418 protein-coding genes and 2 pseudogenes (2 of these 420 only partly in view) are annotated in these 458,399 nt (G+C 69.8%); 204 read left to right on the top strand and 216 right to left on the bottom strand.

The annotated features are described in order from the left end of the window. Both HPY32_RS28105 and HPY32_RS28100 read right to left on the bottom strand, forming a co-directional pair. A protein-coding gene (locus tag HPY32_RS28105; protein ID WP_067577270.1) for a UPF0182 family protein crosses the window boundary here: on the bottom strand, window positions 1–1,871 show its 5' portion. Its footprint begins 1,126 nt before the window's first position; the window shows 1,871 of its 2,997 coding nt (coding positions 1–1,871); it begins with the start codon at window positions 1,869–1,871; its stop codon lies beyond the left edge, outside the window. Between the two features lie 137 nt (window positions 1,872–2,008). Continuing rightward, window positions 2,009–3,199 (bottom strand): lipase family protein, encoded by a 1,191-nt coding sequence (locus HPY32_RS28100; RefSeq protein ID WP_082870455.1) that lies wholly within the window; start codon window positions 3,197–3,199, stop codon window positions 2,009–2,011. Between the two features lie 184 nt (window positions 3,200–3,383). Between HPY32_RS28100 and HPY32_RS28095 the strand changes: the two genes are divergently transcribed. Then, window positions 3,384–3,977, top strand: coding sequence for a PPA1309 family protein (locus HPY32_RS28095; RefSeq protein WP_067577266.1), 594 nt, complete (start codon window positions 3,384–3,386; stop codon window positions 3,975–3,977). On the opposite strand, the gene HPY32_RS28090 is transcribed toward HPY32_RS28095, so the two are convergent. Beyond that, entirely contained in the window at window positions 3,974–4,999 is a 1,026-nt protein-coding gene (locus tag HPY32_RS28090) for a YlbL family protein (RefSeq protein ID WP_197696311.1), read from the bottom strand. The genes HPY32_RS28095 and HPY32_RS28090 overlap by 4 nt on opposite strands. 49 nt (window positions 5,000–5,048) lie before the next feature. Here HPY32_RS28090 and HPY32_RS28085 point away from each other — a divergent pair, with 49 nt between their 5' ends. From HPY32_RS28085 to HPY32_RS28075, 3 genes are all read left to right on the top strand, one after another. After that, window positions 5,049–6,455, top strand: coding sequence for a zinc-dependent metalloprotease (locus HPY32_RS28085; RefSeq protein WP_067577264.1), 1,407 nt, complete (start codon window positions 5,049–5,051; stop codon window positions 6,453–6,455). Window positions 6,456–6,848: 393 nt separating this feature from the next. Next, the gene (locus HPY32_RS28080) at window positions 6,849–7,697 is read left to right on the top strand and encodes a hypothetical protein (RefSeq protein WP_067577262.1); all 849 of its coding nucleotides are present in this window, start codon (window positions 6,849–6,851) and stop codon (window positions 7,695–7,697) included. A 21-nt stretch (window positions 7,698–7,718) separates the two neighbouring features. Beyond that, entirely contained in the window at window positions 7,719–9,122 is a 1,404-nt protein-coding gene (locus HPY32_RS28075) for an ABC1 kinase family protein (RefSeq protein WP_171983079.1), read from the top strand. A 167-nt stretch (window positions 9,123–9,289) separates the two neighbouring features. Here the strand turns inward: HPY32_RS28075 and HPY32_RS28070 are convergent, their stop codons facing one another. After that, window positions 9,290–10,402, bottom strand: coding sequence for an aryl-sulfate sulfotransferase (locus HPY32_RS28070; protein WP_067577260.1), 1,113 nt, complete (start codon window positions 10,400–10,402; stop codon window positions 9,290–9,292). A gap of 140 nt (window positions 10,403–10,542) precedes the next feature. Here HPY32_RS28070 and HPY32_RS28065 point away from each other — a divergent pair, with 140 nt between their 5' ends. Further along, window positions 10,543–11,151 (top strand): helix-turn-helix domain-containing protein, encoded by a 609-nt coding sequence (locus tag HPY32_RS28065; RefSeq protein ID WP_197696310.1) that lies wholly within the window; start codon window positions 10,543–10,545, stop codon window positions 11,149–11,151. A 26-nt stretch (window positions 11,152–11,177) separates the two neighbouring features. Here the strand turns inward: HPY32_RS28065 and HPY32_RS28060 are convergent, their stop codons facing one another. The 6 genes from HPY32_RS28060 to HPY32_RS28035 form a co-directional block, all read right to left on the bottom strand. Further along, on the bottom strand, window positions 11,178–11,453 hold the full coding sequence (locus HPY32_RS28060) for a hypothetical protein (RefSeq protein ID WP_067577258.1): 276 nt from the start codon (window positions 11,451–11,453) through the stop codon (window positions 11,178–11,180). Further along, complete coding sequence (locus HPY32_RS28055) at window positions 11,450–11,734, bottom strand: WhiB family transcriptional regulator (RefSeq protein WP_067577256.1); 285 nt, start codon at window positions 11,732–11,734, stop codon at window positions 11,450–11,452. The genes HPY32_RS28060 and HPY32_RS28055 overlap by 4 nt, the downstream gene beginning before the upstream one ends. Before the next feature lie 164 nt (window positions 11,735–11,898). Then, window positions 11,899–12,225 (bottom strand): hypothetical protein, encoded by a 327-nt coding sequence (locus HPY32_RS28050; protein ID WP_156673772.1) that lies wholly within the window; start codon window positions 12,223–12,225, stop codon window positions 11,899–11,901. A 98-nt stretch (window positions 12,226–12,323) separates the two neighbouring features. After that, window positions 12,324–14,486, bottom strand: a complete 2,163-nt coding sequence (locus HPY32_RS28045; RefSeq protein ID WP_067584163.1) for an ATP-dependent DNA helicase UvrD2 — start codon at window positions 14,484–14,486, stop codon at window positions 12,324–12,326. A 36-nt stretch (window positions 14,487–14,522) separates the two neighbouring features. After that, window positions 14,523–14,990: a MarR family winged helix-turn-helix transcriptional regulator gene (locus tag HPY32_RS28040; RefSeq protein ID WP_231951265.1), complete on the bottom strand. Its 468-nt coding sequence runs from the start codon at window positions 14,988–14,990 to the stop codon at window positions 14,523–14,525. 19 nt (window positions 14,991–15,009) lie between these two features. Continuing rightward, window positions 15,010–15,432, bottom strand: a complete 423-nt coding sequence (locus HPY32_RS28035) for an SRPBCC family protein (RefSeq protein WP_067577251.1) — start codon at window positions 15,430–15,432, stop codon at window positions 15,010–15,012. A gap of 84 nt (window positions 15,433–15,516) precedes the next feature. Between HPY32_RS28035 and HPY32_RS28030 the strand changes: the two genes are divergently transcribed. Next, window positions 15,517–15,768, top strand: coding sequence for a mycoredoxin (locus tag HPY32_RS28030; protein ID WP_269456463.1), 252 nt, complete (start codon window positions 15,517–15,519; stop codon window positions 15,766–15,768). A 71-nt stretch (window positions 15,769–15,839) separates the two neighbouring features. Here the strand turns inward: HPY32_RS28030 and nudC are convergent, their stop codons facing one another. Next, window positions 15,840–16,754 carry an NAD(+) diphosphatase gene (gene nudC / locus HPY32_RS44900; protein ID WP_067577249.1) on the bottom strand — a complete coding sequence of 305 codons (915 nt, stop codon included), beginning with the start codon at window positions 16,752–16,754 and terminating at the stop codon, window positions 15,840–15,842. A 23-nt stretch (window positions 16,755–16,777) separates the two neighbouring features. After that, the gene (locus HPY32_RS44895; protein WP_067577247.1) at window positions 16,778–17,857 is read right to left on the bottom strand and encodes a potassium channel family protein; all 1,080 of its coding nucleotides are present in this window, start codon (window positions 17,855–17,857) and stop codon (window positions 16,778–16,780) included. 146 nt (window positions 17,858–18,003) lie between these two features. On the opposite strand from HPY32_RS44895, the gene HPY32_RS28015 reads away from it, so the two are divergent. Further along, window positions 18,004–18,393 carry a DoxX family protein gene (locus HPY32_RS28015; RefSeq protein WP_067577245.1) on the top strand — a complete coding sequence of 130 codons (390 nt, stop codon included), beginning with the start codon at window positions 18,004–18,006 and terminating at the stop codon, window positions 18,391–18,393. 566 nt (window positions 18,394–18,959) lie between these two features. Here the strand turns inward: HPY32_RS28015 and HPY32_RS28010 are convergent. Together HPY32_RS28010 and HPY32_RS28005 are read right to left on the bottom strand one after the other, a co-directional pair. Beyond that, complete coding sequence (locus tag HPY32_RS28010) at window positions 18,960–22,478, bottom strand: ATP-dependent helicase (RefSeq protein ID WP_067577243.1); 3,519 nt, start codon at window positions 22,476–22,478, stop codon at window positions 18,960–18,962. Between the two features lie 220 nt (window positions 22,479–22,698). Next, window positions 22,699–26,487: an ATP-dependent helicase gene (locus HPY32_RS28005; RefSeq protein WP_444939662.1), complete on the bottom strand. Its 3,789-nt coding sequence runs from the start codon at window positions 26,485–26,487 to the stop codon at window positions 22,699–22,701. A gap of 141 nt (window positions 26,488–26,628) precedes the next feature. Between HPY32_RS28005 and HPY32_RS28000 the strand changes: the two genes are divergently transcribed. The 4 genes from HPY32_RS28000 to HPY32_RS27985 are packed head-to-tail and all read left to right on the top strand — an operon-like array spanning window position 26,629 to window position 30,227. Then, window positions 26,629–27,390, top strand: coding sequence for an alpha/beta fold hydrolase (locus tag HPY32_RS28000; protein ID WP_067584154.1), 762 nt, complete (start codon window positions 26,629–26,631; stop codon window positions 27,388–27,390). After that, a complete protein-coding gene (locus HPY32_RS27995) occupies window positions 27,391–27,684 on the top strand; it encodes an MGMT family protein (RefSeq protein WP_067577241.1) in 294 nt (97 codons plus the stop codon). Window positions 27,685–27,707: 23 nt separating this feature from the next. After that, a complete protein-coding gene (locus HPY32_RS27990) occupies window positions 27,708–28,442 on the top strand; it encodes a VOC family protein (protein ID WP_171983078.1) in 735 nt (244 codons plus the stop codon). 48 nt (window positions 28,443–28,490) lie between these two features. Then, the gene (locus HPY32_RS27985; protein WP_082870452.1) at window positions 28,491–30,227 is read left to right on the top strand and encodes an NTP transferase domain-containing protein; all 1,737 of its coding nucleotides are present in this window, start codon (window positions 28,491–28,493) and stop codon (window positions 30,225–30,227) included. A gap of 18 nt (window positions 30,228–30,245) precedes the next feature. Here the strand turns inward: HPY32_RS27985 and HPY32_RS27980 are convergent, their stop codons facing one another. Next, window positions 30,246–30,680 (bottom strand): YdeI/OmpD-associated family protein, encoded by a 435-nt coding sequence (locus tag HPY32_RS27980; protein ID WP_067577235.1) that lies wholly within the window; start codon window positions 30,678–30,680, stop codon window positions 30,246–30,248. Window positions 30,681–30,685: 5 nt separating this feature from the next. Further along, window positions 30,686–31,114, bottom strand: a complete 429-nt coding sequence (locus HPY32_RS27975; protein ID WP_156673771.1) for a hypothetical protein — start codon at window positions 31,112–31,114, stop codon at window positions 30,686–30,688. 178 nt (window positions 31,115–31,292) lie between these two features. Here HPY32_RS27975 and HPY32_RS27970 point away from each other — a divergent pair, with 178 nt between their 5' ends. Beyond that, the gene (locus HPY32_RS27970; protein ID WP_171983077.1) at window positions 31,293–31,562 is read left to right on the top strand and encodes a hypothetical protein; all 270 of its coding nucleotides are present in this window, start codon (window positions 31,293–31,295) and stop codon (window positions 31,560–31,562) included. A gap of 115 nt (window positions 31,563–31,677) precedes the next feature. Here the strand turns inward: HPY32_RS27970 and casG are convergent, their stop codons facing one another. Further along, a complete protein-coding gene (gene casG, locus HPY32_RS27965) occupies window positions 31,678–33,366 on the bottom strand; it encodes a steroid-24-oyl-CoA synthetase (protein WP_067584147.1) in 1,689 nt (562 codons plus the stop codon). Window positions 33,367–33,512: 146 nt separating this feature from the next. On the opposite strand from casG, the gene HPY32_RS27960 reads away from it, so the two are divergent. After that, on the top strand, window positions 33,513–35,216 hold the full coding sequence (locus HPY32_RS27960) for a metallophosphoesterase (RefSeq protein ID WP_067577231.1): 1,704 nt from the start codon (window positions 33,513–33,515) through the stop codon (window positions 35,214–35,216). Window positions 35,217–35,222: 6 nt separating this feature from the next. On the opposite strand, the gene HPY32_RS27955 is transcribed toward HPY32_RS27960, so the two are convergent. The 3 genes from HPY32_RS27955 to HPY32_RS27945 are packed head-to-tail and all read right to left on the bottom strand — an operon-like array spanning window position 35,223 to window position 41,028. Continuing rightward, a complete protein-coding gene (locus HPY32_RS27955) occupies window positions 35,223–36,200 on the bottom strand; it encodes an alpha/beta hydrolase (RefSeq protein WP_067577229.1) in 978 nt (325 codons plus the stop codon). Between the two features lie 41 nt (window positions 36,201–36,241). After that, the gene (locus HPY32_RS27950; protein ID WP_231951264.1) at window positions 36,242–36,901 is read right to left on the bottom strand and encodes a DUF6875 domain-containing protein; all 660 of its coding nucleotides are present in this window, start codon (window positions 36,899–36,901) and stop codon (window positions 36,242–36,244) included. 50 nt (window positions 36,902–36,951) lie between these two features. Then, window positions 36,952–41,028 carry a non-ribosomal peptide synthetase gene (locus HPY32_RS27945; RefSeq protein WP_082870450.1) on the bottom strand — a complete coding sequence of 1,359 codons (4,077 nt, stop codon included), beginning with the start codon at window positions 41,026–41,028 and terminating at the stop codon, window positions 36,952–36,954. A gap of 186 nt (window positions 41,029–41,214) precedes the next feature. On the opposite strand from HPY32_RS27945, the gene HPY32_RS27940 reads away from it, so the two are divergent. Then, complete coding sequence (locus HPY32_RS27940; protein WP_231951263.1) at window positions 41,215–41,907, top strand: flavin reductase family protein; 693 nt, start codon at window positions 41,215–41,217, stop codon at window positions 41,905–41,907. 530 nt (window positions 41,908–42,437) lie between these two features. Here HPY32_RS27940 and HPY32_RS27935 read toward each other — a convergent pair. Continuing rightward, the gene (locus tag HPY32_RS27935) at window positions 42,438–43,295 is read right to left on the bottom strand and encodes a helix-turn-helix transcriptional regulator (RefSeq protein WP_067577223.1); all 858 of its coding nucleotides are present in this window, start codon (window positions 43,293–43,295) and stop codon (window positions 42,438–42,440) included. Window positions 43,296–43,415: 120 nt separating this feature from the next. Between HPY32_RS27935 and HPY32_RS27930 the strand changes: the two genes are divergently transcribed. Further along, window positions 43,416–44,480, top strand: a complete 1,065-nt coding sequence (locus HPY32_RS27930) for an aldo/keto reductase (protein WP_067577221.1) — start codon at window positions 43,416–43,418, stop codon at window positions 44,478–44,480. A gap of 72 nt (window positions 44,481–44,552) precedes the next feature. Next, the gene (locus HPY32_RS27925) at window positions 44,553–44,753 is read left to right on the top strand and encodes a hypothetical protein (RefSeq protein ID WP_067577219.1); all 201 of its coding nucleotides are present in this window, start codon (window positions 44,553–44,555) and stop codon (window positions 44,751–44,753) included. 34 nt (window positions 44,754–44,787) lie between these two features. On the opposite strand, the gene HPY32_RS27920 is transcribed toward HPY32_RS27925, so the two are convergent. The 6 genes from HPY32_RS27920 to HPY32_RS27895 all read right to left on the bottom strand — a co-directional run bounded on the left by HPY32_RS27920 (window position 44,788) and on the right by HPY32_RS27895 (window position 51,211). After that, window positions 44,788–44,955: a hypothetical protein gene (locus tag HPY32_RS27920; RefSeq protein ID WP_156673770.1), complete on the bottom strand. Its 168-nt coding sequence runs from the start codon at window positions 44,953–44,955 to the stop codon at window positions 44,788–44,790. A gap of 46 nt (window positions 44,956–45,001) precedes the next feature. Beyond that, window positions 45,002–45,712 (bottom strand): sirohydrochlorin chelatase, encoded by a 711-nt coding sequence (locus HPY32_RS27915; protein WP_067577217.1) that lies wholly within the window; start codon window positions 45,710–45,712, stop codon window positions 45,002–45,004. Further along, entirely contained in the window at window positions 45,709–46,929 is a 1,221-nt protein-coding gene (locus HPY32_RS27910) for a uroporphyrinogen-III synthase (protein WP_171983076.1), read from the bottom strand. The genes HPY32_RS27915 and HPY32_RS27910 overlap by 4 nt, the downstream gene beginning before the upstream one ends. Further along, window positions 46,926–47,321: a nitrite reductase small subunit NirD gene (gene nirD, locus HPY32_RS27905; protein ID WP_067577215.1), complete on the bottom strand. Its 396-nt coding sequence runs from the start codon at window positions 47,319–47,321 to the stop codon at window positions 46,926–46,928. Before nirD ends, HPY32_RS27910 begins: the two co-directional genes overlap by 4 nt. A gap of 66 nt (window positions 47,322–47,387) precedes the next feature. Then, entirely contained in the window at window positions 47,388–49,919 is a 2,532-nt protein-coding gene (gene nirB / locus HPY32_RS27900) for a nitrite reductase large subunit NirB (RefSeq protein ID WP_269456462.1), read from the bottom strand. Window positions 49,920–50,059: 140 nt separating this feature from the next. Continuing rightward, window positions 50,060–51,211, bottom strand: a complete 1,152-nt coding sequence (locus tag HPY32_RS27895; RefSeq protein WP_231951511.1) for a CynX/NimT family MFS transporter — start codon at window positions 51,209–51,211, stop codon at window positions 50,060–50,062. Window positions 51,212–51,365: 154 nt separating this feature from the next. Here HPY32_RS27895 and HPY32_RS27890 point away from each other — a divergent pair, with 154 nt between their 5' ends. Beyond that, window positions 51,366–52,034 carry a FadR/GntR family transcriptional regulator gene (locus HPY32_RS27890; protein ID WP_067584139.1) on the top strand — a complete coding sequence of 223 codons (669 nt, stop codon included), beginning with the start codon at window positions 51,366–51,368 and terminating at the stop codon, window positions 52,032–52,034. 161 nt (window positions 52,035–52,195) lie between these two features. Next, entirely contained in the window at window positions 52,196–53,671 is a 1,476-nt protein-coding gene (locus HPY32_RS27885; RefSeq protein WP_067577211.1) for an MFS transporter, read from the top strand. A 62-nt stretch (window positions 53,672–53,733) separates the two neighbouring features. On the opposite strand, the gene HPY32_RS27880 is transcribed toward HPY32_RS27885, so the two are convergent. The 3 genes from HPY32_RS27880 to HPY32_RS27870 form a co-directional block, all read right to left on the bottom strand. Continuing rightward, window positions 53,734–54,585, bottom strand: coding sequence for a TIGR02569 family protein (locus HPY32_RS27880; protein ID WP_067577209.1), 852 nt, complete (start codon window positions 54,583–54,585; stop codon window positions 53,734–53,736). Window positions 54,586–54,632: 47 nt separating this feature from the next. Then, entirely contained in the window at window positions 54,633–55,817 is a 1,185-nt protein-coding gene (moeZ, locus tag HPY32_RS27875; RefSeq protein WP_067577208.1) for an adenylyltransferase/sulfurtransferase MoeZ, read from the bottom strand. Window positions 55,818–55,941: 124 nt separating this feature from the next. Then, entirely contained in the window at window positions 55,942–57,051 is a 1,110-nt protein-coding gene (locus tag HPY32_RS27870; RefSeq protein ID WP_082870447.1) for a DUF3152 domain-containing protein, read from the bottom strand. 291 nt (window positions 57,052–57,342) lie between these two features. On the opposite strand from HPY32_RS27870, the gene fasR reads away from it, so the two are divergent. Beyond that, on the top strand, window positions 57,343–58,005 hold the full coding sequence (gene fasR / locus HPY32_RS27865; protein WP_067577205.1) for an HTH-type transcriptional activator FasR: 663 nt from the start codon (window positions 57,343–57,345) through the stop codon (window positions 58,003–58,005). 185 nt (window positions 58,006–58,190) lie between these two features. Here the strand turns inward: fasR and HPY32_RS27860 are convergent, their stop codons facing one another. From HPY32_RS27860 to HPY32_RS27850, 3 genes are all read right to left on the bottom strand, one after another. Beyond that, window positions 58,191–58,418 (bottom strand): DUF3107 domain-containing protein, encoded by a 228-nt coding sequence (locus tag HPY32_RS27860; protein ID WP_067577203.1) that lies wholly within the window; start codon window positions 58,416–58,418, stop codon window positions 58,191–58,193. Between the two features lie 96 nt (window positions 58,419–58,514). Beyond that, a complete protein-coding gene (locus HPY32_RS27855) occupies window positions 58,515–59,213 on the bottom strand; it encodes a ferritin-like fold-containing protein (protein WP_067577201.1) in 699 nt (232 codons plus the stop codon). Between the two features lie 41 nt (window positions 59,214–59,254). Next, entirely contained in the window at window positions 59,255–60,310 is a 1,056-nt protein-coding gene (locus tag HPY32_RS27850; RefSeq protein ID WP_067577199.1) for a polyhydroxyalkanoate synthase family protein, read from the bottom strand. Between the two features lie 517 nt (window positions 60,311–60,827). Between HPY32_RS27850 and HPY32_RS27845 the strand changes: the two genes are divergently transcribed. From HPY32_RS27845 to HPY32_RS27825, 5 genes are all read left to right on the top strand, one after another. Next, window positions 60,828–62,528 (top strand): DEAD/DEAH box helicase, encoded by a 1,701-nt coding sequence (locus tag HPY32_RS27845; protein ID WP_067577197.1) that lies wholly within the window; start codon window positions 60,828–60,830, stop codon window positions 62,526–62,528. Between the two features lie 212 nt (window positions 62,529–62,740). Beyond that, entirely contained in the window at window positions 62,741–63,022 is a 282-nt protein-coding gene (locus HPY32_RS27840; protein ID WP_067577195.1) for a hypothetical protein, read from the top strand. A 23-nt stretch (window positions 63,023–63,045) separates the two neighbouring features. Continuing rightward, complete coding sequence (locus tag HPY32_RS27835; protein ID WP_067577193.1) at window positions 63,046–64,263, top strand: Rv3212 family protein; 1,218 nt, start codon at window positions 63,046–63,048, stop codon at window positions 64,261–64,263. 33 nt (window positions 64,264–64,296) lie between these two features. Next, complete coding sequence (locus tag HPY32_RS27830; RefSeq protein ID WP_228786065.1) at window positions 64,297–64,911, top strand: acid phosphatase; 615 nt, start codon at window positions 64,297–64,299, stop codon at window positions 64,909–64,911. Next, complete coding sequence (locus tag HPY32_RS27825; protein WP_067577188.1) at window positions 64,908–65,384, top strand: GNAT family N-acetyltransferase; 477 nt, start codon at window positions 64,908–64,910, stop codon at window positions 65,382–65,384. The genes HPY32_RS27830 and HPY32_RS27825 overlap by 4 nt, the downstream gene beginning before the upstream one ends. Window positions 65,385–65,477: 93 nt before the next feature. Here HPY32_RS27825 and HPY32_RS27820 read toward each other — a convergent pair whose 3' ends face one another. After that, complete coding sequence (locus HPY32_RS27820) at window positions 65,478–65,897, bottom strand: hypothetical protein (protein WP_067584133.1); 420 nt, start codon at window positions 65,895–65,897, stop codon at window positions 65,478–65,480. Window positions 65,898–65,969: 72 nt separating this feature from the next. Between HPY32_RS27820 and HPY32_RS27815 the strand changes: the two genes are divergently transcribed. Next, complete coding sequence (locus tag HPY32_RS27815) at window positions 65,970–66,941, top strand: diacylglycerol/lipid kinase family protein (RefSeq protein WP_067577186.1); 972 nt, start codon at window positions 65,970–65,972, stop codon at window positions 66,939–66,941. 231 nt (window positions 66,942–67,172) lie between these two features. Next, the gene (locus HPY32_RS27810) at window positions 67,173–67,427 is read left to right on the top strand and encodes a WhiB family transcriptional regulator (protein ID WP_062507827.1); all 255 of its coding nucleotides are present in this window, start codon (window positions 67,173–67,175) and stop codon (window positions 67,425–67,427) included. A gap of 303 nt (window positions 67,428–67,730) precedes the next feature. On the opposite strand, the gene HPY32_RS27805 is transcribed toward HPY32_RS27810, so the two are convergent. Next, a complete protein-coding gene (locus HPY32_RS27805) occupies window positions 67,731–69,245 on the bottom strand; it encodes a sensor histidine kinase (RefSeq protein WP_067577184.1) in 1,515 nt (504 codons plus the stop codon). 68 nt (window positions 69,246–69,313) lie between these two features. Beyond that, window positions 69,314–69,529, bottom strand: a complete 216-nt coding sequence (locus HPY32_RS27800; RefSeq protein WP_067584130.1) for a biotin/lipoyl-binding carrier protein — start codon at window positions 69,527–69,529, stop codon at window positions 69,314–69,316. 92 nt (window positions 69,530–69,621) lie between these two features. Between HPY32_RS27800 and HPY32_RS46605 the strand changes: the two genes are divergently transcribed. Continuing rightward, a complete protein-coding gene (locus HPY32_RS46605; RefSeq protein WP_154787346.1) occupies window positions 69,622–69,696 on the top strand; it encodes a 50S ribosomal protein bL37 in 75 nt (24 codons plus the stop codon). Window positions 69,697–69,766: 70 nt separating this feature from the next. On the opposite strand, the gene rsrA is transcribed toward HPY32_RS46605, so the two are convergent. Then, complete coding sequence (rsrA, locus tag HPY32_RS27795; protein ID WP_067584124.1) at window positions 69,767–70,027, bottom strand: mycothiol system anti-sigma-R factor; 261 nt, start codon at window positions 70,025–70,027, stop codon at window positions 69,767–69,769. Between the two features lie 11 nt (window positions 70,028–70,038). Further along, on the bottom strand, window positions 70,039–70,653 hold the full coding sequence (locus HPY32_RS27790; RefSeq protein WP_373686693.1) for a sigma-70 family RNA polymerase sigma factor: 615 nt from the start codon (window positions 70,651–70,653) through the stop codon (window positions 70,039–70,041). A 380-nt stretch (window positions 70,654–71,033) separates the two neighbouring features. Here HPY32_RS27790 and ybaK point away from each other — a divergent pair, with 380 nt between their 5' ends. The 4 genes from ybaK to HPY32_RS27770 all read left to right on the top strand — a co-directional run bounded on the left by ybaK (window position 71,034) and on the right by HPY32_RS27770 (window position 74,350). Next, the gene (gene ybaK, locus HPY32_RS27785) at window positions 71,034–71,528 is read left to right on the top strand and encodes a Cys-tRNA(Pro) deacylase (protein ID WP_067577182.1); all 495 of its coding nucleotides are present in this window, start codon (window positions 71,034–71,036) and stop codon (window positions 71,526–71,528) included. 206 nt (window positions 71,529–71,734) lie between these two features. Further along, a complete protein-coding gene (locus HPY32_RS27780) occupies window positions 71,735–72,235 on the top strand; it encodes a MarR family winged helix-turn-helix transcriptional regulator (RefSeq protein WP_067577180.1) in 501 nt (166 codons plus the stop codon). Beyond that, window positions 72,232–73,944 (top strand): MDR family MFS transporter, encoded by a 1,713-nt coding sequence (locus HPY32_RS27775; protein ID WP_067577178.1) that lies wholly within the window; start codon window positions 72,232–72,234, stop codon window positions 73,942–73,944. Before HPY32_RS27780 ends, HPY32_RS27775 begins: the two co-directional genes overlap by 4 nt. 109 nt (window positions 73,945–74,053) lie before the next feature. Then, window positions 74,054–74,350 carry a hypothetical protein gene (locus HPY32_RS27770; RefSeq protein WP_067577176.1) on the top strand — a complete coding sequence of 99 codons (297 nt, stop codon included), beginning with the start codon at window positions 74,054–74,056 and terminating at the stop codon, window positions 74,348–74,350. A gap of 5 nt (window positions 74,351–74,355) precedes the next feature. Here HPY32_RS27770 and HPY32_RS27765 read toward each other — a convergent pair whose 3' ends face one another. Continuing rightward, window positions 74,356–75,138 (bottom strand): SOS response-associated peptidase, encoded by a 783-nt coding sequence (locus HPY32_RS27765; RefSeq protein WP_067584121.1) that lies wholly within the window; start codon window positions 75,136–75,138, stop codon window positions 74,356–74,358. 142 nt (window positions 75,139–75,280) lie between these two features. Between HPY32_RS27765 and HPY32_RS27760 the strand changes: the two genes are divergently transcribed. From HPY32_RS27760 to rsgA, 3 genes are all read left to right on the top strand, one after another. Further along, a complete protein-coding gene (locus HPY32_RS27760) occupies window positions 75,281–76,789 on the top strand; it encodes an aldehyde dehydrogenase family protein (RefSeq protein WP_067577174.1) in 1,509 nt (502 codons plus the stop codon). A 79-nt stretch (window positions 76,790–76,868) separates the two neighbouring features. After that, entirely contained in the window at window positions 76,869–78,161 is a 1,293-nt protein-coding gene (aroA, locus tag HPY32_RS27755; protein ID WP_082871026.1) for a 3-phosphoshikimate 1-carboxyvinyltransferase, read from the top strand. After that, window positions 78,113–79,159 (top strand): ribosome small subunit-dependent GTPase A, encoded by a 1,047-nt coding sequence (gene rsgA, locus HPY32_RS27750; protein WP_082870445.1) that lies wholly within the window; start codon window positions 78,113–78,115, stop codon window positions 79,157–79,159. The genes aroA and rsgA overlap by 49 nt, the downstream gene beginning before the upstream one ends. Before the next feature lie 3 nt (window positions 79,160–79,162). On the opposite strand, the gene HPY32_RS27745 is transcribed toward rsgA, so the two are convergent. Beyond that, window positions 79,163–80,323 carry an FAD-dependent oxidoreductase gene (locus HPY32_RS27745; RefSeq protein WP_067577171.1) on the bottom strand — a complete coding sequence of 387 codons (1,161 nt, stop codon included), beginning with the start codon at window positions 80,321–80,323 and terminating at the stop codon, window positions 79,163–79,165. Between the two features lie 238 nt (window positions 80,324–80,561). On the opposite strand from HPY32_RS27745, the gene HPY32_RS27740 reads away from it, so the two are divergent. From HPY32_RS27740 to HPY32_RS27715, 6 genes are all read left to right on the top strand, one after another. Continuing rightward, the gene (locus HPY32_RS27740) at window positions 80,562–81,893 is read left to right on the top strand and encodes an MFS transporter (RefSeq protein WP_067577169.1); all 1,332 of its coding nucleotides are present in this window, start codon (window positions 80,562–80,564) and stop codon (window positions 81,891–81,893) included. Window positions 81,894–81,962: 69 nt separating this feature from the next. Then, a complete protein-coding gene (locus HPY32_RS27735; RefSeq protein WP_067577167.1) occupies window positions 81,963–82,685 on the top strand; it encodes a GntR family transcriptional regulator in 723 nt (240 codons plus the stop codon). A 353-nt stretch (window positions 82,686–83,038) separates the two neighbouring features. Then, entirely contained in the window at window positions 83,039–83,581 is a 543-nt protein-coding gene (locus HPY32_RS27730; RefSeq protein ID WP_067577165.1) for a thiamine pyrophosphate-binding protein, read from the top strand. Between the two features lie 2 nt (window positions 83,582–83,583). Next, the gene (locus HPY32_RS27725) at window positions 83,584–84,180 is read left to right on the top strand and encodes a thiamine pyrophosphate-dependent enzyme (protein ID WP_067577163.1); all 597 of its coding nucleotides are present in this window, start codon (window positions 83,584–83,586) and stop codon (window positions 84,178–84,180) included. After that, on the top strand, window positions 84,177–85,547 hold the full coding sequence (locus HPY32_RS27720; protein WP_067577161.1) for an aldehyde dehydrogenase family protein: 1,371 nt from the start codon (window positions 84,177–84,179) through the stop codon (window positions 85,545–85,547). Before HPY32_RS27725 ends, HPY32_RS27720 begins: the two co-directional genes overlap by 4 nt. Next, window positions 85,544–86,680 (top strand): mandelate racemase/muconate lactonizing enzyme family protein, encoded by a 1,137-nt coding sequence (locus HPY32_RS27715; protein WP_067577159.1) that lies wholly within the window; start codon window positions 85,544–85,546, stop codon window positions 86,678–86,680. Before HPY32_RS27720 ends, HPY32_RS27715 begins: the two co-directional genes overlap by 4 nt. A gap of 6 nt (window positions 86,681–86,686) precedes the next feature. Here HPY32_RS27715 and HPY32_RS27710 read toward each other — a convergent pair whose 3' ends face one another. The 3 genes from HPY32_RS27710 to HPY32_RS45800 form a co-directional block, all read right to left on the bottom strand. Beyond that, window positions 86,687–87,433: a hypothetical protein gene (locus tag HPY32_RS27710; RefSeq protein ID WP_171982997.1), complete on the bottom strand. Its 747-nt coding sequence runs from the start codon at window positions 87,431–87,433 to the stop codon at window positions 86,687–86,689. Window positions 87,434–87,510: 77 nt separating this feature from the next. Then, window positions 87,511–90,360, bottom strand: coding sequence for a preprotein translocase subunit SecA (gene secA / locus HPY32_RS27705; protein ID WP_067577155.1), 2,850 nt, complete (start codon window positions 90,358–90,360; stop codon window positions 87,511–87,513). A gap of 126 nt (window positions 90,361–90,486) precedes the next feature. Further along, the gene (locus HPY32_RS45800; RefSeq protein WP_082870444.1) at window positions 90,487–91,020 is read right to left on the bottom strand and encodes an Rv3235 family protein; all 534 of its coding nucleotides are present in this window, start codon (window positions 91,018–91,020) and stop codon (window positions 90,487–90,489) included. 172 nt (window positions 91,021–91,192) lie between these two features. On the opposite strand from HPY32_RS45800, the gene HPY32_RS27695 reads away from it, so the two are divergent. The 6 genes from HPY32_RS27695 (at window position 91,193) to bluB (ending at window position 97,951) form a co-directional block, all read left to right on the top strand. Further along, the gene (locus HPY32_RS27695) at window positions 91,193–92,605 is read left to right on the top strand and encodes a WS/DGAT/MGAT family O-acyltransferase (protein WP_067577154.1); all 1,413 of its coding nucleotides are present in this window, start codon (window positions 91,193–91,195) and stop codon (window positions 92,603–92,605) included. Between the two features lie 37 nt (window positions 92,606–92,642). After that, window positions 92,643–93,176 (top strand): DUF6912 family protein, encoded by a 534-nt coding sequence (locus HPY32_RS27690; RefSeq protein WP_067577152.1) that lies wholly within the window; start codon window positions 92,643–92,645, stop codon window positions 93,174–93,176. A 96-nt stretch (window positions 93,177–93,272) separates the two neighbouring features. Further along, the gene (locus tag HPY32_RS27685) at window positions 93,273–94,421 is read left to right on the top strand and encodes a ferredoxin reductase (protein ID WP_067584109.1); all 1,149 of its coding nucleotides are present in this window, start codon (window positions 93,273–93,275) and stop codon (window positions 94,419–94,421) included. Between the two features lie 78 nt (window positions 94,422–94,499). Beyond that, entirely contained in the window at window positions 94,500–95,924 is a 1,425-nt protein-coding gene (locus HPY32_RS27680; RefSeq protein WP_067577150.1) for a fatty acid desaturase, read from the top strand. Between the two features lie 101 nt (window positions 95,925–96,025). Continuing rightward, window positions 96,026–97,279 (top strand): fatty acid desaturase family protein, encoded by a 1,254-nt coding sequence (locus HPY32_RS27675; RefSeq protein ID WP_067577148.1) that lies wholly within the window; start codon window positions 96,026–96,028, stop codon window positions 97,277–97,279. 30 nt (window positions 97,280–97,309) lie between these two features. Then, window positions 97,310–97,951 (top strand): 5,6-dimethylbenzimidazole synthase, encoded by a 642-nt coding sequence (gene bluB / locus HPY32_RS27670; RefSeq protein ID WP_067584106.1) that lies wholly within the window; start codon window positions 97,310–97,312, stop codon window positions 97,949–97,951. Window positions 97,952–98,068: 117 nt separating this feature from the next. Here bluB and HPY32_RS27665 read toward each other — a convergent pair whose 3' ends face one another. From HPY32_RS27665 to HPY32_RS27615, 11 genes are all read right to left on the bottom strand, one after another. Continuing rightward, a complete protein-coding gene (locus HPY32_RS27665; protein ID WP_067577146.1) occupies window positions 98,069–99,361 on the bottom strand; it encodes an acetyl-CoA C-acyltransferase in 1,293 nt (430 codons plus the stop codon). 171 nt (window positions 99,362–99,532) lie between these two features. Then, the gene (hpf, locus tag HPY32_RS27660; RefSeq protein ID WP_067577145.1) at window positions 99,533–100,219 is read right to left on the bottom strand and encodes a ribosome hibernation-promoting factor, HPF/YfiA family; all 687 of its coding nucleotides are present in this window, start codon (window positions 100,217–100,219) and stop codon (window positions 99,533–99,535) included. Between the two features lie 261 nt (window positions 100,220–100,480). Continuing rightward, on the bottom strand, window positions 100,481–101,119 hold the full coding sequence (locus HPY32_RS27655; protein WP_067577143.1) for a ComF family protein: 639 nt from the start codon (window positions 101,117–101,119) through the stop codon (window positions 100,481–100,483). A gap of 21 nt (window positions 101,120–101,140) precedes the next feature. Further along, the gene (gene lpqB / locus HPY32_RS27650; protein WP_067577141.1) at window positions 101,141–102,976 is read right to left on the bottom strand and encodes an MtrAB system accessory lipoprotein LpqB; all 1,836 of its coding nucleotides are present in this window, start codon (window positions 102,974–102,976) and stop codon (window positions 101,141–101,143) included. Further along, window positions 102,973–104,760 carry an MtrAB system histidine kinase MtrB gene (mtrB, locus tag HPY32_RS27645; protein WP_067584103.1) on the bottom strand — a complete coding sequence of 596 codons (1,788 nt, stop codon included), beginning with the start codon at window positions 104,758–104,760 and terminating at the stop codon, window positions 102,973–102,975. Before mtrB ends, lpqB begins: the two co-directional genes overlap by 4 nt. Before the next feature lie 41 nt (window positions 104,761–104,801). Continuing rightward, window positions 104,802–105,479 (bottom strand): MtrAB system response regulator MtrA, encoded by a 678-nt coding sequence (gene mtrA / locus HPY32_RS27640; RefSeq protein ID WP_062507888.1) that lies wholly within the window; start codon window positions 105,477–105,479, stop codon window positions 104,802–104,804. Between the two features lie 78 nt (window positions 105,480–105,557). Further along, window positions 105,558–106,205, bottom strand: a complete 648-nt coding sequence (locus HPY32_RS27635) for a dTMP kinase (RefSeq protein WP_067577139.1) — start codon at window positions 106,203–106,205, stop codon at window positions 105,558–105,560. A 315-nt stretch (window positions 106,206–106,520) separates the two neighbouring features. After that, a complete protein-coding gene (ahcY, locus tag HPY32_RS27630; protein ID WP_067584100.1) occupies window positions 106,521–107,996 on the bottom strand; it encodes an adenosylhomocysteinase in 1,476 nt (491 codons plus the stop codon). 166 nt (window positions 107,997–108,162) lie between these two features. After that, on the bottom strand, window positions 108,163–109,239 hold the full coding sequence (locus HPY32_RS27625; RefSeq protein WP_231951261.1) for an alkane 1-monooxygenase: 1,077 nt from the start codon (window positions 109,237–109,239) through the stop codon (window positions 108,163–108,165). A gap of 397 nt (window positions 109,240–109,636) precedes the next feature. Further along, window positions 109,637–110,329 carry a response regulator gene (locus tag HPY32_RS27620; RefSeq protein WP_067577134.1) on the bottom strand — a complete coding sequence of 231 codons (693 nt, stop codon included), beginning with the start codon at window positions 110,327–110,329 and terminating at the stop codon, window positions 109,637–109,639. Continuing rightward, on the bottom strand, window positions 110,326–111,867 hold the full coding sequence (locus HPY32_RS27615; protein ID WP_067577132.1) for a sensor histidine kinase: 1,542 nt from the start codon (window positions 111,865–111,867) through the stop codon (window positions 110,326–110,328). Before HPY32_RS27615 ends, HPY32_RS27620 begins: the two co-directional genes overlap by 4 nt. 142 nt (window positions 111,868–112,009) lie before the next feature. Here HPY32_RS27615 and HPY32_RS27610 point away from each other — a divergent pair, with 142 nt between their 5' ends. Beyond that, the gene (locus HPY32_RS27610) at window positions 112,010–113,332 is read left to right on the top strand and encodes a cation:dicarboxylate symporter family transporter (protein ID WP_067577130.1); all 1,323 of its coding nucleotides are present in this window, start codon (window positions 112,010–112,012) and stop codon (window positions 113,330–113,332) included. Window positions 113,333–113,335: 3 nt separating this feature from the next. Here the strand turns inward: HPY32_RS27610 and HPY32_RS27605 are convergent, their stop codons facing one another. Genes HPY32_RS27605 through cofD form a run of 3 tightly spaced genes read right to left on the bottom strand, consistent with a single transcriptional unit; the run spans window position 113,336 to window position 116,182 of the window. Continuing rightward, complete coding sequence (locus HPY32_RS27605; RefSeq protein ID WP_067577128.1) at window positions 113,336–113,857, bottom strand: NUDIX hydrolase; 522 nt, start codon at window positions 113,855–113,857, stop codon at window positions 113,336–113,338. A 28-nt stretch (window positions 113,858–113,885) separates the two neighbouring features. Beyond that, window positions 113,886–115,232 (bottom strand): coenzyme F420-0:L-glutamate ligase, encoded by a 1,347-nt coding sequence (locus HPY32_RS27600; RefSeq protein ID WP_067577126.1) that lies wholly within the window; start codon window positions 115,230–115,232, stop codon window positions 113,886–113,888. Further along, window positions 115,229–116,182 (bottom strand): 2-phospho-L-lactate transferase, encoded by a 954-nt coding sequence (gene cofD, locus HPY32_RS27595; protein WP_067584097.1) that lies wholly within the window; start codon window positions 116,180–116,182, stop codon window positions 115,229–115,231. The genes HPY32_RS27600 and cofD overlap by 4 nt, the downstream gene beginning before the upstream one ends. A 621-nt stretch (window positions 116,183–116,803) precedes the next feature. Between cofD and HPY32_RS27590 the strand changes: the two genes are divergently transcribed. Next, complete coding sequence (locus HPY32_RS27590) at window positions 116,804–117,037, top strand: WhiB family transcriptional regulator (RefSeq protein WP_040827503.1); 234 nt, start codon at window positions 116,804–116,806, stop codon at window positions 117,035–117,037. A gap of 55 nt (window positions 117,038–117,092) precedes the next feature. Here HPY32_RS27590 and HPY32_RS27585 read toward each other — a convergent pair whose 3' ends face one another. After that, window positions 117,093–117,569, bottom strand: a complete 477-nt coding sequence (locus tag HPY32_RS27585) for a metallopeptidase family protein (RefSeq protein ID WP_194251571.1) — start codon at window positions 117,567–117,569, stop codon at window positions 117,093–117,095. A gap of 172 nt (window positions 117,570–117,741) precedes the next feature. On the opposite strand from HPY32_RS27585, the gene HPY32_RS27580 reads away from it, so the two are divergent. From HPY32_RS27580 to HPY32_RS27560, 5 genes are all read left to right on the top strand, one after another. Continuing rightward, entirely contained in the window at window positions 117,742–118,122 is a 381-nt protein-coding gene (locus HPY32_RS27580; protein ID WP_067584091.1) for a DUF3499 domain-containing protein, read from the top strand. Between the two features lie 149 nt (window positions 118,123–118,271). Further along, on the top strand, window positions 118,272–119,648 hold the full coding sequence (locus tag HPY32_RS27575) for a phosphomannomutase/phosphoglucomutase (protein WP_067577122.1): 1,377 nt from the start codon (window positions 118,272–118,274) through the stop codon (window positions 119,646–119,648). A gap of 91 nt (window positions 119,649–119,739) precedes the next feature. Continuing rightward, the gene (locus HPY32_RS27570) at window positions 119,740–120,939 is read left to right on the top strand and encodes an amino acid adenylation domain-containing protein (protein ID WP_067577120.1); all 1,200 of its coding nucleotides are present in this window, start codon (window positions 119,740–119,742) and stop codon (window positions 120,937–120,939) included. After that, window positions 120,939–122,177, top strand: a complete 1,239-nt coding sequence (manA, locus tag HPY32_RS27565) for a mannose-6-phosphate isomerase, class I (RefSeq protein WP_067577118.1) — start codon at window positions 120,939–120,941, stop codon at window positions 122,175–122,177. Before HPY32_RS27570 ends, manA begins: the two co-directional genes overlap by 1 nt. A 48-nt stretch (window positions 122,178–122,225) precedes the next feature. Beyond that, the gene (locus HPY32_RS27560; protein WP_067577116.1) at window positions 122,226–123,146 is read left to right on the top strand and encodes a cation diffusion facilitator family transporter; all 921 of its coding nucleotides are present in this window, start codon (window positions 122,226–122,228) and stop codon (window positions 123,144–123,146) included. Here HPY32_RS27560 and HPY32_RS27555 read toward each other — a convergent pair. The 5 genes from HPY32_RS27555 to rfbD all read right to left on the bottom strand — a co-directional run bounded on the left by HPY32_RS27555 (window position 123,143) and on the right by rfbD (window position 128,196). Next, window positions 123,143–124,609: a phytoene desaturase family protein gene (locus HPY32_RS27555; protein WP_067577114.1), complete on the bottom strand. Its 1,467-nt coding sequence runs from the start codon at window positions 124,607–124,609 to the stop codon at window positions 123,143–123,145. The genes HPY32_RS27560 and HPY32_RS27555 overlap by 4 nt on opposite strands. Before the next feature lie 66 nt (window positions 124,610–124,675). After that, the gene (locus HPY32_RS27550) at window positions 124,676–125,248 is read right to left on the bottom strand and encodes a TetR/AcrR family transcriptional regulator (RefSeq protein WP_067577112.1); all 573 of its coding nucleotides are present in this window, start codon (window positions 125,246–125,248) and stop codon (window positions 124,676–124,678) included. Window positions 125,249–125,300: 52 nt separating this feature from the next. Beyond that, window positions 125,301–126,380, bottom strand: coding sequence for a mannose-1-phosphate guanylyltransferase (manB, locus tag HPY32_RS27545; RefSeq protein ID WP_067577110.1), 1,080 nt, complete (start codon window positions 126,378–126,380; stop codon window positions 125,301–125,303). A 27-nt stretch (window positions 126,381–126,407) separates the two neighbouring features. Further along, on the bottom strand, window positions 126,408–127,316 hold the full coding sequence (locus tag HPY32_RS27540; RefSeq protein ID WP_067577109.1) for a glycosyltransferase family 2 protein: 909 nt from the start codon (window positions 127,314–127,316) through the stop codon (window positions 126,408–126,410). A 10-nt stretch (window positions 127,317–127,326) separates the two neighbouring features. Next, window positions 127,327–128,196, bottom strand: a complete 870-nt coding sequence (gene rfbD / locus HPY32_RS27535; protein ID WP_231951260.1) for a dTDP-4-dehydrorhamnose reductase — start codon at window positions 128,194–128,196, stop codon at window positions 127,327–127,329. Window positions 128,197–128,408: 212 nt separating this feature from the next. Here rfbD and HPY32_RS27530 point away from each other — a divergent pair, with 212 nt between their 5' ends. The 3 genes from HPY32_RS27530 (at window position 128,409) to HPY32_RS27520 (ending at window position 132,000) form a co-directional block, all read left to right on the top strand. Continuing rightward, window positions 128,409–129,884 (top strand): LCP family protein, encoded by a 1,476-nt coding sequence (locus tag HPY32_RS27530; protein WP_082871025.1) that lies wholly within the window; start codon window positions 128,409–128,411, stop codon window positions 129,882–129,884. Further along, window positions 129,872–130,591 carry a TIGR03089 family protein gene (locus HPY32_RS27525; protein ID WP_067577105.1) on the top strand — a complete coding sequence of 240 codons (720 nt, stop codon included), beginning with the start codon at window positions 129,872–129,874 and terminating at the stop codon, window positions 130,589–130,591. The genes HPY32_RS27530 and HPY32_RS27525 overlap by 13 nt, the downstream gene beginning before the upstream one ends. A gap of 110 nt (window positions 130,592–130,701) precedes the next feature. Then, window positions 130,702–132,000, top strand: a complete 1,299-nt coding sequence (locus HPY32_RS27520; protein ID WP_067577103.1) for a cytochrome P450 — start codon at window positions 130,702–130,704, stop codon at window positions 131,998–132,000. 3 nt (window positions 132,001–132,003) lie between these two features. Here the strand turns inward: HPY32_RS27520 and HPY32_RS27515 are convergent, their stop codons facing one another. The 5 genes from HPY32_RS27515 to HPY32_RS27495 form a co-directional block, all read right to left on the bottom strand. After that, the gene (locus HPY32_RS27515; protein ID WP_082870440.1) at window positions 132,004–133,581 is read right to left on the bottom strand and encodes a carboxylesterase/lipase family protein; all 1,578 of its coding nucleotides are present in this window, start codon (window positions 133,579–133,581) and stop codon (window positions 132,004–132,006) included. A gap of 82 nt (window positions 133,582–133,663) precedes the next feature. After that, window positions 133,664–133,936 carry an Rdx family protein gene (locus tag HPY32_RS27510; RefSeq protein WP_067577101.1) on the bottom strand — a complete coding sequence of 91 codons (273 nt, stop codon included), beginning with the start codon at window positions 133,934–133,936 and terminating at the stop codon, window positions 133,664–133,666. A gap of 146 nt (window positions 133,937–134,082) precedes the next feature. Next, entirely contained in the window at window positions 134,083–134,487 is a 405-nt protein-coding gene (locus tag HPY32_RS27505) for a YchJ family protein (RefSeq protein ID WP_067577099.1), read from the bottom strand. 346 nt (window positions 134,488–134,833) lie between these two features. Continuing rightward, window positions 134,834–135,256 carry a hypothetical protein gene (locus HPY32_RS27500; protein WP_067577097.1) on the bottom strand — a complete coding sequence of 141 codons (423 nt, stop codon included), beginning with the start codon at window positions 135,254–135,256 and terminating at the stop codon, window positions 134,834–134,836. Beyond that, window positions 135,241–137,658, bottom strand: a complete 2,418-nt coding sequence (locus HPY32_RS27495; RefSeq protein WP_067577094.1) for an AAA family ATPase — start codon at window positions 137,656–137,658, stop codon at window positions 135,241–135,243. Before HPY32_RS27495 ends, HPY32_RS27500 begins: the two co-directional genes overlap by 16 nt. Window positions 137,659–138,600: 942 nt before the next feature. Between HPY32_RS27495 and HPY32_RS27490 the strand changes: the two genes are divergently transcribed. Genes HPY32_RS27490 through HPY32_RS27470 form a run of 4 tightly spaced genes read left to right on the top strand, consistent with a single transcriptional unit; the run spans window position 138,601 to window position 146,456 of the window. Next, window positions 138,601–141,507 (top strand): SWIM zinc finger family protein, encoded by a 2,907-nt coding sequence (locus HPY32_RS27490; RefSeq protein WP_231951259.1) that lies wholly within the window; start codon window positions 138,601–138,603, stop codon window positions 141,505–141,507. After that, entirely contained in the window at window positions 141,504–142,613 is a 1,110-nt protein-coding gene (locus HPY32_RS27485) for an ATP-binding protein (protein WP_067577090.1), read from the top strand. The genes HPY32_RS27490 and HPY32_RS27485 overlap by 4 nt, the downstream gene beginning before the upstream one ends. After that, complete coding sequence (locus HPY32_RS44885) at window positions 142,610–145,270, top strand: DUF5682 family protein (protein WP_253949872.1); 2,661 nt, start codon at window positions 142,610–142,612, stop codon at window positions 145,268–145,270. Before HPY32_RS27485 ends, HPY32_RS44885 begins: the two co-directional genes overlap by 4 nt. A gap of 34 nt (window positions 145,271–145,304) precedes the next feature. Next, complete coding sequence (locus HPY32_RS27470; RefSeq protein ID WP_067577086.1) at window positions 145,305–146,456, top strand: VWA domain-containing protein; 1,152 nt, start codon at window positions 145,305–145,307, stop codon at window positions 146,454–146,456. 69 nt (window positions 146,457–146,525) lie between these two features. On the opposite strand, the gene HPY32_RS27465 is transcribed toward HPY32_RS27470, so the two are convergent. From HPY32_RS27465 to HPY32_RS27440, 6 genes are all read right to left on the bottom strand, one after another. Continuing rightward, complete coding sequence (locus tag HPY32_RS27465; RefSeq protein ID WP_082870439.1) at window positions 146,526–147,110, bottom strand: RDD family protein; 585 nt, start codon at window positions 147,108–147,110, stop codon at window positions 146,526–146,528. Continuing rightward, complete coding sequence (locus HPY32_RS27460) at window positions 147,107–147,748, bottom strand: hypothetical protein (protein ID WP_156673765.1); 642 nt, start codon at window positions 147,746–147,748, stop codon at window positions 147,107–147,109. Before HPY32_RS27460 ends, HPY32_RS27465 begins: the two co-directional genes overlap by 4 nt. Further along, a complete protein-coding gene (locus tag HPY32_RS27455) occupies window positions 147,745–149,034 on the bottom strand; it encodes a hypothetical protein (protein WP_156673764.1) in 1,290 nt (429 codons plus the stop codon). Before HPY32_RS27455 ends, HPY32_RS27460 begins: the two co-directional genes overlap by 4 nt. Next, complete coding sequence (locus tag HPY32_RS27450) at window positions 149,031–149,345, bottom strand: hypothetical protein (protein WP_156673763.1); 315 nt, start codon at window positions 149,343–149,345, stop codon at window positions 149,031–149,033. Before HPY32_RS27450 ends, HPY32_RS27455 begins: the two co-directional genes overlap by 4 nt. 200 nt (window positions 149,346–149,545) lie before the next feature. Beyond that, window positions 149,546–152,095 carry an ABC transporter permease gene (locus HPY32_RS27445; RefSeq protein WP_067584079.1) on the bottom strand — a complete coding sequence of 850 codons (2,550 nt, stop codon included), beginning with the start codon at window positions 152,093–152,095 and terminating at the stop codon, window positions 149,546–149,548. Window positions 152,096–152,109: 14 nt separating this feature from the next. Beyond that, window positions 152,110–152,877 (bottom strand): ABC transporter ATP-binding protein, encoded by a 768-nt coding sequence (locus HPY32_RS27440; RefSeq protein ID WP_067577075.1) that lies wholly within the window; start codon window positions 152,875–152,877, stop codon window positions 152,110–152,112. An 86-nt stretch (window positions 152,878–152,963) separates the two neighbouring features. Here HPY32_RS27440 and HPY32_RS27435 point away from each other — a divergent pair, with 86 nt between their 5' ends. Next, a complete protein-coding gene (locus HPY32_RS27435; protein ID WP_067577073.1) occupies window positions 152,964–153,707 on the top strand; it encodes a phosphatase PAP2 family protein in 744 nt (247 codons plus the stop codon). Between the two features lie 49 nt (window positions 153,708–153,756). Here HPY32_RS27435 and HPY32_RS27430 read toward each other — a convergent pair whose 3' ends face one another. Next, window positions 153,757–154,137 carry a hypothetical protein gene (locus tag HPY32_RS27430; protein WP_067577071.1) on the bottom strand — a complete coding sequence of 127 codons (381 nt, stop codon included), beginning with the start codon at window positions 154,135–154,137 and terminating at the stop codon, window positions 153,757–153,759. Window positions 154,138–154,198: 61 nt separating this feature from the next. Continuing rightward, window positions 154,199–154,459: a hypothetical protein gene (locus HPY32_RS27425; protein WP_067577070.1), complete on the bottom strand. Its 261-nt coding sequence runs from the start codon at window positions 154,457–154,459 to the stop codon at window positions 154,199–154,201. Window positions 154,460–154,897: 438 nt separating this feature from the next. Here HPY32_RS27425 and HPY32_RS27420 point away from each other — a divergent pair, with 438 nt between their 5' ends. Beyond that, entirely contained in the window at window positions 154,898–156,058 is a 1,161-nt protein-coding gene (locus tag HPY32_RS27420) for a helix-turn-helix domain-containing protein (RefSeq protein ID WP_067577068.1), read from the top strand. 418 nt (window positions 156,059–156,476) lie between these two features. Here HPY32_RS27420 and HPY32_RS27415 read toward each other — a convergent pair whose 3' ends face one another. Further along, complete coding sequence (locus HPY32_RS27415) at window positions 156,477–157,724, bottom strand: serine/threonine-protein kinase (RefSeq protein WP_171983074.1); 1,248 nt, start codon at window positions 157,722–157,724, stop codon at window positions 156,477–156,479. 157 nt (window positions 157,725–157,881) lie between these two features. On the opposite strand from HPY32_RS27415, the gene HPY32_RS27410 reads away from it, so the two are divergent. The 4 genes from HPY32_RS27410 to HPY32_RS27395 all read left to right on the top strand — a co-directional run bounded on the left by HPY32_RS27410 (window position 157,882) and on the right by HPY32_RS27395 (window position 162,137). Further along, the gene (locus tag HPY32_RS27410; protein ID WP_067577064.1) at window positions 157,882–158,652 is read left to right on the top strand and encodes a deoxyribonuclease IV; all 771 of its coding nucleotides are present in this window, start codon (window positions 157,882–157,884) and stop codon (window positions 158,650–158,652) included. A gap of 185 nt (window positions 158,653–158,837) precedes the next feature. After that, the gene (locus HPY32_RS27405) at window positions 158,838–159,776 is read left to right on the top strand and encodes a TauD/TfdA dioxygenase family protein (RefSeq protein WP_067577062.1); all 939 of its coding nucleotides are present in this window, start codon (window positions 158,838–158,840) and stop codon (window positions 159,774–159,776) included. 229 nt (window positions 159,777–160,005) lie between these two features. Beyond that, window positions 160,006–161,217, top strand: coding sequence for a CaiB/BaiF CoA transferase family protein (locus HPY32_RS27400; RefSeq protein ID WP_067577061.1), 1,212 nt, complete (start codon window positions 160,006–160,008; stop codon window positions 161,215–161,217). Then, complete coding sequence (locus HPY32_RS27395; RefSeq protein ID WP_171983073.1) at window positions 161,217–162,137, top strand: hydroxymethylglutaryl-CoA lyase-like TIM-barrel protein; 921 nt, start codon at window positions 161,217–161,219, stop codon at window positions 162,135–162,137. The genes HPY32_RS27400 and HPY32_RS27395 overlap by 1 nt, the downstream gene beginning before the upstream one ends. Window positions 162,138–162,516: 379 nt before the next feature. Here HPY32_RS27395 and HPY32_RS27390 read toward each other — a convergent pair whose 3' ends face one another. Next, entirely contained in the window at window positions 162,517–162,963 is a 447-nt protein-coding gene (locus HPY32_RS27390) for a pyridoxamine 5'-phosphate oxidase family protein (RefSeq protein WP_067577059.1), read from the bottom strand. Between the two features lie 398 nt (window positions 162,964–163,361). Here HPY32_RS27390 and HPY32_RS27385 point away from each other — a divergent pair, with 398 nt between their 5' ends. Beyond that, on the top strand, window positions 163,362–164,015 hold the full coding sequence (locus HPY32_RS27385; protein ID WP_067577057.1) for a phosphoribosyltransferase family protein: 654 nt from the start codon (window positions 163,362–163,364) through the stop codon (window positions 164,013–164,015). A gap of 33 nt (window positions 164,016–164,048) precedes the next feature. Here HPY32_RS27385 and HPY32_RS27380 read toward each other — a convergent pair whose 3' ends face one another. Further along, window positions 164,049–164,774, bottom strand: coding sequence for a TetR/AcrR family transcriptional regulator (locus HPY32_RS27380; RefSeq protein ID WP_067577054.1), 726 nt, complete (start codon window positions 164,772–164,774; stop codon window positions 164,049–164,051). 45 nt (window positions 164,775–164,819) lie between these two features. On the opposite strand from HPY32_RS27380, the gene HPY32_RS27375 reads away from it, so the two are divergent. Next, the gene (locus tag HPY32_RS27375; RefSeq protein WP_231951258.1) at window positions 164,820–166,361 is read left to right on the top strand and encodes an FAD-dependent monooxygenase; all 1,542 of its coding nucleotides are present in this window, start codon (window positions 164,820–164,822) and stop codon (window positions 166,359–166,361) included. Between the two features lie 320 nt (window positions 166,362–166,681). Next, window positions 166,682–167,125 (top strand): nuclear transport factor 2 family protein, encoded by a 444-nt coding sequence (locus HPY32_RS27370; protein WP_067577052.1) that lies wholly within the window; start codon window positions 166,682–166,684, stop codon window positions 167,123–167,125. Between the two features lie 13 nt (window positions 167,126–167,138). Here HPY32_RS27370 and HPY32_RS27365 read toward each other — a convergent pair whose 3' ends face one another. Next, entirely contained in the window at window positions 167,139–168,005 is an 867-nt protein-coding gene (locus tag HPY32_RS27365) for a hypothetical protein (protein ID WP_067577050.1), read from the bottom strand. Between the two features lie 204 nt (window positions 168,006–168,209). Between HPY32_RS27365 and HPY32_RS27360 the strand changes: the two genes are divergently transcribed. Both HPY32_RS27360 and HPY32_RS27355 read left to right on the top strand, forming a co-directional pair. Then, entirely contained in the window at window positions 168,210–169,382 is a 1,173-nt protein-coding gene (locus tag HPY32_RS27360) for an acyl-CoA dehydrogenase family protein (protein ID WP_067577048.1), read from the top strand. Window positions 169,383–169,391: 9 nt separating this feature from the next. Continuing rightward, entirely contained in the window at window positions 169,392–170,525 is a 1,134-nt protein-coding gene (locus HPY32_RS27355) for an acyl-CoA dehydrogenase family protein (RefSeq protein ID WP_067577046.1), read from the top strand. Here the strand turns inward: HPY32_RS27355 and HPY32_RS27350 are convergent, their stop codons facing one another. Next, a complete protein-coding gene (locus HPY32_RS27350) occupies window positions 170,526–171,056 on the bottom strand; it encodes a hypothetical protein (protein ID WP_067577044.1) in 531 nt (176 codons plus the stop codon). Between the two features lie 279 nt (window positions 171,057–171,335). Here HPY32_RS27350 and HPY32_RS27345 point away from each other — a divergent pair, with 279 nt between their 5' ends. The 4 genes from HPY32_RS27345 to HPY32_RS27330 all read left to right on the top strand — a co-directional run bounded on the left by HPY32_RS27345 (window position 171,336) and on the right by HPY32_RS27330 (window position 173,849). Then, window positions 171,336–171,587, top strand: a complete 252-nt coding sequence (locus tag HPY32_RS27345) for a hypothetical protein (protein WP_067577042.1) — start codon at window positions 171,336–171,338, stop codon at window positions 171,585–171,587. 57 nt (window positions 171,588–171,644) lie between these two features. Then, window positions 171,645–172,472: a GNAT family N-acetyltransferase gene (locus HPY32_RS27340; RefSeq protein WP_067577040.1), complete on the top strand. Its 828-nt coding sequence runs from the start codon at window positions 171,645–171,647 to the stop codon at window positions 172,470–172,472. A gap of 13 nt (window positions 172,473–172,485) precedes the next feature. Continuing rightward, window positions 172,486–172,923 carry a protein-tyrosine phosphatase family protein gene (locus HPY32_RS27335; RefSeq protein ID WP_067577038.1) on the top strand — a complete coding sequence of 146 codons (438 nt, stop codon included), beginning with the start codon at window positions 172,486–172,488 and terminating at the stop codon, window positions 172,921–172,923. A 185-nt stretch (window positions 172,924–173,108) separates the two neighbouring features. Beyond that, on the top strand, window positions 173,109–173,849 hold the full coding sequence (locus HPY32_RS27330) for a class I SAM-dependent methyltransferase (RefSeq protein ID WP_197696308.1): 741 nt from the start codon (window positions 173,109–173,111) through the stop codon (window positions 173,847–173,849). A 5-nt stretch (window positions 173,850–173,854) separates the two neighbouring features. Here the strand turns inward: HPY32_RS27330 and HPY32_RS27325 are convergent, their stop codons facing one another. Further along, on the bottom strand, window positions 173,855–175,075 hold the full coding sequence (locus HPY32_RS27325) for an FAD-dependent oxidoreductase (protein ID WP_197696307.1): 1,221 nt from the start codon (window positions 175,073–175,075) through the stop codon (window positions 173,855–173,857). A gap of 175 nt (window positions 175,076–175,250) precedes the next feature. Beyond that, window positions 175,251–177,476 carry an RNA polymerase recycling motor ATPase HelR gene (gene helR / locus HPY32_RS27320; protein WP_171983072.1) on the bottom strand — a complete coding sequence of 742 codons (2,226 nt, stop codon included), beginning with the start codon at window positions 177,474–177,476 and terminating at the stop codon, window positions 175,251–175,253. 232 nt (window positions 177,477–177,708) lie between these two features. Between helR and HPY32_RS27315 the strand changes: the two genes are divergently transcribed. Together HPY32_RS27315 and HPY32_RS27310 are read left to right on the top strand one after the other, a co-directional pair. Then, window positions 177,709–178,392, top strand: a complete 684-nt coding sequence (locus tag HPY32_RS27315; protein WP_067584063.1) for a hypothetical protein — start codon at window positions 177,709–177,711, stop codon at window positions 178,390–178,392. 89 nt (window positions 178,393–178,481) lie between these two features. Beyond that, window positions 178,482–178,760, top strand: coding sequence for a hypothetical protein (locus HPY32_RS27310; protein ID WP_067577034.1), 279 nt, complete (start codon window positions 178,482–178,484; stop codon window positions 178,758–178,760). Here HPY32_RS27310 and HPY32_RS27305 read toward each other — a convergent pair. From HPY32_RS27305 to HPY32_RS27295, 3 genes are all read right to left on the bottom strand, one after another. After that, entirely contained in the window at window positions 178,757–179,272 is a 516-nt protein-coding gene (locus HPY32_RS27305) for an SMI1/KNR4 family protein (protein WP_067577032.1), read from the bottom strand. The genes HPY32_RS27310 and HPY32_RS27305 overlap by 4 nt on opposite strands. A gap of 106 nt (window positions 179,273–179,378) precedes the next feature. Continuing rightward, the gene (locus tag HPY32_RS27300) at window positions 179,379–180,344 is read right to left on the bottom strand and encodes an aldo/keto reductase (protein WP_197696428.1); all 966 of its coding nucleotides are present in this window, start codon (window positions 180,342–180,344) and stop codon (window positions 179,379–179,381) included. Between the two features lie 122 nt (window positions 180,345–180,466). Next, complete coding sequence (locus tag HPY32_RS27295; protein WP_067584060.1) at window positions 180,467–182,242, bottom strand: DEAD/DEAH box helicase; 1,776 nt, start codon at window positions 182,240–182,242, stop codon at window positions 180,467–180,469. 64 nt (window positions 182,243–182,306) lie between these two features. Here HPY32_RS27295 and HPY32_RS27290 point away from each other — a divergent pair, with 64 nt between their 5' ends. Next, window positions 182,307–183,365, top strand: coding sequence for a carbon-nitrogen hydrolase family protein (locus tag HPY32_RS27290; protein WP_309247550.1), 1,059 nt, complete (start codon window positions 182,307–182,309; stop codon window positions 183,363–183,365). Window positions 183,366–183,437: 72 nt separating this feature from the next. Further along, complete coding sequence (locus HPY32_RS27285; protein WP_067577028.1) at window positions 183,438–184,061, top strand: phosphoribosyltransferase; 624 nt, start codon at window positions 183,438–183,440, stop codon at window positions 184,059–184,061. Window positions 184,062–185,255: 1,194 nt separating this feature from the next. Here HPY32_RS27285 and HPY32_RS27280 read toward each other — a convergent pair. The 5 genes from HPY32_RS27280 to HPY32_RS27260 all read right to left on the bottom strand — a co-directional run bounded on the left by HPY32_RS27280 (window position 185,256) and on the right by HPY32_RS27260 (window position 189,368). After that, a complete protein-coding gene (locus HPY32_RS27280; RefSeq protein WP_067577026.1) occupies window positions 185,256–186,014 on the bottom strand; it encodes an ESX secretion-associated protein EspG in 759 nt (252 codons plus the stop codon). Window positions 186,015–186,035: 21 nt separating this feature from the next. Next, window positions 186,036–187,403: a WXG100 family type VII secretion target gene (locus HPY32_RS27275; protein ID WP_067577024.1), complete on the bottom strand. Its 1,368-nt coding sequence runs from the start codon at window positions 187,401–187,403 to the stop codon at window positions 186,036–186,038. Further along, complete coding sequence (locus HPY32_RS27270; RefSeq protein WP_067577022.1) at window positions 187,396–187,806, bottom strand: hypothetical protein; 411 nt, start codon at window positions 187,804–187,806, stop codon at window positions 187,396–187,398. Before HPY32_RS27270 ends, HPY32_RS27275 begins: the two co-directional genes overlap by 8 nt. After that, window positions 187,775–188,452 carry an alpha/beta hydrolase gene (locus HPY32_RS27265; protein WP_067577020.1) on the bottom strand — a complete coding sequence of 226 codons (678 nt, stop codon included), beginning with the start codon at window positions 188,450–188,452 and terminating at the stop codon, window positions 187,775–187,777. Before HPY32_RS27265 ends, HPY32_RS27270 begins: the two co-directional genes overlap by 32 nt. 85 nt (window positions 188,453–188,537) lie before the next feature. Further along, on the bottom strand, window positions 188,538–189,368 hold the full coding sequence (locus tag HPY32_RS27260; RefSeq protein WP_067577018.1) for a class I SAM-dependent methyltransferase: 831 nt from the start codon (window positions 189,366–189,368) through the stop codon (window positions 188,538–188,540). Between the two features lie 238 nt (window positions 189,369–189,606). Here HPY32_RS27260 and HPY32_RS27255 point away from each other — a divergent pair, with 238 nt between their 5' ends. Next, window positions 189,607–193,251 (top strand): bifunctional RecB family nuclease/DEAD/DEAH box helicase, encoded by a 3,645-nt coding sequence (locus HPY32_RS27255; protein ID WP_067577016.1) that lies wholly within the window; start codon window positions 189,607–189,609, stop codon window positions 193,249–193,251. A 216-nt stretch (window positions 193,252–193,467) separates the two neighbouring features. Here HPY32_RS27255 and HPY32_RS27250 read toward each other — a convergent pair whose 3' ends face one another. Beyond that, entirely contained in the window at window positions 193,468–194,637 is a 1,170-nt protein-coding gene (locus HPY32_RS27250; RefSeq protein ID WP_373686692.1) for an amino acid deaminase/aldolase, read from the bottom strand. Between the two features lie 48 nt (window positions 194,638–194,685). Then, complete coding sequence (locus HPY32_RS27245) at window positions 194,686–195,153, bottom strand: TetR family transcriptional regulator (protein ID WP_067577012.1); 468 nt, start codon at window positions 195,151–195,153, stop codon at window positions 194,686–194,688. A 439-nt stretch (window positions 195,154–195,592) separates the two neighbouring features. Here HPY32_RS27245 and HPY32_RS27240 point away from each other — a divergent pair, with 439 nt between their 5' ends. Beyond that, on the top strand, window positions 195,593–196,336 hold the full coding sequence (locus HPY32_RS27240) for a tyrosine-protein phosphatase (protein ID WP_067577010.1): 744 nt from the start codon (window positions 195,593–195,595) through the stop codon (window positions 196,334–196,336). A gap of 112 nt (window positions 196,337–196,448) precedes the next feature. On the opposite strand, the gene HPY32_RS27235 is transcribed toward HPY32_RS27240, so the two are convergent. Next, a complete protein-coding gene (locus HPY32_RS27235; protein WP_067577008.1) occupies window positions 196,449–197,675 on the bottom strand; it encodes a class I adenylate-forming enzyme family protein in 1,227 nt (408 codons plus the stop codon). A gap of 94 nt (window positions 197,676–197,769) precedes the next feature. Continuing rightward, window positions 197,770–198,564 carry an enoyl-CoA hydratase/isomerase family protein gene (locus HPY32_RS27230; RefSeq protein WP_067577006.1) on the bottom strand — a complete coding sequence of 265 codons (795 nt, stop codon included), beginning with the start codon at window positions 198,562–198,564 and terminating at the stop codon, window positions 197,770–197,772. Between the two features lie 52 nt (window positions 198,565–198,616). Here HPY32_RS27230 and HPY32_RS27225 point away from each other — a divergent pair, with 52 nt between their 5' ends. After that, window positions 198,617–199,642, top strand: a complete 1,026-nt coding sequence (locus HPY32_RS27225) for a glutathione S-transferase family protein (RefSeq protein ID WP_309247549.1) — start codon at window positions 198,617–198,619, stop codon at window positions 199,640–199,642. Window positions 199,643–200,336: 694 nt separating this feature from the next. Here HPY32_RS27225 and HPY32_RS27220 read toward each other — a convergent pair. Both HPY32_RS27220 and HPY32_RS27215 read right to left on the bottom strand, forming a co-directional pair. After that, on the bottom strand, window positions 200,337–200,765 hold the full coding sequence (locus HPY32_RS27220) for a VOC family protein (protein ID WP_067577004.1): 429 nt from the start codon (window positions 200,763–200,765) through the stop codon (window positions 200,337–200,339). Then, a complete protein-coding gene (locus HPY32_RS27215) occupies window positions 200,762–201,607 on the bottom strand; it encodes a helix-turn-helix domain-containing protein (protein ID WP_067577002.1) in 846 nt (281 codons plus the stop codon). Before HPY32_RS27215 ends, HPY32_RS27220 begins: the two co-directional genes overlap by 4 nt. Window positions 201,608–201,874: 267 nt before the next feature. On the opposite strand from HPY32_RS27215, the gene HPY32_RS27210 reads away from it, so the two are divergent. The 8 genes from HPY32_RS27210 to HPY32_RS27175 all read left to right on the top strand — a co-directional run bounded on the left by HPY32_RS27210 (window position 201,875) and on the right by HPY32_RS27175 (window position 215,397). After that, entirely contained in the window at window positions 201,875–202,705 is an 831-nt protein-coding gene (locus tag HPY32_RS27210) for a hypothetical protein (RefSeq protein WP_231951256.1), read from the top strand. After that, window positions 202,702–203,628 (top strand): ATP-binding cassette domain-containing protein, encoded by a 927-nt coding sequence (locus HPY32_RS27205; protein WP_067576998.1) that lies wholly within the window; start codon window positions 202,702–202,704, stop codon window positions 203,626–203,628. Before HPY32_RS27210 ends, HPY32_RS27205 begins: the two co-directional genes overlap by 4 nt. Next, window positions 203,625–204,410, top strand: coding sequence for an ABC transporter permease (locus HPY32_RS27200; protein WP_082870434.1), 786 nt, complete (start codon window positions 203,625–203,627; stop codon window positions 204,408–204,410). Before HPY32_RS27205 ends, HPY32_RS27200 begins: the two co-directional genes overlap by 4 nt. A gap of 224 nt (window positions 204,411–204,634) precedes the next feature. After that, window positions 204,635–205,294 carry an erythromycin esterase family protein gene (locus HPY32_RS27195; protein WP_082870433.1) on the top strand — a complete coding sequence of 220 codons (660 nt, stop codon included), beginning with the start codon at window positions 204,635–204,637 and terminating at the stop codon, window positions 205,292–205,294. 42 nt (window positions 205,295–205,336) lie between these two features. Then, a complete protein-coding gene (locus HPY32_RS27190; protein ID WP_067576994.1) occupies window positions 205,337–209,008 on the top strand; it encodes an ABC transporter ATP-binding protein in 3,672 nt (1,223 codons plus the stop codon). Window positions 209,009–209,204: 196 nt separating this feature from the next. Continuing rightward, window positions 209,205–213,017 (top strand): multifunctional oxoglutarate decarboxylase/oxoglutarate dehydrogenase thiamine pyrophosphate-binding subunit/dihydrolipoyllysine-residue succinyltransferase subunit, encoded by a 3,813-nt coding sequence (locus HPY32_RS27185; RefSeq protein ID WP_171983070.1) that lies wholly within the window; start codon window positions 209,205–209,207, stop codon window positions 213,015–213,017. A gap of 192 nt (window positions 213,018–213,209) precedes the next feature. After that, window positions 213,210–213,908, top strand: coding sequence for a PadR family transcriptional regulator (locus HPY32_RS27180; RefSeq protein WP_067576990.1), 699 nt, complete (start codon window positions 213,210–213,212; stop codon window positions 213,906–213,908). Between the two features lie 4 nt (window positions 213,909–213,912). Next, the gene (locus tag HPY32_RS27175; RefSeq protein WP_067576988.1) at window positions 213,913–215,397 is read left to right on the top strand and encodes a DHA2 family efflux MFS transporter permease subunit; all 1,485 of its coding nucleotides are present in this window, start codon (window positions 213,913–213,915) and stop codon (window positions 215,395–215,397) included. Window positions 215,398–215,710: 313 nt separating this feature from the next. Here HPY32_RS27175 and HPY32_RS27170 read toward each other — a convergent pair whose 3' ends face one another. Continuing rightward, a complete protein-coding gene (locus HPY32_RS27170; RefSeq protein ID WP_067576986.1) occupies window positions 215,711–217,255 on the bottom strand; it encodes a molybdopterin-dependent oxidoreductase in 1,545 nt (514 codons plus the stop codon). Between the two features lie 221 nt (window positions 217,256–217,476). Here HPY32_RS27170 and HPY32_RS27165 point away from each other — a divergent pair, with 221 nt between their 5' ends. Continuing rightward, window positions 217,477–218,640, top strand: a complete 1,164-nt coding sequence (locus HPY32_RS27165; RefSeq protein ID WP_231951254.1) for a S1C family serine protease — start codon at window positions 217,477–217,479, stop codon at window positions 218,638–218,640. On the opposite strand, the gene ptsP is transcribed toward HPY32_RS27165, so the two are convergent. The 3 genes from ptsP to dhaK all read right to left on the bottom strand — a co-directional run bounded on the left by ptsP (window position 218,637) and on the right by dhaK (window position 222,846). Beyond that, window positions 218,637–221,147, bottom strand: a complete 2,511-nt coding sequence (ptsP, locus tag HPY32_RS27160) for a phosphoenolpyruvate--protein phosphotransferase (RefSeq protein WP_067576984.1) — start codon at window positions 221,145–221,147, stop codon at window positions 218,637–218,639. The two genes, HPY32_RS27165 and ptsP, sit on opposite strands and share 4 nt — an antisense overlap. Window positions 221,148–221,231: 84 nt before the next feature. Beyond that, window positions 221,232–221,843, bottom strand: coding sequence for a dihydroxyacetone kinase subunit DhaL (dhaL, locus tag HPY32_RS27155; RefSeq protein ID WP_067576982.1), 612 nt, complete (start codon window positions 221,841–221,843; stop codon window positions 221,232–221,234). A 1-nt stretch (window position 221,844) separates the two neighbouring features. Beyond that, window positions 221,845–222,846: a dihydroxyacetone kinase subunit DhaK gene (dhaK, locus tag HPY32_RS27150; RefSeq protein WP_067576980.1), complete on the bottom strand. Its 1,002-nt coding sequence runs from the start codon at window positions 222,844–222,846 to the stop codon at window positions 221,845–221,847. Between the two features lie 149 nt (window positions 222,847–222,995). Between dhaK and HPY32_RS46260 the strand changes: the two genes are divergently transcribed. After that, window positions 222,996–223,937: an IclR family transcriptional regulator gene (locus HPY32_RS46260; RefSeq protein ID WP_309247548.1), complete on the top strand. Its 942-nt coding sequence runs from the start codon at window positions 222,996–222,998 to the stop codon at window positions 223,935–223,937. Between the two features lie 79 nt (window positions 223,938–224,016). Here HPY32_RS46260 and HPY32_RS27140 read toward each other — a convergent pair whose 3' ends face one another. The 4 genes from HPY32_RS27140 to HPY32_RS27125 form a co-directional block, all read right to left on the bottom strand. Continuing rightward, window positions 224,017–225,807, bottom strand: coding sequence for an AMP-dependent synthetase/ligase (locus HPY32_RS27140; protein ID WP_067576976.1), 1,791 nt, complete (start codon window positions 225,805–225,807; stop codon window positions 224,017–224,019). A gap of 120 nt (window positions 225,808–225,927) precedes the next feature. After that, complete coding sequence (locus HPY32_RS27135; protein WP_067576974.1) at window positions 225,928–226,842, bottom strand: alpha/beta hydrolase; 915 nt, start codon at window positions 226,840–226,842, stop codon at window positions 225,928–225,930. Between the two features lie 16 nt (window positions 226,843–226,858). Next, window positions 226,859–227,689: an SDR family NAD(P)-dependent oxidoreductase gene (locus tag HPY32_RS27130; protein ID WP_067576972.1), complete on the bottom strand. Its 831-nt coding sequence runs from the start codon at window positions 227,687–227,689 to the stop codon at window positions 226,859–226,861. Next, complete coding sequence (locus HPY32_RS27125; protein ID WP_067576971.1) at window positions 227,686–229,236, bottom strand: flavin-containing monooxygenase; 1,551 nt, start codon at window positions 229,234–229,236, stop codon at window positions 227,686–227,688. The genes HPY32_RS27130 and HPY32_RS27125 overlap by 4 nt, the downstream gene beginning before the upstream one ends. A gap of 69 nt (window positions 229,237–229,305) precedes the next feature. On the opposite strand from HPY32_RS27125, the gene HPY32_RS27120 reads away from it, so the two are divergent. Further along, window positions 229,306–229,956: a TetR/AcrR family transcriptional regulator gene (locus HPY32_RS27120; protein WP_067576969.1), complete on the top strand. Its 651-nt coding sequence runs from the start codon at window positions 229,306–229,308 to the stop codon at window positions 229,954–229,956. Here the strand turns inward: HPY32_RS27120 and HPY32_RS27115 are convergent. From HPY32_RS27115 to HPY32_RS27105, 3 genes are all read right to left on the bottom strand, one after another. After that, window positions 229,938–231,509 (bottom strand): MFS transporter, encoded by a 1,572-nt coding sequence (locus HPY32_RS27115; protein WP_067576967.1) that lies wholly within the window; start codon window positions 231,507–231,509, stop codon window positions 229,938–229,940. The genes HPY32_RS27120 and HPY32_RS27115 overlap by 19 nt on opposite strands. A gap of 7 nt (window positions 231,510–231,516) precedes the next feature. Then, on the bottom strand, window positions 231,517–232,002 hold the full coding sequence (locus HPY32_RS45785; RefSeq protein ID WP_067576965.1) for an MTB12 C-terminal domain-containing protein: 486 nt from the start codon (window positions 232,000–232,002) through the stop codon (window positions 231,517–231,519). A gap of 118 nt (window positions 232,003–232,120) precedes the next feature. Continuing rightward, window positions 232,121–233,116 (bottom strand): glycine betaine ABC transporter substrate-binding protein, encoded by a 996-nt coding sequence (locus tag HPY32_RS27105; RefSeq protein WP_067576963.1) that lies wholly within the window; start codon window positions 233,114–233,116, stop codon window positions 232,121–232,123. 244 nt (window positions 233,117–233,360) lie between these two features. On the opposite strand from HPY32_RS27105, the gene HPY32_RS27100 reads away from it, so the two are divergent. The 7 genes from HPY32_RS27100 (at window position 233,361) to HPY32_RS27070 (ending at window position 239,905) form a co-directional block, all read left to right on the top strand. Further along, window positions 233,361–234,257: an ABC transporter substrate-binding protein gene (locus HPY32_RS27100; protein ID WP_067584049.1), complete on the top strand. Its 897-nt coding sequence runs from the start codon at window positions 233,361–233,363 to the stop codon at window positions 234,255–234,257. 9 nt (window positions 234,258–234,266) lie between these two features. Continuing rightward, window positions 234,267–235,424 (top strand): ABC transporter ATP-binding protein, encoded by a 1,158-nt coding sequence (locus HPY32_RS27095; protein WP_067576961.1) that lies wholly within the window; start codon window positions 234,267–234,269, stop codon window positions 235,422–235,424. After that, entirely contained in the window at window positions 235,421–236,188 is a 768-nt protein-coding gene (locus HPY32_RS27090; RefSeq protein ID WP_067576959.1) for an ABC transporter permease, read from the top strand. The genes HPY32_RS27095 and HPY32_RS27090 overlap by 4 nt, the downstream gene beginning before the upstream one ends. Then, complete coding sequence (locus tag HPY32_RS27085; protein WP_067576957.1) at window positions 236,185–236,868, top strand: ABC transporter permease; 684 nt, start codon at window positions 236,185–236,187, stop codon at window positions 236,866–236,868. The genes HPY32_RS27090 and HPY32_RS27085 overlap by 4 nt, the downstream gene beginning before the upstream one ends. A 165-nt stretch (window positions 236,869–237,033) precedes the next feature. Then, window positions 237,034–238,008: an L-histidine N(alpha)-methyltransferase gene (egtD, locus tag HPY32_RS27080; protein ID WP_067576955.1), complete on the top strand. Its 975-nt coding sequence runs from the start codon at window positions 237,034–237,036 to the stop codon at window positions 238,006–238,008. Between the two features lie 29 nt (window positions 238,009–238,037). Further along, window positions 238,038–238,994, top strand: a complete 957-nt coding sequence (locus HPY32_RS27075; protein ID WP_067576953.1) for a phytanoyl-CoA dioxygenase family protein — start codon at window positions 238,038–238,040, stop codon at window positions 238,992–238,994. Then, window positions 238,991–239,905 carry a DMT family transporter gene (locus tag HPY32_RS27070; protein WP_082870428.1) on the top strand — a complete coding sequence of 305 codons (915 nt, stop codon included), beginning with the start codon at window positions 238,991–238,993 and terminating at the stop codon, window positions 239,903–239,905. Before HPY32_RS27075 ends, HPY32_RS27070 begins: the two co-directional genes overlap by 4 nt. Here the strand turns inward: HPY32_RS27070 and HPY32_RS27065 are convergent. After that, a complete protein-coding gene (locus tag HPY32_RS27065; RefSeq protein WP_082871019.1) occupies window positions 239,787–241,088 on the bottom strand; it encodes a cytochrome P450 family protein in 1,302 nt (433 codons plus the stop codon). The two genes, HPY32_RS27070 and HPY32_RS27065, sit on opposite strands and share 119 nt — an antisense overlap. A gap of 107 nt (window positions 241,089–241,195) precedes the next feature. On the opposite strand from HPY32_RS27065, the gene HPY32_RS46600 reads away from it, so the two are divergent. Both HPY32_RS46600 and HPY32_RS27060 read left to right on the top strand, forming a co-directional pair. Further along, window positions 241,196–241,330 (top strand): tryptorubin family RiPP precursor, encoded by a 135-nt coding sequence (locus HPY32_RS46600; RefSeq protein WP_216676378.1) that lies wholly within the window; start codon window positions 241,196–241,198, stop codon window positions 241,328–241,330. A gap of 86 nt (window positions 241,331–241,416) precedes the next feature. Then, window positions 241,417–242,475 carry a cytochrome P450 gene (locus HPY32_RS27060; protein ID WP_082870427.1) on the top strand — a complete coding sequence of 353 codons (1,059 nt, stop codon included), beginning with the start codon at window positions 241,417–241,419 and terminating at the stop codon, window positions 242,473–242,475. Here HPY32_RS27060 and HPY32_RS27055 read toward each other — a convergent pair. The 5 genes from HPY32_RS27055 to HPY32_RS27035 all read right to left on the bottom strand — a co-directional run bounded on the left by HPY32_RS27055 (window position 242,468) and on the right by HPY32_RS27035 (window position 247,306). Then, window positions 242,468–243,142: a response regulator transcription factor gene (locus tag HPY32_RS27055; protein ID WP_067576945.1), complete on the bottom strand. Its 675-nt coding sequence runs from the start codon at window positions 243,140–243,142 to the stop codon at window positions 242,468–242,470. The genes HPY32_RS27060 and HPY32_RS27055 overlap by 8 nt on opposite strands. After that, the gene (locus HPY32_RS27050; RefSeq protein WP_067576943.1) at window positions 243,094–244,233 is read right to left on the bottom strand and encodes a sensor histidine kinase; all 1,140 of its coding nucleotides are present in this window, start codon (window positions 244,231–244,233) and stop codon (window positions 243,094–243,096) included. The genes HPY32_RS27055 and HPY32_RS27050 overlap by 49 nt, the downstream gene beginning before the upstream one ends. 5 nt (window positions 244,234–244,238) lie before the next feature. Then, complete coding sequence (locus HPY32_RS27045) at window positions 244,239–244,730, bottom strand: hypothetical protein (protein ID WP_067576941.1); 492 nt, start codon at window positions 244,728–244,730, stop codon at window positions 244,239–244,241. 63 nt (window positions 244,731–244,793) lie between these two features. Then, window positions 244,794–245,987, bottom strand: coding sequence for a DUF1501 domain-containing protein (locus tag HPY32_RS27040; protein ID WP_067576939.1), 1,194 nt, complete (start codon window positions 245,985–245,987; stop codon window positions 244,794–244,796). Window positions 245,988–245,998: 11 nt separating this feature from the next. Next, window positions 245,999–247,306: a DUF1800 domain-containing protein gene (locus tag HPY32_RS27035; protein WP_067576937.1), complete on the bottom strand. Its 1,308-nt coding sequence runs from the start codon at window positions 247,304–247,306 to the stop codon at window positions 245,999–246,001. Between the two features lie 80 nt (window positions 247,307–247,386). Here HPY32_RS27035 and HPY32_RS27030 point away from each other — a divergent pair, with 80 nt between their 5' ends. From HPY32_RS27030 to HPY32_RS27020, 3 genes are all read left to right on the top strand, one after another. Beyond that, window positions 247,387–248,070 (top strand): response regulator transcription factor, encoded by a 684-nt coding sequence (locus HPY32_RS27030; protein WP_067576935.1) that lies wholly within the window; start codon window positions 247,387–247,389, stop codon window positions 248,068–248,070. Window positions 248,071–248,074: 4 nt separating this feature from the next. Further along, window positions 248,075–249,403, top strand: a complete 1,329-nt coding sequence (locus HPY32_RS27025) for a sensor histidine kinase (RefSeq protein ID WP_067576933.1) — start codon at window positions 248,075–248,077, stop codon at window positions 249,401–249,403. A gap of 97 nt (window positions 249,404–249,500) precedes the next feature. Further along, entirely contained in the window at window positions 249,501–249,827 is a 327-nt protein-coding gene (locus HPY32_RS27020; RefSeq protein ID WP_067576931.1) for a hemophore-related protein, read from the top strand. Here the strand turns inward: HPY32_RS27020 and HPY32_RS27015 are convergent. From HPY32_RS27015 to HPY32_RS26980, 8 genes are all read right to left on the bottom strand, one after another. After that, window positions 249,824–251,101 carry a glycoside hydrolase family 27 protein gene (locus HPY32_RS27015; protein ID WP_067576929.1) on the bottom strand — a complete coding sequence of 426 codons (1,278 nt, stop codon included), beginning with the start codon at window positions 251,099–251,101 and terminating at the stop codon, window positions 249,824–249,826. The two genes, HPY32_RS27020 and HPY32_RS27015, sit on opposite strands and share 4 nt — an antisense overlap. A 232-nt stretch (window positions 251,102–251,333) precedes the next feature. After that, entirely contained in the window at window positions 251,334–252,548 is a 1,215-nt protein-coding gene (locus HPY32_RS27010; RefSeq protein WP_373686674.1) for an NAD(P)-dependent malic enzyme, read from the bottom strand. A 481-nt stretch (window positions 252,549–253,029) separates the two neighbouring features. Then, entirely contained in the window at window positions 253,030–254,610 is a 1,581-nt protein-coding gene (locus HPY32_RS27005; protein ID WP_067576927.1) for an FAD-dependent oxidoreductase, read from the bottom strand. Between the two features lie 51 nt (window positions 254,611–254,661). Continuing rightward, window positions 254,662–254,943, bottom strand: a complete 282-nt coding sequence (locus HPY32_RS27000; protein WP_228787323.1) for a hypothetical protein — start codon at window positions 254,941–254,943, stop codon at window positions 254,662–254,664. Beyond that, entirely contained in the window at window positions 254,940–255,794 is an 855-nt protein-coding gene (locus HPY32_RS26995; RefSeq protein WP_067576923.1) for a PHP domain-containing protein, read from the bottom strand. The genes HPY32_RS27000 and HPY32_RS26995 overlap by 4 nt, the downstream gene beginning before the upstream one ends. Before the next feature lie 136 nt (window positions 255,795–255,930). After that, the gene (locus HPY32_RS26990; protein ID WP_067576921.1) at window positions 255,931–256,503 is read right to left on the bottom strand and encodes a suppressor of fused domain protein; all 573 of its coding nucleotides are present in this window, start codon (window positions 256,501–256,503) and stop codon (window positions 255,931–255,933) included. A gap of 4 nt (window positions 256,504–256,507) precedes the next feature. Beyond that, window positions 256,508–256,999: a YflT domain-containing protein gene (locus HPY32_RS26985; RefSeq protein ID WP_067584042.1), complete on the bottom strand. Its 492-nt coding sequence runs from the start codon at window positions 256,997–256,999 to the stop codon at window positions 256,508–256,510. Window positions 257,000–257,007: 8 nt separating this feature from the next. Next, window positions 257,008–257,976, bottom strand: coding sequence for an HpcH/HpaI aldolase/citrate lyase family protein (locus HPY32_RS26980; protein ID WP_067576919.1), 969 nt, complete (start codon window positions 257,974–257,976; stop codon window positions 257,008–257,010). 51 nt (window positions 257,977–258,027) lie between these two features. Between HPY32_RS26980 and HPY32_RS26975 the strand changes: the two genes are divergently transcribed. From HPY32_RS26975 to HPY32_RS26955, 5 genes are all read left to right on the top strand, one after another. Beyond that, window positions 258,028–259,356, top strand: a complete 1,329-nt coding sequence (locus tag HPY32_RS26975; RefSeq protein ID WP_067576917.1) for a magnesium transporter MgtE N-terminal domain-containing protein — start codon at window positions 258,028–258,030, stop codon at window positions 259,354–259,356. Further along, on the top strand, window positions 259,353–259,943 hold the full coding sequence (locus HPY32_RS26970; RefSeq protein WP_067576915.1) for a DUF1003 domain-containing protein: 591 nt from the start codon (window positions 259,353–259,355) through the stop codon (window positions 259,941–259,943). Before HPY32_RS26975 ends, HPY32_RS26970 begins: the two co-directional genes overlap by 4 nt. 109 nt (window positions 259,944–260,052) lie before the next feature. After that, complete coding sequence (locus HPY32_RS26965; protein ID WP_082870426.1) at window positions 260,053–261,621, top strand: lytic murein transglycosylase; 1,569 nt, start codon at window positions 260,053–260,055, stop codon at window positions 261,619–261,621. Between the two features lie 110 nt (window positions 261,622–261,731). Further along, window positions 261,732–262,580, top strand: coding sequence for a lytic transglycosylase domain-containing protein (locus HPY32_RS26960; protein WP_067576911.1), 849 nt, complete (start codon window positions 261,732–261,734; stop codon window positions 262,578–262,580). Window positions 262,581–262,610: 30 nt separating this feature from the next. Then, window positions 262,611–263,747: an Mrp/NBP35 family ATP-binding protein gene (locus tag HPY32_RS26955; RefSeq protein WP_067576909.1), complete on the top strand. Its 1,137-nt coding sequence runs from the start codon at window positions 262,611–262,613 to the stop codon at window positions 263,745–263,747. Between the two features lie 7 nt (window positions 263,748–263,754). Here HPY32_RS26955 and HPY32_RS26950 read toward each other — a convergent pair whose 3' ends face one another. Both HPY32_RS26950 and HPY32_RS26945 read right to left on the bottom strand, forming a co-directional pair. Further along, on the bottom strand, window positions 263,755–264,675 hold the full coding sequence (locus tag HPY32_RS26950) for a phosphotransferase (RefSeq protein WP_067584039.1): 921 nt from the start codon (window positions 264,673–264,675) through the stop codon (window positions 263,755–263,757). Window positions 264,676–264,680: 5 nt separating this feature from the next. Continuing rightward, window positions 264,681–265,985, bottom strand: a complete 1,305-nt coding sequence (locus tag HPY32_RS26945) for an NsdA family TPR-like regulatory protein (protein ID WP_156673759.1) — start codon at window positions 265,983–265,985, stop codon at window positions 264,681–264,683. A gap of 134 nt (window positions 265,986–266,119) precedes the next feature. Here HPY32_RS26945 and HPY32_RS26940 point away from each other — a divergent pair, with 134 nt between their 5' ends. The 5 genes and pseudogenes from HPY32_RS26940 to HPY32_RS26920 all read left to right on the top strand — a co-directional run bounded on the left by HPY32_RS26940 (window position 266,120) and on the right by HPY32_RS26920 (window position 268,705). Further along, window positions 266,120–266,308: a hypothetical protein gene (locus HPY32_RS26940; RefSeq protein WP_067576906.1), complete on the top strand. Its 189-nt coding sequence runs from the start codon at window positions 266,120–266,122 to the stop codon at window positions 266,306–266,308. Between the two features lie 42 nt (window positions 266,309–266,350). Then, a pseudogene (locus HPY32_RS26935) lies at window positions 266,351–266,677 on the top strand (DivIVA domain-containing protein); the annotation flags it as partial. Window positions 266,678–266,904: 227 nt separating this feature from the next. After that, on the top strand, window positions 266,905–267,483 hold the full coding sequence (locus HPY32_RS26930; protein WP_067576904.1) for a DNA-3-methyladenine glycosylase I: 579 nt from the start codon (window positions 266,905–266,907) through the stop codon (window positions 267,481–267,483). A 180-nt stretch (window positions 267,484–267,663) separates the two neighbouring features. Further along, window positions 267,664–267,831 carry a DUF3117 domain-containing protein gene (locus HPY32_RS26925; RefSeq protein ID WP_019929283.1) on the top strand — a complete coding sequence of 56 codons (168 nt, stop codon included), beginning with the start codon at window positions 267,664–267,666 and terminating at the stop codon, window positions 267,829–267,831. 22 nt (window positions 267,832–267,853) lie between these two features. Then, a complete protein-coding gene (locus tag HPY32_RS26920) occupies window positions 267,854–268,705 on the top strand; it encodes a putative RNA methyltransferase (protein WP_231951252.1) in 852 nt (283 codons plus the stop codon). A 10-nt stretch (window positions 268,706–268,715) separates the two neighbouring features. Here HPY32_RS26920 and glgA read toward each other — a convergent pair whose 3' ends face one another. Further along, window positions 268,716–269,885 (bottom strand): glycogen synthase, encoded by a 1,170-nt coding sequence (gene glgA, locus HPY32_RS26915; RefSeq protein WP_067584033.1) that lies wholly within the window; start codon window positions 269,883–269,885, stop codon window positions 268,716–268,718. Between the two features lie 126 nt (window positions 269,886–270,011). Here glgA and glgC point away from each other — a divergent pair, with 126 nt between their 5' ends. Next, entirely contained in the window at window positions 270,012–271,226 is a 1,215-nt protein-coding gene (glgC, locus tag HPY32_RS26910; RefSeq protein WP_067576900.1) for a glucose-1-phosphate adenylyltransferase, read from the top strand. 3 nt (window positions 271,227–271,229) lie between these two features. On the opposite strand, the gene HPY32_RS26905 is transcribed toward glgC, so the two are convergent. The 5 genes from HPY32_RS26905 to HPY32_RS26885 form a co-directional block, all read right to left on the bottom strand. After that, window positions 271,230–271,463: a hypothetical protein gene (locus HPY32_RS26905; RefSeq protein WP_067576898.1), complete on the bottom strand. Its 234-nt coding sequence runs from the start codon at window positions 271,461–271,463 to the stop codon at window positions 271,230–271,232. A 99-nt stretch (window positions 271,464–271,562) separates the two neighbouring features. After that, window positions 271,563–273,221, bottom strand: a complete 1,659-nt coding sequence (locus HPY32_RS26900; protein ID WP_156673758.1) for an ABC transporter permease — start codon at window positions 273,219–273,221, stop codon at window positions 271,563–271,565. Continuing rightward, on the bottom strand, window positions 273,218–274,153 hold the full coding sequence (locus HPY32_RS26895; protein WP_067576896.1) for an ABC transporter ATP-binding protein: 936 nt from the start codon (window positions 274,151–274,153) through the stop codon (window positions 273,218–273,220). The genes HPY32_RS26900 and HPY32_RS26895 overlap by 4 nt, the downstream gene beginning before the upstream one ends. Window positions 274,154–274,178: 25 nt before the next feature. After that, window positions 274,179–274,832, bottom strand: a complete 654-nt coding sequence (locus tag HPY32_RS26890) for a TetR/AcrR family transcriptional regulator (RefSeq protein WP_067576894.1) — start codon at window positions 274,830–274,832, stop codon at window positions 274,179–274,181. A 75-nt stretch (window positions 274,833–274,907) separates the two neighbouring features. Beyond that, window positions 274,908–275,507 carry an O-methyltransferase gene (locus tag HPY32_RS26885; RefSeq protein WP_373686691.1) on the bottom strand — a complete coding sequence of 200 codons (600 nt, stop codon included), beginning with the start codon at window positions 275,505–275,507 and terminating at the stop codon, window positions 274,908–274,910. A gap of 451 nt (window positions 275,508–275,958) precedes the next feature. Here HPY32_RS26885 and sigE point away from each other — a divergent pair, with 451 nt between their 5' ends. The 5 genes from sigE (at window position 275,959) to HPY32_RS26860 (ending at window position 280,098) form a co-directional block, all read left to right on the top strand. Then, window positions 275,959–276,588 carry an RNA polymerase sigma factor SigE gene (sigE, locus tag HPY32_RS46595; protein WP_156674267.1) on the top strand — a complete coding sequence of 210 codons (630 nt, stop codon included), beginning with the start codon at window positions 275,959–275,961 and terminating at the stop codon, window positions 276,586–276,588. A gap of 82 nt (window positions 276,589–276,670) precedes the next feature. Then, a complete protein-coding gene (locus HPY32_RS26875) occupies window positions 276,671–277,072 on the top strand; it encodes a zf-HC2 domain-containing protein (RefSeq protein WP_067584021.1) in 402 nt (133 codons plus the stop codon). 10 nt (window positions 277,073–277,082) lie between these two features. Continuing rightward, window positions 277,083–278,666, top strand: a complete 1,584-nt coding sequence (locus HPY32_RS26870; protein ID WP_082870424.1) for a S1C family serine protease — start codon at window positions 277,083–277,085, stop codon at window positions 278,664–278,666. 9 nt (window positions 278,667–278,675) lie between these two features. Then, window positions 278,676–279,107, top strand: coding sequence for a Sec-independent protein translocase protein TatB (tatB, locus tag HPY32_RS26865; RefSeq protein ID WP_067576892.1), 432 nt, complete (start codon window positions 278,676–278,678; stop codon window positions 279,105–279,107). A 154-nt stretch (window positions 279,108–279,261) separates the two neighbouring features. Continuing rightward, complete coding sequence (locus HPY32_RS26860) at window positions 279,262–280,098, top strand: hypothetical protein (RefSeq protein WP_067576890.1); 837 nt, start codon at window positions 279,262–279,264, stop codon at window positions 280,096–280,098. 28 nt (window positions 280,099–280,126) lie between these two features. On the opposite strand, the gene HPY32_RS26855 is transcribed toward HPY32_RS26860, so the two are convergent. The 6 genes from HPY32_RS26855 to dapE all read right to left on the bottom strand — a co-directional run bounded on the left by HPY32_RS26855 (window position 280,127) and on the right by dapE (window position 286,413). Next, window positions 280,127–281,182: a glucosyl-3-phosphoglycerate synthase gene (locus tag HPY32_RS26855; protein WP_082870423.1), complete on the bottom strand. Its 1,056-nt coding sequence runs from the start codon at window positions 281,180–281,182 to the stop codon at window positions 280,127–280,129. Continuing rightward, window positions 281,179–282,057 (bottom strand): dihydropteroate synthase, encoded by an 879-nt coding sequence (gene folP, locus HPY32_RS26850; RefSeq protein ID WP_067576888.1) that lies wholly within the window; start codon window positions 282,055–282,057, stop codon window positions 281,179–281,181. The genes HPY32_RS26855 and folP overlap by 4 nt, the downstream gene beginning before the upstream one ends. 59 nt (window positions 282,058–282,116) lie before the next feature. Then, on the bottom strand, window positions 282,117–283,826 hold the full coding sequence (locus HPY32_RS26845; RefSeq protein WP_082871016.1) for a long-chain-acyl-CoA synthetase: 1,710 nt from the start codon (window positions 283,824–283,826) through the stop codon (window positions 282,117–282,119). A gap of 77 nt (window positions 283,827–283,903) precedes the next feature. Beyond that, the gene (locus HPY32_RS26840; RefSeq protein ID WP_067576887.1) at window positions 283,904–284,461 is read right to left on the bottom strand and encodes an LOG family protein; all 558 of its coding nucleotides are present in this window, start codon (window positions 284,459–284,461) and stop codon (window positions 283,904–283,906) included. Then, the gene (locus HPY32_RS26835) at window positions 284,455–285,258 is read right to left on the bottom strand and encodes an LOG family protein (protein ID WP_067576884.1); all 804 of its coding nucleotides are present in this window, start codon (window positions 285,256–285,258) and stop codon (window positions 284,455–284,457) included. The genes HPY32_RS26840 and HPY32_RS26835 overlap by 7 nt, the downstream gene beginning before the upstream one ends. A 51-nt stretch (window positions 285,259–285,309) precedes the next feature. Next, complete coding sequence (gene dapE, locus HPY32_RS26830; RefSeq protein WP_067576882.1) at window positions 285,310–286,413, bottom strand: succinyl-diaminopimelate desuccinylase; 1,104 nt, start codon at window positions 286,411–286,413, stop codon at window positions 285,310–285,312. A gap of 113 nt (window positions 286,414–286,526) precedes the next feature. Here dapE and dapD point away from each other — a divergent pair, with 113 nt between their 5' ends. The 3 genes from dapD to HPY32_RS26815 all read left to right on the top strand — a co-directional run bounded on the left by dapD (window position 286,527) and on the right by HPY32_RS26815 (window position 290,194). After that, window positions 286,527–287,480 carry a 2,3,4,5-tetrahydropyridine-2,6-dicarboxylate N-succinyltransferase gene (gene dapD / locus HPY32_RS26825; RefSeq protein ID WP_067576880.1) on the top strand — a complete coding sequence of 318 codons (954 nt, stop codon included), beginning with the start codon at window positions 286,527–286,529 and terminating at the stop codon, window positions 287,478–287,480. 117 nt (window positions 287,481–287,597) lie between these two features. Then, on the top strand, window positions 287,598–289,232 hold the full coding sequence (gene pruA / locus HPY32_RS26820; RefSeq protein ID WP_171983069.1) for an L-glutamate gamma-semialdehyde dehydrogenase: 1,635 nt from the start codon (window positions 287,598–287,600) through the stop codon (window positions 289,230–289,232). Continuing rightward, window positions 289,232–290,194 (top strand): proline dehydrogenase family protein, encoded by a 963-nt coding sequence (locus HPY32_RS26815; protein WP_067576879.1) that lies wholly within the window; start codon window positions 289,232–289,234, stop codon window positions 290,192–290,194. Before pruA ends, HPY32_RS26815 begins: the two co-directional genes overlap by 1 nt. Here HPY32_RS26815 and HPY32_RS26810 read toward each other — a convergent pair. Then, window positions 290,191–291,057 carry an oxygenase MpaB family protein gene (locus HPY32_RS26810; RefSeq protein ID WP_067576877.1) on the bottom strand — a complete coding sequence of 289 codons (867 nt, stop codon included), beginning with the start codon at window positions 291,055–291,057 and terminating at the stop codon, window positions 290,191–290,193. The genes HPY32_RS26815 and HPY32_RS26810 overlap by 4 nt on opposite strands. Before the next feature lie 83 nt (window positions 291,058–291,140). Between HPY32_RS26810 and HPY32_RS26805 the strand changes: the two genes are divergently transcribed. Continuing rightward, window positions 291,141–291,854 (top strand): TetR/AcrR family transcriptional regulator, encoded by a 714-nt coding sequence (locus tag HPY32_RS26805; protein WP_309247546.1) that lies wholly within the window; start codon window positions 291,141–291,143, stop codon window positions 291,852–291,854. Window positions 291,855–291,857: 3 nt separating this feature from the next. Here HPY32_RS26805 and HPY32_RS26800 read toward each other — a convergent pair whose 3' ends face one another. Then, the gene (locus HPY32_RS26800) at window positions 291,858–292,715 is read right to left on the bottom strand and encodes an oxygenase MpaB family protein (protein ID WP_067576875.1); all 858 of its coding nucleotides are present in this window, start codon (window positions 292,713–292,715) and stop codon (window positions 291,858–291,860) included. A gap of 297 nt (window positions 292,716–293,012) precedes the next feature. Here HPY32_RS26800 and HPY32_RS26795 point away from each other — a divergent pair, with 297 nt between their 5' ends. The 4 genes from HPY32_RS26795 to HPY32_RS26780 all read left to right on the top strand — a co-directional run bounded on the left by HPY32_RS26795 (window position 293,013) and on the right by HPY32_RS26780 (window position 296,590). After that, a complete protein-coding gene (locus HPY32_RS26795) occupies window positions 293,013–294,443 on the top strand; it encodes an acyl-CoA synthetase (protein ID WP_231951250.1) in 1,431 nt (476 codons plus the stop codon). A 46-nt stretch (window positions 294,444–294,489) separates the two neighbouring features. After that, a complete protein-coding gene (locus HPY32_RS26790; RefSeq protein ID WP_067576871.1) occupies window positions 294,490–294,858 on the top strand; it encodes a PPOX class F420-dependent oxidoreductase in 369 nt (122 codons plus the stop codon). A 153-nt stretch (window positions 294,859–295,011) separates the two neighbouring features. Beyond that, the gene (locus HPY32_RS26785) at window positions 295,012–296,340 is read left to right on the top strand and encodes a S8 family serine peptidase (RefSeq protein WP_067576869.1); all 1,329 of its coding nucleotides are present in this window, start codon (window positions 295,012–295,014) and stop codon (window positions 296,338–296,340) included. A gap of 10 nt (window positions 296,341–296,350) precedes the next feature. After that, window positions 296,351–296,590: a hypothetical protein gene (locus HPY32_RS26780; RefSeq protein WP_067576867.1), complete on the top strand. Its 240-nt coding sequence runs from the start codon at window positions 296,351–296,353 to the stop codon at window positions 296,588–296,590. A gap of 33 nt (window positions 296,591–296,623) precedes the next feature. Here the strand turns inward: HPY32_RS26780 and dapC are convergent, their stop codons facing one another. The 3 genes from dapC to HPY32_RS26765 form a co-directional block, all read right to left on the bottom strand. Next, window positions 296,624–297,733: a succinyldiaminopimelate transaminase gene (gene dapC, locus HPY32_RS26775; RefSeq protein WP_082870421.1), complete on the bottom strand. Its 1,110-nt coding sequence runs from the start codon at window positions 297,731–297,733 to the stop codon at window positions 296,624–296,626. Window positions 297,734–297,738: 5 nt separating this feature from the next. Further along, window positions 297,739–298,062 (bottom strand): ferredoxin, encoded by a 324-nt coding sequence (gene fdxA, locus HPY32_RS26770; RefSeq protein WP_040827607.1) that lies wholly within the window; start codon window positions 298,060–298,062, stop codon window positions 297,739–297,741. Window positions 298,063–298,166: 104 nt separating this feature from the next. Continuing rightward, window positions 298,167–300,767: a bifunctional FO biosynthesis protein CofGH gene (locus tag HPY32_RS26765; protein ID WP_067576865.1), complete on the bottom strand. Its 2,601-nt coding sequence runs from the start codon at window positions 300,765–300,767 to the stop codon at window positions 298,167–298,169. A gap of 109 nt (window positions 300,768–300,876) precedes the next feature. Here HPY32_RS26765 and HPY32_RS26760 point away from each other — a divergent pair, with 109 nt between their 5' ends. The 4 genes from HPY32_RS26760 (at window position 300,877) to HPY32_RS26745 (ending at window position 306,954) form a co-directional block, all read left to right on the top strand. Continuing rightward, window positions 300,877–301,404, top strand: a complete 528-nt coding sequence (locus HPY32_RS26760; RefSeq protein WP_067576863.1) for a PH domain-containing protein — start codon at window positions 300,877–300,879, stop codon at window positions 301,402–301,404. Continuing rightward, window positions 301,401–303,023: a PH domain-containing protein gene (locus tag HPY32_RS26755; protein WP_253949870.1), complete on the top strand. Its 1,623-nt coding sequence runs from the start codon at window positions 301,401–301,403 to the stop codon at window positions 303,021–303,023. The genes HPY32_RS26760 and HPY32_RS26755 overlap by 4 nt, the downstream gene beginning before the upstream one ends. 70 nt (window positions 303,024–303,093) lie before the next feature. Next, window positions 303,094–304,920 (top strand): APC family permease, encoded by a 1,827-nt coding sequence (locus HPY32_RS26750; RefSeq protein ID WP_231951249.1) that lies wholly within the window; start codon window positions 303,094–303,096, stop codon window positions 304,918–304,920. A gap of 72 nt (window positions 304,921–304,992) precedes the next feature. Next, on the top strand, window positions 304,993–306,954 hold the full coding sequence (locus tag HPY32_RS26745; protein WP_067576857.1) for a GMC family oxidoreductase: 1,962 nt from the start codon (window positions 304,993–304,995) through the stop codon (window positions 306,952–306,954). Here HPY32_RS26745 and HPY32_RS26740 read toward each other — a convergent pair whose 3' ends face one another. The 7 genes from HPY32_RS26740 to typA form a co-directional block, all read right to left on the bottom strand. Next, window positions 306,955–307,347 (bottom strand): DUF742 domain-containing protein, encoded by a 393-nt coding sequence (locus HPY32_RS26740; RefSeq protein WP_067576855.1) that lies wholly within the window; start codon window positions 307,345–307,347, stop codon window positions 306,955–306,957. It abuts the gene before it with no gap. After that, a complete protein-coding gene (locus HPY32_RS26735; RefSeq protein ID WP_067576853.1) occupies window positions 307,325–309,757 on the bottom strand; it encodes a sensor histidine kinase in 2,433 nt (810 codons plus the stop codon). The genes HPY32_RS26740 and HPY32_RS26735 overlap by 23 nt, the downstream gene beginning before the upstream one ends. Before the next feature lie 264 nt (window positions 309,758–310,021). After that, a complete protein-coding gene (locus HPY32_RS26730) occupies window positions 310,022–310,438 on the bottom strand; it encodes a hypothetical protein (RefSeq protein ID WP_231951248.1) in 417 nt (138 codons plus the stop codon). Beyond that, complete coding sequence (locus HPY32_RS26725) at window positions 310,435–310,593, bottom strand: hypothetical protein (RefSeq protein WP_167489960.1); 159 nt, start codon at window positions 310,591–310,593, stop codon at window positions 310,435–310,437. The genes HPY32_RS26730 and HPY32_RS26725 overlap by 4 nt, the downstream gene beginning before the upstream one ends. A 71-nt stretch (window positions 310,594–310,664) precedes the next feature. Next, window positions 310,665–311,579 (bottom strand): N-acetyl-1-D-myo-inositol-2-amino-2-deoxy-alpha-D-glucopyranoside deacetylase, encoded by a 915-nt coding sequence (gene mshB / locus HPY32_RS26720; protein ID WP_067576851.1) that lies wholly within the window; start codon window positions 311,577–311,579, stop codon window positions 310,665–310,667. Between the two features lie 76 nt (window positions 311,580–311,655). Next, window positions 311,656–313,440: an ABC transporter family substrate-binding protein gene (locus HPY32_RS26715; protein WP_067584000.1), complete on the bottom strand. Its 1,785-nt coding sequence runs from the start codon at window positions 313,438–313,440 to the stop codon at window positions 311,656–311,658. 77 nt (window positions 313,441–313,517) lie between these two features. Beyond that, entirely contained in the window at window positions 313,518–315,419 is a 1,902-nt protein-coding gene (gene typA, locus HPY32_RS26710) for a translational GTPase TypA (RefSeq protein ID WP_067576849.1), read from the bottom strand. 164 nt (window positions 315,420–315,583) lie between these two features. Between typA and HPY32_RS26705 the strand changes: the two genes are divergently transcribed. Continuing rightward, complete coding sequence (locus tag HPY32_RS26705) at window positions 315,584–315,760, top strand: hypothetical protein (RefSeq protein ID WP_098697359.1); 177 nt, start codon at window positions 315,584–315,586, stop codon at window positions 315,758–315,760. 40 nt (window positions 315,761–315,800) lie between these two features. Continuing rightward, window positions 315,801–316,094, top strand: a complete 294-nt coding sequence (locus HPY32_RS26700) for a 4a-hydroxytetrahydrobiopterin dehydratase (protein ID WP_067576847.1) — start codon at window positions 315,801–315,803, stop codon at window positions 316,092–316,094. Here HPY32_RS26700 and HPY32_RS26695 read toward each other — a convergent pair. After that, window positions 316,036–317,298: a mannosyltransferase gene (locus tag HPY32_RS26695; protein ID WP_067576845.1), complete on the bottom strand. Its 1,263-nt coding sequence runs from the start codon at window positions 317,296–317,298 to the stop codon at window positions 316,036–316,038. The two genes, HPY32_RS26700 and HPY32_RS26695, sit on opposite strands and share 59 nt — an antisense overlap. A 285-nt stretch (window positions 317,299–317,583) precedes the next feature. Between HPY32_RS26695 and HPY32_RS26690 the strand changes: the two genes are divergently transcribed. Both HPY32_RS26690 and HPY32_RS26685 read left to right on the top strand, forming a co-directional pair. Then, window positions 317,584–318,417: an Rv1157c family protein gene (locus HPY32_RS26690; protein ID WP_067576843.1), complete on the top strand. Its 834-nt coding sequence runs from the start codon at window positions 317,584–317,586 to the stop codon at window positions 318,415–318,417. Between the two features lie 143 nt (window positions 318,418–318,560). Then, a complete protein-coding gene (locus HPY32_RS26685; protein ID WP_067576841.1) occupies window positions 318,561–318,878 on the top strand; it encodes a hypothetical protein in 318 nt (105 codons plus the stop codon). 1 nt (window position 318,879) lies between these two features. On the opposite strand, the gene HPY32_RS26680 is transcribed toward HPY32_RS26685, so the two are convergent. The 3 genes from HPY32_RS26680 to HPY32_RS26670 form a co-directional block, all read right to left on the bottom strand. Then, window positions 318,880–319,596 (bottom strand): DUF1906 domain-containing protein, encoded by a 717-nt coding sequence (locus tag HPY32_RS26680; RefSeq protein ID WP_067576839.1) that lies wholly within the window; start codon window positions 319,594–319,596, stop codon window positions 318,880–318,882. A 204-nt stretch (window positions 319,597–319,800) separates the two neighbouring features. Further along, window positions 319,801–320,991, bottom strand: a complete 1,191-nt coding sequence (locus tag HPY32_RS26675; protein WP_253949869.1) for a hypothetical protein — start codon at window positions 320,989–320,991, stop codon at window positions 319,801–319,803. Next, on the bottom strand, window positions 320,988–321,464 hold the full coding sequence (locus HPY32_RS26670) for a hypothetical protein (RefSeq protein ID WP_171983067.1): 477 nt from the start codon (window positions 321,462–321,464) through the stop codon (window positions 320,988–320,990). Before HPY32_RS26670 ends, HPY32_RS26675 begins: the two co-directional genes overlap by 4 nt. Before the next feature lie 523 nt (window positions 321,465–321,987). Between HPY32_RS26670 and HPY32_RS26665 the strand changes: the two genes are divergently transcribed. The 4 genes from HPY32_RS26665 to HPY32_RS26650 are packed head-to-tail and all read left to right on the top strand — an operon-like array spanning window position 321,988 to window position 325,580. Beyond that, entirely contained in the window at window positions 321,988–322,638 is a 651-nt protein-coding gene (locus HPY32_RS26665) for an ABC transporter permease (RefSeq protein ID WP_067583997.1), read from the top strand. Window positions 322,639–322,654: 16 nt separating this feature from the next. Next, on the top strand, window positions 322,655–323,851 hold the full coding sequence (locus HPY32_RS26660) for an ABC transporter ATP-binding protein (RefSeq protein WP_231951247.1): 1,197 nt from the start codon (window positions 322,655–322,657) through the stop codon (window positions 323,849–323,851). Then, window positions 323,848–324,606 (top strand): ABC transporter permease, encoded by a 759-nt coding sequence (locus HPY32_RS26655; protein ID WP_067576835.1) that lies wholly within the window; start codon window positions 323,848–323,850, stop codon window positions 324,604–324,606. The genes HPY32_RS26660 and HPY32_RS26655 overlap by 4 nt, the downstream gene beginning before the upstream one ends. Next, window positions 324,603–325,580, top strand: coding sequence for a glycine betaine ABC transporter substrate-binding protein (locus HPY32_RS26650; RefSeq protein ID WP_067576833.1), 978 nt, complete (start codon window positions 324,603–324,605; stop codon window positions 325,578–325,580). The genes HPY32_RS26655 and HPY32_RS26650 overlap by 4 nt, the downstream gene beginning before the upstream one ends. 10 nt (window positions 325,581–325,590) lie before the next feature. Here HPY32_RS26650 and HPY32_RS26645 read toward each other — a convergent pair whose 3' ends face one another. Beyond that, a complete protein-coding gene (locus HPY32_RS26645) occupies window positions 325,591–326,112 on the bottom strand; it encodes a hypothetical protein (RefSeq protein WP_067576832.1) in 522 nt (173 codons plus the stop codon). A gap of 150 nt (window positions 326,113–326,262) precedes the next feature. Between HPY32_RS26645 and HPY32_RS26640 the strand changes: the two genes are divergently transcribed. Then, entirely contained in the window at window positions 326,263–326,484 is a 222-nt protein-coding gene (locus tag HPY32_RS26640) for a hypothetical protein (RefSeq protein WP_067576831.1), read from the top strand. A 13-nt stretch (window positions 326,485–326,497) separates the two neighbouring features. On the opposite strand, the gene HPY32_RS26635 is transcribed toward HPY32_RS26640, so the two are convergent. Then, the gene (locus HPY32_RS26635) at window positions 326,498–327,163 is read right to left on the bottom strand and encodes a GNAT family N-acetyltransferase (protein ID WP_067576829.1); all 666 of its coding nucleotides are present in this window, start codon (window positions 327,161–327,163) and stop codon (window positions 326,498–326,500) included. Between the two features lie 310 nt (window positions 327,164–327,473). Next, window positions 327,474–328,340, bottom strand: coding sequence for an NmrA family NAD(P)-binding protein (locus HPY32_RS26630; RefSeq protein ID WP_067576827.1), 867 nt, complete (start codon window positions 328,338–328,340; stop codon window positions 327,474–327,476). 175 nt (window positions 328,341–328,515) lie between these two features. Between HPY32_RS26630 and HPY32_RS26625 the strand changes: the two genes are divergently transcribed. Further along, window positions 328,516–329,277: a respiratory nitrate reductase subunit gamma gene (locus HPY32_RS26625; protein ID WP_067576825.1), complete on the top strand. Its 762-nt coding sequence runs from the start codon at window positions 328,516–328,518 to the stop codon at window positions 329,275–329,277. On the opposite strand, the gene HPY32_RS26620 is transcribed toward HPY32_RS26625, so the two are convergent. After that, window positions 329,243–329,701 (bottom strand): hypothetical protein, encoded by a 459-nt coding sequence (locus tag HPY32_RS26620; protein ID WP_067576823.1) that lies wholly within the window; start codon window positions 329,699–329,701, stop codon window positions 329,243–329,245. The genes HPY32_RS26625 and HPY32_RS26620 overlap by 35 nt on opposite strands. Before the next feature lie 76 nt (window positions 329,702–329,777). Beyond that, window positions 329,778–330,245, bottom strand: coding sequence for a MarR family winged helix-turn-helix transcriptional regulator (locus HPY32_RS26615; protein WP_067576821.1), 468 nt, complete (start codon window positions 330,243–330,245; stop codon window positions 329,778–329,780). Between the two features lie 76 nt (window positions 330,246–330,321). On the opposite strand from HPY32_RS26615, the gene HPY32_RS26610 reads away from it, so the two are divergent. The 3 genes from HPY32_RS26610 to HPY32_RS26600 are packed head-to-tail and all read left to right on the top strand — an operon-like array spanning window position 330,322 to window position 334,026. Next, window positions 330,322–330,771 carry a MerR family transcriptional regulator gene (locus tag HPY32_RS26610; RefSeq protein ID WP_197696304.1) on the top strand — a complete coding sequence of 150 codons (450 nt, stop codon included), beginning with the start codon at window positions 330,322–330,324 and terminating at the stop codon, window positions 330,769–330,771. Window positions 330,772–330,800: 29 nt separating this feature from the next. After that, the gene (gene ychF / locus HPY32_RS26605; RefSeq protein WP_067576818.1) at window positions 330,801–331,880 is read left to right on the top strand and encodes a redox-regulated ATPase YchF; all 1,080 of its coding nucleotides are present in this window, start codon (window positions 330,801–330,803) and stop codon (window positions 331,878–331,880) included. Between the two features lie 31 nt (window positions 331,881–331,911). Continuing rightward, a complete protein-coding gene (locus HPY32_RS26600; RefSeq protein WP_067583991.1) occupies window positions 331,912–334,026 on the top strand; it encodes a S9 family peptidase in 2,115 nt (704 codons plus the stop codon). A 17-nt stretch (window positions 334,027–334,043) separates the two neighbouring features. Here the strand turns inward: HPY32_RS26600 and HPY32_RS26595 are convergent, their stop codons facing one another. Beyond that, on the bottom strand, window positions 334,044–334,685 hold the full coding sequence (locus HPY32_RS26595; RefSeq protein WP_067576816.1) for a TetR/AcrR family transcriptional regulator: 642 nt from the start codon (window positions 334,683–334,685) through the stop codon (window positions 334,044–334,046). Between the two features lie 107 nt (window positions 334,686–334,792). Here HPY32_RS26595 and HPY32_RS26590 point away from each other — a divergent pair, with 107 nt between their 5' ends. Next, window positions 334,793–335,848 carry a medium chain dehydrogenase/reductase family protein gene (locus HPY32_RS26590; RefSeq protein ID WP_067576814.1) on the top strand — a complete coding sequence of 352 codons (1,056 nt, stop codon included), beginning with the start codon at window positions 334,793–334,795 and terminating at the stop codon, window positions 335,846–335,848. A gap of 203 nt (window positions 335,849–336,051) precedes the next feature. Here the strand turns inward: HPY32_RS26590 and HPY32_RS44870 are convergent, their stop codons facing one another. Both HPY32_RS44870 and HPY32_RS26580 read right to left on the bottom strand, forming a co-directional pair. Then, complete coding sequence (locus HPY32_RS44870) at window positions 336,052–337,353, bottom strand: ATP-grasp domain-containing protein (RefSeq protein ID WP_067576812.1); 1,302 nt, start codon at window positions 337,351–337,353, stop codon at window positions 336,052–336,054. After that, on the bottom strand, window positions 337,350–338,159 hold the full coding sequence (locus HPY32_RS26580; protein WP_067576809.1) for a LysR family transcriptional regulator: 810 nt from the start codon (window positions 338,157–338,159) through the stop codon (window positions 337,350–337,352). The genes HPY32_RS44870 and HPY32_RS26580 overlap by 4 nt, the downstream gene beginning before the upstream one ends. A gap of 67 nt (window positions 338,160–338,226) precedes the next feature. Between HPY32_RS26580 and HPY32_RS26575 the strand changes: the two genes are divergently transcribed. Both HPY32_RS26575 and HPY32_RS26570 read left to right on the top strand, forming a co-directional pair. Then, complete coding sequence (locus HPY32_RS26575; RefSeq protein WP_067576807.1) at window positions 338,227–339,123, top strand: NAD(P)H-binding protein; 897 nt, start codon at window positions 338,227–338,229, stop codon at window positions 339,121–339,123. Further along, window positions 339,120–339,809 carry an SDR family oxidoreductase gene (locus tag HPY32_RS26570; protein ID WP_067576805.1) on the top strand — a complete coding sequence of 230 codons (690 nt, stop codon included), beginning with the start codon at window positions 339,120–339,122 and terminating at the stop codon, window positions 339,807–339,809. Before HPY32_RS26575 ends, HPY32_RS26570 begins: the two co-directional genes overlap by 4 nt. Before the next feature lie 276 nt (window positions 339,810–340,085). Here HPY32_RS26570 and HPY32_RS26565 read toward each other — a convergent pair whose 3' ends face one another. Together HPY32_RS26565 and HPY32_RS26560 are read right to left on the bottom strand one after the other, a co-directional pair. After that, window positions 340,086–340,745 (bottom strand): putative immunity protein, encoded by a 660-nt coding sequence (locus HPY32_RS26565; protein ID WP_309247545.1) that lies wholly within the window; start codon window positions 340,743–340,745, stop codon window positions 340,086–340,088. A 133-nt stretch (window positions 340,746–340,878) separates the two neighbouring features. Next, window positions 340,879–342,336, bottom strand: a complete 1,458-nt coding sequence (locus HPY32_RS26560) for a S53 family peptidase (protein ID WP_228787537.1) — start codon at window positions 342,334–342,336, stop codon at window positions 340,879–340,881. Window positions 342,337–343,127: 791 nt separating this feature from the next. Between HPY32_RS26560 and HPY32_RS26555 the strand changes: the two genes are divergently transcribed. Further along, a complete protein-coding gene (locus tag HPY32_RS26555; protein ID WP_067576801.1) occupies window positions 343,128–344,534 on the top strand; it encodes a tetratricopeptide repeat protein in 1,407 nt (468 codons plus the stop codon). Between the two features lie 7 nt (window positions 344,535–344,541). Here the strand turns inward: HPY32_RS26555 and HPY32_RS26550 are convergent, their stop codons facing one another. The 3 genes from HPY32_RS26550 to HPY32_RS26540 are packed head-to-tail and all read right to left on the bottom strand — an operon-like array spanning window position 344,542 to window position 347,602. Further along, window positions 344,542–345,390 carry a carbohydrate ABC transporter permease gene (locus HPY32_RS26550; RefSeq protein ID WP_373686670.1) on the bottom strand — a complete coding sequence of 283 codons (849 nt, stop codon included), beginning with the start codon at window positions 345,388–345,390 and terminating at the stop codon, window positions 344,542–344,544. Continuing rightward, window positions 345,387–346,307 (bottom strand): carbohydrate ABC transporter permease, encoded by a 921-nt coding sequence (locus tag HPY32_RS26545; protein WP_171983066.1) that lies wholly within the window; start codon window positions 346,305–346,307, stop codon window positions 345,387–345,389. Before HPY32_RS26545 ends, HPY32_RS26550 begins: the two co-directional genes overlap by 4 nt. Further along, window positions 346,304–347,602: an ABC transporter substrate-binding protein gene (locus HPY32_RS26540; RefSeq protein WP_067576794.1), complete on the bottom strand. Its 1,299-nt coding sequence runs from the start codon at window positions 347,600–347,602 to the stop codon at window positions 346,304–346,306. Before HPY32_RS26540 ends, HPY32_RS26545 begins: the two co-directional genes overlap by 4 nt. A 281-nt stretch (window positions 347,603–347,883) precedes the next feature. On the opposite strand from HPY32_RS26540, the gene HPY32_RS26535 reads away from it, so the two are divergent. The 4 genes from HPY32_RS26535 to HPY32_RS26520 all read left to right on the top strand — a co-directional run bounded on the left by HPY32_RS26535 (window position 347,884) and on the right by HPY32_RS26520 (window position 352,654). After that, entirely contained in the window at window positions 347,884–350,169 is a 2,286-nt protein-coding gene (locus HPY32_RS26535) for a carbon starvation CstA family protein (protein WP_067576792.1), read from the top strand. Continuing rightward, window positions 350,100–350,357 (top strand): YbdD/YjiX family protein, encoded by a 258-nt coding sequence (locus HPY32_RS44865; RefSeq protein WP_082870412.1) that lies wholly within the window; start codon window positions 350,100–350,102, stop codon window positions 350,355–350,357. Before HPY32_RS26535 ends, HPY32_RS44865 begins: the two co-directional genes overlap by 70 nt. A gap of 285 nt (window positions 350,358–350,642) precedes the next feature. After that, complete coding sequence (locus tag HPY32_RS26525; RefSeq protein WP_067576790.1) at window positions 350,643–352,145, top strand: AlkA N-terminal domain-containing protein; 1,503 nt, start codon at window positions 350,643–350,645, stop codon at window positions 352,143–352,145. Next, window positions 352,145–352,654 carry a methylated-DNA--[protein]-cysteine S-methyltransferase gene (locus HPY32_RS26520; RefSeq protein WP_067576788.1) on the top strand — a complete coding sequence of 170 codons (510 nt, stop codon included), beginning with the start codon at window positions 352,145–352,147 and terminating at the stop codon, window positions 352,652–352,654. Before HPY32_RS26525 ends, HPY32_RS26520 begins: the two co-directional genes overlap by 1 nt. Before the next feature lie 401 nt (window positions 352,655–353,055). On the opposite strand, the gene HPY32_RS26515 is transcribed toward HPY32_RS26520, so the two are convergent. Beyond that, window positions 353,056–356,397 carry an AAA family ATPase gene (locus HPY32_RS26515; protein ID WP_067576786.1) on the bottom strand — a complete coding sequence of 1,114 codons (3,342 nt, stop codon included), beginning with the start codon at window positions 356,395–356,397 and terminating at the stop codon, window positions 353,056–353,058. Continuing rightward, window positions 356,394–357,557, bottom strand: a complete 1,164-nt coding sequence (locus tag HPY32_RS26510; RefSeq protein WP_067576784.1) for an exonuclease SbcCD subunit D — start codon at window positions 357,555–357,557, stop codon at window positions 356,394–356,396. The genes HPY32_RS26515 and HPY32_RS26510 overlap by 4 nt, the downstream gene beginning before the upstream one ends. A gap of 361 nt (window positions 357,558–357,918) precedes the next feature. Here HPY32_RS26510 and HPY32_RS26505 point away from each other — a divergent pair, with 361 nt between their 5' ends. Together HPY32_RS26505 and HPY32_RS26500 are read left to right on the top strand one after the other, a co-directional pair. Next, window positions 357,919–359,055, top strand: a complete 1,137-nt coding sequence (locus HPY32_RS26505; RefSeq protein WP_067576782.1) for a DNA recombination protein RmuC — start codon at window positions 357,919–357,921, stop codon at window positions 359,053–359,055. A 58-nt stretch (window positions 359,056–359,113) separates the two neighbouring features. Further along, window positions 359,114–359,923 carry a DUF6542 domain-containing protein gene (locus tag HPY32_RS26500; protein WP_197696303.1) on the top strand — a complete coding sequence of 270 codons (810 nt, stop codon included), beginning with the start codon at window positions 359,114–359,116 and terminating at the stop codon, window positions 359,921–359,923. Between the two features lie 253 nt (window positions 359,924–360,176). Here HPY32_RS26500 and HPY32_RS26495 read toward each other — a convergent pair whose 3' ends face one another. After that, window positions 360,177–361,181 carry a 4-hydroxy-3-methylbut-2-enyl diphosphate reductase gene (locus tag HPY32_RS26495; RefSeq protein WP_067576777.1) on the bottom strand — a complete coding sequence of 335 codons (1,005 nt, stop codon included), beginning with the start codon at window positions 361,179–361,181 and terminating at the stop codon, window positions 360,177–360,179. Window positions 361,182–361,344: 163 nt separating this feature from the next. Between HPY32_RS26495 and HPY32_RS26490 the strand changes: the two genes are divergently transcribed. From HPY32_RS26490 to HPY32_RS26480, 3 genes are read left to right on the top strand one after another with little or no spacing between them, the layout of a single operon-like run. Further along, window positions 361,345–361,941 carry a lipid droplet-associated protein gene (locus HPY32_RS26490; protein ID WP_067576775.1) on the top strand — a complete coding sequence of 199 codons (597 nt, stop codon included), beginning with the start codon at window positions 361,345–361,347 and terminating at the stop codon, window positions 361,939–361,941. Then, window positions 361,938–363,206, top strand: coding sequence for an exodeoxyribonuclease VII large subunit (xseA, locus tag HPY32_RS26485; protein WP_067576774.1), 1,269 nt, complete (start codon window positions 361,938–361,940; stop codon window positions 363,204–363,206). The genes HPY32_RS26490 and xseA overlap by 4 nt, the downstream gene beginning before the upstream one ends. Continuing rightward, window positions 363,203–363,427 carry an exodeoxyribonuclease VII small subunit gene (locus tag HPY32_RS26480; protein WP_067576773.1) on the top strand — a complete coding sequence of 75 codons (225 nt, stop codon included), beginning with the start codon at window positions 363,203–363,205 and terminating at the stop codon, window positions 363,425–363,427. Before xseA ends, HPY32_RS26480 begins: the two co-directional genes overlap by 4 nt. A 46-nt stretch (window positions 363,428–363,473) precedes the next feature. Here HPY32_RS26480 and HPY32_RS26475 read toward each other — a convergent pair whose 3' ends face one another. Together HPY32_RS26475 and HPY32_RS26470 are read right to left on the bottom strand one after the other, a co-directional pair. Next, window positions 363,474–364,364 (bottom strand): phosphotransferase family protein, encoded by an 891-nt coding sequence (locus HPY32_RS26475; RefSeq protein ID WP_067576772.1) that lies wholly within the window; start codon window positions 364,362–364,364, stop codon window positions 363,474–363,476. Between the two features lie 27 nt (window positions 364,365–364,391). Continuing rightward, window positions 364,392–364,964, bottom strand: a complete 573-nt coding sequence (locus tag HPY32_RS26470; RefSeq protein WP_067576771.1) for a DUF4245 domain-containing protein — start codon at window positions 364,962–364,964, stop codon at window positions 364,392–364,394. Between the two features lie 119 nt (window positions 364,965–365,083). Between HPY32_RS26470 and glpX the strand changes: the two genes are divergently transcribed. Both glpX and HPY32_RS26460 read left to right on the top strand, forming a co-directional pair. Beyond that, window positions 365,084–366,127: a class II fructose-bisphosphatase gene (gene glpX / locus HPY32_RS26465; protein ID WP_067576770.1), complete on the top strand. Its 1,044-nt coding sequence runs from the start codon at window positions 365,084–365,086 to the stop codon at window positions 366,125–366,127. A 435-nt stretch (window positions 366,128–366,562) separates the two neighbouring features. Continuing rightward, on the top strand, window positions 366,563–367,966 hold the full coding sequence (locus HPY32_RS26460) for a class II fumarate hydratase (protein ID WP_067576769.1): 1,404 nt from the start codon (window positions 366,563–366,565) through the stop codon (window positions 367,964–367,966). Between the two features lie 241 nt (window positions 367,967–368,207). On the opposite strand, the gene HPY32_RS26455 is transcribed toward HPY32_RS26460, so the two are convergent. Next, window positions 368,208–369,428 carry an FAD-dependent monooxygenase gene (locus tag HPY32_RS26455; protein WP_067576768.1) on the bottom strand — a complete coding sequence of 407 codons (1,221 nt, stop codon included), beginning with the start codon at window positions 369,426–369,428 and terminating at the stop codon, window positions 368,208–368,210. Between the two features lie 100 nt (window positions 369,429–369,528). Between HPY32_RS26455 and HPY32_RS45780 the strand changes: the two genes are divergently transcribed. Beyond that, window positions 369,529–370,446, top strand: a complete 918-nt coding sequence (locus tag HPY32_RS45780) for a TetR/AcrR family transcriptional regulator (RefSeq protein WP_301546153.1) — start codon at window positions 369,529–369,531, stop codon at window positions 370,444–370,446. Between the two features lie 163 nt (window positions 370,447–370,609). Here the strand turns inward: HPY32_RS45780 and HPY32_RS26445 are convergent, their stop codons facing one another. The 4 genes from HPY32_RS26445 to HPY32_RS26430 all read right to left on the bottom strand — a co-directional run bounded on the left by HPY32_RS26445 (window position 370,610) and on the right by HPY32_RS26430 (window position 374,300). Beyond that, window positions 370,610–371,467 carry an acyl-ACP desaturase gene (locus HPY32_RS26445; protein WP_067576765.1) on the bottom strand — a complete coding sequence of 286 codons (858 nt, stop codon included), beginning with the start codon at window positions 371,465–371,467 and terminating at the stop codon, window positions 370,610–370,612. Window positions 371,468–371,575: 108 nt separating this feature from the next. After that, entirely contained in the window at window positions 371,576–372,121 is a 546-nt protein-coding gene (locus HPY32_RS26440; RefSeq protein ID WP_228806069.1) for an LGFP repeat-containing protein, read from the bottom strand. 134 nt (window positions 372,122–372,255) lie between these two features. Beyond that, window positions 372,256–373,650, bottom strand: coding sequence for an RNA 5'-3' helicase PhoH2 (gene phoH2 / locus HPY32_RS26435; RefSeq protein WP_082870409.1), 1,395 nt, complete (start codon window positions 373,648–373,650; stop codon window positions 372,256–372,258). A gap of 287 nt (window positions 373,651–373,937) precedes the next feature. Further along, a complete protein-coding gene (locus tag HPY32_RS26430) occupies window positions 373,938–374,300 on the bottom strand; it encodes a DUF488 domain-containing protein (RefSeq protein ID WP_309247544.1) in 363 nt (120 codons plus the stop codon). Between the two features lie 97 nt (window positions 374,301–374,397). Here HPY32_RS26430 and HPY32_RS26425 point away from each other — a divergent pair, with 97 nt between their 5' ends. Together HPY32_RS26425 and HPY32_RS26420 are read left to right on the top strand one after the other, a co-directional pair. Further along, window positions 374,398–374,670: a hypothetical protein gene (locus HPY32_RS26425; RefSeq protein WP_067576761.1), complete on the top strand. Its 273-nt coding sequence runs from the start codon at window positions 374,398–374,400 to the stop codon at window positions 374,668–374,670. 86 nt (window positions 374,671–374,756) lie between these two features. Further along, window positions 374,757–375,728 (top strand): LLM class F420-dependent oxidoreductase, encoded by a 972-nt coding sequence (locus HPY32_RS26420; protein ID WP_067576759.1) that lies wholly within the window; start codon window positions 374,757–374,759, stop codon window positions 375,726–375,728. A gap of 82 nt (window positions 375,729–375,810) precedes the next feature. Here HPY32_RS26420 and HPY32_RS26415 read toward each other — a convergent pair whose 3' ends face one another. The 3 genes from HPY32_RS26415 to HPY32_RS26405 are packed head-to-tail and all read right to left on the bottom strand — an operon-like array spanning window position 375,811 to window position 378,443. Next, window positions 375,811–376,002: a ferredoxin gene (locus HPY32_RS26415; RefSeq protein ID WP_067576757.1), complete on the bottom strand. Its 192-nt coding sequence runs from the start codon at window positions 376,000–376,002 to the stop codon at window positions 375,811–375,813. Between the two features lie 22 nt (window positions 376,003–376,024). Then, window positions 376,025–377,224: a cytochrome P450 gene (locus HPY32_RS26410; protein ID WP_067576755.1), complete on the bottom strand. Its 1,200-nt coding sequence runs from the start codon at window positions 377,222–377,224 to the stop codon at window positions 376,025–376,027. A gap of 19 nt (window positions 377,225–377,243) precedes the next feature. Next, window positions 377,244–378,443, bottom strand: a complete 1,200-nt coding sequence (locus HPY32_RS26405; protein ID WP_067576753.1) for a cytochrome P450 — start codon at window positions 378,441–378,443, stop codon at window positions 377,244–377,246. A 209-nt stretch (window positions 378,444–378,652) separates the two neighbouring features. Between HPY32_RS26405 and HPY32_RS26400 the strand changes: the two genes are divergently transcribed. Then, the gene (locus HPY32_RS26400) at window positions 378,653–379,366 is read left to right on the top strand and encodes a GbsR/MarR family transcriptional regulator (RefSeq protein ID WP_067576751.1); all 714 of its coding nucleotides are present in this window, start codon (window positions 378,653–378,655) and stop codon (window positions 379,364–379,366) included. A gap of 175 nt (window positions 379,367–379,541) precedes the next feature. On the opposite strand, the gene HPY32_RS26395 is transcribed toward HPY32_RS26400, so the two are convergent. After that, a complete protein-coding gene (locus tag HPY32_RS26395; RefSeq protein WP_067583983.1) occupies window positions 379,542–380,270 on the bottom strand; it encodes a DsbA family protein in 729 nt (242 codons plus the stop codon). Window positions 380,271–380,514: 244 nt separating this feature from the next. On the opposite strand from HPY32_RS26395, the gene HPY32_RS26390 reads away from it, so the two are divergent. From HPY32_RS26390 to HPY32_RS26370, 5 genes are all read left to right on the top strand, one after another. After that, a complete protein-coding gene (locus HPY32_RS26390; protein WP_216676374.1) occupies window positions 380,515–380,814 on the top strand; it encodes a hypothetical protein in 300 nt (99 codons plus the stop codon). A gap of 98 nt (window positions 380,815–380,912) precedes the next feature. Continuing rightward, complete coding sequence (locus HPY32_RS26385; protein ID WP_067576747.1) at window positions 380,913–385,427, top strand: hypothetical protein; 4,515 nt, start codon at window positions 380,913–380,915, stop codon at window positions 385,425–385,427. Window positions 385,428–385,458: 31 nt separating this feature from the next. Then, a complete protein-coding gene (locus HPY32_RS26380) occupies window positions 385,459–385,743 on the top strand; it encodes a hypothetical protein (RefSeq protein WP_067576745.1) in 285 nt (94 codons plus the stop codon). A 101-nt stretch (window positions 385,744–385,844) separates the two neighbouring features. After that, window positions 385,845–386,390, top strand: coding sequence for a hypothetical protein (locus HPY32_RS26375; protein WP_067576744.1), 546 nt, complete (start codon window positions 385,845–385,847; stop codon window positions 386,388–386,390). Continuing rightward, on the top strand, window positions 386,387–386,956 hold the full coding sequence (locus HPY32_RS26370) for a hypothetical protein (RefSeq protein WP_156673755.1): 570 nt from the start codon (window positions 386,387–386,389) through the stop codon (window positions 386,954–386,956). The genes HPY32_RS26375 and HPY32_RS26370 overlap by 4 nt, the downstream gene beginning before the upstream one ends. A 7-nt stretch (window positions 386,957–386,963) precedes the next feature. Here HPY32_RS26370 and HPY32_RS26365 read toward each other — a convergent pair whose 3' ends face one another. Then, window positions 386,964–387,449 (bottom strand): MarR family winged helix-turn-helix transcriptional regulator, encoded by a 486-nt coding sequence (locus HPY32_RS26365; RefSeq protein ID WP_171983065.1) that lies wholly within the window; start codon window positions 387,447–387,449, stop codon window positions 386,964–386,966. 125 nt (window positions 387,450–387,574) lie between these two features. On the opposite strand from HPY32_RS26365, the gene HPY32_RS26360 reads away from it, so the two are divergent. Beyond that, complete coding sequence (locus tag HPY32_RS26360; protein WP_082871010.1) at window positions 387,575–388,420, top strand: LLM class flavin-dependent oxidoreductase; 846 nt, start codon at window positions 387,575–387,577, stop codon at window positions 388,418–388,420. Between the two features lie 25 nt (window positions 388,421–388,445). Here the strand turns inward: HPY32_RS26360 and HPY32_RS26355 are convergent, their stop codons facing one another. Together HPY32_RS26355 and HPY32_RS26350 are read right to left on the bottom strand one after the other, a co-directional pair. Next, a complete protein-coding gene (locus HPY32_RS26355) occupies window positions 388,446–388,859 on the bottom strand; it encodes a Rid family hydrolase (RefSeq protein WP_067576738.1) in 414 nt (137 codons plus the stop codon). A gap of 39 nt (window positions 388,860–388,898) precedes the next feature. Then, window positions 388,899–389,573 carry an HD domain-containing protein gene (locus tag HPY32_RS26350; RefSeq protein WP_067576736.1) on the bottom strand — a complete coding sequence of 225 codons (675 nt, stop codon included), beginning with the start codon at window positions 389,571–389,573 and terminating at the stop codon, window positions 388,899–388,901. Window positions 389,574–389,645: 72 nt separating this feature from the next. On the opposite strand from HPY32_RS26350, the gene HPY32_RS26345 reads away from it, so the two are divergent. Then, a complete protein-coding gene (locus tag HPY32_RS26345) occupies window positions 389,646–390,644 on the top strand; it encodes a GlxA family transcriptional regulator (protein ID WP_082870404.1) in 999 nt (332 codons plus the stop codon). 74 nt (window positions 390,645–390,718) lie between these two features. Here the strand turns inward: HPY32_RS26345 and HPY32_RS26340 are convergent, their stop codons facing one another. Further along, window positions 390,719–390,922, bottom strand: a complete 204-nt coding sequence (locus tag HPY32_RS26340; protein WP_067576733.1) for a DUF397 domain-containing protein — start codon at window positions 390,920–390,922, stop codon at window positions 390,719–390,721. Continuing rightward, window positions 390,919–391,803 carry a helix-turn-helix domain-containing protein gene (locus HPY32_RS26335; protein ID WP_067576731.1) on the bottom strand — a complete coding sequence of 295 codons (885 nt, stop codon included), beginning with the start codon at window positions 391,801–391,803 and terminating at the stop codon, window positions 390,919–390,921. The genes HPY32_RS26340 and HPY32_RS26335 overlap by 4 nt, the downstream gene beginning before the upstream one ends. Before the next feature lie 286 nt (window positions 391,804–392,089). Between HPY32_RS26335 and HPY32_RS26330 the strand changes: the two genes are divergently transcribed. The 4 genes from HPY32_RS26330 to HPY32_RS26315 are packed head-to-tail and all read left to right on the top strand — an operon-like array spanning window position 392,090 to window position 395,693. Then, a complete protein-coding gene (locus HPY32_RS26330; RefSeq protein WP_067576729.1) occupies window positions 392,090–392,365 on the top strand; it encodes a helix-turn-helix domain-containing protein in 276 nt (91 codons plus the stop codon). A gap of 6 nt (window positions 392,366–392,371) precedes the next feature. Beyond that, window positions 392,372–392,617: a hypothetical protein gene (locus tag HPY32_RS26325; protein WP_067576727.1), complete on the top strand. Its 246-nt coding sequence runs from the start codon at window positions 392,372–392,374 to the stop codon at window positions 392,615–392,617. A gap of 23 nt (window positions 392,618–392,640) precedes the next feature. Further along, complete coding sequence (locus tag HPY32_RS26320) at window positions 392,641–393,651, top strand: methyltransferase (RefSeq protein ID WP_197696302.1); 1,011 nt, start codon at window positions 392,641–392,643, stop codon at window positions 393,649–393,651. Further along, a complete protein-coding gene (locus HPY32_RS26315) occupies window positions 393,648–395,693 on the top strand; it encodes a M3 family metallopeptidase (protein WP_067576725.1) in 2,046 nt (681 codons plus the stop codon). Before HPY32_RS26320 ends, HPY32_RS26315 begins: the two co-directional genes overlap by 4 nt. 10 nt (window positions 395,694–395,703) lie before the next feature. On the opposite strand, the gene HPY32_RS26310 is transcribed toward HPY32_RS26315, so the two are convergent. Further along, a complete protein-coding gene (locus tag HPY32_RS26310; RefSeq protein WP_067576723.1) occupies window positions 395,704–396,666 on the bottom strand; it encodes an amidohydrolase family protein in 963 nt (320 codons plus the stop codon). A gap of 142 nt (window positions 396,667–396,808) precedes the next feature. Between HPY32_RS26310 and HPY32_RS26305 the strand changes: the two genes are divergently transcribed. Beyond that, window positions 396,809–397,576, top strand: coding sequence for a class I SAM-dependent methyltransferase (locus HPY32_RS26305; RefSeq protein ID WP_197696301.1), 768 nt, complete (start codon window positions 396,809–396,811; stop codon window positions 397,574–397,576). Window positions 397,577–397,583: 7 nt separating this feature from the next. Here HPY32_RS26305 and HPY32_RS26300 read toward each other — a convergent pair whose 3' ends face one another. Further along, entirely contained in the window at window positions 397,584–398,810 is a 1,227-nt protein-coding gene (locus HPY32_RS26300; protein ID WP_067576719.1) for an FAD-dependent oxidoreductase, read from the bottom strand. Window positions 398,811–398,904: 94 nt separating this feature from the next. Between HPY32_RS26300 and HPY32_RS26295 the strand changes: the two genes are divergently transcribed. Continuing rightward, on the top strand, window positions 398,905–399,393 hold the full coding sequence (locus HPY32_RS26295; RefSeq protein ID WP_067576717.1) for a MarR family winged helix-turn-helix transcriptional regulator: 489 nt from the start codon (window positions 398,905–398,907) through the stop codon (window positions 399,391–399,393). A 27-nt stretch (window positions 399,394–399,420) separates the two neighbouring features. Here the strand turns inward: HPY32_RS26295 and bioB are convergent, their stop codons facing one another. The 3 genes from bioB to HPY32_RS26280 are packed head-to-tail and all read right to left on the bottom strand — an operon-like array spanning window position 399,421 to window position 401,870. Next, window positions 399,421–400,485, bottom strand: a complete 1,065-nt coding sequence (bioB, locus tag HPY32_RS26290; protein WP_067576715.1) for a biotin synthase BioB — start codon at window positions 400,483–400,485, stop codon at window positions 399,421–399,423. Window positions 400,486–400,535: 50 nt separating this feature from the next. Then, window positions 400,536–401,249 (bottom strand): SRPBCC family protein, encoded by a 714-nt coding sequence (locus HPY32_RS26285; protein WP_067576713.1) that lies wholly within the window; start codon window positions 401,247–401,249, stop codon window positions 400,536–400,538. Between the two features lie 3 nt (window positions 401,250–401,252). After that, window positions 401,253–401,870: an ArsR/SmtB family transcription factor gene (locus HPY32_RS26280; protein ID WP_171983064.1), complete on the bottom strand. Its 618-nt coding sequence runs from the start codon at window positions 401,868–401,870 to the stop codon at window positions 401,253–401,255. 104 nt (window positions 401,871–401,974) lie between these two features. Between HPY32_RS26280 and HPY32_RS26275 the strand changes: the two genes are divergently transcribed. Together HPY32_RS26275 and HPY32_RS26270 are read left to right on the top strand one after the other, a co-directional pair. Then, window positions 401,975–403,492, top strand: coding sequence for a MutS-related protein (locus tag HPY32_RS26275; protein ID WP_067576711.1), 1,518 nt, complete (start codon window positions 401,975–401,977; stop codon window positions 403,490–403,492). After that, window positions 403,483–404,952, top strand: coding sequence for a MutS-related protein (locus tag HPY32_RS26270; RefSeq protein WP_067576709.1), 1,470 nt, complete (start codon window positions 403,483–403,485; stop codon window positions 404,950–404,952). The genes HPY32_RS26275 and HPY32_RS26270 overlap by 10 nt, the downstream gene beginning before the upstream one ends. Before the next feature lie 293 nt (window positions 404,953–405,245). Here HPY32_RS26270 and HPY32_RS26265 read toward each other — a convergent pair whose 3' ends face one another. Continuing rightward, window positions 405,246–406,046, bottom strand: a complete 801-nt coding sequence (locus tag HPY32_RS26265; protein WP_156673753.1) for a dienelactone hydrolase family protein — start codon at window positions 406,044–406,046, stop codon at window positions 405,246–405,248. A gap of 166 nt (window positions 406,047–406,212) precedes the next feature. Here HPY32_RS26265 and HPY32_RS26260 point away from each other — a divergent pair, with 166 nt between their 5' ends. Next, on the top strand, window positions 406,213–406,446 hold the full coding sequence (locus HPY32_RS26260; RefSeq protein ID WP_231951504.1) for a DUF2087 domain-containing protein: 234 nt from the start codon (window positions 406,213–406,215) through the stop codon (window positions 406,444–406,446). Window positions 406,447–406,455: 9 nt separating this feature from the next. Here the strand turns inward: HPY32_RS26260 and HPY32_RS26255 are convergent, their stop codons facing one another. The 6 genes from HPY32_RS26255 to HPY32_RS26230 all read right to left on the bottom strand — a co-directional run bounded on the left by HPY32_RS26255 (window position 406,456) and on the right by HPY32_RS26230 (window position 413,203). Next, window positions 406,456–407,667, bottom strand: a complete 1,212-nt coding sequence (locus HPY32_RS26255; protein WP_253949867.1) for an AI-2E family transporter — start codon at window positions 407,665–407,667, stop codon at window positions 406,456–406,458. A 123-nt stretch (window positions 407,668–407,790) separates the two neighbouring features. Next, window positions 407,791–408,846 carry a methyltransferase domain-containing protein gene (locus tag HPY32_RS26250; RefSeq protein WP_067576703.1) on the bottom strand — a complete coding sequence of 352 codons (1,056 nt, stop codon included), beginning with the start codon at window positions 408,844–408,846 and terminating at the stop codon, window positions 407,791–407,793. Between the two features lie 129 nt (window positions 408,847–408,975). Continuing rightward, complete coding sequence (locus HPY32_RS26245) at window positions 408,976–410,049, bottom strand: acyl-CoA dehydrogenase family protein (protein ID WP_067576701.1); 1,074 nt, start codon at window positions 410,047–410,049, stop codon at window positions 408,976–408,978. A 2-nt stretch (window positions 410,050–410,051) separates the two neighbouring features. Further along, on the bottom strand, window positions 410,052–411,212 hold the full coding sequence (locus tag HPY32_RS26240) for an acyl-CoA dehydrogenase family protein (protein WP_067576699.1): 1,161 nt from the start codon (window positions 411,210–411,212) through the stop codon (window positions 410,052–410,054). Between the two features lie 16 nt (window positions 411,213–411,228). Further along, window positions 411,229–412,005 carry an enoyl-CoA hydratase/isomerase family protein gene (locus tag HPY32_RS26235; RefSeq protein WP_067576697.1) on the bottom strand — a complete coding sequence of 259 codons (777 nt, stop codon included), beginning with the start codon at window positions 412,003–412,005 and terminating at the stop codon, window positions 411,229–411,231. Between the two features lie 4 nt (window positions 412,006–412,009). Beyond that, entirely contained in the window at window positions 412,010–413,203 is a 1,194-nt protein-coding gene (locus HPY32_RS26230; RefSeq protein ID WP_067576695.1) for a CaiB/BaiF CoA transferase family protein, read from the bottom strand. A gap of 113 nt (window positions 413,204–413,316) precedes the next feature. Between HPY32_RS26230 and HPY32_RS26225 the strand changes: the two genes are divergently transcribed. The 3 genes from HPY32_RS26225 (at window position 413,317) to HPY32_RS26215 (ending at window position 415,645) form a co-directional block, all read left to right on the top strand. Next, window positions 413,317–414,237 (top strand): LysR family transcriptional regulator, encoded by a 921-nt coding sequence (locus HPY32_RS26225; RefSeq protein ID WP_067576693.1) that lies wholly within the window; start codon window positions 413,317–413,319, stop codon window positions 414,235–414,237. A gap of 76 nt (window positions 414,238–414,313) precedes the next feature. Continuing rightward, window positions 414,314–414,625: a glycine zipper domain-containing protein gene (locus tag HPY32_RS26220; RefSeq protein WP_156673752.1), complete on the top strand. Its 312-nt coding sequence runs from the start codon at window positions 414,314–414,316 to the stop codon at window positions 414,623–414,625. A gap of 258 nt (window positions 414,626–414,883) precedes the next feature. Further along, entirely contained in the window at window positions 414,884–415,645 is a 762-nt protein-coding gene (locus HPY32_RS26215) for a dienelactone hydrolase family protein (protein WP_067576690.1), read from the top strand. Here HPY32_RS26215 and HPY32_RS26210 read toward each other — a convergent pair. The 3 genes from HPY32_RS26210 to HPY32_RS26200 all read right to left on the bottom strand — a co-directional run bounded on the left by HPY32_RS26210 (window position 415,634) and on the right by HPY32_RS26200 (window position 419,476). Next, window positions 415,634–416,359, bottom strand: coding sequence for a MerR family transcriptional regulator (locus tag HPY32_RS26210; RefSeq protein ID WP_231951245.1), 726 nt, complete (start codon window positions 416,357–416,359; stop codon window positions 415,634–415,636). The two genes, HPY32_RS26215 and HPY32_RS26210, sit on opposite strands and share 12 nt — an antisense overlap. A gap of 217 nt (window positions 416,360–416,576) precedes the next feature. Then, window positions 416,577–417,872 (bottom strand): serine hydroxymethyltransferase, encoded by a 1,296-nt coding sequence (glyA, locus tag HPY32_RS26205; RefSeq protein ID WP_067576688.1) that lies wholly within the window; start codon window positions 417,870–417,872, stop codon window positions 416,577–416,579. Between the two features lie 404 nt (window positions 417,873–418,276). Beyond that, a complete protein-coding gene (locus tag HPY32_RS26200) occupies window positions 418,277–419,476 on the bottom strand; it encodes a DUF885 domain-containing protein (protein WP_067576686.1) in 1,200 nt (399 codons plus the stop codon). Window positions 419,477–419,680: 204 nt separating this feature from the next. Between HPY32_RS26200 and coaA the strand changes: the two genes are divergently transcribed. Next, window positions 419,681–420,613 (top strand): type I pantothenate kinase, encoded by a 933-nt coding sequence (gene coaA / locus HPY32_RS26195; protein WP_067576684.1) that lies wholly within the window; start codon window positions 419,681–419,683, stop codon window positions 420,611–420,613. A 5-nt stretch (window positions 420,614–420,618) separates the two neighbouring features. Here coaA and HPY32_RS26190 read toward each other — a convergent pair whose 3' ends face one another. Both HPY32_RS26190 and HPY32_RS26185 read right to left on the bottom strand, forming a co-directional pair. After that, complete coding sequence (locus HPY32_RS26190) at window positions 420,619–421,218, bottom strand: hypothetical protein (RefSeq protein ID WP_067576682.1); 600 nt, start codon at window positions 421,216–421,218, stop codon at window positions 420,619–420,621. A gap of 554 nt (window positions 421,219–421,772) precedes the next feature. After that, window positions 421,773–422,597 (bottom strand): isoprenyl transferase, encoded by an 825-nt coding sequence (locus HPY32_RS26185; RefSeq protein ID WP_171983063.1) that lies wholly within the window; start codon window positions 422,595–422,597, stop codon window positions 421,773–421,775. Window positions 422,598–422,975: 378 nt separating this feature from the next. On the opposite strand from HPY32_RS26185, the gene trhA reads away from it, so the two are divergent. The 3 genes from trhA to HPY32_RS26170 all read left to right on the top strand — a co-directional run bounded on the left by trhA (window position 422,976) and on the right by HPY32_RS26170 (window position 426,599). Further along, window positions 422,976–423,599 carry a PAQR family membrane homeostasis protein TrhA gene (gene trhA, locus HPY32_RS26180; RefSeq protein ID WP_171983170.1) on the top strand — a complete coding sequence of 208 codons (624 nt, stop codon included), beginning with the start codon at window positions 422,976–422,978 and terminating at the stop codon, window positions 423,597–423,599. Between the two features lie 56 nt (window positions 423,600–423,655). Then, window positions 423,656–425,266: an adenylate/guanylate cyclase domain-containing protein gene (locus HPY32_RS26175; RefSeq protein ID WP_067576678.1), complete on the top strand. Its 1,611-nt coding sequence runs from the start codon at window positions 423,656–423,658 to the stop codon at window positions 425,264–425,266. 133 nt (window positions 425,267–425,399) lie between these two features. Beyond that, on the top strand, window positions 425,400–426,599 hold the full coding sequence (locus HPY32_RS26170; RefSeq protein ID WP_067576677.1) for an alpha/beta fold hydrolase: 1,200 nt from the start codon (window positions 425,400–425,402) through the stop codon (window positions 426,597–426,599). A gap of 9 nt (window positions 426,600–426,608) precedes the next feature. On the opposite strand, the gene HPY32_RS26165 is transcribed toward HPY32_RS26170, so the two are convergent. Both HPY32_RS26165 and HPY32_RS26160 read right to left on the bottom strand, forming a co-directional pair. Then, window positions 426,609–427,205: an LGFP repeat-containing protein gene (locus tag HPY32_RS26165; RefSeq protein ID WP_231951244.1), complete on the bottom strand. Its 597-nt coding sequence runs from the start codon at window positions 427,203–427,205 to the stop codon at window positions 426,609–426,611. Between the two features lie 228 nt (window positions 427,206–427,433). Further along, window positions 427,434–429,513, bottom strand: a pseudogene (locus HPY32_RS26160) (thioredoxin domain-containing protein). Window positions 429,514–429,771: 258 nt separating this feature from the next. Here HPY32_RS26160 and HPY32_RS26155 point away from each other — a divergent pair. Together HPY32_RS26155 and HPY32_RS26150 are read left to right on the top strand one after the other, a co-directional pair. Further along, the gene (locus HPY32_RS26155) at window positions 429,772–430,077 is read left to right on the top strand and encodes a hypothetical protein (RefSeq protein ID WP_067576676.1); all 306 of its coding nucleotides are present in this window, start codon (window positions 429,772–429,774) and stop codon (window positions 430,075–430,077) included. Between the two features lie 631 nt (window positions 430,078–430,708). Next, window positions 430,709–430,873, top strand: a complete 165-nt coding sequence (locus tag HPY32_RS26150; RefSeq protein WP_156673751.1) for a hypothetical protein — start codon at window positions 430,709–430,711, stop codon at window positions 430,871–430,873. Window positions 430,874–430,906: 33 nt separating this feature from the next. Here HPY32_RS26150 and HPY32_RS26145 read toward each other — a convergent pair whose 3' ends face one another. The 3 genes from HPY32_RS26145 to mca all read right to left on the bottom strand — a co-directional run bounded on the left by HPY32_RS26145 (window position 430,907) and on the right by mca (window position 435,288). Then, the gene (locus tag HPY32_RS26145; RefSeq protein WP_156673750.1) at window positions 430,907–433,900 is read right to left on the bottom strand and encodes an AfsR/SARP family transcriptional regulator; all 2,994 of its coding nucleotides are present in this window, start codon (window positions 433,898–433,900) and stop codon (window positions 430,907–430,909) included. A gap of 198 nt (window positions 433,901–434,098) precedes the next feature. Then, window positions 434,099–434,392 (bottom strand): hypothetical protein, encoded by a 294-nt coding sequence (locus HPY32_RS26140; RefSeq protein WP_067576674.1) that lies wholly within the window; start codon window positions 434,390–434,392, stop codon window positions 434,099–434,101. Then, entirely contained in the window at window positions 434,389–435,288 is a 900-nt protein-coding gene (gene mca / locus HPY32_RS26135; RefSeq protein WP_231951243.1) for a mycothiol conjugate amidase Mca, read from the bottom strand. The genes HPY32_RS26140 and mca overlap by 4 nt, the downstream gene beginning before the upstream one ends. A 126-nt stretch (window positions 435,289–435,414) precedes the next feature. Here mca and HPY32_RS26130 point away from each other — a divergent pair, with 126 nt between their 5' ends. Together HPY32_RS26130 and greA are read left to right on the top strand one after the other, a co-directional pair. Continuing rightward, a complete protein-coding gene (locus HPY32_RS26130) occupies window positions 435,415–435,861 on the top strand; it encodes a DUF4307 domain-containing protein (RefSeq protein WP_067583963.1) in 447 nt (148 codons plus the stop codon). Between the two features lie 567 nt (window positions 435,862–436,428). Then, window positions 436,429–436,923, top strand: coding sequence for a transcription elongation factor GreA (greA, locus tag HPY32_RS26125; RefSeq protein ID WP_067576672.1), 495 nt, complete (start codon window positions 436,429–436,431; stop codon window positions 436,921–436,923). 70 nt (window positions 436,924–436,993) lie between these two features. Here greA and HPY32_RS26120 read toward each other — a convergent pair whose 3' ends face one another. Continuing rightward, complete coding sequence (locus HPY32_RS26120) at window positions 436,994–438,142, bottom strand: cystathionine gamma-synthase (RefSeq protein ID WP_067576671.1); 1,149 nt, start codon at window positions 438,140–438,142, stop codon at window positions 436,994–436,996. A gap of 104 nt (window positions 438,143–438,246) precedes the next feature. On the opposite strand from HPY32_RS26120, the gene HPY32_RS26115 reads away from it, so the two are divergent. Together HPY32_RS26115 and HPY32_RS26110 are read left to right on the top strand one after the other, a co-directional pair. After that, window positions 438,247–439,410, top strand: coding sequence for an acyl-CoA dehydrogenase family protein (locus tag HPY32_RS26115; RefSeq protein WP_067583959.1), 1,164 nt, complete (start codon window positions 438,247–438,249; stop codon window positions 439,408–439,410). Window positions 439,411–439,457: 47 nt separating this feature from the next. Beyond that, complete coding sequence (locus HPY32_RS26110; protein ID WP_067576670.1) at window positions 439,458–439,805, top strand: DUF6401 family natural product biosynthesis protein; 348 nt, start codon at window positions 439,458–439,460, stop codon at window positions 439,803–439,805. Window positions 439,806–439,844: 39 nt separating this feature from the next. On the opposite strand, the gene HPY32_RS26105 is transcribed toward HPY32_RS26110, so the two are convergent. The 4 genes from HPY32_RS26105 to HPY32_RS26090 all read right to left on the bottom strand — a co-directional run bounded on the left by HPY32_RS26105 (window position 439,845) and on the right by HPY32_RS26090 (window position 444,879). Next, window positions 439,845–440,738, bottom strand: coding sequence for a mechanosensitive ion channel family protein (locus HPY32_RS26105; protein ID WP_082870399.1), 894 nt, complete (start codon window positions 440,736–440,738; stop codon window positions 439,845–439,847). 140 nt (window positions 440,739–440,878) lie between these two features. Beyond that, window positions 440,879–441,481 carry a transglycosylase SLT domain-containing protein gene (locus HPY32_RS26100; protein WP_067576669.1) on the bottom strand — a complete coding sequence of 201 codons (603 nt, stop codon included), beginning with the start codon at window positions 441,479–441,481 and terminating at the stop codon, window positions 440,879–440,881. Window positions 441,482–442,028: 547 nt separating this feature from the next. Further along, window positions 442,029–443,243, bottom strand: a complete 1,215-nt coding sequence (locus HPY32_RS26095; RefSeq protein WP_067576668.1) for an AbrB family transcriptional regulator — start codon at window positions 443,241–443,243, stop codon at window positions 442,029–442,031. Window positions 443,244–443,481: 238 nt separating this feature from the next. Then, window positions 443,482–444,879: a cystathionine beta-synthase gene (locus tag HPY32_RS26090; RefSeq protein WP_067576667.1), complete on the bottom strand. Its 1,398-nt coding sequence runs from the start codon at window positions 444,877–444,879 to the stop codon at window positions 443,482–443,484. Between the two features lie 142 nt (window positions 444,880–445,021). On the opposite strand from HPY32_RS26090, the gene HPY32_RS26085 reads away from it, so the two are divergent. The 3 genes from HPY32_RS26085 to HPY32_RS26075 all read left to right on the top strand — a co-directional run bounded on the left by HPY32_RS26085 (window position 445,022) and on the right by HPY32_RS26075 (window position 447,746). Next, entirely contained in the window at window positions 445,022–445,513 is a 492-nt protein-coding gene (locus HPY32_RS26085; RefSeq protein ID WP_067576666.1) for a hypothetical protein, read from the top strand. 106 nt (window positions 445,514–445,619) lie between these two features. Further along, window positions 445,620–446,453: an SGNH/GDSL hydrolase family protein gene (locus HPY32_RS26080; protein ID WP_231951242.1), complete on the top strand. Its 834-nt coding sequence runs from the start codon at window positions 445,620–445,622 to the stop codon at window positions 446,451–446,453. 72 nt (window positions 446,454–446,525) lie between these two features. Continuing rightward, the gene (locus HPY32_RS26075; RefSeq protein ID WP_067576664.1) at window positions 446,526–447,746 is read left to right on the top strand and encodes an acetyl-CoA C-acetyltransferase; all 1,221 of its coding nucleotides are present in this window, start codon (window positions 446,526–446,528) and stop codon (window positions 447,744–447,746) included. On the opposite strand, the gene HPY32_RS26070 is transcribed toward HPY32_RS26075, so the two are convergent. The 3 genes from HPY32_RS26070 to HPY32_RS26060 all read right to left on the bottom strand — a co-directional run bounded on the left by HPY32_RS26070 (window position 447,743) and on the right by HPY32_RS26060 (window position 450,738). Next, complete coding sequence (locus tag HPY32_RS26070; protein ID WP_067576663.1) at window positions 447,743–448,519, bottom strand: alpha/beta fold hydrolase; 777 nt, start codon at window positions 448,517–448,519, stop codon at window positions 447,743–447,745. The genes HPY32_RS26075 and HPY32_RS26070 overlap by 4 nt on opposite strands. Before the next feature lie 78 nt (window positions 448,520–448,597). Further along, window positions 448,598–449,455, bottom strand: coding sequence for a Bax inhibitor-1/YccA family protein (locus HPY32_RS26065; protein ID WP_067576662.1), 858 nt, complete (start codon window positions 449,453–449,455; stop codon window positions 448,598–448,600). 131 nt (window positions 449,456–449,586) lie between these two features. After that, complete coding sequence (locus HPY32_RS26060; RefSeq protein ID WP_067576661.1) at window positions 449,587–450,738, bottom strand: class I SAM-dependent methyltransferase; 1,152 nt, start codon at window positions 450,736–450,738, stop codon at window positions 449,587–449,589. 72 nt (window positions 450,739–450,810) lie between these two features. Here HPY32_RS26060 and HPY32_RS26055 point away from each other — a divergent pair, with 72 nt between their 5' ends. The 3 genes from HPY32_RS26055 to HPY32_RS26045 all read left to right on the top strand — a co-directional run bounded on the left by HPY32_RS26055 (window position 450,811) and on the right by HPY32_RS26045 (window position 454,654). Then, a complete protein-coding gene (locus tag HPY32_RS26055; protein ID WP_067576660.1) occupies window positions 450,811–451,392 on the top strand; it encodes an AMIN-like domain-containing (lipo)protein in 582 nt (193 codons plus the stop codon). A gap of 13 nt (window positions 451,393–451,405) precedes the next feature. Beyond that, entirely contained in the window at window positions 451,406–453,700 is a 2,295-nt protein-coding gene (locus HPY32_RS26050; RefSeq protein ID WP_067576659.1) for a GH92 family glycosyl hydrolase, read from the top strand. A 138-nt stretch (window positions 453,701–453,838) separates the two neighbouring features. Then, window positions 453,839–454,654, top strand: coding sequence for a class I SAM-dependent methyltransferase (locus HPY32_RS26045; RefSeq protein WP_082870397.1), 816 nt, complete (start codon window positions 453,839–453,841; stop codon window positions 454,652–454,654). Between the two features lie 11 nt (window positions 454,655–454,665). Here HPY32_RS26045 and HPY32_RS45775 read toward each other — a convergent pair whose 3' ends face one another. Next, on the bottom strand, window positions 454,666–454,800 hold the full coding sequence (locus HPY32_RS45775; protein ID WP_267466773.1) for a hypothetical protein: 135 nt from the start codon (window positions 454,798–454,800) through the stop codon (window positions 454,666–454,668). A 132-nt stretch (window positions 454,801–454,932) separates the two neighbouring features. Between HPY32_RS45775 and HPY32_RS26040 the strand changes: the two genes are divergently transcribed. From HPY32_RS26040 to HPY32_RS26025, 4 genes are all read left to right on the top strand, one after another. Next, window positions 454,933–455,391, top strand: coding sequence for a DUF6640 family protein (locus HPY32_RS26040; protein WP_067576657.1), 459 nt, complete (start codon window positions 454,933–454,935; stop codon window positions 455,389–455,391). A gap of 35 nt (window positions 455,392–455,426) precedes the next feature. Continuing rightward, entirely contained in the window at window positions 455,427–456,008 is a 582-nt protein-coding gene (locus HPY32_RS26035; protein ID WP_067576655.1) for a TetR/AcrR family transcriptional regulator, read from the top strand. 144 nt (window positions 456,009–456,152) lie between these two features. Beyond that, on the top strand, window positions 456,153–456,446 hold the full coding sequence (locus HPY32_RS26030) for a hypothetical protein (RefSeq protein ID WP_067576654.1): 294 nt from the start codon (window positions 456,153–456,155) through the stop codon (window positions 456,444–456,446). A 12-nt stretch (window positions 456,447–456,458) separates the two neighbouring features. After that, on the top strand, window positions 456,459–457,817 hold the full coding sequence (locus tag HPY32_RS26025) for an ABC1 kinase family protein (RefSeq protein ID WP_067576652.1): 1,359 nt from the start codon (window positions 456,459–456,461) through the stop codon (window positions 457,815–457,817). Window positions 457,818–457,949: 132 nt separating this feature from the next. Here the strand turns inward: HPY32_RS26025 and HPY32_RS26020 are convergent, their stop codons facing one another. Then, window positions 457,950–458,399, bottom strand: partial view of an ABC-F family ATP-binding cassette domain-containing protein gene (locus HPY32_RS26020; protein ID WP_067576650.1) — the end only. It continues 1,257 nt past the right edge of the window; only the last 450 of its 1,707 coding nucleotides appear in the window; its start codon lies off the right edge, out of view; its stop codon occupies window positions 457,950–457,952.

The raw sequence follows: 458,399 nt of genomic DNA, 5'->3' as shown, positions 1-458,399 counted from the left end.
TTGTCCAGCGTGGTGTAGGCGTCCACGATCCACTGGATGCGGCCGTTGACCACCGCCGGGTAGACGTTGCCGTCGGCGGTCAGCCACGGCGCCACCTGCTGCACGCGGTCGCGCGGGTTGCGGTTGAAGATGATCTTCGAGTCGGACCCGATGGCGCCGGAGAACAGGATGTTGCGCTCGGCGTACTTGGCGGCGAAGGCGAGCCGGTTGAACCAGTTGCCGATCGGCACGCCGCCCTTGCCGGTGTAGGAGTACTGATCGGTGGGCGTGTCGTATTCGCGCGGCGGCTGCCCGTTGCCGCCGACGATGGCGTAGTCGGCATCGGACTTGGAGATCAGCTCGCCGAAATAGATGCGCGGCTGATCGACCTTGATCGCCTCCTTGTCCTTCGGCGTGAACAGGTCACTGACCGTGGACAGATCGCCGACATTGAACACCGGGTAGCCGTAACCGCCGCCGGTCGAGCTGTTGCCCGCCGCGGTCGCCGAGGCGGCCTGCTGGGTCTCCTTCGGCGGCGCGACGTTGACCCGGTTGGCGGGCGAGGCGACGAAACCGTTGCCGTGGGTGTAGACGGTGTGCTTGTTGATCCAGTTGGTCTGGTTGCTGGACAGGTACTGCGGCACCAGTTCCCGGGCCGCCACCACGTAGTCCTGCATCTCGCCGTTGATCGTGTAGCGGTCGATGTCCAGCGGGTCGGGGAAGCCGTAGAAGTTCTGCAGCTGCTGGCGCTGGGTGAAGGTCTGGGTCAGCAGGTTCGGGTCCAGCAGCCGGATGTTGCGGATGGTCTGCTGGTCGGCCGGGCTGGCGGACGGATCCTTGGTCTGCGTGCCCTTGTAGTCGATGTATTGAACGTCGTTGAGCCCGTAGGCTTTTCGCGTCGCATCGATATTGCGCTCGATGTAGGTGGCCTCCTTGGTGGCCGCGTTCGGGCGCACCTCGAACTGCTCCACGATCAGCGGCCACACCGCGCCCACCAGGATCGACGACAGCACCAGCAGCGCCGCCGCCATCGCCGGAACCCGCAGGTCCCGCAGCACGACTCCGGCGAAGAAGGCGACGGCGCAGATGATCGCGATCGACATCAGGATGAGCTTGGCGGGCAGCACCGCGTTGATATCGGTGTAGGAGCCGCCGGTGAAGGTGGGCTCCTCGCGGGTGCTCGACAGCAGCGAGTACCGGTCGAACCAGTACGCGATCGCCTTGAGCACCACGAACAGCCCCGCGATCACCGCGAGCTGGATGCGCGCCGGGCGGGTCAGCGTGCCCTCCCGCCCGGACAGCCGCAGGCCGCCGAAGACGTAGTGCGTCACCAGGTTCGCGAAGAACGCGATGACCACCGCGACGAACAGCCAGTTCAGCAGCATCTTGTAGAACGGCAGGTCGAAGGCGTAGAAGCCGACGTCCAGGCCGAACTGCGGATCCTTCTGATGGAAGGAGCCGCCGTGCAGGAACAGCTGCACGGTCACCCAGCTCGACTGCGCCACCAGCCCCGACAGCAGGCCGACCAGGATCGGGATGCCGAGGCCGAACAGCCGCAGCCGACCCATCACCGTGGTGCGGTAGCGCGCGATCGGGTCGTTGGGCCCGGAGACCGGCACGAACACCGGCCGGGCGCGGTAGGCCGCCAGCAGCGCCAGCCAGATCAGGAACCCGACCGCGACCGCCACCACCAGGAACAGCAGGATCCGGGTGAACAGCACCGTGGTGTACACACCGCGGAAGCCGACCTCGCCGAACCACAGCCAGTTGGTATAGGCGTCGGTCAGCCGCGGACCCACCAGCAGCAACGCCGCTATCACGAGGGCCGTCACCAGCAGCACTCGGCTGCGGCGGGACAGCGAAGGTAAGCCTGTCGGGGGGCGCATGCCCACGATGCCACTCTCCCAGTTCCGGCGGCGCCCGGCGCGACTTCGCGACCGGCGCACCGCAGTCCGATGTTGCGGGGTCCCTGCGGACCGTTCTCGCGCCTACTCTACGGAAAACGGAACCGAGCGGACCGGGCTCCCCGTCAGTCCATATGCCCGGCGAGCCACGCCAGCGCCGCCGAGGACCCCGCGTTCTGGGAGAGCACGTGTTCGGTGCCGGGATACTCGGCGTAGGTCACGTCCACGCCGCGGGCACGGTAATCCTCCACCAGCTCACGGGTTTTCGCGGCGGGCGCGATCTGGTCGTCGGCGCCGGAGAACAGATACAGCGGCGCGGCCGGGGTGCCGTACCGGCCCGCCCGCAGGGTCTCCAGCACGCGGGCCACCGCGGGCTCGCCGAGCGGCCAGCTGCCGCCGACCGTGTAGTCCTGCAGGTGCGTGAACGCGTAGGTGGGCACGATCTGGGTCTGGCACAGCCCGGACACCTGCTGCTCGACGCCCGGCTTGAAGTAGGCGGGAATGTTGAGCTCGGGGTAGGCGCGGGCGATGCCGAAGGCCGAGGAGATATCGATACCGGCGAACACCCCGCCGTTCATGAGCGCCGCGGAGGCGCCCATATCGGTGGGCAGGCCGCCCGCCGCCACGCCGCGGATATTCAGCTCCGGGGCGTATTTCGGCGCGAGTTCGGCGGCGAATTCGGTGCCGCGCGCACCGCCGGAATATCCGAAGAGCCCGACCGGGGTGCCGGTCCCGGACAATCCGGCCGGGGCGAAATTCTCGGCGGCGCGAATTCCGTCGAGTGTGTTGCGGCCCTCCACGTACCCGGCGGCGAACTGGTTGTGCGGGCCCAGGTAGTCCGGCACGACCACGGTGTAGCCGCGGTCGAGCAGGCTCGCCAGGTTGGGCATCTCGGCCAGCATGCCGGTCGAGGCGAGGTAGCCCAGGCCCGCGCGCAGCTGGTAGGACGGGTTGCAGCGGGAGTCGAGCGAGTCGATCCACGGCTGGAAGGCAACGAGTTTCGGCGTCGCGGTGGTCTGCGCGGGCCGCAGCACCAGGGCCGTGGTGGTCCACGGCGTGCCCTGGGTGTCCTGGCTGACGTACTTCAGCTGCCACGCGGTCAGCGGCCCGTGCGCGGGCACGCCGAACACCTCGACCGGACGGCTGTCGATCACATCTCCCATGCTCGCGCCGGTCAGCGAATTCGGCTGGGCGTAGAAGGGATCGGCCGCGGGCACCGGGGGTAATCCGAGATCGGCGGCGGCCACCGGGAGCCCGGCGAATGCCGCGGCTATTGCGGACACGGTGACGAGGGCGCGAAGAAGGCGTCGACTCATGGGAGGGCATCTTAAACGGGCCGATGTTTCGTCCGGAAACAACCCATCGGATATCGTCACGATCCCGAGGAATTGGTTGAAAAAGATATCTATTTCGGCGGAAATCCGGGGATTGCGCTCGGTGGCCGCTTCCCCGCCGGGGTCCGCGCCCGGCCGCCCGGGCCGCGCCCTAGACTCTGCCCGCGTGACTGTCGACAATCCGGCCTCCGCCCTCTACCGCTGCATTCGTGAGGTGGCGGAGTACGCCGACGCGGAGGGCTGGGATCGGCCGCCCCAGATGTTCGCGCTGGTGCCCACCGCGGATCTGGTCGCCGCCGAGCCCACCCTGGAGGATCAGCTCACCGACGGCGCGGAGCTGACTCCCATTGCGCAGGAACCGCTTCCGGAGGACGTGGGCGGCGACCCGATGGCGCTCGACGAGTTCCTGGGCACCACCAGCTGGCCGCCCGCGGTGCAGGGGTGCGTGCTGGTGCAGCAGATCGTGGTGCTGCCGCCGGATGCCGAGCAGACCCTCGACGACGCCATCGTCCCGCTGCTGGCCGACCCCGACGCCGCCGACCGCGCGGCCCGCGACGCCGCGGTCACCCATCCGGGCCGCCGCGACGCCCGCCTGTTCGCCGGGGCGCTGCGCGACGGCGTCTCGCTGTGCCTGCTGCAGCTGCGCCCCGGCGAGGACGACGATCCGTTCGGCGATATCGACCTGCGCACCGCCCCGAACCTGGCCCCGAATCTGGTGGAGGCCCTTCGGCATACGCTCGAGAACGAGCCGGAGGACTAGCCGCAGCTGGGCACGGTCTTGCCCGCGGTGAGGTCCTCGAGGGAGTGCACCGCGCTGGTGAGCGTGTCGACCTTCACCAGTTTCAGGCCCGCGGGCGTGCGCTGGCGGGCCTCCGAGCAGTTGTCGGCGGGGACCAGGAAGGTCTGCGCCCCGGCCTCGCGGGCGGCGATCATCTTGTACTGGATGCCGCCGATGGGCCCCACCTTGCCGTCGGGGTCGATGGTGCCGGTGCCCGCGACGAACTTGCCGTCGTTGAGCTTTCCGGTGCTGAGCTTGTCGACCAGGGCCAGACTGAACATGAGGCCGGCCGAGGGGCCGCCGATATCGGCCAGGTTGAAGGCCACCTTGATCGCCGAGCGCGGCTGCTCGTCGAGGCTCACCCCGAGGTAGCCCTTCGTCTTGTCCTGCGGCTGCGCGCCGACGGTGACGGTCACCGTCTGCTCGGCGTCGCCGCAGCGCACCACGATCGGCACGCCGGTCCCCGGCGCGGCGGCGCGCACGGCGTCCACGACGTCGGCGGCGATGCCGACCGGCCGCCCGGCCACGCTCAGCAGCTCGTCGCCGGTCTGCAGCACGCCCTTGGCCGGGCTGTTGTCGGTGACGGTCTGCACCTTCACCACCGTCGGATACTTCAGATAGTGCAGCGCGGCCAGTTCGGCATTGCTCTCGGAGTTCTTGAAGTCCTGCTGATTGGACTTGTCGACCTGCTCGCGCGGCACCCCCGGCGGATACACCTCCGAGCGCGGCCGGATGCCGTAGCGGCCGTCGGCCCACAGCCCGAACGCCTCGAAAATATTCAGCCCGTCGCGAACGGACACCGTCGTCATATTGAGGTTGCCGGAGGTCGGCTGAACCGGCGCGTTCTGCACATCGACGACCTGCTTGCCCTCGACCTCACCCAGCGTATTGAAGGTGGGACCGGGGCCTAAGGCGACGAACGGCACCGTGACCGCACTACCCGCGACACCTAGCACGAGGACGGGGACGAAGGCGGCCAGCAGGGTCAGGATCCGTCGGTTCACCCGGCCCACAGTAGCGGCTCGCCCAACACCACCCGCGTAATCTTGGGGCATGAGTGACGTGCCCTTCGGATTCTCCAACCGCGATGACGATCCCGACCGCAACAAGCGGGACGATCAGAGCGGGTCCGGCGCGAACAACCCCTTCGGCTTCGGCATGGGCGGTTCGGGCGCGGGCGGATTCGATCCGTCGGCGCTCGGGCAGATGCTGACCTCGCTGGGCGCGATGTTCTCCACCATGGGCCAGCCGGGCTCGCAGTCCGGACCGGTGAACTACGACATTGCCAAGCGGCTGGCCCGCCAGCAGCTCGGCTCCACCGTGGCGCCGGTGTCGTCCGGCTCGCAGCGGGCGGTCGCGGACGCCGCGCATCTGGCCGAGCTGTGGCTCGACGCCGCCACCACGCTGCCCGCGGGCGCCGCCAAGACCGTGGCGTGGACGCCCAACGACTGGATCGAGGAGACCCTGCAGACCTGGAAGCGCCTGTGCGATCCGGTGGCGCAACAGGTCTCGGGCATGTGGACGGCGACGCTGCCGGACGAGGCGAAGGAGTTCGCCGCCCCGATGATCGGCATGCTCGGGCAGATGGGCGGCCTGGCCTTCGGTTCGCAGCTGGGTCAGGCGCTGGGCCAGCTCGCCCAGGAGGTGCTGACCTCCACCGATATCGGCCTGCCGCTGGGGCCCGACGGCGTCGCGGCGCTGTTGCCCGCCGCGATCACCGAATTCAGCAAGGGGCTGGAGCGGCCGGAGAGCGAGATCCTGGTGTACCTGGCCGCCCGCGAGGCGGCGCATCAGCGGCTGTTCGCGCACGTGCCGTGGCTGCGGCAGCAGGTGTTGGGCGCGGTCGAGGACTACGCGCGCGGCATCCGCATGGACTTCTCGGCCATCGAGCAGGCCGCGCAGAACATCGACCCCATGTCGCTGACCGACCCGTCCAAGCTGGAGGAGCTGCTGTCGCAGGGCACCTTCGAGCCGCAGACCACGCCGGAGCAGAAGGCCGCGCTGGAGCGGCTGGAGACGCTGCTGGCCCTGATCGAGGGCTGGGTCGAGGTCGTGGTGACCGACGCGGTCGGCGACCGGCTGCCCGGTGCGGGCGCGCTGGCCGAGACGCTGCGCCGCCGCCGCGGCACCGGCGGTCCGGCCGAGCAGACCTTCGCCACCCTCGTCGGACTGGAGCTGCGTCCCCGCAAGCTGCGCGAGGCGGCCACCCTGTGGCGCCGCCTCACCACCGACGCCGGTATGCCGCAGCGCGACGCCGTCTGGGCGCACCCCGACCTGCTGCCCAGCTCCGAGGACCTGGACAATCCGGCCGGGTTCATCGACGGCGTAATCGGCGGCGGCACCGCCGTTTTCGACGACCCGATGGCCCAGCTCGCCGAGACCGAGGCCCGCGAACGCGAACAGCGCGGCGAGAAGCCCGAGGGCGACGCCGAGCCCGAATCCGGCGACGAACCGGCCTGACCGCCCATCCGAACCCCATCTCGGCACCGAATAGCGAATGGTCGGCGGGTTGGACCTCGAACACGTCCGCCGACCACGGGCCGCACGGCCCGGTGCGTTTCGGCCCCACCCAGGGGTTTGTGATCGCGAAACCCGGTGCCGCTGGGATACACCCTGCCCCACGGCCCCGGGTTTCTCGTTCTACCAACCCAGCACCGGCCTAGGCGCGCTGCCCGGCTCAGGAATTCCCCAATGCGCACCCCTTTCATCGACAGCGGCGGCGGATCGGCGGGACCGAGCGGGGCGTGGACACGCGGGCGTCCTGACGACGTGTCCTGTGGATGGGCGTGAATCCTGGGGATAACCGGGCCTTTTCGGGCGGGTGGGTGCGCGTGGTCTCGCAATACTGCTGGCATGACGACGAACTCCCGCCCGCGTGGGCCGATGTTGCATCCGCGAGTGACGGTGCTGCGGCGCCCGTCCGGAACGGTGCAGTTGGGATGGGATCCCGAGCACGCCGTCGTGGTGGACCCGCCCGGGCTCGGCGCCGAGGCGGTGCTCGCGTTCCTCCGGCTGCTGGACGGTCTGCACAGTCATCCGCAGATCGTGTGGACCGCAGGCCGATTCGGCATCGGGCCCACCGACGCGCTGCACCTGCTGTCCGAGTTCGACGCCGCCGGGCTGCTGCTGCGCCCCGGGCCGCGGGCCACCGCCGTGCACGGGGTGCACGTGCACGGCCGGGGCCCGCTGTCGGACGCGCTGGCCGCGGGCGTGCGCCGGCTGGGCCTGCGCCCGACCCGATCGCGCGACTATGAGGTCACCGCGCCGCCGCCGCGCTGGTCGGCGAACCTGGTGCTGCTCGCCGACGCACTGGTGCCCGAGCCGCGGCTGGTCAACGACCTTGTCCTGCAGCGCATCCCGCATCTGCAGGTGCGTATCCGCGACGGCCGCGGCGTGGTCGGGCCGCTGGTGCTGCCCGGCGGCACCAGCTGCCTGCGCTGCGCGGACCTGACCCGGCGCGATCTCGACGCCGACTGGCCGCATCTCGCGGCCCAGTTGCTGGGCCGGGTCGGGCACGCCTCCCCCGCCACCATCGCCGCCACCGCGGCCCTGGCGCTGCGCGATGTGGAGGCCATCCTCGCGGGCGTCGTCGAGCGGCCGCCCCGCACCCTCGACACCACCCTCGAGCTCGATCCGGACTCCCACCGCATCGACCGCAGGAGCTGGGCCGCGCACGCCGCCTGCGCCTGCCGGGCACTGTGATGGATACCACGTACCGCCGGGATGTGGCAGTTGTCCTATTACTCATGGCACACCGCGCGGTACGTCCGCCATGATGGGTACGTGTCTGAGATTGTGCGACGTGGCTCATCCCGTAACGCCAAGCTGGCCAAGATCCCGCTCGGGATCGCGGGCCGCGCGGCGGTGGGATTCGGACGCAAGCTCGCCGGGGGCGACCGGGGCGAGATCAACGCCGAGCTCAACCAGCGCGCGGCCGAGCAGCTGTTCGCGGTCCTCGGTGAACTCAAGGGCGGCGCAATGAAGTTCGGGCAGGCGCTGTCGGTGATGGAGGCCGCGGTGCCCGAGCAGTTCGGCGAGCACTACCGCGAGGCGCTGACCAAACTGCAGGCCGCCGCCCCGCCCATGCCCGCCGCCACCGTGCACCGCATGCTGGACCAGCAGCTGGGCACCGGCTGGCGCACCCGCTTCCGCGAGTTCGACGACACCCCGGCCGCGTCGGCCAGCATCGGCCAGGTGCACCGGGCGGTGTGGTCGGACGGCCGCGACGTCGCGGTGAAGGTGCAGTACCCGGGCGCCGACGAGGCGCTGCGCGCCGACCTCAAGACCCTGAACCGAATGGGCGGGGTCATCGCCACGCTGCTGCAGGCCAGCGACGTCAAGCCGATGCTGGCGGAGATCAGCGACCGCATGGAGGAGGAGCTCGACTACCGGATCGAGGCGGGCAATCAGCGCGCCTTCGCCAAGGGGTTCGACGGGCATCCGCGCTTCGTGGTCCCGCGGGTGGTAGCCAGCGCGCCCAAGGTGATCGTGACCGAGTGGCTGGACGCCACACCGGTGTCGGCGATCATCGCGCAGGGCATCGCCGATCCGGCGGGCACTCGCGAGCTGCGCAATCGGGTGGCCACGCAGATGGCGGAGTTCCATTTCGCCTCGCCCGCGACGGCGGGCCTGCTGCACGGCGATCCGCATCCCGGCAACTTCATGGTGCTGGGCGACGGACGGCTCGCGGTCATCGACTACGGCGCCTGCAAACCGCTGCCGCACGGATTCGACCCGATCCTCGGCCGCATGGTGGCGCTGGCGGTGGAGGACCGCTACGAGGAGCTCACCCGGCTGATGTACGACAACGGCTGGGTGCTGCCCGGCAAGACGGTCAGCCATCGCGAGATCGCCGATCTGCTGCGCCCGTTCTCCGATCCCATCCGCACCGAGACCTTCCACTTCAGCCGCCGGTGGATGCAGCGGGTGGCGGGCAAGGCCACCGACGTCACCAGCACCGAGATGAGAACCTCGTGGTCGCTACAGCTTCCGCCGGAGCACACCATGGTGTTCCGGGTGCTGATGGGCTCCATCGGCATCAGCGCGCAGCTGGAGGCCGAGGTGCCGTTCATGCGACTGATGCACGACTGGGTCCCCGGCTACGCCGAACACCGTACGGCCAGCTGAGTTTTCGGGTCGACGGCAGCAAACACACGGTCAACGCCGTCGGGGCCGCGGCGGGATCGGCCTCCGAGCCCGAACCGAGAGTCGGCGATCATCCCGATTCCGGGCCGCCGCGAGCGCCGCGATGGTGACCGCAGCGGTCACGTCGTCGACCGGTCCGGGCAGAGAATTCACGATCGGTGCGTCAACCACGGAATCTCCTCGGCCGCATAGCGATACGCGCGGAAGATCGCGTTCGAGCGGGCGGGGAAGACGGCGGCGGCGCCGGGGTCCGGGTAGGTGGTGAACGACGGCACCACGTACTCCCAGCAGATGCGGTGGTCGCGGGTGACCTCGAAGATGCGGCCGAAGGCGGCCTCGGTGACGAGGGTATTGCCGTTGGGCAGGCGCTGGGCGCCCCCCATGAACGGGGTGAAGAACGCCTCGCGCGGGGAGTCCTGGTAGACCCAGCCGAGTTCGCCGGTGGCGGCGTCGATTTCGACGACCCGGCTGTAGGTGACCGACTCACCGGTGCGGAAGGTGCCGTTGTCGAAGACCAGCAGCATGCCGTCGCCGACCGGGGTCACGTGATGCTGCTGCGCGACGGTCGAGCGGTCGGCCAGGGTGGTGTAGCGCCCGGTGCGCCGGTCGATCCGGATCACGGCGGACACGCTGCGCAGGCTCGCCACCACGGTGTGCTCGTCGAGCGGGTACACGCTGTTGATCAGCGGCCAGTGCTCGCGCCAATAGTGCGGCTGCAGGCCGAATTCGGCGGGTTCGAGATGCTCGAACGCCCGCCACTCCCACAGCGGTGTGCCGTCCGCGGCCACCTCGCGCACGACGTCCGCCCACACCACGCCGTCGGCCTCGGTACCCGCGACACCGCCCTCGATGCGCGCGGCGGCGGCGCCGGTGAGCGGTTCGACCGCGGTGTAGAGGATGCGGCCGTCGTCGTAGTGATGCGCGTCGTGGTGCTGGTAGTCGTCGCGGAACTCGGTGAGCGGCACGCCGTTCGGGTCGTAGCGGCCCATGGATCCGCCGCCGTACTTGCGCCACATGGCGAACGGCGGCTCGATCGCCAGGGTCGCGCCGTTGTAGGCGAGGACGCCGTCGGCCAGCAGCCGCGCGTGCCGCCCCGGCCGATACGGCAGCGTCCACCGATGCGCGAGCTCGCCCGCCGGATCCACCAGATCCACCACGCCGCGGCCCGCCAGCGGCGCGTACAGCGTGTACCCGGGCCAGGACAGGTCGGGATCGACCCCGATCAGGCCGACGCCTCGTCTCTTGATGGTGTTCTGCTCCACGCCGCCTCCCGAAAATCCAGTTTCACTGAATATTCAGTACGCTTCCGGGCGCGGGAAGTCTTCCGATCACACTGACCTAAAGGATGTGCTTCGGCGGTGTGGCATCGAGAATGAGGCGACATCGACGAGAGGCGGGGTGAGTGGAGGCGAACAGTGAGGTCCTCGATCGAGCGCGCCGGCAGAGCCTGGCCGATGTCGTGCACAACCGGCGGCTGGCCGCGAAGCTGACGCTGGCCCAGTTGGCGCGGCGGACGGCCCTGTCGCCGTCGTTCCTCAGCCAGCTGGAGAACGGCCGCACCAATACCAGCCTGCGCTCGCTGCAGCGCATCGCCGACGCCCTGGACACCACCGCGACCGAACTGCTCGCCGCGGCCGACCCGGCCCCCGCCGAGTCGGTGGTCCGCGCCGGAACGAATTCCGCGCTGGCCCAGGACGATCCGGGCGTCGACGGCTCGGTCCGGTCCCTGGTGCACGGCCGCCGCGACCTGCGTGCCCTGGAGTTCACCGGCGGCACCGACCGCGGCGACCGCGAATTCGCCCACGACAACGACGAATTGATCTACGTGGTGCGCGGCGCCATCACGGTCGTGGCCGACGGCACCGAAATCACCCTCGCCACGGGCGACGCCTACTACTGCACCGCCGGAATCCGCCACCGCTGGTGGGCCCACACGAACGACACCATGACATTGATCACCGCGGTCTCCGACGGCCTGACGGTTCGCCATCCACCCCACCGCCCCCGCTGAAGTCGCCCCGCCCCCAGAGTTCTTCGTCACACCGTCGTCCACGACGCTCGTCGCTTCACGCCCACGACTCCCGTGATTCCGGCGTGCTTTTGGCCGGAATCCACCTCGCGCACGGTGGATTCCGGCCAAAAGCGCGCCGGAATCGGGATGGCCGGAATACCCAACGAGCCCCGCACCTCGAAGTAAGGATGCGGGGCTCGTTGGCCTTCCAGGTCATAGCCGATGATCGACGGGTCGCGGTGGCATGTGCGCGGCCCTACGCCGGGATGGCGCAGGCTGCCGCCCTCGGGCCGGATGCTCATACCACGGCGACCTTGCGCGGGCGGCCACGCGGCCGCTTGCGGGCGATCACCACGCCCTGTTCGAAGATCTCTCCGCCCCAGACCCCCCAGGGCTCACCACGATCCAACGCGGCGGTCAGGCAGCCCTTGCGGATCGGGCAGGAGGCGCACAGCGCCTTCGCCTCTTCCAACTGCGCCGGGCTCTCGGCGAACCAGAGGTCGGGGTTACCGACCCGGCAGGGCAGGGTGAGCGTGACTCCCCGGGTGCGGGAAGTCGAGGCCACGGATGATCGGCATGTCACGCGAGTAGTGGTCGCGGTCGACACTGTTGCTCCTTCAGCTCGTGCAGCGGTCGTTTCGTTGTGTTCCGCGAAACCGGTGCCGGGTGGCCGAAGGGCCGGATAAAACTATGGCCACGGTGTCGCGGTTCGCGATCCGTGGCCAGTGGCTCGAGGGAAGTTGTTCCCTACCTGAGTCGGTGACGACTCCTGAACACGGTCGCTGGGTTGGCGTTGCGGAGGCGGGCTCCCGGCAGATACGCCGGCGTGCGGTCGGCGTGTGCCGCGTGGAAGATCGCTTCTGCGATAACGGCGTTGGTGAACGCCTGGCGCCAGTCCCACTGGGTTTTGTCCATCAGGACGGCATGCTTCGGCGCCTTGGCATCGATCCCGAACATGCGTACTGCGGACAGACCGGTCCCCTGCATAGCGGAGAGGACCCCCCGGGAGACGCACACGCTCGGAATCGCCGACGATGCAACGCCGGTCGATGCGATGTTCACGATTCCGTTCATGGCTGCCTCCCTCCTGAAACTAGATTTCTCACTGTGCGCGCCGGAATGACCTCCCGGTGCTGATCACACCCTAAGCGGCGGCCACACAACCGCACAACCTATTTTTCACCTGCAGTTTTATGGTCTTGCGCACCGAGGCGGGAGCGGACTATGGCTAGTACCTCGGCGCCGAACTGCCCGAGCTTCTTCGCCCCGATGCCGGGGATCGCGACCAGGCCCCGATTATCGGTGGGCAACTGTTCGGCGATCGCGGTGAGCGTGGTGTCGCTGAACACCACGAAATGCGGGACCGACAGCTCGTCGGCCTTGTGCCGCCGCCAGTCCTGCAGTGCCGCCAGCAGTTCGGTGTCCAGATCGGCCGGGCAGCGCGCGCAGCGACCCAGCATGGTGGACGTGGTGCCCAGCAGCGGCCGCCCGCAGACGCGGCAGCCGGGATGGTTGCGTTTGCGCCGGTCCGCGGTGGGCTTGGCGATGCGCGAGGCCGGGGAGTCCTCGGGGACCAGGCCGTTGAGGAAGCGGCTGCGCCGGCGCGTGCGCCGCGAGCCCTCGCCGCGCGACAGCGCCCAGGACAGCCGCAGATGTTCGCGGGCGCGGGTGACGCCGACGTAGAGCAGCCGCCGTTCCTCCTCGAGCGCGGCCTCGTCGGCGACGGCGCCGCCCTCGGCGAGGACGTGCGCGATCGGCAGCGTGCCGTCGGCGAGCCCGACCAGAAACACCGCGTCCCACTCCAGGCCCTTGGCGGCGTGCAGCGAGGCCAGCGTGACGCCCTGCACGGTCGGTGGGTGCCGGGCCTCGGCGCGGGCGGCGAGCTCGCGCAGCAGGCCGGGCAGGTCCAGGTCCGGGTCGTGGGTGGCGAGTTCCTCGGCGAGCTGGACCAGGGCGAGCAGCGCGGACCAGCGTTCGCGGGCCTGCGCGCCGCTGGGTTCGGTGGCGGTGAGGCCGAGCCGGGCCAGCACCGCGCGGACCAGTGTGACCAGTTCGGGGCCGCGGGCGTCCGGCAGGTCCTCGCGGGCGGCGGTCTGGCGTAGCGCGGTGACGGCCTGGCGGACCTCGGCCCGCTGGAAGAAGCCCTCCCCGCCGCGGACCTGATACGGGATACCGGCCTCGGTCAGCGCCTGCTCGTACGCCTCGGACTGGGCGTTGATGCGGTAGAGCACGGCGATCTCGGCGGCGGGGACGCCCTTACCGAGCAGGCGCGCAATGGCTTTCGCGACGGCCAGGGCCTCGGCGGGCTCGTCGTCGTATTCGGCGAACTCGGGTTCCGGGCCGTCGGCGCGCTGGCCGATGAGCTGCAGGCGGGTGCCCGCGATGCGGCCGCGCGCCGCGCCGATGACCCGATTGGCCAGCGACACCACCTGCGGCGTGGAGCGGTAGTCGCGTTCCAGCCGCACCACGGTGGCGTCGGGGAAGCGGCGGGAGAAGTCGAGCAGGTGGCTCGGGCTGGCGCCGGTGAAGGAGTAGATGGTCTGGTTGGCGTCGCCGACGACGGTCAGATCGTCGCGGTCGCCCAGCCAGGCGTCGAGCACGCGCTGCTGCAGGGGGGTGACGTCCTGATACTCGTCGACGACGAAGCAGCGGTAGCGGCCGCGGAACTCCTCGGCGACGGCCGGATAGTCCTCCAGGGCGGCCGCGGTGTGCAGCAGCAGGTCGTCGAAGTCGAGCAGCAGGCCCTCGGGGCTGGTCTTCAGGGCTTCGTACCCGGCGTAGACGTCCGCGACCTTGCGTGCGTCGAACGGGGTTTCGCGATGGCGACGGGCCACCGCCGCGACGTAGTCCTCGGGGGCGATGAGCGAGGCCTTGGCCCACTCGATCTCGCTCGCCAGGTCGCGCACGTTCTCCGTGGTGGAGGCCAGGCCCGAACGGTTGGCGGCCTGCGCGACGATCGGGAACTTGCTGTCGATCAGGCGCCACGGCACATCGCCGATGACCTGCGGCCAGAAGTAGCGCAGCTGGCGCAGCGCGGCCGCGTGGAAGGTGCGGGCCTGCACGGCATTCGCCTCGCCGCCCAGCCCGAGGGCGCGCAGGCGGTTGCGCAGCTCCCCCGCGGCGCGGGCGGTGAAGGTGACCGACAGCACCTGATCGGCGCGGACGTGACCGGCCGAGACCAGATACGCGATGCGATGGGTGATGGTGCGGGTCTTGCCGGTGCCGGCGCCGGCGAGCACGCACACCGGCCCGCGCGGCGCGCGCACGGCGGCGGCCTGCTCGGGATCGAGTCCGTCGAGCCGGAGACTGGTCGGGGCGGGCACGGGTTCCATCATGACAGTGCGGTCCGACACCTGCGGATCACCGCCGGGTCATCGATCGCGGAGATCGCGCAGGGCGCCGGTGAAGGCGCGGAGGCGGTCGCCGAGCGGTTCGAAGAATTCGCGGTCGCAGGTCTCGACCGCCACGATCGCCCGGTTGACCAGTGCCACACCGGCTTTCGTCGGTGCGAGGGACTTCGCGCGGCGGTCGTGCGGATGGTCGTGGCGTTCGACGAGGCCCTTGTGCTCCAGGGCGCGCAGCACCTGGGAGGTCATCATCGGGTCGGTGGCGGCGTGGGCGGCCAGGTCGCGCTGGGTGATCGGCTCGCCGCCGGGCTGGGCGAAGTAGGTCAGCGAGGCCAGCAGCACGAACTGGACGTGGGTGAGATCGAACGGTGCGAGCGCGGCACGCTGGGCGGCCTGCCAGCGGTTGGTCACCTGCCACAGCAGCAAGCCGGGACTCGCGTCGGCATCGCGGGCGAATGCACTGCGGAAACCTCCGGTCGGTTCCTCGATCACGGGCCGACCATAGCGGAGGTCACGCTCGCTGCCCTTCGGCGGCCACGACCAGTGCGTCGAGGTCGCGCTGCGCGGATTTCGCCAGGTCGCCGCCGAGCACCCGGGTCCAGAACCAGCCCAGCGGACCCTCGATCGAGATCTGCACCGAGACCTCGGTGCGGCCTTCGGACGACTCGACCTGATGCGCGAAGGCCAGCCGCGCGCCGAACAGCCGCGAGACGTCGACGAATTCGGTGTCGGTGAGTTTCGCCACCGTGAACGACACCTTCGGGCCGCCCTTCGGCTTCAGGGTGCCGGTGGCGCCGGGGCCGAACGGGCCGTCGAGCCGCACCCATTCGGTATCCGAATTCCACTCCGGCCAGGTCTGCATGTCGGCCCAGCGGGCGAAGAAGTCGGCGGGGGCGGCCGTGGAGGTGGCACGGGCGGAGGCGATCTGCGTCATGCGTTTAGTATGTGCGCATACTAAACGCCTCGCAAGCCCTCGAGCCCCGGGAACAGGGGTCACCGGTTCGCTGTTGTAGGGGCCGTGAGTGCTACCGACCTGATCATGTATTCCACGACCTGGTGCGGCTACTGCCGCCGCCTCAAGACGCAGTTGCAAGAGGCCGGGATCTCCTATACCGAGGTCGATATCGAAGAGGACCCCGCGGCAGCCGAATTCGTCGGCAGCGTCAACGGCGGCAACCACGTGGTGCCGACCGTGAAGTACGCCGACGGCTCCGTCGCCACCAATCCCTCACTGGCCCAGGTCAAGCAGGCCCTCAGCGCCATCGCCTGAGTCGGGCGAACGCCGAAACATCTCCCGGCGAAGGTCGCGACCTTCGCCGGGCATTGCTGTCGCCGGGTGGATCAGGGTGCGGGGACCCAGGATTCGATGATGGTGCGGGCGATGGAGATCGAGCCCGGGAGCATCAGGCGGGCGCCCTCGGAGCCTTGCGAACCCCAGGCGCCGCGGGTGAGGGCTTCGCGGACCTCGTCGCGGGTGAACCAGTGCGCCTCGGCGATCTCGCCGTCGGAGAAGATCAGCGGCTGCTCCGGGTCGGCCACGGCGGCGAAGCCGAGCATGAGCGAGCGCGGGAGCGGCCAGGGCTGGCTGCCGAGGTAGCCGATCTCGCGGACGTCGACGCCGACCTCCTCCTTGATCTCGCGCTCCACGCAGCGCTCCAGCGACTCCCCCGCCTCCACGAAACCGGCCAGCAGCGAGAACATGCCCTCGGGCCAGGTGTGCTGCCGGGCCAGCAGCACCCGGTCGGCCCCGTCGTGGACCAGGCAGATGACCGCGGGGTCGATGCGCGGGAACTCTTCGCGCCCATCCTCGGTGAATCGCGACCAACCGCCCTTGGCCGAGGTGGTGGGCGTGCCGTCGACGGCGCTGAAGCGGGCCTGGTCGTGCCAGTTCAGCAGGGCCATCGCGGCCGAGAACATCCCGAGGCCCAGATCGTCGAGCGGAACGCCCGCGGCGCCGATCATGCGCAGGTCCAGCAGGCGGCCCTCGATGTCGTTGTCCCGCACCGCCCACAGGTGCACGCCCGCGTCGACACCGAGGAACACCGCCTCGGGAGCCGGTTCGGCGGATAGATTCGTGGCCGGTTCCAGCAGCAGCGCGTCGTCGTCGAATCGGATCTGACCGCGTCGGTTCACCCGCAGCAGCCGGGCATTCGCCCAGCCCGCCTTCAGCGCCTGCTCGTCCGAACGGAGCTCCTCGGCGCGATCCAGCGCGGAACGCGACAGCAGCGGAACGTTTTTCAGCTGAAAACCCGACACACCACCGAGCGTATCGTCCGCTCTCACTTCTGCACGCGGCGGATGTACAGCAACTTGTCGTGTGCCTCCAGCGCGTCCACGGCGGGCTCGTCGACCCGGATCAGCGTGCCGCCGCGCACCACGCCCAGCACGATGTCGCGCAGATGCCGGGGCGAGCCGCCGACCTCGTCGGGGCCCACCTCGCGTTCGGCGATGGCGAATCCGGCCTCGGGGGTGAGCAGATCCTCGATCATGTCCACCACGCTCGGGGTCGTGGTGGCGATGCCGAGCAGCCTGCCCGCGGTCTCCGAGGACACCACCACCGAATCGGCGCCGGACTGGCGCAGCAGGTGGGTGTTCTCCGATTCCCGGATCGAGGCGATGATCTTGGCTTTCGCATTGAGCTCGCGCGCGGTCAGGGTGATCAGCACGGCGGTGTCGTCGCGATTGGCGGCGACCACGACCGCCGCCGCGTGCTGCGCCCCGGCCAGCCGCAGCACGTCTGACCGGGCCGCGGAGCCGTGCACGGTGACCAGGCCCGCGTTCGCGGCGGCCTCCAGCACGGCGTGGTCGGTGTCGACGACCACGATGTCCTGGGCGGGCACGCCGTCGCCGAGCATGGCGTCGATGGCGGTGCGCCCCTTCGTCCCGTACCCGACGACCACGGTGTGATTGCGCACCCTGTGCCTCCATCGCTGAATCTTGAACGCCTGCCGGGACCGTTCGGTCAGCACCTGCAGGGTGGTGCCGACCAGAACGATCAGGAAGAGGATCCGCAGCGGCGTGATGACGACGGTATTGATCAGCCGGGCCTGCGGGGTGAACGGGGTGATGTCGCCGTAACCGGTGGTCGACAGCGACACCGTCGAGTAATAGGCCGCGTCCAGCAGCGAGAGGTCGTCGCCCTGGGTGTCGTGGTAGCCGTCGCGGCCGAAGTATACCACCAGGGTGGCGGCGACCAGCAGGCCGACCGCGAACAGCACCCGGCGCGTGAGCGACACCCACGGGCTGATCTGGATCTCCGGGATGCGCAGGATCCCGACGAGACGGTAGTCGGGCCGATCGGTCAGTCGGGGCAGACCGAAGGAGGGGCGTTCACCGAACACCGGACCCACCGGCCCCATTCGTCCTCATCCGCGGCACAGGACGGCAGCGTACCGGCCGACGGGGCGGACGGGCGGCGCGGCGCGCGCGGGAGCTGCGGGTATGAGCAGCGCCACTGCGCCCGGCCCGCCTCGACGGACCGGCGCACGAATGAGATCGTTCACCCATGAGCACCGAGACGGCACCCTCGCACCGACGCGCCTACCTGCTGGCGGCCCTGCTGTTCGGCTCCGGCACGCTGCATTTCGCCGCGCCGAAGCCATTCGATTCGATCGTGCCGCGCGCCCTGCCCGGCCGGGCACGCACCTACACCCACCTGTCCGGGATCGCGGAACTCGGCATCGCCGCCGCCCTATCGATCCCCCGCACCCGCCGCCTCGGCGGCCTGCTCGCCGCCCTGCTGTTCATCGCCGTCTTCCCGGCCAATGTGCAGTTCACCGTCGACAGCCTGCGAAACCCGAAGGCGTCGAAGGCGATTCGAGTGATTTCCGTGCTGCGGCTGCCGCTACAGATTCCGCTGGTCACCGCGTCGCTCCGGGTTCGACGGGCGGGGTAGGTCCCGGCCAAAAGCATGCCGGGACCAGAGGGACGACGTGCCGGGACCAGAGGGGCGGCATGCCGGGAACAAAGGGCGCATGCCGAAACCGACAGGCGCATGCCGGAACTGGCGGGCGGCGCGCCGGAACTGACAGGCGCATGCCGGGACTGGCGGGCGCACGCCGGGACTGGCGGGCGCACGCCGGGACTCGCGGGCGCACGCCGGGACTCGCGGGCGCACGCCGGGACTCGCAGGCGCACGCCGGAACTCGCAGGCGCACGCCGGAACTGACGCGACATGCGAGGACCGGCACGGCACGCGAGGACCGACGCGACACGCGAGGACCGACGCGACACGCGAGGACCGACGCGACACGCGAGGACCGACGCGACACGCGAGGACCGACGCGACACGCGAGGACCGACGCGACACGCGAGGACCGACGCGACACGCGAGGACCGACGCGACACGCGAGGACCGACGCGACATGCGAGGACCGACGCGACATGCGAGGACCGACGCGACATGCGAGGACCGACGCGACATAGTGGATTCCGGCATGCTTTTGGCCGGAATCAGGTGAGTCAGTCGTCGGGCTGGGAGGTCCAGGGGTTGCCTGCGGTGCGGAGCAGGGTTTCCAGTTCCTCGAGGCCGGGGAGGGTTGGGGGGGAGATGGTGCGGCCGGTGCGGATGTAGTGGAAGGCGGCGGAGGTGCGGGCGAGCATGTCGGATTCGGGGGCGCCGGTGCGGGCGGACATGAGGCGGGCCCACGCCAGGCGGTAGACGGCCAGCTGCATGGCGACCGATTCCTCTTCCGCGCGAGTCGGTTCCGCGCCGGTCTTCCAGTCCAGCACCAGCCAGCGGCCGTCGGGTTCGGTGAACACCGCGTCCATGCGGCCCCGAATCAGGGTGCCCGCCAGGGAGGTTTCGAAGGCGACCTCGACCTCGACGGGATTGCGGTCGGCCCACGGCGAGGACAGGAACGCCTCCTGCATCCGGACCAGTTCGGCATCGTCGGCCCCGCTGTCGGCGGCGCCGGGCAGCTCGTCCAGATCCAGCAGGCGGGTCGCGCCGAACCAGCGCTGCACCCAGGCGTGGAAGGCGGTGCCCCGGCGCGCGAACGGACTCGGCGGATACGGCAGCGGACGGCGCAGCCGCGCGGCGAGTTTCGCCGGATCGGCGCGCAGCTCCACCAGCGCGGTGGCCGGAAGTTGTTCGGGCAGTTCGACTTCCCGGATGCCGTCGGTCGCGGCGAAGTGCTCGGCGAGCAGGGCGTCCACATCCTCGGCCCAACCCTCGGGATCGTCGTCCTCGGGCTCGGGAATGTCCTCTGGAGGGGAGTCCGGCTCGTCGACCTCGGATTCGCCGAACAAGGCGAGCTGCCCGGCGGGTTCGGCACCGTCCGGCTCGGGAGCGAATGTGGTTGCGCCGTCGGGGCTTTCGCGCAGGGCGTCGCGGACCAGCGCGGCGCCCTGCTGGACGGCGTCGCGGCGCTTGCCGAGCGGGTCGCGGGGCCATTCGGCGCTGGCGGGGTTGTCGGTGAAGGGGTTGACGTCGTCGGTGGACGGCGGATCGGCCCAGTCGTCGATGCGAATGGCGGTGGGGAGGGCCGAATCCGGATGTTCGGTGGCGTGCTTCAGGTCCAGCAGGAAATCGGAGGGGCCCTTCGGGGCGGCGCCGGTCTCGGCCCAGTGGTGGGCCGAAACGAACAGGGCGCGTTCGGTTCTGGTGAGCGCGACGTAGAACAGGCGGCGCTCCTCGTCCAGGCGGCGGCGGTTGAGGGCGTCCTTGTGCGCCTTGATCGCCTGCTCCAGGTCGGAGCGGTCGTAGAGGTCGGCCAGGTCCAGGACCGGGACGCCGTCGGGGGCGTCCTCGCGCTGCCGGTCGCCGCGCAGGGCGGTCGGCAGTTCGGCAAGGGCGCCGAGCCAGGTACCGGCGGCGGTGCCGGACGGGAACACCCCGCGCACCACGTGCGGAACCGCCACCACCTCCCATTCCAGGCCCTTGGCGGCATGCACGGTCAGCACCTGCACGCGGTCGCGGGCGACCTCGACCTCGCCCGGCTCCAAACCGTTCTCGACCTCCTCGGCCGCGGCAAGGAAGGCCAGCAGGCCGGGCAGCGAGGCGCGGTGATCGCTCGCGTACCCGGCGACCACCTCGGCGAAGGCGTCGAGATGTTCGCGGCCCGCGCCGCCCCCGGCCGACGCGCGCCGGGCCTGGGTCTCCACGCCGACGCCGATGGTCCGTTCCACGTCGGCGACCAGCTCTGGCAGCGACTGGCCCGCGCGCTCGCGCAGCGCCGACAGCTCACGGCTCAGGGTCACGATGCGCTGGTATCCGGCTGGCGAATACTGTTCGGCCGCACCGGGATCGGCGATGGCGTCCGCGAGCCCGGCGCGCTCGGCCGGTTCGGGCGCGACCGCCCGCAGCGCGGCCGCGAGACCCGCGGTGTCGGTAATGGCGGCGGACTCGTCGGGCGGCGGGGTGATGGACAGGTCCCGGGCCCGGCGCGCCAGCGCGGCGAGGTCGCTGATGCCGAGGCGCCAGCGCGCGCCGGTGAGGATCCGCATGGCCGCGCTCCCGGCCGCCGGGTCGGCGATCAGCCGCAGCGTGGCGACCACATCGGCCACCTCCGCCGTCGCCAGCAGCCCGCCCAGCCCGACGATCTCCACCGGTAATCCGCGCTCGCGCAACGCCTCCGCGAGCGGGGCCGCATCGGCATTGCGGCGCACCAGAACCGCCGAGGTGGGCGGTGGCGCACCCGCGTCGGCGTGCGCCTCCCATTCGGCGGCGATCCGCTCGGCCACCCATTCGCGTTCCGCGGCAACGGTTTCCAGCAGCGCCAGGGCCACCGTGCCCGCCGTGGCATCGGGGCGCGGGCGCAACGCGTCCACCGACACCCCACTCTCGGTGTGCCGCAAGGGTTCCGCCACCAGATTGGCCAGATCGAGTGCCTCCGGCGGATTGCGCCAGCTGGTCAGCAGCGGCAGGATCGGCGCGGGAACGCCTGGGGCACTGGGGAAGTCGGTGGCGAATCGGGGCAGGTTCGCGGCCGATGCGCCGCGCCAGCCGTAGATGGACTGCATCGGGTCACCGACCGCGGTGACCGCCAAGCGAGACCGGTCGGGGTCGGGCCAGCGACCGGAGTCCGGGTGCTGCTCTGCTGCTCCCGGCGGCGCGGTACCTCGGGCGCTGTCCAGGTCGCCGAAGAGGGCGGCCAGCAGGATGCGCTGGGCGTGGCCGGTGTCCTGGTATTCGTCGAGCAGGACCAGGCGGAAGCGGTCGCGTTCGGCGGCGCCGACCTCGGGGTGTTCGGCGGCGAGGCGGGCGGCCAGCGACATCTGGGCGCCGAAGTCGAGGGCGCCGCGGCGGCGCAGTTCCTCGGCCAGGCGCTGGACCAGCGGGAGCAGGGCCACCCGCTCGTGCTGCACGGCCAGCAGGCCGAGCAGTTCCCGGCTGGGGCCACCGCGCTGGCGGGGGCCCTTGGGCAGGGTGAGGATCAGCTTCTCCAGCTCGGTGTGCGCCTCGGCCAGTTGCTCGGGTTCCACCAGGTGTTCGGCGAGTTGGCCGGACAGGGCCAGCACCGCCTCGGTCACCGACACCGGTGTCCGGTCGGTATCCAGGTCGCCGTCCCACCCGGTGACCACCCGATGCGCGAGCTGCCACAGCTGGGTCTCGGTGAGCAGCGTCGCGTTCGGTTCCACCGGCAGCAACAGGCCGTGCTCGGACAGCAGCCGACCCGCGTACGAGTGATAGGTACTGATCTCCGGCTCGGCGGCGGTCAACCGCGCCCGCAACCGACCGCTCGGATCCAGCTCCCGCAGCAGTGCCGCCCCCGCCAGCCGCGCCAGCCGGGTCCGAATGCGGGTGGTCAACTGCTGCGCGGCTTTTCGAGTGAATGTCAGCCCCAGCACCGCATCGGGAGCAACCAGCCCATTGGCCACCATCCACACCACCCGAGCCGCCATCGTCTCGGTCTTCCCCGCCCCCGCCCCCGCCACGACCAACGTGGGCCCCGGCGGCGCGGCAATCACGGCAGCCTGCTCCTCCGTAGGCGGCGGCATCCCGAGCGCCTCGGCCAACTCCCCCGGCGAGATCCTCATGCCCCCACCTCGCTAACGCTCGGCGGGGGCATGAGGAACATGTCGACGCGATCTGCCGGGGAGACTATTTTGGCGCGGATGCTCGGCGGGGGCGCGAGGAGCCATGGGTATCCGGCGACTCGCTTGTTGTGGCCGGTCGTTTGTTCAAACGAACTGCGGCACAGGTGAGTTCGAGTGAGGGGTCGCCCGTCGGGGCGGGTGGCTTGTCCGTTGTTCCCGGTCATTCGTCGGTTACCTGGCGGCCGGTGTCTTGGACGGGGCAGCTGGTGGAGACCGGGCAGTGGCGGCAGCCGTCGTTGCGCATGGCCAGGTAGCTGGGGCCGCGGGTGGAGGTGGCGGCGGTGTGGATGGTGGTGCGCCATTCGGTGAGGGCTTCGGGGTCCAAAGGAGGTTGGAGGCGTTGGGTGGCTCCTTCGCGGGTGTTGGGTTTGGCCACGTAGATGAGGCGGGCGCCGCCGGGGGTGGCGGCTGGGGAGTCGTCGTCGAGGGCGCCCGCTGCGGCGGCGACCTGGTAGGTCGCCAGTTGGGCGTGGTCCTGGGCGGCCTGTTTGGAGATCGGGGTCTTGCCGGTCTTCACGTCGACGATCACGAAGCGGCCCAGGGCGTCTCGCTCGACCCGGTCGACCCGACCCCGGATGCGGACCGGGTATTCGTCGGGGTCGCGGGCGGGCAGGACGCAGTCGACGGGGACCTCCACGCCCATCTGGGTGAGCTCGTCGCGGGTGTTGCGCAGCCAGGCCAGGAAGGTGTCGAGCATGGATTCGGTGCGGCGCAGTTCCTGCCGCGAATGCCAGCTCTGCGGGCCGGTGTCGCCGGAGGCCGGATCGATCGCCTTCCACGCCCGCACCAGCGCCGCCTTCACCTGGGCCTCGGTCACCTGGCCCGCCAGCGCCTGCACCAGGGTGTGCACCAGATTGCCCTTCACCGCATGCGGGTTGTCGCCGTCGCTGCCGCCGTGGCGCTCCAGCGCCCAGCGCAGCGGGCAGGTCTTCAGCAGCTCCACCGTGGACGGGGACAGCGCGACCGGGCCCTCCTCGTCGCCCCACAGCGGCAGTTGCGAACTCGGCGCGGCGGTGCCGTACCAGTCGTCGGGATGCGCGCCGCGCACGCCCGCGCGGGCCAGCCGGGCCAGCTGCCGGGCCGCGCGCTCTCGGCGCACCGGGACGTCCTCGGGATCGCATGCGACACCGCGTAATTCGGCGATGAGCGCCTGCATGACCAGCGCCCGCCCCGGGTCGATCGGGGGTGGAATGCGGCCCGGCTCACCGGGTTCGGCCGTCGGGTCGAGTTCGGCGAGGAAGCGGGACGGCACCAGATCCCGGTCGCCGCTGACGGATTCGACGGCGGTCACCAGCAGGCTGCGCCGGGCACGGCTGCACGCGAGCAGCAGCAGGCGGCGTTCCTCGGCGAGGATGGGCGCGGCGCGGCTCACCTGTTCGCCCGGATCGGCCACGCCCGCCATGAGATCCACCAGATCCTCGACGCCCAGCAGGGTGCCGCGCGGGCGCAGATTCGGCCAGATCCCTTCCTGCACACCGGCGATGGCGACCACGTCCCACTCCCGGCCCGCCGCCGCGTGCGCGCTGACGATCGCCACGGCATCCCCGGAATCGGTGAGCGGGGCGGAATCCTGCGGAATCTCCTGCTGCTCCAGGTATTCCACGAAGCCCTCGACCGTGGCGCGCGGCAGCCGGTCGACGTAGGCCGCGGCCGCGTCGAACAGTCCCACCGCGGCATCGAGATCGCGGTCGGCCTGCATCCCGACCGCGCCGCCGCGCTCGGACTGCCCGACCCACCGCTTCTCCAGGCGCGACGCGGTCCACAGCGCCCACAGCACGTCCTCGAGCCCGGCCCCGCGCGTGCGCGCCCGCCGCGCCCGGCCGATCGCCTTCAGTACCCGCCGCAGCGGCGCGGCCTCCACCTCGGTGAGCCGATCCAGAATCGTGAAGTCCCCGACCCCGGCGATCAGATCCCGCAGCACCTCCGCCGATGAGCGGTCCAGATCGGCGAAACGCGCGGAATCGACCGTGTCGACGCCGAATTCGTCGTCGAGCGCGCTCGACCGCCGCGCCCGACGGTCCGCTGTTTCATCGTGCCGATCCGCGTCGGTCGGAGTATCCCCGCCGTCTCGCGGGTCGGTCTCGGCGGAGCCGCGGCCGCGTTCCAGCAGGGTGCGGCGGATGCCGCGGCGCAGGCGGCGCAGGCTGATCTGGTCCGCGCCGCCGAGCGGCCCGGAGAGCAGGTCCAGGGCGTCGTCGGCGGTGAAGGTGGTCGAGCCGATGATCTCCGCGCCGCCGCGCTCGCCGGACAGCAGGGCGCGCAGGGTCAGCAGCATCCAGGACGCGCCGCGGCGGCGGGCCAGCGGGACGTCCGGTTTCGGTTGCAGCACCGGGACTCCCGCGGCCAGCAGGGCGCGGCGCAGCGGCGCCAGCGACAGCGGAACCGAGCGCACGACGACCGCCATCCGCGACCACGGCACCCCGTCGGTGAGGTGGGCGCGGCGCAGCCGGTCGGCGATGAGGGCGGCCTCCTTGGCCGGGGTGGTCAGCACCCGGACCGCGAAATCCACACCCGCGCCGTCGTTTTCGTCCGGCGCACCGACCTGCGAGCGATGCGGGAAACTACCCGGCAGCCGGGCGGCGACCCGCGCCACGGCCTCGCGCACGGCGGGGGCGCAACGGTGGTTGTCGCGCAGGATGATTCGTCGTTCGTGCGGCGCGTCGGGGTCGGCGGCGAAGCGGGAGTCCGCGCCGCGGAAGGTGAATACCGCCTGATCCGGATCCCCCGCGATCACCACCGTCGCCGCGCCGCCGCCGATCGCCCGAATCAGTTGCGCCGCCAGCGGATCCAGGTGCTGGGCGTCGTCGACGAGCAGATAGCGGATGCGGTCGCGCTCGCCGTCCAGCAATCGCGGATCCAGCGCCAGCGCGTCCAGCGCCGCGCCCACCAGTTCCGCCGCGTCCAGGGCCGGGGCGCTCGCCTCCGGCGCCTCGACGCCGACCGACCAGCGCAGCAGCATCGCCTGCTCGTAGCGTTCGGCGAAGCGCCCCGCCGCCTCCCATTCCGGGCGGTCGTGCAGGCGGCCCAATTCCACCAGATCCTCGGGCCCCAGGCCGCGTTCGGTGGCGCGCAACATGAGGTCGCGCAATTGCTCGGCGAATCCGACCGTCCCCAGCCCCGGTTGCAGCCGCTGCGGCCACAATTCCTCGGCGCCGCGGGCGATATCCTCGACTTCGCCGCGCAGCATCTCGCGCAGCACCACGTCCTGCTCGGTGCCGGTCAACAGGCGCGGCGGCGGATTACCGTGCGCGGCGGCATGGGTGCGCAGCAGCGCGAAGGCGTAGGAGTGCACGGTGCGCACCAGCGGCTCCCGGGTGGCGCCGGGCACGCCGCCGATCGAAGCGGACAGCTGCCGGGTAACGGCACCACGCACCCGCAGCGCAGCCGCCTTCGAATGAGTGAGCACCAGCACCGATTCCGGATCGGCACCGGCAGCAATGCGATCGACGGCAACATCGATCAGCAGCGCGGTCTTACCCGTCCCGGGCCCACCCAGCACCTGCCAGGGCCGCCACCCCACCCTATTCCTGGCGTGCTTCCCCACCTTGTTCTCGGCATGCTCCCCCACCCTGCTCCCGGCGTGCTCCCCCACCTTGTTCCCGGCATGCTCCCCCACCCTGCTCCCGACGTGCTCCCCCACCTTGTTCCCGGCATGCTCCCCCACCCTGCTCCCGACGTGCTCCCCCACCTTGTTCCCGGCATGCTCCCCCACCCTGCTCCCGACGTGCTCCCCCACCTTGTTTCCGGCGTGCTCCCCCACCTCATTCCCGCCACGCTCCCCTACCTCATTCCCGGCATGCTCCCCCACCGTGTTCCCGGCATGCTTTTGGCCGGGAACGCCTTCGGCACCTCCGGCGAACAGCGTTCGGACGTCGGCGCCCCACTCCCGCGGGCGGGGGGCCGTCTCGCTGCGGCGCACGAGTCGCACCGCGCTATCCGATCGCATCACGGCGGCTATTTCAACAGACGGCCCCGACAGGAAATAATTTTCCGGTAGCAAACTGTGGCGGTCACACCGGCCGTATTCGTCCTGTGATAGGCATCCCATTTCGCATTGGCGGTGATCGGCGCTGCCCGGCACAATGATTCGGTGCGCGATCTCCACGTTCATCGCTTCGGCCCCGACAGCGGACCCCTGGTGCTGGCCCTGCACGGGCTGACCGGGCACGGTCGCCGCTGGGCGGCGCTGGCCACCGAGTACCTCCCCGATCTGCGTATCGTCGCGCCCGACCTCCCCGGGCACGGGCGATCGACGTCGCTGCCGCCGTGGACCTTCGAGACCGTCGTCGAGGATGTGGCGCCGCTGCTGGACGGCGAGCCCGCGGTGGTGGTCGGGCATTCGTTCGGCGGCGCCATCGGTATCCATCTCGCCCGTCGGTATCCGGAGCTCGTGCGCGCGCTGGTGCTGCTGGACCCGGCCATGGGCATGGACCCGGCGTTCATGCTGGAGATCGCCGAGAGCGTGATCGCCGAGCCGGACTACCCGGACGCGGCGGCGGCGCGCGCGGACAAGATCGGGTCCGGCTGGGCCGAGGTCGAACCCCGGCTGCTGGACGCCGAACTCGACGAGCACCTGACACCGACGCCGAACGGCCGGGTGGGGTGGCGGATGAGCACGCCCGCGATCGCGTCCTTCTGGAGCGAACTGTCCCGCGATGTCGTCGTCCCGCCCGCCGGGCTGCCGACCGTCCTGGTGCAGGCCATGAAGGCGGATATCGTGACGCCCGCGCTGCGAGCGGCACTCACCGAACGGCTCGGCCCCGCGCTGACCGTGCACGAATTCGACTGCGATCACATGGTGGCGCAGGCCCGCCCCGCCGAGACGGCCGCCGTCGTCCGGGCGGTGCTGTAGATGGCCACCACCGACGCCGAGGTCGAACGGGTCCGCGAACTGGTCGCCTCGATCCCACCCGGCCGGGTCTCCACCTACGGCGACATCGCCGCCGCCGCGGGCCTGTCCACCCCGCGCACGGTCGGCTGGATCATGCGCACCGACTCCGCGGACCTTCCCTGGCACCGCGTCCTGCGCGCGGACGGCACCCCCGCTCCGCATCTCCGCCACCGGCAGCTGCAACGCCTGGCCGAGGAGGGCTGCCCGGTGCTGGGTGACCGAGTGGACTTGGCGGCGGCACGCTTTCGGTTCTGAATATTCGGGGTTACGGTGGGCGGATGTCCACTCGGTTGGCGCGTGTGGTGTTCGAGGTGGAGCGGCCTGAGGTTGTAGGGCGGTTTTGGGCAGGGGTTTTGGGGTGGGTGGTGGCCGTCGAGGGGGCGGGGATGGTGGAGGTGGCGGGGGTCGATCCGGAGGGGGTGGAGGTGGGGTTGGCGTTCGTCGGGCGAGGGGTGCGGAAGAAGCGGGGGAAGAATCGGATTCATCTGGATGTGGGGAGTCGGTCGGCGGAACATCAACGGCGGCAGGTGGATCGGGCGCTGGCGTTGGGGGCGCGGCGGATCGACATCGGGCAGGGCGAGGTGCCGTGGGTGGTGCTGGCCGATCCGGAGGGCAACGAGTTCTGCGTGCTGGAGCCGCGGGAGCGGTATGTGGACACCGGTGCGGTGGCCGCGATCGTCGTCGACGCGCGCGATCCGGCGGGGCTGGCGCGGTTCTGGGTGACGGCCGCGGGCTGGCCGATCGTGCACGACGAGGATCGGCTCACCGGGATCCGGGCGGCGACCGGGCAGGGGCCGTGGCTGGAATTCCTGCACAGCACCGAGGAGCCACCCGATCGCGGCCGCCTGCACCTGGATCTGATCTCGTTCCCGGCCGACGACCCGGCCGAGGAGATCGCCCGCCTGTGCGCCGCGGGCGCGAAGACGCTGCCGCCCACCGATACCGCCGCCGGAACGGTGCTGGCCGATCCGGAGGCCCACCGGTTCCGACTGCTGCCTTCGAGGAGCGATTGAGCCGATCGCTACGATCGGCGCTATGTTCTCCCACCCGGGTGGCGGCTCGTGATCACCGTCGACGCGATCGTGCTCGCCGGGGGCCGGGCCACGCGAATGGGCGGGGTGGACAAACCCGGAATCGTGATCGGCGGGCAATCCATGCTGGATGCCGCGCTGTCGGCGGTGGCCTCGTGCACCCGCACGGTGGTGGTCGGCCCGCATCGGCCAGGCCTGGGCCCGCAGCTGCGGCAGGTGCAGGAGGTACCCGCCGGGTCGGGTCCGGTCGCCGCGATCGCGACCGGGCTGCGCGCGCTGGACGAATGCGATTTCCCCGCCGATCTGGTGGTGGTGCTGGCCGCCGATCTGCCGTTCCTGACCGTCGCCGCGGTCGACGAATTGATCGGGCACGCAACCGAATCCGGCGCCGACGCGGTCTTCGCCGCCGACGAGTCCGGACGGCCGCAGTATCTGGTCGGCGTGTGGCGGCGCACCGCGCTGCTGACCGGGCTGGAACGGCTGGACTCGCTGGTGAATCAGCCGATGAAGGCCCTGGTCCCGGTGGGCACGATGATGGTGCCGCTGCCCGGCGCCGCCGATTGCGACACCCCCGACGATGTGCGCCGCGCCCGCGCCAACTCCGCCCCGCTCGCCCTCGACGAGGCACGAAGCATGCTGCGCCGCAGCATATCCCGGCTTCCCGCCCGGCAGGTGACGCTGCGCTCGGCGCCCGGCGCGGCCCTGGCGGCGCCGCTGACCGCCGTCGAGGCGCTGCCGCGCTTCGACGTGTCGGCCATGGACGGTTACGCCGTCGCCGGTGACGGCCCCTGGCGGCTGCGCCACGACGTGGGTTTCGCGGGCGGTCGGCGACCGGTCGGACTGCTGGCCGGGGAGGCGGTCCGCATCGCCACCGGCGCGCACGTGCCGGAGGGCACCGGCGCGGTGGTGCGCGACGAGTTCGTCCGGGTCGATGCGGACGGGCTGCTGCATCGCCTGCCGGACAGCCCGATTCGCGACGACGTCCGCCGCCGGGGCGAGGACTGGCAGCCCGGCGACGTCATCGCCCCCGAGGGCACCCCGGTTTCCGCCGCCCTGCTGTCGGCGGCGACGGCCGCGGAGGTCGCCGCCGCCGCCGTGCGCGGGCCGGTGCGGGCGCGAATCGTGATGACCGGCGACGAGATTCGCAGCGAGGGCCCGCTGCACACCGGCCAGACCCGCGACTCCCTGGGCCCGGTCCTGCCGGATCTGCTGTCCCGGTTCGGGATTCATCCGCTGGACCGGGTGCACCTGCGCGACACCCCCAACGGGTTCGACGAAGTCCTCTCCGCCGCGGTCGATTGCGAGTTGCTGGTGATCGTCGGCGCGACCGGCGGCGGCGCGGCCGATCAGCTGCGCGATGCCCTGGACCGCACGAACGCCCGGATCCTGGTGCACCGCCTGCGATTACGGCCCGGGGGTTCCACCGTGGTCGCCGAAACCGGCGGCGGAACGGTCGTTCTGGGGCTGCCGGGCAATCCGTTCGCGGCGGTCGCGACGCTGCTGGCGCTGTCGCCCGCCATCGTGGACGGGCTGACCGGGCGTATCCCGGCGCGAAACACCGTGGGCCCGCTGCACAATGCGAGCGAAATATCCGGTCCCGTATCACGAATCGTCCCGGCCCGCGCGGTGGCCGAGGGCGGTTGGATCGGCGATCCGAATATTCGCACGGCCCATCTGGCGGGCCTGCTGCACCGCGACGGCCTGGTTGTGGTTCCGGCCGGTGCGACGGACGGGACGCGGGTCGAATTTCTGCCGCTGCCGGGGTGAGGCCGAGGCGGCTCGGTCCTAGCTCAATGCGTCGATCACGGCGGTGATCCGCCGCGTCCGTGTGTCCGGACGCTTGGCGCCGGTGACCGATCGGACGTATTCGCGGCGGCGGGAGTAGGACAGCGCGTCGAAGGCGGTGCGGAGTCCGGCGGCGGTGAGGGCCGCGGCCAGATCGTCGGGGACTTCGACTGTGCGCTCGGCGGTGTCGCGCTCGACGGTGACGACGACGGAATCACCGGCGCCCTTGCCGAGTTCGTCGCGGATGCTCTTCAGCATGCCCAGGCACGGGCCGTCGCCCATGGAGGTGATGGATCCGGTGTAGTCGAGGCCGTCGAAGGTGGCGCGCACCGGGATGCGGCCAGCGCCGCCGAGCGCGTCGATCACCTCGGCGGGGACGGGTACGTAGGCCCCGCCGCCGGGCGCGGAACGGATGGTCGCCTCGAATCGCGGCACGGGGCTCAGCCTAGCTGTAACGAGCGATGATGCTCGGCCTCCGGCACCCGCCGCATGTCGGTGCCCTTGTACAGCTGGGCCTCGACATCGGCGTCGCCCGGCCTGAACCGCCGCCAGCCACTCCCGCCGAACGGATTGGTGTAGATGGCATGTGGCTCGCCGTCGCACCACAGGTCGCCGGTCTCGATGTCGGCGCGCACGCCGCCCTGCACGACGGCCGAGACCACGCGGGCGGCGCGTTTGTCCGCGTCGGCCCACTGCGTCGGGCAGGAATAGGTCAGGGCCATGACGACGAAGCCGCCATCGATCTGGGCCCGATCGACCTGAACGCTCGGCGTGCCCGACGGCTCGGCCGCGGCCACGGCCTGTCCGAGCACGGCCGCCGTCAGCACGGCGACCCCGACAATCGCACCACTTGCCCTCGATAACCCCATCGATTCGCGATCCTTCAGCATCGGCCCCCGGAATATGTGGCGGCAGTCACAGTAGCGCGTGCTGCGAATGAATGCGCGACAAGGTGGTAGACGCTCGCTTATGCGGGCGAGCGTCACGACCATGGGAAGTCTGCGCGCCAGCCGGTGTACTCGACCCATGACACCGACGACCTGACCCGTGGGCGCGGATGATCCCGGCCAAAAGCACGCCGGGATCAAGACGGTCGGGCACGCCGGGATCAAGACGGTCGGGCACGCCGGGATCAAGACGGTCGGGCACGCCGGGATCAAGACGGTCGGGCACGCCGGGATCAAGACGGTCGGGCACGCCGGGATCAAGACGGTCGGGCACGCCGGGACCAGGACGGTTGGACACACCGGGACCAGGACGGTAGGACACGCCAGGACCAAGGCAGTTTCTCACGATCCCGGCGCGCCCCACTCATGATCCGAGCGCGCCTCCACCCATGATCCCGGCGCGCCGACTTCTCACGATCCGGCGCACCTCCACCCATGACCCCGGCGCGCCCACACCCATGATCCCGGCATGTTTTTGGCCGGGATCAAATCGTGAGGTCTCGGCGAAGTACCTTCCCGGTTGCGTTGCGGGGCAATGGTTCTGTGGTGATTCGCCAGCGGGCCGGGACCTTGAAATAGGCCAGGCGGGCGGCGACGAATGCCGTCAGGTCGGATTCGGTGAGGGCCGTCGGGTCGGCGGCGACCACGATGGCGGCGACCTGTTGGCCGAGGTCTTCGTGGGGGATGCCGAGGACGGCGGACTCCAGGACCTTCGGGTGTTCGTCGAGGACGTTCTCGATTTCGACGGGGTAGACGTTCTCCCCGCCCCGGAGGATCAGGTCGGTGCGGCGGCCGGACAGGCGCAGGCGGCCGTCCTCGAGGACGCCGAAATCGCCGGTGCGCAACCAGCGTTCGGCGTCGAAGGCCGCGGCGGTGGCGGCCTCGTCGTTCCAGTAGCCGAGCATCAGGTACGGCCCGCGCACCCAGACCTCGCCCTCCTCGCCCTCGGCGAGGACCGTGCCCTCGCCGTCGCGAATCTCGATCGCCACGCCGAAGATCGGCCGCCCCACCGTCTCCGGCTGCGCGACGAGCTCGGCGGGCGTGGCAATCGTTGCGGCCGTGCCGCATTCGGTGAGGCCGTAGCTGGTGACCACGGAACCCCGTGCGGCGGGCAGCCGTTCGCGCAACCGCCGCTGCAATACCGGCGAGGAGGGCGCGGTATTGAGCGACACCGCCGTCAGCGCGGACAGGTCGTAGCCCGACAGATCCCGCTCGAGCATTCGGCTGATCATGGTCGGGACCGCGCCCCAGTTGGTGACCCGCTCCCGTTCCACCAGGCGCAGCACCCGATCCACGTCGAACGCGCCCTGATGCATGACGACCGCGGCGCCGCTGCCCAGCCGCGGCACCACCAGATTGTGCAGGCTCGCGATGTGGAACAGCGGTGACGACAGCAGATACCGCTTCCGGTTCGGGACGGGCAGCACGAGCGGCGCGTCCGGGTCGGCCGCGCGGCGGGCGAGGTTCTCGGTGCTGGCCTCGCCGAAGCGATAGAAGTCGCTGACGGCGATCAGGCTGCGATGCGCGTGCACCACGCCCTTGGGCCGCCCGGTGGTGCCGCTGGTGTAGAGGATGACCGCCGGATCGTCCTCGTCCACGGGGACGGCGGCCGGAAGCTCCCCCGGGTGGTCGGCGATCAGCCCGGGCAGGTCGTCCGCCATGGTGAGCACCGGCACCTCGGTCCCGGTCTCGCGCCACGCCTCGGCCAGTACCGCCGCCCGCTTGGCATCGGCGATCACGACGGACGGCCGGGTGTGCTCGAGCCCGTAGGCGATCTCGCGGGCCGACCACCACCCGTTGTATCCGACCGCGATCGCGCCCAGGCACTGCGCCGCCCAGAACGTGACCACCCATTCGGGCGTGTTGGCGGCAAAGATCCCGACCCGGTCGCCCCTGCCGATCCCGTACCGCTGCGCCAGCGCCCGCGCGAGCGCCCCGACCTCCCGGGCGTGCCCGGCATAGGACAGGCGGCGCTCCGCGGTCACCAGGTAGTCGCGATCGCCCCAGGCCAGCGAGGAATCCAGCAGTTCGCGCAGGGAACGGAACCGGTGGCGCAGTACCGGCATCGAGACGCCGAGCACCGGCTCGACGGTCGTCTCGAACGGGCCGCCCGGCCCGGTCAGCTCCGCGGCGATCCGCGCGGCAAGCGCCTGCGCGTCAACGAGTTCCGGCATACATTCCATCCCGATCGGTCGCTCGTCCACGAATGGTACGCGACGATCGTTCCCGCCCTCCGGCACGCAAAGTTCACCAAGAATTTGCGGGTGCCGGGCCGATCCGAGTTGCCCCGCACCCCGGATTTGGACAAATATCCAACGACATGCCGTCGATTCGTCTGAACCCGCCCGGCGATGTCCCCGACACCGGGATTCCCGAACCGCTCGCCGCCGCCATGACCATGGCCGAACAGCACGAGTGGCACCGGGAGTACCTGCGCCGCCGCGCCGTGACGCGCCGCAACTTCCTGCGTGGTTCGGCGGCCGCCGCGGCGGTGGCGGCGGTCGGGACGTCTCCGTTCGCGGGCCGCGCCTACGCCGACGACGCCGGGCTGGCGGTGGCGGGACGGCACGTCGGATACGGCGCGGACGCGGCGGGTCAGCTTCGATTCGCCGCGCAGCTGTCCCGAAATCCCAATGGCACCAAGGTGTTCCTCGATCACGGCCCCACCCCCGCGCTGGGCGCGACGACCGAGGCGCAGGTGCGCAACCTGGTGACCCAGCTCCCCACCACCGACGGCGGCGTATTGGCGGCCGAGCAGTTCTATGTGCACGCGCCGGTGGACGGGCTGCCGGGCCGGATGCCGCACTTCTACCGGTGGCGCACCGCCGACGGCTTCACCGGTGAGATCGCCTCCGCCTGGACGGCCATGCCGACGGCGCGAGATGCCGTGCTGCCCTTCCGCTTCACGATGATGGGCGACCAGGGCACCGACGCCACCCCGACGCAACCCCCGGGCCTGGCGCCCGGCGACTACGACGACAGGTACTACAAGCCCGACAACGATCCGACCGCGCCGCACGCGGACAATGTGCTGCGCCAGATCGACGCCGCCCGACCGGATTTCCACATCCTCGCCGGTGACATCGCCTACGCCGACCCCGACGGCGCGGGCCGGACGCCGCGGTTCGCGCCCTCGGGGAGCAAGGCGCCCAAGGGTTTCGACAGGTTCAACCCGTATGTGTGGGACGCGTATCTGGGCGCGATCGAACGCAACGCCGCGAGCACGCCGTGGATGTTCGCCACCGGCAATCACGACATGGAGGCCGCCTACGACACCCACGGCTACGGCGGACACCTTGCGCGCCTGGACTTTCCGGGCAACGGCCCGGCGGGCTGCCCGTCGGCGTACTCGTTCGGCTACGGCAATGTGGCGGTGCTGTCGCTGGACGCCAATGACATCTCCTATGAGATCCGGGCCAATACCGGTTATTCCGGCGGCGCCCAGACCGGTTGGGTGGAGCGGACTCTCGCGGCCTATCGGGCGAATCCGGCCATCGACTTCATCGTCTGCTTCTTCCACCACTGCGCGTATTCGACCACCGATTCGCACGCCAGCGACGGCGGGGTGCGCGACGCCTGGTGCGCGCTGTTCGACCGCTACCGGGTGGATCTGGTGCTGCAGGGCCACAATCACGTGTTCGAGCGCACCGACCCGATCCGCGCCGGGCGGGCGACCAAGGTGGCGGGCGACAATTCCATCGTCTACCCCGACACCGACGGCACCGTCTACTACACGGTGGGCGGCGGCGGTCGGCCGCGCTACGGGTTCCAGCCCGGCTCGCCGGAGACCTATCGCGGCCACGAGGTCACCGACACCGATGTGCCCAACAGTTACGTATGGACCCCGGACGGGACCAAGAAGGCCGAGGACGCGCCCTGGTCGCGGGTGCGTTTCCGCAACTACTCCTTCATCCGGGTCGATGTGCGGCCGGGGTTCTTCGCCAGCGAGATGGATGTGGTCGCGGTCGACGAGTACGGCCGCGAATTCGACAAGGTCACCTATCGCCGCCAGGTGCGCGGCTGAGCCCGCTCACACCCCCAGCGCGGCGGCGAACACCGGCCACGAGTCGTGCACGTCGTCCTGCCAGTATGGCCAGGCGTGGGTGCCTGCCCGACTGACGGCCGTGGCCGGAATGCCCAGGGCGGCAAGACGATCCAGCAATTCCCTGGTGCACACCGCGACGATCGACTCCATGCTGCCGCCCACCGCCAGGCGGTCGGCGAGCTTCATCGGGTTGCCGCCGATGGAGGGATCGAACAGGGTGTCGTGGATGCCCGCGCCGCCGTTGCCGGACGAAACATATAGGGCCACACCGCGCAACCGGTCGGCATTGACCACCGGGTCGTGCGCGGGCCAGGCCGGATTGTCGGGGCCGCCCCACATATTGTCGGCATTGGCGCCGAAAAGCCCCAGCTGCGAATGGACGTAGGCGCGGGACGCGATATCGCTGGTGCGGGGGCAGCCGCTGTAGGAGCCGACGGCCTGGTACATGCCCGGCGCCTCGATGGCCAGGTCCAGCGCCGAGGTGGCCGACATCGACGTTCCCGCAACGGCATTGCGGCCGTTGGTCTGGAAGCGAGCCTGTAGCAGCGGCGGCAGCTCGTGCAGCAGGAAGGTGGACCACTTGTTGCGGCCCAGCACCGGATCGTCGGCCACCCAGTCGGTGTAGTAACTGGCGCGGCCGCCCATCGGCACCACCACATTCACCGGCTTGTCGGCGAAGAATCCGGCGACGTCGGTGCGGGCGGTCCAGGGGCCGCCGGTCTCGCCGCCGTCGACCGCGTTGAGCAGATACAGCGTGGGCGCGGGCCCGTCCGGATGCGAAACCCACACGGTGACAGGCTTGTTCATGGCCGCGGAGTAGACGGTCACGTTGTATTGGCGACCACCCAGCGACTGCACATCGAGAATGGCCGATCCGTCGCCGGGATCGGCGGCCGCCGCCGCGGGCATCGCGAAGGCGAATGCGGCGAACAGGACGGCCAGGCAGCGCAGCAGCCGGTGCATGAGGGGAGTATCCCACCATTGCGGCGCCGAGACCGGGGTTGTCATGTGGCGTGTTCCCCGGTGGAATGCGCTCGCAGCGCGGTGATCTCGCCGACCGCGGGACCGTCCATCCGCATCCGCTCGGCTATCGCCCAGCGCAGCCTGCTGGGGAGGGCCGGGGCGACCTGGGTGAAATAGGCGTAGAGCCAATCGGTCCGGGCGACCAGGAATGGGAAGTCGGTGCTCATCATCTTGCGCAGCACCAGCATCGGGACCGGCGCGTCCAGGGGGCGGAAGTCGCGGTTCCACAGGCCGGGGACCGGGCAGCCGGGGTAGAACTGGCCGATCATGAGGCCGTGGGTCACCGCCTCGGTCTTGCGGGACCGGTGCACGGTGTCGATCAGGTCGCAGCGGGTGAGGCCCGGGAACAGGGTCACCAGCGTCACGCTGCGCAATTCCGAGGGGTTTTCCGCGCGCAGATCGGCGTAGACGGCGAACGCGTCGTCCACGATGCGCTGCAGCGCCGGGATGGTCAGCTCGTCGCCGCCCGGCGCCAGCCCGGCCCAGAAGGTCCGGCGGACGATGCTGTGCCGCACGAACGGGCAGACCGGGCCGTCGCGGCCGAGATCGGGGTGCGGGGCCATCAGATGCTCGTCCACCCAGCGCGTCAGGCGATCGGCCGCGGGGTGCTCGCGCTCCCAGGCGCGCCGGTCGCGGTACACATCCGTCCACCGAACGCCGGTTCGCGCACCGGTTCTCGTCGCGGCCGGTGTCATCGCACCGCTTCCAGGTGCGCGGCCAGGACGGGACCGATGACGGCGACCACGTCGGAATTGGTGAGCTGGGCGTGGGTGGCGTCGACGGGGTGTTCGACCAGTTCCCCGGTGACGTAGGGCCGCCACAGGTCCGCGCCGAAGGACTCGGTCACCCCGCGGGTGGCGGAGAAGTACAGCAGGTCGCCGTCGAAGCGGCCGGGTCGGTAGCCGTGCGACAGGCGGACGCCGTCGGCGTAGCCGCGGTGCAGGCGGGTCAGCTGGTCGGCGGTCAGGCCGGTGCCGAACGATGCTCCGGCGGCGGCCAATTCGGCCGCGGCCTGCTCGGCGGTGAGGTCGGCGAGGGCGTCGGCGTCCTCGGGTTCGTCGCCGAGCAGGTGGGTGAGCAGGTCGCGCATGCGCGGGGTCGGGGGCGGCGGCATGTCCTCCGGGAACACCACGCTGTCCAGCATGGCCAACACCGCTACCGCACAGCCGCGTTCGCGCAACCGGACGGCGATGGCGTGCGCGATCTGCCCGCCCAGCGACCAGCCCAGCAGGTGGTAGGGGCCGTCCGGCTGCCGCCGAAGGATCTCCGCCACATAGCCTTCGGCGAGTTCGTCGATGGTGGCCCGGGGCCGCCCCGTCACGGCCTGCAGGCCCAGCACGGGCCGGTCGGTGATGTAGCGGGCCAGGCCGGAGTAGCACCAGGCCAGCGGGACCGCGGAATGCACACAGAACAGCGGTGGTTCGGCGCCGCCGCGGCGCAGCGTCAGCAGGACGCCGAGCGCGTCGTCGGCGCCGGTGCCGTCGTCGTGGGCAATGCGGTCGGCCAGTTCGCGCACGGTCGGCGCGGTGTAGAGCCAGCGCACGGTGACCGGGCGGCCGGTGGCGACGGCGAGATCGGCCGACAGCGGCACGCCCAGCAGGGAATTGCCGCCGAGCTCGAAGAAGTCGTCGTCCAGGCCGACCCGGGCGGCCCCGGTCGCGGCGGCGAACCGCTCGGCGATGGTGCGCTGCAACGCCGTTTCGGGGGCGCGATAGGGCCGCTCCGCGAAAGCCGGTGCGGGCAGCGCGGATCGATCGACCTTGCCGTGCGCGGTGACGGGCAACCGATCCAGCGCGATCAACTGCGCCGGTACCAGCGCGGCGGGCAAGGCATCCCGCAGCCGACGAACGAGATCGGCGGTGTCGAGCGGAGTGTCGTCCGCGGCCACCACATAGCCGATGAGACGGGGACCGGATGCCGGGTGATCCATGCCGACCACCGCCTGCGCGATCTCCGGCAGCGCGACCAGGGCCGCCTCCACCTCGGCGGGCTCCACCCGCCGCCCGCGCACACTCACCTGATCGTCCGCGCGGCCGAGAAACTCCAGCATGCCATCCACCTCGGCCCGCACCAGATCGCCGGTGCGATACAGCCGTTCGCCTATGACGTCCGACTTGCTCGTCACCCCGAAGGGGTTGGCCACGAAGCGTTCCGCGGTGGTGACGGGATGGCCGAGGTAGCCCACGGCCAAGGCGGGGCCGCCGATATAAAGCTCACCGCGGGCACCGGGCGGGACCAGGCGCAGGTGGGGGTCGAGAACCAGCGTGTAAATGCCGGGCAGGGCGCGGCCGATCGGGGCGAGGGCGCCCGGGGTCAGGGCTTCGGATTGGGTTGCCATGACGGTGGTTTCGGTGGGGCCGTAGCCGTTGAACAGGCGCAGCGCCGGGGCCCAGCGGCGGGCGAGGTCGGCCGGGCATGCCTCGCCGCCCACCACCGCCACCCGCAGGGCGGGCACGTCTTCGGGTGCGAGGGTGGCCAATACGGCCGGGGTGGTGAGGAAGTGGGTGATCTCGGCGTCGGTCAGCAGTCGTCGGAGCGCCGCGCCCGCGACCACGTCCGGGGGCGCGACCACCAGTCGGGCCCCGGCGGCGAAGGCGGCGAGCAGCTCCAGTAGATGGGCGTCGAAGGAGGAGGCGTGCGCGTGCAGAACGCGCGAATCACGGTCGACGGCATAGCGTTCGACAATGTGGTCGGTGAGCGGGCCGAGGCCGCGATGGGTGACGGCCACGCCCTTCGGGGTTCCGGTGGTGCCGGAGGTGTAGATCAGGTAGGCGGGGTGATCGGGGCGCAGGGTGCGGCGCCGGTCGTCGTCCCCGATCGGATCGCTCGGCCGTCGACGGACCCGCTCGGCCGTCGACGGGTCATCCAGCACCAGCCAGGCCACCTCGGCGGGCAGATCGGGGCGATGGGCCGCGATTGTCATGCCCAGTCGCGCACCGGAATCCGAGGCCAGCGCGGCCAGGCGGCGCGCCGGATCGGCCGGGTCGACCGGAACGAACGCGGCCCCGGCTTTCGCCACCGCCCACAGCGCCAGGACGGACTCGGCCGAGCGCGGGATGGCCAGGAGGACGAAAGTTCCCGGGCCTGCGCCTGATTCGATCAACTCGCGGGCCCAACGGGAGGAGTCTTCGTCGAGTTGGCGGTAGATCCAGGTGCGGTCGCCGTCCTGAAGGGCTATCGCCTCCGCCGACGGCCCGACACTGGTGATTCCGGCGTGCTTTTGGCCGGAATCCATCGGTGAGATTCCGGCCAAAAGCATGCCGGAATCATGAGGGGTTGGAGTGTTGGATTGACGAATCAGGCTGGCGCGCAATAAATCCGGTAGCAGCCGATCCGTGCGTACCGGCGCGACGGTCGGCACCACAATCGGCGGGTCCAGTTCCCGAACGACCTGCTCCGCATCGGCGGCGAGGAATCGCTCGAGGTAGTCCAGGAACCGCTCGTGATGCCAGGCCAGGGTCGCTTGCGAGTACAGCGCCGGATTGGCCTGCATATCAATGCTTATCGACCCCTCCTCCGCGCCCAGCTGGTAGCCGTTGAGCAGCAGGTCTTCGACGGGGCCGAGGGCCAGCAGCCGCACCTGCGCGGTCGACCGGCCCAGGCGCAGCGGCTCGATGAAGCCGAGGACGTTCACCACCGGCCCGAATCCGCCCCGCGCCACATGGCTTTCGCCCCGGTCGCGCTGCATATCCTCGTAGCGGTAGCGCTGGTGCCGCAGCGCCCCCACCACCCGCGCCCGGACCTGCTCGACCGCGGCCCGCACCGTGCCGCCCCGAATCCCGGTGGCTCGCAACGGAACCACGTTCGACAGCGACCCCGCCGAGCGTCGCAGCGCCGCGGACGGCCGGGCCGCCACCGGCAGCGTCAGCACCACCTCGTCGGACCCGGTCACGGCCGCCAGATAGCACGCGAAGGCGGCCACGGTCAATTCCGGAAACGTGGCTCCCGTCCGGCCGCGCGCCGCCGCGAACAGCCGGGCGGTGCGCGCCGACACGAATCCCTCCACCCGATGCGGCATCGCCGCCGGGGCGGCCCGCCGACCCGCGAACCCGTCGGTCTGCCCCACCTCGCGCAGCTGCTCGCGCCAATACTCCCGATCCGCCCGCATCCGCGTCGAATCCTGGTACGCGCGTTCGTCTTCCAGTAGTTCGGCAATCGACAGGGGTCGCGCCGACGATCGCACGCCCAGCCGGGAGACCATCGAACCGGCTCGAAAGCCGTTCCCGGCTCCGTCGGTTTCCGTTGCGGCGGTGGCCGATTCGAGATACAGCTCGGCCGTGCGCCGCAGTACCGAGGCCGCTCCCACTCCGTCGAGCACGATGTGGTGACTACGGAGGTAGAGCAGGTGATGTTCGGCAGCGACGCGGTACAGGGCGGCGGTGGTGAGGCGATCGGTCAGCAGGTCGAGCGGGGAACCGTGGTCGGCGGCCATGGCTTTCGAGGCCGTTCCCACCGGATCGGGCCGGTCGCGGAGGTCTTCGTAGCGCAGCGGTCCGAAGGCGTTGGGGTCCAGGAACTGCCGGGGGCGGCCGTCCACCAGGCGAAAGCGCACCCAGGGCGACTGCAGCTCGCGCGCCGCCCGCTCGGCACACGCCTCGAGCACGGGCACCTCGAGCGGCCCGAGCAGATCCAGGTACAACGCAACGGTATTGGGCACCTCGGGATACAGCTGCTGGGCCACCCACCACCGCACTTGCGCACCGGACAGCGGATGATCGACGGCATCCGCGCCCGTGTCCGGCACGGCACGGTCCTGCGCTCGCGTCACCGGGCCTCCTCATATCCCGAGAGCATCCACTGGAACCACTGCAAAGTATCCCAGCAAACCTACGGCATGAGGCACGGAAAGGCCGGTAACGCCGGGCATATGTCGAGGGTAAAGCCGTGCGCCGGGCGAGAATGCCCTGTCCGGATACCGCCAGCCCCGGCGGAGCGGACATTGCAGGCTTGGCCTGTGACTGCGACGACGATGACTCACACCGGAATCGAGCCCAATATCTTGTACTTCGGCACGCCGGTCGTGCTGATCTCCACGGTGAACGAGGACGGAAGCGCCAATCTGGCGCCGATGTCCTCCGCGTTCTGGCTGGGGTGGCGCGCCGTCCTCGGCATGGGGACGAAGTCGAAGACGGTGCAGAACCTGCTGCGGACCGGGGAATGCGTGTTGAACCTGCCCTCGGACGAGCTCGTCCCGGCCGTCGATCGGCTCGCCCTGACCACGGGGTCGAATCCGGTTTCCGCCCGCAAGGCCGAGCGCGGATACCGTTACGAGCCCGATAAATTCGGCACCGCGGGCCTGACACCCGTTGCGTCGGAAACGGTTTCGCCGCCGCGGGTCGCCGAGTGCCCGGTCACCATGGAGGCGGTGGTCAGCATCGTCCACCCGCTGGCCGCCGACGACCCACAGCAGACCGGCAACGTGTCCGTGATCGAGGCCCGCATCCAGCGGGTGCACGTGCACGACACCATCCGAATGGCCGGAACCACCGACCGCATCGACCCCGACGCCTGGCGCCCCCTCATCATGAGCTTCCAACAGTTCTACGCCCTAGGCCCCCGCGCCCACAGCTCCCGCCTGTCCACCATCTCCGAAACCTTCTACCGCTCCCCCGACCTCACCCGCGCCCGCCACACCCCAACCCGATAACCGAGCCAACAACCCACCGCCACCCAGCGCACCTCCAGCAATCACTACCTGGGCACGCGTCCGACATTCAATACCCGGCGCGCGTCCGACAATGATTGCCCCAGCGCACCTCCGTCAATCACTGCCCCGGCACGCGTCCGACATTCATTGCCTCAGCGCGCGTCTGACAATGATTGCCCCAGCACCCCCGCAATCATCGCCCAAACGCGCCCGACATTCACAGCCCCGGCGCGCGTCTGACAATGATTGCCCGGCGCGCGCCCAACAATCATTACCCAGCGCGTCCAACAATGATTGCCCCGGCGCCTCCGGCACTCATTGCCCCGGCGTCCCCGACACTCATTACCCGGCGTCCCCGACACTCATTGCCCCGGCGCTCCCGGCACCCATTGCCCCGGCACTCCCGGCACCCATTGCCCCGGCGCTCCCGACACTCATTGCCCCGGCGCTCCCGACACTCATTGCCCCGGCACTCCCGGCACTCATTGCCCCGGCGCTCCCGGCACTCATTGCCCCGGCGCTCCCGGCACTCATTGCCCCGGCGTGCTTTTGGCCGGGGCCGCCAGAACATCCAGTGCCGCTTGTGATTCTGCGTCGGCGGCGCGGTAGATGATCAAGCGGTGGTCCGGGTCCTGCAGGGGCATCAGGACCTCGAAGTTCACGGTTAGCAGGCCCGCCTCGGGGTGGCGCATGGATTTGCGGCCGCGGCCGTTGACCTTGACGTCGCGCTTGGCCCACAGGCGCGCGAATTCCTCGCTCTGCGAGGTGAATTGCTCGATGAGGTCGGCGAGGGCGTGGTCGTCGGGGTGGGCGGCCCAGGCGGCGCGCAGGTCGGCGATGCCCTCGCGGACGATGGTCTCGCGGTCGACGTAGAAATCCTCCGGCATGCCCGGGTACAGCAGGCACAGCCACATCGTGTTGCGCTGGGCGGGCGGCAGGGTGTCGAAGTCGACCAGCAGCCGCGCCATCTCCGGATTCCAGGCCAGGATGTCGTAGCGGTGGTTGACCAGCATCGCGGGCAGCGGGGACAGGTCGGCGACCAGCAGGCCCAGCGCCGGGGCCGCGGTGGTCGACGGCTTGCCGACGGTCGGCGGGCGCTGCTGGGCCAGGTCGAACAGGTACACGCGCTCGTCGGAGTCCAGGCGCAACGTGCGGGCCAGCGCCTCCAGCACCTCCGGCGAGGGCCGCAGGCCGCGGCCCTGCTCCAGCCGCACGATGTAGTCGGTGCTGACCCCGGCCAGCTCGGCGACCTCCTCGCGGCGCAGGCCCGGGGTCCGGCGGGCCTGCCTGCGCTCGGGCAGGCCGAAATCGCGCGGATCCAGTCGTTCCCGCCGGGCGCGCAGGAAAGCGGCCAATTCCTGTGTCGCGTCCACAGTGCCAGTTCTCACCCATCCGATGGTACGGCTGGGTGGGACCGGAATTCCTAGGCAATCCCTTCCCTTACCCCCTGTCCGTGATCGGCACAGACTGATTTTCGACCACGGATCCACCAAACGCAGGAGAATACGATGTCTCTCACTCTCGACACCTACCGGCTGCTGGGCCGCTCCGGTCTGCGGGTCTCCCCGCTGGCACTGGGCACGATGACCTTCGGGGCCGACTGGGGCTGGGGCGCCGACACCGACGACGCCCGCAAGCTGTTCGACGTGTATGTCGAGCGCGGCGGCAATTTCATCGATACCGCCAGCGTCTACACCAATGGCAGCTCCGAACGGCTGCTGGGCGAATTCACCCGGGACAATCGTGAAAGCCTGGTATTGGCAACCAAATACGCGATGCTGCGCCGTCCCGGCGACCCCAATGCGGGCGGCAACGGCCGCAAGAGCATGGTCACCTCGGTGGACAACAGCCTGCGGCAGCTGAACACCGACTACATCGACCTGCTGTACGTGCACGTCTGGGATTCCACGACCCCGGTCGAGGAGGTGCTGCGCGGCCTGGACGACCTGGTCCGCCGGGGCAAGGTGCTGTACGTGGCCATCTCGGACACCCCGGCGTGGCAGGTGTCGCGCATGCAGACCATTGCCGACCTGCGCGGCTGGTCGCCGCTGGTGGCACTGCAGGTCGAGTACAGCCTGATCGAGCGCACGGTGGAGCGGGATCTGATCCCGATGGCCCGGGAACTGGGCCTGGGCGTCATCCCGTGGTCGCCGCTGGCCAGCGGCGTGCTGACCGGTAAGTACAGCCGGGCCGACCTGGCCGAGGCGGCCGTCGGATCGCCCGAGGGCACCCGCAAGAACGTGGCCCTCGCTCAGGGCTCGCTCACCGAGCGGGGGCTGGCCATCGCGGACGTCGTGAAGCAGGTCGCCGCCGACCTCGGCCGGACCCCCTCGCAGGTCGCCCTCGCCTGGACGCTGCGCAACCCCGGTGTCACGGCCCCGATCATCGGCGCCCGCACCGTGGCCCAGCTGGAGGACAATCTCGGCGCCCTGGACGTCGAATTCGATGCCACCCACCTGGCCCGCCTCGACCAGGCCAGCGCCATCGAGCTCGGCTTCCCGCACGATATGCTCGCCCGCGACATGACCCGCTCGGTCATCAGCGGAGACCTGAAGCTGGAACCGCGCCGCTGATCCCGGCGGCAACGGAATTGGGGGCACGGACGGATTCCCGTCCGCGCCCCCGATCGTGCGAGGATCATCGACATGATTGCTCGGAAGTTCATCACCGGCGGATTCCTCTGTGCCGCTTCGATTCTCATTGCCGCCCCGGCCGCGCAGGCGGATACGGGCGACATCGCGACCGGCGCGATCGCGAGCGGCAGCTCGCAGGTCAACCTGGGCTGCATCCTGAGCTCGCTGTCGGGCAGCCGGACCGCCGACTGCTACCCGGTTCCGGTCGGCTGAATCGCCTACCGCACAACGAATCTCGCGAGACTGCTCACTCGTCGGAGTCGGGTGGCCGAGGGTGTGGATGCTCCGTCTCCGCGACGGAGTCCCCTCGGGGGATCACATCGATCTGCACCGATCCCATTCGCACCGAGCGCAGGACCAATACGCAGATGACCAGCCCGGCGAGAATCAGAACGAGCAGCGCGATCCCAGACACTCCGTGTCGAACCTCCTTGTTCCCGGTGTGTCTCCAGTCTAGCTCGTTACGCCGCCGCCTCCAGCGCGCCGACGGCCCGCCGGTACCGCTCGACCAGTAGCCGGACCACCAGGGGATGGGTGCCGAGCGGCCCGGTGACGCCGTCGGCGCCCGATTCGCGCAAACGCTCGTGAAACAGGCCGTGCGCCAGCAGATACGAGGCGACGAAGACCCGCGCCGCACCCGATTCCCGCAGCGCGGCAACCACTTCCGGAACCCGCGGTGACCCGGTCGCGATATAGGCGACCGGCGTCGCCCGGCCCACCTGCTCCCCCAGCATCCGCGCCGCACTCCGGACATCGTGGCGCGCACGGGCGTCGGACGACCCCGCCGCGGCGAACACCACCGCATCGCCCGGCTGCCAACCCTCCTCACACAATCGCATCCCCAGCACCCGCGCCAGCAGCGGATCCGGCCCCATCGCGGCCGTCACCGCCACCGCGGGATGTCCACTCTCGGCCACCTCCCGCGGCACGTCCTGATAGACGTGATAGCCCGACGCCAGGAATGCGGGGACGACTACGGCGGGGCGATCTCCCAAGTCGCGCAGCACTTCTGCGGGCGAGGGGCCCAATACGTCCACGAAGGCGGTGTGCACCGGTACGCCGGTTCCGGACGAAAGTTGCTGGGCGACAGCATTACTCAGCGTCTCGATCATCTGGACGCCGCGGGCGCTCCTGGTCCCGTGGGCTACCAGGACCAGGGCGGGCGGGTTCACCACACGCCCGCCATGGGGGCGGGGCGGGGCGGGCGGGTGGACTCCTCGGGGCCGATCGGCGGGCGGGGGTTGTTGTCGATGCATTCGGCGGGGTCCATGGCCAGGCGGTAGCCGCGTTTGACCACGGTTTGGATGACCTTCGGGGTGCCGAGGGCGGCGCGCAGGCGGGCGATGCCGGTTTCCACGGCGTGGGTGTCGTCGCCGCCACCGGGCAGCGCGGACAGCAGGGCCTCGCGGGAGACGACGCGGCCGGGCTGGCGGGCCAGGGCGCGCATCAGCGCCATGGGGGCGGGCGCCAGCTGGCAGACGCGGCCGTCGACCACCACGCAGGATCCGCGCACGCTCAGCATGTGCCCGGCGGCGTGAATCCGGTTGGCGCGCCGGGGAAGTTCCTCGGCGACGTGCCGGGCCAGGGCACCGAGCCGCGCCCGCGCGGGCATGGTGGTCGACACCCCGAGCTCCTCCAGCGGCGCGGCGGTGATGGGACCGACGCAGGCCGCCACCACCCGGGTGCGAAAGGCGTGCAGCACCCCCTCCAGCAGGCCGGTTTCCTTGGCGCGCATGAGCATCGACGCCACCGCGGGCGCGCTGGTGAAGGTCACGCAGTCCAGCGCGGAGGTGATGACGGCCTCGATCAGCCGATCCATCGGCGCCGAATCCTCCGGTGGCAGCCAGCGATACACCGGAACCGGCACGACATCGGCTCCGGCGCAGCGCAATACCTCGCAGAAGTCGGGGACCGGCTCCCACTCGGTGGTGGCGCCGTGCAGCTGCACCGCGATCCGCATGCCCTCCACGCCCTCGGCCAGCAGATGATCGAGCACCTCGGCCGAGGACTCCGAGGCGGGCGACCACTCCTCGCGCAGTTCGGCGGCGCGGATGGCGCCCTTGGCCTTCGGGCCGCGGGCCAGCAGCCGGGTCGAGTCCAGCGTCGCCCGCAGATCCTCGGCCAGGCCCCAGCCCTCCGCCGCCTCCATCCAGCCGCGGAAGCCGATGCCGGTGGTGGCGACGGTGACCCGCGGCGGGTCGGCGATCAATTCCCGGGTGACACGCGCCAATTCGGTGTCGTCGGCCAGCGGGATGATCCGAATGGCCGGGGCGGCAAGGATTGTCGCGCCGCGACGGCTCAGCAGAGTGGCCAGTTCGTCGGCGCGGCGGGCGGCGGTGATGCCGACCGTGAAGCCGTCCAGCACCCCGGCCGGCTCGGTCTCGGTCATGACCGGGCCGCGGCGGTGCGGATCGGCTCGTCGGACACCAGCACGATGCCCTCGACCACCCGCACCCCGTACACCGGCAGCCGCACCCCCGCGTCGTCGAAGCAGTGCCCGTCCAGCAGCGAGAAGGTCTGCTTCAGCAGCGGCGAGGCCACCGTGGGCACCCCGGCTCGATCGCCGACGATGCCGCGCGACATCACCGCCGCCAGCCCGAACGGGTCGATATTGCCGACGGCGTACAGCGTCCCGTCGGGCAGCAGGAACAGCGCGGCCTGGCGACCGCTGTCCAGCAGGACCGCCACGCCGCGGCCGGGAATCAGATAGTCCATCGGGCAGGCCGAGGTCCAGCCGGTGCTGCTGACCTGGGCAATGCCGGGTCGATCGATCACGGTCATCGGTCACTCTCCTCCGAACGCGCTTAGCTATTGGTACCGAGGTCCTGTTTCCACACGGTTACGCGCCTATTTCCCGGGCGTGGATGTGACGGGGATCTCGGGCATCCCCAGCAGCACCGGCACCTTGCGCTCCCCGCTGTCGTCGAAGGAGATGGTCGGGTCGGTCTGCTCGGGGGCGTTGACGAAGGAGACGAAGCGCGACAGCTTGGCAGGGTCGTCGAGCACCGCCGCCCACTCGTCCCGGTACCCGGCCACGTGCCGGGCCATCGCGGCCTCCAGTTCGGCGGCGATGCCGAGGCTGTCCTCGCACACCACCCGCCGCACGTACTCGATGCCGCCCTCGAGCGACTCCTGCCACGGCGCGGTGCGCTGCAACCGGTCCGCGGTGCGGATGTAGAACATCAGGTAGCGGTCGATGTAGCGGATCAGCGTCTCATCGTCGAGGTCACCGGCCAGCAGCACCGCGTGCTTGGGCGAGAGCCCGCCGTTGCCGCCCACGTAGAGGTTCCAACCCTGTTCGGTCGCAATGACTCCCACGTCCTTGCCGCGCGCCTCCGCGCATTCGCGGGCGCAGCCGGAGACGGCCAGCTTCAGCTTGTGCGGCGAGCGCAGCCCGCGGTACCGCTTCTCCAGCAGCACCGCCATGGCGACCGAATCCTGTTGCCCGTAGCGGCACCACGTGGATCCGACGCAGCTCTTCACCGTGCGCAGCGCCTTGCCGTAGGCGTGCCCGGACTCCATGCCGACGTCGACCAGCCGCTGCCAGATCCGCGGCAGCTGCTCCACCCGGGCGCCGAACAGGTCGATGCGCTGACCGCCGGTCACCTTCACATAGAGCCCGAAATCCTGTGCGATGCGGCCGATCTCGATGAGCTGCTCGGGCGTGACCTCGCCGCCGGGCATGCGCGGCACCACCGAGTAGGTGCCGTTCTTCTGCAGATTGGCCAGGAAGTGATCGTTGGTGTCCTGCAGCGCGGCCTGCTCGCCGTCGAGAATGTGGTCGCTCGAGGTCGAGGCCAGGATGGAGGCGACCGCGGGTTTGCAGATGTCGCAACCCATTCCGGTGCCGTGGCGGGCGATCAGCTCGGAGAACCGGCGGATGCCGGTGGACTGCACGATGTGGAACAGCTCCTGACGCGACTGCGGGAAGTGCTCGCACAGCGCCGTGGACAGCTCCACGCCCGACTGCTCGAGCAGCTTCTTGAGCATGGGAACGCAACCGCCGCAGGAGGTTCCGGCCGCGGTCGCGTTCTTGATGCCCGCGATGTCGCACGCGCCCGCCGCGATGGCCCCGCAGATCGCGCCCTTGGACACGTTGTTGCAGGAGCAGATCTGGGCCTCGTCGGGCAGCGCGTCGGCCCCGAGTTCCGCCCCGGCGGGGGAGATCAGCGCCGCCGGTTCGGCGGGCAGGGCGCTGCCGACCAGCGGCCGCAGCGCGGCGTACTGCGCGGCGTCGCCGACCAGGATGCCGCCCAGCAGGGTCTGGGCATCGTCGGAGACCACGAGCTTGGCGTAGGTGCCCTTGGCGGCGTCGTGCAGCACCACCGACAGCGCGCCCTCGGTGACGCCGTGCGCGTCGCCGAAGCTGGCGACGTCCACGCCCAGCAGCTTCAGCTTGGTCGACAGGTCCGCGCCCGGGAATTCGCCACTGCCGCCGAGCAATCGGTCCGCCACGATCTCGGCGGTGGTGTAGCCGGGCGCGACCAGTCCGTAGCAGGTGCCCTGCACCGCGGCCACCTCGCCGACGGCGTAGATGTCGGGATCGGAGGTTCGCAGGCCCAGGTCGGTGACCACGCCGCCGCGCGCGCCGATCTGGAGCCCGGCTTCCCGGGCGAGTTCGTCGCGCGGCCGGATACCGGCCGAGAACACCACCAGCGAGGCGTCGATCACCGAGTCGTCGGACAGCGAAACACGGAGGCCCGCACCGTTTTCCGCCGGTTCGACCGAGGAGGTGCCGACCCCGGTGTGCACGTGCAGGCCCAGCTCGGTGACCAGCTGCTCCAGGATGGCGCCGCCGCCCTCGTCCACCTGCACCGGCATCAGCCGCGGCGCGAACTCGACCACGTGCGGCGTCATGCCCATGAGCCGCAACGCGTTCGCCGCCTCCAGCCCGAGCAGGCCGCCGCCGACCACCACGCCGACCGCGCCGGGACCGGCCGCCGCGGCCGCGTCGCGGATGCCGTCGAGATCCTCGATGGTGCGGTACACGAAGCATTCCGGCCGATCGTGGCCGGGCACCGGCGGCACGAACGCGTACGAGCCGGTCGCGAGCACGACCGCGTCGTAGGCGATCACGGTGCCGTCGGAGGCGGTGACCTTGCGGGCCGCGCGGTCGAGGGCCTCGGCGCGCACGCCCAAGCGCAGCTGCACCAGGTCGTCGCCCGCGTACTCGTTGCCGGGCAGGGCGAGCGCCCGCGCGTCCCAGCTGCCCACATACGACGACAGCCCGACGCGGTCGTAGGCGGCCCGCGGCTCCTCGCCCAGCACGATCACCTGCCAGCGGCCGTCGGTGTCGCGCGCCCGCAGCGCCTCGACGAACCGATGACCGACCATGCCGTGGCCGATCACGACCACGGTCCTGCGCGCAGCGGCATTCACGCTGGAGCCTCCTGACTTTCCGGTTGGCCCCACGGTAGGAAACGGGTATTGCGGCGATGCTGCGCGACATCACCGCGGCGTCAACGGTTGCTCACGGGCCGGAACGAGGAGGCGTGAGCAACCTGCCGCGGCTGGCGGACTTACTTCCAGGTGTCCTCGAGCACCCGCGGCTTGCAGGCCTGCCAGGCGCCCACCAGCAGCACGACCACGGCGATGCCGAGCAGGGCGAAGGGGGAGCCCCAGCCGCCGTCGATGCTGTGCAGGACGCCGAACAGGAGGGGGCCGACGCAGGCGACGGTGTAGCCGAGGCCCTGGGTGAAGCCGGACAGGGCGGCCGAGCCGACCTGGGTGCGGGTGCGCAGGTTGATCAGGGTCAGCGCCATCGGGAAGGTGCTCGGGCCCAGGCCCAGCAGCAGCACCCACAGCCACGGCGCGGCCATCGGCGCGCTCAGCAGCCCGATGAACGCCGCGATATACGCGACGGCACAACCGATCACGATCGGGAACGGATTGCGCACCTTCGCCGTGATCGTCGGCGCGGTGAACGCGGCGGCCAGGCCGATGAACGAGAACACGCCGACCATGGTGCCGCCGAACGCCGCGCTGGCCCCGGCGTCGACGAAGATCTTGGGCAGCCAGGTGAACATGGCGTAGGTGATGAGCGAGGTCATGCCGAACATGCCCGCCATGCCCCAGGCCAGCGGGGAGCGCCACACCCTGCCGTCGGCCTCGTGCGGGTCCGCGGGCAGCGCGGTCTTGTCGGCCTCGTCGTGGCCGCGACGGTCGCGCAGCACGCCGATCCACGGCACCGCGGCCGCCAAGGGGAACAGCGCCCACAGCCCCAGCGAGATCCGCCAGCCGTGCGAATCGGCCACCGGCACCGCGATCAGCGCCGGGACCACCGTGCCGATCTGCACCATCGTGATGTACACCGAGCTCAGCACCGCCAGCCGGTCGGCGAAGTACCGCTTGACCAGCGGCGGGATCACCACATTGCCGATGCCCATGCCGGACAGCGCCAGCGCGGAGAACACCAGCAGCTCCCAGGTATCGGGCATGACGGCGCGCAATGCCTGCCCGGCACCGGCCATCAGCATCGCGATCAGCACGGTGCGCTCCAGGCCGAACCGGCCCACCAGGATCGGGGTCAGCACGCCCGCGAGCGCGAACATCGCGGTCGGGATCATGCCGAAGACGCCGACGATGGCGGTGGAATAGCCGACGTCGTGGCCGATCCGCTCGGCGAGCGGGGTGAACGCGGTCACCGCGAGCCGCAGCGTGAACGCCGACATGACGATCGCGGCGAGCACCAGCAGCCGCCCACCCAACAGGGCACGGCGGCGGTCGACACTACTGTTCGTCTGCTCAACGGTTACTGGCACCGCGAAATCATAGGATGATTGGATGATGGGAGGCAAGTCATGTGACGCGGGGTACTCTATGGGCGTGCAACCCGTCCGCCGCACCAGCCTCATCGCCCAGGTGACCGATCAGCTGCGTGCCGAAATCCGTTCCGGCCGTTGGGCCGTCGGCTCCCGAATCCCCACCGAACCGGAGCTGACCGAACTCACCGGCACCGGCCGCAACACCGTCCGCGAGGCGGTGCAGGCCCTCGTCCATGCCGGGATGCTGGAGCGCCGTCAGGGCTCGGGCACCTACGTGACCGCGATTTCGGACCTAGGCGGCACGCTGGCCAAGTATTTCGCCGACGCCCAGCAGCGCGACGTGCTGGAGCTGCGCCAGGCCCTCGACACCACCGCCGCGCGCCTGGCCGCCCAGCGGCGCGACGAGTCCGACATCGCCACCCTGCTGCGCCTGCTGGAGGAGCGCAGGCAGGCGTGGGACGAGGAGAACACCGCCCCCATCGACGCCGATGTGGAACTGCACCGGGCCATCGTCGTGGCCAGTCACAACGCCGTGTACCTGGAATTCTACGATTCCCTGCTGCCCGTGATCGAGCAGGGAATCCGCACCCACACAGCCAAATCCGGTGATTCCTTCCACGCCGAGCATGCCGAACTGGTGCACGCGATCATCGACGGCGACCCCGAGCGCGCGGCCCGCGCGGCCAAATGCTTTCTGAGTTCACTGATCGCGGAATACCCGGACTACTGACGGACCTCACCGCCCTGCCCTCTCCCGGGTGAGTGAGATTTGGTCGTCATGCCACGCGGGCGTAACGACCGATTCCTACGCTCCTACCGACCGCAGGGACGATGGGGATCGGTTGCTCGTCGTCTGCTCGGTCGGTCGTACCCAGCCTCGAGAGGACTTCGATGACCACCGATGCCGTGGCCGCCTCCGCGGACACCTTCAGCTATTCCCGGCGGGGACGTTGGCTCGACCGCTGGGAGCCGGACAACGAGACATTCTGGGAGAACGGCGGGCGGCAGACCGCGCGCAAGAACCTGGGCCTGTCCGTCTTCGCCGAGAATCTGGGCTTCAGCATCTGGGTGCTGTGGGCCAGCGTGGTCACCGCCATGGGCTCGGCGGGATTCGAATTCCTGGACGGGCTCGGCAAGGGAAATCCGGTGGCCGTGGGCAATTCGCTGCTGCTCACCTCCACCCCCACACTGGTCGGTGCGGCGCTGCGCATTCCGTACACCTTCGCCATTCCGAAATTCGGCGGCCGGGCCTTCACGGTGTTCAGCGCGGGCATGTTGCTGGTGCCGACGGTGGGCCTGGCGTATTTCGTGAACCGGCCCGGCACACCGTTCTGGGTTTTCCTGGTGCTGGCCGCGCTGGCGGGTGTCGGCGGCGGTAACTTCTCGTCCTCGATGGCCAATATCAACTTCTTCTTCCCCGAGGGGAAAAAGGGTGCGGCCCTGGGCATCAACGCCGCCGGCGGTAACCTCGGCGTCGCCCAGACCCAGCTGTTCGTGCCGCTGATCATCACCCTCGGCACGCACATCATGGCCAAGGACGCGGCCGGCTACCGATTCGGCATCACGCTCGCGGTGCTGATGTGGATTCCGTTCATCCTGGTCGCCATGGCCGCCGCGCTGCGCTATATGGACTCGATCACGGGCGCCAGGGCCGACGGCAGCTCCTACCGGCTGGCGCTGACCAACCGGCACACCTGGATCATGTCGGTGCTCTACGTCGGCACCTTCGGCTCGTTCATCGGGTTCTCCTTCGCCTTCCCGACGCTGATCAAATCGAACTTCCCGGACCTGGCGAAGATCGGCTGGATGAGCACCCTCGGCAATCTGGCCTTCCTGGGCGCGTTCGTGGGCTCGCTGAGCCGCCCGTTCGGCGGCTGGATCGCCGACCGGCTGTCCGGGGCGCGCATCACCGTCGGCGTCTTCGGCGGCATGGCGGTGGCGACGGCGTTGATCGTGGCGTCGCTGTCGGCGAAGAGCTTTCCGCTGTACCTGATTTCGTTCCTGCTGCTGTTCGTGCTGACCGGCATCGGCAACGGCTCGACCTACCGGATGATCCCCTCGATCTTCGGCGCGCAGGCGCGGCGGCGGGCCAGCGAGGCGGGCCGGGATCCGGAGGAGGCGGCGATGGCGGCCAAGCGCCAGGGCGGCGCGGCGATCGGTGTCGTCGGCGCGATCGGCGCGGCGGGCGGATGGGTGCTGCAGCAGGCGCTGCGCGAGTCCACACTGCACTTTCACGGCAGCATGGCCCCTGCCTTCTGGGCCTACGCGGCGGCATTCCTGGTGATGGGCGGGGTGACCTGGTGGTTCTACCTGCGGACATCGTTCGCGGTGGATCGGGTGCCTTCGTTGGCTTATGCGAATGTCTAGTTCCCGGCCAAAAGCACGCCGGGAACAAGAGATTGGGGCATGCCGGGAACTGGGATGACGGGCTAGAGGAGTAATCGGATCCGGTCGGCCGTGCGGGCCAGGCCGGGGAAGGCCTCCGGGGTGGATCGCGGGTGCAGGGCGTGCACCGCGAGGCGGAACATGACCGCCCGCACCAGCATCTGCGGCCACTCCGGCAGGTCCGACCAGCGCTCCAGTAAACCGTCGTCGGCGCCGCCCCACGCGAGCGCGTCGACGACGATCACCCCCGCCGCCCACGGTGCGGGCCGCCAGTACGGGGTGAGGTCGGTCAGGCCGGGCGTGTAGGCGCCGGAGAACAGCACCGTGCCGAACAGATCGCCGTGCACCAGCTGCGCCGGTGTCTGCACGGGTTTACGCAAAGTGGCCAGCTGCGTGAGCATTTCGAGGCTGCGCTGCCCGTCCGGCGACTCGACCGGGAGCATGCCGCCGATCTTCAGGCTGCGCAGCGGCACCGGCTCCCACGCGGCGCGATCGGCCGCGACGAACACGTCCACGTCCACCCACGGCGCGATGGGCTGCTGGGCCAGAAACCGCGGCCGCTCCAGCCGCGCGGTGGCCCGATGCAGCCGAATCGAGACCGAAACCACCTCGTCGTGCCGGGGTTCGGGGGTTCCCTCCACGAATGTGTCGGCGCGCCAACCGGATACGACGTAACGCCCGTCCGTGGCGCGCACCGGGCGGGCCAGCCGCAAACCGTCCACCTGTAGTGTCTCGCGCACCTTGGCCGACCAGGCGGCTCGCGCATGATCGGCGACCGGGCTGAGCACCACATCACCGCACCGCCAGCCGCCGTCCCAATCGCCCAGCGCGACCGGGGTCACTTCGCGAAGACCGAACGTGGCCCGCACGTGCTCCGGAGGTTCCACACTAGTCACGGCCGTACGGTACTCCGGGTGCCCTGCCCGCCCCCGACGCCGCGCCGTCAGTACACCGGCAGCGAGGGGTCGACCTGCTTGGCCCAGGCCAGAATTCCGCCCTGCAGGTGCGTGGCGTCGGAGAAACCGGCCCGCTTCAGCGCGGCCAGCGCCTCGGCCGAGCGCACACCGGACTTGCAGTGCAGCACGATCGGCCGGTTCTGCGGCAGCTCGGCCAGCGCCTCGCCGGACAGGATGCGGTCCTTGGGAATCAGCGTCGCGCCCTCGATGCGGACGATGTCCCACTCCACCGGCTCGCGCACGTCGATGATCGCGACATCCTTGCCCGCGTCGAGCATCTCCTTCAGCTCGCGCGCGGTGACGGTGGACCCGGCGGCCGCGGCCTGCCCCTCCTCCGACACCACGCCGCAGAACGCCTCGTAGTCGATGAGCTCGGTGATGGGCTGCCGCTCCGGGTCGCGGCGCAGCTTGATGGTGCGGTAGTTCATGTCCAGGGCGTCGTAGACCATGAGGCGGCCCAGCAGCGACTCGCCGATGCCGGTGATCAGCTTGATCGCCTCGGTGACCATGACCGACCCGATCGACGCGCACAGCACGCCCAGCACGCCGCCCTCGGCGCAGGAGGGCACCATGCCCGGCGGCGGCGCCTCCGGGTACAGGTCGCGGTAGTTGATGCCGCGGCCGTCGGGGGCGTCCTCCCAGAACACCGACACCTGGCCCTCGAACCGGTAGATCGAGCCCCAGACGTACGGTTTGCCCGCCAGCACGGCGGCGTCGTTGACCAGGTAGCGGGTGGCGAAGTTGTCGGTGCCGTCGACGATCAGGTCGTACTCGGCGAACAGCTCGACCGCGTTCTCCGGCTCCAGGCGAATCTTGTGCAGCCGCACCGTGATTCCGGAATTGATCTCGAGGATCGACTCGCGCGCGCTGTCGGCCTTGGACCGGCCGATATCGGATTCGCCGTGGATGATCTGCCGCTGCAGATTGGAGGCGTCCACCTCGTCGAACTCCACGATGCCCAGCGTGCCGACCCCGGCCGCGGCCAGGTACAGCAGCGCCGGCGAGCCCAGCCCGCCCGCGCCGATCACCAGCACCTTGGCGTTTTTCAGGCGTTTCTGCCCGTCCATCCCGAGATCCGGGATGATCAGGTGCCGACTGTAGCGGGCGACCTCATCCTTGGTCAGCTCCGCGGCCGGTTCTACCAGTGGCGGCAGGGACTTTGCTGATGACACGTCCTCGGACTCCTCGAATCGACTTCGCCATGACACGCCTCGCGGCAACGCTGACCGGTGCAACACGACGAATCGGATCGTTCTTCCCCGCCCATCCTGCCCCAGTGGTGACCGGCGCGGATTCTCACCTCCGGGGATAGGGCCACGGATTGAACCGGCACTTCTTGCCGTCCATCGGAACCACGCCGTGCGGGTCGAGGGCGGCGATCTCGTTGTTGCGGGTGCCGAAGGTCTGCTGCATCATCACCGGCGCCAGGCCGCCGTCGGTCTCGCACGGCTGGTGCTCGTGGTAGCCGATGGCGTGCCCGACCTCGTGATTGATCTGGTACTGCCGATACGAGCCGATATCGCCCTCGAAGGCCAGCGCCCCGCGCACCCAGCGCACCTCCGACAGCACCACCCGGCCGAGATCGGAGTTGTAGCAGGAGGAGTCGATCGGGATCTCGAAACCGCAGGCGCCCTTGGTGGTCTGGCGCGAGGTGAGCGAGACGCGGAAGTCCGGATCGCCGGAATCGACGCGGCGGAAACCGAATCGGGGATCGTGGGTCCAGCTCTTCGGATTCGCGAGCGTGGCCTCCACCATCTTCGCCACCGAATCGTCACCGCCGATTCCCGAGGTGTCGATGCCGTTCTCGATCTCGACGGTATAGGTGAACATGTGCGCCTGGGCCGCGCCCACGGGCGCGGCGGTACCGGGCACCACATGCCAAGTGCCCATGCCGGTTTCGGCGAACGGACCGCCCTCGGGCAGCGCCCCGGTGGGCAGGTCGCCCGCGAATTTGCCGTCTCCCTTGGGCGGCGCGCCGATGATGCCCGCCCGGTCCGTGCGCTGGCTCAGCCGTCCCAGTCCGGGCACGCCCGACCCGGTCGAATCGCCACCCCCCTTGACCGCGTCCACGGCGACCAGCACGGTGATCACGAACAGCACCGGCAGCGCGTAGGCCCGCCAGCCGTAGGCGTGTACGAAGCGGCTCAGCGCGTTCCGCTTGCGGGTGTCCCGGTCCGGACGCGTCCGCGCGTCCGAGGCGGTCGGATCCCAGCTCGCCCGCAGCGGCTGATGCGATGCCACGCCGTCCCACCGGGCATCCTCGTCGTACAGGCCGAGCGGGTCGTACACTTCCACCTGCTGTTTGCCCTTGCGTTTCGACCCGGGGGCATTCGCTCGCGACGCGCCGGCGCCCACGGGGCGGCGCGAATCGCGCCCGTCGGTGGGTCTGCCCCGTTGGTCGGTCACGTACCTCAGCGTCTCACAACCGGTCCGGTGGCACTCCCGGACCTATCCTGAGCCGTAGGGGTTGCGAGATTTCTCACGGCTGTGCGAGATTTCTCACGACCGCCGGTTACTGACAGATTGCCAACAAGATGGCGGGGCGGTCCGCGTGCCCCTCGGGCAAAGTGCGCACGGACGCGGTGCGCCTCGGGCATAGTGGTCCGAGCGTCTGCACGCCACACGCTGTGCGAGTATCGTTCGACAGATACCCGTGCACGTCCTTATTACCGCCGGGAATCGATTGGGAGAACCGAAATGACTGACCTCGTGGACCGGATGACGTCCAATCGACTGTCGCCCGAGGCCATGGCACCGAGCAAGCGCGGAACTCGCCTGCCCCGCGACGCCCGCCGCGCCCAACTGCTCGCGGCGGCCAGCGAGGTCTTCGTGCTGCGCGGCTACCACGCGGCCGGCATGGACGAGATCTCGCAGTGCGCAGGAGTGTCCAAACCAGTTCTGTACCAGCACTTCTCGAGCAAACTCGAGCTGTACCTCGCGGTGCTGCAGAACTACAGCGACGTGCTGGTCTCCAGCGTGCGCCAGGCCCTGCGCTCCACCACCGACAACCGCCAGCGCGTCCGCGCGGCCGTGCAGGCGTACTTCGACTTCGTCGATCACGAGACCCAGGGCTTCCGCCTGGTTTTCGAGTCCGACCTGACCAGCGAGCCGCAGGTGCAGCGCCGGGTCGAGCAGGCCACCGAGGCGTGCGTGGACGCGGTCTTCGACCTCGTCGCCCACGACTCCGGCCTCGATCCCTACCGCGCCCGCATCCTGGCCGTGGGCCTGGTCGGCGCCAGCCAGATCACCGCCCGCTACTGGCTGGAGGCCGACCGCCCGATTCCGAAGGAAGAGGCAGTCGACACCACGGTCCAGCTGTGCTGGGGCGGCCTGTCCCACGTGCCGGTCCGCCAAGGCTGACGACCCCGACTCATTTGCCCGGTGCGTAACCCTTTGAGTTACGCACCGGAACAACTGATTTCGAAAGAACACGGGTAACTCGCCGGGTACGCCCAGAACTCAGCCGGGCACCCCACGCAAGACCTGTGACCAACTCCCGTGTCACCCAACTGGTATGGCCAAAAAACGCGGAGAGGCGGACTAGCCTAGACGGCGGCGAAGCCGACGCGGCCGCTGGTCGAGGTGCCGATCTCCACGTAGGCGACCTTGGCGGCCTGGATCAGGTATTTGCGGCCCTTCTCGTCGGTCAGCGACACGACGCTGTCCTTGCCCTGCAGCGCGCCGGACACCGCCGCCTCGACCTCCTCGGGGGTCTGCGAGCTGGAGATCACCAGCTCGCGCGGGCTATCCGAAATACCGATCTTGACCTCCACGGCCAACCTCCTAGAGTCCTTATGCTGTCCTGCTCAGGCTAATGCAGGACCATCGCGCGCAACGACGCGGCGGCCTGCGCTGTCAGCGAACGTGTGCTACCCGAGACCCAGCACCCGCATGCGCTCGGTATGGCTGGCCTGCATGCGCTCGAACAGGGCAGCGATGCCGTTCAGATCGCCCGTCGCCGCCAGCACCAGCTCGGTGAGCTCGTCGCGCTGGGCCATGACGTACTGCGCCTGGGTGATGGCCTCGCCGAGCAGGCGGCGGCCCCACAGCGTGAGCCGGTCGCGCTCGGAACGACTCTCGGTGACCGCCCGGCGCACCTCCTCCACCACGAACTGCGAGTGACTGGTCTCGGCGAGCACATCGCGCACCACCGCGGCGACCTCGGGGGCCAGCGCATCCGACAGCACGGTGTAGAAGTCGGCGGCGATGCCGTCGCCGACGTAGAACTTCACCATCGACTCGAGCCAGGTCGAGGGGTCGGTGGAGTCGTGATAGGCGTCCAGGGCCCGCACGAACGGCGCCATCGCGTCGAAGACGTCGACGCCGCGCTGCCGCAGGGCCTGCTCGAGGGTGTGGAAATGGTTCATCTCCGCGGCGGCCATGGTCGCCACGGCCACCTTGCCGCGCAGCGACGGCGAGAGCTTGGCCTCCTCGGCCAGGCGGTAGAAGGCGGAGATCTCGCCGTAGGCGAGCACCGCGAACAGGTCGGTCACGCCGGGATGATCGGCGGGGATGCGGCCGTCGGAGGCGGGCGAAACACCCAGAGCGGCAGGCGGGTTTGCTCCCATGGTCCTTACCCTAGCCGGGGCGGCGGGCAACGGGTGTGCCGTCATCGCTGATCTCGCAGAAACTTCTCGAGGTAGGTCCACGTGGTGTCGCGGGCGGACGGCCCGGTCAGGATGCCCAGATGGCTGCCCGGCGCGGTCTCGTAGCGGATCTCGGGCGCGCCGGTCAGGGTGACCGTGCCGTGCCGCACCGCCGCGGCCGGGGTGATCACGTCGGTGGGCCCGCCCACCAGCAGCACCGGCACGGTGACATCGGCCAGCGCGATCTCGTGCTCCCCCAGCCGGACCACGCCCCTGCCGATGTCGTTGGCCAGCATGAACCGGCTCCACAGCTGGTTGTACAGCCGACCCGGATAGCCCGGCAGCTGGGCTTGGAACCGGTCGATGGTCTGCATCCGGCCCAGCGTCTCGGCGTCGGTGATATTGGTGGCGATGAACAGCGGCCGCCGCAGCTCGCGCTCCCAGGAGGTGACGCGGTAGCCGATCCGGGTCAGCGCGGCGGGCACGCCGCCGGCGGCGCGGACCAGCGTCGAGGTGCCCATGCCGCGGGTGAACCGGGCCAGCGCCCGCATCTGCGGCACGCCGATCATCCGGTCGTAGTCCAGCGGCGCGCCGACGGCGGTGATCGAGCGGATCGGCAGCGCGGCATCGGCGGCCGCGGTGAGCAGCGCCAGCACGCCGCCCAGCGACCAGCCGATCAGGTCGACCGGCGCCCCGTCGCGGTCGGCGGACGCCCGCCCGATCGCCGCGGGCAGGATGTCGTCTATCCAGTCCTCGAAGCCCATGCGCCGGTCCGCGAAACCGATCTCGCCGTAATCGATCAGGTACGGGTGGCGGCCGGTGTCGAGCAGGAACCGGGCCACGCTCTGATCGGGCCGCAGATCGAAGCAGCAGGCGGGCGCGGCCAGCGGCGGCACCAGCAGCACCGCGGCGTCGTCGACGGCGGGGGCGTCGGCCGGGCGGTCGTAGCGGCGCAGCAGGCGGTGCGGTTCGTCCCACAGCACCGTCGACGGGGTCGGTCGCGGTTCCTCGAGGCCGTCGCCGAGGGTCAGTGCCCAGGCGTTGCGGGCGGCGGTGGATACGGTGTCTGCCAGACTCACGGCACGAACCTATCCCGTGACACGCTGTCTCACACATGTGGTGTTGGCCACCGTCGCGCCGCCCGCCGGGCCGCCGAACGCCACGCCGGAAATTCCCCCCGCCCGATGAATTGTCCTGTGCCGCAGCGCACGCCGAGCGACCGCACCGCGAAACCACCGAAGCACGCTCGGACAATCCCGCGATAGCCCCCGGCATTTGCGGGTGGCGGAAATAGGGCGCAAGAGAGTATCCGGCTACAATCCCCGTGGGCAACGGAATTTCCGCAGGCGACTACTTCGGTCGCGGGAGGGCCGGGAAACCGTCGCTCACGGAAAATGTGCGCGCACCAGATCCGCACCCATTGCGTCGCGCCAGGTAGATGCCCGCCGGGTATCCCGCAGCGGCCGATCGGGAATCATCGCCGGATACGTGGCCGTCGCGGACCACCGGGTCCGCCCCACACCTCGTGCGTGCGAGATGCGATAACACGAGGAAGGCACGAACCTGAGCAAGATCACCGTAGAACAGGAACCCGGGTTGACAGACACCCTGGTGACCGCGGAACTCGACCCCACCCATACCGCACCGTCGTTCGCCGAATTGGGCGTCCGGGAAGAAGTCGTGCGGGCGCTCGGCGAGATCGGAATCGAGCGCACCTTCGCGATTCAGGAACTCACGCTGCCGCTGGCGTTGGCCGGCGAGGATCTCATCGGCCAGGCCCGCACGGGCATGGGCAAGACCTTCGGTTTCGGCGTTCCGCTGTTGCACCGGATCGCGTCGAGCGATTCGGGCACCACGCCGCTGGACGGCACCCCGCGGGCGCTGATCATCGTGCCCACCCGGGAGCTGTGCATCCAGGTCACCCAGGACCTGGAGAACGCGAGCAAGTATCTGACCAACCACCAGGGCCCGCTGCGGGTGACCTCCATCTACGGCGGCCGCCCCTACGAGGCGCAGATCGAGGCGCTGCGCGGCGGCGTCGACGTGGTCGTCGGCACGCCCGGCCGCCTGCTGGACCTGGCCGAGCAGCAGCATCTGGTGCTCGGCAAGGTCGCGGTGCTGGTGCTCGACGAGGCCGACGAAATGCTCGACCTGGGCTTCCTGCCCGATATCGAGCGGATTCTGACCATGGTTCCCGAACAGCGCCAGACCATGCTGTTCTCGGCGACCATGCCCGGCCCGATCATCACCCTGGCCCGCACCTTCCTGCACAAGCCCACCCACATCCGGGCCGAGGAGCCGCACGACTCCGCGGTGCACGACCGCACCGCGCAGTTCGTCTACCGCGCGCACGCGCTGGACAAGAGCGAGCTGGTCGCGCGCATTCTGCAGGCCGAGAGCCGCGGCGCCACCATGATCTTCACCCGCACCAAGCGCACCGCGCAGAAGGTGGCCGACGAGCTGGCCGAGCGCGGCTTCGCCGTCGGGGCCGTGCACGGCGACCTGGGTCAGATCGCGCGCGAGAAGGCGCTGGACAAGTTCCGCAAGGGCAAGATCGACGTGCTGGTCGCCACCGACGTCGCCGCGCGCGGCATCGATATCGACGACGTCACCCACGTCATCAACTACCAGTGCCCCGAGGACGAGAAGACCTACGTGCACCGCATCGGCCGCACCGGCCGCGCGGGCCGCACCGGTGTCGCGGTCACGCTGGTCGACTGGGACGAGCTGAACCGCTGGGCCGCCATCGATTCCGCGCTCGGCCTGGGCATCCCCGAGGCGGTGGAGACCTATTCGCGCTCCCCGCACCTGTTCACGGACCTGGGCATCCCGGAGAACGCCAACGGCATGCCGCGCCGCAAGCCGGTCCGGGACGAGGACGCCGTCGTGGTGGAGCGCGAGCCGCGCGCCCCGCGCACGCGCAAGCGCCGGCGCACCCGCGGCGGTAAGCCGGTGGACGGCGCCGAGGTCGAGACCACCGAAAACACCGACACCGCAACCGAAGTGACCGCAGCGGTCACGGATTCGGCCGCGGACGACCCGGCCGACACTGCCGACAAGCCCGCGCGCCGTCGCCGGCGGCGTCGGCGCGGCGGGGCCGAGGACGGCGCGGAAGCCGAAACCGGCGGTACCGCAGTCGAATCCGCCGAGCCCGCCGCCGCGCAGGAGACGAACGGCGAGGACACCGGCGAGCAGGCCGACAAGCCCGCGCGCCGTCGCCGTCGGCGGCGCAAGCCGTCCGGCGAGTCCGGCGCGGAGGCGATCACCGAGGCGCAGATCGCCGTCGCCACGGTGTAATTCACCACGGCAGAACACCTTTCGAGGCGGCCGTCACCATTGCGGTGACGGCCGCCTCGGCGTTTGCGTTATCGGCGAGTCGATTCGACGAACGGACCGGCCGGTTCACCTGCCCCGCGCGCCGCCTCGATTCATGGCGTGTCAAACCCGTTCCGCCCCTATCATTCTCGGGGAAGTACCGGGCAGATCCACCGATACCGAAAGAGCGCGCCATGATACTCGCGGCCATTCACGACACCGTCCTCGCGCAGCTCGGCAATCCCACCCCCGAGGCGCCGCCCGCGGCCGACAAGCTGATGAAGCTGGTGCGGTACTTCACCTGGTTCGTGCTCCTGGCGGGCGTCCTCGCCATCACCTATTCCGGCGGCCACTTCGCGTGGGAGAAGTGGACCGGCGGCGGCTCCCAGTCCCCGAAGATGGTGGCCGGGGCCATGATCGGCGGCATCGTCGCGACCAGCGCGGGAACCATCATGAACGCCGTCATCGGCACCTGAGGTCTCCTGCTAACCTCGGGGACGTGCTCGCACCCGAGCGGCGAACGCGCGCCGACATGTATGCCGCCGCCGCGATCGCCGTCGCGGTGGTGATCGCGGCGGTCGTCGTCTGGGCGAACAGCGATGCGCGCGCCACCGACTCCGTGCCCGCCGCGCATCCGGCCGCCCCCGTGGTCCCGGCCGACCATGTGCCGCAGGCCGTGCGCGAGCTGTGGAACGCCCCCGATTCCGCGGCCCGGCGGGCGCTGGTGTCGGGTTCGGTCGCGATCACCGGCGACGACGGCACGGTCACCGGCCGCGATCCGGCCACCGGCGCGCAGCTGTGGAAGTACCAGCGCGACATGCCGCTGTGCGGCGTGGAGGGCCAGTACGGCACCGTCGTGGCCACCTATCGGGATCAGCGCGGGTGCAGCCAGACCACGCAGCTGTCCGCCGACAGCGGGCTGCGCCGCACCGCACGCAGCAGCTATATGGACCGGCAGCTGAAACTGTCGGTCGACGGCACCTACTGGCTGGCCCAGGGTCCGGACCGGCTGGAGGTGTGGCGCTCGGACCTGGTGCGCACCCTCGAGTACGGCTACGTCGACGCCCCGGTGAATGTGCACACCCAGCCGCGGCACGGCTGCGCGCTGCTCTCGGCCGCCTCCAGCCCGACCCGGGTGGCGGTGCTGGAACGCTGCCCCGACTCCAACGCCGACCGGCTCAGCGTGCTGAACCCGGCCCCGAAGGACCCCACCATCCCCGAGGAGTACGGCTCGCACGTGCTCACCGACCCCGGCGCCGCGGTCGACGGCGCGCGCGTGATCGCGGTGTCGGAGAACAGGATCGCGCTCTACCTGCCCGGAACCGCCACCACCGCACCGGAGTTCGCGATCTACGACGCCTACGCGAACGCCGTCGGTTTCCACCGCCTCAACAACCCGCTCACCGGCGACACCACCGCCACCAAACTCGGCGCGGCGGTGCTGGTGTACAGCGGCAACAGCCTGATCGCGCTGAACGCCACCACCTTCGAGCCGATGTGGACCGCCGCCGACGCGATCGGCAGCCCCGCGATGATGGCCGGTCAGCTGCTCATGCCGGTGGCCGACGGCATCGCGGTGCTGGATCCGATCACCGGCGCGGAGCGGTCCCGAATCCCGGTGCAGCGCAGCGGCTATCACGGCGAGCAGATCTCGCTGGCGGTGAGCGGCTCGACCATTCTCGAGCAGCGCGGCGGCCGCCTCTACGGGCTGGGCTGAGACCGGCCGGTCCCATCGGGCATGATCGACTTCATGGGCGCATCCGAGACGGAATTCCGGCTGGTTCTCCTGCGGCACGGCGAGACGGCCTGGTCCGCGGCGCACAAGCACACCGGGCGCACCGATGTGCCGCTCACCCCGCTCGGCGAGCAGCAGGCGCGCGCGGCCCGATCGCTGCTGACCGATCTCGCGCTGCACGATCCGCTGGTGCTCACCAGCCCCAAGCGGCGGGCCGTGCACACGGCCGAGCTGGCCGGTCTGCCGGACGCCCGGCTCGACGATGATCTGGTCGAGTGGGACTACGGCGACTACGAGGGCCTGACCACCCCGCAGATCCAGGAAACCGCCCCGGGCTGGACCATTTTCACCGGCGACGTCCCCGGCGGCGAGTCCGCCGCGCAGGTGCGGGCCCGCGCCGATCGGGTGTTGGCCGCGGTCGAGCCGGAGCTGTCCCGCCGGGATGTGGTGCTGGTCGGGCACGGCCACTTCTCCCGGGCGCTGATCGCCCGCTGGGTGGAATTCGACGTCCGCGAGGGCCGCCGCTTCTTCATGTCCACCGCCGGGATCACCGTGCTGGGCCACGACCATCAGGCCCGCAGCATCCTGGCGCACAACCTCGTCCCCACCCTCCCAGGAGCCGCCCGATGATCCGCCGCGCCACCCCCGCCGACGTGCCCGCCCTGGTGAAGCTGGTGTACGACCTCGCCGAGTACGAGCGGTCGCGGCCCGAGTGCACCCTCACCGAGGAGCAGCTGCACGACGCACTGTTCGGCCCGTCGCCCGCCGTGTTCGCCCATGTGGCACAGCGGGATTCGGACGGTCCGGTGCTGGGTTGCGCGATCTGGTTCCTGAACTACTCGACGTGGACCGGCACGCACGGCATCTACCTGGAGGACCTGTACGTCCGGCCGGAGGCCCGCGGCCTGGGCCTGGGCAAGGAACTGCTGGCCGAGCTGGCCCGCGAGGCCGTCGCCCGCGGCTACAGCCGGGTGGCGTGGTCGGTGCTGGATTGGAACACGCCGACGATCGAGTTCTACAAGTCGCTCGGCGCCCAGCCCCATTCGGAATGGGTCGGCTACCGCCTGGCGGGCGAGGCCCTGACCCGCCTGGCCGCCTCCTGAGCGTCGGGCAGCGCGGGGCTAAACCCCGACATGGTCAATCGACCAAAACTGCCGCAGCGGGCATACCGGGCGGCTTTCCGGCCGCCCGCGGGCTCAGTCCTCCGACGTGCTGTCGTAGAGCTCGGCCATCCAGCGCGTCGACGGCGGGGAGAACAGCAGGCCGAGGGTCACCAGCGCACCCAGCCCGACCGGGACGGCGAGCTCGGGCCGGTGCGAGCTGAACATGTACCAGGCCACGGGCAGCAGCAGAATCTGCGCGATCACCACGATGGCGCGACCCCAGCGACGACCGAGCAGCAGCGCGACACCGGCGGCGAGCACGGCCCCGGCCAGGATCGCGAACCAGCCCGCGGTGCCGTAGGACTGGGCGCCCGTGCCCTGCACCACCAGCACGATCGCGATGATCACGCCGATCAGACCCTCCAGCGCCGCCAGCGCGCCCGCGCCGCGCACCGTCGCGGGCACCGCCCGCCGGTCCTGTCGGTTGTCCCCGTTCGCCGCGTTCTGCTTCACCACGCGCCCAGCCTAAGACCGGCCACCGCGCCTGCGAATCCCGCCCGGGCGCGCGCTCAGTAGGCTTCAGCCGTGCGGACGCTGCTGATCGTGAATCCCAATGCCACCTCCACCACACCGGCGACCCGCGACCTGCTGGCCCACGCCCTGGAGAGCCGCACCCAGCTGACCGTCGCGCACACCCAGCACCGCGGGCACGCGGCCGAACTCGCGCAGTGGGCGGCCACCCAGGAGATGGATCTCATCGTGGTGCACGGCGGCGACGGCACGGTCAACGAGACGATCAACGGCTTCCTGCCGCTGCCGCAGGTCGACGACGGGCAGGCGTGGCTGCCGCGGCTCGGCGTCATCCCGGGCGGTTCGGCGAACGTCTTCGCCCGGGCGCTGGGCATCCGGCCCGATCCGGTCGTGGCGACCAACCAGCTCATCGATCTGCTGTCGGAGCGGGCCAGCGGGGGCGACCGCCGGATCGGGCTGGGCATCGCCGACGATCGGTGGTTCACCTTCAGCGCGGGCGTCGGGCTGGACGCCGACGTGTGCGAGGCGATCGACAACAGCCGCGCGAACGGACACGCCGCCACCCCGGCCCGCTACGTACGCACCACCATCCGGCAGTTCTTCCGCGCCCGGCGCAAGCCGCCGTCGGTGACGCTGCGCATTCCCGATCACGAATCGGTCACGGAGGTGTACTACGCCTTCGTGACCAACACCGATCCGTGGACCTATCTCGACGGCACCCCCGTGCGCACCAATCCGGGGACCGCGTTCGAAACCGGTCTCGGCGTGTTTGCCATGCGAACCATGCGGGTACTGCCAACCCTGTGGGTCACTCGGCAGCTTCTGGCATCCGATGCAGATCCCAAGGCGCGCACATTGTTTCGCGTCGACGATGTGCCGTCGGTGCGGATCGAGGCATCCGAACCGATCGGCCTGCAAATAGACGGCGACTTCATCGGGCGGCGCAACGTGGTGGATTTCACCGCGGTGCCGCAGGTGCTCGGCGTCGTCGCACCACGGCCCGAATCACGCCGACACAACCGATGAAACATCTCTGTTGTGCTGCGAAAACCGGCAGGAGCGAGTACAAAGGACTCCGCAGGCCCCCGATGTAGGGGTCTTACAGCGTGAGCTTCCCCACGGTGCACCGGAAACCTATTGACATCTACGGTGTTCGTGAAAGCATTCACAAGCAACCGTGCGGAAACATTCGAGTCGCACAAGTGAACGGACCACAAACCCGAGGCGCCCTGCGGCGCCCAGCAAAGGAGCAGAGGAATGGACTGGCGCCACAAGGCCATCTGTCGTGACGAGGACCCCGAGCTGTTCTTCCCGGTAGGTAACAGCGGTCCGGCGCTCGCGCAGATTGCCGATGCCAAGCTGGTCTGCGCCCGCTGCCCCGTTACCGCCGAGTGCCTGTCCTGGGCCCTGAAGTCCGGGCAGGACGCCGGCGTTTGGGGTGGTATGAGCGAAGACGAGCGTCGGGCGCTGAAGCGTCGCAACGCCCGCACCCGCACCCGCAGCGTCGTCTGACGCCGCTCGCGTTACGAGCCACGCGAAAACGCACAGCCCGGCCCGTAACGCTTTTTTCGGCCCGGCACCCGTGGGTGCCGGGCTTCATTGTTTTCGGAGTGGGGCGAGATCCCTGTTGCACGGCCCTGGGGGCCGTGCAACAGGGAACAAGAGTTGCCCAACGCCCAATCGCAACGGGGGGAACAGAGGTGCGGCCCTTCGTCCGAGGGGGAACCGGAGGGTTTTCTTATGGTCCCGGCGTGCCGGTTCATATGGTCCCGGCGCGCCGGTTCATATGGTCCCGGCGTGCTTTTGGCCGGGACCTCACCGGGCCGATCGGCGCCCCAACGGAACTCGGAGTACCGCGTCGGTTCCGACATCGGCGCCGGGGTGCAAACCGATCGAACCGCCCAATTCCGCGGTGACCAGAGTGCGGACGATCTGTAAACCCAGCCGATCGGAACCTTCCAGGCTGAAACCATCCGGCAAACCTCGGCCGTCGTCGCTGATGATGACGTCCAGCCAGCGTGCCGAACGTTCGGAACGGATTGTCACCGTGCCGTTTTCGCCGGCGTCGAATGCGTGCTCGATGGCGTTCTGTACGAGTTCGGTCAGCACCATTACCAGCGGGGTCGCGCGCTCCGCGGAGAACACCCCGAGCGAACCCGCGCGACGCACCTTGATTCGCGCGGTATGCACGGTCGCGACATCGGCCATGATCGGCAGCAGCCGATCCACCACCTCGTCGAGATCGACCTCTTCGTCGACCGACATGGACAGCATTTCGTGCACCGACGCGATGGAGGTGACCCGGCGGACCGATTCGGTCAGCGCCAGCCGCGCCTCCTCGTTCTCGGTGCGGCGCGCCTGTAAGCGCAACAGCGCGGCAACGGTCTGCAGGTTGTTCTTGACCCGGTGGTGGATCTCGCGAATGGTGGCGTCCTTGGACAGCAGCGCGCGGTCGCGGCGCTTGACCTCGGTGACGTCGCGCACCAGCACCGCGGCGCCCGCGAGCTCGCCGTGCGGGCGCAGCACCAGCGTGCGCAGCAGCACCGTCGCGCCGCGCGCCTCCACCTCCATCCGGCGGCCCGACTTGCCCGCCAGCGCGGCCTGGATGTCGCTGACCACCTCCTGCGCGTCGAACGGGTCGGTGATCAGCGAGCGGGTGGTCTGGGCCAGGTCCTGACCGGCCAGATCGCTCTGCAGGCCCATGCGGTGATAGGCCGAGAGCGCGTTCGGGCTGGCGTATTCCACGATGCCCTCGGTGTCGATGCGGATGAAGCCGTCCCCGGCGCGCGGGCTGGAATGTGAACCCGTGCGGTCCTCGAGCGTCGGAAAGGTGCCGTCGGCGATCATCTGGCACAGATCGTCGGCGCAGGCCATGTAGGCGGTCTCGAGATTGCCGCGCATCTTCGATCGCTGCACGTCGGTGTCGCGGCCGAGCACCGCGATCACATGCTCGCCGACCCGCACCGGCACGGCCTCGCGAATGGCGTGCACGGGCGTGGGGTGATAGACGCCCGGCGATTCCACGTCGCTGTCGGCCCGGACGATCTCGCCGGTCAGCAGCGCCTCGAACACCTGCGGATGGTCTTCCTTGGAGGCGAGCGTGCCGACCAGATCCTCCGGATGCACGGTGGCGGCGGTCGTCGGCCGGGCCTGGGACACGCACACCACGTCGGCGCCCTCGGCCACCGGCCCCGCGCCCACCCACAGCTGCAGATCCGCGAACGACAGGTCCGACAGCAACTGCCAGTCCCCCACCACCCGCTGCAGATGATCCACGGCCGCGCCCGGCAGATCGGTGTGCTCGGCCAGCAGATCACTCAGTGTCGACATGTACACGCTCCTTCACCCGATGTGAACATCCTCCACTACGCATCGGGTGGGGCCTGTTCCGGCCGGAATCACGAAATGACGGCGATCAGGTCGCCCTTCTGGAGGACATCGCCGGGCTTGACATTGATCGAGGTCAGCGTGCCGTTCGATTCCGCCACCACCGGGATCTCCATCTTCATGGACTCCAGCAGGACGAGGGTGTCGCCCTCTCGGATCGCGGCGCCCTCCTGGGCCACGATCTGGAAGACGGTCGACACCATCTCCGCGAGCACTTCCTCTGCCATGGCACCCCTCTGGTCGGTTCCGGCCGTGTATCCGCTGACGGTCGAGCCAATCACACGTGAAACAATGACGCTCGATCAGAAGGAGGATACCCATGGGTAAGCGTGGTCGTAAGAAGCGTGGACGCAAGAAGAGTGCCGCCAACCACGGCAAGCGTCCCAACGCCTGACCGTTAGGTACCGCTGAAAAATGCGGAGCGGCATGCCATCTCGACGATGGCGTACCGCTCCGCATTTCGGTCAGGCTTCGCGCGTCGTCTCGGTGATGGTGATCGAGCGGCGCAGTTCCAGGGTGAGGCGCTCGCGCAGGGAGTCGGGGGCGCGGTCGCCGCCGCACTTGCGGCTGAGCAGGCGCTTGAGCTTCTCCTCCAGGCCGTATGCCTCGATGCACGGCGAGCAGTGATCCATGTGATGCCGTAGCCGCTCGCGCGTGGCGTCGTCGCATTCACCGTCGAGCATGAGCCAGACGTCGGCGAGCACCGCCGAGCAATCCAGTTCCATGTCGTCGCCGCTCACTGGCTAACCTCCTGACGCGCGCCGTTCCCGGCTCGGTTCCGGTCGAACCCCCGTTCGTGCGCTACATCGGCCAGCAGCCCCTTCAACTGCTTGCGGCCACGGTGCAGCCGGGACATGACCGTACCGATCGGAGTCCCCATGATCTCGGCAATCTCCTTGTAGGGGAACCCCTCCACGTCGGCGTAGTACACCGCCATGCGGAATTCCTCGGGGAGAGCCTGTAGAGCCGCCTTGATGTCGTCGTCCGGCAGCGCCTCGAGCGCCTCCATCTCGGCCGAGCGCAGACCGGTCGACGTGTGCTCGGCGGTGGACGCCAGCTGCCAGTCGGTGATCTCGTCGGTCGGATACTGCGCGGGCTGGCGCTGCTTCTTGCGGTAGGAGTTGATGTAGGTGTTGGTCAGGATCCGGTACAGCCAGGCACGCAGGTTGGTGCCCTCGCGGAAGGACCGGAAGCCCTGGTACGCCTTGGCGAAGGTCTCCTGCACCAGGTCTTCCGCGTCAGCCGGATTGCGCGTCATGCGCAGGGCCGCGCCGTAGAGCTGGTCCAGCAGCGGGAGCGCGTCGCGCTGGAAACGCTGCGCCAGCTCCGCGTCGGAGGCGCTGCTGCGCACGCCGCCGGAGTCCTCGTCGTCCGCGAACTCGTCGTCGATCGCCACGTCGTCGGGGTTGCCGACGGCCTCGTGCTCGGCGTCGCCCGCGGTGTCTCCGCGCAGGCGATCGGCCGCCAATTCATCGTCGCTCGTCACGCCCGTCCCTTCGATCGCCGTAGCTATCGAATCTACCGTGAGGGGCGGGTCGGCCGGGAATCGCACCGGGCGCTCGTCGATCAGAACCGTCACCGGCACTCTCCTTCGGTCTTGCGCGGAACGGGTGGGTTATCGCATGCAACATGCCGAATCGCCGCCGTGTTCCCACGCGTGCCCTGTGACGACCGGTAATCATCGCGAAAAGGACTGTCGGCCGGTCGGAACCAGGCCCTAGGGTGAGCCGCATGGCAGGCGCTTCGACCCCGGCGATCCGGACCCTGACCCAGGCCCGGGTCGAGCATCGCGTGCACTCCTACGCCCACGACCCGCGGGCCGACTCCTTCGGCGCGGAGGCGGTCGCGAAGCTGGCCGTCGATCTGGGCGTGGAGCCCGAGCAGATCTTCAAGACGCTGGTGATCGAGCTGTCGACGGGCGCGCTGGCGGTGGCGGTGCTCCCGGTGCCGCGCGCGCTGTCGCTGAAGGCCGCCGCGGCGGCGCTGGGCGCGTCCAAGGCGGCGATGGCCGACCGCGGCAAGGCCGAACGCACCACCGGCTATGTGCTGGGCGGCATTTCGCCGCTGGGGCAGAAGCGCGCGCTGCCGACGGTGGTGGACGCCTCGGCGCTGCGCTGGGACCGGATGCTGTGCAGCGGTGGGCGGCGCGGGCTGGAGATCGAGCTGGCGCCCGCCGATCTGGTCCGGCTCACCGGGGCCACGACCGCCGCGGTCGCCACCTCCTGAGCCGCTGACCTGCGGGAATCGGCTGGTAATGCAGAACACACTTGTTTTGGGGGCTTTGCGCCCACATACTTGCTGAGTACAACTAGTTGGTGTGCACAAACAAATGGATCCCCGCCAAAAGCACGCGGGGAACAAGGGTTGAAGAGCACGCGGGAAGAAGGTTCACGCGTGTGAAGAAATAGCTCATACAGGGAGGTAACGGCCCCATGGACGGCGACGCGGTGATCGATCTGATCGCCCAGCAGCTGATCCGCCTGGGCAGGATCCGGGAGCGGACCAATGCCCAGCTTGCGGCGGCCGCCAAGGGGGAGGTCGAGCTCGCGGCGTACGGGATCATCTTCCGGCTGCTCTGCGACGGCCCGATGCGATCGGGCGCGCTGGCCGAGGCGATGTTCTCCGACGCGTCCACGATCAGCCGGCAGGTGGCGAGCCTGGTCAAGAAGGGGCTCATCGAGCGGCAGGCCGATCCGGCGGACGGGCGGGCCAGCGTTCTGGTCGTCACCGACGCCGGGCGGGCGCAGGCCGCCGAGATCCGCCGCCGCCGCAACGAGACGCTCGACCGCGTCCTGGCCGGATGGGACCGGGACGAGCGGGCGCAGTTCGGCACGCTGCTGCGCCGTTTCGTCGACGACTACGAGACCGCGCGACCGGCCATCCTCACCCTGCATTCGAACGTGAAAGACTCTGCGACGGAGAAAGATTCGTGACAACGGCAACCACTACCGACAATAGATCGGAGGGCACCGGGTTCAGTCATCGGCAGATCCTGGTGATCATGAGCGGCCTGATCCTCGGCATGCTGCTCGCCGCCCTCGACCAGACCATCGTGTCCACCGCGATCCGCACCATCGCCGACGACCTGCACGGCTACTCGCTGCAGGCGTGGGTGACCACCGCATATCTGATCACCGCCACCCTGGCGACGCCGCTGTACGGCAAGTTGTCGGATATGTACGGGCGCAAGCCCTTCTACCTGGCCGCGATCTCGATCTTCGTGATCGGCTCGCTGGCCTGCTCGTTCGCCCAGTCGATGTACGAACTGGCCGCGTTCCGCGCGCTGCAGGGCCTGGGCGCCGGTGGCCTGATGTCGCTGGCGCTGACCATCATGGGCGATATCGTCAGCCCGCGCGAGCGCGCCCGCTACCAGGGCTACTTCCTCGCCGTGTTCGGCACCTCCAGCGTGATCGGCCCGGTGCTGGGCGGCCTGTTCGCCGGTCAGGCCAGCATTCTCGGTGTGTCCGGCTGGCGCTGGGTGTTCCTGGTGAACGTGCCGGTCGGCGTCGTGGCCCTGATCGTGGTGTCGCGGGTGCTGCGCCTGCCGAAGCGGCCGCACCCGGGCGTGCGCATCGACTGGTGGGGCGTGCTCATGCTGGCCGTCGGCATCGTGCCGCTGCTGGTCGTGGCCGAGCAGGGCCGCCAATGGGGTTGGGGCAGCACCAATTCGGTGATCTGCTACGTGATCGGGGTGCTCGGCGTGCTCGCGTTCATCGCGGTCGAGGCGAAGCTGGGTGATGTGGCGCTGATCCCGCTGCGGATGTTCAAGAACTCGACCTTCGCGCTCGGCGTGATCATCTCGTTCGTGGTCGGCGCGGCCATGTTCGGCGGCATCAGCCTGCTGCCGCAGTACCTGCAGGTGGTGCGGGGCTCCAGCCCGACCGTCGCCGGTCTGCAGATGCTGCCGATGGTGATGGGCATGATGACCGGTTCGATCATCGCGGGGCAGCTGATCTCGCGCACCGGCCGCTACCGGATCTTCCCGGTGATCGGTTCGGCGCTGCTGACGGCGGGACTGTTCCTGCTGCACTTCGTGAATGCCGACAGCCGCCTGTGGCTGGTGATGATCTTCATGGCGATCACCGGACTGGGCCTGGGCAATCTCATGCAGCCGCTGACGCTGGCGATCCAGAACGCGCTGCCGCCGAAGGATATGGGCGTGTCCACCGCGGCAGCGACCTTCTTCCGGCAGATCGGCGGCACGCTGGGTGTGGCGGTGTTCCTGTCCATCCTGTTCGCCCAGCTGACCCCGAACATCAGCGGCGAGATGCGCGCGGCCGCAACGCAGCCCGCGTATCAGCAGGCGGTCGTCGCGGGCGTGCACAGCGCCAACCCGGCCGACGCGGCGCTGTCGAAGGGCCTGGCCGCGCACGACATGTCGGCGGCGGGCAGCGTGATGAGCGACAGCTCGGTGATCCAGCACCTGAACCCGACGCTGGCGCGGCCGTTCAAGGTCGGCTTCGCCGAGTCGATGTCGACGGTGTTCCTGTCGGTGACCGGCCTCGCGGCCATCGCCCTGGTCCTGGTGCTGTTCTGGAAGGAGGTGCCGCTGCGCACCGCGGGCGGCATCCAGGCCAGCGGCGAGTCCCGGGCCGGGGAGCGGGAGACGGTGCGGGCGGGACACGCGCACTCACAGGCATAAATCGCATAAAACGCTCAAAACACACCGACGGGTATGCGTTACTGAACGCGCCGAACCTTCGACCCCGAGGATGTGATGCGAAATGTCTCAGCGACAACCTGTCCGCACCATGATCGTCGCCGTGTCGGGCGGTGTGCTTCTCGCGCTCGGATCCGGCGTGCCGGGCGCGGTCGCGGCGAATGCCGCGCCCGCGCAGCCGGTGACCGGCTCCGACTATCCGTTGGGCGGAAGCCCGCGGTTCCCGATGGGTAACGGCGCACAGGGCGAGCAGGGGCAGCGGAACAGGCAGGCCGAGAAGGCGGAACACCTGGGCGGCAGCGCGTTCGACCAGGCGATCGACTTCGGCGTCGGCCTGGTGAAGTGCGGGGCGAACATCGTCACCGATGCGGTCGACTGCCCTCTGTGAGCCGGTCAGAGCAGGCTGATCTGGCCCGCCTGCTCGGCGCTGCCCGCGTCGATATCGGCCAGTAGCTCGGGCCCGTTGTTGCGGACGCTGTTCACCAGCGCGGGCACCGGGCGCGCCACGATGCCGGAAACCGCTTCCGGCGCCGGGGTTTCCAGCAGCTCGAGCGGCGCCGGATGGTCCGGGTCCAGCCAGGCGGTCCAGTGTTCGCGCGGCATGGGCAGCGGCATGCGGTCGTGGATGCGGGTCAGGTCGCCGACCGCATCGGTGGTGAGGATGGTGCACGACAGCAGCGGATCCATATCGGGCCGGTCGCGGTCGCGCCAGACCGACCACAGGCCCGCCATGTACAGCCGGGAGCCGTCGGCACTGGACATGTAGAACGGCTGCTTGACCGCCTTGCCCTTGGCGGCCGGGTCGCCCTCGACCACCCACTCGTACCAGCCGTCCATCGGAACCAGGCAGCGGCGCTTCTTGACCGCGTCGCGGAAGGATGCCGTGGTGGCGGCCTTGTCGGCGCGGGCGTTGAACAGCGGCTTGCCCTTGACCGGGACGCCGGGCTCGGCGGCCTTGGTCCACACCGGGATCAGGCCCCAGCGCATGCGCCGGATGCGCAGCCGCGGATCGTCGTCCGGATGGTCGCGGTCGTGGCGCTCGACGACGGTCAGCACCCGGTTGGTGGGCGCGACGTTGTAGTTGGGACCGGCGGCGGAGTCGTCCGTCTCGTCGAGGGCGTCGAGGTCGGCCGCGAGGCGGCCCGGGTCGACGGTGGTCGCGTATCTCCCGCACATGGTGCCCATGCTGCCACCGGGCACCGACAGGGCCGTGGCCGAAACGTGGAGAACTTGGCCGAATTTCCAACTGACGGCGGCCGACTTCACATCTATGGTGTGAGAGCTTCGTGCCATAACTTTCTCACTAGGGGTCGCTGCGATGTCCACCACCGAGTCCACCGCCACCGCTCGAGAAACCACACTGACCTCGGTCGACCCGGCCACCGGCGCGGTCGTGGCCACGCATCCGATCGCCGACGAGGCCGCGGTGCGCGCGGCCGTCGCCCAGGCTCGTATCGCGGCCGCGACCTGGGGTGCGCTCGGCTACGCCGATCGCCGCCGCCATCTGCTGCGGTGGGGCAGCCGGCTGGTCGCCCGCGCCGACGAATTCTGCGAGCTCATCCACGCCGAGAACGGCAAGCCGCGCGACGACGCCTATCTCGAATTGACGCTGGCGCTCGAGCACATCCACTGGGCGGCGGTGAACGCGGAGAAGGTGCTGAAGCCGAAGAAGGTCTCCCCCGGCCTGCTGATGGCCAACTTCGCGGCCTACATCGAACAGCGACCGCTCGGCGTGATCGGCGTGATCGGGCCGTGGAACTACCCGGTCTACACGCCCAACGGTTCCATCGCCTACGCGCTGGCCGCCGGTAATGCGGTGGTGTTCAAGCCCAGCGAGTACTCCACCAGCATCGGCAACTACTTCGCCCGCGCGTTCGCGGAGGCCAATCCCGAACTGCCCGAGGGTGTTTTCGGCACGGTCAACGGTTACGGCGCGACCGGCGCGGCCCTGGTGCACGCGGGCGTGGACAAGATCGCGTTCACCGGCTCGACCGCGACCGGCAAGAAGATCATGGCCGCGGCCGCCGCGGACCTGACTCCGGTGCTGCTGGAATGCGGCGGTAAGGACGCGGTGATCGTGGCCGCCGACGCCGATATCGCCGCCGCCGCGGACGCGGTCGCGTTCGGCGCCACCATGAACGGTGGGCAGACCTGCGCGGGCGTGGAGCGGGTGTATGTCGACCGGTCCATTCGCGACGAGTTCATCGCCGAGGTGAAGCGGATCCTGTCCAGCGTGCGCCCCGGCTCCGACGCCAAGGCCGCCTACGGCCCGATGACCATGCCGAGCCAGATCGATGTCGTGCGCCGCCACATCGACAACGCGCTGAACAACGGCGGCACCGCGGTGCTGGGCGGGCCGGAATCGGTCAAGGCGCCCTACATCGAGCCGGTGGTGCTCCTCGACACCGACGAGAACTCCGAGGCCGTCCAGGAGGAGACCTTCGGCCCGACGGTCACCATCCGCACGGTGAGCGGCATCGACGAGGCGGTGGAGCTGGCCAACAACTCCCGCTACGCACTGGGTTCGACGGTGTTCTCGCGCAAGCAGGGCCTGGCCATCGCGCGCCGCCTGCGCGCCGGGCAGACCTCGGTCAACTCGGTGCTCGGCTTCGCCGCCATCTCGGCGCTGCCCTTCGGCGGCCTCGGCGACTCCGGCATCGGCCGCATCCACGGCGCCCCCGGGCTGCTGGAATTCACCTCGCCGCACTCGATCGCGGTGCAGCGCTTCGCGATCCCCGGCATGGCCCTGCTCAGCTACGCCCGGACCGAGCGCACCATGAACCTGCTCCGCAAGGTGGTCCCGCTGATCCACGGCCGCCACCGGTAGCCCACCCGAAACATGGCGGTCCGGTGAGAAGTTCGTGGGCTGGCGCATACGGGATCGTCCGATAGGCGAAGATGGGGTGGTGAGTTTCTGGCCCGCGCCCCATACCGACCACCCCGTGCATGCGACCGTGACCCTGCCCGGGTCGAAGTCGATCACCAACCGGGCACTGATCCTGGCCGCGCTGGCCGATCGGCCCTCCACCATCACCGGTGCGTTGCGCAGTCGCGATACCAATCTCATGATCTCGGCGCTGCGCGCGATGGGCACCGAAATCACCGGTGACGCCGACACTCTCGCCGTCACCCCGGCCGCCACGCTGCGCGGCGCCGAGGTGGACTGCGGGCTGGCCGGAACCGTCATGCGGTTCCTGCCGTCGGTCGCCGCGCTGGCCCGCGGCGACGTCGCCTTCTCCGGCGACGACCAGGCCCGGCTGCGCCCGCTGCACACCATCCTGGACGCGCTGCGCCGCCTCGGCGTCGACATCGACGGCGACGCGCTGCCGTTCGTGGTGCACGGCGCGGGCGCGCTGCGCGGCGGCGAGGTCACCATCGATGCGTCCGGTTCCTCGCAGTTCGTGTCCGGTCTGCTGCTGTCGGCGGCCCGGTTCGAGCGGGGCGTCACCGTGCGGCACGAGGGCGAGCCGCTGCCGTCCATGCCGCACATCGAGATGACCGTGCAGATGCTGCGCCAGGCCGACGTGCGGGTCGAGGCGCCGACCGATCCGCGCAAGGAGCAGGTGTGGACGGTCGCGCCCGGCACCGTGCACGCCGTGGACTGGGAGGTCGAGCCGGACCTGTCCAATGCCACACCGTTCCTGGCCGCGGCCGCGGTCACCGGCGGTGAGATGGTCATCCCGCACTGGCCGCAGCTGACCACCCAGCCCGGCGACGTGATCCGCGAGATCCTGGTGCGGATGGGCGCGGAGGTCCGCCGCTTCGACGGCAAACTGACGGTGCACGGGCCGGATCGGCTGGCGGGTATCGATATCGACCTGCACGACGTCGGCGAGCTCGCCCCGACCGTGGCGGCCCTGGCCGCGCTGGCCGATTCCCCGTCGCGGCTGCGTGGCATCGCGCACCTGCGCGGTCACGAGACCGACCGGTTGGCGGCGTTGTCCACCGAGATCAACCGGCTGGGCGGCAAGGTCACCGAGACCGAGGACGGCCTGGACATCGTGCCCGCCCCGCTGCACGGCGGCCCGTGGCATTCCTACGCCGACCACCGCATGGCCACCGCGGGCGCCATTCTCGGGCTGCGCGTCCCGGGCGTGCGGATCGAGGACATCGGCACCACCGCCAAGACGCTGCCCGACTTCGTCGCCCTGTGGGAGGCGATGCTGCACGACTCCGGCGCGGCAGGGGCGCCGCGCTGAGGCGGCGGGAGTACGACGAGTCCGATGTCCGGGTCCGTCCGGGCAGAGGCTCGCGGCCCCGCACCAAGACCCGCCCCGAACACCGGGACGCGGTGACCGCCATGGTCACCGCCGTCGACCGGGGGCGCTGGAGTTGCGTGCTCGACGGCGATCCGGATCGGCCGCTGGTCGCCATGCGCGCCCGCGAGCTGGGCCGCACCCCGATCGTGGTCGGCGATCAGGTGGACGTGGTGGGCGATCTGACCGGCAGGCCCGACACCCTGGCCCGCATCGTGCGGGTGGCCGATCGCCGAACCGTGTTGCGCCGCACGGCCGATGACACCGATCCGTTCGAGCGGGTGGTGGTCGCCAATGCCGAGCGGTTGTTCATCGTGGTGGCGCTGGCCGATCCGCCGCCGCGCACCGGATTCGTGGAGCGCGCCATGGTCGCCGCGTATGCCGGTGGGCTGCAACCGATTCTGTGCCTGACCAAACACGATCTGGCCGCCGAGTCCGATTTCGCCGCGGAATTCCGGGATCTGGATCTCACCATCGTCTATGGCGGCCGCGACGACACTCTGGAGCCGATCCGGGATCTGTTGCGGGACAAGCTGACCTGCCTGCTCGGCCACTCCGGGGTCGGCAAGTCGACGCTGGTGAACCGGCTGGTGCCGGATGCGGAGCGGGCCGTCGGCGAGGTCTCCGGCGTCGGCAAGGGGCGGCACACCTCGACCCAGTCGATGGCGCTGCCGCTGCCGGACGGCGGCTGGGTGATCGACACCCCCGGTATCCGCTCCTTCGGGCTCGCGCACATCACCCCGGACGATGTCATTCTCGCCTTCGCCGATCTGGCCGACGCCATCGAGGACTGCCCGCGCGGCTGCACCCACCTCGGCCCGCCCGCCGATCCGGAGTGCGCCCTGGATCTGTTGCCGGGCAAGGAGCGTCGCGTCGCCGCGATCCGCCACCTGCTCGTCGCGGTGAACTCCAACGATCCCTGGCTGCTCGGCCACGACTGAGGCTCAGTCGGCCCCGGCGTTCAGGGCCAGATCGTTCAGGCGGCGGCGCACCTCGTCGACGAGCATCGGCTCGTCGTTCGGGGCGGCGAGCATGCGTGCGCACTCCTGCGCCGCTGCGGTCGAGCGGGGCAGCATGGCGCGCTCGTAGGCGCGCACGGCCGCGTCGAGTTCGGTGTGCTCCGCGATCGCGCCCCCGAGTTCGGCCCCGTCGTACAGCGCGAGGTTGGCGCCGATTCCGAAGGGCGGCATGAGATGTGCGGCGTCGCCGAGCAGCGTGACGCCCGGAATGTGCTGCCAGGCATGGCCGACCGGCAGGGTGTACAGCGGCCGGTTCACGAAAGGCGCGTCGCCGCACCGGATCAGCGCGCGCAGGGTGTCGTGCCAGCCGTCGAGCCGGGCCAGCAGGTGGGTGCGGACGGCCTCGGTGTCGTCGAGGTCCACACCGGCCGCGACGTACCAGTCCGGTGCGTCCTCGAGCGTGACATAGATGTGCAGGCGGCCGCCGCTGTTGCGCTGCACGAAGATCTGCGTCCCCGCGCCCTCCGCGACCATCGTGCCGTGGCCGACGAAACGGGCGAGTTCGGGTTCGCGGCGGTCGGCGTCGTCGATCCGGGTCTCGATGTAGGTCGTGCCCAGGTAGGTGGGCATCGCGTCGGAGAGGGCGGGGCGGACGCGGGAGCGCGCGCCGTCCGCGCCGACGATCAGATCGGCGTCGATGCTGCCGCCGTCGGCGAAACGCAGGCGGGCCGTGCCGTCGGCGCGCGGCGCGACGGTCGCGGCGGCCCTGCCCCAGACCACGGTGTCCGCGGCCACGGAATCCAGGAGCAGCGTGCGGAGTTGGGCGCGGTCGATCTCCGGCGCGAAGCCCTCGCCCTCGGGGCACTGCTCGGACAGCACGGCCGCGGTGATCGGGTCGACCGCGACCATGCGCTCGTCCTCGGGGCGGGCCAGGGCGCGGAATCGGTCGTACAGCCCGCAGGCGCGCATGGCGGCCTGGCCGGTGTCGCCGTGCAGGTCGAGCGTGCCGCCCTGGCCGCGGGCGCGCGGCGAGGTCTCGCGTTCGTAGACGGTGGCTTCGATGCCGTGCAGCCGGAGGGCGCGGGCACAGGCCAGACCGCCCAGACCTGCGCCGACGATGGCGATGCGGGGGTGTGCGGAGTTCATGTCGATGTCCTCTCGAAAACCGGTGACACGGAGGGGGATTCAGGTGTCGAACATCAGGAAACCATAGTCGGTTAAAAACTTCAATCATTAAAATTTCTGATCCGATGAATCGGCTCCGAGCGGATTCGAATCCACCGAATGCCTTGTGGGCCCCATCACAGATAAGTAGCATGCCACTTATTCTTTAAAGCATGTCACCAAGAGCTGTGGCATGCCGTTAGTTCCGCGTGGAGGAAAGATGGACGGTGTAGTCCCCCGGTCCGACGATCGGCTGCGAGCGCGTGCGCTCCGCAAGATCACCCTGCGGGTGGTGCCGCTGCTGATGGTCGGCTACGTCGTCAGCTATGTGGACCGGATCAATGTCGGCTTCGCCAAGTTCGGGATGGACAAGACGTTCGGCCTGAGCGCCACCCAGTACGGGTTCGTCGCCGGAATCTTCTTCGTCGGCTACATTCTCGCCGAGGTGCCCAGCAATATCGTCATGTCCAGGGTGGGCGCGCGGCTGTGGCTGAGCCGAATCCTGGTGACCTGGGGGCTGATCGCCGCCGCGACGGCCTTCGCGCCGAACTTCGCGACGGTGTGCGCGCTGCGGTTTCTGCTCGGCGTCGCCGAGGCCGGATTCTTCCCGGGCATCATCGTGTACCTCACCCGCTGGTATCCGAATGCCGAACGCACGCGGGTGATTTCGACGGTGATGGTGGCGATTCCGGTGGCCAGCGTGATCGGCGGCCCGCTCAACGGCTGGATTCTGGACACCCTCGACGGCGCATGGGGGCTGTCGGGCTGGCGCTGGGTGTTCATCGTGGGCGGGGTTCCGGCGATCGTGCTCGGGGTGGCGTTCTTCCTCGCCCTGACCGAGACGCCCGCGCACGCGCGCTGGCTCACCGATTCCGAAAAGGCTTGGCTCACCGAGACATTGGCGGCCGAACACGCCGAACGCGCGGCCGCCGCACCCGCCGGGCACCTGGCCGCGCTGCGCAGCGGGAAGGTGATCGCGTTGTGTGCGGCCTATTTTCTGCTGCTGTGCGGGGCGTATCCGCTGACGTACTGGATGCCCTCGGTGATAGAGAAGGCCGGTCACGGGCTGAGCGGCATCCAGGTGGGCTGGCTGTCGGCGGTGCCGTTCCTGGCGGCCGCGATCTGCATGTACGGCACCGGGCGGCTGGTGCGCGACGAGCGCTCGGCGCGGCCGGTGCTGATCGCGCTCGCCGTCTCGGTGGCGGCGTTCGCGATCACTGCGGTCCGGCTCGACGCTCCGGCGGTGGCTTTCGTGACGATCACCGTGGCGACCATGGCGGCGCAGACCGCGAAGCCGCTGTTCTGGAGCGTGCCGACCGGGTATCTGGCCGGGGCGGGCGCGGCCAGCGGGATCGCGCTGATCAATTCGCTGGGCAATGCGGCCGGATTCGTCAGTCCCTATGCCTTCGGCTGGATTCAGGACGCCACCGGCGGCGATACCGGACCGGCGATGAGCGTGATGATCTTCGCCAATGTGGCGGCGTTCGGGGTGCTGGCCGTGCTGGCATCCGGCGTGGGGTGTGGGGCCACACCTGGTGAGCGACTACGCTGAACACTCGCCCGGGGCACCCGGCCGTGGGCGGGTCACCATTTGCTCGTCGGGTTTCCACGAAGAGGTCTCGTGTCGCAGGATGTGCCAGCAGACAGCAAGTCCGAGCAGATCGCCGAGGATATTCGCGACGCGATCCGGCAGGGACGGCTCGAGCGCGGCGTGCTGTACTCCTCGCGCGAGCTCGGCGAAATGTTCGGCGCCTCGCGGACTCCCGTGCGCGAGGCCCTGCTGAAGCTGGCCGATCTGGGCCTGGTGCGCATCGAACGCAATCGCGGCGCCCGGGTGGTCGGCCAGGACGGGCGCGGCATCGTGGACCTGTGCAGCCTGCGGGTGCTGCTGGAGCCGCCCGCCTGCCGCAGCGCCGCGGCGGTGATGACCAGCCGCGACGACGAGGCGATGCTGGCCGAGTACCGGATCATGGAGCGGCTCGCCGACGGCGGCCCGGAATACTTCGCCGCCGACGAGCGGCTGCACGAGCTCATCCTCGCCGCCAGCGGTAATCGCCGACTGGCCAAGTTCGTTCGCGAGCTGCGCCAGACGCTGACCCTCGACGGCCGCCACAGCGTCCCGCGCTACCAGCCGGTGGAAACCGCCCTGCGCGACCACCGCGACATCATCGACGCCCTGCGCAAACGCGACGGCCTCGCCGCCGAACGCGCCATGCGCCTGCACCTGGTCCGCTCCGGCGACCTCCTCGTCGCCCACAGCAGCGACAACGACCGCGGCCTGGTCGCCGAATGGCGGCGCTGGGTGTCGGTCTCGGTGCCCGAGGGCGAGCAGATCACTTACTGATCCCGGCCAAAAGCATGCCGGGATGACAGAAATCGGCATGCCGGGATGACGGAAATTGGCATGCCGGGATAAGAAGGCCCAACGCCCCTGGCCCCCTCTCAGTCACCCGCCCTCCCCCATGATCCCGGCTGCGCCCACAGTCGATCCCGGCATGCTTGCCCATAGTCGATCCCGGCACACTCGTTCACAGTCGATCCCGGCATGCTTGTTCATAGTCGATCCCGGCATGCTCGTTCACAGTCGATCCCGGCGTGCTTTTGGCCGGGATCTAGTTGCATGCCACTCATAATAACTAGTATGTTTCCAAGCATTGGTGAGCTGCCACCAGGTGGCTGATCCGGAAAGGACATGCTGTGGACCTCACTTCGTACGCATCGGCGGTGGCCCGGGGGATATGGGCGGCGCGGGTCGATCTGGTCGGGTATGTGCCCTCGGTCAGTGTCGCGCCGGTCATCTCCGCTCTGGTCGAGTCCAGTGGCGGGGCGGACGGGCGGTCGGAGACCGTGTTCGCGCTGTCGCGGGAGGAGGAGGCCGCGGGGGTGCTCGGGGCGTTGCCGCTGGCCGGGCGGTTCGGGGCGATCGTCATGCAGGACAACGGGTTCGGGAATGCGCTGACGGCGCTGACCACGTTCAACCTGGCCTACCACCTGCCGCTGCTGATCGTCGCGAACACCCGCGGCGGCCTCGGCGAGTACAACTCGATGATCCACACGTTCAGCCAGCACGTGCCGGGCCTGCTGTCGCGGCTCGGCCTGCCGGTCTTCGAGATCGACCGGCGCAGTGCGGCTTCGGACTGGGAGGCGGTGGTCACCGAGGCCGGTGCGCACGCGCGCATGACCTACCGGCCCGCGGTCGTGCTGGCGCACTTCTGGAATACCGACGGAAAGGCGGCCTGATCGTGCGGCGCATCGATGCCCTGCGGGTGCTCGCCGAACACACCGAGACGCTGCCGGTGGTGGTGACCTGCGCGGCCTCCAGCCGGGAACTCGCCGCCGTCGCCGACCGGCCCAACCACCTGTACCTGCTCGATTCCATGGGCCTGGCCGGTTCGGTCGGCACCGGGCTCGCGCTGGCCGTCGCGGATTCCGCGGTGCCGAAGGTGGTCACCGTCGAGGGCGACGGCTCGCTGCTGATGAACCCGAATGTCCTTCCCACGGCGGGCTTTCTGCGCCCGGACAAGCTGGTGCTGGTGCTGCTGGACAATGCCGTCTACGGGGCCACCGCCGACCTGCCGACCTACGCCGACCGCATCGACCTGGGGCGGCTGGCCGAGGCGGCGGGGTGGACGGTCCGCCGCGCCGCGAACGCGGACGACTTGCGCACCGGCCTGGCGGAGGTCCTGGCGCTGCCCGGGCCGACGCTGCTGCATGTGCGCCTGGCGGCGGGCAATGCGCCGAATGTGCCCAAGCTGCTGGCGGATCCGGTGGTGCTGGGGCGTCGCTTCCAGGACTGGCTGGCCGCCCGCATCGCCACCCCCGCGGAGGTGCGGCCGTGATCACCACCGTCGACCCGGCGAACGGAAAGCCGCTCGCCACTTACCCTTTCACCACCGAGGACGAACTGGCGGCACGGCTTCGAGACGCCGCCTCCACCTCGCGCGTGGATGACATCGACACGCGCGCAGCACAATTCCGCCAGCTCGCCGATCTGCTCCGCGCACAGCGGCAGGACCTGGCCGCGCTCGTCACCGCAGAGATGGGCAAACCGATCGGCCAGGCCCACGCGGAGATCGACAAGTGCGCCTTCGCCTGCGACCACTACGCCGATCGCCTGCCGGACCTGTTGACACCGCAGCGGGTCGACGTGGCGCCCGATACCGCCCTGGTCCGATTGCGCCCGCTGGGCGTGCTTCTCGCGATCATGCCGTGGAATTACCCGTTCTGGCAGGTGATCCGGTCGATGGTGCCCGCGATCGCGGTCGGGAACACGGTGCTGCTCAAGCACGCCGACACCGTCTCCGGCAGCGCGCGGGCGGTGCAGCGGCTGTTCGACGCCGCCTTCGGCCCCGGCACGCTGACCAGCGTGCTGCTGCCGCCGGATCGGATCGGGCCGCTCATCGACGATCCCGCCGTCGCCGGGGTCGCCTTCACCGGCAGCAACCGGGTGGGCGCGCTGGTGGCCGAGCGCGCCGGGCGGGCCGTCAAGAAGACGGTGCTCGAACTGGGCGGATCCGATCCGTTCGTGGTGCTGGCCGATGCCGACATCCCCGCGGCGGCCGCCGCGGCGGTGCGGTCGCGCTTCCTCAATACCGGGCAGAGCTGCATCGCGGCCAAGCGAATCATCGTGGAGCGCACCGTCTTCGACGATTTCGTGGACGCGATGACGGTCGAGCTCGACGGCCTGGTCTACGGCGAACCGGCCGAGCCCGGCACCGATATCGGCCCGATGGCCCGCATCGATCTGCGCGACGAGCTACGGCGGCAACTGGATCGGACGCTGGCCGACGGCGCGCGCCTGCTGTTCGGCGGGGCCGCCGACGAGCGGCCCGGGGCCTGGTTCCCGCCGACCCTGATCCGGGTACCCGACCCGAATTGTGTTGCGTTCCAAGAGGAGACGTTCGGGCCGCTGGGCGCGGTGCTGCCGGTGGACTCCGTGGACGCCGCCGTCGCGGCCGCGAACGCCTCCGTCTACGGCCTGAGCTGTTCGATCTGGGGCCGCGACCCGGAGCGGCTGGGATCTGTGGCCGACCGGGTCGCCGCCGGATCGGTCTTCGTCAACCGGATCTCCGAATCCGATCCCCGGCTGCCGGTCGGCGGGGTCAAGGCCAGCGGGCACGGCCGCGAACTCGGCGCCTACGGGGCCGTGGAGTTCGCCAATATCCAGGCGGTGCGCACCGCCGAAACCCCGAGGAGCACCCGATGACGATCGCCCGAATCGACACCCGCGTGGTGAGCGTTCCGGTGGCCAAGGCGACCCGAATGTCCAACCGCGACTTGAACTCCCGGCATTACCTGCTGGTCGAGATCACCGACGACACCGGCGTCACGGGCATCGGCTACACCTACGCCGGGACCGCGGGCGGCCCGCTCACCCGGCGCGCGGTCGACGATCTGCTCGCACCGGTGTACCTCGGCGGCGATCACGACGACGTGGTGGGACTGTGGGGGCGGGCCTATCAGGAGGCGCTGCTGGAGGGACGGCGCGGGACGGTGGTGCGCGCGCTGTCGGCGATCGATATCGCGCTGTGGGATCTGCGGGCCAAGCGCGCCGGGCTGCCGCTGGTGCGCCTGCTGGGCGGCGCGACGACCGAGCTGCCCGCCTACGCCTCCGGCGGCTACTACCGGCCCGACGAGGGCGAATGGACCGCCGCGGTGGTCCGGGAGATCGAATTCAATGCGTCCCAGGGGTTCACCGATCACAAGATCAAGGTGGGCGGCCTGTCCGTGGCCGAGGACGCCCGCCGGGTGGCCGCCGCGGTGCGGGCGGTCGGCGACACCGGACGGCTCGCGCTGGACGCCAACAATGCCTACCGCAGCGTGCGGGAGGCCCGCGAGGCGATCGAGACCTTCGAGCGCGCGGCCGGGGACACGCCCCTGTGGTGGTTCGAGGAACCGCTGTCCCCCGAGGCGATCTCGGGCCACGCCGAGCTGGCCCGGCGGATCCGCACCCCCGTCGCCACCGGCGAGATCCACCAGACCCGGTGGGAATTCCGGGAACTCATCGAATCCGGCGCGGCCGCGATCCTGCAGACCGACGCGGGCGTGTGCGGTGGCGTGACCGAATGGCTGCGCATCGCGCACACCGCCGATTCCTTCGGGCTGCAGATGGCGCCGCACTGGCATCACAACCTGCACGCGCACCTGTGCGGGGCGGTGTCGAACACGCTGGTGGTCGAGTATTTCGCGAGGGAGAAGGGCATCTACAACTTCGAGCAGCTGCTGACGCCGGAAACTCGGCTGTCCTATGGCGCCAATCGCGTCGCGATCGGGGACCGGCCGGGACTGGGTATCGAGCTCGACGCCGAGATGGTCACGAAATACGAACTGGGCGAATAGGTTTCGCTACTTCCGCAGGGTGGCCAGGGTGGCGGTCACCGACTGCCGCAGGGCGTCGGTGATCTCCTGCCGCGACACGGTGGATCCGGACAGCCCGAAGCCGTACCAGTCCTGGTACATGGTCATCCACCCCTCGCGCACATTGAGACTGACGTCGAAGTCGGAGCCCGAGGTGTACCGGATGTCGTAGTACGCCTCGTCGCCCAGGCCGCTCACCCGCTGCACCTGGGTGGGACCGGCGTCGGTGTCGTTCGAGGCGGCGGTGTCCGCGTCGGCCGCGAATTCCGGTGCCGGATCGGTCTTCTTGTGCAGCGTCACGCTGGTGTAAAGATTCGTATTGTCGTAGCGGTCGGTCGAGACCGCCGGTTTCAGCTTGCTGGAACAGCCCATCAGATCCCGCACGGGGTGCTGAGATCCGTGATGGGTGTCGTCGCTCGGCGAATGGGAGAAATGCACCGACGTGAACGGCGAAATATCCAGCGCCGAGCACAGATCGTCGATGTAGTGGTACCCGCGCAGATCCGGCGACGCCGCCCCGCTCCCACCGAAACCGCCCGTCGCCACCACCGCCGCACCCCACACCACCGACGCGACCACGACACCACCGAGCCCCCACAGCCAGCCCCGACCACCCCGCCGCCCGATCGCGGGCAGCGGCCCGTAACCCCCGACCCCCATCGGCGCCTGCCCGGAGAACTGCGGCGGCGGCTGCGCCCCGACCCCGTGCCCCCATGGGTCCCCCGGTTCACTCATATCGCGAACCTACCACCGGAGGACTCACCCGACAGGCCCGAATCGGCAGGACACCTAGTCGGTGCTTCCAGTCGAAACTACTTGTGCCGCTTGGACTTCGGGGCGCGGGACTGGCGGGATTCGGCGCGGGCGGCCTCGCGGCGCTCGCGGCGGGTGCGGCCGTCGTCGGTGCTGTGGCGGCCGCCGTACTCCTCGTCGTCGGAGTGGACGGCGCGGTGGCCGCCCTCGTCCGGGCCCGAGTAGCTCAGGCCGCGCGGGCCGGAGTTGTCGATGCCCTTGGCGCGCAGGGGCGCCGGGGCGGCCGCGCCGTTGGTCGGGAGTTCGTCGGTCGGCGGCCCGGAGGGGTCGGCCATGGCGCCGACCGGCGAGCGCAGGCCCGGATCGACCGCGACGCCCGGCGCGGGCGCCTGCTGCACCTCGACCTGCAGGTTGAACAGGAAGCCGACCGACTCCTCCTTCAGGCCCTCGAGCATGGCCGCGAACATGTCGAAACCCTCGCGCTGGTACTCCACCAGCGGATCGCGCTGCGCCATGGCGCGCAGGCCGATGCCCTCCTTGAGGTAGTCCATCTCGTAGAGGTGCTCGCGCCACTTGCGGTCCAGCACCGACAGCAGCACCTGGCGCTCCAGGTTGCGCATGCTGCCCGCGCCGGCCAGCTCGTCGATCTCCTTCTCGCGGCGCTCGTATGCCTGGTGGGCGTCGTCGAGCACGGCGTCGAGCAGCTCCTCGCGGCTCAGGTCGCCGATCTCGCCGGACTCGTTCTCGCCGGTCAGATCCTTGTAGTCGATGCCGACCGGGTACAGCGTCTTCAGCGCGGTCCAGAGCTTGTCCAGGTCCCAGTCCTCCACGTAGCCCTCGGCGGTGGCGCCGTTGACGTACGCGGTGACCACGGCGGTGATCATTTCCTGAACCTGGCCCTCCATGTCCTCGCCGGACAGGATGCGCTGGCGCTCCGCGTAGATGACGGTGCGCTGCTGGTTCATCACCTCGTCGTACTTCAGAACGTTCTTGCGGATTTCGAAGTTCTGCTGTTCGACCTGGGTCTGGGCGCTCTTGATGGCGCGCGAGACCATCTTGGCCTCGATCGGCACGTCGTCGGGCAGGTTGAGCCGGGTCATGATCGACTCCAGCGCGGCGCCGTTGAAGCGCCGCATCAGCTCGTCGCCCAGCGACAGGTAGAACCGCGACTCGCCCGGGTCGCCCTGGCGGCCGGAGCGACCGCGCAGCTGGTTGTCGATGCGCCGCGACTCGTGCCGCTCGGTGCCCAGCACATACAGGCCGCCCGCCTCGCGCACCTTGTCGGCGTCCTCGTCGACCTGCTGCTTGACCTGCTCGAGGGCGGGCAGCCAGTGCGCCTGGTACTCGTCCGGGGTCTCCACCGGGTCCAGGCCCTGACGGCGCAGCAGGATGTCGGCGATGATGTCGGGGTTGCCGCCGAGCACGATGTCGGTACCGCGACCGGCCATATTCGTCGCCACCGTGACCGCGCCCGGGCGGCCCGCCTCGGCGATGATCTCGGCTTCCTTCTCGTGGAACTTGGCATTGAGCACGTTGTGCGGAATGCCGCGCTTGGTGAGCAGCTTCGACAAATACTCCGAGCGCTCCACCGAGGTGGTGCCGATCAGCACCGGCTGGCCCTTCTCGTGGCGCTCGGTGATGTCGTCGGCGACCGCGGCGAACTTCGCCTCCTCGGTCTTGTAGATCAGATCGGACTGGTCGTCGCGGATCATCGGCTTGTTGGTCGGGATGGGCACCACGCCCAGGCCGTAGATCGAGTGCAGCTCGGCCGCCTCGGTCTCGGCGGTGCCGGTCATGCCGGACAGCTTGTCGTAGAGGCGGAAGTAGTTCTGCAGCGTGATGGTGGCCAGCGTCTGGTTCTCCGGCTGGATCTCCACGCCCTCCTTGGCCTCGATGGCCTGGTGCATGCCCTCGTTGTAGCGGCGGCCCACCAGGATTCGGCCGGTGAACTCGTCGACGATGATCACTTCGCCGTTGCGGACGATGTAGTCCTTGTCGCGGACGTAGAGTTCCTTGGCCTTGACGGCATTGTTCAGGTAGCTGACCAGCGGCGAATTCGCGGCCTCGTAGAGGTTGTCGATGCCCAGCTGATCCTCGACCAATTCGACACCGGCCTCGTGCACGCCGATGGTGCGCTTCTTGATGTCGACCTCGTAGTGCACGTCCTTCTTCAACAGCGGTGCGATGCGCGCGAATTCGGCGTACCACTTCGAGGAGGCGTCGGCCGGGCCCGAGATGATCAGCGGGGTGCGGGCCTCGTCGATGAGGATGGAGTCGACCTCGTCGACCACGGCGAAGTTGTGCCCGCGCTGGACCAGATCCTCCAGCGAGTGGGTCATGTTGTCGCGCAGGTAGTCGAAGCCGAACTCGTTGTTGGTGCCGTAGGTGATGTCGGCGCCGTAGGCGGTCCGGCGCTCGGCCGGGCTCATGCCGGACAGGATGACACCGACGTCCAGGCCGAGGAAGCGGTGCACGCGGCCCATCCACTCCGCGTCGCGCTTGGCCAGGTAGTCGTTGACGGTGACGACGTGCACGCCCTCGCCGGACAGGGCGTTGAGATAGGCGGGCAGCACACAGGTCAGGGTCTTGCCCTCACCGGTCTTCATCTCGGCGATATTGCCGATGTGCAGGGCCGCCCCACCCATGACCTGAACCTTGTAGTGCTTCTGGTTGAGCACCCGCCACGATGCCTCGCGGGCGGTGGCGAACGCCTCCAACAGCAGCTCGTCCAGGGACTCGCCGTCGGCGAAGCGCTCGCGGAACTCGACGGTCTTGGCCCGCAGTTCGGCGTCGGTGAGATCGGCGTACTCGTCTTCCAGGGCGAGGACCTCGTCGGCCAGGCGCGCGAGCCGCTTGACCACGCGGCCCTCACCAAAACGTAGCAACCTCGTCAGTGTCAGAGCAGGCACGGGTCTCGTCAGTCCTCTGGTCGATGTTGAAGGTCTTCACACCCCGGTGGGGTAGGTCCGGTGTGGGCGCGGCGCGCCGCAAGGTTCATGGTAATGCGGCCCCCATGGTAGGCGCCGGGCGCTTGCTCACCGCAGTCGCAGGGCCGCCAGCCGCCAGCCGCCGCGCCAGGCCACGATCCGGGCGGCCATCGCGAAATGCCGGTCGCCGCGATCGTAGCCGCCGCACACCTCGACCGCCGCCGAGGTCACGAAAGTCGCCCGGACCGAGACCAGTACCGCCGGGCCCAGGTGGCGGCCGCCGCCGGTGCGCAGCAGGGTCTCGACCGCGGCCACCACGGTAGGGGTCGCGAGCGGGCGCAACTGCGTCACCGGGCGGCGCCCGTCCAGCACCTCGAGCACCGCGCGCATCGACCGCTCGGCGAAACGCGTTGCCGCCGAAGCCGTTTCGTCCGGGGTGCCGGACGACGCGGAGCGCCCGTCGTGCGGTGACCGGCGGGCGGCGGCGTACTCTCGCACCGCCGCGCGCGGTGCGGTGCGGCGGCGGCAGGGCGGCGGCGGACCCGGTTCCGCCGGTGCACCGGCGGCCAGCGGCGGCTCGAAACCCGGTGCGCGCGACAGCGACCCACGGCGGTCGGCGCGATGTTCCCGTCGAGTCGGCACGGCACTCCCCCTTGACAATCGACTCCCCTCGGCACGAAGCGGCCCCAGCATCGCACGGAAGCCGCTGCGAGCGCGGAATTTCCATCGGTAGGGCGAAAAGCGCCACACCCCGACGCCGAATCGCGTGCCTGACGTGACAATGGAGCGGGTATCGGAAGGAGCACCGGGCAGCGTGATCACGAGACTGACGCCGCAGGACGCGTCGTTCCATCGGCTCGAGTCGAGCAGCAATCCGATGCACATCGGCTCCCTCGCGATCGTGCGCGGCACCTCGCCCGGGCAGCCGCCGCTGGACTACGACCGGCTGGTGGACCTGGTGTCGGGCCGCCTGCCGCTGGTGCCGCGGTATCGCCGCAAGGTGCGCGAGATCCCGTTCGCGCTGGGGCGTCCGGTATGGGTGGAGGACAACCGTTTCGACGTCGGCTATCACGTGCGCCGCTCGGCGCTGCCCACGCCCGGCACCGACGAGCAGCTGCACGACCTGGTGGCCCGGCTGGCCTCGCGCCCCCTCGACCACACCCGGCCGCTGTGGGAGATGTATCTGATCGAGGGCCTGTCGGAGAATCGCCTGGCGATCTTCACCAAGACGCACACCGCGCTGGTCGACGGCAGCACCGCGCTCGAGATCGGGCACGTGATCCTGGACGCCGGGCCGTGGCCGCGCGAGGTCGCCGACGACGCCTGGTCCGCCCGCCGCGAACCCGGCGAGATCGAGCTGCTGGCCATGGCGCTGTTCGAGCTGGCCGCCCAGCCCGGCGAGGCGCTCGAGGTGGTGCGGCACGCGAGCGCGAACGCCAACGCGCTCGTGTCGACCGCCGCCAAGGCGGTGGACCGGGTGGTGTCGATGGTGCGCACCGCCGCGCTCGGCACGCCCGACAGCCCGTTCAACACCCCGACCTCCCGCAATCGCCGATTCGACGTGGTGCGGACCGAACTGGAGGACTACCGCCGGATCCGGCGGCGGTTCGACTGCTCGATCAACGACGTGATCCTGGCCGTGGTGACCGGCGCGCTGCGCATCTTCCTGCAGTCGCGCGGCGAGGTGCTCACCGAGTCGGCGGTGCTGCGCGCGGTGGTGCCGATGTCGGTGTATGTCGAAGGGCCGCACGGGGATCGGCTGAAACCGGCCAGCGAGGTGTCCTCGTTCCTGGTCGATCTGCCGGTGGGCGAGCCGAATCCGGTGATGCGGCTGTCGCACATCGCGCACGCCACCGAGGCGCACGCCCGGCACCGCCGCGGCGTGCGCGCCCGCACCCTGGTGCACATGGCCGGGTTCGCCCCGGCGAGCCTGCATGCGATGAGCGTGCGGGCAGCGAGTACCTTCGCAGAGCACACGTTCAATCTGGTGATCACCAACGCGCCGGGTCCGCAGCAGCCGATGTACATCGGCGGCGCGCGGATGCTGGAGATGTATCCGGTGTCGCCACTGCTGCGCAACCAGGCCACGAGTATCGGAATCACGTCCTACGACGGACATGTGTTCTACGGTCTCAACGCCGATCGCGATGCGATGGCCGATATCGGTGTGCTGTCCGCGGCGGTGCGCGAATCCATGGAGGAGATGCTCGGTGCCTGCGTCGAGTGAGGGAAAGCTACGGGTCTACGTCCCGGCGACCATTCCGATGCTGCGGCAGCTGGTGGCCGACCGGGAGCTGCGCGCGATCAACGACACGGCGTTCGCGGTCACCCCCACGCTGCGGGAGGCGTATGCCTCCGGCGACGACGAGGAGCTGGCCGAGGTCGCGATGGGCGAGGCGGCCCGGTCGGCGCTGCGACTGCTCGCCGACGAGCGCGAGGCCGCCGCGCTCCGGTCCGAGGGCGACGACGCCGGGGACGCCGATGCCGCCCCCGGCGACGGGTATTCGAGCCCGGTGTACCGGCGCGCGGTGATCGCCGCCGACGTCACCGGCGCGAGCCTGCGCCCGGACCTCGACGACGCGGTGGTGCGCCTGTCGGCCCCGATCACCTACGACCAGATCGCCTCGGTGCACGTCGACCTCGCCGACGCCGAACCGCAGGTGGCCAAGGCCGTGGACGTCGTCGACGCCGCCGACCTGGGCGACCCCGACGCCGAATTCGTGCTGGGCGACGCCGAGGACCACCAGCTGGCCTGGTACGCCGCGCAGGAGCTGCCGTTCCTGCTCGATCTGCTGTGAGGTCCCGGCGGCGGACGCGCTAACCTACGATGCCGTAACCTTTTGTCGAAGGGTGCGTCGCCAGGCGCGTGAACAGAGGAAATGAGCGTCCGCAGAATGGTCCTGAAATCGGTACAAGGGTTCCGGGAATGGCTGGAGGCTCCGGTCGCCGAGGCCAAGGCGGCCGGCCGGACCCGGCTCGATGCGCTGCGCGGCGCCGCCGCCCGCATCACCACGCCGCTGCTGCCCGACGATTACCTGCACCTGGTCAATCCGCTGTGGTCGGCGCGCGAGCTGCGCGGGCGCATCGTGGATGTGCGCCCGGAGACGGCCGATTCGGTCACGCTGGTGATCAAGCCGGGCTGGGGCTTCGACTTCAAGTTCACCCCGGGCCAGTACATCGGCATCGGCGTGCTGGTCGGCGGGCGCTGGCACTGGCGCTCCTACTCGCTGACCTGTCCCCCCGACTGGACCGATCCGGACAACCGCGCCGAGCGGCTGATCTCCATCGCGGTCAAGGCGATGCCGGAGGGCTTCCTGTCCAGCCACCTGGTCAACGGCGTGCCCGAGGGCACCGTGGTGCGCCTGGCCGCGCCGCAGGGCGGTTTCGTGCTGCCCGAGCCCGCCCCGCCGAAGGTCCTGTTCCTCACCGCGGGCAGCGGGATCACGCCGGTGATGGCCATGCTGCGCACCATGGACCGCCGCGACGGCATCGCCGACGTGGTGCACATCCATTCCGCGCGCACCGCCGACGACGTGATGTTCGCCGCCGAGCTGGCCGACCTGCACGACCGGCATCCGAGCTTCGTCTCGCACCTGCATCTCACCGGCGAGCAGGGCAAGTTCGACCTGGCCACGCTGGACGGCCTCTACCCCGACTGGCGCGAGCGCCAGACCTGGGCGTGCGGTCCGTTGGCCATGCTCGACGACATCGAAAAGCATTGGGCGGCAGCGGATCTGTCCGACCGGCTGCACGTCGAGCGGTTCGAGGTGGAGCGCTCGGCGGCCGGGGAGGGCGGCACCGTGACCTTCGTCCGCACCGGACGCAGCGTCGCGGTGGACGGCGCCACCAGCCTGCTACAGGCCGGTGAGGGCGCGGGCGTGCAGATGCCGTTCGGCTGCCGGATGGGCATCTGCCAGACCTGTGTGGTCACCATCACCGACGGGCACGTGCGCGACCTGCGCAACGGGGTGGAACACCAGGCCGGGGAGAAGGTCCAGACCTGCATCTCCGCCGCCGCGGGCGACTGCTCGCTCGAGGTGTGAGCGCCTATTCATCGGGAGCGGATACCCTCGTCGGTATCCGGCTCGATCCGGTTCGTCGAAGCGAGGCAGTCATCCACCGTGGCCATCACTGACATCAAGGCGTTCGCGCATCTGACCGCGGCCGACATCGAAACCCTGGGACAGGAACTCGACGCGGTCCGCCGCGACGTGGAGCTCTCGCTCGGCGAACGCGACGCGAACTACATCCGGCGCACGATCCGCGCCCAGCGCACGCTGGAGGCCGTCGCGCGCGTGACGCTGGCGGCGAGCCGCAATCGCTGGGCCTGGTTGGCCGGCACCGGCATGCTCTCGGTCGCCAAGATCATCGAGAACATGGAGCTCGGGCACAACATCAGCCACGGGCAATGGGATTGGATGAACGATCCGGAGATCCACTCCTCCACCTGGGAGTGGGATATGACCGGAACGTCCGGCCAGTGGAAGCGCGCGCACAACTACTCCCACCACACCTACACCAACGTGCTGGGCAAGGACGAGGATCTGGGCTTCGGCATCCTGCGGATGACCCGCGACGAGCAGTGGCGGCCGATCCACCTGGTCCAGCCGCTCGCCAACCTCGTCCTCGCCGCGACCTTCGAGTGGGGCATCGCCCTGCACGACCTGTCGGCCGAGAAGGCGCAGCTCGACGTGCCACGCACCCAGGTGCTGTCCGAGCCCAACAAGAGCTTCTTCCGCAAGGCCGGTCGGCAGGTGGCCAAGGATTTCCTGATCTACCCGCTGCTCACCGGCCCGGCCTGGAAGCAGACGCTGAAGGCGAACGCCACGGCGAATCTGGTTCGCAACCTGTGGGCCTACGCGGTGATCTTCTGCGGCCATTTCCCGGACGGCGCCGAGAAATTCACCGAGGAGCAGTTCGCCACCGAGACGCGCGGCGAATGGTATCTGCGGCAGATGCTGGGCAGCGCCAATTTCCAGGCGGGCCCGGCGATGGCGTTCCTGAGCGGCAATCTCTGCTACCAGATCGAGCACCACCTGTTCCCGGACATTCCCAGCAACCGGTATCCGGAGATCGCGGTCAAGGTGCGGGAGCTGTGCGACAAGTACGACCTGCCCTACACCACCGGGTCGCTGGGCAAGCAGTACCTGCTGGCGTTCCGGACCATTCACAAGCTGGCGCTGCCGGACCGGTTCCTGCGCCGCACGGCCGACGACGCCCCGGAGACCTCCTCGGAGCGCAAGTTCAGCGGGCTCGTCCCGGCGCTGCCCGGCGCCGACGGCCGCCACCGCGGGCTGCGCTCGGCGCTGGCCGAGGCCAAGGTGGCGCTGCGCGAGAAGGCCCGCGCCGAACAGGAGGCGCTGCGCGAGGCCCGCGCGGCGCTGCGGGTGAAGGCCCAGGCCGAGCGGGAGGTGCTGCGCGAGGCGAGCGCGGCGCTGCAGGACAGGGCCCGCGAGGAGGGGCAGGTGCTGCGGCGGCGAGCATTGCGCGAGCGGGCGCTGTGGCGGGTGCGGCGGCGGCAGCGGTCGCGACGCCTCGGGGAGTAACGCAGCATAAACCGGTAACGATCACAATGCGGCGTACACCACATTTGTGAATCAATCCACAGGCAACCTACGGAGCCGTAACTTACGGTACTGTAACCGCCATGGCGATCTCGGATGTCAAGGAATACGCCCACCTCACCCCCGAAGATGTGGAAGCGATCGGCGCGGAGCTGGATGCGATCCGCCGCGAGATCGAGGAGTCCCGCGGGGAACGCGACGCGAAGTACATCCGCAACGTGATCCGGCTGCAGCGCGGCCTCGAGATCAGCGGCCGCGCGGTGCTGTTCGCCAGCTTCCTACCGCCGGCCTGGCTGGCCGGTGTGGCGCTGCTGTCCACGGCCAAGATCATCGAGAACATGGAGATCGGCCACAATGTCATGCACGGGCAGTGGGACTGGATGAACGATCCGGAGATCCACTCCTCGTCGTGGGAGTGGGACAACGTCGGCCCGTCCGAGCACTGGAAGATCACCCACAACTACCTGCACCACAAGTACACCAACGTGCTGGGCATGGACGACGACATCGGCTACGGCCTGCTGCGCGTCACCCGCGACCAGCGCTGGTCGCCGTTCTACCTGGGCCAGCCGGTGTACAACCTGCTGCTGCAGATGTTCTTCGAGTACGGTGTGGCCGTTCAGCATCTGGAGCTCGGCAAGCTCGCCAAGAAGAAGTGGGCCGCCGACAGCCCCGAGCGCAAGCAGTTCGAGCAGGACCGGCGCACGGTGCTGAAGAAGGTGGGCAAGCAGGTCGCCAAGGACTACGTGCTGTTCCCGCTGCTCACCGGGCCGTCGTTCCTGTCGACGCTGACGGCGAACCTGGCGGCCAACATCATTCGCAACGTGTGGACCAACGCGGTCATCTTCTGCGGCCACTTCCCCGACGGCGCCGAGAAGTTCACCCGCTTCGACGTCGACAACGAGACCCACAGCGAGTGGTACCTGCGGCAGATGCTGGGCAGCGCCAACATCTCCGGCGGCCCGCTCATGCACTTCATGACCGGCAACCTGTCGCACCAGATCGAGCACCACCTGTTCCCGGATCTGCCGAGCAACCGCCTGGCTCAGATCGCGGTCCGGGTACGGGAGATGTGCGACAAGTACGACCTGCCCTACACCACGGGCTCGCTGCCGGTGCAGTACGCCAAGTCCTGGCGCACCATCATCAAGCTGTCGCTGCCGAACAAGTACCTGCGCCGCACCACCGACGACGCCCCGGAGACCCGCTCCGAGCGCGTCTTCGGCGGCACCGGCACCGTCGACCCGAGCACCGGCCGCCGCCGCGGCCTGCGCACGGCCCTGAAACAGGGCCGCCGCCGCCTCGCCGCGCGCCGCGAGGCCCTCACCGTCGGCTGATCGGTGGCAACTGATTGACTGGGCCCCGTGGTGAGCGAGCCCAGTGTGTACGAGGTGATTCGGCGGCGGCGGGATGTGCGCGCGGAGTTCAGCGGGGAGATCGTCGAGGACGCGACGCTGTTGCGGATTCTCGATGCGGCGCATCGGGCGCCGAGCGTCGGTAACTCCCAGCCGTGGGATTTCGTGATCGTCCGCGATCCGGCGACGCTGGCGGCGTTCGCGGCGCACGTCGCCGACAAGCGCATCGAGTTCCACGACGCGCTGCCGCCGGAACGGGCCCGCACCTTCGAGCCGATCAAGATCGAGGGGATTACCGAGAGCGGCACCGGCATCGTGGTCACCCATGCCGACGAGCGCGGCGGGCCGCAGGTGCTGGGCCGCGCCACGGTCCCCGAAACCGGGCTCTACTCCACGATTCTCGCCATCCAGAACCTGTGGCTGGCCGCCACCGCCGAGGGCGTCGGCGTCGGCTGGGTGAGCTTCTACGACGAGCCCTTCCTCACCGATCTGCTGGAACTCCCGGCGGGCGTGCGCCCCGTCGCCTGGCTGTGCGTCGGCCCGGTCCACGAGCTCCAGGAGGTACCGGACCTGGAACGCTTCGGCTGGCGCAGCCGACGCCCCCTGGATGCCGCCATTCACTGGGAGCGCTATCGCTCCGCGCAGCCCTTCTGAAGCCCTTGATTCCGGCGTGCTTTTGGCCGGAATCCACCGAGAGGTCCCGGCCAAAAGCGCGCCGGGACCACGAAGCGCGCGGCACGCCGGGACCATGGAGTGAGCGCGGCAAGGCCCTCAGACCCGTTCCAGGACGGCGGAGGCGCCGATGCCGCCCGCGGCGCAGATGCCCAGGAGCGCCGTGCTTTTGCCGGTGAGGGCCAGTTCGTTGGCCATGGTGGTGACCATGCGGGCGCCGGTGGCGCCGAAGGGGTGGCCGAGGGAGACCGAGCCGCCGTGGACGTTGAGGATGGCGGGATCGATCTCGCCGACGGCGGTGTCGCGGTCCAGGCGGGTCCGGGCCCACTCGTCGCTGGCGAGGGCCGACAGCACCGATAGCGTCTGGGCGGCGAATGCCTCGTGAATATCCACGAAATCGACGTCGGCGAGCGACATTCCGGCCTTGGCGAGGGCGCGCGGCATGGAGATCGCCGGGCCGATCAGCACCTGATCGGTGGGATCGACGCTCACATAGCTCCAGGAGCGGACCGCGGCCAGCGGCTCGAGGCCCAGCGCGCGGGCCTTCTCCTCGCTCATCAGCAGCACCGCGGCGGCGCCGTCGGTGAGCGGGCTGGCATTACCGGCGGTGACCGTGCCGTTCTCGGCGAACACCGGCGGCAGCGCGGCCAGCTTCGCCACGCTGGTGTTCGCCCGCACCAGGCCGTCGCGGGTCACCGACTTCCCTTCCGGCGTCACGACTTCCAGCACCTCGCGGTCGAATCGGCCGGAGTCGATGGCCGCGGCGGCGCGGTGGTGCGAACGCGCGGCGAACTCGTCCTGGGCGGCGCGGGTGATGCCGTGGATACCGGCCATCTTCTCCGCGGACTCCCCCATCACCTCGCCGGTGGTGCGCTCGGCGATCTTGGGACGGCGCGGCAGGATATCGGTGAACGGCGCCAGCTGCGCGATGGCCGACAGATAGTCCTTCGGCTTCGGCTTGCCCAGCGCCAGCGGGGCGGCCGCGTGCACCACCTTCTGCGGCAGCTTGACCTCGGCATTGCTGGTCGAGTCGCTGCCACCGGCGATCATCACGTCGTATTCGCCGCGCTCGATGGCGGCCGCGGCGGAGGTCACCGCCTGCAGGCCCGAGGCACAGGCCCGGGTCACGGTGTAGCCCTCGCAGCCGGGGTCGAGCTTCAGGTCCAGCGCGATCTCGCGCGCGATATTGGGCGCGGCGCCGGGCAGGATCACCCCGCCCCACACGATGGCCTGCACCAGGTCTTTCGGCAGCCCGGTCCGCGCCAGCAGCCCGGCCGCCGCGGTACCGGCCAGGTCGATGGAGTCCATCCGGGTGTAATCGGTGAACGCCCGCACGAACGGCGTCCGCGCCCCGGCGACGATCACCGCACGGCGAACAGCGTTGGTGGCCATGGGATCTTCCTTTCGACGGAACCGCCTGGCACCAACTTACTGCAAGGTCAGAAAAAACGCGATACACCGTGTCACAGACAAATACGGAGGGCGCATCAGACGACCGGGGCTCACTGGGAAACCCCGGTCGAGAATGAGATCCCGGTCGAGCCGGGACGAGGAATTACCTACCTACGCTAGCCGGATCAGGCCGTAGTCGAAGGCATGACGACGATAGACGACCGACGGTCGGTCGGTCTCCTTGTCCTGGAAGAGAAAGAAGTCGTGGCCCACGAGCTCCATCTGGTAGAGGGCGTCGTCGACCGTCATGGGATTGGCCGGGTGCACCTTGGTGCGCACGATGTGCCCGGGGCCGCTGTAATCCGACGACTCCCAGTCCTGCGACCGGTGGTCGTGAGGTGCGTCGGAACCGTTCGGGTGCACCGCGAGCGAATCGTCGATGAGATCGGCCGTCGCCTCGGCCACGGAGACGGGGGTCTTCTCCCCGTAGTGGACGCGCCGACGGTCCTTGGTCCTGCGCAGGCGGCTCTCCAGTTTCTGCACGGCCAGTTCCAATGCGCCGTAGAAACTGTCGGCACACGCCTCGGCGCGCGCTACCGGGCCCTTGCCCCGGACGGTGATCTCCAGCCGCTGGCAACTCTTGCGCTGGCGACGATTGCGTTCGTGAAATAGTTCGACGTCGAACAGATAGATCGACGGATCGAAACGCTCCAGTCGGGAGAGCTTCTCCGCGACGTGAATCCGAAAATGATCGGGAACCTCGACATTGCGGCCTTTCACCACAACTTCCGCGCGAGGCGCCCGGGGCCGGTCCGCTGCAGGCTGCTCGGCCTGGTCGGAAGCGGCGGAAACCGCCACCGTGCCGTAACCCGCCGAGGGATCTGCTTCTTTCACTGAAGGTCGTGAAGTCGTCACGCGTACCTCCCGGATCTGGCCGCACAACCGATTCATGTGCGGCGGGAATCAAACGTGCCGAGCCGGGATCGATGCCTGAATACTCGGCACGAAGTCGTCCGAGGCGCCACCTCCAAACTCTGGGGTTCGGGTGTCAGATCGCTCTGTCAGCAACGCTATTACGGGATCGACGTGTCCGCCAGTGTTCACGCAAATTTCGCCGACTCAAGCGGCGCAAGTCACCATGACGGCACGGACGCTCATCCCGGCCGCGGCGAGCGCGCGAACCGACTCGTCCGCGGTGACGCCGGTGGTCAGGACATCATCGACCAGCACTATTTCGGCATCCGGATCCCGGGCCGCCGCCGGCAGCGAACCGGACGGTGGCCTGATTCGGCCACGCAGATTGTCCCGGCGTGCGGCGGCGTCCAATCCGACCGAATCGCGAACCCCGCGCCCGGCGGCCAAGAGCGTATGACTCTGGCAATCTTCCAGCCAACTCGCGGCGACCCGGGCCGCCCGGGCCACCGGATCGCCCCCGCGCCGCCGCGCGGCCGCCCGCCGGGTGGGCGCGGGCACCAGCAGCAGCGGCCGCCCGCGCGCCCGTAAGGTATCCAGGCCCCTGGCCAGCGCCATGCCGAGCGGTGCGAGCAGATCGCGACGGCCGTGCTCCTTGGCCGCCACCACCGCCCGCCGCGCCGGGCCCGCGTACCCGGACAGCGCCCAGCACGGCACCCCGGGGTCGACCCGCGGGCGCACCCGAAACGGCGGGCCCGCAACACTTTCCGCGCATGCGGCGCACCAGCTCGCCCCGGGCGCCCCGCAACCCCCGCACGCCTGCGGCAGGATCAGCTCCAGCAGCATGCGCTGAGTATGCGCCGCCGATCAGCCCGGTAACACCGGAACGGCGTTCGCGCCCAGGCCGTACACCTCGCGCCAGATCCGCTCGTTGTTCGGCTCGGCGGACTGCAGCTGCATCACCGCGCGCGCGTCCGCGACGAACAGGGTGTCGGGCGAGGCGCTCACGATCCGGACCGGCGCGGTGAGGTTCTGGCTGGTCATCAGGTCCACATGGGAACCGTCGATGGAGACCGTCTGCACGGGGTCCACATTGCCCTCCCGGGCGAAGATGATCCGATCGGCGCCGTACCAGTCCAGCGAGACCGCGGCCGTGCTGAGCGTGACCACGACCGGCAGCGGCGAGGCGAGCGCGTATTTTCCGTCCGGTTGCGGAACCACCACGGCGGCATAGATCTTGCCGCCCGCGATGAACGCGGCGCGCGCGCCCGTGCGGTCGATGCGCAGATCGGTGATCGGCAGCCGCGGCGTGGCATCGTTGGGGTCCGCGGGCGGCGCGAACAGGGCCGAGGTATCGACGTCCTGCACGGAGACGTTGCCGGTGTTGCGGTCGTGCCCGGCCCGGATCACCCGGTTGCCGTCCACGACGGTCCAGGCGGCGCTGCCGTCGGCGGTCCAGGACGGGCGGGTGAAGGTGTTGCCCTGCGCCACGGAGAAGACATTGCTGCCGTCGTAGCTGCCGATCACCAGCGTCTTGGACGGATCGCCGCCCTGCTGGCCGTTGTCGGCGACCGCGGCGACCAGCTGACCGTCCTGCGACAGCGCCACCCACTGCAGGTTGTGCGCGGAGCCGAAATAGCCCGGGGTGGGCTCGATATCGTTCTTGGTGGTGTCCACCTTCACCAGGCCGCCGTCGCGCACCGCGTGCAGGCCGATCCTGTTGTGCGCGTTGGCGGTCGGGCTCAGCGCGTTGACGTCGGCCGAGGACCAGCCGGTGCTGGTGAACCGCTCGTCGAGCGGTTTGCCGTCGGCCAGCAGCATGTACGGGCCCAGCACGTCCGCACCGGCCAGGGTGAGCACGACCTGCGCGGCCAGCAGCTCCTTGCCGTGCTGATCCAGGGTCGAGGCGCCCGCGAAGTCGATCTGCACCCCGCCCACTCCGACACCGATACCGCCGGTGTCGCCGTTCACCTTGGTGATTCCGCCGCGCAGGGTCACCGGGCCGGACAGCATATTGTGCACGGCCGGGACGAGCGCGGGCTGCGGTCCCTCCGACAGCATGCTCAGCAACCGTTGCGTGAGTTGGTCTTTGCGCTCGGAGATCCAGCGCAGGTCCGGAACCATGGTGGTACCGGCGGCATTCGGGAAATACAGCAGGTAGCGCCGGTAGGTCTTCTCGAAGGCGGTGTTGACCACGATCACGCCGGGCGGCGGATCGGCGATGCGCCACTCGCCGCCGACCCGGACCATCTCGACCCGGATCTCGAAGCTGGAGGCGGCCGGTCCGGCGCGATAGGAGCCGTCGGCCTCGAGCTCGCCGACCTTGTTGGCGCGGATCTTGTAGGTCGCGGTGTCCCCGGCCCGCGACTCGCGCAGCGTGTCCGGGCTTTCCACGATCGTCGTGCTGGCGGAGTCGTCCCAGGTGACCGCCGCGGTGGGCGAAAGGTACTGGCGCGCGGCCTGATGCCGATTGGTCGGATCGGCGGTGGCCTGGAGGAAGTCGCGGAGCAACAGGTCCGGCTCGCGACCCTGGATCGGTTGCGGCAGCGTGGTGGACGTCGGCTCGCGGTCGATGGTGCCCAGCGCCTGCGGGGCCGAGGAGTCCGGCAGATTGGCGCAGCCGCTGAGCAGGACGGCACCGACCACGGCCAGGCCGCCGAGGGTGCGCAGCCACCGTTGCTGCGATCCGCGCTGCAGTCTCATGGTTTCGCGTCTCCGGAATCGCTGAGTACGGAGTCGTCGGCCGGGCCGGCGCCGTTCCCGGCGTCGGACGGCGGTCGCGAGGATGAGGGTGAATTCTCGCCTGTGGCAGGCGGTTTCGGGGCGTCCGCGGCCCCGTCGGGGTCCGCCGACTCCGGCGATTCCGTGTCGCCGTCCGCGGTGTCCGCCGAATCGGACTGCGGCGCGGCCGATTCCACCGACTGGACCACGCGCCGCTTGGGCGGTTCCAGCGACAGCGGGCTCTGGCCCATCTTGCGGGCGCGGCTCAGCGGCAGGGTGAGGCGGAAGCTGGCGCCGACGCCGAGTTCGCCCCACGCCTCGAGCTTGCCCTCGTGCAGGTTGGCGTCCTCGACGCTGATCGACAGGCCCAGGCCGGTGCCGCCGGAGCGGCGCATGCGCGAGGGGTCCGAGCGCCAGAAGCGGTTGAACACCAGCTTCTCCTCGCCCGGCCGCAGGCCCACGCCCTGATCGCGCACCACGATCGCGACCGCGTTGGCGTCCGCGTCGCCGCGCATCCGGATCAGGACCGGCTTGCCCTCGCTGTGGTCGATGGCGTTGGCGAGCAGGTTGCGCAGCACGCGTTCCACCCGGCGCGGGTCCACCTCGGCCACCAGCGGTTCCTCGGGCAGGTCGACGACGAGTTCGACGCCGGACTCCTTGGCCAGGTGGCGGACCGTGGAGATGGCCGCCCGGGCGCACATGCGCACGTCCAGCGACTCCACCTGCAGCTCGGCCACGCCCGCGTCGTGGCGGCTGATCTCGAGCAGGTCGTTGAGCAGACCCTCGAAGCGGTCCAGCTCGGTGACCAGCAACTCCGCGCTGCGGGCCAGGGCCGGATCCAGCTCGTCGCTGGAGCCGTGAATGAGATCGGCGGCCATGCGCACGGTCGTCAGCGGGGTGCGCAGCTCGTGGCTGACGTCGGAGGTGAACCGGCGCTGCAGATTGCCGAACTCCTCGAGCTGGGTGATCTGCGTGGACAGGCTCTCGGCCATCTCATTGAACGACATGGCCAGCCTGGCCATGTCGTCCTCGCCGCGCACCAGCATGCGTTCCTTGAGGCGGCCGTCGGCGAAGCGGCTGGCGATGCGGGCGGCCGAGCGGATCGGCAGCACCACCTGCCTCGTGACCAGGGCCGCGATCGCGGCGAGCAGGACCAGCAGCACGATGCCGCCGATCATCATGGTGCCGCGCATCAGGCCCAGGCTGCGCTGCTCGTTGGTGAGCGGGAAGATCAGGTAGATCTCCAGGGTGGGCACCTCGGCGCTGGGACTGCCCACGATCAACACCCGGCCGCGGTAGCCCTCGGAGTCCGACACCGTGGCGAACTGCTGGCTGATCTGGTTCTGCTGCACGAACCGGCGCAGTTCGGCGGGCACCTCCTGAATCGGGCCCGCCGAGAGTTCCTGCTGGTTGTCGCCGACCATGGCCACCGCGGCCTCGTAACTGCCGGCGGCGCCGCCGGATTGCGAACTGCCGCCCGACGGCAGCGTCCGCAGCGCGTCCTGCAGGCGGAGCGCCTGGGTACTGGCGTCGTGTACTCCGCTGAGCTGATTCTCGAAGGTGCTGCGGGCGCGGTTCATCTCCTCCAGCGCCGCAGCGGTCTTGGCCTCCAGAAGACGGTCGGTGATCTGACCGGTGAGCACCAATCCGAGGATCGTGATCACGATCAGCGACAGGGTGAGCGTGGACACGACGACGCGCAGTTGGAGCGAACGCCGCCACACGTGGCCCAGCGATTCCCCGACGGACTTGAACCAGGCCACCATCGCCGCCAGCAGCCGCTCGGCGCGGCTTCTGGAGCGAGAGATCACGGCGGTCCGGCCTTGTAACCCACGCCGCGGACGGTCAGCACGATCTCAGGATTCTCCGGATCCTTCTCGACCTTGGCGCGCAGCCGCTGCACGTGCACATTGACCAGCCGGGTATCGGCCGCGTGCCGGTAACCCCACACCTGCTCGAGCAGTACCTCGCGGGTGAACACCTGACGCGGCTTGCGCGCCAGCGCCACCAGCAGGTCGAACTCCAACGGCGTCAGCGAGATCTGCTGACCGCCGCGGGTCACCTTGTGCGCGGGCACGTCGATGACGATGTCCGCGATGGACAGCAACTCGGCCGGCTCCTCCTCGGTGCGGCGCAGGCGGGCGCGCACCCGGGCGACGAGTTCCTTCGGCTTGAACGGCTTGACGATGTAATCGTCGGCGCCCGACTCCAGGCCCAGCACGACGTCGACCGTGTCGGTCTTCGCCGTCAGCATCACGATCGGCACGCCGGAGTCCGCGCGTAGCACCCGGCACACGTCGATGCCGTTCATGCCCGGCAGCATCAGATCCAGCAACACCAGATCCGGGCGCAACTCCCGCACAGCGGTGAGCGCCTGCGTGCCGTCGCCGACCACGTGGGGATCGAAACCCTCGCCGCGCAAGACGATCGTGAGCATCTCCGCGAGCGCCATATCGTCGTCGACGACCAGAATCTTCGGCTTCATAACTACTATGTTGTCATCTCTCCGGCTCGGAACGGGCAACCACGCCAACACTGGTACATTACCGACGCACATCCAACCCTATCGGGAAATCTTTTCCGCCAGGCGCGCGGTGAGTGTTGCCGGATCGTCATGCGGCGCATGGCTCCACCACGTCCCGTGCCAGTGTGTTTCGGCCAACTCACGATAGACCGCCGCGGTGCGTTGTTGCAGAGCGGTATCGCGCTCGTAGGCATCCAGCGCGCGAGCGGCGTCGAGTTCGCCGCGGCGACGGGCGCGTTGCGCCGCGAGTTCCGTTGGCACGTCCAGCAGTACGTGTACGTCGGGTACCGGTAATTCGAACCTGCCGAATTCCAATTCCGCCACCCACGAAGCAATTTCCCCGCTCGCGGACTGGTCGGTCCGCGCCGCGTTGTAGGCCACATTCGACGCGACATAGCGATCGAGCAGCACAATGTCGTTGTCCGCCAACAGCTTCGCCAACTCCCCGCGCGCATCGGCGCGATCCAGCGCGAACAGCAACGCCATCGCATTCACCGACCCCGCCAGATCCCCATGCTGCCCCCGCAACGCCTCCGCCGCCAGATCCGCATGCACCGACCGCCCATACCGCGGAAACGCCAGACTCCCCACCCGCACTCCCTGCCCCCGCAGCTCCCCACCGACGGCCTCGATCAACGTCCGCTTCCCGGCCCCATCCAGCCCCTCGATCGCCACCAACGCGCCCATGCGCAGAGAGTAACGCCTGCCGCCCCGAAGACCCCTGTCGCCCCGGCCCTGGGGGCCGGGGCGACAGGGAAGACTGCCCCGCCCTCCGGATGCGGTCGGCCCCAGACCTCGTTGCTCCGGCCCTAGGGGGCCGGAGCAACGAGGAATCCACAAGCCGCGCAACGAGAAGACGGCCAAGTCGACAAGAAGCACGGCCACACCTACAAGAAGCACGGCCGGGCCGACAAGAAGCACCGCCACACCTACAAGAAGCACGGCCGGGCCAATTCGATTTCCTTGATGCGCGGCCCCCTGGGGCCGCGCATCAAGGATCTCTCAGTACCGGTAGTGCTCAGGCTTGAACGGCCCCTCCACGTCCACGCCGATGTACTCGGCCTGGTCCTTGGTGAGCTTGGTCAGTGTTCCGCCGAGGGCCTGGACGTGGATTCGGGCCACCTTTTCGTCGAGGACCTTGGGGAGGCGGTAGACCTCGTTGTCGTATTCCTCGGGCTTGGTCCACAGTTCGATCTGGGCGATCACCTGGTTGGAGAAGCTGTTGGACATGACGAAGGAGGGATGGCCGGTGGCGTTGCCGAGGTTCAGCAGGCGGCCCTCGGACAGGACCAGGATGGACTTACCCGAGTCCTTGAAGGTCCACAGGTCGACCTGGGGCTTGATGGTCGTGCGGGTGGCGCCCGAGCGCTCCAGGCCGGCCATGTCGATCTCGTTGTCGAAGTGGCCGATGTTGCCCAGGATGGCCTGGTCCTTCATCGCCTTCATGTGGTCGAGCCGGATGATGTCCTTGTTGCCGGTCGCGGTCACCACGATGTCCGCGTCGCCGATGGCCTGCTCCACGGTGACCACGTCGAAGCCGTCCATCAGCGCCTGCAGGGCGTTGATCGGGTCCACCTCGGTGACCTGCACGCGGGCGCCCTGGCCGGCCAGCGACTCCGCGCAGCCCTTGCCCACGTCGCCGTAGCCGCAGATCAGCACCTTCTTGCCGCCGATCAGCACGTCGGTGCCGCGGTTGATGCCGTCGATCAGCGAGTGGCGGGTGCCGTACTTGTTGTCGAACTTGCTCTTGGTGACCGAGTCGTTCACGTTGATCGCCGGGAAGGCGAGCTCACCGGCCGCCGCGAACTGGTACAGGCGCAGCACGCCCGTGGTGGTCTCCTCGGTGACGCCCCGCACCGACTCCGCGATCCGGGTCCACGTGGTCTTGTCGGCCTCGAGGCTGCGCCGCAGCAGGTTCAGGAAGACCTTGTACTCGGCGGAGTGGTCCTCGTCCTCCGGCGGCACCAGGCCCGCCTTCTCGAACTGGGCGCCGCGCAGCACCAGCATGGTGGCGTCGCCGCCGTCGTCGAGGATCATGTTGGCCGGCTCGCCGGGCCAGCGCAGCATCTGCTCGGCGGCCCACCAGTACTCCTCGAGGGTCTCGCCCTTCCAGGCGAAGACCGACACGCCCTTGGGCTCGTCCACGGTGCCGTGCGGCCCGACGACGACCGCGGCGGCGGCGTGGTCCTGGGTGGAGAAGATGTTGCACGATGCCCAGCGGACCTGCGCGCCCAGCGACACCAGGGTCTCGATGAGCACCGCGGTCTGCACCGTCATGTGCAGGGAGCCCGAGATCCGGGCGCCCTTCAGCGGCTGTACCTCCGCGTATTCGCGGCGTAGCGCCATGAGGCCGGGCATCTCGTGCTCGGCAAGTCGAATCTCCTTGCGGCCGAACTCGGCCAGCGACAGGTCCGCCACCTTGTAATCGATACCGTTGCGGTGGTCGGCAGTCGTCTTGCTGCTCACTGCGGTCGTCATCAGCCTCTCCTGGTCGGCGTTACGCACAAGAGACTAATACGAGTCGTGCGTACACGGTACGCATAGTGCTGCATTTAATGCGCGCCGCAAACCGTCGTGGTTACGGACCAGCCCCTTGCATCCTCGAGGAACATCCTGCACTACGAGGGGCAGGAGTGCCCGACGGTCACGCGGTCGCGGCGCTACCGTAGGCCGCCAGGATGCGTTGCCGTTTGCGGGGAGCGATATTGGCGCGGGTGACATCGCCGCGGTAGTGCGCGAGCACGCGGCGGTCCATGACGGCCCGCCACACCGGCGGCACGATGGCGAACAGGATCATGGTGGCGTACCCCGCGGGGAGCTGCGGGGCCTCCTGCGAGCTGCGCAGCGTCTGGTACCGGCGTCCCGGATTGGCGTGGTGATCGCTGTGCCGCTGCAGATGGAACAGGAAGATGTTGGTCACCAGCCGGTCGCTGTTCCAGCTGTCGGCGGGCGAGCAGCGCGCCCACGATCCGTTGCGGCGCTTGCCCCGCAGCAGACCGTAGTGCTCGACGTAGTTGACCGTCTCCAGCAGTCCCGCGCCGATGACGGCCTGCAGCAGCAGATACGGCAGCATCGTCGGCCCGAACGCCACCAGCAGCGCCGCGTACAGCACCGCCGTCATCGCCCACGCCTGCAGGATGTTGTTGTGCACGGTCCACCAGCCCGAGTTCTTGCGCCGCAGGCGATCTCGCTCCAGGCGCAGCGCGGAGCGGAAGCCGCCGAACACGCTGCGGGGCAGGAACTCCCACAGCGACTCGCCGAGCCGGGCGCTCGCCGGATCCTCCGGCGTCGCCACCCGGGCGTGGTGGCCCTTGTTGTGTTCCACGTAGAAGTGCCCGTAACCCGATTGCGCCAGCGCGATTTTCGCCAGCCAGCGCTCCATGTGCTCGGCCCGGTGCCCCAGCTCGTGCGCGGCGTTGATGCCGATGCCGCTGACGAAACCCAGCGTGGCGGCCAGCCCCAGCTTGTCGACCGCGGTCAGCTCGTCGCCGGACCACATGTACGCCGCAATCCACAACCCCGCCAACTGGATCGGCAGGAACATGTAGGTGCACCACCGGTAGTAGCGGTCGCCGGAGAGCAGTTCGTAGTCCTCGTCGCGGGGATTGCTGCCGTCCTCGCCCACCACCCAGTCCAGCACCGGGATCACGATCAGCACGATGATGGGGCCGATCCACCAGAACACCGGGAATCCGGTGTGCAGCACCAGCTGCGAGGGCAATAGCGCACAACCCGGAGCTATCAACCCCAGCACCCACAGGTGCCGTTTCGGATCAGGCGAACCCGAGCGATTGCCGACCGTTTGCACGTTTGCCCCGCTAAAAAAATACCCTGGATCAATTGCCAGTAGATATGTACAGACTTTACGCGCGTTACAGTGGACCTACCCGCTCAAACGTGGCGACCGTTACATCCCTCTAGGTACACTTTTAAGCTCCTCCACATGTGACTGCCATCACCGCACACGCCAGGCAAACATCGGAGCCGTCCGCGGGCCCGCCGTGACGCCGCCCGCCGCACCGATCGCCGGACAGATGCTTACCCGTCCAGTTGCCGCCGAGCATCCCGATCGGGGTCCGGCGCAATTGTTATACAACACAGCACGTTACGGACACGAATCACCTGCGCCACACGTAGCGCACCTGCGGGCGGCCCGCGCGGCCGTAGTCGGTGCGCCGGTCCACCACCCCGTCCTCGGCCAGCCGCTCCAGATACCGCCACGCCGTCACCCGGGAAACTCCTACCGCCCGACCGGTTTCCGTGGCGGACAGCCCCGCCTCGGCCTCCCGTACCACCCGGGAGATCTCCTCGAGGGTCTGCGGGGCAATGCCTTTCGGCGTCGCCGCGGCGCGCCCGGGGTTACGCAGCGCGCCGAACGCCCGATCGATATCGAGCTGGGTCACGGCCGCCTCGCCCGACGGCAGCGCCGCCCGGAACTCCAGATACCGCTCCAGCCGATCGCGGAAGGCCGCGAAGGTGAACGGCTTCAACAGATACAGCGCCACCCCGTGCGCGACGGCGGCCCGCACCATCGCCAGCTCGCGCGCGGAGGTGATGGCGATGATGTCGGGCCGGGGGCGTGACCGCGCCAGCGCCGCGGTCACCTCCAGGCCGCTCATATCGGGCAGGCCCAGATCCAGCAGCACCAGATCGATCGGCGCGCCGGACTCCGCCGCCCGCGCCGCCGCGCGCAGCGCCTCGCGACCGGTGTGCGCGACCGCCGCCGGTTCGAACCCGGCCACCCGCGCCACATAGGACCGGTGTGCCCGCGCGATGCGTGGGTCGTCCTCCACGATCAGCACCCGGATCACCGCGGCCGCCCGCCGGGCACCGGAATCCGCACCACCACGGCCGATTCCGGCGTCCGCTCGGCGCGCAGGGTGCCGCCGTAACGGGCCACCAGCCGCCGCACCAGCGCCAGCCCGAGGCCGTGGTGGTCGGTCTTGGTCGAATAGCCGCGCTCCATGGCGCGGGCGAACGCCTCCGCCGACATCCCCGGCCCGCTGTCGGCGACCCGCAGGTACAGCTCCGAGTCATCGTGGCGCACCGTCACTTCCACCCAGGCGTCCGCGGTTCGCGCCACCGCGTCGAGGGCGTTGTCGACGAGATTGCCGACCAGCGTGATCATTTCGGGCGCGGTCAGCGGCGCGAGGGTGTCGACCTCGGCGTCGACGGTCAGCTCCACCCCGCGCTCCATGGCCTGGTCCACCTTGCCGAGCAGCAGCGCCGCCAGCGCGGGCTCCTGCACGGCGCCGGTGAGCCGGTCGATGAGCGACTGCGACAGCTGCAGTTCGGCGGTCGCGAATTCCACGGCGTCGGCGTAGTTTCCCAGCTCCACCATGGTGATCACGGTGTGCAGCCGGTTGGCGGCCTCGTGCGCCTGGGCGCGCAGCGAGTCGGCCAGGCCGCGCATCGAATCCAATTCGCCCATCATGTCCCGTAATTCGGTGTGATCGCGCACGGTGAGCACGGTCCCCAGCGGGCGGCCCGACCAGGTGACGACGTCCTGATTCACCACCAGCACCCGCTCGGTGGTCACGTGCATCTCGTCGCGGATCACCACCGGGTCGAGCGTGCGCAGCGAGACCGGCAGATCGGCGCGGCGCACCGGGCCGTCGGGCAGGCGCAGCAGGCGGCGGGCCTCGTCGTTGACCACGGCGGCCACCTCGGCGTCCCGGTCGAACACCACCAGGCCCTCGTGCACCGAGTGCAGCACCGCGTCGTGATGCTCGTAGAGGGCGCGCAGTTCGGCGGGGGCCAGGCCGTGGGTCTGCCGTAACAGCCTGCGCCGCAGCAGCATCGCGCCCAGCAGCGCCAGCAGCAGACCGGCCCCGGCCGCGCCGAGGATCACCGGCAGCTGCTCCAGCGCCTGATCGCCGACGACCGCGCGGGTGACACCGACCGACACCAGCGCCGCGACCCGGCCGTCCGCGCCGGACACCGGGGTGACCGCGCGAATGGAGGGGCCCAGGCTGCCGGTATAGGTCTCGGTGAACGTCTCGCCCGCCAGCGCGCGATCGATGGTGCCGCTGAACGGTTTTCCGATGCGACCGGGATCGGTGTGGGTGAAGCGGGTGCGGTCGGGCGCCATCACCACGACGAAGTCCACGCCGGTCCGCACGCGGATGCGCTCGGTCACCGGTTGCAGCAGCGCGGTCGGGTCGGGGGATCGCACGGCCGCCGCGGTCGAGGGCGCCTGCGCCAGCGCCACCGCCACTCCGACGACGCGCTGCCGGGCCGCGTCGTCCTCCTCGCGCCGCACCTCCCACACCACCAGCGCGGTGCCGATCGCGAGCACCGCCAGCAGCACCGCGCTCTGCACCACGAACACCTGGCCGGCCAGCGTCATGCCGCGCCGCCGTCCGAACCGCACGCATCCTCCCGGTGAACGAAATGTACGAAACAGTGACCGCGGTCACGGTAGCCGTCAGGATCGGTGACCGAGCGCGTGGCCCGGGTCACGCGAGCAGTACCGGAGGCACAGACACGCTATGAGCAACACACCGACGCGGCCGCATCGACGCGACCGTACCCACTGGCTCTATCTCGCCGTCATCGCGGCGGTGATCGCCGGCGTGCTCGTCGGCTGGCTGGCGCCCGGCGTCGGCAGGTCGGTGGCCGAGCTGGGCACGATATTCGTGAACCTGATCAAGATGATGATCTCGCCGGTCATCTTCTGCACGATCGTGCTCGGCATCGGCTCGGTGCGCGCGGCCTCGCGGGTGGGCAGGGTCGGCGGGCTGGCCATCGGCTACTTCCTGATCATGTCGACGGTGGCGCTGGGCATCGGCCTGGTGGTCGGCAATCTGCTGCACCCGGGCACCGGGCTCGACGTCGCCGGGCACGCCAAGGACGCGGCGATCTACGCCGAGCAGGCCGAGGGCGCGGGCGGGACCTGGAAGTTCCTGGAGAGCATCATCCCGACGTCGCTGCTGTCCTCGCTCACCACGGGCAGCGTGCTGCAGACGCTGTTCGTGGCGCTGCTGGTCGGCTTCGCGGTGCAGGCCATGGGCCGGACCGGTGAGCCGATCCTGCGCGGGGTGGAGCTGGTGCAGAAGCTGGTGTTCCGGATTCTGACGATGATCCTGTGGCTGGCGCCGATCGGCGCGTTCGGCGCGATGGCGAACGTGGTGGCCTCGACCGGGCTGCGCGCGGTGGGGCAGCTCGCGATGCTGATGGTCGGGTTCTATCTGACGTGCGTCGTGTTCGTGTTCGGCGTGCTGGGCACGCTGATGCGGGTCGCGGCCGGCGTGAGCATCTTCGGGTTGGTCCGGTATCTGGCGCGGGAGTATCTGCTGATCTTCTCGACCTCGTCGTCGGAGTCGGCGCTGCCGCGGCTGATCGCGAAGATGGAGCACCTCGGCGTCGAGCGGACCACGGTGGGAATCGTGGTGCCGACCGGATATTCGTTCAATCTGGACGGCACCGCGATCTATCTGACCATGGCCTCGCTGTTCGTCGCCGACGCGATGGGCAAGCCGATGTCGCTGGGCGAGCAGGTCGGCCTGCTGGTGTTCATGATCATCGCGTCCAAGGGCGCGGCCGGGGTGACCGGCGCGGGGCTGGCCACCCTGGCCGGTGGGCTGCAGAGCCACCGCCCCGACCTGCTCGGCGGCGTCGGCCTGATCGTCGGCATCGACCGGTTCATGTCCGAGGCCCGCGCGATCACCAACTTCTCCGGCAACGCCGTCGCCACCGTCGTGATCGGCACCTGGACCGAAACCATCGACCCGCTCCGCGTGCGAGCGGTTCTGTCCCGCGAAATCCCGTTCGACGAAACGACAATGGTCGACGACCATATGGTGTCGGCCTGATCGTCAGGCGTACAGGAGGACCTCCGCGTTGTCCGGGAGGGCGTCGACGGGCCACCAGCGCAGGTCGGTGGATTCGTCGCTGCGGACGGGGACGGCATTCTCCGGGGCCCGGACCTTGAACAGCAGGTCCAGGTGGCGGGTGGGGACGCCGAGCGAGCAGGTGATGCCGTGGGCCTGGACGCCGTAGAGGCCCGGCTCGATCGTCAGGTCGGGGATGCCGGACTCCTCGGTGGCCTCGCGGAGGGCGGCGTCGACCACCGTGTCGTCGAATTCCTCACAGTGGCCGCCCAATTGGATCCACAGGCCGACGCGGGGGTGCAGGGTCAGCAGCACCTCGCGCTCGTCGTGGGAGAACACCACCGCCGAGGCGGTGATGTGGCCGGGGGCGTGCTCGCGCAGGCAGCCGCGGGGGGCCGAATCCAGGAAGGCCAGCATGGTCTGGCGCAGCGATCGTTCGGGATGCGCTGCGGGCGACCAGTTCTCGAGCAGATCCCGAGCCGAGTCGTGCAGTGATTCCGCGCTCATCGTGTCCTTTACTTCCCCGTACCGGCCCTCACAGCTCCACCAGCGCGGCACCCGGGTCACGCGGGTCGCGCGGCGTGAGCTCCTCGGTCGGATAGCCTACGGCGATGGCGCCCAACGGTGTCCACTCCTTTTCCAGCCCCAGCACCTCGCGGGTGATCTCCGGCGCGAAGATGGTCGACCCGATCCAGCAGCTGCCGACGCCCCGGGTGGCCAGCGCGACCAGCAGCCCCTGCACGGCGGCGCCGACGGCCACGGTGAACATGGTCTGCTCGGCGGCGCGGCGGCGCTCGTCGGGATAGTCGTGCGCGCCGTCGGGCACGCAGAACGGAATGATCACCTCGGGGGCGTCGAACAGGATGCGGCCCCGGCCGATTCGGCGCTCCACCCGATCCGCGGGCAGCCCGTCGCCGCTCAGGTCGGCCCGCCACCGGTCGGCCATCGTGGTCAGCAGCCGCTCCCGCAGCGCCCGATCGCGCACCCACACCAGCCGCACCGGCCGGGTGTGATGCGGCGCGGGCGCGGTCAGCGCCTCCGACACCGCGGCCCGGATCAGCGCGGGATCGACCGGGGCGTCGGCGAATCGGCGCACCGAGCGCCGCATCAGCAGCGCCTGGCCGCGGCCGAGCTCGATCGCCTCGGCCGTGCCGAGCCAGAACAGGTCCTCCTCGCCGCTGCGCAGCAGATCCGCGGCGGTGGACCCGTCGTCGTGCGGACTCAGGCCGCGGACCACCGCGACGGGAACCCCACCCAGCTTGCCCTTCACCAGATCCGCGGCGGCGGCGAGTTCGTCGGCGACGGCCACCTGGGTGACGTGCAGTTCGTTGCCCTGCCCGTCGACCGCACCGGCGTAGTCGTGCAGCACCCGCAGCCCGGCCGAGCCGATCGCGGTGTCGGTCTGCCCGTTGCGCCAGGCGCGGCCCATGGTGTCGGTGATCACGACCGCGACGTCGACCCCGAGCCGCTCGGCGAGCCCGGCGCGCAACGCCTTCGCGCTGGCATCGGGCTCGGCGGGCAGCAGGACCAGTTCGCCCTGTTCGACATTGGAGCCGTCCACCCCGGAGGCGGCCTGCACGATGCCGATCCGGTTCTCGGTGATCAGGGTGCGGCCCTTCTGCGCCAGCACCCGCACCGCCTCGGACCGGACCAGTTCGCGGCGCAGCGTGTCGCGTTCCTCCGGATCGGTCGGCGCGGTCACGATGCGCCCCTCGGCCTTGGCGACGATCTTGCTGGTCACCACCAGCACGTCGCCGTCGGCGAGCCAAGGCGCCTGGGCCGCAATGTGTTCGGCGAGATCGTCGCCGGGCCGGAATTCCGGCAGCCCCGGCACCGGGATGATCCGCAGTTCGCCGCCGGGGGCATGATCGGTATTGCTCACGGCTTCACTCCCGCGAGATCCAGGGCCTCGCGCACCATGTCGGCGGTCGCGGCCGGGTCGGTCATCAGCAGCGGCACGCTGCGTACTTCCACGCCGGGCACGTCGGCGGTGTCGGTGCTGTGCACCAGCCAGCCGTCGAGAATGCCGGTGTCCGAGCGCGCGCCGAAGTGGCGGCCGACCGCCTCGGCCGAGGTCTGCACGCCGATCACCGACAGGCACTCGTCGGCCATGCCGCGCAACGGCTTTCCGTCGATCACCGGAGACAGGCCGATCACCTTTCCCTTCGAAGTCCGCAGTGCGCCACGGATTCCCGGTACCGCGAGGATCGCGCCGATGCTCACGACGGGGTTGGAGGGGGCCAGCAGCACCACGTCGGCGTTCTCTATGATTTCGGTCACACCGGGCGTCGGAGCGGCCTGTTCCGCCCCGATTGTGACGAATCCATGGGTCTCAACGTTCGCGCGATAGCGTACCCACCACTCCTGGAAATGAATCGCGCGTCGTTCGCCAGGGTTCTCCGGGTCAGAGATGACGACATGCGTTTCACATCTGTCGTCGGTTGCCGGGATCAGTTTCACGCCCGGCTGCCAACGGTTGCAGAGCGCTTCGGTGACCGCCGAGAGCGGGTAGCCGGCGCGCAACATTTCACTGCGAACCAGATGCGTGGCGATATCCCGATCGCCGAGTCCGAACCAATCCGGCTGGGCGTGGTATTTCGCCAGCTCCTCCTTGGCGTGCCAGGTTTCGTCGCGATGGCCCCAGCCGCGCTCGGGGTCGATGCCGCCGCCCAGGGTATACATGCAGGTGTCCAGGTCGGGACAGATGCGCAGGCCGTGCATCCAGACGTCGTCACCGACGTTCACGACGGCCGAAACCTCCGCCTCGGGCAGCAGTTCGCGGACCCCCAGTAGGAAGCGCGCGCCGCCGACTCCGCCGACCAACACGGCTATCCGGGGGCCGGTGCCGGTCGCGATGTCCGCTTGTTCTCCAGTCACATCCGCACAGCCTATGCGGTGACGCGAAGGTCATGTCGCGGGCTCTATTTGCTGTTCATTTGCTACCGGAGGGTTACCGAAACGCGCCGATGACGGCTGCGGATAGTAACGGAATTGTGTCGGCAGCTTGACCATCACCGCGTCCGGCGTGTCTAATCACAGGCATGTCATTCCAGGTCCGCGCGAGAGTGCAAGGCGCAGACCGGGTTTCGAACACGCGTTCGAGGGATGACCAGCTCGGGGATGTCCGCGGGACAACGTCGCGGTGTTGGGCCGTCGGTGGGCAGATCAGGTCCGACGGATAAATCATTCTGCGCTAACACACAGTGAGGAGGCGGAGCGATGGCCGAGGAGCTGGCCCCGTCGGGCATTCCGGGCGGTGTATCGCAAACCGATTCCACAGCAGGCGCAGCACCTGGCGTCTGCGCATACAGCCGGAACGATGAAGGAGAGGGGGGAAGTGCGGTGCCGACCACTGATACGGGGCCTGCGATACAGCAGGGAGGACAGTGGGCACGGACTCAGCGCAAGGCCGAACCGCCACGGCTGAGTCTCATCGTCACCGACTTCGACACCATGTTCGACACGATCGAGGAACAGTGGCAGGAACGGGCGCTGTGCGCCCAGACCGATCCGGAGGCGTTCTTCCCGGAGAAGGGCGGCTCCACCCGCGAGGCCAAGCGGATCTGCATGGGCTGCGAGGTCCGCGACGAGTGCCTGGAATACGCGCTCGCGCACGACGAACGCTTCGGCATCTGGGGCGGTCTGTCGGAGCGGGAGCGCCGCCGCCTGAAGCGGGGCATCGGCTAGCCGGGGCCGGGGGGATCTCCCCCTGGCTCCCTTGTCACGCCGGACCGCTTCGGGCTCAATCCTCTTCGGGATCGATGACGTCCGGATCGACACCCAGATAGGTGGCGATCTGCTGGACGAGCACCTCCCGGAGCAGGTCCACCAGGTCGTCCGGGTCGCTCGCGCGCAGCTCGAGCGGCTTACGGAACAGCACCACGCGGGCGCGTGTCGCCGCGCCGCGGGAATCCACCCCCGCCGGGATCAGCCGGGACAGCGGCACCGGCCCGTCCGCGACGACCTCCTCCGGCCAGGTCACCGAATCCGGGTGCAGCGGACGGATTTTCGGGACATCGTCGACCGCGATATCGAGCTTGGTGAGCCGATCGTGCCAGCGGCCGTCCAGCGGAGCGAACGCCTCCAGCACCATCCGGTCGAACTGCTGACCGCGGGTGCGCCAGGCGGGCACCGTCGGCGGCAGCATGGGTCCCCGGACCCCACGCCCACGCCGCAAAACCGAACGCGCTGTAGGCGAACGCTTCCGTGAACGGGTCATAACCAAACAGTAATCAGTCGCGGCGGACCCCGGAACTCGGCCACCCATCCGGCAGGGGACCTGTGACCATATCCCGCGTCTCGCGCCGATATGACGAAATCCCGGAGAGTCGGACGAGCGTGTCTGTCAGCGCCGGGCCGTGAGGGGGGTTACTCTCCAATGCGTGATTCCCATGCGTCGTTGCTGCCGTCCAGGCTGCAAGAACCCGGCCGTCGCGACGCTGACCTATGTGTACTCGGACTCGACCGCGGTCGTGGGCCCGCTGGCCACCGTCGCCGAACCGCACTCCTGGGACCTCTGCGAAACCCATGCGTCCCGGATCACCGCGCCCAAGGGCTGGGAGCTCGTCCGCCACGAGGGCGGCTTCTCCTCCAGCACCCCCGACGACGACGATCTGACCGCCCTCGCCGAGGCCGTCCGCGAGGCCGGAATGCGCCGCCGCACACCGGAACCCGAGCAGCGCCGCTACCCCGACCAGCCCCCCGCGCCGCCGCGCCCGAGCCGCACCGGCCGCCGCGGGCACCTGCGCGTACTCCCGGATCCCCCGAACTGAGAAGCGGCTGTCCCGCCTCTCCGCGTTTCCGGGCGTACTCGACAAGTTACCCATGTGCGCACGAAACCAGGCGTTGCGCTGGCATGTCTCGCCGACCGCCGACTGACCTGAGGCCCGGCGGCCCGGGCTTTCCTATTAGGGTGTTGCACATGACCCTCGCCCGCTCCGCCGAGTCCGTGAAAGCAGTTGTCAAGGCGTACGACGTGCGCGGAGTCGTCGGAGAGCAGATCGACGCGGATTTCGTTCGGGACGTGGGCGCTTCGTTCGCGCGGCTGATGCGCGGCGAGGGCGCGACCCGGGCCGTGATCGGGCACGACATGCGCGACTCCTCGCCCGGCCTGGCCGCCGCCTTCGCCGAGGGCGTGCTCGGGCAGGGGCTGGACGTGGTGCAGATCGGCCTGGCCTCCACCGACGAGCTCTACTTCGCCTCCGGGCGGCTCGGCTGCCCGGGCGCGATGTTCACCGCCAGCCACAACCCGGCCCGCTACAACGGCATCAAGCTGTGCCGGGCCAACGCGCTACCGGTCGGCCAGGACACCGGGCTGGCCACCATCACCCGCGAACTGATCGAGGGCGTCCCGGCGCACGACGGCGCGCGCGGCACCGCCACCGAGCAGAACCTGCTCGACGACTACGCCGAATTCCTGCGCGGGCTGGTCGATCTCGGCGCACTCCGCCCGCTGCGGGTCGCGGTGGACGCGGGCAACGGCATGGGCGGCTACACGGTGCCCGCCGTGCTCGGCGCGGTCCCGGCGCTGACCGTCGAACCGCTGTACTTCGAACTCGACGGCTCGTTCCCCCATCACGAGGCCAATCCGCTGGATCCGAAGAACCTGGTGGATCTGCAGGAGTTCGTCCGCCGCACCCGCGCCGACATCGGCCTGGCCTTCGACGGCGACGCCGACCGCTGCTTCGTGATCGACGAGCGGGGCGAGCCGGTGTCCCCCTCGACGATCACCGCCCTGGTGGCCGAGCGCGAGCTGGCCAAGGAGCCGGGCGCGACGGTCATCCACAACCTGATCACCTCGCGCGCGGTCCCGGAACTGGTCGCCGAGCTGGGCGGCACCCCGATCCGCACCCGGGTCGGCCACTCGTTCATCAAGCAGGAGATGGCGGCCACCGGGGCGATCTTCGGCGGCGAGCACTCCGCGCACTACTACTTCCGCGACTTCTGGGGCGCCGACTCCGGCATGCTCGCCGCCCTGCACGTGCTGGCCGCGCTCGGCGAGAAGGACCGGCCGATGTCGGAGCTCGCGTCCTCGTATGCAACATATGCCGCCTCCGGGGAGATCAATTCCACAGTGGCGGATGCGAAGGAGCGAACCATGGCGGTCGTCACGGCGTTCGAGGGACGGGCCACCTCGGTGGATCGGCTGGACGGGGTCACCGTGCAGCTGCCCGACGATGCCTGGTTCAATCTGCGTGCCTCCAATACCGAACCGCTGCTGCGCCTCAACGTCGAGGCCCGATCGCAGGAGGAAGTAGACACTCTCGTAACCGAGATCCTGAGCATCGTCCGCGACTGACTGGAATAGTGGAATCACAGACCGCGAATTCGCTCGCACGGACAGGTTCACCCGGCCTGGTGACCCGATTGAGGGGAGGTGGCAACGCCCGATGATCGCAGGGACACCGGTACTCGACCTCGATGACGTCGCCTCGCTGGAGGCCGCGGACTCCGGGGGCACATTACGATCGGCCGCGTCGGGCGGCGCCCAGGTGCGCGCCGTCGCGGCGGACGTCGCCGAGGACGCGCTCGCGCGCCTGCGGGATCTGCGGCCGCGCAGCCTGGTCATGGTCTCCGGTTCCGGGCGCGCCGCTCGCGCGGCCGCGCTGCTGGTGGCCGCCTTCGGCGAGCGTGCCGCGCTGCCGATCGTGCCCGTCACGTCCATCCCGCAGTGGGTGGGCCCGCTGGACGTGGTGCTGATCGCCGGCGACGACGCGGGCGACCCGCGACTGATCGGTTCGGTCGACCGCGCGCTGCGGCGCGGCGCCGAGGTGGTCATCGCCGCCCCCGACGAGGGCCCGCTGCGCGCGGCCGCCGCCGGACGGGCCGCGCTGTTACCGCCGCGGGTGCGGGTGCTCGACCACAATCGGCTGCTGCGCTTCCTGGCCGTCGGCATGGCCGTGCTGAAGACCGTCGACCCCACCCACATCGACCCGCTGGTTCCCGACCTGGACGTGCTGGCCGACGTGCTCGACTCCGAGGCGCTGCGCGACGGCCCGAACAACGAGGTCTTCCACAATCCGGCCAAGACGCTGGCCGCCCGCATGCGCGAGCGCCGCCTCCTGCTGTCCGGCGACTCCCCCGCCGCGACCCAGGTGGCCCGGCACGCCGCCGAGGTGCTGCTGCAGGCCACCGGCCGAATAGCGGCGTCGACCGGGCTGGCGGAGGCCGTGACCGCCAACAATCGGATGATCGAATCCGCGGGCGTGGCCGCGCCCGGCTTCGACCCGCTGTTCCACGACGAGCAGCTCGACGGCCCCGCCCCGGTCGATCGGGTGCGGGTGTTCGTGGTGAGCGCCGACGCCGACGAGATGGCCGCGCGCCGCCGCCTGGCCGTGTTCGGCGCGAACGCCGGGCTGGTGGACGCCGATCTGGTGAACGTCGACGCGGAGCTGATGAGCACCGAGGCCAGCGTGCCGCGCGCCACCGATCCCGAGCAGCCGGCCCCGGGCGCCCGCCGCGGCGGCGAGCTGGAACAGCTTGCGGTACTGATACTTCGGCTCGAGATGGCGGCGGCCTACTTACGTCTGCTCGGCTGCCGCCCGGCCGATGCCGACCGTCCCGCTCACTACGACGGGGGACACTTCTAGTGCACGAACTCGTTGGTGCGTTGCGTACCTATGCCTGGGGTTCGCGCACCGCGCTCGCTCAGCTGTGCGGCCGACCGGTTCCCTCCGCCCATCCGGAGGCCGAACTCTGGTTCGGCGCCCACCCCGCCGATCCGGCGCAGGTGAGCGTCGACGGGCGCGCCCGCTCGCTGCTGGAGCTGGTCTCCGCCGATCCGCGGCACGAATTGGGCTCGGTCGCTTCGGCATTCGACGACCGGCTGCCGTTCCTGCTGAAGATCCTGGCCGCCGAGGAGCCGCTGTCGCTGCAGGCGCACCCGAGCGCCGAGCAGGCCCGCGCGGGCTTCGAGCGGGAGAACCGCACCCGGGTGCCGCTGGATTCGCCGATGCGCAACTACCGCGACGACAGCCACAAGCCCGAGCTGGTGGTAGCGCTGGAGCGGTTCGAGGCGCTGGCCGGGTTCCGCGATCCGCGCCGCACCGTGGCGCTGTTCGACGCGCTGGCCGTGCCGGAGCTGGCGCAGTACGCGGAACTGCTTGCCGCCCAGCCGGATTCGGCGGGGTTACGGACGCTGTTCACCACCTGGATCACGCTGCCGCAGGCGGCGCTGGGCACGCTGCTGCCGAAGGTGCTCGACGGCTGCGTGCGCTACCTGTCCGACAAGCCCGCGGGCGATCGACCGGCCGCCGCCAAGGAGTTCGCGGCCGAGGCCCGCACCACGCTGGAGCTGGCCGAGGCGTATCCGGGCGATGCCGGGGTTTTGGCGGCGCTGCTGCTGAACCGGTTGACGCTGGAGCCCGGGCAGGGGTTGTTCCTGGCGGCCGGGAATCTGCACGCGTATCTGCGCGGCGTCGGGGTGGAGATCATGGCCAACTCCGACAATGTGCTGCGCGGCGGCCTCACGCCCAAGCACGTGGACGTGCCGGAGCTGCTGCGGGTGCTGGACTTCGAACCGCTCGAGGTGCCGATCGTGGCGGCGGAACCGGTGGGCGGCGGCATCTTCCGCTACCACACCCCCGCGCCGGAATTCGCGCTGCGCCGCATCGAATTGGCCGAGGGTGCGCCACCGACCGCCGTCGACCGCAGCGGCCCCGCGGTCCTGCTGTGCACGTCCGGCACCGTCCGACTGCTCCAGGGTTCCGACGAACTGAAGATCACGCCGGGAAAGGCCGCGTGGATCTCGGCCGCCGACACCGATATTCACGCCCAGGCGGTCGACGGCGCGGCGCAACTGTTCTGCGCGTGCGTGGGCAAGGATTGACCTTCCCTCCACTCGAGGGCCACACGAGGAAAGGACCGAGGCTGCACCATGTCTGCGGGCGGTGGTAGGAAGGCGATTCTGGCGGCGCTGAGCGCCAATCTGGGGATCGCGATCGCGAAGTTCGTCGGCGCGGCGATCACCGGGTCGGGGTCGATGCTGGCCGAGGCGGTGCACTCGGTGGCCGATACCGGCAATCAGGGCCTGCTGCTGCTCGGGCAGCATCGGGCCGCGCAGGAGGCCGACGAGAAGCACCCGTTCGGGTACGCGCGCAATCGGTACTTCTACTCGTTCGTGGTGGCGCTGGTGCTGTTCACCCTCGGCGCGATGTACGCGATCTGGGAAGGCGTGCACAAGATCCGGCATCCGGAGGAGCTGAGTTCCCCGGTGGTGGCGGTGGTCATCCTGGCCCTCGCGGCGGCGCTGGAGGGCTACAGCTTCACCACGGCCATGCGCGAATCCGCGCCGCTGCGGGGCGGGGCGGGCTGGTGGCGATTCATCCGCACCTCCCGCAATCCGGAGCTGCCGGTGGTGCTGCTCGAGGACACCGGCGCGCTGATCGGCCTGCTGATCGCGCTGGCCGCGGTCGTGCTGACCATGCTCACCGGCAACGCGATCTGGGACGGCATCGGTACCCTCGGCATCGGAATCCTGTTGGGCGCCATCGCCGTCGTGCTGATCGTGGAGATGAAGAGCCTGCTGATCGGCGAGGGCGCCACCCCCGAGGAGATCCGGGCCATTCGCGAGAACCTGGTCGACGGCGCCCGCATCGACCGCGTCATCCACCTCCGCACCGAATACCTCGGCCCGGAGGACCTGATGATCGCCGCCAAGGTAGCCATCGTTCCCGGCCTCGACATCGCCGCCATCGCCGAGGCCATCGACGCCGCCGAATCCCGGGTCCGCACCGCGGTCCCCACCGCCAAACTCATGTACATCGAACCGGACCTGTACCGCTCCCAACCGGCCTAGCGGATGGGCACGGATCGCAGGAGGTCCAGGGGGTGGGTGGGGATGCCGAAGTCGGTGCGGAGGGTGTGGTGGGCGGCGTGGAGGCCGGACATGCCGTGCACGCCGGGGCCCGGGGAAGTGGCGGAGGAGCAGAGGTAGACGCCGCGCAGCGGGGTGGCGTAGGGGTTCCAGCGGGGGGTGGGGCGGAAGACGGTCTGGCGCAGGGTCATTGCGCCCGCCGAGATGTCGCCGCCGACGTAGTTGGCGTTGTAGGCGGGCATGGCCGAGGCGGTGCGGACGTGCGTGGCGAGGATCAGATCGCGGAAACCCGGGGCGAACCGCTCGATCTGGGCGATGACGGCATCGCTGACGTCGCGGGTGGAACCGTGCGGGACATGGGCGTAGGTGTAGAGCGTGTGCCCGCCCTCGGGGGCGCGGGTGGAGTCCACGACGCCGGGCTGAATGGTCAGCACGTACGGCCGCTCGGCGAATCGCCCTGCGGCGACGGCCTTTTCGGCGGCCGCCGCCTCGGCCCGGGTGCCGACCAGATGCAGGGTGCCCGCGCGCTCACAGCCGCTCGCCTGCCACGGCACCGGTCCCGACAGCGCGAAATCCACCTTGCACGCGGCCCCGCCGTAGCGGTACCGGCCCAGCGAGCGGGCATAGCGGCGGGGCAGGCGGGCATCGGCCACCCGGAGCAGTTCGGCGGGGGCGGTATCGAACAGAACCGTTCGGGCGCCGCGGAATTCGTCCAGCGAGTCGACCCGGTGCCCGGTCACGATGCGGCCGCCGCGCGCCTCGACCTCGGCGGCCAGCGCGTCCACGATGGCCTGGCTGCCGCCGCGCGCCACCGGCCAGCCGCCGGCATGGGCGAGCGCGCCGAGCAGCATCGCCACCCCGGACGCCGAGAACGCGGGCGGCGCCACGATGGCGTGCGCGCTGACCCCGGTGAACAGGGCGGGGGCGAGCTCGTCGCGAAAGCGCAGATTCCACAGCGGCGACGCCTGTTCCAGCACCCGGCGGCCGAAGCGCACCGCGGTCAGCGGATCGCCGAGCGGCGGGTGCCGCATATCCGACATCGCCAGGTCGACCGCGGCCTCCCAGCGCCGGACGATCGGTCCGAACAGCCGCCGCCACGCCCCGCCGTCGCGACCGAGCCCGGCGGCGGTGCGCTCGAGGTCGCGCCACGCCAGCGCCGCCACTCCCCCGTCCAGCGGGTGCGCGTAGGAGACCTCCGGGACGAGCATCTCCACGCCGTGCGCCGCCAGATCGAAGGCGCGAAAAAAGGGTGACGCCAAGGCCATCGGATGCGCGCCGGCGCACACGTCGTGGTGGTATCCGGGCAGGGTGAGCTCCGCGGTCCGGCAGCCGCCCCCGACCGTGTCCGCCGCCTCGTGCACCTCGACCTCGAGCCCCGCCCGGGCCAGAATCACCGCCGCGGCAAGCCCGTTCGGGCCCGACCCCACCACCACCGCATCCGTCATGACCACCACTCTAGGCGCGCGAATCCGGCAGACCCGGCGGCGAGACCGACGCCACGGCAAGCATTCTCAGCCGCGGGTCCATTGCGCGACCAGAACGGCCAGCCGCTGCTCGCGAAAGTCGGGGCGCAGGCGGCCGTCGTGGTCGAGGGTGGCCAGGCCGTGCAGCGCGCCCCAGGCGACCTCGGTGAAGGTCTCCACATCGGCCTCGCCCGCGAACGGCGCGAACACCGCCACCAGCTCGGCGAACGCATCCCGCAACGCCTGCGGGGCATCGGCCCCGAACCGCAGATCGACCTTCTGCACGAACATCGCGTCGTAGAGCGCCGGGCTGCGACGAGCGAACTCGAGATACCCACCGGCCACCGCCGTCAGCGCCTCCGCAGGCCCGGCGGCCGCCTCCCGCAGCGCGCGAGACTCCGCCCCCATCTCGGCGAACCCCTGCTCGGCCACCGCGGCGACGATCGCATCCTTCCCGGCGAAGTGACTGTAAAGCACCGGCTGGCTGTATTCGATCGCCTCGGCCAGCCGCCGCACGGTCACCGCCTCCCACCCACTGCTCTCCGCAATCTCCCGGGCGGTCCGGACAATCAACTGATGGCGCTCGGCGCGCTGACGCTCACGTCGACTCTGTGCGGTCACCCCCGAAACCCTAGCAGCGCTAGGCCACCGAGAGATGCGGGGCGACCGTAACCTACACGTCCGTCGAGAATCTGATGCCGCCGTCCGGGAGGTCCACTCCCGGCCACACTCGGGCGCCGCGTAGTAGTTCGCAGCGGGCGCCGACGTTCGCGCCATCGCCGATGACGGCGTCGCGGACCAGGGCGCGGGGGCCGATGTGGGCGCCGAAGCCGATGATCGAGCGTTCGACCGTGGCGCCGGCGTCGACGCGGGCGCCGTCGAAGAGGACCGCGCCGTCGAGGCGGGCGCCCGCCCCGACCTCGGCGCCGCGGCCGACCACCGTGCCGCCGATCAGCAGGGCGCCCGGCGCAACCCCGGCTCCGGCGTGGACCAGCGATTCGCCGCGCTGGCCCGGCAGCGCGGGCGAGGGTGCGATGCCGCGCACCAGGTCCGCCGATCCGCGGACGAAGTCCTCGGGGGTGCCCATATCGCGCCAGTACGAGGTGTCGACATGGCCCTGGATGTGCGCGCCCTCGGCGAGCAGCGACGGGAACACCTCGCGCTCCACCGATACCGGGCGGCCGCTCGGGATCTTCTCGATGTACTCGCGCCGGAACACGTAGCACCCGGCGTTGATCTGATCGGTCGGCGGGTCCTGGGTCTTCTCCAAAAACGCTGTGACCCGGCCGTTCTCGTCGGTGGGCACGCAGCCGAACGCGCGCGGATCGCTCACCCGGACCAGGTGCAGGGTCACGTCGGCATTGGTGGCGGCGTGGGTGTCGAGCACCGCGCCCAGGTCGGTGCCGCCGAGCACGTCGCCGTTGAACACCAGCACGGTGTCGGCGCGCAGCCGGGGCAGCACGTTGCGGATGCCGCCGCCGGTGCCCAGCGGGTCGGTCTCGGTCACGTACTCGATGTCGAGGCCCAGCTCGGCGCCGTCGCCGAAGTGCTCCTCGAACACCTCGGCCCGGAACGAGGTGCCCAGCACCACGTGCGTGATGCCCGCGTCGGCGATGCGCGCGAGCAGGTGATGGAGAAACGGCAGACCCGCGACCGGCAGCATCGGCTTGGGCGCCGACAGGGTCAGCGGCCGTAGCCGTGTGCCCTGCCCACCCACCAGGATCACGGCATCCGTGGACGCGTTGTCGGCCATCACTCTCCCCTGTACGTCGTCGAGCTACTACAGCGCCGCGCGGTCGCGCTCACGCAGCGCAGATCGAACCGCAAGCCTGCAGCGGATGGCAAGTCCGGCGCGCAATGCCACCCGCAGCGGTGCCTGCCACCAGTGCGGATGCCGGTCGGCCTGAAAACGGTACGCGGACGCGTGATGGGCGGGCAGCATGGTCTCGGGGTGACGGCCCGCCGCATGGCCCTTGGCGTGCGTGACCTGCGCCGACGGCACAAATACATTGTGCCAGCCCGCCTTGCCCAGTCGGTCACCGAAGTCGACATCTTCCATATACATGAAGTAACGGGAGTCGAATCCGTCGATGGCGTCGAAGGCGGCGCGGCGCACCAGCAGGCAGGAGCCGGACAGCCAGCCGACGGTCCGCTCGGCGATCTCCGCGTTCTCCTGCCGGTACCGCGTGGTCCACGGGTTGGCGGGCCAGATCGTGCCGAGGATGGCGTGGCCCGCGCCGTCGAGCAGGCCCGGCACCCGGCGCGCGGACGGGTAGACGCTGCCGTCGGGCTCGTGGATGAGCGGGCCGAGCGCGCCCGCGCGCGGCCAGCGCCGGGCGGCGGCGAGCAGCTGATCGATCGAATCGGTGCCCCAGCGCACGTCAGGGTTGGCGATGACCACGAACTCGATCTCCGGATCGACCTCGGCGACCGCGCGATTGATCGCGCCGCCGTAGCCGATATTGCCGCCGGTCCGGAGCAGCCGGACATGCTCGTTGGATTCGGCCGCCAGCTCCGGCGTCCCGTCGGTCGACCCGTTGTCGGCCAGGATGACCTGCGGTTTCTCATCGGTGGCGGTGGCGAGCGTGCCGATGAAGTGTTCGAGGTGCTCGCCCGGTGAGTAGGTCACCGTGATGACGGCCAGCTGGGTCTTCGACTGGGTTGATTCGCCGGTATCCGAAGCGCTCACCCGGTGCAGCCTAGCGGTCGAGGCGGCGCAGCGCGTCGTCGAGTGCGGGGCGCCAATGCCGCAGCGGCGTCAGCCCCGCCGCCGCCCAGGCACGGCCGGACAGCACCGAATACGGCGGGCGCCGTGTGGGAGTCGGGTACTCGGCGCTCGTGCAGGGCCGCACCCGCGTCGGGTCCGCGCCCAGTCCCGCGAACACGGCGCGGGCGAATTCGAACCAGGTCGTCTGGCCGGAATTGCCCGCGTGCAGCACGGGTGGCACGGCGTCGGTCGCGACCACCCGCCCGGCCAGTTCCAGCAGCCCGGCGGCCAGGTCGTGGGCGTAGGTCGGCGAGCCGATCTGGTCGGCGACCACGGAGACGGTGTCGCGCTCGCGCTCCAGGCGGCGCATGGTGGCGACGAAATCGCGCTGGTCACCGGTGTAGAGCCAGCCGGTGCGCACGACGTGCGCCGCGGGCGAGCAGTGCAGCACCGCCCGCTCACCGGCCAGCTTCGAGCGCCCGTAGACCGTGGTGGGCTCGGCCGGGTCGTCGGGTTCGTACGGGCGGGTGCCCGCGCCGTCGAAGACGTAGTCGGTGGACAGGTGAATCAGGTTGGCGCCGACCGCATTACACGCCGCGGCCAGCCGGGCGGGGGCGGTCTCGTTGACGGCGAACGCCGCGGCCGCGTCGGTCTCGGCCGCGTCGACCGCGGTGTAGGCGCCGCAGTTGATCACCACATCGCCCGGCCGCAGCAGGGCGCGCACCGCATCCGCGTCGGTGATGTCCAGGTCTCGTCGGGTCAGCGCGAGCGCGTCGGGAGCGTGTGCGGACAGGGCGACACCGAGCTGCCCACCGGCCCCGGTGACGACCAGCCGCGGCGCGGGCACGGGTGCGGAATTCACACCGGCTAGTCTGGCACGCCGCGTCAGCAGCGGATGAGCCGTGCGCGCGGGCACGTTGGCTAGCCTCGTTGCGGAGGGTTCCGGACGACAATGGAGCCGACGGGCGGGGTGGGGATCTCCGGCACGAAAGGATTATGTAGTTGCCGCAGGGCAGGAAGGCATCGGCGCCGAGACGATCGCGCGGCACGAGCGCGCGGCCGCCGCACGCGGGCCTGCCCGGCCCGCGCCCCGCCTCCTGGTCGCGCCCCGTCCGCACCGATACCCGTCGCCCCGCCCGGGTGTTCGCCGCGCTGGCCGCGATCGTGGTGTTCGTCGCCACCGGATTCGGTTGGCACAGTGTGGATGCGGTGATCTCCGGCATCCAGCGCATCGGCAATCTCGGGCTGGGCGGCACCGACGACGGCGCCACCGACATCCTCATGGTCGGCGTCGACAGCCGCACCGACGCGCACGGCAATCCACTCACCGCCGACGAGCGCGCCATGCTGCACGCGGGCGACGAGGTCGGCACGAACACCGACACCATCGTGCTGATCCGGGTTCCCGACAACGGCCGGTCCGCCACCGCCATCTCCATCCCGCGCGACTCCTACGTCGACATTCCCGGCATCGGCATGGGCAAGATCAATTCGGCCTACGGCTCCACCAAGGAGCTGACCCGGCAGCGGCTGGTCGCGCAGGGCGTCTCCGCCGACGAGGCCGAGCGGCGGTCCACCCAGGCGGGGCGGCAGGCGCTGATCAAGACCGTGGGCGATCTGACCGGCATCACCGTCGACCACTACGCCGAGGTCGGGCTGCTCGGTTTCGTGCTGCTCACCGATGCCGTCGGCGGCGTGGACGTATGCCTGAACAATCCGGTGAACGAGCCGCTGTCGGGCGCGGACTTCCCCGCCGGACAGCAGCGCCTCGACGGCGCGCAGGCATTGAGTTTCGTGCGCCAGCGCCACCAGCTGCCGCGCGGCGACCTGGACCGGATCGTGCGCCAGCAGGTGTACATGGCGTCGCTGGTGCACCAGGCGCTGAGCGCGCGGACGCTGGCCAATCCCGCCAAGCTGAGCCAACTCTCGGACGCGGTCGGCCGCACCATCGTGCTCGACGACGGCTGGGACGTGGTGTCGTTCCTGCACGAGCTGCAGGACCTGTCCGGCGGTCAGGTGCGGTTCGAGACCATCCCGGTGAAGGACATCAACGGCACCACCGCCGACGGCGAGTCGGTCGTGCGGGTGGACCCGCAGGCGGTGAAATCCTATGTGGCCGCGATGGTCTCCGATCGGCCCGCCGATCCGAAGGCGGTGGATCCGGCGACGGTCACCGCCGACGTGTACAACGCCGGTGGCGTGGCCGGGCTGGCCGGACAGGTGGCACAGGCCCTGGCGGGCAAGGGTTTCCACACCGGCACGGTGGACAACTGGATCGGCGGCAGCGTGCAGAGCAGCCGGGTGCTGGCCGCCGACAGCTCCGATCCGAAGGCCAGGGCGGTGGCCGAGGCGCTGGGCGGGCTCCCGGTGCTCGCCGAGGACGGGCTGCCACCGGGGGCGGTGCGCGTGGTGCTGGCGGGTGACTACTCTGGTCCGGGCTCGGCGGCGGGGAGCCTGTTCGATCCCTCCGGGACCTCGTCCACGGCCACCCCGGTGCCGCCCGCACCCCCCATCGATGCCGGCCAGAACGGACCGAAATGCGTGAACTGAATACGACCGTCACCGAGGCGCTGCTCGACCCCCTGCTCACCCGCGACCCGGCGGGCCCGCGCATCACCTACTACGACGACGCCACCGGCGCCCGCATCGAGCTGTCCGCGCTCACCCTGGCCAACTGGGCGGCCAAGACCGCCAACCTGATTCGCGACGAATTCGGGCTGACGCCGGGCGCGCGGGTGGCGGTGCTGCTGCCCGCGCACTGGCAGACCGCGGCGGTCCTGCTGGGCTGCTGGTGGGCCGGGACCGAGGTGGTGCTGCGCGCCGACGACGACGCCGAGCTGGCGCTGGCCACGGCCGAGCGCATCGACGAGGTCGCCGAGGTCGCGGAGGTGGCGGCGCTGTCGCTGGACCCGCTCGGCATGCCGGTACCGGATCTGCCGGTCGGCATCACCGACTTCGCGACCGCGGTGCGCGCGCACGGCGATCGGTTCCTGCCCGGCGGCGCGGGCGCGGCCCTGGACGGGCTGGCAGTCGCCGACGTGCTGGGGCAGGCCCGCAAATCCGCCGCCCGCCAGGGCTTCTCGGAGTCGGACCGGGTGCTGTCGGAGGCGTCGTGGGACACCCCGGACGAGCTGATCGACGGCCTGGTCGCGGTCTACGCCGCGGGCGCCTCGCTGGTGCAGGTCGCCCATCCCGACCCCGCCGCCCGCGACCGCCGCATCGCCACCGAGCGCGTCACCATCACCCGCCGACCGTGATCTCGCCTGTCCTACCCCGGCAGGTCGCGCACGTCCGACCGTAGGACGTTCCCGACCGGAACGCGGGTCCGTACCGTGGAGACAGATCCGATCGACGATTGGGGGTGGCGATGAAGCCGCAGTACTGGTTCCACTGGCTGTCGGCGCAGGGCGTGCCGAGGCTGGCCATGAAAGCCTATGCCCGGCGCGGGGATCAGCTCGCCCGGCTGATGTGCTCCGAGGGCGGACTGCACGACCCGTATCCGCTGATCGAGGCGATCCGGGCGCGGGGCCGGATGGGGCGGTTCGCGTTCGCCTTCGCGACCGCCGACCACGATCTGGTCCGGACCATCCTGCGCGACAACCGATTGGGCGTGCGAGCCGTCGAGAGCATGCAGATCCCGCGGCCGCTGCTGCGGCTCACCGACGCGAATCTGCCGCCGAATCCGGTGGAACCGCCGTCCATGCTGGTGATCGATCCGCCCGAGCACACCCGCATGCGCAAGCCGGTAGCCTCGGCGTTCACCCCGCGCGCCATCGCGCGACTGCGCGAGCGCGTCGAATCGGTCACCGAGGAACTGCTGGACGCGCTGCCGTCCGGCGGATCGGCGGATCTGGTGTCCGACTTCGCCTCCCAGGTGCCCATCGCGATCATCTCCGAGATGCTGGGCTTCCCCGACAGCGCGCGGGATCGCTTCCTGGGCTGGGGCGACGCCATGACACCGCTGCTGGACATCGGCATCGACTGGCGGTCGTTCCGCCAGGCCGTCGAGTCCATGGTGGAGATGGACCACTACCTCGACGACCACATCGCCCGGCTGCGCCGCGAGCCCGGCGAGGACATCCTGTCCAGCCTGGTGACCGCGGGCGACCTCGACGACCGGGCGCTGAAGGCGTCGGCGAGCCTGCTGATGGGCGCCGGTTTCGAGACCACGGTGAATCTGATCGGCAACGGCGTGGTGCAACTGGTGAACCATCGCGACCAGTTGGAGCGGGTGCTGGCCGAGCCCGACCTGTGGCCGAACGTGGTCGAGGAGGTACTGCGCTACGACGCACCGGTGCAGACCACCGCGCGCGTCGCGGCGGAGGAGGTCGAGATCGACGGCAGGCGGCTGCGCCCGGGAGCCACGGTCGTGCTGTCGCTGGCCGGGGCCAACCGCGATCCCCGGGTGTTCGAGGATCCGGACCGCTTCGACGTCACCCGCCCGAATGCCAAGGAGCACCTGACCTTCTCCACCGGCATCCACGCCTGCCTGGGCGCCAGCCTGGCCCGGATGGAGGCCGCGTACGCGCTGCGGAAACTGTTCGAGCGCTTCCCGAATCTGCAACTGGCCGCGCCGCCGCGGCGCCGCCCGCTGTTCACCCTGCACGGCTACAGCAGCCTGCCTGTTCGGTTGGGCACCAGGGCCGAGCAGACGGCGGGCGTGTAATCCTCAGCTGAAGCCGACGACGCGGTCGCCCCAGGCGTGGTGCAGTTCGCGGTCCGGGTCGTCGACGATGTGGTCGGTCGCGTCGACGACCAGTGTGGTGCGGGTGGATTCGCGGTAGGGCGCCCAGTGTTTGGAGCCGTCCAGGGCCGCGGGCACGCCGTGCTCGGCGAAGGCCAGCCAGCGCCGCATCATCCGCCCCGACACCTCCATCGCCGCCTTGCGACCGCCCAGCCAGAACGTGGGGTCGTGGTCGAAGGAGCCGAAATTGCCGAAGACGTAGGGCAGTTCGGTGGCGTGCCCGGCGCCGACCCGGGCCGCCTTGAGCATCGGGGTGGCCTGGTCGAACCGGTACATCCAGGTGCGGGTGTGCCGGGAGTGCGCGTCGGCCACCCAGTGCGCGGGCATCCGGAACGCGGCGTCGGTGGACATGGCCAGCGCGCCGCGGGTCTTGTCCAGATCCGGGTAGGCGGAGGTGATCTCGGCGATCCGCTCGGCGGGCAGGTCCGGATGGTCGGCGGCGACGGCGTTGAGCATGGCGTTCACCGCGTCCGGGGTCACCGGCATGATCGGCGAGCGGAACACCCGGAACAGCGAGGCCTCGTCCTTGTTGGTGCCGATGATCAACGGCACCCGATGGGAGCGGCCCTGCTGGAAGCGGTCGGCCGGATAGGCGGGCAGCAGGTCGCCGTCCACGACCGGGGCGGCGGCCAGCCGGCCCGGCGACTGCAGCGGGACCTCGTCGAGCAGGATGCCCGCGGCGTCGACGATCCGCTCGATCGGGCACTCCAGCAGTTCGCTCGCGCGCTCGGCGGGCAGATCCATCAGCTCCAGGAACCGCCGCGCCACACCGGCCGCGCGGTCCTGCCCGAAAACCGTGGTGGCGGGCGGGCTCTGGGCGATGGCGCGGTGGAACAGCCCGGCCGCCCGGGGCGAGGTGAGCAGCGCGGTCACGCATCCGGCGCCGGAGGATTCGCCGAAGACGGTGACATTGCCGGGATCGCCGCCGAAGGCGGAGATATTGTCGCGCACCCACTCCAGGGCGGCGATCTGGTCGTGCAGGCCGAGATTGGGCACGAAGTCGTGGCCCAGCGAGGACAGGTCCAGAAAGCCCAGCGCGCCCAGCCGGTAGTTCACGCCGACGATCACGACACCGCCGGTCTCGGCGAGCTTGCGGCCGTCGTAGATGCCCTGGGCGGCGGTGCCGAGGCAGTACGCGCCGCCGTGCAGCCACACCATGACCGGGCGCGGTTCGCCGGAGGTGGCGGCGGTGGGCGCCCAGACGTTCACCCACAGGCAGTCCTCGCCCATCCGCAGGCCGGAGTCGATCGGGACCATGTTCCCCATGGTCTGCGGGGCGATCTCGCCGAACTCGGTGCAGTCGCGCACACCGTCCCACGGGGCGGGCGGCTGCGGCGGCCGGAACCGCCGGGGACCTGCCGGGGCGGCGGCGTAGGGGATGCTGCGCCACACGTTGATCGCTCCGTCGCGGAGTCCACGCACATCACCCGCGCTGGTCCGAACCACCGGATCGGGGCCGAGCATGTCCACGCTCGGGGCCGCCTCGAAGAATTGAGTGCTCATCTCGCACCTCCTCGTACTCCCTGTAACGAGAGTACGTCCGAGATCATGTCCGACGGCGCGAATAACTGGGCGACACCGCTGTTCAGCCGCGATCGGCGTGGCCGAGGTCGCGTTCGGGATCGATACGATCGCGGACCCGTTGCTTGAGCACCGTGATCTCGGGGAACCCGCCGTCGGACTTGCGTTCCCAGATCTGTTCGCCGTCGAGCGTGATGCGGAAGATCCCGCCCGAACCCGGAATCAGTGCGACCTCCGACAAATCGGTGGCGAAGGTGTTCAGCAATTCCTGGGCCATCCATGCCGCCCGGAGTAACCAGCGACATTGGGTGCAGTACTCGATCGCGACTCGTGGCATGTCCGCACACTACGGGGAGGGAGCGGAGCATGCGCTTTACAAACAGGTTGGCAAACCTTCCGTTACTTTCGAAATAAACTTCTTCAGGAAACGGTATGAGGCCATCTTCCCGGCTGCAACCATTGTGATCAGCGTCACCGCGGCGGTCAGGGCTCGATTTCGCCGTCCACGTAAAGCCACTCGCCGCCAACCCGAGCAAACTTGCTGCACTCGTGCAGTTGGCCGCGACGGCCGTCGTGACGGTAGTGGGCGCGGAACTCGACGGACCCGGTGTCGTCGAAGGGGCCGCCGCGCTCGGTGCGGACGATCTCGAGGAACAGCCAGCGCTGCCCGGGATCGAGGGCGAGCCGCCGCGGCCGGGTGCGGGGATGCCAGGACCGCAGCAGATAGTCGGTGTCGCCGAGGGCGAATGCGGTGTAGCGGGACCGCATCAGCGACTCCGCGGTCGGGGCCGGGCCGGTGCCGTTCAGGCGCGGGGCGCAGCAGCGGGCGAACTCCTCGCCGCTGCGGCACGGGCACGGATCGGTCTCGGCGGGATGGTCGCTGCGCATTCGGAGATTATCCGTGATGCCCGCTGCCGCCCGGGCGGGCCGCGACGGACCGCCCGGAGCGCTTCGGTCAGAACAGGCGCATGAGGGTGATGATGTTGAGCAGTGCCGAAGTGCCGTTGGCCACCAGGGCCGAACCGGTATTGAGCACGTTCAGCGTGTTCAGGAGATTGTCCATGGTGCAGCTCCTTCATCGGTGTGGGGGGACACGACGAGCGACGACCGCATACCGCCGCGCACCGCGCGGCACCCAGACCGTACCGAGCCCGCGACTCCGATAGCGGCGAATTTGCCTTCTCGATACCGTATTTCGATCGAAGCGGCCCGAAAAGCCGGACGATACCGTCGATTACGACCGTACGGTCCGTACCGTTCCGCTGCCGTCGGGGCCGGATTGCCCGATGTGTGCCAGCTCGTCGGCGAGCAGGGCGGTCTCGTCGTACCACCCGCGCAGCTCGATCACCGTGGGCGCCAGTTCGTAATCGTGATGGTGTCCGGCCCGCGACAGCGTCGCCCACAGCGCGGCGATGCGGGCGCCGACCGCCGGGCCCGCGTAGGCGTCCAGCGCCAGCAGCTGCGCCCGCATGCTGCACCGCGCCAGCGCGGGCGCCGCCCGCCACCACAGCTGGTCGATCGCCTGCTCCAGGGTGATGCGCAGAATCCACACCGTCGCGCGCGACCACAGCCCACCGGCGTCGCTGACGGTGCCGCGCAGCAGTTCGTCGGCCGCGGCCAGCCGCTCCGCGACGGTCGGCGTCACGGATTCAGCCACTTGACGAGCCTTCTTGTGCCGGAAATCAATTGGCTGCCGCTGCGGTCGATGCGGATGTGCGCGCCCGCGGCGGCATCGCGCAGCACCGCACGCGCCCACGGGGTGTCGCGGTCCAGCAGATCGTTGAGGTCGTCCACCCGGTCGGGGTCGCCGAGCACGGCCAGCGACACCTTCTCCCAGGTGGTGCGGGCGTTCTCGACGCGGCGCTGCACCTCGCGGTGGTCGACGCCCGCCTCCAGCAGGGAGCGCCGGGCGCGGGCCAGGGCGGCGGCCTCGATCGCCGAACGGCAGCAGGTGATCACGAGTTCGGCGGCGATCGCGCGGGGCAGCTGCCTGGTCCGCAGCAGCGCGTTGGCGTCGCTGAGGTAGCGGCGCACCGGATCCTCGGCGACGCGGACCTCGACCGTGGACCGCTCCCGCCGCTGCACGTCGAGCACGGTGGCGTCCAGGCGCAATCGGCGCACCGCCTCGGCCAAACGCTCGTCGTGGGTGAACACCACCACCTGCCGACCGCTGCGCGCCGCGGCGGCCAGCACCCGGGCCAGGCCGTCGACCTTCGCCGGATCCATCGCCTGCACCGGATCATCGATCACCACGAAGCCGAACGGGCTCTCGGGAATGGTGGCGCGCGGCAGGAACAGGGCCAGCCCGAGCGCGTGCAGTTCGCCCTGGCTCATCACGCCCAGGGCGGTGCCGCCGGTCTCGTCGACGGTGACGTCCAGCTGCACCTTGCGGGTGGCTCCGGCGTTGCCCTGCAGGCGAATCGCGCCCAGATCGACATTGCTCTGCTGGCGCAGCCCGCGCCAGATCCGGCGGGCGTGGTCGGCCAGCGGGACCATGCGCTGATCGCGCAGTCCGGCGGCGGCGGACTTGAGCCAGTCCTCGGCGCGGCGCACGGTGCGCAGTTCGGGCTCGGCGGCGGCGACGGCGGTGGCCTCCTGCAGCCAGGCGGCGATGCGCGGCACCAGCGGGGTCCACACCGCGTCGAGCCGGTCCAGTTCCTTGCGCGCGGCGCGGCGCAGCGTGTCCAGGCCGCGCGCGGCGTCGGCGTGCGCGACCCGCAGGCGCTCGGGCAGGTCGTCGCGATAGTCGGTCTCGGCCAGCGCGGCCCACGCCGACCAGGTGCGCAGCGCGGGGCCGGTATCGATGTTGGGGGCCTGCGGCGCGGGCGGATTCAGTTCCACCGGAACGGGTTTCACGAGGGCGAGGGCACCCTCCACCGCCTGCCGCAGCGCGATCCGGGCGGTGGTGAGGGCGGCGGCCCGGTCGGTGAGACGGGCGATCTCGGCGTCGGTGTCGCGCTGCCACGCCGGATCCAGGACGCCCTGCCCGCACACCGGGCAGGCGCACGCGCCGCCGACCGCGACGTGGGCGCGGGCGCGGCGCAGCAGGTCCAGCACCCGCAGTTCGGCCTCGGAGTCGCCGGTGGCGTGCGCGGCCAGGTCGGCGGCGCACCGTTCGACGCGCTCGGCGGCGGCCTCCACCTCGACGGGCTCGGGCAGGTCCAGGCGCAGGATCGCCTGCAGCGCGGCCGCTCCGGTGGGATCGTGCCGCGCCCCGGCGACCTCGCGGGCAATGGTCCGCAGGTCCGGTTCCGCGGTGCGCAGCAGCTGGGCGACCCGGACGGCGCGCTCGTCGGCCACAGTGGTCAGCGCGGCCAGCAGCGCCTGCCGCTCGTCGCGGGATTGCCGTGCGGCGCGCTCCAATTCGAGCCGGCGCATCCGGGTGCGCTCCTGCGCGGCGGTGAGGTCGTCGAGCCCGAGCAGCTGGTGCAGGGCGTCGAACAGGTCGGAGGGGCGGCCGTCGACGAGCGCGCCGAGTTCGCTGTAGGACAGGAAGGGCCGGTACAGTTCGAGCGAGCGAGCCCAGTCGCGGAAGCAGAAGTCGGTGGGCGGCTTGTCTTTTCGCCGCATCAGCCACGCACCGCCGGTCAGGTCGGCGTCGGCGGGCCATTCGCGCACGACGGTGAAGGTGGGGTCGGGACCGGCGGCGGCCAGGTCGACCTCGATGCGAGATTCGCTGCCCTCGTGCAGGTTTCGCCAGCCCTCGCGCCATACTCCGGAGCGCCCCTCCCAGCGCTGGTTCACTCCGGTGAGCGCCAGTTCGGCGGCCTCGGCGAAGCTGGATTTGCCGGAACCGTTGCGGCCCACCACGAGGGTGAGCCCCGGGCCGGGATTCAGCGTCAGCACCGCCTCCCGGCCGATGCCGCGGAACCCGCGAACCCGGATGGCGCGCAGGAAGATTCCGGTGTAGCCGGGGTCGGAGAAGGTGCCGTCCGGCCCGGCGCCGAGGGCCTCCAGCACCGCCCGCGCAACCTCGGGAGTAACCGACGGGTCGGAATCGAGACGACGCGAGACGAGCTCGGCCAGTCTCGGTGCGGGGTCCTCCGGCCCTTCCGGCAATGCGACTCCTCTGCGCTCGACTACGGTGCCGAACGCTACCGCATCGACCGCGAATGCGTGCCTGCCGCACAAGATCCGAACGAACCGGCCCGGCTGGGACGCATGGCCATCGACACGGTGTGATCCGCCCGATGCCCACCCCTCGGCCGTCCCGGCCGGGCAGTTCTACGGGTTTCACCCAAATCTCGGGTGGCTCGGATCAACCGAACAGGTCAGGATGCCAGAGTTCCTACCGCAAGACAAGGGTAGTTGCTAAGCGCAATCACATTCGGAGACATCAAGATTCACTCGCTACCCCCCAGCGACCCCAGCCGAAAGCCTGCCGGGACGACAGTGTGCCCCACCCGCCCCCACCCGGCATGCGATTCTCCGCCGCCCCAGCACACTCCCCCTCCCGGCGAGTACTTCTCGTTATCCCAGTGAGCATTTCCCGCTATCCCGCAGACACATTCGTTAACCAGCGGGCACTCCCCGCCATCACCGCTGAGCACTTCGCCACTCCCGCAGACACCTCGCGCCATCCCGACAGGCACCACTCGTCATCCCGACAGGCACCACTCGTCACCCCAACAGGCACCACTCGTCACCCCAACAGGCACCACTCGTCACCCCGGCGTGCACCTCCCGTAATCCCGGCGTGCACCTCTCGTCACCCCGGCGTGCACCTCTCGTCACCCCGGCGTGCACCTCTCGTCACCCCGGCGTGCACCTCTCGTCACCCCGGCGTGCACCTCCCGTGATCCCGGCGTGCTTTTGGCCGGGATCACGCAACCTATCCGCGACTCTCGGGTTCATCGGAACGGCGGGACGAGGTTCGGTCTCCGGCATTCAGGGCGAGAGAGCGGCGTACTGTCCGGACCGGTGGCGGCGACACGAGTGAGGGGAATTCTTGTCGGTGGGCTGGGGTAGAACTCCGGGCAGTCGAGTGAAGGGGGTTGGGTGGTGACAACGTCTCAGGCGGGGGTGGGTACTGCGGTGTGGACCGCGGAGCAGGTTGCGGCGCTGGCGCCGGATGCGGCCTCGTTGGCGGCGGCACGGAAGCTGCACGGGCGCTGGAGCGGCACCGGTCGGCATGCCGAGGCGCTGTGGGGGCTGTGCCGCGGCAGCGGGGCCAAGCCGTATCAGACCATCATCGATCTCGACGGCCCGGCGTACAAGTGCACGTGCCCGAGCCGGAAATTTCCCTGCAAGCACGCGCTGGCGCTGCTGCTGGCCTGGTCCGAGGGCATGGTCCCGGAGGCCGCCGGGCTCGCCGATTTCGCGGCCGACTGGATCGGCACGCGGCGGGCGCGGGCCGCGAAACCCGATCCGGCACCGCGCGGCGCCAAGGCCACCACCCGCGAGCAGCGGCACGGCCGGGTGAGCGCCGGGCTCGCCGATCTGGACGTGTGGCTGGGCGATCAGGTGCGCACCGGGCTGGCGCAGGCCGATCGGTCGTTCGCGGCATTCGAGGCCGTCGCCGCCCGCATGGTCGACGCGCAGGCCCCGGGCGTGGCGGCCGCGCTGCGGCAGCTGCCCCGCACGGTGGCGACCCGCGAGGACTGGCCCGCGCTGCTGCTGCGCGACTACGCCCGGCTGCATCTGCTCGCCGCGGCGCACCGCCGCCTCGACGAGCTCGAGCCCGCCCTGGCCGCCAGCGTGCGCACCCACATCGGCTATCCGACCGCGGCGGAGGCGGTGCGCGAGCAGCCCCCGGTCCGAGATCGCTGGATGGTTCTCGGCCATCGGATCACCGACGAGGAGCGGCTGTACACGCGCCGAGTCTGGTTGCGCGGCCGCGATTGCGGACGCTGGGCGGTGATCGTCGACCACTCCTTCGGCGCGCCGAGCTTTCCGGGCGACATGCCGGTACCGGGCGCAATGGTCGAGGCCGACCTGCACTTCTACCCGGGTGCCGCACCGCTGCGGGCACTGTGGGGAGCGCGATACGACGTCCCGACACCGTTCACGACCGTGCCGGTCTCCGCGGCATCGCCGACCGGTACCGATGCGACACATACCGATACCGGCGCACCGATCCCCGGCAGTATCGCGGCGGCGCTGACCGACCACGCCCGCGCCCTGGGGGCCGATCCCTGGCTGCGCGCCTGGCCGATGCTGCTCGCCGAGGTGGTGCCAGTCGTCGCCGAAGACCGCTGGTACGTGCGCGAACTCGACGGCACCGCACTCCCGCTGGTGCGGCTGGCGGACCCGCCCTGGCGGCTGTTCGGCCTGTCCGGCGGGCATCCGCTCACCGTCCTCGGCGAATGGACCGCGGACGGGCTGGTGCCGATCTCGGCCCTCACCGCCGGAAATATCACCCAGATAGTGTCCGAACCGGTCGGGGCCGCGACGACCGCGGCGACCACCGAACTCACCGCGGCGGCCCTGCTCGGCACCGCGCGCCGGGCCCCGAGCCCGGACCGGCTGCCCGGCCCGGTCGCCGCCGCGACCGCGCGGCTGACCGGCGACCCGGCCCTCGTCCTGCTCGAAACAGCCGCTCTGGCAGAGACTTTCGAGCGCGGCGGGCTGGCGACGACCGTCGCGCCGCCGGCGGCTCCGGCCGCCGACGACGACCGCCCGCCGCTGCCCGCGGCGGCGGCCACGCGGCTGGCCCGGCTACTGGAGCAGGGCTCGCCGTTCCTGCCCGAGTGGTTCGAGATCGCCGCGCCGCACGGCTATCGCGCCCCCGACGCGCTGTGCAGCCTGCTGCTGGAGCAGGCGAAAACCCGTGCGCCCCTGCGTGACTCGCTGCTAGACCTGGCCGGTACGCGCGGGCGCTGGCTGGCCGAGCACAATCCGCAGTGGCGAAACCTGCTGCGCGCCCGCCCCGACGATCCCGGCGTGTGGTCGCACGGCCGCCCCGCCGAGCGCCGCGACTGGCTGGCCGCGCTGCGCGAGCGCGACCCGCGCGCCGCCTACACCGCCCTGTCCGACGGCTGGCGCGCCGAATCCGGTTCCGCGCGTGCGGAATTGCTCTCCGTCCTCGCCGACGGCCTGTCCGGCGACGACGAGCCGCTGCTGGAGTCGGCCCTCGACGACGGCCGCGCCGATGTGCGCCGTACCGCGGCCGATCTGCTGGCGCGCCTGCCCGACTCGGCGTTCGCCGCGCGCATGCGGCAGCGCGCCGAACAGTGGCTGCTGCTGCGCGGCGACCGCCTCACGGCCGAGCTGCCACCGGCGCTGGGCGCCGCGGCCCGGCGCGACGGCGTCGGCGACCGGTTCCCCAGCACGGCCTACCACCGCGACGGCGCGCCCGATGTGGATGCCGAACGGTTGCGCCGCGTCGTCGCCGCCACCCCGCTGTCGTACTGGGAGACGCACTTCGCCACCGCCACCGGCACTTTCGGGGTGCGCATGGACGATTGGATGCTCGGCCCGGTGTTCACCGGCCTGGCCGAGGCCGCGCTCGCCCAGCGGGACGCCCGATGGGCGCAGGCGCTGTTCGAAATGCTCACCGCCACACCGACACTCGGTGCCGATGTGGACGTGCGCCGGGAGCTGTTCGCGCTGCTGCCGCTCGGCGAACGGGTGCGCTACCTGCGGTCGCTGGACAGCAGCTGGCTGGCCGAGGTCGAGCTGCTGCTGCCCGCCGTGCCGCGACCGTGGCCGGGACCGCTGGCCGAGCACCTGATCCGGCTGCTGCTCGACCGGGCCCGGCTGGCGGCGGCCCGCCCGGGCGCGCCCGGACTGTCGCCCGCCTCCTATCGCACCCTGTTCCGGACCGCGGCCGTGCACTTCCCGGTCTCGGCGGTCGCCGCGGTGTCCGTCGCCGCGCGCCGCTGCGGAGATGCGCACTGGGAGAACGCCTTCGACCAACTCGCCCACGATCTGACCCAACGCACCACGATGCTCGAGGAGCTGCAGTGACCACCACCGAGACCCCGCGCGGCGATCTGGATCTGCTGCGTCCGCACGCCGAACAAGCCTTCGCCGACGAGCTGCGCGCCCTCGCCGCGGCCGACGACCGCCCCCGCCCGCCGTCGTGGCGGCTGTCGCCGTGGGCGGTGGTCACCTATCTGCTCGGCGGCGCCCTCGCCGACGGCACCGTGATCAGCCCCAAGTACGTCGGGCCGCGCCGCCTGATGGAGGTCGCCGTCGCGACGCTGGCCACCGATCGCGCCCTGCTGCTGCTCGGCGTGCCCGGCACCGCGAAAACCTGGGTGTCGGAACATCTTTCGGCCGCCGTCTGCGGCTCCTCGACGCTGCTGGTGCAGGGCACCTCCGGCACCGCGGAGGAGGCGATCCGCTACGGCTGGAACTACGCGCGGCTGCTCGCCGAGGGCCCGAGCGAGGGCGCGCTGGTGCCCTCGCCGGTCATGACGGCCATGCGGCTGGGCTCGATCGCCCGGGTGGAGGAGCTCACCCGCATCCCGTCGGATGTGCAGGACGCGCTGATCACGGTGCTGTCGGAGAAGACGCTGCCGGTGCCCGAGCTCGGCACCGAGGTGCAGGCGGCCAAGGGCTTCAACGTCATCGCCACCGCCAACGACCGCGACCGCGGTGTCAACGAGCTGTCCTCGGCGCTGCGGCGGCGCTTCAATACCGTGGTGCTGCCGCTGCCCGCGAGCGAGGACGAGGAGGTCGCCATCGTCACCCGCCGCGTCGAACAGCTCGGCGCCGCACTGGAATTGCCCGCGGTGCCCGCGGCCGCCGAGGAGGTGCGCCGGGTGGTGCGGGTGTTCCGCGAGCTGCGCTCCGGCATCACCGCCGACGGCCGCACCAAGCTCAAGTCCCCGTCCGGCACGCTGTCCACGGCGGAGGCGATCTCGGTCATCACCAATGGCCTGGCGCTGTCGGCCCATTTCGGCGACGGCGTGCTGCGCGCCTCCGATGTGGCCGGCGCGGTGCTGGGCGCGGTGGTCAAGGACCCGGTCGCCGACGGCGTGGTGTGGACGGAGTACCTGGAGGCCGTGGTCCGCGGCCGCGACGACTGGTCCGATTTCTACCGGGCCTGCCGCGAGGTGCACGGATGAGCGCGCCCGCGGTCGCCGCGCCGGAGACTCGGGTGTTCGGCATTCGCCATCACGGCCCGGGGTCCGCGCGCTCGGTCCGGGCGGCGCTGGAGCGGTTCCGGCCGGATCACATCCTCATCGAGGGCCCGGCCGACGCCGATCCGCTGGTCGCGTATGTGGCCGCCGAGGGCATGACGCCGCCGGTCGCCCTGCTGGCCTACGTTCCCGATTCGCCTGCGCGCGCGGCCTTCTGGCCCTTCGCCGCGTTCTCCCCCGAATGGCAGACGCTGCACTATGCGGTGCAGAATTCCGTCCCGGTGAGCTTCTGCGACCTCCCCGCCACCCACGTCCTCGCCATGGACCACGAGCCCGGCGACCGCACCGACCCACTCGCCGCCCTCTCCGCGGCGGCCGGTTACGACGATCCGGAGCGATGGTGGGACGCGATCATCGAATCCGGCTCCGACGCAGACACTTTCGACGCCATCACCGAGGCGATGAGCGTTCTGCGCGAATCCGCGATCACCGCACCGAACCAGCCGCTCACCTCCCCCCGATCGTCCCCATCCAACCACGCAACCGAAGGTGCCCCTCGTCATTCCGGCGCCCATTTGGCCGGAACACACTCTGCCGCAGAAGATCCCGGCCAAAAGCACGCCGGGACCACGAGTGGGACTTCTGCCGGGACGACAAGCAGGACTCCCACCGGAACGACAAGCAGGACTCCCACCGGAACGACAAGCAGGACTCCCACCGGAACGACAAGCAGGACTCCCACCGGAACGACAAGCAGGACTCCCACCGGAACGACAAGCAGGACTCCCACCGGAACGACAAGCAGGACTCCCACCGGGATCACAAGCGGCATCTCCTCCGAGATGACAACTGAAACCTCCACCGGGATGACGAGCGGGACCTCCACCGGAATGACAAACGGGACTCCCGCCGATGTATCCGGCGCGGCCGTGGATGCGGTGCGCGATCCGGTCGATTCGCACACCCTGGTTCGCGAAGCCTATATGCGGCAGGCGATGCGGAAGGCGCTCAAGAATGGGGCGCGGCGGCTGGCCGTGGTGTGTGGCGCGTGGCACGCACCGGCGCTGGCGGGCAAGCTCGGGCCCGCGACGGCGGATGCTCGGCTGCTCAAGGGACTTCCGAAGGGGAAGGCGACGCTGACCTGGGTGCCGTGGACGCACTCCCGGCTGATCGGCGCATCCGGGTACGGGGCGGGAATTACCTCGCCGGGCTGGTACCACCACCTGTTCACCCAGACCGAGCAGCCGATCGCCCGGTGGCTCACCAAGGTGGCGGCGCCCCTGCGCACCCACGACCTGCCCGTGTCCAGCGCGCACATCATCGAATCCGTGCGCCTCGCCGAGACACTCGCCGCCATGCGCGGGCGGCCGCTGGCCGGGCTGTCGGAGGTCACCGACGCCACCCGCGCGGTGCTCTGCGAGGGCGACGAAACCATGCTGCGGCTGGTCGTCACCGAACTGGTGGTCGGCGAGGCCCTCGGGTCGGTGCCCGAGGACACCCCGACGGTCCCGCTCGACGCCGACCTGCGGGCGCAGGCGCGCACGCTGCGGCTCAAACAGCAGGCCCTGGCCCAGCAGCTGGATCTGGACCTGCGCAAGGAGCGCGAGCGGGCCCGTTCACATCTGCTGCACCGGTTGCGACTGCTCGGAATCGACTGGGGCACACCGACATCCAGCGAGGTGCGCAGCACCGGCACCTTCCGGGAGACGTGGACGCTGCGGTGGGAGCCCGAACTGTCGGTCGCCATCGTCGAGGCGTCGCGCTGGGGCACCACCATCCGCACCGCCGCCGAGGCGAAGATCCTCGATGCCGTCGCCGCGCCGCGGGCCACCGTCGGCGAGGTGAGCGCGGCGCTGGAATCGGCGCTGCTGGCGGATCTGGGCGGCGCGATCGACGGGCTGGTCGCGCGGCTGGAATCGGTGGCGGCCCTGGACCACGACGTCACCCACCTGCTCACCGCGCTGCCCGCCCTGATTCGCACGCTGCGTTACGGCGATGTGCGCGGCACCGACCTGACGGCGCTGGCCCACGTCGCCGACGGCCTGCTGGTGCGGATCTGCGCGGGCCTGCCGAGCGCGGTCACCGGCCTGGACGCCGACGCGGCCGCCGCGCTGCGCGCCCAGCTCGACGCCGCCCACCTGGCCATCGCCACCCGCGACGACGCCTGGGCGACCGGCGAATGGCTGACCGCGCTGCGCGCGCTGGCCGACCGCGCCGACGTACACGGCGCGCTGGTCGGGCGCGCGGTCCGATTGCTGTGCGACGCGGGCATTCTCGACGATCGCGCGGCCGCCCGGCGCCTCGCCGCGGCCCTGTCGGTCGGCCACACGCCCGCGGAGAAGGCGGCCTGGGTCGACGGTTTCCTCGGCGGCCGCGGCCTGCTGCTGGTGCACGACCGAGAGCTGCTGCGGCTGATCGACGACTGGCTGCGCGGCCTCGACGAGGATCAGTTCGTCGCCACCCTCCCCCTGCTCCGGCGCACCTTCGGCGCCTTCGAGGCGGGCGAACGCCAGGCCATCGCCCAGGCCCTGGGCGGCGGCGCACCCGCGCGCCGAGAAACGCCCGGCCGCACCGACTTCGATATCGAGCGCGGCACGCTCGCGCTGGCCGCGGTCACCGAGATCCTGGCGGTGGCGCGATGATCCGGCCCGAACCTTCCCGCATAGCGAGGCACGCATGAGCGAAAGACATTCCCGCCGTTGGCGTTTGGTTCTCGGCGCACCGGCCGAGGAGGGGCTGGGCGGGCTCGGGTCCGCCGAGGACATGGCGATGGACCGCGCGCTGTCGGCGCTGTACAACGCCGACGAGCAGTCGGCGGCGGAGAAGCGGTCGGCCGGGCTGGGCGGGTCCGCGCCGAAGGTGGCGCGCTGGCTGGGCGATATCCGCACCTATTTCCCGTCGACCGTGGTCGAGGTCATGCAGCGCGACGCGGTGGACCGGCTGAATCTCACCGAGCTGCTGCTGGAACCGGAGCTGCTCGAGGCCGTCGAACCGGATGTGCACCTGGTCGGCACGCTGCTGGGCCTGAATCGGGTCATGCCCGAAACCACCAGGGCCACGGCGCGAATGGTGGTGGAGAAGGTGGTCCGCGCGATCGAGCGGCGGATCGCCGCCCGCACCGTGGCCGCCGTCTCGGGCGCGCTCAACCGGGCGGCCCGCACGACCCGGCCGCGGCTGCGCGACATCGACTGGGACCGCACCATCCGCCGCAATCTCGCCCACTATCTGCCCGAGCATCGCACCGTCGTCCCGCAGCGGCTGGTCGGTTACGGCCGCAAGGCGCAGGCGGTGCGCCGGGACGTGGTGCTGGCCATCGATCAGTCCGGATCGATGGCGTCGAGCGTGGTGTACGCGGCGGTGTTCGGCGCGGTGCTGGCATCGATGCGCTCGCTGAAAACCTCGCTGGTGGTCTTCGATACGGCCGTCGTCGACCTCACCGACCGCCTGTCCGACCCGGTCGACGTCCTGTTCGGCACCCAACTCGGCGGCGGCACCGACATCAATCGAGCGATCGCCTACTGCCAGCAGCTGGTCACCCGCCCGACCGACACCCTGTTCGTCCTGATCTCCGACCTCTACGAGGGCGGCATCCGCGACGAAATGCTCCGCCGCATAGCCACAATGAAGGACTCCGGCATCCAGGTCCTGGTCCTGCTGGCCCTCTCCGACGACGGCGCCCCCGCCTACGACCACGACAACGCCACCGCCCTCAACACCCTCGGCATCCCCGCCTTCGCCTGCACCCCGGACGCCTTCCCCGACCTCCTCGCGGTCGCCCTGGACCGGGGGGACATCACAGCCTGGGCTAATGCCAACGCGGGCAGGTGAATTCGCGGCGGCACCGTGGGCCACGGACTCGTACTGGTACGCGGCGCTTTGGTGTCCTCGTCCGCGGCTTCAGGTACTGGCGGGGTGATCGGTTCCAATGTCCTTGCGGCGGACTGCCGGTAGTGCGAAGTCCAAGCCGCCTCCACCGTTACCGCCGCCGATATAGTTTCCGAAGATGCTGATGATAAGGACGAGCCAGAAGAACAAGCCGAGTAGCCAAACCTTCACCAGTCTGACGAAAGTGGGCCAGCCACCGTCCTCGGGACGAATGACGACAAGTCCGAACAGCAATTTCCCGACGGTCGCATGAAATAGGCTTTGCACGACGGTGCGGTTGACGAACGACAGTATCGGCCAGGAGAGGAGTGCCCACAATCGTGCCTGAGGCAGTTTTTCGGCCAGTGTCGGATCGTGTGCTAATACCACGAACACGGCGATCATCGGTCCGGCATGCAGCAGCCAGTCGACCGCGAAAGCCGAAGTCCATCGCAGCCGCCGCGGTGACGGGTATCTGGGGTCGGCTCCTTCGCCGTGTTCTGTCGGCTTCTTCGATGAAGCATCGTCGAGTCGACCGAAGGTTTCAATTCCCCGGATTTCCCGTGGTGGCGATGGCATCGAGTCGCGCCGATTTTTGCTGTGTCTACCGTCGTTCATAGCCCTCGCAACCCTCCGTAGGTTATCTGAGCTTGCAGATCTACCGAGCGAGCCATGTCGATGATCATGGGACGGAACTGCGGGCCGTGTGCAATGAATATCGTAGACAGTTCGATCGACACGACTGTCGAGCCGTCGCCGGAGGGCACGACAGCCTCCAATCGATATACTGGCGCGGTTGTACCATCGATCGGATTTCCGGGGAAATCTGGCACGGGCAAACTTCGGACCTGCTCGAAAAACATCATAGGCCGATTGTCGAGCTCAATCACCTGGAGGTCTCCCTGCTCGCGGGCCTCCATCTTCGCTTCGGCGAGATTCTTCACCACCAGTCGAGGGTTTTCCGTGTCGCCGCCGGTGTCATAGACGAGCACCGTGAGTACTGATGTCACAAGTGCGTCATCGAATGAGTGTCTGCCCAGACCGCAGTAACGGACGCCATCCCTGGTGAGCTCATCGAGAAATGCCCCCAACGCCGGAAGAATCTGACCGGCGGCCTGTGCAACATCGGAGGGGCCGACTTCCTCCAGGACTGCTGCGGCTACCGCGATGCTGCTGTCGATGCCGCTCAACGGTAGCGATATGTAGCCGACCGGAATATTAATTCTCAGTTCGACATTGTGGACAGTATCCGTCACGACGTCAGCCAATCTTTGATGTCATGGTAGCCAGCCATTGCGGCGCTCTTTCCCCTCCATGCCATCTCGATTGTATCGAGACGATTCATCAGAGCCATATCAGGCTTTGCGTGCGCACCGACACCGAGTACCGAGTCCGGGACGTCATATCTCGTCAATACCTTGTTGATCCCTTTCGTGGCAAGACCGGGCGAGTGGGCTGCATCGGATAATGCGTCGGTTAAAGTAGGCGCCACCTTTTCCGCCGCAGCGGCTTCCTCGGCCAGTTTCCCCATCGAGGCAACACCTTTGATCGCACTGTACCCTGGTGCGAGGCCGAGGCTGTCGGATCCGACCGTCATGAGCGATTTGAAGTCTTTTGTGTGGAAGTCGCCATGCAGGAAGTCGCCGTGACCGATCCCCTTCGCGAAGTCACCGATGTCATTGCGGACCTTCGGGTCGTTCAGGTCGAGTCCCACATTGCCAGCGCTCGCAGCTATGCCTACAACCATCCCGATCACGTCGAACGGTGGCGGCGTGAACAACGCGACAAGTCCTCCGATGGCCGCCACGGTGCTCAAAATATTATGTAAGAGCTTCTTATGCTTCGAAATCCAGTCTCCGACCGCCTTTACCGCATCGGAGATTTTGTCCCACCAATGCTTACTCGGCGGGCTGGGTGCAAAGTCTTTTGCCGCCGAATCGAGTTCGGCGGCAACTTTCTTCGCCGCAGTATCATGCTCCCGTTCGAGATCATGTGCGCGTCTGATGATCGAATCGATTTTGTTCTGTGCACCCGTGACGGCCGCGGAAGCGGTGTTCACCTGCGTAACCGCGGTGTCGAGGCGCGATTGCGCCGCTTGCAATTGCGCTGCGTCCGAAAAGGTCTGGTGTGCGAGATTCAGATCGGGGTTCGACTGAGCCTGCTGAAGAGCTGTCTGCGCCTGCGCATGCTCCTGCCTGGCAGCGGCGGCTTCCAATTCCAGACCCTGGGCGGCGTCCCGGTTGCCGACCAGGTCGGTGTGCCACTCGTCGAGCACAACCACCGCCCGTTCGAGAGAACTCTGCGCATAGCCGAGATCCTGAGCGAGAGTGGCATCGAAGTGATTCCGGAAAGCATCGCCCCCTTCGCCCTTCCAGACACCGTCGCTGCTGTTTCGGAGGCGGTTCAGCACATCGTTGGTCTCTTTGACGGCCTCACCGGCGGAATTGATCTTCCCGCGCAAGCCCTCGACATCTTCCGGAACCCCGGGGACGGGGTTGAAGCCCAGATTGGGATAAGGATTGTCGCCCAAAGCTTCACTCACTTGCTCTCGAACCGGACGATTGCCTGGTCTACGGCGGACTGGGCCTTGCTCAATGCATCCGCAAAAGCCCTATCCGTCTCCTGGTAAGCGTCATGGCACTGGGAAACGCCGTCGGCGACATTTTTCGCTTGCTCACCGATCTGCTGCACACCGTAGTGCCAACGACGCTGAAAACTGTCGGCCGCATCGTTCAAGACCTTCGGTCCGACATCACCGTGGCCGTCCTGCTTCATAGCATTCAGAGCATCATTGAGCACCTGCTCCGAGCCACGCAACAACTGCACCATTCTGCCCAGAACCTCGATATCCACCCGGAGAAGGCCAGCCAAGTCCGTATCCTCTCGTTCTGCGTGTGCTCGGATGATCCGACGTCCCGGAGGAAGGAACCCCGATCCAACTAAAAGTTCAGACGCACATCGGCTCCCTCCGGTTCCAGATAAATCGGACAACCTCAGGACACGCAGGATGGCCCCGCGCCGCCACGTGGGCCGCTACCCCCCACGCCGTTCGGTCAAACCTCCGCGATGGCGGCCAACGGTGGGGTGCGGGCGGCGCGGATGCCGGGCCAGACGGCGGCGAGTACGCCGACTACGCCGGAGGCTACGAGCATCAGCACGATCTGGGTCCAGGGCACCGCGATCGTGCTCAGGCCCAGGTCTCGTAGGGTGCGGAGGAAGCCGACGCCCAGGCCGAGGCCGAGGAGGACGCCTACTACGGCGCCGAAGATGGCGATCAGCATGGACTCCAGGTAGATCGTGCGGCGGACCTGGGGGCGCTGCATGCCGACCGCGCGGAGCATGCCGATCTCGCGGCGGCGCTCCACCACCGACAGCGCGAGGGTGTTGACGATGCCGAGGATGGCGATCACCACCGCCAGGGCCAGCAGGCCGTAGAGGATCGCGAGCAGGGTGTTGATCTGCTTGCCCTGGGTGCCCTTGAACTCCTCGTGGTTCTGCACCTGCACCACCGGATACGCCTTGACCGCCTGCTCCAGATGGGTGCGCAGCGCCGAAAGATCGGTTCCGGGTGCGGCTTTCAGCAGCACCAGCGCATCGGCCCGCAGATACACCGGCATCACCTTGGCGTACAGCGCGGGGGAGATCACCATCGAGCCGAGCAGCTGGGTGTCCTTGTAGATGCCCGACACCGTGACCGGATAGGTCTTCTCGGCGGGCTGTAGCTGCCCGCCCATCCGCGCGGCGGCCAGATCCAGGCCACCCAGCTGGACGGTCTGCCCGGCATGCCAATTGTGTTTGCCCGCTTCGGTTTCCGATACCAGCACGTCGTTGTCGCCGAGAGTGTCACTGCCGTGGCGGATGTCGTAGCTCAGCACCTGATTCAGCGGGCCGAACGGCGCGACGCCGCTCACCCGATCCGTACCGGCCTGCAGCTCGGCGAACCGGAATCCCACCGTATTCTGCACTCCCGGAACGGATTTCACCGCCTCCTCGGCGCCGAGCGGCACCGCGGTGAACTGCGGCCCCACCAGCACGTAGTCGGCCTTGACGCCGTGGTCGACCAGATCGCTCACGCTGGCCTTGGCCGACGCGCCCAGCATGCCGATCGCGGAGACCAGCATCAGGCCCAGGGTGAGCGCGAACGCGGTGGCGGCGGTGCGGCGCGGATTGCGAATGGCGTTGTTGCGCGCCATCGTTCCGACCGCGCCGAACGGCCGCACCAGCACGCCGAGCGCCCGCAGCACCGGCCGCGACAGCGACGGCGAGGCGAACAGCACCGCGAAAATCAGTGCGGCCGCGCCGATTCCGACGATCATCGCCGCATTGCCACCGGTGCCGCGCGCGCCCAGCACCACCAGCGCCACACCGGCCACCGCCAGCACCGCGCCGATGGCGGTCCGCAGCCGCAGCGATTCGCCCACCGAGGCGTACTCCTCGCGCATCGCCTCCACCGGGGGAATCCGGGCGGCCCGGCGCGCGGGGGCGTAGGCGCTGCCCACCGTCACCACCAGTCCGATGCCCAGCGCGACCAGGACGGTCCGCGGCAGCACCTGCATGGTTCCGGTCGGCAGGCCGAGGTCGAACGCATTGAGCAGGCCCGACAACCCGAACGACAGCCCGACGCCCGCGACCAAACCGACAGCGCTGCCGAGCAATCCGATGACGACCGCCTCCGCGACCACCGAATTACCCACCTGGCCGCGGCTGGCGCCGACCGCGCGCAGCAGCGCCAGCTCCCGCAGCCGCTGCGCCACGATCATGGAGAAGGTGTTGTAGATGATGAACGTACCTACCAGCAGCGCGATCGCGCCGAAGGCGAGCAGGAAGTAGTTCACGAACTTCAGCGCGTTACCGACCTGCGCCTTCAGATCCGCGCGGACCTGGGTCCCGTCCTCCACCTTGTAGCCCGGCAGCTCGTGCGCGATGCGGTCGCGCAGCGTGGTCTGCGAAACCCCCGCCGCCGCAGCGACATCCACGTAGGCCACGGACTTGCCGTCGGTGAACAGCTGGCGCGCCTGCGCCTCCGGATACAGGATGCCGACGATACCGCCGGTGTCGGTGGGAGTGTCGTAGATACCGCTGACGGTGACGTCGAAATTGCCGCTGCTCGACGACGGCACCAGGATCTGCGCATGGTCGCCGACGCGCAGTCCCGCCCGCCGCGCGCCGCCGGAGTTGATGGCGACCTGCCCCGCCTCGGTCGGCGGTCCGCCCGCCACGAACGTCTCCGGCTTCGCCACCGCACGATCCGGCGGCAGGTACGCCCTGCCGAAGGTGGGTGCGCCGCCGGTCTGCACCGCCTTACCGTCCTTCAGCAACACGACCGCACCCTGCTCGTTCGGCGCGACCGCGCGCACGCCCTCGGTCTTGGCGATCGCGTCGACCACGTCCAGCGGAACCCCCAGCGCCTGCGCGCCTTTCGGTCCCACCCGCACGTCGACGCCCTGCGCCTGCCCGGCGAAGATGCCGTCGAAGGTGCGCTGCAGGGTGTCGGTGAACACGAACGAGCCCGCCACGAAGGCGGTCCCGAGGATCACCGACAGCAGCGTCAGCGCCAGCCGCACCTTGTGCGCGGCGAGATTGCGCAAGACCACCTTGCGCATCGGATTTCCGGCCATTACCGCGTCTCCAGCGATTTCATCCGGTCGAGCACGGAATCCGCGGTGGGGTCGCGTAATTCGTCGACGATGCGGCCGTCGGCGAGGAAGATCACCCGGTCGGCGTAGGAGGCGGCATGCGGTTCGTGGGTCACGATCACCACGGTCTGGCCGAATTCGTCGACGGCGGCACGCAGGATCGACAGCACCTCGCCGGAGGATCGCGAGTCCAGATTGCCGGTGGGCTCGTCGCCGAAGATGATGTCCGGCTTGCCCGACAGCGCCCGCGCGCACGCCACCCGCTGCTGCTGGCCGCCGGACAGCTCGCTGGGCCGGTGGCCGAGCCGATCGCCGAGGCCGAGCCGCTTGATGACCGTCTCCAGCCAGTCCTGATCCGGCTTGCGCCCCGCGATGTCCAGCGGCAGCGTGATGTTCTCCAGCGCGGTGAGCGTCGGCACCAGGTTGAACGCCTGGAATACGAAGCCGATCCGGTCGCGGCGCAACGCCGTCATCTGCCGGTCGGACAGGCCGGTCAGATCGGTGTCGCCGATGCGTACCGTGCCCGAGGTGACGCTGTCGAGCCCGGCCAGGCAGTGCATGAGCGTGGACTTCCCGGAGCCGGACGGGCCCATGATGGCGGTGAATTCGCGCTGGGCGAAGTCGGCGCTGACGCCGTCCAGGGCCCGGACCTGGGTGTCACCCGATCCGTACAGCTTGGTCAGATCGGTGGCGCGGGCCGCGAGCGTGGTCGCTGCGGCGGGTTCGGTGCCCAGGGCATCGGCAGTCATGCACACCAGTTTTCCGGGATATCCGCACTTCCGCCATGAGGGATGTCCCCCAATACCGGGGTAGGAGTCCGAATATCCTCGTAGCCATGGTGTTGCTCATCCTGGCCCTGCTGACCGCTGTCGTCACCGCCGTGCTCGTCCGGCGCGGCATCCTGCGCTGGGCCAAGGCGTGCGCGCTCACCGCGGTGGCCGGGCTGACCGGGGGCATCGTCGAGCTGACCGGTGACGTGGTGGACGACGACGGCGTCACCCGCATCGACCCGGCCACGATGAATTGGGTGATCCCGCATCGCACGGGCTGGCTGACGCCGATCGCGAAGGCGGTGAGCGACCTGGGCGCCATCTCGACCATGGGCGCCGTGGCGCTGGCGGCCTGCGCCTGGTTCGCCTGGCGCCGCCGCTGGCCCCAGCTGGTCCTGATCGCGGCGGCCGCGGGCGGCGCGGGCGCGATCGGCGCATTCCTCAAGGTGGTGGTCGGCCGCCAGCGCCCCCCGGTCGCCGACCACCTGGTGGTCGAAACGAGCCAGTCCTTCCCCTCCGGCCACACCCTCGGCTCGACCGCCATCATCGGCGCACTCACCGCCCTCGTGGTCCTGTCCCTACACCGCCGCGCCCCCAAGATCGCCGTAGCCCTCGGCGCAGCAACATTCGTCCTGGCAGTCGGCGCCTCCCGCCTCTACCTCGGCGTCCACTGGCCCACCGACGTCCTAGCCGGAATGGCCATCGGCACCCTCTGGCTCACCCTCTGCATCTCCGCCTACACCCTCTACCTCCGCCTCCGCGAACCCTCCCCCACCACCCACACCCCGATAATCCACACCTCGACCTAGCCCTCGAACAAACCTCCGCCCGAGCACCCCAACCGGCCGTCCCGAGCATTCACCCGTGGTCATCCCGGCAGACGCCCTGGCCATCTCGACAGCCACCCCTCGTCACCCCGTGCAGCGGGTGATGCTCCACCGAGACAGGTGCGCCGGAGTCAGACCAGGTGATCAGCTGAAACAGGTCCTGGTCGTTGACCGCCGCCATCCGGGCCAAATAGGCGAGAACGATATCGCGGTGCCGATCGAAGATCGCCAGACTCGTCGCACTCACCCGGCGCTCCGCGACCCACGCCCCGAACGCGGTGGCGTCTCTGGGGAGTTCGAAGTCGCGCCGCTTGCCGCCGAATCGTGTACGGACGTAGGCGAACCGTGTCATCGGCGACGCCGCCGTCCGCGCTTGCGCCGGGATGCCGCGACGGGCCAGAAACACGCCCACAACGCCACCAGCGCCGGAAGCCCGGCCGCTACCACCATCCCGGCCCTATCCCACGCGGCCATCAGTTGACCTCGCGAATCAGCTTGTCGGCCAACGCCTTCGCGTCGTCCACGTCCCGCGCCGACATGCCCCGCACCATCCGGCCATCGGGCAGGCACAGCCCCACACCGCACGCGGACGCAGTCGCGAAGATCCTCACGACCCCGGTGCCGATCGGCTTGCACAAGAACCACTCGCCCTGGTCGTCGCCCTCGAGGAGCCAGCCGCTGCCGACATGCTCAGGACGAATCGGGCCGAGCCGGACGACCTCACCACCGTTCATTCCGCAAACCTCCGCTGCTTAGTTGCCCAAACGTGTTGTCCCCGAGCGGTTATCGACCACTTGGCCTGATACGGCGCGTGCATGATCAAGCCCCGGGCCGATAACTGGACCAGTGCACGCCGTACGCTCCAACTCGTAAGGTGCGCCCGCTGCATGATCTGGCTCGCAGTGAACAATCCACCGGGCGCGAGCACACCCAAGATCGCGACTTCCGTTATCGCTGTTCCCGATCCCATCCGGTACCCCTTGGTCCGTCGATTGGAACGGCACCCGACGCCGGGGACACTGAGGCGGGTCGCACCAGCGGGGCCACGATTCGATTCGGACTGGTGCGGGGTCACCCGGTGTCGGGGCCTGACTCGAGCATTGCCGCCGGGATGCCCGAACCGATAGACATTCCCGTCCGCAGTCGTCCGCAACTCCGCTTACGATGAGCGCATGGACGAGGACCAGCGTCCGGAATTCAGCGATACCGAGATCACAGGCGAACGACTCCGCGCGGCACGCGACGCTGTCGGTATCAGCCTGTCAGCGCTCGCTGCACGGACGAACTATTCGAAAACGTATCTAGGGCAACTGGAAACAGGTGATCGCCCTATCCGGCCGGAGCACGTACGGGCGTACTCGGCGGCATTGAACGTCTCCGTCTACACCCTCGCCACACCGCCTACCGATCCTGTACGCGTGGCACACGAGTGGCTGGTGTCCGACTCGCCAGCGTTCACGCACTCGGCCGCAGGCAGGAAGGTCGGGGCCAGTCTCGCCACGGAACTCGAGCAACGGGTTGTCGAGCTTCGGCATCTCGACGATTCAGTCGGGGGCCGCACGCTGTACCCCGTGATTCGCAAGGAGTTGGCCGACATTCGCGGCCTGGTCGACTGCGGCAGCTACACCGAGCAGATAGGGCAGCGGTTGCTGACCGTGGTCGGCGAACTCTCCCAGCTGGCGGGGTGGGTGGCATCTGACGCGGGCCGGTACGCCGATGCGGAGACCGATTATCTCGAGGGTGTGTCGGCGGCCAGCGAAGCGGGGGACAAAGTGCTTGCGGCGCAGCTGTTTTCGTCGCTGAGCTATCAGATGTCGAATGTCGGCAACCCTGCCGATGCCGCGCTACTGGCGCGAACAGCTGTGGTCGGCGCGCGCGATGCCACACCGGTTGTGCGGACGCTGCTGCTCGAGCGGGTGGCGTGGGCCAGTGCTCGTGCTCGGGATCGTGACGGGAGCCGTCGGGCATTGGACGCCGTCGACGACACTTACGATTCGCACTCGCCGGATATCGCCGAGCCTGAGTGGACGTACTGGCTGAACAGGGATGAGATCGACGTCATGGCCGGACGGTGCTTTGTGGAGCTCAGAGACCCGTCCAGCGCCGAGCCCCTGTTGTCGCGGGCGATCGACGGCTACCCGGCGGATCATGCCCGCGAGGTGGCTTTGTACCGCACGTGGTTGGCGGAAGCCTATGCGGGCAAGGGTGAACTCGATGCTGCTCGGGCCACGATCGCACGGGCCCGGCGGGCGGCAGACAAGGTGAAATCGTCACGGTTGGATCGACGGGTCAGCGAGATCGAGCGTGTTCTGGAAGGCGGCCCTATCCGCTAAGTAGGTGCATACTACTGCCGGGACGGGCTGCGACTGGTCCCGTGGCCTGTCCCTCACCGTGCTAGCAAGTCCTGAGCGCTCCCCACTATGTAGCGTGTAATGGACATCTCACTCCAGCGAGTAGGGGCCGTCCCCGCCTGACGACAGGCCACAGCCCGCGCTCCGGGGGCGAGCGCGGGCCGCTCTGTGTCACCTACGTGTCACAATCCGAGCCGTCCAGGGACATCCGTGAGTTATCGCCGATGTGCATAACATCAGATCAGCGGACGTTCACGGATGTCGACGCACCCCCCTGGACAGCACCCGTCATCCCGGCGCGCTTTTGGCAGGGACCCTCACGATTCCGGCCAAAAACACGCCGGAATGACGGGAGTCCACGCCGGAATGGCGAGAGTTGGTGCACCGCACGCTCGGTCGGCTATGCCGACAGTGCCGCGATGATCAGCAGGACGACCAAGAGGAGGACGACGGTGCCGATGATGATGGCGATGATCAGGCCGGAGTTGGATTTCGGTGGGGGCAGGGGCTGTGGGTAGCCGTACGGAGTGGGTTGGGGGCCTGGGTGGTAGAGCGGCTGGGGTGGTGGGGTGGTCGCGCGGATGCCGCCGGAGCCGACGGTGGGGACGGCGGGGCCGGTCGGCGGGCGGCCGACTACCGGGGTGCCCGGGCCGGTGGCGGGGTACGGGGCCATGGCGGGGCGCGGGGCCATAGGCATGCCGGGGCCGGTCGTGGGGCGCGGGGGCATGGACAGGCCGGGACCGGAGGTGGGGCGCGGGGCGATGGGCATGCCCGGGCCGGTGCCCTGGGGGGCCACCGGAATGGGCGGGGCGCTCGGTGGGGCGAAGGCGCGGCGGGCGGCGGCGGCGAAGTCCGCGCAGGATTCGAAGCGGTCGTCGGCGCGCTTGGACATCGCCTTGATCAGGATCGCGTCCAGGGAGCGGGGCAGGCCGGGGCGGACGCTGCTCAGCGCGGGCGGCGGGCCCTGCAGGTGGCCGCGGATGACCGCCGCCGGGCTCGGCGCGGGGAACGGCCCGCTGCCGGTGAACAGCCAGAACAGGCTGCACGCCAACGAATACTGATCGGCGCGGCCGTCCAGCGCCGCGCCGGTGAGCTGCTCGGGCGAGGCATAGGCCAGCGTCGCGGTGAACGTTCCCGTCTGGGTGAGATGGCCGCCGTCGTCACGTAATCGCGCAATGCCGAAGTCGGTGAGGTAGACCCGCTCGCCCTTGCCGCCGGTGGAGCGGGCCAGCAGCATATTGGCCGGTTTCACGTCGCGGTGCAGCACGCCGTTGCGGTGCGCGTAGTCCAGCGCCTCGGCGACCTCGCCGACGATCTGCACCGCCCGCTCCGGCGGCAGCTGCCGCGGGTCGACGCTCGCGGCATCGATGCCGTCGATGTACTGCATGGAAATCCACAGCAGACCGTCCTCGAGCCCGCGGTCGTACACGGTCACGATGTTGGGATGGTCCAGCTGGGCGACCAGATCGGCCTCGCGCTCGAAGCGGGCGCGGATCTCGGCGTCGGCGATCATCTCCCGATTGAGCACCTTCAACGCCGTCATTCGTGGCAGGCGCGGATGCATGGCCAGGTAGACCGAACCCATGCCACCGCGGCCCAACAGCCGTTCGATGGGATAGCCGGCGAAGATCTCACCGTTGGCAAGCATGCCCCGCTCCCACTTTCCGTGCCACGCACCGAAACCCGCCGGCACACGGCAGCACCGCACGAACCACCCGCCGCCACCCTGGGGCTAACCACGGGAAACATCGAAACCATAGCAGCCGCGGCAACCCTGTCGGTGGCTACCGATACGCTCTGTGCCCATGCGCATTGGAGCACACGTCCGGCAAGACAGTGATCCGATCGACTTCGGCGAACGGCTGGGCGCCGAGGTGATCCAGATGTTCGTCATCGACCCGCAGGGGTGGGAGAAACCGCAGCCGCACCCGCAGGCCGAGCAGATCAAGGCCAGCCCGATCGATGTGGTGGTGCACTCCTCGTACCAGATCAATGTGGCCAGCACCAACAACCGGCTGCGCATGCCCTCGCGCACCGCGGTCGCGCAGCAGGCGCAGGCCGCGGCCGATCTGGGCGCGTTCGGGCTGGTCGTGCACGGCGGCCACGTCCGCTCCGACGCGGAGATCGAGGCCGGAGTCGTCAACTGGCGCAAACTGTTCGAGCGCCAGCAGGACAAGGGCGGCTTCGCGGTCCCGATTCTCATCGAGAACACCGCGGGCGGAAACCACGCCATGGCACGGCATTTCGACTCGATCGCGCGGCTGTGGGACGCGGTCGGCGACTTCGGCGCCGGTTTCTGCCTGGACACCTGCCACGCCTGGGCGGGCGGCGAGGAACTGATCGGCGTGGTCGACCGCATCCGCGCCATCACCGGCCGCATCGACCTCGTCCACCTGAACTCCTCGCGCGACGAATTCAATTCCGGCGCCGACCGCCACGCCAACTTCGCCGACGGCACCATCGACCCCCAACTCCTCGCCGAGGTCTGCCGCACCGCCGACGCGCCGGTGGTTCTGGAGACGCCCGGGGATGGACTTGCCGAGGATTTGGCGTACTTGCGCGAGCACGTGGGCTGATCCCGGCGCGCCAGTCTTCATGATCCCAGCGTGCTTTTGGCCGGGATCTCACCGGATTCCGGCCAAAGCACGCCGGGACCACCAGGGACGTAGATGCTTTGCGATCCCGCTGACGCTAAACCTCGCCTCGTGAGGGTCGCGGTGATGTGCTCGTAGAAAAGCATCGTCACCGTGAAAGGTCCTGTATGTCTGCCGATTACGCACCAGGAAGCGCCGACATCGAGGTGGTCAGGCTCGGGACGCACATCGGGGCGCGGATCGACGGGGTGCGGCTGGGCGGGGATCTGGACGAGAAGGCCGTCGAGCGGATCAGGGCCGCGCTGAACGAGCACAAGGTGATCTTCTTCCGGGGCCAGCATCATCTGACCGAGGACGCGCAGTACGAATTCGCCCGGTTGCTCGGCACGCCGACCACGCCGCACCCGACGGTGACCTCGCACGGGGTGAAGAGCCTGGCCATCGACTCCCAGCACGGCCGGGCCAACAGCTGGCACACCGATGTCACCTTCGTGGACCGGATTCCCAAGGCGTCCATCCTGCGGGCGGTCGAGTTGCCGAGCTACGGCGGCTCCACCACCTGGGCCTCCACCGTCGCCGCCTACGACTCGCTGCCGGAGCCGCTCAAGCGGCTGGCCGAGGGGCTGCGCGCGCGGCACACCAACACCTACGACTACGCCGCCGCGCAGGACGACTCCCCCGACGAGAACTCCCGCGCCTACCGCACCGAATTCCAGTCCGTCTATTACGAAACCGAACACCCGGTGGTGCGCGTGCACCCGGAGACCGGCGAACGCGCCCTGCTGCTCGGGCATTTCGTGAAGAGCCTGGTCGGCCTGACCGGCCAGGAATCGCACGCGCTGTTTCGGCTGTTCCAGGATCGCGTGACCCGGCTCGAGCACACCACGCGCTGGAACTGGCGACTCGGCGACGTCGCCATCTGGGACAACCGCGCCACCCAGCACTACGCGATCGACGACTACGACGGCACGGAACACCGCAAACTCACCCGCATCACCCTGGCGGGCGACATCCCGGTCGGCGTCGACGGCCGCCCCAGCACGGTGATCGCGGGCAATGCGGAGCATTATTCGATCGTCGAGCCGGGGACCTCGAGAGCAGCCTGACGGCGGGCGGGTCCCGGCCAAAAGCATGCCGGGACCAGAGATTGTGGTCGCCGGGGCCAGAGATTGCGGACGCCGGAACCAGAGACCGCGGACGCCGGAACCAGAGACCGCGGACGCCGGAACCAGAGACCGCGGACGCCGGAACCAGAGACCGCGGACGCCGGAACCAGAGGTGGTCGACGCCGGGACCACAGCCACATGTCAGGCAGCCGGTGGTTCAATCGGGGCCATGGATATGAGGCCGCTGGATGGGGTTCGGGTACTGGAGCTGGGCAACTATATTGCGGCGCCGACCGCGGGGCGGATTCTCGGTGACTTCGGGGCCGAGGTGATCAAGGTGGAGCGCCCGAAAACCGGTGACGAACTGCGCAATTGGCGGCTCTACGGCGGCGACACCTCGATGCTGTATCGGACGGTGAACCGCAACAAGAAGTCGATCACCCTGGACCTGCGCACCGAGGCGGGCCGCGATATCGTCCTCGAGCTGGTCAGGCAATCCGATGTGCTGCTGGAGAACTTCCGTCCGGGCATGCTCGAGAAATGGGGCCTGGGCCCCGACGTCCTCGACGAGGCGAACCCGGATCTGGTGATCACCCGCATCTCCGCCTACGGGCAGACCGGCCCGCTCGCCCAGCGGCCCGGTTTCGCGGCCGTGGCCGAGGCGGTCGGCGGGCTGCGCGAGCTGGTGGGCGATCCGGACCGGCCGCCGGTGCGGGTCGGGGTGTCGATCGGCGATTCCATCGCGGGCATCTACGCGGCCTTCGGCACGGTGCTGGCGCTGTTCCAACGGTCGCAGGCGCAGCGGCGAATCCCGTTGCCGCAGCGGGTCGTCGACGTCGCCCTCAACGAATCGATCCTGTCGGTCATGGAATCGCTGGTGCCCGACTACCTGGCCTACGGCATCCGGCGCGAACGCGTGGGCGGCCGCATGGAGGGCATCGCCCCCAGCAACGCCTACCCGTGCGCCGACGGCACCAGCATCATCATCGGCGGCAATGCCGACGCCATCTTCCAGCGCTACATGCGGGTCATCGAGCGCCCCGACCTGGCCGCCGATCCGGCACTGGCCGACAACGCGGGCCGCTGGGAACACCGCGACCGGCTCGACGCCGCGATCGCCGACTGGACCCGCCGCCACACCCGCGACGAGGCGCTCGCGATCCTGGAGGCCGCGACCATCCCGTGCGGTCCGATCTACACCGCCGCCGATATCGTGGCCGACCCGCAGTACCGGGCCCGCAACATGATTCAGCAGTTCCGCGTGGACGTGGGCGAGGCGGAGCCGAAGAAGGTCGGATTCCCCGGCATCGTGCCGGTTTTCGGCGGGCGGTCGCTGCCCATCCGCTCCGTCGGCCCCGACCTCGGCGAGCACACCCGCGAGGTGCTGTCCGGCCTGCTCGGCATGTCCGACACCGATATCGAAGCGCTGGAGGGAAACTGATGCTCCGCGACGTGACACTGCGCGACGGCCTCCAGCTGACGGGCAAGATACTGCCCACCGAGCGCAAGGTGGAGATCGCGCGCACCCTGCTGGCGCTGGGCGTGCCCGAGCTGGAGATCGGCTCGATGGCGCGGCCGGATCTGGTGCCGCCGATGGCCAATACGCTCGACCTGGTCGCCGCGCTGGAACCGCAGGAGCTGCAACGCTGTTGGGTATGGGTCGCCACGCCCCGGCACGTGGAGCGGGCGGCCGCGGCGGGGGTCCGCAATTTCCAGTACTGCTTCTCGGTATCGGACGCGCACAACAAGGCCAATATCGGTCGCACCACCGAGGAGAGCGTGGCCGCCATGCCGGACGCGATCCGGCTCGCGCACGAGGCCGGCGGCCGCATCCAGCTGTGCCTGGCCACCGCCTTAACCTGTCCCTTCGACGGACCGGTCGATCCGGATCGGGTGCTGGCGATCGCGACCGACCCGCGCACCGCGGGCGCGGCCGACATCGTGCTGGCCGACACCCTCGGCCAGGCCCGCCCCGCCGAGGTGGGCGCGCTGGTGGCGGCGGCAGGGGCGCGCGGGTGGGGAAACGAGCACGGCCGCATCGTCTTCCACGGCCACGACACCTGGGGTATGGGGGTGGCGAACTCGCTCGCGGCGCTGGCCGCGGGCGCCACGGTGATCGACGGCTCCCTGGGCGGACTGGGTGGCTGCCCGTTCGCCCCGGGTGCGAGCGGCAATACCGCCACCGAGGATCTGCTGTTCGCCACCCGGCCGGACTGGTTCGCTCCACCGACGCTGGCACGGCTCGTCGAGCTGTCCGAGAGTCTGCTGGCCGAACTGGACGAACCCAACCGGTCGCGTACCGCCGAGGGCGCGCGGTCGCGGGCGGAGGCATTCGAATGGGTTGTGCAAGAATCGCATTGACCCGCCGTCGAGCGGTATCACGGTTTAAACTACTTGTGATTCTTCTTTCACAGTAGCTTCACAGTTGCCGCTCGAGAAATCCGCGCCCCGCCCCCGCGAACAGCGCGGACATCGCCGAGAGCGACACAAGGTGTCACCGCTGACACCCATGCGAAGAACCTCGCCGACGCGATCTCATGCAGCGATCCCCGGGTTACCCACGGATCGAACGGTTGCCCGACATGTGCTGCGCGTCTGCGAAATTCCGTGATACCCAGGGCGCGTCGCCCTGCACCGCGGGTGACTCCGGAACCGGAGGCCGCCATCGGCGCGCCGATGAGTCCGCCCCGCCCGCCCCGGGCGGCCAGCCCTCCGGCTCCGCGACTCGGCCGCAGACCGGCTAGGGTCGCGCCGCCGATCCCAACGGTCCCGACAGCTCCGCCCGCTCGATCACCTCGATGCCGGTGACGATGTCGGGACGAATCCGGACGATGCGCCGCCGCGGCCCCGGCAGCCACGGATCCAGCAGCCGCTCGTAGCGCGCGATATCGTCCGGATCGGTCACCGCCTCCGCGGGACCGGTGAGAACCACGCTCCACCCCAGCTGGGTTCGGTGATCGATGGTGTCGGCCTCGTAGGCCACCACCTGCCGATCCGCGTGCATCGGCACCAGTCCGAGATTGGCGTAGATGACCACCTCGTCGCCGTCGACGATGTGATTGACCGGCCGGATCGTGGGCAGCGCGTACCGGGTGAACACGACGCGGCCGAACCGGACCGAGGCGAGTAGCCGCAACGAGTCCGCGTCGGTCAACTCGCGCAGTTCCCGCTCACCCTCACCCGCCATACCCCGATTATCCGACTCCGACCCCGATCCGGGCGAGTTGCAGAGCATTCCGATCTGTTCCGATATCGTCTCGCGACCCCGCCGGAACGAAACGATCGCCGGGCCGGGCAATCCCGCCGCATCGCCGCCCGCGCCTTGCAAACGATCACCACCGCCTCGCACGCACCGCTTCGCCTCGTCCGTCAGCTAGCGGAAATCTGCCGCAGCGCAACAGATTTCATCGGTGTGAACAATTGTCGGCCCAAGTTGATCATGATCGTTTCACAACGAGCGGCGCCGGTAGAGACGTAGAATTGGTCCGACTTCCAGAGTCCCGAAGCGCGGCCGGAGGGCAGCACCTACCGTTCGCGAGCCCCGGCACAGGTGAGTTTCGTTCCTACGATCCTTCGGGAGGCTTGATGCTATTCCTCGATCGTCGCGACGCCGGCCGACGACTGGCCGGACATCTCATGGTCTTTCGAGGCCCTGACATTGTCGTCGCGGGCCTGGCCGGAGGCGGAGTGGCCGTCGCGGCCGAGGTCGCGGCCCGGCTACGCGTGCTGCTCAACGTGCTCGTGGTGCACGAGCTGCGGCAGCCGGAGCGCCAGGACGCGGTCTTCGGCGCCATCTCCGAACGCGACGTCTGCGTGGTGAACGAGCCCCGGCCCGAACCGGCCAGTGGCGCAACCGAACTCACCGGCATCGAACGAACCGCCCGGGATATGCTGCGCCGCCGGGGCGAACAGTTCCGCACCGCGCGCTCGGCCACCGAACTGGCCGGGCGCACCGTGGTGCTCGTCGACGAGGGGCTGTCCTCCCCCGCCTCGGCCCGGGCCGCCTGCCGGGCGGCCTATGCCCACGGCGCGATCCGCGTGGTCTTCGCCGCGCCCGTCGGCGCCCGGTCCACCGTCGCCGCCCTGGCCGGCGACGCCGACAAGGTCGTCTGCCCGCACACCTACGACCACATCGACGACATCGACAGCTACTACGCGGATTTCGCCCCCGTCGGCGACGACGAGGCGTGCCGGATCCTGCGGGAGCCGGTGCTCAGCGCACCGCGGCGCGCGGGCTGAGCACCGGCTTCGCCTGCGCCGCGGCGACATTCGTCAGGACGGCAGCCCGAGCCGGTCGGTCAGTCCGTCCAGCAGGCAGGCCAGCGTCCAGGCCACCGGGTCGTCCGGACCGCTGCCGGTGCGGCCCCGGAACCAGCGCGCGAAGGCCGGATAGCGGCCGTCGGCGAGCATCGGCTCCACCACCGGCCGCGCGGCGGCGTGCAGCTCCTCGTCGGTGAGCAGGCCCACCCGGGTGCGCATGCGCTGCTCCTCGGCCAGCTGCAGGGCCGCGCCGAACAGGTGGCCGTCGACGGCGCCGGTGAGCAGGCTCAGCTCGTCCGCGGTGCGGCCCAGCGGCTCCAGCAGCGCGAAGCGGAAGTCGAAGTAGCGCAGCGCATTCGGCCCCACCGGCGGCCGGGTGTGCCAGAGCTGGCCGAACCACAGGTGGCGGCGGATCACCGCCCAGGTGTCCAGCGACAGCCGCTCCAGCCCGGCCCGCCAGTGCGCGGAGGGCGTTGCGGGCACCGGGATTTCGCCGTAGACGGCATCGATCAGCAGGTCGACCAGGCCGTCCTTGCTGCCCACGTAGCGGTACAGCGACATCGGGGTCGACGCGCCCACGGCCGTCGCCACCCGCCGCATGGTGAGCGCCTGCGCGCCCTCGGTGTCCGCGATCGCGAGCGCGGCGCGCACGATCCCGGCCCGGCTCAGGCTCGTCGTCGGCCGGCCGGGCGGTTCCGGCAGGGTCCAGACGAGCGGACCGGGCGCCTCCTCCGTCATCACACCTCCTTGCCAGGCATTCAACCATTGGTGTACAAAGTACACATGATGTACAACGTACACGCACCTCGGGTGCTGATCGTCGGCGGCGGCCTGGTCGGGCTGTCGGCGGCCCTGTTCCTGCAGCACTGCGGGGTGTCCTCGGTGCTGGTCGAGCGGCGGGTGACCACCTCGCCGCAGCCGAAGGCGCGGCGCATCAACATGCGAACCATGGAGCTGTATCGGCAGATCGGCATCGCCGACGCGGTCCTGGCCGCGGCCGAGGGACTGGCCGCGCATCAGGCCATGGCCGCCGGGCCGACCCTCGCCGAGGCCGAACACCTGCCGTTCACCCTGCCCGGCGGGCTGCCCGACTGGGACGCGATCACCCCGGAATCGGGCTGCCTGTGCTCGCAGGACCTGCTGGAACCCACCCTGCGCGGGCTCGGCGAACAGCGCGGATGCGATATCCGCTTCGGCGTCGAGTGCACCGAATTCACCGAGGACGCAACGGGTATCGTCGCCACGCTGCGCGCCGCGGACGGCACGTCCGAGCGGGTGCGGGTGGACTATCTGATCGCCGCCGACGGGGCGGCGAGCCCGATCCGGCGGCGGCTGGGCATCACCCGCGACGGACGCGGCACTCTCGGCCGCGCCGTCAACATCTACTTCCGGGCCGACCTGGCGGAACTGGTGCGGGGCCGGGAATTCAATCTCTGTCAGATCGAGAACGACAGTGTCCCGGGCGTATTCGCGTCGGTCGACGGCGCGCGGCGCTGGGTCTACTTCACCTCGCACGAGATCGACCGACCCGCGGATCAGTGGGCCGAGGTGATCCGCACCGCCATCGGCGTCCCGGATATCCCGGTCGAACTGCTCAGCGTCATGCAGTGGGAGCCGGGCATGTTCGTCGCCGATCGCTTTCGCGCGGGCCGGGTGTTCCTGGCCGGGGACGCGGCGCACGTCATGCCGCCGGTGGCCGCGGCGGGCGCGAACACCGGCATCCAGGACGCGCACAATCTGGCCTGGAAGCTGGCGCGGGTGCTGCGCGGCGAGGCCGATGCGGCGTTGCTGGACAGCTACGACGCCGAGCGCCGTCCCGCCGGCTGGTACACCGCCGACCAGTCGAGCATCCGAACCGTCAACCTGCGCACCATGAATCACGAATCCGTCGACGGCACACCGCTCGCCGATCCGTTCGCCCTCATGCTCGGCTACCGCTACCCCGCCGGGGCGTTCGTGCCCGACGGCTCCAGCCACACGATGGATCGTCTCGATCTGACCGGTCAACCCGGAACCCGCGTCCCGCACCGGTTCCTGTCCGACGGCCGCTCCACCCTGGACCTGGTCGGCCCCGGCATGACCCTGCTGGTCGGCTCCGAGGGCGGCAGCTGGGACGCGGCCGCGGCACGCGCCGACATCCGGGTAGTCGACGAAACCTACTGCGCCGCTGCGGGTCTCATGACCGCCGGTGCGCTGCTCGTCCGTCCCGATCAGATCGTCGCGCGGCGCTGGCCGCACGCGGTGGACGACCCGCTCGCCGCCGTCGACGCGGCACTGCGCACTATCCTCGGCGACGCCGCGGTATGCGCGACCGTCGTGCACTAGGACCGGAATCGATCCCCTCCGGCAACACCGCGCCGGGGCAAGGAACGATCCGATCACACCCGCGGTATAGGGAGGCGGCACTCCGGGCATCGGCCGCCTCCGCCCGCGGGGTTCCGCGAACCGACCGGTGCGCAAGCGAATTCCAGGCGTTTGCCGACCCTCGAGAAAAGTGGCGTCAAGCGCCATTGATCCAAAATTTCCGGTCGGTTACGGATCGCCACCGGCCATTCCGCTCGGCGGCCGGTTCGCTCACGGCGAACTTGACCTGAAGTAATGTTCAGCTTCTAGGTTGGGGTCATCACCGAGAAGCGGAGGATGACATGACCACTCGCCCGATACTGAGCGACATCTCGGCAACCGCCAGCGCGGAGGAGGTGGCCGGTCGGCTGGCCGCCGAACTCCAACGGTCCGTGGCGGCGTCCGACGCCGACGGCTACGACAACTCCTTCGCCGCGGATGTGCTGTGGGGCTCGCCCTTCGGCGCGACGGTCGTCGGCTACGACGAGCTCAACGCCATCCACCACCGGCTGATGGACGAGGGCGTGGCACCGGCCTCCGAGTTCGAGGTCCTGGTGGCCGCCTCGCCCGCGCCGGGCGTCGTAGTCACCCAGATCCGCAGGCGCGCACTGGAACCCGGCGCGTTCTCGGAGGTGGCCCTGTACGTGCTCGTGGAGCGCGACGGCGGGTGGTGGCTGGCCGCCGCCCAGAACACGCCTATCGATCCGGCGCGGTCGATGGCGGCATCGGGCACCACTTCGAACTGAAACCGTCGGGGCGTCAGCCCGCGGGCTGGGTGTCCCCACCCGGACCGACCAGGGCGGGCGCCGGGACCGGCGCATCGCTCCCGGCGGCCGGAACGGCCCCCGGCCCGCTGGGCGGACCGCCCGGAACCACGGCCGGACCGCTCGGCGCATCACCCGGGGCGACGCCCGATCCATCCGGCGCGCTGCCCGGCGTATCGGTCGGCGACGGAACCACGCCGAGCGTGGCCGTGGGCGCGTTCGGATCCCGGGTCGGGCTGGGGTACACGGTGATCACGCCGACATTGGGCGTCATCGTGCACGAGCCCGTCGGGTAGTCGATGGAGCCCCAGACGGCCGCGACAACGGTGCCCGGACCGGAATCGACGGTCTTGGACAGGCTCGGCAGGTGATAGTCGGTCTGATCGTCCATCGGCTCGACGCCGCTGCGGCCGTTGGCGGTATTGAGCCAGGCGACGGTCAGGCCCGAACCGGTCGGATAGCCGCTGGCGGCCGGGGTGGCCTGGAACCGCACGGTCCCCAGGCTGCCCTGGAAGCCGCGGTCGGGCCCCTGCGCACCGGCGGTGCCGGTGACCGAGGTCATCGTGACGCCGTTGTCGCCGCAGCCGAACGTCGGCGAGGTGAACCAGAACGGCTGGAACCCGCCCGCGATGAAATCCAGCTTGACCGCGGTGATCAGGTGCGCGGTCTTGGCCACCGTACTCACTCCGGCCTGGGCGGCGGGATCGTGTCCGGCTGCGGCCGTGAGCTTCTCGATCGCGAGGTCGAGCGGAGACCTGGGGGGACTCGGTGGTTGCGCCGCCGTCGATCCGAGGGTGGCCGCCGCGCCGACGCCGAGGGCTGCCGCGGTCGCGGCCAGGCGCGCGAGGGTCCTGCCGTTCACTCGTCGTGCTCCTTGTCGTGAACTTCGCGGCCGGCGCGGAACATCGAGCGCGGGCCTATTCGCAGCAAGGTACCAGTTCGACACGCCGGGTGTGGGCCCGACCACGGTGCGATCCGCATTCCCCCTGCTGTGATCCGGTCGACGGCCCCCGCGTTACCGGGAGGTAAGTTTGATGCGGACATCCAACACGGTGGGAGACGCCCGATGAAACTTGCCCTGTCACCCGACGAGGTGGCCTTCCGGGACGAGCTGCGCGAGCTCTATCGGACCACGATTCCGGCGGAGATCCGCGACAAGGTGAAGTTCGGCCGCGAACTCTCCCGCGACGACATCGTCACCTCGCACAAGATCCTCAACGAGCACGGCCTGGCGGTCCCGAACTGGCCGACCGAGTGGGGCGGCAAGGACTGGACCCCCATCCAGCGCCACATCTGGGAGGACGAACTCCAGCTGGCGTGCGTGCCCGAGCCGCTGACGTTCAACGCCAACATGATCGGCCCGGTCATCGCGCAGTTCGGCTCCCAGGAGCTCAAGGAGCGCTTCCTGCCGCCGACCGCGGCGCTGGACATCTGGTGGTGTCAGGGCTTCTCCGAGCCGGACGCCGGATCGGATCTGGCCTCGCTGCGCACCACCGCGGTCCGCGACGGCGACTCCTACATCGTCAACGGCCAGAAGATCTGGACCACGCTGGCGCAGTACGCGGACTGGATCTTCTGCCTGGTGCGCACCGACCCGAACGCGCCCAAGAAGCAGGCGGGCATCTCGCTGCTGCTGTTCGACGTCCACTCGCCCGGGGTGACCATCCGGCCGATCAAGCTGATCGACGGGCACCACGAGGTGAACGAGGTCTTCTTCGAAAACGTCCGGGTGCCCGCCGATCAGCTGGTCGGCGAGGAGAACATGGGCTGGACCTACGCGAAGTTCCTGCTCGGCAACGAGCGCACCGGCATCACCGGCGTGGGCCGCACCAAGGTCCGGCTGGCGGTCGCGAAGGAGTATGCGGCGCAGACGCAGTCGGTCACCGGCACGCTGCTCGAGGACCCGGTGTTCGCCGCGCGGGTGGCCGAGCTGGAGAACGAGCTGCTGGCGCTGGAACTGACCCTGCTCCGGGTGGTCGCCAATTCCAGTGAGGGTAAACCGAATCCGGCCTCCTCGGTGCTGAAGCTGCGCGGCTCGGAGCTGCAGCAGGCCGTCACCGAGCTGCTGCTGGACATCGCCGGTCCGGACGCGCTGCCGGTGGACGCCGCGGGCATCGCCTCGCCGGACTGGGCGCAGGGCAGCGGCCCGGGCTACCTGAACTACCGCAAGACCACCATCTACGGAGGATCGAGCGAGGTGCAGCGCACCATCATCGCCTCCACCATCCTCGGATTGTGAGGCGCCGCCATGGATTTCGAACTCACCGATGAACAGGTCCTGCTCCGCGACACCGTGCGCGACCTGCTGGCCCGCGCCTACGACCCGGAGTCCCGGCTGAAGGTGCTCGACACCGAGCTCGGCTGGAGCCGCGAGGTGTGGGCGCAGCTGGCCGAAATGGGCGTGCTGGGACTGGGTTTCAGCGAGGCGGACGGCGGGGCCGGCGCGGGTCCGGTGGAGACCATGGTCGTCATGGAGGAGATCGGCCGCCGCCTGGCGCCGGAACCGCTGCTGGACGCGGTGCTGCTGCCCGGCGGGCTGATCGCCCAGCTGGGCACCGAGGCGCAGCGGCAGCGCGTGCTTCCCGAGGTGGTGGCCGGGACCCGGCTGCTGGCCTTCGCCCACGACGAGCCCGAGTCGCGCTGGCCCGCGACCGAGGTGTCGACCCGCGCCGTCCCCGATCCCGACGGCACCGGCTATCACCTGACCGGCGTGAAAAACCCGGTGGGGCACGGCGATTGCGCCGACGAGCTGGTGGTGAGCGCGGAGCTGCCCGGCGGCGCGATCGGGCTGTTCCTGATCGCCGCGGACGCCGAGGGCGTGGTGCGCCGCCCGTACCGGACCTTCGACGAGCGCCGCGGCGCCCAGCTCGAATTCGTCTCGGCCCCGGCCGAACTGCTCGGCGACACCCGCGAGGCCAGCGAGCCGATCGCCTCGGCCATCGGGGCCGCCCACGCCGCCCTGTGCGCGGAGGCGCTCGGCGCGATGACCGAGGCGCTGCGGCTGACCACCGAATATCTGAAGACGCGCAAGCAGTTCGGGGTCACGCTGTCGAAGTTCCAGGCGCTCACCCACCGCGCGGCCGACATGTACGTGTCGCTGGAACTGGCGCGCAGCATGAGCTACTACGCCACCGCCTCGCTGGCCGACGGCCTCGCCGATCCAGAGGTGGCCTCGCGCGCCCGGCTGCAGGTGGGCCGCTCCGCCCGCCACATCGGCCGGGAGGCGATCCAGATGCACGGCGGCATCGGCATCACCACCGAATATCCGGTGAGCCACTACGTCGCCCGGACGACCGCGATCGACCGCACCTTCGGCGGGGATCTCGACCATCTGCGGGTGCTCAGCCGCCGGGTGGGCCGGTACGGGCTGGTCGAGCTGTAGTCAGCCCTGGTCCGCCGGGTAGTCGCCCGGCACGATCTGCGTTGTCTCCGAGGGTATTCGGGGCGGGGCGGGCAGCGACAGGGTGGTCGGCGGCGGGCTGAGGGCGTCCGGGCGGGAACGCCTGGTGGTCGTCGGCCCGCCGTCCAGATCGTCGAAGGGGTCGGCCTGGCTGGGCAGCGTGAACTCTCCGGTCGGGGTGCGGGTGGCCGAGGTGGTCGACCGCGTCGAGGACCCGGAGGCGCCGCTCGCCGAGGGCGTCGCGGTGGCGCTCGCCGAGGTGGCGCGGGGCGTGGTCTTGGCCGCGATGCGCCAGGTGGGCGACGGCGGAATCCGCACGGCCGCAGTCGTGGTGGACCCGCGACCGACGCTGGGCGCCACCTGAAGATCCGCGTTGATCGGGGGCGGGGCGACGTAGACGTCTCGATGCCCGAGGCCGCAGGCCCCGATGACCACCAGACCCAGCGAAACCGCGCCCGCGGCGGCGGCCGGTCCGGCCACCCGGGCGGTCAGGCCCGCCCTTCTGCCATCCATCGGTGTCGTGCTCCTCAATGTGTCGAACGGCCTCACCATAATCCAGTCCGGGCGAATCGAGCCAGCGCGACCGGCACCGCAAAATACCGACGCGGTATCCCAAACAGGTTCGATTCAGATATCGAAATGGTCACTTCGGCGTGTCGCGCCCACGTGTCGGATGAGGATTCGGCGACGACAACGTAACGTGTGAGCAAAGTTACACGTGAGACGCCCGAATAGTACTGAGGCACACTGCGTGATTCGCGGATCTCGGTGGGGCGTCATCGAGGAGTAGTGATGGGAGCATACTCGACGTCCCCGCTGCACGCGGTGTCGGAGAGCGATTCGGGCGCAACCGAATCCACTCGCACCGGTTGGGCGACCGTCTCCCGCGTCGCAGCCTGGTTCATCTTCCTGGTCGGGCTGGTCGCCACCGTGCTGGGCATCGCCGGTCTACGCGTCGAAATCACCGTCGCCGGGCTGATTCTCGCCTGCACGGCCGGTCTGATCCTGCTGAAGCTGCGCGCCGACAGCCACGGCTCGGCCTGATCGTCGCCGCCGAAAACCGGTGGGCCACGGCGCGATACCCGCCTATCGTGGTCGACCATGAGGATCGAGGTGACCGACGACGCGGCCGAGTTTCGCCGCCGCGCCGGAGGCTTCCTGGCGCGTGACCCGTTGCGCCACACGGTCATCGCCACCGCCGTCGACAATGTGCTCAGCGGTGTGGCGGACGAGTCGGCGCTGTGGGCATCGGTGCACAGCGACGGGCTGGTCCTCGGGGCCGCCATGCAGTCCGGCGCGCACAACGTCTTTCTCGGCGAGGTGCCCGATCCCGTAATCGCCGAGCTGGCCACCGAATTCGCCGAACGCAGGCCCGACGCCCGCGGCGTCGAGGGTGCGCCCGGGGTCGCCCTGGTGTTCGCCGAGCGCTGGCGTGCCCTGTCCGGCAGGGCGTTTCGCGTGGACTTCAGCACGCGCCTGTATCGGCTGGGGACGCTGCGGATTCCGGCGGTGCCCGGAATCCTGCGCGCCGCCACCGAATCCGATCTCGACCTGTGCGTGCGCTGGCAACGGGACATGCAGCGGGAGGTCGGAGTCGGCATGTCCGCGACCGGGATTCGCGCCCGCATCGAGGCGGGACGCTGGTGGCTGTGGGAGGACGGCGGCCGACCGGTCGCCATGGCCGTCCACTCCGGCCCCAGCTACGGGTGGGCACGCATCGGCTCGGTGTTCACCCCGCCCGAATCGCGGGGCCACGGCTACGCGAGCGCCCTCACCGCCGCGGTATCGAAGCGGCTGCGCGCCAAGGGCTCCGATGTTTGCCTGTTCGCGGATGTGGAGAATCCGACGTCCAACAAGATCTATCGGGCGATCGGATTCGAACCGGTCCGCACGCTCGTGGACTACGAGTTCGAACCGACCATCGCGTAGAAGGGCAGGCACCGTGACCGCCGACGAGCAACTCTGGCCGGAGGACACTCCCGGCATCCTGCGGCTGCCCTCCGGCCGCCGCGTCCGCGGCCGCGGCCTGCGCCACCCGCTGCCCGACGGCCCCCGTCCCGCCCTCGGCGTCTATCTGCTCGGCAAGACGCCGCCGCCGGTCGACTGGGAGTCGCAGTGGCTGCGCTGGCCCGATTTCCGCCTGCCCAGCAGCGATATTCGGCTGCGGGTCACCCTGGCCGAGGCGCTGCACCGCAGCGCCTTCGAACGCGTCGAGTTCGCGTGCGGCGGCGGCCGCGGACGGACCGGGACCGCCCTGGCCTGCCTGGCGGTCCTGGACGGCGTCCCGGCCGCCGAGGCGGTGTCCTACGTCCGCGCCCACTACCACCCGCACGCCGTCGAAACCCCTTGGCAGCGGCGCTATGTCCGCCGCTTCCGGTGAGCGGAGCCGACGATCCGGGTCATCGCGTGTATGGTTACCCCCACTTGATCCCGTTCCGCCGCTGACGTGCCCGAATTCGGCCGGGATCACCGTATTCCTCTGATGAAGTCGGCGACCGGCAGGTTGGCTTTCGCTCCGCGCCCGGCCGCCCGACCGCGCGCTCGATCATCGAACAAGGAGGTTTCGTGGACTGGGAGTCGTGGCAGCGGAGTTGGGATCGGCAGCAGGAGCTGTACATGCCCGATCGCGAGGAACGGTTCCGGGTAATGCTCGAGGTCGTCCAGGCGGTGGCCGGGAAGGCCCCCCGGGTGCTGGATCTGGCCTGCGGCACCGGCACCATCAGCCAGCGCCTGTTCGCGCGCCTGCCCGAGGCGAATTCCGTTGCGGTGGACATGGATCCGACGCTGCTGCGGATGGCGAAGGGCACCTTCGAGGGCGACTCCCGGATCGTATTCGTCACCGCCGACCTGTCCGAACCGCGCTGGATGGACCAGCTCTCCGCCGAGCCCTTCGACGCGGTGCTGACCGCCACCGCCCTGCACTGGATGCAGCCCGAACCCCTGTCCCGCCTGTACGCGGACCTGGCCGGACTGGTGCGTCCCGGCGGGGTGTTCATCAACGCCGACCACATGCCCGACCCCGAAACCCCCATGCTCAATGCCGTCGACGAGATCATCCAGAACGCCAATCAGGAACGCGCCCGTGCCCTCGGCGCCCTCGACTGGGACGAATGGTGGGCCCTGGTCGCCGCCGACCCCGCCCTGACCGACGAATTCGCCGCCAGCCGCACCATTTTCGACGCCCACATCAAGGGCATCCAACATCCCCCCACCTGGCACGTCACCCACCTCCGCCGCGCCGGATTCCTGGAAGCAGGCGTAGTCTGGCGCTCGATCACCGACGCCATGGTGGTCGCAATCCGCTGACCCGGCTATTCGGGCAGCGGATCCGCCGCGAGAGTTCGTGTGCCATTGGCTGCCGAGAGACGAACCATGCGGAAGCCTGCTTCGGTCATGGACCGCTCGTAGGCACCGAGCGCGTCCGGGAGCGGGCGGCCGTCGGCGGCGTCGGTCAGTGCGGCGGCGAGGGCGGCGGCATCGTGCAGGGCGGTGTTCGCGCCCGCCCCGGCGGCCGGGCTCATGGCATGAATCGCGTCGCCGAGCAATGTCACGTTCGAGGTCGGCCAGGGTGGGATCGGCACGCTGCTGCGGACGGTGATCGGATGGACGGTCGACGGCGTCCAATCCCGAACGACGCGGGTCACCAAGGGATTCCACCCGTGGAGTTGGTCGAGCACCAGGTCGCGCAGCTGCCGACCGGAGGCGGCGCGGAGCTCTCGATCGGAGAGCCCGAGGCGATCGAGGCGGCGGCCGAACATCACGGCGAGCCCGTCCTCGGCCGGTTCGAGCGCGACCTCGGGCGCCAGCCGAGACGCGGCGACATGCGGTGGTTCGAGGTACTGCACCGGCGCGATGCCGACGAACCGATGCCCCGGTCCGACAATGGAATTGAAGACACTGAACATGACTTCCGGTAGCGCCCCACGCAATTCGGAGGTCAACGGCACCCGCCCGTAGATCAGGCGTATCCCGGAATCCACGACTCGCGCGTGCGGCAGCCGCCGAGCCCGAATCACCGATCCGACACCATCCGCGGCCACCAACACCGAACCCGTGGCGGTACCGCCGTCGGCGAATCGCGCCATCACCGTGTCTCCCCGACACTCGTACCCGATGCATCTGTGACCGAAATGGACCACCTCATCGAGTCCGGTCAGCAGAATCCGCCGCAACACCCGACGATCGACCACCGTGTGCGCTGGCATGTCATGGTCCGACACCGGGTCGTCGACGGCGAACACGCCCGTGGGCCGCAGCGTCTGGTCGAAACCGTTCACGGTCGGCGTCGGCCGCCCCACGATCGACGAGAGCAGCGAAAACAGCCGCGGTGGAAGAGTTTCGGCCAGTGCCCACCGACCACGCCCATCGATGTGCAGCCGATGCCCTTGCGAGCGCACGGCCGCACTGACATCTCGCTCATAGACGGCCACATCGATCCCGGATCGCCGCAAACCCTGTGCCAGGCACAGCCCGCCGAGCCCGGCACCGATCACGATGACGCGCGGATACCGACGCAGATCCGAACAGATCAAGACACACCTCACCGAAGTCGGGAACCGACTCCCACCTCCTCGATGCCACTCGGCACCGAGAAACCGTCCGGTGAGGCCGAAGCCCTCGAAAGCCCTGGGGGCTCTCCGGTGAGAAGACGCTCTCGCCATTCTTGCGGTGAGGGGCGCGGATGTCTATGGGACTCGTCGATCCGGCCTACAGCGGCGTCGCCGCGCGTCCCGGGATGTGTGGTGCGGCCGAGTCGGGTTCGGGGGCGAGGGTGGACAGGGGTTGGGGGAGCGGGTTCAGGTGTAGGACGCCGAGGCGTTGGGTGGCGCGGGTGAGGGCTACGTAGAGTTCGGCGGCGCCGCGGGGGCCGTCGGCGAGGATGCGGTCGGGGTGGACGACGAGGACGGCGTCGAATTCCAGGCCCTTCGTGTCCGAGGGCGGGACCGTGCCCGGCACGCCCGGGGGGCCGATCACGATGCTGGTGCCCTCGCGGCCCGCCTCGTCCCGGACGAATTCCTCGATGGCGGCGGGTATTTCGGCCTCGGTGACCCGTCGGGACCAGGGGCGGACCCCGCAGGCGCGGACCGATTCCGGGGGCTGGACGGCGGGGGCGAAGTCGGCGAGGAGGGCGGCGGCGACGGCCATGATCTCGGCCGGGGTGCGGTAATTCACCGACAGCGACCGGTAGACCCAGCGGCCGCGCACATACGGATCCAGCATCGCGCCCCACGAGGTCGCCCCGGCCACCGACCGGCGCTGGGCGAGATCGCCCACCACCGTGAAGGATCGGCTCGGGCAGCGCCGCATCAGCACCCGCCAGTCCATCGCGGACAGCTCCTGGGCCTCGTCGACCACGACGTGCCGGTAGGTCCAATCCCGGTCCGCGGCAGCGCGTTCGACGAGTTCGCGGGTGTCGCGCTCGACGAAGCGATCGGCCAGGTCCTCGGCGTAGAGCAGGTCCTGGGCCAGCAGGTGGTCCTCGTCGTCCATCAGATCCTCGCGGCTGATGAGGATGTCCAGCACCCCGGCGGCGTACTCGGCCTCGGCCCGGCGTTCCTGTTCGGCCGACCGGACCGCCGACTTCTCGCTGCCCAGCAGGTCGACCAGTTCGTCGAGCAGCGGCACGTCCGGCACGGTCCAGGCGTCGCCGTTCGCGCGCAGCAGGGCCGGGTCGCCGCCCGCGGCGCGCAACCGCTCGGGCGACGTGTACAGCGACGCCAGCAGCGCCTCCGGCGTCAGTACCGGCCAGAGCTCGTCGAGCGCGGCGGTGAACGCGTCGTCGGTCGCGAGCTCCTCGAGCAGGTCCTCGCGCAGCTGTTCCCACGATTCGCGGTCGTCGCGGGTCAGCCAGCCGTGGCCGATCCGGGCTATCGCGCGTTCGGTGAGCACATAGGTGACGATCTCGGTGAACACCGCGCGGGCGGCGTTGTGCGGCAACCCGCTCGCGCGGGCCTCCTCCCTGGCCCACTCGGCGGTCTCGGCGTCGATCCGCAGCGTGACATCCGCCAGCCGGATCGGCACCGGATGTTCCGGCAGCCGCTGCCGATCGGCGATCGCCGCCGCGAGCACATCCAGGATCCGCAGCGAACCCTTGATCCGGGTGGCCTCCGGGGTGTCCTCGGCGGTGACGCGCAGGCCGGGCGCCAAATCGCCGGTGGTCATGAACACCACATCGGACTCCCCCAGCGACGACAGCACGCGGCCGATGTGGTTCAGGAAGGCCGGATTGGGCCCGACCACGAGCACCCCGTGGCGTTCGATCCGTTCCCGCTCGGTGTAGAGCAGATACGCGACGCGGTGCAGCGCCACCACGGTCTTCCCGGTGCCCGGACCGCCCTCGATCACCAGCACGCCCGGATGGTCGAGCCGGATGATCCGGTCCTGCTCGGCCTGAATCGTCGCCACGATGTCGCGCATCCCGGCGCCGCGCGGCGCGTTCACCGCCGCGAGCAGGGCCGCGTCCCCGCGCTCACCGGCACCCGGGCGGCCGAAGATCTCGTCGGTGAAATCGATCACCTGCCGTCCGCGAGTGTGGAATTGCCGCCTCCGGCGCATGTTCTCCGGGCTGGCGGCGGTGCCGACATAGAACGCGCGCGCCGCGGGCGCCCGCCAATCGAGCAGCAGCGGTTCGTACTCGTTCTGTTCGTCGAAAATACCTATCCGCCCGATATAGGAATGCTCGCCCGACACCGCGTCCAGCCGACCGAAACACAGCCCGTTGTCCGCCACATCCAGCCGCTTCACCTGCTTGGCCAGCGCACGCACCTCAACGTCGCGTTCCATGGGCGATTCGCCGTTCCCCCGCAGCGCGGCGCGATACCGGCCCCGCACCCGCGCGCGCTCGGCATCGAGCCGCGCATAGAGCCCGGCCACCCGGCTCCGCTCGAACCGCAATTCGTCGTCGTACTCCCGGATCAATTCACAACCCCCCATTTCCGCAGGTTTCCAGCTTCGGCCAGCGATTGTGCAGCACGACCCGGGCCTTGCCGCAAGCCCCCCGGTGCCTTATATAGTGAAAGTGGAGGGAAGCACATAATCGTCCGACCGGACCATCCCCGAATTCCGGGTCCTCCGGCCACATTTCGGCCCCGACCATCCAGGCGGCCAAGGCCGCGCACGCTCCGGCATTGCGCCGGTGGCGATCACACCACCTATGGTGTTCGGCATGCGAATCGCGGTGTTGACGGTGCTCGTTCTGTTGGTCGCCGGGTGTTCGCTCACCAAGAGCGGTGAGCCGCATCCGGTGCCCGGGGCCGCCCTTCCGACCACCTCCGGTTCGGCGGCGCCGACCAGTTCGGTTGCGGCCGTGCCGCCTTCGCCGGGCGCGCCCGTGGCGGAGGTCGCCGCGTGGGTGCGGGCCGGTTCTCCGGCCGATTCCGCGCGGTACGGCACCGTCACCGCCGAGGACGGCACGGCCACGCCGCTCAACGGCGACATCGCCTTCGCCAGTCCCACCGGAAAGATCAAGTGCACCACCGACTTCCAGGACGGCGATCGGAGTCTGAGCTGCCTGGTCGATCTGAAGAACCCGCCGGGGCGTCCATCCGGCGGCGAGAACGGCAACTGGGTGGGCAACTGGATCGACTACTCGGGCGCCGCCCTGTCCGTCGGCTCGCTGCACGGCGACCCGGGCCCGTTCATCCGCGGCACGGGCGCGGTCCTCCCCTACGGAAACCGCATCACCGTCAGGGACTACACCTGCCGCATCGACCCCACCGGCCTCGTCTGCATCCACGCCGCGGCGAAATCCGGCGTCCGAATGAACGACGCGGGCATAGTCCCGTTCGGCTGCCTGCAGGACCAGGGTGCCGACCCGAAACAAACCCTGGGACAAGTCTTCCAGTGCTGACCGCGTCCCGTTGCCCCGCGCCCATCGGGTCGGTAGGCTACCGGGAACGGTGAACACTTGTACACTGGCCGGGCGATAGGTGGGACACAATGGGTTCGTCGACCGTTGGAATATCGAGGTCCGCCCTGGCGCGGACGTGCTCGCGGCTGCTGACCGAGGAGGTGGCCGGGCTCTCCGAACTGGCGCGGGAGGTGCGGGAGGTCGCGGCTCGGCGGCTCGGCCGGACCAATCGCTCGGTGCGCGGGGCGCTGCTGGATGCGGACTGGGAGATGCGCGCCCTGGCGCACGAGACCACCGAACTGCTCGACGCCGCCCTGCGCGCCCGGGCCGACCGGCTCCGCCAGCGCCGCGGCACCGGGCCGCGCTAGTCGTCCTCGGGCTCGTTGCAGAACTTCCAGAAGGTCAGTTCCTTCTCCAGGTAGGCGTGGAAGTCGGCGTGGATCTGCGGCTCGTCGGTGAGCTCGACGACGCGTCCGGCCGCGCTGCTCGCGGCGGGCGGGACCAGCAGCATGTAGAAGCCGATCTGGGCGCTGCCGCCGACCAGGAGCATGTCCGAGAGGTCGGGCATGCCGAGGGGAACGACGACCTCGCGATACTCCCGAGACCATTCCGCGAGAATCGACTGCTCCCCGGCCCAGGCCGGGGCGCCGAGTTCGTCGAGGCCGTACAGGCTCGCCTCCACCGCATTGAATTGCACCCAGCCGTCGACGTGCGTCAGGTACTCGCGATAGACGGGGTCGAATCGAAAGTCGAGCCGCCGCTCCGCCGCACGGATCACCTGCTCGGTCGCGCCAGGGTTGCGTTTCCCGGTGCGGAACGGCGATTCTTCGCGGTGAATCTCGCGATCGATCGCATCGATCAACCCCTGCCAATCCCTCACAAGCACACCTCCCGACCTCGATTCGAAACTTCAGGTACCGGGAGATTCGTTGCGATGCCGGATGCGGATGGGCCGAATTACTCCGATGATTTTCGAGCCGATCGGATCAATCGTCGAGCAGTTCGTCCCGTTCGCCGAACACATAACCGCTACTGCGCTCGATGAATTCGGTGGGAAATCCCGGACGGAAACGAGTGGTGGCGTCCAGGAGCCGGACGGTTTCGGCGGGCAGCGCCAGACCGGCCGCGCCCAGATTGTCCTCCAATTGGTCGACCGTGCGGGCACCGAGGATCGGATGCACGGCCGGGGTGCGCGCCCGGGTCCAGGCCAGCGCGATTTGCGCTGGTGTGCAGCCGAATTCGTCGGCCACCTGCTGCACCACACGGGCGACGGCCAGCTCGTGCGGGCCGACGGCCGACGGGGACAGCCGGGTCGGCACGCCGGGTTCCGGGCGGGTGTACTTGCCGGTCAGCACGCCGCCGCCGAGCGGGCTCCAGGCCGCCACGGTCAGCCCGAAAGCCGCTGCCATGGGCAGCAATTCGCGCTCGATATCGCGCTCGAGCAGACTGTAGGGCACCTGCAATCCGGCGAAGGCGGCCATTCCGCGCAGATCGGCGAAGGTATTGGCCTGCGCGACGATCCAGGCCGGTGCGTCCGAAATGCCTATGTGCAGAACTTTTCCCGAGCGCACCGCGTCGTCGAGGGCGCGCATGGTCTCCTCGATCGGCGTGTGCCGATCCCAGATGTGCACCCAGTACAGGTCGATGTAGTCGGTGCGCAACCGGCGCAGGCTGGTTTCCAGCGACAGCCGCAGATTCTTGCGGTGGTTACCGGCGGCGTTGATATCGGCGGGATCTCGCGTCACCGAGTATTTGGTGGCCAGCACGAAATGGTCGCGCCGACCGGCCAGCAACTCGCCGACGAATTCCTCGCTGCGACCGCCCCGGTAGTTGATCGCCGTATCGATGACGTTCCCACCGGCCTCCGCGTACACCTCCAGCATCTCCCGGCATTCCGCGAGCGGCGCACCCATGTCGCCCTCTTCACCGAAAGTCATTGCCCCGAGGAACATTTCGGAGACCCGCAACCCGGTTCCACCCAGCACCCGATACCGCACCGACCAACCTCCCCTCCGAGGAATCCCGTTCTATGGTCGGCCCTGCGCAGGCCCCGGGGCAACCGGCCGGACGGCGGCTACGCCCGAGGCTTGCGACGCTCGGTCCGCTTACCGCCGTCGCGGCGCGGGCCGCGGCTCAAGGGGCGGTGGGCGGGCGGGCCCTGGTCGAGCTGCAGCTGGATCAGCACGCCGCTGATTCGGGTGCGGCGCAACGCATCCAACGTTTCCTGGGGCAGATCCGCGGGGAGCTCGACCAGGCTGTGGTCGGGGCGGATGCTGATGTGCCCGAAGTCGCTGCGGCGCAGGCCACCCTCGTTGGCGATGGCGCCCACGATCGCGCCCGGCACCACGCGGTGCCGCTTGCCGACCGCGATGCGGTAGGTCGCCAGCTCCGCGCCGGTGCCGCGATGATGCGACGGCGCGCCCGGCTCGCGGCGGCGGTCCCGATCGCGGTCGCGGTCTCGATCACGCGGGCGGCGCTCGGGCTCCGGCTCGGGCTCCATGAAGAAGTTGTCGCCGTCGTACGCGCCGACCGCGAGCGCGGCCGCGATATCGGCCAGCGGGATGTTGTGCTCGGCCTCGTAGTCCTCGATCAGCTTGCGGAACAGGGCCAGATTGGGCGAGGCCAGGTTCTCGGTGATGGCGTCGTGGAACTTGATCACGCGCTGCGCGTTCACGTCCTCCACGCTGGGCAGCCGCATCTCGGTGAGCGGCTGGCGGGTGGCGCGCTCGATGGCGTCGAGCAGGCGGCGCTCGCGCGGCGCGACGAACAGCAGCGCCTCGCCGGTGCGGCCCGCGCGACCGGTGCGGCCGATGCGGTGCACGTAGGACTCGGTGTCGTGCGGGATGTCGTAGTTGACCACGTGCGAGATGCGGTCCACGTCCAGGCCGCGGGCGGCGACGTCGGTGGCGACCAGGATGTCGAGGGCGCCCGACTTGAGCTGGCCGATGGTCCGCTCGCGCTGGTTCTGCGCGATGTCACCGTTGATGGCGGCCGCGGAGAAGCCACGCGAGCGCAGCTTCTCGGCCAGTTCCTCGGTGGCCTGCTTGGTGCGCACGAAAATGATCATCGCCTCGAAGGATTCGACCTCGAGGATGCGCGTCAGGGCGTCCAGCTTGCGCTGATGCGACACCATCACCCAGCGCTGGGTGATGTTGGTGTTGGTGGCGGTCTTGGCCTTGACCGTGATCTCGATCGGATCCTTCAGATACTGCTTGGAGATCTTGCGGATCGCGGCGGGCATGGTCGCCGAGAACAGCGCCACCTGCTTGTCGGCCGGGGTGTCGGCCAGGATGCGCTCCACGTCCTCCTGGAAGCCCATCTTGAGCATCTCGTCGGCCTCGTCCAGCACCAGGTAGCGCAGCTGGGACAGGTCGAGCGTGCCGCGCTCGAGGTGGTCGATGACGCGGCCCGGGGTGCCGACCACGACCTGCGCGCCGCGGCGCAGCCCCGACAGCTGCACGGCGTAGTTCTGGCCGCCGTAGACCGGCAGCACGTGCACGCCCGGCAGGTGCGCGGAGTAACGCCCGAACGCCTCGGCCACCTGGATCGCGAGTTCGCGGGTGGGGGCGAGCACCAGCGCCTGCGGGGCCTTGCCCTTGCCCTCCAGGCCCATGAGGATCGGGATGGCGAACGCGGCGGTCTTGCCGGTACCGGTCTGCGCGAGCCCGACCACGTCGGCGCCGGACAGCAGCGGCGGAATGGTCGCTGCCTGGATGGGCGACGGTGATTCGTAGCCGACGTCGGCGATGGCCGCCAACAGGCGGTCATCGATGCCTAGATCGGCGAAGGACGGGCCGGCTACGTCCCTCTCATCGTCGGTGGAAACGTTGTCGACCGGTGAGTTACTCATATTGACCAGCATTTTAGAGCCTCGCGGTGGTCACTCCGACCATCGGCCCAATACGGTGAGACGTATGCAACCGCAGCAGCCGAGCGTGCGCTCCGTCTCAACCTCCGGCTCCGGCAGCTCCGCTGTGCCGTCCGATCCGCCCGCCACCGCCGCCGCACCGGGTGTCACCAGCGGCGATTCCGGCGCGACCGGCGGCGCCGAGGCCGCGGTGATCAGCTATTCGACCACAGTCGAGGCGGGCGGTCCGCTGGCGGGTGCGATGGCCGCGCTCGAGGCGGAGGCGGTGGGCGACCCGGCGGCCGCCGCGGCGGCGAAGCGGTCGGTCGACCTCGCCGTGGTCCAGTTCGCGCCCTACACCGACAAGAGCGCCAACCTCGCGATGCTGCGCGAGCATGTGCGCGACGCCGCCGAGCACGGGGCGCGGGTGGTGATCGCGCCGGAGTACACGATGTTCGCGGTGAGCCGGTTGGATCAGCGGGCGGTGGCCGCGGCCGAGCCGCTGACCGGTCCGTTCGTCGGCGAATTACGCGGTCTCGCGGCCGAATTCGGGGTGCACCTGGTGGCGGGGGTGGTGGAGACGCCGGGCGGCGCGGAGACCGGGCGCGTCTACAACACGCTGGTGGTGACCGATCCGGACGCGCAGCTGGTGGCGGTCTACCGCAAGGTGCACCTGTACGACGCGTTCGGGGGCGGTGAGTCCGCGGTGCTGCTGCCGGGGCCGATCGAGGAACCGGCCACGTTCACCGTCGGCGACGTGACGTTCGGCCTGCAAACCTGCTTCGACGTGCGATTCCCGGAGGGCTGCCGGCGGGTGGCCACGGCGGGCGCGCACGTGCTGGTCGTTCCGGCGCAATGGATTCCGGGCCCGCTGAAGGTGGAGCAGTGGCGGACGCTGCTGCACGCCCGGGCCATCGAGAACACCGTGTACGTGGCCGCGGCCGATCACGCCGCACCCCGCGGGGCGGGCACGTCGACGATCGTCGATCCCGCCGGTTCCGTGCTCGCCGAACTGGGCGAGCAGACCGGCATCGCCACCGCGCGCATCGACCTCGATCACCTGGATCGGATCCGCAGCACCAATCCGAGCCTGTCGCTGCGCCGGTTCACCATCGAGCCGAAGTAACCGCCGCGACGGTTTGGCACGCGGCCGAACGGCTATACCGACGAGAGCAAGTGGGCGTAGTTTGGGAGCCTGATGCTCTACCCCGATCGGATGGCCGCCGGTCGCGCGCTGGGTGGATCGATGATGCACCTGCGGGCGTCGGATCCGCTGGTGCTGGGGCTGCCGCGGGGCGGGGTGCCGGTGGCCGCGGCGGTGCGGTCGGTGATCGGCGGGGATCTCGACATTCTGCTGGTCCGCAAGCTCGGCGTGCCGTGGCAGCCGGAGCTGGCGATGGGCGCGATCGGCGAGGGCGGGGCCCGGGTGCGCAACGACGACGTGCTCCGCCAGACCGGCGTCACGCCCGATCAGGTCGCCGCCGTGGAGAAGTCCGAGACCGCGGAACTCGAACGTCGCCAACGGATTCTGCGGGCCGAGATCCCCCCGATCCCGCTGAAGGATCGCGTGGTGGTGCTCGTCGACGACGGCATGGCCACCGGCGCGACGGTCGCCGTGGCCTGCGAGATCGCCCGGCTGCACGAGCCCCGCCGGATCATCGTCGCCGTACCGGTGTCTTCCGGCGAGGCGATCCGGCGCATTCGCCCGCTGGCCGACGACATCGTGTGCCCGCTGATCCCGCACGTTCTCGGCGGTGTTGGCGGCGCGTACCGGGATTTCCACCAATTGGCGGACGAGGAGGTCATCGCCCTGCTGCGATGAATCGCTCGGGCCGACACGACGGGGCGGCCCGGTCGTGGACCGAGCCGCCCTGTCACGAGCCGTGATCGGCTACATTCCGGTGTTGCCGCTCGCTGCCGTGCCACCGGCCGAGGCCGGAGTGCTTCCGGTGGCATTGTTTCCGGCGGCCGCACCGGCAGTGCCGGTGGCACCCGCGCTATTGCCGCCACCGCACTTGCAGGTGGAGCTGGCCGACGAGTTGCCGCTGGTCGCGTTGGAGGACGCGTTGCCGTTCTTCGCCTGGGCACCGGCTTCGATGCCATCCCCAGTACCGCCCGGATCGGCGGAGCTACCGGTCTTGCCGGTGCCATTGCCCTGGCCACCGGCGTTCCCGCTGCCGCCACCACTATTCGGGTCGGTGGAGTTACCGGACTTGCCGGTCGAGTTATCGGCCTGGCCACTATTCGCACCGGCACCGGTCCCGCTATTCGCGCCATCGTTCGCACCAGTGCCGCCGTTCGCACCGCCATTCGCACCGGCGCCACCGTTCCCGCCACTATTCGCACCGGCGCCACCGTTCCCGCCGCCATTCGCGCCAGCGCCACCGTTCCCGCCACTATTCGCACCGGCGCCACCGCTCTGGCCACTATTCGCGCCAGCTCCCGGCTGCTGCGCGCCGCCGCTCGCCCCATTACCCCCGCCGGAATTACCGGAAGTGCCTCCTGAATTACCGCCCGAGGGTTCGGCCGTGCGGCTCAAAAAGGAGGACATAATTACGGATTTGTGCCCGGCCCCCGTCTTATCGCCCCCCTTACCGCCGCCGCCCGGCATGCTGCTGCCCGACGACAGGCCGCCGCCCGGGACCTTTGGGGCGGGCTCCTGCGCCGCGGCCACGGTCGGTATCGAGCCCAGGGCGAGGGCTCCGGCGGCCAGAGCGGAGAGTGCAATTACTCGAATTTTGTGCTGTCCCACTGGTCGAACCTCACTTTCGATCGGGTCGTTAGGGGTCGAGCGCTGTCGAGCTTATCGAGAATTACCTCGCCAGCCAACCGGTCGAGCATTGCGCCGACCAGGAATCGGTGCACACATCGCATGACCGGCTCGGGTGTGAAAATATACCACTTCGTGAGGAAATGCCATATGCGGTTCGCGATCGCCGAGGAATTGTGAACTGTAGAATTCTTGGCCGGGTAAATAAATTATGGGCGTACGACCAAGATCAACTTCGCGCCCCGCTCACCAGGCGCGGGCGTCGTCGACGACACGCTCCGCCGCCGCGATCATCGGACGGAGCTGCGCGGCGAACGATTCCGCAGTCACCGGAATGACGTCCACATCGGTGCGGGTGCGGACGGCGTAGCGGCCGTCGCCGACGACATCGATCCAGCACAGCACGCCGGTGGGCCGCAGGGTGTCGTCGGCGCGGCGGGCGGAGACGACGATCTGCCCGATCCCGGTGCGGGGTTGTTTGAGCAGGCGGCGGATGCGCGCCGAGGTCGACGGCCCGGAAACGGGAACGGTGACCAGGTCGCGGCTGTCCTCGCGCACGCGCGCCAGCGGGGCGGTGTGCCGCGGCGTCGTCCCCACCGTGTTCTCCGGGAGAACCGAGACAACCCGGGCCGCAAGGGTTTTCGGGGTGCCGACGAACAGCCGGACCTCGGCCCCGCGGTCGGCGAGATCACCGGCGCGCTGGGCGGCGACGACGGTGACGTGCCCGGCCGCCGCACCCAGCACCCGCACCGGCTGGGCATCGGTGTTCGCCCCGTGCTGCCCGAACACCTCCACCCGCACGGCCGGACGCGCCAGCACCCGCAGCGCCGCCTCCAGGTCGGGATCCAGCGTGCGCGAACACCATTCGTTCAGTTCCGGGAGCTGGGCGGTGCGCTCCCGGCTGTCGCGGGCCGACAACCGCACGGCGAGCGGGTACGGGATTCGATCGCCGTCGGTCCGCTCCCAGGCCAGCGCGAACTGGTCGGGGGTGAGGGTCCATCTCACCGGCGGCGGCCCGCCTCGGAATCAGGCATCCTCGACCCATTCGCCCAGCACCGGTGGCGTGGTCGGCGCGAACTGACCGACCAGTTCGGTGCCGGGGTCGGCCGGTTCCAGGAAGGTGGGCTCGTCGAAATCCGGGTAGTAGTCCTCGTCCTCGTCGTCCTCGAACTGCTGGGGCGGCAGCGGCTTCCGCGCGGCGGACCGGGTCGTGTCGGTGGCGGCGAAGGCGCCCCCGGCCAGGCCACCGACGACGCCCGCACCCATGCCGGTGACGGTGTCGGACGGATCGGCCTGCGGAGCGTGCTCGTCCTTCTTGCGCTGACCGTCGGCACTGGCCGCATGGGTGGCGGTGCCCTGCCCACCGGCGCTCTGCGCGGCGGCGGTGACGCCGGGCACGGTCGCGGCGACGCCGGGTACCGCGCTCGGCGCGGCGGCTCCGGGCCGCGGCTGCCCGCCCGTCGGCTCCGAGACGATGCGGTCGTTGTGCGGGGCAACGATATTCGCCGCGGCGGGCGCGACATGCGGCGGCATCGGGGCCGCGGCGGCCGGAGCGGGGGCGGCCGGGACCGCGGCATCGGTCGCGGCCGGGGCGGTCACCGCCGCGGGGGCGGTGGAGCCGGAATCGTCGCCGCCCGTACCGGTTTGCGCGGCCTCGCCGCCCTGCCGGGCCGCCTCGGCCTGCGGCGCCGCGGCGGTGACCTGATCGGTCGGCCGCACCCGGTCGTCGCCGCGCACGCCGGAGGGCAGCGCGTCGGCCGAGCCGCCGCCGGGGGCGGTTCCGCCCGAATTGTCCGCGCCGGTCGGCGGATTCGGGTACATGCCGCCGTCGTGGAAGGCGGGCACATTGCTGCCGGTCGGCAGGAAGATACCGGCGTACACCGAATTCATCACCCGCACCACGTCCTGGCGCAGGCTCTCGGCGGCCTTCTGCACGGTCACATTGGCGGCGGCCCGCTTGGGGTCGAGCAGCGCGCCCTCGAGGTCCGGCTCGCCGGAGGACACCGGCTGCGACACCGCCGACCGCAGCGTCTCGGCCGCGTCGTTGGCCTGGCCGAGCCGCTCGCCGACCACGCCCATCACATCCGAAAGATGCTGGCCGAGTTCCTCGAACGCCTGCACCGCCTCGCCCGCGAGCTGCGCCGCGGTACCGCGCCAGCCGTCGGCGATCGCGCCGCGGATCTCGGCGTGCGCCTGCTGCACCGCCTCGGCGAGCCCGGCGGAGGACGCGTGCCACGCCTGCCGACCGGCGGTCAGCACCTCCGGATTGAGCTGTGCCACACCGCGGTAGATGTCGGCGTAGGGCAGGTGGTCGAAGACCTCGACCGTCGGCGCGTAGTCGGGATCGGTGTGCGGGGTGCCGCGCTTGTGCCCGCTGCCGCTGATCTTATGCATGGCCCGCCGCCACGGTGTCCGCGCCGACCTTGCCGAGGGCGGCGGCGATGTCGGCGTCGTGCTGGGCGTAGGCGGCGCCGGCGGCGCGCAGTGTCCGGGCGAGTTGGCGGGCGGCGTCGGCGTACTCCTGCAGGTGCTGCAGCGCGTCGGTGGCCTTGCCCTCGAACCCGCGGCGCAGCGCCTGGCCGGACTCGAAACCGCCGAAGCCCGGGAGCGATCCGGCCGGGGCGAGCGTCCGGATCTGCTGTTCGACTTGATCGGCGAGCGCCTCGTAGCGGCGGGCGCAGCGTTCGTGTGTGCCGTCGGTGACGAGCACGCCGTCGATCCACAGATCGCCGTCGTCGACCGCCTGCGACAGGGCTGCGACATCGCTACGCAGATCCCCGGCTTCTTGTGATTGCACCGGTCCCCCTTTCTCGTGCCCACTTTCCGTGTCGCACAGGATAGGCGACGCGGTTCCGGATCCACTCGACGATATCGGCCGTGACCTGTGTTCGCACCGGCTCGTGCAGCAGATCGTGCCCGGCATCGGCGTATTCGCGAAACAACACTACCGATTGTTGGCGCGCGGTCCAGTCCCGAATCGGATCGATCGGGGCGCGGCGATCGTCCTTGCCGTGCATGACCAAGGCGGGCATGGTGCGGGGCAGCAGGGGGACGAGGGGGACGATCTGTCGCGGGGTGCCGGTGAGGATCAGGCCCGCGCAGTGCGGCATGGCGATGAGGGCGGTGGCCGCGCCCAGGGAGTGTCCGGCCACGAACATCGGGGGTTCGATGTGTTCGAGACGGACCAGATCGATCAGTGCCTGCGCGTCGACCGCGAGCTCGTCGACGGTGCCCGGTGTGTCCGGATCCCCTTCGCTCAGGCCCTGTCCGGAGGTGTCCAGCCCCCAGGTCTCGATGCCCACGGCGGTCAGCGCGCGGGCGAATCGGTGATAGTGCACGGTGTTCTGCCCGGTACCCGGGAGCAGCGTCACCACCGCGCCCGGCGACTGCACCGGCCATCGTCGGTAGTGCAGCCGACCCCGGCCACCCTCGAAAAACGGCATACCACTAATCTCTCAGCGCCGTAGCGAGGACATCACTAATCCTTGCGGCGCAGCGGTGAACATCGTGTGCGGGGAAAGATCGAGATCAGGCGGGGACGCGCGCCCGGATCAGGTGGGGGCCACCGGCCCGGACGCCGACCTCGACACTCAGGTAACGCGCCGCGAGCATGGACCCGGGCACGTCCTCCTCGATCCGGAAGCCGTTATCGTGCATCAGATCCGCCATCTCCGCAGGGGTGAAATAGCTGATCCAGCTCTCCCCGATCGCGGCCAGCTGCCGTTTGCGCTGCTCCACCACGGCCTGTATCTCGGGGCTCAGATCGGATACCGGCTCGGAGTAGTCGAGGACCACCCGGGTGTTCACGGCCAGCCGTCCGATTCGGTGCAGGGTCTCGGCAACGGCGGCGCGGGTTAGGTAGATCGAGACACCCAACCAGATCACGAAGGCCGGGCGGGACCGATCGAACGAGGTGGCGGCCAGGGCGGTGTCGAGATTCCCGTGCTCGAAATCGGTGGGCGCGTAGGTGACCGACGCCGGAACAGCGATACCGGCCGCGGCCAGCCGCTGGCGTTTCCACGCCTGGGTGTCGGGATGGTCGATCTCGTACACCCGTAGATCCGGATGCGGGTTTCGGTAGCCGAGGGTGTCCAGTCCGGCGCCGAGGACGATCGCCTGCGTGGTGCCGCGCGCCACCGCGTAAGCCAGGGCGTCCTCGGCGTAGCGCGAGCGCGCGGCGATGAACAGGCGCATGCGCCGCCGCATCTCCTCGGGCATGGTCGCGCCGCCCGGTTCGGTGTCGCCGACAATGGCGCGCGCCAGCGGGTCGCGAAAGATGCGGCCGCCCTCCAGGTCCTGATGATCCGCGCGGTAGCGGGCCGCGCTCAGCGCGGTACGGCTGGGTTGTCCGTTCTGCACGGTCGCTCCCTTCGCGGGTGTCGGTGCCGACCCTACCGAGACCGTCGTCGCACCGTCCCTCCTTGTTATGGGGGTGTGCCCCGCCTCACCCGCGTGTCGAGGACGACGCTCGCACCGAACCACGACACGCCCCCCTCACGCCACGCCGCCGGGCCTCGACTGATTACGCTGTTGCGCGACTCGGCTGCATGGATGCGCCGACCGGGTGCGGGTGTCCCGAGACGCAGGAGGGCCGCGATTGATTCTGTTCGGTGATCGTGTCGTGTGCAGCACCGGTGATCTGGTGTCCGCGGCACGCTGTGAGTTCGCGCTGTTGCGCGCGCTCGATGCCGAACTCGGACTCGTGGCTCCGATCGGCAGTGGTCCTGCCGTACCCCCGTCCCGGACCGAGGATGCGGGGCTATCGGCCGAGCTGCGCGCCCGGCTCGGCGCCGAGCCGATCGATATCGCCCCGCCTCGCTCCGGTACCCCGGCCGAGACCGTGGCGGCCTTGGCGGCCGCCCACGAGCAGACCCTGACGGCCCTGCGCGGCGGAGCCGACGCCGTCGCCACACCGACCGTCTTCGACGGCAGCTTCTTTGCGTCGTGTGCGGCCGTGGTGCGCGCGGACATGCTGGCGCGAGGCGGCAACGCAAACAGAACCGATCGGTCCGCAACAAGTTCCGGGGCCGATCCGGCAACGGCATCCCCCTCCCCCGTCTCCGGCATTATCGACGGCGACGCCCTGCGCGCCTCCGTCGACGCCCTCACCCGCACCGCCGTCCTCGCCGCCAATGCTCCCCGGCAGCACGTCGATCGACCGGCGGCCGCCGAGGAGACGATCACCGCGGACCCGGCGGCGACCGAGCCGGACGAGACCATGATCACCGCCGACGCAACCGATCCGGCGGAGGTCATCGGGCACGCGGCGGACAGCGATTCGCCGAGCGGAGTCGGGTCGCGGGCGGCCGACGGGCGAGCGTCGCGGGACGAAGGCGGCTACACCCTGTGCGCGGTCGACGCCGAGAGCGCGCCCATCGCGACGTTGATCGAGCTGGCCGCATGTGCGGATATCCTGCGGCGCAATGGGATTCGAGTCGACGACCGGGTCCTGATCTGGCGGCCCGACGGCGCCGAGGAGTTCGAGCTGGGCGACGCGGCCGTCGTGCAGGCGGCGCGGCGGCGGCGGGTGGCGGCCGTGCTCGAGGCCAAGCAGGACGAACTGCTGCCGGTGCAGTGGGGTGATCGGCGCTATCTGGCGTGTGGGCGGTGCGCGACCTGCACGGCGGAACTGACGGTGGGACGCGATCTGCGGCTGGTCGCGGGCATGCGCCCGGCGGTGCGGGCACAGCTGCGCGACGCCGGGATCACCACCGTGGACCGGTTGGCCAAGGCCGACGCCGCGGTGACCGGCGTTGCGGCGCATGTGTTCTCGGTGCTGCGGCGGCAGGCCGAGTTACAGCTGCACCGCGAGCGCACCGGCGAGCCGGTGTATGTCGTGACCGACGCCGCCGCGCTCGGGGCGCTGCCCGCCCCCTCCTCCGGGGACGTCTTCCTGGCGACCGGCGGCACCCCGGTCGATGTGGTCGGCGTCGGCGTGCCGCCCGCGCATCCCTGCGACGACGCCGACGATCCGGCGATCCTGTTCCACGCCTTCGATATTCACCGCGATCCGGCCGCGCTGCTGGAATACCTCGTGGACCGCCAGGAGCGACACCCGGACCTGCGCATCTACCACTACCGCGCACCCACCCGGGAACTGCTGGCCCAGCTGTGCGCCCAGTGCGGCGCCGACGACGACATCGCCGACGACCTGATCGGCGCGCTGGTCGACCTGTACCCGATCGTGCGCTCGGCGGTGATGATCGGCGAACGGTCCTACGGCCTCACCGAACTGGTGACCGTGCTCGGCACCGGGCCGGGCGCCGAAGACGATGCGCTGGAGGCGGATTGCGCGCACACGCTGCGCCTGCGCGACCGGCTGCGGGCGCTGGCGGCCGAGCACCGGGTGCGCCCGGCACCGGCCGCGCGCGACATCGCCCCGGAATCCCCGTCGGCCGTCGAGGCCGCGCTGCGCGAATTCGCCTACGACCGAGAGCTTTCCGGCGATCTCCGCACCGCCGCGCGGGAGGCCGCCGCGCAGACCGGCGCCGTCCTCGGCTATCACCGGCGCGAACGCCGCCCGCTGTACTGGGCGCACACCGACCGCCTGCACCGGCCGATCACCGAATGGGCCGACACCCCGGGCGTTCTGGTCGCCGACTGGGGCACCGTGGACACCAAGTGGCACAGCCCGGGCGAGGGCCCGATGCGCCGCTACCTCAAGCTGACCGGGCGGCTCGGCACCGGCGGCGCGCCGCCGCCGGGCACCCCCGTGCTCACCCTCTACGACCGACCGGTGCCGGGCATGGTCGCCGCGCCGGGCCGCCGGGCCGTCGCGCGCGCCACCATCCTCGGCTGTTCGCAGGACGACAATTTCGACGACACCGTGCGGGTGCAGGAGCTGCTGCCCGACGGCTGCGCCCCCTACGACGAACTGCCGGTCGCGATCGTGCCGGGCCCGCCCGACGACGACGAGAACGTCTCGGCCGCACTAGAATTCGCGGCGCATCAGCTGCTGGTGAGCCTGCCGGAGATTCCCGGGACGGCAGTGTTCGATCTGCTCTGCCGCCGCCCGCCGCGGCTGCGCTCCGCCGCGGCGCTGCCCGAGGTGTTCGGCGACCACGCCGCCGCCGTCACCGCCGCGGTACTCGATCTGGACAATTCCTATGTCGCGGTGCAGGGTCCGTCCGGTACCGGCAAGAACGACGCCAGCGCCCGGGTGATCGAGCGGCTGGTGACCCGCTACCGGTGGCGGGTGGGCGTGGTCGCGCAGCTGCACGCGGCGGTCGAGGAGGTGCTCGACGCGGTGGTGCGGGTGGGTGTGCTGCCGGAGCTGGTGGCCAAGTCCGAGGTGCGCGCGGTCGCGCCGGAATGGCTGGCCATCGATCCCGCCCGCTATCCGCGCTTCCTCGACAATGCGGTCAACGGCTGCGTGATCGGCGGTGTGCCGGGGGATTTCGCGGACGCCGAGCGGATCGCGGCGGGCAGCCTGGACCTGCTGGTGATCGCCGACGCCGGGCACCTGGCGCTGGCCGATGCGGTGGCGGCGGCGGGCAGCGCGCGCAATCTGCTGCTGCTCGGCGATCCCGCGCCGCTGCCGGGCTGCGGGGCGCATCCGGAGCCGGTGCACGAATCGGTGCTGGGCCGACTGGTCGGCGACGCGCCCACGCTGCCACGGGAATTCGGGTACTTCCTGGACCGCACCTGGCGGATGCATCCGCAGCTGTGCGGGCCGGTGTCGCGGCTGCGCTACGACAATCGGCTGCGGTCGACCGAAACCGTCACGCTCGCACGCGATCTCGAGGGCATCCCGCCGGGCGTGCGGATGATCCCCGTCGAACATCACGGCAACCGCACCGAATCCGCGGAGGAGGCCCGCGAGATCGTGCGCCGGGTGCGGGCGCTGCTGGGCCTGTCGTGGCGGCAGGGCGCGGTCACGCGGCGGCTGCACCCGCACGACATTCTCGTGGTGACGCCGTATCACGCGCAGGTGGCGCGCATCCGAACCCTGTTGTCGCGGGCGCGAATCGACGATGTCGTGGTCGGCACCGCCGAGCGCATGCAGGGCCGCGAGGCGGCGGTGGTCCTGGTCTCGCTGGCCACCTCCGTCCCCGCCGACGCCCCGCACGGCATCGACGCCCTGCTGTCCCGGCACTGGCTGACCACGGCGGTCTCGCGGGCCATGTGGACGGCGCTGGTCGTACACTCGCCCCTGCTGACCGAGTATCTGCCCGAAAACGCCCAGCAACTCAGCGATCTCGCGGCATTCCTGGAGTTGGCGGGCAGCTCCCCCACCTCGTGATTCCGGCGCGCTTTTGGCCGGAATCCTCGGTGAGATCCCGGCCAAAAGCATGCCGGGATCACAGGAAAGGTGCGCCGGGACCAAAGAAAGGTACGCGGGGACCAAAGGGAAGGTGCGCCGGGACCAAGGGAAGGTACGCGGGGACCAAAGGGAAGGTGCGCCGGGACCAAGGGAAGGAAGGCACGCCGCGATGGTGGGCCGTCGAGTCTGGTTGTGCTACCCGAAGTTTCGCCCCTCGCCGCGGTACGTCGGCACGGTGGTGCGGGTGCCGTCGGGGTCGACCAGGTGAAGCTCGTTGAAGCGCTCGCACAATTCACCGGCTTTGGCGTGCCGGAACCACACTCGGTCGCCGATCTCGAGTTCCTTCGCGCCGGTCAGTGGGGTCTGTACCTCGCCCGTGCCTTCGGTACGGATCAGCTGTAACCCCGTGGGCCACACCGGCTTCGGGACCCGGGACCAACCGGCCGGGCCGGAGGCGATGTAGCCGCCCGCGAAGGCGGTGACGATTCCCCGCGCGGGGCGGCGCAGCACCGGCAGGGCGAAGAACAGGGCGGGGCGGGGGGTGAAGGAGCGGTAGCCGTCGAACAGCGTGGGCACGTACAGGCCCGAGCCCGCGGTGACCTCGGTGACCTCGGGCGCGGACACGCTGACCTCGACCGAACCGCTGCCACCGGAATTGACGATCCGCAATTCGCCGACCACCGACCGCACCGCGTCCAGCACCTGCCCGCGGCGCCTGCCGATCTCCGCCGCCGAGGCCCGTTTCACCAGGCGCACCGCGGGATTCGTGTCCGGCAGACCGGCGATCTGCGCCTCGTAGGTCATCACGCCGACCACCTCGAAGCCACGCTCGGTCGCGACCCGGGCCAGCTCCGCGGCCTGCTCCGGCGAGCGCAGCGGCGACCGGCGCACGCCCAGATGCAGCGGTCCGATGCGCAGCGACGCATCCACGTCCAGGCACACCCGCGGCCGCACCCGGTCGCTGCCGACGGCGGTCTCGAGCAGATCCAACTGCGCGACATCGTCGACCATGAGCGTGATCGACTCGCGCAGGGTGTCGTCGCCGCCGAGCTCGGCCAGCGCCGCGCGGTGCACGCTGGGATAGCCGAGCAGCACGTCGCGCGCGCCCTGGCGCACCAGCCAGATCGCCTCCGGCAGGGAGTAGGACATGATGCCCGCGAAGCCGCCGGCGGCGGTGAGATCGGCGCCGAGGACCTCCTCGAGCACGGCGCGGCAGCGCACGGATTTGCTCGCCACCCGGATCGGCACACCGCGGGCACGGCGGACCAGGTCGGCGGCATTGGCACGCAGGGCAGCCAGGTCGAGCGCGGCGAGCGGCGGATCGAGATCCGCGGTGGCCGCGTGCAGACCGGCGATCGGCGACACGACTGTCACACGATCCACTGAACCACGGTCCTGGTCATCCGTCCAGGACTAACGCTCCACCGCCTTGGTGGACAGGCTCGAGACCAGGTCGTCCAGCACGACCAGCGTGGTCTCGTCATCGCAATCGGCCAGCCAGCGCAGCACGGTCCCCTGCATCACCGCCACCGAGTAGGCCGCGACCGCCTCGATCGGCTCCAGCCACTCGGTGTGCGAGCGCTCGGCGCACAACTTCAAGAACGCGGCGACGTCGGCGTCCAGATCGTGGAATACGGCCGAGACGTCCGGATCGGCCACGCATTCGGTCCCGGTCCGCCGATCCCAGCGGCGACGCAGCGCCGCGATGGTCGATTCGTAGGTGCGGACCTGCCGCTCGGGCGCGGCCTTGATGGCCGGCCACAGCGCGCTGACCCCGGCGTGCAGCAGGACCCGCAGGGCTCGCGTACCGCCGTAATCGAGCGCGGCCGCTGCCTGCTCGACCGCCCCCACCACTGCCGGGTGCGGTCTGGCCTCGATCATCTGTCTACCACTTGTACCTGCGCTCAACGACGACTCCCTCGGGCAAAGAGCGCGCGCACCTCGCCTGCGCGGCTCCGACGGGCGGCAGATCTTCGATGATCGCCCCGAGCACCAACCCGGTCACCCGTTCAACATTTATCAATGGTAGAGGGTTTACGGGGAGGTAGACCAGGTTAAGCGGGCTATTCCGTACTGAAAGAATGTTTTGTTACTCCTTCGGTATCAGGCAGCGACTCGCTGGATACCGGCGGCCACCTCGGCAGCAACCCGTCGGATCGTCTCCGAAACCGGACAAAGAGTCTATATGCGCGCAGGTCACGACACCGAATCGGTGTGTCGGAACACACACGCCGACCGGTACCATCGCGCCACTCGGGTTTCGCTGGTTCGATCGGAGAACGACACCTCGGTGATACCGATCGGCCGATAGCCTTGATCTGTGACAGCCGCGCGACCCGACCAGTACCTGCTCTCCGGTTCCTTCAACTACCGCGATGTCGGCGGCTTGCACACCTCGAGTGGTAGCCGACTGCGCAGCGGGGTGCTGATGCGGTCGGCGCATCTGTGCCGGCTCGACTGCACGGGCAAGGATCGCCTGCGGGGCGTCGGCGTGGCGACGGTCCACGATCTGCGCGGACCGGACGAAATCCGATACCTCGGAGCCGATGTGCTACCGCCGGGCGTGGAACTCGAGCTGTCGCCGTTCGATTCGGGGATCGGTCGCAAGCCGCCGCACGAGGTGGTGTACAACGACGGCTGGACGGAGATGCTGCAGGTGTACCGCAGCTTCCCCACCATGCCCGAGGCGGGAGTGGCGATCACCCGGATCGCGGAGTCGATCGTGCGCGGCGACGGCGCGGTGCTGGTGCACTGCGCGGCGGGCAAGGACCGCACCGGCTGGGCCATCGCGACCCTGCTGCGCGCGGTCGGCATCGCGGAATCGGAAGTGCTGGAAGACTTTCTGCGCAGCAACGACGCCGTCGACGCCCTGCGCGCCGACGTGGAGCTGAATTCCGGTGGGCGCGCGGTCCTTCCCCCCGAGGTCCTCGGGGTCAGCCCCGAATATCTCGGCGCGGGCACGGATTCCATGCAGCGGGTGTACGGCGACCTCGAGGGCTACCTCGCGAGCATCGGGCTTCATGACGAGTTGCGCAACGAGTTGAAGCAGCGGCTGCTGGACTGATGGCCCCGGCCAAAAGCACGCCGGGGACAGGGGCGGGACGCACGCCGGGGACAGGGGTGAGACGCGCCGGGAACAGGGACACGCCGGGATCAGCGCGGTGGATTCGGGACCATCAGTCGGCTCGGTGGACCAGGCCGTCGGTGTCGATGCTGACGTGGTTGCCGGTGCGGAACCAGGTTCCGGTGAAACGGGATTCGGTGGTCTGAGGGTCGTTCCAGTAGCGGTGGGTGACGTTGGGGCCGCGGCAGAGGAGTTCGCCGCGGCCGGCGGCGGCGTGCGGGCCCCACAGGGCCAATTCGGTTCCGCCGAAGGGGAATCCGAGCAGGTCGCGGGCGGGCCGGTCGGCATTCGCGGGCAGGGCCAGGCCGATGCCGCTGGTTTCGGTGGCGCCCCACACCGACCACTGGCGCGCCAGCGGGAAGACCTCGCGCAGGGCCGTGTGCACGACCTCGGCGGTGCCGGGGTCGGCGGCGGCGAGTTCGGCGCGGTGCCCGGCGCTGCACACCTGCCGCACGCCCTCGGCGCGCAGACCGGCCAGCGCGGGCAGCAGACCGGCGAAGATGCGTGGCGTCGCCGACACCATGTCGATCCGTTCGGCCACAATGGTTTCCGCGACCACCGCCGGATCGGGGGCGAGCACCACGGTGCCGCCGACAGCGAAGGTCGGCAGCAGCTGATCGACGCAGCCGCTGGCGTGCGCGAGCGGCGGCAGCACCAGGTTGCGCAGCCCGTCGGTGGGCAGATCGAGCGCGCCGACCATGGAGCGGATCGCGGACAGCAGATTCTCGTTGGTCAGCTCCACCCCCTTGGGGCGGGCCGAATCCCCCGGTCCCACACCGCCGCTGGTGTAGCAGAGCAGGGCCAGTTCGCTCAGCGAGGCGCCGTCGTCGATGAACGCCGCCCCGTCGGGCAGCCCGTCGCCGTCCAGCACGAAATCCGCGGCGCTGTCGATGAGGACCTGCGCCGCAACGGCTTCGGGTAGTCGGTCGTGCACCAGCACCGGGACCGCGCCGGACAGCAGCGCGCCGAGGAACGCCTGCACCCAGCGCGCCCCGACCGGCATCCGCACCGCGACCCGGTCGCCGTAACCGATGCCGTGCTCCTGGAGTCCGCCCGCGATGCGCGAGGCGGTGTGCCACAGCTCCCGGTAGGTCAGTCGCGGCCCGCCGATCTCGACCACGGCCTCACGGGTGGCGAAGGCGTGCACCTGCGTGTCCAGCAGTTCGGTGAGCGCCGGGTTGAGATTGCCGTAGCGCAGCACGCCGTCGGCGCCGCGGGCGACCGGGTTGGCGCACCACGGATTTCGCGGCAGTGGATATTCGACGAGCAGCTGCGCCATGTGTCCCTCCGAGTGCCTCGATCCGCCAGGCACCTGTGACTATATGACGCACCTCACATGTTCGGTGGCTAGGCGGCGCACGTGTCCGCGCCCGTCACCGGCCGGTGTAGGTCGCCTTCCCCGGCCCCACGTCGAGGAAGCTGCGCACCGCGCCGCGCAGATCCTCGGTGCCGAACAGCTCGCCGGAGACCTCCGGGGTCACCGAATCCGCATGTGCCACACCGCCGGACCGCCAGGCCGCGATGATCTGCTTGGTCGCCGCGTGCGCCCGGGTCGGGCCGTCGGCCAGCCGCGCGACCAGCGCCCGGGCCGCCTCGTCGACATCGTCGTGCACCGCGTTGACCACGCCCCACTCGGCGAGGGTGGCCGCGCCGTAGAGATCGCCGGTCATGACGAACTCGCGGGCGCGGCCCGACCCGGCGCGCTCGGCCAGCCGCTGCGGGCCGCCCATCGACGGGGTCAGCCCGACCACGGTCTCCACCAGGCCGAACTTCGCCTTCGGTCCGGCCAGCAGGATGTCGCAGGCGAGGGCGATCTCGAAGGCGGCGGTCAGGGTCAGGCCGTGCGCGGCGAACACCACCGGGCACGGCAGCGCCTCGAGGGGGTGGATGATCCGCTCGAACAGGGTGCGCCACAGCTGCGCGCCCTCGGCCACCGACAGGCCGTCGAAGACGTGCACGTCCACGCCGCCGGACACCACCTTGCCCTCGGCCCGCAGCAGCACCGCGCGCGGCGGGGCGGCGGTGAGCTCGGCGATGTCGGCGGCGAGCGACTCGAGCAGCGCCTTGTCGAACAGGTTCAGGGGTGGATTGTCGAGGGTGAGGACCGCCAGTTCGGCGCCCTTCTCGGTGCTGGTGCGTTCCAGGCGGGTGGGTTTCGCATCGCTCATGATCCGAATCTATGTGCCGTGGACGGGATACGGAACATGTCAAACTTGTGCGGTGAGCACGGCGTCCGAGAGCGGCACCTATGTGGAGCCCGGCGAGTTCAAGCGCGATACCACCTACATCACCACCCGGATCACCGCCGACGGGCGCGACGGATATCCGGTCGAGCCGGGGCGCTACCGGCTGATCGCGGCCCGGGCCTGCCCGTGGGCCAATCGCACCCTCATCGTGCGGCGGCTGCTCGGGCTTGAGGATGTGTTGCCGCTGGGGCTGTGCGGGCCGACGCACGACAAGCGCAGCTGGACATTCGATCTGGATCCGGGCGGGGTGGATCCGGTGCTGGGCATCGCGTTCCTGCGGGACGCGTATCTGAAGCGGTTCCCCGGCTATCCGCGCGGGATCACGGTCCCGGCCCTGGTGGAGGTGGCGACCGGGCAGGTGGTCACCAACGACTTCGCGCAGATGACACTCGATTTCGCCACCGAATGGACGCGATTGCACCGGCCGGGCGCGCCGCGGCTGTATCCGGAGCCGCTACGCGCGGAGATCGACGCGGTGAACCGCCGGGTGTACACCGAGGTCAACAATGGCGTGTACCGCTGCGGTTTCGCGGGCAGCCAGGATGCCTACGACGCCGCCTACGACCGGTTGTTCACCGCGCTGGACTGGTTGTCCGACCGCCTGGCCACGCGGCGCTACCTGGTGGGCGACACCATCACCGAGGCGGACGTCCGGCTGTTCACCACGCTGGTCCGCTTCGACCCGGTGTACCACGGCCACTTCAAATGCAACCGCAGCAAACTCACCGAGCTCCCCGTCCTGTGGGCCTACGCCCGCGACCTCTTCCAAACCCCCGGCTTCGGCGACACGGTCGACTTCACCCAGATCAAACAGCACTACTACATGGTCCACGCCGACATAAACCCCACCCGCATAGTCCCCAAGGGCCCCGACCTCTCCCCCTGGCTAACCCCCCACGGCCGAGAATCCCTCCCCGGCACCCCCTTCGGCGAAGGCACCCCTCCCCCGCCGCCAAAGGAAACCGAACGGGTCCCGGCCAAAAGCACGCCGGGAAAATAGAGATTCACACGCCGGGAAATAGAGGCTCGCACGCCGGAAAATAGAAGCTCACCTGCCGGGAAATCAGCAGTTCGCACGCCGGGAAATCAGCAGTTCGCACGCCGGAACGTACGCGCACGCCCAACTAACGCACGAAAGACGGTGTGCTCGAACGCATCCGGAACGCCATTCCGGCGTACCGACGTTCGCCATCCCGGCACGCCGACCCTTTGTCATCCCGGCGTGCGGACCGTTCGTCACCCCGGCACGCGGACCGTTCGTCACCCCGGCACGCGGACCATTCGTCACCCCGGCACGCGGACCATTCGTCACCCCAGCACGCGGACCATTCGTCACCCCAGCACGCGGACCGTTCGCCATCCCGGCACGCGGACCATTCGTCACCCCAGCACGCGGACCATTCGTCACCCCAGCACGCGGACCGTTCGCCATCCCGGCACGCGGACCATTCGTCACCCCAGCACGCGGACCATTCGTCACCCCAGCACGCGGACCATTCGCCATCCCGGCACGCGGACCATTCGTCACCCCAGCACGCGGACCATTCGTCACCCCAGCACGCGGACCATTCGTCACCCCAGCACGCGGACCATTCGTCACCCCAGCACGCGGACCATTCGTCACCCCAGCACGCGGACCATTCGTCACCCCAGCACGCGGACCATTCGTCACCCCGGCGTGTTTTTGGCCGGGATCACTTCTCCCCGGTGGCGCCCGCGTAGGTGCCGAAGGTCCAGTAGGCGCCTTCGGGGTCGCGGCAGGTGAATTCTCGGGAGCCGTAGTCCTGGTCTACGGGTTCGCGGGTGATGGTGGCGCCTGCGGATTTGGCGCGGTGGTAGAGGCCGTCGGGGTCGTCTACGACGATGTAGGTCGAGCCGGTTCCGGCGGGGTGGTCGTGCAGGGCCATGTCGGGGCGCTGCTGGCCGAGCATGATGCCGCCGCCGCCCGGCCAGGCGAGTTCGGCGTGCGCGATGACGTCGCCGTCGGTGTAGCGGGCCAGTTCGGTGAAACCGAAGGCGCGGATCAGGAAGTCGATCGCGGCCGCGGCGTCGCGGTAGACGAAGGTGGGCCAGATCGGCGTCGAGGTGCGGGTGGAACTGGTGGTTGCGGTTTCTTCGCTCATGTGTGCGAGCCTTCCAGGGGTGCCCGGTCCTGGGCTTGGACGAATGGGAACTCTTCGCTGGCGAGCCATTGCGACGGCGGCATCCCGGCCAGTTCGCGCCACTCCCGGGCCATGTGGGCCTGGTCGTAATAGCCGGTGGCGGCCGCGACGCTCGCGATGGTGGGGCCGGTGCGGCGCAGCATCCGGTGCGAGGCCTCGAACCGGGCCAGCCGGGCGGCATCCTTGGGGGAGATACCGAATTCGGCGGTGAAGCGCCCGGCCAGATGCCTTCGGCTCCAACCGATCTCGTCGGCCACCGCACCCACCCGCGGCGACAGCGGGGACGCGGTGAGCAGCCGCCAGGCGTGCTCCAGATTCGCGTCCGGATCGATCTCGCCGAGCCGGCGCAGCAGGATCTCGTCCAGCACGGCGAACCGCGCCGACCAGTCCGGCGTGGACGCGAGCCGCTCGCGCAGTTCGCCCACCCGCGCACCGAGCAGGTCGGCCAGGTCGACCACCCACGAACCGAGTTCGGCCACCGGCATCCCGAACAGCGCCCGCGACCCCAGCGGGGTCAGCGCCAACTGGATGCCGTGCTGGTAGCCGCGGTGCGCGATCAGGCACGGCCGCAGGGTGAGCCCGCTGGCCAGGGCGTCCCAGGTACCGCCCGGCTGCGCGGGATGGGAGGAGACCGGCACATCGACCGGCTCGTCGATGGTGATGATGACGGTGAGGCAGGTCATCGGCATGCCGACGTGGAAACCGGGGGCGAACCCGCGCAGCAGATACCCGTCGTAGCGGGCCACGTACGGTCGCAGCCGCGGATCGGGCACACCCCTCGCGCCCGCGGAGACTCCACTCACGCATCAACGGTAGATCGTTCGCCGGAACCGGGCGAGCCAACAGTTCGTTACGCGGGCGGGGGCAGTCACCCCACCGTCGACACCTCGAGCGAGTACATATAGTGCGAAGGCGGCCACAACGGTTTGCGGCGCGGCTCGTCGTTCGGTGGCCGTCCGCGATGCGACGAAGGAGCAAGCGGACGGTCGCCGAACGACGAGCCATCAGGGCGCCGCAAACCCCGCGACGCCGGAGGCGGCGCAATTCAATACAGAGAGGGGTGTTTGCCGATGTTCAAGGGCGGGTTCGAGAAGGCCGTGGTGGCGCTGCTGGACAACGGGGCGAAGGTGCAGGGGCCCGCGGTCGCGAAGTACGTCGATCGGCTGCGGCGCGCGCATCCGGAGGAGTCGCCCGCGCAGATCGTCGACCGGCTGGAGCGGCAGTATCTCACCACGGTCACCGGCAGCGGCACCGCCGTCGGCGCGACCGCCGCGGTGCCCGGGGTCGGCACCGTCGCCTCGCTGGCGGCGATGAGCGCCGAGACCGCGTTCTTCCTGGAGGCGTCGGCGGTGTTCACCCTCGCCGTCGCCGCGGTGCACGGCATCGCGCCCGAGGACGCCGAGCGCCGCCGCGCCCTGGTGCTGGCGGTGGTGCTCGGCGAGAGCGGAATGCAGATCGTCGAGCAGAACGTGGGGCGTTCGGCGCAGAACTGGGGCACGTTGCTGGCCAACCGGATTCCCGGTATTCGCGGAATGAACGATTCGCTGCTCAAGCGATTCGTGGTGCAGTTCATCGCCAAGCGCAGCGTGCTCATGGTCGGGAAGGTGATTCCCGCCGGAATCGGCGCCGCCATCGGCGGATTCGGCAACCGGTCGCTGGGCAAGACCGTCATCGCCAATGCGCGGGGGGCGTTCGGGGCGGCTCCGCTGTCGTGGGATCCCGGCCAAAAGCATGCCGGGATAACGACGGACGGGAGTGCCGGGATGACAACGGACGGGAGTGCCGGGAAGACGACGGATGGGAGTGCCGGGAAGACGACGGACGGGAGTGCCGGGAGGCGGGGGATGGTCATCGATGTGGATCCCCTGCCCGCGCCGAATGATTCGACCGGGCCGCGATGAGTGCGGGGCGGGCGCCCGCTATTTCCGTCGCGGGGCTGAGTAGGCACTTCGACGGCGTGTATGCCGTGCGGGAGGTGAATTTCACTGTCCCGCACGGTAGTACGGCCGCGCTGATCGGGCCTGTCGGCGCGGGGAAGAGCATTGTCGTGCGGATGCTGCTGGGCCTGCTGCCGCCCAGTGCGGGCACGGCGGCGATCGATGATCCGGGCGAGGGCTCGGGGCGCGGTGTCGGGTCCATGCTGCAACCGCGCGGGCTGCACCCGAACCGCACCGTGCGCGGCCAGCTGCGCGTCTATGCCGCCGCCGCGGGCGTTTCCGACGACCGCGCCGACGCGCTGCTCGAGCTGACCCGGCTCGACGTCGTCGCCGACGTCCGGCTGCGGGCGCTGCCGCCGGGCGCGCACACCCGGCTGGCGCTGGCACTCGCGCTGCTGGGCGATCCGCCGGTGCTGGTGCTCGACGATCCGTTCGCCGGACTGGACCCCGCCGAACGCGGCTGGCTCGGCGACCACCTGCGTCGGCACGCCCGCCGCGGCGGCACCACCCTGCTCACCTCGCAGAGCCTGTCGCTGATCCTGCCCGTCGCCGACTCGATCACCGTGCTGAGCGCGGGCTCGGTGGTCTACCAGGGCACGCCGAAACGATTGCGGCGCAGCCATCCCGACCGCCTGGTGGTCGCCGCCTCCAGCCCGATCGCGCTGGCCACCGTGCTGGCCGCCCAGGGCTTCACCGACACCGTGATGCGCACCGACGGCCGCCTGGCGGTGGCCGACGCCTCCCGCACCGAGATCGAGGCCGCCGCCACGCTGGCCAAGGTGCGGCTCACCGAGATGATTCCCGAACCGGTGCACCCGGATCGCGTCCTGGCGGCGCTGACCCGGTCCGCTCCCCCACCCACCCCGACCATGTACGGAGCGCCATGATCATCCCGACGGTGCCCGCCGACATCGGCCGGGCCGCGACCTCGGAATTCCGCAAGATCACCACGCTGCGGTCGGGCCGACTGCTCGTACCGCTGTGCGCCGCGGTCGGTCTGGTGGCCGCCGCGGTCACCGCCGCCGTCGGCAGCGGCCCGCGGCAGGGGGACACACCGGCGACCGGGACCGCGAGCATCGGCCTGTATCTGGCACTGGCGGTGGCGATCTCGGCCGCCGCCGTCTTCGGCGCGCTCGGCTCCGGCGACGAGTACCGGACCGACAGCATCTCGCTGACCGCGCTGTTCACCCCGGATCGCGACCTGCTGTTCGGCACGAAACTCGCTGTCGCCGGGGCCTATTCGCTGCTGCTGGGCCTGGTCGCCGAGGTCGGCGCGCTGGTGGTGCTGCTCGGATTGGCCCGGCACGAAACCGAATTCGGGCTGCGGCTGACCGGGGTACTGGGTGGCGGCCTGGTCGCCGCGCTGTGCTGGGGCGTGATCGGCGCGTCGCTGGGCCTGCTGCTGCGGTCCGCGGTCCAGGCCGTCGCCACGATGATCGGCTGGCTCGCTATCGCCGAGCCGCTGATCTGGTTGATCGCCAAGGGAATCGGCGCACCCGGCGTCGCGGTGCTGCTGCCCGGCTCGACGACCATCGGCACGGTCATGGTCGGTTCCTTCCCGGGCAGCGCGTTCCTCGCCCCCAGCGCCGCCTCGATCATCGTGCTGCTGCTGTGGACCGCGGGCGCCGGTGCGGCGTCCTGGTGGTCGCTACACCGACGCGAGCTCTGAGCCCTCCGACCCGTCACTCAGCGGTCCGAGAAGGCTCGGCCGGGAACATGATCCAGCTCGCCAGGTGTGGAATGCGGCCGGGTCCGGGGCCTTTGCTCAGTTTCTCCTTCAGGGCGGCGGTCATCTCGCGCACCCAGTCCTGTCGCTCCTCGGGCGTGAGCCACACGATGCCCTGGCGGTAGCCGACCGCGTCCGCGTACGGGTCCGCCGCCCGCTTCTCGGCGCTGCGCCTGGACTACGCGCGGCACACCTCGGCCGAGGACTACGGCCGCGCGCTGCAACTCACGATCACCCTGGATGCGTTCGCGCGCACCCTGATTCGCGGTGATCGGCGGGAACTGCTGTCGATGCGCGACGCCGCCCGGGCCGATACCGTCGACTGGGTCCTGCGTCGGGAGGGCCGAATCCTGGTGGCGGCGCACAACGGTCACGTTCACCGGCAGACCACCGTCTACGCACGCGGCATGGAACCGGCCACCCCGCTGGGCATGCACCTCGCCGACCGGCTCGGCGACGACTACCTGGTCATCGGCGCGACCTCGGGCTCGGGCCGAACCCTGAACTCCGGCAGCGACTTCTACACGGGCACCCTGTTCACCGACCTGGAACCGCCGCGGCCCGGCAGCCTCGACGCGCTCATGCACGCCTCGCACGACGAACCGTTCCTGACCGACCTGCGCACCCTGTCCGCAGCGGACACCGCCGCCGTGCGGGCCGCCACCGAACAGCGCCTGGGTCCGAACTATTACCCGGTGCGCCCGCTCGACGCCTTCGATCTGGTCGCGCACCTGCCGCGCGTCACCGAGGCCACCCCCGACGCCGAGGCGATCGCCGCGTCCCCAGAGGACGTGCGGCGGGCGTTCGAGCACTGGGCGAACCACTAGAACACGGCGGTCGATCGTTCGCACGGAGTACCGTCGAACGAGGTGAGGGAGATCGAAGGTCGCGACGGCGGCCCCGGCTGGATCGCACGGCTGTGGGGCGCGTGTCGCGCACACCCTCGGCTGACCACGGGCGTGATCGCCACGGTGGTGGTCGGCGCGGTGGCCGAGGTGGTGGTGCCGCTGGCGGCCAAGCAGGCACTGGACAGCGCCCGGGCGGGCGATCTGCACGCCATCACGGGCATGGCCGCGATCCTGGCGCTGCTGGCGGTGGTGCGGTTCGCGACCTCCTACGGGCGGCGCTTCCTGGCGGGGCGGCTCGCCCTCGACATCCAGCACGAACTGCGCGTGAACCTGCTGACCGCGCTGCACCGCTACGACGGCCCCGGGCAGGACACATTGCGCACCGGCCAGGTGGTGTCGCGCTCGATCTCCGATCTGCAACTGGTGCAGGGCCTGCTGACGATGACGCCGCTGTCGGCCATGTCGCTGCTGCTGTTCGGCATGGCCGCGGTGGTGATGCTGGTGCTGTCGCCGCTGCTGGCGCTGGTCGCGCTGCTGACCGTGCCGACGCTGGCGCTGGTGGTGTACCGGACCCGGCCGCTGCTGCACGCGGCGACCTGGTCGGCGCAGCAGCGGGCCGCCGACCTCGCCCAGCACGTGGAGGAGACGGTCACCGGGGTGCGGGTGGTGAAGGGGTTCGGGCAGGAGGCCCGGATGGTCCACCTGCTGGAGGGGCACGGGCGGCGGCTGTACGCCGAGCGAATGCGGGCCGCGCGCATCGACTCTCGCTTCGCGCCGACGGTGGCCGCGATTCCGCAGATCGGCCTGGTGGCGGTGATCGGGCTCGGCGGCCTGCTGGCGCTGCACGGCGTGATCGGGATCGGCACCTTCCTCGCCTTCGCGGCGTATGTGACCATGCTGTCGTCGAGCACCCGGGTCGTGTCGAACCTGGTGGTGATGGCGCAGCTGACCCGCGCCGCCGCCGAGCGGGTGTTCCAGGTCATCAACGAGGCGCCCGAGACCATCGATCCGCCGCGCCCGCAGCCGCTGCCGGACGGACCGCTGGGGATCGAGATGCGTTCGGTCACCTTCGGATTCGACCCGGACCGGCCGGTGCTGCGGGACTTCGACCTGACGATGCGGCCGGGCGAGACGGTCGCGATCATCGGCCCCGCCGGATCCGGCAAATCCACGCTGGCCCTGCTGCTTCCGCGCCTGCACTCCCCCGACTCCGGGCGAATCCTGCTGCGCGGCACCGACTCCGAGGTGGACCTCGCCGACCTGCGGACCGCCGAGCTGCGCGCGGCGATCGGGGTCGTGTTCGACGAGCCGTTCCTGTTCTCCGACACCATCGCCGCCAATATCGCGCTCGGCCGTCCCGAGGCCACCGACGACGAGATCCGCACGGTCGCCAAGGCCGCCGCGGCCGACGAGTTCATCCGGGACCTGCCCGACGGATACGACACCGTCGTCGGCGAGCGCGGCCTGACCCTGTCCGGCGGGCAGCGCCAGCGCCTCGCCCTGGCCCGCGCGCTGCTCGCCGACCCGCGCATCCTGGTCCTCGACGACGCCACCTCCGCGGTCGACGCCGTCACCGAGGCCGCCATCTTCGACGCCCTCCCCGCGGGCGGCGCCCGCACCACGCTCATCCTGGCCCACCGCGAATCCACCCTCGCCCACGCCGACCGGGTGATCCGGCTGCCCGCACCGGAGACGACCGGCGCGGACGATCCCTGGCTCGGCGCCGACGGCCACCTCGACGATGCGGCGGACGACGCGAAAACCGTTGCCGCGCGGCAGGTGTCGGATGCCGAGGACCCGGATGTGCCGGAGGAGATCCGGCGGGAACTGAGGCGGCTGCCCGCGGCGGGCGAGGCGCCCGGGCTGGACGAGGTCGAGCTCGAGCGGCCGGAGCCGAACTTCCGGCTGGCGGGGATACTGCGGCCGGTGCGGTGGTTGCTGCTGGCGGTGGTGACGCTGCTGGCGGTGGACGCGGCCATCGGCGTGGGATTTCCGGCGCTGACCCGGTACGCGCTCGATCACGGTGTGGGCGAGGGTAATTCGCGGGCGCTGGCCGCGGCGGCGCTGGGCGGGCTGGTGCTCACGCTGCTCAGCTGGGTGGACGAGGCGCTCGGGACGCTGCTGTCGGCGCGTGGCGGCGAGCGGCTGCTGTACGGGCTGCGGGTGCGCAGCTACGCGCATCTGCAGCGGCTCGGGCTCGACTACTACGAGCGGGAACTGTCCGGCCGGATCATGACCCGGATGACCACCGACATCGACGCGCTGTCGACCTTCCTGCAGACGGGGCTCACCAGCGCGCTGATCAGCATCATCACCGCGGTCGGGATCGCGGTGGCGCTGCTGGTGATCAATGCCGGGCTGGCGTTGACGGTGCTGGCGACGCTGCCGCCGCTGATCGTGGCGACCATGGTGTTCCGGAAGGTGGCCGCGGCCGCGTATTCGGCCTCCCGCGAGCGAGTCGCCACCGTGAACGCCGACTTTCAGGAGAACGTGGCCGGGCTGCGCACCACCCAGGCGTACCGGCACGAGGAGCACGCGGCCCGGCGCTTCGCCGACTACTCCGACCGGTATCGCGTCGCCCGGATGCGGGCGCAGCGGGCGATCGCGCTGTTCTTCGCCTTCGTCATCGCGTGGGCGGACCTGGCGCAGGCGGCCGTGGTGTACGTCGGCGCCCGTGATGTTGCTCACGGTTCCACCACGGCGGGCACCCTGGTCGCGTTCGTGCTCTACCTGAGCCTGCTGTTCAGCCCGATCCTGCAGCTGTCGCAGGTCTTCGACGGATACCAGCAGGCCCGGGTGGGACTGCGGCGCATCGAGGCGCTGCTGCGCACCCCGTCCTCGATCGCCCCCGACCCGCCGGACGCCGCCGAGCTCGACCGGCTCCGCGGCGACGTGTCCTTCGATACCGTGCACTTCCGCTACCCGGACGCGAGAAAACCTGCGCTCGAGGACATTTCACTACACATCCCGCCCGGCGCCAGCCTCGCCCTGGTGGGCCCGACGGGCGCGGGGAAGTCGACGATTGTGAAGTTGCTCGCACGACTGTACGACCTGCCGCGAGACGAGGGATCCCGGCCGAAAGCACACCGGGAACATGATGATGCGATTCGGGTCGATGGTGTGGATGTGCGGGATTACCGGCTGGCGGACTATCGGGGGCGGCTGGGTGTGGTGCCGCAGGAGGCGCACCTGTCCAGCGGGGATGTCGCGGCCAATATCGCGTTCGGGAGGCCCGGTGCGTCCCGGGCGGAGATCGCGGGGGCCGCCGCGGCGGTCGGGGCGCTGGACATGATCGCCGGGCTGCCGCGGGGGATGCGGCAGCCGGTCGGTGAGGGTGGGCGCGGGCTGTCGGCGGGGCAGCGGCAGCTGATCGCGCTGGCCCGTGCCGAACTCGTCGACCCGGATCTGCTGCTGCTGGACGAGGCCACCGCCGTCCTGGATCCGGACAGCGAGGAGAAGGTGCTGGCGGCGAGCAGTGCCATGACCCGCGGCCGCAGCTCGGTCATCGTCGCGCATCGGCTGGCGACGGCGGCGCGCGCGGATCGGATCGCGGTGGTCGAGCACGGCCGCATCAGCGAAATCGGCTCGCACAGCGAATTGTTGGCTGCCGACGGCGCGTACGCGCGGCTGTGGCGAGCGGGACCGGGGGACTGTGGGCAGCACCACCTGGAAGCAAAGGAATATTCTCACTGATGGACGGGTCGTCACCTATGAGGCTGGGTCTGTCCGATGAGCCATGGCCGAGCTGGGGCGGGAGGTACGACGGCCCGCGGATGCCGCCCTGGGACATCGGGTCGGGGCTGGGCCTATCCTCAGAAGGGCGCATCGGCGCGCGTCATGCCGATAGCCGTGCCGAGCACGTCACAAACGTCGCAGCGCGAAGAACGAAATGAGGCGAACACCTGCTGTGAGCAGCTCAACATCCCAGTTCGGACAGAACCAGTGGCTCGTTGACGAGATGTACCAGAAGTACAAGCAAGACCCCTCGTCCGTCGATGAGAGCTGGCACGAGTTCCTGGCCGACTACACCCCGGAGACGCCGGGTGACACGGGTAACAGCACGGCCGCCCCGACCGTTTCTGCCGCGCCCGCGACCACCGCGCCGGCCCCGGCCCCGACCGCCCCCACCCGCACCGCCCCCGCCGCGCCCGCCCCGGCTCCGGCGCCCGTCGCCGCGCCGACCGCGCGGGCGACCGCCCCGGCGTCGGCCGCCGCCGCGCCGCCGCAGGCACGCACTCCGCAAACCACCCCCGCCCCGGCCTCCAACGCCGCGCCGACGACCGGCGCCCCGAAGGTCGAGCAGGCCCAGGACGAGGCCAAGATCCTGCGCGGGCCCGCCGCGGCGATCGTCAAGAACATGTCGACGTCGCTGACCATTCCGACCGCGACCAGCGTGCGCGCCATCCCGGCGAAGCTGATGATCGACAACCGGCTGGTCATCAACAACCACCTCGCCCGCACCCGCGGCGGCAAGATCTCCTTCACCCACCTGCTCGGCTACGCCATCGTGCAGGCGATCAAGTCGTTCCCGAACATGAACCGGCACTACGCCGAGATCGACGGCAAGCCGAACGCGGTCACCCCCGCGCACACCAACCTGGGCCTGGCCATCGACCTACCCGGGAAGAACGGCAGCCGCTCGCTGGCCGTCGCCGCCATCAAGCACTGCGAGAGCATGAGCTTCGCGCAGTTCCACAGCGCCTACGAGGACGTCGTCCGCCGCGCCCGCGACGGCAAGCTCACCACCGAGGACTTCGCCGGAGTCACCATCTCGCTGACCAACCCGGGCACCATCGGCACCAATCACTCGGTGCCGCGCCTGATGTCGGGCCAGGGCGCCATTATCGGCGCGGGCGCGATGGAGTACCCGGCCGAGTTCCAGGGCATGAGCGACAACCAGCTGGCCGAGATCGGCATCGGCAAGCTCATGACGCTGACCTCGACCTACGACCACCGCATCATCCAGGGCGCGGAGTCCGGCGACTTCCTGCGCACCATCCACCAGCTGCTGATCTCGGACGAGTTCTTCGACGAGATCTTCCACGGCATGGGTGTCCCCTACGAGCCGGTGCGCTGGCGCAAGGACATCAAGGAGCGCGGCGTCGACAAGAGCGTCCGCGTGCAGGAGCTCATCGCCGCCTACCGCAACCGCGGCCACCTGATGGCCGACACCGATCCGCTGCGGCTGGTCAAGGACAAGTTCCGCAGCCACCCGGATCTCGATGTCACCCAGCACGGCCTGACGCTGTGGGACCTGGACCGCGAGTTCAACGTCGCGGGCTTCCACGGCAAGGAGCGCATGAAGCTGCGCGACGTGCTGTCGATCCTGCGCGACGCGTACTGCCGCCACATCGGCGTGGAGTACACCCACATTCTGGATCCCCAGCAGCTGCAGTGGATTCAGGAGCGGGTCGAGCAGAAGCACGAGAAGGCGACCGTCGCGCAGCAGAAGTACGTGCTGTCGCGGCTGAACGCGGCCGAGGCGTTCGAGACCTTCCTGCAGACCAAGTACGTTGGGCAGAAGCGCTTCTCGCTGGAGGGCGCCGAGTCGGTCATCCCGATGATGGACGCCGTCATCGACCAGTGCGCCGAGCACGCCCTCGACGAGGTCGTCATCGGCATGCCGCACCGCGGTCGGCTGAACGTGCTGGCCAATATCGTCGGCAAGCCGTACTCGCAGATCTTCACCGAGTTCGAGGGCAACATGAACCCGGCCGCCACGCACGGCTCGGGCGACGTGAAGTACCACCTCGGCGCGCACGGCACCTACATCCAGATGTTCGGCGACAACGACATCGAGGTGTCGCTGACCGCCAACCCCTCGCACCTGGAGGCCGTCGACCCGGTGCTGGAGGGCCTGGTCCGCGCCAAGCAGGACCTGCTCACCAAGGAGGACCTGGTCACCAAGGGCGAGGAGGCGCGCACCTTCTCCGTCGTGCCGCTGATGCTGCACGGTGACGCGGCCTTCGCCGGTCAGGGCGTGGTGGCCGAGACGCTGAACATGTCCGGCCTGCGCGGCTACCGCGTGGGCGGCACGGTGCACATCGTGGTGAACAACCAGATCGGCTTCACCACCGCGCCGGAGAACAGCCGCTCCACCGAGTACTCCACCGACATCGCGAAGTTCATCGGGGCCCCGATCTTCCACGTCAACGGGGACGACCCGGAGGCGTGCGCGTGGGTGGCCCGCCTGGCGGTCGACTACCGCCAGCGGTTCCACCGCGACGTCGTGATCGACCTGATCTGCTACCGGCGTCGCGGCCACAACGAGGGCGACGACCCCTCGATGACCCAGCCGTACATGTACGACGTCATCGACACCAAGCGCAGCGTCCGCAAGGCGTACACCGAGTCCCTGATCGGCCGCGGCGACATCTCGATGAAAGAGGCCGAGGACGCCCTGCGCGACTACCAGGGTCAGCTGGAGCGCGTCTTCAACGAGGTCCGCGAGCTGGAGAAGTACCCGCCGGAGCCGAGCGAGTCGATCGAGGACGAGCAGACGGTGGGCGGCACGGTCGTCACCGCCGTCGACAAGTCGGTGCTGCAGCGCATCGGCGACGCGTTCGTCAACGTGCCCGAGGGCTTCACCGTGCATCCGCGCGTCAAGCCGGTGCTGGAGCGCCGCCGCGAGATGGCCTACGAGGGCAAGGTCGACTGGGCCTTCGCCGAGCTGATGGCCTTCGGCACGCTGATCGACGAGGGCCGCGCGGTGCGCCTGACCGGTCAGGACTCCCGCCGCGGCACCTTCACCCAGCGGCACTCGGTGATCATCGACCGCAAGTCCGGCGCGGAGTACACGCCGCTGCACAACATCGGCAGTGCCAACCCGGGCTGGTTCGCCGTGCACGACTCGGCGCTGAGCGAATACGCCGCCGTCGGCTTCGAATACGGCTACTCGCTGGGCAATCCGGACGCACTCGTGCTGTGGGAGGCGCAGTTCGGCGACTTCGTCAACGGCGCGCAGTCGATCATCGACGAGTTCATCTCCTCGGGTGAGGCCAAGTGGGGCCAGCTGTCGGAGGTCGTGCTGCTGCTGCCGCACGGTCACGAGGGCCAGGGCCCGGACCACACCTCCGGCCGCATCGAGCGGTTCCTGCAGCTGTGCGCGGAGGGTTCGATGACGGTGGCGGTTCCGTCCACCCCGTCGAACTACTTCCACCTGCTGCGCCGGCACGTGCTCGACGGCATCCGCCGCCCGCTCATCGTCTTCACCCCGAAGTCGATGCTGCGCAACAAGGCCGTGGTCTCCAATATCGAGGACTTCACCGACAACAAGTTCCGGTCGGTGCTCGAGGAGCCGATGTACGAGAGCGGCGACGGCGACCGCTCCAAGGTCAAGCGGGTCCTGCTGACCAGCGGCAAGCTGTACTACGACCTGGCCGCGGAGAAGGAGAAGAAGGGCCGCGACGACGTCGCCATCGTGCGCATCGAGCAGCTCTACCCGATCCCGACCTACCGCCTCAACGAGAAGCTGGCCACCTACCCGAACGCCACCGACATCGCGTGGGTGCAGGAAGAACCGGCCAACCAGGGCGCGTGGCCGTTCTTCGGCCTGAACCTGCCCGACTTCCTGCCGGAGCGGTTCAGCAAGCTGCGCCGGATCTCGCGCCGCGCCATGTCGGCCCCGTCCTCGGGTTCGACCAAGGTGCACGCGGTCGAGCAGGCCGAGATCGTCCAGGAGGCGTTCAGCCCGACCGCCTGAAATATGGCGTAACCCCTGCCACCGAGCCGGGTCGAATCCGCTCCCCGCGAGCGATTCGGCCCGGCTCGGTCGTTTTCCGATCTTGCCGCCACGCCCTTCCGCGTCGTATATTCGGCATGGAATATTTGTTGCGGAAGATGTCGCTGGCCCGCGTAGCGTGGGCCGGGCGAGCGGGAAGGGAGTGGCCGACCGATGGTCAAGCAGGTGGAACTGACGCCATTGGCAATCTCGGTGCTAGCCCTGCTGGACGAGCGGCCGATGCATCCGTACGAGATGTACCAGTTGCTGCTGAGCCGCCGGGAGGACTACCTGGTCAAGATCCGGCCCGGGTCGCTGTATCACACCGTGGCCAAGCTCGCCGAGCAGGGACTCGCGCAGGCCGAGGGCACCGACCGGTCCGGCAACCGGCCCGAACGCACCATCTACCGCAGCACCGAGGCCGGAACCGCCGCGCTGCGCGCCCGCATCGCCGCGATCATCCGCCGCCCCGTGCGCGAATATCCCCTGTTCCCGCTGGCCATGTCCGAGGCGCACAACCTGCCCGCGGACGAGGTCGTCACCCTGCTGCACGAGCGCATCGGGTTGCTGGACAACGAGATCGCCGAGATCGACGTCGTGCACGCCTGGCTCGTCGGCAACACCGTGCCGCGGCGCTACTGGATGGTCATCGAGTACCTCGCGGGCCAGATCCGGGCGGAGGTGTCCTGGCTGCGCGGCGTCGTCGCCGATCTGCGCGACGGCACCCTGCCCTGGGAACAGTTCGCTCCCGACGGCACCCGAATCGGCGCCAGCACAGGCGAACTCGGCGCCGACTGGGGCGCCGCGCTGCCCGCCGATATCGCCATCGATCCCCGGCTGTCCCCACCGGCCGCGAGTTCCGACAGGAAGTAGAACCATGCCCACACAACGCAATCCGTGGCTGGCGCTGTACGCGCTGGTCGTCGGCTTCTTCATGATCCTGCTGGATATGACGATCGTCGCGGTGGCCAATCCGGCGATCATGGCCGATCTGCACACCGACATCACCAAGGTCATCTGGGTGACCAGCGCCTACCTGCTCACCTACGCGGTGCCGCTGCTGGTCGCCGGGCGGCTCGGAGATCGCTTCGGCCCCAAGAACATCTACCTGGGCGGCCTGGCCGTCTTCACCCTCGCCTCGCTGTGGTGTGCGATGTCGACCAGTATCGAGATGCTGATCGCGGCGCGTGCGGTGCAGGGCCTGGGGGCGGCGCTGATGACGCCGCAGACCATGGCGGTCATCACCCGCACCTTCCCGCCGGACCGGCGCGGCGCGGCCATGGGCCTGTGGGGCGGTGTCGCGGGCCTGGCCACCCTCGTCGGGCCGATCCTGGGCGGCGTGCTGGTCGACTGGCGGGGCTGGAACTGGATCTTCTACATCAACGTGCCGATCGGCGTCGTCGCGTTCGTGCTGGCGGTCTGGCTGGTGCCGTCGCTGCCGACGCATTCGCACCGGTTCGACGTGGTCGGGGTGGCGCTGTCGGCGGTGGGCATGTTCGGGCTGGTGTTCGGCATCCAGGAGGGCAATACCCGCGACTGGGACGGCCGGATCTGGGCGATGATCATCGCCGGTCTGGTGGTGCTGGGGCTGTTCGTGGTGAATCAGGCCCGCAATACCGCCGAGCCGCTGGTGCCGCTGAGCCTGTTCCGCGACCGCAACTTCTCGCTGTCCAGCCTGGCCATCGCGGCCATGGGCGCGGCGACGGCCTCGCTGATGGTGCCCGCCTACTTCTATCTGCAAGCGGTGCGGGACTTCTCGCCCACCAAGTCGGCGCTGGTGTTCGCGCCGATGGCCATCGTCACCGGCATCGCGGCGCCGGTGGTCGGCAAGATCTCCGACCGGATGCCACCGCGCGTCATTCCGACGATCGGTTTCGCGCTGTTCGCGGCGTCGATCTTCTGGATTCTCACGCAGATGACGCCGGACGGCTCGATCGCGCTGTTCATTACCGCCGGTGCGCTGGCCGGTTTCGCCAATTCCGGGATCTGGGCGCCGCTGGCATCCACGGCCACCCGCAACCTCCCGGTATCGCAGGCCGGGGCGGGGGCCGGTGTGTACAACACCATGCGCCAGATCGGCTCGGTGCTCGGTAGCGCCGCGATCAGCGCCCTCATCTCGGCCCGCATGGCGGCGCAGGGCCTGGGCGGCACCAAGGTGTCCGAGGGCGGCGCGGGCATGCACCACATCCCCGCATTCGTCCTGGACAAGTTCAGCACGGCCCTGAGCCAGTCGATGTTCCTCCCGGCCGCGGTCCTGCTGATCGGCGTAGTGGCATGCGCCTTGTTCGTGGGCCCGCGCAAAAAGGCCGCCACCGACAAGGCCCCAGCCCCCACGCCGGTCCCGGCCGACATCGGCCACTGAGTGGCCCCTTGATCCCGGCCAAAAGCGTGCCGGGATCAAGGGAATGCCCTCAAGCCATCCCGGCGCGCTTCCACTCCTGCCCCCGGCGCGCTCCTGCTCTAGCTCCCAGCGCGCTCCTGCTCTTATCCCCGGCGTGCTTCTACTCTTGCTCCCGACGTGCTTCTGCTCTTGCTCCCGGCACGCTTCCACTCTTGCTCCCGGCACGCTTCCACTCTTGCTCCCGGCACGCTTCCACTCTTGCTCCCGGCGCGCTTCCACTCTTGCTCCCGGCGCGCTTCCACTCTTGCTCCCGTCGTGCTTTTGGCCGGGAACGTCAGCCGACGTGGAGGGTGATCGTCGGGTAACCCGATGCGCCGTCGGGGATTACGTCGGCTACGGTGGCGGTTTGGGGTTGGCCGGTGCCGTCGGTGGCGCGGGCGCGGAGGGTGTGCTGGCCGGTGGGGGCGTCCCAGTCGAAGGCCCACTGGCGCCAGGTGTCGAAGGAGGGCTCGGCGGCCAGGCGGGTGGGTTGCCAAGGGCCGCCGTCGATCTGGACCTCCACGGCCCGGATGCCGCGGTGCTGGGCCCAGGAGACGCCCGCGACGGTGATCCGCCCGGCGGCGACCTTGGCACCGTCGTGTGGGGTGTCGATGCGGGTACCGGTCTTGATCGGGCCGCGGGCCGACCAGCCGCGGCGGGTCCAATACGCCTGGGCGCGATCGAATCTGGTGATCTCGATATCGGTCACCCACTTGGTCGCCGAGACGTAGCCGTACAGGCCGGGCACCACCAGCCGGGCCGGGTACCCGTGCTCGACGGGCAGCGGCTCGCCGTTCATGCCGATGGCCAGCATGGCGTCCCGCCCGTCCATGACCGTGGCCAGCGGGCTGCCCGCGGTGAAGCCGTCCACGCTGCGGGACAGCACCATATCGGCATCCGGATGCGGACCGGCCGCGGCCAGCAGTTCGTCGAGCCGATACCCCAGCCAGCGGGCATTACCGACGAGATCGCCGCCGACCGGATTGGATACGCACGTCAGCGTCACCAGCCGCTCCACGGCCTGCCGCTGCGCGAGATCGGCGTAGTTCAGCCGGATTTCGCGATCGACCATGCCGTGAATGCGCAGCGACCAGGTATCCGCACTGACCTGCGGCACGATCAGCGCGGTATCGATCCGGTAGAAATCGCTGTTGGCGGTGAGGTACGGGGTGAGCCCGGGCAGCCGGAGATCCGCGGCCGGATCGATCGGCGGCAGCGAGTTGACGGGCCGCGGCAGTTTCACGCTGGCCCGCTCGGCCGACACGCTGTGCACCATCGCACCGAGCACCCGTCCCGCCAAACCCGTTGCCGCCGCGACAATTCCGACCCCGACAATGCCCCGGATCGCCGCCCGCCGATCCAACTCCCCGCCCGTGGCCCGCTCCGCGGACGCGGTCGGCACCGACGAGCCCTCTCCCGCCACCCGCCCGATCAACCAGCGCAGCGCGGCAATCGCCAGTCCCACACCGAGAATCGACGGAACGGCCCAGGTCCACGAGGCGCCGGGCCGGTTCACCGCCGCGACGACCGAGACCACGCCGAGCAGGGCGAACAGGGCGGAGCCGAGCGGGCGCCGCGCCCGCTCCACGGTCCCGGCGAACCAGGCGATCGCCACCGCGGCCGCGCCCATGAGGACGAACAGCACCAGCTTGTCATTGGTGCCGAAGACGCCGATCGCCCATTCCCGCACGCGGTCCGGGGTCCGGTCCACCACCGTGCCGCCGAGCGCCCCCAGCGGCGAACTGCCCGACCCGATCGGCACCGAGACCAGTTCCGCCACGCCGAGCGCCAGCCCGGCCGATACCAGGCCGCACCACGCCCGCAGTCCCGATCCGGTCATGTCGCGAGCGTAACCCCGATGGCCAGCGCCAAGACCACTCCGAGAGAGCCGATCGGGGTGCCGTCACGGATTCGTCAGAAAACGGGCATCCGGGGTTCGTCGACGGCTCATGCTGTGACAGCGGGCACGTTGCGGTTCCACCGAAACTCCCCAGCCCTTTCTCAGTATTCGCGCGCTTAATTGAGGTCAGGTGTTCTGACCTACCGAGGACGTGATGACCCGTGTATCCCAATCAGCAGAACTGGCCTGGACAACCATCGGGACCGTACCGCCCGACCGGCGGCGGCCGCCCGCCCCGGCACGGCCTGAGCTTCGGCGTGGTCGCCGCGATCGTGATCGCCCTGGCCGTGACCATCGGCCTGGTGACCGCCCGGCTCGGCGTGAACGGCCCGGCCGCCACGGCACCGTTCGCGCAGCGCGGCAATGTGGCGCAACCCGTCGCCTCGCAGTCGATGCCCGCCGACCTCACCGCCGCCGCCAAGAAGGTGGTGCCGGGCATCGCGCTGATCAACACGCAGCAGCAATTACAGGGCCTGGAGGGCGCGGGCACGGGCATCGTGCTCACGTCCTCCGGTGACGTGCTCACCAACAACCATGTCGTGGAGGGCGCCACCAAGATCGCGGTCACCGATGTGGGCAACGGCAAGACCTATTCGGCCTCCGTGCTCGGCTACGACCGCCGCGACGATCTCGCCGTGATCCACCTCAACGGCGCCTCCGGGCTGACGACCGCGCCGCTCGGCGATTCGGGCAAGGTGGCGGTCGGCGACGCGATCGTCGGCGTCGGCAATGCCGGGGGCACGGGCACCCCGACCGCCGCGGCCGGGCGGGTGACCGCGCTGAACCGCTCCATCTCCGCCAGCGACTCGGCCTCGGGCAGCTCCGAGCAGCTGACCGGGCTCATCCAGGTCGCCGCGAACATCCAGCCCGGCGATTCCGGCGGGCCGCTGGTGAACGACGCCGGTCAGGTGGTCGGCATGGATACCGCCGCGTCCCAGGGCTTCCGGTTCGGCACCGGCGGCGGCCAGGGCTTCGCCATTCCGATCGGCACGGCGCAGACGATCGCCAAGCAGATCCAGTCGGGCACGGCCTCCGACCGCGTGCACATCGGTCCCTCCGCCTTCCTCGGCGTCACGGTCAGCGATACCAACGGATCCGGCGCGCTGGTCCGCGATGTCGTCGGCGGCGGCCCGGCCGAACAGCTCGGCCTGGCGCCCGGCGACACGATCCTCGGCGTGGACAATTCCTCGGTGGATTCGGCCACCACGCTGACCAACACCATGGACCAGCACCACCCGGGCGACACGGTCACCGTGACCTGGGCCGACCAGTCGGGGCAGAGCCAGTCCGATCAGGTGCGGCTGGCGCAGGGGCCGGTGGGCTAGGGGAGTCGTCGGTCCGCGCGGACCAGGGCTCGTACGTCCGTGGCCGATTCGCAGACGAAGGCGCGGACGGCCAGGGCGGAGCAGCGGGCTCGGTCGAGGTTGCGGACGGCGGCCTTGGTGGCGGCGACGGCCGGTGGGGCGACGCTGAGTTCGGTGACTCCCATGCCCAGCAGCAGCGGGATCGCCAGCGGATCGGCGGCGAGTTCGCCGCAGACCGCGACCGGCGTGGCGCCCGCGCCCCGGCAGACCAGGTCGATCAGGCGGAGCACACCCGGATCCAGCGGGTCGGCCAGCGCGGCGACGGTGTCGTTGCCGCGCTCCACGGCCGCCGCGTACTGGGTCAGATCGTTGGTGCCGATGCTGAAGAAGTCGACGTGTTCGGCGAGGACCGTGGTCTTGGCCGCGGCGGCGGGAACCTCCACCATGATGCCCACATCCAGCGAAACCCCGTGCGGTAGCACCTCTTCCAGCATGCCGCGGGCCGCGCGCACCTCGTCCACGGTGGTGACCATCGGGAACATGACGCTCACCGGGTGATCGGCGGCGACCCGGACGATCGCGCGCAGCTGGTCGCGCAGCAGCTCGGGGTATGCCAGGGCGAGTCGCAGACCGCGCAGTCCCAGAAAGGGATTGGCCTCCCGCGGCTGCGCGATGTACGGCAGCGGTTTGTCGCCGCCGACGTCGAGGGTGCGCAGCACGATGCGGCGGCCGCCGAACGCCTCGGCGAGCTGCCGGTACGTCTGCTCCTGCTCGTCCACCGAGGGCGCGTGTTCCCGTCCCAGGAACAGGAATTCGGTGCGGACCAGGCCGGACAGGTCGGCGCCGGCGCGCACGGCCGCGGTCGCGTCGGCGAGGCTGCCCACATTGGCCGCCACCGGGACGATGCCGCCGTCCATGGTCACCGCCGGTTCGTGGGCGGCCGCCGCGGCGGCCCGGCCGCGTTCGCGCTGTTCGGCTGCGCGCGTGGTGAATTCGGCGAGGACGGCCGGGTCCGGATCGATGGCGAGCCGTCCCGTCGCCCCGTCCAGGGCCACGGTGGCGCCCTCGGCAATGTCGAGCACCGCCGGGCCCGCGCCGACCACCGCGGGAATGCCGCGGGTGCGGGCCAGGATCGCGCTGTGCGCGGTCGGGCTGCCCTGGGCCAGCACGATTCCGGCGACGACGGCCGGGTCCAGATTCGCCGCCTGCGCCGGGGTCAGGTCGGCGGCGACGAGAATGCCGGAGCCATCGATGGTTTCGGCGTCGACGCCGAGCAATGCGGCCAGTACCTGATCGCGCACCGCCCGCACATCGGCGGCCCGGGCGCGCTGGTATTCATCGGGCAGCCGCTCCAATGCCGTTGCGGCGGCGCTCCATTCGTGTGCCCAGGCGGTTGCACCGGCCTGCCCGTCGGCGATTCGCCGCCGGACGGCCTCCCGCAGATCCTCGTCGTCGAGCAGCAGCAGATGCGCCTGGAAGATCTCGGCCTCGGCGACCCCTCCCGCACCGCCCACTCGGGTACTCGACTCCCGAATCGCTTTCCGCGCCAGGGCTATAGCACCGTCGAGGCGCTCTTGCTCCTCCCCCGGTGAGCCCGCAGGGTGCTCGGGTAGTTCGAATTCGGCCGCATGCAGGTGGCGTGCCGGGCCTATTGCTATGCCTGTGGAGGCGGGGAATGGCCCACTTCGCGATGCCGCGACACTCGTGATTCCGGCGTGCTTTTGGCCGGAATCCTCGGTGAGATCCCGGCCGAAAGCATGCCGGGAACTCGAGTCGGCTACGTCGAGACGGTCGGCGGTCTCCCCCACCCCGGCCTCGTCGAATTCCCGAGCCGCCAGTGCCAGCACGCGGTCTACCGCGGTCGATGCGTCGGGACCCGTTGCGGTGATGTCGACTTCGTGTCCGGCCAGGATTCCGAGGGCGGCGATTCGGCTGAGGCTGCGGCCGGAGACGGGGGCGGAGTCGGTGGTGCGGTTTCGCATCCGGACCTCGGCGTCGAGGCCGCGCAGTTCCGCTACCAGGCGGGCGGCCGGGCGGGCGTGCAGGCCGTGCGGGTTCGTCACCACGAAGTGGGCGGCGATTCGATCCCCACTGCTCTCGGGAGGCGGCTCGGCGGCCCGCTCCTGTTCCCCGCCGAGTTGAGTTCGCTTGCCGAGCAAGGCATTTTCCGCCTCGGCGGCGGCCTCGCCCAGATCCGCGCCTCCGGCGGCGGAGACGGCCGCGGCGATCAACCCCTCGATGATCGGCGCGGCGGACAGCCGGACCTCGTGCGGGGAATCCATCAGCTCCAGGGCCAGTTCGGCGGACAGCACGGCGCTGCCGAGGTCCATGAGCACGAGCACCCCGTCCCCCGTATCGGCCGCACCGATCGCCTCCGCCACCGCGACCGCATCGGTCCCGAAGGTGTGCTCGTCCAGCCCGGCCGCGACCTCGATCCGCACCTGCGGCCCGTGCACCATCTCGGCGGCCAGGGTGACGGCCGCCCGTGCCAATGAATGACTGTGGGAGACAACGACAATGCCGATCATGGGCGCTCCCGCTGGTCGATCCGAGGCCGAGATTCCGGCCGAAAGCACGCCGGAAGACAAGGAGCCGGTGCGCGGACGCGGGGCTCATGCGAGGGCCTGGCGGGCCGCACGGACCAGCAGTACGGAGCTCGTCGCGCCCGGGTCCTGGTGGCCGATGCTGCGCTCGCCCAGGAAGGCGGCGCGGCCCTTGCGGGCCTGCAGGGGGATGGTGGCGTCGCGGCCCGCCTCGGCGGCGGCGAGGGCGGCGGTCAGGGCCGCGGGGAGATCGGTTCCGGCGGCGAGGCTTTCGTCGAGTGCGGTGGCGGCGGGGGCCAGGGCGTCGAACATGGTCTTGTCGCCGGGCTCGGCCTTGCCGCGGGCCACAACGCCGTCCAGGCCCGCGCGGAAGCCCTTCGCGAAGACCGCCGCGTCCAGTTCGCCCGCACCGACCGCCGCGGCGAAACGGAGGAAGAAGGTGCCGTAGAGCGGGCCGCTGGCCCCGCCCACCGACCGGATCAGCGTCATACCGGCCTGTTTCAGCGTCTCGGCGGGGGCGGACTCGTCGAGGGCGGCGACGACCGCCGCGGTGCCGCGGCGCATATTGCTGCCGTGGTCGGCGTCGCCGATCGCGGAGTCGAGTTCGGTGAGGGCGGCGGCGTTCGCGTCGATCAGGGCGGCGAATTCGCGCAGCCAGCGGACGGGATCGAGGGTTGTCATCTCACACTCCCCAGCGCAGGGCCGGTGTGCGCACCGGCGCGTCCCACAGGTTCAGCAGGTCGTCGTCGACCCTGGTCAATGTCACCGAGCAGCCCGCCATCTCGAGCGAGGTGATGTACGGGCCGACCAGCGAGCGGGCCACCTCGATGCCGTGCCCGCGCAGAATCCGGGCCACCTCGTTGTACATCACGTACAGCTCCAGCAGCGGCGTGCCGCCCATGCCGTTGACGAAGCAGATCACGCTGTCGCCCCGAGCGAAGGGCAGATCCGACAGGATGGGCTCCGACAGCATCTCGGCGACCTCGCGGGCGGGCGCGAGCGGAACGCGCCGCCGCCCCGGCTCGCCGTGGATGCCGATGCCGAGCTCCATCTCCGACTCGCCAAGTTCGAAGGTGGGCTTCCCGGCGGCGGGCACCGTGCACGAGGTGAGCGCCACGCCCATGCTGCGCGAGCGCTCGTTCACCAACCGGGCCACCTCGGCCACCGCGGCGAGCGGCCGCCCCTGCTCGGCCGCGGCCCCCGCGATCTTCTCGACGAGGACGGTGGCGCCCACGCCGCGCCGCCCGGCGGTGTACAGGCTGTCCTGCACCGCCACATCGTCGTTCACCACCACGGCGGCGACCTCGGGCCCGCCCTCGGCGGCGGCCAGCTCGGCGGCCATCTCGAAATTCATCACGTCGCCGGAGTAGTTCTTGACCAGGTGCAGCACCCCCGCGCCCGCGTCGACGGCGGTGGTCGCGGCCAGGATCTGATCCGGCACCGGCGAGGTGAAAACCTCACCGGCACAGGCGGCGTCGAGCATCCCGAGCCCCACGAACCCGCCGTGCAGCGGCTCGTGCCCGGACCCGCCGCCCGACACCAGGCCCACCTTGCCGGGCACCGGCGCGTCGGCGCGCAGCACGAGCCGGTTCGGCACGTCGACCCGTAGCTCCGGATGCGCACCGGCCATCCCGGCCAGCGCCTCGCCCACCACGTCGGCCGGATCGTTGATCAGCTTCTTCATCGAAAACTCCTGCCGGGCAGCCGCGTCGCCCGCTACCCACGTTGATTTCGAATTACATTCGATAATGTCGAATAATGTTCGTAGAATACGCACGTGTTGCATAGGTCACAAGACCCGGGCGGAAATCCGGCCGGGACACGGGAGGACGCGTGATCCAGTCCGTCGACCGGGCCGTCCGGATCCTGTTCGCGCTGCAGGGCGCGCGCCGCCTGACGCTGTCGGAGCTGGCGGCCGAGCTGGGGTTGCCGCCGACCACCGTGCACGGCATCGTCCGCACGCTGGCCGTGCACGGGGTGGTGGTGCAGGAGCACGGCGGCGGGCGCTATCAGCTGGGCCCGGCGGTGCTGCGGCTGGGCAACGTGTACCTGGACACCCTGGAGCTGCGATCCCGGGCACTGACCTGGGCACACGAGCTGGCCCGCCGCACCGGGCTGGCGGTACGGGTCGGCGTGCTGTTCGGCGACGACGTGGTGATCATCCACCACGAGCCGCGGCCCGACGGAAGTCGGCAGATGCCGGAGGTGGGCATCGAGATCCCCGCGCACGCAAGCGCTTTGGGGAAGGCGATGCTGGCGTTTGTTCCCGGCCAAAAGCATGCCGGGAACAGCGGGGGTAACGAGGCCGGGAACAGCGGGGGAAGCGACGCCAGGAACAGCGGGGGAAGCGACGCCAGGAACAGCGGGGGAAGCGACGCCAGGAACAGCGGGGGAAGCGACGCCAGGAACAGCGGGGGAAGCGACGCCAGGAACAGCGGGGGAAGCGACGCCAGGAACAGCGGGGGAAGCGGGGAGGGCCTGCGCAGTATGACCGGTGAGACCATTACGTCTCGGGAGGCGCTGGCCGAACATCTCACCGCGGTAGGCGAATCCGGACTCGCCACCGAGCGTGACGAGGCCGTCCTGGGTGAATCCTGTATTGCCGGAGCGATTTTCGATCGGACGGGGGCCGTGGTGGGGGCGGTCGGCGTGGTTCTGCCTACCGCCGACTGGCCCGCACCGGATGCCACCGTCGATGCGGTTCGCACTGCGGCCCGCACGATTTCGCGCGAGCTGGGCTCGCCCCGCTGGCCCGTCCCACCCGACCGACCATGATCCCGGCACCCGACCGACCATGATCCCGGCACGCTTTTGGCCGGGATCATGGCACGCTTTTGGCCGGAATCTCACCCCCTCAGCTGTAAATAGCCTCCACGTCCGCCGCGTAGTTCTTCATCACCACATTGCGCTTGAGCGACAGCTTCGGGGTCAGTTCGCCGCTGTCCTGGGTCCAGTCGACCGGGAGGATGCGGACCTTCTTGATGGACTCGGCGTGCGAGACCAGCTTGTTGGTCTCCGCGACCGCGGCGTCGATCTCGGCCACCAGGTCGGGCAGCTCGATCAGCTTTTCGACGGGCAGGTCGGCCGGGAGGTCGTGGCGCTCCTTCCAGGCGGGCAGCGCCTCCGGGTCGAGGGTGACCAGCGCGGCGATGAACGGCTTGCCGTCGCCGACCACCATGACCTGGCTGATCAGCGGGTACGCCCGCAGCGAGTCCTCGAGCACGGCCGGGGAGACGTTCTTGCCGCCCGCGGTGACGATGATCTCCTTCTTGCGCCCGGTGATGGTGATGAAGCCCTCGTCGTCGAGCGCGCCCAGGTCGCCGGTCTTGAACCAGCCGTCGACGAAGGCGTCCTCGGACGCCGTGGGATTCTTCCAGTACCCGGCGAAGACGACCCCGCCGCGCAACAGCAACTCACCGTCGTCGGCGATCTTGACCGCGTGCCCGGGCAGCGGCTGCCCGACCGATCCGATCTTGATGTGCGAGGGCGTGTTCACCGAGATGGCGGCCGTGGACTCGGTGAGACCGTAGCCCTCGTAGATGGTGACGCCCGCGCCGCGGAAGAAGTGCCCCAGCCGCGCGCCCAGCGGACCGCCGCCGGAGACCGCCGACAGGCACCGCCCACCCATCGCGTCGCGCAGCCGCCCGTACACCAGCCGGTCGAACAGCGCGTGCTGCACCCGCAGCAGCAGCCCCGCGCCCCCGGCCTGCACCGCCTCGCTGTAGGAGACGGCGACATCGGCGGCGTAGTCGAAGATCCGGCCCTTGCCGTCGTCGTGCGCCTTCTGCTTGGCGGCGTTGAACACCTTCTCGAACACCCGCGGCACCGACAGGATGAAATCGGGCTTGTACCGGCCGAACTGCTCGACCAGCGTGGACCAGTCGGCGGTGTGCGCCACGGTCACGCCCGCATCGAAGGCGGCCAGCGCCACCGCGCGGGCGAACACGTGCGCCAGCGGCAAAAACAGCAGCGACCGGTGGCCGGGCTTGAGGAACTGCGGCATGGCCGACCGGCAGGCCGCCGACTCGGCGTAGAGATTGGAATGCGAGAGCATGACGCCCTTGGGCCGACCGGTGGTGCCCGAGGTGTAGATGAGCGTCGCGGGCGAGGAGACCTTCACCTGCGCGCGCCGGTCGTGCACGACCTGATCGTCGAGTTCGGCGCCGCGCCGGATCAGCGCGTCGACCGCGCCGTCGGCCAGCACCAGGGTCTCCGACAGCTCGGGCAACCCGCCCTCGATCTCGGCAATGGTGGCACGGTGTTTCGCGTTCTCGACGACGAGCAGCCGGGTCGCGGAATCCTCCAGGATCCAGCGGGCCTGCTCGGCGGAGGAGCTGTCGTAGATGGCCACGGTGCAGCCGCCCGCGGCCCAGATGGCGAAGTCGAGGACCACCCACTCGTACTGGGTGGCGGCCAGGATGCCCACGCGATCGCCGAGCTGGATACCGGCGGCGATCAGGCCCTTGGCCACGTCGGTGACGGCTCTCGCGAACTCGACAGCCGTGACGTCGAGCCAACCACCCTTGCCGTCCGGCTTGTTGAACACCACCAGGCCGGGCGTGCGCTCGGCATGCCGGAAGGCGCCGTCGGACATGTTGGCGTCCGCGGGAATGGTGTAGGTAGCCGGGACTTCGAACTCTCGCATCGCTGCCCTTCCACGTGGTCTACTCGCCAGTAATCTACGCCAGCCACGGCGGCAACCTCCGTTCGACCGCCCGGTTGGCCGGCGAGGGTGGGCGCACACCCGCCGCCGATTCCCCGCAACCTATCGTATGGTCCGCGTTTGCGCTGGTTGGAGGGCTGCGGCGAGGAAGTCCGCCAGCTCGCGCACAGCCGCCGCGGCGGGTGCGACCAACCCCGCCTGCAACTGGGCGACATGCCAGAGCCCGTGCGTCACCGAGAAGCGCGTCGGGACCTGCGCCGCGCGCAGCGCCGCGACCAGCCGGGTGCACTGGTCGTGGAGCAGTTCGTCCGCGTCGACCTGCACGTATGTCGGCGGCAGGCCGCGCAGGTCGCCCAGCAGCGGCGCGTAGCCGGGGTCCAGGCCGTCGCCGTCGCCGAGGTAGGCGGCGGCGCAGGCGCGCGACCACGGCCTGCTGATCACCAGATCCCGCGCCCGGCCCGGGATTTCGTTCGGATCGGCCCAGGGCGCGATCAAACCCAGTGCGGCGGGCCGGATTCCGTGCCGGTCGCGCAGCCGCTCGGCCAGCGCGAGCGACAGCCCGCCGCCCGCCGAATCGCCGGATACCGCAATCGTTTCCGGTGCCAGCCCGGTGGCGACCAGCTCCAGGAACGCCGCCTCGGCGTCGTCGAGGGCGGCGGGGAACGGGTGCTCGGGGGCGAGCCGGTAGTCCGGGACGTAGACCGGGCGGCCGAGCGCGCGGGCCAGCAGGCCGGTCAGCGCGCGGTGCGTGCCGGGCGAGCACACCGTGTACCCGCCGCCGTGCAGATACAGCACCGCACCGGGATCGGCGGCATTCGCGGCGCTCACCCGCTCGGCCGGGCGCCCGCCCAGCCGCATTCGCCGCACCCGGGCGTCCCGGGGCGCCAGCTGGGCGACCGCGGCGGCCTCCAGCAGCGCGCGCTGCGCCTGCCACGACAGCCGGTGGTGCATGGTGTAGCGGAAGATCGGATGCAGGATCAGCCGCGCGACCGGCAGCGGCACGGAAATGGCAGCCATGACGGGTCTTTCGCGATCAGGGGAACAGGCGGCGGTTCACCACGAGCGCGAGGCGCTGGTAGTAGGAGGCGGTGGTGCGGACGAACAGGTCCAGCGCCTTGGCCTCCCAGCCGATCAGCACCCGGCCGTGGCCCTTGCGCACGCCCTCGGTGATGGTCTGCGCGGCCATCTCCGGCGAGTGCATCGCGAGCTGCCGGTCGAAGAACGAGGCCAGCTTGGCGGCGTCGAGTCCCTCGGCGTAGGTGGCGTTGCGGGCGACCGCGGTCTTGATCCCGCCGGGGTGCACGCAGGTGACCTTGACCGGATGCTTGCGGGCCAGCATCTCCTGGCGCAGCGACTCGGTGAAACCACGCACCGCGAACTTGGCCGCGTTGTAGGCGCTCTGCCCCGGCACCGCGATGAGCCCGAACAGGCTCGACACATTGACCACGTGTCCGGAACCGGATTCGATCAGATGCGGCAGGAACGCCTTGGTGCCGTTGACGACTCCCCAGAAGTCGACATCCATGATGCGCTCGATGTCCTTGAACTGGGAGTCGATCACCTCGCCGTGGAAGGCGATTCCGGCGTTGTTGTAGATCTGGTGCACGACGCCGAAGTGCTTGCGGACCGCGTCGGCGTACAGCAGCACCGCCTCCCGCTCGGCCACGTCGAGCCGGTCGGATTTGACGTCGGCGCCCAATGCCGTACAGCGCCGGACGGTTTCGGCCAGCCCCTCGGTATCGACATCGGACAGTGCGAGTTTCGCGCCCCGGCGGGCCAGATTCTCCGCCAGGGCCCGGCCGATGCCGGACCCCGCGCCGGTGATCACGCAGACTTTTCCGGTGAAGTAAGCATCGTTGCTCACTGTGCTCCCACCACTTTCAGATCGGGCCGGGCCTCGGCGCCATGGGTTGCCGCGGTCGTGTCGTACGCCGCGAGGTCGAAGGATTCGAGCATCCTACGGAAGCGGAAGGTGAAATCCGGCCAGAGCGTGGTGTTGTTGCCGTGCTTGTCCAGATACCAGCTGGCGCAGCCGCCGGTACTCCACACCGTGCCGGTCAGCTTGCGCTGCAGGTCGCGGTTGAACGCGTCCTGGGCGTCGCGTCGCACCTCGACCGTGCGCAGTCCGCGCGCGCTCATGGTGGCGATCGCGTCGGCGATGTAGGCGATCTGCGATTCGATCATGTACACCATCGAGGTGTGGCCCAGGCCCACGTTCGGGCCGAGCAGGAAGAACATATTGGGGTAGTTGGCGACGGCGGTGCCCTTGTAGCCCTGCTGCCCCGACTCGTCGAAAACCTCGGCGAGCGTGCGGCCGTCGCGCCCGGTGATCGCGTCGAACACCGGCGAGTCGGTGACGTGGAATCCGGTGGCGACCACGATGGCGTCCACCTCGCGCTCCACGCCGTCGGCGGCGACGATCGACTGCGCCCGGATCTCCCGGATGCCGTCGGTGACGACGTCGACATTGTCGCGGCCGAGCGCCGGGTAGTAGTCGTTGGAGATGAGCATGCGCTTGCAGCCGATGCGGAAGTTCGGCGTGACCTTGCGGCGCAGCTCCGGATCGCGCACCTCGTACCGCAGCTTGGCGCGCGCGACCGCCTCCAGCGCCAGCATGGCGGGCGGGAACTTGGCCAGGCCCACCACCTGGGTCTCGCGGACCGCGTAGATGGCGGCGCGCGAAAGGCGTTGCATGCCGGGCAGATACTTGAACGCGAGCCGTTCGGGCAGGGTGTAGGGCCGGTCCAGGCGCGGCAGCAGCCACGGCGCGGTGCGCTGGTAGACGTCCAGGTGGGCGACCGCGGGCGCGATGGACGGCACGATCTGGATGGCCGAGGCGCCGGTGCCGATCACCGCGATCCGCTTGCCGGTCAGGTCGGCGTCGTGGTCCCAGCGCGCGGAGTGGAAGATCTCGCCCCGGAAGTCGTTGATGCCCTTGATATCCGGCAGATTCGGCTCGCACAGCGCGCCGACCGCGGACACCAGCACGTCGGCGGTGAACGCCCCCCTGGTGGTCCGCACCTCCCATCGCGCGTCCCGCGCGTTCCAGCGGGCGTCGGTCATATCGCAGTCGAACAGGTGCTTGTCGCGCACCCGGTAGCGATCGGCGACATCCTGGATGTAGCGCTGGATTTCGGGCTGCCGGGAGAACGACCGCGACCAGTTCGGGTTCGGCGCAAAGGAATACGAGTACAGCTGGGACGGCACATCGCAGGCCGCGCCCGGGTAGGTGTTGTCGCGCCAGGTGCCGCCGACGTCACCGCCGCGCTCGAGCACCAGGAAGTCGTCCCGGCCGTCCCGGCGGAGCCGGATGGCCAGGCCCAGCCCGGAGAATCCGCTGCCGACGATCAGGATGTGCACGTGACGGGCGGACGGGTCGCCGACGGCTTTGTCTGTAACCTTGCGACTCATATATCCGAGCCTAGAGATCTACTGAACACGAGTCAACAATATTGACTCGTGTTCAGTAGGCTGGATGCCGTGGGTGGTGAACGGACCGGCGGCAACGCCAAGCGGGTGCGGCTGAGCCCGGCCGAACGCCGGGAGCAACTCATCACGCTCGGCGCCCGGATGCTGCGCGAACGCGCCCTCGAGGACATCTCCGTCGGCGAGATCGCCGCCCGGGCCGGTATCTCGCGGGGCCTGCTGTTCCACTACTTCACCAGCAAGCAGGACTTTCAGCTGGCCATCGTGCGGCACGCCAACGCCGAGCTGCTGGCGCGGACCATGCCCGATCGCAGCCTGTCGCTGCCGGACATGCTGCGCGACGCGGTCGACCGCTACGTCCGCTACGTCAGCGACAACCGCACCTCCTACCTGGCCCTGCTGCGCGGCCCGGCCAGCACCCGCCCGGAGCTGGTGACCCTGGTGGACGCGACCCGCTACGCCATCGTCGACCGCATCCTCGCCGAGGCCCCCGTGTCGCCGGACGATCCGGACCGGCCGCGGCTGCGCCTGGCGGTGCGCGGCTGGATCGCCTTCGCCGAGGAGACGACCCTGAGCTGGCTGCGCGAGGAGACCATCACCCGCGACCAGCTCATCGGCCTGCTCGTCGAATCGCTGCCCGCGCTGGCCCGCAACCCGCTGCTGTCCGCCGCACTGCACGCCGGGGATCAGGCCCGGTACTCGTAGCCGGAGCGGTCACCCGCCCGGAACAGGGTGGCGCTCGCGGTGACGACGGCCGCCACCAGGATCATGACGCCCGAAACCAGCAGTGCCACATCGAGTCCGCGGTGGAATGCGGCGTAGGTGGCGGTGATGACCTGGTTCACGATCGGGCCGTAGGCGGCCGCGGCGGCGGGATCGCCGCCGGCGGGCACGTTCCCGGTCTCGATGGCGCCGATGACGACGGACTGGAAGTTGGCCGGAATCTGCAGCTGGTTCAGCCGATCCACCAGATCGGAGTTGAGGAACGAGTTGACCAGCCCGCCGAGCGCGGCCACCCCGACCACCGCGCCGACCTGGCGCATGGTGTTGGTCGCGGCGGCGGCCATGCCGGAATGTGCGGCGGGCACCCCGGTCAGCACGGCGGAGGTCAGCGGCACCACGGCGATGCCGAACCCGAGCCCGGCGACGGTCAGCGACAGCGCCAGCGGCGCGAAATCCACGGTGACGCCCAGGAATTGGCGGGTCAGCAGGATACCGGCCGCGCCGATCAGGCAGCCGGTGATCATCGGGGTGCGCGAGCCGCGCACCGCCACCCAGCCGCCGGAGAACAGCGAGCCCACGATGATCGCGGCGGCCATCGGCGCGAAGACCGCGGCGGTGCGCCAGCCCGAATAGTTCACCACCTCTTGCAGATACAGCGCGGTGAAGAAGAAGATCGAGAAGATGCCGAAGTAGACGGCGAACGCCACGATCAGCGCGCTGCGCACCATCGGCCTTCGCAGATAACGGAAGTCGAACATCGGATTGACCGCGCGCATCTCGGCGACGACGAAGCCGAGGAAGGCCACGCCGCCGATCACGAACAGCGTCACCACCGACGTCGCGCCGTAGCCGACGTCCTCCCCGGAGATGCCCGCGTAGATCACGCAGCCGAGAAACGTTGCGCCGAGCACGAATCCGGGCAGGTCGACGGGTCCGGGCTGCGGGTCGGCGCTCTCGGGCACGTACCGCAGCGCGGCGGCCAGCACCACCGCGCCGACCGCGAGGTTGAACCAGAACACCGAGCGCCAGCCGAACGCGCCCACCAGCAGGCCGCCGATCACCGGGCCCAGCGCCAGCGCCAGACCCGAGACGGCCGCCCAGGCGCCCAGCGCCCGCGCACGCAGGCCGCGGTCGGGGAAGATGTGCCGGATCACCGACAGCGTGCCCGGTTCGGAGGCGGCGGCGCCCAGACCCATCACCCCGCGCCCGGCGATGAGCAGCGAGACGCTCGACGCCAGAGCCGAGAACACCGATCCCGCACAGAAAATGACCAACCCGCCGACCATCACCTTCTTGCGGCCCCAGCGGTCGCCGAGCGATCCGGCGGTCAGCATCAGGCTCGCGAACACCAGGGTGTAGGCGTTGACCACCCACTGCAGCGACACCACCCCGGCGTGGATGTCGGACTGGATATTGCCGAGGGTGACGCTGACGATGGTGGTGTCCAGGAAGGTCACGAACAGGACCGCGGTGACCGTGGCGAGCGCGATCTTCGGCCGCGCCGCAGCGGATTTCGGCGCGCTGGATGTCGTCATGGGTACCTCAGGGGGTGGGGCCCGGCGTCGGCGCGGCGCAGACGGGAGGCGGGTTGCCCTCCAGGGTCAGCAGGGCGCAGAACGTGGCGGCGGTGACCTTCCACGTGCCGCCGAGGCGGATCGCCGAACCCTGCTGGTCGGCCAGCGCGGGTTTGCCGTCGAACAGGATCGTGTAGGTGACATCGGCGTGGTCGGTGCCGGTGCTGGCCACGGTGGAGACCGTGGCCGTGGTGCTCTTGGCCATCGGCGAACCGGCCTGGGCCTTGATGGTGGCGGCGAATGCCTGGCCGTTCTCCAGCAGCGCGATCTTCTGGTCGGCGTCGGTGGCGCCGTCGAAGAAGCGCTGAAAGGTGTCGGTGACGGCCTGGGTGACGGTGGGTGCGCCGGTGGTGGTGGAGGATGCGGGGCCGTGACTCGATCCGCCGCCGCAGGCCGCGGTGGCTCCCAGCAGGGTCGCGCACGCGCAGGTGACGAGTGCCTTCGTCGTGAACATGTCCAGCCTCCCTCGCGGTGACCGGTCGGCTCGGTGATTCAGAAGCAGATTACCGCTGGCGATGATCTATTCCGAGGGTACGCTCGGGAGCCGGAATAACCGGTGGGGACAGCGGGGTTCAGAGATTGTGTTCGTCGAGCCAGCCGCGTGCGAGGTCGTCGGGGGCGGCGTGCTCGTCGCGGACTTTGCCGATCAGGTCGGCCAGGTCGGTGGTGGTCAGTTCGCCCGCGACGTAGTTGAGTTTCTTGATCTGGGTGCCCGTGAGCGCGCCCTGGCGGAAGAGGGGGACGATGCTGTGAGCGCGGAAGGCGTAGGCCGGGTCGGCGATCGGGACGAGGTCGCCCGGGCCGCCGGGGAGCAGGGCCGCGGGGGCGGTGAGCACACCGGCCTGAATCCGGCCGTCGGCGAGGGCCTTTCGCAGCTCGGAGTCGCCGGGATAGACCGTGTAGTGGGTGATGTCGCAGTGGTACCGCTCGCGCAGCGGGGTGAGCACGTCGCGCTGTGGGTCCGGGGCGGGGCGCAGCGGGTCGAGTTCGCTGCCCGTGGCGATGCCGACGGTCAACTCGGCGCAGTGCGGGGCCAGCTCGGGCAGTGTCCCGGGGTACCGGTCGGCCTCGGCGCGGGCCAGCACGAAGGCGGGCCGCAGGTCGGTGCCGTCGGCGATGTCGGAGGTGGACAGTCCCTCGGGCAGGGCACGACTCAGCGCGTCGGCGACATTCGGTGGCTGCTGGACCGCCGACACCCGCGTCGGATCGTTCGGAGCCTCGGCCGCCGCGGCCGCGGCGTTCTTGTCGGGGAGCCGTGCCGTGGCCGTCGAGTCCAGGGCCGTCAACAGGTCGCCGCTGTCGTCGCCGACCAGGGTCACCCTGTCCGCGTCCAGGGCGGCCAGATAGTCCGCGCGCTGTCCCACATGCGCCACGACGGCGGTATGGGCGCCGGTGCGCGCGAGGGCCTGGGCGTAGATCCGGGCAATCAAATCCGATTGAGCGGAATCGCCCGCGCCCACCCGAATCGTCGGGCTCTCGCCGCCGCCGGAGCAGGAAACGGCCAGCGTAGCGGCCATCGCCGCGACCAGCGCGCGGGCCGTCGCCCGCATCGAACCGGTCAACTCCATCCGGCGACACCCACTCCCGATAGATAGTAAGAACGACACCCGGCTGCCAGTATGGACAGCCAGAAGGCGGCCGCCCCGGACACGCATCGTAATCGGAGCGCGCCGAACCCCGACCGCACGGCCCGGGACATCGGAAGGACAGTCAGTGAAATCCTCGATCAGCAATCCTGCGCGTCGGCGTGGGCTACGGCCCGCCCTGACCGCGGTGCGGTTCCTCGCCACCGCGGTCGCCCTGGCCGCGGCGATGGCGCTGTCGGCCTGTGGCGGCAACTCCAACCCGCTGGCCGGATCCGGCGGCGGCTGCGACGGCGACACCAACAAGCTCACCGTCGGCTCCGCGAACTTCCCGGAATCCGAGACGGTGGCCGACGTCTACGCGGAAGCGTTGCGCGCCAACGGATTCGCCGTCGACACCAAGCTCAATATCGGCAGCCGGGAGGCGTACATTCCCGCGCTGCGGCAGTGTTCGATCAGCGTGGTCCCCGAATACACCGGCAATCTGCTGCAGTACCTGGACAAGTCGTCGACCGCGACCGCGGCGGCCGACGTGAACGCCGCGCTGACCAAGGCGCTCGGCGGCGACCTGGCCGCCGGGACCCCGGCCCCCGGTGAGGATTCCGACGGCGTGGTGGTCACCCGGGCCACCGCCGACAAGTGGAATCTGCACAGCATCGCCGACCTCGCCGCGCATTCGTCCGAGGTCACCTTCGGCGCCCCGGCCGAATTCACCGAGCGGCCCGTGGGCCTGCCCGGCCTGAAGAAGGACTACGGGCTCGATATCGCGCCCGACAAATTCGTCCCGATCGGCGACAGCGGCGGCCCGGCCACCGTGCGTGCCCTGACCGACGGAAAGGTGACCGCGGCCAATATCTTCACCACCTCCCCCGCGATCAAACAGAACGATCTCGTGGTGCTGGAGGACTCCCGGCACAACTTCCCGGCCCAGAACGTGGTGCCGGTGCTCAACGCCAAGAAGAAGTCCGACAAGGCGTTGCAGGCGCTCGACGCGGTGTCGGCGAAATTGACCACGGCCGCGCTGATCTCGCTCAACGATCAAGTCTCCGGCCCGACCAAGACCGAACCGGCGGCGGCGGCCAAGGCGTGGGTGACCGCGCAGGGGCTGGACAAGCCGGTCGGATAGGAGGACCCCGTGTCCGATATCGAGTTCAGCGGTGTCACCAAGACCTATCCGGACGGCACCACCGCGGTCACCGATCTGGACCTGCGCATCGAGTCCGGCTCGTTCACCGTCTTCGTCGGCCCGTCGGGCTGCGGCAAGACGACGTCGATGCGGATGATCAATCGGATGATCACGCCGACCTCGGGCACGATCACCGTTGCGGGCGAGGATATTTCGAAGGTTTCCCCGGTGCGGCTGCGGCTCGGCATCGGCTATGTCATCCAGAGCGGCGGGCTGCTGCCGCACCGCACCGTGCTCGACAATGTCGCCACGGTGCCGGTGCTACAGGGCGAGACCCGCCGCGCGGCGCGCAAGGCCGCCTACGAGGTGCTGGATCGGGTGGGGCTGGATCGCGGCCTGGACGGGCGGTATCCGGCGCAGCTGTCCGGCGGGCAGCAGCAGCGCGTCGGTGTGGCGCGGGCGCTGGCCGCCGATCCGCCGATCCTGCTGATGGACGAGCCGTTCAGCGCCGTCGACCCGGTGGTGCGCGAGGAGTTGCAGGCCGAAATGCAGCGTCTGCAGGCGGAATTGCACAAGACCATCGTGTTCGTCACCCACGACATCGATGAGGCGATCAAGCTCGGCGACCGGATCGCGGTGTTCGCCCGCGGCGGCGTGCTGCAGCAGTACGATGCGCCGCAGCGCGTACTCGCCCAGCCCGCAACCGATTTCGTCGCCGATTTCGCCGGACGCGACCGCGGCTACCGGGGCCTGTCGTTCCGCAGCGCGAACGGCGTTGCGGTGCACGACATCCGGACCGCGACGGTGGAGCAGGCGCACGAACTCCGGCTGGCGAAGGGCGAGTGGGTGCTGATCGTCGACCCGACGCGGCATCCGCTCGGCTGGGTCGACGTGACCGGCGTCGAGGGCGTTCGGGCCGGGCACAAGCTGGCCGACAGCATGGCCGCGGGCGGCTCGCTGTATCCGCCCAGTGGAGACCTGCGCCAGGCGCTGGACGCCGCGATCTCCTCTCCGTCGGGAATCGGTGTGGCCGTGGACGACTCGGGTGCGGTGGTGGGTGCGGTGTACGCCACCGAGATCATCGAGCAGCTGGCCGCCCAGCGCGCCGAGGAGGACGAGGCGCGCAATCGGCACTTCTTCGAGCAGGAAAAGGAAGAAGCGCCGTGAGGTACCTGATCGACAACTTCGCCGATATCGCTGGATTCACGCGCACGCACCTGTATCTGGCGCTGGTGCCGCTGCTGATCGGGCTGGTGATCGCCATCCCGGTGGGCACGGCGGTGCGGCGGGTGCCGTGGCTGCGGCGGGTCACCGCGACGCTGGCCAGCCTGGCGTTCACGATTCCGTCGCTGGCGCTGTTCGTGATCATTCCGCCGCTGGCGGGCATCGCGACCATCGATCCGCTCAATGTGGTTATCGCGCTGAGCATCTACTCGGTGGCGCTGCTGGTGATCGCGGTGCCGGCGGCGCTGGATTCGGTGCCGGCGGCGGTGCTCGATGCCGCCGACGCCATCGGTTACACCCGGCTGCGGCGCAGCCTCACCGTCGAATTCCCGTTGGCGCTCCCGGTTTTCGTCGCCAACCTGCGGGTGGTGGCGGTCACCAATATCTCGATGGTGACCGTCGGCGCGCTGATCGGGGTGGGCGGGCTGGGCAAGCTGTTCACCCAGGGCTACCAGCGCGACTATCCCGACGAGATCGTGGCCGGAATCATCGTGGTGCTGGTGGTGGCGCTGGTGGTGGACCGGGTGCTGTTTCTGATCGGGCGCTGGACTACTCCGTGGTTGTCCCCGGCCAAAAGCATGCCGGGGAAACGGAAGTCCTCGCCGCCGGGGAAACGGAAGTCCTCGCTGCCGGGGACACGGAAGTCTTCGCCGCCGGGGACGCGGAAGCTGCCCTGGACACGGAAGCTCCTAGGAGGGGCGGCATGAACCTCTTCATCGACGCCTGGCATTACTTCACCGATGGCGCGAACTGGCAGGGGCCCACCGGGATTCAGCATCGGCTGCTCGAACAGCTCTGGTACAGCTTCCTGGCGGTGGCGCTGTCGGCGGCGATCGCGGTGCCGATCGGGCTGCTGGTGGGGCATACCCGCCGCGGCGCGGCGGTGATCGTCGGCTTCGCCAATGCCATGCGCGCCCTGCCCACGCTGGGCCTGCTGACCTTCGTGGTGTTGCTGCTGGGCCTCGGCCTGCTGCCGCCGCTGCTGGCGCTGGTCACGGTCGGGGTGCCGCCGCTGCTGGCCGGTGCGTACGCGGGCATCGCCAACGTGGACCCGGATGTGGTGGACGCCTCCCGGGCGATGGGCATGACCGAACCCCAGGTGCTGCTGCGGGTGGAGGTCCCCAACGCGCTACCCGTCCTGCTCACCGGATTGCGTTCGGCCACATTGCAGGTCGTCGCGACCGCTACCATCGCCGCCTACGTCAACCTCGGCGGCCTGGGCCGCTACATCTTCGACGGCATCAACCTGTACAAGTACGACCGCGTCCTGGTGGGCGCCATCCTGGTGGCCGTGCTGGCCCTGACCCTCGATGCCCTGCTGGCCGTGCTGGTCTGGCTCAGCGCCCCGGGCACCGGCCGCCTCCGCCGCCGGACGAAGGTGGCTTAGCTCCCGAATTCGTTGGTCCCCCAAGCGAATCGGGCCCGCAGAGTACGCGCGGAGACGATCCACCGCCATGATCGCCAGCCCTGAGATCTGTGGTCTGCCGCGCGGGCGGGACAGGCTGAATTATCGAGACTGAAGTCTGTTCGACTCACGGGGGGAATTCGAACGATGAGCCCGGTCCGGGTGGATGTGCATCTCGATGACGACTACCTCGCCGCGGCGCTGCGCGCCGACGTTCGGGAGGGGTTGACCGCGGCGCCGAAGTTCCTGTCGCCCAAGTGGTTCTACGATGCGGTCGGCAGCCTACTGTTCGAGGCGATCACCGGTCTGCCGGAGTACTACCCCACGCGCGCCGAGCGCGAGATCCTGGTCGACCACGCCGCCGACATCGCGCGCGCCGCCGGGGCGCGCACGGTGGTCGAGCTGGGGTCGGGCTCCAGCGAGAAGACCCGGCTGCTGCTCGACGCCCTGTCCGCGCACGGCACCCTGCGCCGGTTCGTGCCGGTGGATGTCTCGGAATCGGCGCTGCGCGACACTACCCGGCGGATCGCCGACGACTATCGGAACCTGGTGGTACACGGCGTGGTCGGCGACTTCACCGAGCACCTCGACCGGCTGCCCGGCGAAACACCGCGGCTCGTGGCGTTTCTCGGCGGCACGATCGGCAACTTCCTGCCCCCGGAGCGGGCCAAGCTGCTCGCCTCGATCCGGGACGTCTGCGGGTCCGGCGGGTGGCTGCTGCTGGGCAACGACCTGGTCAAGGACCCGGAGACGCTGGTCGCCGCCTACGACGACGCGGATGGTGTCACGGCCATGTTCAACCGGAACGTGTTGCGGGTGCTCAACCGGGAACTCGGCGCCGACTTCGATGTCGATGCCTTCGAACACGTCGCGATCTGGGACGACGAGAACGCGTGGATCGAGATGCGGCTACGCGCCACGCGTGCGATGACCGTGCGAATTCCCCTGGCGGACATGGCTGTTCGCCTGGCCGAGGGCGAGCAGGTGCGCACCGAGATCTCCGCGAAGTTCCGCCCCGACCAGATCGTGCGCGAGCTGACGGATTCGGGATTCGACGCCCGGCATCTATGGAGCGACTACCTGGGCCGATATCTCGTCACCCTGGCCCAGGTCTGCGACTGACGCGCACGACCGAAAGGATTCCACGGCCGATGACGACCACACCCGAGAACGCTCCCGGCACGTCCTGGTCGGGCGACGACCAGCAGTGGTGGGACTGGTACATGACCCTGGCCGGTAACCCGCCGACCGAGCCCACCGCGACGCGGCCGGTGCACTCGACCGGCGACGCGGCCTCCGACCGCGAGGTGCTCGCCAGCCTCGACGCCCGATATCCGTTGACAGACACCGCGATCGAGCACTTCCGCGGCAACGGCTACGTGCGCCTGCCGAACGTGCTTCCGCGCGCGGTGCTGGCCGCCCTGTTCCGCCGCGCGAACCAGCTCCTCGACCGCGAGTACGGCCCGGCCAATCCGGGGCGCTTCCTGGCCCTGGAACAGGTGTGGCGCAGCGATCCGCTCATGCGCGGCGTCGCGCTGTCGCGCCGGCTCGGCGATATCGCGGCGCAACTGCTGGGCGTGGACTCGGTGCGCCTCTATCACGACAACATCCTGTCGAAGGAGCCCGGCTGCGGCCGGACGCCGTGGCATCGAGACTCGCACCACTATCCGCTGGACACCCCGGCCGTGTGCACCTCGTGGATTCCCCTGCACCCCATTCCCGCCGAGATGGGCCCGCTGGGCTGCCTGCCCCGCGGCGCGGCGGCCGACGCGCTGGGGTCGATACCGCTGTCGACCGAGGATCGGTCCTACGACGAGCGCGTGCAGACGACGCTGCGATCCCTGGGCGAGGCACCGGACGCCACCCCGTACGCGGCCGGGGAGGTCTCCTTCCACGCGGTCGACTGTTTCCACACCGCCGGTCCCAATCGCACCTCGGCGCCGCGGCGGGTACTGTCGTCGACCTACTACGCCGATGGCGCCCGGGTCGTCGAGCGGCCCACCATCCTCAGCGGTAGCTGGACGACGTTCCTGCCCGGCGTCGAACCGGGCGGCCTGGCCCTGTCGCCGCTCAATCCCGTGGTCGGCTGCTCGCCCTCGGGCGCGTGAACGCGGTCCGAATCGGTCTGCTCGCGTTGTGCTGGGGATCGACCTTTCTGTGGATCAAGATAGCGTTGCGGGCCCTGAGCCCGGTTCAGGTCACGTTCTTCCGAATGCTCATCGGCGCAGCGTTTCTCGCGCTCATGGTGTTCGCCTTCCAGCGCAGGCGCCTGCCCCGCGCCCCCGCCGTCTGGGGTCATCTGCTGGTGTCGGCCGCGCTGGCGAACGCGATCCCGTACCTGCTCTACACGATCGCCGAGCAGGGTATTCGCACCTCGTCGGCCGGTGTCATCAGCTCGACCACACCGATGTGGACGCTGCTCACGGTCGCCGTCTGGGGCCGAAAGTCCGAGGGGCACACCGTCAGACAGGTGAGCGGCCTGCTGATCGGATTCCTGGGCTGTGTGCTCATCTTCTCGCCGTGGCGGTCCGGCTCCGACCTCATGAGCCGGGGCGGGCTGGAGTGCCTGGTCGCCTCGGTCTTCCTCGGCGTGAGCTACGTGTACATGGAGAAATTCCTGGCGCACCGAGACATCTCGCCCATGATGCTGTCGGCGGGCCAACTCGCGGCGGCGGGCCTGCTGCTGATGCCCGCCCTGGTGGTCGAGGGGGCGCCCGCGCCGCATCCGCGCCTCGACGCCCTGCTCGCCCTCGCGGTCCTCGGACTGCTCGGCACCGGGGTGGCCTATGTGCTGAACTATCGCGTGATCTCCGACGGCGGTTCCGTCGCGGCGTCGGTGGTGACCTATCTGCTCCCGGTGGTGTCCGTCGTTCTCGGCGCGACCGTACTCGACGAGCCGCTCACGCCGATGACGCTGGCGGGCACGGCGCTGGTACTGCTCGGGGTCGCGCTGCCGTCGACGCGGAGGCGGGTGCATCGCAACGGCCCGACGGCCCCGGCCGAACCGGCAGTGCGGTGAGGGTGGGGAAGCCGAAGTTGTTGTGCCACACCAGATCCGATTCGGGGACGGCGAGGTGGAGGTGGGGGAAGCGGTGCAGCAGGGCGGTGAAGGCCACCTCGGCCTCCATGCGGGCCAGGGCGGCGCCGACGCAGAAGTGGGCGCCGTGGCCGAAGCCGAGATGCTGGTCGGTGGGGCGGGTGATGTCGAGGCGGTCGGGGTCGGGGAAGTGGGCGGGGTCGTGGTTGGCGGCGGCGACGGCGATGTGCACGAATTCACCGGCGGGGATGTCGATGTCGCCGATGCGGACGGGTTCGGCGGTGTAGCGGACCGTGGTCAGGTGGACCGGGCCGTCGAAGCGGAGGAACTCGTCCACCGCGGCGGGCATCGCCGCGGGATTCGCCCGCAGCTCCCGCATCAGGGATTCGTCGCGCAGCAGGGCGAGTGCGCCGGTGGTGAGCAGGTCGACGGTGGTGCCGTGCCCGGAGATCAGCAGCAGGACGGCCGTGTCCATCAGCTCCTGTTCGGTGAGCCGGTCGTCCGCGTCGCGGGCGTGCACCAGGCCGGACAGCAGGTCCGCGCCCGGGTGGGCGCGCTTGGCCCGCACCAGTTCTCGCAGGTACTCCCGCATCGTCTCCATGGCCGCGTCGCGCTCGGCCCCGACGATCCGGAACATCTCCCGCGCCCAGCGCCGGAACTCGGCCTGATCGGCGCGCGGGACCCCCAGCAGGTCGCAGATCATGCCGACCGGCAGCGGCAGCACGAACGCCGTAAGCAGGTCCACCTCGTGCCGCTCGGCCATCCGATCCAGCAGCGCGGCAACGGATTCCGCGATCTTCGGCCGCAGTGCGGCGACGGCCCGCGGGGTGAACGCCTTGTTCACCAGCGTGCGCAGCCGGGTGTGGTCGGGCGGGTCGCTGTTGACCATGTTGTGGCCGAGCCGGGTGAGCGGCGCGTTCGCGGGCGCGCCGGGGTAGGTGCGGCGGAACAGTGCGGCAATGCCGTTGGCGCTCTTGCACAGTCGCGGATCGCGGAGCGCGGCGCGGGCCTCGGCGTAGCCGACGATCAGCCAGCTCACCACCCCCTCGGGCGCGTGCACCCGCAGCACCGGCCCGCGCGCCCGCCAGCGGTGATAGTGCGCGTGCGGGTCGGCGTAGAAGTCGTCGTCGAGCGTTTCGATCGCGCTCGCGGCCGCGATATTCATCCCGAAATAATAGGCCGCGCCCATCAATTTTCCATCCGGGTTCGATAATTAATAAATAATTTTGCGCGATACCACCGCGCCGCCGAAGCGACTCACATACTCTTCAGATGCGCCCGAGATCCGGGCGCGAACTTCGAAACACACTCGAACCAGGAGGTGTAGTCATGGCGCTTGTTCGCATTGTCAAGCGGATGAAGCAGGGGAAGAGCCTGAAGCAGTACGCGTGGTACGGCTGGATCTGATTCCGTAACGCGTCACTTCCGCACTCGCGCCCGAATCGGCTCGCCGCATCGGGCGCGAGACCCACCCGCCGTTCAGGAATATCGCCATGTCTGCACACCATATTGCCGGACATTCCCGGACCGTCGTGTTCGCGCCGCGAATCGCCGAGCTCTTCGACAAATACCGCGGACAGGATCTGTTCCGGCTGGAGCCCGACACCATCGGGATCGCGGGAGCGGACCTCATGGACGCGGTGCTCGCCGCCCGGCCCGCCCGGCCCGACGAGCGGCCCACCTTCAAACCCGTGCACCACCGCCCGGTCAGCCGCGCCGACGCGTCCACCTTTATGCAGGCGGTCACCGCCGATGTGCGCGCCGCCCTGAAGACCCCGCCGGACACCGATATCGACCTCACCGGGAGCTGGCCGCAGCGGGCGCACGATTACGTTCGAGATCTCGTGTTCGGCCACGAGGATTTCCGATTCCGGGTGCTCGTCGACCGCCGCCTGGAGTTGACGCCGAAATTGACCTGGTCCGCGGTGACCTCGGGGGCGGCGCTGATCGGCAGAACCGGTTCGGCCCGGCCGCTGTCGAAACTGGCGGAACAGGTTTTCCGGGCCGATAATTTCCGGGACCGCCGGTACGCGATGTATCTGTACCGCCGGGTCGCCGCGCCGGTCTGTTTCACCGTGGCCGCGCTGGTGACCAGTGCCGTCTGGCTGGCCTCTCCGTTGCCGCCGGAAACATCCAATCGCAATATTCTGCTCGAAACCCTCAGGCTGCTGCCGCCGTCCTGGAATCTGCTGCGGCTCAAAGGGCCCGAATACGCGGCCGTCGACGACCGGATCGGCGTGGGCGACGATATTCTGCTGCTCCCCCTGCTCAGCCAGCGCGACCCGCGCCTGTGGGAGGCGCCCGACGAATTCCGCCCCGACCGCTGGGACGAACTCGACCCCGACACCCATCCCGGCTATCTGCCGTTCGGTCACGCGTCCGAGCGCTGCTGGGGACGGCACCTGGTGCTGCCGCTGGCCGAACGCATTCTCGACATCGCCCGCCGCGACGGGCTCGCGGTCGACCCGGACCAGGTCGTCGGCCGGGTCGAACTCGACGGTCTGCTGGAGATCGCCGACCTGCGCGTGCGCGCGAAACCCGTTGCTACCTGACCAATCCCGTGCGATGCGCGTACGCGATGGCCTGACCGCGGTCGCGCACGTCGAGCTTGGCGAACAGCGAATTGATGTGGCTCTTGACCGTGCTGACGCCGATGAACAGCTCCTTGGCGATCTCGGAGTTGTTGCGGCCCTGGGCCATCAGGCGCAGCACGTCCAGTTCCCGATCGGTGAGATCGGCGGCGGGCGGGGGCGCGGGCGCGCCGAGCGCGGAGACCAGCCGGGCGCCGACATCGGCGGCGAGGGTGGTGTGCCCGCTGGCGACCGAGCGGATGGCGGCGGCGATCTCGGCGCGCCCGGCGTCCTTGGTGAGGTAGCCGCGGGCCCCGGCGCGCAGTGCCCCGGCGATGGAGGCGTCGTCGGCGTAGGTGGTCAGCACCAGCACCGAGGTCCCCGGGTGCGAGGCGGTGATCGCGGCGGTGGCGGCGACGCCGTCGATGCCGGGCATGCGCAGATCCATCAGCACGACGCGCGGGGCCAGGCGGCGCACCAGTTCCACGGCCTCCGCGCCGTCGCGGGCCTCCCCCACCACCCGCACGTCGGGCAGCAGCGACAGCACCGTGGTGAGGCCGTCGCGCACCGTGGTCTGGTCGTCGGCCACCACCACCGTGATCACGGCGTCGCCGCGCGAAACCGCGGCACCCGGATCCGCACCGTCCATCGCCCGTCCTCCTTCCGCGCCTCCACTGTGCCACCCGAGGCGGCCAGCCGCTCACCCATCCCGAGCAGACCCGCGCCCGACCCCGAGCCGGTGAGCGAACCGCGCTGGGCGGCGAGCGGATTGGTGATGTCCACGGCGAGCCGGTCGTCCTCGGCCCGCAGCGACAGCGAGACCGGTTGGCCCGGAGCGTGTTTGCGCGCATTGGTCAGCGACTCCTGCACCGCACGGGTGATCGCGACCGCCGCCTGCGCGTCGATGCCGCGCAGCTCGGTATCGGTGCGCACCTCGACCTGCCCACCGGCGCCGCGATGTTCGTCGGCCAGGCGCCGCAGCTCCGCGGCCAGGTCGATGCCCTCCGAGCGCAGCGCGCCCACCACGCGGCGCGCGTCCTCGAGGCCGGAGACCGCCAGCCGGTGCGAGGCGCGGACGCGGTCGGCGGCACGGTCCACCTCGCCCGCCTCCAGCAGGGCGTCGGCGGCGTCGAGCTGCATGACCAGCCCGCCGAGGGTGTGGGCGAGCACGTCGTGGATATCGCGGGCGATGCGGCCGCGTTCGGCCAGCGCGGCGGCCCGGTCGCGTTCCGCGCGGATCACCCGATTCTGTTGCAGCAGTAGGCGATTCTGCTCGGCGGAGATGCGGGCCTGGCGGCGGCTCCAGCCCATCAGGCCGATCACCGCGGTGCCGACGATCAGGTTGAGCAGCATCCGGGGCGGCTCCTGGGCGACCGTGAGCGAGGCGCACGAGCTCAGCAGGGCCGCCGCCGCGATGGCCAGGCCGACGACCGGCGAATCGTCGGCCAGGGAGACGGCGACGAACACGGCCGCCAGCGCGGTGATCGCCGAGGATGCCGAATACGCGATGGTGAGGCCGCCGCAGATCGCCATGAGCGACAAGGACACTCGTACCGGCCAGCGCGGACGCACCGGGGCCACGATGAACAGCGCCCACCCCGCCCAGGACACCGCGATCAGCGCGAGTTCCCACCGCTGCCCCGGCAGGCCCGTGCTGATGACCGCGCTCACGACGGAGACGAGACCGACCAGGCGCAGCAGCCTGCTCAGTCTCGTCGGCGGTGTGATCGTGACGGCCATCCGGTTCAGTGTGCCGCAACCAGCCTGAACTGTTCGGAACGGCGGAGCAGCACCGCGCTGCGGCCCACCCGGTTGAGCGCCAGCATCAGCAGGATGACGCCGACCGCGGTGACGATGGTCGCCCCCACCGAATGCGCCCACACATCCACCCCGATGCGCACCGCGACCAGCACCAGCCACAGCAGCGACCCGACCCAGCCGGTCCGCGCCAGGATCTGCCCGTCCGCCGCGCGCAGCTGCGACAGCTGCCCCATCGCCGCGCCGACGGCCACGCTCAGCACCGCCGACAGCACCAGCAGGGACACCGCGACGGTACTGATCTGCACCCCGGACACCGCCGACTTCAGCTGGAACACACCGATCACCGCCAGGATGATCGGCATGCGCCACATCCGCCGCTGATCGAGCACCTGCCACCGCATCTGCCGGTACATGATCCAGCCCAGGATCAGCACGATCACCGCGCCTTCGAACACCGTATTCTGCATGCCGTTCATGCCTCCAGCGTCGGCCGACGACACCCTCGCACCCACCACCCGCGGGTGGAGTGCGGGTGGAATTCAGGCCAGCAGACCCAGGTCGCGGCGGCCGGGACCGAGAATCGCGGCGGGGTCGGCGCCCAGGACGCCGTGCAGCAGTTCGTGATAGATGTCGCGGAAGTCGACGGTGGTCTTCAGGTCGCCGTTGTCGAGGTCGGTGAGGCTGGGTTCGTCGCCGTGGAAGCCGGGGGTGATCGAGGACCCGGCGAGGAAGACCGGGCCCGCGGTGCCGTGGTCGGTGCCCTGGGAGGCGTTGGCGCGGACGCGGCGGCCGAATTCGCTGTAGGCCAGCAGCACGACGTCGCGGCCGCGGGGGTGGGCGGCGATGTCGCGCAGGAACGCCGACATCGCCTCGTCCAGGCGGCCGAGCAGCCGTTCCTGGGTGTGGCGCTCGTCGGCGTGGGTGTCGAAGCCGCCCAGGCTCACCGAGTAGACGCGGGTCGGCACGCCCGCCTTGATGCAGCGCGAGACCAGGTCGAGCTGGGCGGTGAGCGGATTGCCGCCCGGTGCGGCCTTGGCGGGGTGCAGCGCCGAAAAGGTCTGTGTCACGGTCTGTTCCGCGCGGTAGCCGGTGCACACGCAGCCCTGGGCCGTGGTGTCGCGGAGATCGGCGGCGGCCAGCCCGGCCAGCGCCGCGGACAGGTCGGGCGGCAGCGGGGCGGTGGCCGGATCCAGCGCCGCCGCGGTATGTTTCGCGCCCATCGCCAGCTGCGGCAGCACCGAGCCGATATTCACCGCGCGCACCGGGTCGTCGCCGGTGGCGTCGAGCCAGCGGCCGATCCAGCCGGTGGGCACCGGCTGGTCGGGCGAGGCGGTCTGCCAGATGTCCATGGACCGGAAGTGGCTGTGGTCCGGTTTCGGGTAGCCGACGCCGCGCACGATCGCCAGTTGCCGGTTCCGCCACAGCTCGGCCATCCCCTTCATGGCCGGATTGAGGCCGAGCGCTTCGTCGAGATGCAGCACTTCCTCGGGGCGGTAGGACAATTCGGGTCGGGCGTCGTGATAGGCGTTGTCCGCGTAGGGGATCAGGGTGTTGATGCCGTCGTTGCCGCCGTACATGGTGAGCACCACCAGGATTCCCGCGCCCGGCGGCAGCGGCGTGGTCCGTGCGCGGTGCGCGAGCTCGTCCCAGGTGAGCGTGGCGGCCCCGAGCGCGCCCAGGGCGCCCAGCACACCGGAGCCGACGAGGAACTGCCTGCGAGTGACTTCGGGCATGGGAAAGGCTTTCAGCTCGTGAGGAATTCGGGGGTGTTGATCGCGAGGACGGCCAGCCGGGCCGGATTGCCGCGCGCGGCGCCGAGCACCTTGGCGCTGCGATCGGACCAGGCGCCGACGCCGAGCAGATGCCCGGCGGCGTCCACCCGGTCGGTGGCCGCGGCGTCCGCGATCGGGGACAGGTCGGCCTTCTTCAGCAGTGCGGTGGCGGCGGTCAGGCGCAGCTGCGCGGCGGCGCTCGACATCCAGCCCTGCCCGCGCGGCCAGCCGCCCACATCGGGCGGATAGAACGGCAGCTGCCCCAGCGCGCGCAGCGCCCCGGCGAGCCGACGCACGTCGGCGTCGTCGGTCAGCGGCACCCGCAGCGCCCGCACCGCGGCGACCGCCCACTCGACCGGCCCGTGCACGACGGTGTCGCGGGCGGAGACGAATTCGGGGTCGGTGAGGATCGCGGTGATCAGGGCCGTCAGATCGCGGCCCGGGCCGTAGGCGGCGGTGATCCGGTCCAGGGCCGCCGCCGAGGGCGGATCGTCGGAGGCCAGCTGCTGCCACAGCCGCCCCGCCACGTACCGCGCCGATTCGGGGCGGCCCAGCACGATATCGCAGAACTCCCGCGCCCCGAGCGGACCCGTCACGCCGAGAACGGTTTTCGTGCCCGGGTCGTGCCGCTTCGGGTCGAAGACGGCGGCGGTGTCGCGGGTCGTCCAGCCGGTCAGCGCCCGGGCGCCCTCGCGCACATCGGTTTCGGTGTATCCGTTGCCGTGGCCGAGCGCGAACAGCTCCATGAACTCGCGGGCGAGATTCTCGTTGGGCGCCTTGGCGGTATTGGCGGTGCCGTCGAGCCAGTGCAGCATGGCCGGGTCGGTGAGCATGGCGTAGGCCAGCGCGCCGAAATCGCCGGTGCCCAGCGTGCGCAGCGTGGTGTTCTGGGCGGCCATATCCGCCGCGCGGCGCACCTTGACCGCGGAGGTGGCGAAGTGGTTGTGCCACAGCAGGGTCAGCTTCTCCCGCGCCGGAACCTGCACCGCGGCCATGCGTCTGAGCCACCAGCCGGTGAGAGCGGCCAGCTGCGCGGTCAGCTCGGCCTGATAGCGATGCCGGGCGTCGGCGGTGGCGGCGCGGCCCGGCGGGGCGGGCGACGGGAACTGCGGCAGGGGTGTGGCGCGCGCGCCCGGATCGGCGTTCGGATCCGCCGCCAGCGCGGCGCGCAGATAGCCGACGGGGTCGCCGACCGCGTCGATCTCGGGCCCGGTCGCGCCGAAACCGATCCGGCGCAGGACGCGCGCGGTGTGCATCCACTGTGGCGATTGGCTGCCCATGGTCCGAGTATCGAGCCGGTCGCGGCCGTCTCGAGCGGCTGGCAGCGGACCTTCAGCCAATCCTCAGTCCCCGCCGGAGAATGTCGGGTGTGCAACCGGGACGCATTCTGGTCATCGAGGACGCCGACGCCATCCGGGCCGCCGTCGCCGCCGCGGTGCGCGCGGCCGGGCATCAGGTGCTGGCCCGCGACGACGGCGGCCTGCTGGAGCGCGACCTCGAGCGGTTCCGCCCCGACGTGGTGGTGCTGGACGTCATGCTGCCCGGCCGGGACGGGTTCGAACTGCTGGATTCGGTGCGCGCCCGCTGCGGCGCGGGCGTGGTCATGCTGACCGCCCGCGACGGCGTCGAGGACCGGGTGCGCGGGCTGCGCTCCGGCTCCGACGACTACGTGATCAAACCCTTCGACCTGGGCGAACTGGTGGCCCGCATCGAGGCGCTGCTGCGCCGCATGGGCCGACTACAGACCAAGATGACGATCGGGGACCTGATGGTCGACGCGGACTCCGGCACGGTGCTGCGCGGCACCGCGCCGATCACCCTCACCGCCACCGAATTCAAACTCCTCACCCACCTGGCCACCCACCGCGACCAGGTGCTCACCAAGACCCAAATCCTCACCGCCGTCTGGGGTTACGAAGCCTACGACCCCAACCTGGTCGAGGTCTACGTCAGCGCCCTGCGCCGCAAACTCGAGGAACACGGGCCACGACTGCTGCACACCGTGCGCGGGATGGGGTACACACTGCGGGTCGGGGACCGATGAGCCGATGCGAACCGTATCCCTGCGTCGCCGCGTAACCCTCACTGCCGCACTGGTTTCCGGCGTCGCACTGATCGCCGTCGGCCTCGTCGTGCACAGCCTGTTCGCGATCGTCGTCACCCGGGGTGAGACCGCGGTGCTCAATGATCGGGTGCAGTTGGCGAAACAGCTTGCGCAGCAGAATACTTCGCCTGCGGATCTGATCGTGCGGGTGGACAACCGGTCGGTGCGGGCGCGGCTGGTGCTGCCGGACGGGCATGTGTACGGCAGCCTGTCGCCCAGGCACGAGGCGGCCTTTCCGACCAAGACCAGGCATGTGCTGCTGACCGGGCCGGGCCAGCTCGACCGCGCGCGGCTCGCGCTGCAGGTGGATACGCCGCTGCTGGCCACGATCCAGTCCCGGCTGGGGTGGGTGCTGGCCGGTGCGATCACCGCCGCGATCGTGGTGATCGCGGGCGGGCTGTGGTTCGGCGTGCGGCGGGCGCTGGCGCCGCTGGATGCGATGACCGGGCTGGCCCGCGATATCGCCCGCGGCGGGCGCGGCCGCCGCCTGTCCCCCTCCCGGACCGATACCGAACTCGGCCGCACCGCAAGCGCTTTCGACGAGATGCTGGATGCCCTCGAGGGCGCGGAGGCCCGCGCCCGCGGCTCCGAGCGGCAGCTGCGCGCCTTCGTCGGCGACGCCGCCCACGAGCTGCGCACCCCCATCGCCGGGATCCGCGCCATCGCCGAGGCCGTCCTGCACCAGCCCGCCGACACCGATCCCGCCGAGCGCGAGCGCATGCACCTGCTGCTGGCCCGCGAGGCGCAGCGGGCCGGTCGCCTGGTCGAGGACCTGCTCGACATGGCCCGCATCGACGCGGGCCTGCACCTGCGCACCGAGCCGGTGAACCTGTACGAGCTGGCCCGGACCCAGCTCGATCGCATGCGAATGCTCCACCCGGACACGGACTTCCGCCTCGACGGCGAGCCGGTGACGGTCGCCGCCGACCCCGAGCGCATCGGCCGGATCCTCACCAATGTCCTGGGCAATGCCTGCCAGGCCGCCGGGAACGAGAGCGCAACGGTCACGGTGTCGGTGGACGGGTCGGCAACGACGGCGCGGGTCACGATCGCCGATACCGGCCCCGGGGTGCCCGCCGCGGATCGGGAACGCATCTTCGATCGACTGGTGCGCCTCGACAGCGCGCGGGACCACCGGTCCGAGGGAGCGGGGCTGGGGCTGGCCATCGCCCGCGGGATAGCCCGCGCCCATCATGGCGACCTCATGTGTGCCGAGCCTCCGCCCGGGTCGACCGGGGCCGTCTTCGTCCTGACCCTGCCGCTGCCGTCCTGAAGATCGGCTGAAGAACCCCGCCCGATTCAGCGTCTCTTCAGCTGCCGCGGGCAGATTCGATGTCGGACGCAATCCGATACGAAGTGGAGTAACCATCATGAAGCGCACCGTCGCCGCCCTGCTCGCCGGTACCGCCGGTCTCGCCGCCCTGGCCATCGCCGTCCCGGGCGTCGCCTCGGCCGACACCCCGCAGTGCAACCCGCAGGCGCGGGCCGCCGTGCGGGCCCAGATCGCCCCGCAGGTCGCCGCCTTCCTCGCCGGTCATCCCGACCTGGCGACCGAGCTGGCGAAGGTCAGGGGCCTGCCCGAGGATCAGCGCCGCGCGGAGTGGCAGTCCTACCGCCAGTCCCACCGGCAGGAGATCCAGGACTTCCGCTCGGTCCGGCAGCCGATGATCGACTACCGCAACGCCTGCCGCGGCTAGGGGGTGATCCGGAACAGCTCGGTGTCGTGCGCGGGCACGGTCGCGCCGAGGGTGGTGTCGAGGGCGAAAGTCGTACCGGTCCACAGGTTCCGGGCCACGCACCGGTTCGCCGCGGGCGGCCGCACGGCCGACAGTACGGTCTCGATCCGGGCGTCGGCATCGCCGGGATTCCACAGCGCGACCACCACCGACCCGTCCGACATTGTTCTGCGCCAGACCCTTCCGGCGGTACCCGGCACCACCGTGGCGGGCGCCGCGAACGAATCCTGGTCCACCGCAATCACATCCGGGTTGGTGAGCAGGCTCGCCGTCGCCTTGTCCATGTAGGCCGGTGCGTTTCCGGCGATCAGCGGCGCGGCCAGCAGCGCCCACATTCCGAACTGGGTGCGCTGCTCGGCGCGGGTGAGGCCGGGATAGCGGGTGCCCGGCACGCCGGTGACCCCGACCACCAGCATGTCCGGGTCCAGCCAGTGGTCCGGCCCGGTGCGCGCGGTCAATGGTCCGGTGGTGTCGAGGATTTCGCGGATGCCCTGATGGCCGGTCAGGCCCTGGCGCAGCGCCCAGCCCGGATAGGCGTCGTTGGTGGTCCGCCACATCGTCGCGATGCCGGACCAGTCGTATTCCGCGCCGGGCGGCGGCTCGGCGACATCGCTGTTGGGATTGATGCTGTAGACGATCGGACGTCCGGTGGCGCGCAACGCATCCCGCATTCGCGTGAACGCGGCCACCTGCTCCGGCAGCGCGGAATCGGTGGAGCACCAGTCGTATTTCAGGAAGTCCACGCCCCACGCGGCGAAGGTGGCGGCATCCTGCGCCTCGTGCCCCGCGCTGCCGGTGCTCCCGGGATACGTCCCGCCGATCTGCGCACAGGTCCGCGCATTCGGACTCTCGTACAGCCCGAACCGCAACCCCCGCGCATGCACGTACTCCGCCAGCGCCGCCATCCCCGCCGGAAACCGTCCCGGATCCGCCTGCAGCGCACCATCACTCGCCCGCCGCGGATAAAACCAGCAGTCGTCCACCACCACGTACCGATACCCGGCATCCCGCATCCCACTGGCCACCAACGCATCCGCCTCCTGCTCGACGGCGCCCGCATCCACCCCACACCCGTAACTGTTCCAACTGTTCCACCCCATCGGCGGCGTAGCCGCCACCCCCGCAAACGCCACCCCACCAGCACTCAACCGCCCCCCATGCCGAACCGGCCCGGCAGCCACCAAACAGCCCAACAGCACCACCAGCACAGCAGGCACCAAAACCAACCGCGCCATCCTCACCGACCGACCACCTTCGAACAAGGCGCAGCCATGGCATCACACCCAACGATTCCGGCATGCTTTTGGCCGGAATCCACCGTGCCGAGAGAGATTCCGGCCAAAAGCATGCCGGAATCATGTGGGAACGAGTGGGCGTGAGTGAACGGCGGGTGGGGAGCGGGGGCGGGCAAGGACGAGCGCCCCGCTCGGTGGGGAACGAGGCGCTCGTGGTTGTTGCGGGAGGGGGTTATCGGGTGACGCCTTCGGCGCGGGCGGCGGCGGCGACGGCCTCGGCGACCGCGGGGGCCACGCGCGGGTCCAGGGGGCTGGGGACGATGCGGTCGGCGGCGAGGTCGTCGCCGACGACGCTCAGGATCGCCTCGGCCGCGGCGATTTTCATGCCCTCGGTGATGCGGCGCGCGCCCGCGTCCAGGGCGCCCTTGAAGACGCCGGGGAAGGCGAGCACATTGTTGATCTGGTTCGGGAAGTCGCTGCGGCCGGTCGCCACGATCGCGGCGTAGCGGTGGGCCACCTCCGGGTGGATCTCCGGGTCCGGATTGGACATGGCGAACACGATCGACTGCGGCGCCATGGCGGCGATCAGCGGCTCGGCGATGGTGCCCGCGGACAGGCCCAGGAACACGTCGGCCCCGGCCATCGCCTCGGCGGCGCCACCGGTCAGGCCGCGCGGGTTGGTGCGCTGCGCCAGTTCGGCTTTCACGGCGTTGAGGTCGGCGCGGTCGGTGCTCACGATGCCCTTCGAGTCGAGCACGACGATGTCGCGCACGCCCGCGGCCAGCAGGATATTGGTGCAGGCCACGCCCGCAGCGCCCGCGCCGGACACCACGACCTTGAGCCCGTCGATGCCGCGGCCCTGCACCTTGGCGGCGCCGGTGAGCGCCGCGAGCACCACGATGGCGGTGCCGTGCTGGTCGTCGTGCATGACCGGGCAGTCCAGCGCCTCGACGACCCGGCGCTCGATCTCGAAGCAGCGCGGCGCCGAGATGTCCTCCAGGTTCACGGCGCCGAAGCTGGGCCGCAACCGGATCAGGGTCTCGACGATCTCGTCGACATCCTTGGTGTCCAGCACGATCGGAATGGAATCCAGCCCGGCGAACTTCTTGAACAGCGCGGCCTTGCCCTCCATGACCGGCAGCGAGGCGCGCGGGCCGATATCGCCCAGACCGAGCACCGCGGTGCCGTCGCTGACCACGACGACCAGGCGGTCGGTCCAGGTGTAACGCTTGACCAGCGCCTGCTCCTGATGGATGGCACGGCTCACCTGCGCGACGCCGGGGGTATAGGCGATGGAAAGATCCCGCTGCGTCTCGAGCGGTGCGGTCAATTCCACCGAGAGCTTGCCCCCGAGGTGTCCGGCGAAAATCTCTTCATGGGTAATGGCGGACAGGCTTGCCGTATCACTTTCACGGCTCGCCGTGGCGGCGTTCGGTGCATCAGTCACGGAGGACACGATTTCACTCCTGCTCGGTGTCGACTCAACCGGCTGGCGGTTACCGTCGGGTATTGGTATCAATGGTTTTTCGAGTTACTCGCCGGGTGCGCCGACCACGCTTGCGGATGTCGGAAAATACTGCTCGGTAGTTACATCGGGGCAAGTGACGCAACGTTTTTCGTATTACGACATACGGTGGCGTATCGCTGCACAGATCCGTCGAACGAGAACCGGACGGGTGGTCCGGACAATGCCGTGGGGTGCGCTGCGAACCGGAGCCGTGCGTCACGGTTCGAAGATCACCGACCGTCCCCGAGCGAGCGGTGGCGTCGGCCGGGGATCGGAACATTCTGCCAGCAGCCGCGGGAGGTTGCCAAATCACCACGCGCTGGCCTGCCATGGACCCGAGCATAGGCCGCGCGAATTACCGGCGGGAGAGCGAAAACTCGCGCCCTCGGCGCGTCGCCGGTGAACACTCGCACCGCGGCGATCAGGCGGGGGTGAGGTCCGCGCGCGGGCGGTCGGCCCCGGGCTCGCACCGCCCGGGTCGCACCCATACCGACTCCAGGCCCCCGGCGAACAGCCGCATCCGCCAATCGCTGGCCGCGCCGGGATGGTCGGTGCGCCGGTGCATGCCGCGGGTCTCGGTGCGGGCCAGCGCGCTGTATTTGGTCCACCGCGCCACCGCCAGCAGCGCCGCCGCCTGCCGGGCCCGCACCCGGTCCGGTCCGCTGCCGCCGAGGCCGAATTCGGTGACCGGCCACATGGCGTCGAGTTCGGCGATGCTGTCGCGCAGGCTGCCCGCGCTGCGCCAGTAGCTGCGCCGCAGCGGCACGGTGTGCTCCTGCACCAGCCCGACCACCGCGCGCGGATCGATGCTCGCCGCCGGGTTCAGCCCGGCCCCGGCCACCGACCGCACCTTGCCCACTCGGCCCCGGCCGCGCGCGAACCGGGCCGCACCGGTCCCCGCCCACACCCCCGACGAGATCGCCCACGCGCCGCCCTGCCCGCCGAAGCCGCCGACCGCGCCCGTAATGGGTTCGCGCGTGGCCACATCGCCCGCCCCGAACAGCCCCGCGACGGTGGTGGCGCACTCGAATCCGACGATCCGCACCCCGCCGGTGCCGCGCACCGTGCCCTCCAGCACGGCCCGCAGCGGCACCCGGGCCTGACCGTGCGACAGCTGCCGCCCCAGCCGCCCGGGAAGCTCGTCGAGCGCGGCATAGACCCGGCGGCCGTCGGCGAGGGCCGCGAACGCCGCCGCGCGCGACCCGAACGGATCGCCGCCCAGCACGGCGCCGGTCTCGTCGTAGAGGGTGGCGAAGTGCAGCGCCAGATCCGGCGCGGGCGCCGTCCCCGGCCCCGGCACCTCGTCGGCGGCGACCGCGGCCAGCCGCGAATCGCCCACGGGCGCAAGGGCGTACGCGCCGGAGAACTCCATGCCCGACAGCTCCCCGCCGGCCTCGGCCGCCATCAGCAGCCCGTCGCCGGTGTCGACGTCGGTGCCCGCGCCGCCGGACAGGAACGCGCAGCCGCCGGTGGCCAGCACCACCGCCCCGGCGCGCGCGGTCCAGGTGCGAAAATCGTTGCGCGACTGGACCCCCGACGCCCCGGAGACCACGCCCTCGACATCGACGCGTAATTGCAGGGCCGGATGATGGTCGAGCACCCGGACCCCGGCGACGATCAGGCTGCGGCGCAACCGGCCCAGGTATTTCGCCCCGTCCAGCGAGACCCGCGCGGGTCGCCCGGCGCCCTCGCCCGGGAACCGGTACCCCCACCGCACGAGCTGGTCGACGCGCCGATGGGTTTCCGCCAGCACCCGGTGCATCCACTCCGGATCGCCCAGCTGGCCGCCGTGCTCGAAACTGCGCCGCACGGCTTCGTCGCGCGCCGGGCCCGGCGGGATGTTCCATAGCGACACAATGCCTTTGGCGGTCGGGCCGCTGGCGCCACAGCGGCCCTTGTCGACGAGCACCACGCGCGCGCCCTCGGCGGCCGCGGCGAGGGCGGCCCACACTCCGGCGGGGCCACCGCCCAGCACCAGTACGTCCGCCGCTATTTCGCTCACAAGGAAAAATATTCGGACACAATTCACCCGACCGCAACCACTACACGGGACTCAATTCCACCACTGCGTAACCAAAAGGTAACCCGCCGCAACAAAAACGACCATCGATCCGGAAAAAGCCGCAAAACCTCGATGCCGGTCGGAAAATACCTGTGCTGCCACGGCGAGCGCCGCCAACCCGATATGCCAGCCCACGCTCGCCGCGCCCGGTCCGGGAAATCCGTCCCGCGCGCCGAGCACCTCGGTGACGATCACGACCAGGGCCAGCACCGCCATTCCGCCGGCAACGATTCCGCTCAGCGCACGCAGTACCCGCATACCCCTGGCGTTCATGCGACGACCACCGGCACCCCGGTGGCCTTGCCGGTCAGTACCTCGAATTGCGCCGGGTCCGTGGTGAATTCGCCGAGGCGAATGGTCTTGTTGGCGCCGTGATAGTCCGACGAGCCGGTGGTGAACAGGCCCAGTTCGTCGGCCAGGCCGCGCAGCACGGCCCGATCGGCGGCGCTGTGGTCGGGGTGGTCGACCTCGAGCCCGCCCAGGCCCAGGGTGGCGAGTTCGCGAATATCGTCCAGCGCCAGCAACCGGCCGCGCTTGCGGGCGCGGGCATGCGCCACCACGGTCACTCCGCCCGCGGCGGCGACCATTTCGACCGCGCGGCGCAGCGGGGTGTCGGCCTTCTCCGCGTAGTAGCGCCCGCGCGGGGCGAGCAGTTCCTCGAAGGCGGCATCGACGGTGGGCACCACGCCCGCGGCGACCAGCGCCCGCGCCAGATGCGGCCGCCCCGCGGCGGGACCGGCGGAGGCGAGCACCGCGTCCGGGTCGACCGGCAGGCCGTCGGCGGCCATCCGCTCGGCCATCGCCCGCACCCGGGCCACCCGCTCGGCGCGTAGCCGCTCGCGCTCCCGGGCGAAGGCGGGATCGGTCGGATCGAACAGGTACGCCAGCAGGTGCACCGGCACCGGCCAGCCGTCCTCGCCCAGCCCGACGCACGACATCTCCATGCCGCGCACCAGCGTCATCCCGCGCGGCAGGGCGGCGAGGGCGTCGGCCCAGCCGGCGGTGGTGTCGTGATCGGTGATCGCGACGACGTCCAGTCCGGCCGCCGCCGCACCGCGGACCAGTTCGGCCGGACTGTCGGTGCCGTCGGAGGCGGTGGAGTGGGTATGGAGATCGATGCGCACCCGTCCATCTTGCCGGGCAAACGCTCCCCGGCACGCTTCCCGCTGTTTCCCGGCACGCCTCCGACCGTCCCCGGCACGCCTCCGACCGTCCCCGGCATGCCTCCGACCGTCCCCGGCATGCTTTTGGCCGGGGTCCCTACAGATTCGCCGCCCCGCGCCCCGGGTCCCGCACGTCGATCCCCGCCTCCGCCCACGCCTCGCGCAGGGCGCTCGCGCCGCGCACCCGCACCCACGCCGCCTCGGTCGCGGTGAGGGGCACGACGGTCAGGAAGCGCACGGGCTCCGCGGGTTCGGGCAGCGGCACCGGCGCGAGCTCGCTCGGGCCGAGCAGCGCGGCGGTGAAGGGGGCGTTGCGCCACAGCGGTTCTCCCAGATCCAGCAGCGCATCGTCCTGCAGCACAACGCCTTCCACCGCGGGCGCGGCGACCAGCACACCGAGGCCGCGGGTCAGCCCGGCGGGCGCGCCGCCGCCGCGCAGCGTGAGCACCAGCTCCGCGCGCGGGCCGCGCACCGGATCGGCCAGGGCCGCGGTCGGATCGGTCATCGGATGCCGCGCGCCGCCGAGCGTCACGTAGTGCACGACATCGCCGTCGGGAATGCGCAGGATCTCGATCGGCTCCAGGCCCAGGAACGTCACCGACGCCGAATCGGCGGCGGACACACCGAAGTGTCCGAGCACCGCGGCTCGGACGTCGTCGAGCACCGGCATGCGACTAGATGGCCAAACGCGCGAGCATGTCGCGCGCCTGCTCGGCGGTCTTCGGATCGCACAGCACGTCGTAGCGCCCGGCCACCAGCTGCATGGTGGAGGCGAAGTCGCGCTGGCCGCGGGTGGCCGCGTACGGGATCGAGGTGGAGATGACCCCGAAGATGACGCCGCCCACCAGGCCGATGACCAGCGGACCGAGCGCCCCGCCGGTGGTGAACAGGCCCAGCAGCAGACCGAAGAACAGGCCCAGCCACGCGCCCGACACCATGCCGCCGCCGATGACCTTGCCCCAGGTGAGCCGGTACAGCACCCGCTCGACCTGCATCAGATCGACACCGACGATGGTCACGTCGCTGACCGGGAACTGGTTGTCGGCCAGGTAGTCGACCGATCGCTGCGCCTCGGCGTAGGTCGGGTACGACCCGACCGGCCAACCCGACGGCGGCGTCGGCAGGCTCGGCCGATTGCGATTCGCGTTCCCCAACGGATTGGTCATAGTGTCCATCATGCTAGGTCAGCGGGCCTGATGCCCGCCGTCGCCCGGATCATTCCGGCGGCCCGGCCCTTCGCCGCGATCACCTGAGCCATCTTCGCGCTGGCCTCATCGATCATCTCCTCCCCCAGCATGACCGCGCCGCGCGCGCCGCCCGCGGCCGAGGTGTGGAAGGCGTAGGCGTCGAGGATCTCCTCGGCGCGGTCGTAGTCGGCCTGGCGCGGGCTGAAGATCTCGTTGGCGGCCTCGATCTGGGTCGGGTGCAGCACCCACTTGCCGTCGAAACCCAGTGCGGCCGTGCGGGCGGCGGCCCGGCGGAAGCCGTCGAGATCGCGAATCTGCAGGTAGGGGCCGTCGATCGCCTGCAGGCCGTGGGCGCGGGCGGTGAGCAGGATGGTCATCAGGATGTGGTGGTAGGCGTCGCCGACGTCGTAGCCCTCCGGCTGCTCGCCCACCACCAGGGTGCGCATGTTGATGCTGGCCATGAAGTCGGCGGGCCCGAAGACCAGGGTCTGCACCCGCGGGCTGGCGGTGGCGATCTCGTCGATATTGCGCAGCCCCAGGGCGTTCTCGATCTGTGGCTCGATGCCGATCCGGCCGACCTCGAAACCGTGTGCCTTCTCCAGCTGGGTCAGCAGCAGATCCAGCGCGCGCACCTGCCCGGCGTCGAGCACCTTCGGCAGCAGGATCGCGTCGAGTTCCGATCCGGCCCCCTCGACAACGGTGATCACGTCGGCGTAGGTCCACTCGGTGGTCCAGTCGTTGACCCGCACCACCCGGAGCTGCTCGCGCCAGCCCGATCCGTTCAGCGCCGCCACGATATTCGCGCGCGCCGCGGCCTTGGCGGCGGGGGCGACGGCGTCCTCGAGATCGAGGAACACCTCGTCGGCGGGCAGGGACTTGGCCTTGTCCAGCATCCGCGGATTACTGCCGGGGACGGCCAGCACCGATCGGCGCGTCGACGGGCGGCACGAGGGCATGGGCGGCTCCTGAAGTCGTGAAATGGGCGCTGTACCACCTAGCCTTGCAGGATGGCTGCGACGAGGGTGTTCGCCGCCAGGCTGGCCGGCCTGGTGGTTCTGGGTCCGGACGGCGAGTCTATCGGCCGCATCCGGGACGTGGTGATCTCCATCCGCTACGACCGTCAGCAGCCGCGCGCGCTCGGACTCATCGTCGAACTGCCCACGCGCAAGCGCATTTTCGTGCCCATGCTGCGGGTGACCACGATCCAGCCGGGCTCGGTGAGCCTCAATACCGGCACCGTCAGCCTGCGCCGCTTCGAGCAGCGCCCCGGCGAGATGCTCGGGCTGGCACAGATTCTCGACTCCAAGGTCCGGGTGGAGGATCCGGAGCTGCCGGACCTGTCCGGGGTGGACGTGTTCGTGGTCGATCTGGGCATGGAGCAGACCCGCACCCGCGACTGGGTGGTGTCGCGGGTGGCGGTGCGCGGGCATCGCCGGCTGGGCCGCCGCCGCACCGTGCACGTGGTGGCGTGGTCGCACGTGCGCGGGCTGACCCAGCAGGAACTCGACCTGCCGGGCCAGGACGTGTCCACGCTGCTGCGGCAATTCGAGGGTCTGCGCCCGGCCGACGTCGCGCACCTGCTGCGGGAGCTGCCGGAGAAGCGCCGCATCGAACTGGCACAGGCCCTCGACGACGAACGCCTCGCCGACGTGGTGCAGGAGCTGCCCGAGCACGATCAGATCATGGTGGTGCAGCGCCTCGGCGTGGACCGCGCCGCCGACGTGCTGGAGGCGATGGACCCCGACGACGCCGCCGACCTGCTCGGCGAGCTGCCCACCGGCGACGCGGAAGCGCTGCTGGCGCTGATGGATCCGGAGGAGTCCGAGCCGGTGCGCCGCCTGCTCGAGTACTCCCCCTACACCGCGGGCGGCATGATGACGCCCGAACCGATCATCCTCACCCCCGCGGCCACGGTCGCCGAGGCGCTGGCCCGGGTGCGCGATCCCGACCTCACCCCGGCGCTGTCGTCGATGGTGTTCGTGGTCCGCCCGCCCACCGCCACCCCGACCGGCCGCTACCTGGGCTGCGCCCACACCCAGCAGTTGCTGCGCGAACCGCCCGCCACCCTGGTGGGCGGCCTGGTCGACAACGATCTGCCGCGGCTGCGCGTGGACGCCCCGCTGGCCGCGGTCGCCCGCTATTTCGCCACCTACAACCTGGTGTGCGGCCCGGTGGTCGACGAACAGAACCATCTGCTCGGCGCGGTCAGCGTCGACGACGTCCTCGACCACCTGCTGCCGGAGGACTGGCGCGAGCAGGACGAGGAAGCCCATGTCCTGCAGTCCACCGCGCATGCCGGTGGGCGATCGACCACCGCCGAAGGAGATCGGCCTTGACCGAGCGCGCCGACAAGCCTCCCGCACGACTACGACTGGAAACCCCGGTCGAGACCCGGTTCCGATTCGATTTCGACGCCGAGGCGATGGCGCGCACCAGCGAGCGGATCGCGCGCTTCCTGGGCACCGGGCGCTACCTGGTCATCCAGACCGTCATCGTGGTGCTGTGGATCCTGCTCAATGTCTTCGTCATCGGCCTGCGCTGGGACCCGTACCCGTTCATCCTGCTCAATCTGGCCTTCTCCACCCAGGCCGCCTACGCCGCGCCGCTGATCCTGCTGGCGCAGAACCGGCAGGACAATCGCGACCGGGTGTCGCTGGAGGAGGACCGCTCGCGCGCCGCGCAGACCAAGGCCGACACCGAGTTCCTGGCCCGGGAGCTGGCGGCGCTGCGGCTGGCGGTCGGCGAGGTCGCCACGCGCGACTATCTCCGGCGCGAACTCGAGGACATCAAAGACGCGCTGGTGCGCCTGGAGCACAATGCACCGCCGGAGGGCGAAGAATCTGTGCCGACGCCCAAAATCAAGAAGGGCAGCGACCGAAAGAGGGCCAGAGTTCCCATTCCGCCACAAATAGATAGCAACTGACCGCAAATATTGATTACAACAAGCTGACTGCTGGGTAACCTGGATCACGTTGTTCGCGATCGGCCGGCAACGTCCGACCGCCCACACGACTACGAGGGGATGTGCGCCGATGCGAATATCTGGACCGGTAACCGTATCGGCGCTGGTGGTGGCGGGTTTGATGGCCTCGGGATCGGCGGCGCACGTGACCGCGCGCCCCAGCGCACCCACGACCCACGACACCCAGCTGGCGGCCGCGACCGCCCCGTCGGACCAGCGAGATTCGGACATCGATCAGAGCGCGGGCCTCGTTCCGGCCGCTCCCGAGCCGCCCCGCAAACTTCGCGCGATGGCCACTCCGGCCGACGGCGTCCCGCTCTTCGGCGGCACGGTTCCGCTGCACGACATCTCGCTGCCCGGCGGCGGGGCGCTGGGCATTCCCGAGATCGTGCTGGCCGCGTACCGCAATGCCGAACTGGCCCTGCAGTCCTCCGAGCCCGGCTGCGGGCTGACCTGGCATCTGCTGGCGGGCATCGGCAAGGTCGAGTCCAATCACGCCAACAACGGCCGCACCGACGCCAACGGCACCACCGTCGGCGTCATCTACGGCCCGTCGCTGGACGGCACCCTGCCCGGCAACGAGGTGATCAAGACCGTGGACGGCAGCTACGTGCGGGCCATCGGGCCCATGCAGTTCCTGCCGGGCACCTGGGCGCACTACGCCTCCGACGGCAAGGGCGACGGGCATCCGGACCCGAACAACGTCTTCGACGCGGCACTGGCCGCGGGCAAGTACCTGTGCTCGGGCGGGCTGGATCTGCGCGATCCGCAGCAGGAACTGCGGGCCGTGCTGCGCTACAACAACTCCCTCGCCTACGCGGCCCAGGTGCTGAGCTGGTCCAACGCCTACAAGACCGGCGGCGTGCCGACCCCGGTGCAGATCTCCCCCGACCTGATCCCGCCCGGCTCGCAGCCGATGGGCGCGGGCATGGGCGCCGGATCGGACATGCTGGCGGCCAATTCGTCGGTGCCGACCTCCACCTCGCAGCCGCCCGCGCCGACGACCACCACGACCCAGCCGCCCGCGCCGACGCAGGTCATGATCAACATCCCGGGCCTGCCGCCCATCCCGTGCGGCATCTTCTGCCCGCCGCCCCCGCCTCCGAAACCCTGTGACCCGGCGGCGGTTCCGGCCCCGATGCCCAACCCGGCCGAGCCGGGGCGGCCGGTGGAGGCGCAGCGGTGGTCGCCGAACAACCCGGATGCCGCGGCCGCGAAGCCGGGCGATCCGGCGAACGCCCAGGGCCCCGAGGCGGCCGCGAAGCCCGCGGATCCGAATGCGCAACAGCCGGATCCGAACGCGCAGCCGCCGAAACCGGGCGTCTGCGGGCAGCCGCAGGCGCAGGCGGGACAGCCCGGCCAGCCGGGTCAGCCCGGCCAACCCGGCCAGGCGGGTCAACCCGGACAGCCCGGCCAACCGGGTCAGCCGGACGCACCGCAGCAACCCCCGCTCGCCGCCCCGCCCGCGGGAGCCCCGGCACCCGATCAGCAACAGCCGCAGAGCCCGGCCAAGACCCCCGAGCCCGGCCCGATGGGCGCGGCCGATCCCAACCCTCCGGCGGCGCCCGCCGCCCCGCCCGCACCGGCCATCACGCTGCCCTTCGGCATCGTGATTCCGCTGCCCGCGCCGCCGCGGTAGGGCAAACGAGAAATTCGGTCACGAAGTAGTAACGAAAAGATCTCGAATGCGGTAACCTTCAACCGTTGTGTCGCGAAGGCTCACAGCGAGCATGGGAGGGTCACCACACCGTGGGACGTCACCGCAAACAGCCGGCCACTACGGTTCGGCGCGGATCAGTTATCGCCTTGACCGGTCTCGTCCCCGCGGGGCTCGTGGCCGTCACCGCCGCCTCGGCCTCGGAGGTCGACACGGCCGAACACGCCGCGATCTCGCCGGATCTCGCCAGCGAGCAGCACGCCGCGCCCGCCCAGGCGGTCGCCGCGCCCGCCCCGGAGGAAATGCTGCGCGCGGCAAAGCATCCCGGGCCCCCGATCGTGAAAAGCGTTGCGCAGCCCGCGGGCCGGGAGATCGCCGACGTCGCGCCCGGGCCGCTGGGCATGCCGGGCGTCGCGTACGAGGCCTACCAGAACGCCGAACGCGTGCTGGCGCAGGAGATGCCGACCTGCCACATGCCGTGGTCGGTACTCGCGGGCATCGGCCAGGTCGAATCGCACCACGCCTACGGCAAGCTGGACGCCAAGGGCAACCCGATCGACCCCATCTACGGGCCGGTGCTCGACGGCAGCCTCTACGGCAACAACGTGGTCCGCGAGACCGACGGCGGCGAGCTGGACGGCGGCATGCAGACCTACGCCCGCGCGGTCGGCCCCATGCAGTTCCTCCCCGAGACGTATCGCAAGTACGCGGGCGACGGCAAGGGCGACGGCATCTCCGACCCGCAGAACATCTTCGACGCGGCCCTCACCGCGGGAAAATACCTGTGCGACGGCGGCCTGGACATGAACGATCTGTCCCAGCAATCCCGGGCCATCATGCGCTACAACAACTCGATGGCCTACGTCGCCAACGTGATGGCGTGGGAGGTGGCCTACCGCACCGGCGTGGCGCCGCACTCGAGCCAGCTGCCGCGGATCTGACGCCGGGGCCCGGTCGCTAGACTCGGCCCCATGCCAGTGGTTGCGGAATCGGATGTGCGGGGCGCGCTCGCGAAGGTGAACGATCCGGAGATCCGTAAACCGATCACCGAATTGGGCATGGTCAAGAGCGTCGCGATCGCCGACGACAGCAGCGTGCACGTCGAGGTCTACCTGACCACCGCCGCCTGCCCGCTGCGCAGCACGCTCATCGACCTGGTCCGCAAGGCGGTCGCCGATGTGCCGGGCGCGGGCGCGGTCACCGTCGAGCTCGACGTGATTAGCGACGAGCAGCGCACCGAACTGCGCAAGAAGCTGCGCGGCGATTCGGCCGAGCCGGTCATCCCGTTCGCCCAGCCCGGCTCGCTGACCCGCGTGTACGCGGTGGCGTCGGGCAAGGGCGGCGTCGGAAAGTCCAGTGTCACCGTGAATCTCGCGGCGGCGATGGCCGCGCGCGGCCTGTCGGTCGGCGTGCTCGACGCCGATATCTACGGGCATTCGGTGCCGCGCATGCTGGGCACCGATCAGCGGCCCACCCAGGTCGAGCGGATGATCATGCCGCCGGTCGCGCACGAGGTGAAGGTCATCTCGATCGCCATGTTCACCCAGGGCAATACGCCCGTGGTGTGGCGCGGGCCGATGCTGCACCGCGCGCTGCAGCAGTTCCTGGCCGACGTGTTCTGGGGCGATCTGGACATCCTGCTGCTGGACCTGCCGCCGGGCACCGGCGATGTCGCGATCTCCATCGCCCAGCTCGTCCCCAACGCCGAGATCCTGGTCGTCACCACCCCGCAGCCCGCGGCCGCCGAGGTCGCCGAGCGCGCGGGGGCCATCGCGCTACAGACCCGGCAGCGCATCGCGGGCGTGGTGGAGAACATGTCCTGGCTCGACCTCCCCGACGGCACCCGCATGGACCTCTACGGCTCCGGCGGCGGCCAGGCCGTCGCCGATCGCCTCACCCGCGCGGTGGGCGCGAATGTCCCCCTCCTGGGCCAGATCCCGATCACCCAGGGCCTGCGCGAATCGGGCGACGCGGGCACCCCGATCGTGCTGTCCGCCCCGGACGACCCGGCGGCGGCGGCCCTGCGCGACATCTCCGAGAAGCTCGCCGTCCGGCGGCGCGGGTTGGCGGGAATGTCGCTGGGCATCGATACGACCCGGCACCTCTGAGGCGCGGCTAGAGGATGTGCCAGGTCGCGGCGATGCCCGTACGCAGTCCCGCGATGCGGCGCACCACCTCTCGGGCCTCGGCGGTTCCGGGGGCGGATTTGAAGGCGTTGGTGGTGATCATGCGGAGCTCGCGCAGATCGCGGAGCCAGGGGTAGCCGGACCAGTCGCGAATGTCGATTCCGTAGTCGCGGCAGAACTTGTCGTATTCGACCGGGGGATGGACGAAGCGGCGGCAGTGCACCTCGAGGGTGACCAGATCCCATTCGGGGTGGCCGAGGGAGACGCTCTCCCAGTCGCACAGCACGCCGCGGCCGGAGGCGGGGTCCCACAGGGTGTTGCGGTGGTGGGCGTCGCCGTGAATCAGGCCGGGCCGCAGGGCGAATTCGATATCGGCGGCCCCGGCGGCCAGGCGCAGCCGTTCCTGGTGCAGGAGGCGGCGGTCGAAGGGGGACAGGATGGCGCTGGCGTCGATGGCGCGCGCGATGCGGGCGAAGCTGTCGGCCAGGTGATCGGTCGGCAACCACAGCGGGGGCCGGGTGCGCAGCGTGTGCAGCAGCGCCAGGGGCTCGGCCAGGTCGGCGGCCTCGATGGGGCGCTGCTGGGTGAGGTAGCGCCAGAAGGTGACCGCGCACCCGTCCAGCTCCAGCGGTTGCACGGCCGTGGCCAGCGGCACCGTCGGCACGTCCTGCGCGTGCAGCCAGCGCACCAGCGTGACCACCTCGACCGGCCGCCGCATCCGGCACGGCCGGTCCACCTTCACCACCACCGGCGCGCTCAGCAGCCGGTATACCGCATTGGTGTGGTGGCGCAGCAGTCGCGCCCCGGCCGGGTCGAATCCCGCGGCGCGGCAGGCCCGTTCGAGAATGCGCCGGGTCCGCCGCGGAGTGAAGCCCGCGGCGGCCCTCCGCTCGGCCGCCGCCTCCGACATCGTGATCACCGTGGCTCACCCGCCCCGGCGGCCACCAGCTGCCGCAACTCGTCGACCGCGCGCCGGCCGCGGCTGGGTTCGGGGATGGCGTCGACGACCGCGGCCGCCCGGGTCACGACGATGGTGGTGCGGTGTTCCGACGGCAGCGTGGTGAGCACCCGGGTGGCCCGCTCGCACGCCTCGTCGACCGCGCCGTCGAGCGCGGTGCCGATCGCCGCGTCGAGCTCGATGAGCGCCGGATCGATCACCACGCCCGGACTCTCCCGGTACAGCTGCAGCGCCTGATCCTGCACCCGCCGCGCCTGCACGGTCCGGCCCAGATTGGTGAGGGTGCCGGAAAGGTAGAGCAGCAAACGCTTCTCGCTGAATCGGAACGCCTCGTCGGTGGCGGGCTCGCGCAGTTCGTCGGTGCGCCGCCGGGCCCGCAGCATCGCCAGCTCGGCCCCGTCGGCGTCGCCGAGCCGGGCCAGCGCCCGCGCCTCGGCGGCCGCGGCCAGCGCGGTGGAGTCGTCGACCCGATCGGGCAGCTGCGCCTGGGCCGCGCGCGCCAGGATCACCGCCTGCTCCGGCGTGCCGTAGTAGTACGGCAGCATGGCGTGCTGCGCCCGGACCCGCGAACGCAGCCGGGAGTTGCCGGTGTCGTCGGCGGCCATGCGCGCGGTGCCGTACCAGTAGTTGGCGCGCTCGATCTGACCGAGCTTCATCAGCGCGTCGGCGATCAGCAACCCGAGCACGGCCGTCATCTCCGACAGCCGGGCCTGGATGGCCGCCGGCTGCCGCTCCACCGAAATCGACTGCACCTCGGCCAGATCCGGCAGCACCGTGCCCAGCACCGCGGAGGGCGGGGTGCGGGTGTAGGCGAGCACCCGGCCCGCGGTGCGCTCCTCCATCAGCTCGACCATGCCGGTGCCGACGGTGCAGGCGGCCAGCGTGCGATCGACGAGGGCGCGAGTGTCGTCGAGCCGGGCCAGCAGCGCGGGGTCGTACCCGACGGGGATGGCGGCGGGCTGCGGCGGCGGCGCGGGCAGTCCACCGCGCCGCGCGGGCAACCGCCGCGAGCCGAGCGCCGCCTCCCCCTCGGTCAGAATCTGCTCGAACCGCTCACGCACCTCGGCCCCCACCTGAACCAGCAGGGTATCGAGCAATTCCTGAGTAAGCGGTCGAGGCGTCACCGCACTGAGCCCGGCCCGCCAATTAGCCACGGTCGTCATCTCGACACCCAGATGAGCAGCAAACTCCCGCACCGATTTCCGCATCGCCTCCTGCAAGGCGACGGCCTCGAACCCGGTCCAGGGACGCCCCAACACCATGTGTTAATTCCTTGTTACGGGAGCTCTTGTGCCAACAGTAGGCCAACACCAATGCCAACGGTGCGCGATTTTGCAACGGGGCGGACACGACGACAGTGGAGGGGCACCCACCCGCCAGTTGGAGGTACCCGCTCATGTACGTGCCGACCTCGGACATTCGGGACCGGTGGCTGATCGACAGCCGCGACTGCTCGCACGAACCGTCCGACCTCGACTACGACCGGGCCCGATTCATTCTCGCCGTGCATGCCGGGCACGGTCCGGCCTGTCGCCAGTATCTGGCCGCGGCGGCGTACTGCTTCCGGCGTACCGCCGACAAGTGAGCGAAGGGGCGGCTGTCGGCGGCTCGCCCTATCCTCGTCCCTATGCTCACGATGCTGCTGTACGTGCTGATCGTCGGCTTGGTGGCCGCCCTGCTGTTCTTGGTCGCGAGTGCGGTGTTCGGGCGCGGCGAGGAATTGGGGCCGCTGCCCGAGGGCACGACGGCGACGGTGCTGCCGGCCGAGGGCATCAGCGGCGCCGATGTCCGCGCGCTGCGCTTCCAGCAGGTGGTGCGCGGCTACAAGGCCGGTGAGGTGGACTGGGCGCTGGCCCGGCTGGCCGCCCGCATCGATGAGCTGGAATCGCAACTGTCCCAGGCCCGTACCGACCAGCCGCAACCCGCCGCCACCGCAGCGTTCGGCCCCGCGACCGGATCGTGGACCGTGCCCACCGCCCACCACACCGGCGCGAATTCGACCGTCCCCCGGGTGCAGCCACCGATCCCCCAGGTCCAGCCCCCGCTCGACCGATCCGCCCAGATCTGGGCCTCGGCCCGGATCGGCCACACCGCGCCGCCCGCATCGGGCGACACCCCCGAGCCGCCGACACCGGACGGCAACGCGGAACCGCAGTCCGGCGCGACCCGGCGGGAGGAGCGGTGAGCCCGGCGACGCAGACCCCGGAGGACGACGGGAAGGCGCGGTGCGGCTGGGCGGGGTCCTCGCGGCTGTACCGGGACTATCACGACACCGAGTGGGGGCAGCCGCTGCACGGCGACGACGCCCTGTTCGAGCGGGTATGCCTGGAGGCGTTCCAGTCGGGCCTGTCCTGGATCACCATCCTGCGCAAGCGCCCGGCCTTCCGGGCCGCGTTCGACGGCTTCCTCATCGATAAGGTGGCCGAGTACACCGACGCCGACGTGGACCGGCTGCTGGCCGACCCGGGCATCGTGCGCAACCGGGCCAAGGTGCTCGCCGCCATCGCCAACGCGAAGGTTGCTCGCGATCTGGACCCGGGCCTGGACCGACTGCTCTGGTCGTTCGCCCCCGCGCCGCGCCCGCGCCCGCGCACGCTCGCCGACGTGCCCGCCGTCACACCCGAATCCACTGCTCTCGCAAAGGAACTGAAGCGCCGGGGATTCCGTTTCGTGGGCCCGACGACGGCATATGCCCTGATGCAGGCGACCGGCATGGTCGACGATCATCTGGCCGATTGCTGGGTGCACCCGAAGCGGTGAACACGCGCCGCGGCGGTCGGTTTTGGAACTCAGGTACCCGCCCAGTTCCATGATAAGGAAGAATGGGCGTGGTGTAGCCCTCCGGCGCGGTGTGCCGCCCGCGGGGGCTACCTGTTGGTGACAACACACGAGTTCCAAGAAAGTGCGCAGCAGACCGCGCGGATCTGGAGGGAGCAGAGGATGGCGGCCATGAAGCCCCGCACCGGGGACGGTCCCCTCGAGGCAACCAAGGAAGGGCGTGGAATCGTCATGCGGGTTCCACTCGAGGGTGGCGGGCGTCTGGTCGTCGAGCTCACGCCGGAGGAGGCCGCGGCCCTCGGTAAAGAGCTCACCGAAGTCACCAGCTAGTCGCTCGGACCCTGCCATACCGGTGGACCCGGCGCCACAGTTCACCGCGATCGCGCGGTTGCTGGCCTGCCCCGAATGCGGCGACGCCATCACCGTGCGCGATCGCTCGCTGCGCTGTGCGCGCGGACACAGCTTCGATATCGCCCGCCAGGGCTACGTCAGCCTGCTGACGGGCGCGTCGACCAAGATGACCGGCGACACCCCGGACATGCTGGACGCCCGGGCCGCCTTCCAGGGCGACCGGCACTTCGCCCCCATTGCCGACGCGGTGACCGCCGCCGGCACCACCAATCATCCGGTTCCGGACGCGATCCTGGAGGTCGGCGCCGGTACCGGCTACTACCTGGCAGCCGTCCTCGACGCGGCGCCGAACGCCCACGGCATCGCCCTGGACGTCTCCAAACCCGCCGCCCGGCGCGGCGCCCGCGCCCATCCCCGGGCCGCTTCCGTCCTGGCCGACGCCTGGCGCGGCCTGCCGCTGCGGGATGCGGCGCTCACCCATGTGCTGTCGGTGTTCGCGCCGCGCAACCCGGACGAGGTGGCCCGGGTACTCGCGCCGGAGGGGCGTTTCGTGGTAGTCGTACCCACCTCCCGGCATCTGCGGGAGCTCATCGCCCCGCTGGACATGGTGAGCGTGGACGCGGCCAAGGACGACCGGCTCGCCGAGGCGCTGGGCGGCCGCTTCACCCGGCTCGGGCACACGCTCGTGGAGTATCCGATGGCACTGAGCCACCGCGATATCGCGAACGTGGCCGGAATGGGGCCCTCGGCCCATCACGCCGCCGGGCGGCGCGCGGAACGGATCGCGGCATTACCGGAGACCGTCGAGGTGACGGCCTCGGTCACGGTATCGATATTCGGCAAGGCCGCCTGAAGCCGAATAACTAGGATTTACGAATGCGGTCGTACAACCGGACCGTCTGCGCCGCCACATACGACCAATCGAATTGCGCGATGGCGCGTTCGCGCCCGGCGGCGCCCAGCGCGGCCGCCCGATCGGGATCGGCGGCAACGGCATTCACCGCCTCCGCCAGTCCCTCCTCGAAATCCCGGACCCGGTCCGGGTCGTAGCGCACCAGCCGCCCCGTCTCCCCGTCCGCGACCACCTCGGGTATGCCGCCCACGTCCGAGGCCACCACCGCGGTGCCGCAGGCCATCGCCTCCAGGTTCACGATGCCCAGCGGCTCATACACCGAGGGACAGACGAAAACCGTTGCCGCGGAGAGGATTTGGCGGACCTGCTCGGTGGGCAGCATCTCCCGCACCCAGAACACCCCGCCGCGCGAGGCGGCCAGCTCGGCCACCGCGGCCGAGACCTCGGCCTCCAGCTGCGGGGTGTCGGGGGCGCCGGCGCACAGCACCAGCTGGATGTCGGGGTCGAAGTCGCGGGCGGCGGCCAGCAGGTGCGCCACGCCCTTCTGCCGGGTGATGCGGCCGACGAAGGCCGCGATGGGCGCGTCGGTGCGCACCCCGAGTTCGGCCGCGGCGTCGCGGGCGCCGGGGACCGGGCCGCCGGGATGCCAGGCGGCGGCGTCGATTCCGTTGTGCACCACGTGCACTCGCGCGGGGTCGATGGTCGGGTAGGCGTCGAGCACATCGCGGCGCATGCCCTCGCTGACCGCGATCACCGCGTCCGCGTACTCCATGGCATTGCGCTCCGACCACGACGAGAGCCGGTACCCGCCGCCGAGCTGCTCGGCCTTCCACGGCCGCCGCGGTTCCAGCGAATGCGCGGTCAGCACATGCGGAATGCCGTAGAGGGCGGCGGCCAGATGCCCGGCAAGCCCGGTATACCAGGTGTGGGTGTGCACCACGTCCACGCCGCCGACCGCGTCGGCCATGCGCAGCTGCGCGGACATCATCTGCAGCGCCGAATTCGCCGCGTAGAGCAGGGGATCCGGCTGATGCACCACGGCGTCCGCGCGCGGGGCGCCCATGCAGTGCACCGATACCTCGCACAATCGCCGCAGCTGCGGCACCAGCTCGGTCACGTGCACCCCGGCCCCGCCGTACACCTCGGGTGGATATTCCCGGGTCAGCATCGCGACCCGCAACCGGTCGCGGCCGTCGGGATCCGTCGGTTCGCGGCCGCCTTCCGCGCCGAAACTCACCCCGCCCAACCTAATCGTTCACCTCGGTGCTGACCACCCGGCAGGCCGCGCAGCGGTAGGTTGGCAGGTGTGAGGAGCCAGCCGCACGTACTCGGGATCGTGCTCGCCGGTGGTGAGGGCAAGCGACTCTTCCCGCTCACCAAGGACCGCGCCAAGCCCGCGGTCCCGTTCGGGGGCGCGTACCGTCTGATCGACTTCGTGCTCTCCAATCTCGTGAACGCCGGCTATCTGCGACTCTGCGTACTCACCCAGTACAAGTCACATTCGTTGGACCGCCACATCTCCCAGACCTGGCGGCTGTCGGGGTTCGGCGGGGAGTACATCACCCCGGTGCCCGCCCAGCAGCGCCTGGGGCCGCGCTGGTACACCGGCAGCGCGGACGCGATCATGCAGTCGCTGAACCTGATCTACGACGAGGACCCGGACTACATCGTGGTATTCGGCGCCGATCACGTCTACCGCATGGATCCCGAGCAGATGGTCGCCCATCACATCGACTCGGGCGCCGGGGTGACGGTGGCCGGGATCCGGGTGCCGCGCAGCGAGGCCCGCGCGTTCGGCTGCATCGACTCCGACGAGTCCGGGCGCATCACCCAGTTCCTGGAGAAGCCGGCGCATCCCCCGGGCACGCCCGACGATCCGAACGTCACCTTCGCCTCGATGGGCAACTACGTGTTCAGCACCAAGGCGCTGGTGGACGCGATCCGGGCCGACGCCGACAACGCCGACTCCGATCACGACATGGGCGGCGACATCATTCCGGCGCTGGTCGCCCAGGGCGAGGCGAGCGTCTACGACTTCGCCGAGAACGATGTGCCCGGCTCCACCGACCGCGATCGCGGCTACTGGCGCGACGTCGGCACCATCGACGCCTTCTACGACGCGCACATGGATCTGGTGTCGGTGCACCCGATCTTCAATCTCTACAACCGGCACTGGCCGATTCGCGGCGCGGCGGAGAATCTGCCGCCCGCCAAGTTCGCCCAGGGCGGGCTCGCGCAGGAGTCGATCGTCGGGGCGGGCAGCATCCTGTCCGCGGCGACGGTGCGCAATTCGGTGCTCAGCTCGAATGTGTTCGTGGAGGACGGCGCGACGGTGGAGGGCAGCGTGCTCATGCCCGGCGTGCGGGTGGGGCGCGGCGCGGTGGTGCGCCGGGCGATCCTGGACAAGAACGTGATGGTCGGCGAGGGCGAGATCATCGGCGTGGACATCGAACGCGACCGGGAGCGTTTCGCGGTGAGTAACGGCGGCGTCGTCACCGTGGGCAAGGGCGTGTGGGTGTAGCGGTCAGTTCCAGCCCGGGGGCGGCGGCGTCACGGGGGTGTTCCCGTCGGTACAGAACGGGTAGCACGATCCGGGAGTGACCGGCTGGCTTCCGGCCGGTTGGCGAAAGTCGCTGCCGCTGACCAGAAGCAGCACGAGCAGCGCGACGAAGACCGCGACCGCGATCGCCACCCCGGCGAGCACCAGCCACCCGCGCGGTGCGAGCGCTTCGATCAATACCCCGCGCTCGAAGACCATCGCGCCTCCTCGGCCAGCACTCGATCACCTACCGCGCCAATGGTATCGAACGCGAGCGCCCCTCGGTGGGCTACCGAGGGGCGCTCGCGGTGCCGATCGTCAGCGCAGGTCGCGGCGGCGGAAGGCGACGAGCCCGGCCGCCGTGAGGACGACCCCGATCGCCACCATGATCAGCACGGGCGCGAGGCGGAACGGCTCGGCGGGAACCTTGGGCAGGTGGTTGTACGGGTCGATGTCCAGAACCCATTGCGGCATACCGGAAATCGCGCCGAGCAAAAACAGCGCCACGCCACCGGCGAACACGCCCCACGCCACGGTCGACCAGCGCGGCAGCAGACCGAACAGCAGCACCGCCACCCCCGTGAACAGCCAGACCGCGGGCAGCTGGATCAGGGCCGCGCCCAGCACCTTCGGCAGCCGGTCGCCGATGTCGTGCGCGGCGACGCCGTACATCAGGCCGCCCAGCAGACCCGAAACCACCAGTACCAGTACCGGTCCCAGCACCGCGTACACCAGATGCGATGCGGCCCAGCGGATTCGGCCCACCGAGCCGGTGAGGACGGCCTCGGCGCGGTCGGATTCCTCCTCGGCGTGCAGCCGCAGCGTCGCGGATACCGCGTACGCGGCCGCCGCCAGGCCCAGCATGGTCCAGGCCATGCTGACCACCCCGTCCTCCAGCGCCCTCGCCCCGCCGAGCCGGGCGATGATGTCGCGCATCGCCTTACTGTCGCCGAGTTCGTCGCCGACGCCGTTGACGATGCTGCCGATGACGATGCCGTAGAGCGCCAGCCCCACCGTCCACGCCGTCAGCGCCCCGCGCTGCAACCGCCAGGCCAGACCGAACGGCCCGCCCAGCGCGGGACCGGCGGCCAGCGCGCCCGGCCGCTCGGCGACCAGGCCCGCGCCCAGGTCGCGCCGCCGCAGCAGCGCGAAGGCCACCCCGATCAGCGCCGCCGTCGCCGCCGCGTGCAGCAGCAACACCCACCAGTGATCACCGGCGTACGGCCGCAGTTGCAGCGACCAGCCCTGCGGCGACAGCCAGGTGAGCACGTCGGCGGGGCCGTCCTTGGCGCGCACGTCGCCGATGGCGCGCAGCGTGTAGGCGACCGCCAGCACCACGAACGCGATGCCGCGGCAGGTGCGGGCGTTGGCGCTCAGCTGCGCGGCGACCGCGGCCACGCCCGCGAAGACGAGGCCCGCGCCCGCCTCGGCGAGGCCGAAGGCCAGCGCGCCGTTGCCGGGCACCCCGGCCGCGGCGATGCTGGCCGCGCCGATCAGCCCGGTCAGCACCGCGCCGCCGCAGGCGACGAGCAGCGCCGCGGTGAGATTGGCCAGCCGTCCCAGCCGCGTCGAGGCCAGCAGCTCCCCGCGCCCGGTCTCCTCCTCGGCCCGGGTATGCCGGATGACGACGAGGATGGTGGCGATGGCGATGACGGCGTGGAACATTCCCGCCTTCCACACCCCGGCCGCGCCGAGCGTGGTGTTGTACAGCGGGCCGTACATGGCGATCTGGGCCGGGCTCGACATGATCGTGTGCCGGAAGTTCGCCAGATCCGCCGGTGTGCCGTAGACCTTTTCGATGCTCTTGATGTAGACGCTGCCCAGCGGCACCGACAGCAGCAGCACCCACAGCGGCATCACGATGCGGTCGCGCCGCAGATACAGCCGCAGCAGGCGCACCGTGCCGGTGAATTCCGAGCTGCCCCAGGCGGATTCGGCGAGCCCGCCGAAGGGGCGGGCGACGGTCGCGGTGGTCACTTCGCCGCCTCCGCGTAATGACGGCCGGAGCCGTTGCCGCTCGAGTCGCCGTCGATCGAATAGTGGCGCAGGAACAGCTCTTCCAGCGTGGGCGGCTGGCTGACCAGGCTGCGCACCCCGGCGTCGCCGAGCACCCGGATCAGTTCGCCGAGGTGTTCGGCGTCGACCTGGCAGTGCAGGGTGTGGTCCTCGACGGAGACGTCCGCCACGCCCGCGATCTTGCCGAGATCGCCCGGGTCCCCGATCAATTCGGCCGTGATGGAGGTGCGGCTGAGGTGCCGCATCTGCGCCAGGGTGCCGGTCTCGACGGCCCGGCCGCCGCGGATGATGGTGACCCGGTCGCACAGCGCCTCCACCTCCGACAGGATGTGGCTGGACAGCAGCACGGTCACCCCGCGCCCGGCCGCCTCCCGGGCGCATTCGCGAAAGACCTGTTCCATCAGCGGATCCAGGCCGGAGGTGGGCTCGTCGAGCAGCAGCAGCCGGGCATCGGAGGAGAACGCCGACACCAGGGCGACCTTCTGCCGGTTGCCCTTGGAGTAGGTGCGGGCCTTCTTGCGCGGGTCCAGCTCGAAGCGCTGGATCAGCTCGTCGCGGCGGGTGGCGTCCAGGCCGCCGCGCATGCGGGCCAGCAGGTCGATGGTCTCGCCGCCGGACAGCGACGGCCACAGCGTGACATCGCCGGGGACGTAGGCGATGTCGTGATGCAGGGTGACCGCGTCCGACCACGGGTCCAGGCCCAGGACCTGCGCGTCGCCCGAGGTGCGGGCGAGAATGCCCAGCAGAATGCGGATGGTCGTGGACTTCCCGGCGCCGTTGGGCCCCAGGAAGCCGTGCACCTCGCCCTCGCCGACCTCGAGGTCGAGCCCGTCCAGGGCGCGCACCGGACCGAAATGCTTGTGCAGATCGCGGACGACGATTGCCGATGACATCGAATCTCCTTGTGAGATAAGGGGTTTACCGTTCGTCTAGCAGGGTGTCCAGCAGCATCGAATCGGTGAGAAGACCATGGGTGAAGATGTCGAGGGCCGGGAGCAGCATCTGGTCCATGTAGGCGCGGATCGCCTTGCGGTAATCCGTCGGGCCCTCGTGCGAGTCGGAATACATCTGGAGGAACAGCAGGAACCCGCCGCCGTTCTGATAAGCCATGAAGCGTGCCGTCGCCTTGATATCCCGCTGGGGGCGAATGGTTCCGGCCTCGATACCGGCGGTCAGGTAGGTCTCGACATCGGACACCATATGTTCGAAGAACACCGATGTCAGCGCGCCGCCGACCTGGAAATTGCGCATCAGGTAGGCCAGGTAGGGGGCGAAATCCTCCGCCTCCGCGAGGGATTGGAGCAACCCCTGCGACGAGGGGTGCTGCACCGAATCCAGCTTCGCCTGCCGGATGAGCCCGCGAACGTGCTCGTCACATGCCTCCCGGAGACCGTCCTTGGATCCGAAGTGGTGGTTGACCAGCCCCGGCGAGACGCCCGCGGCGCTCGCGATGGCTCGCACCCCCACACCCAGCCCCTGCTCCCCGAAGACCTGTATCGCCGCATCGCGGATACGGGCGCGGGTACTCAGATCCTCGGGGGATCCTTCCGGTACGGCAGCTCTCTTAAACACATGTTCAATATACTAAACACGCGTTCAATCGTCCCGCAAGAGCCAGTTGACCTGGTATTTCGTTCCTTTCGGAAACTAGCCGCGCGCCGCGCAGAGCAACCCGTCCCCCACCGGGATCAGCACGCTGGTCAGCCGCGGGTCCTCGGCGACGGCGCGGGTGGCGGCGCGCACGGCCTGGGTCGCCGGGTCGCGCTGGGCCGGGTCGGGCACCCGGCCGCCGAGCAGGGCGTTGTGCAGCAGGATCGCGCCGCCCTCGCGCAGCAGCCGCACCGCCTGGTCCACGTACTCCGGATGCTCGAGCGGGGCGGCGTCGACGAACACCAGGTCGTAGGCGCCGTCGGCGAGCCGCGGCAGCACATCCAGCGCCCGGCCGTTGATGAGCCGGGTGCGCGCGGGCGGAATGTCCGCGGCGCGGAACGCCTCTCGCGCCGCGCGCTGATGCTCGGGCTCGGAATCGATGGTGGTGAGCGTGCCGTCCTCGCGCATGCCGTCGAGCAGCCACAGCCCGCTGATCCCCGCGCCGGTGCCCACCTCGACCACCGCGCGCGCCCCCAGCAGCTGCGCGTACATGCTCAGCAGCGCGCCCACCGACGGCGGCACCGGCGTGGCGCCCAGCTCCTCGGCCCGCTCCCGCGCCGCGAGCAGAATCTCGTCCTCGACGACCGATTCCTCCACATACGCGAGGTTGCGCTGCACGGCCGCCGCCGGGGGTATGAGGCTCACGGATATGAGGCTAACGGCGGAACACCGCCGCGGCCCGTCGGTCACCGGGTGGTGCGGCGAATTTCGGGCGGCATTTTTTCTCAGGTGTCCCTCAGCGTCCCCATACCACCGGCACATCGGCAACCGACAGAGTATGGGCAACGCACAGCCCGGCCGACCGCCGGACGGCGCCCCGGGAACATCTCGACGCAGGTCGCGTTGTATCCGGTGTTCGCGACAGCCCCTGTCGCACCTGCGCCTACCACGGTCCCGAGTAGGAGGTAACGCCATCCACATCGTCGATGCGGCGCGTGAGTACGCCACCCTGCCCGAGTCGGGCCTGCCGATCGATGGCGGCTCGGCCGAATACGAACTTCCCGCGGCGGACAGCAACGTTTCCGCGACCGAGGACGACATCCAGGTCGTGCACAGCGACATCGAGGCTACCGAGCCCGGCGAGGACGCCGGCACCGACCCGCTCAGCGGCACCGCGGCGTTCGACGCCACCGGCGACCGCACCATGATGCCGTCCTGGGACGAGCTGGTTCGCGAGCATGCCGACCGGGTGTACCGGCTCGCCTACCGCCTCACCGGCGACCCGCAGGACGCCGAGGACCTCACCCAGGAAACGTTCATCCGCGTCTTCCGCTCCCTGTCGAGCTACCAGGCCGGCACCTTCGAGGGCTGGCTGCACCGCATCACCACGAACCTGTTCCTGGACATGGTGCGCCGCCGCAACCGGATCCGGATGGAGGCGCTGCCCGACGACTACGACCGCGTCCCGTCCGACACCCCCGACCCGGAGCAGGTGTACCACGACGCCCGCCTGGACCCGGACCTGCAGTCGGCGCTCGACTCGCTGGCCCCGGAATTCCGCGCGGCCGTGGTCCTGTGCGACATCGAGGGCCTGTCCTACGAGGAGATCGGCGCCACCCTCGGCGTGAAGCTCGGCACCGTGCGCAGCCGCATCCACCGCGGACGTCAGGCACTGCGGGACTACCTTGCGCATAATGGTTCTCAGCAGCGGTTCACCGCTGAGGAGAAGGTCGGGTAATCCGCCGCCGCCCGTGGCGGCGTGCCCGGCAGAGCTGTTGTCCGTGGGAAGGGTGTGCAACCGTATGAGCGGCGAGGGCGCCATGAACGGCGAGGTCCCCGGGACAGGCCGAGGCCCCGGACGACGACCACCCCGTTTCGCTCCTACCGAACACCTGGCCAGCGAGGCCATCGCCGCCTACGTGGACGGCGAGTTGCGGATGAACGCGTATCTGCGCGCCGCCGAACATCTTTCGAAGTGCCCCGAGTGCGCGGCCGAGGTCGAGTCCCAGCAGCAGGCGCGCATCGCGCTGCGCCAGGCCGCGCAGATGCAGATCTCCGCCCCGGTGAACCTGCACGACACGCTGAGCCGCATCCCACTGGCCGACCTGCCCGGCAATTCGGTCGACGACCTGTCGCGCGGTCCGAGTTTCCTGGGGCTGCGGGCGGATTCGTTCAACTTCGTCTCCGACAGCTGGCGGTGGACCGGATGGTGGCGCAAGTAGAGTTCGAGACGTGACCACCGAATCGACGAACTCCGGATCACAGTCCGCGGCGGATGACAAGCAGTCCGCTGTTCCGGATTCGGCGGCCAACAGGGGGAACCTGCGGCCGCCCGACGCCCCCGTCCTGGGCCCGCGCCCGGTCGATCGCCCGCACATCGACCAGCCCACCGAGCACGCGTTCCGCCGCCCCGAGGGCGCGCAGGGTCCCTTCGCGGCGTACACGCCCGGGCAGCCGACCCCGCAGCACGACGGTCCCGAACTGGTGAACCGCCCCCCGGACGCGGTGCTGGCCGAGGCGTTCGGCCGCCCGGCGGGTTCCACCGAATACCTGCAGCGCGATCCCGAGGCCGACGACGACACCGCCGAGCCGATCGCCCCGGCCGATCCGTGGCGCGATCCCGAGGCCGCAGCCCGGCTCGGCGCGCCCGCGGTCTCCGTCCCGCCCGCGGCGCCGCTGCCGCCCGCGCCCCGGCTCACCGCCCGCGAGGTGCTGTTCGGCGGGCGGGTCTCGCCCCGGGCGCTGCTCGTGCTCGGCGTGGTCGCGCTGCTCATCGGGCTGGTGGGTGGGCTGGTCGGCCGGCTCACCGCGGAGGCCACCGCGCCGCTCACCTCCCGCAAGGTCGCCCTGCAGCAGGAGAGCGCGCCGGACAAGCCGCACGGGCAGGTCGCGAAGGTCGCCGACGCGGTGCTGCCCTCGGTGGTGCTGATCCGCGAGACCGTCGGCGACAACGGGGCGCTCGGCTCGGGCGTGGTGGTCGACGGCAACGGCTACATCGTCACCAACAACCACGTCATCTCGATGGCGGCGATGGACAAGACCGGGAAGGCCAAGATCCAGGTCACCTTCTCCGACGGCACCCGGGTGCCCGCCAAACTGGTCGGGCGCGATCCCAAGACCGATCTCGCGGTGCTCAAGGTGGACGTCAAGAACCTCACCGTCATTCGGCTGGGCAAGTCCGGCGACGTGCGGGTCGGCGACGACGTGCTGGCCGTGGGCGCGCCGCTGGGCCTGGCCCAGACCGTCACCTCGGGCATCGTCAGCGCGCTGGACCGGGCATCGCAGGAGCCGCTGGTGGCGGGCGACGACTCGCAGGGCGCGTTCTATGCCGTGCAGACCGACGCCGCGATCAATCACGGCAATTCCGGTGGCGCGCTGATCGATATGCAGGGCCGGTTGATCGGCATCAACACCATGATCAAGACCGAGAACGGCGGTTCGGTCGGCCTCGGTTTCGCGATCCCGGTGGACCTGGTGCAGAAGGTGTCGCAGACCCTCATTCGCGACGGCGTGGTGCGGCATCCGTGGCTAGGGGTCAGCGCGCGCACCAAGCAGGTGGAGAACGACGCCATGAGCGGCGCGGGCGTGGCGGACGTGGCGGCCAACAGCCCGGCGGCCCGGGCCGGTATCGCCGAGGGCGACGTGATCGTCAAGGTGGGCGACCGCGAGGTGACCACCCCGGAGGAGCTGTCGGTGGCGGTGCAGTCGCACGAGATCGGCGAGCGGGTGAACTTCCAGGTGATCCGGGACGGCCGTCAGGTGGACGTTCCGGTGACGCTGGAGTCCGACCAGAACGCGCCCAAGCAACCCCAGTAGCCTGGACCTATGTTCAATATCGGCTGGCCCGAGATGGTGATCCTGGTGTTCGCGGCCCTGGTGATCCTCGGCCCCGAGCGACTGCCGGGGGCGGTGCGGTGGACCGCCCAGAGCCTGCGGCAGATCCGCGACTACGCCAGCGGCGCCACCAGTCAGCTGCGCAGCGAGCTCGGCCCCGAACTGGACGAGCTGCGCAAGCCGCTGGAGGAACTGAACGAGCTGCGTAGGCCGCTGAACGAGCTGCGGGGCATGACGCCGCGGTCGATGGTAACCAAACATCTGCTGGACGGCGACGATTCGTTGTTCACCGGGAAATTCGACAAACCGTCCAGTATTTCCGATGCGGCGAATTATCCGCAGCCCAACGATTATTCGCCGCCGCCACCGCCGAAACCCTTGGCCCGCAACGAGAAACCCCCGATCGATTTCGACGCAACGTAACGATTTCGATCCGACGCGCCGGGGCGATTTCGGTGATTTCCGGCAGGTCACGGAATCGACGCAGGTCGGGCGGGCTCTCATCGCGACGAAAAGGGAGCTGAACGTGTCAACCCGACTAGACGCAAAAGGCTGTCGAGCTATCTAGACTGCGCACATGTCGGCCGATGAGGTGGCCCGGGTGTTCGCGATCGAGGACAAGGTCGAACGCCTCAAAGCTGCCACCGAAGGGGTTGCTCAGGCCCAGCAGACCATCAACGAGCTCACGCGGATTCGGCGGGCCGTCATCCGGGAACTACACGCCGAAGGCTGGACATTCGCCAGAATCGGTGCGGCAGCGGGTCTTTCGCGCGCTCGAATTCACCAGGTGAGCACGCAGGGACCGGTGCCGGAGGGTTTGTTCTTCGGGCACGGCTCGCTCACCATCCTCACCCCGGACGTGCGCAGCACCACCCGGGCCGCGCCGCTGGTGGGCGCGCCCGACGCCGCGGCGCCGCACCGGCTGGCGGAACTGTTGCGCGAGTTGGGATTTACCGTCACCGTCGAGCGCTTCCTGCCCGGGCGGCCGCTGGATCTCGACCGCGACGGGCTGATCGTGCTGGGCGGGCCGGAGCTCTCGCCGAGCCTGCGCTACCTGGTGGCGGCCGATCCCCGGCTGCGCCGCACGGTGGCCCGCGCCGGGCGGGTGCGCCGCGGCATCGAGGACCGCGCCGCGCGCCGGGTGTACCGACCGGGCGGCACCGAGCCGTACGACATCGCCTACCTGGCCCGACTCCCCCGCCCCGACGGCCGCGGCACCGTCCTGGTGGTCGACGGCCTGCATCCCCCCGGCTCCCTGGGCGCCATCCGCCTGCTCGCCACCCGCCTGGCCACCCTCCACGAACGCGCAGGCACCCACCTGTTCTCCGCGGTAGTCGGCGTCCGCTACGACCGCAACACCGGCGAGCCCTTGGAAGCAGACCTGCTCACACCTATTTACCGACACGAAAGATAGTGTGCGTCACTACCATTCGCGTCCGCCGTCAGGCCGCCACGCCGACCGGGCGCAGCGTATTCATCGGCGGCCGGTCGCTCAGTGACACTTCCGTCGTCAGGGTCGTGAATTCGTTGCCCACCAGCGGGAATTGGGTGAGGGCCGCGCCGGAGTCACGAATTCCGCTGCGGCCCAGGACGGTTCCCAGGATCTGGCGGCTCATGACGCCGAGGTCGGCGAGGGGGCGGTTGCGGTGGGTGCGGACGCCGAGGTCGACCTGGCCGATGGCGGACAGGCCCAGCAGGTCGTAAGTGTCCAGGAGCAGGCCGATCTCGACGCCGTAGCCGGGGGCGAAGGGCACCGAGGTGAGCAGCTCGCGGGTGCCCGCGTACTCACCGCCCAAGGGCTGCAACACCTTCGACAGCTGCGGCCGCAGCGCCGCCAGCAACGGGCGGGCGACGAGCTCGGTGACCCGGCCGCCGCCATTGTGGTCGACGGTCTCGCCCTGCCGCAGCGGGCGGCGATAGTACGCCTTCACCAGGTGCATGCCCTCGACCGTCAGCAGCGGGCCGAGCAGCCTGGGCACGAACATGGGGTCGGGATCGATCAGATCCGAGTCCACGAAGGCGACCAGATCGCCGCTGGTGACGGCCAGCGAGCGCCACAGCACCTCGCCCTTGCCCGGCACCGGCTCGAGCTCGGGAACGGCCTGCTCACGGGTGACCACCCGCGCCCCGGCCGCCCGCGCCCGCTCGACGGTCCCATCCGACGACCCGGAATCCAACACCACAAGCTCATCGACCAGCGACCCGACCAACGGCCGAATACTGGCCACCACCTCGGCCACCGTCCGCTCCTCGTTCAAGGCAGGCAACACCACCGAAACCGTGCGCCCCTCCTTCGCCTCGATCAGCTCCTCGACCGTCCAGTCGGGGCTGTCCCAGGTGTTCGAAACCGCCCAGTCGGTGGTTCCGCCATTCTTATGGCCGGTCGTCCCAGCGTGCGAAAGCTTCCCGGCGTGCGGGAGTTCCAAGTCGGTCCCGGCGTGCGGGAGCCCCACATCGGTCCCGGCGTGCTTTTGGCCGGGATCATGGTTGGTAGTCATGCCAGACCTCGCAGAGTTCGTGCGGGGGGCCGGATGCCCTGAATTGCCGCGATCATGTCCACCACCCGCCGGGTCGCGGCGACCTCGTGGACTCGGAATACTCGTGCGCCGGCCGCGGCCGACCATGCGGTGGCCGCCAGAGTGCCCTCCAATCGCTCGGAAAGGCCGACACCAAGAGTCTCCCCGATGAAATCCTTGTTGCTCAGCGCCATCAAGACAGGCCACCCGGTATTTACAAGACCGTCGATTGCGCGCAACAACTCGAGCCCGTGATAGGTGTTCTTGCCGAAATCGTGGGTGGGGTCGACCAGGATGGCGTCGCGGCGCACCCCGGCCGCCGCGGCATGCTCGGCGGCCCGGACCACGGTCTCGGTGACCTCGGCCACCACGTCGGTGTAGCGCACCCGGTGCGGGCGGGTCCGCGGCCGCGCCCCGCCGGTGTGGCTGCACACGATGCCGACGCCCAGCTCGGCGGCCACATCGACCAGCGTCGGGTCCGCCCCGGCCCAGGTGTCGTTGATCAGATCGGCGCCCGCGCCCACCGCGGCGCGAGCCACCTCGCCGCGCCAGGTGTCGATGCTGATCAGCAGGTCCGGATATCGCTCGCGGATGGCCGCCACGAACGGCACCACCCGGCGCGCCTCCTCGGCGGCGTCGACCTCGTCGCCCGGACCGGCCTTCACCCCGCCGATGTCGACCAGGTCCGCGCCCTCGGCGACCGCCCGCGCCACCGCCGCCATGGCGGCCTCGTCGGAGAAGGTGGCCCCCCGGTCGTAGAACGAGTCCGGCGTGCGGTTCACGATCGCCATCACCAGCGCCCGATCCGTCGCCACCGGTTTCCCGCACAACGTAGGCATGACCGGCGTCGAACTCATGATCTCGACCTTACTGTGTTGATTTGCGCCGCCTCCGGCGTCGCGGGTTTGCGGCGTGGTCAGTTTCTCGGGGCCTGGCCTGCGGCTACCTCATCGGGATAGCGGTCGTAATAGGGGACATATCCATCGCCCCGGCCCGCAAGGACGTACACGGGCGTGGACTCGTCCGGGGTGTAGCCCTGCTTGCGGAGCTCGACCTTGCGGCTCTTGAAGGTGGAGGTGGTTTCCAGTTCACCGACGATGCGCAGGAACAGCGGGACCGCGTAGGCGGGCAGCCGCCCGTAGAGCCGGGCCGCCAGCGCGGGGCCGTCGAACTCGGCGCCGTCGGCGAGGGTGATCGCGGCCATGCCCGCCTTGCCGTCCGCGCCCGGCACATCCACGCCGTACACCACGGCCCCGGTGATGTCCGGCGCGCCCGCGAAGGCGCCCTCCACCTCGGTGGTCGCCACGTTCTCGCCCTTCCAGCGGAAGGTGTCGCCGAGCCGGTCGACGAACGCGATGTGATGCCAATGCTGGTCGCGCACCAGGTCTCCGGTGTCGAACCAGACGTCGCCGCCGCGAAACGCGTTGCGCACCAGCTTCGATTCGGTCGCCGCCCGGTCGGTGTACCCGTCGAACGGGGAGCGCCCGGTCACCTTCGCCAGCAACAGCCCCACCCCGCCCGGCGCCACCCGGCGCACCCGGCCGTCCGGGTAGCGCCTGGCTTTGCCGGTGGCATCGTCGAATTCGACGACCGCGTACGGCAGCGGCCCGAACCCGGCGGTGCGATCGACCCCGAAGGCGTTGACGAAGGCCACATTCGACTCGGAGGCCCCGTAGAACTCCACGACGCGGCGAATGCCGAACCGCCGCCGGAACTCGTCCCACAGCTCCGGCCGCAGCCCGTTGCCGACCACCAGCCGCACGGAATGCGCACGCTCCGCGGACTTCTCGGGCTGGGCCAGCAGGTAGCGGCACAGCTCGCCGATGTAGACGAACGCCGTCGCCCGGTTGGCGATCGCCTCGTTCCAGAAGCCCGACGCGGAGAACCGGCGGCCGATCGCGAAGGTGGCCTTCGACCCGATCACCGCGCCGAGCGCCACGGTCAGCGCGTTGTTGTGGTACAGCGGCAGGCAGCAGTACAGGGTGTCGTCGCCGCGCAGCCGAATGCCCAGCCCGCCCAGCCCGGCCATGCTCTTGCTCCACCGCAGGTGCGTCATCACGCTGGCCTTGGGCAGGCCCGTGGTGCCGGAGGTGAAGATCAGAAAGGCGCGCTCGCGGGCCCGCACGTCCGCGCACACCGGCGGGTCGACGGCCTCGGCGGTGCGGGCCAGCTCCTGCAACTCCTCGGCGTAGAGCAGGTTCGCGGGCGGTTCGGGCAGCGACGCCAGCGCCTCGGCGCACTCCTCGCCGACCACGTTCACCACGCTGTTCAGCAGCCCGAAGCTGTGCGCCAGAACCTGTTCGCGCTGATGATGATTCAGCAGCCCGACCGTGGCGCCCAGCTTCACCGTCGCCAGCACCGCGAACAGCGTCTCGGGCCGGTTGGTCATCAGCACGCCGACCACGTCGCCGCGCCGCACACCCCGGTCGGTCAGCACCGAGGCGTACCGGTTCACCTCGGCGTTGGCCTCGCTGTAGGTGTAGATCCGGCCCTCGAACCGCACGAACGGCCGGTCCGGGACGCGGTGCGCGGCCCGCTGGAAGTGCAGCCCCACCGAGGCGCGGTCGCCCGGCCGCACCAGCATTCCGAGCGCGCCGCGCAGCAGCGTCGGCGCGTCCAGTGCCATGGTGGGGAGTTGTCGGGCCAGGTCGAAGAGGGTGACGTCGGGATGGGTCACGGGCGCCTCCAGGCGAGAATCGGGGCTCAGTCCGGCGGGATCGAGAGGGCGTCGAACGCCGTCGTCAGATCCGCGGCCACCGTAACCCGATCCAGCGCGGACTGCGGGACGAATCCGCCCGCGCGCAGATCGTCGATCCAGGCGAACAGCCCGCGGTAGTGCCCGTGCGGGTCGAGCACCACCAGCGGCTTGTGGTGCGCGCCCAGGTAGCCGCCGGTCCACGCCTCGAAGAATTCCTCCAGGGTGCCGATGCCGCCGGGCAGGGTGAGGAAGGCGTCGGCGCGCTCCTCCATGAGCTGCTTGCGCTCGCGCATGGTGTCGGTGACCACCAGTTCGTCGGCGTCCACGTCGGCGACCTCGCGGTGCACCAGGCGCTTGGGGATCACGCCGATGGTGCGGGCGGCTCCGGCGCGGGCCGCGGTGGCGACCGCGCCCATCATCGACACGTGCCCACCGCCGGACACCAGTTGCCAACCGCGCCGGGCGATCTCGGTGCCGACCTGGGCGGCCAGCCGCAGCTGCGCGGGGTCGGTGGTGCTGGCCGAGCAGTAGACGCACACCGCGAACGGCCGCTCGCTCACCACTTGTCCTCCGTGCCGATCGCGTCCGCGCCGTGGTTCTCCGCGGCGCGCACCACGATGTCGATGACCTCGTCGACGCTGTCGGTGACGTGCAGCAGGCCGAGGTCGCCGGGCGAGATCTTGCCCGAACCCTGCAGCGAATCGCGGATCCAGTCCGCCAGGCCCGCCCAGAACCGGGTGCCGAACAGCACGATCGGGAAGCGGGTGATCTTGCGGGTCTGCACCAGCGTCAGCGCCTCGAACAGCTCGTCGAGGGTGCCGAAACCGCCCGGCAGGCAGATGAATGCCTGCGAGTACTTCACAAACATGGTCTTGCGCGCGAAGAAGTAGCGGAAGTTGATGCCCAGATCGACCCACTCGTTGAGGCCCTGCTCCATCGGCAGCTCGATGCCGAGCCCGATCGAGTAGCCGCCCGCCTCGCTGGCGCCGCGGTTGGCGGCCTCCATCACGCCGGGCCCGCCGCCGGTGATGACCGCGAACCCCGCCCGCGCCAGCGCCGCGCCGATCGCCTGGGCGGCCTGATACTCCGGGGTATCGACCCGGGTGCGCGCCGACCCGAATACCGCGACGGCCCTGGGAATTTCGGCGAGCGCCCCGAACCCCTCCACGAACTCGCTCTGAATCCGCAACACCCGCCACGGATCGGTATGCACCCAATCGGTGGGCCCGCGGCCGTCCAACAAATGCTGATCGGTGGTGCCACCGTCGTTCTTCAGCTCACCCCGCAGCATGATCGGCCCCCTGAATTTCGGTGTCGATATCGGTGATCGCGTAGCGCGCGGCTCGGCATCGGAGGACATGCGCCCACGCTAGCAGCGGAATTACCACGGGTTCGTCCTGAGTTTGCTCGCTCAGCCCGCGTAGCCGGTGAGGTAGCCGCGCAGGATGTCGGCGACGGTGGTGATCTGTGCCGTCGGCACATGTTCGTCGACCTTGTGGGCCAGGTTGGGGTCGCCGGGGCCGAAGTTCACGGCGGGGATGCCGCGGGCCGCGAAGCGGGAGACGTCGGTCCAGCCGTATTTGGCGCGCACGCCGCCTCCGCCGTGCGCATGCACCATCTCCACCAGGTTCTTGGCCGCGGGCGCGGACAGGCCGGGTAGTGCGCCGGGGGCGCCGTCGGTGCGCTCGAAACCGATGTCCAGGCCGGAGAACACCTGCCGCACATGCTCGGTCGCCTCGTCCAGCGAACGATCCGGGGCGAAGCGGAAATTCACCACGACCTCGGCGGCGTCGGGCACCACGTTCCCGGCCACCCCGCCGGACACCCGCACCGCGGACAGGCCCTCGCGGTAGCCGCAGCCGTCGATCTCGACCTCGCGGGCGCGGTAGGTGCGCAGCCGGTCCAGAATGGGGGCGAGTTGGTGAATCGCGTTGTCGCCCAGCCATGCTCGCGCGGTGTGCGCGCGGGTGCCGGAGACGGTGAGCCGGGCGCGCAGCGTGCCCTGGCAACCGGCCTCGATCCAGCCGCCGGAGGGTTCGCCGAGGATGGCCAGGTCGCCCTCGAGCCACTGCGGCAGTTCGCGCTCGATGCGGCCGAGGCCGTTGAATTCGGCGGCGATCTCCTCGCAGTCGTAGAAGATGAGCGTCAGGTCGCAGACGGGGTCGGCGACGGTAGCGGCCAGATGCAGGAAGACCGCGTCCCCCGATTTCATGTCGACGCTGCCGCAGCCGTACAGCATTCGCTCGCCGTCCAGGCCGCGGTCGAAGTGGCCGGGCACGTTGTCGGCGATCGGCACGGTGTCCAGGTGACCGGCCAGGATCACCCGGGACGGCAGGCCGCGGTGGGTGCGGGCCAGCACGGTATTGCCGTGCCGCACGATCTCGAAGCCGGTGGTCTGCCCGCGCAGCGCCGCCTCGACCGCATCGGCGATGGCCCCTTCGTCCCGAGACACGCTCGGGATGTCTACCAGGGCGGCGGTCAGGGCGATGGGGTCGGCGCGCAGATCGAGGGTCACCCGTCCCAGCCTAAGCGTTTCGTTCGTTCGGCTCACTTCATTCGGCGAGAGCGACCACAGGCTGCGCAGATGACCCCCGACAGCGGAAATCGGACCCAGTAGGCTGTCTGCTCGTGAGTATTCAGGGAGCATCCGCAGTCGGCCTGGCCACGGTGACCGTGAACGGAACGGTCCTCGACACCTGGTTCCCCTACCCGCAACTCGGCGAGTACGCGAATAGGGGTACCGAGAAGCTGAGCCCCGCCGACCCCGAATACACCCGGTTCGCCGACCTGGTCGGCTTCGACGAGGCCCGCCGCGTCGACGTGATCGCCGTGCGCACCACCATCGCCGACCTGTCCGCCGCCCCGGCGGACGCCCACGACGTGTACCTGCGCCTGCACCTGCTGTCCCACCGCCTGGTCGCGCCGCACGGCCTGAGCCTGGAGGGCCAGTTCGGGCTGCTCGCCAACGTGGTGTGGACGAATCACGGCCCGTGCGCGGTGGAGGAATTCGAACTGGTCCGCGCCCGGCTGCGCAGCCGCGGACCGGTCACGGTGTACAGCCTGGACAAGTTCCCCCGCATGGTCGACTACGTATTGCCGTCCGGGGTCCGCATCGGCGACGCCGACCGAGTCCGGTTGGGCGCCCACCTCGCCGAGGGCACCACGGTCATGCACGAGGGCTTCGTGAACTTCAACGCCGGGACGCTGGGGGCGTCGATGGTCGAGGGCCGGATCTCGGCCGGTGTAGTGGTCGGCAACGGCTCCGACGTAGGCGGCGGCGCGTCGATCATGGGCACCCTGTCCGGCGGCGGCAAGCAGGTCATCTCGATCGGCGAACGGTGCCTGCTGGGAGCCAATGCGGGCCTGGGCATTTCGCTCGGCGACGACTGCGTGGTGGAGGCCGGGCTGTACGTCACGGCAGGCACCAAGGTGGCGCTGCCCGACGGGCGAACGGCCAAGGCTTCGGAACTGTCCGGACAGTCGAACCTGCTGTTCCGGCGGAATTCGCTGAGCGGGTCCGTGGAGGTCGTGTCGCGCAAGGGGACCGGTGTGGAGCTGAACGCGGCACTGCACGCCAACTAGCGTGAATTTCCCTGGCCGTTTCGGCGACCACATTCCCATCGAGTCCGCTCATCTGCCGTGCGTTTCGGGGTAGCGAGCGTCCCACGCGGCGGTGCGGGACGGCGTTAGCCTGAAGGTATGGACGCTGTCACGGTTGTCCCTACGCCGCGAAACGAGCCGGTGCATTCCTACGCACCAGGTAGTCCGGAGCGGGGTCTGCTGGTTGCCAGGTTGGCCGAGATGTCCGGCGCTGTCGTGGATGTTCCGCTGGTCATCGGGGGTAAGCATCGGGTGGGGGTGGGGGCTCGCGGCGATATCGTCATGCCGCACAGGTATCGCCATGTGCTCGGGACCTATACCGATGCCACGCATGAGGAGGGGCGGGCGGCGGTCGAGGCGGCCGTGGCGGCGGGGCCGGGGTGGCGGGAGTTGCCGTTCGAAGAGCGGGCGGCGGTGCTCTTGCGGGCGGCGGATCTGTTGGCGGGGTCGTGGCGGGAGACCGTGGCCGCGGCGACGATGCTGGGGCAGTCGAAGTCGGTGTATCAGGCCGAGATCGATGCCCCTTGTGAACTCATCGATTTCTGGCGGTTCAATGTGGCGTTTGCCCGGCATATTCTGGCGCAGCAGCCGGAATCCGGTGCGGGCGTGTGGAATCGGATGGACTACCGCCCGCTGGAGGGGTTCGTCTATGCGATCACGCCGTTCAATTTCAGCGCGATCGCCGGGAATCTGCCTACCGCACCGGCTTTGATGGGGAATACGGTGGTGTGGAAGCCGTCGCCGACCCAGACGCTGGCCGCCTACCACACCATGCGGCTGCTGGAGCAGGCCGGGTTGCCGCCGGGGGTCATCAATCTCGTCACGGGGGACGGGCGGGAGCTGTCGGAGGTGGTGCTCGCTGATCCGCGCCTGGCGGGGATACATTTCACCGGATCCACCCGCACCTTCCAGTACCTGTGGCAGCAGGTCGGCGCGAATCTTCCGCACTACCACGGCTATCCGCGGCTGGTGGGCGAGACCGGCGGTAAGGATTTCATCGTCGCGCACGCGTCCGCCGATCCGGATGCCCTGCGCACCGCGCTGATTCGCGGGGCGTACGAGTATCAGGGGCAGAAGTGTTCGGCCGCCTCCCGCGCCTATATTCCGAAATCGCTGTGGCGCACCATGGGTGACGACCTGCTCGCGCAGACCGCCGAGCTCACCTACGGCGATGTGGCCGATCTGTCGAATTTCGGTGGGGCGCTGATCGATCGGCGCGCCTACGACAAGAACGTCGCCGCGCTGGAGCGGGCGCGGTCCGCGGGGCTGGACATCCCGGTGGGCGGCACCTACGACGACGGCGAAGGGTACTTCGTGCGGCCGACCGTGCTGCTCGCCGACGATCCGCGCGACGAGGCGTTCGCCACCGAGTATTTCGGCCCGATCCTGGCCGTGCACGTCTACGACGACGCCGACCCCGACGCCTTCGACACCCTGCTGCGCGAGGTCGACACCGCCGCGCCCTACGCCCTGACCGGCGCGGTCTTCGCCCGCGACCGCACCGCCGTCGACCGTGCCTGTGCCGCACTGCGTTTCACGGCGGGCAACTTCTACGTCAACGACAAGCCGACCGGCGCGGTGGTCGGTCAGCAGCCCTTCGGCGGCGCCCGCGCCTCCGGCACCGACGACAAGGCCGGTTCCTACCTCAACCTGCTGCGCTGGGTCGCCCCGCGCACCCTGAAAGAGACCTTCGCGCCGCCCACCGACTACCGCTACCCCCACATGGAGCGCTGATGAATCCGCTGCGACCGGCGATCCTGGCGGCGGCGGGATCGTCGCGATTGCGGCGCGCCGTGACCCGCGTCCCGGTCAGCGCGGGTGTGGCGCGCCGCTTCGTGGCGGGCGAGACGCGCGCGGAACTGGTTGCGGCGGTGCGGAATCTGCTCGGCTACGGGCGGATGGTCAGCGTCGACTTCCTCGGCGAGAACACCACCGAGCGCGCCATGGCCGACAATGCCGTCACCGAATATCTGGCGCTGATCGACGATCTGGCCCTGCTGGCGCCGACCCGCGGTGACCGCTCCGCCGATCCCGTTCGGCCGGTGGAGGTTTCGGTGAAGCTGTCCGCCCTCGGTCAGGCGCTCGGCGCGGCGGGCCCGGCGATCGCCACCGCGAATCTGCGCACCCTGTGCCTGCGCGCCGCCGAGGCCGGGGTGTGGATCACCGTGGACGCCGAGGACCACACCACCACCGACGCCACCCTCGCCGCGGTGTACGAACTGCACCGCGAATTCCCGTGGTTGGCGGTCGCGGTGCAGACCTATCTGCGCCGCGCCGAGACCGAATGCCGGGAGCTGGGTGCGCGCGGCATCCGAATCCGCCTGTGCAAGGGCGCCTATCGCGAACCCGAGGACGTCGCCTACCACCGGCATGCCGAGGTCGACTCCTCGTACCTGCGCTGCCTGGACGTGCTCATGCGCGGCGCGGGCTATCCGATGGTGGCCACCCACGACCCCGAGATGATCGCGGCCGCGCAGCGGATGGCCGTCGACAATGCCTGCGGGCCGGGCGATTTCGAGTTCCAGATGCTGTACGGCATCCGCACGGCCGAACAGCGCCGGTTGGTCGAGACGGGTCATGCGGTGCGCGTGTACGTGCCCTACGGCAGCCAGTGGTACAGCTACCTGATGCGGCGGCTGGCCGAGCGGCCCGCCAATCTCGGCTTCTTCCTGCGCGCCCTCGCCGAGCGGAACTAGACCAGCGGTCGCCCGAATCGCTTGCGCAGCCGCATATCCAGCAGCAGATAGTTGAACGGGAACAGCCGCAGCGGCTCCGGAAGCCGGGTCCACACGAACGACACCGCCCGCAGGATGGCGGTGTAGACGCGTTCGTCGCGGGCGCTCCAGGTCATGTGCATCTGCTCGCGCAGCGGCGGCGGCAGCAGGGCGATCACCCCGAAGCGGTGAATCCTCCTGAGCGGCAGCCGCACCCAGAACGAGAGTGCCTTCAGGTCGATGAGGTCGTTGAAGTACTGCCGCACCGGTTCGTCGATGGAACGCAGGGCCAGATTCTCCGACCAGTATTGCTCGAACGCCGCTCGATCCCGCGGCCACAGCTCCGGCCGCATCTGCAGGGTGGTGCCCAGCCGCGCGGCGTAGCGGTAGAACGCCTCGGCCACTTCGGGTTCCATCGGGCCGTGCATGCGCGTGTAGAGGTCGTCGATGCCCCAGTACAGGCAGGCCGCCACCCACAGTTGGAGTTTCGGGTCGAAGGCGTTGTATTTCACCGGGCTGGACGGGTTCGACCGCACCGGCCGGTGCGAGAGGTTCACCGCCTCCCGATACACCCGGCGATCCTCGTCGTCGCCGAGCAGCGCGACGGAAATGTAGGTGAGCGTGGTGCGCAGCCGCTTGATCGGATGCAGCGTGACCTTGCCGCTGTCGACGGGACTCTCCAGCACGCCGTAACCGATCGGCGGGTGACTGAGCTGCATGACGACATTCGCGGCGCCGCCCAGGAAGGCGGCGATGCCGTCGAGGTGCGCACGGACGGTGGCGGGAGTCAGTTCCGGCGCGGGTAGGTGCGGCTCCTGCGCGGTCGCGGGAAGGGCGGCAGTCATCGTCGACTCGTCTCCTCGATCGTTCCGTGAAACGGAAGAAGCATGAGAAGCTTCTTTTCTCACCTTCTCATCGATGATCCGGCGTGTCAACGCTCGTCGGCGGTACCGTGACCCTGTGCGATGATTCCCTTGTCATCGTTTCGCGCGTCGAGAGGGGGACCACCGTGGCCAAGCTGGCCAGACTGTTGCCGCTGGTACGGGGCGCGACGCCGGAGGACGGCGACCGGGCCGGGGTGCTCGACGCCGCGCTGCTGGCCTTCCTGGACTTCGGGATCAAGCGCACCAGCATGGTGGAGGTGGCGCGCCGCGGCGGGCTGTCGCTGGCCACGCTGTACCGGCGCTTCGCGAACAAGTCCGATCTCATCCAGGCCGTCGGGCTGCGGCAGGCGCGGCAGTTCATCGACAAGGCGGATGCCACCGTGCAGCGGCAGATCGACCGCGACGCCAGCGCCGAGGACCAGATCGTGGAGCTGTTCGTCGCATTCCTCGACGGGCTGCGCGGCAATCGCCTGCTGGACCGGCTGCTGAAGACCGAGCCGGAGACGGTGCTGCCGTACCTCACCGTGCAGGGTGCGCCGGTCATCGAGCTCGGCCGCGACTACCTGGCCGAGTTCATCGCCCGGTTGCAGCGCGAAGGCAAACTGCCGCAATACGATCCGCTGCCGCTGGCCGAAATGATCGCCCGCACGGCGCTTTCCATGGCGCTCACGCCGCAGACCGTGATTCCGCTCGGCGACGACGCCGCCGTGCGGCAATTCGCCCGCGAGCACGTGGTTCCCGGATTCCGGCTGCTGTAGCGGTCAGACCAGCCGCAGGCCCAGGCGGCGGCGCAGGCGCATGTCGACCATGCAGGCGTTGATCGGAAACATCTTGACCGGCTTGGGCATTCGCGCCTCGACCGCGCCCGCCGCGCGCAGCAGCAGCGCGAGCCGCCGATCGTCGCGGTCCGACCACGCCAGGCCCATCTGGTCGCGCAGGTGCGCCGGGAGCAGCCCGGTCGTCACGAAGCGGTGAAATCGCCCGAGTACCAATCGAATCGGGAGCGGGAACATCTTCAGATCGATCAGCTCCTCGAAGTAGGCGCGCACCGGGGCATCGATGGTCGTGCGCGCCAGGTTCGCGGCCCAGTAGCGGTCGAAGGCGGCGCGGTCGGGCGGCCACAGCTCCGGCGGCATCTGCAGGGTGGTGCCGAGCCGTTCGGCGTGCCGGTAGAAGGCGTCCGCGTCGGCCGGGCGCATCGGGCCGTGCATGCGCTCGTGCAGGTCGCGCGCGCCCCAGTACAGGCAGGCGGCCACCCAGAGCTGGAGCCGGGGATCGAAGGCGTTGTAGCGCACCGGGCTGGACGGGCCGGAGTGGACGGTACGGTGCGCCCAGTTCACCGCCGCGCGGTAGGCGGCCCGCTCGTCCGCACTGCCCAGGGTGGCCACCGCCAGGTAGGTGAGGGTGGTGCGGGTGCGCTTGACCGGATGCAGCATGATCTTGCCGCTGTCCATGTCGCTCTCGATGACGCCGTACCCGACCGGCGGCGCACTCAGCTGCATGACGACATTGGCCGCGGCCCCGAAGAACGCCGCGGCCCCGTCCAGATACCGCGTGACATCGAAATCCCGCTCCCCGGAGGAAGATTCGTGCACGGTCGCCCGCAGCGGCTCGGTCATCGTCGACCCCATTCGCCAATGAGAAGGCTGTGTACAAACTTTCTCACCACCTCATAGATGTGTCAACCAGCCGCCCCCGTGGTCCCGGCGTGCTTTTGGCCGGGACCTTGCGGGAGATCCCGGCCAAAAGCACGCCGGGATCAAGAAGGTGAGCGGACCGGGATCAAGAGGGTGAGCGGACCGGGACCAGGAGGGTGAGCGGACCGGGACCAGGAGTAGGTAAGTGGCGAACTAGGGGTGTGCTGGAATTGCGGCGCATGTGTTGGGCACGGCGGAGGGGGCGGGTAGGTTGGGCGCGTGTCGTCTTACGGGTCGTTGCCGCTGTTGAGGTCGTTGCATCCGGGTGCCGTTGCGGCGGGGGCGGATATTGCGGATGCGGTCACCATTGACGGGGAGACGCTGTCGCGCAGTGATCTGGTCGGTGGGGGGACCTCGGTGGCCGAGCGGGTCGCGGGGTTGGATCGGGTCGCGGTGCTGGCGCGGCCGACGGCCACCACCGTGCTGGCCGTGCTCGGCTGTCTGATCGCGGGGGTGACCGTGGTGCCGGTGCCGCCGGATTCGGGCGCCGCCGAACTCGAGCACATTCTCGGCGATTCGGGCGCGCGGGCGTGGCTGGGCGAGGCCCCGGCGGGGACGACGCTGCCGGTGGTGCCGGTGCGCAAACACGCCCGCTCCTGGCACACCTATCCCGAACCGGGCGCGCACACAACGGCTTTCGTGGTCTACACCTCCGGCACCACCGGCGCGCCGAAGGGCGTGATGCTCAGCCGCGGCGCCATCGCCGCCGGGCTGGACGCCCTCGCGCAGGCCTGGGACTGGACCGCGAACGACGTTCTGGTGCACGGACTTCCGCTGTTTCACGTGCACGGCCTGATCCTCGGCGTGCTGGGTCCGCTGCGGGTGGGCAGCCCCCTCGTGCACACCGGCAGGCCGACCCCGGCGGCCTACGCGGCGGCCAAGGGCACGTTGTACTTCGGGGTGCCGACCGTGTGGTCGCGCGTCGCCGAAGATCCCACCGCCGCACGGGAATTGGCCAACGCCCGGCTGCTGGTCTCGGGTAGCGCGCCGCTGCCGGTGCCGGTGTTCGAGAAGCTGCGCGAGCTCACCGGCCATGCGCCAGTGGAGCGATACGGCATGACCGAGACCCTGATCACCCTGTCCACCCGCGCCGACGGCGAACGCCGCCCCGGCTGGGTCGGCCTCCCGGTCGCGGGCGTCGAGTCGCGGATCGTGGACGAGGCCGGGCGGCCGGTGCCGCACGACGGGGAGAGCATCGGTGGCCTCCAGGTGCGCGGCCCGATGCTGTTCGACGGCTACCTGAATCGGCCCGACGCCACCGCCGCGTGCCGGACCGAGGACGGCTGGTTCATGACCGGCGATGTCGCGGCGATCGATCCCGAGGGCTTCCACCGCATCGTCGGCCGCGAGTCGGTGGACCTGATCAAGTCGGGCGGCTACCGCATCGGCGCGGGCGAGATCGAGACCGCGCTGCTCGGCCACCCGGCGGTCGCCGAGGTAGCGGTGGTCGGGGTGCCCGACGACGATCTGGGGCAGCGCATCGTCGCCTTCGTGGTGCCGCGCGGGGAACCGGCGGAATCGGTCGGCACCGAGCTCATCGAGCATGTGGCGCAACAACTTTCGGTGCACAAGCGGCCCCGCGAGGTACGGTTGCTGGACGCGCTGCCGCGCAATGCCATGGGCAAGGTGCAGAAGAAGTTGCTCGGGTAGAAATGATGTTGACCTCGAGTGTGGTTCAGGTCGTAAGGTCTGCGGCATGATCGCAACGCTGTCGCCCGCCCACATCGCGTACCTCGGCACCCAGCGGCTGGGTCGGCTCGCGACCATTCGCCCGGACGGGACGCCGCAGAACAATCCCGTCGGCTTCCGCTACAACGAGGCCCTGGGCACCATCGACATCGCCGGGCACAACCTCGGCGCGTCGCAGAAGTTCCGGAACCTGGCCAAGCACGAGCACGTCGCCTTCGTGGTCGACGACATCGCGTCGACCGACCCGTGGGAGGTGCGCTGCCTCGAAATTCGCGGCACCGCACAGGCTCTGCGCGAGGTGGAGACATTCGCCGCCGGGGCTTCCCCGGAACTCATCCGGATCACGCCGGAACGGGTGCTGGCCTTCGGGATCTGAGCGGCCACGATCGGAACTCGGCTGGCCAGGGCCCGGAAATCGGGCCGCGCCGCGCCGATACCGCGCCGAGTCTCGGATTCGCCCGTCATTCCGTTTCAGCCACTTTTCGGCGTCCACCGAGCAAATCGGTCGGCGTGACGGCACACTGGCGTTATGCGAGTAGTGCTCCAGCTCCGGCCGGCAGCCGACATGATCGCCGCTGCCGTCGACCCCACCGTCCGTCTCGCCCCCTCCGACGTCGTTTCCGGAGAGCTGTCCGGATTCGATCTCGACCACGGCTACGAGCCGGTCGCCGTGCCGCAGCGCATGGGAGTCGACGCCGCACCGACGTATTCACTGGAACCGCAGCATGCTTCGGTGGTGATCCGCGGGGAGATCGGCGACGACCACGACCGCGTCATCGCCGCGCTGCTGCAATCCGGCGCCGTCACCGGCGTTTTCGCCGACCCCGCCATCCAGCCGGTGCTCACCTGCGGCGGCAGCCCCGCGGTCGGCAGCTGGCACGATGTCGAATCCCGGTTGCATGTCACCGATCTGGCGGCGGCCGGGCTCAACGGCACCGGGGTGGCGCTCGCGATCGTCGACACCGGCATCAATGCCGCGCAGGTCGACAAGGTGCGCGGCGGGAATATCGCCATCGATGCCAAGCGCAGCTGGAATCCGCAGGGCGTCGCCGGAACCGCGGGCCAGTTCCCCGTCGACCACGGCTCCATGTGCGCCTTCGACGCCATGATCGCCGCGCCGTCGGCCACCTTCCTGGACATCCCCGTGCTGCGCAGCACCCGGCAGGGCGGGTCGACCATGGACGGGATGCTGTCGGACGCGCTGGCCGCCTACGCGCACCTGCGCACCGTCCTCACCGATCAGCCGCAGGCAACACGGGCGCTGGTGGTCAGCAACAGCTGGGGCATGTTCTCGCCGGAGTGGGACTATCCGGTCGGCCAGCCCGGAAACTATTCGGATAATCCGAACCATCCGTTCAATGTGATCGTGGGTTCGCTGGAGTCGGCCGGGGCCGACATTCTCTTCGCGGCCGGGAACTGCGGGCGCGACTGCCCCGACAGCCGGTGCAATTTCCCGAACAAGCCGATCACCGGGGCCAATTCGCATCCGGACGTGCTGAGCATCGGCGGGGTCGATATCAACGATCAGCGGGTGGGGTATTCGTCGCAGGGGCCGGGGCGGCTGGCCGATCGCAAGCCGGACGTCTGCACCTACACCCACTATCTGGGCTCGACGGTGTTCGGGGCCACCGACCCCGATACCGGCACCTCGGCGGCCTGCCCGACGGCGGCGGGGCTGATCGCGGCGTTCCGCACCAAGTATTCGGCGATCGCGGTGCCGCCCGCGAAGCTCCGCTCGATCGTCCAGCAGACCGCGAAGCACCACGGCACCACCGACTTCGATTACGACTACGGGTACGGCGTCGCCGAGGCCGCGGGGATCCTCGGACAGCTGCGACAGGCGGGCGTACGCGCGTAGCGTAACGGGCATGCCGCTGCTCACAGTTCAGCTCCCGCCGGGCGCGACCCTGAACGACGCACTGCGGGCCCTGCACCTCACCCCGTCCGACGTCGACACCGGCTATGGCCTGGTCGCCGTCGATCCGACCCGGGGCACCTACGCACTGAGAGTCGACGAGCCGGTCGCCGAGCGGGTGGCGGCCGCCGCCGGGGTGACGGTGTTCGCGGACCCGCGAATCGAGCAGGCCAATGGAGATTCGTGCGGGTAGTCCCGGCCAAAAGCATGCCGGGACCGACGGTAATCAGTCGGCCGTGAGGCGTTTGGCGGCGGCGGCGATGCGTTCGTCGGTGGCGGTGAGGGCTATGCGGACGTGGGCGGTGCCGGTGGGGCCGTAGAAGTCGCCGGGGGCGGCGAGGATGCCGCGGGCGGCGAGCCAGTCCAGGGTGGTGCGGCCGTTCTCGCCGCGGGTGGACCACAGGTACAGGCCCGCCTGGGAGTTGTCGATGCGGAAACCGGCGTCCTGCAATGCCTTTCGCAGCACCTCGCGGCGGGCGCGGTAGCGGTCGCGCTGGCGGGCCTCGTGCGCGTCGTCGCGGAGCGCGGCGGTCATGGCGGCCTGCACCGGGAACGGCATGATCATGCCGGAGTGCTTGCGCACCGCCAGCAGCTCGCGCACCAGCGCCGGATCACCGGTCACGAACCCGGCCCGGTACCCGGCCAGATTCGAGGTCTTGGACAGCGAGTGGATGGCCAGCAGGCCGGTGTGGTCGCCGTCGCAGACCCGCGGGTCGAGGATGGACACCGCGGGCTCGTCCCAGGCCAGGCCCAGATAGCACTCGTCGGAGGCCACGATCGCGCCGCGCTCGCGGGCGAAGGCGACCACCTTGCGCAGGTGATCCACGCCCAGCACCCGGCCGGTCGGATTCGACGGCGAGTTCAGGAAGATCAGCGCGGGCGACTGCGGGCCCAGCTGGGTGAGACCGTCGGCCCGCGCGATGCGGGCGCCCGCCAGCAGCGCACCCACCTCGTAGGTCGGGTACGCCACCTCGGGAATCACCACGAGATCGGCGGCGCCCAGGCCCAGTAGCCGCGGCAGCCCCGCGATCAGCTCCTTGGTGCCGATCGCGGGCAGCACCGCGGCGGGCTCGACGCCGGTGATCCCGTAGCGCCGCGCGAGCGCCGCCACCGCGGCCTCGCGCAGCTCGGGTGTGCCGTGCGTGGCGGGATAGCCGGGCACCTCCGCCACCGACGCCAGTGCCTCCCGGATCAGCGGATCGACCGGATCGACCGGCGTCCCCACCGACAGGTCGACGATGCCGTCGGGATGCTCGGCCGCTCGGGCCTTCGCGGAAGCGATGGTGTCCCAAGGGAAGTCGGGCAGCAGGCTACTGACTGGACCACGCACGGACAAGGCGACTACTCGCTCGCCATCGGGGGCAGGGCGGCGATGAACGGCGGGTCGAAGTCGACCTTGCCCACCTTGGTGGCGCCGCCGGGCGAACCCAGGTCGTCGAAGAAGTCGACGTTGGCGTTGACGTAGCCGCTCCACTGATCGGGGGTGTCGTCCTCGTAGAAGATCGCCTCCACCGGACACACGGGTTCACATGCACCACAGTCCACGCACTCGTCCGGATGGATATACAGCATGCGGCCGCCCTCGTAGATGCAGTCCACGGGGCATTCCTCGATGCACGCCTTGTCCTTCACGTCAACGCACGGTTCAGCGATGATGTACGGCACTGCCGTTCTCCTAGTCTGTCCTTGCCTGCGGGATACTTCCGCGCCCGCGCAACAGTATCCCGAAACGACACATTACTACTGGTCAGCCTTGCCTAACTTGCTGCTCATCCCACGGACAGCGGCAGTGCCGAGAATTTACCGCGCGGAACGCCGTACGTGGTGGTGCGTTCGCGCACCGGACGGCCGATGCCCTCGGCGATCTCGGACAGCTCGGCAACGGTTTTCGCCGAACCGTGCTCGGAACCGGCCATGCGGGAGATGGTTTCCTCCATCAGCGTGCCACCGAGGTCGTTGGCGCCGCCGTTGAGCATCACCTGCGTGCCCCGGATGCCCAGCTTGACCCAGCTGGTCTGGATATTGGCAATGCGGCCGTGCAGCATGATGCGCGCCAGCGCGTGTGCGGCGCGGTTGTCACGAATCGTCGGGCCCGGGCGCGAGGCTCCCGCCAGATACAGCGGGGCGCTCTGGTGCACGAACGGCAGCAGCACGAATTCGGTGAAGCCGCCGGTCTCGTCCTGGATGCCGCGCAGCACCCGCAGGTGCCCGACCCAGTGCTTCGGGTTGTCGACGTGCCCGTACATCATCGTGGAGCTGGAGCGGATGCCGAGCTTGTGCGCGGTGGTGATGACGCCGATCCAGGCCGAGGTGGGCAGCTTGCCCTTGGTGAGGACCCAGCGCACCTCGTCGTCGAGGATCTCGGCCGCCGTGCCCGGAATCGTGTCCAGGCCCGCCTCTTTCAGCGCCGACAGCCAGTCGTGCACGCTCTGGCCGCCGCGCGAGGCGCCGTTGACGATCTCCATCGGGCTGAACGCGTGCACGTGCATGGACGGCACCCGCTTCTTGATCGCCCGGACCAGGTCGGCGTACCCGGTGACCGGTAACTCCGGGTCGATGCCGCCCTGCATGCAGATCTCGGTGGCGCCCTCGACGTACGCCTCCCAGGCGCGGTCGCCGACCTCGTCGGAGCTCAGCGTGAAGGCGTCGGCGTCGCCCTTGCGCTGGGCGAAGGCGCAGAAGCGGCAGCCGGTGTAGCAGATGTTGGTGAAGTTGATATTGCGGTTGACGATGTAGGTGACGTCGTCGCCGACGGTGTCGCGGCGCAGCTGATCGGCGAGCGCGGCGATGGCGTCCAGCGCCGGGCCGTCGGCGGTGGCCAGGGCCAGGTACTGATCGTCGGACAGGCCCGCGGGGTCGCGCTCGGCGGCGCGCAGGGCCGACAGGACGTCGGAATCGAAACGCTCCGGCGCGGCGGTGGCCAGCTCGCGCACCTGCTCGCGGATGGTCTCCCAGTCGCCGAACGCGCCCAGCACGTCGTTGCCGAGCCCGGAGTCGCTGCGCGCCTCGGTGTTTCGGCCGTCGCTGTCGATCGCGGTGTGCAGGTCGACCCGGCCGGTCGACTCCCACTGCTCGTCGGGCTCCTGCCAGGGCAGGCCCTGCGGGAGCGCGTCCGGGTCGGCCAGGCCGGTGCGCGGATCGCTGAGCGCGGCGACGTGCGCGCCGATGCGCGGGTCCACCCAGGGGCTCCCGGCGCGCACGTAGCGCGGATGCGCCGAGGTGCGTTCGGCCAGTTGGTATCCCGCCGCCTCGGTCATCTCGCGCAGGGTGTCCAGGTTCGGCCACGGCCGTTCCGGATTCACGTGGTCGGGGGTGACCGGGGACACCCCGCCCCAGTCGTCGATGCCCGCCTCGATCAGCGCGCGACATTCCTCCTGCGACACCAGATTCGGCGGCGCCTGCACCGCGACGTCCGGCGGCAGCACCAACCGGCTGACCGCGACGGTGGCCAGGAATTCCTCTATGTCGGCATCCGGGATGTCCCGCATGGCGGTGTCGTCCTTGGCCCGGAAGTTCTGCACGATGACTTCCTGGATATGACCGAAAGCCTTGTGCTGCTTGCGGATTGCCATGATGGACTCGGCGCGCTCGGGCAGCGTCTCGCCGATGCCCACCAGGATGCCGGTGGTGAAGGGCACCGACTGCCGTCCGGCGTCGGTGATCGCGCGCAACCGCACCGCCGGATCCTTGTCCGGACTTCCGAAGTGGCAGTTGCCCTTCTCGGTGAACAGCCGGGTCGCGGTGGTCTCCAGCATCAGGCCCATGGACTGGGACACGGGCTTGAGCCGCGAGATCTCCTCCCACGACATGACGCCGGGATTGATGTGCGGCAGCAGGCCCGTCTCCTCCAGCACCATGATCGAGACGGCGCGCAGGTAGTCCAGCGTGGAGTCGTAGCCGCGCTCGTCGAGCCACTGCGCGGCCTCGGGCCAGCGGTCCTCGGGGCGGTCGCCCAGGGTGAACAGGGCCTCCTTGCATCCCAGCGCCGCGCCGCGGCGGGCGATGTCGAGCACCTCGTCGGGCTCCAGGTACATGCCCTTGCCCTCGGCGCGCAGCTTGCCGGGCACCGTCACGAACGTGCAGTAGTGGCAACGGTCGCGACACAACTTCGTCAGCGGGATGAAAACGTTCTTGGAATAGGTAATGGTCTTGGACCGACCCGCCGATTCCACGGCCGCGTCGCGCACCCGGGCAGCACTGCGACTCAGCTCGACCAGATCCGCACCGCGCGCGTGGAGCAGCACGGTCGCCTCGTCGACATTCAGGGTCACTCCGTCACGGGCCCGTCGCAGCGCCCGGCGCATGGCCGAGGCGGTAGGCGGCGTGGGCGGGATGCCAGGGTTCGGTAGCTCCGTCACACCCTCGATCATGCGCCAACCATCCGTCTGTTCTCCCTCCGGTGTCCGATGACGGGAGACAACCAGGCACCCCGTCGGCCTATTCCGGAGCCACGCACCGATTTCGGCGATTCGTGCCACGATGGCTGGCATGAGCCATTCGCCCGACTCGCCGCCCCGGTCGGCCACCATCCTGGCCGAACCGGCGTGGCGGCCGAGCCCGAGCGCCAAGCTGCTGTGGGCGCTGCCGCCCGCGATCGCCTCGGCGCTGGCCCTCCTCGGCGAGCTGGTCTGGATCGTGCTGGATTCCGGCGATCGGCCGTGGCAGGTCCTGGTGGTGGCGCTGACCCTGGTGCTGGGCGGGTCCGCCGCGACCGGGATCCCGCTGTGGCGGTACGCGGTGCACCGCTGGGAGGTGACCGACGAGGCCGTCTATACCCGCACCGGGTGGATCACCCAGGAGAGCCGGGTGGCGCCCATCAGCCGCGTGCAGACCGTGGACACCCAGCGCGGGCCGCTGGAGCGGCTGCTCGGGCTGGCGACGGTCACCGTCACCACGGCGTCGTCGGCGGGCGCGGTGCGGATCACGGCGCTCGATCTGCCGGTCGCCGAGCAGACGGCGGCGCGATTGACCCAGATCGCGGCGGCCCATCGCGGTGATGCGACATGACCGCGTGGCGACGGCTGGATCGGCGCATGCTGCTCATCCATCCGGTCAAGGAACTCGTCCGCTATATCCCCGTGCTGATCGTGGCGGTGATCGCCGGGACGCGCAGCGACAATCCGGGGTGGAGCCTGATCGCGCTGGTGGCGATCGTCGGATTGGCCGTGGCGCAATGGTTCACCACCACCTACCGCATCGGGCCGGACACCGTGGAGTTGCGGCGCGGCCTGCTGCAACGCAAGACGCTGACGGTGCCGCGCTCGCGAATCCGCTCGGTCGACGTGCACGCCGATCTGCTGCACCGGCTGCTGGGACTGGTGGTGCTGGCCATCGGCACCGGCCAGCACGCCGGGAAGGAGGAGCGCTTCCACCTCGACGGGGTGAGCGCCGCGCAGGTGCCCGAGCTGCGCGCCCTGCTGCTGTCCGGCCACCCGGAAACCGAAGCCGGACAAGCGGATTCGCCCGCCGAGGCGCCCGCCCGGGGACCGGAGATCGGGCGGTGGCGGCCGCAGTGGGTGCGGTACGCGCCGCTGTCGCTGACCGGGCTGGCCGTGATCGGCCCGGCGGTCGGCGTGGCCGCCAAGTTCGGCGTCGCCGGTGCGGTCGCGGATTCGGAGACGGTGCGGGGCATCGGCAGGCACAGCGCGCTCTACATCACGCTGGTCGTGCTCGCCGCGATCGTGGTAATCGCCCTCGCGGTGGCCGTCTTCGACTGCCTCCGCTACCTGACAACGTATTTCGGCCTCACCGTGACCGTCGAGGGCAGCACCCTCCGCCTGCGCCACGGCCTGCTCACCACCCGCCAGACCGACCTGGACCTGTCCCGCCTACGCGGCGCCACAGTCAAGGAACCGTTGCTCCTACGCCTGGCAGGCGGCGCCGAACTGGAAGCCATCATGACCGGCACCAGCCCCCGCCAAAAACTCCTCCCCCAATCCCCCCGCCCCGCCGTAGACCACACCCTCGCCGAACTCCTGGACAAACAACTCCACAGCGCCCCACTGATCGACCCCACCGCCGTCGACATGGCCGCTGCGCCGCAAGTGGTCCCGACCGGCGGGAGCGCACCGCACATCGAAGTCCATGCGGCGCAAGGCGTTACCGGGGCGGAGGGCGGTGGGGCGGCTCCGGCGCGGATTCCGTTGCGGGAGCATGGGGGGCGGGCGCGGGGGCGGCGGTATACGCGGGCGGTGGGGCCGGTGGTGGTTGCGGCGGGGGCGCTGGCGGTGTCAGCGGGGGCGGGGGTGCCGGTTCCGGTGTGGGCGTGGGTTGTTGTGGCTGTGGTGTTGGTGGGGGCGGTCGGGCTGGCACGGGATCGGTATCGGGGGCTGGGGCATGCGGTGCTGCCTGCGGCCGGGGCGCGGCCCGCCTGGCTGATCACGCGGCACGGGTCGCTCGAGCGGGATCGCGATTGCCTGGAGGCGCCGGGCATTATCGGCTGGACCGTGCGGCAGACGCTGTTTCAGCGGCGGGCGGGGCTGGCCACGGTGGTCGCGGCGACGGCGGCGGGCAAGAAGCGCTACCACGTGATCGACGTGCCGCTGGAACAGGCGTGGGACCTGATCGACGCGGTGACGCCCGGGCGGCTCGGCCACCGCGCCCCCGCCGAACCGACGTTGCGGTGAGATTGCGGCACGGCGAACCGTCCGGTGTGGGGAGCTGCGCGCAGGGCACGGCTCGCGTTCAATGGAGATCGTGGTCCAGACCCGGGAGCCGATCCGCGAAGTCCCCATTGCCGATCGGCGGCTGCGGCGCCACCAACGCGGCGACGCCTTCCGGCTGACGGCGCTGGGCGGCCTGGCGGCCCTGTCGCTGGACGCCCTCACCAGCGTCGCCTACGGTCCCGAATCGATCGTGCTGGTACTGGTCACCGCCGGCGCCTCGGCGGTGACATGGACGCTGCCGGTCTCTCTCGCCATCGCCGCGCTGCTGGCGGTGCTGGTGCTGTCGTACCGGCAGGTGATCGCCGCGCACCCGGACGGCGGCGGCGCGTACGCGGTCGCGAAGAAGGACCTCGGCCGGGGCGCGAGCCTGCTGGCGGCGGCCAGCCTGGTGGTGGACTACGTGCTCACCGTCGCGGTCAGCCTCGCCGCCGGGGCCGCCAGCCTGGCCAGCGCGTTCCCGGCGCTCGCGAATCATCTGCTGCTGGTCACCCTGATCGGCCTGGTCGTGCTGACCGCGATCAACCTGGTCGGCGTGGCCGAATCGGCGAAGGTGCTGATGGGCCCGACCATCGTCTTCGTGGTCGCGGTGCTGGCGGTGATCGTGGTCGGGCTGTCGCGCTCGGCGCCGGTCACGATCATCGGCGACGCACCCGGGCCGCTGTCGCCGACCGGCAGCGTCGGAATCCTGTTGCTGCTGCGCGCCTTCGCCGCCGGATGCTCCTCGCTGACCGGGGTGGAGGCGATCGCCAACGCGGTCCCCTCCTTCCGCACACCCGCGGTCAGGCGCGCGCAGCACACCGAGGTGGCGCTGGGCGCGCTGCTCGGGCTGATGCTGCTGGGCCTGGCCGTGCTGATCGGCCGCTACCACACCGTTCCGCGCGGGAACGTCACCATTCTCGCGCAGCTGTCGGCGGGCGCGTTCGGCACCGGATGGCCGTTCTACGTCACCAATCTCGCGGTGACCCTGGTGCTGGTGCTGGCCGCCAACACCAGTTTCGGCGGCCTGCCGGTGCTGCTGTCGCTGCTGGCCAAGGACCACCGGGTGCCGCACCTGTTCGGAATGCGCTCGGAGCGACCGGTTTTCCGCTACGGCGTCACCGCGCTCGCGGTGCTGGCGGCGATCGTGCTGGTGATCGTGAACGCCGACACCCATCGGCTGCTGCCGGTCTTCGCGATCGGCGTGTTCATCGGTTTCACGCTCAGCCAGACGGGTCTGGTGCGGCACTGGCTGCGCGAGCGCGGGCCGGGCTGGGCATGGCGGGTGGCGCTCAACGGATTCGGCGCGATCCTCACCGCCGTCGCGGGCGTGGTGCTGCTGGTCGAGAAGTTCACCGAGGGCGCCTGGCTGCTGCTGATCATCGTGCCGGTGCTGCTGTTGCTGTTCGACCGCACCGAGCGGTACTACCGCATGGTCGCCGAACAGCTGGGCATGGGCCGCATTCCGCCGAAACCGCTGCCCGACGCCCCGACGCTGGTGGTGGTGCCGGTGGTGACCGTCAGCGCCGTCACCGAGCGGGCCCTGCAGACGGCCATGGGCATGGGCGGCGAGATCGCGGCGGTGGCGGCGGCCATCGAGCCCGGGTCGACGAAAAGGCTGAGCGCGCAATGGAAACAGTGGGATCCGGGCGTCCCGCTCACCGTACTGCCCTGCCCGAATCGCAGCCTGGTCGCCACGCTGGTCGGCTACGTCCGCAAGCAGACCGAGCGCGGCAGGCGGGTGACCGTGCTGCTCGCCCAGGTCGAGCCGCGGCACTGGTGGCAGCGGCTGCTGCACAATCCGCGCGGCCCGGTGCTGGCCGCGGCGCTGCGCGGCCGGACCGAGGCCATCGTCGCCACGCTGACCGTGCGCCTGGATTAGCGCGTCACCCCGATCGGTCAGCGCCGATTCACATCCCGTGATACAACTCACCCGATCACGAAGGGTGTGTGCATGGAACCGACGGAACGGCAGCGGGCGGCACTGACGCTGATCTGCGAGACCTTCGCCCCGGGCGACGGTCCGGAGCTCCCGGCGGCCGGTGACCTCGGGGCCGTGGACACGGTCGTCGAACTGCTGGCCCGCAATCCGCGCGCGGCGGACGCGAAACGGCTCGCCCTGCTGCTGGACGTGTGGGATTCGCCGCTGCTGGGCCTGGTGACCGGCGTGAAACCGCGGCGGTTCTCCGCGTTGTCGCAGGGAGACCGGGAGCGAATCCTGTTGCGGCTGGGCAACTCCCCGATCGCGCCGGTGCGCGCGGTGTTCCAGGCGCTGAAACAGGCGGCGCTGCTCGCCTACAGCGTCACGCCCGGACCGTCCGGGGCCAATCCGCTGTGGCGGCAGCTCGGCTACCCGCCCCCGCCGGGCACGCTGCCCACCGCCCCGGCACCGCCGCTGACCCCGGTGCGGCCCGGCGAGACCGCGCTGTCCTGCGATGTGGTCGTGGTCGGCTCCGGCGCGGGCGGCGGCGTGGCGGCCGCGGTGCTGGCCGAGGCGGGCCTCGACGTGCTCGTGCTCGAACGCGGAAACTATTACGACGACCGGGATTTCGGCGGCGGCGAACTCGACGCGCTGCGCACCCTCTACGCCCCGGGCCCGCCCGCCACCGCCGAGGGGCAGCTCACCCTGGTCGCGGGCGGCTGCCTGGGCGGCGGCACGGTCGTCAACTGGAGCACCGCGCTACCGACGCCGGACGACGTGCGCGCGGAATGGGCGAGCCTGGGCGTCCCCCAGTTCGACGACACCGAATACGACGACGCGCTGGCGGCGGTGCAGAAACGGCTGAGCGTCACCGACCGCCGCTCGCCGCCCTCGGCCCGCGACGCCGTGCTCGAGCGCGGCGCGCGGGCGCTGGGCTGGCAGGTGGACACCCTGACGCGCAACGTCTCCGACGTCTGCGACGCCGGAATCGAGTGCGGCCGCTGCGGATACGGCTGCCGCCTGGGCGCGAAGCAGTCGGTCACCAAGACCTGGCTCGCCGACGCCGCCGCGCACGGGGCCCGGGTGATGGTGGGCGCGGACGTCCGCGCGATCAGCGTGCGGAACTGGAAGGCGGACGGGGTCTCGGTCCGCACCGTCGAGGGCGCGGAAGTGCAGGTGCAGGCCCGCGCGGTGGTGGTGGCCGCGGGCGCCGTCCAGACCCCGGCCCTGCTGCGCCGCTCCGGGTTGCGCAATCCCGCCATCGGCCGGTACCTGCGCCTGCATCCGGCCGCGGCGGTGTTCGGGGTGTTCGACGAGGAGATCCGGCCGTGGGAGGGCGGCCTGCAGACCCGAATCTGCCGCCGGCACAGCGATCTCGACGGCGAAGGGTACGGCGTCGTCTACGAGACCGGGCCGGTGCATCCGGGGCTCGCGACGGGCTTCCTGGGCTGGGGCGGGGCCGACGACCACCTGCGCGTCCTGCGCGATCTCCCGCACTCGGCCGCGATCGGCGTCATCACCCGCGACCGCGACTCGGGCGTGGTGACCGTCGATCGGAGCGGCGAACCCGTCGTGAAGTACCGGCTGTCCCCGTACGACCGCGACCACCTGCACATCGGAATCATCGGCGCGGCGGCCATTCTCGAGGCCGCGGGGGCCCGGCGCATCTTCTCCGGTCATCAGGCCGGGATCTCCTACGACCCGGGTCGGCGCGGCTCGCACGCCGAATTCGCGGCCGCCTGCCGCGCCACCGGGTACGCGCCCGGCCGCTGCGCCATGGGCGCCCTGCACATCATGGGTTCGGCGCGCATGGGCGACTCGCCGCGGACCTCGGCCACCAATCCGGACGGAGCCACCTGGGAGATACCGAACATCGTCGTCGCCGACGCCTCCTGCTTCCCCACCGCCTCCGGCGTCAATCCGATGGTGTCGATCGAGGCCATCGCGCACATGAACGCGAAACGCCTTGCCGCGCGGCTGATCCGGGCGTCGTGACTACAGCGCCCGGATGCCGTTCAGGATCTGCTGCAGCAGGCCCACGTCGCCGACGCCCGGCTGCGCCGGGTCCGGGGAGCGGAAGTCCAGCCGCCCGTCCTCGATCAGGTCGCCGATGAGCACCTTGGTGATCGTGAGCGGCAGCTTCAGCTGGGCCGACACCTCCGCCACCGATTGCGGTGTGCGACACAGCCGCACGATGGCGGCGTACTCGGGTTCGGTGCGCCGCAGCGCGGCACCGCGACCGGCGTCGACGACGAGGGTGAGCATGTTCAGCTCGGGTCGCGCCGTCCGGCCGCGCCCGCGCGCCACCGCGTAGAGCCGGACCAGCGGACCGGCCTCGTCGTCGAACCAGGACTCGCGGCCCGAACTATCCGGTCCCGGCACCGTCATCGTCGCCCCCTCGTACCTGCGGGTGATCGGATTCGTCTGCGCCGGTGCCGAATTCGGTGCGGTTCGCGCGGGCCTGGCGGGTGCCGGTCTCGATGGCGCTCATCAGCTGCCGCGCCTCGTCGGCGCTGCGCTGCCGGACCGGTGCGGCGTCCGATTCGACCGCCCCGTCCGCCCCGATGCTGGGGCCGGAGCCGCGCCGACGCCGCGGCAGCGGCGGCCGGGAGTCCCCGCCGGAATCGGACGCGGAATTCTCGCGGCTCCGGTTCGGCGCCGGTGTGAACCACACCGAGCTGCCCGTATCCGCCTCGTGCCGCCGGGGCCGCGGCCGGAACTCGGGCGCGGGCCGCACCACCGGCTTCGGCTCCTCCGGCGCGGCGATCTCCTGTCCGGCGCGCGGTTCGTCGGCGGGCTCCGCCGCCTCGATGATCGCCGCGGGAATCAGCACCACGGCCCGCACGCCGCCGTAGTCGGATTCGCCCAGCCGCACCGAGATACCGTGCCGCCGAGCCAGTTTCGCGACCACGAACAGGCCGAGCCGGGCATCGCTGGACAGCGTGGCCACGCTGAACTCGGGCGGGTCGGCCAGCACCTCGTTGCGTTCGGCGAGTTCGGCCTCGGGCATGCCCAGGCCCTGATCGACGATCTCCACCGCCACGCCGCGCCCGACCACGGTCGCCGACACCTCGACCCGGGCCTGCGGCGGGGAGAAGGCGGTCGCGTTGTCCATCAGCTCGGCCATCAGGTGGATGAGGTCGGCGACGGCCTTGCTGGCGACCCGGACATCGGGCACCCGGCCGGTGTTGATCCTGGTGTAGTCCAGGCTCTCCGCCACCGCGCCGCGGACCAGTTCGATCAGCGGAACCGCTTGGCGCCAGCGCCTTCCGGGCTGCTCGCCGCCGAGGATGATCAGGTTCTCGGCATTGCGCCGCGCCCGGGTGGCCAGGTGGTCGAGCTGGAACAGCAGCTCCAGCTGGTCGGCGTTCTCCTCCTTGCGCTCGGCCTGGTCCAGCAGCGCCAGCTGCCGGTGCACCACGACCTGGCTGCGATGGGCGATATTGAGGAACACCGCGTTGATCCCGGCGCGGGTGCGCGATTCGGCGACCGCGGCCGACACCGCCGCCATGTGCGCGCGGTTGAACGCGTCGGCGACGTGCCCGAGCTCGTCGGTGCCGAAATCCAGCCGGTCGACCTGGGTTTCGAGGTCGACGTCCTCACCGCGGCCGAGCCGGTCCATCAGCTCGGGCAGCCGCTGGTCGGCCAGTTCCAGGGTGTCGCGGCGCAGGCGGCGCATGCGGCCGATGAACCGGTTGGCCAGCACCAGCGCCGCCACGAAGGCCAGCACCGAGACGACCAGCACCGCGGCGCCACCGAGCAGCGAGTTGCGCGCGATCCGGTCGCCCTCGCCGCGGGCGACGGCGTGCGCGTCGTGAGTCTGGTTCTCCCACAGCGTCATCAGCGCCGAGCCGATCTGCGCGGACATGCTCTGCCACGCCTGCGGATTCAGCGGCAGCGCGGGTTTGGGCGGCACGGAGTGGGACCGGCTCGAGCTCTCGCCGGATCGGGTCGAGTCGTCGGTGGTGGACGCGCCCGGCTGTGCGGACGAGCCGTCGGCGTGCACCGGCCCGCGCACGATGATGGCGTCCTCCATCGCGGTCACCTGCGGCCAGGCGGGACCGGAGGTGATGTTGTTCAGGTCGGTGAGCCGGGCGCCGTGCAGCACGGTGCTCGCGTACACCACCTCGCCGCGGTATTCGCCGACGTAGCGGGTGAAGTCGACCAGTCGCGCGGGCGGCAGCTCGCCGGTGGTGAGGGCCACCGCGCCGATGGTGTCGGCCCGCGACAGCGCCTCGGCGGCGCGCAGCGGGCCGACGCCGTAGCCGAGATCGACGGCCACACCCGCGTCGGGCGCGACCCGGGCGGCCAGCATCGACGACTCGATAATGGTCTCGATGACCTTGCTGAAGGACCCGAAGACCTGATCGGGTGGGGTCTGCCCGGCGTCGATTCCGCTGCGCAGCACCGGAAGCTGGGCGTAGAGCTGGTTGTAGCCCTCGTAATCGGCCGCCGCCCCTTCGGGATTCAGCTTGCGGGCGGCGTCGCCCTTGGCCATCACCGCCGCCAGCGCCTGATCGGAGTGCTCCCGGGCGGCGGAGAGCATGGCGGTGGCGGTGGGATCGCCCGCCAGGTGCAGCAGCGACACCCGCCGCTCCTCCTGGAAGGCGTTCACCATGAGCAGGCTCGGGGTGGTGGTGCTGGCGGCCAAATCGGCCCAATCCTGCGCCGCCTTACCGGATTTCACCAGATAGCCGGCCGCGCCCACCCCGATGACCAGCAGTGTGACACTGGAGATGAGCACAATGCCCAACAGTCGGACCCGAATCCCGACCCGGCCGCGGACGCTGCGGTTCACCCGCCCACCTCCTCGATCACCGCCGCGCGGTGCGCACTGCGTACGGGCGAAAGAGTAACGAATAGATCGCGATTCGGCTCCCCATAGCGCGAACAATTGCTACGAATCGGTCGATTCCGGCACGCGGCCCCGTCCTTCCGGCACACGGCCCCGCCGTTCCCGCACGCGGCCCGATCATTCCGGCACGCGGCCGGTCATTCCCGCACGCGCCCGGTCATTCCGGCACACGGCCCCGCGTTCCGGCATGCTTTACGCCGGAACCTCCTACCGAGTCCGCTGCGGGGCGGGGAAGGCGCGGCGGAACAATACGAAGCCCGCCGGGATCAGGCCGCAGGCCAGCAGGGCCAGTGTGGGCCAGCTGTCCTCGAGGACGATGTCTCCGCCGGGGCCGCCCGAGCTGCAGAGCAGGAAGCCGAGCATCCAGGCCAGCAGCGGTAGCGCCATGAACATCGGGCGCGACACCACCGTGCCCATCCCCAGCACCAGCAGCACGTTCACCACCGCGGCCACGAGCGCGGTGAGCGGCAGCGGCGTCGATCCCGCGTAAAGGGGGAGAAACAACGCCTCCAGCACGACCGTCACCAGCCCGTCGAACACGAGCAGCCCCGCCAGCAACCCGCCCAGCGGCGAGAACCCGCGCGTCACCCCGGCGGCGTCCCGCCGATCGACCGCCGCCGTCACGGCACCGGCGGGAAGCCGAGCAGCGTCAGCAGCTGACTCTGCATATCGACGAAGCCGTAGAGCACCGACAGGTAGAGCTCGTGCTGCCCCTGCCAAAAAGGCTGCTGGCTCTGGACGAACGCGACTATGGCGTCCTGCAGGCTCCAGTTGTACAAGGAAACTCCCTGGTAGAGGCGGGTACGGCCGGTGCCCGGTGTGGCATGCAGTAGCCACGGTACCCGCCGAGCTACGCCGGAACCCGGTCGGGGAGCCCGGCGAACAGGTCGTGCTCGCGGCCGTCCGGGCCGACCGGGCCCCGGGTGCCACGAACCAGGACGTAGTGTTCCTCCGGAAGTACCGGCTGCGCAACATTGTTCGACAGCGCGAACTCCCGGCCGGAGGGGGCGACGGTCAGCTGGGTGGCATGAGCGCGCAGCGCGGAGCGCTTGGCGGCCAGCGCGTCGGAGACATCGATCGCGGTGGTCACCGATTCGCTTGGCACACAGGGCAGCTCGTCGGCGGCGGGCAGTCGCCAGCCCGGCGGCAGCGCGCCCGGGAGGCGGTCGACGGTGCGGCGGGCCAGGGCCTCGGTGTGCGAGCGCAGCACCGAGGCGTCGGTGACGGTCCAGTACACCTTCGGTGTGTCCCAACCGCTTTCGGCCGCGGCGGCGACGGCGGCCATCGTGATGCGGTGCGCGTGCACGTGATCGGGGTGGCCGTAGCCGCCGCGCGGGTCGTAGCAGACCACCACCTGCGGGCGCACCTCGAGCAACACCTGCTCCAGCGCCGCCACCGCGGCGTCGCCGGAGTTCACGAACGCGCGCGGATGCGTCGGTTCCATCGGCCGGGGATCGGCGGTGGTGCCCGACATGCCGGAGTCGCGCCAGCGCCCGGCGCCGCCGAGGAAATGCGGTGGGCCCGCGTTCAATTCGGTCAGCGCCCGGGTCAGCTCGCCGATCCGGTAGCCGCCCAGCTGATCGGCCCCGTCGCGCACCAGCTGCGCCCACTGCTCGCCGATGACCTCGCCCTCCTCGCCGAGGGTGCAGGTCACCACGGTCACCGGGACGCGGCGGCGACGATAGTGGGCGATGGTGCCGCCGGTGGTGATGGATTCGTCGTCGGGGTGCGCGTGCACCAGCAGCAGGCCGCCGCGCTCGCTCATACCGACGCCTCGCTGGCGCTCGGCGTCGGTACGAGCGAGGGCTCGGCTGTGCCCATTGTTCGCTCGCTGCGCTCGCTCACGACAGCCGCCGCCAGTTCGCCGCCCCGCCGAAGATGCCCACCTGCAGCGCGCCGCTCAGCGAGACCCCGTCCATGCGGGGGCTCACCGCGGCCACCCCGGTGTCCTGCATGATCGGCAGCACCGTCGCCAGGTCCCACAGCCTGGGCTCGGCGTCGCCGATGGCCCTGGGCAGGTCGCCGCCGCTCAGCGCCCCGTCCAGCTCCGGCTGCAGCGCGGGATCGCAGACACCGGCAATGTTGCTGGGCGCCTTGCGAATATCGTCGAGCAGGGTGGAATTCGTGTCCTGTCCGGGCGGCGGCGCCGGCGGGCAGCCGTAGCGGGAGGCGAGCACGGTGGCCGGATCCTCACCGGCCCGCTCCCAGCCGACGATCGCGTCGATGGTGCCGTCCAGCAGGTCCTTGCCGTACAGCTCGTCGGCGGGCACATTGCGCACGCTGGCGTCGATCCCGGCGCTGCGCAGCTGATCGGCCGCGGTATTGGCGACCGCGAGCGTGGTCGGATCCTTGTCCACCGCGCCGATGTGGATCGTCAGCGTCCTGCCGTTCCTGGCGACCGGCCGCGGCTGCGGCGCGGGCGAGGTCGGCGAGTTGCCGGGCGGCGGCTCGGGGGCGCGTCCGAATCCGGCCTCGGCCAGGATCGCGAACTCCTCGTCGGGCGACGGGCGCGGCGGCGCGGTCGGCCCGTATCCGGGATCCGAGGGCGAAAGCACCTGGGCGCGAGCCGGTTCCACCCAGGCGCCGGTCTGCGCGCCGACCGTCGCGAGCAGCGCCGGGTCCAGCAGATCCAGCACGGCGTGCCGCACCCGCGGATCGGCGAGGTCGCCGCTGCGCCCGTTGAGCGTCAGCCGCATCTCCCGGGCCTGCGGCATGATCGCGGTCCGCACCGCCGGAATGGCGGCCAGCTGGGCCTGGGTCGCCGCGCCGCCGTGCACCAGCGCCATCTGCGCGTCGCCGGAGCGCAGCGACCCGGCCAGCTCGGCCGGAGTTCCGCCGCGCCGCAACAGGATCTGATCCGGCACCGCCGGGGTGCCCCAGTAGCGGTCGTTGCGCTCGAGCAGGATCTCCTCCCGCCCGGCGTCGGCCTGCTTGACCCGGAACTGGCCGCCCGAGATCGGATTCTGGTCGATCAGCCCGCGCTCGACCGCCAGCGCGCGCTGGAAGCCGCCGGGCGAATCCTTCAGCAGATGCGAGGGCAGCAGGTCGGTGAACAGCGTCCGCCACGCCGGATACGGCGCGCCCATGGTGACCGTCACGGTTTTGCCGCCCTCGGACGAGCTCACGTCGGTGATCAGCCGATACCCGGCCGGGTCGACCACGCCGGGCTGGGTGATCATCTGCTGCCACAGGTAGCGGAAGTCCTCGGCGGCGATCGGCGCACCGTCGGACCAGGACGCCTGATTCTTGATCTTGTAGGTGATCGTGAACGGTTCCTGCGCGGTCACATCCGCCGACACCATGAGCGCGGTGTCGGGCACCCAGTCGGTGGCGCCCGGCACCGTCGGCGAGGGCACCGGCCGGAACGGGCTCGGGAACACCATCGAGCTGACCGCCGCCGTGGCGGGCGACTGATTGGACCGCAGGTGCGGATTGAACCCGATCCCGATGTCGTCGACCGCGACCACGACCGTGGTGTTGGTCGGCTTGGCCGGTGTGGTCTTGGGACTGTCGGTGCTCTCGATCGGCGGCGGCGGATTCGCGGTGCACCCGGCGAGCACCGTCACCGAGGTAGCCAGCACCATGACCAGCGCGCACCATGCCGCACGCGCAGTTGCCCCCGGCATCAGCACATCCGCCTCTCCGCCCGACGAGTTACCTGTGCGCTCACGTGAAAAGAACGTGAGCCGATCGGTCGGCGAGCCTACACGCCCTGGGCCGCCCGATCGCGCGCCTTGCGCCGCGACAGCTCCCGTGCGCGCTCGTTGGCGCTGAGGATGACCTTGCGGACCCGGATCACCTCGGGGCCGACCTCGACGCACTCGTCGGCGGAGCAGAACTCCAGCGCGCCCTCGAGATCCAGCACCTTCGGGCGGGCCAGCGTCTCCAGCACGTCGCCGGTGGCGCTGCGCATATTGGTCAGCTTCTTCTCGCGGGTGACGTTGATGTCGAGATCCTCGGCGCGCGGGTTGATGCCCACCACCATGCCCTCGTAGGTGTCGGCGCCCGGCTCGACGAAGAACGTGCCGCGGTCGGCCAGCTGCAGCATGGCGTAGGCGGTGACGCTGCCCGCGCGGTCGGACACCAGCGAGCCGGTGTGCCGGGCGCGAATCTCACCGGCCCACGGCGCGTACCCGTGCGAGACGGCGTTGGCGATGCCGGTGCCGCGGGTCTCGGTGAGGAAGTCGGTGCGGAAACCGATCAGGCCGCGCGAGGGCACGATGAATTCCATGCGGACCCAACCGGATCCGTGGTTGGTCATCTGCACCATCTTGCCCTTGCGGGCGGCCAGCAGCTGGGTGACCGCGCCGAGGTGCTCCTCGGGCACGTCCACGGTCAGCTCCTCGAACGGCTCGTGCACCTTGCCGTCCACGGTGTGGGTGACCACCTGCGGCTTGCCGACGGTCAGCTCGAAGCCCTCGCGGCGCATGGTCTCGACCAGGATGGCCAGCGCCAGCTCGCCGCGGCCCTGCACCTCCCAGGTGTCGGGGCGCTCGGTGGGCAGCACGCGGATCGACACGTTGCCGATCAGCTCCTGATCCAGCCGCGCCTTCACCATGCGGGCGGTCAGCTTGGTGCCGCCGTTGCGGCCCGCCATCGGCGAGGCGTTGATGCCGACGGTGACCGAGATGGCGGGCTGGTCGACGGTGATGCGCGGCAGCGCGACCGGGTTCTCCGAATCGGCGAGCGTGTCGCCGATCATGATGTCCGGGATACCGGCCACGGCCACGATGTCACCGGCCACCGCCTCCTCGGCCGGATTACGCTGCACGCCAACGGTCTTGAGCAGCTCGGTGATCTTGACGTTCTTGGTGCCCTCGGCGCTCATCCAGGCCACGTTCTGGCCCTTGCGCAGGGTGCCGTTGTGAATGCGGACCAGCGCGAGCCGACCCAGGAACGGCGAGGCGTCGAGGTTGGTGACGTGCGCCTGCAGCGGGGCCGAGGCGTCGCCCTTCGGGGCGGGCACGTGCCGCAGCAGCACCTCGAACAGCTCGTCCAGGTTCTCGGCGTCGGGCGCGTTGCCGTTCTCGGGACGCCGGGTGGACGCCTTGCCCTCGCGGCCGGAGGCGTACAGCACGGGCAGATCCAGCGCCAGCTCGGCGGCCTCGGAGGCCTCGTCGTCGAGGTCGGAGGCCAGATCCAGCAGCAGGTCGTGGCTCTCCTCGACGACCTCGGCGATGCGGGCGTCGGGCCGGTCGGTCTTGTTGACGACCAGGATCACCGGCAACGACGCGGCCAACGCCTTGCGCAGCACGAACCGGGTCTGCGGCAGCGGGCCCTCGGAGGCGTCGACCAGCAGCACGACACCGTCGACCATGGACAGGCCGCGCTCGACCTCGCCGCCGAAATCGGCGTGGCCCGGGGTGTCGATGACATTGATCACAGTCACGCTGCCGTCGGCGTTGTGCCGGTGCACCGCGGTGTTCTTGGCGAGAATCGTGATGCCCTTCTCGCGCTCGAGATCGCCCGAGTCCATCACGCGATCGACCACGTCGGCACGCTCGGAGAACGCGCCCGATTGCCTGAGCATGGCATCGACCAAGGTCGTCTTGCCGTGGTCTACGTGGGCGACGATCGCCACGTTCCGAAACTCGACCGACGACACGATTGATCCTCCTGGATGAAAGTAATGGGGGCCGGCCCTCGGCGGTGAGGGTTCCTGCAGGACAGGTGGGAAAGCGAACTCACCGGGCATGCGGCCAGCTATACAGTACCGAAATACCGGACGGCACCGATTACGGCACTCCGGTTAGGCTATGCTTACCTACCATGGGCAAGGTCAAGGCTAAAAGGGTGTCGAGCCTGAAGCCGAAGAAGAAGTGCTGTCGCAAGAAGACGCGCTGCGTGAAATGCCCGGTGGTCATCATGCGCATGAAGAAGTGCGAGGCCGCGGGCATCTGCGGCAAGGACCTGAAGAAGGCGCTGAAGCAGGCGCGCGCGGCCTAGATTCCTGCGTGCTCCCCCGCCGGCGGGGTACAACGAGGGCATGAGTACACCCTTGCTCACCGAAGACGAATTGACCGCGGCCCTGAAGGATCTGCCCGAGTGGACCCACACCGGCAACTCCATCGCCCGCACCGTCGAGGCCCCGACCTTCCTCGGCGGCATCGAGCTGGTCCGCCGGGTGGCCACCGCCGCCGAAGAGGCCAACCACCACCCCGACATCGACATCCGCTGGCGCCGAGTGACTTTCACTCTGTCCACGCACTCCGCCGACGGGCTCACCCGGCTGGATGTGCAGCTGGCGCACGAGATCGATCGGCTCGCCCAGCAGAGCTGACCGCGCGCGCCGACCGGATGACCCACCCGTAGAAGAGCAGCACCCCGATCGCGTCGACCGCTCCCAGCCAGGACAGCAGTCCCGGCCGGGAGATGGTCCAGATCGTCGGCTGCAGGAACGACAGCACCCACGGCACGCCGATCAGCGTGGTCGCCAGCCAGTACCCGGCCAGCGCCCGCGCCCCGGCCGCCGCCCGCAGCGGCCCGTACACCAGCCACAGCACCAGCGGCAGCAGCCACACCCAGTGATGCGACCACGAGATCGGCGACACCATCAGCCCGAACAGCTGCACCACCAGCAGCGCGCCCAGCCGATCGCCCGAATCCAGGGCGCGCCAGGCCAGCACCGCCAGCACCGCGAGCACCAGCACCGCGCCGATCCACCACGGCCCGAACGGAATCCGATGCCCGGCCACCGACCAGGGCGCACCGGCGTCGTGCCCGAGCAGCCGGGTCAGCGCCCCGCGCAGCGACTGATTCCACACCGACCCGACCGGGCCGATCCGGTTGGCGTCGCCCAGCAGCGGCCCGAAGTAGGTCCGCGTCTCCCCCGGCGAGAGCGCGAAGCTCACCCCGATCGTCGCCGCGAACACCACCGCCGACCACACCGCGCTCGCCCAGCGCCGCTGCGTCAGGAAGTACAGCCCGGTGAAGGCGGGCGTGAGCTTGACCCCGGCCGCCGCGCCGACCAGCAGGCCCGACAGCCACCAGCGCGCGGAATACGCCGCCAGCATCCCGGCCAGCATCAGGAAGACATTGACCTGCCCGTAATCGATCGTGGTACGCACCGGTTCCATCCACAGCCCCACCGCGGTCCACGCGAACTCGGCGGCGCGCCGATCGCCGCCGGGGCGGGCCGGACCCAGGATCAGCGTCAGGCTCAGCCGCACCACCACATACAGCGCGGCCACGATGAGCAGCAGCCAGCCGAGCGCGACCACGGTGAACGGCAGCAAATGCAGCGGATAGAACACCACCGCCGCGAACGGCGGATAGGTGAACGGCAATGGAAAGTCCGGTGTCTTCTCCGAATAGGTGAAGTCGTAGAGATGCCCGCTGCCCAGATTCGCCCCGCCGCCGACATAGACATGCAGGTCGACGAGGTTCATTCCGTTGGGGGCCAATAGCATCCACAGCAGCCGGATCAGCACCGACACGGCCAGCAACGCGAGGGCCACACGGAGGTTTCGGTTCACTGCGCGCATGCTTTCGGGTCGGGTGGCGGGCCGGGACAAGACTAATCGTTGTGCCGAGCGGAACGACACGCCGCGTGTCCCGCTTGTAACATTTGCATCACTGTTCACATCAGTAACACCGACTTGGGGTTATGTTCTCAGGACATTTCGCGAAGTCTCATGACGCCGCGATAACAAGTGAATCGGAGATCACATCTCGGCTGTACAACACCGCAGCCTTGTACTTAGAGTGACGCGCAGCGATGCGGCCGCATCGCCCCCGATGAGGTACCCGAGGTAAGGACGGCTACACCAGTGCTTCGCACCAGAGGAACGCGGTTCGCATTGTCGGCGCTGGCCTTGACGGTCGGCGCCACCCTTGCCGCATCGACGACGGCGGTGGCCGCTCCCGCCCCGGCGCCTGCCCCGAAGGCCCAGCCGGTGAACGTCCCGCTGGTGCCCGAGGGTGTGCCGATCGATGCGCTCGCCGCCCTCGCGCCCGCCATCATCGGCGCCGCGGCGCAGGCCTCCGACATCTCCTCCCCGGCGCAGCAGACCATCCTCGACCAGGCCGAGAAGATTCTGGAGGCGGCGGGCCTGCCGCCGCAGGTGAAGCAGACCCTGCAGGCCATCATCGCCTTCCTCACCGGCAGTAACGGCGGCGGTCCGGACATCCCGAAGAACGGCCCGGTCATCGCCCAGTTCCTGTACCCGACGATCGGCAAGAACTGCATCGGCGCGGGCGCCGATTCGGTCGGCACCGCCCTGGCCGTGCCGGGCCCCGCCGAGCTGCCGCCGCCGGGCCCGCACGGCGGACAGGCCGGTTTCGTGTTCACCGCGCTCGGCACCAAGGGCGTGACGCCGCAACAGAATCCGCCGATGACCGTGCAGTGGCTGAACCTCGACACCCACCAGGGCGGCATTCTCCCGCTCACCGACGAGGCGCATATCAACCCCGACGGTCCCGCCACCCTCACCGCGATCGCCGACACCGGCCCCGGCCGCGTCGCCGCCGTCGTCGCCGGGTCCCTAACCACCCAGCCCGCCCCGGACCAGGCCCCCATCACCTGCTCCTTCCTCCCGACCATGGGCTTCTTCAACGTCGCCCCGGCCGCCGACGCGCAGGCCAAGGTCAAGGCGCAGTCCTAGCGACATGGAGCGCGCCCCGATGACAGTGGGGGGCGGTGTGTGGTACACCACCACCTATGGCGACTGTCGATCGGCTCGATAGGTCCGCTCCTCCCGCCGCACCGGATTCGGCTCGATATCACCGCCGGAGCCGCAGGTCGGTGATGTCTCGCCGCTCCTATAAATCGGTGTTGTCCACGCGGTCGCACCGGTCCATCCTGTCGATCCGCTCGGAGGGGTCGATCCTGTCCGTCGGCTCGGCCTATTCGGTCCTGTCGATCGGCAGTGTCGGCTCGGTGCTGTCGGTGGGTTCGGTCGGCTCGTTCTTCAGCCTGGCCTCCGCGTTCTCCGGGCTGTCGCGCTGGTCGCTGTTCTCGTGGATGGGCGATCGCGAGGCACCGGAGATCCGGCCGGTCCTGCGGGTGGTCCCCGACGACGAGCCGGACCTGCGCGAGGACCCGACCTGCCACTGTCAGACCTGATTCACCACTGCCCGTACTGCGGGGTGAGGATGGCATTGAGGTCGACCGAGACGCCGCCGACCGCGCGCTGGTCGATCTCGAACTGGTGCAGATTGGCGGCCGGGTGGACGTATCCGCGCGGGGTGCCCCAATTGTGCTGCCAGAACCAGGAACCCAGCCCGGCGGAGCGCGCCAGGTCGATGGTCGGGGAGTTCGCGTAGACGCCGACGTTCTGCTTGCCGACCACCGATTCCCAGCCCGCCAGATAGGGCGCGATCATGGTGGCGAAGTCGGCCTCGGTCGGGTTGTCGTCGATGGAAGCGTAGATGGGCGCGCCGTCGGGGCCGCCCGCCGCGCGGTGCAGTTGTAAACCGCGGTCGGCGTGCCGTTTACCGGCCTCCAGCCCGCCGCGCCAGTCCGCCGTCGGCCCCTTGCCGAACTGATAGCACGACACGACGGTGAGCCCGGCCGCGTGCATGGCGTCGACCTCACCGGCCTGTAACGGCTTGCCCAGCATCCATTCCGCGCCCGGCCGCCGGTCGGAGACGTAGCGGATGACCCCGGCATGACCGGCGTCGCGAACGGCATCGGCCGGTGGTACGGCCGCCGCGTAATCGAGCAGCGTGCCCAGCCCGGGATCGGCCGCGGCCCCCGGAGCCAGTGCGGACAGCCCCGCCATGGTCGCCGCACCGGCCGCACAATCGAACAGGCTGCGCCGAGACATCGGAAAAGAACGCATCGACGAACTCCTTCGCGCTGTGTGTTTCACCATTCACCAGAGCCGACCGCCCCGCGGGCCGGTAAAACCGCCAGCGTCCCCGGCGCGCCTTCCCCGGCGGTTCACACCGCCTTAGCGCACCGGGAGCCTCGTACGTCAACTAATTTCACCACACACACTCTGGAACCGCCAGACTCACAAGACACATCAACACCACATGCACCATCACCGGGTGGCGGCGTCGATTCGGCCGCCGACGTCGATCGTCCGGAAGGCCGTGTTCTCCAGTTCCTTTCGCACCACCCGGGCCACCTGGGCGGCGATCTGGGCGCGGATGCCGCCGATCGCGCCGAGGGCCTTGGCGCGCCAGCCGTCGGCGTGCAGGTCCACCTCGATCTGCTCGGGGGTGGGCGCGGCCGCGTCGATGACGATGAGCAGCGGGTCGGCGGCCCGCGCCACCAGAACGAGGGGAATCCGCACCTCGGCGCGGTAGCGGTTGGCCTTGAGCACGTCGACGGTGATGTCCAGGTCCACCGGGATGGTCAGGTCGAACGAGACCGGGTCGCACCCCTCGCGGTCGGTCAGGCGCGGCAGCCGCACGGTCCCCTTCACCTCGACCGTCGCCGCCGCGCGCGGCCCGGTCCGGATCGGCCCCACCTCGATGGCCCGCCCCGCCAGGCCCTCCACCACGGCCCGCACCCGCGCCGCGGTCACGATGCGCGGGAAGAAGCGGCGGCCGAACTCGTCGTACCCGATCCATTCGAAGCGCTGCTGCGAAAGATGCTGCGAGCGCGTCCCGTTCAGCATGGCCTCGACATCGAACACGCGGCCGCGGCGGCCATCGGGATCGGCGAGCATGGTGTTGAGCCGGGAGGCCACCTCGCGCTGCACCAGCGTCGCGATCGGATCCAGCAGCAGGTCTATGGCCGCCCCGATGGCCTCGGCCCGCACCACGAAGCTGACATCGCGCGTCCGAATCCGCGGAATATCGATGACGATCAGCAGCGGATCGGCGGTCCGAGCATGCAGCGTCAGGTCGATCTCGACCACCGCCTCCACCCGAAACCGCTGCCCGCCCAGGGTAACCGTGACATGCATGACCACCGGCAGCCGTAACTCGAAGGTCACATGCGGCCCGCTGCGCGCGATAACCGGCCGCCCCACGCTCCCCTCGGCGACGAACCCCGCCAACCCCGCGGGCCCGATCGAAAACGGCCCGATGGTCATCCCCCGCCCCGCCATCCCCGAAACCGCGGCCTCGATCCGCTCCGGCGTCACAGCATGCGCAACAAACCTCTCCCCGAACTCGGCATACCCGATCCACACCGGCCCCCCACCCCGCCCGCCTACCCCCACAACCTCCCCGTCGACATCCCCAGCCGACCCACCCATCTCCCCCACCTGCCCATCCGTCATCCCGCACGCTCACTGTTCATCCCGCCATACTCACCCACACCCCCGACATACCCACCACGCCCCACCCCGGCGCCCTCGTCACCGGTCACCCCGGCACGCTCGTCACTAGCCATCCCGGCGCCCACGTCACCGGTCACCCCGGCACGCCCATTACTGGTCATCCCGGCGCGCCCGTTACTGATCATCCCGGCACACTCGTCACCGGTCACCCCGGCACACTCGTCACCGGTCATCCCGACGCACTCGTCACCGGTCACCCCGACGCGCCCATCACTGGTCACCCCGGCGCGCTCGTCACCGGTCACCCCGACGCACTCGTCACCGGTCACCCCGACGCGCCCATCACTGATCATCCCGGCGCGCTCGTCACCGGTCACCCCGGCGCGCCCATCACTGATCATCCCGACGCACTCGTCACCGGTCACCCCGACGCACTCGTCACTGATCATCCCGGCGCGCTCGTCACTAGTCATCCCGGCGCACTCGTTACTAGTCATCCCGGCGTGTTCTCTGCCGGGAACCCTGGACTGTCGCATGGGTTTTCCGAACCTCACTGTGTCGGATGTATTCGCGCGCCCCTGGCGTCTGCGTGGTGGAGTCGGAATGCAGGGCCCCATCCTGCCGATGAGGGGGCAGCAGGACAGGGCCCGCGACGGCGGCGCTGCCGGGCGCCGCCGGGTACATCGTGGGGTCGGTGCACGACTGCACCTCCCCCCACAGTCTGGGATATCCACCGCGGGGGCGGATACGTTTCACAGGCGACCGAGGCCGACGATACCCGTAATGGACCCACGTTCGTAGTGGTGAATTCGAATGCCACCCTTTTCGTTTCCGTCGATGGTGGTCGGCGGCCGAATCACCCGACGCGAATGGTCCCGGATTCCGGTAATACTCGGTGAGTGGGCGACATGGCACAGTTGCGCCGTCGAACCTGCCGGGGTTCGGGGGAGGACACCGATACACTCGGCGGGGCGCTCAGAGCGAGGGAGGGTTTCGCTGCGAACTCTGTGGACCTTTGTGGTCGACCATCGCATTCAGCTGCTCACCGACTCGTATCTGCACGTGTCGGCGGTCCTGCAGTCGGTGTTGATCGCGACCGTGGTGGCGGTGGTCGTCGGCATCGTGGTGTATCGCAGCCCGTGGGGGTCGGCGCTGGCTACCGCGGCGGCCAGCATCATTCTCACGGTGCCGTCGTTCGCGCTGCTGGGCCTGCTCATTCCGGTCATGGGCCTGGGCGTGCGCCCGACCGTGACCGCCCTGGTGCTGTACGCGCTGCTGCCGATCCTGCGCAATACGATCATCGGCCTGGCCGCGGTGGACCCGGCCGTCTCCGATGCCGCGCGCGGGGTCGGGATGAATCGCACCCGCGTGCTCACCGGCATCGAGCTGCCGCTGGCCTGGCCGTCGATCCTGGCGGGCATGCGGGTCAGCACCCAGATGAGCATGGGCATTCTGGCCATGGCCGCTTACGCGAAGGGCCCCGGCCTGGGCAACCTCATCTTCTCCGGCCTCAACCGGCTGGGCAGCCCGACCGCGGTGCCGCAGGCACTGTCCGGCACGGTGCTGATCATCGTGCTGGCCCTGCTGCTCGACGCCGTGTATGTCCTCGTCGGCCGCTTCACCACCCCGAAGGGAATCCGGGAATGAACCTGCAGGGGAATCCGTGACCGATACCGCGCCCGCCGAGATCGTGCTGGACTCGGTCACCAAACGCTATCCGGGACAACGCGATCCGGCCGTGGACAATGTCTCGCTGACCATCCCCGCCGGGGAGATCGCGGTGTTCGTCGGCCCGTCGGGCTGCGGCAAGACCACCACCATGCGGATGATCAACCGGCTGATCGAGCCCAGTTCGGGCACCATCACCATCGCCGGTCGCGACATCGCCGCGGTGGACCCGGACCGGCTGCGGCGCCAGATCGGCTACTCGATCCAGCAGGCCGGGCTGTTCCCGCATCTGAGTGTCGCGCGCAATATCGCGACCGTGCCCGGGCTGCTCGGCTGGGACCGCAAGCGCATCTCCGCGCGCGTCGACGAGATGCTCGAGCTGGTCGGCCTGGACCCGGACACCTTCCGCTCCCGCTATCCCCGGCAGCTGTCGGGCGGGCAGCAGCAGCGCGTCGGCGTCGCCCGCGCGCTGGCCGCCGACCCGCCGGTGCTGCTGATGGACGAGCCGTTCGGCGCGGTGGACCCGATCACCCGCGGCCTGCTGCAGGACGAATTACTCCGCCTGCAGAGCGAATTGCACAAGACGATCGTGTTCGTCACCCACGACTTCACCGAGGCGGTCAAGCTCGGCGACCGAATCGCGGTGCTGGGCACCATGTCTCGAATCCTGCAGTACGACACCCCGGCTGCGATCCTGGCCGAGCCCGCCGACGACACGGTGGCCGGATTCGTGGGCGCGGACGCCGCCCTCAAACAGCTCACCCTCACCCACGTCGAGGACGTCGAGGTCGGCGACTGCCCCACCGCCACCGAGGACGACCCGGTCGACCCGCTGCGCACCGCGCTGGCACACCGGGACTGGCAGTGGGGCCTGATCCTCGACGCCCAGCGCCGCCCCCTGCGCTGGGTCTCGGCCGACCACCTGACCCACGCCACCTCCCTGCGCGGCATCGGCCGCCCCGTCACCGGCACGGTCACCCTGCGCTCGACCCTCCAGGAGGCGCTGTCCACCCTGCTGGCGGAGAGCACGGCCAATGCCGTGGTCACCGGCCGCCGCGGCGAATACCGCGGCCTGATCACCGTGGACACCCTCGTGGCACACCTCGGGCAACTCCGCACCGACCTCACCCCACCCGACCGCGGTAGGACCGAAAGCAGTGGGGCCGTGGATGATTCGGGCGCACAGCCGTGAGCCCGGTCAACCCCCGCACCGAGCGGCGCGCCGAGCGGATCCGGCTGCTCGCACAGCCGGTGCTGGCGATCGCGCTGGCGGTCGGCGTGCTGGCGTGGGCGTTCGATCGGAACCTCACCGCCACCCAGCGGGCCAGTATCAACGCGGCGAATATCGCGACGGCCACCCGGCAGCACGTGGTGATCACCGCGACCGTGGTGGCGATCGTGGTGCTGGTGGGAGTGCCGTTGGGGACGATGCTCACCCGGGCCCGATATCGAAGGCTCGCACCGGTTTTCGTGGGTATCGCCAATATCGGGGCGGCCGCGCCCGCGATCGGGCTCATCGTGCTCTGCTATCTGTGGACCCAGCGCACCGGGTTCTGGGTGGGGGTCGCGCCGATCGCCTTCTACACGCTGCTTCCCGTGCTGCGCAATACGATTCTGGGTTACCAGCAGGTGGATCCGATGCTCGTCGACGCCGGTCGCGGCCAGGGCATGTCCGCGGCAACGGTGTTGCGCCGCATCGAGTTTCCGCTCGCGGTGCCGTTCATCCTGGCGGGGCTGCGCACCTCGCTGGTGCTGGCGGTCGGCACCGCGACGCTGTCGTTTCTGGTGAGCGCGGGCGGGCTGGGCATCCTCATCGATACCGGATACAAGTTGCGCGACAACGTCACCCTGTGGGTGGGCGCGGTGCTGGCGGTGGCGCTGGCGCTGCTGGTGGACTGGCTCGGCGCGCTCGCCGAACGATTCCTCGGACCCCGGGGGCTGCGATGAGAACGCTGCGCGTCCGGCTGGCCGCGATCCTGGCGATCGTCGGCCTGGCGGCGACCGGATGCGGGCTGGAGGCCGGTAGCTCGGTGCCGCTGCGGGTCGGGCCGGGCAGCATCCGGCCGGTCTCGCAGCTGGAGGGCGTGCGAATCACGGTGGGCTCCAAGGACTTCACCGAGCAGAACGTCCTCGGCTATCTGATCGAGTTCGCCCTGTCCGCGGCCGGCGCCGACGTACGCGACCTGACGAATATCACCGGCTCCAACAGCCTGCGCGACGCGCAACTGCACGGTCAGGTCGACATCGCCTACGACTACACCGGTACCGGGTGGATCAACTACCTCGGCAACGAGAAGCCGATTCCCGACTCCCAGCAGCAGTTCGAGGCCCTGCGCGCCGCCGATCTGTCCAAACACGGCATGCTGTGGACGGATCTGGCGCCGATGAACAACACCTACGCGCTGCTGACCTCCGACGGTTACGCCCGGCAGTCGGGAGCGCGGACGCTGTCGGACTACGCCCGCATGGTGAACACCGATCCCGCGAGCGCCACGACCTGCCTGGGTACCGAATTCAGTGTGCGCCAGGACGGATTCGCGGGCATGGTCCGCAAATACGGCATCGATACGGGCAAGGTGCGCAAGCAGCTCATGCAGGACGCGCTGGTGTTCTCGGCGACCGCCAACGGCACCTGCCACTTCGGCTCGGTGGCCGCCACCGACGGGCGTATCAAGGCGCTGCACCTGCAACTGCTCGACGACGATCTCGGCTTCTTCCCGAAATACAATGCGGCACTGGTGATGCGGAAGTCCTTCGCCGACGCGCACCCGCAGGTCGCCCAGATTCTCGCGCCGATCTCCCGGCTGCTCACCAACGACACCGCCATCGACCTGAACCGTCAGGTGGACGTGGACGGCCGCGAACCCGCGACGGTGGCACGCGACTGGCTCGTCGCGCACGGATTCGTCACGGCGCAATAGGAATTCGGCCTCAGGCCACGGCGGTGCGCACGGCCAGCCAGCCACCCGCGGGGTCGGCATAGCCGTGGTACATCAGCGGAATGCGTTGATCCACACCGAAATACCGGTACACGGCGAGCATCGCCCGCCGCACGGCCGCCTCCTCGAAGTCATCGATGCGCCGCTGGCCGATCGGGTGCTCCGGCAGCAGCGCCAGCCGGATCATCTCGGCCCGATCGCCGGTGTCCAGACCCTGTGGGCCGTCACCGATGTAGTGGATGTAGTGGTCGTGGAAGATGGTGCGCAGTCCCGCCTGATCGGGCTCCTCCGTGCCGACGACCATGCGGGCCCGCACGCCGGGCAGCGTGCGCGACTCCAGCGTGCCGATGAGTTCCGGGTCTCGGCGCGGGGTCTCGCCGACGGGCGCCTGCTCCAGCAGATGCAACATGTTCGCACCCCGCACTCCGGGCTCGGGGACGAGGAACAGGCTCACCACGGGCCCGGGATAGCACGAGGCGGTCAGGCAGATCCTGGCGTGCAACGGCTCGGACATGCGGTCTCCTCGGGAATGCGGACCGACCGATATGGGCACAAGTATAGAAGCCCACGGGCGGCCGCACACCCGGTACCGAACGGTTGAAGACGCAGGTTAGGCTGGTGGTCTCGACCTCGAACACCCACGCTCGGTTATCGGAGGCCGGATATGAACATCTCGCGCATGATCGCTGTCCTCGTCGCAACCGCACTCGGCATTACCGGGCCGATCCTGACCGCACCCGCTCACGCCACACCGATTCGCGGCAACCAGTCGTCGATCAGAGCCAACGAGTGCGCCCGCACCGGCGGCCACGTGGTCCGCAAGAGCGGACAGCGGGTCTGCATGCGCAGCCGACGCTACCCGAACAACACTCCGGTCAAGAACTGACCGGAGCGCTCGGCTACGCGTTCAACAACCGCCCGCTGGCCGCGAGCTCCCGCTCGATCGTGGCACGCACCGTCGGCCACTCCTCGTCGAGAATCGAATAGAACGCCGTACTGCGCACCTCCCCGTCCAGCCCGCGCGAATGCGCCCGCCGCACCCCGTCGCTGGTGGCCCCGAGGCGCTCGATCGCCATGCGGGAGCGCAAGTTTCGCACGTCGGCGCGCAGGGCGATACGCCGCACCCGCCAGCCCTCGAAGGCGTGCCGTAACAACAGCAGCTTCGATTCCAGGTTGATGCCCGAGCCGCGCGCGTGCGGCGACAGCCAGGTGTTGCCGATCTCGGCGGCATCCGGAATCGCCAGCAGCGGATCGCCCATGGGCAGGCCGTGCACGATCGGCCAGACCACCGGACCCTGCCAGTAGTCGAATCTGGTGAATCTGGTCGACCCGAGCACGCGATCGTCGGCGGCGCCGACGATCGCGAATGCCAATGCGGTGCCGGCGGTATGGCCGGCCACGGCCTGCGCGACATAGTCGGCGGCCTGTTCCGGCCCCTGCGGCACGGGAGTGAACGCGTACGCGTCACCGTCGCCGGAACTCGCCGCGGCGAGACCCGGAATGTGGTGCGGTGCCAGGGGTTCCAGCCGCACCAGACGGCCGGTGAGAGTAACGGGTGCAGGCACGTTCCCTCGATCTTTCGGGACGGTCTCCGGCTCGCTTCGGGCAGCGGCCTCCCCGGTCACAACGCCCCGGATCGACGAACCAGCCCTGGCGCGCCAGCAGCAGCATCGGACAATGAGATGAACGATAATGGAACACGCCCCGTCGGCGGTGTACGTGCGATGTAAATTCCGCAGCACATCTCGCGTGTCGCCCGGCGGGTCGCAAATCCCGCCCGCCGCAGCGGCATTCGCCCCGCACCGGCCGCTTTCACTCCCGGCAAACTTATGGCATTTGGTGAATGTTTATTCCGGCATATCGGCGCCGACGGCCCTACCCGAACGCGGGTCGAAGCAGCTCCGCACCCGTCCGCGCGAGCCAGGCCTCGAAGGTCAGCAGGCCCGGATGCAGGGCGCGCAATTCGTCGATGCCGACGAGGGGTTCGCTGCCGCCCTCGTTGAGCCGCTCGTAGCCGCGCGCGAAGCGCTCGTTGATGCGGCGCACCTCCTCGATGGGCGTCTGGACGTAGGGCACCTCGCGGCCGAGGGCGGCGCCGATCGCCGCGGCGGCCTCCGGCGGCGTCACCGCGTCGCCGACGAGATCGAGTGTGCGACCGCGGAATCGCTGCGGATCGGCCAGCGCGAGGGCGGCGAAGGCCCCGATATCGGCGAGCGCGACGAACTGCTGCCGCATGTGCGGGGCCACCGGGGTGCGCAGCGCGCCGTCGCGTATGCCGACGATCGCGGAGTGGACGTGCAGGTTCTCCATGAACGAGCTGGGCCGCAGGATGGTCGCGGAGATTCCCGAGGCGGCGATGTACTGCTCAATCGTCCACTTGGCCTCCTGCCCGCTGCCGCGGTCGGCGCCGATCCCGGAGCTGTACACCAGATGGGCCACACCGTATTTCACGGCGGCGTCGGTGATCGTCCGACCGGCCCGCACCTCGTCCTGATCCGGCGCGAGCGGGCCGGGATGCACGCTGTACACGCCGTAGGCGCCGTCGATGGCGCGCGCGAGCACGGCGTCGTCCTCGAGCCCGCCCACCACCAGTTCGGCGCCCGCGGCCGCGAGCGCCCGAGCCTTCTCGCCGTCCGGATTCCGCGTCAGCGCCCGCACCTTCCACCCGTCCGCGAGCAGGCGGGCGGCCACCGCCCCACCCTGCTGCCCGGTGCCGCCGGTGACGAAAACGACCTGGTCCATGCGCCTGTCCTCTTCTCTCCCAAGGCCAAGCGGAGTGATTACCCCGCTTAGCCTTCAAGATACGGAACGAGCGCCCCGTTTTCTAGCAATAATTCTCAACCCCTCGAAGCCCTTGTTGATCGTTGAACTATCTGTAAGGGTTGGGACGCGTAGTTGAAGTGGAAGTGAACCACCCATGAAGTGCCTGCTGTGGATCATCTTGCCGTACAGTTCTTTTCTCTCGTTCGCCACAGGACACCTCTGGCGTTACCGGCGCGACCGCTTTCAGGCCACCGATCCCGACGCAGAAACCGACCGATCGGAACGCTTGGGCGCGATGGCGTTCCGACTAGGGATCGCCCTGGTCCTACTGTCCCGGCTCACCATCGCATTAACGTCGAAACCCGACCCTCCCGGCGCCATCTACACCGCGACCTTCGCCGTCAAGGTGGTCGCGGTGCCGATGACGATTCTCGGTGCGCTCATGCTGTTCGGCCCGTCGCTCGTCGCCGGTGGCCCGCGCGCGACCGTCAGCCCGGTGGACCGGTTCACCCTCCCGATGCTGACCGCGACCGCGCTGTCGAGCGCCGCCGTCGGCTTCGATCCAGACCCCGATGATACCGAGTATCACTCCGCCGCAATGATTTTCGCGTGGTTCCGCTCGCTGATCACGCTCCACCCGCTGCCGGACACGATGGTGCACACGCCGCTGCCGTATCAGATCCGCGCGCTGACCCTCATGCTGCTGCTGGCGATCTGGCCCTACACCCGGCTGGGCGGCACGTTCGTGGGCCCGGTCATCCGCGCACTCGACCGGCGCAGGAACCTCCCCGCGGCGCGGATCGTCCGCCGCATGGGCGACGATGGCGTCGACGACGCTGCTCGGGAAGAGGAAATCACCTCGGCGGCAATGGATTTCAGTCTTACAGCTGGTGCGCGCCCGGGCGGACGATCATGAGTACCACCACGATCAGCCAGAGCAGGTTGTAGATTCCGGCGAGCATGCCCATCGTGCGCAGGCGGCGGCCGTCGTCGGGGGTGCGCAGGGCCTCGCGCTGCATCGGATGGATGACCGTGCCGATGATTCCGGCGGCGATACCGGTCAGGGCGATCGCGAGGGTGATCCAGATTTCGCCCATCCGGCCCTGCACGGCGGCCAGGATCATGCCGACGACGGGCACGATCAGTCCGGCCACGGCGTAGCGGCCGGTGATCCGGTGCAGCGCCGCCGCGACGGCCGGATTGCGTTCGCAGACACCGTCATCGGGCCCCGGCCCGGCGGCCACCGGGGCGTAGCGGGGAAACAGACTGGTGGCGACGGCCGAACCACCGATGAACACGATGGCCGCGACGACATGGATCGAGAGCAGCAGGTGGCGCATGGGCGGCTTCCTCCAACCTTCAGGACGGCTGAAGCCTAACACCCACCTTCAATCAGATTGAAGGTTATGGCCGACCTCACACCTCGGCCTCCGGGCGGTCCCCCGGCGGCCAGGCGGCGAACGCGGCCAGCAGCGCCGCGCCGATCTCGCGCTGAATCGGATCGGCCCCGGGCCCGAACAATCGCTCGTCCACCTCGGCCACCACCGCCTTCGCGGACTCCAGCAACCGCATACCGGCGGGCGTCAGCTCGATCGTCGACGCCGACCCGGCGCGGGCCGTGCGGTCACGCACCAAACCGGCCGCGACCAGGTTCTTCACCGACGTGTGCACGCTCTGCACGCTGGTCCCGGACATCCGTGCCAGCTTGCTGAACGACGCCCCCGGCACCCCGGAGATATGCCCCAGCAACCCCAGCCGACCGACGGTCAGATCCAGCGGCGCCAGCGCCGCCGCGAGCTCGGCCTCGACCCGGCGGGCCACGGTCAGGGCGAGGATCGAGGCGCTGGCGACGGGCGGGTCGGGCCGGATGTCATCGGTGCTCACCCCGCCAGTCTCGCACCGGGACGACCCGATTCCTGGCGTCCCCACAGCCCCGCTCGCCCGGCTATAAACAATAGTTGTGGTTTCCGGCGCAGAGAATTCGACCGAACTGGTCGCGATCGGTCAGGCGGCGCGGCGTTTCGGGCTGACCGTGCCGACGCTGCGGTACTGGGAGGAGCGCGGGCTGATCCGGGCCAGCGCCCGCCGCGGCGGCGTGCGGCACTACGACCCCGAACAGATGTATCGCATTGCGCTGATCCAACTCTGGCAGGAGCTGGGGCAGATCAGCCTCGACGACATCGCCCGCATGCTGACCGATCGGACCGGGGCGTGGCGCGACATCATCGCCGACCGCATCCACGCCATCGAGGAACAGCAGCGCCGATTGGCCGAGGGCAAGGCTCATTTGCAGCATCTGCTGGTGTGCCCCAGCCCGGAACCGGCCGGAGCGTGCGCGTTCATGCGGGAAGTCATCGCCCTGCGCATGACCGGCAGCAAGGTGGTGCCGCGCGACCTGGACCCGAGGTAGTCCGCGGTCGACGGTAGACTTCTCCACTCGTGAGTCTCACCCTCGGAATCGTCGGCCTGCCCAATGTCGGAAAGTCGACGCTTTTCAATGCGCTGACCAAGAACGACGTGCTCGCGGCGAACTACCCGTTCGCCACCATCGAGCCGAACGTCGGTGTGGTGCCGCTGCCGGATCCGAGGCTGGAGCGGCTCGCCGAGATCTTCTCCTCCGAGCGCATCGTGCCCGCCACGGTGTCGTTCGTCGATATCGCGGGCATCGTGAAGGGCGCGTCCGAGGGCGCGGGCCTGGGCAACAAGTTCCTGGCCAATATCCGTGAGGCCGACGCCATCTGCCAGGTGGTCCGCGTCTTCGCCGACGACGACGTGGTCCATGTCGACGGTCGCGTCGACCCGCTGGCCGACATCGAGGTCATCGAGACCGAGCTGATCCTGGCCGACCTGCAGACCCTGGAGAAGGCCGTCCCCCGCCTGGAGAAGGAGGCCCGGGTCAAGAAGGACCGCAAGCCCGCCTTCGACGCGGCCAAGGCGGCCCAGGACACCCTGAACGAGGGCAACACCCTGTTCTCGGTCCGCGACCGGCTCGACACCGACCTGCTGCGGGAGCTGTCGCTGCTCACCATCAAGCCGTTCCTGTACGTGTTCAACGCCGACGAGTCCGTCCTGACCGACGAGGCCCGCGTCGCCGAACTGAAAGCCGCTGTCGCCCCGGCGGATTCGGTCTTCCTCGACGCCAAGGTGGAGGCCGAACTGCTGGAGCTGGACGCCGAGTCCGCCGCCGAACTCCTGGAATCCATCGGCCAGTCCGAACCCGGCCTGCACGCCCTGGCCCGCGCCGGCTTCCACACCCTCGGCCTGCAGACCTATCTCACGGCAGGCCCCAAGGAATCCCGCGCCTGGACCATCCACCAGGGCGACACCGCCCCCAAGGCCGCGGGCGTCATCCACACCGACTTCGAACGCGGCTTCATCAAGGCGGAGGTCGTCGCCTTCGACGACTTGATCGCGGCGGGATCGATGGCGGCCGCCAAGTCGGCGGGAAAGGTGCGGATGGAGGGGAAGGACTACGTCATGCACGACGGCGACGTGGTCGAATTCCGTTTCAACGTCTGAACTTCCGCGCACGGCCGGTATGGTCGGGTTCATGTCGACGACGTCCGACTCCTTTCCCCGCCGGAGCGCTCGCACCCAGCGGTTCACGCTCGGTGCGCCGCGTGCCTTCACCGTGGCGCCCGACGGCGCGCGCGTCGCGTTCCTGCGCTCCACGTCCGGTACGGACACGGCGAGTTCGCTGTGGGTCCTCGATGTGGCGCGGGGCGAGGAGCGGGTGGCGGCCGACCCGCGGGTGCTGCTGAACGGCGCGGCCGAAGACCTTCCGCCCGAAGAGCTTGCGCGCCGGGAACGCAGCCGCGAGGGTGGCGGCGGCATCGTCGGCTACGGCACCGACGACGCCGTGGAGTTGGCGGCTTTCGCATTGTCGGGCCGGTTGTTCGTGGCCGGGCTGCGGGACGGCGAGACACGCGAACTTCCTACCGCCGGACCGGCGATCGACCCGCGCCCTTCCCCCGACGGCCGCCACGTCGCCTATGTCGCGCACGGCGCGCTGCGGGTCGTGAGCGCCGAGGGCAAGGACGAGCGGGCGCTCGCCGAACCGGAGTCGGCCGAAATCACCTATGGGCTGGCCGAGTTCATCGCGGCCGAGGAAATGGGCCGCTCCCGGGGTTTCTGGTGGTCGCCGGACTCGCAGCGGCTGCTGGTCGCGTGCGTGGACAATGCGCCGGTACGGCGCTGGTGGATCTCCGATCCGGCTCGGCCCGAACGTGATCCACAGCGCGTCGCCTATCCGGCGGCGGGCACCGACAATGCGGACGTGCGGCTGTTCGTGATCGGCCTGGACGGGGTACGCACGGAGGTCGTCTGGGACCGGGTGCGCTATCCGTATGTGGCGCATGTGCATTGGTCGCAAGCCGGTGCTCCGCTGCTGCTCGTCCAGGCGCGCGATCAGCGCAGTCAGCTGTCCCTGGCGGTGTCCCCGCAGACCGGCTCGACCCGGGTCGTGCACGCCGACGAGGACCCGGTGTGGCTCGATCTGTTCCCCGGCACGCCCTGTTGGAGCCGGTCCGGACGGCTCGTCCGGATCGCCGACGAGGGTGACGCACGGGTCCTCGTGGTCGGTGAACGCGCCCTGACGGGCCCGCGGCTGCACGTGCGCGCCGTGCTCGACGCCGGGCACGACGACGTGCTGATCACCGCGTCGGCCGGTGTCGAGGCCGCCGCCCCCGAGACCGGCGAGGTGCACGTCTATCGCGTCGATGAGCTTGGCCTGGAGCGTATTTCGCGCGAGCCGGGCGTGCACACGGCGGTGCGCGCCGGGGGCGTCACCGTGCTGGTGTCCACCACGCTCGAGCGGCCGGGCGCCGAGGTGCGGGTGCTTCGCGATGGAACGCGGGTGGCGACGATCGCCTCGTATGCGGAAGATCCCGGCCTGTCCCCGAGGGTGACCCTCACCGAGGCGGGCGCCCGCCGCATCCCGTGCGCCGTCCTACTCCCCCGCGATCACGACGGTAAGACCCCGTTGCCCGTCCTCATGGATCCCTACGGCGGCCCGCACGGCCAGCGGGTGTTCGCCGCGCACAATCCGCACCTGATCTCGCAGTGGTTCGCCGACCAGGGTTTCGCGGTCGTGGTCGCCGACGGCCGCGGCACCCCGGGGCGCTCCCCCGCCTGGGAGAAAGCCATCCGCGACGACCTCGCCGCGGTCGTCCTCGAGGATCAGGTGCACGCGATACACGCACTCGCCGAGGACTTTCCGCTCGACCTGGACCGGGTCGCCATCCGCGGCTGGTCCTTCGGCGGATATCTGGCGGCGCTCGCCGTGCTGCGCCGCCCGGACGTCTTCCACGCGGCCGTGGTGGGCGCCCCGGTCACCGATCTGCGCCTGTACGACACCCATTACCAGGAGCGGTATCTCGGCCACCCCGACGAGCGGCCGGAAATCTATCGGCGCAACTCGCTGATCGACGACGCGGGCCTGGTCGACGCCGCCGACCCACACCGACCGATGATGATCATCCACGGCTTCGCGGACGACAATGTGGTGGTCGCCCACTCCCTGCGACTGTCCTCGGCGCTACTGGCCGCCGGTCGCCCACACGAGGTGCTGCCGCTGTCCGGCATCACCCACATGACCCCGCAGGAGTCGGTCGCCGAAAACCTCCTCCACCTCCAATTGGACTTCCTGCGGCGCTCGCTCGGATAACGGCCGGTGCCTCCGACTCACGTGTCGGTCAGGTGTGCGAGCGCGCTGATGACACGGTCCGCGATATCCGGCGGCCACGGGAAAGAGGGGGCAACCGCTCGCTGGTGGGCGAGTCCGTGCAGTCCGAGCCACAGCGCGACCGCATCGGCCGCGGGGTCGGTGCTGTCGGCGTCACCGGCGGCGACACAGTCCTCGAGGGCCGTGACGAACAGCCGCATGGTCGTCTGACCGAGGGCGGCCATGTCGCTCTTGGTGACGGAGGTTTCGTTCAGTTCGGGCAGCCACACTCCGCCGAACATGGTGCGGTAGCGCGCCGGTCGGGCGCGGGCGAAATCCAGATAGCCGTGGCACAAGGCCAACAGTCGGCTCCGCGGCGCCTCGTCCGCGGCGCGTAGCGCGGCGCACAACTGGTCGTCCAACTCGGTGAAGGCGTTCTGCACCACGGCCAGCATGATGGCGGGCTGGTCGGGGAAGTGGCGGTAGATCGACGGTGCGGCGATCCCGGCGCGGCGGGCGACGGAGCGCAGGGTGATGGCACTGTCCTCACCGGTTTCGTCGAGCAGGGCGACGGCCGCCGCCACGATCTCGTCGCGCAGTCGAGCACCCTCCCCCCGGGGGTTGCGCGCGCGGACATGGGTCGCGGGCTCATTGGTTCCCATGGCGTTACCTTACATCGCAAAACTTACATGTGTAACCTCTTGCGCCGAGTGAGCTTACAGCCGTAGCCTTACATCCGTTATCTCAAGCGCCTCGAGCCGGAGCCCTCATGAAAAACAGCGCCCTCACCACCACCGTTACCGAAATCGTTCTGCCGGACAAGGTCGAGCCCGACGGCCTTCGGGTCACCACCCGCGACCTCCCGGCGCCCGCCGCGGGCCAGGTCGTGCTGAGCATGGAGGCGACGGGCGTCTCGTTCGCCGAGCAGCAGATGCGCCGCGGCAAGTACTTCGACCAGCCGCCGTTCCCGTTCGTCCCCGGTTACGACGTGGTCGGCACCGTGATCGCGACCGGCCCCGGCGTGGACGCCGCGCTGATCGGCCATCGGTTCGCCGCGATCACCAAGGTCGGCGCCTGGGCCAGCGCCCTGCTGCTCGATGCCGCCGATCTGGTGGCCGTACCCGACGGCGTGACCCCGGCCGCCGCCGAGACCGTGGTGGTGAACGGCCTCACGGCCTGGCAGCTGCTGCACGGGAAGGCCCGGGTGCGCTCCGGCGGGACGATCGTGGTGCTGGGCGCCAACGGCGGCGTCGGCTCCACGCTCGTGCAGCTGGCCCGCCACAGCGGGATCACGGTGATCGGCACCGCCGCCCCGCGACACCACGCGGCCCTGCGCGCACAGGGCGTGACCCCGGTCGACTATCGCGATCCCGAAATGTACCGCAAGATAAGGCAATTCGCGCCCGACGGGGTGGACGCGGTGTTCGACCACGTCGGCGGCGCCGCCATAGTCGAGTCGTGGCGGCTGCTGCGGCGGGGCGGAACGCTGGTCTCCTACGGCAGTGCGGCAACGAAAGACGTGGACGGCAATGCGAAACTGCCTGTGCTGAAGCTGTTTCCGCGGCTGATGCTGTGGAATTACCTGCCCAACGGCAAGAGTGCGCAGTTCTACAACCTCTGGGGCGGGCAGCGTCGCCTCGACACCTTCCGCCGCCGGCTGCGCGAGGACCTCACCCAGGTGCTGCGGCTGCTGGCCGACGGCGTGCTGACCCCGCGGATCGCCGCGGAATTCCCACTCTCCGAGGCGAGTTCGGCACTGGCACTGGCGGAATCGCGCACTGTCGCAGGAAAGGTCGTCATCGTGCCGGACGCGCCCCGGTCATGAATCCACCTCGCTATCCACACCCGTATCTCGGAGACGTCATGACCACCGCACTCGCCCCCGTGTTCGCCCCGCCCGCCGTCACCCGCGGCGGTGATGTCGACAGCCGGGCCACCTATATCAGCTTCGGACTCGCCTACCTCCTCGGGCACGGTGCCGCCGCGCTGTCCCGAGGCGACGGCCCGCTGGTCGGCCTGCCCGGGTGGCTACCGGTGACCCTGCTCGGCATCGGGTTCGCCATCGGCACCGTGTGCGCCACCGTCGCCGCCCTGCGCGCCCAGCGCGGCGCCGGGAGATCGGATGTCCTCAGCGGACGACTCCTCGGCCTGTCCTGGGCCGTGGGCTTCACCGCCCTGTTCCTGGCCATCACCGGACTCTCGTCCACGCTGGCCGCGCCCGGCCTGCAAGCCGTACTCTGGCCTGCCGGTTCCGGTCTCGTCGTCGGCCTGATATATCTCGCCGAAGGCGCCGCGCGCCGCAATGTCCTGCACTACGCCGTCGGCATCTGGCTCGCGCTGATCTCCACCGTCGCACTCTTTTTCGGCACACCCGCCTTCTTCGGAATTCTCGCCATCGCCGGTGGCGGCGGATACGCGGTTGCCACCGTCCTCGAATTCCGCCGCCACCGCATCCGCTGACCGCGCGGCTATCAGGGCCTCGAGAAGTGGTCGTGGGTCGGCGCCCGCGGGCAGGTCGGATACCTGCCCGTCGCCGACCTCCACGACCCGCCACACGCCGTCGACGCGGAGGGCGATATCGGTGGTGACGAAACGGGAGCCCGGCCCGAGGGCGCGAACCCTTTCCGGCAGTCCACTCAGATCCGGCCGCACGTGTTTATCGGGTGTGTCCGGATGCGGGCCGATCAACACCGGCCGACCGTCCACCCACCAGATGCGAGCCTCCCCGATCGGTTCGAAGGATTCGAAATTCCGCAGCACGATCCCACCCGCCAGCCACTCCTGCTGCAACTCGACGAAACGGGACACGATCCGATGCAAGGCCGCGATATCCGCGAGGTCGGGAACGAAACACGCCTCTTCCCAGTCGTGCTTGCGAGACTTGACGTAGTCCTTCACGATTCCCGGGCCCCCGCCCAGCGCGGCGGCCGACGCCGCCAGCTCCGAAATGCCGGGAACCACACCGGGTTCGGCGGCCAGCCATGCGCTGGCCGGGGTGAGGGCGGCGAAATGCGAATACCAGCCGGGCAATTCGTGTGCGAGCCGATAGGACGCCGCCGATGTCGACAAACGACACCGGCGCGCGGCGGCCGCCGCCTCGAAATCGACGTACCGCTCCGAGGGGATCATCCAACCCCGATACCAGGCAGCCCCCAGCCCGTCGGGAACCATGCGCACGGCAGCCTCGGCATCACCGGCCAGCAACGCATCATGGTCGACGAGCGCGACCGTGGACCCGAGTTCCCTCGCCGAATCCGCCTCGGCCGCGAAATGCGGGTCGACCCGCCGCGGACGCAGCGGATCACACGGATAGAGAATCGCCGCGGTCACGAGCGCCGCAGTGTCGCGGTGGCGATCTCGAGGAAGTCGCGCACCGGCTTCTCGTGCCGGTCGGCGGCGACGGCGAGGCAGGTCTCGACCACCGGAGCGTCGGTGACGGGGAGGTAGACGAGGTCGGGGCGGGAATAGGACCGCACCACGCTCAGCGGGACCAGGACGATGCCGTGCCCGGAGGCGATGAGCTCGAACTTCTCCTCCAGCGACGACCTCCGCCGCAGCGAGTTCTCGAGAAATTGCTCGTCGTCGAGATCGGCGCGGCTGAGCCGCCGCCGGGACGCCAGCGGGTGTGACGCGGGCAGGCAGGCGACCTTGGGCTCGTGGCCGATGGGGATGATACGCAACCCGGATTCGTCGAACGACCTTCGCAGATAACCGATCTGGGCTCGACCGTCGCGCAGCGGCGCGTCCCGCTCCCACCACTGCGCGGGAACGAGGTCGGTCTCGACGTCCGGATGACGCGCGGTGAACGCCCGAACCGCCTCCGACACATGCAATCCGGGCGAGAAGGCGATCACGAGCCGCTGGACGCCGCGATCGACATCGTGCACGCGCCGCACCACCGCGTCGACGCCCGCGAGGATGCCCTGCGCCTCCGCGTAGAGCTGCCTGCCCGCGTCGGTCAGCTCCACGCTGCGGGTGGTCCGCACGAACAGGGTGCAGTCCAGTTCCTGTTCGAAGGCCCTGATCTGACGGCTGAGCACCGGCTGGGCGATATAGAGCTGCTCCGCCGCCCGGCCGAAGTGCCGCCGCTCGGCCACCGTGACGAAGTAGCGGAGCTTGCGCAGATCCAGATCCATGCCCTCAGGGTATCAATTGGCGCAGAGGGTATTGGACGCCGCGAGCGGCGGCCCCGAGACTCGAAGCATGATCGTCATCACCACCCCCACCGGCAATATCGGTGGCCGACTGCTACACCTCCTGCTCGACGAAAGCCCCACTCGCGGTGAGGAATTGCGCGTCATCGTGCGCGATCCGGGGAGGCTTCCCGAGACGGTCCGGGCCCGCGTCGACGTCGTCGTCGGCTCGCACGGCGACGCCGACGTCGTGGACCGGGCCTTCGCGGGCGCGGACGCGGTCTTCTGGCTGGCCCCGCCGGACCCGCGCGCATCGAGCCTGGAGGCGCAATACTCCGAGTTCACCCGCGCTGCCGCAAAAGCATTCGTCACGCACGGGGTCGGGCATGTCGTCGGCGTCTCGGCGATCGGCCGCGGCACTCCCGTCGCCGACCGCGCCGGGCATGTGACCGCCTCGCTGGCCATGGACGACCTCATCGCGAGCACGGGCGTCGCCTATCGGGCGCTGGCGTGCGCGACCTTTATGGATAACATTCTGTGGCAAGTGGATCCGATCCGCGGCGACGGCGTCTTCACCGATACCTCGATCGCCGACCGCAAGGGACCACTGGTCGCCACCCGCGACATCGCCGCTGCCGCAGCCGATCTGCTGCTCGATCGCTCGTGGACGGGGACGGGCGAGGTGCCGGTCCTCGGCCCGGAGGACCTGTCGCCCAACGATATGGCGCACATCATGTCCGAGGTGCTGGGCCGCCCGATCCGCCACCGGCAGCAGTCGCTCGACGACCTCCGCGCCGCCCTCACCGCGCGCGGGGCCGCGGACACGATCGTGTCGGGTTACGTCGACATGATGCGCGCCAAGAACAATGGCCTCGACGACGGCGTGCAACGCACCGACCGGACCGCGAGCCCGACGAGTTTCCGCGCGTGGTGCGAGCAGGTCCTCGCGCCGGCGGTCCGGGCATGAGCGAGAAGACCGCCCTCATCGTCGGGGCGGCCCGCAACCTCGGGCTCGGCATCGCCACCGAGTACGCGCGCCGCGGCTGGAATGTCGTCGGAACCGTCCGCGGCGCCGGGCGCACCGGCCTGCACGACCTGGCCGACATGTCCGGGGGCCGAGTCACCGTCGAGTCGCTGGAGATGACCGAGCCCGAGCAGATCGCGGCGCTGCGTGAGCGACTCGCCGAGCACACCCTCGACCTGCTGTTCGTCAATGCCGCCATCGCGAGGGGCGATATTCCGATCGGCGATGTTCCGACGGAAATGTTCACCGAGGTCATGGTGACGAATGCGCTCAGCCCGATGCGCGTGGTCGAGTCGTTCCGCAGCTCGGTCACGCCGAGCGGGACGATCGCCGTCATGTCCTCGCGCCAGGGCAGCCTCGGCATGAATACCAAAGGGGGCCAGGATGTCTACCGCGCCAGTAAATCCGCCCTGAATCAGCTGATGCGCTGCTACGCCGCCCGCTACGCCGACGCCGCGCACACCCTGCTGCTCATCTGCCCCGGCCATGTCCGCACCGGACTCGGCGGACCGAACGCACCGCTGACGGTCGAGCAGTCCGTCCCCGGCGTCGTGGACACGATCGAACGCCACAGCGGCGAGCCGGGTTTGCAATACCTCAACTATCAGAACGACCCCGTGCCCTGGTAACCGCACGGCTCATAGGATGCCCGAACGCCCGCTCGACAATACGAGCGGGCGTTCGGCAACGGCGGGCCGGTACTAGGCCGACTGCGACAGCGACTGCAATATCTTCAGAAGAAACATGAATGTCGACGAACCGGATTGCATGCCCCACACATCTTTCATAATTGCATCGCCATTACGCGATGAGCGTTTCGAATCGCTCCTGCGATTCCAGATGAAATGCTAGATCACCAGTATGAACCACACCATAGTCACAGTTGAATGTGATATAGATCACGATTAGCGCGGCTTTGGGCGCCTCTTTGCCCAGGTAGACCAATCATTGGACAACGCGTCAAACGCCGAATTAAATCCACGATTATATCCAGAATTTACAAAATCAGCGGCCGCCAGTCGCCGCAGCGATGCATCCAGTTCCCGCCAGAGCTCTCCCACCCGCCCCCGACCACCCGGCGCTTTCGGATAACGCATCAGCACATCCACCACGACGGGGCTGGCCAACCCCGCTGCCTTCCCGATGTATTCGCCGCCAACCCTGGAGTCCCCACCAGCATCCAGCTCCAGCGCCCGTGCCGCATAGGCGGCCGACATGAGAATGTGCCCACCCTGAGTAGCCTTCGCCAACGGATGCAAATACGCCGCCGCCCCCGCATGACCAGCCGCCCGCGCCGCCGCCCCCGCAGCCAGGCAGCCCACCCCTTCGGCCGCCCGAGCAGCCCTGTGCGCATCCAGAGCAGTCACCCGAATCGCCTTACCCCGCTTCCCTCCCCCAGCAAACTTCCGCGCCTCCTCGAGCACAACCCGAGCCCGCAGATCACCAGGACAGTCCCGCTCGAAGATCACCAGAACAGGCTCCGCACAAGCCAGCGCATAATCCGCTACCTCCCGCAACTCATCCATGCTCAATCCAATTTCCGAACGCCCGTCAGCCATAGTCATCGCATCGACAGTATCGTTGAACCCTTGTGCGAAAGTCTTCGCCGATCTTCGACGGAAAAGTCGGGCGAAACCTTCAAAACGACTGCGGCGGCAAGCCCCACCCGGAGATCGGGTGGGGCTGTTCGCGAAATGGTTAGCCGCCCAATACCTTCAGTAGGGCGGTGCCTAGTGGGGTGCCCAGGCCGGTGCAGGCGTCCCAGCCGGGGCCTGCGGAGAATGCGCCGTTGTTGCCCTGGGTGATGTCGTTGAAGCCGGGGGCCGGTTGGCCTTGGGTGACGCCCTTGTAGATCGCGGTTTGGATGAGGCCCTGTTTGTGGCCCAGGTCCTGGGAGAGGCGGCAGATCAGGCCCGCCCAGAGGGGGGCGGAGGCGCTGGTGCCGCCTACTACCTGGGAGCTGCCCTGGACGAAGATCTGGTAGCCGGTCTGGGGGTCGGCGTCGGCGGCGACGTCGGGGACGCCGCGGCCGGAGCCGGGGACGCCGACACTGGCCTGCCAGGACGGGACGGGGTAGAGGGTGCTGACGCCGCCGCCGGTGGCCGAGCTCGGGCCGTCGTTCCACACAGTCTCCGACTGAATCGCGCCGCTCGAGTCGAGATACAGGGTGGTGCCGCCGACGCCGAGCACATACGGGCTCGCGGCCGGGTAGTCGACGTGGTTGGCGCCGTCGGTCTCGCCGTCGCTGCTGCCGCCGTCGCCCGCCGCGACCGACACGGTGACGCCGAGCGCGGCGCCGTCGCTGAAGGCGGAGTCCATCGACTGCCGACCCTGCGGTGACCACGTCTCCTCCGGCCCGCCCCAGCTGATGCTCACCACGGTCGGGGTGGGGGTGGCATGCACCGCCTGGCTGATGGCGTCGATGAAACCCTGCTCGCTGTTGGGTGCGAAATAGACCAGCTGCGTCGCGTGGTTCGCCATCGAGCCCAGCACCTCGATATCCAGGGTGGTTTCGATGGTGGCGCCGTCGGACCCCGGATTGTTCTGGGCGCCATCGACACTCACCGCGCTGACGCTCGGCGCGTCGATTCCGGCGCTGCTGAAGAAGCTGCTCAGATCGTCGGGGGAGAATCCGCCGCCGAATTCGAGAATTGCCGCCGTCTGACCGGAGCCGTCGCCGGTCGGGAAGGAGTATGCGGTCACCAATTGCGTCGGCACATAGGACGCGGCCGGGGTGACCGCGGTCTGCACATGCGGCCGGGCCACCGGCCGGGTATCCAGGCCGAGCACACCGACGACGACACCACCCAGTGCGGCGGGCAGATGAACGTCTCCGACATGAACGTGGAATTCGACATCGTTCCCGGTGACCGGATCGGCGGCGCGCATCGCGCGTAATTCGGTGTGGAAAAGCTCCTGCGCCACCGATGCCGACACCTGCGCCTGCACCCGCCGCGACGGAATATGCTGGCCGACGATCTGCGCACCCGCGGCCGTGAGCGTGGCGGTGACCAGTTCGATGTCGGCGGGGTCGGCGCCGTAGCGGGTGAGGAAATCGGCGGGGGGCACGGTGTCCTCGCCGGAGACGAAGCGCTCCGGCAACGGCTCGTGCCGCCGCAGAACCAGGGTCAATCCAATGGTCTCGGTCGGACTCATCGGACCGATGTCCGTGCCACCGGCGACCTGGGGTAGCGAGCTGCCGGGTAACAGAACGTGCGTGGAATCCGTCATGGCATTCTTCTTTCCGAAGATTTCGAGATCTTACTGGAACAGGTTGTCGTACAACAGAATTCATCGAGGTGGGGATTTCCAGCGGCCTCATCTAGATCCTAGGGCCGGTCTCGTTCCGAGTGGAGATATGACAAGTACCAGCACCGCACCGAATAGATTACGGTCGGTTTCCCGGCCCCGGCGCTCGATCCCGTACCGCATCCACCCGGTTCCAGGACGGACATCGCTCGATACGGCCGATATTCGACCCGGACAAGCGCGAACGCCTCGAATTCCGGCCCAACGTACAGTTTTTCGACTCCTCCGGCCGAAACAGTCTGCAACGTAGCCATCATCGGTACGCCGGTGCCGCCGATATGACGGAAACGCGTCCCGCCGCGCTCGGCGAGCAGGATCTCCGACAGGCTGTCGAAATATCAAGAGTAGGTAGCGATTCGATCCGATTATGTCGGTAACTTCCTGCGGCACAGTTTTGTACGCGCACGCCCGCGCACTCGGCCACGATGCGCGCGACCGGGCACTCCCGGCGTCGGGAGTACGGTAGAGTGCCGGGTGCTCACGCCGACACGGCAAGCGCCACGAATCCAGACACGCCGATCGCCGTCACACGCCCACGAAATACGCTGGTGCACAGCATGACTCGAAACTCCGGCCGCACCCGCCGGAGCCGCGATAAGATCTCCGAAATGCGGCCGCATACGTGTGAGGGGACCGACGTGGGCAACGAGAACCGACCGGACGGTGCGGCGGCCTCGCTGACGGACGCGCTGGCCGCACTGCGCCGCGAGTTGGCGACAGCCGCAGGGGCGGAACAGCATTCGGTGGCAAATCGGCGCACCGCCCCCGAGACGGTCGAGGTCACACTACAACTCCTGATCACCCCCGGCGAGGACGCGCCGGGCTTCTGGGTGGCCGGTCCCGAGATCTCGGCCGCCGCCGGAATCACCGCGCACACAGTGAAACTCACCCTCGCGCCCACACACCCGGCGGCCGCCCCGCAGCCGCCCGCGGCACCCGCGCAACCCGCCCCGGCGGAACCCACCGAACCCCCGGCCGACCCGGCGCCCACGGACCGGCGCGCGGAGGTCATCGCCCTGTACGAGCGCGTGGTCGCCGACCGGGAGCGCGTGCTCGGCCCGCTGCACCGCGACACGCTGATCTCCGCGGCCAACCTGGCCCGCGCCTACCGGGACGCCGGACGGGTCACCGAGGCCATCGATCTCTACGAGCGCGTGCTCACCGACAGCGAGAACACCTTCGGCCCTTACGATCTCGACACCCTGGTCTTCCGGGGCAATCTCGCCCGCGCCTACCGCGAGGCCGACCGGTTGTCCGAGGCCATCGACCTGTACGAGCGCACCGTCGCCGACAGCGAGCAGGCGTTCGGCGCCGACCACCGCAATACCCTCAACGCCCGCCACAATTTGGCGCTGGCCTACCGCGAGGCGGATCGGCTGGACGAGGCCATCGCCCTGTACCGGCGCACCCTCGCCGACAGCGAACGGGTGCTGGGCCCGGAGGATTCGAGCACGCTCATCACCTGCGACTGCCTGGCCGCCGCGCTCCGCAGCGCCGACCTCGTCGACGAGGCCACCACGCTGGACGAGCGGATCCTGAGCGTCCGCGACCGAATACTGGGCGCCGAACATCCCGACACCCTCGACTCGCTGGGCAGCCTCGCCGACGACCGCATGGCCGCGGGCCGGATCGCGGAGGCCGTCGAGATGTACGAACGCGCCCTGCACACCGCCGAAGAGCACCTCGGCCCCGACCATCCGACCACCATGCGCGCCCGCAGCAATGCCGCCTACGCCTACGGGCGGGTCGGCCGCGCGGCCGAGGCCGTGCAGCTGTACACCCGCATCCTCACCGACCGCGAGCGCATGCTCGGCCCCGACCACACCGCCACCGTCACCGCCCGCAGCAACCTGGCCTTCGCCTATTACGAGGCGGGCCATTTCTCCGAGGCCATCGAGGCGTACTCGCGCACGGTCGCCGACCGCGAACGCCTGCTGGGCTCCGACCATCCCGACACCCTGAAGGCCCGCGAACAACTCGCCTTCAGCTACGAGGCCGCGCTGCGCGCCGACCCCACCGGAGCAACCCGGCCACCGCGCGAGTAGACCGCATTCACCGCCCACCCATACCCGACTGCGCGATCCCCCGCACAAAAGCCTTCTGCGCCACCGCATACACGACGAGCATCGGCGCCAGCACGACCATGGCCGCGGCCATGAGGATCGGCCAGTCGGTGTGGTACTGGCCCTGCAACCGCACCAAACCCAGTGTGACGGTGGCTATCTCGTTGCGCTGGATCATGATCAGGGGCCACAGGAAGTCGTTCCACACGGTGATCCAGGTGAGGACGGCCAGCACCAGGACCGCCGGGCGGGCGTGCGGCAGCAGCACTCGCCAGTACACCTGCCAGGTGGTGCAGCCGTCGAGAATGGCCGCCTCCTCCAGTTCCGCCGGGAGCGTGCGGAAGAACTGGCGCATCAGATAGGTGCCGAAGGCGGATCCGAACAGGCCGGGGACGATCATCGCCCACGGGGTGTCCACCCAGCCGAAGGCGCGCATGAGGATGAACTGCGGGATCGCCGTCACCGTCAGCGGCACCATGAGGGTGGCCAGATAGGCCAGGAACAGTGCCTCCCGGCCACGGAATCGCAGGCGGGCGAACGCATATCCGGCCAGCGAGCAGAAGAAGACCTGACCGGCGGTGACGCATCCGGCGTAGAGCACGGTATTGAGCAGCATCCGGCCCAGCGGCAGCCGCTCGAACACCGCGCCGTAGTTCGACCACCGCGGCCGCGCGGGCAGCGGATTCGGATCGCTCACCTCGCCTTGGGTTTTCAGCGAGGCCGACAGCGCCCACAGGATCGGCCCCACCGCGCACCAGGCGATCGCGATCAGCGCCAGATACAGCAGCGTGCCGCGCAGCGTGCGCCGCAGCACCGACCGCCGCACCCGGGTACTCACCGATCCTCCGGTTCGCGTCGCGCCAGCCACAGCTGAACGAGGGTGAGCACCAGCAGCATTGCGAACATCACCCAGGCCAGGGCCGCCGCGTAGCCGATCTCGTAGAACCGGAACGCGTTCTGGAACAGCATGATTCCCAGCACGAACGTGCCGGTCTCGGGCCCGCCGTTGCCGTCGGTGAGCGCATACGCCTGGTCGAACGCCTGCACCGAATTGATGATCGTGATGACGAAGACGAACGACAGCGCGCCCCGGATCAGCGGCACCGTGATCGCCCCGAACCGGCGCAGCGGTCCCGCCCCGTCGATCTTCGCCGCCTCGTACAGGTTCTCCGGAATGCCCTGCATGGCCGCGAGCAGCACGACGGTCGCGAACGGCAGGCTCTTCCACACCATGACGATGCTCAGCGCCAGCAGCGCCCAGTCCGGATCGCCCAGCCACGGAACGGGTCCCAGCCCCACCCGGCCCAGCACCAGGTTCACCGCCCCGCCGTCGGTGGTGAACAGGAACCGCCACACCACCGCCATCGCCACCGTCGAGGCGACCAGCGGCAGAAAGGCCAGCGTCCGAAACACCCCGATCCCCCGCAGTTTTCGATTCAGCGCCGCCGCCACCGCCAGGCTGATAACCACCGTCGGCGCCAGCGTCGCCACCGTGAACACCCCCGTGTTCCGCAGCGCGATGTAGAACAGCGGATCTGCGAACAGCTGCCGATAGTTCCCCCACCCCACCGCCCGCATGGGCCGAAACAAATCCCAGGAGTGAAAACTCAAATACAGCGAAAACCCCAGCGGAAACAGCAGGAACACCAGCACCGCAAGCACATTCGGCGCGACGAACCCCACCCCCGCCCGCGCCCGCCGCCGCGCCAACCCCGATCTGCGAGCGGGGAACCCGCCAGCGGGACGGGAATTCACGTCCGGGCCTTCAGCAGGGCGTCGATGTCGGGGGCGGCGGCGGCCAGAGAGGTTGCGGGGGCGGCGCCGCGGAGGACTCGATTGCAGGTGCGCGACAGCAGGGAGTCGACCTTGCCCCAGGCGGGGGTGATGGCCAGTTGGCGGGAGTGGTCGGGACCCTCGGTGAAGACGGTGAGGTTGTGGATATCACGGTGGGCGGCGGCGAAACCCGGGGAGGTCATGGCGGAGCGGAGGACGGGGACGAACAGGCCGGATTCGGCGATGATGGCCTGACCTATCGGGCCGGTCGCGAATTTCACGAATTCCCAGGCCCGTTCGCGGCGGGGGCTGGCCGCCGCGATGGCCAGGCCGGTGCAGCCCACGTCGGTGACCGCGGCGGGGCCGCCGTGCGGGCCGATCGGGAGCACGGTGACGTCGAATTCCAGGTCCCGCCCGGCGAATTCGGAATACAGCCAGTGGCCGCCCAGCAGCATGGCGGCGCGGCCGCGGGCGAACAGATCGTAGGCCGACACCGATTGCCGGGCATCGGTGCTCGGCGCAACCCCGTGCCGCACCGCGAGATCGGCGTAGAACTGCATTCCGGCAATGAAACGCGGATCGCCGATCTCGGTGCGGGTGGGCGCGAGCGGTGGGCTGAACCAGTCCGCGCCGTTGTTCATGCCGAAGCAGGCCGCGGAATAGTAGGGCACCCAGCCGTCTACGAATCCCCACCGGCGCACCCGGCCGTCGCCGTCACGGTGGGTCAGCTCTCGGGCGGCGGCCAGGAATTCCGCGTAGGTCCAGGGCGCGCCCCACGTCGTGGGCGGGCGAATCCCGGCCTGTTCGAACAGCTTCCGGTTGTAGTACAGGAACACGCCCGACCACTGCTCGGGCAGCGCGTACTGCCCGCCGCCGTAACCGAATGTCTCATAGAGCGTCGAATATCCGTCGGCCCGCAGCGCCGCTCCCCCATCCGGCTCCCGCTCCAGCAGCGTCCGCAGATCCAGCAGCACGCCCCGCTCGGCGAGCCCGGCGTACAGCAGCTCCCACGCCATCAGCACATCCGGGCAACGCCCGCCCGCACAGTAGGTGAGCATCTGCTGCAACGGATCCGGCCCCGACATAATCGTCCGAATCCTGATATCCGGCCTCCGCCTACCGAATTCGTCGACAATCCGCAGCCGCGCCCGCGCCTCCTCCGGCCGCGCCTGAAAAAAGAAGGTCACCGCATCGTCCTCCGCGCCACCGCAACCACCGGCCAGGACCGGCGCGGCCAGCAGCGCACCGCAGACGGTCCGGCGGGACACAGGCGACACAACCCTCCTTCCACTCCAGGCCCTCTCGACACCCCCTCCGCGCCAGCACCGCAGCTTACGCACGATCCCCATGCGATCGGGCCAGACACGCGGTCGGGTCGTGGCGGCCGTCCGTTCCGCCCGTTCTCGCTATATGAGAATCTGAAATGCACTATGTGGGACGCGCATGCGAGGATGATCTCGGTCGGACTTTGCCAACTCGGACGCGTCCGGACCGTGGTTCGGTTACGTTGTGTCCGATTCCGCAAGACCTTGTTAGACCGCACGGGAGAGTAGCTCGCATGGCGACCATCGAATACCTCCGAACAGACCCCGACCTACCTCCCGTGGGAGTCGTGGACCGTTCTCCGATCAGTCCCGCGAAGAAGGGCATCTTCCTCGCCCTCGCCGTCGGCGGCGCGATCGCCTGGGCCGTGCTCGCCGTCGCCCGCGGCGAGAACGTGAACGCGGTGTGGATCGTGCTCGCCGCGGTGTGCACCTACATCGTCGCCTACCAGTTCTACGCCCGGCTGATCGAATGGAAGATCACCAAGCCGCGCGACGAGGTCGCCACTCCGGCCGAGGAACTGGAGAACGGCAAGGACTACATGCCGATGGACCGGCGGGTCCTGTTCGGCCACCACTTCGCCGCCATCGCCGGGGCCGGGCCGCTGGTCGGCCCGGTGCTGGCCGCGCAGATGGGTTATCTGCCGGGCACGCTGTGGATCGTGGTCGGCGTGGTGCTGGCCGGTGCGGTGCAGGACTATCTGGTGCTGTGGGCGTCGGTGAAGCGGCGCGGGCGCAGCCTCGGGCAGATGGCCCGCGACGAGCTCGGCGTGGTCGGCGGCGTCGCGGCGCTGCTCGCGGTACTGGTGATCATGGTGATCCTGCTGGCGGTGCTGGGCATCGTCGTGGTGAACGCGCTGGCGGCCACCAAGGGCGCCGACGGGCGGTTGCACGGCGGCAGCCCGTGGGGCGTGTTCTCCATCGCCATGACCATCCCGCTCGCGGTCCTGATGGGCCTGTATCTGCGGTATGTGCGCCCGGGCAAGGTCGGCGAGATCTCGCTGGTCGGGTTCGTGTTGCTGCTGCTGATCATCGTCTCCGGCCGCTGGGTCGGCGAATCCGGTTGGGGCCGCGACCTGTTCACGCTGTCGGGCACCACCATCTCCTGGCTGCTGATCGTCTACGGCTTCATCGCCTCGGTGCTGCCGGTGTGGTTGCTGCTCGCGCCGCGCGATTATCTGTCGACGTTCATGAAGATCGGCACCATCGTGCTGCTGGCCATCGGCGTGGTGGTCACCCTGCCGGTGCTGAAGGCCCCCGCGGTCTCGCAGTTCGCGGGCAACAGCAACGGGCCCGCGTTCGGCGGCAGCCTGTTCCCGTTCCTGTTCATCACCATCGCCTGCGGCGCGCTGTCGGGCTTCCACGCGCTGGTGTCCTCGGGCACCACACCGAAGCTGCTGCAGAAGCAGGCCCAAGCCCGGATGATCGGCTACGGCGGCATGCTGATGGAGTCGTTCGTCGCGGTCATGGCCATCATCGCGGCGTCCATCCTGGACCAGCACCTGTACTTCGCCATCAACACCGGCGGCCTCACCACCGCCGCGCAGGCGGCCGACAAGGTGAACGCGCTGGGCCTGGGCGGGCAGCCGATCTCCGCGGCCGAATTGAATCGGGCGGCAACCGATGTCGGCGAGTCGGCGGTCTACTCCCGCACCGGCGGCGCGCCGACGCTGGCGATCGGCATGGCCGAGGTGATGCACCGCTTCATCGGCGGGACCGCGCTCAAATCGTTCTGGTACCACTTCGCGATCATGTTCGAGGCGCTGTTCATTCTCACCACGATCGACGCCGGTACCCGGGTCGCGCGGTTCATGCTGTCGGACACCCTCGGCAACCTGGGCGGGCCCGCGCGCCGGTTCAAGGATCCGTCCTGGCGGCCGGGCGCCTGGCTGTGCTCGTTCATCGTGGTCGCGGCGTGGGGTTCGGTGCTGCTGATGGGCGTCACCGACCCGCTGGGCGGCATCTACACGCTGTATCCGCTGTTCGGCATCGCCAACCAGCTGCTGGCCGCGGTCGCGCTGACCGTCGTGCTGGTGATCGTGGTGAAGAAGGGCCTGGTCAAGTGGGCCTGGATACCCGCGCTACCGCTCATCTGGGACCTGCTGGTCACCATGACGGCGTCCTGGCAGAAGATCTTCTCCGCCGACAAGAACCTCGGATACTGGAAGCAGCACAGCATCTACAGCGCCGCACGCGACGCCGGAAGGGTCCTGGCGCCCGCCAAGACCATGCACGATATGGACAAGGTCGTCCGTAACACCTTCATCCAGGGCACGCTGTCGATCGTGTTCGCGCTACTGGTGCTCATCGTGGCGGTGGTCGGCCTACTCGTCTGCATCCGGGCACTCCGCACCGGCCGCGGCCCGACCACCGAAACCCCGGAGATCCCGTCGAAGATCTACGGCCCCAGAGGTTTCCTCGCCACCAAGCAGGAACGGGAGGTGCAGCGAGAATGGGACGAGCTGGCGAAGGCGGGCAAGGTAAAGGTGCCCGGGGCCGCCCACGCCCTCAGCACGGAGTGAAGGCCGCCCTCCGCGCGGCTCGGGCGCTGATCTGGTACGTGAATTCCGTTCTGGGCGGCCAGGATTACGCCCGCTATGTCGAGCATCTGCGTCGCAACCACCCGGACCACCCGATTCCCACCGAGCGAGAGTACTGGCGGGAGCGGCATGCGGCCGCCGATCGCAACCCGGCGAATCGCTGCTGCTGACAACCGTTGCGGGACCGTGGGATTGCCGCCATCAGTGCCCTGTGCTGCACGAATGATCACATCGGCCGATTGTCTCGCGAGCGGGCGGCAGCGGCGCGACCGGTGCCGCCCGCGGCCGGGGCGCGGCGCACACGGCGAGTCCGGCGATCATTCTGCTATCTCGCGCGACACCGTCACAGCAAGCCAATTGCAACCAACTCGATAGCCGTCGAACATCACCGACATGGTCGGATGCTTGGGGGGTTAACGACCGTTTCCCGCTAGCGCGGGGGCCGTCCGGCTGACATGGTGGACTGCGTGAGTGCCAACGGTCTGGACTTCGAGCGCTGTTACCGTGCCGTGACGACCCGCGATGCCCGTTTCGACGGGCAGTTCGTGACGGCCGTGCGGACTACCGGAATCTACTGCCGCCCATCCTGTCCGGCTATCACTCCGAAGCGCACCAATGTGACGTTCCTCCCAACGGCGGCAGCCGCCCAGCAGTCCGGCTTCCGGGCCTGCCGCCGCTGCATGCCCGACGCCGCGCCCGGCTCGCCGCTCTGGAATACCCGCGCCGACCTGGCCGCCCGCGCCATGCGATTGATCGCCGACGGGGTGATCGAGCGCGGCGGCGTCCCGGCGCTGGCCGGGGCGCTGGGTTATTCGCAACGGCAGCTGACCCGGGTGCTCACCGCCGAACTCGGCGCCGGACCGCTCGCCTTGGCCCGCGCGCACCGCGCCCACACCGCGCGGCTGCTGATCCAGACCACGCGCATGCCGATGTCCGATATCGCCTTCGCGGCCGGATTCGCCAGCATCCGCCAGTTCAACGACACCGTGCGCGAGGTGTTCGCGGTCAGCCCGACGACGCTGCGCGAGGAATCGCGACGGCTACGCGGCGACACGCTGCCGCCCCTCAACGGCATGCTCACCCTGCGCCTGCCCTACCGCGAGCCGCTGGATCGGGCGTGGCTGGAGTGGTTCCTGTCCGCGCACGCCGTGGCCGGTTTCGACATGTGGGAGGACGGCACCTACACCCGCAGCCTGCGCACCCCGCACGGGCACGCGACCGTGCGGCTGAGCATCCAAACCGGCCATGTGCGAGCGGGTTTGGCGCTACAGGACATGCGCGACCTGGCGCCGACGGTGGCGCGGCTGCGGCATCTGCTCGACCTCGACGCCGATCCGATGGGTATCGACGAGGCGCTGCGCGGCGGGTTCCGCGACGGGCACGCGATCGGCTCCGGTATCCGGGTGCCGGGTTGCCTGGACGGGCCGGAACTGTTGCTGCGCACCATGATCGGGCAGCAGATCTCGGTCTCGGCGGCGGCCACGCACACCGCGCGGCTGGTCGACGCGCTCGGCGAGGAGATCAGCGGGCCGGTGCCGCGGCTGTTCCCGACGGCGGAGGCGGTGGCCGAGCACGGCGCCGAGGTGCTGACCGGCCCGGCGCGGCGAACCGCGTCCATCGTGTCGGCCGCCCGCGCGCTGGCCTCCGGGGACCTGACCCTGCACGCCGGGCGCACCGCCGCCGACGTGCGGCGAGATCTGCTGGCGCTGGAGGGTGTCGGGCCCTGGACCGCCGACTACGTGACCATGCGGCTGCTCGCCGATCCCGACATTCTGCTGCACACCGATCTGGTGGTGCGTCGCGGCGCGGGCCTGTACGGCATCGACCTCGCCGACACCGCGCGCTGGGCGCCGTGGCGATCGTATCTGTCCATGCATTTGTGGAAGCGGGCGCTCGCCGAGCGCACCGCGCCGGTGGTCGCCAATGGTGGCGGCCGAGTGAAAGTGGGTGCGCGGTAATGAGTGTCGCGGAGTACGCGGTGGTGGACACGCCGATCGGGCCGTTCACCGCCGTCGTCGACGGCGAGGGCGCGGTGCTCGCGTCCGGCTGGACCACCGACGCCGAGAACCTACGCCGCCTGATCCACCCCACCCTGCGCCCCGACGAACTGCGGCAACGAGATTCGCTCGGCGCCGTCACCGCGGCGGTGCGCGACTACCACGCGGGCGACGTCACGGTCATCGACGCCGTCCCCGTCCGCCAGCTCTCCGGCCCGTTCCTGGTCCACGCCTGGGAAGTCCTCCGCAAGGTCCAGCCCGGAAACCCGATCACCTACACCACCTTCGCCGACCACTCCGGCCGCCCCGACGCCGTCCGAGCCGCCGCCAACGCCTGCGCCCGCAACGCCGCCGCCCTCTTCATCCCCTGCCACCGCGTCCTCCGCACCGACGGCACCCTCGGCGGCTTCCGCTGGGGCCTCCCCGTCAAGGACTGGCTGCTGACCCACGAGGGCTCACGCCTGGGCTGACGGCCCCACCGAAACCGGCGCATTCCTTCTGCACGCCATAGCATTCCGACGCGCCAGCCCACTTCACCTTCCGGCGCACCAGCCCACTTCGTCATTCCGGCGCACCAGCCCACTCCGCCATCCCGGCGCACCAGCCCACTCCGCCATCCCGGCGCACCAGCCCACTTCGCCATCCCGGCGCACCAGCCCACTTCGTGATTCCGGCGTGCTTTTGGCCGGAATCCACTGGAGCAGCCGACCTGGCAGGGATCCCGGCCAAAAGCATGCCGGGATCACGAGAATCTCAGGTAGGCCGGAATGACAGTAGCCTCAGGTGGACCGGAATGACAGGAATCTCAGACAGGCCGGGTTGGCGGGAATCTCAGACAGGCCGGGTTGGCGGGAATCTCAGACAGGTCGGGTCAGGCGACGACGGTTCGGAGACGGGAGCCGGTGGGGTCGCGGATTACGTGGAGGCGGGTGGGGATGCGTTGGCGCATTTCGTCTACGTGGCTGACTATGCCGACTACTCTTCCGCCGGAGCGGAGTTCGTCCAGGACGCCCATGACGGCGTCGAGGGTGTCGGCGTCGAGGCTGCCGAAACCCTCGTCGATGAACAGGGTGTCGAGGATGAGGCCGCCGGATTCGGCGGCGACCACGTCGGCCAGGCCGAGGGCCAGGGACAGGGAGGCCATGAAGGTCTCGCCGCCGGAGAGGGTGGTGGCGGGGCGGACCGCGCCGGTGTAGGCGTCGCGGATGTCCAGGCCCAGGCCGCCGCGGCGGCCGTGTCGGCCCGCGGCGTCGGAGTGCACGAATTCGTAACGGCCGCCGGACATTCGGCGCAGTCGCACCGAGCCCGCGACCGCCACCTCCTCCAGCCGCGCGGCCAAAACGTACGAGCGCAGCGACATGCGGCGGTTGTTCTCGCCGCGTCCGGCCACCACCTCGGCGAGCCCGGCCAGTTCCTCGTGGGCGCGCTGCATCGGGGCGACGCGGTCCACCGCCGCCCACAGCTGACCGCTCAACTCCTCCAGCTGCGTGGCCCGCCGGGCGGCCTCGGCGTGCGCGGCGACGGCGGCGTCCAGCCGGGTACGGGCCTGGGCGACAAGGGATTCCAGCTCGTCGAGGTCGCCGGGTTCGGCGGTGGCGGCGGCCTGGATCTCGGGCTCGGCCAGCACCGCCCGGGCGTGGGCGTGGGCGCGGTCGGCGGCCACCAGTTCCGCCTCGATCGCGGCCTGCCGCTCCGGGGCGCGGGTGGCGGCATCGACGACCCTGGCGTAGGTGGCCAGCACGGTGTAGTCGGGCTCCGCATCCCCCTCGGCCACAACCATATTCGGTCCGGTCACCAATCCGGCCGCGCGGGCGAGCTGTTCGACCCGCCGCGCCAGCGTCGCGACCTGTTCCCGGGCGGCGGCGGCATCGGCGCGGGCGGTACGCAGTTCGTCCGCCACCTGAATCAGTGCCGTCAGGCGGGCGCGGCGGCGTTCCACCGTGTCGTCGACCCCCGCGGCGGCGCGCAGGCGCTCGGTGAGCTCGGCCAGCCGCCGGTCCGCGGCCAGGATGCGCTCTTGCGTTGCGCTGCACCGGCTCTCGAGCTCGCGCAGTTCGTCCTGCAGCCGTGTCTCGTCGCCGCGCAGGCGGGACAGTTCGGCGGTCAGCTCCGCGGTGCGGGCGGCGGTCGTGCGGGCGGATTCGTAGCGCCGGGTGGCGGCGTCGAGGGCGGCGGCCAGTTCCGCCTTGTCGCCGTCGCCGCCGCGCTCCACGAGCACCTCCCTGCGGCGCTGGAGTTCGGTGGTGCGGGCCAGCGCCCGATCGCGGGCGGCCTCGGCGGCGCGTTCCGCGGCGACCGCCTTCTCCTCGTCCTCCTTGGCCGCGGTGACGGCGGACGCCGCGGCCGGGGCCGGATGCTCGGTGGAACCGCAGACGCTGCACGGCTGCCCGTCGGCGAGCGCGCCCGCCAATTCGGCCGCCATTCCGGCGAGCCGCCGCTCGCGCACGTCGAGGGTGCGCTCGCGGGCATCGCTGTGTGCCGCGCGGGCGGCCTCGAATTCGGCTGTCGCACGGGCCGATTCGCCGCTCAGGGTGGCGAGTTCGACGGCGGCGGTGGCGGCGGCGCGCAACCGCTCGCATTCGGTCTGCAATCCGCGCAGTTCCGCGGTCGCCGCCTCGGCCGCCCGCACGGCGGTCTCGGCGCTGCCGATGGCCTCGGGCAGCTGCGCGCGACGAGCCGTCAGCCGCGTGACCTGCTCGGTCAGCGCCTCGTACTCCGCACGCAGACCGGCCAATTCGGTCGCCTGCGCGACGGCCGATTCCGCATCGGCCCGGACCTCGTCGAGCGCTCCGATCTGGGCGGTCCAGCGCTGTACGGCGGTATCGAGGCGCTTGGCGACGTGGGGGGACGGCTGCGCGGTGGGCGCATCGACGGTTTCGGCCACAGCAGGTGTCGGCTCCGCGCGATCCGACTGTGGCGCGGCGGGCTCGTCGGCCCGCGGCGGCAGAGTGATCGAGAATAGTTCCAGTTCAACAGGTTCCGTCACCTCCGCCGCGTCGACCTCTTCGAGCCGTGCGGCTGAGTCTTCGACGGAATCACCGGCCGCGTCGGATTGCTCTGCGGTCGGCGACAATACGGCCAGATCCTCGGCGAGGTCGCTACCGGCCAACTCGTTGTCGATGAGATCGGCAGCCGCCCAAGGTGTTCCACCGAGCTCACCGCTCGCGGGCTCGAGCAGCCGCGAGGCGAGGCGTTCGGCGAGATCACGGGTGGTGTCGGTATGACGGCGCAGGGTGACCGCGGCGGCGCGGGCCTCGGCCAGCGCGGTCGCGACCGGCTCGGCGCGGCGAGCGGTCTCCAATTCCCCCTGGAGTCGGGTGCGATGTTCGGCGGCGGCCGCGTATTCCTCGAGCTGGCCACGGGCCGCGGCGAGGCGGCGGCGGAGGTCGTGCAGGCGGCGCTGCCGTTCGGCCTCGGCCTGCGCGCGAGCCGAATCCCGTTGCCCGCGTTCGAGTTCGGCGGTCGTCGTCGCGACATCCGCCCGCGCGGTGGCGAGCAATGCCTGAGACCAGTCGACGGCCTCGAGCGGCCCGACCGTCTCGGTGGCGCCCACCCCCGCGGCGACGCCGACCTGGGCGATGAGCCGGTCGATGCTCTGCCGCTGCGCCTCCACCTCGGCCGCGCTGTCTCGCCGCCGCTGCGCCAGCCATTGTTCGGCGGTACCGAAACGTTCGGTGTCGAAGAGCTTTTCGAGCAGCTTCTCCCGCTCCTCGTTCTCCGACCGCAGAAAACGCGCGAAATCCCCCTGCGGCAGCAGCACCACCTGAAAGAACTGATCGGCGCTCATGCCGAGCAGCCGAACCACCTCGTCGCCGATATCCGGAATCCGCGACAGATGCTGGCCGCGCCCATCCAGCCATTCCAAGGTGGCGGACGCCTGCTCGGTCCGCCATCCGGTCCCGCGCTTCTTCGGCCGCTCGAACTCCGGCGACCGAATCAGCCGCAACCGCCGTCCCCCGAGCGTCGCCTCCAACACCACCCGGGGCGCGGTCTGCGGATCCGCGTGATCGGAATGCAGCCGCTTGCTCTCCCCGCGCGCCCCCGGCACCCGGCCGTAGAGCGCGAAAGCAATCGCATCCAATACGGTCGTCTTCCCCGCCCCGGTCTGCCCGTGCAGCAGGAACAACCCGTCGGCACCCAGTTCGTCGAAGTCGACCACCGCGGTCTCGGCAAACGGCCCGAAGGCGGTCATCTCCAGCCGATGCAACCTCATACCGCGACGTCCACCGGGCTTTCGGCAGCGGGCACCGCGCCCGCGGCGGCGAGAGCGCGTTCCACCCAAGCCATTTCGGCGCGGCTGGGGGTGCCGCGGACGTCGGTGAGGAAGCTGTGGGCCACCTCCGAATCGCGGCGGCCGTGTACTCGCTCGCGGTAGCGGAGCTCCGGATTGCCTTCCGGCCGAACCCATTCCACGTGCACGGCGTGCGGGAACCGCTCTCGCAGGCGGCGCAGCGCGTCGACCGGGCGGGCCTCGTCGGTCAGCGTCGCCGAAACGTAGTGGTCCTGCGCGGCGGCGTGGGCGGGGTCGGCGAGCAGGTCGTCCAGTGCGCCGGTGAGCTGGGTGAGGCCGCGCACCTGCGGGAGGTCGTGGCGCTGCACGGTGTGCAGGCCGTCGCCGTCCAGTTCGACGATCCACGCCGCCTTGCGATGCGAGCGTTCGGCGAACGAATACGGCAGCGGCGAACCGGAATACCGCACCGACTCCGACAACGTCTGCGGCGAGTGCAGATGCCCGAGCGCCACGTAGTCGATGCCGTCGAACGCGGCCAGCGGCACCGTCTCCACCCCGCCGACCGAGATGGACCGCTCCGATCCGGTCGCCTCGCCGCCGACCACGAAGGCGTGCGCGAGCACCACCGAGCGCGGATTGCCGCGGCGCGCGAGGTCGGCGCGGACGCGCTGCATGGCCGCGTCCAGGATCTCCGCGTGCGAACGCGCCTGCGGCACGCCGAGTTCGGCGCGGGTGATCTCCGGCTCCAGGTACGGGATGCCGTAGCAGGCGATCGCACCGTGCTCGTCGCGCAGCAGCACCGGCTGCTCCAGTTCCGCGAGCGAGGTGCGCAGATGCAGCCCGCCCGCCGCCGCGAAGCTACCGAGCGCGCCCAGCCGGGTCGGCGAATCGTGATTCCCGGACGTGGCGACGATCACCGCCCCCGCCGCGCGAATCCGCTCGAACCCCCTGATACAGACCGCGATCGCGTCGGCACTGGGAATGGACCGGTCGTACACGTCGCCCGGCACCAGCACCACGTCGATACGCTGCTCCGCCACGACCTCGGCCAGGAACTCCAGCGAACGCGCCTGATCGCCAAGCAGATCGACGCCGTGAAAGGTACGCCCGATGTGCCAGTCCGACGTGTGCAGCATCCGCATGCCGCGAAACCGTAGAGCATCCCCCCGACAGACCGAAAACAACCGCGCCGAACCTGTCCCATTCGCGCCAGACCCGACCATCCCCATGGCCCCGAGACAACGTCCCCACGGCCCCGGCACACCACCCCCACGGCCCCAGGCACACCACCCCCACGATCCCGGCACACCACCCCCCATGGTCCCGGCGTGCTTTTGGCCGGGACCTCACCGAGGATTCCGGCCAAAAGCACGCCGGAATCAGGAGGAATCCGGACGGCTGCCGGGATGGTGCGCGGCACCAGGCCCAATCGCGGTGACGGCACCGGCGGTCCAGGGCGCGGCATCCGGACCTTGTCGGTGGTGTACGGCACCATCTGCCTCTATGACCGCACCGATGCTGTTCGCGCTGCTGTTGGTGTTCGCCGCCGGGGTTGGGCTGGGCTGGTTGGGGCATGCGGCGCGGGCGGGGCAGCGGGCGGCCGTGGCGGAGGCGCGGCTGGGGGCGCTGCGGGACAACGAGCAGGTGCTGCGGCAGTCGCTCAGTGCGGCGAGTGAGGATGCGGCGCGCCGTAATTCGCAGGCGATCGGGGGGCTGGTGGAGCCGCTGCGGGAGGCGGTGGGCGCGCTGAACCAGCACATCCGGCAGGTCGAGCACAATCGCATCAACGCCTACTCGGGCCTGCGCGAGCAGGTGGCGGGCATGCAGCGGATGTCGCATCAGCTGTCGACGCAGACCAGCCAGCTGGTGTCGGCGCTGCGGGCGCCGCAGGTGCGCGGGCGCTGGGGCGAGATCCAGCTGGAGCGGGTGGTGGAGCTGGCGGGCATGTCCCGGCACTGCGACTTCGATACCCAGGTCTCCCGGTCCGGCCCCGACGGCGGGGTGCGGCCCGATCTGGTGGTGCGGCTGGCGGGCGGCAGGCAGATCGTGGTCGACGCCAAGGTCCCGCTCACCGCCTACCTGGACGCCACCGCCGAGGAGGACCCGCGACTTCGTGGCGACCATCTCACCCGGCACGCCAAACACCTGCGCGCCCATATCGATCAATTGGCCGACAAGGCATATTGGACGGCCTTCGACCCCTCGCCGGAATTCGTGGTCCTGTTCGTTCCCGGCGATCCGTTCCTGGACGCGGCGCTGAACGCGGATTCCGGCCTGCTCGAATACGGCTTCGCCCGGAACGTGATCCTCGCAACGCCCACCACGCTGATCGCATTGCTGCGCACCGTCGCCTACGGCTGGCGGCAGGAGGCCCTGTCCCGAGAAGTGGCAACGATTCAGCAATTAGGACGCGAGCTGTATGCGCGGCTCGGCGCCACCGGCCGCCACCTGGACCGGCTCGGCGGCCAACTCGGAAAGGCCGTAGACGCTTTCAATCACACGGTGGCCACGATGGAGTCGCGCGTGCTGGTGACCGCCCGCCGGCTGCACGAGCTGGAAATCGGCGAGCGAGAGGTGCCGGCAATCCCGCCCGTCCAGACCTGGCCGCGGGCCGTCGGGTTCGCCGACACCAGCGATTGACCCGGACATACGCCCGGCCTCGACACACGTTTCGTTCGCGGCAGATAGTGTTCTTTACGTGGCAGCTATCCAACGCGAGCGATCCGAGGTGCCTGCATCGCACCGCTCGATCATCCCGTCGGTGCCCGGTGTCCCGGCCGGTGCGGCGGTATTGATCGCGGTCGCGTGCGCCCTGATCGGGTTCTTCATCGACGTCGGCGGCGGCGGTAAGGAGCTGACTCGCGCGTTCGCCGCCTGCTACATCGTCGGATGTGTGCTGGCGGCGCTCGTGGTGCGTTATCGCGGGCTGTTCACCACGATGGTGACGCCCCCGCTGCTGCTGTTTCTAGCGGTCCCGCTGGCCTATCAGCAGCTGGTCGGCCACAGCTCGACCTCGATCAAGGACATCCTGCTGAACCTGGCGATCCCGCTGGTGAACCGGTTTCCGATCATGGCGCTGGCGACCGTGCTGGTACTGGTGGTCGGCGGTATCCGGGTGGTCGCGCACCGGCGCGGATCCGGTCCGGCCCGGGTCCGCACCCGCCCCCGCAAGGGCGACAGCTGGGGGCCGCGCTCGTCCTCGTCCGCCTCCCGCACGCGCCGCGGGAAGGCCACCGACCGATCCGAGACCTCGCGCCGCCGCGCCCGAGCCGACGGCGCCGCCGACGCCGAATCGCCCTCGCGCACCGCCCGCCGCACCGGCGGACGGCCCGCAGACCGCTCCGCGCGGGTCTCCCCCGCCTCGTCCTACCCCCGCACCTCCGATCGCCCCGCAGCGGCCGATTCGGCCCCGCGGCGCGGCCGCGCCGCGTACAACGGCGACGTGCCCCCGCATCCGCGCCCGAATGTCCGCTACCGCGAACGGGATTCCGGCCGCATCGAACGCTGAGTCCGGGCGAACGTCGCGCCGCCCCGGCACTGCCCGCCGGGCGGCACGTCGCCCCCGGGTGAGCCCTCGCTCCCACACCCGGATCCCTCCGTGCGGACGATTCGCCTCCCCCCGTGACTATTTCGGCGCGCGAATACGCCCACCGCCGGCCAACCGCCCGGCCGGATGCGACGCATCGTCCTCACGAGATGTTGATCGTGGCCTCAGCCAGCAGCGTTACGGGACAAGCGGTTTCGCGTCGAGGCGGGTTCGGTCAGCGCCGGGAGGCGCGCAGTTCCCGGGGAAGGGAGAAGACCAGGGTCTCGTTGGCGGTGGTGACCGGGTGGACGTCGGCGTAGCCATGCTCGGCGAGCAGGTCCAGCAGGCCGCGGACGAGGATGTCCGGGACCGAGGCACCGGAGGTGACGCCGATGGTCTCGACGCCCTCGAGCCAGGCCGGGTCCACCTCGCGGGCGAAGTCGACCAGGTGGGCGGCCCGCGCGCCCGCGTTCAGCGCGACCTCGACCAGCCGCACCGAATTCGAGGAATTGCGCGAACCGACCACGATCACCAGATCGCACTCGGGCGCCATCGCCTTGACCGCGGTCTGACGGTTCGAGGTGGCGTAGCAGATGTCGTCGCTCGGCGGGTCCTGCAGGTTCGGGAAACGCTCGCGCAGCCGCTGCACGGTCTGCATGGTCTCGTCCACCGACAGCGTGGTCTGCGACAACCAGATGACCTTGTTCTCGTCGCGCACCGTCACGGCGTCGACCGCGTCCGGGCCGTCGACCAGCTGCACGTGCTCGGGCGCCTCGCCCGCGGTGCCCTCCACCTCCTCATGGCCCTCGTGGCCGATGAGCAGAATGTCGAAATCGTCGCGGGCGAACCGCTTGGCCTCGTGATGCACCTTGGTGACCAGCGGGCAGGTCGCGTCGATCGCACGCAGATTGCGGGTCTCGGCGCCCTCGCGCACCGCGGGCGACACCCCGTGCGCGGAGAACACCACGACCGCGCCCTCGGGCACCTCGTCGGTCTCGTTCACGAACACCACGCCGCGCTCCCGCAGCGTCTCGACGACGTGCCGGTTGTGCACGATCTCCTTGCGGACGTAGATCGGCGCGCCGTGCTTGTCGAGCGCGCGCTCCACGGTCTCCACCGCGCGATCCACACCGGCGCAGTAGCCGCGCGGCTCGGCGAGCAGCACGCGCTTGCCCGCACCGGCCGCGGCCGACCCGGCCGACCGGGCGATTCCGACGTTCAAGGGGATTGCCGAGGACATGCCTCACAGCTTACGTGCGCCCGCGATACCAGGGGCGGCGACATCGCCACCCGGCACCGCGGAACGGGCCGCCACCCGATATCGTCGAGCGACGTAACGACCGCCACACCGAGAGGCACGCACTCCTATGGCAAAAATCGCGGAGAGGCGGGACAGTTGGGGCATGTTTCGACCGCCGTTTTTCGCCCGAGTCGCCGCCGGAGCAGCCGTCTACGCTCTCGAGGAAACCCGTCGGCTACCCACTGTGGCAATGAATTTGCCCATTACCGCCATCAGCCGGCTGCTGCAGACCACCATGCATACGCAGCAGTTCGTGACCAGCCTCGCGCTCAAGGGTGACGCCGTATTCGACCGTTTGGCGAATCGCCCTGTCGAACAGCCGGAGTGGGCCACGTTCGACGAAGATACCGAGCCCGAGCAAATCCCCGGCAGCGCTTTCGGACCCGCGCATCTCAGCGCATTCGACAGCTATGCCGCCGAGCCCGAACCCGAGCCCGCCGCGGAACCGGCCGCGTTCGAATCCGCCGTCGCCGCAAAGGCTTCCAGCAACGGTCACGCCGCCGATACCGGCGTCGTCGAACCCGAGGTCGCGGCCCGGTACGACTACTCGACCATGACGCTGGCGCAATTGCGCGCGCGCCTGCGCATGCTCAGTGTCGAAGATCTCACCACGCTGCTCGATTACGAACGCCGGACCTTCGACCGGGCGCCGTTCGTCACCATGCTGACGAATCGGATCGCCACCGTGCGGGCGAAGTGACCGAACCCGCTCCCAATTCCGCCGAGCACCCGTGGCCGGTGCGCAGCATCGCGATCAAGGTCGCGCAGTGGATCGACCGGCTCGGCAGTGTCTGGGTGGAGGGGCAGATCACGCAGATCAGCCTGCGGCCGGGCGCGCGCACCGCGTTTCTGGTGCTGCGCGACCCGGCCGCCGACATGTCGCTGTCGGTGACGTGCGACCCGCAGCTGCTGCGCGGTTCGCCGGTGCCGCTGCAGGAGGGCAGCCGGGTCGTGGTGTACGGCAAGCTGTCCTACTTCACCGGCCGCGGCACCATCTCGTTGCGCGTCACCGAGATTCGCCCGGTCGGCATCGGCGAGCTGCTGGCCCGCATCGAGCGGTTGAAGGCGCTGCTGGCCGCCGAGGGCCTGTTCGATCCGCGGCTCAAGCGCCCGATTCCGTTCCTGCCCAAGACCGTCGGCCTGATCACCGGCCGCGCCAGCGCCGCCGAACACGACGTGCTGACCGTGGCCCGGCAGCGCTGGCCCGCGGTGCGGTTCGAGGTCCGCAACACCGCCGTGCAGGGCCCGACCGCGGTGCCGCAGATCCTGGCGGCGCTGGCCGAGCTGGATCGGCGCCCGGACGTGGATGTGATCGTGCTGGCCCGCGGCGGCGGCAGCGTCGAGGATCTGCTGCCGTTCTCCGACGAGACGCTGTGCCGCGCGATCGTCGCCGCGACCACCCCGATCGTGAGCGCCATCGGCCACGAGCCGGACAATCCGCTATCGGACTACGTCGCCGACCTGCGCGCCGCCACCCCCACCGACGCGGCCAAGCGCATCGTCCCGGACGCGGCCGCCGAACTGGGCCTGATCCACGAGCTGCGGGGGCGGTCGGCGGCGGCGCTGCGCGGGTGGGTGCAGCGCGAATCCCGCGCGCTCGAGCAGCTGCGGTCGCGGCCGGTGCTGGCCGATCCGCTGCGCGGGCTCGAGCAGCGGCACGAGGAGGTCGAGCGGTTACGCACCGCGGCCCGGCGGGCCGTCGAGCACACCCTCACCGCCGAGACCACCGCCACCCGGCACCTGCGCGACAAGCTCACCGCCGTCGGCCCGGCCGCCACCCTCGCCCGCGGTTACGCCGTGGTGCAACGGGTTTCGGGGAAGGAACGGCACGTGATCCGCGCCGTCGCCGACGCCCCGCCAGGCAGCCAGCTGCGCATCCGGGTCGCCGACGGCGCCGTCACCGCCGCCACGCTCGGCACGCAGATTCTCACCGATCCGGACTCGCCCCGAGGAGGCCACCGATGACCGACAGCGACCAGGCCGACATCGCGACCTTCGGCTACGAACGCGCCCGCGACGAGCTGGTCAACGTGGTGAAGATGCTCGAGCAGGGCGGCATGGACCTCGACGATTCGCTGTCGCTCTGGGAACGCGGCGAGGCCCTGGCCGCCCGCTGCGAGGAGCATCTGGCCGGTGCCCGCAAGCGCGTGGAGGACGCGCTGTCGCGCCGCGAGTCCGAGCAGTAGCGAGGTAGATCCCGGCCAAAAGCATGCCGGGATGACGGGTACGGGCTCACACCCCCAGCGCGTCGGTCAGCCGGTCGTGCACGGTGCGCCACATGTCGGGGGGCAGGTCGGCGTCGGCCAGCATTTCCAGCATGCGGGTGATCTGGAGGGCGCGAATGCGTTGGGCGAGAGCGGGTTCGGCGGGGTCGACGCCGAGTCCGGCGAGGAATTCCGGCCAGGCCGACGCCAGCACGTCGGCGCCGGTCAGGCTCACCGACCAGGCCCACCACGCCGCGTCGAAGAGCGGGTCGGCCAGGCGTGCCGAGTCGAAGTCGAGCAGACCGGTGATGACGCCGCCCGCGACCAGCACGTTCTCCGGGGCGAAATCGCCGTGGGCCAGCACCGCCGGGCGGCCGTCGAACAGGGCGGGCAGCTCGGCCAGCAGGGCCTCCAGGGCCGCGTTCTGGGCGGGTGTCAGCGCCGCGACCAGGCATTCGGCCCAGGCGTCGGCGCGGGCGGCCAGGTAGCGGGGCCGGGCCCAGACGTCGTCGAGTTCCAGGTCGGGACACGACAGTTCGGCGAAGTCGGCCAGCAGCGCGCCCATATCGCGCGCGAACAACGGAAAGCCCGGACCACCCGGACCGCTGGCCGCGTCGGCCGTCGCCGGGACGCCGGGCAGGGCCTCGAACGCGATCCACGGCGGATCGGCGTCGAGGTCGACCGCGCGGATGCCCGGGACGGCGATCCCCTTGGCGGCGGCCGGTTCTCGCAGGGCGCGCAGGACGCGCGCCCGCCGCTCGGCCTCGGCGCGCCGCCGATAGCGCTGCGTCACCACGCGGGTGCCGTCGGCGAGGATCATCAGCTCGGCGCGATGGCGAACACCCCACTCGGCGGGGGCCGCCGTGACGACCGGCTGCCCCAATGCCTGCTCGAGCCAACCGAAATCACCATGGTCCACTGGATAACGCTAACGGACCGCCGGAGCCTACGGTGCGGCCTCGAGCGGCTTCGCGGCACCCACGGCACCGGCCAGGGTTGTATAGATCGACTGGTCGCCCGCGCCCTTGATCAGGACGCGAACGGTGCCGAAGTCGGTGATCCAGGCCGGTTCAGTGCCATTGACATGAAAGACCGACCAGACTCGGTCGCCGACGCGCTGGGTGCCCGCGGGCGCGCGGACGCCCTCCACGTGATTGGCCAGCGCGTCCACGGTGGCATTGGACTGGGTCAGCTGCATGTAGGTGCCCTGCGGGCTGAGGTAGCCGACCGTGCTCACCGCGCCCCCGCCGGTGCCGGTGATCGTATCCCGGCTGCCGGAGTTGGGTTTCCAGCCGTCCGGCAGGCTCGGCTGGCGGATCGGGAACGGCAGCGTGCGGGCGTCGTCCCGCAGCGCCGCGGTGACATCGAAGGCCGGGATCTTGCCGGGCGTCGGCCCGTGGGCCGAGAAGCTGCACTGGCTCGCGATCCCCGCGAACACCACGCAGATCAGCACCAGCGGAATGAGCGACCAGAACAGGTCCCGATAGTCGTTCAGGATGCGGGGTTTCTGGTTCGGCACGTCCCAAGTATCCATTGCCCGCCCGACATCGCGGGTGTGACCCCTGTCGGCCCCTGATTAGAAACCGAAACCTTTCTGCGACAATTTGCCCAGCAATACTCGACTCGAGGAGGCATCCCATGACGGCATCCACGCCCGTACCCAGCCGCCGTGAGGCCCCGGACCGCAACCTCGCGCTGGAGTTGGTCCGGGTCACCGAGGCCGGCGCGATGGCCGCGGGCCGGTGGGTGGGGCGCGGTGAGAAGGAGCGCGGTGACGGCGCCGCCGTCGACGCGATGCGACAGCTCGTGGCCACCGTCTCGATGCGTGGCGTGGTCGTGATCGGCGAGGGCGAGAAGGACGAGGCGCCCATGCTGTACAACGGCGAGGAGGTGGGCGACGGCACCGGTCCCGAGGTCGATTTCGCCGTGGACCCGATCGACGGCACCACCCTGATGGCGAAGGGCTCGCCGGGCGCCATCGCGGTGCTCGCGGTCGCCGAGCGCGGCGCGATGTTCGACCCGTCGGCGGTGTTCTACATGGAGAAGATCGCCGTCGGTCCCGAGGCCGCCGACGTGATCGACCTGGGCGCGCCCATCGCGGAGAACCTGCGCCGGGTGGCCAAGGCCAAGAACTCCTCGGTCTCCGACCTGACCGTCTGCATCCTGGATCGCCCGCGCCACCAACGCCACATCCAGGAGGTGCGCGCCGCCGGCGCCCGCATCCGCCTGATCTCCGACGGTGACGTCGCGGGCGCCATCGCCTGCGCCCGCCCCGACTCCGGCACCGACATGCTGATCGGCATCGGCGGCACCCCCGAGGGCATCATCGCCGCCGCGGCCATGCGCTGCATGGGCGGCGCCCTCCAGGGCAGGCTCGCCCCCAAGGACGACGAGGAGCGCCAGAAGGCCATCGACGCCGGCCACGACCTGGACCGCATCCTGTCCACCGAGGACCTGGTGGCCGGGGAGAACATCTTCTTCTGCGCCACCGGCGTCACCGACGGCGAACTACTCAAGGGCGCACGCTATTTCAGCGGCGGTGCGCACACACAGTCCATCGTCATGCGCTCCAAGTCGGGAACGGTCCGCATGATCGACGCCTACCACCGCCTGACCAAGCTCCGGGAGTACTCGTCGGTGGATTTCGTGGGAGATGAGCACGCGGTACCTCCTATGCCTTGATTCGGTGGGGTCCCTGTCGCACGGCCCTGGGGGCCGTGCGACAGGGAAAAGAGGTACGCCGGGCCGGGGAGGCAAGCCGCAGCGGGAACTGTCGATCCCGACGCACCACAACCATTGACCCCGGCAGGCCACAACTTGCCGATCCCGGCATCCCGCAACCTGCCGATCCCGACAGGCCACAACCTGCCGATCCCGCGTGCGGCAACCTGCCGATCCCGCGTGCGGCAACCTGTCAGTCCCGCGTGCGGCAACCTGCCCGTCCCGGCATCCCGCAACCTGCCGATCCCGGCATCCCGCAACCTGCCGATCCCGGCGTGCGGCAATCTGTTGGTCCCGGCGTGCTTTTGGCCGGGATCGCTTATTCCCGGTGGTCCTGTGCAAAAGCACTCAGGTGTAGGGGGCCGGATTGGGTGGGGGCGGGCTTAGGGTCGGGGTATGGGCGAAGAGATGGAGTATCGAGTCGAGCACGACACCATGGGGGAAGTTCGGGTTCCGGTGGATGCGTTGTGGCGGGCGCAGACGCAGCGGGCGGTGGAGAACTTTCCGATCAGCGGGCGCGGGCTCGAGCGGGCACAGATTCGGGCGCTGGGGCTGCTGAAGGCCGCGTGCGCGGCGGTGAACAAGGAGCTGGGGCTGCTCGACGCCGTCAAGGCGGATGCCATCGTGGCGGCGGCGACCGAGATCGCCGAGGGGCGCCACGACGGGCAGTTCCCGATCGATGTCTTCCAGACCGGGTCCGGCACCAGCTCCAATATGAACGCCAACGAGGTCATCGCGAGCCTGGCCGCGGCCCGCGGCGTCACCGTGCACCCCAACGACGACGTCAACATGTCCCAGTCGTCCAACGACACCTTCCCGACCGCCACCCATCTGGCCGCCACCGAGGCCGTGGTCACAGACCTCGTTCCGGCCCTGGAGCATCTGCGAATCCGCTTGCTGGACAAGGCGACCGAGTGGCGCACGGTGGTCAAGTCCGGCCGCACCCACCTCATGGACGCGGTGCCGGTGACGCTGGGCCAGGAGTTCGGCGGCTACACCCGCCAGGTCGCGTCGGGTATCGAGCGGCTGCTCGCGACGCTGCCGCGGCTGGGCGAGCTGCCCATCGGCGGCACCGCGGTCGGCACCGGACTCAACGCCCCCGCCGGATTCGGCGCGAAAGTCGTTGCCGAACTGCGTAAGTCGACCGGCCTCGACGAATTGTCCGAGGCCCGTGATCATTTCGAGGCGCAGGCCGCCCGCGACGGCCTGGTCGAGGTGTCCGGCGCGCTGCGCACGGTCGCCATCTCATTGACCAAGATTGCCAACGACATTCGCTGGATGGGCTCCGGCCCGCTGACCGGCCTGGGCGAGATCCAGCTGCCGGACCTGCAGCCCGGCTCGTCGATCATGCCCGGCAAGGTGAATCCGGTACTGCCGGAGGCAGTCACCCAGGTGGCCGCGCAGGTGATCGGCAACGACGCCGCCGTCGCGTGGGGCGGCGGCAACGGCGCCTTCGAGCTGAACGTCTACATCCCGATGATGGCGCGCAACGTGCTGGAGTCGATTCGCCTGCTGGCCAACGTCTCTCGGCTCTTCGCCGACCGGTGTATCGAGGGCCTGACCGCCGATGAGCAGCGGCTGCGCCGGTTGGCGGAGTCCTCGCCGTCCATCGTCACGCCGCTGAACTCGCTGATCGGTTACGAGGAGGCGGCCGCGGTGGCCAAGCAGGCGCTGAAGGAGCACAAGACGATTCGCCAGACGGTGATCGATCGCGGCCTCATCGGCGAGAAACTCACCCTCACCGAGCTCGATCGCCGACTCGACGTGCTGTCGATGGCGAAGGTGGACAACGAGAAATAACCGGATATGTCGGCGCGCAGGTACCTCCCGGACATGGTCGGGTACTTGCGCGCCCTGGTATTCAATTGAGCCGGATGCATCAGACGCCGATGACGCTGCGTCCCTGACCGAAGAGCTTGAGGACGAAGTCCAGCAGCTGTGACAGATCGCCGATAACCATGAGCGTTCTCCTTTCGTGTAGACCGCTCATCGAGCGGTTACTGGTTAATCGCAGGCAACCCTTTCGTGTTTCATAAATCCGTCAACCCTCGAGTAGTTCTCGAGAACCCCGGTCGGAGGCCGGATATCCGAGCTCACTCGGATAGTCGCGCAGGTCGATATCGTTGGTCGCGTCGTCGGTCATCTTCAGCATCAGCCCGAACGCCCGCGACTCGACGAACCAGTTGCGCAGCCGCACCCCCCAGCCGGTCCGCGGCGCCAGGAATCGACCGGCGCTGGCATTGTCGGCGAGCTTGGCGTAGCGGCGCATGATCTCGTCGTAGCGGGCGAAGGCGACGGTGTGCTCGCCATCGGCGGCGGCCAGTTCACCGGCCAGCACATACGCGCCGACGACGGCCAGCCCGGTGCCGAGCCCGCCCAGCGTATTGCCGTATCCCGCATCGCCGACCAGGGCGACGCGCCCGGTGGTGCAGCGGCCCTTCATCCGGACCCGGCTCAGCGAGTCGAGATAGAAGTCCGGCAGCGCGTCGAGTTCGGCCACCATATCGGCGAAACGGCCGCCGAGCGGCACGAATTTCTCGGCGACCAGGCGGCGCTGCGCGGCGATATCGTGCCGGTCGAGATCGAGCTCGGGCGAGGCGAACATATACATCTGCGACGCCTTCGACCCGCCCTCGATGGCGAGCCGCCCCGGCGCGTGCCAGGCGAGCGCGGTATTGCGGGTTCGCCGCGCCGGATCGTGCCCCCAGCCCGGCGCGCCCGCCACGCAGTAGTAGTAGCCGAGGTGATCGACGTAGTCACGCTCCGGGCCGAACGCCAGTCGCCGCACCGCGGAATGGATGCCGTCGCAGCCGAAGACGAGGTCGAAGGTGCGCGCGGGGGCGTGCTCGAATTCGACGTGGACGCCGTGCCCTGTGTCGGTCAGCGCGGTGATCGAATCGCCGAAGAGGTATTCGCAGTCGGCGGCGGTGTGCCCGTGGAAGATCTCGGCCAGGTCGCCGCGCAGGATCTCGACATCGCCGCCGAGGAATTCGCCGGACAGTTCCGCGCGGCGGTTGCCGTCGGCGTCGACGAAGACCATGTCGGTGCGACCGGTCTGCCGCTCCCCGATCTCCTCCCACATCCCCATCCGCTCGACGACGGTGCGCTGGGTGCGGCCCTTGAAGTCGATGGCCTGGCCGCCCGCGCGCAGGGCGGACGCGCGCTCCACGACGGTGACGGCGTAGCCGTAGCGGCGCAGCCAGTAGGCCAGCGCGGGACCGGCGACGCTCGCGCCGGAGATGAGAACGGTCTGGTCACGCATGGTGGGGCATCGCTTTCGTTTAACTGCGTCTGTCGGACGCAAATTAGAGTACGATGGACGCAGTTTCTCGTCAAGAGCCGTTTCGGCAAGGATGGACAGCATGTCGGCACCCACCACCCTGGAACTGCTGTGGGGCGGATCGCCGCGCCCGAAGCGCGGCCCCAAGCCCTCGCTGTCGCTGGAGCGCATAGTCACCGAGGCCATCGCCCTGGCCGACGCCGACGGCCTGGCCAGCCTGTCCATGCAGCGCCTGGCCGAACGCCTCGGCTGCGCCAAAATGGCCCTCTACCGCTACATCCCAGGCAAGGCAGAACTGACGGCACTAATGCTGGACGCAGCATTGGGCCCTGCCCCGGCTCCGCCGGACCAGGGAGACAGGCCGGAGCGCGGAGGCATGCCGGGGGCAGTAGGCACGCCAAGCGCGAAAGGCACGCCGGGGGCGGAAGGCACGCCAGGGGCAGGAAGTATGTCAGGGGCGGGAAGCGTGCTGGGGCAAGGGGATGCGGCGGGGGTGGGAACGGTGGTGGGGCAGGGGGGTGCCGGGAACGGTGCGGAGGCGTATTGGCGGGTTGCGTTACGGGCTTGGGCGGTGGCGGTTTTCGAGCAGATGTGTGCGCATCCTTGGGCGCTGGAGGTGGCGGTGGGGGTGCGGCCGTTGGGGCCCTGTGAGGTTGGGTGGTTCGAGGCCGGGCTCGAGCCGTTGGGGGATAGTGGGCTCAGTGGGGCTGAGCGATTGGATGCGCTCGCATTGCTTTCCGGGCATGCGCGGAGTCTGGCGCAGCAGGCGCGGAGCGCGGGTGGGGAGGAATTGGAGGATGGTATGACTCGGCAGCTCGGGGAAACCCTGGCGGCACATGCGGATCGCTATCCCGCGACCATCGCCGCTTTTGCCGAATCCGATGCGCCGGGCGACCGGAACAATGCCCTGCACTTCGGGATCGATCGTATTCTCGACGGCCTCGGGGTCCTCATCTCCCGCCACAGGGGTGACAGTGTTCCTCAAAAGCCCGACGCGTAAACGTAATCAGCATTCATTTGGCAATCGCCCGAGCGCTTCGCGCGATGACATCGGTCGCGCGAAGCACCCGCCCTTTCAGGGCACAAAAATGTGGGCATAAAAATGTGAGCACGAAATATGTGGGCGCAGCTATGCGAGCACACATCCGTGAGACGCAAATACGTCAGCGACGCAGGTGCGCCAGTTCCGCGCGCGCCGACTCCCCCGCCTCACCGAAGTCGGTGCGGGAGAACACATTCCAGCGCTCCAGCAGCGGAGCGAAGACCAGCTCGCCCTCGCGCGCCGGGTCGTAGATGCCCGCCGCGGCCAGCACCTGCGTGCTGCTGCGGCCGTCGATCAGCGTCACCTCCGGGACGGTGAAGTCCGCGACCCGGTCGGCGATGGCGCGCACGGCCTGATCCGGGGCCAGATCCAGGGCCGCGGCCACCAGATTCGCGAAGAACACCGACTGCAACTCGTCGTCGGCGGCGATCCGGTGGGACAGCGCGGTCACGATCGGGTTCTCGCCGAGGGCGGCGGTATTGCGGTGCCGCACCGCGGCCGCGGTCTCCTCGAAGGCGCAGGCCGCCAGCACATCGATCAAATGCAATGCGGGACGCCGGAATCCGGCGGTCATGTGCGCCATCCGCATCCGCTCCAGGTCCACCGGGTCGACCGCGCGGGTCACCATCAGGTAGTTGCGGATCATGATCTCGTGCCGGTTCTCTTCGGCGGTCCAGCGGCCCACCCAGCGCCACCACGGCCCGGTGCGCAGATGCTTGCCCAGCTCGCGGTGGTAGGAGGGCAGATTGTCGGCGATCAGCACGCTCACCGTGAGCGCCAGCTTCGCGACCTCACCGAGCTCCGATTGCCCCGGCTCCCAATCGATTCCGCCCAGAAAGCCGAAGTTGCGGCCGTCGTCCCACGGCACGTAGTCGTGCGGCTGCCACGCATCGGCCGCGTCGATGTGGCGTCGCAGATTTACTTCCACCTCCGCCGCGAGCGATTCCAGCAACTCGCGGTCGGTCAAGAGAGTTTGCACGCTGCCAACCTACCGACGGGCACGGGGCAAAGCACGAATCCGGCCCGAGCCGACACCATTCGTTATCCCAGTGTGAGAAACGGACGAAGGCTCGGGCCGGTCGGCGGCCTACTTCGTGGTCACCGAGATCTGCTGGTTGACCCAGCTGATGGTGCCGCCGGTGAAATCGCTCTCCTTGCCGCCCGCGACGTCCTTCTCGTCGCTGACCGGATAGCCGAGCTTGCCGTTGACGCCGCCGTCGTTGTCCCACGCCTTGCGGATCTCGCCCCACACCACGTGCGGGCCGGTGGGGTCGCTCCAGCAGACGGCGCCGCCGGTGAACTCCTGGCACATGCCGCCGTTGGGGCCGTTGACCGTCGCGCCGGTGGGGGCGCCGAGCGTGCCTGCCGGGCCGCCCATTTCGGTGTACTTGGACAGGATGTGGCCCGACACGACGATCTCGCCGTTCGGGGTGGGGATCTTGGTCTCCCCCGCCGCGCCGTTCGTCGCGGACGTCCCCGCGCTCGTCTCGGACGCGGAAGCAGAACTGGAGCTGGACTCCGAACCACTCGAATTGTTGTTGTTGTTCTTGCTGCAACCGGTGAACACCAGGGTCCCGGCGGCAATGGTCATGGTGATGGCAGCCGTGCGTCGAGCGAAGTGGTGCATGTCCATCCTCTCGAAGGTGATTGCCGAGCAGCATCGCGACACCGCCCGGCAACTCTGGCCGATACCGGCGAAAATATACCCTTCAATTGTGAGATGAACCACACACCGAGTATTTGCTCGATTCGTGCGTTTCGCGTCGACTACGCGTTCGGTCCGTACTCCTCCAGCATCTCGGTGACCAGGGCCGCGATCGGCGACCGCTCGCTGCGGGTGAGCGTGATGTGCGCGAAAAGCGGGTGCCCCTTGAGCTTTTCGATCACCGCCGCCACGCCGTCGTGCCGCCCGACGCGGAGGTTGTCGCGCTGGGCGACGTCGTGGGTGAGCACCACCCGCGAGCCGCTGCCGAGCCGGCTCAGCACCGTCAGCAGCACATTGCGCTCCAGCGACTGCGCCTCGTCGACGATCACGAACGAGTCGTGCAGCGACCGGCCCCGAATGTGGGTGAGCGGCAACACCTCCAGCATCCCGCGGGAGAGCACCTCCTCCATTACCTCCGGGCTGGCCAGCCCGTCCAGGGTGTCGAAAACCGCCTGGGCCCAGGGGCCCATCTTCTCGCTCTCCGACCCCGGCAGATAGCCGAGTTCCTGGCCGCCGACCGCGTACAGTGGGCGGAACACCACCACCTTGCGCTGGCTGCGCCGCTCCAGCACCGCCTCCAGACCCGCCGTCAGCGCCAGCGCCGATTTGCCGGTGCCCGCCTTGCCGCCGAGCGAGACGATGCCGACGCTCTCGTCCAGCAGCAGATCCAGGGCGATGCGCTGCTCGGCGGAGCGACCGTGCAGCCCGAACGCCTCCCGGTCGCCGCGGACCAGCTGCACCCGTTTGTCGGGAGTGACCCGGGCCAGCGCGCTGCCGCCCGCCCCCAGGAGCCGAATACCGGTGTGGCAGGGCAGGTCTCGGGCCACATCGAGGTCGATCACGCCGTCGGCGTAGAGCTTGTCGACGCAGTCGGAACTGACGTCGAGCTCGGTCATGCCGGTCCAGCCGGAGATGATGACGTCCTGCGCGTGATATTCGTCGGCGTGCAGGCCGACCGCACCGGCCTTGACCCGCATCGGAATGTCCTTGGAGACCAGCACGACCGAATTGCCCTCGGCCGCGAGGTTCAGCGCGCAGGCGAGAATGCGGGAATCGTTGGTGTCGGTACGGAACCCGACGGGGAGCACCTCCGGATCGGTGTGGTTCAGCTCCACCTGCAGCGTGCCGCCCTCGGTGCCGATCGGGACCTGCTCGTCCAGCCGGCCGTGCATCAGGCGCAGATCGTCCAGCATGCGCAGGGCCTCCCGCGCGAACCAGCCGAGCTCGTGATGATGGCGTTTGGCCTCCAGTTCGCTGATCACCACCAGCGGCAGCACCACATGGTGCTCACCGAAGCGCGTGACGGCCCAGGGGTCCGACAGCAGCACCGAGGTGTCGATCACGAAGGATTTCAGGCCGGATCGGCCGGACCGAGAGGCGCTGGCTCCCTTTCCGGAGCCTCCGCTCTTTCCGGAGCGGGCTTTCGAGGGAGCGATGACGGAGCGTGCATCAGTCACGGTGGGCTCCTTTGTTGCTCGTGCTACACCCGCACGAGCGTTCTCGCTGGACCGGTCCGCCCTGGGGTCACAGGACCCGAGGGCCGGGTGCCGGCCCCCTCGCACTGAGTTGCTCAGTCACGATCAGGACCTCCCGTACGGGCCACTCCGACGCGGCCCGCACCACCGACGTTACTGCCGTTCGGTCTTTTCGGCTCGGGCGTTGGCGAGCGTGTCGGTGAATATCCCGTAAACCCGCGGCTCGAGCGGCCGCGGACCGGAATCCGGTGATGTGACGCACATCTCGTTCACGAGCGTCCGCCCGGGCGCGGCTCGGCCAGCACCCGCAGCAGCACGGCGACATGGCTGTGCGCCGGCTCCGAAACCGCTGTGAGCAGAGTGACCGGACCGGACGCGCGCAGGTCATGCAGCCGGGCGAGTTCGGGGGCGTGCCGATCGTCGTCCAGTTCGTCCCGATATCGGTCGGCGAATTCATCCCACCGGGCCGTCGGATCGGCGTGGAACCACCGGCGCAGCTCGCTCGTGGGCGCCACGTCGCGCAGCCATTCATCGACCTGTGCCCGCTGTTTGCTGATGCCTCTGGGCCAGAGCCGATCCACCAGCACGCGGGTGCCGTCGGTGGAATCCGGTGTGTCGTAGACCCTTTTCACTCGTACATTCTTCTCCGGCCGCGGTGTCATACCTCCATGGCAGCACGGGACCGCGTTCCTGACGAGCAGCGCGCCGGGTAGCGGTTAGAGTCGAGCCATGGCCGATCTCCGGGAGCTCGAGCAGCTGTCGTCCAAGGAGCTACACGACCGCGCGGTGAAGCACGCCGCGCGGCACGGCGACATCAGGTTCCTCTGGCGGCTGCTGGAGCAGATCCCCGCCGCCGAGGCCGCCGCCGGCGATCTGGGCGAGAGCGAGGCCGACATCAAATACGTGCTGCCGATGCTCGACGACTATGTGCATGCCGGGGACGGCAAGATCGCCGAGGTGTTGCGGCCGCTGTATCTCGAATACCTCGCCGGGCAGGACTGAGCCGCCTTAATACACGCATTCGGCCCGACTTGCCAGGGCGGGACGTTCCCTTGTCCGCGTATGGGCGGGTACCTAAGTTTTGAACTATGAGCATTCGCCTTGGCTATCAAATGCCGAACTTCAGTCACGCGACCACGGCCCGTGAGTTGTTCCCCTCGGTGATCGCGCAGGCGCGGGAGGCGGAGGCGGCCGGATTCGACTCCGCGTTCGTGATGGATCACTTCTATCAGCTGCCGGGGCTCGGCACCCCCGACGAGCCGATGCTCGAGGCGTATACGGCGCTGGGCGGTCTGGCGACCGCGACCGAGCGAATCCAGTTGTCCACCTTGGTCACCGGCAACACCTACCGGAACCCGACGCTGCTGGCGAAGGCCGTCACCACGCTGGACGTGGTCAGCGGCGGCCGGGCGGTGCTGGGCATCGGCGCGGGCTGGTTCGAGCTCGAGCACAACGCCCTCGGCTTCGAATTCGGCACCTTCGCCGAGCGTTTCGAGCGGCTCGACGAGGCGCTGCAGATCATCCACCCGATGCTGCGCGGGCAACGCCCCACCTTCGACGGCAAGTGGTACCACACCCGCGAGGCCATGAACGAGCCGCGCGTCCGCGACGACCTGCCGATCATGCTCGGCGGCGGCGGTGAGAAGAAGACCTTCGGCCTGGCCGCCCGCTACGGCGACCATCTGAACATCATCTGCGACGCCAACGAACTGCCGCGCAAGATCGATGCGGTGCGCCAGCGCTGCGCGGAGGTCGGCCGCGATCCCGAGACCCTGGAGACCAGCTTCCTGGCCTTCCTGATCCTGGACGAGGACGGCGACCGCGCCCGCAAGCTGCAGAGCGAAATCCTGGACCGCCAGGCCCGCAACATGCCCGGCGTCCCGCCGCAGACCGACCGCCAGTTCGTCGGCACCCCCGACGACGTCGCCGACCAGTTCCAGCGCCGCGTCCTCGACCACGGCGTCGACGGCCTCATCGTGAACATGGTCGCCAACGGCCACGAGCCCGGCATCCTGGAACTGGCAGGCAAGGCCCTGTCCCCACTGGTGCACAAGGGCTGAGGTAGGGCCCCGGCCAAAAGCACGCCGGGGCCAAGGATTACGCACGCCGGGGCCAAAGGTTACGCACGCCGGGGCCCAATCCCTACTCCTCGACCTCGATGGCCCCGGAGGGGCATACGACGGCGGCCTCACGGACCTCCGCGTGGCAGTGCTGGGGCTGGGGGTCGAGGAGTTTCACCTTGCCCTCGTCGTCGTCTTGGTCGAAGATCTCCGGCGCGGTGAGCGCGCACATTCCCGATCCGATACAGCGCTCCCGGTCCACCGAGATTCGCATCGCCGCTTCTCCTTTCGTGCGATTACCAGGTGACCGGCAGGCTGCGCACGCCCCCGATGTCGATCGCGCCGCGCAGCGGCACCTCCTCGGCCGGGACCGCCAACCGCAGCCCCGGGAACCGGGCCAGCAGTGCCCGGTAGCCGACCCGCATCTCCACGCGCGCCAGCTGCTGGCCCAGACACTGGTGGACACCGTGTCCGAAGGCCAAGTGTCCCACCGCATTACGCTCGACGTCCAGGGTATCCGGGTCGTCGAAGCGTTCCGGGTCGCGGTTGCCCGCCGTGATCGACAGCGCCACCGATTCGCCCGCCCTGATAGTATGCCCGGCCAGTTCCACGTCCTCCAGCGCCCCGCGCACCGCGGTGTGTGCGATCGACAGGTAGCGCAGCAGTTCCTCGACGGCCCGGTCGGTCAGGTCGGGGTCCGCGCGCAGCAGCGCCAGCTGCTCCGGATTGCACAGCAGCGCAAAGGTTCCCAGCGCCAGCATGTTCGCGGTGGTGTCCAGCCCGGCCGCCAGCAGCAGGCCGCCGACGCCGACCAGTTCGTCCTCGGTGAGGTCGGTGGCCGCCAGCTCGCTGAGCATGTCGTCGGTCGGGTTCGCGCGCTTGGCGGCGACCAGATGCCGGATGTAGTCGAGGACGCTGTCGAAGGCGTCGATTCTCTTGTTGACAAACTCCTCCGGGGACACATCCGGGGTGGAGGCGGCGGCCAGGCGGCTGAACTGATCGTGATCGGCCACCGGCACGCCGAGCAGGTCGCAGATCACCAGTTCCGGAATCGGCCGGGCGAACGCGGTCACCAGATCCACCGGCCCGCCCTGGCGTTGCATCGCGTCCAGGCATTCGGCGGTGAAACCCTCGATGCGCTCGGTCAGCAGCCGCATGCGGCGCACGGTGAAGCGGCCGGTCAGCATGTTCCGGAACCGGGTGTGCTCCGGCGGGTCGTAACGCAGGAACATGCCCGCCGGGACCGATCGCGTCGTATCCAGCTCCACGACGGGACTGCGGAGGTTCTCGCTGCGGGAGCTGAACCGCGGATCGGCCAGCACGGCGCGGACGACGGCATGCCCGGTCGCCAGCCAGCCCACGTGGCCGCCGGGAAATTTCAAGCGGGTCAACGGCTCTCGTTCCCGGATGGCGGCCAGCCCGGCGGCCGGGTCGAACGGGCGGCCCGGTGGACGCTCGACCGGTAGTTCGATGGCGGGCGACAACGATTCGGTCATCGTGCTTCCTCCCCTGCGATTACCAGATCACCGGCAGGCGGCGCACGCCGGCGATGTCCAGAGCGTTGCGCATCGGCACCTCCTCCGGCGGGACGGCAAGCCGCAGCCCCGGGAATCGGGACAGCAGCGCCGGGAAGGCGACCCGCATCTCCACCCGCGCCAACTGCTGGCCCAGGCACTGGTGCACGCCGTATCCGAAGGCCAAGTGGCCCACCGCGTTACGCTCGACATCCAGAGTATCCGGATCGTCGAAGCGCCGCTCGTCCCGATCCGCCGCCGATAGCGACAGCACCACCGTGGCACCGGATTCGATGGTGTGCCCGGCCAATTCCACGTCCTCGGTGGCGGTCCGGGTGGTGATGTGGGCGATCGTCAGATACCGCAGCAGCTCCTCGATCGCCCGATCGGTCAGGTCCGGATCGGCGCGCAGCGCGGCGAGCTGATCGGGATTGCGCAGCAGCGCATAGGTGCCCAGCGCCAGCATATTCGCCGTGGTCTCGCCCCCGGCGGCGAACAACATGGAGCCGACCCCGACCAGTTCGTCCTCGGTGAGATCGCTCGCGGTCAGCTCGCTGAGCATGTCGTCGGTCGGGTTCGCCCGCTTGGCGGCGACCAGATGCCGGATGTAGTCCATGATGTCGTCGAAGAGATCGCTCGCCTCGTCGAGGATCTCCCGGGCGGTGGCCTCGTGACCGGGCGACGCGGCCAACCGGCGGAACCGATCGTGGTCGGCCGTCGGCACCCCGAGCAGTTCGCAGATCACCAGCTCCGGAATCGGCCGGGCGAACGCCTCGACCAGATCCACCGGCCCGCCGTGGCGCGCCATCGCGTCCAGGCATCCGGCGGTCAGTTCCTCGACGCGCTCGGTCAGCATCCGCATGCGGCGCACGGTGAAGCGGCCGACCAGCAGGTTCCGAAATCGGGTGTGCTCCGGCGGGTCGTAGCGCAGGAACGTCCCCGGCGGCGTCGGGCCGGGCGCCGGAGCCCCCTTGATCGGGCTGTGCAGCACATCGGTGCGGTTGCTGAACCTCGGATCGGCGAGTATGGCCCGCACGACGGCGTGCCCGGTCGCCAACCATCCCCGGTGCCCGTCGGGAAAATCCATGCGGGTCAACGGTTCGCGCTCCCGCAGGGCGCGCAATTCGGCGGGCGGATCGAAGGGCCGTCCGGCCGGGCGCTCGAGCGGCAGCTCGGTGATGATGGGCAACGATTCGGTCATTGCGACTCCTCGATTCTGCTGGGACACCCCGCACGCTAAGTCGAATTCGCCGTTCGCTCAACGAATTAGCCGCCCGTTTCCGCTGTCCCGCAGGTAGATTCGCCGAATCGGTTGCAATACTTCTGCCCACGAACGCAATTCACAGCTACTGTGGTTGCAATGGTCCTGAATACGAACGCACGCCGTTCGCGAGCAGAGGAGGGGAGCCGATGCCCGGCGGCAGACTCACCCGGTTGGATCGGGAATGTATTGCCGAGGGGTTGGCCGCGGGCCTCGACTACGCCGAGATAGCCCGCCAGCTGGACCGCCCCACCTCGACGGTGAGCCGGGAGGTCGCCCGCAACGGCGGACCGCGCCGCTACCGCGCCGACCGGGCACAGCGAGCCGCGCAGCAGCGCGCCCGCCGCCCCGGCCGAAACCGCCGATCCGCCGAATCATCCACCGGCACACAGGCTTTCGAACAGGCTCCGGTGGCCGACGTCATCACCAGGCTCACGGACCTGTTCATCAGATCCGGCGAGCCCAGCACCGCCTCACGCATCCTCGCCGTGTTATTGACCACCGATTCCGGCGCCCTCACCACCGCCGAGCTGACCCGTCGACTGCGGATCAGCCCCGCCTCGATCTCGGTAGCCGCCACCCGCCTGGTGAATCAGGGCCTCATCCACCGCGAACACGAGGGCGGCCGCCGCTACTGCTATGTGGTCGACGAGAACGTCTGGCTCCGATCAACACTCGGCGCGGTACACACCACCGAGGTACTGAGCGCCATCACCCACGAAAGCGCCGACCTCCTCGGCGTCACCACCCCCGCCGGATTGCGCCTGAGCGAAATGAGCCTCTACCTCGACCACCTCGCCCGCTCCCTACAGAACACCGCCGAAAGCTGGCGCACCCGAGTCACAGCCGAAAACGAGCCCTGACCCACCCCTGGTCCCGGCACGCCCACCGACCTCATCCCGGCGCGCCCACCCCATGATCCCGGCGCACCCACCCACCTGATCCCGGCACACCCACCCATATGATCCCGGCACACCCACCCACCTGATCCCGGCACACCCACCCACCTGATCCCGGCACGTTTTTGGCCGGGATCCACTACTTCGCCGCCGCCCGGTCGATCGCGACGTGCAGGCCGTCCGGCGTGATGTTCTCCACCACCCGGTCCCCCACCCGCACCGTCGGAGTGTGCGTCAGCCCGGCGGCGATGGCGTGGTCGGTGTGCGCGGTAACGAACTGCCGGTAGTGCTCGCCGCGGATGCATCCGGCCACGTCCGGGCCGGTTACCCCGGACTGTGCGGCCAGATCCACCAGGCGATCGTCGGTCGGGCTCGGATCCTTGGGCCCGGGCTGGTGCTGGAACATCAGCCGGTACCAGGCGGGCCAGGCATTCTTGTCGGCGGCCGCGACGCAGGCCGAGGCGTTCGCGGCGCGGGCCGCGTAGTCCTTGGGTTCGGTCGCGATGGCGACCGGGTCGTAGTCGACCGCGACCCGGTGGCCGTCGATCAGCCCGGCCAGCGCCGAATCGCTCGCCTGCGCGAAGGTCCGGCAGGACGGGCAGGCGAAATCGGTGGTCACGGTGAGCACCGTCGGGGCGTCGGCCGCGCCGAAGCGCAGCGTGCCGCGATCGGTGAATACCGGCGGGGGCGCCTCGGCGGCGGCCCGGGCCTGCGCGGCCCGGTCGCGATCGCGCTTGGCGGTGGCGTCGTAATGGACCACCGCGGCGACGAACGCCGCGAGCACCGCGACCGTGAGCACCACGCCCACGGTCAGGCGGCGGCGACGGGTCGCGCGGTTCACGAATCGACGACTGCGCCTGGATTTCATGGCGATCACCTCGGTACTTCCATGTAGCAGTACGTCCAGCTTATTTTCTTCACCATTGTCGAAATGGTTTCGGATTATCGACTCGAACCTCCACAGAAAGGCGCTTCGCATCGTAGCCGCCGTGCTCGAGTATTCAACTAGATAATCTGAAAAGATTAACTATCAACTCTCTCACCTGTGCGATCGCATAGTGTGATCTACGTCTAATTGACGTTGCGCGAAGACCGCGCGAACCATCTACCGCATGACCCGCACCAATCGATGCTCAGCGTTTGCTACGGCGTTCGCAGTCTCCATCGCGGGCGCCACCATCCTCGCCACGACGGCCTCCTCGGAGCCGACTCCCCCCGGCTGCACCACCGACGACTCCGTCTCGAACCAGGTCACGCTCGCCTGCAACCCGGGCTCGGGCAACGGCACGCACGCCTTCATCCGCTGCCGCGATGCCGGTGGTTTGCTACACACCCGCATCGGAAGTCCGATCGGACCTGATGGCGGCTCCTCCCGAGCCGTCTGCGCGACCGGCGAGTCCGGTCCGGCCTGACCGCAGTTCCACCCCCTTCACCCCCATTACGAGCGTTCCGTGAATTCGAATCGAAAGAGGTTCTGCTCATGTCTGCAACAACTCGTGGTGCCCGGACAATGTCTCGCGCGACGCGGTCGCGCAAGGAAATCAGGCGGAATCGGCGCGGCCTGTACGCCGCGGCCGCGTTCGCCTCACTGAGCTCCGCCATGGTGTCCGGCGGATACGCGGCGGCCCAGGGGCCCGGCCATCCCAGCCAGCCCCTGGACCCGCCGTCCGGCGGCGGATTCCTTTCCGGCACCGGCATTCCCGGCCGCAGCCCGGCCATCGGCAATCCCGCCCCGGCGATCGACCGCACCGACACCGGCGCGGCCGGGCAGGGCGCGATTCCCGTATTCACGCCGCCCTCCGGCGGCGACACCGGGCCCGGCATCGACTTCTCCGCCCTCGCCCAGACCGCCATCAACGCGGTGATCCCGCAGGCCCCGCAGAGCGCCGCGCCCGCGAATCCGGGCGCACCGGTGCAGACCACGCTGCAGTCCCTCGCCCAGGCACTGAAGACCCCGCCCGCGCCCGCCGCCGCGGACCCGCTGTCGCCGCACACCGCGCAGGCCACCGGCCTGCCGCTGCGGTCGACCGTGGCCACCGCCGCGCCCGACGCGGGCACCGGATCGCCGGTCGAGGAGCTGGCGGCGGTCGCCGCACAGATCGTCGGCTCGCATCTGGACCTCGGCAAGCTCGCCGACTGGGCCGACCAGACCTTCCCCTCCGGTCCGCTGCGCCAGCCCGTGGAGGATCTGCTCGGATTCGCCGCGCAGGCAACCGAACAGGCCGGATCGCGCCGCCGCGACCAATCCGCCCCGCTGGACGACCTGATCGACCAGGCCCGCGCGCTGTTCGGTTTCCCGCAGGACGGCGGCGACATCACCAAGGCCCTGCGCGATCTGCTGGCGCCCACCGCGAGCACCGGCGATCCGCTACAGGGGCTGGCAGAAGGGCTGCGCTCGCTCACGGCCGCACCGGAATTCGGCACGCTGGCCGCCTCGGTGCTCGGCTTCGCCGCCCCGGCGCTGCACGGGATCGCCCCGCTGCTCGGCTATGTGACGCCGGTGCTGGGCATGATCACAGACCCGGCCGCGGCGCTCACGCCGCTGCTGCACGGCATTCGCGGCATGCTCGGCGGCGAGGGCCTGGTCGGCACACACAACGCCTTCCTCGCGCTCGGCGCCGTACCGGTCATCGCCGCCTTCGCGATCGTGCCGCTGCTGTTCGCCGGCGCGCTCGCGATCGGCGCCATCGGCATAGCCGCGGTGGCGGTGATCGGCGCGATCGTGCTCGCGCCCTTGGTGATCGGCGCGCTGATCGTCGGCGGCATCGTGCTGGCGGTGCTGGCCCTGCCGGTGCTGGCGGTCCTGGCGATCATCGCGATTCCGGTGCTGATCGTCGGCATTCCGATCGCGTTCGCGGCGTTCCAGGTGCTGGCTCCGGTCATCCTGGCCGGTGGGCTGGTCGCCTTCGCCGCCGTGGTGGTGGGCGGAATCGCCGCCGCCGCAGCCACTGTGGGGCTGGGTGTGATCACCACGCTGGCGGCGGTGGCCATCACGCTGGTGGTGGGCACGCTGCTCACCATCCTGTTCCCGGTACTCGGCCTGATCACCGCGCCGCTGGCGTTCACCGTCGGTGCGCTCGGCATTCTGGTGGTCGGCACGCTGCTCACCGGCCTGGCGACGTTCGGCGTGTTGGGCGTGGCCTTCGCGATCGCGGCGGCGCTGGCCGTGGCCATCGGGATCGCCTCGCTGTTCACCCCGTTCGGGCTGCTCTCGCTGCCGATCCTGGCGGTGCTCGGCGTCGCCGCGCTGGCGCTGTTCGCCGCGGCCGGGCTGGCGGCGGGGCTCATTGTCGCCGCCATGTTCGTGGTCGGCCTCGCCGCGCTGATGATCGTGGCTCCGGTCGCGGTCGGCGGGCTGCTGGTGCTGGCCCTGTTCGCCGAGGCCATCCGGCTGGCCGCGCTGGTGGCCGCGTGGTTCCTGGCCGCCGCGGGCGGACTGCTGATCACCGCGGTCGGCGCGATCGCCTCGGGTGTGGCGGTGCTGGCCGGAATCGTGGCCACGCTGTTCCTGGTGTTCGCGGTGCCGGTGGTCGGCCCGCTGCTGGCGCCGCTGGCGTTCCTGGTGCTGGTCGGCGTTCCGGGCGCGCTCGGCCTGGCCTTCCTGTTCGGCGGGCTCGGCCTGGCGGGTGTGCTGATCTCGGTGTGCACCAGCCTGTTCCTGCTCGCGGCCACCGCCTGGGCGGGGGCGACGGCGTTCGCGACCCTCATCGCGATGATCACCATGCCGTACGCCATTCCGCTGCTGGTGCCGCTGGTGGCCGCGTTCCTGGCCATCGTGTCGGCAACCGTGATGGGTTTGGCCGCACTGGATTTCGTCTTCACCTGGGTGCCGTTCCTGGTGCTGTCGGCCGGGGCGTTCGTGTGGGCGGCCGCGGCGGTATTGGCCACGTTCGCCGGTGGGCTGCTGGTCGGCGCGCTCAGCTTCGCGACGCTCACGCTGACCCTGGTGGCGCTGATCGTCATCAACCCGCCGATCGCGCTGCTCGCGCTGCCGCTGCTGCTGGCGGGCCAGCTGTTCATCACGCTCACGGCGCTGGGTGGTTCCGCGCTGGTCGCGCTCGGGCTGGCGGCGGTGGCCGCCACGCTGATGCCGCTGCTGGGCGCCGGACTGTTCGTGGCGCTCGGGGCCATCGTCACGGCCTTCGTGGCCGCGTCGGCACTGTTCCCGCCGTTCCTGATCGTCGGCATTCCGGTGGGACTGGCCGCGCTGGTCGTGGGCGGCGCCGCGATTCTGGCCATCGTCGCCGCGGGCGAGCTGCTCACCGGCGCGGTGTCGGTGGTGGGCCTGCTGGCCACGGCCGTCGTCGGGCTCGCGGCGCTGATCGCCATGGTTCCGGTCGGGGTCGTGGCGCTGGCGCTGGCCGCGGTGCTCACGCTGCCGTTCCTGCTCGCCGGTCCGTTCGCGCCGATCGTGTCGACCGCGCTGTCGCCGATCATCGCGCTGGCGATCGGTGCGCTGTTCGCGCCGTTCTCGGTGGCCGCGTTCCTCGGCGCCTTCCTCGCGATCGCGGTGCAGGCGTTCGGATTACTGGGCCTGCCGTTCCTCGGCGTGCTGCTGGGCGGCGGCCTGTTCCTCGCCTTCAAGGCCCTGGAGATCACCGCGTGGCTGGTGAGCCTGCCGTTCGACTTCGCCGCGCTGTGGATCCTCGGCGGGCTGGCCGCCGCGGCGCTGCTGCCGGTGCTGGCCGCGGCCGGTCTGGGCGCGCTGGCGCTGGTCGCCGCGGGCGCGGTGATCGGCGCGGGCGTGGTGGGTGCGCTGGCCCTCGGCGCGGGCGCGGTGGCGCTCGGCGGCGCGGCCGTGCTCGCCCTGCTGGCCGCTCCCGTGCTCGCCATCGGAATTCCGTTGGCGCTCATCGGATTGCTGACACTGGCCGCCTTGGCCGCGGCCGTGGTGATCGGCATCCCCGTCGGGGTGCTCGGGCTCGGTGCGCTGGGTGTCGGCGCGGCGGTACTGGCGGTGCTGTCCGTGCCGCTGCTCGGCATCGGCATCCCGGCGGCCCTGCTCGGCCTGCTCGCACTGGCCGCGGTGGCGACCCTCCTGGTGATCGGCGTGCCGGTCGCACTGGTCGGCATCGGCGGCGTGCTCGGCGCCCTGGCGGCGGCCGTGGTCGGCACACCGATCGTTGCGGCCTTGGCCGCCTTGGCAACCGCGGTAATCGGCGGACCGATCGTCTTCGCACTGGGCGCGCTGGCGGCAGCGGTCATCGGCGGCCCCATCGTGTTCGCACTGGGCGCTCTCGCCGCAGCCGTCCTCGGCGGGCCGATCGTGGCGGCCTTGGCCGCCTTGGCAACCGCCGTCATCGGCGGACCGATTGTCGCCGCACTGGCAGCCCTCGCCACCGCCGTCATCGGCGCACCGATCGTTGCCGCACTGGCCGCCTTGGCAACTGCTGTTGTCGGCGGACTGGCGGCCCTGGCCGCCGCGGTTGTCGGTGTCCCGATCGTTGCGGCCTTGGCCGCCTTGGCAACTGCTGTTGTCGGCGGACTGGCGGTCCTGGCCGCCGCGGTTGTCGGTGTCCCGATCGTTGCGGCTCTGGCGGCCTTGGCTACGGCCGTGATCGGTGGGCCGATCGCTCTCGGGCTGGGGGCGTTGGGGGCCACCGCGATCGGGGTTCCGTTGGCGGCGTTCCTCGCGACGGTCACCGGGATCACCGGGGCCGGGGCGGTTGCGCTGGCGGTTGCCGCGGTGACGGTTGCCGCGCTGGTGGCGGCCTTCCTGCTGAGCCCGCCGTTCCGGTCGTATGTCATCTCGCTGCTGCGGGCGCTGCGCGATCAGGGTGGGCCGCTGGGTGGTTCGACCGGCGGGGTGGCGCCCAATGGATCGCAGCTGCTGGACGATCTGATCCCGGACGATGCCAGCCTGGACCAGTTCGTCGCGTCCCTGGTGAAGCTGCTGGCCCCCGCGCCGCAGCACTCCAAGGCCCCGGCCGCCGCGCACGCCGAGATCCCGTTCGTCGGGGTCGACGCCGCCGACGGCTCCGTGCACGCCACCGACACCCGCAAGATCCTCGAGGTCGCCCTCTGAGGGCCGCCCCGGCGAACGAACGGAGACAACCATGCTGAACACCGGATACGCCGCGAACGGACCGAACGTCCTCGATCCGCGGGCCGGACTGCTCGACCCACGCACTGCGGCGGTGAGCTTCGGCTACTACGCCGAGAACGCCACCGAGGACGAGACGATCAGGCTGTGCCACAACGGCTCTCGCCCCGGCCCGACGGGCTGGTGGAACCGTCACCGCCGCATCCGCGCCGGGGTCGGCTTCGCCCTCGTCGCCAATATCGGCTTCCTCCCCGCAGTGCAGGACGCCCTGATGTCCGCCCTGCACGCCCTCGCATGACGGTGTGGGTCCCGGCCAAAAACGCGCCGGGACCCACGCGCCGGGCATAGCCCGGCCGTTGTTCTCCCACAACCCGATTCAGCGCAACCCGAGGAGTATCCATGGACACCACCGCGAACAGCTACGACACCCAGTCCGAATCCGCCGCTGCCGTTTTCCATCTGGAGTACCTGTACGGCCCCCAGTGGCGGGCCGTCATGGCGCTCGTCGAACGCGCGGCGCAGCTCAGCGCCGACGAGCGGGAGCGCCTCAATTCCCATGCGGCCCAGCAGATGCAGGCCGGGCTGTCCTCGCTCGCCAATACCTCCGGCGACGGCGGGCTGGCCGGACTGCTGGCCGGACTCGGCGGCGGAACGAAGGGCGAGACCGCCCGCGCACCCATGCAGATCGCGGCCGAGGCGGCCAAGCAGTTCGGCCGCTCCAGGAATCTGCAAACCGCCGGATTGGTTGTCGGCCAGGCGGTTTCGCCCACCGGCTCGTCCGCGGACCTGAGCACGGTGCTGCAATCGCTGGGCTCGATCGGCACCCTGACCGCCGTCAGCCAGGCCGCCACCGCCACCGTGCTGTGCGACCTGATCGGCCAGGGCGGCTTCGAGCAGAGCGTCTACGACGAGCTCATGGCCCCGTGGAACAGCGTGATCTCATGACCCTCGCCCCCGCGAGCCGAGCGGGCCGGACGGCGATGCTCACGGTCTTCGCCACCGTGAGCATCGCCGCACTGGCCGGATGCTCGACCCACCACACCACGGCGGCCCCCCAGCCCCCCGACCCCGACACCGCCGACTGCACCGCCGGGGCCCGGGTGATCGGCAACCTGCAAGACACCTTCCGAAGCCTGTCGGACCAGCTCGGCGGCATCGGCCCCGCCTCCGAGCACGGCGATCTGGCGGAGGTTCGCAAGCGCGTCGGAGCGGGCAGTCAATTGGCGGCCCGCATCAACTCGGACCTGACATCCGTTGCCGCCCCGATGACTTCGGAATCCTCGAAACGCGCCTTCATCGGCGTAGCCACCGCGGGCGGCCGATTGCACACGGCCCTGGACCAACTCGACCAGGCCGCCACGGGTGCGGCCCCGGCACAGGGTGCGGTCCAATCGGTACAGCAGGCCCTGAACGGCCTGAACGATTCCGTGGTGACGATGCGCCTGTCCTGCTCAACGGTTTTCGCGGAAACGACGGTCGCGCCGTCGGCACGGCCATCGCCTCGACAGTGAGACCGGTTCAGGCTCCGGCGATCTCGCGCTCGGCGAACCGCGCCAACAGGCTCAGCACGAGCTTTCGCTGAGCATCGGGGACACCGTCGAACGCGTGGGCCTCGGCGGCGTCGCGGGCCACGGCGAATTTGGCGTGCGCGCGCCTACCGGCGGCGGTGATACGGGGGATGCGCACGCGGCGGTCCGTCGGGGCGACGGTGCGCGTGACGAGCCGCTGCCGCTCGAGGCGGTCGAGCACGCTGATCAGGGTCGACTTGTCCACGCACACAATGCGACTCAGCTCGAGCTGGTTCGCCTGCTCCCCGTCGGCCAGCGCGGCGAGGACGAGCCAGTCCCGCATGTCCCTGAGCCCGATCTCGGCCGCGGCGCGGTCGAGGTGGTCCGTCATTCGCGCGTTCGCCGCGTGCAGCAGGAAGGCGAGATTGCCCGGGCGAGTAGGCGCGTCGGAGGCTCGACCGTTCGCTCCGGCATCGGACAGCCGTGAAGTCTCCATGTGGTGCATGGTAGCCCGCCCGGCCGGTTAGGCCAAGTTCATATCAGTTGATCCCAAATCATCTTGACTCAAACTATCTCGCCTCGTAGTGTCCGATGCGCGCCAACTACAGAGAGGAATTGGTTGTGCACATAGGCATCGGACTTCCGAATCAGGTGCGCAATGTCGACACGGCGATCGTCCCGCGCTGGGCGGCACGGGCCGAGGAGGCGGGGTTCTCCACGCTCGCCACGATCGGGCGCTACGCGTATCCGGGCCTCAGCGACACCGTCGCGCTGGCGGCCGCGGCGGGGGCGACCACGACGATCGGCCTGCTCAGCGCGGTCCTGCTCGCCCCGACCTGGCCCGGCGCCCTGCTGGCCAAGGAAATCGCGGGCATCGACGGTGTCTCCGGCGGCCGCCTCACGCTCGGCATCGGGATCGGATCGCGCGAGGAGGAATTCACCGTCCCCGGGCACGGACTCCGTGGCCGCGGCGCGCGGCTGGATGCCGACCTGGCGACCTACCGCGACGTATGGGGCGGCACCGGACCGAACCCGGCCGTGCCCTCGGGGACCCGGCAGGTCCCCATGCTGTTCGGCGGCTCCGCCGCGGCCGCGATAGACCGCATGGCGCGCTGGGGCGAGGGCTACATCGGCGGTACGCTCCCGGCGGCCATGACCACACCCAATTTCGAAGCGGCGCAACGAGCCTGGCGGCAGGCGGGCCGCCAGGGCACCCCGAAACTCGTCGCACTCGCCTACTTCGCACTCGGCGACGCCGAGACCGCCCGGGCGAACATCCGAGACTTCTACCGGATGGCTCCCGAGGCCATCGCCGCCAACGTGGTGCTGTGCACCACCCCGGAAATGATCAACCGATCCATCGCCGACTACACCGACCTCGGCATCGACGAACTCATTTTCGTCCCCGCCACGGACGATCTCGACGAGGTCGCCCGGCTCGCCGACATCACCACCGTGCGCGTGTAGCCGCGCCCGGCCCCGAGGGCACGTCCTACTCGGGATACGTTGCCGTCGCGCGAATTTCGATCAGGAGGTCGGGGCTGGCGAGGCCGCTGATGCCGATCAGGGACCAGGCGGGGTAGGGGGCCGTGATGAGGCGTTGCTTGGTCTCGAGGAAGCCGGGCAGGTGGCGGTGGATGTCGACGTGGTAGCTGGTGACGTCGACGAGGGAGGTGAGGTCGAGGTTTTCCAGTCGGAGGATCTCCTCGATGCGCCGGATGGCGATTTCGGTTTGCTCCCCGATGGTTTCGGCGACGGTTCCGTCGGGGCGGCGGCCGATCTGTCCGGCGATGAACAGGTGGCCGTGCGCGCGGACGGCGGCGGAGTGACCGAAGCGGGCGAAGGCGCTGGTGGTCTGCCCGAAAACCGCGGAGCCCTCGGGGATTTCGACGGTGTGGATGGTCATTGCGGTGAGTTCCTTTGTCGGTAGGTTGAATTCGAGACGTCAGTTGCCCCATCGCGACGATCGGCAGGCCCGCTCCAGGCGGGTCTCGCCGAAAGCCTCGCGTTCGCGGAGGAATTCACCGGGAATCGCGTACCGGGGCGCGCTGTTCGGGTTCTTCGCGGCGTGCGCGACGATCGCGTCGGTGAGCGAGCGGATCATGTCCAACCGCGGATACGCGGCGTGGACGGCGGCGGCCTGCGCGTCGGTGAGGGCTTCGGTGTGGTCGGCGCCGAGCGGGCCGCCGAAGTCGAGCGCGACGCCCTCGCGGACCAGTACGCACAGCGTGCCACGGCGTTCGGCGATGCCCGGGGAGGTGTGCAGGGCGATGGCCTGCCAGACCTCGTCGGCGGCGGCCGCGGGCACCCCGCGTGCGAGGAGGAAGTCGGCGGCCCGGTCGGCGCCCTCGACCTCGAATCGCTGATGGTGCGGGCCGTCCGACGCCACGCCGAGGTCGTGCATCGCGCACGCGGCGAACAGCAGATCGTCGCGATAGTCGCGGCCCTCGACCAGGGCGAGGCGAGCGGCCACCAGCCGGGCGAACAGATAGGTGCGGATGCTGTGGTTGAACACCGACGGTGTCACCACAGGTCGGAGGAGGTTCACGACCGCGTTGGTGAGCGGCGTGCCGGGCAGCGCGATCACATCGGCGGCCGCCTCGCGGGTAGGTCCGGTCATGGCCTCCAGAGTGGCCGTCACAGCCCTGACCTGGCGAGTGGCAAATTTGCCCCATTCCGTTAGGATCTTGCCATGGCGGTACATCGAGTCGCTGTGTTGGCGTTGGACGGGGTCACCCCGCTCGACTTGGCCATCCCCACACAGATTTTCAATTCCCGACCGGAGACTCCCTACGAGTTGACCGTGTGCGCGCTCGACTCGCAGGTGGCCACCACCGGGGACTTCGCCCTGATCCCCGGCGGGGGCCTGGAGCAGGTTCGTCACGCCGACACCGTGATCGTGCCGGGATTCGAGCCACTGCACCGGCCGCCGGAGGCCGCGCTCGGCGTGCTCGCCGAGGCCCGGGACCGGGGTCGGCGGGTGGTGTCGATCTGCACGGGCGCCTTCGCACTCGCCGCCGCGGGCGTGCTGGACGGGCTGCACGCCACCACGCACTGGAACCACATCGACGACCTCGAGCGGGACTTCCCGTCCGTCCGGGTCGACCGCGACGTGCTCTACGTCGACGAGGGCGACGTACTCACCTCGGCGGGGGTGTGCTGCGGCATCGACCTGTGCCTGCACATCGTGCGCCGCGACCTGGGGGCGGTGGTGGCCAACCAGATCGCTCGCGGCCTGGTCGCCGCCCCGCATCGCGAGGGAGGGCAGGCCCAGTACGTACCGGTTCCGGTGGCGAGCTCCGGCGCGGCGTCGCTGTCCGGCACCCGGGGATGGGCCCTGCAACGGCTCGACGAACCACTGACACTGCGCGTGCTCGCCCGGCACGCGGGCCTCTCGCAACGCACCTTCATGCGCCGCTTCACCGAGGAAACGGGCACGACCCCGCTGCAATGGTTGCTCAACGCCCGCCTCGGCAAGGCACGCGAACTCCTGGAAACCACGGACCACTCGGTGGACCGGGTAGCCCGGGCCTGCGGACTCGGCACCGCCGCCAACCTACGCCTGCACTTCCGCCGCACCCTGAACACCACCCCCACCGCCTACCGCCGCACCTTCACCCACCGACACCACCGCGACGCGGCCGAAGCGCGGGCCGCGGACGTTGCCGACATACCCTGCGCCGCAGGATAGTTGGGTATTGAACATGACACCGGAAAATGCGGGAAGCCTCTCGGTGGTACCGAGAGGCTTCCCGATTCGCTGTGTTAGCGGTCGAATTCGCCGCTTCGTACGCCCAGTGCGAAGGCATCCCATTCGCCGGGGGCGAAGACGAGCGCGGGGCCGGTCGGGTTCTTCGAGTCACGGACGCCGACCATGCCCTCATCCAGGTGTGCGATCTCGACACAGTCCTTACCGGTAGTGCTGCGGCTGCTCTTGAACCATGTGGCCCCGGAGAGGTCGATGTTCACTCGTCATACTCCTTCAGTAGTGCCTCGATCAGCCTGCATGTGTCATCCTCGCTCAACGCTACTCGCTGGATGTCGTCACACGCTGCCCGATACTGTTCGATCTCACCCTTCTTGTCCAGGTACAGGTCACCGGTGTAGCCCTCGACGTAGACCACCGGAGGTTCGTTCAGTGTCGGGTTCGGATGCTCTGGAAACTCCAAGAAGACGAAATCCTTGGTCATCAACCCCAGATGGTTGGAAGCATCGAACCTGACGACCCGAATCGATACGTTTGGCAGGCGGGCAAGCTCGAGGAGCCGCTTCAATTGGCCTTTCATCACTTCGGCATCACCAATCCGGTGATGCAATACCGACTCACACAACAGCGCCACCATCGTGAAGTTTTCGGGATCGTCAAGTCGTTCCTGACGTTTCGCGATCAGAGCGAGCTCTCGTTCGATGTCGACGTGTTGTCGATGAGGGCCTGACGCCGCCCACATCGCTCTTCTATAGCCGGTGGTCTGCACCAAACCCGGCAATGTCATCGTCTGCCACGAGAAGATCCGCCTGGACGATTGCTCCAGCCCGACGAACATCTCGACTTCCGGGACCATGGCATCGGTGAAGGACTGCCACCACCCATCCTTCCGACACTCCTTGGCCAGCCAGATCAGGATGCGACGCTCTTCCCTGCTGGCCCCATAGAGGTCGCACAGGGCGTTGATCACCATCTTTCTGACCTCGCTGCTGCGGCCGGACTCCAAGCGCCACAGCGTCTGTGAGCCCATTTCGCACTCGTGAGCGGCGCGCGTTCGGCTCATCTTGGTCTTGTCTCGCAGTTGGCGGAGGCGGCGGCCGAGGACGCGGCGCGGCAGGGTCGTGCTGTTCGATTCTGTCGACATAAGGAAACCCCTGGTGTTTCGTTAGCGTGAATCAACTGTCATGTCAGGCCAGATGGAACGGTCAGCCTGTTTGGAGCGATTTAATCTCGGAGTGGATCGCCGCAGAGCACTCCACTCGCTTCCCGTTTGATGCTTTACTGACCAGGTGCCCCGCGGACCGGGATCACCAGCCTCAAACTCATTCCCCTACAGCTGATTACTTGTATCGCGGAAACACGCGCCGCGCAAGATCTCCGGCCTCGGGCACCGCAAAATCGAATGTTCGCAAAGGATTTGGAGGTATTCCATGACCACCGTCTACGGTCTCACGTCCCGCGCTCGCACCGCCGTGAACGGGCGGGCCGCCGAGTTCGCTGTGCTCGCAATCCTTTCGCCCGGTGGGCAACTCACGGCGCAGCAGCTTTCGGAGCAGGCGCGTCTCACCGCCTGGGCCACGCGCGGGGCGCTGGCTCGGTTGGAGAAACGGGGGCTCGTCGTTTCCACCTACGGGAGGGCGCGGTGGCGGGTTACGAAACGCGGTAGGGCGGCGGTCATTGTCAAGGGCGAGCGTTTTGCCTCGTAGCCGACGATGACATCCGGAGCGGACGGGTCGGCCTTCGAGCGCAGGACCGAGGTCGGCGGTGTGTGGGCGACGTGGCGGGTGGAGTCTCCGCTGCGCATTGCCATTACGGCCCTGCATGATTCGGACGATACGCTGGTGGCCTCCTTCGCCAGCGGCGATCAACCCGACCTCGCGCAGGCCCGGGAGCGGTGGCCGAGGTTCGCGAAGCTGTGGGATGCGGTGCGCCACCAGTTCTGGAGCGAAATCGGTTGACAGGCCGGGCACAGTGGATCTTCGTGGGACGCGATGACGACACGGACTCGATTCGCCGCCTGGCCGGGCTGGCCACGCCGATGGCGCTGCGGGTGGCGGTGACGCTGGGGCTGCCGGACCGGCTTCTCGGGCAGGATATTTCGGTCGACGCACTCGCGGCCGAGCTCGCCGTCGACCCGGTCGCCCTCGGGCTGCTGCTCGGCCATCTCTCGACCCTCGGAGTGGTCGAACAGACCTGTTTCGGTTATCGGACAACGGAATACGGAGCGAACCTCTGTACCGATGCCGACAACGGCCTGGCCGATCTCCTGCATCTGAACGCCGCGGGCGGCCGCGCCGAACTGGCCTTCGTCGAACTCGCCCACAGCATTACGACGGGCCGAGCGGCCTACCCACACCGCTACGGGCAGGACTTCTGGGCCGATCTCGCCGAATACCCTTCTCTACGTGAGTCGTTCGACCGGCAGATGACACACCGCTTCCGCGACCAGATTCCACAGATCGTCACCGGTTTCGACTGGTCGCGCTTCCCCACCATCGTCGACGTGGGCGGCGGCCGCGGCGACCTACTGGCCGCGATCCTGACCGCCCACCCCCGAATACACGGCCACCTGGTCGACCTCGAATCCACCGCCACCGCGGCCCGCCGCACCTTCACCGCCCACGACCTCGACAATCGCACCCGGGTCACCGCGGCCAGCTTCTTCGACCCTCTCCCACCGGGAGCCGACGCCTACCTCCTGGTCGACATCCTCCACGACTGGGACGACGCCCACGCCCACCGCATCCTCGCCCGCTGCACCGAAGCCGCCCACCCCTCCGGCCGCATCCTCGTCATCGAACCGATCGGCGACCGGCGAGCCTCCACCGAATTCGACCTCGCCATGCTCGCCATCTTCGGCGGCCGCGAACGCCGAATAGACGAATTCCGCACCCTCGCTTCCCCACACGGCCTGACCCTGGCCACGACCACCGACCTGACCGACCAACGCTGCCTCCTCGAATTCCGTTTCGGGATAGGGTCTCGGCCATGACGAGCAACCCATTCTTCGAGCGCAGCACGCTTCCTTATCAGTTGCCTCCGTTCGCCGAGATCGGTGCGGAGCATTTCCTGCCTGCGTTCGAGCGCGGTATGGGTGAGCAATTGGCCGAGGTGGCCGCCATCACCTCCGACCGAGAGGAGGCCACGTTCGCCAATACCGTGGTGGCGCTGGAGCGTTCGGGCGTTTTGCTGACCCGGGTGTCCAATGTCTTCTTCACCATTGTCGATGCCGACTCCAGTGACGAGACGAAGGCGATCGAGGCCGAGATAGCCCCGCGCCTGGCCGCGCACCGGGATGCCATCTACCTGGATTCCGAGCTTTTCGCCCGGATCGATTCGCTGTATGGACGCCGCGGCGAGTTGGGGCTGGATCCCGAACAGTTGCGGCTGCTGGAGCAGTACCACGTCCGGTTCGTCCGCGCCGGTGCCCGGCTGGGGGCGGCGCAGCAGGCGCGGTTGCGGGAACTCAATGCCGAACTCGCCGCGGCGGCAACCGAATTCGGACACAATCTGCTGGCCGCCACCAATGCCGCGGCGCTGGTCGTGCACACGACCGAAGAATTGGCCGGGCTGGAGCCGACAGCGGTGGCCGCCGCGGCCGAGAACGCGCGGTCGCTGGGGCACGAGGGGGCGTGGGCGCTCAGCCTTCAGAACGTCTCCAATCAACCGATTCTCGCGGAACTGGCCGACCGGGACGTGCGGCGGCGGGTGATGACGGCATCGCTGGGGCGCGGGGCGAGCGCGGGCGGCCGCAACAACCGTCTCGCCGTCCGCATGGCCACCCTGCGGGCCGAGCGGGCGGCCCTGCTCGGCTACCCGGACCACGCGACATACACGGTGGAGGACCAGACCGCGAAGACTCCCGAGGCGGTCGAGGACCTGCTCGGCCGATTGGTCGCGCCCGCCGTGGCCAATGCGCAGCGCGAGGCGGCCGAATTGACGGCGGCCATGCGAGCCGCCGGCGACGCCGAGGCCGAATTGCGCTCCTGGGATTGGCTGTTCTGGTCGGAAAAGGTTCGGGCCGAACGGTTCTCGATCGACACCGAGGCATTGCGCCCCTACCTGGAACTCGAACGGGTGCTGCGGGACGGGGTGTTCTTCGCCGCCGAGCAGGTGTACGGAATAACCGTTCGGGAGCGGGAGGATCTGGTCGGTTACCACCCGGAGGTCCGGATCTTCGAGGTATTCGACGCCGACGGCTCCGAACTGGGACTGTTCCTCGCCGATTTCTTCGCCCGGCCGTCGAAACGCGGCGGGGCCTGGATGAACGAAATAGTCGGCCAATCCGGGCTGTTGCAGACGCGCCCGGTGGTGTTCAATGTCCTCAATATCGTGAAGCCGCCGGAGGGCGAACCGGCGCTGCTCACCTGGGACAATGTCAGGACGCTGTTCCACGAGTTCGGGCATGCGCTGCACGGGCTGTTCTCGAATGTGCGATACCCGTTCTTCGCCGGGACCGAGGTGCCGCGCGATTTCGTGGAGTTCCCGTCCCAGGTGAACGAGATGTGGATGGTCCAGCCCGAAGTACTGGCGAACTATGCCAGGCACATCGACACCGGCGAACCGATGCCGAGCGAACTCGTCGAGCGAATGGTGGCGGCCGAAAAGTTCGGCACGGGTTTCCACACCGTCGAATCCCTCGCCGCCGCACTGCTGGACTGGGCCTGGCACCGCGTGGGCGCCGACGCGCTGGCCGGGGCGGACGCCGACACATTCGAGGAACAGGCGCTGCGAAAGGCGGGCCTTGCGCTGGAAGCGATTCCGCCGCGATATCGAACGGGCTACTTCGCGCACATCTTCGCGGGCGACTACTCGGCGGGCTACTACTCCTACCTCTGGAGCGAGGTACTGGACGCGGACACGGTGGACTGGTTCACCGACGGCACCGCACCGATCCGCGAGAAGGGCGAAGCGTTCCGGCGCGAATTGCTCTCCCGGGGAGGATCGGTGGACCCGCTGGCCGCGTTCGAGAGCTTCCGAGGCCGCGGGCCCGAGATCGAGCCGCTGCTTGTCCGCAGGGGTCTGACCGACTGACCACCCATCGCTACAAACGCAGCAGGCGGTCGGCATTGCCGTGCGCGATCTTCTCCCGGTCGGCCGTACTGAGCGGGGCGGTGTCGAGCAGGGTGCGGGCGGCTCGGTTGGACAGGTACGGGTAGTCGACGGAGAACAGAATCCGGTCGACGCCCAGCACCGACAGTGCGCACTGTAGCGGCGCGATGGCGGTGTAGCCGCTGGTGGTGATGTGGATATTGGTCTGGAAGTAATCCGGAATGGGTTGGCGCAGTTGCGGTGTCACCGGTCCGAGGACGCGGTCGATGCGGTCCAGCGCGAACGGGATCATCTCGCCCATGTGGCCGATGATCAGCTGGAGCTCGGGCAGCCGGTCGAAGATGCCGGACACGATCAGGCGCAGCGTGTGCACCGCGGTTTCGGCGTGCCAGCCCCACCCGGCCATGGCCAGCAACTGGCCCACCTCCGGCCGCAATCCCGAATAGTAGGCTCCGGCAACCGATTCCGGCGGTAATGCCGGATGCAGGTACACCGGCACATCGAGGTCGTGGGCGCGCTCCAGCACCGGCAGGAATCTCGGATCGTCGAGGAATGCGCCGTCGATCATTCCGTTGATCATCGTCCCGCACAGCCCGAGATCACGCACGGCCCGCTCCAGTTCGGTGGCGGCCCGCTCGGGATCCTGCATCGGCAGCGTGGCGAATCCGGCGAACCGGCTCGGGTGCGCGGCGATCGTGGCGGCCAAGGCGTCGTTGACCTCGGCGGCCGCCCGCACCGCCCGCTCCGGCTTCGGCGCCTCGGCGCCCGGCACGGTGTGCGAGAGCACCTGCACATCGATGCCCGCGGCATCCATATCCGCCAGCCGCTGCTCGCCGATATCGGCCAGATCGGTCTCGATGCGCTGCATCCGCGGATTGGCCCGCAGCCGGGCGGCCGACTCCGGATCTTGCAGTGCGGGGTGGCTGAAGTGCTCCTCGAGTGCGACGACACGCATGGATGTCCTCCGATCGTCTTGGGCCGCGCGGCAACGATTCCAGGCTACGCACCGGGACGGTCTGGTCGGAAGGCACAGGCCGTCGGACCGGGAGTGCCGGGCGGTCTGTGCGATCTCCCGATTGTCGGGCACCCTGACCCGCGTGTTCGATGGGACGGGACACGAGGGAGTGAGTGTGCAGCAGTACGACGAGATCGGCGGGGCGTTCGAGGGTTTCAAGTCCCTGCCGCTGGCGCAGTACGGGGAGGTGCCCAGCTTCCTGGCCATGGTGGGGGACGTGCGCGGAAAGTCGGTCCTCGACTTGGCCTCCGGCACAGGCTTCTACAGCCGGGAGTTCAAGCGGCGCGGCGCCACGGAGGTGCTCGGAATAGATATATCCAGTGAAATGGTAGCCGCAGCAAGGGAATTCGAGGAACACGATCCGCTGGGTGTGCGCTACGAGGTGGGCGATGTGTCCGAACTGTGGCCCCTCGAACGGCGTTTCGACATCGCCACCGCGGTTCAGCTGCTCAGCTATGCGGAGGATATCGCCGCCCTGGAACGGATGTGCCGCACCGTGCATCGGAGCCTGGCGCCCGGCGCGGAGTTCTTCGTACTCGCCCAAACCCCCGACTACCGCTTCGACGGACCGCCCCTGGACAAGTACGGCTTCGTCTGCGAGTCGACCGGCGAGACGGCCGAGGCCGGACCGCGCGTCCGCATCACGGCCCTGCTCGACCCGCCGATCACGTTCGTCGCCACCTGCCCACGCCGCGAGGTCTACGAAAAGTGCTTGCGGGCAGCCGGATTCGACGAGGTGACGTGGGTCCCGGTACAGATTTCCGACGCCGGGCTGCGCAAATTCGGTGCGGATTTCTGGGCGGATGCGCTCGCCAACCCGCCACTGGAGATGCTGCGCTGCCGCGCCTGACTCGGGCTCAGCGCAGCGCCGAGACGCTGGCCAGCGCGACCGGTTCGTCGAAGTCGATGTGGTGCCCCTGCAACCACATCATCGATTCGCCGCCGTTGCGGGCGGCACGGCGGAACATGGTGGGCAGCATCAGATCTCGGATGACACGGGCGACCGGGCCCGCGGCCTTCTGATTGGAGCCGCGATTGCCGTTCGCGACGATCTTCTCGACGCGGTCGCGGCGCAAGGATTCGAAGGTGGTGAACGCGGAGGGAATGTCGGGGCAGTCCCGCAGGCATTTGGCCACGATCACCGCATCTTCGAGCGCCATCGACGCACCCTGTCCCGCAGAGGGCGCGGTGGCGTGCGCGGCGTCGCCGATGATCAGCATGTTCCGGTTGTTGTGCCAGTGCTCCACGACGGGCATATCGTAGGTGGCCCAGCCGATCATCGGCCCGGGTGCGGCGTCGATGATGTCGTGGGCGGGGCCGACGTCGCCATCCATCAACTCGTGCAGCCAACGCCGCCACTGGATGTCCGACATGCCCGACAGGACACCATGTTCGGGTTCGCGGGGCATGGGTGGATTGGCGAACCAGACGGTGCCGCCGTCCGGTGCGGGGAGCCAGGCGAAGAAGCAGCGGGTCCCGAACTGCATGCGCATTTCCTCGGCCGGTACATCGACGGTGAAGTTCGGAACGTAGCCACCGACATTGAGCACCGGGACATAACGCGGGCGGCGCGCGTGTGGGTCGATGATCGCGCGCACCGGGGAGTGGATGCCATCGCAGCCGATGAGCAGATCACCGACCGCCGTGCTGCCATCGGCGAAGCGTGCCTCGACACCGCCTCCCGCGATCGTGGTCGCGTCGACGAACCTCTTGCCGTAGCAAACGTCGGCCCCACGCTCGCGCGCTTGATCACCGAGGGCGGAATACAGGTCGGCGCGGGGCATCATCAGCGACTTCTGGCCGTCGGAGCGCCGGGCGGCCATCGGCACGCGGCCCAGGAGCTTGCCCTTGCCGGTGATGAAACTGATGGTGTCGACCGGGTATCCGAGTTTCTCGACCGGACCGGCGGCGTCGACGGCGTGCAGCGCGTCCATGCCGTTGGCCTGGAAGGTCAGCCAGGACCCGCGCTGTTCCGCGCCCGCGGGATCGCGTTCGAAGACGGTCGCCTCGATACCCACCCGGTCCAGTGCCATCGCCAGGACGGGGCCTGCCACACCCGCGCCGATGATCAGTGCTTTCGTCATAATGTCTCCTGATCGATTCAGCTACTGATTCGCTTGATAAGCGAGTAGCTTGATGATCAAGCTACACAAGGATGCGAGAGGTGGGCAAGTCTGTATGTCGAACACACCCGAGCCGGGCGCTGCCGAACTGGGCGAGGCAATGGAGAGCCTGCAGGCGGCGGTCGACGATTTCGACCGGGAGGTGGCCCGGGTGCTGGGGATCAACGAAACCGATCTGCGCTGCCTGGAAATCCTGATCCAGGAGGTGCCCGAATCCGCCACGCCGCGGCTGCTGGCCGACCGGCTCGGGCTGACCACCGGCAGCGTCACCACCATGCTCAACCGGCTGGAAACGATCGGCTATATCACCCGTTCCCCGCACCCGACCGATCGCCGCATGCTGATCGTGCGGGCCACCGATACCGTCGTCCGGCGGGTATTCGAGCTCATCACTCCGCTGATCGAACAGGGACAGCAGCAGCTGCTGACCCGCTACAACAGCCAGCAGCTCGCGCTGATCACCGATTTCCTCACCAACGCCACCACCTTGCAGCAGACCCACGTACAGCGGCTGCGCCGCCTGGACTCCTACCCGCCCGTGTGACGCCTCGCCGCGACAGCCGGCGGGCGCTTATGCGTTGGGGCGCAAGGCCGTTCCGGCTCCCCGGCGGCGGATCGCGACCAGGTCGTGGCGGGCCGGGGGCAGGGTGGGGTCGTCGACTCCCTCGATGGTGAAGCCCGCGTCGGTGATCATGCGGCGGTCGTCGGCGCCGGGTTGTCCCTCGCTGGTGAGGTAGTCGCCGAGGAAGATCGAGTTGGCCAGGTGCAGGGCCAGGGGTTGCTGGCTGCGGAGGTGGATTTCGCGGCCGCCCGCGAGGCGGACCTCGACGTCGGGGAAGTGAAAGCGGAACAGGGCGAGGATGCGCAGGCAGCGGTCGGGGGTGAGGTCCCAGCGGGTGCCCAGCGGGGTGCCGTCGAACGGGATGAGGAAGTTGATCGGGACCGAGTCGGGGTCCAGTTCCCGCAGCGCCAGTGCGACATCGACGATGTCGTCATCGGATTCACCCATGCCGAAAATCGCGCCCGAGCACGGCGACAGACCGGCGGCGGTCGCGCGGCGCAGGGTGTCCACCCGGTCGCCGAAGGTGTGCGTGGTGCAGATGTCCGCGTAGCGGGCCTCGGCGGTATTGAGGTTGTGGCTGTAGGCGTGCGCCCCCGCCGCGGCCAGCCGCTCGGCCTGATCGTCGCTGAGAAAGCCGAGGCACGCGCAGATTTCGACCTGCGGATGATCGGCCTTGATGGCGGTGATCGTATTTTCGATCCGAGCAATATCGCGATCCGCGGGCCCGCGCCCGCTGGCGACCAGGCACACCCGCTTGGCCCCGGCCCGAACCGCGTCGCCCGCGATCTCGGCGGCCCGCTCCGAGGTGATCCAGGAGTACTTGAGCACCCCCGCCCCGGACCCGAGCCGCTGCGAGCAGTACCCGCAATCCTCCGGACACAGCCCACTCTTCATGTTCACGATCGTGTTGAGTTTGACTCGGTCACCGAAGAATTCACGCCGCACCCGCGCGCCCGCCGCGACGACATCGATAACCGCCTCCGACTCCCCCAGCAGCGCAAGCGATTCCGCCCGCGTCGGCGCCTCCCGCCGGAATGCCTTGTCGACCAACAGGTTCAGCAGATCACTAGCCATGCCAACGGAATCTACCTCGAGCTTGAACACCGTTCAAGTATGGGTTTCAGCTAGGCGAACAGGCGGTCGAGCCAGTCTTTCCAGGCCCGCACGGTGGCTTCGCGATCGATATCGGCAAAGATGTGGTGCCCCACGGCGATCGGCATGTTCATGGCGGTCAGATTGTGGAAGCGATACAGGCCGTCGTCGGTGCGCACAGCCAGGAAGTGCGCGGGGGATTCGGCGTAGTCGATGACGCCCTCGATCGGCGGGAGGCCGTCGGGGGTGAGGCGCACCTGGTCGCCCAGACGGATCTGGTCGGGTACGCCGAGGGCCTTCCGGAGCGTCGGCCAGGCCTCGGTGGCCGCTCCCACGGCAGGCGCCTGGGCCTCGACATACGTTGCGCGCCGGGCGGAGAAGTACTTCAGGTACTCGGACAGCGTGTGCAGGTACATGTTCCAGCCGAAGCCGGTCAGCTCCTCGAAGGAGTATTCGCCGTCCCAGTCGTCGCCGAGGAAGCCGCTGTGCACGAACCGCAGGACCGTCGTGCCGCCGTCGCGGGCCTCGAGGAGGAATTCGAACGCGTGGAATGCTCCGTTGGGCAGTTCGGGGGTGCGGACCGCGAGACGCTTGGGCTCCTCCCGCTCCACCCCGGCTCCCTCGGGTCGCTCGTGCGGGGGCGGGGCCCACGCCGTGAGCCCTTCGGCGGTCGCGATGGCCTGCCACACCTGCTCCGGGGTCGCCTCCAGGACGACCTCGCGGCGAATCTCGAAGTTCTTCGGCACTTTTCAGGTCTCCTTCTCATCGGTCCCGGCTTCGGGGGCCGGGGTTGGGACAGCGGGATGGACGGCCACGAGCACGCGGTGCCGACGCCCGCCCGCGGCGGACGCATCGTGATATTTGGCGACCAGCGCCGTGACCGCGTCGGCGAGTTCCTCGGCGAACGCGGCGCGATCGGCCGCGGAGGCGAAGCGCACCTCGCCGTCGATGGCGAAGGTGGCCAACGACTTTCGGGCCTGCGCGGCCGCGGTGAGCAGCTCCCCGACATCGCGCACCAGTCGGGCGGCCAGGGCGAGCAGCCAGCGCGCCGACAGCCGGTCGGGCTCGCGCGCGGGGTCGGGTTCCAGCGCGGCGAGCGCGGCCGGGGAGATGACATACGACCCGGCCGTCGCCTGGAGCACTCGCTCGGTGACATTGCCCTTGCGGCGCTCCTCCACCAGCTCGACCAGGCCGTGCCGCTCCAGCGCGCGCAGGTGGTAGTTCACCTTCTGCCGGGGCAGGCCCACGCGCGCGGCCAGCATGGTGGCCGAGGCGGGCTCGGCCAGCTCCGCCAACAGCCGGGCCCGCACCGGGTCCAGTGAGGACCCGGCCGCGGCCGGGTCCTTGATTACGGCCACGTCCTGCATGCGACCAGAGTCGCACCGACAAATAATATTGTCAAGACTCCGATAGTTGTCGGTTGCGCGAAACCCCACTCCTACCTGCCGACCGGACAGTAGTGTCTCTGCGCATGTCGGGCGTGAGCGTGTTACGGCCGGGGGCGGCGGCTGATTACCTGGATGTCGGCGCTGTCGCTATGGCCGACCTCAATATCGATCGGATCATCGATGCGATCGTCGGCGGGGACGAATACCGCCTGCGCGCCTGGTTCGAGCAGCCCGTGCGCGATCCGGATATCGTCCGGCACCGCCAAGAGGTGTTCGGCGATCTGGGCGAGGAATCGGTGCGGGCGGTGTTCGACGAATTCGCGGTGTGTATGCGGATCATGCGGAAGCGGCTTGCCAGGCGGGACCGCGTGCATCACCCCTACCAGCGGCAATGGTGGCAGCTCAGTGCCGCGGCGGAGTATGTTGATGCCGTCGCGGCAATGGCCGAGTCGCTGACCGGGCTGCCGTTGACTTCGCGGGCGCTGACCCGATGGCGTGAATTCGTCTCCGCATATGTCGCGGGACCCGATTTCGGTCGTCTCGCCGCGGCCGTGCGCCGGGTGCGGCGGGCGCTGGGCGAGGTGCGCTACAGCATTCGGATCGTGGACCGCACCCTGGAGGTGGCTCCCGCGGATGCGTCGCCGGATTACAGCGCGGCGATCGCGAAGCTGTTCTCGTGCTTCGGATCCGGCGGGCCGCGTGCGCCGCGGGTGCGTTCGGAGTGGGACGATACGAGCCTGATGGAGGAGCAGATACTCGACCGGGTCGCCGCCCTGCATCCGGCCGCGTTCGAGCTGCTCACCGAATTCTCCCGCGAATTCCAGACATTCGCCGATCCCGACGTGGCGGCCTTCGATCGGGAGATTCAGTTCTATCTGGCCTATCTCGCGTTCCTGCGGCGGGTCGGCGGCGCGACCTGCTTGCCGCGGTTGGCATCTCGGGGTGCGCCGGTCCATGCCGAGGACGCGTTCGACCTGGCTCTGCTCACCCATCGCCATCGCGGCGGAAATACGGTGGTGTGCAATGACTTCCAACTTTCCGGCCCGGAACGGGTGTTGGTGGTGACCGGTCCGAATCAAGGCGGGAAGACGACCTTCGCCCGCACGGTCGGGCAGCTGGTGTATTTCGCGGCGCTCGGCTGTCCTGTTCCCGCCCGCGCCGCGTGCCTGCCGCTGCCGGACCGGCTGTGCACGCATTTCGAACGCGCGGAGCAGGCCGGGGATCCGGACGGGCGGCTGGCCGAGGAGCTCGTGCGTATCCGCGAGATTCTGGCGGCGGCCACCGCCGACAGCGTGCTCGTTCTCAACGAGAGTTTCAGCGCGACCGGCACCGCCGATGCCGTGCGGATCGGGCGCGATGTGCTCGACCGGATCGTCGAGCGCGGCTCGTTCGCGGTGTGGGTCACCTTCTTCGACGAGCTGGCCCGCACCGGCCCGGCCACGGTCAGCATGGTCGCCGCCACCGACCCGGACGATCCGTCGCGGCGCACGTTCCGGATCGAGCGACGACCGGCCGACGGCAATGCCCACGCCGTGGCGCTCGCCGAGCGCTTCGGCCTGACCTACGATCGCGTCGTCGCCAGGATCACGTCATGCGAGTGAACCTGCTACAGCCCGCCGACCATGATGGTGTGCCAGCGGCCGTCGGCGAGCACACCTTCGGCGATCTGGGTGTCGAATTGCTTTGCGCCGCAATGGCAGGCGATGATCCAGCCATTCTCGAGGCGGTGCGTGCGGTGCTGGCGGCGCCGGTGACCGATCCCGAGGTGATCCGCCATCGGCACGCGGTGCTGGCGGACTGCCGCGCCCATCCGGCCGTGGTGCGCGAGCTCTACCGGATTGCCACCGAGGCAACCGAAGTCAAGCGCTGGAGGGTCGGCCCGGCGCACCACGCCAACGGCAAACTGGTGCTCGCCCTGCAACCGCTGACCGAGCTGGTCACTATGCTGCGGCGGTTGCGCGCCGCCTGTGACCGGGACGGACGGGTGTTCGACTCGGCCGGATTCACCGCCCTGATGGCCACCGTCGCCACCGAGCTCGACGACGGCTATCTCGACGGTATCGAAACACAGTTGTCCGCAATGGATTTCGAGCACGGCATCCATATCGGCGCCGGGCTGGGCGGCGGGAACACGATCGCGGGCATCGTGCTGCACGAGCCGATCCGCCGCCGCCGATTCGGATTCGATCGTCGTACCGGCCAGGTCTTCCGCGTCATCGAGGAACCGCAGCCCGAATTCGATCCCGTCATGCGGTTACGCGATCGGGCCCTGTCGATCATCGCCGATGTCGTCGACGACGCCGCCAACCACGTGCAGGACTTCTTCGGCCGCCTCCGCACCGAAATCGCCTTCTATCTCGGCTGTCTCACGCTGCACGACCGCCTGAGCCGCGCCGGGCTGCCGCTGTGCCTGCCGACCCCGCACCCGGCCGGTACGGCGCGGCTGCGCGGTACCGGCCTGCGCGATATCGCGCTGTGCCTGTCCGGCGCCGGGCCGGTGGTGGGCAACGACATCGACGCCTCGGGGCGCTCGCTGATCGTCGTCACCGGCGCCAACAGCGGTGGCAAATCGACCTTTCTGCGCAGCGTCGGCATGGCTCAGCTGATGATGCAGGCCGGAATGTTCGTCGTCGCGGACACTTTCGAGGCCGATGTGCGCGACGGCGTGTTCACCCATTTCGTCACCGACGAGGACCGCACGATGTCGCACGGCAAGCTGGTCGACGAACTGTCGCGCATGAGCGCTATCGTCGACCGCATCGGGCCGAATTCCCTGCTGCTGTGCAACGAGTCGTTCTCCGCCACCAGCGAGGGCGACGCCACCCGCATCGCCGGTCCCCTCCTCGACGGCTTCCTCGCCACCGGCGTCCGGATCGTCTTCGTCACCCACCTGTACGAATTCGCCCACCGGCGTTACCGATCCGGCCATCCGACCGACCTGTTCCTGCGCGCGGGACATCGCCCCGACGGCACCCGCAGCTTCCGCGTGACCGCCGGAGCTCCCGAGCCCACCAGCCATGCCGCGGACATCTTCCGCGACATCTTCGACCGCACGCCCTGAGCCGCCGACGCTCGTCAGCGTGCGAGACGCTGCGCCGTGAGCGCGGAAGGCGCTGCGCCGAGCCACCATTGGGGATCGGCGGTGCCGTCGGTGATGCGGCCGTCGCGGTGGACGTAGTGGCGGACGTCGCGGCCGGGCTCGCTCAGCTGGCTTGTTCTCGGTGCTCGTAGCGGGTGCGGCCTGCGGCAGCTTCCTCGACGCGTTCGACCGAGCGCAGCCCACCTACCCACAAGGCCCTCCTGGAAGAACTAGCCGACCAGAACACCGAAGCCCTGAACGCAGCCACCGCGGTCCTAAACCGCATGATCACAATCTACGACCGCCTCTGAAAGCAGGTGGCGACAAACGAAATCGCACCAGCGGCTCACCGCATCAGGATTCGCTTCGGCATGAGAGCCCACATAGCCGATCAGTTGCTTGTCCCGCGCCCCCAGGGCATCGAAGAAGGCCAGTTGACCGTCCCTGGGAAACAACTCGTCGTCCCATTGCAGGTGAAGCAGCGTTGGAGCGGAGATTCGTCGGGCCTCGGCGGCGAGACGTTCCGTCGCGCGCAGACCTTCGTGCAGGGCGGGTCCCTGCCGGAAACCGAACTTGCCGAGGACCACACAGCGGAGCCGACCGTCCAGGGCCGCCGCCACCGGGATACCGAGTCTTGTCCCCATGGACATTCCCAGATAGGCGAGGTGGTCGACATCCACAATGCCCGAAATACCGAGGGCGCGAATCGATGACAGCCAGTCGGCCGTCATGCGGTCGAGGACGGCATCGATCCCTTCTGCGGCGATGCGGGCCTGGTATTCCGCGGCCGACATCGGCCGGGGAACGCGTTCGCCGTGGTAGGGGCCGTCTATCGCGAGGGCGGCGAGACCACCGCGGGAGGCGAACCGATGAGCCAGGGCGCCGACTCGTTCGCTTCTCTTGTGCCCGCTTCCGCCGTGCCCGAGCAGGACCAGGGCGGGAGGTGATGCGTGTGGGGTGGAAGGGAGCCAAAGGGCTCCCGGAACTACATGGGTTTCTCGGGTCAGGCGGAATCCCTGTTCCACTACACCACCGTCGGCGATGCGCCGATCCGTCCACTCGATTCGTTGGTCCATGCGGTCATGGAACCCGAATGGTGGGTGGGGGCGGTGGGAAATCCGATTGTGGTTGTGTGTGGGGTGGCGTGACACTGGGGGTATGCATCGATCCCGGCCCGGTGGGGGTAGTGGTAGTGGTGATCCAGCTATCGATCGACTTTATCGTGGGGGGCGGTTGGTGAGCATGCCGTCGGTGCGGAATCGGGTGTTGCGGGAGATGGTGCTCAGCCATATTGCTCGTACTTGTTTCGAGCCGGATGTGGTTTATACCGAGCCGCAGGTCAATGGGAGGCTGGCGGGGGTGTTCGATGATCACGTTGCGTTGCGGCGGTATCTGGTCGAGACGGGGCGGCTGGATCGGACTCGTGACGGTGCCCGGTACTGGGTGCCTGGGACCGTGGATCACGGTGAGGGGTAGCGCACCGCGCTATTCCCTTGCGGCGTCGGATTTCTCGGGGTCGGTCGGCTTGTCCGGCTCGGCCGCGAACATCGGCTCGCCGGAGGTGTCCTCCGAGGCCAGCGGCTCGTACTCCTGGTCGGGGTCGTCGTCGTAGAGCAGGGACCTGATCGCGGTATTCAGCAGTGCGATCAATGGCACCGCGAAGAAACCGCCCGCGATGCCTCCGGCGACGACGCCCGCCGCGATGCCCAGCACCACCGCCAGCGGGTGGATCCGCACCGCCCGGCCCATGATCAACGGTTGCAGCACATGGCTTTCCAGCTGCATGACCGCCACCGTGATGCCGAGGGTGATCAGCGCGGTGAGCCAGCCCTTGGTGACCAGCGCGACGAAGACCGCGACGGTGCCGCCCAGGGCGCCGCCGATCACCGGTATGAACGCGGTGATGAACACGATCGAGGCCAGCGGCAGCGCCAGCGGCACACCGAGGATGGCCACGCCCGCACCGATGCCGATGGCGTCGACCGCGGCCACCGACACGGTCGCGCGCATCAATCCGACCAGCGAGCCGAAGGCGAGCTCCCCGGCGTGGCGGACCTTGGCGCGCGAGGGTGTCGGGACGAGCTTGGTGACGAAGTGCCAGACCTGACCGCCGCCGTACAGGAAGAAGATCACCACGAACAGCGTCAGGAACAGGCCGGTGAAGGTCTCGAAGATGGCCGCCGCCGTGGCGAATCCGGCGCTGGTGAGCGTGTCCTGATTCTTCTGGACCCACTTGATCATGGTGTCGCCGACGTTGTGGATCTGTTCCTGGCTCATGTGCAGCGGGCCCCTGGTCAGCCAGTCCTGCACCTGATGGACGCTGTGGGTGAACTGGCCGGACAGCTGCGGCAGACCGGCGACGAACTGCTCGACGACGAAGGTCATGATCCCCGCGAACAGCCCGATCGACCCGACCAGCACGATGATGACGGCCACCGACCGGGGCAACCCCAGGCGCTGTAACCAATTCACGATCGGAACCAGCAGGGCCGCCACCATCAGCCCGAGCGCGAGCGGAATCGTGACCGTCGAAAATCGCTGGAGCACGTGGAACACCACGTACACCGCGGCGAACAGCACCAGCAGCCGCCACGCCCATTCCGCCCCGACCCGGACGATCGGATGCACCGCATCCGCCGACGCGCCGGCAGCCACACTCCCGGTCTTCTTGACCGCACCATTCGACGTGGTCGGCAAGCCCATACGGTGTCCCCCGTTTTCGCTCGGCTCTTCGCCGCCGTTCGACTCCGCCGACGGCACCACCGGCCAGCTTAATCGGACCGGCCGCCGGGCCCCGGGGCGTGTCATCGACCCGGTCGATCACACCCGCGACAGCCGGACGATGAACGACTGCCTGCCCGATACCCGGACCTGCTGGACATGGGTCGGGGTGAAGCCGGTGCGGATCGCGGTGGCGAGCTCGCGGGCGTCCGGGATCAGGATCACGGCCGAACCGTCGGGGGTGAGCACTCGTCGAAGCTCGATCCACAATCGGACGAGGCCGCGGGTGAGCGAGCCCTGCGCCGAAACCTGGCCGCCCCAGGGGGGATTGCACACGATGCGGTCCACACTGGACGACGGCACCGGGAGGGCGCCCGCGTCGGCCCGCTCGATCGTGACCCGCCGGGTGGCGTTCGAGCGGGCGGCCCCCAGTGCCGACGGGTCGAGATCGAAGCCCTGGTAGACGGCATCCGGTTGGCGAGACGCCGCCTCGATCAGCACTGTGGCCGCGCCGCAACAGGGATCGAGCACCCGGTGGCCGGTTCGCAGGTCGGCCACGTGCGCCATGGCCGACGCCAGCGGTGGATGCACGCTGCCGGGGACCGTCCGCTGCCGGTAGGCGCGCCGATGCAGCGGCCGATCGGCGAGCCGCAGCAGGAGCCGAGAGCGCCTGCCGTCCAGGCTCAGCCGCCAGCCGCTGTCGGACGGTGCCGGGCGGTCGCCGGTGCGTCGTGAGTGGTAGTCGAGCCCGAGGCGGTCGCCCAGCGCGCGGCCGACGACGTCCTCGAGGTCATAGCGGTTGAACGCGCGTTTTCCCAGGAACGACGCCGACACCTCGACGCCCGCGCCGAGCCCGGCCGGTCCTCCGCACAGCCGTCGCGATCGCGACAGTGCCGGGGCGTCGATCTCGGCGGCGAGCCCGGACAAGGCGGTCAGCGACGTTCGGCCGGGTCCGATATCGGGTCCGTCGGCGGCCAGCAGGAACACATCGTCCGCGGTCGGTAACCGCAGGATCGCCGGGTCCGGCCGCGTCGTGTAGAAGTGCACTTCGCGATGTCCCATTTCGGTGATCGTGCCGAGCCCGAGCCGAAGGATCTCCGCCGCGACGACGGACTCCAGCCCACGCAGACACCGCGCCACGAGGCGGATGCACATGATGAACGTTCTTCTCCCACATCGAGGTTCGGCACGACGCCGCGTCGCACCGCCTCGCCGGCAACGGGTGATCCTCGCCTCGCCGACGGGTCCTCACCGCAGGTGGAAGAAAAACATGCCCGCATCGTATCAGTGCCCTCGCCGGCCATCACCGGCCGAATCGCCGGATGAGGTCAGCAACGACCACAGTCCGGCGGCGCCCGCGCGCAGCACCCGACGCCCCAGATACCGCCCCCAGTCGCCCTCGGCGCCGTCCTCGTCACGCCACGACCACAGCCGCATGGTGGCGAATCGCAGCGGGGTGAGTTCGGTGAATCCGATGGCACCGTGCAGTTGGTGGGCGATGCGGGTGATCTCGGCGGCGGACTCGGAGGCTTGCGCCTTGGCGACGGCGGTGCCGAATTCCGCTGCCGCGCCGCCCTTGTCGAGCGCGGTGGCGGCGGCCGTCACCGCGGCGCTCACCACTGCGGTTTCCTCGACGAGCTTGGCCTCTTCCTGTTTGACCGCTTGGAAATTCCGCAGTGCGCGACCGAACTGCTCCCGGGTGGTGGTGTGCCGCACGGTGAGTTCTACGCAGCGTTGCGCCGCACCGGCCATCAGCGCGGCACGGGCGAGGGCGGCACGCGTGCGCGCCTCGGCCGGAACCGCGCCGCCGATCGGCAGCACCCGATCGGCGGGAACCTCGATATCGTTGAGCACCAGGGTATCTCGTGGCTCACCGGCGATATTGGCGCCCCGCTGGAGTATGGCGGCGGTGGGATCGAGCCGCAAGAGCACCGGCCCCATCGGCCCCCGGGTGAGCACGACGACCTCGACGGCGGTGCGCGCCCACGGAACCCGGTGCAGCACACCGGATACCCGCACTGTGTGGTCGGTCCCGGCCGCACCGAACGGACCGACGCGACTGTCCGAATCCGGGTGCGCGTAGCGAACCCGGAGATCTCCGAACGCATAAGTAAGAGGGCCGGAAGGAATTTCGAGCCCCGAGGCCAGCAGCGGCCGTGCGACGAGCAGCGTCTCGGCGATCGGTCCGGGCACCGCGAGGCGACCGACCTCGCGGACGAGGGCGACGAGTTCGCCGGTCGTCGCATCGGGCGCGGGAAGCCTGTCCGCCAGCGCCTGCCAGACCCCGGGCGCGGATTCGGCCGGGTGGGCGACGATGTCCTCGGCGGCGAATTCGGCGAGTAGTGCGGTGTCGATCATGATCAGTTCTCCAAACCACGGGTGATGATGCCGCGCAGGATCTCGTTGGTGCCCCCGCGCAGGGTGTAGGCCGGGCCGTGCATGATGGCGAAGGCCAGCAGTTCGGCATGCGAGCCCGGGGTGGCACCGGGATCGGGGACGGTCGGCAGCAGCGCACGCACCTCGTCGACGAGGTCGCCCTCGAACCGGGTCCCCAAATCCTTGACCAGCGCCGCCTGCACATCGGGTGATCGCCCGGCCTGCAGGGCCGTCGCCACCCCGAGCGACATCTGCCGCAGCGCCGACAGCCGGGCCACCAGCCGTCCGACCCGGGCCTGCTGCTCGGCGGTGACCGTCGCCTCCGCGAGCTGCCCGACCGCGGAGATCAGCAGCGGAACGGTGGACAGGAATCGCTCGGGACCGCTGCGCTCCCAAGCCAATTCGCCGGTGACCTGCTTCCAGCCGTCGCCCTCGCGGCCGAGCAGCGCATCCGCACCGACCTCGACGCCGTCCAGATGGAAGAAGTTGAAGGTGTGCTCGCCGGACAGCAGCGTGATCGGCTCGACCCGGACACCGGGGGCGCGCAGGTCGACGATGAACTGACTGAGCCCGGCGTGCCGATCGGTGGCCTCGGAATCGGTGCGCGCCAACACGATTGCGTAATCGTTGACGTGCGCGCCGCCGGTCCATCGCTTGGTGCCGGTCAGTCGCCAGCCCCCGGGGATGCGTTCGGCGCGGGTGCGCACCGCCGCCAGGTCGGATCCGGCGTGCTCCTCGCTCATGCCGATCGAGAAGAAGCAGCGGCCCGCGCCGATCGCGGGGAGGAAGCGTTGCTTCTGCGCCTCGGTGCCGTTGCGCAGGATCGACGGTCCCGCTTGACGATCGGCGACCCAGTGCGCGCTCACCGGCGCACCGGCGGCGAGCAGTTCCTCGATGACGACGTAGCGGTCGAGCGCGCCGCGGTCGTGCCCGCCGTACCGCTTCGGCAGTGCCATGCCGATCCAGCCGCGCTCGGCGAGCCGCCGGGTGAAGGCGGAATCCCAACCGGTGAACCAGGAATCGGCCCGCCCCAGCACGGTGCCCCGGGCGCGCTCGGCGGCCAGGAACTCGCGGACCTCGGCCCGCAGGATCTCGGTAGATTCGGGTAGTTCGATCGTCGGAAAGTCGAATGGTGTTGCGGTCATGCGCTGTTCACTCCTTCTAGCGGCCGAGGAAGCGCGCGGGCCGGTGGTCGCGGCGGGCCGCGATCGCCTCGGCGAAATCGGCGGTCTGGGTGGTGACGGGTTGGGCGAGCGCCTCCCACGCGAGGGCCTGCTCGACGGTCGCGTGCCCGGTGGCGAGCGCACTCTTGGTGAGCCGCACCGCGATCGGCGCCGCCGCCGCGATCCGGTCGGCGGTGTGCAGCGCGGTGTCGAGCACGGATTCGTCGGCGGCCAGGGCGATTCCGAGGTCGACCGCATCGGCGCCGCCGACGAGCCGACCGGTGAACAGCAGCTCGCGGGCCCGCTGCATGCCGACGGCCTCGGAAAGCAGTGCGGTGGTGGCCATTCCGGCATGCAGGCCCAGTTGCACGAAGGGTACACCGAGTTCGGCGGTGGGTACGACGTAGCGCAGATCGCAGGCCAGCGCGAGGGCCAGCCCCGCGCCGATGGCGTGCCCGTTGATCGCGGCGATGGTGGGCACCGGCAGATCGCGGACGGTCAGCCAGGTGCGATAGAAATCCGACAGCCGGGCGCGGGCGGCGAGCAGGTCGACGCCGCCGACGCCGCCGAGTTCGCCGAGGTCCGCACCGGAGCAGAACGCCGGTCCCTCCCCGGTCACGACGACGGCGCGGAGGTCGGGCGCGGCCCGCAGCGCGCGCATGGTGTCGGCCCAGCGCTCGGTCAGTTCGGCGGTCATCGGATTGCGTTTGGCGGGATTGGTGAACGTCACCACGGCGACACCGTTCCCGCGCCGCTCGACCTTCAGCGGTTCCATGGTGCTACCTCGATTCCTGGTGCAGCAGTGCGGGATCGAAGCCGACCTCGCGCAGGACCTCGTCGGTGTGCTGCCCGACGGTCGGGCAGTGCCGCAGCGGCGGGGGCGGGGTGGCCGAGTACCGGACCGGGCGCCCGATCACCCGGTAGGCGCCCTCGGTGGGGTGTTCGGCCTCGATGAGCAGATCGCCGGAACGGGCGTAGTCGGTGGCGGTGGCCGCGTCCAGATCGAGGACGGGTCCGGCGGGGATGCTCACCGAATCGCAGAACCGCTGCCATTCGGCGGTGGTGTGCCGCGGGGTGAGCTCCCCGGCCAGGGCGTACAGTTCGCCGACATTGCGTGCGCGGTCGGCGAGCGTCCGGAAGCGGGGGTCGGCGGCGAGTTCGGGCCGGTCGACGAAGGCGAAGAAGTCCCGCCAGTGCCGGTCGCTCGCGGGCAGGATGCACATCCAGCCGTCCGCGGTGCGCTGGGCGGTGCGGTGCGGGGTGAGCACCCGGCCGTAGCCGAACGGCCCCGGCCCGTCCGGGGTGTCGAAGGTCGCGCCGAACAGGTGCTCGACCAGGTTGAAGGCCAGCATCGTATCGGCCATCGGCACCTCGATGTGCTGCCCGGCGCCACCCTGCGCCCGGTGCACGAGCGCGGCGAGAACCGCCTGCGCGATCTGCAGCCCGCACACCTTGTCGGCCAGTACGGTCGGCAGGAAATGCGGTGTGCCCGTGACCTTCTGGTTCAGCGAGACGAGTCCGGTGACGGCCTGAATGATGTCGTCGTAGGCGGCGTGCGTGCCCCAGGCGGAGTCCGCCCGAAACCCTTGCGCGCTGGCGTAAACAAGGCCGGGATTGCTGTCGGCGACGTCCTCGTAGCTCAGCCGCAGCCGCGCCAGTGCCTGCGGCCGGATATTGGTGATCAGCACGTCCGCGGTGCGTAGCAGGGCCAGCAGCGCGTCCCGCCCGTGCGGCGCCTTCAAATCTATTGCCACACTGCGCTTGTTGCGGTTGAGGTTGAGCGTGAACGCGCCCATTCCGGGGTGCCGCTGGGGCTGGTATTCCCGCGTCATGTCCCCGGTCGGCGGCTCGACCTTGACGACATCCGCACCGAGATCGCCGAGTTGCTGTGCGGCATAGGGGGCCATGATCACGCTGCCCAGCTCGATGACCCGCACCCCCGCCAGCGGTCCGGCCGAATCCTGTTGTCCCATCCCATATCTCCTCGGAATCGGTGGATCTTTCGATTCCAGGAAACCGCCGCGGCGCGATATCGTCCAATATCAATTAGACCGGTAGTAGATATGCTCTGGGATATGATCGCCGGATGGACTTCACGCAGCGGATGCTGGAACAGTTCGTCGTCCTCGCCGAGGAGAAGCATTTCGGGCGGGCCGCCGAGCGATTGTCCATGAGCCAGCCGCCGCTGAGCCAGGCGATCCAGCGGCTCGAGCGCGGGCTCGCGGTCGCGTTGCTGGACCGCACCGTTCGCGGTGTCCGGCTGACGCCCGCCGGGGAGGCATTCGCCCGCGACGCGCAGCAGATGCTGGACCTGCACGCCGCCGCCACCGAGCGGGCCCGGCGCATCGCGGCCGGGCTGGAGGGCGAGTTGCGGGTGGGGTTCATCAACAGCCTCAGCTATCGGTACCTGCCCCGGCTGCTCGGCTGGATCGCCGAGGAGATGCCGGGACTGTGGCTGCATCTGCGGCAGGAGTCGTCGATCGCGCTGGCCGACCTGGTGCGCAATCGGATTCTGGATCTGGCGTTCATCCGGGCGTCGCCGCACGATCCCGACGGGCTGGAGATCCACCATGTCGTCACCGAGCGCCTGATCGCCGCGCTCCCACACCGGCATCGCCTCGCGGACCGGGACGGCATCCGGCTGCGCGAGCTGGCCGGGGACACCTTCGTCGACGCGAACCCCGAGGCGCTCCCCGGCCTGTCCGAACAGCTGCGCCTCGCCTGCCGGGAGGCCGGTTTCCTCCCCCGCACCCGCGGCGACGCCGACGATCTCCTCGGCCTGATCAGCTATGTCGCCTCGGGCTCCTGCGTCTGCCTGGTCCCCGAACAACTCGCCCAGCAGACGCTGCCCACCGTCCGTTTCGTCCCCCTCCGCGACAGCACCCGCTACCTCGAAACCCGCATTGCCGCAATCCATCGCACCGACGCCGCCGACGCGGCCGTCCGCAGAATCATCGACCTGATCGACCGCCGGAGCCCGCGGGATACGGCGACGGACGGACGATGACGGTCAGCGGCCGGTCAGCGGGAGTCGTTACCGTCGGAAACGGTAGATGGAGATATTCGGTAGGAGTTAGGAAGAAATGGCTCGTCATATGCTGATCAAGTCGGGAAGTGTCGCCGCGGTGATCGCCGCGCCGCTGGTGGCCGCGGCCGTGTTCGCCGGAACGGCTTCGGCGGCTCCGTCTGCCGGAATTCCGTTGCAGCCGGAGAACATTGCGACCAATCCCCAATCCCAGTACCCCGACCCGGTGCTGAACGGCGCGGTGACCGGTGCCGCGATCGGGTCGGCCGTCGGATCTGCCACGGGATCCGGCGGACCGATCCTCGGCGGCCTGATCGGGGCCCTGGTCGGCCATTTCAACCCCGACGTGATCCCGCAGATCCTGCCCTGATCGAGGCGGGTAACCCACGGCGGAGGCCGGGCCGGGCACAATCGCCCAGGCCCGGCCTCTTCGCCGGTCCGCTCTCCAAAATGGCTGGGCGGGAGGTTGCCCGGGTTGCTAGCGTGTAGACGACCGTGACAGCACGCGAGGAGGTGAGACCCATGAACGTTGTAACCACGTGGGCGCTCCCCCTCATGCTCACGGTGCGGCGATCGAGGTAGGTGTCGCCGGGAGCGCCTGAACAAGGCAATCCCGAAAGGCAACACCATGCATTCTTTTCATTTCACCGCGGAGAGCTCGTCGGACGGCGTCGTCGAACGCGACTTCATCGTGGACGGGGTTCCCGGTGTGCTCTGGTCGCCGGTATCGGCTTGCGAGCGAACGGCTCTCGTGCTGCACGGGCACGGTGGCGGGCTGCACAAGCGCGCACCGGGGCTGGTGGCGCGGGCGCGACATGCCGTGGCCGCCTACGGTTTCCATGCGGCCGCCATCGATGCGCCCGGGCACGGAGACCGGCCGCGCAGTGCGGAGGACGAGCGGCGGGTGGCCGCTATCCGGCAGGCGCGGGCGGCGGGGGAATCGTTGGCCCCGAGCGTCATCGCCTACAACTCCCTGCTGGCGGAGCGGGCCGTGCCGGAGTGGCGGGCGACCATCGACGCCCTCCAGCGGCTGCCCGAGATCGGGGCCGACGCGCCGATCGGCTACGCCGGAATGACCCTGGCCAGTGCGATCGGGGTGCCGCTGGCCGCGGCCGAACCCCGGATAACCGCCGCCGTCTTCGGCGGGGTGTTCGTCTACGACAGTCTCGTCGAGGCGGCCGGGCGGATCACCATTCCGATCCAAGTGCTGCTGCCCTGGGACGATCGGGAACTCCCCCGCCAGGACGGTCTCGAGCTGTTCGACGCCTTCGCCTCGGAGGAGAAGGTGCTGCTCGCCTTCCCGGGCAGCCATTTCCGGGTGCCCGCGGATCGGATCGATACCCGGTTCTTTCCCCGGTATCTGGGCTGGACCGGCGGCTCAGCGGGCTGAGCGGGCGCGGTCGAGTTCGGTGAGATAGCGGTCGAGTTGGGCGACACCGTGCAGGGCGTTGCGGCTGCGCGCCGACAGGCGGGTGGCCCAGTCGGTGAGCAGGGGGCGCATGCGGGCGGCGTCGCCCGCCTGGCGTAGTTCGCGGAGGAAGGACGCTATCTGCCGCAGGGGAATTCCGCCCTTGCGCAGGTAGCGGGCCAGGTGGGCATCGCGAATGTCGGTGCCGCCGTAGGTGCGGTAGCCGGTGGCGCGGTCGCGCGGCGGTTCGATGATGCCTGCCTTCTCCCACTGCCGCAGCGTCGCCGGGTGGACGCCGACGCGGTGTGCCAGCTGCCCGACCGTGAGCGGTTCGGCGGAGTGCCGGGGCGGCGGGGTGCCGTCCAGGGCCGCGAGCGCCGCGGTGACCTCGGCGTGCGTGCGGCGTTCGTGCAGGAAACCCGCGTGCAGCTCGTCCAATCGGGTGTAGAGGGCGGCCTGGTCGTCGCGATGGGCGCTGCGCATGAGATCGACGGCGGCCTGGTGCCCGTATCCGGCGCGCAGCGCCAGGAAGGTCCGCAGGGCATGGGCGTGCAGGTCGGTGTAGCGACGGTAGCCGGTGTCGGTGCGCTCGGCAGGCGGGAGCGCCCCGAGGTCCTCGTAATTGCGGACCGCCTGGGTGGACAGCGCGTGCTCGCGAGCCAGATCGACAGGCCGCCAAGTCTTTGCAGGTTTCACGTCGATTCCCATGGTATTCCGCGCGCGCCCGAATGCCCGTGTGCCGCCCACCATGCTGAAGCATTACACAGCGACCCTCGCCACGAAGGCCGAGCGGACGGTCGGCCGCACCGACGCCAACGGCCCCATCCCGCAAAGAAGATGGGGCCGTTGAGGTTTCGAGAAGATGGGGCCGTTGAGGTTTCGAGAAGATGGGGCCGTTGAGGTTTCGAGTGGGTCAGCCCAGCAGGCGCCAGTCCTCCAGGCCCTGGTACAGGGGGAAGTCCTTGGCCAGCTTGGAGACTCGGGCGCGCAGGGCGTCGAGGTCCGCATTGCCCGCGAGGGCGGTGGCGATGATGTCGGAGACCTCGGTGAACTCGGCGTCGCCGAAGCCGCGGGTGGCGAGGGCGGCGGTGCCGATGCGCAGGCCCGAGGTGACCATCGGGGGGCGCGGGTCGAACGGAACGGCGTTGCGGTTCACCGTGATTCCGATCTCGTGCAGCAGATCCTCGCCCTGTTGGCCGTCCAGCGCCGAGTTGCGCAGATCCACCAGCACCAGGTGCACATCGGTGCCGCCGGTGAGCACGGTGATGCCCTTGTCCTTGACGTCGGCGGCGGTGAGGCGCTCGGCCAACAGCTTCGCGCCCGCGATCGTGCGCTCCTGCCGCTGCGCGAACTCCGCGCCCGCGGCGATCTTGAACGCGACGGCCTTGGCGGCGATGGCGTGCATGAGCGGGCCGCCCTGCTGGCCCGGGAACACCGCGCTGTTGAGCTTCTTGGCGAAGTCCTGCTTGGCCAGGATGACGCCCGAGCGGGGACCGCCCAGGGTCTTGTGCACCGTGGAGGACACCACATGGGCGTGCGGGACCGGCGACGGGTGCAGCCCGGCGGCGACCAGACCGGCGAAGTGCGCCATATCGACCCAGAGGTAGGCGTCCACCTCGTCGGCGATCTCCCGGAACGCCGCGAAGTCCAGGTGCCGCGGGTAGGCCGACCAGCCCGCGACGATGACCTTCGGCCGCACCTCGAGCGCCTGCCTGCGCACCTCTTCCATATCGATGCGGTGGTCTTCCTTGCTGACCCCGTAGGCGTGCACCTCGTAGAGCTTGCCGGAGAAGTTCAGCCGCATGCCGTGGGTCAGGTGACCGCCGTGCGCGAGATCCAGGCCGAGCAGCTTCTCGCCCGGATTCATCAGCGCCATCAGCACCGCGGCATTGGCCTGCGCGCCGGAATGCGGCTGCACATTGGCGAATTCCGCGCCGAACAGCTCCTTGACCCGCTCGCGTGCCAGATTTTCCACCACGTCGACGTGCTCACACCCGCCGTAGTACCGGCGACCCGGATAACCCTCGGCGTATTTGTTGGTGAGCACGCTGCCCTGCGCCTGCAGCACCGCGCGCGGCACGAAGTTTTCCGAGGCGATCATTTCGAGCGTGTCGCGTTCACGAGCCAGCTCGCCCGCCATCGCGGCGGCGAGTTCGGGGTCGAGTTCGGCGAGCGACTGGGAGTTGACAGAGGCGGTCGTCTGGGTCACGTGCACAGTCTATGTGCCGGGTGTGTCCGGCCCGAAGAGTGTTCCCCGGGCAACTTCCGACAGCCCTGGAAAACCGGGGCTGACTATCGGCGGCAAATGCCGTAACGTACGCCCAGCTGTCGCGGTGAGCGACGGTATCCGTTCTGACATTTGAGCTTTCAGGGGTTCGACACCATGTTCTTCATCGCTGGCACCGGCAACTCGATCCAGGATCTGCTGTTCGCGTTGCTGCGTTCGGCCTGCACCATCTCCGCCGGCAACAACGGCGCGGCATGCGGAGCCTGGGGCGCGTAACCACGCGAACCGGTTATCAGGCGAATGCCGGGTCCGCTCCGCGCGGGGTCCCGGCATTTCCCGTATCCGGGACGGGCGCGAATAACCGTGCACCCGTTGCCCTTTCATACTCAGAGCAGGCGCCGGACCGCGCCCGGGGTGAGCGGCTCGTCCAGCAGCCTGCGGAAACGGTCGGCCCGGTCGTCGGCGTCCGGCGCGCCGTCCAGCCAGTCGCCGAGCAGCCGGTAGCCCTCGACATAGGTGCTGATGTAGGCCCGCCACAGCGGCGAGGACAGGAACCGCAGCGTCTGCCCGGCCCGCTGCGGCGTCGCCAGGGTCCAGCGCTGCAGGAACTCGGTCACCTCATCGATGCCGCGGCCCCGGTCGTGCAGCAGCAGCGCCGCGTCCTGGCGCACGGTCAGCAGCTTGGCCGACGCGGTCGAAATCCGTTCGGCGCGTTCACCATCGAAGCGCAGGCCCAGATCCGCGTAGATCTCCTGCGCCCACCGCCCCCAGCCCGGGCCCACGATCGACCGCAGCGCCAGGTCGGCCAGGCCCTCGGCCATCAGGCACTGCGGGGTGTTCACCACGAACAGCGTCTGCTCGTCCTGCCCGGCCCCGACCAGCCCGGCCTCCTTGCGGCAGTGCTCGGTGTGGTGGCCCGGATACGACTCGTGCGCGATCAGCGCGGGCAGATGCGCCATGTGCTGTTTGAGATCGGAATTGATCGCCACCCGCGAGCGGTAATTGCCGAGGTAGTAATTGAAACCGGACCACGGCTTGTCGCCCACCACCTCGTACTCGACGTACTCGTGTTCGGGCAGCGGATACTTCTCGCGCACCAGTTCGCGCAGCGCGCCGGAGAGGGCGTGCACGCATTCGCGCAGCCGTTCCGGCGGAATCTCGTCGGCCCGGCGGTGCGCGGTCATCCGCTCGAACAGCGAACCCTCGCCGGGCAGCACCTCGTCCAGCTGCCGATGCGCGTCCCGGTAGTCCCCCACATCGGCCGGGGCGATATCCACGTCGAAATACGCGCGCACCTCGTCGACGAACGTGATCGGTTCGCCGGCGAACTTGCGGCCCGAGCATTCCAGCGCGCGCAGATGCACATCGAGGAATTCGGTGCGCTCGGCCGACAAACCCGCGTCCGGCAGCTCCTTGCGCAATGCCGCTGCCCGCGTGGCCAACTCGCGCGGCTGCGGCGCCGGGGCGTTGCGCACCGCCCGGCGCAGCGCCGGATCGCCGGTGAAAGCGTCGACGAAACCCGGCTCCAGGCGGTCGAAGGCCAGGCCCAGGCTGAGGTATTCGGCGACGAGCGGGTGCGCTTGCATGGTGCGACCTTATCGGGTGGGGTAGGACGCGGAGGTGGGGAGAGGAATATCACCTAGTGGTTACCCGTGAGTAGTAACACCCCGCGTGCCGCACGGCGTTGACCCAGAGGACAATTCGCCTATGGGAGCAGCCTGTACCCCACCGCATCGTCGCGGTGAATGGTTATTCGTGCACGCCGTTCGTCCGGGGGAGGGCGTGGGTCCGTGGCGCGGATGAGCGAGCCGAGTCCGTATGTGGAATTCGATCGGAAGCAATGGCGCACCCTGCGTAAGTCCACCCCGCTGGTGCTCACCGAGGAGGAGCTGACCGAGCTGCGCGGCCTCGGTGAGCAGATCGACCTCGAGGAGGTGGCCGAGGTCTACCTGCCGCTGGCCAGGCTGATCCACCTGCAGGTCGCGGCGCGGCAGCGGTTGTTCGCCGCCACCGCCACCTTTCTCGGCGAGACCCATCCGGACCATCAGGTGCCGTTCGTGATCGGCATCGCGGGCAGCGTGGCGGTCGGCAAATCCACCACCGCCCGCGTGCTGCAGGCGCTGCTGGCCCGCTGGGATCACCATCCGCGGGTGGATCTGGTGACCACCGACGGATTTCTCTATCCCACCGCCGAACTCACCCGCCGCGGCATCATGCACCGCAAGGGCTTTCCGGAGAGCTACGACCGGCGCAAGCTGCTGCGCTTCGTCACCGAGGTGAAATCGGGCGCGGCCGAGGTCTGCGCGCCGGTGTATTCGCATATCGCCTACGACATCGTGCCGGGCGAGTTCCACTGCGTGACCCAGCCCGACATCCTGATCATGGAGGGGCTCAACGTCCTGCAGACCGGGCCGCGGCTGATGGTGTCGGATCTGTTCGATTTCTCCATCTACGTCGACGCCCGCATCGAGGACATCGAAAACTGGTACGTGAACCGGTTTCTCACGCTGCGCCAGACCGCCTTCGCCGACCCCCGCTCACACTTCCACCACTACGCGAAGTTCACCGACCGCGAGGCCACCGTCGCCGCCCAGGAGATCTGGAACGCCACCAACCGTCCGAACCTGGTGGAGAACATCCTCCCCACCCGCCCCCGCGCGACCCTGGTCCTGCGCAAGGACTCGGACCACAGCATCAACCGAATCCGGTTGCGGAAGTTGTAATTCGGTCAAATCTTCCACGCCGCATCCAACCGCGTGGCGACATCTATGTCCCGCACCGCGGCGATATGCGGCTTGCGGATCTCGCGGGCGACATAGCGGGCGATGAAGCGGCGGATCTCGTGATCGACGCTGGCGAGAACGCGCAGGACCTGGCCGCGCAGGGTGTCGGTGGCGACGTCGATACGCACGTCGCCCGGCCGCGGCTCGGTGATGTCGATGATCACCCGCAGCGGCTCGGCGGTCCGCACCGTCAGATGCACGCGGACATAGCCCTCGACCTCGAACCGGTGCCGGTCCACCGCGAGATCCAGGAGCAGGTCGACCGCGAGCGGAATATCCAGCTCGAAGGTGATCAGCTCCCCCAGATCCCGCCGCACCCGAGCCTCCCCCAACTGCACCTGCGCCGACACCCTGGCAATCTTGCCCGGCCCAACCCCGATCGGCCCGAAATCGAATGCGGCACCGGCCAATTGCGAAAACGCCCCGGCAATCCGCTGCTCCGAGGCCGCATACTCCAGAAACCGCCGCCCGAACTCCTCATAGCTCACATACGGCACCGAAGCCTCGCGCGCCGCGCCACCCTGCCCGGCCAGCAACTCGCTCATAACTGGACGGTACGCGAATCACACAACACGCAGACCCAAGATCGGCTCAGCCCGCCTGGATACAGAACTGGCATGGTTCGCGGCCGCCCCACCGACCCGCAGGGTTGACGCCCACCCCACCGACCTACATGGTTGACGCCCGCCCCGCTAACCTGCAGGGTTTGCGCCCGCCCCACCAACCGACATGGTTTACGGCCGCCCATCACCGCATGGTTTGCGCGCGCTCCCGCCGACCTGCATGGTTTGCGGCGCCCGTCACCCCGCATCGTTTTGCACGCGCCCCGCTAACCTGCATGGTTTGCGGCCGCCCGTCACCCCGCATCGTTTGCGCGCCCCGTCAATCCGCATCGCCTACGGCCGCCCATCACTCCGCATGGTTTGCGCGCGCCCCGTCAACCCGCATCGTTTACGGCCGACCGGCATGGTTTGCGGCCGCCCCGTCGTTCAGCGCCCGTTGCGATGCGACGAAGGAGCAAGCAACGGGCGCTGAACGACGGGGTTACGAGGCCGCAAACCCGCCGAAGCGGAGCGGAGGCAATCAAATACCGAGGCAATCAAATACCGTAGCGGCGGTGGCGGGCGGCGTAGTCGCGCAGGGCGCGCAGGAAGTCGACGCGGCGGAATTCCGGCCAGTATGCCTCGGTGAACCAGATCTCCGAGTATGCGCTCTGCCACAGCAGGAAGCCGGACAGTCGCTGTTCGCCGGAGGTGCGGATGACCAGGTCCGGGTCCGGCTGGCCGGAGGTGTAGAGGTGCTGGCCGATGGCGTTCACGGTGATCGACTGGACCAGGTCCTCGCCGGTCTCCCCCGCCGCCATCTCCTGGCGGACCAGCGAGCGCACGGCATCGGCGATCTCCTGCCGTCCGCCGTAGCCGATGGCCACGTTCACGTGCACGCCGTCCCGGCCGTGGGTCTCGTCGGCGGCCTTCTGCATGCGGCGGGCGACCTCGCCCGGCAGCCCGTCGAGCGAGCCGACGATGCGCACGCCCCAGTTCTTCTCCGGCGCGGACAGCTCCTCGACGATGTCGGGAAGCACCTCGAACAGCGTCTCGAGCTCGTCCGAGGCGCGGTTCAGGTTCTCGGTCGACAGCAGATAGACCGTGACCATCTCGATGCCCACACCGTGGCACCAGTCCACCAGCTCGGCGATCTTGAGCGCCCCGACCCGATGCCCGTGCGTGACATCGGTGAAGCCGTTCTCCCGCGCCCAACGCCGATTACCGTCACAGACCACCGCGACATGCCGCGGATGTTGTTTCCCGGCCAGCTGTTTCGACAACCGCGCCTCGTAGATGCGATATGGCAGTCCCCGCACCCGACTCGCAAGCTTCACGGCAGCCCACCCTACGCTCGGTCCGCCTCTCCGCGATTTTTGCATACCAGTTGGGTGCCACAGGGGTTGGTCACAGGTCCTGCGTTGGGTGGGTGGCTGAGTTCTGGGGGTTCCCGGCGAGTTACCCATGTGCGCACGAGATCAGGTGTTGCGTTGGGTAGGAACAAAAGAGATTGGCGCTTCCGAGTCCCATGTGCGTCAACCACGTCCTTCCGACGTGCAACTACCACTTGGTCCCGGCACGCGACTACCACTTGGTCCCGGCGTGCTTTTGGCCGGGACCAAGTGAGCCGTGGCAGGTACAGTGGCGGGGGTTGAACCTACGGTGGCGTAAGTTACTTGGGAGTTAATGTGGCGGGCGATGTGGGCAGTCCGGCGGATGCGGTGTTCGAGGTGGTTGAGGGGCTGCCGGTCAAGCCTCGGATGCGGGGGTGGATACATACCTGGGCGGTGGGGGTTGCGGTGGTGGGGGTGGTTGCGCTGGTGGTGGGGGCAACGCGGGTTTCGGGGGAGGCGGGGTGGGCTACGGCGGTGTACGGGGTGACCGTGTGTGGGCTGTTCGGGGTCAGTGCCGTTTATCACCGGGTGACGTGGGCTACGGCGCGGGGGCGGCGGGTGATGAAGCGGGCGGATCATTCGATGATCTTTCTGTTCATCGCGGGGAGTTATACGCCGTTCGCGGTGCTGGGGCTGCCGGGGCGGACGGGGACGACGCTGTTGATCGTGGTGTGGGCGGGGGCGCTGGCGGGGGTGGCGCTCAAGCTGGTGTGGCCGGGGGCGCCGCGGTGGGTGGGGGTGCCGCTGTATCTGGTGCTGGGGTGGGCGATCGTGCCGGTCGCGGCGACGCTCACGCATGCGGTGGGGGTGCTGCCGATGGTGCTGCTGCTGGTGGGCGGGCTCGCCTACAGCGGGGGCGCGATCCTGTACGCCACCAAGTGGCCCAATCCGTGGCCCGCGGTGTTCGGGCATCACGAGTTCTTCCACGCGGCAACGGTTCTCGCGGCGCTGTGCCACTACGCGGCGATCTGGCTGGTCGTCCTGCCGTGATCCGGCGGGACGGGGAAGATCATCGTTAGGTGTCGTCCGGTCCCGGATGGCGTTCTATGCTGCTCGTTCGTGCCTTCCGAACCGATCAGTCCGCCGCAGACCGGCCGCGCGCCATGAGCCGTCCGATTCTGTGGGTGCTGCGGGCACGCTGGGGACTGGCCGGTCTGGTCATGGCCTGCAATCTCGGCGGTGTCGGGGTGATCTTCACCGAGATGTGGCTGAGCGGAACGCTCGGCCGGCTCGGACCGCACGGGATCTTCAGCGTCCCGCAGGTATTCGTCTACCCGATCCTGGGCTCGCTGATCGGCATCGTGCTGGCGATCCGCGACCGCGCCCACTTCTTCGGCTGGTTCGACCAGGACCGGCGGCCGACTCCCGAGGAGGCGAGTCGACTGCTGGACCTACCGGCCGCGATCACCGTTCGCGCACTGGCCATCTGGCTGCCCGGCACGGTGATCTCCTCGCTGATCTACGCCCACGCCATCGACCCGCATTCGCTGCCGGTGCTGCTGGGCTTCTTCGTGCTGGGCGGACTGGAATCGGCCGGGCTCACCTTCCTGCTCGTGGATCGGCTGATCCGGCCGACGATTCCGACGATCGCGACGGTCCTGGGCGGCACCATGCACTGGAGCTCCACGGTGCTCAACCGGGTGGTCGGCACCTGGATCCTGTCCGGGGGCATGCCGATGCTGATGCTGATCACCGTGCTGGCCGATCGGGATGCCAGCGCGTCCGATCGGGTGCGGACGGGTATCTACCTCGCGCTGGTCGGCCTGTTCGTGGGCGCGCTGGCGACCGCGACCCTGGCACGGGCGGTGGCGGCGCCGCTGCGCGTGCTGCGCCTGGCCCTGGACCGGATCGCGCGCGGCGATCTGGATGTCACCGTGCCGGTGGGCAGCGCCAGCGAGATCGGGCGGCTGGAGAATTCGGTCAATGAGCTGGCGAGCAATCTGCGCGAGCGGGAGCGGATGCGCGACGTGTTCGGGCGGCACGTCGGCCCGCCGGTGGCCGACCGGGCGCTGGCCGGGGATTTCGACCCGAACGGAGATCTGGCGACGGTGACCGCGCTGTTCGTCGATGTGATCGGCTCGGTGGAGTTGTCCACCGGGCTGGCGCCGCGCGAGTTCGTGGCCAAGCTGAATCGGCTGCTGTCCATTGTGGTCTCGGCCACCGAGGACAACGGCGGGCTGGTGAACAAGTTCGAGGGCGACGCCGCGCTGTGCGTCTTCGGCGCGCCGATCGCCCTGCCCGACAACGCCACTCCCGCCCTGCGCGCGGCCCGGCGCATCCGCGACGAGGTGGCCGCGGGCGGGGAGCTCGACATCGGCATCGGGGTGGCGCGGGGACTCGTGTTCGCCGGGGACGTCGGCACCGATACCCGCCTGGAGTTCACCGTGATCGGCGACGCGGTCAACGAGGCCGCGCGGCTGACCGTCGAGGCCAAGCAGGTCTCGCGCCGGATTCTGGTGAGCCGGGCGGTGATCGATGCCGCCGCCCCCGACGAGCGGGCGCACTGGGGCTTCTACGAGACGATCCAGCTGCGCGGACGGCGGGAGCCGACGGCCTGCTGGACCGATGCGCCCACCGCGAATGAAGCGGGCAGCGCGAACGATTCGGGCAAACCGGAAGCGATCACCACCGAGCCGACGCCGAACACCGACGGGTGAGGCACCGCACATCGTTTCCCCCGGTCCGACGCTGTTACTGTGAGCGTTCAGTTCTCGAAGTCACCTTCCTCCCTTACATCATTCGGGGTTCGGATCAATGAGACGCTGCGTATCCACCGATCACCGCAAGCCAATGGTTACCCTGTCGCGAGTACTCGCGCTGAGCGCGGTGCTGCTGGCGGCGTGCATGGTGCGGCCCGGATACGACGGCGCGCGAGCCGAATCCACGCCCGAGCACGGCACGCTGCTGGCCGATCCGCCGCCGGTGGTGCTCGACAAGAGCCTCGCCGATGCCGGGGTGCGGGCGACGGGCCTGCGTTACCTGTCCGCTCCGGCGACGGCCGATGATTCGGCCGAGGTGACGGGAGCGGTGTATCTGCCCGCCGGGACGCCGCCGCCCGGCGGCTGGCCGGTGATCGCCTACGCCCACGCCACCACCGGCGTCGAGAACCGGTGTGCCCCTTCGCAGGCGGCGAACATGTTCGGGAACCTGCCCACCGTCACCCGGCTGCTGCAGCAGGGCTGGGCGGTGGTGATGTCGGACTATCGCGGGCTGGGGTCGCCGGGCGGGCATCCGTACATGTACGCGCCCAGCGCCGCCGACGATGTTCTCGACGCGGTGCGCGCCGCCGAGACGGCCGTGCCCGAACTCGGCCGATCGATTGTGCTGTACGGCGTCTCACAGGGCGGGCAGGCGGCGGCGAAGGCGGCCGAGCTGGCGGCGACCTACACGCCGGAACTGACCGTGCGCGGGGTGGCGCTGAATTCGCCGCCGCTGGACATCACCGGCCTCGTCGATGCCATCGATCACAAATCGTGGTCACTGACCCAGACCGCGGTGATCGCCATGGTGGCGCGCGGCGTGCAGGCGCTGCACCCGGACATCCGCCTCGACGACTACATTCACGGCGACCTGCTGCCCTGGGCGCAGGGACCGATGCCCTGCACCACCGAGACCGCGTACCTGGAGACGGCGCGCCACGACCCGGCCTGGTTCTCCTTCACCGGCGACCACGCCCGCGCCCTGATGGCCGACTACCTCGACCGCAGCCGCCTCCCCCGCACGAAACTGCCGTTCCCCGTATTCATCTCCCGCGGCACCGCCGACACCCTCGCCACCACGGCCTGGCAGGACGACGCCGTCGCCCGCATGTGCCGAGCGGGCGACCACCTGACCCAGCACCTGCGCCCCGGCGACCACATCGACCCGATCGACCTGGGGGCCACGCCCGAGTGGGTGGATTCCTACGTGCCGGGCGACGTCACGCCCACCGTGCAGTGGATCCGCGCCCTGCTCGCGGGCAAACCCACCCCCTCGACCTGCGCCCCCTGATGTGGTGAATCAGGGCTTCCAGACGATCTTTCCGCCCTGGAAGTCCTGGGCCTTGCCGCCCTGGTAGTCGTATTCGTCGCTGGTCGGGTAGCCGTAGCGGCCCTTCTCGGCGACGTTGCTGGTCCAGGTGTCGCGGATGGCGCCCCAGACGGCGTGGGCGCCGGTCTTGGGGGACCAGTAGATCGAGCCGCCGTCGAACAGGTTGTAGCGGCCCGCGCCGTCGCGGCCCGCCTTCTGCTCGTCGCTGATCGGGAAGCCGAGCGGGCTGTTCTCCCAGCCCAGGGCCGCCCACTTGTCCCGGATCGCGCCGCCGACCTGGTGCGCGTCGGTGCCGACGGACCAGTAGATCGAATTGTTGCGCTCGAACACCTGGAACTTGCCGCCGCGCGCGGCATCCGACTCGGGCGTGGTCGGGTTGCCGAAGACGGCGAAACCACCGGCCCGGTCGTACTCGGCCTCGATCGCCCCGCCGACATCGAAGGCGCCGATCGGGCGCGCAGAGGCGACGCCGCTGCTCAGCACGGCCGTCGCCGCGAGGGCGGCCGCGGCCAGCGCGGTCCGCGCGGCCGGTCGATACGAACGATTCCTGCGGCGTGGCGATGTCACGTATAGCTCCCTGTGCCCTGGTGGTCCTCGATAGTCCTGACGTCCGGTACTCGCGGTACCTATCGGTTTTCGACGCCGATCGTTTCGCGACATTCGTCGCTCTCCCGATGCCTATCGATAGCCAAAAGGTAACCGACCGTCGAATAATCCTGCACAGCGCCCACATCCACCGCCAGCCCACGTGACCTGCGCCACGAAGGAGTTATGCGGAATGAGTATCGAAGGCGCCTAGGCACGCTCCAGGGAGGCTCGCAGCTCATCGACTGTCGTCACCGGCAGGTCGCAGACCGACCCGCGACACACATACGCGGCGGCGCGGTCGCCCAGCGGCGGCCGGTCGGCCAGCAGGGGGACCGAATCCTTGTGTCCCGCAATGATTGCCGTGCCGCCCGGCGCGAATTTCCGGGCCGCGTCCGTCAATTCGGAGTGCGGGGAGCCGGTGGGCAGGGCGATGGCGACCTGGAGGGGGCCGCGCACCGCGGCCTCGGCGACGGCGAGCCAGTGCCCGCCCGATCGCGGCGCCCGCGCCAGCACGATCGCGCCGCGGTCCAGGGTGCGGTCGGCCAGTTCACGGTAGCGCGGGGCGTGGTCGGCGTCGGCGAGTACCGCGGCCGTCAGCAACGCCTCGGCCAATGCGGACGCGCCCGCGGGTGTCGCGCCGTCGAGCGGGTCGCGCGGGCGGGACACCAGGGTCTCGGCGTCGTCGGCGGTGTCGAACCAGCTGCCCGGCTCGGTCGGATCGGCGAAACGCTCGATCGCGGTGTCCAGCAGGCGTTGTGCGCGCTCGAGCCAGTCGCGTTCACCGGTGACCTGATGCAGCGCCAGCAGCCCGGTGGCCAGCCAGGCGTAGTCCTCCAGCACGCCCGGCGCGGTCCCGGCCACCCCGCCCAGCGAGGCGCGCACCAGGCGATCGCCGATCAGGTGCCGCCCCACCAGGAATCGCGCGCACCGCACGGCCGCGTCCACCCAGTCGGGCCGGTCGTGCGCGGCGCCCGCCTCGGCGAGGGCGGTGATCGCGATCCCATTCCAGGCGGTCACCACCTTGTCGTCGCGGGCCGGTTGCGGGCGTTCGGCGCGGGCCCGCCGCAGGGCGTCGCGGACCCGCGCGAACCGGTCGGGATCGTCGGGCTCGGCGTAGCGGGTGAGCACCGTGGCGCCGTGCTCGAAGTTGCCCTCGGCGGTGACGCCGAAAACGGTTGCGGCCCAAGCCCCATCGTCCGGCCCGAGGGTCTCGGTGAACTGCTCGGGCGTCCACACGTAGGTGGCGCCCTCGACGCCGGGCGCGCCCGGCTCGACCTCGGTGTCGGCGTCCAGCGCCGAGGCGAAGCCGCCGTGTTCGGTGCCCAGATCGTCGAGCAGAAAGGCGGCGGTCTCCGCGGTCACCCGCAGCGGCAGCGAATTCGCCTGTCCCCCAGCGCCAATGGCGGTACGTCGGGCCAAATGGGCGTAGACGCGCAGCAATTGGGCATTGTCGTACAGCATTTTCTCGAAATGCGGTACCACCCAGGCCGCGTCGACCGAGTAGCGTGCGAAACCGCCGCGCAGCTGGTCGTAGATGCCGCCGCGGGCCATCGCCTCGGCGGTCGCGGCCACCACCTGCGCCACCGCGTCGTCACCGGTGCGTTCGTGCTGCCGCAGCAGCCCCTCCAGCAGCGCCGACGGCGGAAACTTCGGCGCCCCACCGAATCCGGCGTAGCGATGATCGACATCGCGCAACACCCCGGCGACCGCATGCCCCAGCAGCTCCGCCGAAATGGTCAGCCCACCCTCGGGCAACCCGTCGGCCTGCGCCCGCATCGCCTCGGCCACCTGCCCGGCCACCTGATCCACCTCCGCCCGCCGATTCCGCCAGGTCTCGGCCACCGCGGTAAGCAACTGCGTGAACGAGGGCATCCCCCCGCGCGCCGTCTTCGGGTAGTAGGTGCCGCAGTAGAACGGCTCCCCGTCCGGGGTGAGAAAGCACGTCATCGGCCACCCACCCTGCCCGGTCATCGCCACGGTAGCGGTCATATACACCGCATCCAGATCCGGCCGCTCCTCCCGATCCACCTTGACACACACGAAGTTGGCATTCATCAACGCCGCGGTGGCCTCGTCCTCGAAGGACTCATGGGCCATGACGTGACACCAAATGAGTTGTCGAGTGCCGCAGCTACCAATGGCAAGACGCATACCCAACTGACAACAGTATGGGCACGTCTCGCCTGGTAGCTTCAGCACTCGCCTCCTTCCCCCACTCCATCCAATCCACGGGATTGGAGGCGTGCTGCCGCAGGTACGGCGACGTAGCACTACCCAATCGGTTCATACCTTCACCTTACGGTCCGCCCGTCCAAGATCCGGGCAACTGTGTCGTAATGCTGCTCCGATCGGCTCGGGCGGTCCCGGAGATGCCACCGAAGGCACTCCTCTTCGCGGGTGCATCTTCAGCAGGCTTTTCCTACTCCATCGCCAGGTCATCGGGCCGAATACAGGATGTCAGCTCGATGTAATCCGTTGCTGCACATGATCTTTCACCCCTGCGATACCCTGTTGATCGTCGTTCGATCCACGCGGGAGGCATGTGATGACCGAGCAGGAACCGGCACCGGAGAACCCCGGCATGCAGATAGTCGACGTATCCCCGACCGAACCCGAACCGGAGAACGCGGCCGTGCTGTCGGTGCACTACCGCGACGGCAAACCGGTCTTCGTCGCCACCGGCGGGTCCGTTGTCCCGAGCGTCATCGAGGTGGAGAACGCCAGTGGCAACGTGGTCGCCCACTATGCAGTAGACACGGCACCGACCGCGCGAGGGGTGCGTGTGAATTTTTGGCAAGGTATCAGCATCTCCGACGAAAATGGGGCAGATCTAGAACAAGGCTCCGAATAGACACAGGCCAACCCTTCAAGCGAGCACTCGCCGCCGCACTCCATGCCACTTATTCAGCGTCCGGCCGCCAGACCGTGGACAGCGATTGCAACGTCTGAAGCCGCACACACATCACGTCAACCAACGACACCGGTCCTGTGCGATAACCCCCCGTAGCGGGCTGTACAGCACACGAGCAGTGAGCGTTGTTCAACTTGTCAGGTTGGCTTCTCCTCCAAGGGCTTTGGGCGGACCCCCTTGCCGGTCATCATCCCGAAGGTCATTGCGCTGCGCAAGCAAATCCGATATGTCGAGATGACTCGGCCCGCCGACCGCAACAGAAGCTGCCGCGCCCCTCCGGGGCTTGCCACTCGATGCCCCCGCCACGTCGCCTGCGGCTTCGACGCGAACGCTATGGATCCTCTTGCGCGCCAATTGGTCATCAGCGCGGGATTCGCGGCACTCACCCGGACGGTGATGGATGCGGCGCGCACGGTCGGCTGGTCTTCGTGGCCGAAGCCCGTTCTATGTGCCACCGAAGGACGTCGGCGACCGCGCCGCAAGTTTCCTTGCCGATATCGCCGGGTGAGACGTCACAGACTGCGCCGAAACCGTGACCACCCGGTGCATATGGAGGGGGTATCTCTTGTGCATGAGCACCACCACCCCCACCTCCGGCACGGCGCCCGTCCGCCGACCGTGGTTCGTCGATCTGGAAGACGCCGAGCGCCGGGGCGCGCACGGCAGCGCCGGTATCGGCTATTTCGACTGCGACTGCGACATCTGCCGACACCGCACCCACGATCCGAGGTTCTGAGCCATCGGATCGCCCCGACCCGCGCCAGCACGGTCACCCGTGCTGGCCGCCGCTGAACAGGCGCAGGGTCGGGCGGGCGGTGGGGCGGAATTCGGGCGGGGTGAGGTCGAGCATCGGGAGGCCGATGCGGCGGCCCGCGGTGCGGGCCCGCTGCAGGACGGGCTCGCCCTCGCCGCGGCGGCCCGCGGCGGTGAGGGCCCAGCCGTAGACCTGCATGGCACGCACGCGGCGCACGATGGCCGAAACCTCGGTGAGCGCCTGCACCGCCTCGGCGGCCACCGGCACCGCCGCCTGGGCGTCGCCGCAGCGCAGCAGGACCTCCGCCAGGCGGGACAGCGCCCAGCCCTCCTGATGCCGACGGCCCGCCCGGCGCGCCACCCGCAGCGCCTCCACGCACAGCTCCAGCGCCGCCGGATTCTCCCGCCGCAGCGAATGCGCGAAACCCAACTCCTGCAGGGCCATCGACTCCAGCCGCAGGCTGCCGACCTCGCGGGCGATGGCCAGGGCGCGTTCGGCGGCGGCCTCGGCATCGTCGGCGCGCCCGGCGTCGCAGTAGGCGCGGGCGATGGTGGCCCAGCCCATGCCCTGTGCCCACCGGCCCGACTCGGGCTGCACCAGATCCATCGCCCGCCGATAATGCTCGACGGCCACATCGACCAGGCCCTGATAGGCCGCGGCGGTGCCCATCATCTGTTCGGCGGTGATCGCGGCGGCCCGATCGCCGAGCTCGCGCAGCACCGCGGCGGCGCTCCGCAGCGGCACGGCCACCCGCATGTCACCGGCCCCCACCAGGCGCGCGGTCGACGCGGCGACCTGGGCGCGGGCCATGGCGCGACGGTCGCCACCGCGCGCGGCCACCGCCGACAGGTCGTCCATCGCCCGCGCGACCTGCGGCAGATGCTCGCCCGCGTCGCCGGACACCGCCAGCAGCAGCGCGAGATCGATCGCCAGCGTCACGGTCCGCGCGTTCGCGCCGGTGGCGGCCTGCCGGTACAGCGCCACCAGCCCGAACCGCTCGCCCGCCACCCACGCGGCGCACTCCCGCTCGTCGGTGAATCGCTCACCGGGCACCGTGGTTTCGGTGAAGTGCTGCCTGCCCACCCCCGAATCACGAAGGTCCACAATGTTTTTCATGGTGGCGAGGCAGAACTCGGCCAGCCGCTCGAGCACCGGCGCCGGTTCGAGGTCGACCTCAGCGAACAGGGTGCGGGCGAACAGCCGCAGCAGATCGTGATACCGGTAGCGGCCCAGCTGCGGCGACTGCAGCATGCCCAGGTCCACCAGCGTCTCGCACAGCCGCTCGGCCTCGGCGCGGTCGCGATCCAGCAGCGCCGCGATCGCGCCGAGCGACAGATCCGGGGCATCGGGCACGGCGACGATCACGAAGGCGCGGGCCAGTTCGGCGTCCAGCTGCCGGTAGCTGTATCGGAAGACGGATTCGACGGTGGTGCCACCCACCGCGAGTTCGGTCAGCCGGCGGCGTTCGTCGGCCAGCCGCGCCGCCACCGGGGCCAGCGCCCACCCCGGCCGCCCGGCCAGCCGCGCGCCCACGACCCGCACCGCGACCGGCAGATGCCCACAGGCCGCCAGGATGTCGCGCGCCGCCTCCGGTTCGGCCGCCACCCGACGCTCGGACACGATGGTGCGCAACAGTTCTCGCGACTCGTCCGGACTCAGCACATCCAGCCGCACCATGCGGGCGCCGAACAGCTCGGCCATGGTGGAGCGGCCGGTGATCAGCACCGCGGCCTCGGCGGTGCCCGGCAGCAGCGGGACCACCTGGTCGGCGTCGCGGGCGTCGTCGAGCACCAGCAGCACGCGCCGACCGGCGATCACGGTGCGCCACAGCGCCGTTCGCTCCTGCGGATCGGGCGGGACGTCGGCGCGCTCCACCCCGATCGCGCACAGCATCATCGCCAGCAGCTCCTCGGCGGTGCGCGGCCGCTCGGCCGTGCCGCCCAGGTCGAGATAGAACTGCCCGTCGGGGAACAGGTGCCGCACCCGGTGGGCCAGATGCACCGCGAGCGTGGTCTTTCCGATGCCGCCCATGCCGGTGACGACGACCGGCTGCCGGAGCGGCACCGCGCTCAGGGCTGCGCTCAGCTCGTCGAGCAGTCCGGCGCGGCCGACGAAGTCCGGCGGATCCGGCGGCAGCTGCGCGGGTGTGGCGAGCCGGGGTCCGAGATCGGCTGCGACCCAGCCGGTTCCGTCGCCATCGGGCCGCTCCGCCTGCTCGCCGGGCAGCTCCGCCGACAACAGCTGCTGATGCAGCCGCACCAGATCCGGGCCCGGCTCCAGGCCGAGGTCGTCGGCGAGCAGCCGCCGGGTGTCGCGGTACACCTCGAGCGCCTCGATGCGGCGGCCGCTGCGCGAGAGCGCGATCATCAGCAGCTCCCGCCAGCGCTCGGTGTGTGGTTCGGCGACGATCAATGCCTCCAGTTCGGCGATCGCCGCCGCGTGATCGCCCACCTCCAGGGCGACCGACAGCGCCGCACCGCGCAGCGTGGTGCGCAGCCGCCGCAGCCGCGACCGTTCCTGCTCGGCCCACGGGCCGGTCAACCCCACCAGCGGGTCGCCGCGCCACAGCGCTTGCGCCGCCGAGAGTTTCACCTCGGCCGCAGCGAATTCGCCGTCCCGGCACGCGGATTCGGCGTCCTCGACCAGCTCCTCCACCCGGGCGGCGTCGGAGTCGACCGACAGGTCGAGGCGATAGCCGCCGCGCGCCGAGCACAGCCAGCGGGCGCCCGCGCCGGGCCCGCCGTGCGCATCGAATCGCCGTCGCAGCATGAGGATCTGGTTGCGCAACGCGCCGATCGCCGAGGCGGGCTGCCGGTCGCCCCACACGCCCTCGGCCAGCCGCGTGGTCGACACCGTGCGGCCCGGGTCGGCGGCCAGCATCGCCAGCACGATCAGCGATTGCGGCGCAACGATATCCAGTCGCTCCTCCCCCAGCCACGCCTCGACCGTGCCCAACAACCGCACCTGCAGCGCGGGCACGTCACGACTTGGGTCTACTGGGGAATTCACGCGGATCCTTTCGCATCCCGGATGAGCGGACACGACGGTCGCGCACGGGCGCCTTCCGGTGCCGTTGCTTCCATCGTCGCGCGCCGACGCGATGACCGCGCGGCGAATGATTCGATCCGATTCGTCACCGCCACTTTACTTCCAAACGAAAGCACCCCTCCCGGTGCGGCGGAAGGGGTGCGGTGCGGCGGACGGGCGCTAGGTGGTTCCGTTCGCCTCGTGCTTCTCGTGCTTCGCGGGTGTGGGCGGCTGCTCGGCCTCCGGATCGCGCTGGGCGACGCCGTGTTCGGTGCCGTCGTCGGCCTCCTGGTCCGCCTCGGGATGTTCCGGGGAGAAGTCCGCGGGCAGGCCCTTGATGTGCTTGTTCATCGAGCGGATCAGCAGCACGGTTCCCGCCAGCAGGATCAGGATGATCACCAGGCCCAGCGGGGACGCCTTGCCGAACTCCGGCCCGGTCGGATTGGTCGCCTGGGCGAGCACGATGAGGGTCATCGGTCCGCGACCTCGGTGCCCGGGTCCTCGATGCCGGCGAACAGGTCGGTCTCCGGGATCTCGGTGCGCACCCGCGTGCGGGCCAGCTCGAATTCCTCGGTGGGCCACAGCCGTTGCTGCAACTCCAGCGGGATCGCGAAGAACGCGCCGTTGGGGTCGATCTGGGTGGCGTGTGCGCGCAGGGCGTCGTCGCGCTGCGGGAAGTACTTGGCGCATTCGATCTGCGTGGTGACCCGCGACATCGAGTCGCCGTGCTCGGCGGCCATGGTGCGGAAGCGATCCAGCCAGTCCTGCATGGGGAACGGCTCGCCGATGCGCTCGTACTCCTCGGCGAAGGTCTCCATCCGCTGAATGCTGAAACCGTGGTCGTAGTACAGCTTCAGCGGCGTCCACGGCTCACCCGCGTCGGGGAACCTCTCCGGATCGCCCGCGGCCTCGAACGCGGCCACCGACACCTTGTGGCACATGATGTGGTCCGGGTGCGGATAGCCGCCGTTCTCGTCGTAGGTGGTGATCACGTGTGGTTTGAACTCGCGCACCAGCCGCACCAGCGCCTCGGTGGCCTCCTCCAGGGGGACCAGCGCGAAGCTGCCCTCCGGGAGCGGCGGTAGCGGATCTCCTTCGGGCAGGCCGGAATCCACGAAGCCCAGCCAGTGCTGACGGACGCCCAGCGCCTTGGCGGCCTCGGCCATCTCCTCGCGGCGCACCTCGTCGATGCGGTCGAGAATGCCGGGCACGTCCATCGCCGGATTCAGAATGGAGCCTCGCTCACCCCCGGTCAGGGTGACGACCAGGACGTCGTTGCCCTCGGCCGCGTACTTCGCGGTCGTTGCGGCGCCCTTGCTGGATTCGTCGTCGGGGTGGGCATGAACTGCCATGAGACGATAACCACTCACGCCTGGCTCACCTCGTCGCTCACCGCATTCATCTCATCGCTCTCCGCCGCGGGTGTCAGATATCCATTCCCTATAGTTCCATTCGACCCTCGTTTGTTCCGACCCACCCCCGGGAGCGATCAGATCATGAGTGAAGCCCCGCCGGACACCGACCCGTCCGCGAGCCGGGTGGCCGATCGGTACGGCAGGTCGCGGCGCGGACCGCGGCGCTGGGTGGCGTACGCGCTCGGCGCGGTGGTGGTGCTGCTCGGGCTGGGCGTCGCCTATGTCGGCTACCGGAACTTCGGGCCGCAGGACATCGAGCCGGATCAGCTCGGTTACGCGATCGTCGACGACTCCACCCTCACGGTCCACTTCAAGGTGACCCGCAAACATCCCGACCAGGCGGTGGTCTGCTTCGTGCGCGCGATGGATGCCGACGGCAGCGAGGTCGGCCGCCGCGAGGTCCTGATCCCGCCCTCCCCCAGCGGCACGGTCGAACTGAACCCCACGGTCCGCAGCACGGCCCGCCCCGCCAACGGCAACATCTACGGCTGCAGCAACAAAGTCCCGGCTTACTTGCGGCCGGAGTAGATCCCGGCCAAAAGCGTGCCGGGATCAATGAAAGGCCAGCACGCCGGGACCAACGAAGGCCAGCGTGCCGGGATCAATGGAAGGCCAGCGCGCCGGGATCAATGAAAGGCCAGCGCGCCGGGACCGACGAAAGGTTGGCATGCTGGGCCGACGAAAGGTCGGCGGGCCGGGATGGGGGACCCGGTGGGTCGGATGACGAGAGGTGGTCCCGGCGCGGCGGCCGTTCGTCGGTCCCGGTGTGGTTGTGGCCGGGACCTGCGAAATTGGTTGCAAACATCGCTCCGACCTGCGAGTTTGTAAATCGTGCTAAAATAGCGCGATACACGGTTCCGAACGCTCGGAGCCGTGTTTGCTGCATTGGCGGCCAGCGTGTTGGTTCCCCGGGGCACACGATGCCGGAGGGAACAGACCTGTAGGGGTTACGACGGACATCCCCCGGGGATCGCTCCAGCCGTCCACTGCCGCCGTGTGCGTTTTCGCGGGCATTGTCGTGTCCGCGGGCATGCATAGGCGGCGGTTATCAGGGAATCCCGGCACGCCGGGAACAACTACTAGGGAGTGATCGAGATGACTGAGGCGAACGTGACCTGGCTCACACCGGAGTCGCACGAGAGGCTCAAGGGCGAGCTCGACGCGCTCATTGCCAACCGTCCGGTCATCGCGGCCGAAATCAACGAGCGCCGCGAAGAAGGCGACCTCAAGGAGAACGGCGGCTACCACGCGGCGCGCGAGGAGCAGGGCCAGCAGGAGGCCCGCATCCGCCAGCTGCAGGAGCTGCTGAACAACGCCAAGGTCGGCGTGCCGCCGTCGAAGTCCGGCGTGGCGCTGCCGGGCTCGGTCGTCAAGGTCTATTACGACGGCGACGAGAGCGATACCGAGACGTTCCTCATCGCGACCCGCGAGGAGGGCCTGGGCCGTGCGGACCTCGAGACCTACTCTCCCGCCTCGCCGCTGGGCGGCGCACTCATCGACGCCAAGGTGGGCGAGACCCGGGAGTACACGCTGCCCAACGGCAAGACCATGAAGGTCACGCTGGTCAGCGCGGAGCCGTACCACAGCTGACCGCCCTCGCCCGGGCGAGCGGCCGCACCGAATCCGGTGCGGCCGCCTCATCACCCGGTCGGCGCTCATGTCAGCGCAGGGCCCGCTCGATATCGGCCAGCAGATCGCTGACGTCCTCGATGCCGACCGAGAGCCGCACCAGATCGGCCGGAACCTCCAGCTCCGACCCCTCGGTGGAGGCGTGCGTCATGGCGCCCGGGTGCTCGATCAGCGACTCCACCCCGCCCAGCGATTCGGCGAGGGTGAAGATCCGGGTGCGGGCGCAGAAGTCCAGCGCGGCCTGCCGTCCGCCGCGCAACCGCACCGAGATCATGCCGCCGAAGCGGCGCATCTGCTTCTGCGCGACCGCGTGTCCGGGATGGTCCGGCAGCCCCGGGTAGATCACCTGGGTGACGGCCGGATGCTCGGACAGGAACTCCGCCAGGGTCTCGGCGTTGTCGCAGTGCCGATCCATCCGCAGCGCAAGGGTTTTGATGCCGCGCAGGGTCAGGAACGCGTCGGTCGGGCCGGGCACCCCGCCCGCGCCGTTCTGCAGGAAGCCGAAGGCGGCGTCCAGCTCGGCGTCGTCCGTGACCAGCGCGCCGCCGACCACGTCGGAGTGACCGCCCACGTACTTGGTCGTGGAATGCAGCACGATGTCCGCGCCCAGCAGCAGCGGCTGCTGCAGGTACGGCGAGGCGAAGGTGTTGTCCACCACCAGCTTCGCGCCGCCGGTGTGCGCGATATCGGCCAGGGCGGCGATGTCGCCGATATTGAGCAGCGGGTTGGTGGGCGTCTCGACCCACACCAGCTTGGTGTTGGGGCGCAACGCCTTCCGGACCGCATCCGGATCCGAGACCGCCGCCACCGAATACTCGATGCCCCAGTGCCGGAACACCTTATCGATCAGCCGGAAGGTGCCGCCGTAGGCGTCGTCGGGAATCACCAGGTGGTCGCCGGGCCGCAGCGTGGCGCGCAGCGTGCAGTCGGTCGCCGCCATGCCGGAGGAGAAGGCCCGGCCGTAGCGACCCGATTCCAGGGCAGCCAGATTGGCCTCCAGCGCGGCGCGGGTCGGGTTGCCGGTGCGCGCGTACTCGAAGCCGCCGCGCAGCCCGCCGACACCGTCCTGGGCGAAGGTGGAACTCGCGTAGATCGGGACGTTCACCGCACCGGTCTGCGGATCGGGATCGAATCCGGCATGCACGGCCCGGGTGGAGAAACCCAGCTGATCGTCGGTCATGCGTGCTGAGTGTATGGAACCCGCTCGAGCGCCCGCGCGCGGCCCTGGCAAGCCGCGCGGTGAACACCCGCCGCGCGCCACGCCCGGCCGATAATGTGATCGGCATGGTTACCCTGGACGAGCTGTTCGCCATCGATTCACTGCTCACCGACACCGAGCGCCAGATCCGCGAGACGGTCCGGCAATTCGGCGAGCAACGGCTGCGGCCGCACGTGGCCGAATGGTTCGAGCAGGGCACCTTCCCGGCCCGCGAGCTGGCCCCCGAACTCGGCAAGCTCGGTTTGCTCGGCATGCACCTGGAGGGCTACGGCTGCGCGGGCACCTCGGCGACCGAGTACGGGCTGGCCTGCCTGGAGCTGGAGGCGATCGATTCCGGTGTGCGCAGCATGGTTTCGGTGCAGGGCTCGCTGGCCATGACCGCCATCCACAAGTACGGCTCCGAGGAGCAGAAGCAGCGGTGGCTGCCGGAGTTGGCGGCCGGGCGGGCGATCGGCTGTTTCGGCCTGACCGAACCCGACTTCGGCTCCAATCCGGGCGGCATGCGCACCCGGGCCAAGCGCGACGGCTCGGACTGGATTCTGAGCGGCGCCAAGATGTGGATCACCAACGGCTCGGTGGCCGACGTGGCGGTGGTGTGGGCGCGCACCGAGGACGGCATCCGCGGCTTCCTGGTCCCGGCCGACACCCCCGGTTTCAGCGCCCGCGAGATGCACCACAAGCTGTCGCTGCGCGCCTCGATCACCGCCGAGCTGGATCTGGACGGGGTGCGGCTGCCCGCCGACGCGCTGCTGCCCGAGGGCCGCGGCCTGGCCGCGCCGCTGGGATGCCTGTCGGAGGCGCGGTTCGGCATCGTGTTCGGCGCGCTGGGCGCGGCCCGCGACTCCCTCACCGCGGCCATCGATTACGCCCGCACCCGCGAGGTCTTCGACAAGCCGCTGGCCGCCTATCAGCTCACCCAGGCCAAGCTCGCCGACATGGCGGTCGAGCTGGGCAAGGGAATGCTGCTGGCGCTGCATCTGGGGCGGCTCAAGGACGCGGGCGGGCTGCGGCCCGAGCAGGTGAGCGCGGGCAAGCTGAACAGCACCCGGGAGGCGCTGGCCATCGCCCGCGAATGCCGCACGATCCTGGGCGCCAACGGCATCACCCTGGACTATCCGGTGCTGCGGCACGCCAACAATCTCGAGTCGGTGCTCACCTACGAGGGCACGGCGGAGGTGCATCAACTGGTGCTGGGCGAGGCGCTGACGGGGTCCAAGGCCTTCCGCTGACCGACGTCACAGTGTGTCGAATGCTGTCCGATTGCTAGGATGCCCTGGTGTTTCTGCTCGGCTCCGCGTTGCTCGAAGCGTCTGCGCGTAAGACCCTGAACCGCCTGCACAAGACGCACGGAGCTCCGGCGTCGGCCGCCGCGCGAGAACTGCCCGTCGTCTGCGCCGCCCTGGATCAGCATGCCGCGGCCGTCCGCGACATTCTCGATCTGGGCGTGGAGAATTCGGATGCGACGCCGGTCAGCGTGCTGCTCGCCGGTTATGCGCGCGGGCTGCTCGAGCACTCCGGCCGCGCCGCCGTCCGGGCCCCTCGCGATCTCGACGACTGGGCCGAGGCCGATTGGCTGCAATTGCGATTGGCGGGCGTGTGCCAATTGGCTGCCGCCCAGGCGTGAAGGGATCGGGCCCCGGCTTTGCGCCGGGGCCCGATGTTTTCAGTATCGGTCGGGTGGGGGGCCGTAGCCCTGTTGGCCGTAGCCGTAGTCGGGGCGGTTGCCGTAGTCGGGTTGTCCGGCGAAGCCCTGGGGGTCGTAGCCGCCGGGGTGGGTGGCGCCCATGGACTGGGGTGACCACTGGCCGGGCTGGGGGGCCTGTTGGCGGCGCGCGGCGTCCTCGCGGCCGCGCTGATACGCCTCGGCCTGGCCCTTGAGCTCGGGCATCTCGCCCTCCATCGTGTCCAGCCAGCCCTCCCAGCGCTGCTGCATGGGCCGGATCAGGCCGCCGCCGATGCCGACCACCAGCACGCCGCCGATGGTGGCGAGCACGGTGATCAGGATCGGGGTGGTGACGGAGGTGGCCACGCCGATCTGGTTGAGCGCGGCGATGATGCCGACGCCCCAGATGAACACCGCCGCGATACGGCCCAGCATCCGGCCGTAACTCAGCCCGCTGAGCATGTTCGCGACCAGATCCTTCACCGCGGTGGCGATCGCGCCCGCGATGCACACGATGACGATCGCGACCGCGGCCCGGGGCAGCCAGGCGACGATGCCGTTGAGCATCGTGCTGATCGGATTGGGCCCGAACACCCCGAACGCCAGCTGCAGCGCGATCAACAGGATCGCGTAGTAGACCAGCTTCACCAGAATGCCGGTGGCGTCGTATCGGCTGTTGGCCAACATGTTCGACACGCCGCCGCGATCGACCAGCCGGTCGAAACCGACCCGGCGTAAGACCCGGTCGGCGATTTTCCCGGCGGCCTTCGCGACGAGCCAGCCGACAAACAGGATGATCAGGAATCCGACGAATTTCGGCACGAACGTCGCGACCGAACTCCACGCGTTCGACAGCCCCTGCTGGAAATCGATAGCCAAACTGGAGGTGCGCACGGACCCATCCCTTCCGCTATCGCGCATCCCGGCCGTTTGCCAGAATGCCCTCACCGGCGGTTATACCCCTCGAAGTTGCTCGTATTCAGGCATTTGCGTGAATATTGCTGCCTTCGAGATACAAGTCGGGCGAACGACGCTCAGTACGCCGAGTCGACGTTGTCCATCGAGCCGTAGCGAGAGGCCGCGTAGTTACAGGCGGCGGCGATGTTGGCGACCGGGTCGTAGATGTCCCACGCGGTGCCGTCGACGTGGAACGCCTGGAAGGTCGGGTCGATGACCTGCAGCAGCCCCTTGGACGGGATGCCCGCGGCGGCGTTCGAGTCGTAGAGATTGATGGCCCGCGGATTACCCGACGACTCCCGCATGACATTGCGATAGATACCGTCGTAGCTGCCCGGGATGCCGTGGGCGGTCATGATGTCGAGCGCGTGGTGGATCCAGCCGTCGAGGTTGTCGGGATAGACCGGCGGCGGAGGCGGCGGAGGCAGGATCGGCAGCGCAGGCAGGGGCGGCAGGATCGGCAGCGGAGCGGGACCCGGCATCGGCGCGGCCACGGTATGCACGTCCGCGGCGGGGGCGGCGGTCGCGGCGATCGTCGACGCCAGCGCGACCGGCCGTACCTCGTCCGTCCGATGGCCTCCGGCGGAGGTGATGGCGGCAAAGGCGGTCAGGGCCAGGGCGGCGGATCCGGCGGTGCGCGCGACCGCCTTGGCTCTGCTGCTCTTCGGTGAGTTCGACATTCGACGTGGGTTCCTACTCTGGGTTCGGCCGTCGTCGGCCGGCAGCAGGCAGCACTCGGCAGGGGCGAACCCGGGTGGGCTCGTCCGAGCGCTGGATGCTGTTGTTCGGGAAGGGGAGGCGGAATGGCTCCCCACTGACACGACTCGCGCCTCAGCGGTGGCCGGGTGGTCCGGCGAGGGCGCGGGAAGCGTTCGCGGCCGCGGCGGCGAACGCGACGCGGGCGATGCTCGTGGGCACCCTCCACGCGGTCGTATTCCGCATAAGCGTTGATGACTCCTCGTGCTGTTCAGACTTCAGGTCTGTTTCCGTCGAGGTCACAGGATGGTTGCGGTAGGTTACTGTAAACTGAATCGAAAATGAACAGAAGATGAACCGCCTCGATTCGAGCGATCATCGATGACGGCTATGACAGCCGGAGCTGCACCTTTACGTGTTACACACCAGTGGCCGGGATCACGGAAAAAGTCATCGTGTCGCGCTGGACTTCGGTGATTTGCCCGATTTGTGGCAGAGTTCCGGAGGGCTTTGGTAACAACTCGGACTCGGTCAGCTGTGCGCCGCGGCGGGCTTGCGCTCGTCCAGTTCCATGCGCTCGAGGATCGTCTCGCTCGCGGGCAGCGCGGCGGCGACGGAGTCGATCGCGTCGGCGGCGGGCTCCTGCGCGGGGGCGTCCGGCTCGGTGGTGAAGCGCCGCAGCGCGCGGACGACCAGCGGTAGCGCCAGCACCATGAGCAGCAGGCGCACGCTCTGCACGCTGGTGATCAGCGGCATGTTCGCGTGCATCCCCTCGGCGGTGGCCAGGATCGCGTTGATGCCGCCCGGCGTGGTGGCCAGGTAGAGGTCGGACAGCTCCACGTCCACGACCAGCGCCAGGCTCAGCGCCAGCGCCGCGACCAGCGCCGACAGCACCACCACCGCGGCGGTCATGCCCGGGATGAGGCGGATCATCTCGCGCACCACGGCACGGGTGAACCGGGTACCGACCTCGAAGCCGATGATCACGAACAGCAGCTGCTTGAACAGATGCGTCGGCGCATAGCCGTGGCTCAACCCGGTCGCGGTGAGGGCGGTGGTGAGCAGCATCGGGCCCAGCAGCGCGGCATTGGGCAGCCGTAACCGGCGCCCGAGCCGGGTGCCGACGATGCACAGCATGATCGCGATGGAGAGACCGGCGATCTGGTCACCGCGGCCGACGATCATCCAGCCCGGCAGATCGGGATTGGTGACGACACTGGGGGCCGCCGACCCCGCGGTGTCTCCGGCGCCCAGCAGCGCGGCCAGGGCGGGCGCGGTGAGCGCGACGAAGGCCACGCGCAGGTACTGCATGAACGCCACCCGCCGCGGGTCCGCGCCGAGTTCGTCGGCGCAGCTGACCACGGCCGCCGAGCCGCCCGCCATCATGCCGAGCGTGGCCGTGGGCAGGTCCATCTTCACCATCCGGGCGAAGACGACCGCCACCAGCACGCTGATCGCCAGCGTGGCCACGGTGACGGCCAGCACCGGCAGCAGCGCCCAGCCGATCGAGCCCAGCAGCGAGATCTCGAGGTAGCTGCCCATCAGCACGCCCAGCATGGCCTGCACGCCGACGGTGACCCCGTGCGGCAGCGGGGCGGGCAGCCTGCCGGACAGGGCCAGCACCGCGCCGACGATCAGGGAGACGATCATGGCGGGCGCGGGGAACCCCACGCGCCCGAGTAGCTCCGCGGCGGCCACTGCCGCGGCCACCAACGACACCCATGCGATCGCCTGCCACCGTGTCATATCAATCGATCATTGTCATCGACTGTGAACATCCGGTAACGACGCAGTTATCCTGGCCGCTTGCTGCCGTGATCTCTGCCGCTCGGATAAATACCCAGGTATTAAAGGAAATTCGTCATGGGGTTGTTACCGGGTGGAAGTTGTTCGGGGGCGGGGGTGTGTCCAACAACCGTCGGTGGATCCCGGCCAAAAGCACGCCGGGATCATGGGGGTGCGCACACGCCGGGATCATGGGGGATCAGCGGACCGCGGGGATTCCCGAGCGGCTGAGGAAGGCGAGTAGGTCGTGGCGGGTGATGACGCCGATGGGCTTGCCGTCCTCGACGACCATGAGGGCGTCGGTGGACTCGAGTTCCTTGGTCGCGGCGGAGACCGGCTCGCCGGAGCCGATGAGCGGGAACGAGGGGCTCATGTGCTTGGCGATCGGGTCGGTGAGGTGGGCGCGGCCCTCGAAGACCGCCGACAGCAGGTCTCGTTCGGAGACGCTGCCCGCCACCTCGCCCGCCATGACCGGCGGCTCGGCGCCGACCACCGGCATCTGCGACACGCCGTACTCGTGCAGGATCTCGATGGCGTCGCGCAGCGTCTCCTGCGGATGGGTGTGCACCAGGTCCGGCAGCGCCCCGGACTTGCCGCGCAGCACGTCGCCGACGGTCGGCTCGGCGGTGCTGCCGTCCAGGCGGGTGCGCAGGAAGCCGTAGGAGCTCATCCACTGATCGTTGAAGATCTTCGACATATAGCCGCGGCCGCCGTCGGGCAGCAGCACCACCACGACCGCGTCCGGATCGCGCCGGGCGACCTCGAGCGCCGCGACCACGGCCATCCCGCACGAGCCGCCGACCAGCAGGCCCTCCTCGCGGGCCAGGCGGCGGGTCATGTCGAAGGAGTCCGCGTCGGAGACGGCGATGATCTCGTCGGGCACGGTCGGGTCGTAGGCGCTGGGCCAGAAGTCCTCGCCGACACCCTCGACCAGGTACGGGCGGCCGGTGCCGCCGGAGTAGACCGAACCCTCCGGATCCGCGCCGATCACCTGGACCGCACCGCCGGACATCTCCTTGAGGTAGCGGCCGGTGCCGGTGATGGTGCCGCCGGTGCCGACACCCGCGACGAAGTGGGTCACCCGGCCCTCGGTGTCGCGCCAGATCTCCGGGCCGGTGGTCTCGTAGTGGCTGGCCGGGCCGCCCGGGTTGGAGTACTGGTTCGGCTTCCACGCGCCGGGGATCTCCCGCACCAGGCGATCGGAGACGCTGTAGTAGCTGTCGGGGTGCTCCGGCGGCACGGCGGTCGGGCACACCACGACCTCGGCGCCGTAGGCGCGCAACACATTTCGCTTGTCCTCGCTGACCTTGTCCGGGCAGACGAAGACGCAGTGGTAGCCGCGCTGCTGGGCGACGAGGGCCAGGCCCACACCGGTATTGCCCGGGGTCGGCTCGACGATCGTCCCGCCCGGCTGCAGCAGGCCCTGCTCCTCGGCGGCATCGATCATCTTCACCGCGATGCGGTCCTTGGAACTGCCGCCCGGGTTCAGGTATTCGATCTTCGCCGCCACCAGGCCGGAGTTCGCCCCCACCACCGAGTTCAACCGAACGAGCGGGGTGTTGCCGATCAGGTCGACGACATGGTTCGCGATGCGCATACCCCCCATCGTTGCAGAACCGCGCTCCCGCCTGGGCACTGGCAGCCCGTCGCATTGCCCGACACGCCGCGACACCCCTGATCTCGCTGTGAAAGATACCGAGACGAGGACTCGTTTCGGCAATATCATCGCGGGCGTGAGGATGCCGAAGACCGCTCGTGCCATCGCTGTCGTGCTCGGGTCCCTCGGGGCGGCAGGCGCTGTCGCGTCGTCGACCCAGGCGAGCGCGCAGACCGTCGAATTCCCGCAGACGCCCAGCGTGTTCTACGGGGGCCTGTGCTGGGGCAACATCCGGACCTGGGCCGACACCAGTCCCGACTATCCGGGCCGCGCCGTGCTCAATGTGCAGGCGCTGCCGATCCAGGGGGTCGGGCCCGGGCAGTACCCGCTAGCGCCGCTGTGCAATGTCGACACGACGGTGAGCTGGACCAACACCACGACCGGAGCCACCGGGCAGTACCGGTTGAACGTGGTGTCCGGTATCTACGGCAGCATTCTGTACGCGCTGTTCCAGGACACCGGCCCGGGCCACATCGAGGTCGTGGTGACCACCAACAACCTGAGCCTGCCCGCGCACGGCTCCTTCGAGGTGCCCGGTCCCCCGCCGGGGCCGATCCCGATTCAGGGGCGGTGACGACACGCCCGCTCGGGCATAATTTCTACAGCACGAGCCGACCAAGCCGAGAGGCCCTGACTTGTATGGCCAGAAATCGCGGAGAGGCGGGTGGCGCACGATCGCGGTGACGGGTGCCGCGACGGTGGTGGCGGGCTCCAGCGCCACCACCGCGTCGTGGGCGGCCTACCGGCTGCTCATGGCGCAGGCGCAGGCGGCGCGCACGGTCATCGGACGCGACACCTCGAAACCGCCCGAGGCCGACGGCATCTACACCGCGGGGTGCGGGGAGCCCGCGCCCTGGCGCATCGGCGTGCCGTTCGATCTGCACCTCATGATCTTCGGTGACTCCACCGCCGCCGGTGTCGGCTGCGCGACCGCCGAGGAGGTGCTCGGCGTGCGGCTGGCCCGCGGACTCGCCGAGGCCACCGGGCGGCGAATCCGGTTGAGTACCAAGGCCATTTCCGGCGCCACCTCCAAAGGGCTGGCGGGACAGGTGGATGCGATGTTCGTCGCCGGGCCGCCGCCGGACGCCGCGGTGATTTTGGTCGGCGCCAACGACGTCACCAAGAAGCATTCGGTGCTGGCGTCGGCGCAGCGGCTGCGGCGCGCGGTGAGCAGGCTGCGCGAGGCCGGGAGCGTGGTCGTGGTCGGCACCTGCCCGGATCTCGGCACCGTGGTGGCGATTCCGCAACCCCTGCGTACCGTCGTGCACGGCTGGAGCGTGCGGTTGGCGCGCGCCCAGACCGCGGCGACGCTGGCGGCCGACGGCATCGCGGTGCCCATGGGCGATCTGCTCGGCCGCGATTTCCGCAGCACACCGGAGGCGCTGTTCTCCGCCGACGGCTTCCATCCCTCGGCCGCGGGCTACGAACTCGCCGCCGCGCACCTGCTGCCCGCGCTGCTGCGGGAGATCGGCGCCCCCGAGCCGGGTGTGCCACACCACATCGCGGCGACGTAGATTCGGGAGAGAATTCCCTTCGTGTGTACCGAACGGCCGCTTGGCCGTTCGCCCTCCGACAAAGGAGTCCTCATGCCCGAGGCCGTCATCGTCTCCTATGCCCGCTCCCCGATCGGCCGCGCGGGCAAGGGATCCCTGGTGAGCATCCGCCCGGACGACCTCGCGGCCCAGATGGTCCGCGCCGCGCTGGACAAGGTCCCGCAGCTGGCCCCCGCCGAGATCGACGACCTGATGCTGGGCTGCGGCCAGCCCGGCGGCGAGGGCGGTTTCAATATGGCCAAGGTGGTGTCCACCAAGCTCGGCTACGACTACCTGCCCGGCACCACGGTCAACCGCTACTGCTCCTCGTCGCTGCAGACCACGCGCATGGCCTTCCACGCCATCAAGGCGGGCGAGGGCGAGGCGTTCGTCTCCGCGGGCGTGGAGACCGTGTCGCGCTTCGACAAGGGCACCTCCGACGGCTGGCCGAACACCCACAATCCGGAGTTCGCCGAGGCCGAGGCGCGCACGGCGAAGCGGGCCGAGGGCGGCTCGGACGGCTGGACCGACCCGCGCGAGCTGGACCTGCTGCCCGACATCTACATCGCCATGGGCCAGACCGCCGAGAACGTCGCCCAGCTGACCGGCATCTCCCGCGAGGAGCAGGACCGGTGGGGCGTGCGGTCGCAGAACCGGGCCGAGGAGGCCATCAAGGCCGGGTTCTTCGAGCGCGAGATCACTCCGGTGACGCTGCCGGACGGCACGGTCGTGTCCACCGACGACGGCCCGCGGGCGGGCACCACCTACGAGAAGGTGTCGCAGCTGAAGCCGGTGTTCCGGCCGGACGGCACGATCACCGCCGGTAATGCGTGCCCGCTCAACGACGGCGCGGCCGCGCTGGTGATCATGAGCGATACCAAGGCGAAGGCGCTGGGCCTGACCCCGCTGGCGCGCATCGTGTCGACCGGCGTGTCCGGGTTGTCGCCGGAGATCATGGGCCTGGGCCCGATTCAGGCCGTGCGCAATGCGCTGCGACTGGCGGGCAAGACCATCGACGACCTCGACCTGTACGAGATCAACGAGGCGTTCGCGGTCCAGGTGCTGGGCTCGGCGCGCGAGCTGAACATGGACCTGGACAAGCTCAATGTCTCCGGCGGCGCCATCGCCCTGGGCCACCCGTTCGGCATGACCGGCGCTCGCATCACCGCCACCCTGCTCAACAATCTCCAGACCCACGACAAGCAGTGGGGCCTGGAGACCATGTGCGTCGGCGGCGGCCAGGGCATGGCCATGATCATCGAGCGGTTGAGCTAGCGCACCGAGCTAAGGAACTCGCTCACCAAAGGGCTTGCCACCGAACGGAATTCCTCGAAATAGGCATGCCGGGCACCGGGAATGATCTCCAACCGCGCCCCGGGGATGCGCTCGGCGATCAGCGGCGCGTTCTCGACCGGGTTGAAGCGGTCGTCCCCGCCGTGCACCACCAGCGTGGGAGCGGCGATGTCCGGCAACACATCCCACGCGTCGTGGCGGTGGCTGGCGATCAGGTGGCGGCGGCGGGCGTACGGCGGCATGGCCGGGTCGCCGAGGGTGCGGTACGGGCCGGAGGTGGTGGCGAGCCAGGCCGGGGTGTACATGAGGTCGAGCAGGGTCCGCTCGGCCGTGGCCGGATCCGCGAGCAGCGGCAGGATCCCCGGATCCCGTTCCACCGCATGCCGCCCGCCCGGTGACGTGCAGCCGAGCACCAGCGCCCGCACCCGATCCGGATACCGCGCCGCCACCCACTGGGCCACCCGGCCGCCCATCGAGGTGCCGTACACATCGGCCCGCTCCACGCCGAGATCGTCCAGGATCGCGATCACGTCCTCGGCGAAACCCGGTGTGCTGTACGGGATATCGGGCTTGCCGCTGTCGCCGCAGCCGCGATGATCGAAGGTGATGGTCCGATGCGTGCCGTGGAAGTCGTCGCGAATGCCGTCCCACCAGTGGTGATTATTGGACTGCCCGGCGATCAACAGCAGCGGAAACCCCTCGCCCGCAGTCTGATACGCGATACGAGCCCCGTCCGCGGCCTTGGCATACGGCATCTCCGGTTCCCTTTCTGCACCGAAAAACGGGTGGCCACCGGATATTCCGGTGACCACCCGTCAGACTATCGACCCCCGCTAGTCGTTTTGCAGGTAGCTCAGCAGGCGCAGGATCTCGAGGTAGAGCCAGACCAGGGTGACGGTCAGGCCGAGGGCCACGCCCCAGGCCGCCTTCTCCGGGGCCTGGGCGCGGATGAGCTGGTCGGCGGCGTCGAAGTCGAGCAGGAAGCTGAACGCGGCGATCGCGATGACCACGAGGCTGAACACGATCGACAGCGCGCCGCCCGAGCGCAGGCCGAAGCCGCCGGGGGTGAAGAAGGCCGCGATCAGGTTGCCCAGCATGAGCACCAGCACGCCGATCATGGCGCCCGCCATCATCCGGGTGAAGCGCGGCGTGACCCGGATGGCGCCCGTCTTGTAGACCACGAGCATGCCGATGAACACGCCGAAGGTGCCGAGCACCGCCTGCGCGATCAGGCCCGAACCGCCGACGCCGCCGAAGCGGACGTTGGTGAACATGAACGACAGCGCGCCCAGGAACAGGCCCTCGAAGGCCGCGTAGCTCAGCACGATGGCCGGGTTGTCCTGCTTGCGGCCGAACGACGCGATCATCACCAGCACGAAGGCGACCAGGCCGCCGACCGCCACGAACATCGGGGCCAGGGCGTGGTTGGCCGAGGTCAACCCGTAGGAGATGACCGCCGCGACGGTCACCACACCCAGCGTGATGCCGGTCTTGGTGACGACGTCGTCGATGGTCATCGGCCGGGTGGCCGGGGCCGCCTGATAGGGCTGCTGGTAGCCGCCGTAGGGCGGGTACTGCTGCTGGCCGCGCGAGTCGAACTGTCCGGCGCCCGCAGCCGCCGAACCGAACCCCGCGTATCCGCCCTGCTGTTTGGGCAGGTTCTTGAAGATCGGGTTGCTAGTGGTGCGCACCGTTCTCGTGCCTTTCCGAATGTCGCGGTCCACGTGGGTCGTGGCCGTTCTGAGTAACCAACGTGTCAGTGCCGGAGGTAGTTCCCGAACCGGACGAAGAAACGGACAAAACCGACTCTACCGTTCGCAATCTACTCCTGCCGGGCGTCGCGCAGACCACGGACCGACCGCGTCACCGTGAACTTGCGGTTGCGGCCCATCACCTCGGTCCGACCGACCAGACGCTGCATGACTCCACGGTAGTTCAGATGCGTGTTGTAGACCGTCCAGAGCTCGCCGCCGGGCCGCAGCACCCGCCCCGTCTCGGCGAACATCTTGATCGCCGATCCCGTGTGCACGGCCGCGCCGAGATGGAACGGCGGATTGCACAGCACCAGATCGGCACTGTGGTCGGCCACCCCGGCCATGGCATCGTCGCGCAGCACGGTCACCCGGTCGGCGACGCCGTTGGCGGCGGCGGTGGCCCGGGTGGAGGCGACCGCCGCGGCGGACTGATCGGTGCCGACGACACTGATGTGCGGGCGCGCCTTGGCCAGCGCGACGGCGAGAATGCCGGTGCCGCAGCCCAGATCGATGGCGTCGCGCGCGTCGGGCTTCATCCGGCGCAGATGCTCCAGCAGGAATCGGGTGCCGATATCCAGGCGCGCCCCGGAGAAGGCGGCCCCGTGCGCGACCACCTCGAGGTCGAGCTCGCCGATCTGCTGGTGCACCGGATACGGCGGCTCGCCGACGGGTTTGGGCCGCTGCGCCAACAGGATTCTCGACTTCTGCCGACCGCGACTGGCTCGCACCGATGAAAACGATTCGGCCAGAACGTCGTTCATCGCCGGGGTCAGGTACTTGTCGCGCGCGCCCGCGAACACCTCGACCTCCGGATCGGCGTAACGCGCGATGGCGTCGGCGATTTCGGCCAGGCCGGACAGGGCGCGCGGCAGCCGCAGCAGCACCACCCGCACGCCTTCGAACAGGCGGCGGCCCAGGGGCTGGGTGATGTAGCGGTCGGCCAGCCCGAGGGTGCGGGCGTTGCCGGCCAGCGCGAGTTCGCCGGTGAGCAGGTCCTGGTGGACCCGGACCCCGCGCAGATCGTGCGCGACCGTCGCGCCCAGGGTGAGCGCGCCGTAGCCGTCGTCGACGACGGCGATCCGGTCACCGCCCGCGGCGGCGAGGGATTCGGCGGCCACATCGAGGATCAGCCGATCCGCGGCGTCCACCGCGTAGAGGTTCACCGCCTCCACGTCGGGGTACCGCCGCAACCGGCCCAGCACGTCGTCGACCTCCAGCACATCTACAGTGTGCTAGATCGTTGCCGTGTCGTCGCGGCCACCCCGGGTGCACCACCGCATACCATCTGCACCATGCGTAACAGGCTGGCGTGGGTCGTCGTCGCGGGGTTCGTTCTGCTGACGGGTTGCTCGAACAGGTCCGACGCGCCCGCTCCGGCGACGAACGCGCGTACCCCGGTGCCGACCTCGGCCGCGTCGGCCGCCGAGCCGCCGCCCGTGGCCGCCACGCCGCAGGAGCATCCCGCGTCCCTCGATTCGAGGGTGACGGTCACCGCCGTGCGCATCGGCCATCATCCCGGATTCGATCGCGTGGTCTACGAATTCGGCGGCACCGGCACGCCCGGCTGGCGGGTGCAATACACCGATCGGGCGGTGCAGGACGGTAGCGGCAAGGCGCTCACCGTCGCCGGGCAATCGGTGCTCGAGGTTCAGATCCTCGGCTCGGCCTATCCGTGGGACAGCGGCGCGACCCCCTACGACGGGCCGAACCCGGCGACCGATCCGAGCGCCCCGGGCATCGCCGGTGTGTACGGCACCGCGGTGTTCGAAGGCACGACGCAGTCCTTCATCGGGGTGAACGCCGATCGCCCGAAGTTCTCGGTCACGGGCCTGCAGAACCCGGTTCGAGTGGTGATCGATATCGCCTCTCCCTGACACAGGAGCGCGCATGTCCTTGCGGCCGCACGGATTTCGTCTCGCCGCGGTGTCGATCATTGTGGCCGTCTCGATATCGGGACATGCCCCGGTGGTGGCGATGGGGCCGGACAATAGAGGCATGCAGGATCTGACGGGGTGGGTCGATCCGTTCATCGGCACTCGGCCCGGAGACGTGGATATGGGTACCGGCGGTGGGGCGGGAAACAACTTCCCCGGCGCCGACGTGCCTTTCGGCATGGTGCAGTGGAGTCCCGATACGGTGACGCCGCAGCACGGCGGTTATTACTACGACGACAACAGGATCAAGGGCTTCAGCCTCACGCATCTGTCGGGGGCGGGCTGCGACACCTATCAGGACGTGCCGTTCATGCCGTTCGTCGGCGCCATCGGGCCGTCCCCCGCGACGACGCCGGACGCCTACTACGCGACGTTCACCCACGCGCACGAAAAGGCGGTCCCGGGAAGGTATCAGGTCGATCTGGACAGCGGGGTGCGGGTCGAGCTGACCGCCACCCAGCGCACCGGGGCCGGTCGATTCACCTATCCCACAGGCAGTTCCGCGACGCTGCTGATGAATGCGGCCGGATCGATCCAGGGCACCGACGACGCGCAGGTGACGATCGGCGACAACTATGTCGACGGCCATGTGCACAGCGGGAAGTTCTGCGGCACCAACAGCTTCTACACCCTCTTCTACCACGCCGAATTCGATCAGCCCTTCGCCGAATCCGGTACCTGGAACGGGAATTCGGTGGGCACCGACACCTCCGCGGCGGGAACGCAGGTCGGCGCGTACGTCACCTTCGACACCCGCAGATCGGCGACGGTGAACGTGCGGATCGGGCTGTCGTTCGTCTCGCTGGACGGCGCGAAGGCCAATCTCGACGCGGAGAATCCCGGGCACGCCTTCGAGGAGGTGGCCGACGCGGCGCACGAGTCCTGGAACGCGCGGCTGAACCGGATCCGGGTCACCGGCGGCACCGACGACGAGCGCACCATCTTCTACACCGCGCTGTATCACGCTCTGCTGCAACCGAATGTGTTCTCCGACGTGGACGGCAGCTATGCCGGATTCGACAAGCAGATCCACGCCACCGATCCGGCGCATCCGATCTACACCAACTTCTCCGGCTGGGACATCTATCGCTCCGAGGTGCAGCTGCTGGCGCTGATCGCACCGCGGGAGGCGGCCGATATCGCCCGCACCATGGTGACTTTCGCACGCGAGGGCGGCGCCTGGGATCGGTGGACCGTCGCCAACGATTACACCGGTGTCATGAACGGCGACCCGTATCACAGCATCGTCTCGTCCGTATACGCCTTCGGTGCAACGGATTTCGACGCCGAGCAGGCGCTGGATCTGATGGTGAAGGGCGCCAGCGTGCCGGGCGTCAACAGCCAGGGCTACGAGGAGCGGCCGGGCCTGGCCGCCTATCTGATGCTGGGATACGTCCCCGACGCGGCGGCCGATACGCTCGAGTACACCACCGCCGATTTCGCCATCGCCCAGTTCGCGCGGCGGCTCGGCAACGAGGCGATCCACGACGCGTTCATGCGGCGAGCCCAGAACTGGCGCAAGCTGTTCAACCCCGCCACCGGCTACCTGCAGCCCCGCCACGTCGACGGCTGCTTCGCCGCGACCTTCGATCCGGCCGACCCGACCGGATACGTGGAAGGCAATGGGGCCCAATACACCTGGATGGTGCCCTTCAACTACCGGACGCTGATCGAGGACCTCGGCGGCGCGGCGGCGGTGAACGCGCGCCTGGACACCTTCTTCACCAAACTCAATGCGGGAACGCACGAACCGTACGCCTTCCTCGGCAACGAGCCGACCCTGGAGACGCCCTGGATCTACAACTACTCCGGCGCCCCCTACAAAGCCCAGGGCATCGTCGATCGGGTCCGGCGGGAGATCTGGAAGGCCGCGCCCGGCGGCCTGGTCGGCAACGACGATCTCGGCGAGATGTCGTCCTGGCTGGTCTGGGCGGCCATGGGCCTCTACCCCGAGGTCCCCGGCCGGGCCGAGCTGGTCATCGGCAGCCCGATGTTCACCGGCGTCACCATCGACCGGCCGAACGGGCCGCCGATCGTCCTCAATGCCCCGAACGCCGCCTCCGGCACGCCGTACGTCACCGCGCTCCGGGTGAACGGCCAGCCGTGGACCAAGCCCTGGCTCCCCGAGTCGTTCGTAATCACCGGCGGGACACTGGATTTCACCTTGTCGGCGACGCCGGACCCGGCCTGGGGCGCGGACCCGGCCGACGTCCCGCCGTCCTTCACCGACGGGAGCGGCAGCGACTGAACCGGCCTCGACGGCACCGGGTGAGTTTCGGCGATTTCCACGGTCGGCAGGCGATACGCCCGAATTTGCGGGATAATAACCAGACATTCGGCCGACGCGTATCCCGATGGTCGACGCTCACCCGAAGGAGCACGCACCATGACCGCTTCGACAAGCCCGGTGGACGAGAGCAACGACCTGGCACTCGGGGATTACCACCGATTCGCCAGGGCGGCGCTGGGTGAGCTCGGCGCCGAGCTGGTGACCGCCTGCGATATCGGTCCGGGTACCCGGGTGCTCGACATCGGCACCGGAACCGGACATGTGGCGCTGGCGGCCGCGCTGTCCGGTGCGGAGGTGGTGACCGTCGACACCGACGTGGACAACTGCACCGCCTGCCGGGCCGAGGCGCTGCGGCGCGAGGTGGACCTGGAGTGGGCCCGGGCGGACGCGCAGGACCTGCCGTTTCCGGACTCCTCGTTCGACATCGTGGTCTCCTCGGGCAGCGCGACCTTCCTGCCCGCCCACCAGGACGTCGCCGACGAGCTGCTGCGGGTGACCAGGCCCGGCGGCGTCATCGGCATGACCTGCTGGACCCGCCGGTCCTGGATCTGCGAGATCCTGGCCACCCTGGCCCACTACGACCCGCCCGCCGCGGACGCGCTGCCCGCCCGGCTGTGGAGCAGCAAGGAGCACCTGCTGTGGCTGTTCGGCGACCGGATCGCCGACCTGGACCTGACCGCGCACGGCTTCCGCCGCACGGCCCCCACCCCGGCGCAGTTCATCGAGTTCTTCGAGACCGCCTTCGACCCGATCCTCACCGCCTTCACCGCCATGGCCGACCATCCGGAGCGGGCCGCCGCCCTGCACACCGACCTGCTCGACCTGGCCGACCGCCGCAATCTCGCCGAGCCCGACCGGCCCGCCGAGTATCTGTTCGAGTACGTCGTGCTGACCGCCACCGCGGCGACCTGATTCCGACAGCGTCAGAGCAGATCGCCCATATCGTCCTCGTCGCCGTAGAGCAGGTGGTCGATCTGCTCCTCGGCCCCTTCCACCCCGTCCAGGGGGTCGTCGACATCGTCGTCGTCGCTGTAGGGTTCGCGTTCCCGGTCGCTCATACGACAATTCTCCGCCCCGGCACGGCGCGACATGCCCTCCCGCAGACCCCTTGACACGTTCTCGGCGGGCGACCTACCGTCACGAATAGAACCGGAATCGGATTCCGATTCTTCTCGTAAAGGAGTTATCCCATGGCCCGCCAGCGCTTCTGGACACTGCCGCGCACCCTCGTCGGCGCCGTCCTGGCGAACACCCTGATCGGCCCGTTGGCCGCCGACCTGCTCATCCCGGATATCGCGAAACAGCATCTGCACAACCCGAATTGGCCGCCGCACGCCAAGTTCCACGATGCGCAGTACGTCGGGATGGGCATGTTGACCGGAGCGATGGGGCTGCGAATCCTGCTGCGGCGCAAGGGCGATCAGCGAGCCCAGTTCTATCTGGCCGCGGCGCTGGGATCGGTGACCTGGCTGGGCATGTGGGGCGCGCTGCTGTTTCCCGGCACGGCGGCAAAGGATCCCGAGTTCGAATGCACCTCGCACCGGGTGCTGGGGATGGATGTGCAGCTGTTCATCGCGCTGGTGATGCTGGTCGGACTGTCCGCCGCGGTGGGCGTGGAGCGCGGCCGCGCCCGCCGGATCGCCGGGTAGCCTGCGGTCGGACGACCAGAGCAGGGAGATCGACGATGCCGAGCCCGACCACCCGCACCCTGCGCGCCGACGCGGCCCGCAATCGCGACCATGTCCTCGACACCGCGACGGCGCTGTTCGTCGAGCGCGGCGACGGGGTGCAGATGGCCGATGTGGCCCGCGCCGCCGGTGTCGGGGTCGGCACCGTGTACCGGCACTTCCCCACCCGCCGCGCGCTCATCGAGGCCGCGGCCCAGCGGCGCTTCGCCGAGATCCTCGACCACGCCCGCCGCGTCAGCCTGCCCGATCCCGATACCCGCCGGGCACTCACCGACTTCCTCCGGCATATCGCCGAGGTCCACGAGCGCGAGCGGACGCTGTCGAGCGCCATCGAATCGGTGATCGGCGACACCCAGCCGCACGGGGAGATCCGCGCCCGGCTGGCCGACCTCGGCGAGGAGCTGCTGGCCAGGGGCCGCGCCGACGGCAGCGTCCGGGCCGACGCCACCGTGCCCGACCTCTATATGATCATCGGGGCCGTCGCCACGATCAGCCGCGGCGGCATCGGCGACTGGCAGCGCTTCATAGAGATCGCCCTGGATGGCCTGCGCGGGACGCCGGAGTCGGGACAGGGGTAGTTTCGTGAGGCAGCCGGTGGCTACTCCTAAGCAATGTCGGTGCCGACCCGGGCACCGGACGACGACCGGGCTGGAGACCGGCCCGCGGGATGCGGTCCGCCGCCTCCGGCGGGTTGTCACGACAGCGGAAGGAATACCAGACAGATGCTGATGCTCACCCCCGACGCCATCGAGGCGGTCCGCACCATCACCTCCGCGGAGGGCACGCCGACTGAGGCCGGGCTGCGGATATCCACCGACGACGGTGCGGAGACGCTGCAGCTCGCGGTCGCCTCCGCACCGGCCGAGCAGGATCAGGTCCTGACCGCCGAGGGCTCCCGGATCTTCCTGGACGAGCAGGCCGCCGCCTTCCTGGACGACAAGATCCTCGACACCGGCCTGGACGCGGACGGCCAGGGCACCTTCGTTCTCGCCCAGCAGGACGCGACAGGCCAGTAGTCCGGCCGCCCCATGAGTGGTCGGGTACCGAAGGGGCGCCTCGCGCGCGGCCGCAGGGTGGGCCACCTGGCCGCGACCGAGGCGCTGCGCGGCGTCGGTACCCGGCTGTCGATGATCGGCAGGACCGAGCAGGCCCGGCAGCTTCTCGCCGAGCGGTCCACGCTGCGGACCGCGCAACAACTGGTCACCGTGCTCGGCGGAATGAAGGGCGCGGCGATGAAGCTGGGCCAGATGCTGTCGGTTCTCGATGTGAATCTGCTACCGGAATCGCATCGGGAGATGTTCCGCACCAAGCTCGCCGAGCTGCGCGACCGGGCGCCGACGGTCCCGTTCCCGGCCATGCGGGCGGTGATCGAGGACGACCTCGGGCCGCTGGCGCGGGTGTTCGCCGACTTCGACGAGACGCCGATCGCCGCCGCCTCGATCGGGCAGGTGTATCGGGCCCGGTTGCGCGACGGGCGTACGGTCGCGGTCAAGGTCAAATATCCGGGCGTGGACGAGGCCGTCGACGCGGATATGCGCAATCTGGCGATGATCGGCATGCTGTGGAAGTCGATCCTGCCGAGCGCGGCCGACAGCGATGTGCTGGACGAGATCGCCCGCACCATCGGCAGCGAGCTGGACTACGTGCGCGAGGCCCGCACCCAGCACCGGGTCGCCGCGCGCTATCGGAATCATCCGTTCATCACGGTCCCCGACAGCATCGGCGAGTACTGCGGGCGGCAGGTGCTGGTGACCGAGTTCGTCGAGGGCAGGCCGTTTCCGGAGATCCGGAATCTGCCTGCCCCGCAACGAGATCGGATCGGCGAGCTGATCTACCGCTTCTACGTCACCGCCCTGTTCACCGACTACGAATTCTGCGGCGATCCGCACCCGGGCAATATCCTGCTCGCCGCGGACGGGCGGCTCGCCTTCGTCGATTTCGGGCTCTACAACACGATGGACCCGGCCCACGTCGAACTCGAACGCACCTGCCTGCGCGCGGCCGGTGAGCAGCGGGCCGACGACCTGTTCCGGGAGTGGGTCGAACACCGCATCGTCGACCCGGATTCGGGCGTGACCGCGCAGGAGTGCCTGGAATACGTGTGGGCGGCCGCGGGCTGGCATCTGCTCGACGAGGAGATCACGATCACCCCCGAATTCGCCACCGGCGCAGTGGTACTCGCCATCGACCCCCGCGCCGCCGAATTCCGGGGCGTGCGCCGCCAGCGCCTCCCGCCCGAACACGTCTTCTCCCGCCGCGTGGACCTGTTCACCGTCGCCGTCCTGGGCCAGCTCGGCGCCACCAACAACTGGCACCGAATCGCCCGGGAATGGCTCTACCACGAGCCCCCGACCACCGAGATCGGCCGCGCGACCCTCGGCTCGTAGACAACAGGCAGCCCGCGAGGTCGACCGTCAGTGTGCCCCAGGGGAATACGCTGTCGTGCCGGGTCTGGATCGCGCCGAACGAGACGGCGAGCAGGGCCGCGCCGGGGGTGTGCATTCCGGCCGGTCTGAAGGTCACCGCCGCTGCCCACGGGCCATGGGGTTGGTACTCGGTATGCGCGTTTCGTTCCAGATCGGTGTGTCGCGCTCGTACACGGTGCCGTCGGAACCGAAGACGAGGAAGCGATCGAATCCGCGGGCGAACCAGCGGTCGTGGGTGACCGCGACGACGGTGCCCGCGAATCCGGCGATGCCCTGCTCCAGCGCGTCGGCCGAGTGCAGGTCCAGGTTGTCGGTGGGCTCGTCGAGCAGCAGCATGGTGACGCCGGACAGTTCGAGCAGCAGGATCTGCAACCGGGCCTGCTGGCCGCCGGACAGGTCGTCGTATCGCTGTTCGGCGGCGCGGGCGAGCCCGTAGCGGTCCAGTATCCGCCCGGCGTCCTCGCGGCCCATGCCGTCGCGGTGGTCGTCGCCGGAGTGCAGGATTTCCACCAGCGTGCGACCGGAAAGGTCGGGGCGGGAATG

The sequence above is a fragment of the Nocardia terpenica genome (assembly GCF_013186535.1).
Lineage (GTDB): Bacteria > Actinomycetota > Actinomycetes > Mycobacteriales > Mycobacteriaceae > Nocardia > Nocardia terpenica.
Note: the sequence above shows the minus strand (reverse complement) of the source record. Positions and strands in the feature narration are given on the sequence as shown.

What these genes read in the sequence shown, in the direction of transcription:
- HPY32_RS27115 (WP_067576967.1), bottom strand. Translation starts at nt 231,509, where the DNA reads ATGACGACATCCAGCGCGCCGAAATCCGCTGCGGCGCGGCCGAAGATC.
- HPY32_RS27140 (WP_067576976.1), bottom strand. Translation starts at nt 225,807, where the DNA reads ATGCGAGAGTTCGAAGTCCCGGCTACCTACACCATTCCCGCGGACGCC.
- HPY32_RS27100 (WP_067584049.1), top strand. Translation starts at nt 233,361, where the DNA reads ATGGCGCTGTCGGCCTGTGGCGGCAACTCCAACCCGCTGGCCGGATCC.
- HPY32_RS27465 (WP_082870439.1), bottom strand. Translation starts at nt 147,110, where the DNA reads ATGAACGACGGTAGACACAGCAAAAATCGGCGCGACTCGATGCCATCG.
- HPY32_RS27410 (WP_067577064.1), top strand. Translation starts at nt 157,882, where the DNA reads ATGCGCATTGGAGCACACGTCCGGCAAGACAGTGATCCGATCGACTTC.
- nirD (WP_067577215.1), bottom strand. Translation starts at nt 47,321, where the DNA reads ATGACCGTGATCGATCGACCCGGCATTGCCCAGGTCAGCAGCACCGGC.
- HPY32_RS26520 (WP_067576788.1), top strand. Translation starts at nt 352,145, where the DNA reads ATGAGTGTCGCGGAGTACGCGGTGGTGGACACGCCGATCGGGCCGTTC.
- HPY32_RS27245 (WP_067577012.1), bottom strand. Translation starts at nt 195,153, where the DNA reads ATGATCGAGGCCAGACCGCACCCGGCAGTGGTGGGGGCGGTCGAGCAG.
- HPY32_RS27780 (WP_067577180.1), top strand. Translation starts at nt 71,735, where the DNA reads ATGGACGGCGACGCGGTGATCGATCTGATCGCCCAGCAGCTGATCCGC.
- HPY32_RS27580 (WP_067584091.1), top strand. Translation starts at nt 117,742, where the DNA reads ATGCGTCGTTGCTGCCGTCCAGGCTGCAAGAACCCGGCCGTCGCGACG.
- HPY32_RS27575 (WP_067577122.1), top strand. Translation starts at nt 118,272, where the DNA reads ATGACCCTCGCCCGCTCCGCCGAGTCCGTGAAAGCAGTTGTCAAGGCG.
- HPY32_RS26025 (WP_067576652.1), top strand. Translation starts at nt 456,459, where the DNA reads ATGAGTGGTCGGGTACCGAAGGGGCGCCTCGCGCGCGGCCGCAGGGTG.
- HPY32_RS28010 (WP_067577243.1), bottom strand. Translation starts at nt 22,478, where the DNA reads ATGAGGATCTCGCCGGGGGAGTTGGCCGAGGCGCTCGGGATGCCGCCG.
- HPY32_RS26480 (WP_067576773.1), top strand. Translation starts at nt 363,203, where the DNA reads ATGACCGACAGCGACCAGGCCGACATCGCGACCTTCGGCTACGAACGC.
- HPY32_RS26405 (WP_067576753.1), bottom strand. Translation starts at nt 378,443, where the DNA reads ATGACCGAATCGTTGCCCATCATCACCGAGCTGCCGCTCGAGCGCCCG.
- HPY32_RS27060 (WP_082870427.1), top strand. Translation starts at nt 241,417, where the DNA reads ATGTCTGCACACCATATTGCCGGACATTCCCGGACCGTCGTGTTCGCG.
- HPY32_RS26705 (WP_098697359.1), top strand. Translation starts at nt 315,584, where the DNA reads ATGGGCAAGGTCAAGGCTAAAAGGGTGTCGAGCCTGAAGCCGAAGAAG.
- HPY32_RS27655 (WP_067577143.1), bottom strand. Translation starts at nt 101,119, where the DNA reads ATGCTGCTGGAGCTGATCCTGCCGCAGGCGTGCGGGGGTTGCGGGGCG.
- HPY32_RS26390 (WP_216676374.1), top strand. Translation starts at nt 380,515, where the DNA reads ATGACCCGCACCAATCGATGCTCAGCGTTTGCTACGGCGTTCGCAGTC.
- HPY32_RS27105 (WP_067576963.1), bottom strand. Translation starts at nt 233,116, where the DNA reads ATGGAGTTGACCGGTTCGATGCGGGCGACGGCCCGCGCGCTGGTCGCG.
- HPY32_RS27235 (WP_067577008.1), bottom strand. Translation starts at nt 197,675, where the DNA reads ATGGCGCAGCTGCTCGTCGAATATCCACTGCCGCGAAATCCGTGGTGC.
- HPY32_RS27315 (WP_067584063.1), top strand. Translation starts at nt 177,709, where the DNA reads ATGCGAATCGCGGTGTTGACGGTGCTCGTTCTGTTGGTCGCCGGGTGT.
- HPY32_RS27000 (WP_228787323.1), bottom strand. Translation starts at nt 254,943, where the DNA reads ATGAACGCCAGGGGTATGCGGGTACTGCGTGCGCTGAGCGGAATCGTT.
- greA (WP_067576672.1), top strand. Translation starts at nt 436,429, where the DNA reads ATGACTGAGGCGAACGTGACCTGGCTCACACCGGAGTCGCACGAGAGG.
- HPY32_RS28045 (WP_067584163.1), bottom strand. Translation starts at nt 14,486, where the DNA reads ATGATGGAACCCGTGCCCGCCCCGACCAGTCTCCGGCTCGACGGACTC.
- HPY32_RS26565 (WP_309247545.1), bottom strand. Translation starts at nt 340,745, where the DNA reads ATGACTATGGCTGACGGGCGTTCGGAAATTGGATTGAGCATGGATGAG.
- HPY32_RS26345 (WP_082870404.1), top strand. Translation starts at nt 389,646, where the DNA reads ATGGCGGTACATCGAGTCGCTGTGTTGGCGTTGGACGGGGTCACCCCG.
- mshB (WP_067576851.1), bottom strand. Translation starts at nt 311,579, where the DNA reads ATGAGCGAGCGCGGCGGCCTGCTGCTGGTGCACGCGCACCCCGACGAC.
- HPY32_RS26365 (WP_171983065.1), bottom strand. Translation starts at nt 387,449, where the DNA reads ATGGAGACTTCACGGCTGTCCGATGCCGGAGCGAACGGTCGAGCCTCC.
- HPY32_RS26495 (WP_067576777.1), bottom strand. Translation starts at nt 361,181, where the DNA reads ATGTCCTCGGCAATCCCCTTGAACGTCGGAATCGCCCGGTCGGCCGGG.
- HPY32_RS27515 (WP_082870440.1), bottom strand. Translation starts at nt 133,581, where the DNA reads ATGAGCACTCAATTCTTCGAGGCGGCCCCGAGCGTGGACATGCTCGGC.
- HPY32_RS27590 (WP_040827503.1), top strand. Translation starts at nt 116,804, where the DNA reads ATGTTCGACACGATCGAGGAACAGTGGCAGGAACGGGCGCTGTGCGCC.
- HPY32_RS27030 (WP_067576935.1), top strand. Translation starts at nt 247,387, where the DNA reads ATGTCGGGTGTGCAACCGGGACGCATTCTGGTCATCGAGGACGCCGAC.
- HPY32_RS27615 (WP_067577132.1), bottom strand. Translation starts at nt 111,867, where the DNA reads ATGACGCTGGCCGGCCAGGTGTTCGTGGTGCAGAGCGCGGTGCTGCTG.
- HPY32_RS26515 (WP_067576786.1), bottom strand. Translation starts at nt 356,397, where the DNA reads ATGAGGTTGCATCGGCTGGAGATGACCGCCTTCGGGCCGTTTGCCGAG.
- HPY32_RS26590 (WP_067576814.1), top strand. Translation starts at nt 334,793, where the DNA reads ATGAAAAACAGCGCCCTCACCACCACCGTTACCGAAATCGTTCTGCCG.
- HPY32_RS26280 (WP_171983064.1), bottom strand. Translation starts at nt 401,870, where the DNA reads ATGCAGGACGTGGCCGTAATCAAGGACCCGGCCGCGGCCGGGTCCTCA.
- HPY32_RS27065 (WP_082871019.1), bottom strand. Translation starts at nt 241,088, where the DNA reads ATGAATATCGCGGCCGCGAGCGCGATCGAAACGCTCGACGACGACTTC.
- ahcY (WP_067584100.1), bottom strand. Translation starts at nt 107,996, where the DNA reads ATGACGACCGCAGTGAGCAGCAAGACGACTGCCGACCACCGCAACGGT.
- HPY32_RS26220 (WP_156673752.1), top strand. Translation starts at nt 414,314, where the DNA reads ATGGCTCGTCATATGCTGATCAAGTCGGGAAGTGTCGCCGCGGTGATC.
- HPY32_RS26130 (WP_067583963.1), top strand. Translation starts at nt 435,415, where the DNA reads ATGAGTGAAGCCCCGCCGGACACCGACCCGTCCGCGAGCCGGGTGGCC.
- HPY32_RS26575 (WP_067576807.1), top strand. Translation starts at nt 338,227, where the DNA reads ATGATCGTCATCACCACCCCCACCGGCAATATCGGTGGCCGACTGCTA.
- HPY32_RS26325 (WP_067576727.1), top strand. Translation starts at nt 392,372, where the DNA reads ATGACATCCGGAGCGGACGGGTCGGCCTTCGAGCGCAGGACCGAGGTC.
- HPY32_RS27200 (WP_082870434.1), top strand. Translation starts at nt 203,625, where the DNA reads ATGATCATCCCGACGGTGCCCGCCGACATCGGCCGGGCCGCGACCTCG.
- HPY32_RS26745 (WP_067576857.1), top strand. Translation starts at nt 304,993, where the DNA reads ATGGAACCGACGGAACGGCAGCGGGCGGCACTGACGCTGATCTGCGAG.
- HPY32_RS26200 (WP_067576686.1), bottom strand. Translation starts at nt 419,476, where the DNA reads ATGCAAGCGCACCCGCTCGTCGCCGAATACCTCAGCCTGGGCCTGGCC.
- HPY32_RS26045 (WP_082870397.1), top strand. Translation starts at nt 453,839, where the DNA reads ATGACCGCTTCGACAAGCCCGGTGGACGAGAGCAACGACCTGGCACTC.
- HPY32_RS27925 (WP_067577219.1), top strand. Translation starts at nt 44,553, where the DNA reads ATGATTGCTCGGAAGTTCATCACCGGCGGATTCCTCTGTGCCGCTTCG.
- HPY32_RS26215 (WP_067576690.1), top strand. Translation starts at nt 414,884, where the DNA reads ATGCATTCTTTTCATTTCACCGCGGAGAGCTCGTCGGACGGCGTCGTC.
- HPY32_RS26265 (WP_156673753.1), bottom strand. Translation starts at nt 406,046, where the DNA reads ATGGACCAACGAATCGAGTGGACGGATCGGCGCATCGCCGACGGTGGT.
- HPY32_RS26075 (WP_067576664.1), top strand. Translation starts at nt 446,526, where the DNA reads ATGCCCGAGGCCGTCATCGTCTCCTATGCCCGCTCCCCGATCGGCCGC.
- HPY32_RS26070 (WP_067576663.1), bottom strand. Translation starts at nt 448,519, where the DNA reads ATGCCGTATGCCAAGGCCGCGGACGGGGCTCGTATCGCGTATCAGACT.
- HPY32_RS26190 (WP_067576682.1), bottom strand. Translation starts at nt 421,218, where the DNA reads ATGAGCGAGTTGCTGGCCGGGCAGGGTGGCGCGGCGCGCGAGGCTTCG.
- HPY32_RS26250 (WP_067576703.1), bottom strand. Translation starts at nt 408,846, where the DNA reads ATGTGCATCCGCCTCGTGGCGCGGTGTCTGCGTGGGCTGGAGTCCGTC.
- HPY32_RS27610 (WP_067577130.1), top strand. Translation starts at nt 112,010, where the DNA reads ATGAGCAACACACCGACGCGGCCGCATCGACGCGACCGTACCCACTGG.
- HPY32_RS28100 (WP_082870455.1), bottom strand. Translation starts at nt 3,199, where the DNA reads ATGAGTCGACGCCTTCTTCGCGCCCTCGTCACCGTGTCCGCAATAGCC.
- HPY32_RS27440 (WP_067577075.1), bottom strand. Translation starts at nt 152,877, where the DNA reads ATGACTGCCGATGCCCTGGGCACCGAACCCGCCGCAGCGACCACGCTC.
- HPY32_RS27085 (WP_067576957.1), top strand. Translation starts at nt 236,185, where the DNA reads ATGAACCTCTTCATCGACGCCTGGCATTACTTCACCGATGGCGCGAAC.
- HPY32_RS26270 (WP_067576709.1), top strand. Translation starts at nt 403,483, where the DNA reads ATGCGAGTGAACCTGCTACAGCCCGCCGACCATGATGGTGTGCCAGCG.
- fasR (WP_067577205.1), top strand. Translation starts at nt 57,343, where the DNA reads ATGACTGACCTCGTGGACCGGATGACGTCCAATCGACTGTCGCCCGAG.
- HPY32_RS26355 (WP_067576738.1), bottom strand. Translation starts at nt 388,859, where the DNA reads ATGACCATCCACACCGTCGAAATCCCCGAGGGCTCCGCGGTTTTCGGG.
- HPY32_RS27715 (WP_067577159.1), top strand. Translation starts at nt 85,544, where the DNA reads ATGACGATCGCCCGAATCGACACCCGCGTGGTGAGCGTTCCGGTGGCC.
- HPY32_RS27855 (WP_067577201.1), bottom strand. Translation starts at nt 59,213, where the DNA reads ATGGGAGCAAACCCGCCTGCCGCTCTGGGTGTTTCGCCCGCCTCCGAC.
- HPY32_RS26760 (WP_067576863.1), top strand. Translation starts at nt 300,877, where the DNA reads ATGGCTGGCATGAGCCATTCGCCCGACTCGCCGCCCCGGTCGGCCACC.
- HPY32_RS27355 (WP_067577046.1), top strand. Translation starts at nt 169,392, where the DNA reads ATGGATTTCGAACTCACCGATGAACAGGTCCTGCTCCGCGACACCGTG.
- HPY32_RS27525 (WP_067577105.1), top strand. Translation starts at nt 129,872, where the DNA reads ATGCGTGAACTGAATACGACCGTCACCGAGGCGCTGCTCGACCCCCTG.
- HPY32_RS26185 (WP_171983063.1), bottom strand. Translation starts at nt 422,597, where the DNA reads ATGCAAAAATCGCGGAGAGGCGGACCGAGCGTAGGGTGGGCTGCCGTG.
- HPY32_RS27425 (WP_067577070.1), bottom strand. Translation starts at nt 154,459, where the DNA reads ATGAACGGTGGTGAGGTCGTCCGGCTCGGCCCGATTCGTCCTGAGCAT.
- HPY32_RS26645 (WP_067576832.1), bottom strand. Translation starts at nt 326,112, where the DNA reads ATGTCCGAGCCGTTGCACGCCAGGATCTGCCTGACCGCCTCGTGCTAT.
- HPY32_RS44865 (WP_082870412.1), top strand. Translation starts at nt 350,100, where the DNA reads ATGGGACGAGCTGGCGAAGGCGGGCAAGGTAAAGGTGCCCGGGGCCGC.
- HPY32_RS26425 (WP_067576761.1), top strand. Translation starts at nt 374,398, where the DNA reads ATGGCCGATCTCCGGGAGCTCGAGCAGCTGTCGTCCAAGGAGCTACAC.
- HPY32_RS27175 (WP_067576988.1), top strand. Translation starts at nt 213,913, where the DNA reads ATGCCCACACAACGCAATCCGTGGCTGGCGCTGTACGCGCTGGTCGTC.
- HPY32_RS27415 (WP_171983074.1), bottom strand. Translation starts at nt 157,724, where the DNA reads ATGCTTGCCAACGGTGAGATCTTCGCCGGCTATCCCATCGAACGGCTG.
- HPY32_RS26260 (WP_231951504.1), top strand. Translation starts at nt 406,213, where the DNA reads ATGCCGTCGGTGCGGAATCGGGTGTTGCGGGAGATGGTGCTCAGCCAT.
- HPY32_RS27290 (WP_309247550.1), top strand. Translation starts at nt 182,307, where the DNA reads ATGCAACCGCAGCAGCCGAGCGTGCGCTCCGTCTCAACCTCCGGCTCC.
- HPY32_RS27015 (WP_067576929.1), bottom strand. Translation starts at nt 251,101, where the DNA reads ATGGCGCGGTTGGTTTTGGTGCCTGCTGTGCTGGTGGTGCTGTTGGGC.
- HPY32_RS26860 (WP_067576890.1), top strand. Translation starts at nt 279,262, where the DNA reads ATGTCGGCCGATGAGGTGGCCCGGGTGTTCGCGATCGAGGACAAGGTC.
- HPY32_RS27020 (WP_067576931.1), top strand. Translation starts at nt 249,501, where the DNA reads ATGAAGCGCACCGTCGCCGCCCTGCTCGCCGGTACCGCCGGTCTCGCC.
- HPY32_RS26945 (WP_156673759.1), bottom strand. Translation starts at nt 265,985, where the DNA reads ATGGTGTTGGGGCGTCCCTGGACCGGGTTCGAGGCCGTCGCCTTGCAG.
- HPY32_RS27310 (WP_067577034.1), top strand. Translation starts at nt 178,482, where the DNA reads ATGGGTTCGTCGACCGTTGGAATATCGAGGTCCGCCCTGGCGCGGACG.
- HPY32_RS26835 (WP_067576884.1), bottom strand. Translation starts at nt 285,258, where the DNA reads ATGTCCTCCGATGCCGAGCCGCGCGCTACGCGATCACCGATATCGACA.
- manB (WP_067577110.1), bottom strand. Translation starts at nt 126,380, where the DNA reads ATGGCCGACAACGCGTCCACGGATGCCGTGATCCTGGTGGGTGGGCAG.
- HPY32_RS27375 (WP_231951258.1), top strand. Translation starts at nt 164,820, where the DNA reads ATGATGTACAACGTACACGCACCTCGGGTGCTGATCGTCGGCGGCGGC.
- HPY32_RS26845 (WP_082871016.1), bottom strand. Translation starts at nt 283,826, where the DNA reads ATGGCACTGGACGCGCCGACGCTGCTGCGCGGCGCGCTCGGAATGCTG.
- HPY32_RS27340 (WP_067577040.1), top strand. Translation starts at nt 171,645, where the DNA reads ATGAGGATCGAGGTGACCGACGACGCGGCCGAGTTTCGCCGCCGCGCC.
- HPY32_RS27445 (WP_067584079.1), bottom strand. Translation starts at nt 152,095, where the DNA reads ATGCGCAAGGTGGTCTTGCGCAATCTCGCCGCGCACAAGGTGCGGCTG.
- HPY32_RS26815 (WP_067576879.1), top strand. Translation starts at nt 289,232, where the DNA reads ATGAATCCGCTGCGACCGGCGATCCTGGCGGCGGCGGGATCGTCGCGA.
- HPY32_RS27555 (WP_067577114.1), bottom strand. Translation starts at nt 124,609, where the DNA reads ATGACGGATGCGGTGGTGGTGGGGTCGGGCCCGAACGGGCTTGCCGCG.
- HPY32_RS26395 (WP_067583983.1), bottom strand. Translation starts at nt 380,270, where the DNA reads ATGAAATCCAGGCGCAGTCGTCGATTCGTGAACCGCGCGACCCGTCGC.
- HPY32_RS26955 (WP_067576909.1), top strand. Translation starts at nt 262,611, where the DNA reads ATGCCAGTGGTTGCGGAATCGGATGTGCGGGGCGCGCTCGCGAAGGTG.
- HPY32_RS26580 (WP_067576809.1), bottom strand. Translation starts at nt 338,159, where the DNA reads ATGGATCTGGATCTGCGCAAGCTCCGCTACTTCGTCACGGTGGCCGAG.
- HPY32_RS26905 (WP_067576898.1), bottom strand. Translation starts at nt 271,463, where the DNA reads ATGGTCTTCGAGCGCGGGGTATTGATCGAAGCGCTCGCACCGCGCGGG.
- HPY32_RS44895 (WP_067577247.1), bottom strand. Translation starts at nt 17,857, where the DNA reads ATGGGGCCGGTGGGTCCGGTGTTCGGTGAACGCCCCTCCTTCGGTCTG.
- HPY32_RS26810 (WP_067576877.1), bottom strand. Translation starts at nt 291,057, where the DNA reads ATGACTGCCGCCCTTCCCGCGACCGCGCAGGAGCCGCACCTACCCGCG.
- mtrA (WP_062507888.1), bottom strand. Translation starts at nt 105,479, where the DNA reads ATGAAGCCGAAGATTCTGGTCGTCGACGACGATATGGCGCTCGCGGAG.
- HPY32_RS27075 (WP_067576953.1), top strand. Translation starts at nt 238,038, where the DNA reads ATGACGACCACACCCGAGAACGCTCCCGGCACGTCCTGGTCGGGCGAC.
- HPY32_RS27800 (WP_067584130.1), bottom strand. Translation starts at nt 69,529, where the DNA reads ATGGCAGAGGAAGTGCTCGCGGAGATGGTGTCGACCGTCTTCCAGATC.
- HPY32_RS26440 (WP_228806069.1), bottom strand. Translation starts at nt 372,121, where the DNA reads ATGGACATGCACCACTTCGCTCGACGCACGGCTGCCATCACCATGACC.
- HPY32_RS26680 (WP_067576839.1), bottom strand. Translation starts at nt 319,596, where the DNA reads ATGCGTTCTTTTCCGATGTCTCGGCGCAGCCTGTTCGATTGTGCGGCC.
- HPY32_RS27960 (WP_067577231.1), top strand. Translation starts at nt 33,513, where the DNA reads ATGCCGTCGATTCGTCTGAACCCGCCCGGCGATGTCCCCGACACCGGG.
- HPY32_RS27350 (WP_067577044.1), bottom strand. Translation starts at nt 171,056, where the DNA reads ATGGATGGCAGAAGGGCGGGCCTGACCGCCCGGGTGGCCGGACCGGCC.
- dhaK (WP_067576980.1), bottom strand. Translation starts at nt 222,846, where the DNA reads ATGAAGAAGCTGATCAACGATCCGGCCGACGTGGTGGGCGAGGCGCTG.
- HPY32_RS27395 (WP_171983073.1), top strand. Translation starts at nt 161,217, where the DNA reads ATGCTCCGCGACGTGACACTGCGCGACGGCCTCCAGCTGACGGGCAAG.
- HPY32_RS26685 (WP_067576841.1), top strand. Translation starts at nt 318,561, where the DNA reads ATGTCTCGCCGCTCCTATAAATCGGTGTTGTCCACGCGGTCGCACCGG.
- HPY32_RS27765 (WP_067584121.1), bottom strand. Translation starts at nt 75,138, where the DNA reads ATGTGCGGGAGATACGCGACCACCGTCGACCCGGGCCGCCTCGCGGCC.
- HPY32_RS28085 (WP_067577264.1), top strand. Translation starts at nt 5,049, where the DNA reads ATGAGTGACGTGCCCTTCGGATTCTCCAACCGCGATGACGATCCCGAC.
- HPY32_RS26170 (WP_067576677.1), top strand. Translation starts at nt 425,400, where the DNA reads ATGGTTACCCTGTCGCGAGTACTCGCGCTGAGCGCGGTGCTGCTGGCG.
- HPY32_RS26755 (WP_253949870.1), top strand. Translation starts at nt 301,401, where the DNA reads ATGACCGCGTGGCGACGGCTGGATCGGCGCATGCTGCTCATCCATCCG.
- HPY32_RS27830 (WP_228786065.1), top strand. Translation starts at nt 64,297, where the DNA reads ATGGGCGCATCCGAGACGGAATTCCGGCTGGTTCTCCTGCGGCACGGC.
- HPY32_RS27885 (WP_067577211.1), top strand. Translation starts at nt 52,196, where the DNA reads ATGACCACCGATGCCGTGGCCGCCTCCGCGGACACCTTCAGCTATTCC.
- HPY32_RS26350 (WP_067576736.1), bottom strand. Translation starts at nt 389,573, where the DNA reads ATGACCGGACCTACCCGCGAGGCGGCCGCCGATGTGATCGCGCTGCCC.
- HPY32_RS26925 (WP_019929283.1), top strand. Translation starts at nt 267,664, where the DNA reads ATGGCGGCCATGAAGCCCCGCACCGGGGACGGTCCCCTCGAGGCAACC.
- HPY32_RS27760 (WP_067577174.1), top strand. Translation starts at nt 75,281, where the DNA reads ATGTCCACCACCGAGTCCACCGCCACCGCTCGAGAAACCACACTGACC.
- HPY32_RS28060 (WP_067577258.1), bottom strand. Translation starts at nt 11,453, where the DNA reads ATGAGCATCCGGCCCGAGGGCGGCAGCCTGCGCCATCCCGGCGTAGGG.
- HPY32_RS26315 (WP_067576725.1), top strand. Translation starts at nt 393,648, where the DNA reads ATGACGAGCAACCCATTCTTCGAGCGCAGCACGCTTCCTTATCAGTTG.
- HPY32_RS27635 (WP_067577139.1), bottom strand. Translation starts at nt 106,205, where the DNA reads ATGGGCGCGTTGGTGGCGATCGAGGGGCTGGATGGGGCCGGGAAGCGG.
- HPY32_RS26115 (WP_067583959.1), top strand. Translation starts at nt 438,247, where the DNA reads ATGGTTACCCTGGACGAGCTGTTCGCCATCGATTCACTGCTCACCGAC.
- HPY32_RS27050 (WP_067576943.1), bottom strand. Translation starts at nt 244,233, where the DNA reads ATGGCCGTCACGATCACACCGCCGACGAGACTGAGCAGGCTGCTGCGC.
- HPY32_RS27740 (WP_067577169.1), top strand. Translation starts at nt 80,562, where the DNA reads ATGGACGGTGTAGTCCCCCGGTCCGACGATCGGCTGCGAGCGCGTGCG.
- HPY32_RS27210 (WP_231951256.1), top strand. Translation starts at nt 201,875, where the DNA reads ATGTTCAAGGGCGGGTTCGAGAAGGCCGTGGTGGCGCTGCTGGACAAC.
- helR (WP_171983072.1), bottom strand. Translation starts at nt 177,476, where the DNA reads ATGGGGGGTTGTGAATTGATCCGGGAGTACGACGACGAATTGCGGTTC.
- egtD (WP_067576955.1), top strand. Translation starts at nt 237,034, where the DNA reads ATGAGCCCGGTCCGGGTGGATGTGCATCTCGATGACGACTACCTCGCC.
- HPY32_RS27505 (WP_067577099.1), bottom strand. Translation starts at nt 134,487, where the DNA reads ATGCGCAGCGACCATCCCGCCGAGACCGATCCGTGCCCGTGCCGCAGC.
- HPY32_RS26410 (WP_067576755.1), bottom strand. Translation starts at nt 377,224, where the DNA reads ATGACCGAATCGTTGTCGCCCGCCATCGAACTACCGGTCGAGCGTCCA.
- HPY32_RS26385 (WP_067576747.1), top strand. Translation starts at nt 380,913, where the DNA reads ATGTCTCGCGCGACGCGGTCGCGCAAGGAAATCAGGCGGAATCGGCGC.
- HPY32_RS27690 (WP_067577152.1), top strand. Translation starts at nt 92,643, where the DNA reads ATGCTGCGGCAGCTGGTGGCCGACCGGGAGCTGCGCGCGATCAACGAC.
- HPY32_RS26625 (WP_067576825.1), top strand. Translation starts at nt 328,516, where the DNA reads ATGAAGTGCCTGCTGTGGATCATCTTGCCGTACAGTTCTTTTCTCTCG.
- HPY32_RS27370 (WP_067577052.1), top strand. Translation starts at nt 166,682, where the DNA reads ATGACCACTCGCCCGATACTGAGCGACATCTCGGCAACCGCCAGCGCG.
- HPY32_RS27125 (WP_067576971.1), bottom strand. Translation starts at nt 229,236, where the DNA reads ATGAGTCGCAAGGTTACAGACAAAGCCGTCGGCGACCCGTCCGCCCGT.
- HPY32_RS27220 (WP_067577004.1), bottom strand. Translation starts at nt 200,765, where the DNA reads ATGAGCGAAGAAACCGCAACCACCAGTTCCACCCGCACCTCGACGCCG.
- HPY32_RS27035 (WP_067576937.1), bottom strand. Translation starts at nt 247,306, where the DNA reads ATGGGCAGCCAATCGCCACAGTGGATGCACACCGCGCGCGTCCTGCGC.
- HPY32_RS27345 (WP_067577042.1), top strand. Translation starts at nt 171,336, where the DNA reads ATGGGAGCATACTCGACGTCCCCGCTGCACGCGGTGTCGGAGAGCGAT.
- HPY32_RS26420 (WP_067576759.1), top strand. Translation starts at nt 374,757, where the DNA reads ATGAGCATTCGCCTTGGCTATCAAATGCCGAACTTCAGTCACGCGACC.
- HPY32_RS26765 (WP_067576865.1), bottom strand. Translation starts at nt 300,767, where the DNA reads ATGATCGAGGGTGTGACGGAGCTACCGAACCCTGGCATCCCGCCCACG.
- HPY32_RS26120 (WP_067576671.1), bottom strand. Translation starts at nt 438,142, where the DNA reads ATGACCGACGATCAGCTGGGTTTCTCCACCCGGGCCGTGCATGCCGGA.
- HPY32_RS26335 (WP_067576731.1), bottom strand. Translation starts at nt 391,803, where the DNA reads ATGTCGACAGAATCGAACAGCACGACCCTGCCGCGCCGCGTCCTCGGC.
- HPY32_RS27895 (WP_231951511.1), bottom strand. Translation starts at nt 51,211, where the DNA reads ATGTCGGCGTTCACGCTGCGGCTCGCGGTGACCGCGTTCACCCCGCTC.
- HPY32_RS28075 (WP_171983079.1), top strand. Translation starts at nt 7,719, where the DNA reads ATGTGGCAGTTGTCCTATTACTCATGGCACACCGCGCGGTACGTCCGC.
- HPY32_RS26670 (WP_171983067.1), bottom strand. Translation starts at nt 321,464, where the DNA reads ATGACTAGTGACGAGCGCGCCGGGATGATCAGTGACGAGTGCGTCGGG.
- HPY32_RS26980 (WP_067576919.1), bottom strand. Translation starts at nt 257,976, where the DNA reads ATGCCCTCGTGCCGCCCGTCGACGCGCCGATCGGTGCTGGCCGTCCCC.
- HPY32_RS27990 (WP_171983078.1), top strand. Translation starts at nt 27,708, where the DNA reads ATGTCCACTCGGTTGGCGCGTGTGGTGTTCGAGGTGGAGCGGCCTGAG.
- mtrB (WP_067584103.1), bottom strand. Translation starts at nt 104,760, where the DNA reads ATGGTGGCCTGGTTCAAGTCCGTCGGGGAATCGCTGGGCCACGTGTGG.
- lpqB (WP_067577141.1), bottom strand. Translation starts at nt 102,976, where the DNA reads ATGAGACTGCAGCGCGGATCGCAGCAACGGTGGCTGCGCACCCTCGGC.
- HPY32_RS26275 (WP_067576711.1), top strand. Translation starts at nt 401,975, where the DNA reads ATGTCGGGCGTGAGCGTGTTACGGCCGGGGGCGGCGGCTGATTACCTG.
- HPY32_RS27300 (WP_197696428.1), bottom strand. Translation starts at nt 180,344, where the DNA reads ATGTTCCTCGGGGCAATGACTTTCGGTGAAGAGGGCGACATGGGTGCG.
- HPY32_RS44885 (WP_253949872.1), top strand. Translation starts at nt 142,610, where the DNA reads ATGAGCGCGCCCGCGGTCGCCGCGCCGGAGACTCGGGTGTTCGGCATT.
- HPY32_RS26100 (WP_067576669.1), bottom strand. Translation starts at nt 441,481, where the DNA reads ATGTCGAACTCACCGAAGAGCAGCAGAGCCAAGGCGGTCGCGCGCACC.
- HPY32_RS27675 (WP_067577148.1), top strand. Translation starts at nt 96,026, where the DNA reads ATGGCGATCTCGGATGTCAAGGAATACGCCCACCTCACCCCCGAAGAT.
- HPY32_RS26415 (WP_067576757.1), bottom strand. Translation starts at nt 376,002, where the DNA reads ATGCGAATCTCGGTGGACCGGGAGCGCTGTATCGGATCGGGAATGTGC.
- HPY32_RS27205 (WP_067576998.1), top strand. Translation starts at nt 202,702, where the DNA reads ATGAGTGCGGGGCGGGCGCCCGCTATTTCCGTCGCGGGGCTGAGTAGG.
- HPY32_RS26875 (WP_067584021.1), top strand. Translation starts at nt 276,671, where the DNA reads ATGAACGGCGAGGTCCCCGGGACAGGCCGAGGCCCCGGACGACGACCA.
- HPY32_RS26370 (WP_156673755.1), top strand. Translation starts at nt 386,387, where the DNA reads ATGACCCTCGCCCCCGCGAGCCGAGCGGGCCGGACGGCGATGCTCACG.
- HPY32_RS46600 (WP_216676378.1), top strand. Translation starts at nt 241,196, where the DNA reads ATGCGCCCGAGATCCGGGCGCGAACTTCGAAACACACTCGAACCAGGA.
- HPY32_RS26230 (WP_067576695.1), bottom strand. Translation starts at nt 413,203, where the DNA reads ATGGGACAACAGGATTCGGCCGGACCGCTGGCGGGGGTGCGGGTCATC.
- HPY32_RS26375 (WP_067576744.1), top strand. Translation starts at nt 385,845, where the DNA reads ATGGACACCACCGCGAACAGCTACGACACCCAGTCCGAATCCGCCGCT.
- HPY32_RS27770 (WP_067577176.1), top strand. Translation starts at nt 74,054, where the DNA reads ATGATCGTCGCCGTGTCGGGCGGTGTGCTTCTCGCGCTCGGATCCGGC.
- HPY32_RS26510 (WP_067576784.1), bottom strand. Translation starts at nt 357,557, where the DNA reads ATGCGGATGCTGCACACGTCGGACTGGCACATCGGGCGTACCTTTCAC.
- HPY32_RS26535 (WP_067576792.1), top strand. Translation starts at nt 347,884, where the DNA reads ATGGCGACCATCGAATACCTCCGAACAGACCCCGACCTACCTCCCGTG.
- HPY32_RS28035 (WP_067577251.1), bottom strand. Translation starts at nt 15,432, where the DNA reads ATGACGCAGATCGCCTCCGCCCGTGCCACCTCCACGGCCGCCCCCGCC.
- HPY32_RS26600 (WP_067583991.1), top strand. Translation starts at nt 331,912, where the DNA reads ATGTCGACGACGTCCGACTCCTTTCCCCGCCGGAGCGCTCGCACCCAG.
- HPY32_RS26675 (WP_253949869.1), bottom strand. Translation starts at nt 320,991, where the DNA reads ATGACGGATGGGCAGGTGGGGGAGATGGGTGGGTCGGCTGGGGATGTC.
- HPY32_RS27810 (WP_062507827.1), top strand. Translation starts at nt 67,173, where the DNA reads ATGGACTGGCGCCACAAGGCCATCTGTCGTGACGAGGACCCCGAGCTG.
- HPY32_RS26800 (WP_067576875.1), bottom strand. Translation starts at nt 292,715, where the DNA reads ATGACCGAGCCGCTGCGGGCGACCGTGCACGAATCTTCCTCCGGGGAG.
- HPY32_RS26975 (WP_067576917.1), top strand. Translation starts at nt 258,028, where the DNA reads ATGGCTGCGACGAGGGTGTTCGCCGCCAGGCTGGCCGGCCTGGTGGTT.
- trhA (WP_171983170.1), top strand. Translation starts at nt 422,976, where the DNA reads ATGCGGGGGTGGATACATACCTGGGCGGTGGGGGTTGCGGTGGTGGGG.
- rsrA (WP_067584124.1), bottom strand. Translation starts at nt 70,027, where the DNA reads ATGGAACTGGATTGCTCGGCGGTGCTCGCCGACGTCTGGCTCATGCTC.
- HPY32_RS27975 (WP_156673771.1), bottom strand. Translation starts at nt 31,114, where the DNA reads ATGGGGTTATCGAGGGCAAGTGGTGCGATTGTCGGGGTCGCCGTGCTG.
- HPY32_RS27570 (WP_067577120.1), top strand. Translation starts at nt 119,740, where the DNA reads ATGATCGCAGGGACACCGGTACTCGACCTCGATGACGTCGCCTCGCTG.
- HPY32_RS26940 (WP_067576906.1), top strand. Translation starts at nt 266,120, where the DNA reads ATGTACGTGCCGACCTCGGACATTCGGGACCGGTGGCTGATCGACAGC.
- HPY32_RS27285 (WP_067577028.1), top strand. Translation starts at nt 183,438, where the DNA reads ATGCTCTACCCCGATCGGATGGCCGCCGGTCGCGCGCTGGGTGGATCG.
- HPY32_RS27585 (WP_194251571.1), bottom strand. Translation starts at nt 117,569, where the DNA reads ATGACCCGTTCACGGAAGCGTTCGCCTACAGCGCGTTCGGTTTTGCGG.
- HPY32_RS27380 (WP_067577054.1), bottom strand. Translation starts at nt 164,774, where the DNA reads ATGACGGAGGAGGCGCCCGGTCCGCTCGTCTGGACCCTGCCGGAACCG.
- HPY32_RS26095 (WP_067576668.1), bottom strand. Translation starts at nt 443,243, where the DNA reads ATGACACGGTGGCAGGCGATCGCATGGGTGTCGTTGGTGGCCGCGGCA.
- HPY32_RS26490 (WP_067576775.1), top strand. Translation starts at nt 361,345, where the DNA reads ATGTTTCGACCGCCGTTTTTCGCCCGAGTCGCCGCCGGAGCAGCCGTC.
- HPY32_RS26030 (WP_067576654.1), top strand. Translation starts at nt 456,153, where the DNA reads ATGCTGATGCTCACCCCCGACGCCATCGAGGCGGTCCGCACCATCACC.
- HPY32_RS26695 (WP_067576845.1), bottom strand. Translation starts at nt 317,298, where the DNA reads ATGCGCGCAGTGAACCGAAACCTCCGTGTGGCCCTCGCGTTGCTGGCC.
- HPY32_RS27685 (WP_067584109.1), top strand. Translation starts at nt 93,273, where the DNA reads ATGGTCCTGAAATCGGTACAAGGGTTCCGGGAATGGCTGGAGGCTCCG.
- HPY32_RS27745 (WP_067577171.1), bottom strand. Translation starts at nt 80,323, where the DNA reads ATGAACTCCGCACACCCCCGCATCGCCATCGTCGGCGCAGGTCTGGGC.
- HPY32_RS27135 (WP_067576974.1), bottom strand. Translation starts at nt 226,842, where the DNA reads ATGGCTGCCATTTCCGTGCCGCTGCCGGTCGCGCGGCTGATCCTGCAT.
- HPY32_RS27405 (WP_067577062.1), top strand. Translation starts at nt 158,838, where the DNA reads ATGTCTGCCGATTACGCACCAGGAAGCGCCGACATCGAGGTGGTCAGG.
- HPY32_RS26950 (WP_067584039.1), bottom strand. Translation starts at nt 264,675, where the DNA reads ATGTCGGAGGCGGCGGCCGAGCGGAGGGCCGCCGCGGGCTTCACTCCG.
- HPY32_RS27825 (WP_067577188.1), top strand. Translation starts at nt 64,908, where the DNA reads ATGATCCGCCGCGCCACCCCCGCCGACGTGCCCGCCCTGGTGAAGCTG.
- HPY32_RS28015 (WP_067577245.1), top strand. Translation starts at nt 18,004, where the DNA reads ATGAGCACCGAGACGGCACCCTCGCACCGACGCGCCTACCTGCTGGCG.
- HPY32_RS26225 (WP_067576693.1), top strand. Translation starts at nt 413,317, where the DNA reads ATGGACTTCACGCAGCGGATGCTGGAACAGTTCGTCGTCCTCGCCGAG.
- HPY32_RS45785 (WP_067576965.1), bottom strand. Translation starts at nt 232,002, where the DNA reads ATGTTCACGACGAAGGCACTCGTCACCTGCGCGTGCGCGACCCTGCTG.
- folP (WP_067576888.1), bottom strand. Translation starts at nt 282,057, where the DNA reads ATGAGTTCGACGCCGGTCATGCCTACGTTGTGCGGGAAACCGGTGGCG.
- HPY32_RS26300 (WP_067576719.1), bottom strand. Translation starts at nt 398,810, where the DNA reads ATGACGAAAGCACTGATCATCGGCGCGGGTGTGGCAGGCCCCGTCCTG.
- HPY32_RS27275 (WP_067577024.1), bottom strand. Translation starts at nt 187,403, where the DNA reads ATGCATAAGATCAGCGGCAGCGGGCACAAGCGCGGCACCCCGCACACC.
- HPY32_RS27435 (WP_067577073.1), top strand. Translation starts at nt 152,964, where the DNA reads ATGGTGTTGCTCATCCTGGCCCTGCTGACCGCTGTCGTCACCGCCGTG.
- HPY32_RS45780 (WP_301546153.1), top strand. Translation starts at nt 369,529, where the DNA reads ATGTCGGCACCCACCACCCTGGAACTGCTGTGGGGCGGATCGCCGCGC.
- ybaK (WP_067577182.1), top strand. Translation starts at nt 71,034, where the DNA reads ATGGCAGGCGCTTCGACCCCGGCGATCCGGACCCTGACCCAGGCCCGG.
- HPY32_RS27390 (WP_067577059.1), bottom strand. Translation starts at nt 162,963, where the DNA reads ATGGCGGGTGAGGGTGAGCGGGAACTGCGCGAGTTGACCGACGCGGAC.
- HPY32_RS26640 (WP_067576831.1), top strand. Translation starts at nt 326,263, where the DNA reads ATGAACATCTCGCGCATGATCGCTGTCCTCGTCGCAACCGCACTCGGC.
- HPY32_RS26310 (WP_067576723.1), bottom strand. Translation starts at nt 396,666, where the DNA reads ATGCGTGTCGTCGCACTCGAGGAGCACTTCAGCCACCCCGCACTGCAA.
- HPY32_RS26855 (WP_082870423.1), bottom strand. Translation starts at nt 281,182, where the DNA reads ATGACTACCAACCATGATCCCGGCCAAAAGCACGCCGGGACCGATGTG.
- HPY32_RS26630 (WP_067576827.1), bottom strand. Translation starts at nt 328,340, where the DNA reads ATGGACCAGGTCGTTTTCGTCACCGGCGGCACCGGGCAGCAGGGTGGG.
- tatB (WP_067576892.1), top strand. Translation starts at nt 278,676, where the DNA reads ATGTTCAATATCGGCTGGCCCGAGATGGTGATCCTGGTGTTCGCGGCC.
- HPY32_RS26525 (WP_067576790.1), top strand. Translation starts at nt 350,643, where the DNA reads ATGGTGGACTGCGTGAGTGCCAACGGTCTGGACTTCGAGCGCTGTTAC.
- HPY32_RS27420 (WP_067577068.1), top strand. Translation starts at nt 154,898, where the DNA reads ATGGACGAGGACCAGCGTCCGGAATTCAGCGATACCGAGATCACAGGC.
- HPY32_RS26700 (WP_067576847.1), top strand. Translation starts at nt 315,801, where the DNA reads ATGAGTACACCCTTGCTCACCGAAGACGAATTGACCGCGGCCCTGAAG.
- HPY32_RS27185 (WP_171983070.1), top strand. Translation starts at nt 209,205, where the DNA reads ATGAGGCGAACACCTGCTGTGAGCAGCTCAACATCCCAGTTCGGACAG.
- HPY32_RS27400 (WP_067577061.1), top strand. Translation starts at nt 160,006, where the DNA reads ATGGATATGAGGCCGCTGGATGGGGTTCGGGTACTGGAGCTGGGCAAC.
- HPY32_RS26460 (WP_067576769.1), top strand. Translation starts at nt 366,563, where the DNA reads ATGGGCGAAGAGATGGAGTATCGAGTCGAGCACGACACCATGGGGGAA.
- HPY32_RS27045 (WP_067576941.1), bottom strand. Translation starts at nt 244,730, where the DNA reads ATGAACGGCATGCAGAATACGGTGTTCGAAGGCGCGGTGATCGTGCTG.
- HPY32_RS26090 (WP_067576667.1), bottom strand. Translation starts at nt 444,879, where the DNA reads ATGCGCATCGCGAACCATGTCGTCGACCTGATCGGCAACACCCCGCTC.
- HPY32_RS27040 (WP_067576939.1), bottom strand. Translation starts at nt 245,987, where the DNA reads ATGCCCGAAGTCACTCGCAGGCAGTTCCTCGTCGGCTCCGGTGTGCTG.
- HPY32_RS26650 (WP_067576833.1), top strand. Translation starts at nt 324,603, where the DNA reads ATGAGAACGCTGCGCGTCCGGCTGGCCGCGATCCTGGCGATCGTCGGC.
- HPY32_RS26400 (WP_067576751.1), top strand. Translation starts at nt 378,653, where the DNA reads ATGCCCGGCGGCAGACTCACCCGGTTGGATCGGGAATGTATTGCCGAG.
- HPY32_RS27805 (WP_067577184.1), bottom strand. Translation starts at nt 69,245, where the DNA reads ATGTCGACACTGAGTGATCTGCTGGCCGAGCACACCGATCTGCCGGGC.
- HPY32_RS27295 (WP_067584060.1), bottom strand. Translation starts at nt 182,242, where the DNA reads ATGAGTAACTCACCGGTCGACAACGTTTCCACCGACGATGAGAGGGAC.
- HPY32_RS27025 (WP_067576933.1), top strand. Translation starts at nt 248,075, where the DNA reads ATGCGAACCGTATCCCTGCGTCGCCGCGTAACCCTCACTGCCGCACTG.
- HPY32_RS28050 (WP_156673772.1), bottom strand. Translation starts at nt 12,225, where the DNA reads ATGAACGGAATCGTGAACATCGCATCGACCGGCGTTGCATCGTCGGCG.
- HPY32_RS26985 (WP_067584042.1), bottom strand. Translation starts at nt 256,999, where the DNA reads ATGACCAATCCGTTGGGGAACGCGAATCGCAATCGGCCGAGCCTGCCG.
- HPY32_RS26380 (WP_067576745.1), top strand. Translation starts at nt 385,459, where the DNA reads ATGCTGAACACCGGATACGCCGCGAACGGACCGAACGTCCTCGATCCG.
- HPY32_RS26055 (WP_067576660.1), top strand. Translation starts at nt 450,811, where the DNA reads ATGCGTAACAGGCTGGCGTGGGTCGTCGTCGCGGGGTTCGTTCTGCTG.
- ptsP (WP_067576984.1), bottom strand. Translation starts at nt 221,147, where the DNA reads ATGATCGGCATTGTCGTTGTCTCCCACAGTCATTCATTGGCACGGGCG.
- HPY32_RS26455 (WP_067576768.1), bottom strand. Translation starts at nt 369,428, where the DNA reads ATGCGTGACCAGACCGTTCTCATCTCCGGCGCGAGCGTCGCCGGTCCC.
- glpX (WP_067576770.1), top strand. Translation starts at nt 365,084, where the DNA reads ATGACGGCATCCACGCCCGTACCCAGCCGCCGTGAGGCCCCGGACCGC.
- HPY32_RS26505 (WP_067576782.1), top strand. Translation starts at nt 357,919, where the DNA reads ATGACCGCACCGATGCTGTTCGCGCTGCTGTTGGTGTTCGCCGCCGGG.
- HPY32_RS26595 (WP_067576816.1), bottom strand. Translation starts at nt 334,685, where the DNA reads ATGGGAACCAATGAGCCCGCGACCCATGTCCGCGCGCGCAACCCCCGG.
- HPY32_RS26790 (WP_067576871.1), top strand. Translation starts at nt 294,490, where the DNA reads ATGATCGCAACGCTGTCGCCCGCCCACATCGCGTACCTCGGCACCCAG.
- HPY32_RS26050 (WP_067576659.1), top strand. Translation starts at nt 451,406, where the DNA reads ATGTCCTTGCGGCCGCACGGATTTCGTCTCGCCGCGGTGTCGATCATT.
- HPY32_RS27520 (WP_067577103.1), top strand. Translation starts at nt 130,702, where the DNA reads ATGAAGCCGCAGTACTGGTTCCACTGGCTGTCGGCGCAGGGCGTGCCG.
- HPY32_RS26895 (WP_067576896.1), bottom strand. Translation starts at nt 274,153, where the DNA reads ATGTCATCGGCAATCGTCGTCCGCGATCTGCACAAGCATTTCGGTCCG.
- HPY32_RS28080 (WP_067577262.1), top strand. Translation starts at nt 6,849, where the DNA reads ATGACGACGAACTCCCGCCCGCGTGGGCCGATGTTGCATCCGCGAGTG.
- HPY32_RS26990 (WP_067576921.1), bottom strand. Translation starts at nt 256,503, where the DNA reads ATGCCGGTGCTCGACGACGTCCGAGCCGCGGTGCTCGGACACTTCGGT.
- HPY32_RS26140 (WP_067576674.1), bottom strand. Translation starts at nt 434,392, where the DNA reads ATGACCCTCATCGTGCTCGCCCAGGCGACCAATCCGACCGGGCCGGAG.
- HPY32_RS26150 (WP_156673751.1), top strand. Translation starts at nt 430,709, where the DNA reads ATGAGCACCACCACCCCCACCTCCGGCACGGCGCCCGTCCGCCGACCG.
- HPY32_RS27265 (WP_067577020.1), bottom strand. Translation starts at nt 188,452, where the DNA reads ATGCCGTTTTTCGAGGGTGGCCGGGGTCGGCTGCACTACCGACGATGG.
- HPY32_RS26715 (WP_067584000.1), bottom strand. Translation starts at nt 313,440, where the DNA reads ATGCCGGGGGCAACTGCGCGTGCGGCATGGTGCGCGCTGGTCATGGTG.
- HPY32_RS26040 (WP_067576657.1), top strand. Translation starts at nt 454,933, where the DNA reads ATGGCCCGCCAGCGCTTCTGGACACTGCCGCGCACCCTCGTCGGCGCC.
- HPY32_RS26965 (WP_082870426.1), top strand. Translation starts at nt 260,053, where the DNA reads ATGCGAATATCTGGACCGGTAACCGTATCGGCGCTGGTGGTGGCGGGT.
- HPY32_RS26240 (WP_067576699.1), bottom strand. Translation starts at nt 411,212, where the DNA reads ATGACCGCAACACCATTCGACTTTCCGACGATCGAACTACCCGAATCT.
- HPY32_RS26330 (WP_067576729.1), top strand. Translation starts at nt 392,090, where the DNA reads ATGACCACCGTCTACGGTCTCACGTCCCGCGCTCGCACCGCCGTGAAC.
- HPY32_RS26235 (WP_067576697.1), bottom strand. Translation starts at nt 412,005, where the DNA reads ATGGAACCGCTGAAGGTCGAGCGGCGCGGGAACGGTGTCGCCGTGGTG.
- HPY32_RS26245 (WP_067576701.1), bottom strand. Translation starts at nt 410,049, where the DNA reads ATGATCGACACCGCACTACTCGCCGAATTCGCCGCCGAGGACATCGTC.
- HPY32_RS27710 (WP_171982997.1), bottom strand. Translation starts at nt 87,433, where the DNA reads ATGAGTGAACCGGGGGACCCATGGGGGCACGGGGTCGGGGCGCAGCCG.
- HPY32_RS27055 (WP_067576945.1), bottom strand. Translation starts at nt 243,142, where the DNA reads ATGGACGGTGCGGATCCGGGTGCCGCGGTTTCGCGCGGCGACGCCGTG.
- HPY32_RS27385 (WP_067577057.1), top strand. Translation starts at nt 163,362, where the DNA reads ATGCTATTCCTCGATCGTCGCGACGCCGGCCGACGACTGGCCGGACAT.
- HPY32_RS27930 (WP_067577221.1), top strand. Translation starts at nt 43,416, where the DNA reads ATGTCTCTCACTCTCGACACCTACCGGCTGCTGGGCCGCTCCGGTCTG.
- HPY32_RS27170 (WP_067576986.1), bottom strand. Translation starts at nt 217,255, where the DNA reads ATGACCGGATCGGGACTGCGGGCGTGGTGCGGCCTGGTATCGGCCGGG.
- HPY32_RS26560 (WP_228787537.1), bottom strand. Translation starts at nt 342,336, where the DNA reads ATGAGTCCGACCGAGACCATTGGATTGACCCTGGTTCTGCGGCGGCAC.
- HPY32_RS27360 (WP_067577048.1), top strand. Translation starts at nt 168,210, where the DNA reads ATGAAACTTGCCCTGTCACCCGACGAGGTGGCCTTCCGGGACGAGCTG.
- HPY32_RS27955 (WP_067577229.1), bottom strand. Translation starts at nt 36,200, where the DNA reads ATGCACCGGCTGCTGCGCTGCCTGGCCGTCCTGTTCGCCGCATTCGCC.
- HPY32_RS27470 (WP_067577086.1), top strand. Translation starts at nt 145,305, where the DNA reads ATGAGCGAAAGACATTCCCGCCGTTGGCGTTTGGTTCTCGGCGCACCG.
- casG (WP_067584147.1), bottom strand. Translation starts at nt 33,366, where the DNA reads ATGCCGGAACTCGTTGACGCGCAGGCGCTTGCCGCGCGGATCGCCGCG.
- HPY32_RS26785 (WP_067576869.1), top strand. Translation starts at nt 295,012, where the DNA reads ATGCGAGTAGTGCTCCAGCTCCGGCCGGCAGCCGACATGATCGCCGCT.
- HPY32_RS26295 (WP_067576717.1), top strand. Translation starts at nt 398,905, where the DNA reads ATGTCGAACACACCCGAGCCGGGCGCTGCCGAACTGGGCGAGGCAATG.
- HPY32_RS27910 (WP_171983076.1), bottom strand. Translation starts at nt 46,929, where the DNA reads ATGACCGAGACCGAGCCGGCCGGGGTGCTGGACGGCTTCACGGTCGGC.
- HPY32_RS26085 (WP_067576666.1), top strand. Translation starts at nt 445,022, where the DNA reads ATGCCGAAGACCGCTCGTGCCATCGCTGTCGTGCTCGGGTCCCTCGGG.
- HPY32_RS26780 (WP_067576867.1), top strand. Translation starts at nt 296,351, where the DNA reads ATGCCGCTGCTCACAGTTCAGCTCCCGCCGGGCGCGACCCTGAACGAC.
- HPY32_RS26035 (WP_067576655.1), top strand. Translation starts at nt 455,427, where the DNA reads ATGCCGAGCCCGACCACCCGCACCCTGCGCGCCGACGCGGCCCGCAAT.
- HPY32_RS27665 (WP_067577146.1), bottom strand. Translation starts at nt 99,361, where the DNA reads ATGGCCACCAACGCTGTTCGCCGTGCGGTGATCGTCGCCGGGGCGCGG.
- HPY32_RS26740 (WP_067576855.1), bottom strand. Translation starts at nt 307,347, where the DNA reads ATGACGGTGCCGGGACCGGATAGTTCGGGCCGCGAGTCCTGGTTCGAC.
- HPY32_RS26620 (WP_067576823.1), bottom strand. Translation starts at nt 329,701, where the DNA reads ATGCGCCACCTGCTGCTCTCGATCCATGTCGTCGCGGCCATCGTGTTC.
- HPY32_RS45775 (WP_267466773.1), bottom strand. Translation starts at nt 454,800, where the DNA reads ATGAGCGACCGGGAACGCGAACCCTACAGCGACGACGACGATGTCGAC.
- bioB (WP_067576715.1), bottom strand. Translation starts at nt 400,485, where the DNA reads ATGGCTAGTGATCTGCTGAACCTGTTGGTCGACAAGGCATTCCGGCGG.
- HPY32_RS26570 (WP_067576805.1), top strand. Translation starts at nt 339,120, where the DNA reads ATGAGCGAGAAGACCGCCCTCATCGTCGGGGCGGCCCGCAACCTCGGG.
- HPY32_RS27560 (WP_067577116.1), top strand. Translation starts at nt 122,226, where the DNA reads ATGTCTGCGGGCGGTGGTAGGAAGGCGATTCTGGCGGCGCTGAGCGCC.
- HPY32_RS26175 (WP_067576678.1), top strand. Translation starts at nt 423,656, where the DNA reads ATGCTGCTCGTTCGTGCCTTCCGAACCGATCAGTCCGCCGCAGACCGG.
- pruA (WP_171983069.1), top strand. Translation starts at nt 287,598, where the DNA reads ATGGACGCTGTCACGGTTGTCCCTACGCCGCGAAACGAGCCGGTGCAT.
- HPY32_RS27995 (WP_067577241.1), top strand. Translation starts at nt 27,391, where the DNA reads ATGGCCACCACCGACGCCGAGGTCGAACGGGTCCGCGAACTGGTCGCC.
- HPY32_RS27840 (WP_067577195.1), top strand. Translation starts at nt 62,741, where the DNA reads ATGATACTCGCGGCCATTCACGACACCGTCCTCGCGCAGCTCGGCAAT.
- HPY32_RS27605 (WP_067577128.1), bottom strand. Translation starts at nt 113,857, where the DNA reads ATGAGCGCGGAATCACTGCACGACTCGGCTCGGGATCTGCTCGAGAAC.
- HPY32_RS27180 (WP_067576990.1), top strand. Translation starts at nt 213,210, where the DNA reads ATGGTCAAGCAGGTGGAACTGACGCCATTGGCAATCTCGGTGCTAGCC.
- dhaL (WP_067576982.1), bottom strand. Translation starts at nt 221,843, where the DNA reads ATGACAACCCTCGATCCCGTCCGCTGGCTGCGCGAATTCGCCGCCCTG.
- HPY32_RS26155 (WP_067576676.1), top strand. Translation starts at nt 429,772, where the DNA reads ATGACCGAGCAGGAACCGGCACCGGAGAACCCCGGCATGCAGATAGTC.
- HPY32_RS27230 (WP_067577006.1), bottom strand. Translation starts at nt 198,564, where the DNA reads ATGAGCGATGCGAAACCCACCCGCCTGGAACGCACCAGCACCGAGAAG.
- HPY32_RS27510 (WP_067577101.1), bottom strand. Translation starts at nt 133,936, where the DNA reads ATGCCACGAGTCGCGATCGAGTACTGCACCCAATGTCGCTGGTTACTC.